Source organism: Roseateles chitinivorans (genome assembly GCF_050632235.1).
GTDB lineage: Bacteria > Pseudomonadota > Gammaproteobacteria > Burkholderiales > Burkholderiaceae_C > Roseateles > Roseateles chitinivorans_A.
In genome coordinates this window covers 3,389,948-3,847,254 of the sequence record NZ_CP192584.1, presented here as the reverse complement: position 1 = coordinate 3,847,254, position 457,307 = coordinate 3,389,948, and the positions used below count along the sequence as shown (strand labels likewise).

Genomic DNA, 457,307 nt, shown 5'->3' with positions numbered 1-457,307 from the left:
TTGGCCATCGCGAGGATGTCGCCGGTCCGGGCGTCGAGGACCACGACGCTGCCGGACTTCGCCGCATGGCCGTCCACGGCGTCCTTGATGCGGCGGAAGGCCAGCAGCTGGATGCGCGCGTCGAGGGTGAGCCGGACGTCGCGCCCATCCACCGCGCCGACCGTCTCCGGCGCGTCCGCGATCGCCCGACCCAGCCGGTCCTGGATCACCGCGCGCCTGCCGTCGGTGCCGGCCAGTTCGGGATCGAAGCGGCGTTCCGCCCCTTCCTGCCCGCGATGGTCGACGTCCGTGAAACCCACCACCGCCGCGACGATCTCACCGTCGGGATAGCGTCGCTGGAAACCCTGCCCGGAGGCGCGCGGCACGCTCGATGCGAGGACCGTTCCGTGACGGTCCTGGATCTGGCCGCGCCGCGCCGCCACCGGCGCTTCGGCATGCACGCGCCGGTCGCCCTGCGACGCGTAGAAGTCCTGGCCGAGCAGCTGGATCCATGCCGCGCGCGCGGCAAGACCCAGGAAGCCCGCAAGGAAGAGGAGCAGGACGAAGCGCGCCCGCCAGACCGGTAGCGCCGCGGCCAGGAGATCGCTCCTGTGGAAATGCAGGGGCTGCTTGTGCAGGTGCTTGTGCAGCTGCTGGTGAAGGTGCTTGTCGGCCATCGCGGCGCAGCCTGGCGGCGCGGCGCCGGGCCGCGGGCGGGAAGATCGGTTACGGCGGTTCCACCTGCGGCGATGGGTATAGTGAATTCCACCGCCACTCCGCCGCGAGCGCCTTTCGGCCATGAGCCCCGATTCCCCTGCCATCACGATCGCCGCCTTCCACGACGAGCGGACCGGCACGGTCAGCTACGTGCTGGCGGATCCGGCGACCCGCCAGGCCGCGATCGTCGACCCGGTCCTCGACTTCGACCTCAAGTCCGGCCGCACCGCAACGACCCAGGCGGACCGCCTGCTCGCGCACGTCGCCGAGGCGGGGCTCACCGTGCAGTGGATCCTCGAGACCCACGCCCACGCCGACCACCTGTCGGCGGCTCGCCATCTGCAGGCGCATGTCGGCGGGCGCATCGCCATCGGCGAGCACATCCGCGAGGTGCAGGCGGTCTTCCGCAAGCTCTACAACCTCGAGCGCGACTTCCTGCCCGACGGCCGCCAGTTCGATCACCTGTTCCGGGACGGCGAGATCTTCCACATCGGCGGCATCGCGGCGCAGGCGATGCTCGTGCCGGGCCACACGCCGGCCTGCATGGCCTACCGCATCGGCGATGCGGTCTTCGTCGGCGACACGATGTTCATGCCCGACGTCGGCACCGCCCGCGCGGACTTCCCCGGCGGCGACGCGGCAACGCTCTACCGCTCGATCCGCGGCCTGCTGGCGCTGCCTCCGGCCACGCGCCTCTTCGTCTGCCACGACTACCCGCCCGACGGCCGCGCGCCGGCCTGGGAGACCACCGTCGCCGATCAGCGCGCCCGCAACATCCACGTCCATGACGGCGTCAGCGAGGCGGAGTTCGTGGCGCTGCGCACCGCGCGCGACGCGCGGCTCGAGGTCCCGACGCTGATCCTGCCCTCGATCCAGATCAACATCCGCGCCGGGCAGCTGCCACCGGCGGAGGACAACGGCGTCAGCTACCTGAAGATTCCGTTGAACACGCTGAGCCGGCAGTGAGCACGAGGCCGATGCGCGTGACGCCGCCGGAGGACGTCGCGCAAGGCTCGCCGTCGTGCATGCGCGCGACCGCCGCGACGATGGCCAGTCCCAGTCCGTGGTGTCCCTGCGGCAGCGGGCCCGACGAGCGCGCCGGATCCGCTCGGTAGAAGCGGTCGAACAGCCGCGGCAGATGCGCCGCGGCGATCGCCACGCCTTCGTTCTGGACCTCGACCGCGATGCGTCCGTCATCGCGACGCTCGATGCGGACCAGCACCGTCGACCCGGACCGCGCATAACGCGTGGCGTTCCCCAGCAGGTTCGACACGGCCCGGCGCAGCAGCCCCGCATCGACCGCGGCCCGCGCGTCACCGCGCACGTCGGCGCTCAGGCCGGCCTCCTGGAGCGCCGCATCGTGGTAGTCCAGCACATCCCACGCGAGCGCCGCGAGCGACACCGGCGCGCCTCGCCGCGCCGCCTGCCCCCGTTCGGCCTGGGACAGGAACAGCATGTCGGCCACGATGCCCGCCATGCGCCGCAGGTCCTCGAGGTTGGAGGCGATCACCTCGCGCAGTTCCTCGACGGGACGCGGTCGACGCAGCGCGAGCTCGCAACTGCCGATCAAGGTCGACAGCGGCGTGTTGAGTTCGTGCGCCACGTCGGCATTGAAGGCCTCCATCTGTCCGTAGGCCACGGTCAGCCGGTCCAGCAGGGCATTGAACTGTCCGATCAGCGGCTGCAGCTCCTCCGCCTGAGCGGCGCCGTCCAGACGCCGGTCCAGCCGCTGCGCGCTGACCTGCGCCGTCTGTGCCACCAGGCCGCGCAGGGGCGTCAGTCCCAGCCGCACGAGCCAGGACGCCCCCGCCGAGACGACCGCCGCGCCGCCCAGCGCCGTCAGCGCCAGCGTCCACGCCAGCCGGCGCAGCAGGTCCTGGTCGCGCTGCTGGTCGAAGCGCATGACTGCGGTCCCGGTGCCGCCCAGTTCATCGGGCAGGCGCAAGGCGAAATCCACGCGGCGCGTGTGCGCCGGCGGCGGCAGGGCCCGCGCGGTCCGGTAGAGCGTCCGGCCGTCGCGCGCGGAGACGATCAGCGAGAGTTCGTCATGGCCAGCCAGGAAATCGTTGAGCAGGTGCTGCACGTCGGTCGCGTCGTGCGCGCCGCGCGCTTCGTTCAGCAGGCCTTGGACGGCGGCCTGCTTCTGAGTCAAGGTCTCGAGCTGCCGCTGCGACAAGGTCAGCGCGATCACCAGGTAGACGACGACGCCCACCACGCCGAGCCCCGCCATGGTCTGCAGCGCCAGCCAGCGTGACAGCCGGCCGCGCAGGCTCACGCTCATCGGAGCGGGGCGCCGTCGTCGTCCGGACGCGCCTCCAGGACGTAGCCCATCCCGCGCACCGTGTGCAGCAGCGGCCGGTCGAACGGCACGTCGAGCTTGCCGCGCAGGCGCCGCACGGCCACCTCGACGACGTTGGTCTCGCTGTCGAAGTTCATGTCCCAGACCTGCTCGGCGATCTCCGTGCGGGACAGCACTTCGCCCTGGCGGCGCACCAGCAGGCTGAGCAGGCTGAACTCCTTGGCGGTCAGGTCCAGGCGCTGTGCCGCACGGAACGCCTTGCGCCGTAGCAGGTCGACCTCCAGGTCGGCGACGGTGAAGCGGGTCGCCTCGACCGCGGTGCGCGCGCCGTGGCGGCGCAGCAGCACGTCGATCCGGGCGACCAGTTCCGAGAACGCGAAGGGTTTGACCAGGTAGTCGTCCGCCCCGCCCTGCAGGCCGCGGACGCGGTCGTCGACCTGGGCGCGAGCGGTGAGCATCAGCACCGGCACCGCGCTCGACTGCCGCAGCGCCGCCAGCAGCGCGAACCCGTCGATGCCCGGCAGCATCGCGTCGAGCACGACCAGGTCGTACCCGCCGGTCGACGCCAGGTGCAGGCCGTCGACGCCGTCATGCGCCAGGTCCACGACATGGCCCTCTTCGCCCAGGCCCTTGCGCAGGTAGGCCGCGAGCTTGGGTTCGTCCTCGACGACCAGCAGTCTCATCTCGTGTCCGCATCGCTTGCAAAGACAGGATCATGCCCGGCCGGACCTTCGACTTCCCGAAGGCCCGACGTCGGCGGCGCCGTCGACGCGCGCGCCGCCAGTTGCGCCCCCGGTCAGCTTCGCTCGCCGTCGTTGCGTTCGACGAAGACCCACAGCGGCCGGTCCGTGAAGCCCGCCGGCGCGAGCGAACGCAGGTCCACCGCGCGGTGGCCGACCGACTCGAAGGTCCAGGCGAAGGACTTGTCGCCGTTGCGGAACTGGATGGTCTCGCCGCAGACGATGTTCAGCTCGCCGGCGCCCGCCTGGGCCAGATCGACCACGCGGTCCGGCTTCGCCGCCGAGGGCATGCCGTGCACGGAACGGCCGTTGGCGAGCGTCGAGGGGGCGGTCCCGGAAGAGGCCGGGGCGGAAGCGGCGGAGGCCTGCGCGCCGGCGGCGATCAGCAGCGCGGTGGCGGCCAGGACGAAGGACGGGGCGGAGAAGGAACGGGACATGAGGCACTCCTGCAGTCATCTCGACGCGACCGGAGCCCCGGCGGGGCCTCGTCGGCACGCGTCTCGGGAATGGACTGTAGGAAGGGCCGCCCGTCCGTCCGCTGGCGGGAAGATGACATCCGCGTCATCTGGCGATGACGCCGGATCGGGCGCCTCAATGCGCCCCGGCCGCGCCGCCGCGGTCCTCCTGGGCACTGACCGCCACCGGGAACGGCGCCAGCCACGCCAGCACGATCGGCGGGATCGAGAACACCAGCACCCAGCCGAAGAAGCTCGCGTAGTGCTGCCCCACGCCCGCATACAGCCAGCCGCTGACGCTGCCCGTGGCCCACTTGGTCAGCGCCATCACGCCGGTGGCCATCGCGTAGTGGGTCATCTTGAAGGGCCCCGGCGCGATCTGCTGCATCATGTACAGCATGTGCCCGACGGAGCCCATGCCGAAGCCGAACTTCTCGATGGCGACCACGGCGCCGATCCACCACAGGTCCGTTGGCAGGGCGTGGCTGAGGTAGTAGTAGGTCAGGTGCGGCAGGTTGAGCGCGATCGCCAGCAGCAGGAACGAGCGCCGCAGCGTCATCTTCGCGGCGATGAAGCCGCCCAGGAACGCGCCCGCGATGAACGCGATCGTGCCGGCGCTGCCGTAGATGTGGCCCAGCGCCGCGTTGTCCAGCCCCAGCCCGCCTGCCGCGCGTGGATCCAGCAGGAACAGCGGTCCGAACTTCTCGATGAAGCCTTCGCCGAAACGGTAGAAGAACACCACCGCCAGCATCATCCAGATCGACGGCTTCTGGAACAGCGTGATCCAGGATTCCCGCAGCGACACCATCGCGCTGGACAAGTCCTGACCCTGCACCGCCGACGGCGCGCCCGGGGGCAGCACGCGCAGATGCCACAGCCCGAAGCCGCCCATCATCGCGGCCGCGCCCAGCATCACCGCCATCCAGCACTGCACCCAGGTCCAGCCCAGCGCGCCGTGCAGCCAGCCGGTCAGCGACACCAGCAGCCCCGAAGCGACCACCGCCCCCAGGTTCCAGCACATGCCTTGCAGGCCGGCGTAGCGCGCCTGCTCGCGCGGGCTCATCGTCGTCATGAACACGCCGTCGGCCACGATGTCCTGCGTCGCCGAGGCGAAACCGGTGATCCAGAAGAAGGCCAGCGATGCGCGGAAGAAGCCGTCCAGCGGCAGGCAGAACGCGACGGCGCCGATCGACGCCATCATCAGGAACTGCATCGTGATCACCCACCAGCGCTTGGTCCGGTAGGGTTCCAGCAGCGGCGACCACAGCGGCTTGAGCACCCACGGCAGGTACATCTGCGAGGTGTAGAGCGCGATGTCCTCGTTGGACACGCCCAGGTTCTTGTAGAGGATGGCGGCGACCAGCCCGACCAGCACGTTGGGCAGGCCCATCGCCAGGTACACGGACGGCACCCAGGTCAACGGATGCCGGGCGTGGACCGGCGTTGCCCCACCATCCGACGGTTCCGCCGACGTTCCCCCCGCCGGCACGCCCTCCGCGCGGGCAGGCGCGCCGGCACCGGCGACCCGGGATAGATCTGCACTCATCGATTTGTCTCCTCTTATGCCCGAAGCATAGAACACGTTGACAACGTTGTCATACCCGGGCAATTGCGGAGACGGCGACCGCGTCCTCACCGGGACCTTCGAAACGGCGTGCGGGTCGTGCGCCGTACGGTTCCCTTCTCTGGCGTGAACGACTGCGCGGCAGGTCGCCGGACGTGGGGACGAAGTCCTCACGCCCCGTTCAGGGGCCCCTCACGGACAGGTTTCTGAAGGCTGTCGGGCGCAACCTCGGTACACCTCTCGTAACACCCGGCCTCCCCCGGTCACGACCATGTCCATCCTCCGCAACTTCCGCATCGGCAAACGCCTGGCGCTGGCTTTCGCCGCCGTGCTGGTGCTGCTGTGTTTCATCGCTGCGTTCGGCATCCAGCAGATGCGCCGCATCAATGACAACGTGCAGGACCTGAACACCAACTGGCTGCCCAGCGTCGCCAAGCTGGCCGACATGCAGGCTGCGGCCAACGAGACGCGCCGCCTGTCGCTGCGCGGCGCGCTGGAGATCGACGAGGGCGCGCGCGCCGCGCTCGTGAAGCAGCACGACGCCTCGGTCCAAGCGTTCGACAAGGCCGCCGGCGCATACGAGCCGTCCATCAGCGGCGACAAGGAACGGCAGCTCTACGGCCAGATCCGCGACGCGTGGAAGGCCTACCTCGACGCCGACACCGAGATGCAACGCGCCATCGCCGGCGGCGAGGCGCAGCATGAGACAGCCCGCAAGCTGGCCGGCGGGCGCTCCTCCGCCCTGTTCACCGCACTCGCCAAGGCCGTCGACCTCGACGTGGCCTACAACCGCGACGGCGGTGACCAGGCCGCCAAGGATGCGGCCACCTCCTATGCCAACGGCCTGCGCGTGACGCTGGGCGTCGTGGCCGTCGCGCTGGCGATCGGCATCACCCTGGCACTGCAGGTCACGCGTTCCATCACCACCCCGATCGCCCAGGCCGTCCGCGCGACCGAGGACGTCGCCGCCGGCGACCTCACCGTGCAGATCCATGCCGAAGGCCGTGACGAGCCCGCGGACCTCCTGCGCGCCATGGGGCGCATGGTGGAACAGCTCGGTCGCCTGGTCGGCCAGGTGCGCGACAGCAGCGAGAGCATCGCCAACGGCTCCAAGGAGATCGCCCAGGGCAACGCCGATCTGAGTTCCCGCACCGAGACGCAAGCCAGCAGCCTGCAGCAGACGGCGGCCTCGATGGAGGAACTGACCAGTTCCGTGGCCCAGAACGCCCAGTCCGCGGGCCAGGCCAGCCGCATGGCCGCTGACGCCTCGGGGGCCGCCGGCGAAGGCGGTCATGCCGTCAGCGCCCTGGTCGAGACCATGCAGGGCATCAGCGACGCCTCGCGCCGCATCGGCGACATCATCGGCACGATCGACGGCATCGCCTTCCAGACCAATATCCTTGCCTTGAACGCCGCCGTCGAAGCGGCCCGGGCCGGCGAGCAGGGTCGCGGCTTCGCGGTCGTGGCGTCCGAGGTGCGCGCGCTGGCGCAGCGTTCGGCGGCTGCGGCCAAGGAGATCAAGGACCTGATCCAGGCCAGCACCCAGCGTGTGGACACCGGCGCGCGCCAGGCGCAGAGCGCCGGCGAGGTCATGCAACGGGTGGTGGCGCAGGTCGGCCAGGTCGACACCCTGATCCGCGAGATCTCCGCCGCCACGCAGGAGCAGAACGGCGGCATCCAGCAGGTCGGCGACGCCGTCACCCACCTGGACCAGGTCACTCAGCAGAACGCGGCCCTGGTGGAGGAAAGCGCCGCCGCCGCCGAAAGCCTCAACGGCCAGGCCCAGCAACTGGCGAAGCTGGTCAGCCAGTTCCGGGTCGGCGCCATGGCCTGACCAGCGAACCTCCCGTTCCCCTCTCCCACCGTCCTCGGTCGCAAAACCGTTGAAGTACGGTGGTGGTTGGGGACGGCTGGTCGCGGGGTTCTGGCGCTTGACGCCAGGGCCCTGCGACCTGGCGGCCAACGCCCCGACCTCCGGAGTAGCCTCCCCGGCCAACGCCCGTACCTCCAAAGGAGCGCTCTCGCCGAGGCCGCCCGATTACCTAAGTCACCACCCCGAGCGCCCCCCGCTGGCTATCCTTTCTTCAGGTCAAGAAGGACAACCAGATGCTCACGCCGCGTTCGGGACACCAAAACCCCCTCTCCCTCACTCGCAGGGCCGCCGTCGCGGCCCCGTTGGCCTTGGGGGCGTTGCTCGCCCTGGGCGCCTTGGGGGGCTGCTCGTCCCTCGACAAGATCAACCCGTTCTCCAGTTCGGACAAGCCGACGGAGGTGACCAAGGGCAGCATCCAGGCCTCGGCCCAGGTGAACCCGAGCGTCACCAAGCGCCCGTCCCCGCTGCTGGTGCGGGTGTATGAGCTGAAATCGGACGTCGGCTTCAATGCGGCCGACTTCGTCAGCCTGTACCAGAAGGACCAGACCGAACTGGGCACCGAGCTCGTTTCCCGCGAGGAGATGACGCTGCAGCCCGGCGAAGCGCGTCCGTGGACGAAGAAGACGCTGTCGCCCGAGACGCGCTTCGTCGCGGTCTTCGCCGCCTACCGCGACCTGGAGCGTGCGCGCTGGCGCGCGGTGGTGCCGGTCGTCGTCGGCAGGAAGCAGGAGATCCTGATCCAGGCCGACGAGCTGTCGGTGAGCGCGACGGTCAGGCTGCCGTGAGCTGGCACAGCAAGGTCATCTGGTCGCAGGGCATGTTCCTGCTGCCGCACCATTTCCAGCAGGAGACGCGCTACCTCGAGCACCTGGTGGACAGCCGCGCCCGCGCCCTGGCGCCGCACGGCTGGGGCTTCACCGAACTGGTCCTCGACGAGGCGCTGCTGAGCGTCGGCCGGCTGGGCATCGTGCGCGCGAGCGGCGTGCTGCCCGACGGCACCCCGTTCCAGATCCCGCAGGCGGACGCCGCGATGGCGCCCCTGGAAGTGCCGGCGGACCTGAAGGGCGACATGGTCGTCCTGGCCGCGCCGATCGCCCGCCCGGGCACCGACCAGGTCGCCTTCAACGGCCACGATGCCGGCGAGCTGCACCGCTATCACGTCGTCGACCAGGACCTGCGCGACCAGACCAGCGCCGGCGACGAACCCGAACCCGTCCAGACCGGCGCGCTGACCTTGCGCCTGCTGCCCGCCCGCGAGCTCAACGACGCCTATGCCGCGCTCGGCGTGGCCCGCATCGCGGAGCGCCGCGCCGACCAGCAGCTGGTGCTGGACCGCAGCTACATCCCGCCGCAGACCCGCATCGACGCCAGCGGCCACCTGTCCGCCATGGCCTCGCTGCTGCACGGGCTGGTGCGCCAGCGCGCGCAGCTGCTGTCGTCGCGCATGGGCCAGCTCGGCAACGGCGTGTCCGAACTCGCGGACTTCCTGATGCTGCAGGCGCTGAACCGCGCCGACCCGCTGTTCCGCCAGCACGCGGCCTCCCCGCACGTGCATCCGGAAACGCTGCACCGCGACTGCCTGCAACTGGCCGGCGACATGGCCACCTTCGTCAGCGACTCCCGGCTGGCGTCCGAATACCCGCTGTATCGCCACGACGACCTGCGCGGCAGCTTCGCCCCGCTGCTCGAGGACCTGCGCCGCATGCTCAGCGTCGTGCTGGAGCGCAACGCGCTGCAGATCGACCTGACCGAGCGCACCCACGGCGTGCGCACCGCCATCGTCCCCGACGCCGACCTGCTGCGCAGCGCGAGCTTCGTCATCGCGGTCAACGCGCAGGTGGCGGCGGAACAGCTGCGCCAGCGCTTCCCCGCGCAATCCAAGCTCGGCCCGGTGGACCGCATCCGCGACCTCGTCAACCTGCAGCTGCCCGGCATCAGCCTGCGCGCGCTGCCGGTGGCGCCGCGCCAGCTGCCGTTCCACGCGGGCTTCCACTATTTCGAGCTGGACCGCGGCGGCGACCTCTGGAAGCAGCTCGAGCGCAGCGGCAGCCTGGCGCTGCACGTGGCCGGCGATTTCCCCGGACTGGAACTGGAGCTCTGGGCCATCCGTCAGTGACCGCCGTCCGCGGCGACACCAGGCCCCGTCCCCCTCCTCCACCGATTCAAGACAAGTAACCTCCGGGAGCCGGCATGGACCCCTCCGCGCTCAACGATCCGTTCGCAGGCTTCGACGATCAGCGCACCTTCATCAAGCCCCGTCCGGGTGGCGCGCAGGCGCCGCGCGGTGCCTCGCCGTCACCCGACTCCGTGCAGCCCGACGCCGCTCCGCCGGCCGCCGGGCTGAACCCGTTGCTGACGCTGGCCAACCCGCTGCTGCTGCTGGTGCCGCAACTGCGGGCGACGCGCCGCGTGGACGACGTCGCGGTGCTGCGCAACAACCTCGCGCAGGGCATCCGCGACTTCGCGGCCCGCGCGGCCGCCGCCGGCATCCCGCCGGAGCGCGTCATGGCCACGCGCTACGTGCTCTGCACGATGATCGACGAGGCCTGCGCCGACACCCCGTGGGGCGGTTCCGGCGTCTGGGCGCGTCACAGCCTGCTGTCGATGTTCCACAACGAGACTTGGGGCGGCGAGAAGGTCTTCCAGCTGATGGCCCGTCTGGCCGAGAAGCCCGAGGCCAACCGCGACCTGCTCGAACTGATCTACGCCGCGTTGACGCTGGGTTTCGCCGGTCGCTACCGCGTGATCGACAACGGTCCGGCGCAGCTGGAGGCGGTGCGTGACCGCCTCGCGCAGATCCTCAAGCAGCAGCGCGGCGACTATCCCGCGGCGCTGGCGCAGCACTGGCAGGTCGAGGCCATCACGCAGCGCCGCCACATCGGCTGGCTGCCGCTGGCGGCGACCGCGGCGCTGACGGCGCTGCTGCTGGTCGGCGTCTACCTGTCGCTGACGCTGTCGCTGGCGGAGCGCTCCGACCCGGTGTTCGGTCAGATCCAGGGCCTGCGCCTGTCGCCGCCCGTGGTCGCGCCCCCGCCGCCGCCGGCCAAGCCGCGGCTGGCTCAGTTCCTGCAAGCCGACATCAAGGCCAACCTGGTCACGGTCCGCGACGAGGTCGACCGCAGCGTCGTGATCATCCGCGGCGACGGCCTGTTCGCCCCGGCCAGCGCGACGATCGTGCCGGAGCGCGAAGCGCTCATGGGACGCATCGCCGACGCGCTGACGCAGGTCCAGGGCACCGTGCTGGTGACCGGCCACAGCGACAACACGCCGATCCGCACGGCGCGTTTCCCGTCCAACTGGCACCTGTCCGAGGAGCGCGCGAACACCGTGCGCGAACTGCTGATCGCGCGCCGCGTCGCGCCCGAGCGCATCCGCGCCGAGGGCCGCGCCGAGGCCGAGCCGGTCGCGCCGAACGACACGCCCGCCAACCGCGCGCTGAACCGGCGCGTCGAAGTCAGTCTGATGGTCAATGGCCGGGCGCCTGAAGCGCCGGCGCGCGGAGCTTCCCGATGAAACGCGTCCTGGGATGGATTTTCAACCGCTGGGTGCTCCTGGCGGTGCTGGTGCTCGCCGTCGCGCTGCTGATCTGGATCGTCGGCCCGCTGGTGGCCGTCGGCGAGGCACGCCCGCTCGACACCGAACGCTCGCGCTGGATCACGATCGGCGTGCTCGTGCTGATCGTCGCGCTGTGCATCGCCTGGAGCCGCTGGCGCGCCAAGCAGGGCAACAGCGCCGTCGTGAACCAGCTGCTGCAGCAGCCCGCCGGGGACGCGCCCGAGCGCGAGACCGCCGACATGCTGGCCGTGCGCGAGCGTTTCCGCCAGGCGCTGCAGATGCTGCAGCGCTCGCGCTTCGGCGCGGAAGGCTCGGCAGGGTTCGGCGCCAAGCTGCGGTCTCGCTTCGGTGGCCGTTATCTCTATGAGCTGCCCTGGTACCTGATCATCGGCGCGCCCGGTTCGGGCAAGACCACGGCGCTGCGTCACAGCGGGCTGAACTTCCCGCTGGCCGACCAGATGGGCGACCACGCGATCCGCGGCGTCGGCGGCACGCGGCACTGCGACTGGTGGTTCACCGACCAGGCCGTGCTGATCGACACCGCCGGCCGCTTCACGACGCAGGACAGCGATCCCACCAACGACAAGGCGACCTGGAGCGGTTTCCTGCAGATGCTGCGCCGCTCGCGCCCGCGCCAGCCGATCAACGGCGCGCTGGTGACGGTGTCGGTCACCGACCTGCTGTCGCGCAGCCCGTCGGAGCGCGCCCAGCATGCCGCGACCGTGCGCGCCCGCGTGCAGGAACTGCAGAAGGACCTGGACATCCGCTTCCCGGTCTACCTGCTGGTCACCAAGGCCGACCTGCTGTCGGGCTTCATGGACTACTTCGCCACGGCCGACAAGGACCAGCGCGCGGCGCCGTGGGGCTTCACCTTCCCGCGCAGCAGCACCTCGCCGCTGGCCGGCTACGGCGCGGAGTTCGACGCCCTCGAGCAGCGTTTGCAGAACGGCCTGATCGACCGGCTCCAGGCCGAGCGCGATCCGCAGCGCCGCGCCCGCATCTACGGCTTCCCGGCGCAGTTCGCCAGCCTGCGCGGCCTGCTGGCCGAGTTCGCCGAGGGCGTCTTCGCGCCCTCCCCTACGAGGCGCAGCCGCTGCTGCGCGGCGTGTACTTCGTCAGCGGCACGCAGGAAGGCACGCCGATCGACCGCGTGCTCGGCTCGGTCGCGCGCAGCTACCAGATCGAGAACGCGGTGCTGGCGCCCAACCAGGCCAGCGGTCGCAGCTACTTCCTGAACCGCCTGCTGAGCGAAGTCGTCTTCGCCGAAGCCGGCCTCGGCGGCACGCATCGCGGCTGGGAACGCCGCCGCAACGCGCTGGCGCTGGGCGGGTACGCGGTGGTCGCGATCGCCGGCATCGGCCTGCTCACGGCCTGGACCGTCAGCTACTTCAACAACAAGAAGTACCTGGAGCAGACCTCGGCCCGCGCGGACCAGGTCCGCGAGCTGCTGCAGGCCACGCCCAACCGCGCGAGCGCCGACCTGCTGCCGATCCTGCCCGCGCTGCAGGCCACGCGCGCGCTGGCCGCGGTCGACGACCACGTGCCGTGGACGATGCGCCTGGGCCTGTTCCAGGGCAAGAAGCTCGACAGCGCCGCGCGGGCGTCCTACCAGCGGATGCTGGGCGACGCGGTGCTGCCGCGCCTGGTGCTGCGCATCGAGGAACAGCTGCGCCAGGGCGCGGCGACGCCCGTCACGCTGTACGAGGCGCTCAAGGCCTACGTGATGCTGCACGACCCGCAGCACTTCGATGCCCCGGCGTTGAAGCAGCACATCGAAAGCGACTGGGAGACCACGCGCCGCGAGCTCACGCCCGACCAGCGCGCAGCGCTCGGCGCCCACCTGGACGCGCTGCTGTCGCAGGGCGGCATCGCCTCGCCGCTGCCGGAGGACGCCTCGCTGCTGACCTCGGTGCGCACGCAGCTCGCGACGCAGCCGCTGCCGCAGCGGATCTACAACCGGCTGCGCGCGCAGGGCCTGGGCAGCGAGTACCCCGACTTCACCGTCGCGCGCGCCGGCGGCCACAACGCGCCGCTGCTGTTCACGCGGGCCAATGGCGCGCCGCTGACGCAGGGCGTGCCGGGCTTCTTCACCCGCGACGCCTACCTGCGCGGCTTCCAGCCCCGCGTCGGCCAGGTCGCGGACGAACTGGCGGCGGAAGAGCCCTGGGTGCTCGGCGTCGCCGCCGCGCCGAAGAATCCGCAGGACCTCGTACGCGCCAACGCGCCGCTGGTCGACGACGTCCGCCGGCTCTACCTGAACGACTACGCGGCCTCGTGGGAGTCCTTCCTCAACAGCGTGAAGCTGCTGCCGATGGCCACGGTGCCGCAGTCGGTGGAGCGCTCGCGCATGCTGTCCGCGCCGGACAGCCCGCTGGGGCCGTTCCTGCGGGCGGCCTCGCGGGAGACCACGCTGGCGCAACCCGGCAACGCGATCGAGAACGCCGAGCGCCGCGCCGCGGACCTGGTGCAGCAGACACGCGAAAAGGTGGCGGGCATCTTCTCCGGCAAGCCGGGTCAGCAGAACCCGGCGGACCCGAACGCGCCGCGCATCGAGAACATCGTCGACGACCGCTTCGTGGGCCTGCGCAGCATGGTCACGGCCCCGCCCGGCGGCGGCAAGGCGCCGCTGGACGAGACCGTCGGCCTGATCGCCGAGGCCAACATCATGCTGACGGCCGCCGATTCGGCGCTCAAGGGCGGCAGCGCCCCGCCGCCGTCGCCGGTGCCGACGCGCCTCAAGGCCGCCGCCGCGATGAGCCCCGAGCCGCTGCGCACGATGCTCGACGACCTCGGCAGCAGCAGCGCCCGCGTCTCGCAGGGCGCGATGCGCCAGAACCTCGGCATGGAGGTGCGCTCCCAGGTCGGCGAGTTCTGCAACCAGGCCGTGGCCGGACGTTACCCGCTGGACCGCAACTCGTCGCGCGACGCGACGCAGGCGGACTTCGCCATGCTGTTCGGCCCCGGCGGCAAGATCGACCAGCTGTTCCAGCAGAAGCTCGCGCCCTACGTCGACACGACGACGCGGCCGTGGAAGTTCCGCGCGGTCGAGGGCACGCCGCTGGGCGGCGACGTCGGCACGCTGCCGCAGTTCCAGCGCGCGCAGGCGATCAAGGAGACCTTCTTCCCCGGCAGCGCCACGCCGTCGCTGCGGCTGGACTTCAAGCCGATCGAGATGGACACCACGATCCAGCAGTTCATCCTGGACGTGGACGGCCAGATCGTGCGCTACAGCCACGGCCCGCAGATCCCGACCTCGGTGCAGTGGCCGGGACCGCGCGGCAGCTCGCAGGTGCGGGTGCAGCTGAGCCCGGTCAGCGCGAGCGGCTCCTCGGGCCTGGTCAACGACGGACCGTGGGCGCTGTTCCGGCTGTTCGACCGCGTCAAGATCGAGAAGACCAGCGCGCCCGAGCGCTTCAAGGCCACCTTCGAGATCGAGGGCCGCAAGGCGGTCTTCGAAGTCACCGCCAGCAGCGTCCGCAACCCGTTCCGGCTGCCGGAGCTCAACGAGTTCCGCTGCCCGGGCGGCCTGTGAACCGCATCAGGAGAACCCGACCATGAGCGCGCTGCCCGAAGCCCTGAATGCCGCCGGCGATGCCGTGCCCGGCTGGTACGGCAAGGTCGCCGCGCTGGGCGACTTCGCCCAGCGGCGGCTGCCGCAACATTGCGTGCAGCATTGCGACACCTGGCTGTCCGGGATGATGCAGGACCTGCCGAAGACGCTCGGCCCACGCTGGCTCGACACCTACCTGACCGCCCCGGTGCTGCGCTTCGCCTGGGCGCCGGGCGTCGTCGACATGAAGTGGTGGTTCGGCGTGCTGATGGCCAGCTGCGACAACGTCGGCCGCTACTTCCCGCTGGTGATCGCGCAGCCGCGCACGCAGCCGCCGGTGGACCGCGCCGGGCTGGATCACCTGGACCGCTGGTACACGGTGCTGGCCAACGCGGCCATGCGCACGCTGGACGACACGGCGACCGTGAACTCGCTGGAGGCCGCGCTGGCCGCGGCCCCGCCCTGGCCGGCCAGCCACGCCGCGACCCTGCCCGCGCCGGAGAACGCGGTGCAATGGGTCAGCTACACCGCGCCGGCGAGCCTGCTCACGGCGGCGGTGCCGATGCTGGCGGCGGGCGAGCTGCTGGAGCGCCTGGCCGGCTGCACGGTGTGGTCGCCCAACCCCGAGCCCGGCGAGCAGGTCCACATGCGCTGGGGGCCGGGGCTGCCTTATGTCGAGGCGTTTGCGGCGTTGCTGACGAAGAAGTCGAGCTGACGCTGTGAGCCGGGCGGCGAAATCGAATTTGAGGCGTTCGCTTTGCCAAGCATCGGGGAAACGCCCTAGATGTCAGCTACATCGCACTTCTTATAAGTGACGTTGCGTTGAACACGATCAATTCACCAGGTGCCAGTGCATTGGGGTGTTTGCCGACCGGTCCATCACATTGGGACGACACCAGTTCGATTGGAACGTCCTTAGGCAATCCCGCTCTTAGCATCGGATCACCCGGCGAGGCCAGAACGGCCATCTGCGGCACATAACCGACCTCCTGCCCCGCGATATACCATTTGTGGCTCGGAAATCTGGATGCCCGGCCAAAGAACTTGTAGTTGTATTTCCCCAACTCCACCAAGGCAAACTCATGCCAAACCCAGGGGACATGAAACTTCGAGCCTGCTTTCTCGATACCCACCTCGTCCGTATACCGCCCTGCCCTAAATTTCAACAGCGCGTTAACTATCACCCTAAAATCATTCCCACCATGTCTGTGAATGTCATCGGCCAAGACTGAATGGCGATGGAGCTTGCCTGAAACAATCGACGATTGCTGGTGCTTCTCCCCCTCGTGGAACTCCTTGTCTGTTGTGAGCCATGCCACCAGCGCCGTCATCTTTTCCACGGAATAGTTGACACCAAGAATCTGCGCATCAAAGGGCGGCGTGTACCCAGGATCGCTGAGATCGCCGCCGACCTCTCGAAAAACCGCGCCCTCCGCCGTTTTCACAAGCCGAGAAGCTGAGAGTCCGCGGTAATGTTTTTTCGCAATCGTGCTCGCCCTGACGAAAGGTCCTGTCGGACGAGGATTGGAAGTCGCGCGAAGCCCCAGGGCAACCGCGCTTTCCCAATCGAATATCGGTTTATAGAACGCGGGCTGAGGGATGTTTTCGATATCAATCCAACTGACGCAGGCGATTTCTATTGAAGCCATCGGACGCCCTCCACGCGCGCGCAAGATATAAGCACGACGATGGCATAGCGTTCCAACACCGGCAAGCAGACGAGCCCGTCTGCCCGCAGGTTCGTCATCAGTTCTGATGACGCGGGCCAGCCGGTGGCTCCGGCGGTGAGCGCCACATGACCAACCTTCTCACGTGTGCGACATTGCGTCCCAGGGAGAACAGGCACATGAAGACATTCGGACGCAGCCTCGCGCTGGGATTCCTGCTGGCCGCGCTCGTGCTGTGCGGCGTGGGCGCCGTCGCCATGCGGAGTGCCTACCTCATGGAGGCGGCGGCCGACGGCGTGACGCAGAGCCACCAGGGTCTGCGCATCCTGGCCGAGCTGCTGAACGACGTTGCCGAGGCGGAAGCCGCGCAACGCGGTTTCATGCTGACCAAGGACACGGCCTACCTGACGGCACTCGACAAGTCGACGGCCGAGATCAACGCCGAGATGGCGGAGATCCGCGTGACGCCCGCGTGGCGGTCGCGGACCGTGGACATGGACAACACGGAAAAGGACATCGCGGCGCTGCTCGCGCTGTTCCGCGAGCGCATCGCCGACCGCCAGACGATGACGCTGGAAGAGGTCACCCGCTCCCCCAAGGTCAACCAGGTCCGCCAGCGCATGGAGCGTCTGCGCGAGCGTTTCAACACCATGGAGAACGACGAGGTCGAGCACCTGGTGGCCCGTTCGGCGGAGATGGGCCAGACCACGCGGCTGGTCAAGGGCATCGGCCTCGGCGGCACGGCGCTCGGTCTGTTGATCGTCGCCGTCACCGGCCTGGTCCTCCAGCGGCTGCTGATGCAGATGGTGGGCGCCTCCGCCGTGGACGTGGCGGCCCGCGCCCGCGAACTGGAAGCCTCCTCGCTGAAGCAGGCCGGCGCGACGAAGCAGACCTCCTCCGCCGCCGTCGAGCTCACGGCCACGATGCACGAGGTCCAGGCGGCCGCCAACCAGATCGCGCAGCGCTCGACCGAAGTCGAGGAGATGGCCTCGGCCAGCACGCGCGCCGCCAGCGCCGGCAGCCTGGCGATGGCCCGCGCGCGCGAGGCCACGGTCGGGCTGAGCCAGCAGATCGACAGGGTCGTCACGCAGATGACGACGCTGGGCAAGGAGGTCCAGGGCGCCGCGACCGTGCTCGGCGCCATCGAGGAGCTGGCGGAGCGCACCAACATCCTGGCCATCAACGCCACGATCGAGGCCTACGGCGCGGGCGATGCCGGCGAACGCTTCCGCGTGGTCGCCGACGAGATCCGCCGCCTGGCCGAGAAGGTGCGCGCCGACGCGGTGGACATCCGGCGCCAGCTCGATTCCATCCGCAACGTCTCCAACGCCACCATCATGTCGACCGAAGCCGGCGTGAAGGCGGTGGCGGCGAACTCGTCGCTGTTCTCGGAAGCGGAGGCCATGTTCACGCTGATCTCCGAACGCGTGGCCGCGTCGGACATCGCGAGCAAGGAGATCAAGATGGCCACGCACCAGCAGTCCAGCGCGGGGCGCCAGCTGGAAGTCGCGCTGACCGATGTCGGCCGCGCGACCGCCGATGCGGAACAGGTCGCGCAGAGCAACCTGGAGACGGCCGCGGCGCTGTCGAAGACCGCGCAGCGGTTGAGCGCGTTCGTGGCGTCGCCGACGCGGTGGCCGGCCGCAAGACCTGGCCCCGCATCGTCCCCGGCCGCCGCGCCGCGGCGGTGACGCTCAGAGCGGCATGCGCCGCGTCGAGTCGTCCTCTTCTTCCTCTTCCAGAGGGATCGGACCGGAGTCCACAGCCGACTCCTGCACCGCGGTGCCGGCTTCGTCCGCCGGCGTCTGCGCCACTGCCGCCAGGACCGGCTCACCCACCCACAGCGCGATCGCGCTGAAGTTGTCCTGATCCGGCAGCCGCCGTTCCTCGATCACCGCGCGCATCGCCGCCAGCCAGTCGTCCGGCGACGCCGCCGCCCCCAGGGTGTCGTGGATCAGCGTGTCGCCCGCGCTGCCCCACCAGCCGTCGCTGCACAGCAGGAAGACGTCCCCGTCCTGCAGCGGCTGCGGCGAGGTCGTGTGCGGGTTCAGGTCGTCCTCGATGCCGAGCGCGGCCACGAGGTGGTTCTTGTGCGGATGGTCCTCCGCCTGCTCGGGCGTCAGCAGGCCGGCCTCGATCAGCATCTGCACGACGCTGTCGTCCTGCGTGATCGTGTCGATCTGGCCGCCGCGGATGCGGTACAGGCGCGAGTCGCCCACGTGCGTCCACAGCGCGAAGTTGCGCTGCGCGTCGACGCACAGCGCGACCAGCGTCGTGTGCATGCGGTCGCGGCCGGTGCCCTCGACGCCGCGACGGACGTCGTCGTGCGCGGCCAGCACCGCGCCGGTCAGCAGTTCGGGACGCCACGGCAGCGTCGCGTCGCCCAGGCTGGTCTGCATGCGGTGCACGGCCCGGCGCGCGGCCTCCGCCCCGTTGCGGTGGCCACCGGCGCCGTCGGCCAGCACGGCATACCAGCCGGGGCCGTTCTCGTGCGCCACGATGGCGTCTTCGTTGTTGTTGCGCGCGCCTTGTTCGCTGCAGGCGGCAACCCTGATCTTGAGCATGGTGTGAACGACGTGTAGGACAAAGGCGGGGCTCAGGCCCCGCTCTGCTGTGCTTGTTGTTGTGACGACGGCGCGGCGCCCTGCCCATGCTGGCTCAGGCGCTCGAGTTGATCTTCATAGGCCTCCAGGAAGGCCTTGCCGAACAGCGTGTGGAAGTCTTCCTGCGCCTCGTCCCGGATGGACTCGAAGTGTTGCAGGTAAAGCTCCCAGAGCTTGGCCTTGCGGTTCATCGCCAGGACGCTGTCCAGCACCGAGCGGCTCGTGAGCTTGGCCTCCAGCGCCTTGGGCTGGAAGCGCGTGAGCACGCCCTCCAGCGCGGCGCGCGTGCCGGCCATCGTGCCGATCGTGTGGCCGACCAGGTCCCGCATCGCATCCTGCATCGCCGCGGGTCCGGGCAGGAAACCGCGCACCGGCGGCTGCAGCAGCTGCTCGAGCGCCGATTGCGCGTCGGGCGAGAACTTCAGCGGATTGTTTTCACGCGAGCGGATCACCGTCACCTGCGCGCGTAGCTCGTGTTTCGTCGCGGCGCGCACGGCCATCATGCGCAGCGCGCCGTCCACCGAGGCGTTCAGCAGCGACCCGATGACCCGCATCAGGTCGGGGTTCAAGCCCTGCGGCGGCGCGGCCATGCGGATGCCGGCGCCCTCGCAGAAGGCCTGCCAGAGCGCGGCCGTGTCGGCGGCCTGACCCGGGGCGACGGGCGCCGCCGGCACGGCGGCCACGGTCGGCGCGGGTGGCGGCACGTAGGGGGCACCTGGGGCGGCGGCACGACTGCCAGTGGCGGAGCCGCCACCGCTGGCACGACAGGCGGCATCGCGGGCGGCAGGACCGGCGCGACAACGGCAGGCGCCGCCGTCGGCGGGACCGGCGGGACGGCGGCCGCGGGCGGTTGAACCGGCGGCAGTGGCGTCCGGACCTCCGGCGGCCGGAAGGCCGAATTCAATGCCGACGTGTGGTCGGGCAACGCGGGGGTCTGGGGCTCGGTGTGGGTCGCCGGCGCCGCGGCGCCGAACAGCGCCAGCGGGTCCGACGCCACCGAGTCGCGCAGCGCATCGCCCGGCTGGGACGCGCCGGCCATGAAACCGGCCAGCGGGTCGCTGCCGGCGGGCTGCAGACCGAAGAGGTCGTCCAGCGAACGGTTGTTGTCGCCCGGCACCAGGTCGGCGAAGGCGCCGCCGAAGCCGAGGTCGTCATTGCGTGCCGCCGGCGGCGGCGCTGCGGGTGGCGGGGCCAGGTCCAGCCCGCCGAACGGGTCGAAGGACGACGGGATGCCGCCGGCGCCCGACGTCGCCGGCGTGGCGGTGGCACGGGGCGGAGGCGGCGGCGCGAACGGATCGAAGTCGTCCGGCAGCATCATCGGACCGGCCGGCGCGGGCGGCGGGGCCTGGACCGGCGGCGCCGCGAAGGCCGAGACGTGTGGCGCGGGCGCTGGCGACGTGCTGAAGACGTCGGGCGATGGCGCCGCGCCGCCGAACAGGTCGGCGAACGGATTGGAACTCGACAAGGCGGCCGGCGCCGGTGCCGGCGAAGGTCCGAGCGTCGAGGGGCGGCTCAGGTCGGGCGCGCGGCGGATGACCGTCGCGCCGTTGTCGGCGCTGGCCTCGCTCTGCACTTCCAGCAGGTAGCCGCCGATGCGGACCTGGTCCAGATGGCGCAGCGGCACGGACTGGCCCTGGCCCACCGGCTGGCCCGCGACGGTGATCGGGTTGGCGCTGCCGACGTTGCGGATGATGTAACCACCGGCGTCCGCGCTGATCTCGGCCTGCTGGCGCGAGATGTGGCGCTCCGGGTCGGGCAGCGCCATGGTGTTGTTGTCGGCGCGACCGATGGTCCCCCCGGTGGCGTCGAATCGCGCGGTGATGGGCTGCGTCAAGGGCAGGTCGTTGAGCGACACCGCGCGCAGGGTGAGGGTCATGTGGCTTGCCTTTGGGACCTCGGGAGACTGGCATGGGATGTTTGCGTGACAATGGTCTCGCTTCAATGAACGAAAGTCACCTGAGAGGGGCTTGTCGCTGTTTCATACTGCACCCCGCTCGAATTCCGACGTGATGCCGATGTCGACCACTCTCCGTTCCGACGCTCCGATCTCCCTGACCCCGACCGCGCAAGCGGCGCGGGGCCGTGGTCATTCCACCCTGTCCGTTGGCACGGCCCTGCTGCTGAGCGTCGCGCTCGCGGCCTGCGTCACGCCGAAGCCGCCGCCGCCGCCGCCCGAACCGGTGGTGACGGCGCCGCCGCCGCCTCCGCCTCCCCCGCCCGAGCCCGTGCCGCCGACCGCGGCCGAGCAGGCGCTGTCGCAGAAGACCGCCATGCAGGCGATCGAGCTGCTGGAGGCGGGCCAGGAAGACCAGGCCCGCAACGAGCTGCAGCGCGCGCTGCAGCTGGATCCGGCCAACAAGCTGGCCAACAACCTGATGCGCCAGATCACGGTCGATCCGGTGCAGCAGCTGGGCCGCGAATCCTTCGCCTACACGGTGCAGTCCAGCGACACGCTGTCGCGGATCGCGGGCCGCTTCATGGGCGACATCTATTCGTTCTACATCCTGGCCCGCTACAACGACATCCGCGTGCCGCGCCAGGTGTCGGGCGGCCAGGTGCTGCGCATCCCCGGCAAGCCGCCGGCGGGTCCGCTGTACCCGCGCCCGTCGGCCAGGCCCGATCCGAAGGCGAACGCCGCGGCTGCGGCGGCCGCCGCCGCGCAGGCGCCGACGCCCCCGGCCACGACGACGGTGGCTGCCGCCCCGACACCGGCCGCGCCGCCCGCACCGCCGCCTCCGCCGGAACTCTCGCCCGGCGAGAAGGCCATGCGCGCCGGCGATGCCCACGACCGGGCGGGCCGTTTCGACAAGGCGCTGGAGGAGTACCGCCGCGCCGAGGCCGCCGATCAGCCGGGCGCCGGCGCCAAGATCGAGGCCGTCCGCAAGAAGCAGATCGCCAAGGCCACGCTGAACGCGCGCACCGCGTTCGCCAAGCAGGACCTGGCCGGCGCGATCAAGGGCTGGGACAACGTGCTGCAGCTCGATCCGGACAACGAACTCGCCAAGCTGGAACGCCAGAAGGCGGTCACGCTGAAGGCGAAGGCCGACCAGTTGAAGTGACCCGCGTGATCGGCCTGCCCGGTCCCTGCTGATCCCCTGCGAAAGAGGCGCCCCGGCGCCTCTTCGCTTTTGTGCACCGTCGCCCTGCGCCTGATCGTTGTTCCGGATCCCTGTTCCGGAGCTTCCGCCGGGTAACGCGCGTAACCCGACCGCAGCGCCGCCGGACGGCCCGCGCCCGCTACGATCGCCGCCCCTTCACGACGCTCACGCCCATGGACGCCCGCCCCCCGCGCAACTTCGCCATCGACTGCCTGCGCGGCGTGGCCATCCTGCTGGTGGTCGTGCACCACCTGGCGCTGCCGTTCCGGCTGCCGCTGGCGCCCAGCCTGCTCGGGGCCTGGGCGCCCCGGCGCCTGACCGACGCCGTCAGCTTCAACGGCTACGAGGCGGTGTTCATGTTCTTCGTGATCTCGGGTTTCCTGATCACGACGCGACTCCTCGAGCACCACGGCGATCTCCGGCGCGTCGATCTTCGCGGCTTCTACCTGGCCCGTGTGCGCCGCATCGCCCCCTTGCTGCTGGTCGTGCTGACCGTCCTGACGCTGCTGGCCGCGCTCGGCGTCCCGGATTTCGCACCGTCGTCGAGGCAGTCACTGGGCGGCCTGCTGGGCTCGGCGCTGACCTTCACCTTCAATTGGTACGAAGGCCGGACCGGCTGGGCGCCGGCCGCGTGGGACGTGCTGTGGTCGCTGTCCATCGAGGAGGTCTTCTACGTCGGTTTCCCGCTGCTGTGCCTGGCGCTGCCGCGCCCCTTGCTCATCGTGGCGCTCGCGGTCCTGGCGCTGAGCCTGATGCCGTTGCGGTCGCTGGTGCCCGTCAGCAACGAGGTCTGGTGGGAGAAGGCCTACCTGCCCGGCATGTCCGCCATCGCCTGGGGCGTGCTGGCCGCCCTCGCCGCCCGCCGCTGGAAGCCCGGCGCGCGCGACGCCCGGGCGCTCGCGCTCTTCGGCGGCTTCTGCGTGCTGCTGGTGATCGGCTGGGGAGACCTCGTCCATCGCCATCTCTTCAAGAGCGGCATGTACGGCCTGTGCCTGGGGACCTGCGCGATGCTGATCGCGTTCCGGGCGCAGCCCCCGGCGCCGCGCGCCGGATTGAACGGGCTCGCGCGCATGGGCCGACTCAGCTACGAGCTCTACCTGAGCCACATGTTCGTCGTGCTCGGCACGGTGGCGCTCTACCGCGCACTGCTGGGTCCGTCGCAGGCGTGGACCTTCGTCGTGTACGTCCCGGCGGTCATCGCCAGCATCGGCCTGGCCGTGGCCTTGGAACGCTTCATGGCGCGCCTGGGCGGATTCACGGCGTCGGCGACGTGGATGGGGTGGACGAGGCGCACCACGCGGCGCGCCCCGGCGGAATCCACGGACATCGCACAAGGCCACTGACCGTCCCCTGCTGCAGAAACTGTATATTCATACAGTATTCAATCTTTCCGGCAGTTCATGGACCTCTCCCGCAAGCTCGCCATCCTCGCGGATGCCGCCAAGTACGACGCGTCCTGCGCGTCCAGCGGCACGGACAAGCGCGACTCCCGCGGCGGCACCGGCATCGGCTCGACCGAGGGCATGGGCATCTGCCACAGCTACGCGCCCGACGGCCGCTGCATCTCGCTGCTGAAGATCCTGCTGACCAACCATTGCCAGTACGACTGCCTGTACTGCGTGAACCGCTCGTCGAGCAACGTGGCGCGCGCGAAGTTCAGCGTCGAGGAAGTCGTCGCGCTGACGCTCGACTTCTACCGGCGCAACACGATCGAGGGCCTCTTCCTCAGCAGCGGCATCATCAAGAGCCCGGACTTCACGATGGAGCAGGTCGTGCGCGTCGCGCAGGTGTTGCGCGAGGAACACGACTTCCGCGGCTACATCCACCTGAAGACGATCCCCGATGCCAGCGAGGAGCTGCTGCGGCGGGCCGGCCGGTATGCCGACCGGCTCAGCATCAACGTGGAGCTGCCGACCGACGAGGGACTGAAGGACCTGGCGCCGGAAAAGGACACCGCCGCGATCCATCGGTCGATGGGCCGGCTGAGGCTGCACATCGACGATGCGAAGGCGGCGCAGAAGGCCGTCGCCGAGGCGCCGATCCGCGTGCTGCCGGGCGCCGCCGCGCGCCCTGCCCGGCCGCCGCGCTTCGCGCCCGCCGGCCAGAGCACGCAGATGATCGTCGGCGCCGACGCCAGCGACGACCGCAGCATCCTGCGCAGCAGCGCCGCGCTGTACGGCCGCTTCCGGATGCGGCGCGTCTACTACTCGGCCTTCAGCCCGATCCCCGACGCGCCGCGAAGCTTGCCGTTGAAGGCGCCGCCGCTGGTGCGCGAACACCGCCTCTACCAGGCCGACTGGCTGATGCGCTTCTACGGCTTCGACCACGAGGAGATCGTCGACGACGGCACCGGCCTGCTGCGGCTCGACGTCGATCCGAAGCACGCCTGGGCGCTCGCGCATCCGGAGCGTTTCCCGGTCGACCTCAACCACGCGCCGCGCGAGATGCTGCTGCGGGTGCCGGGACTCGGCGTCGGCTCGGTGGACAAGCTGCTGGCGGCGCGCCGCGTCCGCCGCCTGCGCGCCGAGGATCTGCGGCAGCTGAAGCTGCCCACGCGCAAGGTGCTGCCGTTCGTGATCATCGACGGCCACCGGCCCGGTCCGACGAGCACGACGCAGGCCCTCGACGGGGCGATCGCGGCGATCGCGGCGAGGTCGCCCGCGGTCGCCGTGCCGGCTCAGATGGGGCTGTTCTGATGGTCCGCGTCCAGCTCGACGGCCCCATCGATCTCGACGGGTTCCGCCAGGCGGCGAAGCGGCTGATGGTCCTCGGCATCTCTCCGGACGACGTGGTCTGGTGCACGGGTGATGAAGACCGAGGACTATGGGCGGACGATCCGGTCGGGGACGACGAGAGCGGGGACGACACGAGCGAGGACGGGCCCGCCTGCGTCGGAAGACGGTCCGGCCAGGACACCCGGAGCATGCAGGGCCCGCAGGAGGAGCAAGGCGCGGCAGCCGCGTTCACCGTCCCGGCGTCCTTCCTGTCGCTGTGCCGCTCCGCCCTGCTCCACGCCGAACCTCAGCGGTTCACGCTGTTGTACCGGATGCTCTTCCGCCTGAAGACCGAGCCGGGCTACTGGCGCGATACGCTCGACGCGGACCGCCGCCGCGCCGAGCAACTCGAACGCGAGGTCCGGCACGAGATCCACAAGACCCATGCGTTCGTCCGTTTCGTGCCCGTCGAGGAGGACGACGGCCAGCGCCTCGTCGCGTGGTTCGAGCCGACGCACCACACGCTCGAGGCTGCGGCGCCGTTCTTCGCGCGGCGCTTCGCCAACCTGCGCTGGGCGATCCTGTCACCGCGCTGCTCGGTGTCCTGGGACGGCGTGTCGCTGGAGGTCGGTCCCGGCGGCCGTCGCGAGGACTCGCCGCCGCCGGACGCGGGGGCGGAACTCTGGCTGACCTACTACCGCAGCATCTTCAATCCCGCGCGTCTGAAGGTCGCGATGATGGCGCGCGAGATGCCGCGTCGCTACTGGGCCAACCTGCCGGAGGCGGCGTTGATCGAGCCGCTCGTCGCGCAGGCCGGCGGCCGCGTTCAGACCATGCTGGCGGCGGAGCCGACCTCGCCGCGACGCATCCGCGAGATGGCGCGTCCGCGCAGGCCCAGTGCCGCCACGCCGACGATCAGCAGCGCCCAGGTCGAGGGTTCCGGCGCCGGCGAGGCCAGCGCCGACAGCGTGTAGTTGAAGCCCGACGCCGAAGCCACCGAGTAGTCGATGACGTTGCCGTTCCAGTCGGTGACCTGGGAGATCCCGCCCCAGTAGATCGTCGGCGCGTTGGCGGCCATCGTGGCCGTCGCCGACGGGAGCGCCGCGTTCAGGCGGCTGTTCATCTCCAGGTACAGGTCCATGGTGGTCGCATGACCCGCGAAGATCGCCGCGGAGAAGCTGTAGACCGCGTAGACGTCGCCGATCGGGCTGCTGTTCCACTGGTTGTCGGTGACGACGCTGCCATCGTGGGCCAGCGTGGTGGTGCTCTGCCAGGCGGTCGTGTAGAAGCCGTCGAGCTGGTGGACGAAGGTCCAGTCCAGCGATCCCGCCTGCGTGCCGCCGCCGTTGCCGGTCGTGGCCGCCGACGTGCCGCCGGCGATCACGATGTTGTAGTGGACGATCAGCTCGTTGTCGAAGTTGCCGTCGTTGCGCGTGAAGGTCAGCGCATCGGTCTGATACGCCGTCAGCGAGGTCGTCGCGGTGCCGCTGCCCATGATGCTGGTGGCGAGGCTGCCCGACAGGCGGCCCGGTCCCATCCGGGTCGAGGCCGACGCGGAGGCACTGAAGGCATTGCCGGAGGCGTCGACCCCGTGCTCGCTCGCCGACGCGTTCAGCCATCCCGGCGTGCCGTGGTTGGAGCGGCTGTCGGTCGCGTTGCCGGCATGGATGTCGATGTTCTGTTCCGGCCCGGCGGGCGGATTGAATTGCGCCTGCGCCTGGGGCACGACGGCCCAGAAGAGTGCGGCAAGGAGGAGCGGTTTCATGAAATGGATGCCTTCGGAGACGTGCGAAGCACGAGAACGATGGCGCGAGCAAACGCGGGGCCCGTGACGCTTCTGCGCTGTCCCGGACTCCGGGGGCGAGGCCGAAGGACCGCGCAGGAAAAACGAACGGCAGGGGCGTCGCAGGCGGATAAGAACGCGGCTTGCCCCATCCCTTTCACGAGGGCGCGCGTCCGGACGATGCGCGCCCGACGTCTTCAAGGAGAGCCCCATGGAAACGCAGGAACTGCATCGCGGACGCCTCATCGACCACCTCCAGCTCGTCGTGCGGGATCTGCCCGCGAGCCGGAAGTTCTACGAGGCGATCCTGCCGCCGCTGGGCGTGCCGATCGGCGGCTCCGGCGACGACTACTTCTGGGCGGACGAGCTGTTCGTGTCGACTGCGGACAGCCAGGCCGCGCAGGGCCATCTGACCGGGCGGCACCACCTGGCCTTCCAGGCCAGCGACCGCGCGGCGGTGGACGCCTTTTACAAGACCGCGCTGGCCAACGGCGGCACCGACAACGGCGCCCCGGGCGAGCGGCCCTACCACCCCGGCTACTACGCGGCGTTCGTGCTGGACCCCGACGGCAACAACATCGAGGCCGTCTTCCACGGCGAGGCCAGGCGCAGCGCGGCGTCGGTGAAGGTCACGTTCTGAGCGGAGCGCCCGAGCGCCCGCCCGTACGCGGATGACGCCCATGAAAAACGGGGCCGAGGCCCCGTCGTTTTCCGTCGCCGTGGCGGCTCATGCCGTCACTTCTTGTCGACCTTGTTCTTCGCCGTCGCCGCGGCAGCGGGCGCCGGCGCGGACGACTTCGCCGCCGACTCGTCGATCAGCTGCCGCATCATGGCCGTCGCGCGTGCGTTCTTCGGGTCCACGCGCAGGCACTTCTGCAGCACCGTGATCGCGCCGGACCGGTCGATCGTCGCGAGCTTCTCGGCCTTGCGCACGTAGAGGTCGGCCAGCAGCCGCTTGGCCGACGGGTCGTTGCGGTCCTGCGGCGCACGCTTCTCCAGCAGCCGGATCGGCTCGTCGACCTCGCCCTGCGCGGACAGCATGGCGATGTGCTCCAGCTCGTTGCGGTCAGGGCCGGCCGCGACGGCCGGGGCCGGCTCCTTCGCCGGAGCGCCGGAGGTCGATGCCTGCGCCTTCGCGGGCGCCGCCGGCTTGGCCGCCACCGGTGCCGGCGCCGCCTTGCGCAGCGTCACGCGGGCCGGCTTGCCGAGGTAGCTCTTCTGGTTGCGCTCCTTCTCGAGCGCGCGCAGCGCATCGGCGGCCGCCTCGTTGTCCGGTTGCAGCGACAGGGCCGACAGGTACTGCGTGGTCGCGCCGTCCAGGTCGCCGCGCTTGTGCGCGGCCTTGGCCTTGTCCAGGCGCTCGGTGACGCCGGCATCGATCTGCTGCCGCGTCGCGGCCAGGCTGTCGCGGTAGCCGGCGTTGTCCGGGCGCAGGACCGTCAGCGCCTCCCAGGTCCAGGCGGCGTCGGCCAGCTGGCCGTCCTTCCCCTGCTCCTGGGCGCGCTGGACCTGCGCCAGCTCGAACGCCGACGGCGGCGCGCCCGCCGCCCCTTCCGGATTGCGCAGCGCGCCGGGGCCGCCGGTACAGGCCGACAGCGCGGCCGCCATCACGAGGGCCAGTGCAACGACGGCTCTCATGGGGTCGGTCCGATACGTCGGCTGGTCTGCAGCCGGGCCTTGAAGGCCTCGAGGTCGTGGTCGCCGAAGATCATCGTGCGGCGCAGCATCAGCGGCTGCGCGTAGAAGGCGTTGCCGCCCGGGTTGACGGTCACCGCCAGCGTGTACTTCTGGCGCGCGAGCGTGTCCAGCACCAGTTCGTTGGCGTCGCCGTAGGGATAGGCGTAATGGCGCACCTGGTGGCCGGCGGCGCCGAGCTTCTGCTCGATCAGGTCGCGCGGCCCCGCGGTCTCGGTGTCGAGGTTGCGCTTGTAGCGCTCCTCGTTCTCGCCGGTCGTGCGCTCGATCAGGTTGCGGTGCGACTTGGAGTGCGACTGGATGTCCATCAGCCCCGAGGACTGCATCTCCGCCAGCTGCGTCCAGCTCACCGCGTCGCCGCCCGCGCCGACGAAGTCGGTGTAGACGAACATCGTCGCCGGCAGGCCGAGCTTGCGCAGCACGGGATAGGCGAGCTTGTAGACCGATTCGTAGCCGTCGTCGAAGGTGATCACCACCGCCTTGGGCGGCAGCGGCTCCTTGCCGTCGAGGTAGCCCGCGAGCTGCGACAGCTTGACGACGCGGTAGTCGTTCTTCGCCAGCCATTCCATCTGGGCGGCGAAGTTGCCCTGCGAGACGGCCATCTTCCCGCCCACCGTGCCGAGCCGGTGGTAGCAGAGGATGGGCACCGTCTGGAGCTGGCCCGAGCGCACGCCCAGTGGGCTCATCGGCTTGAGCGGCACGATCAGCGGCTGGCCGGGCTCGGCCTTGGTGACGCCGCTGTTGGCCTCGCTGATCTGCCAGTCGCGGTCCTCGCTGCCCAGCAGCCGGCCGGCGATGCCGCGCAGCGATTCACCGGCCACGGGCACGTAGATCAGCAGGCGGTCGCTGCGCGCGACGATCTCGCCGTTGGCGGTCGCCGACGGCGCCTTGACCGGCGCGGGCTCGTTCAGCGGCGGCGTCGCGGTCGGCGTCGTGACGCAGCCGGTCAGCGCGAGCACCGCGGCGACGACAGCGCCCGCCATGACAACGTCGCCAAACCTCGGACGACGCGGCCGGACTCCCTCTCCCGCTTGCGGGAAGAGGGCGTCACCCCGAGGGGCACCGATGCCGTGGCGCATGAATCCATTCAACACGGACATCAGGCGGCTCCCGGCGTCGATGGCGGGACTGGCGGCGCGGGCTGCGTCTGCTCGTCCGAAGGCGCGGCGGCGACCGGCGCCTTGGCCTCGGGTTTCTGCTCAGGCTTCGGTTCAGCCTGAGCCGCCTGAGCGGCCTGCTGCCGGGCCGCGGCCAGCGCGCCCGAGCGGCGTCCGATCGTCGTCGGCGCCTCGGCCTTCGCGGCGGAGGCCGCCAGCGCCTGCTTGTCCTGCAGCGCCTGCGCCATGCGGTCGAAGGCGGCGTAGAGCAGGCCGAATTCGTCCTTGCGCTGCTCGCGGATGCGGAAGTCGACGCGGCCGCGGCCGATCTCGTCGAGCGCTTCCACCACCAGCTTGATGGGTCGCGAGAACCAGTTGGCGACGAAGAACATCGCGATCGCCACCGCCAGCACCGTCGTCACCGCCAGCACCGCCATCAGCGTGCGCGACAGCCGCGCGACGCTCTCCAGCGGGCGCTCCGGCAGGCCGAGCGCGACGCGCCCGACGGTCTTGTCCTGGAAGGTGATCGGCGAATCGAAGCCGAGGATCGCCGCGCCGCCGGCCGCGTGGTACCGCGTGCGCTTGACGGCGCCCTGCTCGCCCAGGACTTCGCCGGGCGGCGCCTGGTAGGGCTTGCCGACGGTCTCGGGCAGGCTGGACGCCGCGACCACGCCGGCCCGGTCGATCACGCTGACGCTCTCGAAGTCGCCCGTCTTCATGATCTCCTGCAGCGAGACGTCGACGGAGACCCAGTCCTCGCCGAGCGCCGCGGTGGCGTTCTGCGCGCCGATGAAGCGCGACAGCGCGGTGCCGTAGTCGGCCACCTGCTGCATCAGCGCGGCGTTCTGGCGCTGGCTGATGATGGAGCCGCTGACCGCCATCACGATGGCGACGATGCCGGCCATCATCGCGGCCCACTTCACGCGCAGCGGGATCAGCTTGGCGCGGCCCTTGTTGCGGGCCTCCTCGTCGATCTCGCCGAGCACCTTGACCAGCGAATCGGCGAGTTCGGCACCGGTCTGGAAGCGGTTGTCCGGCGCCTTGGCCAGGCAGCGGTCGACGACGCGGCGCAGCGACGCCGGGATCTCCGGACGCAGCTTGTTCAGCGGCGTCGGATCGTCCTTGGCGATCTTGAGCGCCAGGTTCACCACGCTGTCGCCGGTGAACGGGCGCACGCCGGTGAGCATCTGGTACAGCACGATGCCGACCGAGAACAGGTCCGAGCGGCCGTCGATCTTCTCCCCGTTCATCTGCTCGGGGGCCATGTATTGCGGCGTGCCGAGCACGTCGCCGACGCGGGTGCGCTGCTCCCCCTTGGTCGACTCCATGTGGGCGATGCCGAAGTCCATCACCTTGATGTCGAGCGTGCCGCGCACGCGGGCGATGTTGCCGGGCTTGATGTCGCGGTGGACGATGCCGCGCTTGTGCGCGTAGTCGAGCGCGCGCGCCAGCTGGATGGCCATCACGACGGTGTCGCGGATGGGCAGCGGCGCGCCGGGCTCGAGCAGGTCGGCCAGCGGCTCGCCGTCCAGCAGCTCCATGGCCATGTAGGGCCGGCCGTCGACCTCGCCCACGTCGTGCACGGTGACGATGTTGGGGTGCGACAGGCTGCCGGAGGCGCGGGCCTCGCGCAGGAAGCGGGCGTGGTATTCCTCGTCCTCGCACAGCGAGGCGTGCAGGAACTTGATGGCGACGTCACGGCCGATGCTGGGGTCGTGGGCCTTGAACACGCTGGCCATGCCGCCGCGGCCGATGCGGTCCAGCACCTGGAAGCGGCCGACCTGGCGCACGGGCGCCTCGTTGCTGGCGACCTTGGCGGCGAGCGAGCCGCCCGGCAGCGTGCCGGTGGACGGCTTGGGATCGGGCACCGGCGGCATCGCGCGCAGCGCCGCCACCGCGGCGACGGCGTCGGGATCGAGGATGGTCTCGGCGAATTCGGAGGCGCCGAATTCGGACTCCTCGGCCTCCGCCACGACGGGCGGCGGCGTGACGGGAGGCGCGACCGGCGGCGCCACGGGCGGTGCTGGCGGCGTCACCGCGGCGGCCACCGGCGGCTTCGCGGGCGTGGCGTCGACGGGGGCCGGCTTGGCCGCGGCCAGCTTCGAGGCGGGCACGATCACGGTTTCATTGCCGGTCGCGGCGGATTCGGGGATCGGCGTGGCGGGTGGCGCTCGGTGCCGCTGGCGGCGAAGTCTTGGTCACGGGATTCAGGGCAGCAGGGGCGATGACGGTCTCATTCCCGGTGGGAGAGAACGTGTCCAGGGGCGAAGCGGTGGCGGGCGCAGGCGAAGCGGCGACCGGGACGACCGGGACGACCGGGACGACCGGGACGACGGGGGCGGCAGGGGGAACCGGGGCGTCGGGAGTCGCCTCCGGCACGGCGGTGGCGTCCGCGACAGCGGCGGGCGCATCCGGCATGGCGGCGACCGGCGCGGGCGCGGGCTCGGCGGGAATGGGGGCGGGAACGGGCGCGCTCGCGGCCGGCGGCTCGCTCGCCGCCTGGGGCTTCAGCATCGCGGCGGGGGCGATGATGGTGTGGTCGGTGTCGACGGGGATGTCGGCCGGCTTGCGGCCGGCGCGCATCGAGAAGGTGTCGGGGAACGTGGGATCGATGAAGCTGATCTCGCGTTCATGCTGGACGGTCTCGGGGCCGTCGTCGTGGGGCGGCTCGTTCTCCTGACCGGCATCCGGGTCGGACGCGGGCACGGCGCGGTTGGCGGCGGTGTTGGGCGGCATGCGGTCCAGCGGGGCGCCGGCCGGCACGATGCGTGTCGCGTCCGGATCGAACGTGGAATCGTCGGCCGCCGCCGGCGCCTTGCCCGGCTTGGCCGAGCGGGGTTGTTCTCTTTTCGTGACATCGAACGCCTCGCCGCGGCGAGGATCGCCGCCCAATGCGCATCGTCCCTGTCACGGGGATCGGGGGCAATGAACGAAAGTCACCACGCCGGCGTCGGGCGCGCGGGTACGGCCAGGCGTCGAGGCGCATCGCGCCGCCAGGACTGCGCCATCAGGACGTATCGGAACGTATCAGGCGAGCAGGCGCGCATGCGCCGCCGGCGCGATCAGAGCCCCGGAAAACAGCAGCTGGAGCAGCATCGCGGACCACGGCGCCGCACTCGCGACGCCCGATGTCCAGAACTGCAGGCGCGACGGGCCGATCCAGAGGATCTGGCACTCCCCCATCGCCGAGAGGGCGTCGGGGTCGCCAGCGATGAACGGCGCCTCAGCCACGACGCGCTCGAAGTCCTCGAGCAACTGCTCCCAGTGCCGGCGGGCCTCGGGTGACAGTTCCGCAGGGAACTCGACTTCGAGCGTCCAGCCGGTCTCGGGCCAGAACGGCAGCGCCTCGACCCGGCCGAGCTGGCGCCACGCCTCGCTTCGGGCCGCCAGCGTCTCGGCACCCGGACTGTCCGGCGGCCCCTCCAGGGCCAGGAGCGCGAGCGGCACGGGCTCGTCCGGCTCGATCAGCTGGAACAGCTGTCGCAACGACTCCTGGGAGACCGCCGCGGCATGCGCGACCGGCAGTTCAAGCCGCAGGCCCCGTGCGGTCGCGGACAAGGTCGGGGCGCCCGCCAGCACCGGGCCGCCATCGCGCCGCGGATCGAAGGTCCCGGCGGCGACCAGGCGCCGCAGCGATTCCAGAAAGGCCTGCGTCCGCGCGACGCCGCCCGCCCCGAGGCCGACTTCGATCGCGAGGACGTCGCTCGACGCGGTCATCATCGATGCCCGAAGAACCTCAGGTACCACTCGAGCTTGACCTCGTCATCGTCGAAGCCCTCCATGTCCAGCATCTCGACGATGTCGTCAGGCATCCGCAATCCGGCCAAGCGCTGCCCGATCGCCCGATAGGGCGCCATCGCCCCGTCGTCCGCCGGATCGCGGGATCCCACGATCGGTTCGGGCCCGGCGACGAGCATCACGCCGCCGTCGGGCAGGGTCGACTGACCCACCCGCGAGTCCGCGCCGAACTGCAGCGGACCGGCTTCCTGCGCCTGGCCCGCCATCGCCGGCCCGAGCAGCGTCAACCAGCCGACCTGGATCAGGCCGTGCCCGACCGCCGCGTGCAGGGTCAGCGGGTCGTGGTAGCCCATGGCCGGACGCTTGATCAGCAGCGCCTTGTGCCGCCCCATGGCCTCGCCCAGGGTGGTGTCGCCCGAGTCCCAGATCCAGGAGTAACCGGCATGTCCGCAATAGACGGATTGCGCCGCCGCGCATGCCGCCGCCAGCTCGAACAGCTCGCGACCTTCCGGCTGCGTCGACGGCGGCAGGCACAGGCGGACGAAGGTCTGGCGGACAGGCCCTTCCTCCGCTTCGTCGTCCTCGTCCTCGTCCTCGTCCTCGTCCTCGTCGAACTCCAGCGACAGCAGTTCCAGCGAAGGGGCTTCCATCGCCGTCGCCTTCGGACCGGCATGCAGGTGCAACCCGACGATGCCGGGCTTGACGAAGGCCTTGCCCCCGAGGACGCCGTCGAACGTCGTCCGCGGATCGGACTTCAACGCCGCCGACTTGGACATCGTGTTGGTGCGATACCAGCCCAGCGGCGCGTCCGCATGCCGACGGGCGAGGAAGTCCAGGCACAGCGCAACGACCTGCTCCAGCCCGGCCTTGAGTTCCGCGCGCGGCGCGTCATAGAAGAGCACGATCTCGAAGCAGGCGCGCGCGGGCGCCGCTCCCTTGCCCGGATGGGCGATCACCAACGTGTCCTGTTCCTTGCTCGACAGCATCAAGCCTCCTTGCAGTCTTCTTCCTTGATCTCGACAAACTTCTGCTTCCCAGCCCGGCGTTTGGCCGTCAGCTGGTTCTTGGTCAGCGTGTCGCCCTTGAACTTGATCTCGACGAAGGACTTCACGTTGCCGAACTTCGCGCCGCCGTTGGCCTTGCTTAGGACCGTGAAGTCAGGACGGAAGGTGGTGCCGGGCGCTCCGCGCCCGGCCGACAACCCGCGCCAGAAATTGGCGGGGGACATGAGCTTGGTGACGCCGTCGGCCGCCAGGCCCATGAACCGTTCCTTCGAGAGGATGCATTTGAACGCACCGCCGATCTGTTTGGGAATTTTCCAGGTGGCTTCCACCAGCAGGTCGGCGCGCTTGGGTTCGAACAGGGGAAAGCCGGAGCTGTGCCGCTTGGCCATGTAGGACTGCAGCGTCGGGTACTTGTCGCTCGGGATCTTCCCCTCGTCCGCCTTCTTGCGGGTGGCCTTCACCGAGTCGCACAGCAGGTTGAACATGTCCTGGTCGATCCGGCCCTCGAGATGCTTGGGGATCTGGAACTCGCCGCCCAGGTTCGCCGCGTTCTCGTGGTTGTGGAACATCTTGTCCGACAGCCGCGCGCAGCCCTTCCCGTTCATCTTCACGTCGAACGAGTACAGGATCCAGGTCGCCTCCTTCATGAAGGTGCTGGACTTCACCCCGCCGAGCGTGCCCGGGTTGTCGCCGTTGGACATCGCGAACTTCGAGCCCTTGATGGCGGCCATGGCCCGGTCGCCCTTGACCGTCGTCGTGCCGTCGGACAGCGTCACCGATTGCGCGATGTTGGGATACGGGATGGGCACGGGGCCGCCGGGACTCGGCGTCTTGCAGACGTCGGGGATGGTCGCCATGCTGATGCCGTTGCTGAACTTGTGCACCAGCGAGTTGGCGGTCCCGTTGACCTTGATGCTGACCGGCATGCCTCAGTCCCCCCGCCCAGGCGCTGCAGCAGCCGCCGCTGGCGCCACGTCGGCGCGTCCACCGGGAACAGCGGCGTGCCCGGACGCAGCAGGCACAGGTGCAGCGCCGCGAGCGCCCTCGCCCGCTGCCGTCCGCCGTGCAGCACGCGCAGGCAGTGCACCTCGCTCAGCGGCTGGCCGAGGAAGAGCCGTCCGTCCGGCGCCAGCGCCGGCAGGCGCGACTGATGCGCCAGCCACCAGGCCCGCACCTGTTCGATGTCGGGCCACGGCAGCGCCACGTCCACCGGCACCGCGACATCGTCGTCCTCGGGATCGTCGTTGGGGCCTTCCTCGACATCGTCCGGCGGCGGCGCCTCCAGCCCGTCGGTGTTGACATCCGAGCCGGTGATCAGGCAGAAGGCCTCCAGCGCGATCCGCGCGACGTCGGGTCGGACCATCTGGTCGATCAGCCATGGCACGTAGCGCAGCTGGCCGGAGAGCCCCGCGCCGATGATGCGCAGGCGCGCCGCGCCGGCCATCGTCTCTGCCTCGACCAGCAGGCGATGACCTTCCTGCACCGGCAACGCCAGCACGGCCAGCCGGAACGCATCCATCTGCCGCGTGCCCGGCCGCAACGCGGCGCCGGTCAGCGCGGCCAGCGCCTTGCCGCGATCGCCCAGCAACACGCCGGACCACAGCGCCCAGTAGCGCGGTTCGCTCTTCTCGTCGGCGATCAGGCCGAGCACCGGTTCGAGACCGTCGACGCGCCCCAGCTCGCCCGCCAGTCGCAGCGCCCGCGCTCGCTCGCCCGCATTGGTGGAGCGCATCGACACCGACCAGCGCTCCCCCGCGTCGAGCCGGTGCGCGCCGTAGGCCTCCAGCGTCAGCCGCCGGCTCAGCGAATCGTCGGCCTGCATCAGCGCCTCGGCCTTCAGCGCCTCGTTGGCGCCGACCCAGCCCAGCGCCGCCGCCAGGCCGGGCGCCGTCTCCGGCGCCTCCCTGGCGCGCCGCACCAGCGGCAGCCAGTCATGCGGCCGACCGTTGAGCGCCAGCACCCCGGCGACGAAGAAGTCCTCCGCGCAGTCATTGACCAGCGCGGCCTGGCATGGCGGCCAGGCCTCGTCGCCGGCCTCGACCAACCCATCGATCTGTGCGGCCAACTGCTCGTCCAGATCGGCGAACTGCTGCGGCGAGTAGTGCGGCGCGTCCAGCGCGTCACGCCGCTGCGTCCACAGGAACGCGGCCTCGTCGCGGTAAGTCTCGATCTGGTCGGCGGTCACTGGTAAGGCGGAGCCGGCCTCGAATCGGGCGTTGTCCATCGTCATGCCCGCACCGCCACGTCGGCGCGGATCACCGCCGCGCCGCGCCCGCCGCCGTCGGAGCTGCCCCACAGCAGCGTCAGCGGCCCCTTCGCATGGCCCTTGCGGCAGGCCGAGGCCGCCAGCAGCAGATGCAGCGGCAGTCCCGCCGCGCCCACGTCGCCCCAGCAGTCCGCCGGCGCGAGGAAATCGGTCGGATCGCGCAGCCGGTCGCGCACGCGCAACCCGCTGAAGCCGTATTCGTCGGCGCGGTACGCCTCGCCATTCATGTCGCAGACCACGTTGTCGATCACCCCTCCTGCGGGCACTTCATCCAGCGCACGGCGCAAGGCCTGCGTCAGCCCTTCGCCGATGCAGACCTCGCCGCTCTTGTTCAACTTCGATTCGCGGCCGAGGCCGACCGCGAGCACCTCCGCCCAGCCGCCCGACGCCGCCGTCGATGCCGACGCGCCGGCGTTCGCCAGCAGCAGCGCGCCGGCCGCCTCGCCGGGGATGAAGCCCCAGGCGTTGTTCATCGGGCCTGCGCCGTGCAATTGCTCTTCGGACTCGAGCCACTCGAGCGTCTCCGGCGCGAGGTAGGAGTCCACGCCCGCGACGACGACCGCATCGACCAGACCGGCGCGCAGCCAGGCGCGCGCCTGGTCGAGCGCCTCAAAGCCGCCCGCGTGGCCGCTGGCAAAAAACTGGAACGGGCCGAGCCTGGCGCCGAGACGGTCGCGGCACAGCGCGCGCACCGCGTCGGTCGCATCGGCCATTTGCATTTGGCCGGCAGCTCCTGCGCCGGAAATGCCGTTGACGCCGCTGGCCCCGTTGATGGCGCCGGGACCGCCCGGACGGGCCGGCGGCCCCGCGACGGCGACGCCGATGCGTCCGTCCTGGACGCTGCCGACAGAGCGCGCGGGCGCGAGCACATCCGCCAGCGCCTCCGTCAGCGCCGGCGCGAGCAGCGCCACCAGGCGCTCCGCGCCGCGCAGGCTCGCATCGATGCCCGCGACCTGCGCCACGCGCATCGGCTCGCCGGCGGTGTCGATCATGTAGGCGTGCTCCCGGAAGCCGCACAACCCGGCGCGCACCGCGGCGGCAGTCGATCGCGCGTCGCCGCCCACCGGCGTGAACGCGCCGATCGCCAGCACGCGCAGTGCCGGAGGAGCCGGTGATGCCGGGGCCATCGATTCCTGTCGCATGTCAGGCCGCCTCCGCCCGGGGGCCGTCGGCCTCGACGCCGTCGGGCACCGGCGCGCCGAGCACGCCGTCGCGCAGGTCCTGCTTGAGCCAGATGCGCGTGTGCTGCAGCTTGAGCACGCGCGGGTGGCAGGGCAACGCACTGTGGAAGACCAGCGAGACCCGACGGTCGTCGGGCGCCAGGATCACGGTGTGCAACTTCGGCGGCGGGTGGACCTCGCGGTGACCATCGTTGAAGAAGGTCTTCAGGCCGAGGAACACGCGCGGCAGCGCGAAACGCGATTGGCCGCCGCCGGGCGTGAGGTTGAGCAGCGCGACCGGCTCCCCGCCGCGCAGGAAGCCCGCATGCTGCTGATCCGGCGGTGCGCACTGGTAGTGGCGGTCGTCGAAATCGTCGGGCAGCAGCGGCAGGCGCTCGCGCTGCCAGCGCTCGTCATAGGTGCCGGCGAAGCGGCGGCGCTCGGTCCAGTGGCTGCACAGCGCGCCGAAGCCGGCCGGCACGGGCCGGTCCTTCCAGCCGTGGATCAAGTGGTCGGGATCCTCGATGTTGGGCAGCGGCCGGCCGTCGACGTGGTCGCCGTCGATCGCATAGCCCTGCCCCAGCGGATTGCGCTCGTCCCAGACGGCGGGATCGACCTTGGGATCGACGCCGCCGAAGGCGCGCTCCCACACGACGGGCATCGCGGTGAACGGCGTCGGCCGGCCGATGCTCCGGCCCTGCCAGACGCGATCGCCGAAGACCTTGAGCACCTTCGCCCGCCCGCCCACGGCCACGCCGACGTCGAGCTCCGTGACCGGCGTGCCGCCGGGCGCATGCGCCTGGCCGTCCACGATCACGTCGGTCGCGACCTTGGTGCGGACCAGGTCCGCATCGGCCACCAGGCTGGTCGACGCCGCGTCACCGCGATGCGCCGGGCCGCGCAGCACCTCGGGCTGCTCGTCGGCCACGCGCGGCGTGCCATCCGGCTGCAGCGTGAAGCTCGCCTTCACCGCCACCAGCCAGATCTCCGTGCCGTCGCGGTCGCGCACCCAGCCGCGCTCGGCGGCGAACGGCGTGCGGTTCTGCAGTTGCCACATGGGGAAGCCTGGCGGTGTCCGGGACCGTCAGTTGATGTCGACGAACGCACCCTTGATGCGGTTCGCGCCGCTGGAGCGGCTCAGCACATAGGTGCCCTTGATCAGGATCTTGCCGGCGGCCGTCAGCACGATGCTGGCCTCGCCGCAGCGCAGCTCGACCTGCTTCGCGCCGTTGAGCACGACACGCTCGCCGTCCACCGTCACGCTCTGCCCGCGTCGCGTCAGTGCCGGTCCGGGCGCGGCCTCGACCGCCGGCGCGGGTTCGGCGACGTCGGACGGGTCGTGCGGCTCATCCGCGGGCGCGTACGCACGTCCGTCGATCGGCTCGTGCGCGGCCATATCCGGGCGGACGGCATGACGTGGCGCCTCGGGTTCCACGTGCCGCATCGCGCGGCCCAGGATGACCGGCCGCGACGGATCGCCCCGCTCGAGCGAGACGATGACCTCGTCGCCCTCGTCCTCGACCTTGAGGCCGACGACGGACATCGCGACCACGGGCGGCAGCCCCTTGGCCATGCGGACCAGGAAGCGGCCCTGCGCGTCGAAGCCGCAGAACATGCCGACCAGCACGCCGGCGTCGACGAGCCGCACGCGGTCCATCAGGTGCTCGGCGGCGGCGACGGCCGCGCGGGTCGGATCGCCGCGGCGGCGGTTGGGAGAAGGGGCGGCGCCCAGCGGGCCCGCGTTGTCTGCTTGCTCGGCCATCTCAGTTCTCTCCGATCTTGGCACCCTTGACGGTCACGCCGCCGCTGCCCTTGATGCCGACCGTGCCGCTGGCCTTGACCGTGATCTTGGCGGCGGAGATCGTGATCCCGCTCGAGTCCATCACGATCTTGCTGCCGCCGGCCTTGAGCGTGATCGTCGGCGCCTCGATCGTGGCGCTGGCGCCGGCCTTGGTCTTGTAGGTGCTCTTGGCGGTCTGCCCGATGGTCGCGGCGGACAGCTTGTGCGGTCCCCCCACGCCGATCGACTGCAGCGCGCCGACGTTGACGCTCTGCAAGCCCCCGATGGACACCACCTGAGCGCCGCCGACGGTGATCGCCTCCGCCGCGCCCACGGTGTGCGCGCGGCCCGCGCCGACGGTGTGGGCCTCGGCGATCGAGATCGTCGTCGTCTGCATGCCGTTGACGGTGTGGGCGCGCGTGCCGTTGACGGTGACCGTCTGGCCGGCGTTGATCGTCACCGTCTCGCCGGCGCCCACGGTCTCGGTCCGATGGGCGCCGATGGTGATGGTCTCGTTCGAGCCCACCGATTCGGTGCGGTTGGCGCCGACGGTGACCGTCTCGTTCGCGCCGATGGACTTGCTGCGGTCGGCGCCGACGCTGATCGTCTGGTTCACGCCGACGGTCTGCGTCTGGTTGTTGCCGACCGTCTCCGAGTCGTCCACGTCCACCGTGTCGGTGCGGTTGTTGTGGATGGTGGAGGTCTGGTCGTGCTCGATCGTCGTGGCCATGTCGAACTGGCCGTGGATGGTGATCATCTCCTTGCCGGCCGTGTCGTCCATGGACATCTCGTTGTAGCCGGCGCCCTTGTGGGTCTTGGACTTCATGCCGCTGATGACGGCGGCGGCCGGCAGGCCGTAGGGCGGCATCTGCTCGGCGTTGTAGACGCGGCCGGTGATGAGCGGCTGGTCGGGGTCGCCCTCGACGAAGTCGACCACGACCTCCTGCCCGATGCGCGGGATGGACACGCCGCCCCAGCCCTTGCCGGCCCAGGGTTGCGAGACGCGGATCCAGCAGGAGCTGGTCTCGTTGCGCTGGCCGCGGCGGTCCCAGTGGAACTGCACCTTGATGCGGCCGTACTTGTCGGTGAAGATCTCCTCGCCCGACGGCCCCGTCACGATCGCGGTCTGCGGCCCCGGCGCCATCGGCTTGGGCGTGCGGCGCTCGGGCCGGAACTGCTGGTCGGCGGGGATGGCGTTGAAGCGGCAGCGCAGCTCGGACTCGCCGGAAGCCGACTCCGTCGACGCCTGGCGCATCTGCGTGACCGTGCCGGTGACGAGGTACTTGGCGTTCTGGTCGTCGCGCGGGTGGCGGCTCAGCGACAGCAGGTGGCCGGTGCGCACGCCCTGGGCGTTGGTGTCGCCGTCGAAGCGGGCGAAGGCGGTCTGGATCTCGTCGAGGCGGTCCTCGACGTACTGCGCGCCGTCGCTGCCCTGCACGTAGCCGCCGGGGTAGTCGAAGACCTCGCCGTCGGACAGGTCGTAGTCGCGGGTGCGGTCCAGGGTCGTTTCCAGCGAGGTCGAGGGCCGCTCGAAGTCGTAGTCGGTGATGACGACCTTGCCGGGCTTGAGGCTCTCCTGCGTGACCCAGTTGTCGACGTACTCGAGCTCGGGGGGCGCGTTGTTCGTGCCGCCGTAGAACGGCAGGGTCTCGCAGTCCGGCGCGCAGTCGTGGGCCGAGGCGGCGTCGGTCAGCACCAGCGTGTGGCCGGACTCGTCATGGGTGAAGTACCAGTAGATGCCCTCGTTCTCGAGCAGCCGGGCGACGAAGTTGAAGTCGGTCTCGCGGTACTGGACGCAGTAGGTCCAGGGCCGGTAGGCGCGCATCAGCTTGAACTCGTGCCGGGCGACCGGATGGTCGTCGAAGACCGCCTTGACGATGTCGGGGACGGTCATCTCCTGGAAGATGCGGCAGTCCGCGGTGCGCGTGAGCAGCCACAGCCAGGGGCGCATCGTCATCTGGTAGACGGTGTGCTTGCCCTCGAAGCCGGTCTGCGCGAAGCGCGTGACGTAGCCGGCGAGGTGGCGCGGGGCGTCGTCGCGCAGCGCCATCGTCAGCGTCGCGGACTTGCCGAGCAGCTCCGAGGCGCGGATGTCCTTGCGCTCGCTGAGCAGGGTCAGCGTGGTCTCGCCGAGGTCGCTCAACGCCTCGCGCGACGCGCAGGCGTGGACGCGGAGGACATCGTCGTCGAGGGCGGTCTTGAGACGGAATGGAGCTGCCATGGGCGGACCGTGAAGGCGGACCTGAGCAATCGGTCCGTCACGGTAGGCCTGTGCGCTAAGCGCCGGAAGCGACCAAAGTCACCCGCCGTGGCGGAGAGGCGGGTGGTCCGCGTTGTTGCAAATCCTCACCATGGCGCTGCGATGGCTCCGGTTTGCGCCTGGCGGCCCCTCCCGCCTCTCCGCCACGGCCGTCGCACGTGGGACGAGACCCGGAAGGGGCGTGTTGGCCGGACTCGGCGTGTCACCCGAGTGGGTGACGCGGGCACGCGGGCGCATGCCCGCGACCGTCACATCGGCAAGGGCAGCGAGACGGTGATCGTCAGCACGGCGCCATCGTCGGCGTAGTCGGCGGTGACCTCGCGGCCTTCGACCTCCCACTGCTCCCATTCGAAGACGCCCTCGTCCTCCTCGCCGTCGACCGCTTCGCCGTAGGCGGCGGTGGCGGCCTCGCGGGTGGCGACCGGCGTGGTGGCGAGCGGGCCGTTCCCCTTGTAGGGATCGACTTCCTCGCTGCCTTCGGGGTAGTAGAAGATCGAGCTCAGCACGTGGGTGCCGGGGCCCAGCGGCTCACCGTAGTCGACCGCATGGGTCTCGCGCGGGGAGAAGGACAGCACGACGCCGGCCTCCTTCAGGTGCACGAAACCGGCGCGGATCTCCTTCTTGCGCTTCTGGGAGAGCTCGGTCGGCACGGGCGTGCCGGCGGGCGTGGTGTGCGCGAGCACGGCGGCGATGAGCGGAGCGTCGACTTCGGTCAGGCCGAGGAGGCTCGGGAGCTCGGGGAGCGTCGGGATGGAGGTGGTGGTCATGAGGCTGAACGATAACCCGTAATCGGGGCATCGGGCCGGTTCACCAGGCTGGACCGGCGATGAGGATGGAACTCAGGCAGTTCCAGTCCCGCTCGGCGAAGCCGAAGGCCAGCTTGCCCCACGGCTCCCGACGGGACCACGAGGTCTCCTCGTCGAGCGAACCGCCCCGCGGATGCCCGGTGATCTCCATGCCTTCATGACGGCGGAGCACGTCGGTCCGCTGCACGCAGGGTCCGGCGATCCGCAACACCAGTCCCCAATGCGCCTCGGGGTCCCGTTTGCGCAGGCGCAAGAAGGCCTCCTGGACAATCACGCCGTCGGCGAGCCGCACCGGGCCGCCGAAGAAGGCGTCCGTCCACTCGTTGGCGATGTCGCGCTGTGCCATCGGGGACTGCAACACAGTGGCCAGCCTGGGCGCATCGATCGGCGCCTGGGCGACCAGCAGCGGGAGCAAGGCCCAGAGGTCCAGGGGAAGGTCAGTCACGGTCGATCGGCCGGGCGGCGGCGAGGAAGTCGGTGAATGAATCGGCGACGAAACCGAGGTGGTCGTGGGACATCGGATGCGGGATGTGGAAGGTCGACAGGAAGTAGACCTTGCCGCGTCGCTCGCCTTCCAGGCCGAGCATGAACTGCGAGTTGCCCGGATCACCGCCGATCGGCAGCAGCCCGGGCGGATGGAGGTGCTCGTTCCAGAGCAGGTTGTCGTCGAGGTTGCAGCCGCTTCGGTAGGGCGAGTCGGTCCCCTTCTCTTCGAAAAGGCTGTAGGTGCTGTTGAGTTCGGCCTCGTCGCCGTAGGAACTCGCGGGCCGGCCGCCCCAGTCGACCGGCATGGCGATGGCGGCCCAGCCGCCGAACTGGTTCCGCATCATCGGCGGCGAGCCGCGGTGGTCGAGCAGGAAGGCGGCGTAGTCGGGCGGGAGCTCGAGCTGATTGCGCGCTTCGAAGGCGCGGATGTCCTCGAGGGTGATCTCGGGATACTGGTCCTTCCAGGGGAACTCTATCCGCCATTGGAAGGAGGCCCAGCGGGCGGCGTGGGCCTCCGCCCTCGCCCGCTCGGCGAGTTCGTCGGCCATCTGGCGGGCGAGCGCCTTGGCGTTCCAGGCGAGCTCGCGCGCGGGCGCCTCGGCCCGGCGGCGTTCCAGGGTGGCTTGGAGATCGGCCTTGGCCTGATCGAGTTCCTCGCGCGTGGCCGGCGGGTACGGGCCAGGGCCCTGGGACTGGCGCAGGGCGATGACGAATTCGGCCCAGTCGTCGTCGGTCAGCGGGGTGTCGTCGGGAACGTCGCTCATCATTTCCTGGCATTGCGAGCCAGCTCCGCAATGCTGAAAAGGCGGGTCCAGGATTGGCCGTCATGCAGCGCCGCGCCTGCATGGCCGGCCATCAGCATGACGCCATCGGCGACGGAAAGGTTGCCCGCGCAATTCGTGATCTCTATCGGCGCTTCGCTGCGACGCACGACGCCATCCTGGATCTCCCAGAGGCCGTAATCGCTGGTGGCATACACCCGATCCTGGAACCAGACCATGTCGCGGAAAGGCAGGCTCAGGTCGCCTCGATGGATCATCGTCCAGTCATCGCCACGGCCCCGATAGACCGTGCCGGACTGGGCGCCGATGTAGACGAGGCCGTCGCCGCCGCAGCACACCGATTCGATCCACATCGTTGACGGGAACGCCACCTGGTGCCAGGCCTTGCCGTCGTAACGCCAGACATCGCCCTGCCCGCCTGCTGCATAGATGTCGGCCTCGGAGAAGCCGTCGAAGTCCTGGAAGCCGGTTTCGCCGTCCCCTTCTGGAGGTAGGGGACCGATCTCTTCCCATTGACCCCGCCCCAGCCGTCGGAACAGGCTCCGTGCACCACCGCAGCCATAAAGCCAGCCATCCAGTTGTTTGAGGTTTCGGACTGCGCCTCGCTTAGGCCCCTGACCCATACCTCCGGGAATCTTTTCTTCCGTCCCGGAAAAGCCGCTGCCCTTTACATAGACCTGACCGGCCCGATCTACACAAACGTTCTGAAAGATCGGATTGAGGGTGGCGCCTGCCATCAGCCCGGCAAATCCTTCCAGATGGTCAGCGCCCCAGCGATCCTCGTCGCGGAAGTAGCAGATGTAGCGTGTCTTGAGCGCTTCCTCGAATGGGCGTGGCTTGGCGTCGTCCCAATCTTGGAGAACGATGAACACAAGGATGTTGCGGTCGCGCAGAACAGCATCGCGAATACCGAATCCTTCGAAGTAGGCCTTGTAGTCTTCAACTCGAAGCAACTGTCTCTCCCCGCAGTTGACGATGTTCCTCACTGCTCGCGGAAAATCGGCGCCGATGGGCGGAAATGTGAACATTGCGATCCACGCTCACAATATGTGGCTGATCGCTCATCACTTCCTGGCGTTGCGAGCCAGCTCCGCAATGCTGAAGAGGCGGGTCCAGGATTGGCCGTCATGCAGCGCCGCGCCTGAATGGCCAGCCATCAGCATGACGCCATCGGCGACGGAAAGGTTGCCCGCGCAGTTCGTGATCTCGATCGGCGCTTCGCTGCGGCGCACGACGCCATCCTGGATCTCCCAGAGGCCGTAATCGCTGGTGGCATACACGCGGTCCTGGAACCAGACCATGTCGCGGAAAGGCAGGCTCAGGTCGCCTCGATGGATCATCGTCCAGTCATCGCCACGGCCCCGATAGACCGTGCCGGACTGGGCACCGATGTAGACGAGGCCGTCGCCGCCACAGCACACCGACTCCAGCCACATCTTCGATGGGAACCTCACCCGGAGCCACGCACTGCCGTCGTAGCGCCAGACATCGCCCTGCCCACCAGCGGCGTAGAGGTCGGTTTCGGAGAAGCCGTCGAAGTCCTGGAAGCCCGTTTCACCGCGTCCTTCGGGTGGCAGCGGGCCGACCTCACGCCATTGCTCCGGGCCCACGCGGTGAAAGAGACTTCGTCCATCGCCACCACCGTAGAGCCGGCCAAACAACGGTTTGAGCCTGTTGACGCTCCCACGACAAGGTCCGACACCGCCGCCTCCAGGCACGTTCGACTCGTCCCTGGACCCCTCGAGCTTTTTCGCCAAGACCTGCCCCATGCCATCAACGGCGAAGCAGACAACATCGCCTTCCCTGGGGCCCGAGCATTTCAAGCGGGAGTAGCCGGTCATGGTGGTCGACAGCCACCGCTTCTCCGCGTTCAGTTGCAGCTTCGTGAGCCGGGTTTCCAACTCGTCGTGGAACGGCCGCGGTCGATCGTCGTCCCAGTCCTGGACGCTGACGAAATAGAACAACTCGCGGTCGATGACCGCGCAGTCCCGGATACCGAAGCCTCGGAAGCGCTTCGAGTAGTCCTCGACGGACAGGAGGTCCAGGCAAGTCACATCCACAGGTGCCCCCGGAGAAACGCAAGTTGATTCATGTTCATCATGCTCAATGAATGCGTCGACTCAGCGGAAATCGAATGCACTGAACAGTCGCGTCCACTTCTCGCCATCGTAGAGACAGGCTCCATAGGGGCCGGCGGTCAGCAGATGGTTGCCGTCGGGACTGATGTCGATACGCCCCGTCACCATCGAGCTGGGCACGCCCTCTTCGATCGCCCCCAACGGCACGAGTTCCTTGTCGCCGCCGATGACGTACAGACCTTCCTGAGCACCAAAGAGCATGCGGCCCTTGAACCAGAAGGCGTCGACGGGCTGAGAGCCCCAGCTGAGTTCGCTCGTCGCGATCTGCGTCCACGTCCCTTCGCGACCTGCCCACACGTTGCCGTGCAAATCTGTGACGTACACCTTGCCATCGCCAGCGCAGCACACGGTCTCCAGCTGCGCTTTGGTGGGTAGCGGACACTGATGCCAGGTCTTGCCATCAAAGCGCCACAGATCGCCTTCGCCACCGGCAGCGTAGAAGTCAGTGTCGCTGAAAGCGCTCAGGTCCCTGAAGCCGAGCATCCGACTCCACGATCCACTCAACTTTGGCTCCAAATAGTCCGCAGGCATCGGTACGCCGCGACCTTCGGTGTTCAGATCTACCCATCGGTCAATGCCTTCCCGACGGTAGAGGCGTCGGTCGCTGCCGACTGCATAGACCTTGCCCGCGGCTCGAACGACGCGCTTGATCACTACGCTGTCGCCGACATCCGTCTTGAGACTGATGAGGTCCTCGATGGGCGTTTCTTCGCCACGTCGCTTGGAGTCGGATGAGTAGACCTTGCTCACGGAGTCGACAGCAACATACTCCTCCGGGTCAAATCCCCGCGCGATGGTCGCGAAGGTGAGCTCTCCCGTGTCGTAGTAGCCGATCCGGGGCGCCTTGGGGCCATCCAGACCGAGCACAAGAAATCGCGTTCTTGGATAGACGTCTCTCGAATCCTTCTCCTCGACCAGGACAAAGCAGAATCTGTCGATCGTATTGAAGGCACAGTCGTGGATCGTGTAGCCCTCGACGTTGGCCTTGTACGTTGATTTGGAGAAGATCTGCATATGAGCGGCACTCCGAGCCGGTCTCAACGGAAATCGAACGCGCTGAACAGCCGAGTCCAGTGCTCGCCGTCGTAGAGGCAGGCACCGTACGGGCCAGCGGTCAAAAGATGGTTGCCATCGGGGCTGATGTCGATGCGCCCTGTGACCATCGAGTTGGGGACGCCGTCTTCGACCTCACCCAGTGGCACCAGCTCCTTGTCGCCGTTGATGACGTACAGCCCCTCCTGAGCGCCGAAGAGCATGCGACCCTTGAACCAGAAGGCGTCGACGGGCTGAGAGCCCCAGCTGAGTTCGCTCGTCGCGATCTGCGTCCACGTCTCTTCGCGCCCCGCCCACACGTTGCCGTGCAGGTCGGTCACATACACCTTGCCGTCACCGGCGCAGCACACGGTCTCCAGCTGTGCTTTGGTGGACAGCGGACATTGGTACCAGGTCTTGCCGTCGAAGCGCCACAGGTCGCCTTCACCGCCGGCAGCGTAGAAGTCGGTGTCGCTGAAGGCACTCAGGTCCTTGAACCCGAGCACCCTACCCCAGTCCGTAGGAGAGGTCGTGTAGTCCGCAGGCGTCGGGGCACCGCGCCCCTCGGTATGCAGATCTACCCAGTTGTCGATGCCCTCGCGGCGATACAAGCGCCGATCGCTGCCGATCGAGTAGACCTTTTCGGCCACTCGTGCAACGCGGTTGATCACGACACTGTCGCCTACGTCAGTCTTGAGACTGATGAGGTCTTCAATTGGAGTTTCGAATTGCCTGGACCTGCCACTGGTACTGAATACATTGCTCGCGGTATCGACAACGACGTACTCGGCAGGACCCACACCGCAGGCGATCGTGGCGAACTTGAATCGCTCGGTTTGCGCGAACGGCACGCCGCCTGATGCGGAGATCGACCGGTCCGCGATGATGGTCACAATCCGAGTAGCCGGCAGAGGATCTCGACCCCCTTTTCCTCGACGAGAAGGAAGCAATAACCCTTCTCTCTATAAATGGCGCAGTCGTGGATCGCGTAGCCCTTGAAATACCTATCCCAAACATCCCTGTCAATCATCACGTCTCCACTCAATCGAAGTGGCAACTCAGCGGAAATCGAATGCACTGAACAGCCGCGTCCACCGCTCGCCGTCGTAGAGGCAGGCGCCGTAAGGACCCGCAGTCAAAAGATGGTTGCCATCGGGACTGATATCGATGCGCCCCGTCACCATCGAGCCGGGAACGCCGTCTTCGATCTCACTCAGCGGCACGAGTTCCTTGTCGCCGTCGATGACGTACAGACCTTCCTGAGCGCCGAAAAGCATGCGGCCCTTGAACCAGAAGGCGTCGACGGGCTGCGATCCCCAACCGAGTTCGCTGCTCGCGACCTGCGTCCACCTCTCTTCGCGCCCCGCCCACACATTGCCGTGCAGGTCGGTCACATACACCTTGCCGTCGCCAGCGCAGCACACGGTCTCCAGCTGCGCTTTGGTGGGTATCGGGCACTGATGCCAGGTCTTGCCGTCGAAACGCCACAGGTCGCCTTCACCGCCAGCAGCGTAGAAGTCTGTGCCGCTGAAGGCGCTCAGATCCTTGAAGCCAAGCATCCGGCTCCAGGACCCGCTTAGTTTGGGGTCCAGATAGTCCTCCGGCATCGGCGCGCCCGAGCCCTCGGCGTGGAGATCCACCCATCCATCGATTCCCTGGCGACGGTACAGGCGGCGGTTGCTCCCGACTGCATAGACTTGGCCCGCCATCCGCACCACTCGCCGAATCGTGACCGTGGTTGCGACTGGGGTGTTCAGATCGAGGACGTTCTCGATCGGAGACTCGAACTGCTTTGACTTTCCGCTCGCGCTGTACACATTGCTTGAAGTGTCGACAGCCACGTACTCCGCCGGAGTTGTGCCGCAAGTAATCGTTGAGAAGTCGAATCGCTCCGTCTGAGCGAACGGCACACTTTCCGTTGTCATGGGCCGATCAGTGACGATCGTTACGAAGCGCGTTTTCGGAAGCGTAGCTCGATCGTCTTTCTCCTCCACGAGGAGAAAGCAATAGCCCTCGCGCCGGAAGATCGCGCAGTCGTGGACGGTGAAACCGTCGAAGTACTTCTTCCAGACGTCTTTATTGATCATCGGTTCGAAATTCGATGCGTCGGTCTCAGCGGAAGTCAAACGCGCTGAACAACCGCGTCCACTGCTCGCCGTTCTAGAAGCAAGCGCCTGATGGTTCGGCCAACAAGCGCTTTCCGGACCGTCACTGGCGGCTCCAAACGGGAGCGGCGATCACAGCAAACGGTGCCACCTGCTTCCATCGTGAATCGCTGCGCCGTTGAGACCCGCCACCATCAAGATGCCGTCGGCGGTCGACAGGTTGCCGGAACATGCCGTGGCAAGCGCCGGCGCGTCCGCGTCGACCAGCTTGCCGTCCTTGCCCACGGTCCACAGACCGTACTCCGAAGTGCACCACAGCTGATCCTGGTACCAGACGATGTCCTTGAAAGGCACGGTCATGCGATCTTCATGAATGACCTGCCATTCGTCCCCACGCCCGCGCATCAGGCCGCCGGACTGCAGTCCGACGTACACATTGCCATCGCCCGCGCAGCAGAGGCTCTCCATGGTCATGTTGGCCGGCACCTGGCACTGGCGCCAGGCCTTGCCGTCAAAATGCCAGAGATCACCTTCACCGCCTGCAGCATAGATATCGTCAGCGCCAAATCCGGCGATCGCCTCAAAGCCGAATCGGCTGGCCTTCTTGGGGTTTGGGGGATCCGGCAGGTTATGACGGATCGACACCCACTCCCGAGCGTCGCTCAGGTAGCAAACATGTCGCCAACCCGCGCAGACATAGAGCTTCCCGCCAATGGTCGCGACATTCGTCGGCCCGGTACTGATGGGACCTTGCGGAGATTTAGGAATATCGGGCCACATCTCGCCCCCGCCCTCGCCATGAACGGCCACACCATCGATGCTGCCAAGCATGACCGAGGTCTTTCCGAGATTCGGCGCCACGCCGAGCATCGGGAACACGAAGCCTGTGTACTTCCTGCCGTCGAGATTGGCATTGGCGCCAAAAGTGATGGTTCCAAACGCACGATTGCCATTGTCGTGCGGACCATCATCAAACAAGACAAAACTAACGCGGTTTCTATCGACGACTGCACAATCGTAAAACCATCGATTTTTGAAAATTCGCTGACGATATGAATCAGGAATTTCATAAAAATCACTCACCGCTCACCCCCTGCCCTTTCCACACATCCCCGAGTAGGGCTCCACGATGGTTCGCCAGTTCTCACCGTCAAAGACATTGAGCCGTTCGACGCCAGCAACGGCAAGCAGACCGTCGCGGGCATCCATATGGCCGTTGAGCCAAAGCTGCCTACCCTCATGCGTGACCGGCGCCAAGCTCCTTCCATCCCAGTGCCGGAACTGGAAGTCCGACGACAGCCAAAGCTTTCCCTCGAACCACAGCGCGTCGTTCCACAAAACGCTTGAGTTTCCCTCGTAGATGCGCTTCCAGCTGGACTTCTGCCCCACCCACAAGCTGCCACCTTCGCCACTGATGTAGACCTGCCCATCTCCCGCGCAGGTCACCGTACCCAGTTGCACACTGCTGGGGAATTGCATGTGGCTCCAGCGCTCACCGTCGAAATGCCAGACGTCGCCATGGCCGCCCACGGCATACATATCACCTTCACTGAAGGCATCCATATCCTCAAAGCCGTGACTGGTCACAGCTTCAATTGCCGGAAAACCTTCATTGAACGGCAACCAGCTTCCGATAGAAGCTCGCTTGTAGATGGAACGCCCCTGCCCCACCGAATACGCGCACCCGAACAAGGTCTTGATCCGGTGGGTCATCGGGTACTTTCCGGGAGCAATGAATTCGTCGGAGAAGTCGCGTCCTCCGCCAAGCAGGACCACCTGACCATCGGCGTTTCTCGCGACCATCATTGCCTGCGCGACTGGGACCGAGCAGACGCCGAGCTTTGGCAACTTGAGGCCAGCGTAGGTCCGGTCCCCAAAAACGTTCTCATCTCGATTGATGAACAGGTTCATCAACCTGGACGGAATGTCACTGTCGGCAGTCCAGCTCACGTCCTCCGGGTCGACCTTGCGGCGCAGACACAAACTGATCACATCCCGACTGCGCACGGCACAGTCTGTGATATTCCAGCCTTGTATTCGATCGAGCCAGATTTCCTGCGAGACGTGCGTCATTCACCACCCTTCATGATTTCGCACTGACAAGCGGCGGAACGCGGAGGCACGTCGGCGTGACTCCCGGATTCCCGGTCAGGAACTTTTTCATTTCGCCTCGGCAAGCAGCATCTTGTCCATGCACCCTTTGGTGAAGATGCTGTGCCACTCACCGTTCTCGCGGAAGCAGGCGCCGCCTAGACCGGCCATCAGCATCACGCCGTCGTTCACGTAGAGATTGCCGCTGCAAACCGCGATCTCGGGTTCAAGCAGGTGATTCTGAAACTCCACCTTCCCATCCTTGATCGCCCAGAGCCCGTTCTCGCTGACGGCCCAGGCCCGATCTTCGAACCACACCATGTCCCGCCATCCGAGGTAGATGCCCCCCTCCTGAATCTGGGTCCACGTGTCGTCTCGCCCCATGAAAGTGCGGCCTTCATAGCCGGAGATGTAGACCATGCCATCACCGCCGCAGCACACGGTGTTCAACCAGGCGTTCGTGGACAAGTGAATCTGGCGCCAGGTCTTGCCGTTGAAGTGCCAGACGTCGCCCTTGCCCCCGGCGGCGTAGACGTCATCCTCGGCAAACATGTCGAAGTCGGCGAAGCCGTCGCGCAGGTACAGCGGGTCGTCCTCCGGAACCTCGGGGATGGCATCGGTGTAGCTCTCATACCTGTCGACGCCCAGACGCTTCCCGAAGCTCCGGTAAGCCCCGCAGAGGTACGCGTGCCCCTCGAAGGTCTTGATCCTGTCGACCAGACCGAATGGCGGGAGGTTCGGGTTGTCACGATTCAGCGGCACTTCAAAGCCTGCCTCGCCGGATCCGACGACGTAGACCTGCTGCCCATGCTGCTCGAAGAGCAGCAGCTGACTCTTGGGCGCCGACATGGCACCGAGTCTCAACGGCCCCCACTCCTCGAATTCTCTCGCTCCATAGCGCGCGCCCTCGGGCTTGTCGCGAAAGAACGTGATGAGTCGTTTGGGTCTGAGCGATCGGTCCCAGCCATTTCGCTGCTCTTCATCGACCTCCTCGTCCGTGAAGATCGCATCGAGCGCGAATGCGAAGATGTTCCTGTCTCGCACGGCGCAGTCCACGATGCAAAAGCCGTCGAAACTCCCGCTGTATTCGTCGCCTGTGATCCATGTCATTGATCCACCATCTCGATCACAAGGGCCTTGATGCGCTGACGAAGGGCAGGAGCGCCCTCTTCAACAGCAAGAGTCAAGAACCGGTCGCCCAGGAAGTGGAGGAGAACTCCGTCCACAACGAAGGAAGATCGAGCAATTCGTCTTCATGCGGATCCCGAATCTGTGTCCCCTCGATCGCGACAGGTTGTAGTTGGACACGTTCAGCCGGCGGCGCATCGGGCGTAATGTCGATTACCACCGCAGCCTGTACGCAGACGCCTTGGCGCCACCGTAGAAGCAGCGGCAGGTCCGGCGGTACGAAGCCATTCAGGAACTCGGCGTGATCTTCCAGATCCAGCCACATGGGTAGCACGTGACGGGGCATGCCTACAGCCAACTCATCGAACGCGGGTCGCAAGCGTTGGCACTTGCCGCACCACGACTCCGCGCCGAGGACCACAAGCAACTCCGAGCCTGACTCACGGAGGCGATGGGCCAGTTGCTCGGCATCGAGCCACGGATCCAATCCTTGGTTCGCGCTCACTGCGAGATCCCCATGCGGGTCAACTGCGCCGCTTGCACGGCGGGACTGGCGCGCAGATTCAGCGCATAGGCCGGGAGTAGCTGTTCCAGTGCGTGCGCGGCCACGAAGCGAAGTGCCTGAGGTTGGTTGGATGCGGGATCCAGCAGTGCGCGCAGCGTCTGGGGCAGCACGGGCTGGCCCATCAACAAGCGCTGATCAGCAGAGAACGCGATGCGACTGGCCGGGTGCGCCGCCACGGCAGCGGCGTCGGGCAGCGGCAAGCCATGATCCGCGTCCTGTTGGGCGGCGCTGAGCGGTGCATCCAGGTCGAGCGGCGCATCGGGCAACGTGAGGCCGGCCGCCTCCGGCTCCACGCCGGAAAGGCAGCGCCAGACCCAGAGGGCCCATCGGGCGGAATCGGGCTGATGCAAGGCCCGGAGCACGAAGCCCAGATGCCGAGGATCTCCATGATGCAGGATGAAGCTCAGGGCCAGCCGCGGCGGCAGCTGCGTCAACAGTTGCTGCACGCCCGGATGCCCCAGCGGTGCGAGCCAGGCCAGATGTCGCAACCAGCGAGCAAGGCGTCGCTGCGCGTGCATGCGATTCCAGCCCGTGGCCGCACCCAGCAACTGCAGCTGTTCGGCGACGCTGCGCCAGAGCAGGCTGGCTGCCTGGGCGGAGTCCTCGGAGCTGCGCTCGTTCGAAGGCACCAGGCGCGCCCAGGCGAGCACGCTCTCGGCGCGCACGGCAAGGTCGGCGTCCGCTCGCAGCGTGAGCAGGACGCTCGACGCTTCGGCAGGTGCGGCGCGGCAGGCCGCCGCGCGTACGAAGGCGCTCTCATGCCGGACCTGCTGGGACCAGTCAGGAACCGGCAGCCCACGCAACGCATAAGTGCGCAAAGCGGCCACCCGGCTGACGGCTTCGGCCTGCAACGCCTGGGCCAGCCAGGGTGCTGCGTGTGCCGGCTCAGCCCAGGCCAGCGCGGAGATCGCGCCTCGAAGCAGCGAGTCCGGCGACGGCGTGACGACAGCAAAGACCGCCTGCACGGCCTGCGTTTGTTCAGGACCTGGCGGCAGGGTCAGCGCGGCATGCAACGCGGCGAAGACCTCGCCGGGCTTTCGCCACCGTTGCAGGGATTGCAGAGCGACGTCCCGACCATCGGCGTCAGCGAGCCCCAGCCCTTCCAAATGCAAGGCCAGCGTCTCGGCGAAATGCCGGGCGCGCCGTGCGGGCACCTCGGTGGCGCCGGCACTGCTGGAGAGCAGTTGCCAGTAGAACGCGGCGTCTTCCGCATGGCGGCGCACCAGCGGCAGCACGACGGGCCGCGCTCGGGCCAACTGGACATGAACTCCCGGGGGCGCTTGGACCGACATTCAACGGCTCCGGACGGCGACGGCGATCACAGCACGCGATGCCATTCGCTACCGTCGTGAATGGCTGCCCCGTTTAGGCCGGCCACCATCAGGATGCCATCGGCGGTGGACAGGTTGCCGGAGCAAGCAGAGGCCAATGCCGGCACGTCGGCATCGACCAGTTTGCCGTCCTTGCCCACGGTCCACAGTCCGTACTCCGACGTGCACCACAGCTGGTCCTGGTACCAGACGATGTCCTTGAAGGGCACGGTCATGTTGTCCTCATGGATGACTTCCCATTCGTCCTCGCGGCCGCGCAGGAGGCCGCCGGACTGCAGGCCCACGTAGACATGGCCGTCGCCCGCACAACACAGGCTTTCCATCGCCATGTTGGTGGGCACCTGACATTGGCGCCAAGTCTTGCCGTCAAAGCGCCAGAGATCGCCCTCGCCGCCGGCCGCATAGATGTCGTTGGCATTGAAGCCGGCGATCGCCGCAAAACCGTAGTCGGTCACCTTCTTGGCGGGAGGGTCCGTCAGGTTATGGCGAATCGACACCCATTCCTTGGCATCGTTCAAATAGCAGACGTGACGCCAACCTGCACAAACGTAAAGTTTCCCATCAATGGTCGCAACGTTACTGGGGCTCGTTCTAACGGGACCTACTGGAGACTTCGGAATGTTCGGCCACTTTTCATCGCCGGCATCACCGTTGACCGCAACCCCGCTGATTCGACCAAGCATCACCGAAGTCTTTCCCAGATTCGGCGCCACGCCGAGCATCGGGAACACGAAGCCCGTGTACTTCCTGCCGTCGAGATTGGCATTGGCGCCAAAAGTGATGGTTCCAAACGCGCGATTGCCATTGTCTTCCGCACCATTATCAAACAGGACAAAACTGACAGTATCCCGATCAACCACGGCGCAGTCATAGAACCATCGGTTCTTGAATATCCTCTGTAGATAGGATTCAGGAATCTCGTAGTGATTAATCAAAATTTATCTCCAGTGCTGTCATTGGTCGGATTCTTCGCAATACCAGATTCCTTCTTGGGCTTGCAGTTTATTTTCTTGTAATAGTTTTCAAGCTGCGCCCTGAGGCATTCTTCACTACATCTTGCTTCAGGGAAGGTCTTGCGCACCGACTCGACCCCTGCGCTGATGGCATCACTTTTCGACATCGTTCCCCCAAACGGGACTGAATCGTATTTTTCATTCAGAACGTTGAGCAGCGAGCGATGGGCCTTCCCATGCGATCCCAAGGAGTTGGTGGCGCCCTCGACACACATCGTCGGTGCCCTGGCGTGCTCCTTTGGGCCGTAGTTGGAGCAATGGTCGAACATCGCCTCCGGCAACAGGTGATGGCCGGTCTGCCCCGGACAGCACCCCTTGCCCGCCATCGCGGGCCCGCTACCGGTCTGGTTGTAGGGGACGAGCTGACAGCGCCGTGCGGTGATGCAGTCGTTGGTCCGGGCGACGGCTTCCATCATGTCAGAAGCGATCGCATCCTTCTTGAGCAGGCCGGTCTTCGGATCACGATAGTGATCAAGCGCCTTGTTCACGTCTCCGACTTGCTTCTTGGCCGATTCCAGCGCGCGCTGCGCGTTCTCGACCTCCTTCTTCATCTGCGGGAACTCCTCGACGGCCCGCCTCACGTCGTTGATCGCGTCGGCCGTCATGGCCACGTTGACGGCGACGCCGACCACGGGCCCGCCAAGGAACGAGAACACGCGGATGAAACCCTGTTTAAGCGCCAACTTGGCGAGCTTCTTCTTGACCGCGTCTTCCAGCGCTTGCACCACCTTCTGCTCGACAGCTTCCAGGGCTTTCATGCCGAGGCTCTCCGCCATCTGCTTGGGCAGATTCTCTAGGTCCTTGACCAACTCGTCCGCGCTGCCGGGCTTGGCCATCAGGAAGTCGCAATGACTGCCGATCCAACCTGCATTCGGCTTGCCGCTGCCGGCATTGGGCCTGCGCTGGAGTTTGCCGAGCAGCCCCTTGCGCTTGGTGTGCCGCTTGGTCTTCTCCTCCTCCGACTCCGGCTTGCACTTGTCCTCGATGTGCTCCCGCTCCCCCTTGTTCCCCTTGGTGCCCTCGCACTTCTTCTTCGACTTCGAGTCGAGATAGGGGAAGTTGGGCGTGTTGCCCACCGATGAGCTTCCGCCCGGCCTGCGTGCTGTTCCTCCCATGTCGCGCGCTCAGCGGTGGTTGTGGGTCATGGGATCGTCATGCCGGCAGACATTGAGCCCTTCGACCTTGACGTTGCCCGACCAGTCGGTGAAGAAGGCCTTGCCCTTGATTACCGTCGTCTTCTGTCCCTTCTGGAAGGCAGGCGTGGCCGGCTCGTTGCCGATGCTGTTGGCCAGATGGCTGACATTCTTCAACGCCAGCGGTTTGCCGCAGATGAACACAGTCGCACTGCCGTCCTGGAGCTGACTCGCGATCACCGTGTTGGGATACGGCAGCAGCACGGGGCCGGCCCCAGGTGGCGGCGGACTCCAGCAGGGATCGGGGAACGCGCACTTGGACGTGCCGTCGGCCGTCTTGGAGCAGATTTCGTTGCCGTTGGCAAAGACGTTGGTACTCATGGCTTGGCGAATCAGCGGAGCTCGACGACGGCCGCGGCGCGCACCCCGTCGTCGTCGGCCAGATGCAGGATCCCGCAAGCGCCTGGACCCAATGGGTGGCGCATGAGGCGTGAAAGATGGGCGAGCATCAGCGGGCCGAGCGCGGCGCCGACTTCGCCGACGCCGTCGGCGACCGTCAGAAGTTGCAGGGCATCGCCTCCGACGGGCGCGATGCGGCCGAACGCATGGCTGGCCTCCTTGGCGTAGAAGGCTTCACCGTTCTGGTCCGCGCAGCGGAACTCGAGGTCTTCGTAGCCCAGGCCCGCACTGCCCAGGGCGGCGCGGAGCGCCTGCGAAAGCCCTTGCGCACGACTCGGCACGCTGCCGTCCACGCGACCCGCCTCCACACCCCGGCCGTGACCGACGATGTGAACGGCGCGCCGTCCGTCGGACTCCGTTCGGGCGGTTTGAAGCAGGACGGCCGCCGCCGCCTCGCCCGGGATGAATCCGTCGGCATTCTTGGGCGTCAGCAGTCGTTCCTCGCTGAGGTACCGGCTAATCGTGGCCGCGTCCAGCAGGCTGTCCACGCCCACAAGCAGCACGCCGTCAATGTCATGGCGCTGCAGCAGCAACTGGGCGTGTTCCAGGGCCAGGGACAGCGCTGCACGCCCTCGCGCCAGCACACAGGACTCCGCATGGAAGCGAAGGTTCAGGGCCTCGCAAGCGCCGAGATAGACCTCGCTCCAGTCGACGGCAGCCTGCTGGATCTCCGGCCGCCTGGGCGCCATCCACAACACGGCAATGCGGCCCGGATCGCAATCTGGTGCGTGGTCCAGGCAGTCCTGAAGCGCCGCTTGCAGCCAGAGACCAAGGCGCTTCCCGCCCCAGCGTCGGGTTTCCGGGAGTTGCGCCACCAGCAGCGGTTCGCCCCTGGGCGTCTTGAAGTGACTGCTCTGGAAATGATCCATCCGCGCCTGCAGGGCCACGCTTGCCGTGTCCAGGGTGTACCCGAGCGAGCAGCAGAGTCCCGCCGACGCAATGCGCAACGGCGTGAAAGGCACCGGCTGCGTCCGCGCGCCCGTGCTTTGCGGACCGCTCATGCGAAAGCCTCCGGATCCAGCATCGGAGCGGGAAGACCGTCGCCGCAACCCTCGCAGCCGCCTTCCTGCTCCAGCCCCAGCCGTCTGGCACGCCACCAGGCACCATCGACCTGGCCCAGCGCCACGGTGTCGATTTCCTGCAGCCGCCGGCGCAGGGCCACGCTGGCTCGCCAGACCGCACTGAAGCGACCGGCTTCCGTCTCGAAGAAGATCGTGTCCACGGGTGCCTGAATTTCCTCCACGCTGTAGTCGGTGCGCAAGACCATGACCCTCAGCGCTCGAAGATTCGGCAGAGTGAAGCTGACTCGCGGTCGACCGGCGATCAGGTTCTCCAGCATCACGGGCATCGCCTCGGTCGGGTACGGCATCTGCTGGTCCGGCGGAGCGACCTGATGGAAGCGCTCATCGAAATCCTCCGGCAGGAAGGGCGCCACGTGCGCTTCCCACGTCGAGTCGTAGCTGCCGGCATACTGAATCCGTGGCGGGCAATTGGCGGGAATCGCCGAAAACGCCCAAGGCAGATGCGGACCTTCAGGGCTCGCCAAGGCATCGTGCGGCGCCTCGAGCTGGCTGGCCGGCAAGCCGGCAGCGAGGTTCCTCGTATGGGGTCCGACAAATCCCTTGCCGATCGGATTCGGCAGGAAGACATCCGCCAGGAGATCGTTGCCCGATCCGTGACTGTGCCGAACGCTTCCGCCGAAGGCATTGCCGTAATGCAGGGCAACAGACTTGAAGGGCGCAGGTGCGCCGATCTTGGCGGGTCCGGCCTTGGTCTCCCAGCTTCTGGGACCGAAAACGCGCACCTTTTTATGCAAGGCACCGACTTGCCAACCGGCGTTGAGCTGTTGGACCTCCGCAGCATCCGGGGCATGCGCGCAGGCATCGAAGATCACGTCGCACCTGGGCTTGAAGCGCGCGAAATCGCTGCCATAGCGCATCGCGCTCTCGCCGGCATCCCCGTAGTAATCGTCGACCATCGCCAAGGGCAGCGGCGGCAGCGGCCGCGGCCTTTGGCCCGGCTCCGGGATGCTCCAGGTCGCCTTCGCCACCACCACGAGATGCTCGCGCCCGGTCACGTCGAGCGCCACCGCAACTTCGGCGACGTAATGCTTGGAGCCGATGTGCAACTGCATCGTCGGCGTCAGTTCACATGCACCGAGCCACCCACGATGCGCTGCGTCGCGCTCGCATGGCTGGTGATGTAGGTCCCGCGCAGCTGGATGCGGCCGTCGGCCGTCAGCACGATGCACGCCTCGCCGCAGCGCAGCTCGAGTTCCTCGGCGGCCTCGATCACTTCGCGATGGCCGTCCACCGTGATGGCGAGTCCTTCCGGTTCCTCGTCGTGATCAGGCGGTGCCGGCCTCGGTTCTTGCGCGGCCTCGCCGTTCCACAGCAGCCCCAGCACGATCGCGGCGCCTTCGGCGAGCACGCTCAGCGCGACGCCCTGCCCCTCATGTTCCGCCGACAGCGGCACGAGGCTGTGCGCCACGCCCACGAGTCCGAGCCCGGGGACCATCGCCGAGCCCGCGATCCCCTGCGCGGGCACCGTCTGCAGCGTGCCAATGATCACCTGCCCCGGCGCCGGCAGGGCGGCCACCTGTGCGCCTTGGTTCAGCAGCACATCGAAAGGCGACGCATCTTGCGCCGCCGTGTCGACGCCGTGAGCCGGCATGTCGAGTCGCTCCACGTCAGTTCTCCAGGATCTGCTTGCCCTTGACCGTCACCTCGCCGTCGGCCTTGAAGGTCTGCTCGCCGGTGGTGCCGACGCTGAGCGTGTGGCCGTTGATGATGATCGTCCCGTCCGACTTCATCGTCAGGCTGGCCTTGCCCACCGTCAGATGGATTTCGTCCTTGGCATCGACGGAATACACGGCCCCGCTACTGATGCCATAGTCCTTCCCGACCATCGTCTTCTTGTACAGCCCGACCTGTTCGGTCTGGAACGCGCCAACCGTCGTGTTCATCATGGCGCCGACAGTCGTCTGGTAGCCAAGGCCGATCGTGAGCGCCTTCGCCAGACCGATCGTCTCCGCCTTCGCCAGCGCGATGGTTTCCGTTTTCGCGCCGCCGATCGTCACCGACCGGTTCGACCCGATGCTGATCGTCTCGTTGATGCCGACGTCTTCCGTCCGGTTCATCCCGATCGAGATCGTCTCATCGAGGTCCACGCGCTCCTTGCGGTTCTGATGGATCGTGATCGTCTCGTCCAGGTCGACCGTCTCCGTGCGGTTGCCCTTCACGAACACCGTCTCATGTCGGTCGATCGTCTTCGTCCGGTCCCGCCCGACCCAGTGCGTCTCGTCGTTCTCGACCTCGATGTCCTGGTTCTTCTCCGCGTGGATCCACAGCTGCTCGTCGCCGTGCTTGTCCTCGAACCGGATCGCGTTGGCGTTGCCGTAGCTGCCGCCCTTGGTCGAGCGCGTCAGGAAGCCGCTCTGCGTCGCGTTGGCCGGCAGGTCCCACGGCGGCAGGTTCTCGCCGTTGTAGGTCCGACCCATGATGATGGGCGCGTCCGGGTCTCCTTCGATGAACCCGATGATCACTTCCTGCCCGATGCGCGGGATGTGGATGCCGCCGAAGTTCGAGCCCGCCCACGGATGCGCCACGCTCACCCAGCACGAGCTGCGCTCGTCGCTCTTGCCGCGCCGGTCCCAGTGGAATTGCACCTTCACCCGGCCGTACTTGTCGGTGTGGATCTCCTCGCCCGCCGGACCGCTGACGATCGCCGTCTGCGGCCCCGCCACCAGCGGCTTCGGGGTACGGCGCGGCGGCCGGTACTGCTGCGCCGCTGGGATGCAGTTGAAGCTGCAGCGCAGCCCCGTCTCGCCCGAACCCGCCTCGTTGGCGGCCTGGCTCAGGCTCAGCTGCGTGCTCGTGACCAGGTACTGCGCGTTCTCGGTCTCGCGCGGATGGCGCGTCAGCGACAGCAGATGGCCCGTGCTCACGCCCTGCGCGTTGGTCGCGCCGTCGTAGGTCTGGAACTGCGTCTGCAGCTCGTCGAGCCGGTCCTCCACGTACTGCGAGCCGTCACCCGTCTGGATGTAGCCGCCCGGGTAGTCGAAGATCTCGCCGTCGGACAGGTCGTAGTTGCGCGCCACGCTCTGGTTGGTCTCCAGCGACGTCGACGGACGCTGGAAGTCGTAGTCGGTGATGACGACCTTGCCCGGCTTCACGCACTCGGCGCTGCCCCAGGCCTGGACGTACTCCAGCGCCGGCGTGGCCTGCGCGCCCGAGCCGTAGAACGGCAGCGACTCGCAGCCCGGCCTGGCGTCGTGCCCGCTGGCCGAGTCGCACAGCACCACCTTGTGGCCGCCCTCGTCGTGCTCGACGTACCAGTAGATGCCTTCGTGCTCCAGCAGCCGTGCGACGAAGTTGAAGTCGGTCTCGCGGTACTGGACGCAGTAGTTCCAGGTCCGGTACGGACGCAGCAGCTTGAACTCGTAGCGCGCGACCGGGTGGTCCTCGAAGACCTGCTTGACGATGTCGGGGACCGACAGCTCCTGGAAGATCCGGCAGTCCGACGTGCGCGTCAGCAGCCACAGCCACGGCTTGAGCTGCATCTCGTACACGCAGTGCTTGCCCTCGAAGCCGCGTTGCGCGAAGCGCGTCACGTAGCCACTGAGGTAACGCGGTGCGTCATCTCGCAGCGCGATCGTCAGCGTCGCGGGCTTGCCCAGCAGATCCGAGGCCTGGATGTCCTTGCGTTCGCTCAACAGCGTCAGCGTGGTGTCTCCGGCGTCGCTCAGACCCTCGCGCGATACACAGGTGTGCACGCGCAGGGTCTCGTCAGGCAGGGAGGTCTTGAGGCGGAAGGGTGAGGCCATGGCACCAAGGGTCAGGTCGACACCCCGGAGGCTAGGGATCACCCGCAATCACCACAACGGTCGAAAGTCACTCCCGCAGTTCGCACCGGTCCGTCGAATTTCGCAGAATTATCAGAACACCCCCTCAGGAGGTCAGGCCATCAGCAGGAATTCCTGTCCGTCCACACTTTCGGAGACGTCCTCCCGCCACTGCCGCGGGTCGTTCACCACGTGCCAGAAGACGCCCGCGGGCCAGGTCCTACCTTCACCGTGGAAGCGGTCGCGCATCATCGCAACGATGCATCGCGGGCTCGGCCAGGAGGATTCCCCGATCTCCACCATCAGGTTTCCCTGATCGAGCTCCTCGAGCAAGACCTGGCGCAGGCCGTCGGGCAGCCGGTAGACGAGCGAGATCCAGTCCACCGCGATGGCGGGGTCCTGATGACGCGCACGGATCTGCGCGGCATGCTCGCGAGCGGTCGCCGCCGCATCAGCGTCGGGGATCGCGTGCGGGCTCGCCGAGCATCGGAACTGGAGGCCATCGGGAGATGGGTAGCGGCGCCAGGCGGAGCGTTCAGGCGTGACGCCTCTGACTTTGGGCATGGGATCAGCGTTCGCGGACTTCGATCGACAGGTCACCCTGCTTCGGATCGACGTGGAACACGACCTCGCCCCAAGTGAATCGGGCCACCGCGCGTGACAAGGCGATCATCTCGGGCTCGACACCGGTCTTCCTGGCGAAGCGCTTGACCATCTGCGTGGTCAGGATCGACTCGGGAAAGTCCTCCTCGTCGAACAGCACGGCCGCCGCCGGCGCTCGACCATCGCGTGCGTCGATCACTAACTTCGCCGACAAGTCCAGACACCGGACGGGCCGTCCCTCAGCGGACTGCGCATCGGGTGCGCCTGCCCGCCAGACCGCCTTGCCGTCAACGGCGACCAGGCCGTCGATCACATTGACTTCCAGATTCATTCGAGTCCCAGAAAACCAGTCGCGCCAGCAGCGATGATCGACGGCGTTGTCCACACAAGACCTGACTCCCCGCCACGATGACCGTCGAGTCCCTTCTCATCCGCCGCATCCACACCAAGTCCTCCCGGTACGACAAGATCCGGGGGCTTTCGCATGGCCTACACGCTGGACGTGGGTGCCAAGCGTCCTGAGTTCGTCCTTCTGCCCGGGGACATCCAGCTCGTCGAGGGCCAGCAGATCCACATCGTGCGCTGGAAGCCGGGATCTTCTTCGGTCGTCGCCTTCCTCAACGGGGGCTACGGCACGCCGATCCACATGCAGCCGGGGAGCTGGTTCGGCCTGACGTCGATGGCGCTGCTCAACAACGGCATGGGGCTCTTCTATTGCCTGATTGTGGAAAAGCTCGCGCTCCTGTTGCTCCTCGGGCTGAGTTGCCTCGTCGCGAACGCATGGCTGATCCATGACGTCCGCGCACGCCTGAAGCTGAAGCAGGCGCTACAGGCCTTGCGAGCGTTCCAGCAGATGCGCGTCCGTCTCGGATTCCAGACGGAGCGAGGCTGAGCCTCAATCGAACGCGTAATCGAAGTCGCCGTCCTTCACCGCCAGCTCGACCTTCGTGATCGCCTGGCCGTTGGTGACGCGGGTGAGGTACTCGCGGCTGATGCGCGGCAGCACCGTGTTCGTGAGGATCGCATCGACCACGCGGCCGCCGCTCTCCACCTCGTTGCAGCGGCTGATGATCAGCTTCACCACGTCGTCGCCGAAGGTCAGCGGCACGCCCAGGTTCTCGCCCACGCGCTTCTGGATGCGGCCCAGCTGCAGACGCACGATCTGGCCCAGCATCTCCTCGCTCAGCGGGTAGTACGGGATCGTGACCAGGCGGCCCAGCAGCGCCGCCGGGAAGATCTTCAGCAGCGGCTCGCGCAGCGCCTTGGCGATGCCGTCCGGTTCCGGCATCAGCTCCGGATCCGCGCACAGCTTCATGATCAGGTCGCTGCCCGCGTTGCTGGTCAGCAGGATGATGGTGTTCTTGAAGTCGATGTGGCGGCCCTCGCCGTCCTCCATGCGCCCCTTGTCGAAGACCTGGAAGAACAGCTCGTGCACGTCCGGGTGGGCCTTCTCGACCTCGTCCAGCAGCACGATGCTGTAGGGGCGGCGGCGCACCGCCTCGGTCAGCACGCCGCCTTCGCCGTAACCGACGTAGCCCGGGGCGAGCCCTTGAGCGTCGAGACCGTGTGGGCCTCCTGGAACTCGCTCATGTTGATCGTGATGACGTTCTGCTCGCCGCCGTAGAGCGCCTCGGCCAGCGCGAGCGCGGTCTCGGTCTTGCCCACGCCGGACGTGCCCGCCAGCAGGAACACGCCGATCGGCTTGCTCGGGTTGTCCAGCCCGGCGCGCGAGACCTCGATGCGCTTGGCGATCATCTCCAGCGCGTGACGCTGGCCGACGACGCGCTGGTTCAGCGTGTCCGCCAGCTGCAGCACCGCCTGCACCTCGTTGCGCACCATGCGCCCCACCGGGATGCCGGTCCAGTCCTGCACCACCGCGGCCACCGCCTGTTCGTCGACCTGCGGCAGGATCAGCGGCGCATCGCCCTGCAGCGTCGTCAGCTCGGAACGCAGGCCGTGCAGCTCGGTCAGCAGAGTCTCGCGCTCGGCCTCTTCCGGCGCGCCCTCGCCGTCCTTGCGCAGCAGCGCGTGCAGTTCCAGCACGCGGTCGACCATGCCCTTTTCCTTCAGGTGGCGGGCTTCGAGCTCCGCCTTGCGCGTCTGCGCCTCGTCCAGCTGCGTCGCGACGCGCTGCTTGCGCTCCACGACGTCCATGCCGATCGCACCTTCGCGGCCGATGATCTCGCGCTCGATCTCCAGCGCCTGGATGCGGCGCAGGCAGTCCTCGAGTTCCGCGGGCGTCGCATGCTGGCTCACCGCCACGCGCGCGCAGGCCGTGTCGAGCAGGCTCACCGCCTTGTCCGGCAGCTGTCGCGCCGGGATGTAGCGGTGGCTCAGGCGCACCGCGGCCTCGATGCCCTCGTCGAGCAGCGCCACGCGGTGGTGCTTCTCCAGGATCGACGCCACGCCGCGCAGCATCAGCACGGCCTTGTGTTCATCGGGCTCGGGCACCTGCACGACCTGGAAGCGCCGCGTCAGCGCGGGATCCTTCTCGATGTGCTTCTTGTACTCGGCCCAGGTGGTCGCCGCGATCGTGCGCAGCTTGCCGCGCGCCAGCGCCGGCTTGAGCAGGTTGGCCGCGTCGCCGGTCCCGGCCGCGCCGCCCGCGCCGATCAGCGTGTGCGCCTCGTCGATGAACAGGATGATGGGCTTGGGCGAGGCCTGCACCTCGTCGATGACCTGGCGCAGGCGGTTCTCGAATTCGCCCTTCATGCTCGCGCCGGCCTGCAGCAGGCCGATGTCGAGCATGTACAGCGACACGTCCTTCAGTTGCGGCGGCACGTCGCCCTGCGCCAGGCGCAGCGCGAAGCCTTCCACCACCGCGGTCTTGCCCACGCCCGCCTCGCCCGTGAGGATGGGGTTGTTCTGGCGGCGGCGCATCAGGATGTCGACGATCTGGCGGATCTCCTCGTCGCGGCCGGCGATCGGGTCGATCTCGCCGTTGCGCGCGCGCTCGGTCAGGTCGACGGCGTAGCGCTTGAGCGCCTCCTGCTTGCCCATCGCCGCGGGCGCGATCGCGCCGCTCGCGTCACCCGGCGCGGCGCCCGGCTCGGCCGCGCGCATCGCGCGCTCCGGCGAGCCTTCGAGGATCTGGTTGAAATGCTCCCCCAGGTCGTCGACGTTGATCTTCTCGAACTGCTTGGACACCGACAGCAGCACGTTGCGCATCGACGCCGTCTTCAGCAGGCCCAGCACCAGGTGGCCGGTGCGCACCTGCTGGTCGCCGAACATCAGCGAGCCGTAGACCCAGCCGCGTTCGACGGCGTTCTCGACCCAGCTCGACAGGTCGGTGACCGAGGTCGCGCCGCGCGGCAGCCGGTCCAGCGAGGCCATCAGGTCCGTCGACAGCTGCGCGGCGTCCAGTCCGTAGTGCTTGACGATGCGATGCAGGTCGGAATCCGGCGTGTTGAGGATCTGGTAGAGCCAGTGCTGCAGCTCGACGTACGGATTGCCCCGCAGCTTGCAGAACACGGTGGCGCCTTCGATCGCCTTGTAGGCCAGCGGGTTGAGCTTGCCGAAGAGGCTGGTACGCGAGATTTCAGTCATGACGATGCTCCCTGTGATGCCGGCGGCGTGGCCCGCCCCTTCACCCGCTGTTGCGGATGCAGGTGCAGGTCGCCCCGGTCGTGACGATGCGGACGGCCGCCGGCGCGGCCCGTCCAGGAGGTGAAGCCCAGGCGCGCCTTGCCGCTGAGCGCCGCGGCGGGCACCTCGTCGCGGCGCAGCACGGGCTGCAGCTCCCATTGCAGGTTGTGGCCGACGTACTGCCGGATCCAGTCGTTCAGCGGCCGCCACGCGTCGCCGTCGGGCAGGAAGCCCTCGTACTGGCGCAGCGTGAGCGGACCCAGGACGACGCGGAAACGGTACTGCCGGTCCCAGGCCTTGTTGCCCGCGGACGTGTTGCGGCCCAGGCGCGGCAGGTCGCGGCCGATGCGCTCGGGCCGCTGGCGCGCGAAGCCCAGCCGCGTCCGCTCACCGTCCTCGACGGGCAGCCAGTGCGGCACGTGCTGCTCGATGCGCACCGGCACCTTGAAGTGGGACGACAGGATCTTGGCGAGGCCTTCCGGATGCTGCGCGCGACCGCCGTGCAGGCCGGCCTGGAACAGGCGCGCCGTCTGCGGCAGCGAGTCGCCGGGGCGTTGCGCGCCGTCGAGTCCGGTGGCGGCGCCCAGCCAGGCGGCGTAGCGGTCGGTGGCCGGCCGGTCGTGCTGCACCGTGGGCTGCGATTGCGCCCAGGCACGGTAGAAATGCAGCAGCAGCCGGTGATGGAAGACGTCGAGGAAGCGGCTCAGCGTCGGGTCGCCGCGCTGGTGCAGCCGCTCGCGGGTGTACTCGGTCAGGTGCAGCGGCATCGGCCCCTGCGGGCCGAGCAGGCCGAAGAAGCGCACGCCCAGCCGCGGCGCGGGCCCCTGGCCGCGCGTCAGGCTCTGCAACGCGGCCGGCGCGAAGTCGAGCTCGGGCTCCTGGCCCAGCCGGATCGCCTCCTGCGACGGACGCAGCCCCCGGCCCAGCCGCGGGACGTCCGGCGTCAGGCCCTCGATGCGCCGCAGCAGCGCGAAGAAATCATGGGCCCAGGGCGTCGCCTCGACGTCCTCGAACAGCGCGCGCAGCGCGGCGTCGCGCTCGTTGCGCTTCTCAGGCCGGCGCGCAAGCAGGGACTCCGGCGTCTGCACGGCGTCGTCACCGGACGCGAGGTCGGGCGCCTGGGCGGCGACACCGCCGCCGGATCCGCCCGCGGCCTCTGCGTCCTCGTCGTCCAGGGCCGGGCCGGGTCCGTGCGCGTTCATCCGCGGTCCTCGTCGAGGGCCCGATCGCCGCGTCCCTCGGCATCGCCGCCGATGCGCGGCGCCCAGCGCTTCACGAGGCCCCGCTGAGTCGTGCGCAGGTTCAACTGCGTGAAGCTGTTGATCGCCGCGTGGCGCGTGAAGTAGCGCTCCAGCACGCTCGCGAAGAGGAAGGTGCTGTGGCCCTGGAAGGCGTGTTCGTCGAGCTCCAGCGCGATCTCGGCGCCGGTGCCGTAGCTGAGCGGGCCCGAGAACGGCAGGCGGCGCACGACCTGGCGGGATTCGACGGCGCGCACGCCCTCGACCTGCCGCAGCCAGCCCGGATCGCCCGGCGGACCGTACAGGGCCAGCAGCCGTCGCATCGTCGCGGCGGCCTGCGCGGGCGGCTCGTCGGCCCACGGCAGTTGCTGCTGCGTCAGCAGGCCCACCAGGCTCCAGCCCGCCTCGCCCGCCGGCTGACGATTGACCGGTCGCGTCGGGCCATGCACCGCCTCGACCTTGAGCACCGGACCGGCCGCATCGAGCCGCCAGACGCCGGCGCCGTTGTGCGGCAGCAGCATCGGCAGGTCGCGGTTGGTCACCAGCGCGGAGACCGACAGCTGGCGGATGTCTTCGCGGTACGGCGCGTGCCGCGGGTCGACCAGCGAGAGGAAGACCTCCTCGCCGATGTAGCCGGTGCGCGGGCCCTGCTCCTTCTGGCGCGTGGACATCAGCCGCGGCTCGCGCCGCGCGGTGTAGAAGCCAGGCGCCTCGGACGGCGCCTCGTGATAGGTGGCGTAGAGCGGCTCGAAGCTCTGCTGGCCGAGCGCGCCGGCACCGTAGCCCGTGACCGACTGCAGGCTGTGGATCTCGTAGTCCATCGGCCGGGTGCGGTCCGGCACGACGTGGTATTCCCAGCTGCCGGTGCCGAGCTGGATCCGGTCCAGCCGTTTCGGGAACAGGTTGATCGCGGGCGTGCAGTGCAGCGAGACGCTGTCGACATCGACCATCGCCTCCAGCGCGCCGTCGCCGCGGGAGAAGAACAGCACGATCTCGAAGGCATTGCCGTCGATGCGCGCGAGGCGGTCGGCCAGTTGATCGACCTCGATGAACAGGAAGCGCCGCGGCATCGCCGCGAGTTCCTGCATCAGCCGGCTGCCGGAGAAGCTGCGATGGGTCTCGGGCAGCAGCGCCTCGTCGGGCGCGAAGCCCAGCGGACGGATGCTCGTCGCGGGACGCCATTGCACGGGCACGGCGGCCGCGTCGATGCCGTCGCCGGTGACGAAGGTGCCCAGCGGCGCGCCCAGCGCCAGTTCATGCAGCCGGTAGGCGACCTCGTCGGGCGCGCTCAGGTAGAGCGCGAGCCGGTCCAGGCCGAGCTGCCGCACGGGAATGCCGCCGCCGGTCTTCAGCCTGAGTCGCACGCCGCCACGGCTGCCTGCCGCATCCGGCAGGCGCGAGACCGGCAGGTCCGGCGCGTGGGTGAAGTACTGGACGTCGTCCAGCGTCAGCGGCCACAGCGTGACGTCGTGGGCGGTGCGGAACTCGCAGCGCGTGTCCTGTCCGCGGGGCACGGCGGACTGCAGCACGCTGCCGCGCGGCACCGGATGGCCCTTGGACAGGTTGGGGTCGGTCGGATCGACGGTCAGGCGCGCGATCATCATCGACGGGATCGGCGCCAGGAAGTTCGGGTAGATCGATTCCAGCAGGTGCGAGATCAGCCGCGGGTGTTCCGCGTCCAGCTTGAGCTGCACGCGCGCGGACAGGAAGGCGAAGCCCTCCAGCAGCCGCTCGACGTAGGGGTCGGCGACCTCGGCATCCTCCAGCCCGAGCCGGGCGGCGATCTTCGGGAAGTCGCGCGCGAACTCGGCGCCGACCTCGCGCAGATGGGCGAGCTCGTCGTTGTACAGGCGCAGCAGGCGCGGATCCATGTCCTCAGCCCTCGCGCACTTCGACCTGACCGGCCTCGAGGTCCATCTGCGTGCGCAGCAGGATCTCCAGCGGGATCGGCTGCGCCCACAGGTGGCCGCGGATGTCGAACTCGATCACGTTGTGCGTGTCCATGACGCTCTGCGTCTCGATCGCACGGACCTCCAGCGTGTCCGGCAGGATACGCGGCTCGAAGCGCAGGATGGCCTGGCGGATCTGCTTCTCCAGCAGGTGCACGTCGATGCGCGAGGCCAGTTGCCCCGACAGCGCCGGCAGCCCGAAGTTCAGCACGCTGTCGCCGACATGCCCGTAGGGATCGCACTCCTTGCCCATCGGCTGGATCGCGTTGAACAGCCATCCCAGATCGCGCAGCACCGCCTGGCGCAGCTGCGACTTGGTCATGACGCGACGCTCCTCCGCCTCGACGCGGTGGAAGGGGTCGTCGTCGGTCAGCCGGTCCAGCAGGGCCGGTTGCAGGCGGTCGCGGTGGATCTGGCTCATGGGCTGGTCGGGCGGTTCCGGAGCGCCGTCGCGACGCGGTCCGCCGCGCGCGACGTCGGGATCATGGCTGGCGCAGTTCGATCAGGCGCGCGTCGAGCAGCCCCGTCTCGCCCTGGTCGGTCATCAGCACGCGCTGGCCGACGCCGGCGTACTGGTCGTCCTGCGAGCCGGGCAGCGGCTGCCATTCGGTGCGGCGCGCCATCCAGACGCGCTCGTCGTCGAAGGCCACGCTGCGCGGGTAGCGCGTCGGGATCAGGGCGACGGAGCCGCCGCCGTTGGGGAATTCGAGGTGCGCCGCGGACCACACCAGGTCGCGCAGGTCCGTGGGCGGCTCGATGTGGATCTCCTTGATCGCGGAGAACGGCACCCAGCAGTAGCGGCCGTTGATCACCGCCTCCAGCACCGGACCGATGCGCGAGTCGCCGTCGCAGATCCAGTCGAAGGCCTGGCCGTCGATCGCGCCGGCCGTCGCGGGCGCGGCGTCCAGCGCCTGCACGCGCAGCTGCCGCGCGCCGGCGATGTCGCCGTCATGCTCGAGCTTCAGCGAATGGACGAGGTTGGCGACCCATTCGGCCGGCTCCCCCATCACCATCGGCGTGGTGCGGCCCTCGAAAACGGCCTCGCGCACCAGCTCGCACTTCAGCGCTTCGCGGTAGGTGTTGACCATCGCCAGCGTGCCCGCGTCGAGCTCGCCGCAGACTTCCAGTTGCGCGGCCGCGCGCGCCCATTGGCCCGTCACCGCCAGCAGCTGGAACAGCATCGTGCGCAGCTTCGCGTCCTGCGGACGCTGGCGCACTTCCGCCTGCGCCGCGGCCAAGGCCTCGGTCGGGCGGCCCGCCGCCAGCAGTTCCTGCACTGCGCTCATTCAAGACTCCCGTGGAATTCAATGCCCCGGCGGGCCCGTGAGCGCGCCGGGATGACCTCAGGTGAGGTCGTCGTCGAAGGTGTGCGTGCCGCCCATCGCGCCCTTGGCGTTCTGGGTGCGGTACTCGATGTTGACCTTCTGGAAGCTCATCGAGATGCGCTCCACCGGCGCGCCGGTCTCGTCGCAGTCGATGTCGTAGGACGCGATGCGCGCCTTCTCCAGCGTCAGGCAGAAGTAGTCCTCCTGCGAACCGCCGGCCTTGCGCAGGTAGAGCTTGGAGCTCTTGACCTCGTCGTTGGTCGCCACGGCGCTCATCAGCGCGGTGCTCGCGCTGTCGAGGCCCTTGGTGATCGTCAGCTGGCGGTAGCTGCGGCGGCCGGTCTGCTGACCGGCCACGGCATCGCCCGCGGCGCCCACGCCCCAGCTGAAGCCGCGCACGACGATGTCGTTGGCGTGGCCCTGCGAGGTGGACTCGCCCTTGACCTTGCCCGCGCGCTTGAGCGAGAGGTCGAGGTACATGTCGGCGCTGCTCGCGCCGCTGGTCAACGGATTCATCTTTCGCTCCGGCATGGACAACGGATGACGGCCTCGCGGACCGCTCCACCGTCATTCGTTGTCCGAGCGCGGCGCGCCAGGCCGAGACCTGCCGCGCCGCGGGATTCGTCGAAGGCGGAGTGCCGGCGCGAGCCGGCCCTCCTCCATTCAACACATCAACGCGTTTCGGTCGTGGCCACGTTCCAGCCGAACTTGACCGCGCCGCCCAGACCGCCCTTGGCGTCCTGAGCCTTGTACTCGAACTCGATGTCGGCGTAGGACACCGACACGCTTTCGCTGATCTCGCCGCCGGCCGAAGCGGACGGGGAGACGGCGGTCACGAGGACTTGCTTCAGGGTGACCTTCAGGAAGTCCTGCTGGCCTTCACCGGCCTTGCGGCAGGTCAGCACGGCCTGGTCGAAGTGCTTGCCCGAGGCGCAGGCCTTGGCCAGCACCGGGGAGGCCTTGTCGTAGTAGTGCGCGAACACGAAGTTGCCCGGAACGCCCTTGCCCTTGCCCGAACCGGTACCGGCGGCGGCGGTGCTTTCCTGACGCACGTCCCACGACCAGGCCAGCAGGTCGATCTCGCCCTTGTGGTCCTTGTGGGTGGATTCGCCTTCGACTCCGGCGAACTTCAGATTGGCGTCGATCGTCATGGTCGGTTTCTCCTAGATGAACTCTGTGAAAACAGTCTCCGCCTCGACGCTGACCGCGACGGAGACCAGGGATATCGGACCTGGAAAGGTCCGGATGGCGGGGTGCCTCGAAAGTCCAGAACGCGCCTTCGGAGGCGCTCCCTTCAACACGTCGCGCGTCATCGCGCGCGATTCTCAAATTCTTGTGATCTTTCTCGACGTGGCGGCCTGCCGGGATGAACGCGCCGCGTCCATCCCGACCGGACGCTCACTTGCCCTTCTGCGACGGCAGCGTCGAGACCAGACGCAGCGACACGGTCAGGCCTTCGAGCTGGTAATGCGGACGCAGGAAGAATTTCGACGAGTAGTAGCCGGGGTTGCCCGGGATCTCCTCGACGACCACTTCCGCGGACGCCAGCGGCTTCTGCGACTTCGTCGTCTCCGACGAGTTCGCCGGATCGCCGTCGACGTAGTTCATGATCCACTTGTTCAGCCACTTCTCCATGTCGCCGCGCTCCTTGAAGGAGCCGACCTTGTCGCGCACGATGCACTTCAGGTAATGGGCGAAACGGTTGCAGGCGAACAGGTAGGGCAGGCGCGCGGCCAGGTTGGCGTTGGCGGTGGCGTCCGGATCGTCGTACTCGGCCGGCTTCTGCAGCGACTGGGCGCCGATGAACGCGGCGAAGTCCGAGTTCTTGCGGTGCACCAGCGGCATGAAGCCGTTCTTGGCCAGCTCGGCCTCGCGGCGGTCGCTGATCGCGATCTCCGTCGGGCACTTCATCGCCACGCCGCCCTCGTCGGTCGGGAAGGTGTGGGCCGGCAGGCCTTCGACCGCGCCGCCCGCTTCCACGCCGCGGATGCGGGTGCACCAGCCGTAGGTCTTGAACGAGCGGTTGATGTTGGTCGCCATCGCGTAGGCCGAGTTGGCCCACGTGTACTTGGCATGTTCACCGCCGCCGGTCTCTTCCTCGAAGTTGAATTCCTCGACGGGATTCGTCTTCGAGCCGTAAGGCAGGCGTGCCAGGAAACGCGGCATGGCCAGGCCGATGTAGCGCGCGTCGTCGGACTCGCGCAGCGACTTCCAGGCGGCGTATTCCGGCGTGCTGAAGATCTTGGTCAGGTCGCGCGGGTTCGCGAGTTCCTGCCACGAGCCCATCTGCATCAGCGACGGGTTCACCGCGGCGATGAAGGGCGAGTGCGCGGCGGCCGCGACCTTGGCGATCTCGCCCAGCAGCTCGACGTCCGGCGGGCTGTGGTCGAAGTAGTAGTCGCCCACGATGGAGCCGAAGGGCTCGCCGCCGAACTGGCCGAATTCCTCTTCGTAGACACGCTTGAAGATCGGGCTCTGATCCCAGGCCGTGCCCTTGTAGCGCTTGAGCGTCTTGCCGAGGTCGTTCTTCGAGATGCTCATCACGCGGATCTTGAGCTGCTCGTCGGTCTCGGTGTTGTTGACCAGGTAGTGCAGGCCGCGCCAGGCCGATTCCAGCTGCTGGAAGTCGGCGTGGTGCAGGATCGCGTTGACCTGCTCCGACAGCTTCTTGTCGATCTCGGCGATCATGGCCTCGATCGAAACGATGACATCGCTGCCGATCAGCGTGGTCTGCGACAGCGCCTGCTGCGCCAGCGTCAGCACCGCCTGCTCGACGGCGGACTTGGCCTCGTCGGTCTTGGGCTTGAATTCCTTGTTCAGCAGCGAGGCGAACTCGCCGCCTTCGTACTCGATGCCCTGCAGTGAAGGCGCTGATTGCGCGAGGGTCTCATCGGCCATGGTGGGTGCTCCGTGGGGTCCGTCGGGTTCTGGAAAGCGTGTCTGACAACGTCGGTGCCGCGCTTACTGCGCGCCGCCGTCGGCCGGCTTCTGGGCCGTGGCCAGGGACTTCAGCAGCGCCTCGTCCTTGACGACCTTGGCGATCAGCTGCTCGGCGCCGGCCTTGCCGTCCATGTAGGTGATCAGGTTGGCGAGCTGCTGGCGCGCCTCGAGCAGCTGCTTGAGGCCGTCGACCTTGCGCGCGACCGCGGCCGGCGAGAAGTCGTCCATCGACTCGAAGGTCAGGTCCACCATCAGGTTGCCTTCGCCGGTCAGCGTGTTGGGCACGGCGAACGAGACGCGCGGCTTCATGGCCTTCATGCGGGCGTCGAAGTTGTCGACGTCGAAGTCCAGGAACTTGCGGTCCGACACCGGCGGCAGCGGCTCCGTGGGCTTGCCCGACAGGTCCGACAGCACGCCCATCACGAAGGGCAGCTGCACCTTCTTCTCGGCGCCGTAGAGCTCGACGTCGTACTCGATCTGCACGCGCGGGGCGCGATTCCTGGCGATGAACTTCTGGCTGCTGGTGGCCATGGGGTGCTCCTTGAAGCGGGGATCGGGTGAAAGGGGTGACGTTGAAGAACGGCGTCGATGTCGGTCGATGTCGGGGGGCCGGGCGCTACTCGCTGGTCGTGCCGGCAAGCTTCTCGATCTCGTGCACGCCCTCGGGGTTGAGGTCGCGCATGATCTCCAGGAAGCTCTTGCTCATCAGCCGCTGCGCGCGGCGGATCAGCAGAGGCGCGGGATTGCTGGGCTCGTGGCGCTCGATCCAATCGCAGACGCGTTGCAGCGCACGGACGGCATCGTCGCGGCTGGCGATCGTGCCGGGCGCGGCCACCGCGCCGACGGCCATGCCGCCGACACCCGCGGCCGGCACGCCGGTCGCGTCGTCCATCGCGGCCGCGGCATCGCCGCCGCCCTGCCCCTGCAGCTGTCCGGCAGCCGCGGCGAGCGGCTTGAACAGACGCAGCAGCGGCGAGAAATCAGGGCCTTGTCCGCTGCCGAGCGGCGACTCGATGGCCGCGACGATGCCTTGCACCGTCGGCAGTGCGTCGTGCAGCCGGGCGGCGAAGGCGGGATCGTTGGCGGCCTGCGCCGTCAGCCCGGCCATCAGGCCTTCAGGCGACGGCACCGACTCTTCGCCCATCGGATCGGCATTGCCCAGCGCGAGTTCCACGTCACGGACGCGGGGACCGCCGCGCTGCCCGGTCAGGCTGGCAGCGCGCAGGTCGGCGATGCCGGCCATCACGCTGGTCAGCGGCTGCAGCGCGTTCATGCGCATGGTCGGGTCGTCATGATCGGAGGCATCCAGCTGCGGATGCACATGCGCCCACTGCTGCTCCAGCAGGCCGCGGATCAGCGCCAGACCGTCGAGGGCGGCGCCGAGACCCTGCAGGCGCGCGCCGGCCCTAACCAGCCACACGGCGACGCGCAGGTCGCGCGTCCGGCGGGCCAGCGCCAGGGCCTGCTCCTGCACGGCGTGCCAGTCCGGTTCCTCGGCCGGGATGATGGTGTCGCCGAACTGCTGCTCGGGCTTGCCCGCGCCGGCAGCTTCCAGGGCGAGGAAGGCGGCGTCGTACTCCAGGTCGGCGCCGCACGGGGCGTCGTCCTGCAGGGGGCAAGTAGGGATTCGAGGTCGAGGTCAGCCATCGCGTCGGAGGCAGCAAAACGGTTGCATGCCATGGACTCTATTGACGCCTGTAACCGAGCGCAGTGGTCGAAAGTCACTTTGGCCCTTCTGGGGGGCGCCCAGGCTAGGGATTGCGAGCGTCGCCAAGTCAAGACGGCGCCGCTGCCGATCGCCGCGAGACACCTCTTCCGAGGTACAGGGATGAATGCCACCCGTCAGCAACATTAACAATGTGTTTCGGTGCGGGACAAGAACATCGCGGGCCACCCATACTCCGGCCCGCAAGACCTGTCCCCTCCGTGAGGGACAGGCTCATCACGAGCCTGACGCCATGCCCAAGAAGATCCCGACGGCCCCGTTGCCGATGTCCCCGCAGCAGACGCCGGCGCTGGTCGCGCCGCTGCCTCCAGACGCCGACCGTCGACGCCTGCTCGGCTACGCCGGGGCGGGCGCGCTCGCCGTCACGCTGTCGGCTTGCGGCGGCGGTGGTTCGGACGCGTCGGCCGCGCCGGCTGGCCCCGCCGCGGGACCGCCACCCTCGTCGTCGACCCCTCCGGCTTCGTCACCGCCAGCGGCCACCCCTCCGGCGTCGTCGCCTCCCGCATCCTCGCCGCCCGCCTCGTCGCCCCCGGCCTCTCCTCCCGCGTCGCCACCACCCGCGTCGCCACCACCCGCATCGCCGCCCCCCCAGCAGCGCCGCCGCCGGCCTCGTCGCCGCCGGCGTCACCTCCTCCTCCTCCTCCTCCTCCTCCCCCGCCGCCGCCGCCTCCAGCGCCGCCACCGCCAGCGCCGCCCATGGTCAAGCGCGGCATCGCCTACGACCTCGCGGACGCGGCCGACTTCAACGCACTGTCCGGCGGCAGTGTGGGCTGGTGGTACAACTGGGCGCTCCAGCCCGACGCGAACGTCCGCTCGAACCCCTCCATCGCCGGCACGATGGAACACGTGCCCATGGTCTGGACCACCCGGGGCCTGAAAGTCGCCGAGACAATCGCCGCCTTGAAGGCACGCCCCACGGTGACGAACCTGTTGGTGATCAACGAGCCCAACCTCACCGACCAGGCCAACCTCACGCCTGCGGAAGCCGCCGCGCAATGGCCCTTGCTCGAGAACATCGCGCGCCAGACCGGCGTGAAGCTCATCGGCCCGGCGCTCAACTGGGGCACGATGCCAGGGTACGAGGATCCCGTCATCTGGATGGACGCCTTCCTGGCTGCCTATCGCGGCGCCAACGGCGGTCGGGATCCACAGATCGACGCTCTCGCGTTCCACTGGTACGACTATGGCCTGGACTACCACCTGGACCGGCTCAAGAAGTACGGCAAGCCGTTCTGGGTGACCGAGATGGCCAACTGGCACAGCCAACCCGACGGCGCACAGGTCTACACCAGCGACAAGCAGAAGGTGGAGATGGCGAACATGGTCGCCATCTGCGAATCGCGCAGCGACGTGCTCCGCTACTCGTGGTTCATCGGCCGCATGTCGCCCGATCCGCACTTCACGAGCCTGTTCGGCGCGTCCGGCGTGCTGACCGACGTCGGCAAGCAGTACAAGAACCTGCCCAAGGCCTGACGGCCGGCCTGACTGCCGGCCGGCAGGCGGTTGCGATCAACGCAGCGCGGCGATGAGCGCCGCCTGCGCGGCGCGATGTCTTTCCAGGCCATCGGCGCCACGCCCGTCGGCGGCGGCGAGCACCGCCTGCACGTCCACCACGGGGGCCACGGCCACGGCGGTCAGTCGCCGCACCACCGCTGGCGACAGACCGTCGCAGGCGATCGCCCCGTACAGACGTCCGAGCAGACGCGCGACCTCTTCCAGCGCCGCCCCCTCCTCCAGCACCCGCGCCGGCTCGAGCACCGTCACCTCGGCGCCCAGTTCGAGCACCAGCTGCTGGAACAGCACCGCGCCCGGCGCGCGCTCATCCCCGCACAGCAACCCCATCCGGAGGCCCAGCAAGGGCTGGGACGTCGTACGCAAGGACGGGTCGGGCTGCGGCATGGTCGGACGCGTGGCGCGAGAGGAGGAGATCGGCGGCATGGTGACGGCGGTGGGCGCGCGAGGCCGCGCCGGGCGGTGAGCTGCGCAGCGTAGTCAGCTTCCGGCAATACGCGTTGATCGATGTCAACACGCAGGCCATCCCGCTTCCGGGATCGCCGCCGCGCCGACGGGGTTTGACGAGCCGTTACTGAACCGTCACCGAGGGTTCACCGACTGTTGCTGACCGATGTCAAGGATTGGTGCTGCCGTTGCGCGCCGTTTCTAGCATCCCCAGCAATCCCTCCAACCACGAGTTCATCATGCACAGCGCCATCGCCCTCGCCTCCCCTCCGAGCGACCTCTCCCGCGACCGCCTGCGCGATGCCCTGGCCGGCCGCCCGCGCATTGCGCCCTCCGCGAACCTGCCGCCTCGCGAAAGCCCGCTCTCCCTGTCGCCCACGATCGTCGCCGGCACCACGCCAGGCCTGATCGCGCCCGACCTCCGTCCGCAGGCGCGGCCGCCGCTGCACGTGACCGTCGCGGAGCCGCGCGTCGTCTCGCGCGATCCGCAACAGCGCATGCTCGAGGTGATGCGGACCATCCGCGACATCATCCAGCCGGCCGCCAAGGTCGTGCGCGCCGGCGACATGATCTTCCGCGCCGCGCAGTCGTTCAACACCGTCTACCTGATCAATGCCGGCGCCTTCAAGCTGGTGAGCCGCAGCCTGGACGGCCGCGAGCAGATCGTGAGCCTGAAGTTCCGCGGCGACTGGCTGGGCTTCAGCGGCATCGCGCACGGCCGCCATCCCTGCGACGCCGTGGCGATGGACACCGGCAACATCTCGATCATTCCTTACGACCAGCTGCTGCAGGCCTGTGCGCGGCATCCAGAGATGATGGCCGTGGTCCACGAAGGCATGAGCGCCGAGATCACCCATGAACGGCAGTCGCTGATGTCGGTCTGCACGCTGGCCTCGCTGGCACGCGTGGCGGAGTTCCTCTGCGCCTGGGCGCGCAGCATGCACCAGCGCGGCCTGCGCGCCGACGAACTCACCTTGCGGATGACGCGCGCCGACCTCGGCAACTACCTAGGCATGACCCTCGAGACGGTGAGCCGCTGCCTGTCCAAGCTCAACCGCGAGGGCCTGATCCTCTTCGGCGAACGCGGCCGCCGCCAGATCTCGATCCCCAGCCGCGAACGCCTCGAGCAGTTCGTGATCGGCGGCTCGATGGCGCGGGGGAAGCTGGCGACGGCGGCGTGAGCCGCCGACACAGACCGGCGCCGACAAACGCTCAGCGGTTCAGCGCCTTCCCGATCGCCCTCGCCAGGGCGGCGCGCTCATAGGGCTTGGGCAGCAACTCCCAGTCCAGCGCGTTGTCCGGTCCGGACGACAGCAGTTCCGCCGAGAACCCCGACATCAGCAGGACGGCGACGTCAGGCCAAGCCTGGTGGACGGTCGACGCCAGTTCGGTGCCGCGCATGCCGGCGCCCAGGGCGATGTCGCTCAGCAGCAGATGCGGCAGATGCGGCAGCGGGCCGCCGCCGGCGGGATCCTCCAGATCGCGCAGATGCCGCAGGGCCTCTTCCCCGCTGGCACAGGCCGTGACGCTGCAGCCGAGGTCGGTCAGATAGCGCCGCGCCACGGCGCGCACTTCCCCGTCATCCTCGACCAGCAGCACCCGCAGCCCCGGCGGCACTGCCGCCGCCGTCGCATCGTGCTCGGCGGCATCACGCGGCACGGCCGGCGGCTGGGGCAGGATCAAGGACAAGGTCGTCCCGTGACCGGGCGTGCTGTCGATGCCGACCGCGCCCTGCGACTGCCGGGCGAAACCGTAGACGGTGCTCAGCCCCAGGCCCGTGCCGCGGCCGGCCTGCTTGGTCGTGAAGAAGGGCTCGAAGGCGCGCTCCTTGACGTCCTCCGGCATCCCCGTGCCGCTGTCGGAGATGGCGATGCGGACATACCGTGTCGCGTCGCCCCCTGGACCCGCGGGCGCCGGGGGTCCTCGTCCAGCGCCAGCTCGCGACTCAGTGCCGGTGGGATGGCGCTCAGCGGTCCGGCCTCGAACACCAGTTCCCCGCCCTCGGGCATCGCGTCGCGCGCATTGATGGCGATGTTCAGCAGCGCGGATTCCAGCTGCGCCGGATCGGCCTGCACATCGGGGCAATCGGGCGCCACCTCGATGCGGATGCGGATGCGCTGGTCGAGCGTGCGGCGCAGCATGTCGGCCAGCGAGCGCATCATCGCACCCACGTCGACGCTCGCAGGCTGCAATCGCTGACGACGCGAGAACGCCAGCAGCTTGCCCGTCAGTTCCGCGCCGCGGCGCGACGCCCGCGTCGCCGCCGCGACCAGCTGCGGCGCGAAGCCGTCCTCGGTCACCGCCGGCAGCTCGGTCAGCACCTGCAGGTTGCCCTGGATGACGGTCAGCAGGTTGTTGAAATCGTGCGCGATGCCGCCGGTCAACTGTCCGACCGCCTCCAGCCGCTGGGAGTGATGCAGCGCCTCCTCGGTCTGCGCCCGCTGCAGGCAGGTGCCGAGCAGGTTCGCGACCGACTCCAGGAAGCGCACTTCCGCATCGCCGAAACGCTGCGGCTGCCGCGATCGCACAGCCAGCGTGCCCACGGGCCGTCCCCGATCGGACAACGGGACCGCCAGCGCGGAGACCAGGCCGGCCTGCCGGTAGGCCTCGGGCACGGCGAACCGCGACTCGCTGCCGTAGTCCTCGACCACGACCGGCGCGCCCTGCGCGAGCACGAAGCCCTGTGGCGTGCCGGGTCGGTTGGGCACGGTCGTGCCGAGGCGCTCGCCGTCCAGCAGGCCGACACCCCCGGCCAGACGCAGCTCGGTGCGGCCCGGCTCGAGCAGGTACACCACCGCCAGATCCGCCTCCAGCGCCTGGGCGGCGATCGACGGCACCTGGCGCAGCACCTCCTGGGGATCGAGCGAGTCGACGGCGATCTTGCCCAACTGGGCCAGATGCTCGCTGTAGCGCGCCCGCTGCAAGGCCTGGCGCACGCGCGGGTACTCGGCAACGCTGCGGATCGAGGCCATCGTGTACGGCAGCCCGAGCGGCTGAAGCGGACTCAGGGCGATCTCCACCAGCACTTCCGATCCGTCACGTCGACGCGCGACCAGCTCGGTGGCCGTGCCGCCCATGGGCCGCGATCTCGGCGCGCCCTCGTAGGCGTGCCGGTACGCGGCGTGGCGCGGGCGGATGCTGTCGGGCACCAGCATCTCCACGGAGGCACCGATCAACGCCTCGTTCGGATACCCCAGCAGCTGGCTGGCCGTCGGATTCGCGAGCCGGATCAGCCCCTGGTCGTCGACGAGCAGCAAACCGTCCGGCGAGGCGGCGAACAGCGCGCGGAAGATCGCGGATTCGTCGAGACCGGGCGCCCCGTCGCTCATGCCGGTGGTCAGGCGGAGAGCGTCGAGGTCACCCTCGGCGCAAACAGGTAGCCGGCGCCCCGCACCGACTTGATCCACTGGCCCTCGCCCGACTCGGCACCGAGCTTGCGACGCAGACGTCCGACCTGCACGTCGATCGTGCGATCGAACGGCCCCGACTCCCGGCCCCGGGTGTGTTCGAGCAGGAAATCCCGCGACAGCACACGCCCCGGATGCAGCAGGAAGATGTGGAGCAGGTCGAACTCGCCGGTCGTCAGCGCGACGTCCTCGCCGTCGGGCCCGGTCACGCGACGCGCGGGCACATCCACGGTCCAGCCCTCGAAATGGAGCCGCTCACGTCCGGCGGACAGGTCATGGACGATCTCGCCCGACGGTCCCCGCACGCCGAGCCCCGCCGCCGACGCGGCGCTGGCGGTCGTGTTCGCGCCCCCAGGGTGGGCTGGTGTGACGGCCGGCGCCGGTCCGGGCGCCAGCCGACGCAGCACGGCCTTCACCCGGGCGACGAGCTCGCGCAGGTCGAAGGGTTTGGTCACGTAATCGTCGGCACCGACCTCCAGCCCGACGACCTTGTCCACCGCGTCGCCGCGTCCGGTGACGATCACCAAGCCGCAGCGCCAGTGCTCGCGCAACTGGCGGGCGATGACGAAACCGTCCTCGCCCGGCAGGCCCAGGTCCAGCAGCACCAGCTCGGGTGGGTCGGCCGCCATCAGGTCCATCAGCGCGCGGCCCGTATGCAGCTGCGTCGTGCGGAAGCCGTGCGACGCCAGGTAGCCCGCCAGGAGCTGCGTGATGTCGGGCTCGTCGTCGAGGATCGCGACGTGGGCCGGCGCGGGCGCCTTGGCCGGCGCGTTCGTGGAAGGAAGGAGGTCGGGCGCGGTCATGAGTCCCGATTAGAGCGCGTCGGCGCGGATCAGCCGCTCCAGCGTGCGCGTCAGGCGATCCAGATCGATCGGCTTGACCATGTGCTCGTCGAAACCGCTGCTCAGCGCCTTGTCGCGATCCGAGGCCTGGCCGTAACCGGTCAGGGCGATCAGGCGCGGGGCGGCACTGCCGAGCTCGTGCTGGATCAGCGTGGCCAGCTGGTAGCCGTCGATGACCGGCATGCCGATGTCGAGCACCGCGGCGTCGAACCGGGACGCGCGCACCCGGTCCAGCGCTTCCTGCGGCAGCGTCGTCGTGACGACGTCGTAGCCGGCGTAACGCAGCGCCATGCCCAAGGTCTCGGCCGCGTCGCGGTTGTCGTCCACCACCAGCACCCGCCCCTGCACCGGCGGCAGCGTGTCCAAGGCCTCCGTGGCCGGTCCCGGCAATGGCGGCACGGCATGGATCTCCGCCGGCAGCGTCACGCGGAAGGTCGCCCCCTGCCCCGGTCCGGCGCTGAACACCGCCACCTGGCCATGATGCATCTCGACCAGCTGCTTCACGATCGCCAGGCCGATGCCCAGCCCGCCTTTGGAACGGTCCAGGGTCGTCGACCCCTGCTCGAACAGTTCGAAGACGCGGGGCAGCATGTCCGCATCGATGCCGGCGCCGTTGTCCTGCACCTCGATCACCAGCGCATCGCCGACGGCGCGCGCCGCGACACGGATCTCCCCGTTCGTCGGCGTGTACTTGGCGGCATTGCTCAGCAGGTTGACGACGACCTGCCGCAGCCGGGCCCGATCGCCCACCAGCCGCAGTTCCGGTCCGACGTCGCAGGCCACCCGCAGCAGGTGGTTGCGCTCCTCGAGCAGCGGGCTCACGCCTTCGATCGCGTCGGTCAGCAGGAACGGGACGTCCACCGGCTCGCGCGACAGCTCGATCTTCCCCCGCGTGATGCGGGTGATGTCCAGCAGGTCGTCGACCAGCTTGGAGAGGTGGCCGACCTGGCGTTCGATGATCTCGTGCTCGCGCGACAGCTGGCCCGTCTGCAGCCGGATCAGGTGCAGCGCGGTGGAGATCGGCGCCAGCGGGTTGCGCAGCTCGTGGCCGAGCATGGCGAGGAACTCGTCCTTCGCGCTCGCGGCGCGCTCGCGCTCATGGTCCAGCCGGGCCGCGTGCAGGCCGGTCGACGCCAGCGTCGCCGCGGCGCGCATGAAGGCGCTCTGGTGGGGCGACGGGAAGTCCGGCCGGGACGAGCCGAACCACAGGCTGCCCGCCCGCCCCGCCGGCCCCAGGTAGAGCCGCACCACGCGCAGGGTGCCCAGCGGCGACTCCAGGGCCGTCGCGCTGTCCGCGGTGTCCGGCATCTGGCGGCAGGCGATGATGAAGTCGGTCCAGGCCTCCTGCGACACGCGCACGCCGCCCAGTTGCAGGACCGTCGCCGGCGGCGCATCCGGTACCAGCGGCGCATGCAGCAGGCAGACCGCCGTGCCGACGATCCGGTTCACCGCCTCGGTCGTGAGCTGCAGGACAGTGGCGGCGTCGCGGCCGACCCAGAGGGCCGGCAGTGCGAGCAGGCCCATCAGGTCGCGCAGCGCCTGGTCGGCGGCGGACGGTTCTCGTTCTCGGGACATCGTGGTCATTCGGCCAGCCGGTGTCGTGCCGGCACTGGAAGCGCCACCGGGGCGGACCAGCCGCGACGTCGCCCGGTGGCTCGGCGCGCGGACAGTTCGCGCAGCATCTCGGCCGGCGGCGTGAAGAACGGATTCTCTCGCAGCACGCCACCGATCATCGTCAGCGGATGCGTGCGAAGCAGGTCCATCATGGTGGCGCCGTCGAGCGGCGCGAGGTCGTAGACGCAGATCGCCAGGCGGCGATTCACGTCGAGGACACCGTTCAGGCGCGCCTCGTACTCCAGCAGGTCGAGCCGGTCGAGTCCATGACGGACGGCCCATCCCATCTGCGTCATGACGCGCAGCCCCGTGAAGCCGTCCAGTTCGTTGCCTTGCGCCGCCGTGGCCTGCGCCATGGCGGCAAGCAAGCTTTCCACGTCGATCGCGCCGGGCGCCTGCGGCCAGGACCTCAGCGCCAATTGACCGCGGTGTTCGCACGCCGCCACATCGATCCCGGCGCCACCCAGCCGCGCCCGGTGCTCGTCCAGGCCACCGGGTTCGATCAGGTGCAGGCTGCGTTCGTTGTTCTGTTCCGCTTCCCGATAGAACGGCGCCAGCACCTGGCACGCCTCCTCACGGCTGTCGAAAAAGGCGCAAATATGGAAATGAGGGGTGATCACTGCTCTCTCGCACCGCCCGAGGCGTCTGGGGCCTTCGGACGTCCTCCGTCCCGAGTTGGATCGGCCAGTCAACTGGCTCTTGAGGGTCGATCGGTGGATGTTAGCTGTGAAGCGGGGGGCCGGAGGCATCCGCGAGGGGTTACACCCGGTTCCGGGCTGCCACCGCCACCGGTCGCCGTGCGATTCACCTGTCCGTGGCCGATTCGACATATCAGCCCCCAGGCGGTCGGCATGTCGCGAATCAATATTTCAGGGCCATTGACGAACTGATCCGCCAATCAAAAGAAAATCCGTGACATCCAAGATGACCTCGTCAACGAAACCCTCATGGCAAGTTGTGGACGATCTGACAAACGGCGGATGGATCGAACCCTCAAGGAGTAAGTCGATGGTCGCATATTGGGCGCTTTGCCATCGCGGCAACGGCGGCGCTCAAGCATGGGCACCCAGCGCGTGGCGTTCGCCCGCGTGTTGATCGCAAACCGCCGCGCAGGCGCGGCAAGCCAGCGCGCAACGCCGGCAATGCGCATGCTGATGCTTCTCGCACTCGTCGGCGCAGGCGCGGCACAGATGCGCACACAGCGCACAGAAGTCGCCATGGTGCTCGGATTCCCGGGAGAGCGCCCCGATCGTGGCCTCGCAGATGGCCGCGCAGTCCAGATCGAGCAGCGCGCAAGCCTCCAGCAGGCGATCCCCAGAGCGGATGCAGGCGTTGGCGCACTGGCGTGTTGCGAGCAAGGCTTCCGCGCAAGCCTTCATGCAGGGTTCCAGATCTTCAATGGGGTGGGTCATCGCGACTCCTTGGCAAGGTGGCAGGAGCGCATCTACTGGCAACCACCACTCCCGCGACTCTTCTCCGTGTCTGGCGCGCAGGGCCGAAGCCCGCCCCGATATTCTGGATGCGGACAAAACTAGCAAATGATTGCTAGTTTATTTGCACAAATAAACCATCATTAGCAGTCGGCGCCAAAATGCTAGCAAGGGCATGTCATTGCTAGACCCCGAGACAGGAAACGAAACTGGGCACCATAGAAAAACAGCCCGACGGGGTTTTCCTTGAACTTCCAAACCCATCCCCGACGATTCCAGTCAGCGAATATTGATAGTACCGGCGGCTGGAAACTCTCGTTCGCGGCACTTGCACTGATCTGCTTGCATGCCCAGGCGTGCGGCGGCCCTGCGGCGTCGGCCAGTGGGGAACGCCAAATCGCCGCGGCGACCTCCGCCAGCGGGCCCCCCGCCACGAACCTCGTCCGTTGGGGGTCTGCGATGGATGATTTCCTGGGCGGGGCCCTCTCCGCAGACCCGTCGATCGAACGTGCCCGCGCCTCGATCGCCGCCGCCGAGGAGGGCGTTACCGCCGCGAAGTGGCAGTTCGGCCCATCGCCGAGCCTGTCCCGGCAACTGGCCGCCGGCACGAGTCGGTATGTCAATGTCCTGAGCGTCCAGCAGCCTCTCTACACCGGCGGATTGCTCTCTGCCAACCTGAATGCCGCGCGGACCACCCTGCGCAGCAGCGAGCTCGAGTTGCGGGCCGCGCAACGTCAGTTGAAGCTCCGGATCGTCCAGACCTGGGCCGACTGGGCCAAGGCCCATGGCCGCATCGACCGTCTGGAGGCGCTACGCGCGGAGCATCAGCAATTGCTGGAGATGATCCGCCGGCGCACCCAGGCGGGTGCAGCCACCAATGCCGATGCCGCGCTGGCGGCGTCCCGCCTGAGCGCCGTGCAGGCCGAACTGGCCCAGGCACAGCTTGAGGAAGCCTTGCAACGCGACCGGCTGCAACGCCTGGCGCGCCGCCCCGTCGACACCTCGCTGCGCGCGATCCTGGACGGCGACCTCCCCCGCCGCCGACCTTGAACCAGGTGCTCGACCGCATCCAGCTGTCGCCGGAGATGGCCATCTCGCGCGCGAACGTCGAGTTGTCCCGCGATGAGCTGAGCAAGGCCAAGGCCGTGCTGCTGCCCACGGTCAGCCTGCGCCTGGACCGCCAGAGCGGCGCCTACAAGGACGATCGCATCGGCTTCGTGTTCCAGGCGGGGTTGCAAGGCGGACTGTCGGCCCTCTCAGGCGTGAACGCAGCCCGCTCCCGCATCGCGGCGGCGGAAGCCGCGGTCGCGGCCACGGAACAGGACCAGTGGAGCAACTACCAGCTGGAATACACCCGCTACGCCGCGGCGGTCGCCTCATTGCGCAACGCCGCGCTCACCGCCTCGACAGGCGACGAGGTGCTGGCGTCGTACCGGCGTCAGTTCTACGCCGGCAAGCGGGCGTGGCTGGACCTGCTGAACATGGTTCGCGAAGCCCACGCCACCCGGCAGGCGCAGGACGACGCCGCCATCGACGAACGCGCGGGCCTGTACCGCCTGACCCTGCTGCTCAACGACGGCCCGGCCCTCGACTGAGTACGCCGACGTCCGCCTCCTGCCGCGACTCCTCCTGCCCTTTGCCACACGCGAGCTCCCCATGATCTGGAATCCGTTCAAACGCGCGAAGGCGCCGACGTCGCCCCCTCGCTCGCCGTCGCCGCGTCGCTGGCCCATTGGATGCGGCTGAAGGGTCGCCCCGTTCCGGTCGATCTGGTGCGCCAGCGCCAGCTCGAGCTGGGGACGTCCGGCGAAGGTCTCCCTGCGGCAAGCCTCCTGGCGGCCTCGATCGACGAGCGGAGCCGGTTCGTCCTGCTCGACTCGCCGCAACTCGCGGCACTGCCGCTGCTGTGCCATCACGCCGAGCACGGCTGGCAGGTGATCACCGCCCGCACGCCCGAAGGACTCTGGACTTGCGCGGGACCAGATCAGGTTCGTCGCGACCTCGTGCTGGACAAACAGCCTTGCCTGCACGCGGTGATGGACACCGGGACCGATCCGGCGACGTCGCGCAGCGCGCGCGGCATGATGCTCGCGCAGATCCGCGGCCAGTGGCCGATCTTCGTGGAGGCGGCGGGTCTGTCGCTGGTGCTCTCGACGATCGGCATCGCCATCTCGTTTTTCTCGATGCAGGTCTACGACCGCGTCATCCCGAGCCAGGGCCATCAGACCCTGTGGGTCCTCACCCTGGGTGTCGGGTTGGCGGTGGTGATCGAGTTCCTGCTGAAGCTGGCGCGGGCGTCGCTCCTCGAGCCGAGGCTGAAGCAGCTGGATGTCGCCATCTCCAAGGCGCTGATGGCGCGACTGAACGCGGTCCGGATGGATCAGCGGCCCGGTTCCGTCGGTACGCTGGCTTCGCAGGTGCAGAGCTTCGAGTCGATCCGCGGCATCCTCTCGGCCAGCACGCTGTTCCTCCTGTTCGACATGCCGATGGCGTTGATCTTCGCCCTGGTGATCGCGGCGATCGGCGGATTCTGGATGGCGCTGCCCGCGGTGGTGCTCTTCGGCGTGACCGTGCTGACCGGCCTGCTGCGCGCCCGCCGCATCGCCCGCCTCACGGCGAGCAGCCAGTCCGGCGCAAATGCCAAGACCGGCCTGCTGGTCGAGACCATCGAAGGCACCGAGGCCATCAAGGGGCTCGGTGCCGGCTGGCGCTTCGAAGCCCGCTGGGCCGCGTTGTGCGAGGTGAGCGCCGCGCAGAGCCTGGACCTGAAGCATGAGAGCGACACGACCTCGTACCTGTCCGCCGCCCTGCAGCAGGCGAGCTATGTCGCCCTGATCTGTGTCGGCGCGGTGCTCGCCATCGACGGACACCTGACGCAGGGCGCCATCGTCGCCTGCTCGATCCTGTCCGGACGCGTGCTGTCACCGCTGGCCTCGATCCCGCCGCTGCTGGTGCAGCTGGGCAGCGCCCGGGCCTCCATGAAGGCACTCGATGCGATCTTCAGGCTGCAGGTGGACAACGAAGGCATCGCCCGCGCCATCGTCCCCCAGGTCCTGCACGGGGAACTGCGCTTCGAGGATGTCGAATTCGCCTATCCCGGCCAGAGGGAGTCGCTGCGCATCGGCAACCTGCGGTTCCGCCCCGGGGAAAAGGTCGCCATCCTGGGCGGCATCGGTGCCGGCAAGACCACGCTCCTGTCGCTCGCCTGCGGACTGACCCAACCGACCCGGGGCACGGTGTACCTGGACGGCGTCGACCAGCAGCAGATCCATGCCGGATGGCGCGCCACGCAGCTGGCCTACTGCCCGCAGCACGCCTGGCTGTTCTCCGGCACGCTGCGCGACAACCTCCTGTTCGGATTGCCCGACGTCGGCGACGACGCGCTGGTCGCGGCGTGTCAGAAGACCGGCCTCTGGCCGATGGTCGCCCAGCATCCGCTGGGCCTGGACCGCAGGCTCTCCGAAGGCGGTCGCGGCCTGTCGGGTGGGCAACGGCAACTCGTGGCACTGACGCGACTCGTCCTGGCCGATCGCGCGGTCTGGCTGCTCGACGAGCCGACCTCCGGCATGGACGACGGTCTGGAGCAGGCCACCGTCCGCTTGATGAAACAGATGCTCAAGCCAGAGGCGACGCTGCTGCTGGTGACTCATCGCCTGTCGATGCTGGCGCTGGTCGATCGCGTGATCGTTCTCGCGCCACAGGGTGTCCTGGTCCACGGTCCGCGGGACGAGGTACTGGCAAGACTGCAAGGCCGGCCGTCGCCGTCCGCGGGCGTCGCCTCGTGGTCTGCCTGAGCGGCCGCCTGCCTCACGATTTCAGATATTCAGGGATTCCCATGACAATGACCGAGAGTCTTCACAAGGGTCCGGCGCGGGTGCGCTGGACCGTCCTTGCCACGGTGGCGGCGTTGGGTGCCGGTGTGTGGTGGGCCTCGCAGGCGGAGATCGAGCAGGTCACTCGCGCCGGCGGCAAGGTCATGGCATCCTCCCGCACACAGGTGATCCAGGCGCCCGACGGAGGTGTGGTGGAAAAGCTCTTCGTGCACGAGGGAGACGCGGTCCGCAAGGGCGACCTGCTGGCCCAGCTCGACAACACCAAGGCCAGCGCCGCGCTGGCCGAGTCCAGCGAAAAGGCCGATGCGCTGAACGCGTCGCTGGCGCGTCTGCGGGCCGAAACGCTGGGGCGCCTTACCGCCCCGCCGGGACGGGCCCCTTCAACGAATTGCAGCGCAAGCTCTACGAGCGACGCCGGACGGCCCTGCAGGAAGAACTGGCGGTCCTGGAGAAGTCCGCCGATCTTGCGCGGCGAGAGGTGGAGCTCAACGCGCCGCTGCACCAGGCCGGCGACATCAGCGCGGCAGAGTTCCTGCGACTGCAGCGCACCGCCAACGAGGCGGCGGGACAGGTCACCTTGCGCCGCAACCGGTTCCTCCAGGACTCCCAGGCCGAGCTGGCCAAGACCGAAGAGGAACTCGCCAGCGTCCAGCAGATGTTGAACGACCGTCGCGGCAACCTGGAGCACACCCAACTGCGCGCGCCGGTCGACGGCGTCGTCAACCTGATCACGTTGACGACCGGCGGGGCAGTCCTGCGACCCGGCGACGAGATCATGCAGCTGCTGCCGACGGGCGACGACCTGATCATCGAAGCCCGGCTGCGGGCCGGGGACATCGGGTTCATCCGGTCCGGCATGCCGGCGGTGGTCAAGGTGGACGCCTTCGACTACAGCATCTACGGCGCCCTCGAAGGCCATGTGACCTACGTGAGTCCCGATGCCTTGACCGAGCGTACCCCGCAAGGTGAGCAGGCCTACTACCGCACCCACATCCGCATCAACGGCAAGCGTTTCAAGGGCGAGAAGGCGGATCGCATCGTGATCCAGCCCGGCATGACCGCAACGGCGGAAATCATCACCGGCCGCCACACAGTGTTGGACTACCTGCTCAAGCCCGTCAGGAAAACGGTCTCGGAATCGCTCGGCGAGCGCTGAACGCCCGGCGACCGCGTGACACCCGCACAAGTTCCATTCACGCCACCTCCTCGATCGCCATCGAACACCAGCAACAACAACTCCGAACTACAGGAGAACACCCATGATTACCGTCACCATCATCGAGGACGACGCCACCGTCCTGCAGCGCTTGATCGACGTCGTGTCGGCCAGCAGCGCCTGTCAGATCGTCGGCATCGGCCGCAATCGCGGGGAATCGGTCTCGGCGATCCTCGCCAATCGCGCCGACATCTACCTGGTCGACCTCGGCCTGCCGGATGTGGACGGCATCGATCTGATCAAGCTGATCAACGAGAAGTGCCCGGATGCGCACAGCATCGTGATCAGTACCTTCGGCGACGCCAAGCACGTGATGCGCAGCCTGCGATCGGGCGCCTCCGGCTACCTGCTGAAGGAGGAGATCCAGCCCAGCCTGATCGACAAGATCATTGCCACCCACAACGGCCATGCGCCCCTGAGTCCGGCCGTCTCCCGGCTGGTGCTCGACAAGCTGGAGAGCCTGGAGACCGGGGTGAAACCCAAGGTGGACAAAGCGCAGAAGTTGAAGGAGCTCGGTCTGGGACAACGCGAGTGGAGCGTGCTCAACCTGCTGATCGAAGGACTGCCGATCGTCGACATCGGCAGCCGTCTGTCGATCTCCCGTTTCACGGTGAATCAGCACCTGCGCTCGATCTATCGGAAGCTGAACGTCAACTCCCGGGCGATGGCGACCAGTGTTGCGCGGCTGCATGGACTGATCGACGACTGAACATGGCAACCGTCAACCAGGGAGACGGTCAGAACAAAGCCGCCCACCAGGGCGGCTTTTCCATTGAGGCCGGACATTCGAGTCTCAGGCAGCACTCCACGCGGTGCTGCCCCCCGATCCGGCATGGTGATGCGACGTGGCGTGGCCGCCTGGCGTCTGAAACACGGTGGCGGCGCTCGGCAATGGGAGCATGCGCAGCAACTGTTTGCAAAGCAGGAAGGAGACCTTCTCCATCGCCGCCGATGTACTGACAAGGCCTTCGCGGCGCACGCGCAATCGCTCATCGGCCAGTTCGCCGCGCAGCGCCTGCGCCAGTTCGCGTTCGCGGCCGTGGACGGCGGCAATGCTGAGTACCAGCAACCAGGCGACCAGGATCGCGCGCGGCAGCGACTCCAGCACATCGGCCAGCGACTCCGCGGTGGCGACACAATGGGGGACATGGATCGCCTGTACGCGCAGCAGCCGCGCGACCAATGCGGGATGGCGACCGGCCAGCAGCGCGAGCGATGCTGCGGAAGCACCCGAGCGGGCCATCAGCATCAGCCGTCCGACGACGCCGGCATCGCATCCAGGCAGCGCGGGCACCGCCAGCGTCGTGGGTCGGGCGATGCCATACCCCTGGAAATAGTCCGCGCCCGCACGAAGCGCCTGCTGGAAGGCATCGTCGTCTTCAATCTTCTCGGCGATGACCGACAGGCCGAGACAATGTGACTGGTCAACCAGCGCCTCCAGTTGCGCCGGATCAAGGCCGATGACATCGACCTTCGCGAACTGGACCCAGGGCGCGAGGGCCCATCGCGCATCGTCCACGCGGACGATGTCGTCCAGTGCAAACCGGTAGCCCCGGCCATGAAGCGCCCGGATCCGCTGCACGAGCGCGGCGTCCACGGCGATCGTTTCAAGCAGTTCGATCACGCCGACATCGGGGGTCAACGCCTCGGCGATCGGACTCATCAGCGTATCGCGGTCCATGTTGACCAGCAGATCGCCGATGGGACGCTCCGCGGCAGCCGGACCCGTCAGCAGTTCGCCATCGATCAGGGCGCTCGACAGGGCCGCGGCGGTCGCGTAGGCCCCCAGTTCCGGACGGACGCCACCGTCGGTGGCATTCCAGCGGAACAGCAGTTCCGTGGCCACGACCCGCCCGGTCCGATCGATGATCGGCTGCGTGGCATAGCGGACATGGCTGCCGAGGTGTTCGGCCTGCCAGTTCGATTGACGGGGGATTTCCGCACCATTGACGGCGGTGCGACCGGGTTCGGAGGAGCGGGACATGGGCACTTCGCGGCATGGGTGGCGAGGAGGTCTCCATGCTATGAATCCAGGGCGTTGGGCCGAATAGCACACGCGTGTCATCCGCGGACGGTGGATAGCAGTTATGAGAGGGGGCGACCGACTGCGATGGGGGAAAACGGCGGGTCCAACGCTTGCCCTCCCTCGTCGTCAGACGCGCGACCGCACCGGGAGTCCGGTGCGACGCGCGGGCCACTCATCCACCGGCCCCGGGCCGGGCCATCGCCGCGCAGGGATACTGTTCCCGAGGACGGTGGCATGCCGCCCGGGTCGTTGGGTTTTCTTACCCGGATCACAAGGAGAAGCAATATGCAGATGCGACACACCCGACTGGCTGCGGCCGCCCTGGCGATGGCCGTCCTGGCCGGCTGCGCGAACATGGACGACCGCCAGCGCGGCACCGCGGGCGGCGCCGCGATCGGCGCCGTGTCCGGCGCGGTCCTCAGTTCCGCGACCGGCGGGAAGGCGGGCACCGGCGCGTTGATCGGCGGCGCGCTCGGCGCGGTGGCCGGCAACGTCTGGTCGCGCCACATGGAGGACAAGCGCCGGGCGATGGAGCAGGCCACGCAGGGCACCGGTGTCGAGGTGACCCGCACCGCGGACAACCAGCTCAAGCTGGACGTGCCGAGCGACATCTCGTTCGCCACCAACAGCGCGGCGGTCGAGCCGCGCCTGCGCCCCGTGCTGGACGCGTTCGCGAACGGACTGAACAACAACCCGTCGCCGACCCTGGTCCGGGTCGTCGGCCACACCGACAACACCGGGTCCGATGCGATCAACGATCCGTTGTCGCTGCGCCGCGCGGAAAGCGTGCGGAGCTACCTGGCCGACCGGGGTGTCCGAAGCGACCGGATCGACGTCGCCGGCCGGGGCTCGCGTGAACCGCTGGTCTCCAACGACACGGCGGAGAGCCGTGCCAAGAACCGTCGCGTCGAGATCTTCCTGCGCGAACCGCAGCAAGGCTCGGGCGGTTGAGCGTTCCGACGCCCCAATGACAAAGGCGCCTGGCATCCAGGCGCCTTTTTCAATCACCCCGGATCAGGGTGCGGACTTGGCGGGTTCCGGTCCCATGTGCGGTCCCGTGCGGTGCAGCGCGCCGCCCTCGCCTTCCCAGGTCGTCATTTCCTCGGGTTTCGAGTGGCAGGTATTGTGCCGCTGCTCGAAGCGGCGGGCCTGCCATTGCCACAGTGCGTAGCCGGCCAGGCTCGACAGCGCGAGCGGGACGAGGCGTTTCATCAGCATGGTGTCGCTCCTCTTCGATCGGTCAGCGGGCCGGCGCGCTGGCCTTGGGTTGACGCGGCGGCGGCACATCGGGACCGGGGCGCATCGTCGCGCTGGGCGGCTCGGCCGGGGCCGACGGGATACCGGCAGCCGTCGGATTCTCCTGCACCATGCGGTCGATGCGGGTCAGGATGCCGCCGCTCTGCACGCTGCCATCGCGCGTGCCCTGCCCTCTGACCATCATGCGGCAGTCTTCCCGATCCTCCTCGGCGACGCGCTGACAGCGCAGCATCGCATTGTTGGCGAGGTCCTGCGCGCTCGCCGTTCTCAGCGTGCCCCGCTGCGCCTCCTGGCGAGCCGCACCCGCCTCCTTCAGGCAGGCAGCGCGGGCCTGGCCGGTCTTGCCGGCGATGCAGTTGGCACGTTCCTGCTCATAGGTTGCCTGGATGTCGGACTTGGTCGACGCGCCCGCCGCGAAGGCCGGCGTGGTCACCATCATGATGGCCGACAGCACGGCGCCAGCGGTGATCCACGTGGCGGCGGAGGGGGACGTGAAGGTCTTGTTGAGCTTGATCATCTGGATTCCTTTCCAGCGCCTGGCGCCGAGGTCGGAAGACGGGACGGGAGGATGAAGCAAGGCTAGGCCCGGGCGCGGCCGCCGTCTGTCGTACCGCGCCGGAGCCGGCTGTAGGACGAGTCCGGCATCGCCCTCGGCGGTGGCTCGACGGCGCCCGGGCGGCGGCGTCCTGTCCTACACCCGGACGTGGACCCTGCTGATCCTTCCGGCCCCCTCTCGCTTCTACAGTGAGCCCAAGCGCCGCGCCGCGGCCGACAGCACGAAAGGACATCGTCATGTTGAAGTGGGCCCTGATCTTTGCCGTGATCTCGCTGGTCGCGGGCGTCCTCGGCTTCACCGGTCTCGCCGCGGGCGCGGCCGGCATCGCCAAGATCCTCTTCGGGATCTTCCTGGTCATCTTCCTGGTGCTGCTGCTGCTCGGCATCACCGGCTTCAACGCGCTGCGAAAGTGACCGTCACCGTTTCCTGAACCCAGAGGAGCCAGCCCATGAACGCCCCCGAACACAAGCACCTGCAGCTTGACGAGACGGCATTGCAACGCGCTCGCCAGCACCTCGACGAAGGTCCCGTCACGCCCAGCTACGGCCCGTGGCGCGAGGATGTGATCCGTCTGCTCAACGACGCGCTCGCCACCGAGCTGGTCTGCGTGCTGCGCTACAAGCGCCACTACTTCACCGCGCACGGTCTGAACTCGCCGCGCATCGCCGAGGAGTTCCTCGAGCACGCCACGCAGGAGGCGGTCCACGCGGATCGCATCGCCGAACGCATCGTGCAGCTCGGCGGCGATCCGGACTTCAAGCCGGACTCGCTGACCCAGCGCAGCCACGCCGAGTACGACGAGTCCAAGGACCTGAAGGCGATGCTGCGGTCGAACCTGATCGCCGAGCGCATCGCCGTGGAGGCCTACCGCCAGATGATCCAGCTCATCGGCGACAAGGATCCGACCACGCGCCGCATCCTCGAGGAAGTCCTCGCGGAAGAGGAAGAGCATGCCGACGATCTCGCCGACCTGCTGAGGGACTGAGCCCATGCGCCGACGCGTCGCCGCCCTGCTCTTCGCGCTCGGCGCGAGCGTCGGTCTCGTGGCCTGCGGCACGCCGCGCGCGCCGGTCAACGGCCGCGTCCCGGATCCGCCGTCGGCCGCGCCGACCTTGACCCGCGTCGCGTCGCAGGTCGATGTCACCGGCCCTCGCGGCCCGATGAACCAGGCCAGCCGCGAACAGGCGCTGCAAGCCGCGGCCGCGCAGGGCAAATCCGACCTGCTCAAGCGCCAGATCGCCGCGATGTCGGCGTTCGGGGATGTCGACCTCTATGCGGGCAACGATGCGCAGCTGCTCGTGGACGGCCCGGCCACCTTCGCCGCGATGTTCGCGGCCATCGAGAAGGCACGCCGCCAGATCGTCCTGGAGAGCTACATCATCGAGGACGCCGACGTCTCGCGTCAGCTCGCCGACCTGCTGGTGAAGCGTCGCGCGGACGGCCTCGACGTGGCGGTCCTCTACGACGGTGTCGGATCGCTGGGCACCGAGGAGGCCTACTTCGACCGCCTGCGCCAGGGCGGCATCGCCGTCTGCGCCTTCAATCCGGTCAACCCGCTGAAGCAGCGGACGAGGTATCACAAGATCACGCAGCGCGACCATCGCAAGATGCTGGTCGTCGACGGAGAGACCGGCTTCACCGGGGGCATCAACATCAGCGCGGTGTACTCGTCGGGATCCGGCGGCTTCGGCAGTCGCGGGCCGTCGAAGGCGCCGAAGCCGAAGGCCGCTTCCAGCGAAGCCGGCGGCGGCAAGCCCGGCGACAAGGCCGACGACAAGGCCGACGAGAACGGCTGGCGCGACACGATGGTCCAGGTGCGCGGTCCGGCGACGCAGAAGCTGCACACGCTGTTCCGCGAGGTGTGGTCGCAACAGCACTGTGAAGGCACCGTCGCTGCGATCGCGCCTCCCCCGGTCCGCCCCCTGGCCAGCAGTTGATGCGGGTCGTCCCATCGACGCCGCAGGACACCGAGAACCGCATCTACACGTTGCTGCTGGGCAGCATCCGGGCCGCGCAGCGCAGCGTCTACCTGACGATGGCGTATTTCGCGCCGGGCCAGGACATGGTCGATGCCTTGTCCGAGGCCGCGCAGCGCGGTGTCGACGTCCAGCTGATCCTGCCCTCGCAAAGCGACTTCGGCCCGGTGATGCAGGCGGGCCGCAGCCATTACGAACGCATGCTGAAGGCCGGCGTGAAGATCCATGAACTCCAGGACGCCGTCCTGCATGCGAAGACCGCCGTCATCGACGGTGTCGTCTCGACGGTCGGCTCCAGCAACATGGACTGGCGCAGCTTCGTGCACAACAACGAGGTGAACGCGGTCGTGCTGGGCGAGGACTTCGGCGGCGCGATGACGCGGATGTTCGAACGCGACCGCGCCGCGTCCAAGACGATCGAGTTGCAGCGCTGGCAGGACCGCGGGCTGTGGCAGCGGAGCAAGGAATACTTTTCCAGGATGTTTGAACAATGGTGGTGAACAACGCGCCCTCTTCCGCCCCGGCCAGCGCGCCGGCCCCGCGACGACGTGGCCCGCACGGCTGGGTCATGGGCCTGCTCGTCCTGCTGGCGCTGCTGCTGATCACCGTCGGCATCTGCGAATGGCTGGGCTGGCCCTTCCTGCGCCGGCCGGCGGAGCAGTGGCTGAGCCAGAAGCTCGACCGGCAGGTGCGCTTCGACGGCGACGAGGACAATGCCGCCTGGCAGCTCCGCCTGATCGGCCACCTGCGGCTGCGCTCGCACAGTCTCACGATCGCCGGCCCCAGCTGGAGCACCCTGGGCGGCCCGATGGTGCAGGCGCAGGACGCCGCGCTGACGCTGCGCTATTCGGACCTGCTCGCCCTGCGCCACGAGGGTCAGGCCTTGCTGGTGAAGGCCTTGCGCGCGGGTGAACTGACCGTGCGGCTGGAGCGCGACGTCGAAGGCCGCGCGAGCTGGCAATTCGGAAAGCAGCCTTCCAGCGACACGCAGGTGCGCAAGCGCCCCAACATCGACGGTATCCGTTTCGACCTGCTGGAAGTGAGCCAGGGCACGGTGCTGGTGGACGACAAGATCCAGCAGCTCTCGCTGCTGGGCCGCTTCGCGCTGCGCGAGACCTGGGTCACGCCGGAGGAGGCCGCGTCGGCGGTCCGCTCCGGCCGTGCCGCGTCGAGCACGGTGACCGAGCAGCGCGCGCCCACGGCGGCGGCGCGGGTGGCCAGCGCGGCCGCATCGGGCACCCGCCTCGCCGTGGACTTCGGCGAGCGCGTGGCGGGCAAGCCCAAGGGCGCGTCGGCAGCCGCCGGCGAACCCGGCCCCGGCGAAGGCGGCCGCTACGGCATGACCGCCAGCGCGGAGGGCCACTACCGCGACCTGCCGATCAAGGCGACGCTGCAGACCGGCTCCGCCCTCCCCTGGCTGTCCTCGGACCCCAATGCGCCGGCCGTGCCGGTCACCCTGCGCGGCAACATCGGCAAGGCCAGGCTGAGTTTCGACGGCCAGGTCCGCGACCTGCTGGTGAGCCAGGGGCTGTCCGGCGAGTACACGCTGGCGGGCCCGTCGCTGGCCGCCGTCGGCGAGCCGCTCGGTGTCACGCTGCCGACCACGCCGGCCTTCGCGATGCAGGGCAAGCTGACGCGCGACGGCTCGCGCTGGACCACGGCGGTCAGCAAGGCCACGATCGGCAAGAGCCACCTGAGCGGGGAGTTCCAGTACGACAAGCCTGCGAACAGCGTGCCGACGCTGACCGGCGAGTTGCGGGGCCGTGAACTCTGGCTGGCGGACCTGGGTCCGGCGGTCGGTGTCCCGGCCGAACCGGGCGCGCCCAAGGCGAAGAAGGCGCCCTCGCGCGTGCTGCCGGACAAGCAGTTCGACCTGCCCTCGCTGCGGGCGATGAACGCCAACGTCAACGTGAAGCTGGCGCGCTTCGAATCGGGCACCGCGATCCTGCAGGCGGCCGAACCGCTGAACGCCCACATCGTGCTGCAGGACGGCGTGCTGGAGCTGCGCGACATCGACGCGCGGGTGGCGCGCGGTCAGGTGGCGGGCAACATGAAGCTGGACGGCCGCGAGCCGCTGGCCAAGTGGCAGGCGCGCCTCCGCGTCGGCGGCGTGCACCTGGAGCAATGGCTGAACCTGGAGCGCAAGAACGGCCAGCGCTGGGTCACCGGGCTGATGGGCGGACGCATCGCGCTGGATGGCGAGGGCAAGTCGACGGCCGACCTGCTGGCCAGCGCGGACGGCCGCATGGTCCTGTACTGGACCGACGGGACGATCTCCCACCTGATCGTGGAAGCCGCAGGCATCGACATCGCGCAGGGCCTGGGCATGCTGGTGCGGGGCGACGAGCCGCTGCAGGTGTACTGCGGCGTCGCCGATCTGCAGGTCAAGGACGGGGTCGTGACGCCCAAGCCCATGGTCATCGACACGAAGGACTCGGTGGTGCTGGTGGACGGCGGCATGTCGCTGGCGACCGAGCGGCTGGCATTGACGGCCAAGGTCGACCCCAAGGACAAGAGCCCGCTGACACTGCGCACGCCATTGAACATCCAGGGGACATTGGGCGACCCGCAACTCAGCCTGCAGAAGGCGCCGCTGCTGCGCAAGCTGGTCCCGGCGGCGGTGCTGGGCGTGGCGGTGGCGCCGCTGGCGGCGATCGTGCCGCTGATCGACCTGGGCGAGGACGCCGATCCGGAGAGCATGAAGGCGCTGTCTGAATGCAACGCGCGGCTGGCGCCGACATCGAAGCGGGGCTCGGGATCGTGATAATGGGCGCCTCGCTCACGCCCATACCCATGTCCACCGTTCCCGTCACCGCACCGACGCCCGGCACGCTGAACTGTTTCCTGGTCGAGGACAGCCCGCTGATCCGGGAGAACCTTGTCGCGACGCTGCAGGAGATGCTCGACCTCGACGTCGTCGGCATGGCCGAGGACGAGGCCGGCGCGCTGCGCTGGCTGCATGACGAGGCGGTCCCCTGCGATATCCTGATCATCGACCTGTTCCTGAAGCGCGGCTCGGGCATGTCGCTGCTGCCCAAGGCCCGGCTGCTGCAGCCCGAGGCCAAGCTCATCGTGCTGACCAACTACGCCACGGCCGACATGCGGCAACGCTGCGAGGGGCTGGGCGCCGACAAGGTCTTCGACAAGTCCAGCGAACTGGACGAGCTGATCGCGTACTGCCTGGAACTGGCGTCGTCGAAGGCTTGACGCCCGCCGGTCCGGGTCCACTGCGGCATCAGGTCCAGGATCAGGCAGGCACAACAAAGGGGTCCCGAGGGACCCCTTTCGTTGCCGGGCGATGCGCGTCGCCTCGATCCGCGATCGCCGTCAGTGCGCCCCGCCCGCATCCACCGGCGCGCCCATCTTCGGCGGCCGCTTGGTCAGCCAGACGAAGGCGATCAACACGACGAACAGCACGGCTGAGGCCAGGAAGATGTCGTCCGCCGCGCGCGTGAACGCCTGCTGGTCGACCAGCCGATTGATATACGCGAGCGCCTGGTCGTGGCTGAAGCCTTGTCGCTGCAGCGTGTCCAGGGCCGCCGTCTCCGCCGGGTCGCCCAGCGCGAGCCGCTCCGCCAGGTGATGGTGGTGCAGCGCCGCGCGGTTCTCCCACAGCGTCGTGGAGATCGACGTCCCCATCGCGCCCGCCGTGATCCGCACGAAGTTCGACAGGCCCGCCGCCGCGGCGATCCGGTCCGGCGTGATGCCCGACAGGGTCAGCGTCGTCAGCGGGATGAAGAAGAAGGCCAGCGCGCCGCCCTGCAGGATCGTCGGGATCATGATGGTGCCGAGGTCCGTGTCCGTCGTGAACAGCGAACGCATCCACAGCACGATCGCGAACATCACGAAGGCGAAGCTCGCCATCATCCGCGGATCCCAGACCGAGACCTTCTTCCCCACCACCGGTGAGAGCAGGATGGCCAGCACCCCCACCGGCGCCAGCGCGAAGCCCGCGGCCGTCGCGGTGTAGCCCATGTGCTGCTGCAGCCACAGCGGCAGCAGCACCACGTTGCCGAAGAACAGCCCGTAGGCGATCGACAGCACCGAGGCGCCGAACAGGAAGTTCCGCCGCCCGAAGAGGCGCAGGTCCACCACCGGATGGTCGTTGGTCAGCTCCCAGACGATGAACACCGCCAGGCCCACGACCGCGACCACGGCCAGCGCGATGATCTGGTTCGACTCGAACCAGTCCAGCTCCTTGCCCTTGTCGAGCATCACCTGCAGCGAGCCCACCCACAGCACCAGCAGCGACAGCCCGACGGTGTCGATCGGCAGCTTCTTGGTCGGCGTCTCGCGGGTGCGGTAGATGCTCCACGTCAGGCCGGCCGCGAACAGGCCCACCGGCACGTTGATGTAGAAGATCCACGGCCAGGTCACGTTGTCGGTGATCCAGCCGCCCAGCAGCGGCCCGACCACCGGCGCGACCAGCGTCGTCATGCCCCATAACGCGAGCGCCGTGCCCGCCTTGTGCTTGGGATAACTCGACAGCAGCAGCGTCTGCGACAGCGGGATCATCGGGCCCGCGACGAGGCCCTGGAACACGCGCGCGACGACCAGCATCTCCAGCGAGTGCGCGAAGCCGCACAGCCACGACGCCAGCACGAACAGCAGCACGCTGGTCGTGAACAGCCGCACCGCGCCGAAGCGCTGCGTCAGCCAGCCGGTCAGCGGGACCGAGATCGCGTTGGCGACGCCGAAGCTCGTGATGACCCAGGTGCCCTGGACCGGGCTGACGCCGAGGTCGCCGGCGATCGCGGGCAGCGACACGTTCGCGATGGACGAGTCCAGCACGTTCATGAAGGTCGCCAGCGACAGCGAGATGGTGCCCAGCACCAGCGCGGTGCCGGTCAGCGGCGCGGGGCCGCCGGGCGGCCCTGCGGGCGCCGGGGGCGCGGCGGGCCCGGGGGCCGCCGGCGCGCCGGGCGCGGTGGGAGTGGAATCGCTCATTGCACGCGGTTCGTGTTCGCCTTGACCGCGGCCTTGCCGAGGTTGGTCGCGATGATCTTGTTCACCTGCTCGTCGGCCGCCTTCTCCTGGACGTCGAAGATCGCCGTCTGCAGACGCGGCGCGCTGGCGCCGGTCGCGGCGGCCAGCATGGCGCCGCCCTGCTCACGGATGTCGACCTGCACGTCCATCGACAGGCCCACGCGCAGCGGGTGTTCCTGCACTTCCTTGGGGTCCAGCGCGATGCGCACCGGCACGCGCTGCACGACCTTGATCCAGTTGCCGGTGGCGTTCTGCGCCGGCAGCAGCGCGAAGGCCGCGCCCGTGCCCGCGCCCAGGCCCTGCACCGTGCCGTGGTACTCGGTCTTCTTGCCGTAGACGTCCGCTTCCAGCGTCGCCTTCTGGCCGATGCGCAGCTTGGCCAGCTGGCTTTCCTTGAAGTTGGCGTCGACCCAGACCTGCTGCAGCCCGACCACCGCCATCAGCGGCGCGCCGGCGGCGACGCGCTGGCCCAGCTGCACCGAGCGGCGCGCGACCCAGCCGTCCACCGGCGCGATCAGCTCGGCGCGCTGCAGCGCCAGGTAGCTCTCGCGCAGGCGCGCGGCCGCGCGCAGGACGTTCGGATGTTCCTCGACCTTGACGCCGTCGGTCAGCACCTGGTTGGAGGCCAGCTGATCCTTCGCGGCCTGCAGCGCCGATTGCGCGGCGGCGGCCTGGGCGCGGGCCGAGGTCAGTTGCGACTGCGCGTGTTCCAGCTCTTCCTTGCCGACGGCGCCGGTGGCGACCAGCGGCTGGCGGCGGGTGACGTCGGATTGCAGACGCTCCAGGTCGACGCTGACGCGCTTCAGGTCGGCCTCGCGGACCTTGACCTGGGCTTCGAAGCCGCTGTTGTTCGCATACAGCGTACGGACCTCGCGGACCGTCTGCGCCAGCTGCGCCTGGGCCTGTTCCAGCGCGACGCGGGCGTCGACCGGGTCCAGGCTCACCAGCTTCTGGCCGGCCTTCACGAAGTCGGTGTCGTCGGCGTAGACCGCGCGCACCGTGCCGCCGACCAGCGGCGTGATCTGCACGACGTTGGCCTGCACGTAGGCGTTGTCGGTGGACTCGTAGCGGCTGCCGACGATCCATTCGTAGGCGACGTAGCCCAGGCCGGCCACGATGACGACGGCGGCGATGGCCGTCAGGCCCTTCTTACGGGTGCCGTTCTTGGCGGGAGCTTGCGTGTTGTTCGGGGGCGTTGCGCTCATGGTGTGCTCTTCGGGATTCTTGTGATTCGGGAGCGCCTGCGGCGTGGCGGCCGGCGCGTCAATTCGGAGTCGATGCCTGTCGGAGGTCCGGCGATGTCAGCGGCGATCGGCGGAGGCCGTCGTCTGCGCGGCGTCGCGGGCCGGTTCGGCGTACCCGCCGCCCAGCGCGCGCATCAGGTTGATCTGCGCGTCGACCGTCAGCGCCTGCAGGTCGATCTGGCCGCGCTGCTGCAGCAGCTGGTTCTGTTGCGCGCTCAGCACCGCGATGCGGCCGGTGAGGCCGGCGCGGTGGCGCTGGTCGGCCAGCGTGGCCTGGCCCTCGGCGTTGGCCACCAGCGCGTCCTGCTGCGTGCGCTGCTGGCGCAGCGATTCGAGCGTCGTGAACTGGTCGCTGGCGTCACGCACCGCGTCCAGCACCGCGACGTTGTAGCTTGCGATCGCGGCGTCCTGCTCGGCGGCGCTGCCGCGCAGGTTGGCGCGCAGCCGGCCGCTGTCGAACAGCGGCAGGTGCAGCGCCGGGCCCGCGCCGTACTGGCGGCTGCCGCTCTTGAACAGCTCATCCAGGCCGATCGAGTTCAGGCCGATGAAGGCCGTCAGGCTCACGCTCGGATAGAACTGCGCGCGGGCGACGCGGATGTCCTGCGCGGTCGCCTCGACCCGGGCGCGCGCGGCGGCCAGGTCCGGGCGGCGGCCCAGCAGGTCCAGGTGGGGCGCCTGCTGCCAGTCGAGCGCGACCGGCAGCGCGGCGTCCAGCGACTCGGTCGCCTTCGGGCCCTGCCCGGTCAGCGCGGCGAGCTGGTGGCGCAGCAGCGCCTGCTGCTCGCGCAGCACGACCTGCTGGCGCTGGATGTCGGGCAGCGGCGCCTCGGCGACGCGCAGGTCCTGGCCGTTGTCCAGGCCGGCGGCGCTGCGCTGGCGCACCAGGTCGAAGGACTGGTCGCGCAGCGACTTCTGCTGCTCCAGCAGGCGAGCTTGCGCCTGGCTGCGGGCCAGCGCGACGTAGGCCTTGGCCACGGCGTTGGACACGCTCAGCCGCGCGGCGGCGGCATCGGCCTCGGCGGCGCGCCGCTGGCCGAGCGCCGCCTGCAGCGCCGCGTCATGCTTGCCGAAGAAGTCGAACTCGTAGCTCAGCCCGGCCTGGATGTTGGCCAGCGTCTGCACGCTGCCGGCCAGCGGCGGCGGGTAGATGCCGTGTTCGGTGATGCGTTGGCGGGTCGCGTCGGCCTCGAGCTCGGCGGCCGGGCGCTTCGCGGCCTCGGCGTTCTCGGTCATGGCCGCGGCACGCGCGATGCGGGCGCGGGCCAGCGCCAGGTTCGGCGAGTTCGCGATCGCCTGGTCGACCAGCGCATCCAGCTGCGGATCGCGGAAGGTCTTCCACCAGGCGGCATCGATCGCCGGGCTCTGGCTGTCGTCGAGGCCGAGGCGGGCCGCCTCGGCGCCGTCGATCGGTCGGTTGGACTCGTCCAGCTTGGGGATGGGCGCGCAGGCGGTCAGCACCATCAGCAGCGCCGCGCCCATGGCCAGGACCAGGGTGGTGCGGTGAAGGAATCGGGAAGTCATCGGGGGGTCCTCAATGTTGTTCTTTTGGAGGGAGCAGGCAATTGAAAAAGGGAGCATCGGTCGCACTTGTTCGTCGTGACTCGTCGATCAGTCGTCCGTCATTCGCATTTGTCGAGGGTCGACGACTCGGACGTCAGGCCCGCGTCGCGGATCGCCTGGCCGTTGACCACGATGCGTTGCAGCAGGCCGATCAGCGTGCGGAACTCCTGGTCGGTGAAGCCAGCCAGGTGGTCGTTGAAGACCTTGGACAGCACGCCGGGGGCGGCGGCCATCGCGTTCACGCCGACCTCGGTCAGCGAGACCATGACCACGCGCCGGTCCTCGACCGAGCGCTCGCGGCGCACCAGGTTCTTGGCTTCGAGCCGGTCCAGCAGCCGCGTCATCGCGCCGCCGTCCATCGCCAGCTCGCGGGCGAGCGCGGCGGAAGACATCGGGCCGTTGAAGCGCAGACGCAGCATCGGCGCCCACTGGGCATGGGTCAGGTCATGCTGACCGAGCATCTTGTCGGCCTGCAGCACCATGGACTGCTTGATCTGCCGCAGGAGCCAGCCCAGGCTCGGCTCCGACGTGAAGCTGTCGGCGCTGTAGAAATCGGCGGGCGGGGGCAACTTGGCACTCATGGCGTCGTCTTTCGTGACTTCGGATTTCCGGGACGGAGTTTCCGGAAATGCTTGATGACAATTATTGCTTAGGCAATGATTGCCGTGCCAATCACTGCCTGGGATGGGCTTTCCACGGGTAGGGACATTCCCGCAACACGTGGCCCCTAAACTGACCTCATGTCCGCCATGTCCCCTTCTTCGATGTCCTCGACCCCCACGAGTACCGCCCCGGCCCCTTCCGGGTCGCAGGCGTCTTCCTCCGCACCCGGCGGTCAGGCAAAAGCCGTGCGCACGTCGCCCCAGACGCCCCCGCCCCTGCGGGCGATGGCACCGGCGCTGTGGCCCTTCCTGCGGCCCTACCGGGGACGGATCGCCGCGGCCATCGTCTTCCTGATCCTGGCGGCGGCGGCGACGCTGGTCTTCCCGATCGCGCTGCGCCAGCTGATCGACCAGGGCCTGATCTCCGCCGATCCGGGCGACCGGCTGATGGCGCTGCGCGAGCACTTCGTCTGGCTGTTCGCGACCGGCGCGGCGCTGGGCATGTTCTCGGCGCTGCGCTTCTACGCGGTGACCTGGCTGGGCGAGCGGGTCAGCGCGGACCTGCGCACCGCGGTCTACAGCCATGTGCTGCGACAGAGCCCGGAATTCTTCGAGACCACGCAGACCGGCGAGGTCGTCAGCCGCATCACGACGGACACGACGGTGATCCAGAGCATCGTCGGCTCCAGCCTGTCGATGGGCTTGCGCAACGTGATCATGGGCCTGGGCGCGGTGGCGCTGCTGATCTACAGCAACCCGTGGGTGATGACGCAGGTCCTGGGCATCCTGGTGCTGGTCGTCGCGCCGGCGATGTTCTTCGGACGGCGCGTGCGGCGCCTGTCGCGCTCGAGCCAGGACCGCATCGCCGACACCAGCGCGATCGCGGCGGAGATGCTCAACGCGATCACCGTCGTGCAGTCGCATGCGCAGGAGGCGCGCGAGGCGGTGCGCTTCGACGTCGCGAGCGAAGCCGCGTTCGACACGGCGCGCAAGCGGACCAAGGTGCGCTCCTTCCTGGTGGCGTTCATCATCACGGCGACCTTCGGCGCGCTGCTGTGGGGCCTGTACCAGGGCACGCAGGCGGTGATGGCGGGGAAGATCACCGCCGGCCACCTGGGCCAGACGGTGGTCTACGTGATCCTGCTGGTGTCGTCGGTGGCGGTGCTGGCGGAGGTCTGGGGCGATCTGCTGCGCGCGGCGGGCGCGATGGAGCGGCTGATGGAGCTGCTCGCGGCGCAGTCGCCGGTGGCGGACCCGGCGGCGCCGGTCGCCCTGCCCGCTTCGAGCGGCCCGGCGCGCGTGGTCTTCGATCAGGTCCGCTTCCACTATCCCTCGCGCCCTGATCGCGCGGCGCTGGAGGACTTCACGCTGCGCATCGAGCCCGGCGAGACCGTGGCGCTGGTCGGCCCGAGCGGCGCCGGCAAGAGCACGGTGCTGCAGCTGCTGCAACGCTTCTTCGACGTCCAGTCCGGCAAGCTGCAGCTGGACGGCGTGGCGGTGGACCGCGTCAAGCTGGCGGAGCTGCGCGGCCGCATGGCGCTGGTGCCTCAGCAGAGCGTGATCTTCTCGGCCAGCGCGCTGGACAACATCCGCTACGGCCGCCCGGACGCGAGTCCTGAGGAGGTCATCGCCGCCGCCAAGGCCGCGCATGCGGACGAATTCATCCGCCAGCTGCCGCAGGGCTACGACAGCTTCCTGGGCGAGCGCGGCGTGCGCCTGTCCGGCGGGCAGCGCCAGCGCATCGCGATCGCACGGGCGATGTTGCAGGACGCGCCGCTGCTGCTGCTCGACGAAGCCACGAGCGCCCTCGACGCCGAGAGCGAACGCCTGGTCCAGCAGGCCTTGGACGAAGCGATGCGGGACCGCACGACGCTGGTCATCGCGCACCGGCTCTCGACGGTGCAGCGCGCCGATCGCATCGTCGTGATGGACCACGGCCGCATCGTCGAGCAAGGCACGCATGCCGAACTCGTGGCGCGCGGCGGCCTCTACGCGCGCCTGGCCGCCCTCCAGTTCAACGCCTGACCCTGACCCTCTCACGCCTCTCCCGCCGCGGAAGAGCGCCTGACTCTTGCTCCCTCTCCCGCTTGCAGGAGAGGGTCGGGGTGAGGGCCAGCGGCCTCGGCCGTCCGCCACTCTAAAATCTCCCTCATGACCGCCGACCTCACCTCCCCGCGCCCCGTGCGCAGCCAGTTCGAAGACTTCATGCGCCATGTGTACGAGCACGGCGTGGCCAAGGGCGACCGGACGGGGACGGGCACGCGCAGCGTCTTCGGCCACCAGATGCGTTTCGACCTGAACGAGGGGTTCCCGCTGGTGACGACGAAGAAGGTGCACCTGAAGTCGATCATCCTGGAGCTGCTGTGGTTCCTGCGCGGCGACTCGAACGTCAAGTGGCTGCAGGAGCGCGGCTGCACGATCTGGGACGAATGGGCGCGCGAAGACGGCGACCTGGGCCCGGTCTACGGCGTGCAGTGGCGCAGCTGGCCGAAGGCCGGCGGCGGGCACGTGGACCAGATCGCGGAGGTCGTGAAGCAGCTGAAGACCAATCCGGACTCGCGCCGGATCATCGTCTCGGCGTGGAACGTGGCGGAGCTGGACCAGATGGCGCTGATGCCCTGCCACGCGTTCTTCCAGTTCTACGTGGCGGACGGCAAGCTGTCGTGCCAGCTGTACCAGCGCAGCGCGGACATCTTCCTGGGCGTGCCGTTCAACATCGCGAGCTACGCGCTGCTGACGCAGATGCTGGCGCAGCAATGCGGACTGGGCCTGGGGGACTTCATCTGGACCGGCGGGGATTGCCACATCTACGCCAACCACTTCGAGCAGGTGGAGACGCAGCTGTCGCGCACGCCCTTCGCGTATCCGACGATGCACATCAAACGCAAGCCGGACTCGATCTTCGACTACGAATTCGAGGACTTCGAGCTGCAGGACTACCAGCACCACGCGGCGATCAAGGCGCCGGTGGCGGTGTGACGCTAGACTCCGACTCACGTTCCCCCGAAAGCACCGAGCCATGGCCCGCCGCCCCGAAGACCTGACCGAATCCGCGATGCGCGCCGCCGAGCGCCGCTTCCCGGAGCTCGCCGCCAAGGCGGGCCGGGCGGCCTACAAGCAGGCGCTGGCGGAGACCGGCGCCGTGGTGGTGGCGACGAGCAAGGGGCAGCTGGTGGAGCGCAAGGCGGACGGGTCCGTCACGGTCATCAAGGCCCTGCCGCCGGACAAGCGCGTCAAGGTCGGCGTCGTGCTCAAGCGTGTCAAGCAAGAAGCTGCCTGACCGCCCCCAGGCGTCCCAGCCCCGCCTTCGCGTGCTGGCCGGACCGAACGGCTCCGGCAAGAGCACGATCAAGCGCGAACTCAAACCGCAGTGGATCGGCGTCTTCATCAACGCCGACGAGATCGAGCGCACCTTGCGCGAGTCCGAAGGCCGGCTCGACCTCGCCTCGCTCGGGATCACGGCGACGCCCGGGCGCGTGCTGGAGAGCCTCGAGACCCACATCCGCGAGTCCGCGTTCGCCAGGAAGCTCGGACTGCATGCGGTGCTCGGGAAGATGTGCGTCGACGAGGCGCTGATGCTCGAGGTGCCCGGGCCGTTCAACTCCTACCTGGCGTCGGTGCTGGCCGATGCCATCCGGCGGGAGCTGCTCGACGAAGGCAAGACCTTCACCTTCGAGACGGTCATGTCGTCGGGCGACAAGGTCGATTTCATGCGGGAGGCCCGCGAGCGCGGCTACCGCGTCTACCTCTACTTCGTGGCGACGAAGGACCCGGCGATCAACGTGGATCGCGTGAAGATCCGCGTCAAGCAAGGCGGCCATCCGGTGCCGGAAGACAAGATCCGCGAGCGCTATGTCCGGTCGATCGACCTGCTGACCGAGGCGGCCACCGCGGCCAATCGGGCCTACGTCTTCGACAACTCGGCGGACAAGCACAAGCTGCTCGTCCAGGTCATCGACGGCGAGTCGATGGAGATCGAGGCGGGGGCGATGCCCAGGTGGTTCACGAAGACGGCGCTGTGGCAGTCGTTCAATCCGTGATCCCGGCTGCTTGACCCTCCCCATGACGGCGGGGCAAGTCCTGGCACTTCAACGGGAAGACTGAGGTTCCGCCGGAGCTCTAGAGCCGGTCGCCTTGCTGCGACGGAACTCCCACGGCGGGGTTGGCGCAGCCTCGCTCCACAGTCCGCGCCGCGCGCGTCTCGCATCGACCTCCTCGTCCGAATAGAGGGAGCGCTGTGCGGCCGGTTGCTCCCGTGCATAAGCCTTGTAGTGCCAGGCCAGGCCCGCTCTCAGCTGGGCTTGGCCGACGTCCACCGATCTCACGCGGACCACCCCGAGGATGCGGCCGTAGCGGTCTCTCTTCTTCCAGTCGACCACCACCTCCTGCCGGAACACCAGCGCCGAGAGGTGCTGCCGCGATCTCTCCCCGAAGGCCTGGCGCTTCTCCGGCGCATCGATGCCGACCAGCCGCACGCGATGCTGATGGTGCTCGTTGTCCAGCACGGTCAGCGTGTCGCCGTCAGCGAGGCCGACGACTTCGCCGCGGAGCGTCTCTGCGCTGGCGGCGCCGGCGAGGCTGCACAAGAGGACGGCGACGAGGAATGCGTGGAGCGAGGAGAACGCAGAGATCGGAAAGATCGGAGCGAGGCATCTACCGGAGGGCACGGACATGAACACTGCAGAGTGACGGAGGGACCCGGTTTGTAGGTCATTTCCCGATAGCCCGTTCAGCGATTTGCCGACATCCGCACAAATGATAAAAGTGCAAAATTCATTTCACGTTGTTACGCCGTGATGAGCGGTGTCTTCGTCCCCGTTTTCCTCCCTGAGCGGGGTCGACCCAGGTCGATTACGCCCGGCCGCGCAAGCGGTCCGGGCTACTTTTTGCTCGCGCAGCACGGAAGGGAACGCTGCTGCCCCTCAAGAAAATGCGAATTCTGCTAATCGACGCGTCTTCCTCATTCCGGCGGCGCCTTCACGAGCGCCTGACCAGCGTGCCTGGTGCCGCGGTCGTGGGAGAGACGGAGCATGAGGACCAAGCCGTCATGGCGGCAGGCCTCTGCAGGCCGGACGTCATCCTCACCGACCTGACCCTATCCACGGGCACCGGGTTCTCGGCGATCGAGCGCCTGCGGGCCAGCGGATTCCAAGGCACGGCGTATGCCGTCACCTGCGAGGACGAAAGCGTGTTCGGGCCGCTCTGCATCGCAGCGGGCATCGCCGGCTACTACGACAAGATCCATGACCTGGACCGTCTGGTGCAGGCGCTGGTCGTGATCGCGGATGCCCCGACCCCGCCGACGCGGTCGACGCTCAAGATCGCTGAACTCTGAAAGCCTGCGGGGCGGAATCGCCTCGCCCCCTTCTTCTCGGCAAACAAGCGAGACCGGAATGCTCCGCCGAATCCTGTACGTCTCCTCGATGGCTGAAGGCATGACCGACCAGGTGCTGAAGCACATCGTGGCGGTCGCGCAGATCAACAACCGGCGTCTCGACATCACCGGGGCCCTCGCGATCGCGCCAGGGGTGTTCGCGCAGATCCTGGAAGGGCCAGCGGAGGACGTGACGCGCACCCTCGCGCGCATCGAGCGGGACGAACGACACGTCGGCCTGCGGCTCCTTCTGGATGAGCCCATCGTGCTCCGGCTGTTTGACCGCTGGAGCATGCAACTCCTCGTCGACGACGGGTCGGCCCGATTGGCCATCGAGGCCACGCAAGGGGTCGCCGTTGCCCGCGAGCTGCTGGAGCAGATGCGGCGGCAGTACACGGAGGACCCGCACCTCTCCCCTGCCGCGATGCGAGGGATGGCGCTGGCGTCCTGACCCGATGGCGGCGGTCGCGCGCGAACCCGAGACGCGTGGCAGAGTCGGGGCTGTCAACAGCCCAAGATCAGCACTGGACATGAAGCTCCTCATCACCGGACTGAACGGCACCGTGGCGCCCTGGGTGAGCCGTGAAGCGGAGACGCGAGACTGGGACGTGGTGGGTTGGGACCGCGGCGCGGTGGCCCCTGCCAATGAGGCGGCGGCCCTCGCCTTCCTGCGCGCCGAGGCGCCGGATGCCATCGTCCACCTGGCGATGGGCGCCGAGTCCTGGGCAGGTCAACTGGCAGGCTTCGCGAGACTGCACGGGGTGCCCCTGGTCTTCGTGAGCACGGCGATGGTCTTCGACGCATCGTCAGGCGGACCTCATCGCCCTCACGACCCGCGGACCGCGAAGGACGACTACGGGCAATACAAGAGTCGATGCGAGGACGCGGTGCTGACGACCAATCCGTCTGCGACGGTGGCGCGCATCGGCTGGCAGATCGCGCCGGACGCGGTCGGCAACAACATGCTCCGCCACCTGGATGAACAGCACGCCCGGGATGGGCGCATCCGCGCGAGCTCAGCCTGGCGGCCGGCGTGCTCGTTCATGTCGGACACCGCGGCGGCGCTTTGCGATCTCGTTCAGGAAGGCACCGGCGGGCCGGTTCATCTGGACAGCAATGCGTTGGATGCGATGACGTTCGATCAGGTGGTTCAGCGGCTGGGGAAGAAGTTCGAGCGGGATTGGGTGGTCGAGGTGACGCAGGACTATGTGCATGACCAGCGGCTGGTAAATGAGAGCGGTGGGTCGATGCTGCCGGCGTTGAGCGTGCATCTGGGGTGAGGTGATGGCTGCAAGCTCTCCCTCGGATGAGGACATCATTGACGCTGCGCGTCATCAGATCGTTGAAGACCTCCAGCGCGCGGCACCGGGTATCTCGGAACGCACGGTTGCTCGATTGCCCCCAATTCCCCTCCGTCGCAGGGACTTGGTTGTGGCCATCCTGCTGACGGCACCCTTTATCGGGATCCACCTGCTCACGCCGGTGCAATTGCCGTGGGGCATGCTGGCGTTCCTGTGTAGCTTGCCCGGTTTGATCGGGGCACTCCTGGCGCTCAAGGCGTATCAGCGGCGCCGGCATGATGCCTTCGCGCCCTCATTGACGATGACCTCTCACGGGCTGGAACTGCGACGCAACTTCCGACGCAACGTCCGGATGGAGTTCGCTGACATCACGCGGGTGGTCGCGGTGTCAGGTCTTGACGGCGGCGGTGAGTCGACGATGACGCTGGTGCTTTATTCGTCTGGTCGTCGCATTGCCATCGGCGGTGAGTTGCTGTTCGGATCCAGCCTTCTCGCCCGTCTTGAAAAACTTCCAGGATTCGATTCGCAGGCGTATGCAGGCAGTTGGGTCGAGGAAAACGGCAGCAACCAAGCGTTCTTTTCGAAGAGAACCGTCATCTTCAGGCAGGCGATACCGCAGGTCACTGTGCGCAAGTGATTGCCGTGAGGCACGCATACGGATGTGAGGAGTCAAAACACCATGCCCTGACGCATAGCCTCTAGTTGACGGCGGGCACGCCAAGCGCATTCAACGTCGGGGTGGTCATCATTCCGCTGACTGGGAGACTCTTCACAGTCTGGAAGTGCGACAGAGCTTCGCGTGTCTCGGTATTGAATACACCATCGACCGTTCCTTCGTAGAGCCCCATGCGCTTCAAGGCAATCTGAACGCGCAAGACCTGAAGACGCAGTTTCTCTCCCTTGTTGAGCTGAGGCGTGTCAGCGTCATCCAGCCCATGTGCCGGACTCGACGCCGAGCCATGGGGTTGCGAGGCAGACGGCCTTGGCGCCTTCAACTTTGAACCTTTCGGGTCGGTCGAAGATTCGTCGAGCAGATGTGATGCAGCACTTCTCGGGCTTGGCGAGGGACTTGGTGCAGGCGGCGGCGGCGTCGGAGGAACGTATGCCGGCGGGGGTGGAGGAGAAGGCGCCGCGTAGCCCCCTCCACCACCGGAGTAGTGTGAGCTGTGGCTCGAGTGCGATCGATGACTGGAGTGCGATCTATGCCCCGCAAACAGATTGTCCATCTCAAGGTTCAGCGGCCGCAGCGAGACGGGCTTGGGCTCCGCAGGCGGCGCCACGGAGGGACCACCGGCCTCGGCCTTCGCCTTGGCACCCATGAGCGGGGCACTCGCCACGAACAGCGCCAAGGCACGAATGAATTTAGACATGGATCCTCCCCATCTCGCCTCGGACAACGGGCTTCAAGCCAGTCCGATAAATCGCGGTGTTGTCCCACACGAAGAAGCCCGAGCACCTGGGCTTGAGCTCGCAGTCTTCACATTCGGGCGCGAAGTCATTTTTCCAATCCGAAATGCTGACTGCCGCATGCGCTCTGAGCGGCGCTGGCACCTTGCAAAGCGGCATGTTCATCAACACGGGTGTGAGACCGAACAACTCGAGTTCGGCAACCGTGTTCGCCAGCTCCCGCCCATATTCCAAAACGTCGACGACACTCATATCCTTGGTCGCCAGTGCGAATCCAATGGGCTCGGTGGCCATCAGTGCCACCGCCTGCACGAACGGAAGATTGCGGCCGACGAAACGCCCCCATTCAACGAGTCCCTCGATAACCGGCCGAATCAGCACGGTACGAAGCTGAATCGCCTGCTCGAACTGCTGGAGGTTCATCAGACCTCCAATGGTTTCGTCGAAAGCGCCCGGTGACTGCACGACGAAGTCGTGAACCTCGTCGTTGCCGGCATAGAGCGGAACAAGCCAGTTGGTACGACCTGGCGGCAGCCCCTCCAGGAGCGCACGTGCGACCTGCTCGTCACCAAGCCTTCTTCCGTTGGTAAGGACCTCAACCTGCGTCTCGGGCCATCTCAGATGAAGCAAGTTCAACAGCGCGCGTAAACGGGTCGGGTGCAGAGTCGGTTCGCCCCCGGAGACTCCCACGACCGCCGGCGGGGCGGTGACCAACTTCACGATCTCCATCGCCTCACGAAAGAGCCAACCATCCTCTTGTGGCGTGGGAGGCTGAGAGCACATCAAACAGCGGCTGTTGCATTGGTTCGTGACGAACAAGGTGTGGTGCCGGTCGCTCGCTCGAAAACAGACAATCGCCCTCGCTTGCCCTTCATCCAGTTTCACCACGTCCCCGACTTCAAGTCCGCTTGAATGCAGCAAGCCAGGCAACGCAAGCGCCTTGACCACCTTCACCTCGAAGACGGCACATCTCCCGTCGGCAAGCGTGACGGTACCTTGGCTAACTCGCTCGACCCGGAAGACTCCGGAGACCAGGGCTGCCTCGCTCAGCCGCACCTGACGCATGCTCAGACTCCCGCGCCAGCCGGTGCAGACCAACGCTGCAGCAGCTTCTCTAGGTTTGGATCCCGCGCCCTCGCAGCGGCCAGACGTTTAAGCATCTCGTCGAAAAGTGCCGTGGTCCGCTTGCAGTGCTCGGTTTCAGAAGTTGGAATGGTGAAGGTCGCAACGCCAGACGCTGCGGCGTCAACGGGACTCGGGGCACAGTGACTCCTGAACGAGCAACTCGAGCAGTTGTCGTCGTTCTCCACCGCGCCTTCCAAATGGATGCGTCTCGCAGCCGGGCTTTCCAGCAGCGTTTCCATCGGTGTTCCGATCTTCCCCATCCGGAAGCTGATGTCTCCCGACTCAGCCAGCATACGGGCCTCATCGCTCGGATAAACATGGCCATCGTAGTTGTACACAAGGACTGCCCGGCCTGATGCGTTTGGACTCTGCAGGTCAACGTATCCCGCGTCAAAGCTTGAGATGAGCTTGTTCAAGATGAGGCTGGCGTAAACCTCGCGCATGGAAAAGCCCTGTTCGTTCCACCAGATGACACGGTTGAGCGCTCGGCGATAGAACGTCATGAACTGCTCGACGGTGTATCCGAGCATCTGTAGATTGCGCTTGGCAAAACCGTAATGACTCAGCGGCCGCAGGAATATTTCGTGGAGCCCCAGTGCAACATATTCGTCAACAATGACCTCGGGATGCTCAAGACTCAGTTTGGTCGTCGTCATGAGCGCCGAAACACTGTCGGCGCCAAGTACGGACCTGGCCAGCGCGATGCCGGTCACCGTTCTCTCGTACGAATCCCGGGTGGGCAAGGGCCGGTTCTTGTTGTGCAGCCAAGCCGGACCGTCCACGCTTGTCGACAGCTTCACGTCGTACTGCGCGAAGTACCTGCACATGTCTTCCGTGAGTTGGTGAAGCGTAGAGGCAACAACAAACCGTATGGGACGGTTGCGGCGTTCGGGGTGATGCGCAAGGGCCTCGATCGCGAGTTCCACCAAGTCGAATCGATTGAGGGGATCACCCCCTTGAAACTCCACTGTCAGAACCGGCGCCATGCTCTGCATGACCAGATCACACGCTGCCAGGACTTGCTCCGCCGACAAGGAAAAGCCTTGTGAGTCCAACGCTCGGCTGACTTGGCAGTACTGGCAGCTATGGGCGCACTGAAGCGTGGGAACAATGATATGAAGCTCGGGGCCTGACGACGCCGTGGCACGCTTCGATGCAATACGAGACGCGTACAGGCGGTCCTGGCCCGGCGTGGCGCTGCCGCTCTTGAGGATGAGGCGTGACTTGAGTTCGCGAATGGTCTCGGGAGAAAGCGCTGAAGGCTCTCGACGCAGTAGCGCCAGTTCCCGGATTTTGATGAAAGCCACCTCTCCTACCGGGGATAGACATGCGGACGTCGACTCATCAACGCGACGCACTTCAAACGGGCGAACTTCTGGCGAATAGCGCCCAGGCTGCACATGCCTCTCCCTGTAATTTCTTAATAGGGTGAAATGTACAGACGCTGGCGCTGCAATTCATTCTGATAAGTACTGACTGAGCCACGCCCACCAATCGACCGGCCACCCAACGGAATTTCGCACCGAAACCCGACATCGTCACTGTGCTCGCTTTCACCTAATCTTCAGCGGTAGAAAAAGCACGTGCACTCCAGCATGCTTGGTCGCAGCGCAACGCGATTACCGGCGAGGCAGCATGAAAGCTTGGAGTCGCAGCGGCAACAACCCAACGGATGCTGCTCGGGAGGACTCATGCGAAAAGTTGCAGGCTACGCCCTGTTCTCAAGCACCTTAGGCGACTCGCAGGTTGCCGCCCGCTACTTGGCGGTCCGCGAAGAAATATCCGTTTGGCTGACTGGGAAGGGCGACTGGATTGACGCTGGCGGAGATGTGCAGAGGCTGGCCCTGAAGGATGGTCGGGTCGCCGAGTACAGTTCCACGACGGCAGCAGCGAGCGATGTATCCATCGAAGAACACACCTTAACAGAACCGTCCAATCAGGCGATTGTTCGCACACACGTATTCGTGGCTGCAACTCCGAACCAGATCATCATCTACGTTGAGATGCAGGCGGCAGGTGGCGCCTATCAGCTTGGCCCCATGCGGGTGGACTTCTACTGCCCGCACATAGTCAAGCGCCTCGTGGCGAAATTTGACGACTGGTCTGTGGGCGAGGCTCCTGTGAGTCTTAGCCCGATTCGGTTCTCCGGCATCGAAGATGGCCGAAGTTTGGAATCTATTCTTTGGCATCCCCAGCGAAATCTACCGGCCTTAGTCCTTTCATCATATGAGGATGGATTTCTCACCGACAACTTCGCAAGGGACTTGGCTTCGGATTTAGTAGGAGTGGCACTTGTATGTACGATTGATTCAGAAGCCGCGTCAGAGCTTGTCATTCGTAGAGGGCGTGAGTGGTCGTGTTTCAACGGCGCCGTGCGGCTGTATTGGCCAAGACTTGGAGCGGAAAGCAAACCGTTTCAGCACCCACTCTGGACACGACAGGCCCTGCTTGCCCAAGCGACCACTACCGACGACGCGGCAACACGCTTCAAGCGTCATATGCGCAGACAGCTGTTAGGGCTGTCTGCATTCGCAATGCAAGAACCTCTGGTCTTTGCAGACACTAAACGACGTCACGCTGCGGCGATCGCAGAAAGTCAGCGAAGCGCGCTGCGTAGCCAGGATGACTGGGAGGGCCTAGCGAAAAGTTATGCTGAGGAAAATGAAACCCTCAAGCAAGAGCGCGACGCTGCGGTCATCGAGAACCTAGAATTATCCGAGCGCGTTGCTGACTTGCTTCTGGCACTTCAACAGGTCGCGCCCCCATTAATTGGAGTAGTTGCTGCCACGGAAACTCCGCCAGCGACGGTTCGCGACGCGGTCGACACGGCCAGACGGCGCTTCGCTGACCATCTAGTTTTTGGCGACGACGTAGATATCGGAATTGGCACTCTCGCGTCCGACGCGGGCCCGCCGGAGAAAATCCTCGGCTACCTAGAACAGCTCGCCTTGATGGCGGCGGAACGTGGAAAGGGGAGCCTTGGAATGAATACTCAGCAATGGCTACAAGGTCGAGGTGTTCACGTCACCGGTGAGAGCAGAACCGTCAGAAGTTCAACTGCCGAAACGGGCAAAAGGACTTGGCACGACGGCAATAGTCGTCGCTTCTTTGAGCAACACCTAAAACCCTCGGACGGGACCTCTCCGGATCGCTGCGCGCGAATCTACTTTGACTACGATGAGACGCAGAAGAAGTGCATCGTGGCTTGGGTCGGCCGACACCCTTAACGCGGGTCCTCCGCCCGCAAGTCGAACATCTAGACAATCGACTCCGTCAATACGAATAACTCACAAACACCGCCCCCACCGGCGACGTCGTGCGCCGCGTGAGCGGGCTCTTCTTCGCATCCCCGAGCAGCGTCTGCGCGCCGACCATCCCGGTGACGCTCCACTCCGTCGAGAGCTTGTACTGCCAGCTCACCCCGCCTCCGCGAGGTGCATCCCCGCCTTCGGCGCATAGACCGCATACCCGGACCTTGCCGACTGCGCCGCCGTCACCCCGTGGTACGTCTGCATGTACTTCTTGTCGGCCGCATTCGCCGACGCCGACAGCACCACCGTGTTCTTCCCATCCGCCAGCAGCGTCGCCGTGGCGCCGATGCTGTAGAGCGATCCGTTGTCCCGATTGGAGATCGCCTGCTCCGTCGCGACCTGGATCTCCAGCCGCTCCATCACGGCATAGCTCAGCGCTAGGTTCGCAGTCGCGCTCCCCTTCACATCGCCCATGCCGCGCAGGTACTTGCTGCCGCTGCTGAAGCTCAAGCCGCTGGTCTTCTTCTCCTTGCGCTCGCCGCGATAGCCCAGCGCCGCGCTGTAGCTCAATCCTCCGACCGCGCCGGCGTAGCCGAGGCCCCGTTGCGTGCTCGCGAAGAAGCCGCTGGCATGCGCGTATTCCAGGCCGATGAGCGGCACGACCATCCGCTCGTCGGAGCCGGAGTACCGCGTCGACACCGCCACGCCGGCCTGCACGACGACGGTGGACGTCGGTGCGGCCGCGGCGCGGGATTGCGCCTGCGCAGCCGCGCAGATCGGCAGCAGGACGGTGGCGAGGACAACTGGGGAAAGTTTCATGGTGGTGGTCATGGAAGTCATTGAAAGGTGGATCGCGCTCACTCGAAGCGCTTGAAAGGACGGCATTCGCCGGAGAGCCGCTTGCCATCAGCCTTGCGCTCGGTGACTCGGAAGTTGCCCTTGCACCACTCCGCCGCCGTCCGGTCGCACGCGGCCCATCCGTCCGGACCGGCGCAGGTGACGACGAAGTCCTTCCGCTCCTGCGCCGCGAAGAGCGGATCGAAGGCCGCCGCGCACGCGCCCAGCGCGCAGACGATCACGTAGAGCGACGGCGCTCGCAGAGCGCTCCGCGCCCTGGTGTCATGTCCGCGTCCGGGCGGACGGTGCTGAGTTGCTGCAGTCATGTCGTTACTCCCTGAACTGCGCCCGGCAACACGCCGGACCGCCTCGGCAGTGTCGAAACACCCCATGAACCCCACCTGAGCCGCACATGAAGAATCGATGAAGCGCCCTTCGCCACGGCCGTTTCCGGCCCGCCGGGCTGGTCCAATAAAGGCATGAAGATCCTGCTCATCGAAGACGACCTGGACCTGGGCAACGGCGTGCGCATCGCGCTGACCGACCACGGCATGGACATCGTCTGGGCGCGCAACATCGAGGGCGCGATCCGCCAGCTCCAGGACAACGCCTGCGACCTGGTCCTGCTGGACCTCGGTCTTCCGGACGGCGACGGGCTGCATCTGCTGACCCGCCTGCGGCGCGAGCAGGGCTCGCTGCCGGTGCTGATCCTGAGCGCGCGCGACGCGTTGAAGGACCGGCTGCAGGGCCTCGATTCCGGCGCCGACGACTACCTGGTGAAGCCCTTCGAGATCGCCGAGCTGGTGTCGCGCATCCGCGCCCTCGCCCGCCGCAGCTACGGCTTCGACGGCGACGTGCTCACCGTGCGCGACTTGCAGCTGCATATCCCCACGCGCCGCGTCACCGTCTCGGGACGCCCCGTCGAACTCACCGTCAGCGAGTACGACCTCCTGCGCCTGCTGATGATGCGCACCGACCGCATCGTCACGCGCCGCACGCTGGAGGAACAGGTGCTGCCCGGCGGCCAGAGCAACGCGAGCAACTCGCTCGACGTGCACATGGCCAACCTGCGCCGCAAGATCGGCGACGGGTATGTCCGCACCGTGCGCGGCGTCGGCTACGTCATCGATCTGCAGGAGGCGTCATGAGCGCATCGGTCCTCCAAGGCTTGAGGACGGTGATCGCCGCCGTCTTCCGGCCGAGCCTGGTCCGTCGCCTGCTGGTGGCGCAGATGCTGCTGCTGACGCTGCTCTGGTCGATCGGGTTCGGTTACCTGGTGATCCAGGGCGCCAAGCCCCTTCTCCAGAGCCACCGCATCTACGACACGCTCAACGCGATCGCCGACGAGCTCATCGACGATCCCGCCCGCCGCAACCGCGTCCTGACCCGCGCCCATGAGGCGATCGTCGATGAATTCGACGAACTCAACGATCCGAAGCCCAGCTTCATCATCGAGCAGCGCGGGCAGATCGCCTATCGCAGCCCGGAGGCCCCCGGGGTCGTGCCGTCCGGACCGTTGAACGAGGAGTACCCGCTGCGCGTCGACGGCGTGAGCTACCTGGCCAAGACGGTGATGGCGCCCACCGGCACGCGGACGACGATCTTCGCGCGGAACCACGAGATGAACGTGTTCATCACGATCTTCTCCAAGAGCTTCTACCTGCTGCCGCTCTTCATCAGCCTGCCCTTCCTGCTGCTGCCGGCCTGGTTGTCGATCCGCCTGGCGATGCGGCCCTGGACCGGCGTCGCCCGAGAAATGACCGCGCGTGGCCCGCAAGACCTGTCCCCGCTCGCCTATCGCGGCGGGCATCGCGAGCTCGCGGTCATGGTGGACGCGATCAACGGCTGGATGCGGCGCGTGCGGGACAGCAGCGAGCGTGAGCGCAGCTTCGTCGCCGACGCCGCGCATGAGCTGCGCACCCCGCTGGCGGCGATGCTCGTCAACGTGGAGGCGCTGAAGGCGGATGCGCGCGACGAGCGGGAACGGCAGCTGATGGCCGGCGTGATGAGCAGCGGCCATCGCGCGACGCGCATGGTCAACCAGCTGCTGCGCCTGATGCGCAGCGAGGCGCACGGCAGCGACCCGGTCGAGCGCGTCGAGCTGGACCGCCTGCTGCAGGACCGGCTGGCGGTGCTGTCGCCGCTGGCCTCGGCACGGTCGGTGGAACTGGAGCTCACCGCGGAACCGGGACTGTGCGTCGCGGCGCAGCTCACCTCGCTGGAATCGCTGGTCGACAACCTGGTCGAGAACGCCGTCAAGTACGGCCCGGTGGGCGGCACGGTGCGCGTGATGCTGAAGCGCGCCGGCGGCGAGGCCGTGCTCCTCGTGACGGATCAGGGCCCCGGCATCCCGCCGTCGCTGCGCGAGCGCGTGTTCGACCGCTTCTTCCGCGACCCCGCGCAGCGCGAGCCCGGCAGCGGACTGGGACTGTCGATCGTGAAGGCGGTGCTGGACCAGCTCGGCGGCCGGATCGAGATGCGGGACTGCCTCGGAGAAAACGAGGGTGGCGGACTCGAAGTCGCCGTGAGACTGCCGTTGGCAGAAGCACGTTCCAGGGCGCCGGACGCCTGTCCTTCCGACCGATCCTCCGCGATGCCCCCCGACACCAGCGCGCGATGAGCGCCCCACTGGCGCCGACGACCGGCGTCCGTTGCCGTTTGTCCTACAACCACTTCCACCCCTCTCCGGCAGAGGCAAGGCCCGACCCCCGGCACCATTCACGGCAATCCACCCGAGAACAGCCATGACGACCAACCCGCCGATCTCCGCCGCCGACATCCTCCTCCGCATCGCTTCTTCGCGCCCCGCCCTGCGCGTCGAGGACGTCGAGCTGCACAGCTCGGCGCGCGGCTTGAGCAACGCGGCGCTGGACGCGCTGGTGGAGCTCGCCGCACTGACCGAGACGACCGACGAAGCCGCCGCCGAGTCCGGCTACCGCCAGGCCATCGCCAACGACCCGTGCCACATCGAGGCCTTCTCGCAGCTGACCTCGCTGCTCAGCCGCCAGGGCCGTCACGACGACGCGCTGGAACTGATCGACCAGGCCGTCGGCTGGTGCAGCGACATCGCCTCGCTGTACTTCTTCGCCGGCAAGGTCCAGGAGAGCGCCGGTCGCGTCTCCCAGGCCATCGCGGCGTTCGAGCAGGCGCTCGACCTGAATCCTGCCCTGGCCGAAGCGCATTACCGCCTGGGCTCGCTGTGCGAGCAGCTCGGTGAGCCCCGCGCCTCCGCCGCCCACTTCCGCGTCTATCGCCGCCTCGTGGACGAGAACCGGTCCAACCTGCAGCTGAGCTGAGCGCCCCCGGACGCGACGCCGTTGTGAAACGTCGTCGCGTCGCTTGAAGCGCGACAGAGAGCCCGATCGGGCCTCCCTCTTTCGGCCATGCGGCACATCGCAGTCCGCACCGTCGCCGTGAGGCTCGCGTTATCCCTCCTCCCGCGCCATCACAGCGAGCGCGATCATCCGCCGGTCGACGAGGACTGCCGCGAGCCTGACGCCCGCCGCACCGCGTGCTGCTGCCCGGATCGAGACCCAGAGCCGTTAGACGCCCGACCGAGCCCCCACGTTCCTCGTGCCATCGCACCTGAGGAGGGGTTCCATGAATACCATCGCCATCCTGATGTCGGCGTTCGTGCTGTCCGTCGTCGCGCTGATGATCTTCATCTGGACGCAGCGCCGCGGCATCCTGGACGGCGATCCGAAAGCCGCCGAAGTCATCTTCGCCGCCGGTGAAGTCGGCACCGTCGAAGACCCCGCCGCCTCCGGCCGCCGCGCCCAGGCGCTCCAAGACACCAGCCCGCCGCAGGGCGTGCCCGACGCCCGCGAGCTCGCCGAGCGCGCCCGCGCCGACGCCTCGTCCGGCCCACTCGTGTTCTTCTTTCTCTGCTGCGCCTTCGTCTGGCTGCTGGTCGCGTCCGCCGCCGGACTCACCGCCTCGATCAAGCTCCACGAGCCCGACTGGCTCGTGCAGTACCCCTGGCTCACCTTCGGCCGCATCCGCACCATCCACCTCAACGCCGTCGCGTACGGCTGGGCCCCGATGGCCGGCCTGGGCATCGCGCTGTTCGTCATCCCGCGGCTGCTCAAGACCGAACTGGTCGGTGCGCGTTACGCCTTCCTCGGCGCGGCGCTCTGGAACGCCGCGCTGATCGCCGGCCTCGGCGCGATCGCCGCCGGCTTCAGCGACGGCCTCGAATGGCTGGAGATCCCCTGGCAGATCGACATCCTCTTCGTCCTCGGCGGCGCGCTGGTCGGCGTCCCGCTCGTGCTGACGCTGCTCAACCGTCAGGTCCACCACCTCTACGTCTCCGTCTGGTACATGGGCTGCGCGCTGTTCTGGTTCCCGGTGCTGTTCTTCGTCGCCAACGTGCCCGGCCTGCACAAGGGCGTGCAGCAGGCCGCGATGAACTGGTGGTTCGGCCACAACGTGCTGGGCCTGTTCTACACGCCGCTGGCGTTGGCCTCGATCTACTACTTCCTGCCCAAGATCGTGGGGCGGCCGGTGCAGAGCTACAACCTCTCGCTGCTGGGCTTCTGGGGCCTGGCCTTCTTCTACGGCCAGGTCGGTGGCCATCACCTGATCGGTGGCCCGGTACCCGGCTGGCTCATCACGCTGTCCATCGTCCAGTCCTTCATGATGGTGATCCCGGTGCTGGCCTTCAGCGTCAACATGCACGGGACCTTGAAGGGCCGGCTCGCCGCCATCAGGCATTCGCCGACGCTGCGCTTCATCGCCTTCGGCGGACTGATGTACTTCGCCAGCTCGGTGCAGGGGTCCTTCGAGGCGCTGCGCAGCGTCAACGCCGTCGCGCACTTCACGCACTACACCGTCGGCCATGCGCACCTCGGGCTCTACGGCTTCGTCACCATGGTGTTCTTCGGCGCCATCTACTTCGTCGTCCCGCGTGTGACGACGCGGGAGTGGCCCTCCCCTGGCTGATCGGCGCGCACTTCTGGCTCGCGGCTGTCGGCATCACGCTCTACTTCCTCAGCACCAGCATCGGCGGCTGGGAACAGGGCAAGGCGATGCTCGACGCCTCCCGGCCGTTCATGGAGTCGGTGTCGCTGACGATCCCGTATCTGAAGCTGCGCAGCATCGGCGGCGGACTGATGGCGCTGGGGCACGTGGTCTTCGCGCTGCACTTCGCGATGCTGCTCGCCGGCAAGTCGGCCGGGCAGGATCAACCGACGCTCCTGCGCGCCATCTGAGCGGAGCCGCCCATGTACAACGAAACCAAGTTGCTGGCCGGCGGGATGGTGATGCTCGGCGTGGCGACCAGCGCCCTCGTGGTCGTGCCCTACCTGACGGTGCGGGACCTGCCGCCGCCGGCGGCGCTCAAGCCCTACACGTCGGCGGAGCTGCGCGGCCGGCAGCAGTACATCGCCAACGGCTGCGTGTACTGCCATTCGCAGCAGCCGCGCGCGAAGGCCTTCGCGCCGGACACGGAACGCGGCTGGGGCCGGCCCAGCGTCGCGGCGGACTACGCCTACGACACGCCGCATCTGCTCGGCACGATGCGCACCGGGCCGGACCTCTTCAACATCGGCGCGCGCCAGCCCAGCGAGCAGTGGCATCTCGGCCATCTGTTCCAGCCGCGGGCCTACGTGCAGGGCAGCATCATGCCGTCCTACCCCTACCTGTTCGAGCTCAAGGCCAAGGCCGATCCCGGCGATGTCGAAGTGGTGATGCCGCCCGGCTACTCGCACGGCAAGACCGTCGTGGCGACGAAGGAGGCGCTGGATCTCGTCGCCTACCTGAAGAGCCTGAACCACACCTACGCCATCGTCGAGCTGCCGCCGGCGACGCCCGCGACGGCGGCCTCGGGCGCGGCGCGCTGAAACGGGAGGACTTATGGCCGACCTCGACGTCTCCGCGCAGCAGAAGCGCGAACTCCCCGATCCCACCGAGCAGGTCACGCCGGTGCCCTGGTTCGTCCTCGCGACCACGATCGCGCTGATGGCGCTGGGCGTCGTGTACATCGCGTTCGCGGACATCAACACCCCGGCGGCCTGGGGCGACGGCCGGCAGGAGTCGGAACTGGCCGGGCCGGCGAAGAGCGCGGCGGGCGCCGCCGGCGCGAAGGTCGACGGCGCGGCGCTGTTCGCCTCGCTGTGCGTGGCGTGCCACCAGGCGTCGGGGATGGGCCTGCCCGGGGTCTTCCCGCCGCTGGCGGGCTCGGAGTGGGTGGGCGGGAAGGACACGACCGCGGCAACCATCCTGCTGCACGGCGTGACCGGGCCGGTGAAGGTCAAGGGCACGACCTACAACGGCGCGATGCCGGCTTTCAAGGACCAGCTCAACGACGCGCAGATCGCGGCGGTGCTGTCGCACATCCGCTCGCAATGGGGGAACACCGGCGCAGCGGTGACCGCGGAAACTGTCGCCAAGGTCCGCGAGGAAACGAAAGACCGGACCGCGCCGTTCGCCGGCGACAAGGACCTGCCGTCGCACGAGTGAGGCGAGCATGAACGATTCCGCCTCACGGCCGACGACGAGCCTGGCGCCGACCCTCGCGGTCTGCGCGGTCGTCCTCGCGGTCGCAGCAGGGGCGATCGCCCATCTGACGCGGGGCTTCGAGCTCTGGACCTTCGAGGACCTGCGGCGCGATGAGGTGAGTCGCAGCGCGCTGCGCGCGGTGCCGACATCGTTGGTGACTGCAAACGGTGCGTCGCTGGAAGTCTTCGACGCGACTGCACCGGCCGGATCGACGTCGCGGCCCGCCGCCTATGTCGTCGACTTCATCTACACGAACTGCGCGTCGGTCTGCCAGACGCTGGGCGCCGAGTTCTACCGGATGCAGGACGCGCTCCGCCGCGAAGGACGCAGCGATGTCCGGCTGCTTTCCGTCAGCATCGATCCGAAGCGCGACACGGTGCCCGCGCTGCGGGCCTACGCGGCGCTGCATCGGGCCGATGGCGAGCGGTGGGCCATCGTCGCGCCGATCCGAATGGCGGCGCTGCAGGACCTGACCGGCGCCTTGGGCGTCATCGCGATTCCGGATGGACTCGGCGGCTTCGTCCACAACGGCGCCATCCATGTGATCGACAGCTCCGGCGTGGTGCTCGGCATCCATGACTACGACGATTGGGAAACCGCACTGCGGCAGGCGAGAGGCCACTGGCCCTCACCCCTCCCTCTCCCGCAAGCGGGAGAGGGCGAACGACCGAGCGGTGCATACGTCGCGCGCAACGGCGAAACGGCCAGCCATGTCGGCACCGCAGGCGATGTCGGCACGGCAGCCGATGTCGGAGGCTTGCGATGAGGTGGCCACCCAATGCAACGCAGACGATCCGCTGGCTCTTCATTGCGTCGCCGCTGATCTGGCCGATCGGTCCGCTCCGCCATGCGGTGGAGGCAAGCATGTTCACGCACATGATCGTCCAGCTGCCGCTGCTCGTCCTCGCCGGACTCTGCGCGGGCCGCCAGATCAGCGGCCCGATGCTCAGCCGCATCGCGGCGTTCGACGCCTTCGGCCTGACGTCGGTGCTGCTGGTGATCGCGACCTCGTTCGTGTGGATGATTCCAGCCGCGCTCGATCTCGCGCTGTTGTCGCCGGGCGTGGACCTGCTCAAGCACGTCTCGCTCTGGGCCGCGGGATTCCTGCTCGGAACGGCGAGGCGACGGCTCACGCTCGGCATCGAGACCTTCCTGCTCGGCAACGTCGGCTGGATGCTCGCCACCGCCGGGCTGCTCTACATGGACGCGACGACGCGGCTCTGCGTCAACTACCTGTTCGACGAGCAACAGGCCGCGGGCATCGGCCTGATGGCGATGGGCGTTCTCCTGGGCCTTCGGCTGATGGTGCGGTGGCATGGGGCGTCCGATGCGGCGCCAGCGGCGGTGCAGCGTCAATAAGGCCCGCTAACATCGGCTATGCCGTCTCCTTCGATCCATGCCTTGCCGCGCGGCGTGACGCTGCTCAGCCTTGCCCTCTACGTCGTCAGCCTCTTCAACGACGCCTTCTACATCGATGCTCCCAACCCCAGTGCATTAGCGCCCGGCTGGATCACGCTCGTGGCCGGTCCGTTCGCGCTTTTCGCCGGGTCGTGGAGCCAGCATGCCTTGGCGTGGCTGGCCAACCCGTTGATGCTGGGCGCGTGGACCACCACGGCGGGCGGTCACCGGATCCAGGCTAGGATCTTCGCTGTGCTCGCGCTCCTGTTCATGTCGAGCTTCCTGCTCCAGCAGTCCATCATCACGTCAACCAATGGGGACTTCTCGAAGATCACCGGCCGTGGGATCGGATTCTGGATCTGGATGTTGAGCGGCATCGTCCAGGTCGTCGCCAGCTTCCTCATCAATGTCGAGCGCAAGGCGCCTGACACTCAACCTTTGGCGTAGCGGCTCGGCGGCATGCCGACCTGCCGGCTGAACGCCGTGCTGAAGGTGCTCGTCGAGCCGTAGCCGACGCGCTCCGCCACCTCCGAGACGGCGAGCTTGCCCGCGCGCAGCAGTTCCTTGGCGATCTCCATCCGCCAGACCAGCAGGTACTCCATCGGCGCGACGCCGACCGTGCGGGTGAAACGCTCGTAGAACGCGGACCGTGACAGCGCCGCCAGCTTCGCGAGCTGCGCCACCGTCCACGACCGCTCGACCCGCGCGTGCATCAGCTGCAGCGCCTTCGCCAGCCGGTCGTCGGCCAGGCCACGCAGCATCCCCGGCGGCGCATCGGCGGTCGAACTCGCGCGCATCGCCTCGATCAGCATCGCCTCGACCAGGCGCGACAGCATGAACTCGCCGCCCGGTTTAGGCGCCATCGCCTCTTCGCTGACCAGTTGAACGAGCAAGGCCAGCCGCTCCGAGCCGCGCACATGCACCACGCGCGGTAGCAGCGCCACGAGCAGACCCGGATCGGCGCAGTCGAACTCGAAAGCGCCGCCGAGCGAGCGCATGTCCGCCGCGCCGCGGCGCTCGCCGTAGCGCAGCCCGCCGCGCGTCTTCGCGGCCTCGCGCGGATCCATCGGCATCGCGGGCACGGTCTCGACGCTGGATAACGTGAAGGCCGGCGTCGTCGGCAGCAGGACGAAGTCGCCCGCCTGGATCGTCACCGGTTCGTGGCCGTCCACGGCCAGCAGGCTGCGGCCCTCCAGCACGATGCAGAAGCTGGGCTGGCCGTACTCGGAGTAACGCACCGCCCAGCCGCCCTTGCCGCTGATCACATTCGCCATGACCGCACGCGGTCGCAGCAGCCGCACGACATCGGAAAGGGGATCACTCATGTTCGGACGATGGCCAAATAAATACAGACGATACGCCATCGACCGTCCGGCGCCGGATCACTATCGTTGCTCCCTGTGTCCACCCCCTCAGGAGATTTCCGATGAAGACCGCCCTGATCACCGGTTGCTCGTCCGGCTACGGCCTCGCTACCGCCCGCCGCTTCCACGCCCAGGGCTGGAAGGTCGTCGCCACGATGCGCACCCCGCGCGACATCGGCATCCCGCCATCGTCCCGCTTCCATGTCGTGACGCTGGACGTCACCCGGCCGGAGAGCATCGCCCGCGCACTCGAGGCGATCGACACCATCGACCTGCTCGTCAACAACGCCGGCATCGGCTTGTTCGGCGCCTTCGAGGCGACGCCGATGGCCACCGTGCGCGAGGTCTTCGAGACCAACACCTTCGGCACGATGGCGATGTGCCAGGCGGTGATCCCGCGCCTGCGCTCGCAGCGTTCGGGGACCATCGTCAACGTGACGTCCAGCGCAACGCTCGCGCCCTTCCCGCTCGTGGCCGCGTACACGGCCAGCAAGACGGCAGTCGAGGGCTTCAGCGCGTCGCTCGCCCTGGAGCTGCACGACTTCGACGTGCGCGTGCGCCTCGTCGAGCCCGGCTACGGGCCCGGCACGAACTTCTCCGCCAATTCCGGCGAGCGTATGCAGGGACTGATCACCGAGCCCTACGCGGGCTTCGCGCAGGGCGTCTTCGCGGAGTTCGTCGGCGCCTCGCTCACGACGACGCCGGAGGACGTCGCCGAGGCCGTCTGGCTGGCCGCCAACGACACGTCGGACCGCTTGCATCGGGCCGCCGGTCCGGACGCGGTGGCGCTCGTTGGGGCTCGCCATGCCCCCTCCTCGCTCACTCCGGGCTGAAGCACTTCCCGCGAGAAATCGACCTCAGGCGAGCTGTCGGCCGAACACGCGGTTCGGATAGTCCTGACCTTCGAAGTGATAGACCGTCTGGCCGATATCGGCGTAGCCCTGGCGGTCGTAGAACGCGCACGCGCGATGGTTGCCTGTCCAGGCGGTGAGCCACAGCGCCGCGCAGCCCGCCTCCGCCGCGACGGACTCCGCGGCCGACAGCAGGCGACGTCCCAGACCGATCGCCTGAAACGCCGGCTGCACATAAAGACGTATCAGTTCCGCCCCCTGCAGCTCGCCCGCCGGCGCTGCCTGATCGCTGACGACGACCTCGGCGAACCCCACCAATCCCGCGTCCCGGAACGCGAGCACGAATCGCCGCTCCGGCTCGCGCAACCTCGCGGCGAAAGCATCGATGGCGTATTCGCGGAAAGCCTCGCGGGCGAGGTCCGGCCGCACACCGTCGGTGGCGTAGGTATCGAGAAAGACCTGGATCGCCAGCGCTGCGATCACCGACGCATCGTCCGGCGCGCCGGAACGGAACGCGATTTCTGTGCTCATCGACGCATCATCCCAGATGGGTGATGCGGCACCGGTCCATAGCCTTCTCGAAAGCTTCTCAGAACCTTCTCAGTACTTCGCCGGCACGAACATCGACTCCGGCACCGGATGGCGCTGGTAGTCCTCGTGGCGCTCGCGGTCCGGCAGACGGATCTCCTGACGCTCGACCTCGTGGTACGGGAACTGGTCCAGCAGATGCTGGATGCAGTTCAGCCGCGCGCGCTTCTTGTCGTCCGCGGCCACGACCCACCACGGCGCTTCCGGGATGTGCGTGCGGTCCAGCATCACTTCCTTGGCGCGGGTGTAGTCCTCCCAGCGGCGGCGCGACTCGAGGTCCATCGGCGAGAGCTTCCACTGCTTGAGCGGATCGTGGATGCGGCCCAGGAAGCGCAGGTGCTGTTCCTCGTCGCTGATGGAGAACCAGTACTTGATCAGCGTGATGCCGGAGCGCACCAGCATGCGCTCGAACTCGGGCACCGAGCGGAAGAACTCCTCGACGTCGTCCTCGCCGCAGAAACCCATCACCCGCTCGACGCCGGCGCGGTTGTACCAGCTGCGGTCGAAGAGCACGATCTCGCCGGCCGCCGGCAGGTGCGGCACGTAGCGCTGGAAGTACCACTGCGTGCGCTCGCGGTCGTTGGGCGCGGGCAGCGCCACCACGCGGCACACGCGCGGGTTGAGCCGCTGCGTGATGCGCTTGATCGCCCCGCCCTTGCCCGCGGCGTCGCGGCCCTCGAAAAGGATCACGACCTTCTGCCGCGAGTGCTGCACCCAGTCCTGCAGCTTCACCAGCTCGCGCTGCAGGCGGAACAGGTGCTTGAAGTAGGCGATCCGCTCGCTGTGCGCCTCGGTCGAGTCGCTCTCGTCGAGCGCGCGCAGCGCCTCGTCGACGTGGCGGTCCTCGATCTCCAGTTCCAGTTCCTCGTCATAACCATCCTGCAGGTCGCGGCGGATGCGTTCGACGAGATCGTCGCGGTCGGAAGGAGAGCTCATGGCGGCGGAGGCGGAATTGCGGAAGTTCCGATCATCCGCCAGCGCGGTGACGACGGCGTGACGAGCAGCTCGCCGCCTCTCCCGCGCACGCCGGATCAGGGCTTCCTCGTGGACGGACCTGCCGAAGGTCGGTTCAAGATCGCATCGATGCAGGAGATGCCCATGAACCCGGAAGCCTCGCACCACTCGCTGGAGACCCGCCGCCATCAGATGTATCCGCGCCTGAGCGCCTGCGACATGGCTCGCATGCAGCGCTTCGGCACGCCGCAGACCTTCCTGCCCGGGCAGACGCTGCTCAGCGCGGGCAAGCCCGGGCCGGGGCTCTACCTGATCCTCGGCGGCACGGTGGACGTCTGCCACCGCGACGGCATGGGCAACACCACGCCGCTGATCCAGCACACGCGCGGCAACTTCTCGGGCGAGCTGGCGGCGATGTCGGGCAAGCCCTCGCTGGTGGACGCGGTCGCGGTCGACACGGTGGAGACGCTGCTGCTCCCGCCGAGCCAGCTGCGCGCGCTGATCATCGCGGAGGCCGACCTCGGCGAGCGCCTGGTGCGGGCGATGATCCTGCGCCGCGTGGGCCTGATCGAATCCGGCGCGAGCGGGCCGGTGCTGATCGGTCGTCCGAACTCGGCCGCGCTGCTGCGGCTGCAGAGCTTCCTGCACAGCAACGGCGAGCCGTACCGGGTCGTCGACGTGGCGCAGGACGCCGCCGCGGCCACGCTGATCGAAGAGTACGGCGCGGCACCCGGCGATGTGGTCGCGGTCTGTCCGGACGGCGCGGTGCTGGTGAATCCGCCCGAGGCGACGCTGGCGCGCTGCATCGGCATGGTGGACGCGACGCCGCGCGAGGAGCTCTTCGACGTCGCCATCGCCGGCGCGGGTCCCGCCGGCCTGGCGACGGCGGTGTACGCGGCCTCCGAGGGGCTGCGCGTGGTCGTGCTCGACCGCCGCGCCTACGGCGGCCAGGCGGGCAACAGCGCGCGGATCGAGAACTACCTCGGCTTCCCGACCGGCATCTCCGGCGGCGCCCTGACCGGCCGCGCCTGCGTGCAGGCCGAGAAGTTCGGCGCCGAACTCCTCATCCCCACCGAGGTGCAGTCGCTGGACTGCTCGCGCGAAGGACCGGAGGGCGAGCTCCTCATCGCCCTGACCGATGGACGCAAGCTCCGCGCCCGCACGGCCGTGATCGCCAGCGGCGCGCGCTACCGCCGGCTGGCCGTGCCACGCCTGAGCGATTTCGAAGGCCGCGGCATCTGGTACTGGGCCTCCGCGCTGGAGGCGCCGCTGTGCGTCGACACCGAGGTGGTGCTGGTCGGCGGCGGCAACTCGGCCGGACAGGCGGCGGTGTTCCTGTCCGAGCACGCCTCGCGCGTGCACGTGCTGGTGCGCGGGCCGGGTCTTGCCGACAGCATGTCGCGCTACCTGATCGACCGCATCGAGGCGACCTCCAACATCGAGCTGCGCCCGTACACGGAGATCACCGAGCTGCACGGCGATCCGCTGCGCGGCCTGGACGCGGTCACCTGGCGCTGCGGCCGCACCGGCACCGAGTCGCGCCAGGACACGCGCAACGTCTTCCTGTTCGTCGGCGCCGAGCCGGAGACGGACTGGCTCGCGGGCTGCCCGGTGCTGTCCGACGAGAAGGGCTTCGTGCTGACCGGCGCGGACGTGCGCCGCGCGCAGCGGCGGGCCGATCCGACGCTGGCCGCCGACCTGGAGTGGCAGATCGAGAGCGGTCCGGCCGCGCTGGAATCCAGCGTCCCCGGCGTGTTCGCAGTGGGCGACGTGCGCTCGGGGTCGGTGAAGCGTGTCGGCGGCGCGATCGGCGAAGGGGCGGCAGTCGTCGCACAGATTCATCAATGTCTGGCGAGAATGCGGCCCCGGAGGTCCCCATGATCCTTGAAGTCGCCCCGCTCCCCGTCCGCGCCGGCCATGAGGCCGCGTTCGAGGCCGCGTTCCTGCAGGCGCAGGCCATCATCGCCGCCATGCCGGGCTACCTCGGGCACGAGCTCCAGCGCTGCGTGGAGCGCCCGGGCGAGTACCTGCTGCTCGTGCGCTGGCGCAGCCTCGAGGACCACGAGGTCGGTTTCCGCCAGTCGCCGCAGTACCAGGACTGGCGCGCCCTGCTGCACCACTTCTACGACCCGTTCCCGGTGGTGTCGCATTACGAGGCAGTGGCGGGAGCCGCGGGTTGATCCGGCGGTTGCTACGGGCGCTGTGGCTGTGCTCTGTATGGCTGTTCGTCGGCGCGGCGGCGATGGCCCAGGAGAACCCTCTCGGCCGCTGGGACTTGCGAGTCGAGGACGACCGCCAACGGGTCATCGTCGAAAGCACCGTCCGGCTGACCGCCTACAAGGGCGACGGTTGCAGGAGCGGCGACTGGCGCAAGGTCGAGGTCGAGTGGTCGCGACGTCCGAACGCGGGCAGCTTCCCCATCGACGAGCCGCTCACCTGGATGCTGGATCAAGGGCAGTTGATCATCGGGCGCAACGGCGTCTGCGACGGCTACCTGCAACTGGTCGGCCCCTGGAAGAACGGTGAACCGATGGCTGGGGACTACATCAGCCTCGGCATGGGGGCGCGACGACGCTGGGCCGGTTCACACTGAAATATGCGGCGCCGGTCACCCGCAGCGAGCGCGGCACCGCGCGCAGCGCCGCTCCCCGGGATACGCTGGGATCGATGGTGGTCCCGGTGCTGTTCGGCGTGCTCAGCCTGGGTTTCGTCAGCCACGGCGTCGTCGCCATCCGGCGCAGGTCGGTCGACATCAGCCGGAACAGTCCCACACCCATTCTCCGCAGCGGCCGCGACGCCGTGCGCATCGGCATCCTGTTCATCCTCCTGGGCATCGTCTGCCTGCTGTTCCTTGGATACGTGCTGTGGACAATGCCGCCAAACTGAAACTGATGCGCATCCCGCAAGCTCCGTAAACTCCCGTCCCTGTCTCGCATCGACCTGCCTCCCGCCGACCTGCGTCCCTCCGGTTCCCTCTTCATCCCCATGCCTCATCTGACCCTCATCGCCGCCCTCGACCGCGCGCGCGGCATCGGCCGCGACAACGAACTGCTGGTCCGCCTGCCGGAAGACATGGCGCGCTTCAAGGCGCTCACGATCGGTCACACCGTCGTCATGGGACGCAAGACCTGGGACTCGATCCCGGCGAAATTCCGGCCGCTGGTGCAGCGCCGCAACCTCGTGCTGTCGCGCCAGCCGGGGCTCCGGCTCGACGGCGCTGAAGTCTTCGCGACGCTGGACGAGGCCCTCGCCGCCTGCGCGCCGGACGAGGCCGTGTTCGTCATGGGCGGCGCGCAGGTCTACGACCTCATCCTGCCCCGCGCCGACGCGCTCGAACTGACCGAGATCGACGCCGCCTTCGACGCCGATGCGTTCTTCCCCGCCGTCGATCCGACGGTCTTCGCCGAGGTGCGCAGAGAACGCCATCACAGCCCCGCCGAGCGCGGCCACGACTGGCACTACGACTTCGTCCGATACGAGCGCCGCGGCTGACGCCACCGTTCAGCACCCCGGCAGACGCCCCAGCCGAAGCGCGCGACCGAGCGCCGCGCGCATCGCCCCGGGGCGCCGACCTTCCCCTCCCTTCCTCGACACCACACTCCGACCCATGTCCGGCAATCATTTCCACGTCCACGGTCCGCACGACCACGAACTCGAACACGCCGCGCAGCACGAGCCCAAGGGGCTCGCCGGCCAACTGGCGGTGATCACCGCGATCCTGGCCACGCTGGGCGCCTTCTTCTCCTACATGGGCGGCGCCACGCAGGCCAACGCGGGGCTGTTCAAGAACAACGCCGCGATCACCAAGACCGAAGCCGCCAACCGCTGGAACTACTTCCAGGCCAAGAGCAGCAAGCAGAACCTGGCCGAGTTCGCGCTCGACCTGACCCCCAGCGAGGAACAGAAGACCCGGTACCGCGAGAAGATCGCCCGCTACGAGACCGAGAAGAACGAGATCAAGGTCCAGGCCGAGAAGCTCGAGGCCGAGTCCACCGAGTGGGACCACAAGAGCGACGAGCAGCTGCACCTCCATCACCGCTGGGCGCAGGCCACGACGGCGCTGCAGGTGGCCATCGCGCTCGCCGCGATCGCGCTGCTGACCAAGCGCCGCTGGATGGAGTACGCGACCCTGGGCGCCGGTGCGATCGGCGTCGGCCTGGGCATCGCGGCCTGGCTGCACGTCTGACCGCGGAGCGCGCCATCCCCCGAGCGCCCCTCCCTCCGTCGGGGGAGACTGCTCAAGTTCCGGGGAGACCGGTCGATAGCGAAGGGATCACCGCCACGCCATCAGAGCTCGGCGGGACTGCCGCCAGGGAGGCGCTTCGCAATGACCCTCATCACCTCGACCGGTGCGAGCGTGCTGGACCGCATCGCCGCCAGCCGCACGGCCTCGACCTACCGCCCCGCCGGCGTGTCCGCGCAGGCGGCCAACGCCGCCGCGAAGGCTGCGTCCACGACCTCCTCGTCCGGGCCCACGCGCGTGACGCTGGACGCGGCGGACGCCAGCGACCTCGTCTACGCGAAACCCAGGGCACCGGGATTCGGCCCGCAGCGCTTCTGGGCCAATGCGCGCGACGACGGCCTCAGCGAGCTCATGACCCGCAACAGCGGCAAGGACGCGGTGTCGCTGGCCGACCGCTGGCGCGGGCTCGGCAGCGGGCTACTCAAGCAACTCGCCGACACCGGTGCCGCCTACAAGCAGACGCTCGCCGACTACGTTCCGGGCGCCGATGCGGCCGGGGCAGTCGGCGCCAGTGACGGCACCAGCGGCACCGACGCCTCCGCGACCGCTGCGGCGGCCGCCGCCCTGCAGGAGCAGGCCCTCGGCGGCGTCAGCACGAACGCCGCCGAAGTGAACCTCACGATCCAGACGCGGTCCGGGCACACCGTCGAGCTCAAGATCGGCGTCAACAACGGCGACCAGGGCGGCACGCGCGGCCTGCAGGTCGAGGTCAAGAGTTCCGGCGCGCTCAGCAGCGCGGAACGCAAGGCGCTCGCCGACCTCGGCGACGGGCTCGACAGCGCGCTCGAAGGCCTCGGAGAAGGCGCGCCCACGCTCGACCTGTCCAAGCTGATGGCCTTCGACCGGGGCGGCGTGCTCAGCGGCCTCGACCTGAAGGTCGAGAACCCGAATGCGCCGGCCGACGTGCCCGGCGCGATGCGGGCGTTCTCGCTGCACCTGGGCACGGACACCAAGTCGGTCTCGATGCGCACGACCAGCGGCGAGATGAATCTGGAAGTCGACGCCACGCCGCCCAAGGGCGCCGCGACCAACGGCCAGCGCTGGACGGCGATCGATCAGCTGCTCAAGCAGATCGACGCCGCCGCGGATCGCGGCCATGCCGACGCCGCGATGACGAAATCCTTCAAGGACGCGTTCCAGCAACTGCAGGCGCCGCCGGTGGACGAGGATCCGTCGAGCGCCAGCAGCGTGGCGAAGGCCGTCGCGAAGAACGATGGCCAGCCGATCGCGATCAACGCCAGCGCCGGCGGTGCGGACGAGGTTGCGCCGGTCACGCCGCCGATGAGCGACGGCCTGCGTTCACAGGTGCAATCGCTGCAGAGCGGCCTGGCGGACTTCAAGGCGTCGTTCAGCGCCGACTCGCAGCGCACCAGCCGCATCGGCAGCATCCAGGAAGCGGGTCACGCCGACTACCGGATCAGCCAGACGACCACGGACCGTCCCAACACGGCGACCGGCGGCCGCTCGATCTCGCAGGCGCAGACCGAGGAGATGGACGCCCATTACGAGAAGTCGCGCACCTTCACGCTCGACCGCGCCAAGGGCAACTACGACGCCTACACGGTCAAGGACAGCAAGACCGTGACCACGCTGATCGACACGGTGAAGGACTCGGTGTCGCGCGCCCTGCGCAAGACCGACGAGCACCGGCAGAAGAGCTTCTCGCAGATCGAGAACTTCAAGGCCACCGAACACAACGAGTGGCCGTCGCAGCGCAGCGTCACCGAGCGGCTGCGCTGAGGCGCCGCCCCCGGAAACAGGAAAGCCCCGCGGCTCGCACCGCGGGGCTTTCTTTCAGGGGCAGTCGATCAGGCCGACTTGCGGCGGCGCGACACGGCGACACCGACCAGCGCCAGACCGGCCAGCGCCAGCGTGGCGGGTTCCGGCACTTCCGCGGCGGAGGCCTGGAAGAAGATCTTCTGGTAGGCGGTACTGCCGTTCAGACCCTGGATGTCGTTGATGCGATAGCCGCCGACGAAATCCATGGTGTGCAGGCACAGGCTCTGCGCACCGCTGCTGGTGTCGCACTCGTTGTTCGAAACGCCGTCGCCCAGCGCGGTGAAGCCCCACGACCAGTTCGGCGAGAAGTACCAGTTCGCGCCGTTGGCCACATGCGTGTTGCTCGTGTGGCCGGTGTCGATGATCGTGTCGGCGCGCAGGGCGGCGGCCAGCGACAGCAGCGTGTTCGAACCGGTCGCGCGGCCGGCCATCATCAGGTAGTCGCCGGAGCAGGCGCTCAGCACGTTCTGGGCGTTGCTGCCGATGGCCTGGCTCATCGTGCCGACGTAGCACTGGGTCCAGCCGCCGTTCAGGACGCTGTTGATGTCGACGTTGGTCTGCGCGCCCACCGGCAGGTAAGTCGGGGCCGCCTGGGCGGCGCCGGCGAAGGCCAGGGTGGCAAGCAGGGCGGCGATCTTGGTTTTCATGATGTCGGCGACGGGGAGGTCGGCTGATTGTTGATGCAATTGCAAAAGCAACCGTCGTGCCACATCTTTAACTCAATGATTCATATGGAAATTTTTCAAACACCCCTAATACTAGGGATGTAAATGTCAACAAATCCGACACATCGGGCACGTCGTTTGCTGTGACGTTTTTCACGAATCGCCAAGCACCTCCCACGCCTCTTGCTGAGCCGGCAAACTCGTCGTTTGTTCGCTGAGCGGTCCTTTAATACCAAAAATAATATTGATTGACCGCTGTGCCAGTCAAAGGGTATAACCGAGCTGGCTATCAAGCTCACCCAAGGCATGGCCGGAAACTTCCCGGCCCTCAGCCCTCCGCGTATCGACGATCTGCCACCTCAGACTCTGTCCACGCTTCGTGCGCCCCGTGCGCGCCATTTGCACCTCGGTTTTCCGACGTGCGCCACGACTCAGAAAGGCTCACTTGAGCACCAAAATCTATGTTGGGAATCTGCCCTACTCCGTGACCGACGCCAGCCTCCGAAGCAACTTCGGGGAACACGGCAGCGTCAAGTCCGCCAAGGTCATGATCGACCGTGACACCGGCAACTCCAAGGGCTTCGGCTTCGTGGAAATGGCCTCGGCGGAAGACGCCCAGGCGGCCATCACCGCGCTGAACGGCATGTCGGTGGACGGACGCTCCATCGTCGTCACGCTGGCCCGTCCCCGCGAAGGCGGCAACGAGGGCGGCGGTCGCAACAGCAACAGCGGCTCGGGCGAGTTCCGCTCGACCAAGCGATCGGACGTCGGCTACGGCAACGGCGGCTTCGGCGGCGGACGCTACTGATCCCGGCAGCGTCAGAAGAAGAACCGACTCGTCCGGGTCGGTTTTTTCGTCCGGACGCGCCTGCCCCTTCAATCGCAGGCCGCGCCGGCTTGCACGCGCCGCAGACACCCACGCTCCGACCGCGGGTCGGCGTCCGTTCCCCAGTAGCTGGGCGGGTAATTCCAGACCGGTCCACCCCACACCAGCGTGCGTGCCCCGTCCGTGACATAGACGTAGTGCGCGCGGGTCCGCTTCAGCGCCTCCTGCATTTGAGCGGGCGAGGCTGAATGGATGAGCGCCCAGGTGTTGACCCGGAGCGTGTCGGCGACTTCTCGCGCTTGCGCGTCAGGGGACCGCGAGCGCTCATCGTCGGCCGGGCCGTCGAAGCTCACGACATGCTCGCCCGCGCGGGCCGACCGCAGGAAGCAGTGGTTGGGCCCGGAGGCGCCCGCATTCCAGACCACGGTGCCCCCGACGTTGAGCGCGGACAGATGCGCACGCACCCCCTGCCAGCGGGCATTCGCGATCTCGCACGCGTCGGGCTTGCCGGCAATCATCGGATCGGGCCCCGCCTGATCGAAGAAGAAGCCGTCCACCCCGTCCAGGACATCCCGATACGCAGCGATCTCCAGCGGCACGGCGGCAAAGCTGGCCTGCTGGTCCTGTGTCACGCCGCCGTGTCCCATGGCGATGTAACCGAGCACCTTGCCCCCTTGCGACCGGATGGTCCGGATGACCGCTTTCCAGTTGGCCCGTTGCGTCGCATCGAGACGCTGCACGCCCTGCACCGGGCCGATGACGACCAGGCTGCCCGGGGGCACCCGTCCCTCGTAGCTGCGGGGCGACTGATCCCACAAGGCCAGCATGCCGAAGTTGGACGGCGCCGCCTCACAGGCCGGGCTGAGCGCGGTGAGTGAGACGAGTGCGGCACTCAGGACCATCCAGGCGGCCCGGGATCTGACCAGGCTCCGCACTGAGGAGCTCATCGGTTTCATCATGCGCGCGACCTTCGTGGCGATCGTGAACGACGTACCCATGTTCGCTCGTTGCGAACACCCTTGCGCTGCGGAGGGATCGTTGCGAAGGACGTCGCGGCCCGCCTTTCGTGTCTGACCGAGTCACATGCGCGTCAGTGCCGGTCGATGCGGCCATTCGACCAATCGGCCGGACGCCATCCGGTTAGATACGATGGCGCGTTGCGCAATCGCTTAGAGAAGTCATGAAATTCGCCACCTGCGAATTGAATTAGGGTTTCCACCAATCCCAAGACGTCTTTTTTGAAACGCCGGAGTTGTTTGAAATCAACAACTTAGCAATCACCCCATCCCACCCCCTCCCATACCACCTCGCGAGCAAATGGTAGCTAGCGGCGTAGTTTGGTAGCTAGAAATCATTAAACTCGTAGCGCGGAACATCAATCGTTTCTCGGGCTACAGGGGCACTGGATGGGCAAGCAGATTCACCGTCTGGATGACATCCAGATCAGACGCTGGATGGCCAAGGGCGAGGTGGTCGCGTTATCGGACGGCGGGGGTCTGACGTTCACGCTTTCGGCTGCCGGCGCCGCGAGCTGGGTACTGCGCTACAGCGTCGGCGGTCGCCGGCGCGAACTCACCATCGGCAACTACCCCGACGTGTCACTCGCCAACGCGCGGGTACGAGCACGCGCGGAGCGGGCCGCGGTCGACCGCGGTGAAGACCCGGCGATGCGCAAGAAGATCGACAAGATCGAGGCCAAGGGCGCCTGGACCGTCAATCAGCTGATAGCGGACTACAAGGACAAGCGCCTCACGCCAGACGCTCTGGCGCCCGGCACCCTGTACTACCGCGCCTGGGATCTCGACAACGTCTTCAAACCCAAGCTGGGATCATTTCGAGTCGATCAGGTCAGCGCGGCGCACATCGTCTTCGCGATCGAAGATGCAAAACGTAGCTGGACCGTCTCCAAGCGCATGCTGACGTCGGTCAAGCAGCTGTTTGCGCACGCCTGCGGGAAAAAGCTGATCCATTCCAACCCAGCGATCGGCATCGACTTGAAAGCGTTGATGGGGCCACGCCCGCCCATCAAAAAGCGGGTGATGCTGAGCCGACTCGAGTTGGAGACCCTGTTTCGCAATATTGAGGACATCGGCACCGAGAACGCCCTCGCCTTGCGGATCTTGCTGGCGACGTGTGTACGGTCGATCGAATTGGCCAAGGCTCGCTGGGAGCACGTAGACTTGGAAGGCGGCAGCTGGTGGGTGCCCGATGAGGTCGTGAAAACACGCAACGGGTTCCTGGTGCCGATGACTCCCACGGTGGTCGAATGGTTTAAGCGGCTCAAGGACTTGGCCGGTGACTCCGTCTGGGTATTGCCATCCCGGCACCCCCTTCGGCGTAGACGGCTCGGCGACATCCATGTGGGCAACACTACGCTCTGGGCCGCAATACAACGCGCGTTCAAGCGCGGAAATCTTGAGATTCGGCGCTTCACGCCGCACGACACTCGAAGCACTGCCAAGGGACACATGCGCAACCTCGGCGTGTCTCGTGAGATCTCGGAGATCGCACTGAACCATGTCCTCCGAGGCATGGAGGCGATCTACGACGTGCGCGACGAAATACCCGAGCGCCGCGAAGCACTGGAGCGTTGGGCCAACTTCATCGCTAGATGCGAGATGACCGCGCGCAGTGCCATGGTCCCAACTCCCGTAGCCGTGATGACTTAGAGGTTACCAACTCGAGAGCACTCATGGACTGCTTTGCAGCGGAAGCAGACATCGGGGCGACAGGTCGCGTTAGGCTTCTCGACCCCACGCACTGGAGTTTGAATGGCAAAGCTTGTGACTGGCGTCGTGTTCGCACGCATCGAGGACGAAGAGTACGAAGGCATGGCGCACATCTGGGTTCGAGATGCTGAGGACGCGTACTGGTTCTCGCTGTCGCGGGCAGTCGAGGCCGACAACATGCAGTTGATGGTGTCCGACCAACTTACGCACGAGTGTGAAGGCTACGCTGATTAAGTTCGATGGTTTCGGGTTGATCTGGTAGCGAGGCCGGGGCCGCATTGGGATGATGTTGGCATGAAGCAAACGACACTCGCAGTAGCAGCTGATCAGGGTGCGGAATTCGAGCGGTTCCGCAAGCCCACCCGGCGCGACGTGTTCCTGCAAGCGATGGACGCCATCGTCCCGTGGGCCGATCTGTGTGGGGTCATCGAGCCGCACTACCCGAAGGCCGGCAAGGGCCGCCCTCCCATTGGGTTGGAGCGCATGCTGCGCATGTACTTCGTGCAGCACTGGTTCAACCTGGCCGACGAGGCCTGCGAGGAAGCGTTGCTGGACAGCACGGCGCTGCGCCGCTTCGTAGGCATCGACCTCGGGCGCGAGCGCGTCCCTGATGGCACGACTTTGTTGAAGTTCCGCAGACTGCTTGAAGACGACAAGCACAAGCTGGGCGCGGCCCTGTTCGCCAAGGTCGGCGAAGTGCTTCAGAGCAAGGGCATGAAGGTCGGCACAGGCACCATCGTGGACGCGACCATCATCTCCGCGCCGAGTTCGACCAAGAACGACAAAGGCGAGCGTGACAGCGAGATGCATCAGACCCGCAAAGGCAAGCAGTGGTTCTTCGGCATGAAGATGCACATCGGCGTGGACAGCGAGACCGGGCTGGCGCACAGCGCGGTGGTAACGGCGGCCAACATGCACGACAAACACCCGCTGCCGCATTTGCTGCATGGCGCAGAGTTGGAAGTCTTCGGCGACTGCGCCTATGCCAGCCAGCCAGCTCTGATTGCCGCGAAAGCGCCGAAGGCAAAGGATCGAACGAACCAGCTCGTCAACGGCACCGGCGTGGTGGCCGAGATCGAGCGTATCGCTAACCGCATCAGATCCAAGACGCGTTCGCGGGTAGAGCATGTATTCGCGGTCGTCAAACGCCAGTTCGGCTTCAACAAGGTGCGCTACAAGGGCCTCGCCAAGAACGCCACGCGTGCATTCGTGGCACTGGGTTTGGCCAATATCTACTTGGCGCGAAAGCGTCTGATGGGATGAGTCCGCCCGCTTCGGGCGCACACGGCGCTCGGGCTTGAAGAAGCGGCGTTGAAGAGGCAATTCACGGCCGACTTGGCATCAACACCGGCGGCGAGACATGCCGCAGTTCGAGCGAGAAAATCGGGGGCTTGTTCAGCGTAGCCTGAAGTCCTGAGCGCCAGTCTCAAGCCCACCCGCCTTTGCGTGCGCGTGGATAGCTCGGCGGCTCGGTCGCTCGACGGGCACCTGGAGTACACGATTGCGTTCCATCCCGAATCGGACAGCTTCGACGCCATCGCGCGGACTCTGGGCGTTATTTTTCGAGGCAAGGAGGGGCTGGTGTTGGCCCCCACAAACGTAGGTTCCTAGCCAGTCGCAGAAATCGAAACCTTTCGGCCATACTGACCGGCAACCGGACCTTGGGGGACAACGGATGACAACATGGATGGACTGGCGCTCTTGGACCTACATCATCGCGGGTAGCGACATGGCCACCAGCGGGCGGATTGTCGACCTCGATTTTCAGGCCGGAAAGGTTACGTACCTACGCGAAACGGGGCGCCCTTTCGATGCCAATCCGCATCCGCTCGGCAGCCATGAATATGAAGCGTATCTCTATGACACCATTGAAGCTCGCTACGAGCACCTTTGGGTAAATCCGCAGAGGTCGGCCATCCTTAGCCGCGAAGACTACGACTGCTTGGTCGTCCAGCATAAGAAACCTTCATCATTCATCGAACTGGTCGACGTGGACCCTCGTGCCTATTTTGAGGGAGATGTGCTGATTACATCTGCCTCCGGGTGCCCATCGGATCTAGCGCCGTAGCGGATGCCAGAGGCGAGCGCTTAGCAGGCGGATAAGGCGACGCTGTCGAGCAAGCGTGGGCGGAATTGACGCTAGGAAAGTCCCTCGGAGGGGCGTAGTGTTCCGCCTACTCAATGGCCGTTTCCAGCCTCAACCCGGAGTCCGCAGCGCAGCGAAAGCGGACGCTATGCTGGATGTCCACAACTGATATCACTATGTCCGTCCAAGACACCACGAACTACAAGGTGTACGCACTACTGGCTTCGTTCGGCCTGTCCCGGCAGCAACTGCTGGCGGTTGCCAAGGAGGCCGAACTGCACGAGTTGCGGCAGCTTCGAATGCTGCGACTCACGTTCAATCTGTCGCTCCAAGAGGCACAAGCGGAGCTGGCAGCGTATGACGAATGCTCCTCACGCCAACAGCCTTGAATGTTGACGCTTGGCGTTCCAGCGCACTGTCAATGCCCGCTTCCAGCCTGAAGCCGTCCTCGGTCGATCGGCATCAAGCGAGGCGCCAATGCTCCTGCCAAGTCGCCTTAACTGCATCTGCGGCAACAGCGGCACGCGCTGCTCGTTCGTACGCCTCGATTCGATGAATCTCAACCAGCAGCTCGATACCGCGGTCTTCCAGGATCTCGCACGGCCAGCCGTCGCGCATTGCATCCTCAAGCACCAGATCGGGATGCACATCTTCATAGCCGGGCGGCCGGACCAGGAGGATCTGAACAGAGGTTGAACGAGATCGTTGCATGGTGTGTTTCAGGAACTGTCTGGGTACGCCGTAGGCGCGCTCCCATTGAAGACGCCTTGGTCCTATTCTGCCGGGATGCGGACCTCTCCTCACGCGAGACTTGGACCCGCGCCCGACCGGCCGCGGCAGTACCGAACCGCTGGCTCGCGCGGGTATGCATCGATTCGTGCCCCCACTCGCGCTGCCATACTCAACCGGTGCATGAGCTGGAGCAGATCCTCATCCTCTTCTTCGCGGCGGTCCTCCTGGCCGCCGCCGCGAGGAAGCTCGGCGCCCCGTCGCCGGTGTTCCTCGCGCTCGGCGGCGCGGCGCTGGCGCTGGTGCCGGGAGCGCCGGAACTCAGCTTGCCGCCGGACCTGGTGCTCGCCCTGTTCGTGGCGCCCATCCTGGTCGACGCGGGCTACGACGCCTCACTGCGTGATCTGAAGGACAACTGGCTGCCGTTGACGAGCCTGGTCGTCGTCACGGTGGGCCTTACCACCGCGGCGGTCGCCGTGGTCGCCCACACGCTCGTCCCGACGCTGCCCTGGGCGGCGGCCATCGCCCTGGGGGCCATCGTCGCGCCGCCGGATGCCGTGGCGGCCACGGCGGTCCTGCGCCCGCTGCATCCGCCTCAACGCATCCTGGGCGTGCTCGAGGGCGAGAGCCTCCTCAACGATGCCAGCGCGCTGCTGATCTACCGACTGGCGGTCGGCGCCGTCGCCTCGGGGGGCTTCGTCGTCCAGGCGGTGGCGCCCGCATTCATCCTCAGCGTCGTCGGGAGCCTCATCGCCGGGCCAGTGCTCGGCTTTCTGACGCAACGGCTGCTGGAGCGGGTCCAGCACATCCCGACGGCCATCCTCCTGCAGTTCGTTGGCACCGTCGCGGTGTGGCAGCTCTCCGAGCGCTTCGGGCTGTCGGGTGTGCTCACCACGGTGGGCTTCGCCATGACCCTGGCGCGCCTCGCGCCGGCCCGCATCGAGGCGCGCGTGCGCGTGCCCACCAATGCCGTCTGGGCGACGGTGGTGTTCGCGCTCAACCTGCTCGCCTTCATCTTCATCGGGCTGCAACTGCGACCGGTCCTCATCGAGCTTCCCCAGGCGACCCGGGACCAGTACCTGTCGGTGGCCGCGGCCGTGCTGGCGACCGTCATCGCCGTGCGCATCGCGTGGCACATGACCTTCAACCACCTGCTCCAGTTCTTCGGCGGCCGCCACAGCCTGCGCGCCGCGCGGCTGATGCTCAGGCCCACCGTGGGCAGCGGGCTCGTCATTTCCTGGGCCGGCATGAGAGGCGTCGTCACGCTGGCGGCGGCGCTGGCGCTGCCCGCGAAATTCCCCGGCCGTGACCTTATCCTGTTGACCGCCTTCCTCGTCGTCCTGGGGACGCTGCTGATCCAGGGGCTGACACTCAAGCCGCTGCTGCGCGCACTCAAGCTGCGCGACGACGACCCCGTCGGGGACGAGGAGGCCGCCGCGCGACAACGCATGCTGGAGGTCGCGCTGGCGCGCATCCCGGCGGAGACGTCTCCAGCGCTCGACCTCGCTCGCAAGAACCTGAAGATGCACCTGGGACGTCCGCTGCACGACCCGGGAAGCGCCGCCGCTTCGTTCGGTACCGATTACGACGCGGCCTACGAGGGCGCCCTCAGCGCGGCGCGCCAGACCTTGCTGGACATGCGGGACGCCGCGGAGATCGGCGACGACGCCTTCCACGCGCTCGAAAACGAACTGGATTGGCTCGAAGCCTCCGATCCCTTGCGTGCCGCGAATGCGGACGCCGTACCGTAATGACGCCGCCCCCGAGCGCGGGTCCAGGATCTTCCCTACCGGTTGGATTTCGCGACCCTTCCCTACCCGCGTTGCAAGGTCGGCGAGCACGCCTCTCATCCATCGTCTTGTACCGGGCATTCCTTCGCAACGGGCTACTCGCACGGTAATTGCCACAGAAGCGCATGTGCGTTGTGCACAGTCTCGCAAGCGGCGAGCCGCTAGCAGCGAGCAGCGAGCAGCGAGCAACAAGGAGTTTGCGGAGGGCGCATGAAAGTTGACCGAGACCATAGGGAGCAGCGCCGCGAGCAGCGGCGCCCGCTCAGTCAGCGCGCGACGGCGCATGACCGTCAGGACCATCGCGAGGCCGCGTTCACCGAGCGCGAGCGCGAAATGGCCGAGCGAACACGCCGAAGCGCGCGCATGTAGTCGTTGCCACTTCAGCCTTCGAGAAGGCCAAATGCTCCTTCACCGAACGCTTTGCCGGTGCGCCAGTTGCAGGGGCCGACGACCTCTGTAAACCGTTGAGGATCGTCTGGTTCACAGGCTCTCGCTCATCCGAGGGGCCCCACGCTCAGAGAAGCGGCAAGGTCGCAGGCGGCTCCGTCCGTTCGCCTAGCCCCGCATGACAGAGCAGCCATGTGTCATGGGTCGCCTCGCCCACCCGCCGCGCCATAGACCTGGCCAGTCGCATAGCTCGATTCGGAGGATGCCAGCAGCACGTAGACAGCGGCCAGCTCCGCCGGTTGGCCGGCACGTCCCATGGGCGTGTCGGTGCCGAACTTCTGCAGCTTCTCCTGCGTCTGCCCGCCGCAGACCTGCAGCGGTGTCCAGAACGGACCCGGTGCGACCGCGTTGACGCGGATGCCCTGCTTGGCCAGCTGCTTGGCGAGACCCTTGGTGAAGATCAGGATCGCCCCCTTGGTGGTCGCGTAATCGAGCAGGTTCTCGCCGGGATCGTAGGAGTTCACCGAGGCCGTGTTGATGATGGCGCTGCCTTCGCCCAGGTGCGGGATCGCCGCCTTGCACAGCCAGAACGGCGCGTAGATGTTGGTCTTGAAGGTCCAGTCGAACTGCTCGGTGCTGATGTCCAGGATCGATTCGTGGCTCTGCTGGCGGGCCGCGTTGTTCACCAGGATGTCCAGGCCACCGAGTTCGCGCACCGCGTCCGTTACGAGCTTCTGGCAGAACGCTTCGTCGCGCAGGTCGCCGGGCAGCGCGATGCCCTGCCGTCCGGTCTCCCGGATCAGCTCGATCACCTCTTTCGCATCGGGCTCCTCGTCGGGCAGATAGTTGATCGCGACGTCCGCGCCCTCGCGGGCATAGGCGATGGCGGCCGCCCGACCGATCCCGCTGTCGCCGCCGGTGATCAATGCACGACGGCCCGCGAGGCGGCCGTGCCCCACGTAGCTCTTCTCCCCGTGGTCGGGTCGCGGCGTCATGTCGCGCGCGAGGCCCGGCCAGGGCTGCGACTGCTTCGGAAAGGCGATCTTGTCGGAAGAGGACATGTCGGGCTCCTGATTCGAAGTCGGTGTGCGGCATCCGCGTCAGACAGCTGCGGCAACACGCATGCCCAGTCCGCCTTGCGCCTCACGCGGACCGCAGCCGGCCCAGGTGGGTCGAGAAGCCGTCGGGTGCCCGGCCCTCCTGTCTCGCGCTCGTCACCACGCGCACGGTGTTGGTCCAGGCGATGCGGACGCCGAGCGCGTGGAGACGCTCCACCAGCGCCACGTCCTCGCGCGTGCACAGCGTCGGAAATCCACCGGCCTGCTGATAGGCGCTCACGCTCACCCCGAGGTTGGCGCCATGGATGTGCCGGTGGTCCTCGGTGTCGAAGTAGCCGGCCTCGTAGGCGCGGCGCTCCTCGGACGTGAAGCCCGTCCAGTCGTCCACCTCGACCACGCCGCAGACGGCCTCGCTGCGCAGCGCCAGCTGGCGCGAGAACCAGCAGGGCGCCACGACGGAATCCGCGTCCGTGAACGCCAGCCACCGGGCGCCTTGCTCGATCAGGGCCTGCGCGCCCGCCGCGCGGGCGACGCCCACATTGCGGGCATCGACGGCCAGGCATTGCGCGCCGAAGGCGTGGGCGATGTCGCCGGTCCGGTCGCGGCACGCGTCCAGCACCACCAGGATGCGGACTTCCTCGCCTTGCAGGTCCGGATGCGCGGCGGCGACCCGCAAGGCCTGCAAGGCCCTGCCGATCAGGGCCTCTTCGTCATGGGCGGGAACCACCGCGCCGATCATGGCCGCAGGCCCTCGCGACGCGCCACCGAGCGATCGTCCGGACTCCAGACCTCGACGAGGAAGTCCTCCTCCTCGTGTCGCAACAACCGGGTCCAGCCGGGCCGCTGCCGGAACGCGGCGCCCATCAATCGATGCACCTCGTCACCGCTGCGGATATAGTCGCCCTCCGGATGCCGCCAATGGCTGGCGAGCAGCGTGCCGCCGGCGTCCAGGCTCGCTATCGCGCCATCGAGGGTCGGCCGGAGGGCCTCGTCGTCGAGGTAATAGCCGATCTCGCTTAGGACGATCAGGTCGAACCGTCCCTCGGGCCACTGCGAAGGTAGCCGGGCCTGCGACACCTCGACATGCGACAGCCCGGACAGTCGCTGACGCGCATGGGCCACGGCCGTGGCGCTGCCGTCGCTGCAGAGCAGCCGGTCGCAGCGCTGCGCCAATCCGGCGCTCAGTTCCCCATTGGCGCACGCGGGCTCGAAACCTCGCGCGTAGCGCTCCGACGGCAGGCTGGCGAGGATCTGCGCGCGCTTGCGCCGTTCGTACCACCGCGTGCGGTAGCCCCACGGGTCCGCGTCCTTGCTGAACAGATCCTCGAAGTGGTCGGCCAGCGCGTCCTGTCCCGAGGGGCCTCGGGCGTTCATGACGACCGCTCCAACACGAAGAAGAACTCCGCCGAGCGCAGCAGGCGATCCACGGCTTCAGGGAACAGCACGGGCGGACGGTCTCCATCGGGCGTCAGCTGGCTGCGGTGCTCGGACAAGGCAAGCCACTTGTCCTCGAGCGCGCGCCCGGTTAACGGCAACTGACGCAGGCGCTGCCACGGCACGGCAGGGTCTCCCGGTCGCGACCAATGCCAGGTCCACACCGGCATTTCCAGCAGCGTGGCCCCGCAGGCCGCGCTGGCTTCGGCGCAGGCCCGGCCGACGGCTTCATGGTCGGGATGGCCGTCGTGGCGCCAGGTGGAGATGACGACGTCGTGCGGCTGCAGCTGGCCGGCCAAGGCGTCGACGAGCCGCTCCTCATGGTGCCGCACCTGACCATCGGGAAGTCCGAGCCCGTGGATCGGGGCGCGCAACCCGAGATGCCGCAATCCTTGCGTGCGCTCCTGCCGGCGGCGCGCGGCGAGCCGCGCCGGCGTCCAGGTCGTCGACCCGGCGTGGCTGGCATCGCCATCCGTCACGCCGATCACGAGGACCGTCGTCATCGATGACATGGCTGACATCGACGGCCAGCGCTGCGTCGTCGCCCGCGAGCGGGCCGCCAGCAGCGACAGCAATCCGCCACAGCCCAGCACTTCATCGTCCGGGTGCGGCGCCACGACGACGACCCGCGAACCATCCGGAACCAGCTCGTCGATCGACGTGGGCGGCACCTGCCACAGCGGCATCCACTGCCGCCAGGCCCATTCAGGCGTCCCGGTGCCCTCGATGCGACGGTGCGACAAGGGCCCCGCCGTCGCCGTCAAATCGGGTTGATGCGTCTGCGGCATCGGCAGCAGATCCGGGAAGCTGAGATCGATGGTCAGAGCGTCCATGTCGTGTCCGCCTGTTGAGAGAGCGCTTTGCCGAGCGCGGCCAGATCCCGGTCGCCATGGCATTGGCGGATGAACACAGGCAAATCCGCTGCCAGCCGGGCAAAACCTTCTTCATGGCACAACGGGCCCGCGCCCATCGCGCGCGTGGCCGCGCGCAGCACCTGCTGGGCGCATTCATCGCTGGAGGCGCGCGTTCGCAGCGCCCAGACGCGCGCGTCGCGGTCGGGATGGCGATCGATCCAGGCGGCGGCCTCGCGCAGCAGCGCCGCATTGGCGCTGAGCAGTCGATCCACCTCGCCGAGTGCCAGCGCCCGATGCCAGCCGGGATCGCCGACGGCGTTCGCGCTGCTGCCGGTGCCCGTGCCGGTGCCGGTGCCGGTGCCGGAAGATGCGAGCGCCGCGGTGCGGGCGTGTGCCATGAGGACGTTCGCGATGGCACACGACGCGCCATGCCAGCAGGCGGCGATGCCGATGCCCCCTTGCCAGAACCCAGACCGGGACAGGTAGAACCCCGCCGGCCCGACCAGGCGAGCCGGGACCGCGTCGAATCGCACCGATGCACTTGCGGAGTCCGCCATGCCGACGGCTTTCCAGCGCGACGCATCGAGGGTCACGCCCGACTGCCGCAGATCGACATCCGCAAGCCAGGGCCCCTCCTCCTGGTCAGCGTGGGACCCGTCGTCCGGCCAGACCGTCAGCAGCGCCCGATCCAACGCGGCGGCACCAGAACACCACGCTTTGACGCCGTCCAGTACGACGGCGTTGCCATCCAATGCGCGAAAGACCACACGCGCCCCCGGAGGCTCCGCCGCCCACATGCCGTACGCAGGGGCCGCGGATGAGGGGCCTCGCGGTGCTGCAACGCCCACTTCGGCGAGGATGGCCATCGCGTCGGTGTGTCCCTCGAAGAGCTTGACGAGCGACAGATCCACAGCGGCCACGGTCGCCAGCGCAGACCAGCGCTCCAGGGTTCGCCCACGTCCTGGCAGCGGCAGCTCGGCCCGCCCCGCGTCGATGAGGGCACGCAGGCGTCGGCTTGGCTCGACATCGCTCATGGTCGTGCGCTCATGGTCGGGCGCTCGCGGAGGGGGTGACCCGCATAGTGGGCAAGATCGCAAGGGTCGCGGTGGAAAGCATGGACCGGTTCCTGAAAAGGGCGCCCCGCCTGGCAAGGCCGCGGCGGGAATCTGAACCGGTCGATAGCAAGCGCGGTGCCTGCGCCAGGTGGACAGATGTCCCCCTAGCGTCGAAGCGCGTTCCGGCGAGGGGGTGCTCGGTCAACGCCCGTTCGGGTCGTGGTCCTTCGCGCTCCGCTCGTTTTTGCGCACGCCACGCAGATTCATCGCGAACAGACCGACCTGCAGCACGATCAGGGCGTAGGAATGACTGAAGGCCCCCCAGACGCACCACAGCAGGTTGCTCAGGACAAAGGTCCAGAAGCCCCAGGTTCTTCGCCGCGCGCTCTGTCCGCCCACCAGCCAGGCGGCAATGAGGGTGACGGCCATGGCGGGCCATTGAAGCGCGTCGAGCATGCCGTTCATGTTGTTCATGTCCACGCACGGCAATCGGCCCGCCAACGGCCAAAAGCGACGCAACGGCCCGCACGGCTTGTCGCTTGCCGAGCTTCCGCAAGCAATCACACGGAGCCCACGGCATGTCCGTCACCCCTCGCATTGGCACGGCCGGCTGGAGTATCCCCAGGGACGCGGCCGGCAGCTTCCCCGGCCAGGGGAGCCAACTGAATCGATACGCGCGCGTCCTCGGGTGTACCGAGATCAACACCACCTTCAGCCGCACTCACCGCGAGTCCACTTTCGGCCGCTGGGCCGAAGAGACGCCGAGTGACTTTCGGTTTTCAGCAAAGCTGCCGAAGGCGATGACGCACGAAGCGCGCCTCAAGGTCTCCCGGGCAGATGTCAACGCATTCATCGAGTCGCTCGCGGGGCTGGGCGAGCGGCTCGCTGTGCTGCTCGTCCAATTGCCTCCGTCCCTGGACCTGGAAACGAGGACGGCGCGGACCTTCTTCCGTGCTCTTCGCGCCGCCTTCAACGGCGCGGTGATGTGCGAGCCCAGGCATCCGAGCTGGTTCACCGAGGCTGCGCAGCGGCTGTTGCGCGAGGAGCAAGTCGGACGCGTCGCGGCAGATCCCGCGCGTCCCGTCGGCGCTGACGTGCCGGGCGGGTGGCTTGGCGAGGCGGGAGACGGGCGTGGCGCCACGGTTTACTACCGCTGGCACGGATCACCGCGCATGTATTGGTCCGCTTACGACGACGAGTGGCTCCTCGCGCGAACCTCAGAGATGGCCCGATGGCCGGCTGGCACCGATGTCTGGTGCATCTTCGACAACACGGCGTCCGGAGCGGCTGCGGACGATGCCCTACGGTTGCAGGCCTTGCTGCGACGCACGTTTTAGCTGCTTGGTACCGGCCGCTCAGGCGGTCCGCACGCTGCACTGGCTGCACTGGCTGCACGGCTATTGCCGTTGCTGCCGCCACTGCACTTGGATCAGACCAGACCGAGCTTGGGGGTCGCGCGGAATGACGCGCAGGGCCTGCTCATCGCCTGCACATCGCCAGAGCGACGGCGCGCGCGCCTCACGGGCGAAAGGAGCCCGGGTCCAAGGCATAACGCCATGCGGCCGATCGCTGAAGCGACGTCCGGATATCGTTGGGTTCAGGATCGAGCGTGATGCCGAGCTCTTCGCAGACCAGCACGCACCCGGTGGCGGCAGCGCCGGCGCAGACCTTGCGAATGAACCCGTCAGTCTCATCGGCACGAGCGTCGAGGCGTGCCTGCACCTGCGACGACCCGTCGGGCTCCATGACGACATCCACCCGGTTGCCGTATCTGTCGCCGAAGTAGCGCCACTCCCGCATCATGGTCTGGCTCGGCCCGACGCTCTGCGACAGCCGCCCCATCAAGCGTTCAGTCGATGCCGCAGAGAGTGTTCGCCCGTCTTCAGCATGCTCAAAATCGAGATCGAACTGCCATACAGCCATGTGACTCTCCTACGCGGCACGCTTCGCCACCAGAGGATCAGACCTTGAACTCTTCGCGCTTGCGTCCGGCCGCCTCGTAGTCGCTGAGCCATCGGGCGGCGCGGCCGCGGCCGGACCAGGTGTTCCCTGGGTTGGACGGATCCCGGTAGAGCACGGGCGCGGTGGCCCCGGCCTGGGTGGTCTTTCGCTTCGCGCCCGACGCGTACGGTTGCAAGGCCACCAGAGCCTCGTCGACTGAGAACCCTGCCGCTTCCAGCTTCTTCGCGATGCCATCGACGAGCACCTTCAACTCCTCGTCGCGCTTTTCGGTGATCTTGTGCTCCAGCTCCCTGCTCAGCTCCAGCAGTTGAGCGTAGGACAGTTTGGACACATCAACGGTGGTCATCGAGTTCTCGGAAGGAGTGATTCATGCGCGCATGGTATCCGCCGGATCAGTCGTGCTCGCGACAACTGGAACCCTCGTCGCCTCGATGCCAGCCTGGTCGCGCTTGCCGGGCATAGAGTCGGTCCGCGCCTGCGGATGATCGCCGTTGTCGGGCGTCCCCCACGGGAGACGCGAAGGCCGATGAGGCATCTTTGTTAGCCACGCCGTCGTCGAGCCGCGCCGATGAGACGCCGCTGCGAGCGGCGCCAGCCACCGCCGATCTTCATCGAGCATCAAGAGGCGGAGCGCGGAGAGAACACCGCTGCGGTTAGACTTCGCCTTGGGTGCGACGCGATGAGGCGCTCGCAGGTTCATGCGAAGGTCGGGCCGCCTCGCGGCACTCCTTTGCGCCATCCACCATGCACCCTCAGGCGATCGACCTGATCGCGGCCGGCTTTTTCGCCGCCGCGCTACTCCACACCTTCGCCGCCAAGCAGTTCGAGCGATTGTCTCGACAGTTTCCCCGGCACGCGGGCCTCTTCCATCTCCTTGGCGAAGTGGAGGTGGTGTTCGGCTTCTGGGCACTCGCTCTCATCGCCACCCTGGCTGCTGTCTTCGGTGGCGCCGACGCGGTCGCCTACGCTGAGTCGCGCAATTTCGCCGAACCGCTCTTCGTGTTCGTCGTCATGGTCGTGGCAGGCTCTCGCCCGGTGCTCAGCGCCGTCCTGGGCGCAGTGGAGCATCTCACGCGCGTTCTGCCAGCGCCACGGGCGCTGGCCATGACCTGGCTCGGTCTTGCCGCCGTTCCGCTGATGGGCTCCCTGATCACGGAGCCCGCGGCCATGACCCTCGCCGCACTGTTGCTCGCCCCGCTCGCGTTCCGATCCGACATCCCGGAGCGGCCGAAGTACTTCGCGCTCGGCGTGCTGTTCGTCAATGTCTCCATCGGCGGCACCCTCACCTCCTTTGCCGCGCCGCCAGTCCTCATGGTGGCCAGTGAATGGGGCTGGAGCAGCGCGTTCATGGCCAGCGCATTCGGCTGGAAAGCGGCGTTGGCGGTGCTTGCAAATGCCACGGCAGCGTCGTTCGTGCTGCGAAAGCATCTGCGGGATCACGTACCGGCATCGGCGGATACTCCCGGTACCGCCGCCGTGCCCTGGCCCGTAATCGCGCTGCACCTGGCCTTGCTCGCCGGCATCGTGATGATGGCCCATCACCCCGTTGTCTTCCTTGGGCTCTTCTTGCTCTTCCTCGGGGTCGCCCAAGCCTACGATCGCTACCAGGAGCCGCTGTTGATTCGCGAGGCCTTGCTGGTGGCGTTCTTCCTTGCGGGACTCGTGGTCCTGGGGGATTGCAGCGCTGGTGGCTGCAGCCACTCGTGTCGGGCCTGCAGCCGCTGGCTTTGTTCTTCGGCGCGCTCGGCCTGACGGCCATCACCGACAACGCCGCACTCACCTACCTCGGCTCCCTGATCCCGAGCTTGAGCGACCAGGCCAAATACATGCTGGTGGCCGGCGCGGTAGCTGGCGGCGGCCTCACCGTTATCGCCAATGCGCCGAATCCGGCCGGCATGGCGCTGCTGAAGAACGGCTTTGCCGATGAAACGGTCGGCGCGGGCGGATTGCTCCTGGGTGCGCTGGCCCCTACCGCTGTCGCCGTGGCGGCCTTCCTGCTGCTCTAGGTGCGATCTGGACGACTACGCAGATCGGGCCGGCTCCTGCGCGGAGCCTCCCGGCAGCCGCGCCAGCCTGGCTAACTGCGCCTGGGCCAGCCGGTGGTAGATCGGCACGCTGATCCATCGGGACACCAGGCTCGCCAGTAGCGCGGCGGCCATGAGGCTCAAGACCATCGAGTGGCCGTCCACCATCTCCATGACGATGATGAAGGACGTCACAGGCGCCTGCGTCACCGCCGCGAGGAACGCGGTCATGCCGATGGCGATCATGACGGCCGCGCCCTCGGTGGTGTGGGTCAGTTGGGCGATGTCGCTGCCGATGCCCGCGCCGATGGCCAGCGAGGGCGCGAAGATGCCGCCCGGTGCGCCCGACCAGACGGCCAGCCACGTGGCGACGATGCGCAGCGTGACGTAGAGCACCGGCAGATCCAGATGCCCCTCGACCAGACTCTTGGTGTAGTCGTAGCCGCTGCCGTCCGTCGCGCCATGGCTGACCAGGCCCAGAACGGCGATGGCCAAGCCGCAGCCAAAGGCGAATCTCACCGGAAACCGCGCGCGCCACTGACTGAAGCGATCGTTGCCGCCGAGCAGGCTGCGCTGCAGGAGCCGGGAGAAAACGCCTCCGGCCAGGCCGCAGCCGAGAGCGGTGAGCAAGCCCGGCAGCAGGTGCGCCCAGGTGAGGTGCTCGACGCGCAAGCGGCCGAAGTAGCTGGCATTGCCGAAGACCGAGACGGCCATCAGACCCGCCAGGACGATGGCGGCGATGATGAGGCCACTGCTGCGCTGTTCGATCTTGCGAGTGAGTTCTTCGATGGCGAACATGACGCCCGCGAGCGGCGCGTTGAATGCAGCGGCGATGCCCGCGGCCCCGCCTGCCACCAGCAGCCCGTCGTGATTCATCGGTGAGCGCCGAGGGAGCCAGCGCTGGGCGTGCTGCATGACACCCGCCGCGATCTGCACCGACGGCCCCTCGCGGCCGATGGCCAGCCCCCCAGCAGTCCGCCCGACACCAGCAGCAGCTTTGCGAGACTGAGCTTGAGCGATACAAAAAGTCCCTGTTGCTCAGCGCCGACCTTGGGTGACAAGGCCGCCATGACCTGAGGAATGCCAGAGCCTGCCGCACCGGGTGCGAAGCGCCGTGTGAGCCACACCAGCCCAGCGGTGCAGACGGGCGTCCACACCAGCGGCGCCCACGGCGACCACGCGCGCAGCGTCGCGAAGCCTTCGATGGCCTGATCGCTGACCCACGTGAACAGCACGACAGCCAAGCCCGCGGCCACGGCAAACGCCAGAACAACGATGCGGGCCAGCCATTGACGCCAGTCGGTCAGGTCCTCCCGTACGGCGGATAGGAAGTCAGGCTCGGCATGCGAGCTGGCCTCGGGATCGTGATCCAGATGGGGATGGGGATGGGGATTGGGATGGGGTTCAGGACGGGGATCTCGATCCTGGACCTCGTCTTGCGGCGCTACGGGCAGTCCCCGAGCTTCGTTGTCACCTGCCATGCGCGGAGTATCTCGTCGTGTGATAAGTGCTCGAAGTGTGCGAAGTGCGCGGAGTGCGCGGAGTGCGCGGAGTGCGCAAACGCATGGCGTCCGCGCGAACCGTTGCGCTCGAATCCACGACTTCGCCGGCTGGGGCATGGCGGATACGACGGTCGTGATGCCAGGCCGTCACGCCAAGTCACCTCGCCCGGCGCAGCAATAGCCAACGCGCGAACCCCTTCGCAGAATCTCAACCTCAGGCAGCTGACTCAGTCTCCCCCGCAGCCGACAACAGCCGGCGATAGTGCGCTTGGAGCAGATGATCGGGTGCCAGTGAGGTCGCTTCGGCCATGAAGCCGATTTCGGGCAGATTGGGCTGGGATGTTTCGTGTTGGCGAAAGATCGCCACCGCGCGCTCTCGCAACGCCTTTTCACCAGCCGCAAACCGCCGGATGACGTCTCGCTCCGCGCCTGACATGCTTGGCATGGATCACCTCCTGGCAGCATTCTAGGGTGGCGCCCCGGCGGCCAATCAGCGCGTCACTCGCACTTTGAAGCCGGTCTGCGCGTGCAGCTCCGCCTCCGCAAGCCGTTCGGCCTCGCCTGTGGCGAAGTACGGTGCGCCGCCGTGCGGCCGAGCTCGTGGCGAATTCTCGCTATGGCGTTGTCAGAACAATCGCGAAGCGGGAACCGTCGGCGCGAGCTTCTGAATTGCCTTTGACTCACGCGGCGCATCGCACACACGCTTGCTCCGATCTCGCTGCTCGAAGGCTTCGCGACGCGCGTTATCCGTCCTGCGTTCCGTGGGCTTCGCTTGCCAGGGGTTCATCTCGCTCTCCTTGAAATGTAAGGAGGTGTTGGCAAACCGCCCTCCTAAGCGCAGCGGCGCACCCGTTCTTTTGGGCGGAAGGACGCCCATGACTAAGCAACCCGGAAGGAAGATCGCGATGGTTGGAGTCAGCCGCGGCACTCCATGGCCGAAGAGCCTGGATGTCACGCAGCGGGTGCACGAGGATCCCATGCGCGACCGTTCACTCGTTGGTTTGCTCGCTGGTTCGCTCGTTGGTTCGCTCGTTGGTTCACTTGTTGGTTTGCTCGCTGGTTTGTTCGCTGGCCTGAGGGTGTCCACGTAAGCCGGGCTTTCGTGAGAGCGCTTGGAAGACGCTCTGAAGTCACGTGCCATCGCCATGAGCAGGCGAAGCTTGGACTCAGACCTCTCGTGGTCCTTCGCTGGGGAGCGCCCTCGCGGCGCGACCGCCTGTGGACCACCTCTTACCGACACACGCCTCAGTCGGCAGAGATCCGCGAGTGGACGTCGACTCGCGGCAACGTCCTACAACGCCACCGCACCTTGGCTGCTCCTTCCCGCACGGCCTCGCAATTATTGTTGGGCGCATGCCAGGAGGCACCATGGTCACATCTGCCCGCTCCATCGCATCGCTCACGCTCAGCTTCGGTCTGGTCAACGTGCCGGTGAGGCTGTTCTCGGCGACCGAATCCGGATCTGAGATCCGTTTCAATCTGCTGGACAAGGACGGCTCGCGCCTGAAGCAGCAGTATGTCAACGAGCGGTCCAAGAAGGTGGTGGATCGCAAGGACATGGTCAAGGGGTACGAGGTCGAGAAGGACCACTTCGTCCTCTTCACGCAGGACGAACTCAAGAACCTCGAGGAAGGCAGCAGCCACGTCATCGACATCGTGTCCTTCGTCCCACAGGCCTCCATCGATCCCCTTTTTACGACAAGAGCTATCTGCTCGCGCCAGACAAGCGCGGCGCCAAGCCCTACGCGTTGCTCGCGGAAGCCATGCGTCGCTCCGACCGCTGCGCGCTGGCCAAGTGGGCCTTCAAGGCCAAGCGGTACATCGTGCAGGTGCGAGCCAATGCCGATGGGCTCATCCTCCAGCAGCTGCGCTACGCCGAGGAGGTGCGCTCGCTGGCGGACCTCAACATCGAGCATGCGCCCGTCTCCAGCAGCGAGCTGCAACTGGCCCTGAAGCTGGTGGAAACGATCGCGGAGGACGACTTCCGCCCCGAGGAGTTTCAGGACGAGGAAAAGGCGCGTGTGCTCGCAGCCATCGATGAGAAGGTCGCCGGCAAGCAGATCGTGGCGTCGTCACACACCGAAGACGAGGTCGTCGCGGGCGGTCAGGTCATCGACCTCATGGAGGCATTGCGCTCAAGCCTCGCCAAGAAGCCTGCCGCCAAGGCCGATAAGGCCGATAAAGGCGATAGGGCCGACAAGGCCGTCAAAACGCCCTCCAACGTCACCAGGCTCAAGGCCGAAGCGGCTCCTGCCGTGCGCAAGCCCGCCAAACGCGCAGCCCCCACGCCTGAGCCCGTTTCAGCGCCGGCGCCCAGAACGCGAGCGCGCAAGTGAACATGGCTTCGGGCGCCGACTATTCCGCGCGTCAGGTCGACAAGCTGGTGGGGCTGCCGCGCGCGTTCATCCGCTCACTGACGGACGCCGGAGTGGTCCACCCTGACTCGTCAGGAGGCTTCTCCCTGCAAGACCTCATCGTGCTGCGCACCGCCAAGGGGCTGCGCGATGCCCGCATCCCGCCGAGGAAAATCATCCAGTCGTTGAAGAACGTGCGCGCGACCCTGCCCGGGCCAAGGCACCTTGCCAGCGTGCGCGTGCGAGCCAGCGGTGGCACGGTGGAGGCGGCCGACGGCCACGGCACGCACGATGCGCTCTCGGGTCAGCGGCTGCTCGCGCTGGACGAGTCAGCGCCCGCCGAGCTGGCGCCGGACGGTCCGCGGGCTCCAGCCGCGGCGCGAGGCGCAGCATACTGGTGCAAGCAGGCGGTCCGACTCGAAGCCTCGGACGCGGCTGCGGCCGAAAGCGCCTATCGGCGGGCGATCGACCTCGATCCGTGTATGAGCGCGGCGTACGTCAATCTGGGCGCGATGCTGTGCGAGGCCAAACGCTGTCTGGAGGCGGTCGCGCTGTACGACCAGGCTCTTGAGCACTGCGGCCAGACACCGCTCGTTCACTTCAACCGCGGCGCTGCTCTAGAGGACTCCGGCCGTCCTGCGTTGGCGGTCGACGCCTATCGGCGTGCGCTTGAGCTGGACGACACCCTCGCCGACGCGCACTACAACCTGGGTGTGTTGATGGAGCGCCTGGGAGACACCCAGGCGTCCCTGCGCTACTTCAGCGCCTACCGGCGCCTTCACCGCGAATAGCGTCCTTAGGCCCTGGCCCTCCTCCTCGCTCCTACGCCAACCCTCCACTCCACCCTCACCCCTAGGGAGACCAGCATGGCTGACGACAAGACCAAGACCGGTGGACAGGACCGCGCCCGCATCAACGTCAATGAGGACTACGAGCTTCGGGACTGGAGCAAGAAGTTCGGCGTGACGCCCGAGCAGCTCAAGGCCGCCGTCAACGCGGTGGGCACCAGCGCGGAGGCGGTCGAGGCGCACCTGCGACACACCAGACGTTGATACCGTGCTGGTCGCAAGCTGGAGCGCCGTTGATCGCCCACGGTCTTCAATCCGTCAGGCAAGGTTCGCCTTCCCCGCGGCCGACAGCGATGGCTGGCATCCCGCCTGCCCATGAGAAATCACGACAGCCCACCACGCGATCCCTTTCACAGGAGCAGCCGATGTCCGAAGAAGCCAGCTTTGCCGCCCCCGCCGACGAACCGGCCGCCCCGACCATTGACGTCAACGATGACGCGCAGGTCCAGTCCTGGGCGAAGAAGCTCGATTCGTCCACGGCGCAGATCCGTGACGCCGTCAGGCTGGTCGGAGCCAACGCGGCCGACGTCGAGGAGCACCTCAAAGGTTCGCGCTCCACGACCAACGCAGAACAGACAAAGCGCAACGGCTGACCTGGCGCCAATCAAGAGATGACGCAGCATCCGACAACCCCGGACGGTCGCTACTTCGTCGTTCGTGGACGCCTCTGGCGCCGCACCAATCCGTCGCTCTCAACGGCGCGCGCTGCGGCGCTGGTGGCAGAGCTCATGGACGCTCGCCGACAGCTCGCCCGCAAGGACCTGAGCGCAGACGAACGGGCACAGGCCCGTGCCCGGGTCGACGAGGTCAAACGCGAACTCGGCGAACGGGGGGACGTCTGGTGGAGCGACGGCGCGCCGGACTTCAACCGCCACATGGCGGCCACGACGCCGTATGCGGACTGGTTCAGCACACTCGCAAAGAACCAGGTCTAGCGCGGCCTCAAAGCAAATGCACGGGCAGCCGGCAGACCGCCCGAAGCGGCCTGACACAGCAGTCGCCTCCCCAATGAAAACTGCGAACGCTTCTATCAGAGGCGTCGCGATGAATGTTGACTCCCACTGGGCCTCGCCCAGCCCTCGCGCAACGGTCTGTCGCCGAAATGCGCGGGCGCCACCGCGGCGACTCACAAGCTCCTACAAAAAAGTGCGGCGACGGCTGTCTCTCCTAATCCTGGGCAGGCGGTACCTTCCTCGGTCAGCACAGTCTTCCGCGAGCACCATGAGAACCGCACCTCCCCATGAAACGGCACATGCCGCGCGATTGAGCGTGGAGTCGACCTCGGAGGTCCTTGAGCGAATCCTGGCCGAGGACCTCGGGCAGGATGCCGTGCAAGCCATGGTCGATCAGGCGGCGCTCAGGGAAGTTGACGACGAGGCCCAGGCCGAGTCCAGCTATCGCGCCGCCATCTCGTCTGACGCCAATCTCGTCAGCGCGCACACGGCGCTCGCAGCGCTGCTTTGTCGTCAAGGGCGCCAGGAGGAGGCCCTCGACATCACGAACGCCGCGCTGGAGAGTTGCGACAACAACGCCAGGTTGCATCACGTGCGCGGCTGCATCCTTGAGTCTGCGGGGCGCCTGGCCGCCGCCATGGAAGCCTTCGGGCGCGCGCTCCGGCTCGACAGCAGTCTGGCGGAGCCTCACTACCGGCTCGGCGTGCTCTGCGAGCGCCTGGGCGCCCCGGTGACTTCGGCCAGGCATCTGGAGGCTTACGAGCGACGCGTCGCCGCACTCAGGTTCGACTCGCGTCTGAACTGACGGGCCAACGCCGCGACGTCGCATTCTCCGCGTACCAGCCCGCGCCTGTCGGGGCCGCGGCCGCGTTCGAGCGACGTTCTTGCGAGCACTGCCTTTGCGCAGTGCGCTGCGGGAATGCCACCTGCCTGCCACGGACACCTTTTCTCCTCGGGTGTCTCATGACCTCTCGCTCCTGCACATTGCTGCTCGTTTTGAGCGCCTGCCTGTCGCTGACGGTCCGCGCGCAGCAGGGGACGGCACCGATGTCCCCATCCGCACGCACGTGTTCAAGCCCGACAAGGTGCAACCCACCCAGGCGCGCCTGAACGGGCTCAAGGCACCGCCCGGCTTCAAGGTATCGATCTTTGCCGAGAACCTGAAGAATGCCCGGATCATCGCGGTGGCGCCTGATGGACGCATCTACGTCAGCCGCCGCGATACCGGCGATGTCCTGCTCCTGGAGGACCGTGACGGCGACGGCAGGGCAGACGGCCCTGGCGTGAAGGTGCTGGACCGGGCCGGCGCCCACGGGCTCGCCATCCACGACGGAAAGCTGTACGTGGCCACGGTCAAGGAGGTCTTCGTGGCGCCGCTGCAGGCCGATGGTCGTGTCGGGGAGCCAAAGCTCATCATCGGCGACCTGCCCGATGCGGGCCAACATCCCAATCGAACCCTGGCATTCGGGCCGGACGGCATGCTCTACATCAGCGCTGGATCGACCTGCAACGCGTGCAACGAGAGCAATCCCGAAAACGCCACGCTGCTGCGCGCGTCCGCGGACGGCCAGAGCCGCGTGATCGTGGCCAGCGGGCTTCGCAACACGATCGGCTTCGACTGGCATCCCGCCACCGGCGAGCTCTGGGGCATGGACCATGGCATCGACTTTCTGGGCGACGAGATCCAACCCGAGGAGCTCAATCGCATCGAGCAGGGCAAGCGCTACGGCTGGCCACATGTCTGGGGCGCCGGCGGCATCAACCCGCAGAGCACCCCGCCGGGGGAGATCACCAAGGAACAGTGGAAGGGCGACAGCGTGCCGATGACGCTGGGCTACAAGGCCCACGCCGCGCCGATGCAGATGGTGTTCTTCAAGGGGGAGGACGCTTCCCCGCTGAGTTTGCCGGCGACGCCTTCGTGACGATGCGCGGCTCGTGGAACCGCAAGGCGGCGTCGGGGTACGAGATCGTGCGCATCCGCTTCGCCGATGGCAAGCCGCAGCGCTTCGAACCCTTCGTCAGCGGATTTCTGACCGACGGCGGACGCACCCACATGGCGCGACCGGTCGGCCTCGCGTGGGCCAAGGACGGATCGCTGCTCATGGCAGACGATGCGAACGGGGTGATCTATCGCGTGGCGTATGAAGGCAGGGAAAAAACTGCCGCGGCGATGGAACCTCCTGCCGACGAGATGAAGCGTCAGGCGCAGCGCGGTATCGGTGTTCCCCTCGCGAAGGATCGATCGGAGACAGACGCGCGCGATGCGACTTCTGCGACTTCTGCGAAGTCCGCGGCGTCTGTGGCTTCCATCGCCCTCACCTCCACCGCTTTCGGACCAGATGCGGCGATTCCCAGGAAGCACAGCGAGTACGCCGATGGCGTGTCGCCCCCGCTGAGATGGAGTCCTGTGCCCGGGGCCAAGAGCTATGTACTCCTGGCCGAGGATCCCGATTCCAAGCCCATCACGCCCTTTGTTCACTGGGTCGCCTGGAACATTCCCCCCGAGGTGACATCGCTGCCCGAAGGTCTGCAGGAGCAGGAGCGACTGACCGAGCCCGCAGGGCTGATGCAAGGCGCCACGAGTCGGGGCTCGGTGGGGTACTACGGCCCGCGTCCCCCGGTGGGCGACCCGCCGCATCACTATCACTTCCAGATCTTCGCGCTGGATACCCTCCTGCAGCTGCCCCTTGGTGCGACCCGCGACGACGTGCTCAAGGCCGCCACCGGCCACGTGATCCGCAAGGGCGAGCTGGTCGGTACCTATCGCAAGGAGGTCAAACCGCCGAAGTGAGGCAACGCCGTCCCCATAAGCCTGCTGCAGGACGTCCTTGGGGACGGTCTCAATAGGCGTTGAGTGGGCGTGACAGTGGACGTGACAGTGGACGTTGCGTTCATCACTTCACACGATCAGCGAGTCAAAGAAAGGAGCCGGGGAACATGTTCGACATGCACGTGCCATGGTGGGAGCTGCTTGCGCGCGCGGCGCTGATCTATCTCGCGTTGTTTCTGATGGTGCGGTTATCGGGCAAACGCACCGTCGGACAGTTCACCCCGTTCGATCTGCTCGTCGTGATGCTGCTGAGCGAAGCGGTGAGCAACGGGCTGAGCGGCGGTGACGACTCCGTGGCGGGCGCCTGGATTCTGGCCGCCGCACTGATCGTCATGAATGGCGCCATCGGTTTTCTGGGATCGCGCAGCCCGCGCCTGGAAGCCTGGCTTGAGGGCTCGCCTGTCCTGATCGGGCGGGACGGGCAGTGGTTCGAGGCCGTGTTGCGCCGGCATCGCCTGGGCATCGCGGATGTCGAAAAGGCGCTGCGCGAGGCCGACTGCGAGCTGGCGGATCTTCACATGGGCGTGCTGGAAAGCGACGGGAGCATCAGCATCCTCAAGCGCAAGTAACGTCAGCGCGACGGCGCTATCCGCGCCTTCAGCACTTCTTTCATCCACATCAACGCCCCTTGCTTGCGCTGATCCGACTCCGCCGCGGTGCAGTCTGCGGGGACCGCGACCCGATAGCCCCTGACATAGGCGTCCATCGCCGTGCACTTCACGCAGTAGTCGGTCGCCAGTCCCGTGATCACAAGGTCCTTGGCCGCGAGTTGCTCCAGCAGCAGGTCCAGCGGCGTGGCGTAGAAGCCTGAATGACGAGGCTTGAGGATCATCAGGTCGGTCTTGGACGGCGCGAGCAGCCGCGCCAACTCCGCCGCGGCGCCGCCCGCTCGCTTGCATTCACGAAGCAGCGTGCGCACGTCCGAGCGCCACTGGCCGAAGTTGTCGTTGACGTAGATCACGCAGGCGCCGTCTTGATGGAATTGCTTCTTCAAGCGGGCGGCCGACCTGGCGGCCTCGACGGCCGCCTGCGCGATGAGCTCCGCCCCATCGAACGACAGCGGGTTGATGAAATCGACCAGCAGCAGGACCTTGCGGGAACGGGGCATCCCCGTTCCGCTGGCGACCTGATGATCGATCTCACGTGCCGGCTTGGTCATTGCGAAGTGAGGGGCGATTCATAGGCATGCATGAGCACGCATGGCCACGCATGAGCACGCATGAGCAAGCAGGAGCCACCCCGAGCCAGTACTTGGCGAGGGATGGCGCTGTCTCAATGCGCGGTCTGGTACTGAGCAAGCAATTCGTCCTTGCGGCTCTGAATACGCTGACCCAGGTCCACCAAGTCAAGCTTGGACTTCTTGGCCTTGGGGAACATCTCGTTTTGCTCTTCCTTCACGTGGTGCTTGACCCATTCGCTCATCACCTTGACCTTCGCGTCGTAGTCTTCGCCGTCAGGCTCCACGCCTTCCACGGCGGCGATCAGATCCTTGATGCTCTGGTGCTCAACCCGGGCCTCGGGCACGAGCTCCTTGTCACGCAACGCGGCCTGCACTTCGGGATAGAAGATCTCTTCCTCCACTTGCGCGTGAACGGTCAGTTCCTGGCAGATCTGGGCGACCAGTTCGCGCTTCTTGGCGGTGGAACGCGACTTCTCGAACTGCTCGAACAGGTCGGCGACCTTCTTGTGGTCAGCCCGAAGCAGCGTCACCGCGTCCGGGGTGCGTGGCGAAGCCTTCACGGTGGATTTTCGAACGGCAGTGGATCGGGTCGTGGCTGTCGATGGCATGTGGCCTCCTGGCGATTGCTGGAAAGTCGAGGTTTCAGCTGCGCGAGCGCGGTGCCGCTGGCGAGCCGTGAGGATGAATGGCAAACGACAGACCTACCGCCCTCGCCAAGGTGCGAGCGGCGCGAGTGAACAGGGCACGCATTCACCCCGCGCGACTGCGCAAGACACGGCGGCAACGCGCTCGCGTACCGGCCGCCCTTCCCTCCCGCAGATCGATGGGGGCGATTGCGCGGCCCGATTGCGCGGCTTGATTGAGCGGCCCGATTGAGCGGCCCGCTGAGCGATCCTGCGAAAGGCGCCCGAGCGTAACCCCAAGGCTCACGCTCGTGTCCTGTTCATGGCCACGTCCGCGCCGCTATCCTGGGGCAACAGGACTGCTCGCCCCAAGCCTCAAATGCGTCACTCTCCGCCCAGCACCTCCCCGGCGACCACCCTCGACTTCTCCGCACCGCCCGTGGAGCTCGCGCGCTCACTCCTAGGATGGACAGTGCTCGTCGACGGTGTCGGCGGACGCATCGTAGAAACTGAGGCCTACGACATGGACGATGAGGCGTCGCATAGCTTTCGCGGCATGACACGTCGCAACGCCGCGATGTTCGACGCGCCCGGCTCCACCTACGTTTACCGGTCCTATGGTCTGCACTGGTGCTTCAACATCGTCTGCCGCGAACGCGACCATGGCGCAGCGGTTCTCATACGGGCGCTGGAGCCCACGCATGGACTGGAGCGGATGCGCCAACGTCGCCAGCTCGAAGATCCGCGCCTGCTCTGCTCCGGGCCTGGCAAGCTGGCGCAGGCCCTGGGGATCACCGCGGCGCTCGACAGACGACGCATCGACGAGCCTCCGTTCGAACTTATCGCGCCGCCGGACATGGATCAGGCAGCAGACATCGCCAGCGGCACGCGCGTGGGCATCTCCAAGGCACAGCATCTCCCGTGGCGCTTCACCCTGGCAAAGTCAAGATTCCTCAGCAGGAAGGTTTGAGCGAGGGCCGGTTATCGGCGCTTCCGTCGGGGCGACACACAAGGATGAACGCTTCAACGCAGTGGTCGTGTTTTACGTGTCTTACCCATGAGATCGAGCAGGCCGCGCTCCAGCGCGCGGAAATCAAAAGGCTTGAGCCAGTACGCGCTGGCTCCCGCGCTCAGCGCGGCCTCGATGTCAATCACGTCGTTGCTTGCCGAGAGGATGACGAGCGGGACGCCGGCCAGCGTCGGCGCGGCCCGGCATTGGCGCAACACGTCGAGTCCGTCCATGTCCGGCAGACGCTTGTCCAGCAGCACCGCGTCCGGCACCTCGCGCAAACAGGCGGCGAACCCAGTTGCACCTGTCAGCGCGACCTCCAGCGTGAGTTTCGGATACTGCGCGGCCCAGTGCTGCATCAACAAGGCGTTGACGGGCTCGTCTTCCACATACACGAGCCTGCCTGAAAGGCTTTCGCCCGGCAAAGAAGCGGCATGCATCCGTTCCTCCACATCCATGTACTGACCCTCGCCTCGCCTGACCTCGTCACCAGGCGACTGCCTTGAGGTGGGCCAGTCGAGGTGGTGGCACTGCTGCAAGAAGTCAAGTAAGCCTGGGGTCGTCCGGCCTCGCTTGCTTCCTAGGTGGGTTGCTTGTTCTTCTACGAGGCGTTGTCCGTGGCGGATCACTCGCCGTTCGACAAGTTGGGTGAAGAACGTAACCCGAGGCACTCCGGTGACGTGACGGACTGGCGTCCGGCACCGTACTTGCTCAACAGTGCTATGGCGCCAAAGTTGTCAGAGGCTCTTCACACGTGGCAAGAGGCAGAGGCGCACGCTCGCCACCTCGATCAAGCGCTTGCCTCGGCGGTCTCGCGTCTGGACCTTGTCGAAGCCGAACGCGTCGCCTGGGAACTTCGGCATCAGCGCAGCTATGCAGGCGAGATGTTGACGACGACGCTGCGCCTCCTCGCGGATTGGAAGGAAGGCCCATAGTGCCGAATTTCCTCACGGCACCGAACCGCGCCGCACCGCGCCTCATCCAGCCCGCGGCACTACCATCGCCCCTCCCCACTATGGTCTGGCGCCGACGCGGTGGGGTGGGTGTCGAGGCATCCTTGCGCCGCTGGCTACGATTTGTTGGCGCTACCCGGCTCCGTGATCTTCCGGTGCTGCTCAGCCAGCATCTCGGCCGGCGTGACGTTCGCCAACACGGCCTGGATCTTGTTCTTCCAACCGGCGACCACCGAGCCTTCGCCATCTTCCATCGCCTCATAACCGGCCTTGGCAACCTCCACCGGCGGCTGCTTCTCGTCAGTGCCCACCTTTGTATCGGTCAAGTCCGCTCGGCGGAAGAACTCCGTGTCGGTCGGGCCCGGCATCAGCACGGTCACCGACACGTGGGTGTCCTTCAGCTCGTTGCGCAACGCATAGGCGAACGAGTCGATGAAGGCCTTCGTGCCGTTGTAGACGGCCTGGAAGGCGCCCGGCATCAGGCCGGCGATCGAACCGGTGATCAGGATCTTGCCGGCGTTGCGATCGCGCATCTCGCGTCCTACTCGCTGGATGAGGTCCAGCGTCCCGGTGATGTTCGTATCGATGACGTGACGCACGCCCTTGAAGTCCTGGTCCAGGAATGCGTGACCCAGTCCGTGACCCGCGTTGGCCAGCAGTGCGTCGACGCGCCGGCCCGCGAGGGCCTCATGGACCGCGTCCACACCGGCCATCGTGGCTAGGTCCGCGTTGACGAGCTGCACGCTCGCCCCTTCGGCGCCGCAGGCCGCCGCGGTGTCTTCCAGCGGCCGATCGGCGGCGAGCAGCAGATCGTAGCCATGACGCGCGCATTCCAGCGCCAGCTCGCGGCCGATGCCACTGGACGCGCCGGTGACCACTGCCAGCGGCCTTGTGACGATGTCATTCGAGTTCATGATGACTCCTGGTTCAATGCGTGGGGAATGGCGTCAGCACCACCTTGCGGCAGTCTTCTTCCTTCTTGTTGAACACCTCGTAGCCGTGCGCCGCATCGGCGAGCGGCATGCGATGGCTGACGATCACCTCGGGCTTGAGCGTGCCCTCCTCGATGTGTCGCAGCAGCTCGGGCATGTGGCGCTGGGCGTGCGTCTGACCGCTCGCAAAGCTCAGTCCCTTTTCGAACGCGTCACCGAACAGGAAGCCGTGGATGAACCCGGCGTACACGCCCGGCACGCTCACGACGCCGCCGCGGCGCGTCGCCGCAATGGCCCAGCGCAGGGACGTGCCGCTCGAGCCTTCCAGCTTGAGCGTGGACAGGACCGTCTCGACAGTGCTGCCCTTGGCCTCGAACCCGACCGCGTCGATCGAGGCGTCCACGCCGCGATGGTCGGTCTGTTCGATGATCAGTTGCGCCGGATCGTCGACCTGGTCGAAGTCGATGGGCAGCACACCGTACGTCTCCTTGGCGAACGCCAGCCGATACGGATGGTGGTCCACCATTAAGATGCGTTCCGCGCCAAGCAGCCGCGCGCTGGCAGCCGCCATCATGCCCACCGGGCCCGCGCCGAAGATCGCCACACTGGAGCCGGCGGTGATCTGTGCGTTCAACGCGGCCTGATAGCCGGTCGGCAGGATGTCGGACAGGAAGAGCACCTGTTCGTCAGCCAGACGCGTGTCGGGAATCACGAGGGGGCCGACGTTGGCCTTGGGCACACGCACGTACTGCGCCTGGCCACCGGCGTAGCCACCATACAGGTGGCTGTAGCCGAACAGTCCGGCCCCGGGACGAATGTCTTTCTTGTTGAGAATCGCGCCGCGTCCGGGGTTAGTCGTCTCGCAGGCGGCAAAGAGCTTGCGGCCGCAGAAGAAGCAGTCGCCGCATGAGATCGTGAACGGGACGACGACCCGGTCGCCGGGCTTCACATTGGTCACGCCGCGCCCTACCTCCTCGACCACGCCCATGAACTCATGGCCGAGGATGTCCCCCGACTTCATGTCGGGGATCTTGCCGCGATAGATGTGCAGGTCGGATCCGCAGATCGCGGTCGCGGTCACGCGCAGCAGCAGATCGTCATCGGCGGCGAGCACCGGATCAGGCACGGTTTCAACGCGCACATCTTTGGCGCCGTGATAAGTCAAAGCAAGCATGGAAGTACTCCTGACCGCCGCGGCGGCTGCAATGGGTGGAAGTCGCTTGGTCAGGCAACTTCAGTACCCACGGTACCCACGGTACCCACGGCACCGACTGGTCTCGCAGTTCGAAAGGCGACGGCAACGGCATCAACCTTGCCCATCGTCTGTGGGAACCGGTGACGGGCGTCATCGGTGCCATCACCCCGGTTTGAGGCTTACAAGGAGTCGCCATGAACCCGTATGGACAACGAGGCAGACAAGATCAGCGCCAAGACAATCAATGGGACGACGCTGACCGCGGACGTACGAACTACGGCAGCCGATCGGATCAATCCCGCGGCGAGCAGCGGTCCGAGTACCAAGGCAGCTACCAGGCAAACACCGACGACCAGCGCGGCAGCGGCTACCGGGGATACGCCGGCGGCAGCGACTATCGCGACGACCATCGGAATGACTATCGCGACGACTACCGTCAGGAATACCGCAGCCACGGCGACTTCCAAAGTCAGGGCGGCTACCGCGGCGGCCCCGACAGCGACGCCTGGGGCGGCGACCGCAGCCGTTCGATGGGCGGCAACAGTGGCAACTACGGCGGCGGCAACTACGGCAGGCAAGACAGCTATAGCGGTTCCGGCAACTACGGCAGCAGCAGCTACGGCACTTCAAGCGGCTATGGCCAGGGGACGTCGGATCGCTATCGCGACCAGGGCCCGCGTCACGAAGGCTGGGGCGAGGACAGCAGTCGCCGCGACTACGGCGGTATGGCTGGCTCCGGATCCGACAGCTATGCGGATTCGCTCAGTGAGCACTACGGCGGCTCCAGCGAAGGCCGAGGCTCGCAGGGAGGAGGCCAGCAACGGAACTGGCAGTCCCAAGGCGGGCAGTCCCAAGGCGGACAGTGGCAAGGCGGGCAATCCCAAGGTGGGCAGTGGCAAGGTGGGCAATCGCAGCCCCGACAGTCCCAGGGACGCCAGTCGCACTACGACCCGGATTACGAGCAGTGGCGCCACGAACAGATGCGCGCACTCGACAACGACTATCACGGCTGGCGTCAGGAGCGTTATCAGAGATTCTCGGACGACTTCAACAAGTGGCGTTCCGAACGCTCGACGCGTCAAGGGCAAGGCAGTAGTGGCGCCGGCTCCTCCGGGTCGTCCCAGTCGCTGGACCAAGAGACGTCCGATACCTCGCGGTATGGCCAAGGAAGCAGTGGCTCGGGCAGCGGTTACGGCGCCTCCGGTGATCGCAATGACAGCAGTGGTCGCAGCGATCGCAGCGACCGCAACCAAACGGCTTCGGCCGGATCGAGTCTGTCCAGCGGATCCACTGGAACGTCCACCCCCTCGTCTACCGCTTCGTCAGCCGGGTCCGGGACGTCGTTAACCTCGGGTGGGTCGGCTGGGTCGGGCGCGTCGGGCACATCTGGCACATCTGGCACGGCGACCGACAAGTCCAAGTGAGAGATCGCGTGAAGTAAGCCGAGATCCCAGCGTCACCGCTGGGATCTTTTTATGCACGGTTTTCTGGTCGCCCACTATCCCGCTTGGGTCACGGTCCCCTTCAGTCACGTAACGCGCTCTGCTCGAGCAAATATTGGGCGCATGCGTGGCGATATCCCTGCATCACCGGCCAGTCCATGACGGCTTAGTTGCCGACGGCCAGGACAGGGACACCGCCTGACAATCCACTCAACAGGCGTTCACCAAGGCCGCAACGGGCAGCTATCCAAGCGCTCGCAGCAGCGTCTGCATGTCGTAAGGCTTGGGAATCACGGCCACTCCTTCCCTGCGCGCGCCTTCGGCCACGTCGCTGTGACCGGTGACGAGCACCGACTTCACCTGGGGATGCCGCTGCCGGATCTGCCGCACGAGCTCCACCCCGTGCATGCCGCCCGGCATCACGATGTCGGAGATCACGACATGGGGCGTGAAGCCATCGTTTATGAATGCCAGCGCCTCCCTGGCGCTGCGGGCGGCCATCACAACGAATCCACCGGCCTCCAGCAGCTGCGCCGAGGCTTCCCTCACGTCGTCGTTGTCGTCCACCAGCAGCACCACGTCGCCCGCAGCGAGTGTTGCCGTGTGTACAACGCCTCCGGTCGACGAGGGGCCGGCCGTGGGCGACATCGCACCTGGGGCGAGCGAAAACGCGAGTGCGACGGTCGTTCCCTCGCCCATGACACTGCGCAACTCGACGCGCCCGTGGCTCTTGCCGGTGAAGGCGGCGACCTGCGCCAGCCCAAGGCCAGTGCCCTTGCCCGGCTCCTTGGTCGAGAAGAACGGCTCGAAAATATGCTCCCGGATCTCCGGACGGATCCCGACACCTGTGTCGCTCACTTCGACAACCAATGTCGGGCTCGCGGCGCGCGCGCCGAGGAACGCCCGGATCGTCACCATCCCGCCGTCGGGCATGGCGTCACGCGCGTTGGTCACCAGGTTCGTGACCGCGACTTCGAACTCCAAGGCGTCCAGCGTCAGCGGGGGCAGCTCGTCAGGCACCTCCAGCAGCAATTTGTGGTGCGCGTCGAGGAGGAGGCGGGCTGCTTCCGCTGTCCCTTGCAGCGCTGCGATCATGTCCACGGACTGGGCGAGGAAGTGGCGCCGCCCGGACAGCGACGTGAGTTGCCGCGTCAGCACCTCCGCCTTGCGGACATTGCGGCGGATCACTTCCACATCGGCGTCCGCCGCCGCGCCAACCCTGCGCTGCAAGATGGACAGCCGCCCGGTGATCACTTGCAGAATATTGTTCAAGTCGTGCGCCAGGCTCGCGCCGAGCTGCCCCACCGCTTTGAGCTTTTCCGCCTGCGCCAGCTGCGCCTCCAGCCGTTCCCTTCGCAGGATCTCCGCCTGCAGGCGCTCGGTGCGGTAACGAAGAGCGTCGACCGAATTGGCCAGACGATGCTGAAGGCGCCTGAAATGCTGCGCCAGGACCAGCAGCATGACCGCGCTCACCAGAACCCCTTCGATGCGGGCGCCATACCAAGCGATCGTGTAGCGACCGCCGCTGAAGGTGCTGAGCCAGACGCCCGCGGCCTCGGCAGTCATGACGAAGACCAGCCACACGAAGATCGAGCGCCTGTACAAGCCGCGCCGCCAGATCAGCGCCACGGCCAGCACCGCGATGGCCCCGGCCGCGTAGGACCCATAGATGCTGAAGGTACTGAACAGCTGCCGGCCACCGGCGAGCGTGATGGCCGCCGCGTCCGTGCATTGCGAGGCAACGGCCGCCAGCACGGTGGCGAGCACCGCCAGCACCACCGGCCAGGATCCGTCGACGGGACTGCGAGACGTGGCGACCTCCCCGCGCCAGGCGGCCCAGCCCACGAAGAGGGCAAATCCGGCGCGCCAGACGATGAACAGCCAACTGACCGCGTGGGGCGAGCCGAGTACCGGCTGACTTTGCAGGACGGCGCCGGGGAAAGTGAGGACATGCAAGACCGCCATCAGCCCGGCGAACAGATACGCCGCGGCGATGGCCGAATGCGCCCGAGTCTGCGCGGGGGCTGAGACAAGCAGCCAGAACGTGGCCAGATTGATCATCGCCACCGCTGCACCGTACATGCCGCTGATGTGGGAAAGTTCAGGCAGGGGCGTCGACGCATAGGGCGTGAGCGCCGCCGCAGCCGCCAGCAGCACAGCCGAGAGCCCGAAGGCCAGACGCTGCTGCGCGCGACTTGCGGATTCTTCGACAACCTCGCCCAGACTCATCCCCGCCCCCGTCCTGTGGACGCATTGTCACTCGAATGCAAAAGACCGATCGGCACGGTGAGCCGAGTCCAACGCGGGCCCCTGGCCCGAAAGGAAGTTGAACGTCGGGTGCGACGGAGAAGAGGCCCGAGCGGTCACGCGACATGGAACGCTCACCCCGGCGCCCGCGAGCGCACTTGCGCGCTTTTCGGGGCGCGCCCCGCGATCGGGCGGGGCGGGCCGGGCCGGGGCGGGCCGGGCCAGCTCAGGTGCCTGCGTTCGACTAGAGCGGCGTGAACGCCGACGTCGCCAGCACGAAGCTGATCGGCATGAACAACCCGCCGCCCACGTACTGAAGCTGAAGGGCGTCGGCTTGCCCTCCCGACAGCGTACCCGCCGCGCCGGGGGTGGTGGCCGTGCGGCGCGTTCCGCCATACAACGCCGCACCCGTCTTGGCTGCCAGCAGCGTCTGACCATTCGCACTGCTGGCGACGGCCGACCAGGCGCCGGCGTCGGCCGTGGCACGCCAGGACGTGCCGCCATCGGGCGATTCGAACAGCCTGCCGCCCGCCGTGGCGGCCACGACATAGCGGCCATCCGCAGACGTGGCGATCCCGCGCCAATCGCGGCTCGTCGACGCGGTGTCCCAACTGACGCCGAAATCTTCGGAACGCCAGATGACGCCGGTGTCGACCGTGGCAAACATGCGCTTGCCGTCAGCCGAGGTGCTCACGCTCCACCAGAACTGAGCGGATGCCCTGGGCGTCCAGCTTGCGCCGAAGTCGGTCGAGACATACAGCTGCGCGCCGTTGGTGGCGGCGACCAGCACGCGCCCGTCCGCAGAAGAGGCCACGGCGCGCCAGGCGCGATTGCTGTCGCGAGGCGTCCAGCTCAACCCCGCGTCGGAGGACGTCCAGATCTGCCCCAGGTAGGCCGTGGCGACCAGACGCTGGCCATCGGCAGACGTGGCCACGGCGCTCCATGCTCGCCCTGAGGCATCGTTGCTCCAACTGACGCCGCCGTCGGGGGACGTGAACAGCGCGCCGCCATTGGTCGCGGCCAGGATGTGTGACCCGTCCGACGACATGGCGACCCCAGACCAGACTTGGCCGGTCAGGCGGAGCGTCCAGTGGTCGCCACCGTCCGTCGAGGTGAACAGGTCGCCAGAGGATGTCGCCGCCACCTGGTTGACCCCATTGCTCGACATGCCGACGCTGGACCAGTTACCCGAGATCGGCTTGGCAGCCCAGTCCACCAGATTGCCGCCCGGCAGTCCGACGGTCGAAATACTTTGAGAGGCGTTTTGCGCGATGGTCCACCCTCCCGACCCCACCCCGGTCACCTTGATCCAGTCGCCGATGACTGGCGCGGTGGGCAGCGTGATGACTACAGCAGAGCTGGCATTGGCGAGGTATCCGGTATTCGCCTCCGCCTGAATGGATGATGCGGTGACGTTCACCCAACGGGTGTCGGCGGGCGCGGCGCTGCACAGGTAACTCGTGGACATGACCTCGCCGGCATCCAGGATGCCGTTGCGGTTGCCATCCTGGCCGGACTGCACACGCTGGCCGCCGTAGACACAGTTGGCGCCGGAAGGCTCTGCGCTGAGCGCCAGCAACGCATCCAATCCCGACGATCCGGTAGAACCGGTGGGACCGGTCGGTCCGGTCGGACCAGTGGGACCAGTGGGGCCAGCGGGGCCAGTGGGACCGGTGGGGCCTGTCGGACCAGTGGGCCCCGTAGAGCCGTTTGAGCCGTTTGAGCCGTTTGAGCCGTTAGCTCCGTTAGAACCGTTGGCGCCGCTGCACACGTATGCGACGCTGCTCACTTCCCCGTCCTCGAGCACGCCGCTGCCGTTTGCATCGAGCCCGGCAGCGATGACCGACCCGCCTTGCGCGCAGTTGACGCCTGCAGGCTCGGCGCGCACTCGCACCAGCGTGGATTGGCCGGTCGCCCCCGTGGGCCCCCCGCGCCGGTGAGCCCGTTACAGACATATTGCGTCGACGTGACCTCGCCGTCGACCAGCGCACCGTTGGCGTCAGCGTCGCGTCCGGAGTCGATACGCGAGCCACCGGCCGCACAGTGGCCGCCTGGCGCTTCAGCCGAAACACGAACCAACGTGACGGCGAACGTGCCCGCCGCTGTGTCGGGTGGCGAATCGGGATCAGAGGAGCCGCCGCACGCCGTCAGCAACGCCGCGGCGAGGGCAAGTCCAACGCCAAGCAGCCCGCGCGGCGGCACGTGAAGCAATAGAGGAAGGCAGCGTCGCAATTCAAGCCGTCGAGGGTAAGCGCAGGTGTGGTACATAGTTGATATCGAGGTGTACGCCGCCGGCTGCCGCACCTTGCGGCCTTCACAGCGCGATGCGTCGCAGTATCTTCAAACGCCGTATCCTGCGGGAAAGGCGGTTTCGGAAAGTGCCGAAAATATTCGAAGAGTGTCGCGAGTTCGCCTCGCTTTAACGCCCTCGGATGAAGACGTGGGAACATATCTACGGGCACCGCTCTGCGTAGCCGCCACAACGCTGGCATGCCACAGCGAATGGCGTGAAAGGCGTAGTCGGGTGCCGCGCCCCCACCGATGGCCTCTGCATGCCGAGCCTTCTAAAAGTTGGCGCTGGAAACCGCGGAACGCCGGAGCTTGCACGTGATTGCACCCGGCAGCGTTGTCGGCTACCCGGTGACGGCTTGGCCGCGCCCTTTGGCAAATTACAGGGCCGCACTATAAGAGGCGAGCTCTCGCTCCATCTGCGCCGCGCGTCACCCGGCGAACCGTGGTGGCGCCGACCAAATCCCCTCAGAAGTGGACGTCTGGTTCAGCTTCATGACGCAGGCCAAAGCCTATGCATGCGCCCTGGACGTTCGAAGTGGAACCCCGCCGCGCAGCGTAAGCTCTCAGGCGGTGGCCTGGCGAGCGTCAGGCGCCATCGCCATCGCCACTGTCCACTGACGTGCGCACCATGCGCTGCATGGTCGAGCGGCGCCATTGGCCCGTCTCTCTACACCTCGCACCGCCACTCGCGCGCATGCCGGGAGGCCAAGGGCTCCGCAATTACGCCTGACTGCGACTATCACCTGCGGGAGCCGAGTCGCCACTGTACTGCCGCCGAGCCGCAGAGGCAGCCTCGCTGGCGCTTGGGTACTCGCCAGCATAGGTCCAGCTCGCCTCACGACAGCCCTCCCCCCGCTCCTGAAAAGGAGTACGACCGGAGCGAAGTTGCCCGATGGAGTGAGCCTGGCAGAAAACTCGGGATACCAAGAAATGTCGGTCATGTTCAGCTCCGTCACCTCGTAGTTCGAATCCTAAGGCGCCTGAGGTCACCTTCGCAATACTCAGATGGGTCCGTCCAGCAGGCGGCGCGCGCGCCGTGCAGCGCCGGGCGCACGCCAGTGAGACCAACGCCATTCATTGCCCCTCTTGAAATCCTTCGAGGAACTCCTAAGTCGGCGTCGGTGCGCAGCAGGGGCTGCATGCGCCACTTTTCAGACCCTTGATGGAGGACTCATCATGTATCGATCTTTGTTCCCTCGCGACTTCTTCGCGGACATGGATCGCCTGCAGCGGGAGATGCAGCAGGCGTTCGACCTGTCCCCCACCATCCGCGGCTTTGGTCGCCACTCCTTCCCGGCGCTGAACGTCGGCACGACGCCGGAAGCGATCGAGGTGTACGCCTTTGCTCCGGGCGTGGACCCGCAATCGATCGAGGTGCATGTCGAGCAGGGGCTGCTCACCATTTCGGGCGAGCGCGGCTCCCCGCTCAGTCAGCTCGACGAGCGCGCGAGCGTGCATATCAACGAGCGCTTCGCCGGCAAATTCCGACGGGCGCTGTCCCTGCCTGAGGATGCCAACGGCGAGGCAGTGACGGCCCAGATGCGCGAAGGCTTGCTCCACGTGACCGTGCCTCGCAAACAAGCCACGCAGCCGCGGCGCGTGCAGATCCAACCGGCCGCTTGAGACAAGGGAGACGATCATGAGCCAATTGCAAACCACACAGCATTCCGCCCCGGTCAACCCCGGCACCGCGTCGAACGCCAATCGCTTCAGTGACGCCACGCTGACGCCCCCCGTGGACGTCGTGGAGGATGCGGTCGGCATCACGGTGTTCGCAGACCTGCCCGGCGTGAGCGCGGAAAAGCTCAACCTGCAAGTCGAGCGCGACGCGTTGACCATCGAAGCCGAGACAGACTTTTCGATCCCGGCGGGTTTGTCGAGCAGCCATGCAGAGGTTCGGCTGGCCAAGTTTCGCCGGGTTTTTACCCTCAGCCATGAACTCGACACGGAAAACGTACAAGCAGAGCTGTCGGCAGGCGTGCTAAAGCTGCGCATTCCCAAAGCAGCGCACGCCAAGCCTCGTCGTATTGAGGTGCGCGCCACCTGATACGCGATCCTCGCGCCGTCCCTCCCATGCGAGGGCCGGCGCGACGTCGTGCGATCCGCGCGGGACGAAAGCACGTGTTCGATCACCCAACATCGCTGCGCGCGGCCGTTCTAGTTGGCCGTCGGGATTGGCAATGCCGTGGCCGTCCGATCGTCATGGGGCGCCTGCGCGGTCCGCGCGTCGCTTCGCTCTTCGGCCATGCCTGCTCACGGACGTGCTTTCGCGCCGCAAGGGCCGTAGCGTACGCGGCCGCCACAGCCCAGCGATCACACGGACTTCAGTAAAGGAAAGGTGTGTCCGCCGTCCGCGACCAGAGGTCGAAACTTTCGAGGCCCACCGCATGTGCGGCGCCGCCGCAGGTTGCGCTCGGACAAGCGCCGCTCGCGGCGCCGGAGCGCGCCGCGGCAGCGCACCGATCAAGGTCGGCGAGGCTTGATTTTCACACCCGGCTTGCTAAAAATTCCGACTGTCCGACCGAGTCAGCGCCGTTGATCAGGATCCTCGACGCTCGAGGCGTTGAGCAGGCTTGGGACCACGTTTGCCACGCCTCGCCTTCGCCACGAGTTGATCACCCCTCGTCTTTTCCGGACCTTCAGCCGGCAAAAGGTAAGCGCGATGTTCATCTGGTCACGGGCGAGACTCGCTAATTCCTCGGCGTTAAACGCCTTCCATCATCGTTTCAACTTAAGGAGATGCAAGGAGTTCCAACATGACCGTCAAGGCAGTTCAATTCTGCGAAGCCGCTCACACCCGTCCCATGAATGGCGTGAGCCTGCAGAGTCATCGGGAAGCGCCCACCGCCAAGGCCGCGCGGCACGAGGCTGAGGCTGCCGCCCTGTCAGCCACCGAAAAGGGCGACGCCCGTGAACGCGCTGGCCTTGTCTTCCCCGACGTACCGATGCGCAACCCTAACGCGCCGGTCGATGCGCGCGCGCCTTGCGAAGCGTGGCAGCGTCGAGGCGACGCAAGAAGCATCCACCCGCCAGAACCTCTTCCGACGGCACAACTGCAGGCCCTGCGAAGGTGGTTGAGAGGCGAGATCGCGATGAGGCCGGAAGAAGCCCGCGAGCGACTGGCGCGTGCCATTGACGCGCGCCAGTTGGTGGACGAACCTGCGACGCACTGGCGCGCGGTGAAGGCCTGGATCGCAGGGGACGACAACTGGGCCCAAATGGGCTTCGGGCTCGTCCTCGACTGAAACGTGGTCGTGCTCGTGCTCGTGATGGTCGTGGTCGTGCTCGTGGTCGTCGTGGTCTTCACGACGACACGGGCACCTCGATGCAAAAGAAGCAACGATCTTTTCCAGCCACTCGGAACAAGCAAGGGTGGAACAACCAATCCGCTGCGTGATCAAAATGGCTCACACATCCCTCGAACCCAACGTTGAACAGAACACGTCACGGCGCGTCAGTTCTCAGCGGCGTTCTCAGGCGCAACTTCAGGCCTACCTGCTGGCCCGGGAAACGATTCGCCGTCACAAACCTTCCGCGACGCCGTGTTTCGCACGCGACTGGCAGCCTCGCAAGCCCACGAACCAGGAGGACGAGTGCATGGGCGCGGGCATCCCCGGGCCCGGGCACGACGAGGTAAGCCCTCCTCCGCCGTCGCGCAGCACGTCCACATAAGCGTCACTCAACCCGCCAAGCGGTTCCGACTGCCGCTTGATCGGCCACGCTGGTGGCATGTCGTCGCAACACGAGTACGACCCGCCCAGCGGGTACCGCGATTTGCCGCAGGCATGCACCACCCGGCTCGTTGCCGCCCACTCGCAAGGGGCGGCTGAGACGCAGGAGGATTAACGAGTCTGAGGCGCTGGACTGGCGGCTGGATCGGCAATGTGTGCGGGGGGCCCCGGGCAAGAGTGCGATGTGCTAGCCGTTTTAGAAACTGCAGCACTGCTCGCACGATTCGTCGGCAGACGCGGCGCGCTTGCCGCGACCTGAGCGCGCGCCGCGCACCTCTTCATCGCGAGGATGCATCGACCTCAGGTCGAAACGTGTTTCAGCTACCGTGTCCTGCTCAGCCTGTATCACGCCTCGACGCGCGTGTGGCCGGACCTTCGTCTACGACATGGTCCCCCTCCTCTCCAAAAGTTGGCGCAAGGCACCGCGAAGCTGTGTCGGAGAAGTCCTGCATGCGAACAGGATCGGGTCTGGCGGGTTGATGCGTGTTTCAACGGCAGGATGGCCGCAAGATTCACTGGCTGGTGTGACATGAGTTCCGATACCGATCCTCGCGACCAATTTCCGCATGCCCCGCGACACGACGCCCGCGTGCGCACCGAGGGGTTTGCGTCCGGTGGGCTTGGCCAGGACATCTTCCATGCCGCCGTGCACGCCACGCGCATGCCCATGGTGGTGGCCGATCCGCGCCAACCCGATACCCCGTTGGTGTTCGCCAATGAGGCTTTCCTGGAAATGACCGGCTACTCGATCGCGGAGATCCTCGGGAAGAACTGCCGCTTCTTGCAAGGGCCGGACACCGATCCCAGTACTGTGGCCCTGATTGGCGAGGCCATCCGCGCCGAGAAGGAATTGACGGTGGAGCTATTGAACTACCGCAAGGATGGCAGCACGTTCTGGAACGCGCTTTTTCTTACGCCTGTGCGGGGTGAGAGCGGAGAGCTGCTCTACTACTTTTCGTCGCAGCTGGATGTCAGCCGTCGACGCGATGCCGAGGCGGCGCTGCGCCAGGCTCAGAAGATGGAAGCGCTGGGCCAGCTCACGGGGGGCATCGCGCACGACTTCAACAATCTCTTGCAGGTCATCACCGGCAACGCCGAGGTAGCGACAGCGCGCGCCAGGAGCGCGGCGCCAGACGACGCGCTGCTCAGCCGAGCCCTTTCCAACGTGAAGGCCGCGGCGGCGCGCTCGGGCGCGCTCACTCAGCAGTTGCTCGCGTTCGCCCGCAAACAGCAGCTCCAAGGTCGCGTGGTCAGCGTCAACGACGCCATCGCCAGGACGGTCGACATGGCGGCCAGTTCCTTGCAAGGCGTGCGCGTGCAGTTGGAACTCGACCCGTCTGTCGCGAACGCGCGCCTCGACCCGTCTCAGTTCGAGACGGCGCTGCTGAATTTGCTGGTCAACGCGCGCGATGCGATGCCAGACGGCGGCCGGGTCTGGGTGCGGTCTGGCAATCTCGCGATCACCGCAGAGGACATGCGGCTGCACGGCCTTCCCGCCCCGGGCGACTATGTGACGGTGTCGGTCAGCGACGAGGGGCTGGGGATTCCCAGGCAGGCGTTGTCCCGCGTCATGGATCCCTTCTTCACCACGAAAGCCGAGCAAGGCGGCACGGGTCTGGGCCTGTCGATGGTCTACGGCTTCACCAAGCAAAGCGGCGGCATGGCAACGATCTACTCCGAGGAGCGCGCGGGCACCACGGTGCGTCTGTACTTCCCTGCGGTCGTCGATGTTCCCACCCCAACGACGTCCCAGAGTTCTTCGCGCGTGCGCGGCGGCCAGGGAGAGCTGGTCCTTGTGGTCGACGACCGTCCAGAGGTGGCCCAGACGGCCGCCGCGATGCTAGAAGCCGAAGGCTATAGCTGCCTGACCGCCTACAACTCCGACGACGCGCTGATGCTCCTCAAAGACCGCTCAGACATCCGGCTGCTTCTCACCGACGTCATCATGCCCGGCAGCAAGAACGGCGTGCTGCTGGCCCAGGAGGCCCAGCTCCTGCGTCCAGCTTTGCGTGCCCTGCTCATGACCGGATTTGCCGATGGCAGTCTGGATCGCTGGGGCGGCGAGAGCTATGACATCGTGTTTAAGCCCTTCACCTCAGAGGATCTGCGGGTGCGTGTCCGGAGAGCGTTGGATAAGCAGAGCTGAAATGCAGGCGCACGAAAGCCTGCCAATGCGTCCGGCCTCGCGACACTGAGATCGAGGAAAAACCGCGATGCCGCATGCGGCCTATGCGTCAGAACAAACGGCAGCGGCGTTCTGCAAGACGCTGACGGAGCGCGCGCGGTGTGAAACGTCCTCCCTGCCCTTCAAACTCGCCACTTCACCCATCTCGTCTACCCTAGCCTCCAGGGCCCTAGGGCCCAGGCTGATGGGCATAGCGTTTGCTGATCTGAACTGAGTCAATACGGGACCCTACCGAATCGTTGCGGGGACAAAGACATGGTCCACCCGAACAGACAGTTCATAGCGAAAGCCGATGTCCGAACGTCAGAAAAGACGTCCGATGCATGCCGAACAGGCGCCGTCGGCTACCGCGACCCGTGAACTCGTTCGCCACAACGCTCACCACGCCATCGTCGTTTCGGAGCATCGCGATGCAACGCAAAGCCACATCCGTCTATGTCCCGCTGCACCAGTTGGTACTGCTGTTCCCGCTGTTCCTGCTGTGCGGCTCCGTCTTCTTCGATTGGCTTGCCATCGCCATGGGCAGCGCCGCGTTCGCCGTCGTGGCCTTTTATCTGATCGCGGGCGGCTTGATTGGCGGCGTGATCGCCGTGCCATTCGGACTCATCGACTGGTTCTCCATGCCCACGGCACGACCAGCGCCGGGCGTCGCACGCTTTCTCGCGGGCGCCAACGTGATGGCGCTGATGCTGTTCGCCGGAAGTTGGGTGCTGCGCGAGCCCGCGCCACTCTCACCGCCTTGGCAGGCATACGCGCTCGCGTGGGCAGGCGCGCTGGCGTCGTTGCTGACCGCCTGGCTGGGGGAGACCTGCAGGGCCGTCGCAGTCCCTTCATCGGTTGCACCGACGGCTCTGCACCGGGTGATCACGCACGTAGCCTCGTGGCCAGGGAACCATCGCCGGTGGGGAGGTTCAAAGTGCCAGAGAACCAGTAATGACGGATGGTACGAAACGGTGATGCTGTGGATGCAGCAGAAACTTGGCGGCTTCATGCCGCGGTGCGGTGATGACGTGGCATGGTGAGCGATCCCGCTGGGGCCGCCGCCAGCCACCAAGGGCGAGACGACTTGGACAGCAGGACGTGGTCGCCGCGCTCGTCGGGCCCATGGCCGCTATCCCCGCTACCCCACCGCTACCCCACCGCGACCACCAACGCAACTCCACGCAAGGCACAGGATGCGACGCCAGTGGCCAAGCAACGGCTAGCATCACGACACGACATTTTTGACGACTCGACGGCACTATGGACTCGGCAACTACCGCCCTGGTGAGCAGCGAAGACGAACGGCTCGGGCGCTTCATCTCGTCAGTGACCGATTACGCGATCTACATGCTGACACCGGAAGGCACCGTGGCGAGCTGGAACGCAGGCGCCCAGCGTTTCAAGGGCTACCAGCCGGCGGAAATCATGGGTGAGCACTTCTCACGGTTCTACACCGATGAAGACCGGGCCAGCGGCCTTCCCCAGCGAGCTCTTGAGCAAGCAGTGCAAACGGGAAAGTTCGAGGCCGAAGGCTGGCGAGTGCGCAAGGACGGGAGCCGGTTCTGGGCCAGCGTGATCATCGACCCGGTGCGCTCGAGCAGCGGCGAGCTGCTCGGCTTTGCGAAGATCACGCGCGACATCACCGAGCGCCACATCGCGCAGCTTGAACTCGAGCGTGCCAAGGAAGCGCTTTTTCAGGCGCACAAGATGGAGGCGCTTGGTAAGGTGACCGGCGGCGTCGCGCACGACTTCAACAATCTGCTCAGCGTCGTGGTCAACGGTTTGGCGGTGCTGCGCAAGAGCGGCGCGCTGGCTGCAGAGGTCAAGCTGCTCGACTCGATGGAATTGGCCATCGACCGCGGGGTTCGCCTGGTGCAGCAGTTGCTGGCGTTTGCCAAACAGCAACCCGTGGAGAAATCCGCTCGACAACTGAGTCGGGTGATCTCCTCCTTCGAGGCGGTACTGCGCCGCGCCGGAACCCATCACGCCGTGCTGGCGCTGTCACTCCAGCCAGATCTCCCGCACGTGCTGGTGGACACGACGCAGTTCGAGACGGCGCTGCTCAATCTGGTGGTCAATGCCTTCGATGCGACGCCCCCGGGCGGTCGCATCGTCGTGAGCACCGGCACGGCTGACCTGGCGCGCGAACAGGTGGGGACGCTGCCAGCGGGCCGCTACGTCACGCTCGCAGTCACCGACAACGGACAGGGCATGAGCTGGGCCACCCGCCAGCGCGCCATCGAGCCCTTCTTCACGACGAAGGGCCCGGGCAGGGGCTCGGGCCTGGGCTTGAGCCAGGTGTTTGGCATGGTGCAGCAAAGCGGCGGGGACATGCAGATCGAGTCGGCCGAAGGCGCTGGCACCACGGTCACGCTTTACTTCCCCGCGTTGACATCCGGGTTCGAGGCCGAGGCGTCCAGTCAGTCCGAAACCGTGCTGGTGGTTGATGACCAGCCGGAAGTCCTGGACGTCACGTCCGAACTCTTCCGCACACTCGGGTTCGAGGTGCTCTCGGCCGACTCCGGTGAGCATGCCCTTGAGGTGCTTGAGCGCGCGCCAAGGGTGGACCTGCTCTTCAGCGATGTGCGGATGAGAGGCATGACCGGCATTGAGTTGGCACGTCGGGCGGTCGAGGCCGCGCCGCATCTCCGCGTGATCCTGGTCTCGGGTTTCGCGGGCCAGCAAGGCCCTCCCTCCTCGGACGGACGGCTGGAAGGTTTTCACTTCATGACCAAGCCCTACAAACTCAACGACGTCATCCGCAAACTGCGAGCCCTCGGCTGAGTCCGCGCTGCGCGCTTGGATGACTTTTTGTCGGAGAGCATGCCGCCCTTGGCAGCGCCAGGCTAATGCGTCAGTGGAAGATGATGGCCTTCGCGGCCTTCGCGGCCTTCGCGGGTGTCGCGGGTGTCGCGGTCGGTCGTGCCAGCGATCTAGGGCATGACTGGTGTTCCCGTATCGGGATTCCCAACGTCGCCTCACGCCGGCTCAACTGACGGCATTCGCACTGTTCGCTGTCACCGGGCAGTGGCGTGGCCCGCCCGCAGCAAGGATGGCGGGCCATCAGTCACAGCGACCAAGGTGCGCCACTGGTGCCCGTGCCGCGTTTGCGCTGCCGGTCGGCATGCCGAGTACAGAGGCGCAACACACCGATTTGCGCTGTGGAGGGGCATGTCGGTCTTCGAGCGCGCCAACAAGCTCCGGTTTGGGGGCGTCACGCCGTGCTGACGTTGGTCAAGACGCCGTCCAGGCGAAGCCGGGTCAGCTGATCGCCGTCCCCGAGTATCCAGGTACGGTGGCTGAGCTTAGTCTCCGACACCAACCCTGGCAGGCAACGCGTTGGTCGCTGATTGATCGTTCTTTCCACCTGGTTGCTGCTCATCGGCGCGTTGCCAGTCTGGGAACACCGCCTTGTGGACCGTGCGTGCGATGCACGTCTGCAGGCCTGGGCGCCGGCGTGTCGCGATGCTGGTGGCCGCGCTTTGATCGCCCGTAGGCGCTGGCGCGATCTTCCGGCTGGACCGATGACAACTGGCAAAGCACCCGCGAGAAGGGGTCACGCGATTCCGCTGCACGTGATAGCTGCCCGGGCGCCCACCGCGCCCCCTGGGCGCTCCAGGGGGCCGGCACAGATGGGGTAGCCGGGCTGGACGGGCGGACGCCTCCGCTTCGCGGCGCCTCAGCCCTGTTTCTTTCCCATTTACCCCACCGGGGTCGTAGGTCGGATCACACCTTGGGCGGATCTGTCTCGCGCTCGAAATGACGGTGTGTGCCCAGTTCGGCAATCAGCGCCCGCGCGCCGTCCACAGAGGACGTTTCGACGATGACGCCCGGCGCGTGGGCACTGGCGAGCGCGGCTGCTTTCTCATGGTCCGCTGCGATGTCTACCGCACGGCCTTCCGTACGGTTTTCCGCCCCATCCTCCGTGCCCGCGCCGGCGTCCAGTGCCGGCCCCAGGCCCGAGGCGCGCAGCAGCGTCACGCCTGCCCCCAGCGCCAGGATCGGCTTGCAGTGCCGGAACTGATCGCGGACGAACTCGAACACGTGCGCGTCCTGCAGCAGCGCGTGGATACCGGCCTCTCCGTCGGGAACCACCAGTGCGTCGAACAGGAATCCCGGCTCGTTCTCCAGCGACACGTCCGCCTGCAGCTCCACGCCGTCGGCCGTCTGCACCGGACCAATGCGCGGTGCGGCAAAGCGCGGCACGGCCCCCGCTTCGAACAGGGCGGCATGCACCTCGCTGGCGGACTGACCCAAGACGCCGTCGGCGACAAGGATCACAACCTTGCGGCCGGCCACGGAGCCGTCGCCCGGGCGCGCCATCAGCGACAACGTGGGCGAGTGCGTCACCTCAGGTTCGGGCGGCTGCTCGATGGCCAGCGGCGCGGGGTCGGGCAGCGGCATGTTGAGGCCCTGCGCGATCTTTGTCGCAAGTTCTTCCGACGCGTTACGCAGCGAAGCCAGCATCCGCGTGCGGATGGCCGGCACGGTGACCTTGCTCAGTTCAAAACGGAAGGCCGCGGCGATGTGCGCCTGCTCGGCAGGCGTCTGGCTCTCGTAGAAGAGCCGCGCCTGGTTGTAATGCTCGGCAAAGAGTTCGGGCTTGGCGCGCACCTTGGCCTGCTCGTCTCGGCCCTGCTGCCGCGCCGCCACCGAGGTGAAGCCCTGCGCAGCGCCTGCCTGGAACGGACAGCCGCCCGCCAGCGAGTTGGGCTCATAGGACACCCGTCCGCGCGGGATGGCCTGGCGATGCATGCCGTCACGCTGGTTGTTGTGAACCGCGGCGACCGGCGCGTTGATCGGGAGCTCGTGGAAGTTGGGTCCTCCAAGACGACTGATCTGCGTGTCCACGTAGGAGTGGATGCGCCCGGCCAGCAGCGGATCGTTGCTGAAATCAATGCCCGGGATCACATGGGCGGCACAGAACGCGACCTGCTCGGTTTCGGCAAAGAAGTTGTCCGGGTTGCGGTTGAGCACCATGCGCCCCACGGGACGCAACGGCACGAGCTCCTCCGGCACGATCTTGGTTGGGTCCAGGATGTCGAAGCTGAAGCCCTCGGCCTGTTCTTCGGTGAAGACCTGCACGGCCAACTCATACTCAGGATAGGCGCCTGCTTCGATGCGCTCCCAGAGGTCGCGTCGGTGGAAGTCCGGATCGGCGCCGGAGATCTTCACGGCCTCGTCCCACACCAGCGAATGCGTGCCGGCCTTGGGCGTCCAGTGGAACTTCACGAATACCGAGTCGCCCGCGTCGTTCACTAGCCGGAAGGTGTGCACGCCAAAACCCTGCATGGTCGCGTACGAGCGCGGGATCGCGCGGTCGCTCATCACCCACATCAGCATGTGCGTGGACTCTGGCATCAGCGAGACGAAGTCCCAGAAGGTGTCGTGCGCGCTGGCGGCCTGCGGCATCTGGTGATGTGGCTCGGGCTTGACCGCGTGGACCAAGTCAGGAAACTTCATCGCGTCCTGGATGAAGAAAACCGGCATGTTGTTGCCCACCAGGTCCCAGTTGCCCTCGTCGGTGTAGAACTTGACGGCGAATCCGCGCACGTCGCGCGCGGTGTCCTTGCTGCCGCGCTCGCCTTGCACGGTGGAAAAGCGCACGAAGACCGGCGTGCGCTTGCCCGCCTCCTTGAACGGCGCGGCCTTGGTGAGGTCCGTCAGCGCTTCGTAGGCCTCGAAGAAGCCGTGCGCGCCGGACCCTCGCGCATGCACGATGCGTTCGGGGATGCGCTCGTGGTCGAAGTGGGTGATCTTCTCTCGGAGGACGAAATCTTCCAGCAGCACCGGCCCGCGCGGGCCGGCCTTGAGCGAATTCTGGTTGTCGGCGATGCGCACGCCCTGGTTGGTCGTGAGCGCCTGGCCCGAGGAATCGACGCGCACGCGGTCCATCGAGGCGATGGTGGCGTTGCGCCCTTCCGGGGCCTGCGTGCCCACCTTCTCACTCGTCTGCGATTCGGACAAGGTGCTGCCCAGCGGCAGGCGCGACGCGGCAGAGGCAGTCCCCCGGCAGGTGGCCGTACACCGTTGTCGAAACCGTGTTCAGCGGCCTTGGTGGCATTGAATGGGAGCGAGGCGGCCAGTTCCTGCGTGTGCGCCACCTTCTGAACGGCGAGGTCGGCGCCATCCGGCGGCGCCGAGGTGGGCGACGACGGCCCGCTGTCGGTGTTCCTGGCCGCGGCCTTTGCGGACGAGTCCTTCGCTGGCTTGCTCAGGCTGTCATCCTTGCCAGGACGTCGCGTCGAGTCGGTGGGCTTGCTGGGCGGTTTCGGCATGTCGGTTCCCGATGTGGCGTTGAAGGTCCACTGCGTAGCACCCGGCGTTCCCGCCCCGAGAGGTCGTCATGCGGTCGAACCCGCAAGTCGGCAAGTCGGCATAGGCGCACTGCAACGCTCCGACGCGATGTCGGCCCGATGACGCGCGGCAATGCCTGAACGCAGTCTGCAAACGGTGCCGAACGCCCTCGCTGCATGACCGACCGCATGACCAATCAAATGACCAATCAAATGACCCGGCGAATTTCGAGCGCTGCCTCATTTCCAATATGGAATCGACGTCTGACGCCCCGATAAAGTTCGCAAGGCATCGCCACGTCACCAGCCGCCTGTCAGGGATCCGGAGGAAGGCATCCAACTCCACCGACGCGGCGGCCGACGCGCAGCCGCGAGGCTTCAAGCGCCCGGCAACGCCGGGAATGACACGGCGAAGATCGTTCCGTCTTCGACGGACGAGGTCACTTCCACCCGCCCCTCATGGGCCGCGGCGATCGCCTTGACGATGAAAAGTCCCAGGCCTACGTTGCGCTGTGCGCTGCCGGGCGTCTCGCCCCGCACCATGGGCTCGAACACCGCGGTGAGCATGTCGGCCGGAATGGCGTTACCGAAGTTGTGCACGGCCAGGCGTGCCGTGCCCTCCTTCACCAATGAGCTCACGGTGACATCGCGCGTTGGATCGCCGTAGGCCATCGCGTTGCTCACCAGGTTGCCCAGCAGCTGAGACAGCCGGTCGCCATCGGCGTACGCCTGACCCGGCCCCCCACCCCTGTGTAGCAGCCCCCTGCCGGGATAAGCCAGGGCGAGTTCCTCGACCGCCTTCTCAGTCACGAGATGGACGTCCATCAACTCGCGAGACACCGACAGCCCGTCCCCGAGCCGCGCGACCGTGAAGTCCAGCAAGTCATCCACCAGGCGGCGCGAGCGTTCCGCGGCGCGCGTGATGTTGGCCAGCATCCGCTGGGCTTGCTCCTCGCTGAGATCGACGCCCCGCGTGCTCAGCGCCTTGGCAGCCATCAGCACGACCGACAGAGGATTGCGCAGATCATGGCTGACGATGCCCACCATCTGCTCTGCGAACAGCGCACGATCCTTTTCGAACACCACGAGGCTGTCGGCGCGCTTGCGCGCGGCCAGCAACTCCTTCTCATAACGGTTGCGGTCCTCGGCGATGAACGCGCAGACCTCGTCGAAGGTGCCCGCGTCGGTCGTCCGGCGCATCACGTTCAAAATCATCGGGAGCCGTCGGCCGTCCTTGGCCTTCACGTCGAACTTGACCTCCGAGATCGACCCCTGCATCTGCAGCATGGGCAACCAATGGGTCTGGTGAAAGATGCGCGCGCCTACCGTCAGCAATTCCTGCAGCTTCTTCGCGCCCACGAGCTCCTCGGCGCTCATGCCGATCCAGCGACAGAAGGTCGCGTTGACGCGCACGATGGTGCCGTCCATACGCGTCACCAGCAGCCCGCAGGGCATCTCCTCGAGCAGTTGCTCGGCATCGCGAGGCGCAGCCTGTTCCCCGGACATGACGCTCAGTAATCGATGGAGGCGAGGAACTCGTCCATGGCCTGCGCGCTGGCGCCGGGGACGCTCAGGTGCGGACAGTGCCCGGTGTTGTCGACCACACGCAGCATCGCGTGGGGTAAGTGGGCCTTCAGATACTGACCCACCACCAACGGGGCCACGAAGTCGTCGGTCGACTGCACGATGAGCACGGGCGCGGTCAGCTTGTCCAGATCGGCACGGTTGTCCGCGGTGAAGGTCACTCTCGCGAACTGCTTGGCGATCTCCGGGTCGGTCCGGCAAAAGCTTGCGGTGAGTTCGTCGGCGAGCTGCGGCTGCTCGGGGGCGCCCATGATGGCTGGCGCCATACTGCCCGCCCACCCCAGGTAGTTGGCCTCCAGGGTCTCCAGCAGCGAATCGATGTCCGCCCTGTCGAAACCACCGACGTAGGTGTCGTCGTTGATGTAGCACGGGGACGGCCCAAGCATGATGTGTCCGGCGAACTTCTCGGGACTGCGGATCCCCGCGAGCAGCCCGATCATGGCGCTCACCGAGTGTCCGACGAGCACGACCGGCGAGTCCGCCACTGCGTCGATGACCTCCAGGAGGTCGCTCGCGTAACCGTCTAGCGAACCGTACTTTTTTCGATCGTAGGCCGACAGGTCTGACCGCCCGCTGCCCACGTGATCGAAAGTGACGGTCTTGTAGCGCGCGCTGTACTGCGGCGCGAGCAGGCGGAACATGTTCTGGTCGCAACCGAAGCCGTGCGCGAACACCAAAGTCCTGTCGCCTGCGCCATGGATGCTCACGCTGTTTCGCTTCAAGACCGACATGCTGCGCTCCAAAACGGTTGAGCGCTCGCAGTACCGGATCGAACGCAAAGAGACACTCAAAATTATGCCCGACGTCCATCGAGCGTCACCTTCGATCGTCGACGCGCCCTCTCTTTGGACCCACGGGTCCCGTCGACATCGCTCAGGGTCGCGGCATCAATCGATCCAACCGCTCGAGGCTTTGGGGCAACGCGCGCGCGATGATGTGACGCTTGCTGGCTCGCCAATTGCCGTTTGACGACGATGCAACCAAGAATTCTTGTCGTTGATCCCCTGGCGGACCTGGTGCACGCGCTGACGGCCCTGCTCAGCGCAAGGGGGTGGTCGGTCGAGGCGGCCGGCTCACTGGTCGAAGCGCTGGCAAAAGTCGATCGTTTTGAACCTCACGTGGTTCTGGTGGGCGTGGAGACCCCGTTGGAAGTCGGCATCGCATTCGCTACGCGGGTTCGGGCGCTTCACGACGGCAGCGTCCTCCTTGTGGGCATGTCCGCCTGGAGCCCGGGGGTGGTTCGGGACCGCGGACCCGACCTGTTCGATCGGATATGCCACAAGCCGCTCACTGACGAAGGAATCGAACAGATCGAGGAAGTCGTCCTTCGTAGGTTCGACGGCGTGCGCTTCAGTGCAGGCCGAAGCTGAGTCTTTGGTGTGCAACACGTTGGCAGATGGGATCCGCAATGCCTACGCGCGACTCCAATAGGTAGCTCAGTGACTGCGTTCGAAGCCCTTGCAGACCAGCCACTGCCAAAGACGCAGACCATCACGGTGATGCGAAGGGGCGGGTTGCTCCAGGCCCACCGCACCTCCGCAGCCTGGTGCGAATGTGATGCTGCAACGGAACCCGTTGTCGCGACCGGTGCCCCGCTGAAAGTCTTTCCATGACCACCCCTCCCTTGCCGCAGCAACCCGTGGCCCATGTATCGAACGAAGCGAAGGAGGCGAACGAAGCGCTGTTGAACCTGGCGGTCGAGGTGGCCGACATCGGGTTGTGGGACCTGGATCTCGTGACCGACCGGCTCGAGTTCTCGCCATGCATGCGACGTATGTTCGGGTTGACGCCACACGAGCCGATCACGCGCGAGCGATTCCGCGCCATGCTCCACCCCGACGACCGGGAGCGCGTGATGCAGGCCGTCGCGTCGGCGCAGGATTCGCATCGTCGGCCCGCTTACGAGGTCGAGTATCGGGTCGTCAGCGCCAGCGCCGGCGACGTGCGCTGGGTCGCCGCCAAAGGCCGGGGCGTCTTCGACGCTGCAGGCCGTTGCGTGCGCCTCTTGGGCGCCGCGCTGGACATCACGCAACGCAGGCACGCGCAGGAGCAGCAACACCAGACCTCCGAGCGGCTAGCGCTGCTGGATCTGATCGGCCTGGCGACCCGCACCGTCACAGACGCGGCGCAGGTGATGCAGCTGACCGCTCGCATCCTTGGCGAGCACCTCGGGGCGACACGGTGCGCCTACGCCGATGTGGAGCCCGACAACGACCGATTCACGATACGCGCCGACTGGTCAATCCCCGGCGTTGCATCCAGCGCTGGCACCTACTCGCTGGACCTGTTCGGTCCGCAAGCGACATTCAAACTGCGCCGTGGCCAGCACCTGATCGTCAACGACGTGGACCGCGAGCTCGGCGACGAGGGCGGCGGCCGGATGTTCAATGCGATCGGCATCAAGGCCATCATCTGCGCCGGGCTCGTGAAGGGCGGCAAGCTCGTGGCGATGATGGCCGTGCATCAGGCCACGCCGCGCGAGTGGAGCGAGCACGACGTCCGTGTGGTCGGTGAGGTCGTGGACCGCTGCTGGGCCCACATCGAGCGGGTGCGCACGTCGGCCATGCTGCTGGAACAGGACCGTCGCAAGGACGAATTCCTGGCCACCCTGGCGCATGAGTTGCGCAACCCGCTTGCCCCGCTGATGTACGCCACCACCATCTTGCAGAAAGTGGACGACGCAGTCCGGCGCGACCGCGCGCTGGCGGTGATCGAACGTCAGACCGGTCAGCTGGCGCGCCTGATCGACGACCTGCTCGACGTGTCGCGCATCAACCGAGGTCTGGTCGAGCTCAAACGTCAACCGAACCCTATCGCGCCTTTGCTGCATCAGGCGTTGGAGGCCTCCAAACCCGCGCTGGACGCGGCCGGCCACCGGGTGAGCGTAAGCGTCCCTGACGAGACGGCCGTGGCCGACGTCGATCCCGCGCGCATTGTCCAGGCCGTCACGAACCTCCTCAACAACGCCGCCAAGTACACCCCGGACGGCGGCCAGGTGCGGCTGAGCGCTTGGGTGGAGGGCGATCGGATCGTGGTGGAGGTGGCAGATAACGGCATCGGCATTCCGTTGCAGGATCAGAGCAAGGTATTCCAGCTCTTCACCCAGCTCGCCCATGCTGGCATGCGATCGCAGGGCGGTCTAGGCATCGGGCTTTCGCTGGTCAAGCGCTTGGTGGAGCTGCACGGTGGCCAGGTGAGCGTGCACAGCGACGGGTTGGACGACGGCAGCACTTTCCGGATCGAGCTTGCGCGAATGCCCGCCCCGACGCACGCCGAGAGTCCCAACGCCGTGCACGCCGTAGACATCGTTCACGCCGTTCACGCCGCCCAAGCTGCCCAGCCAGCCCATCATGGCAAAACGGCCCAAACCGCCCAGACCTCGCAGACCACCCAAATTGCCCACACCGCCCCAATCTCCCACAGCGCCCAAGCCCATGCGCCCGGCAGCCTCTCTACCGGTACCGCAAGCGCGGTGCGCATCCTTGTCGTCGAAGACAACAAGGACGGCTTGGCCACCTTGCTGGAATTGCTGACGGCGCACGGCCACGACGCGCGCGGCGCATCCACGGGTCCCCAGGCCCTTCGCCTCGTACGGTCCTGGCGCCCTGACATCGTATTGTTGGATCTGGGATTGCCACTGATGGACGGCTACGAGGTGGCGATGCGTCTGCGACAGGACACCGGCCTGATCGGCGTTCGACTCATCGCACTCACCGGCTGGGGCGCGCAACGCGATCGGGAGCGAACGGCGCAGGCAGGTTTCGATGCGCACCTGACCAAGCCCGTGGCGCCCGCCCGGCTGCTTGCCGCCATCGGCGAATGGATGTCTTCCGCTGCGGCGCCGCCGCAGTGAGCGCCATCGTGGGCAGGGCGTGGTCCGAGACACCGGCGCGGTCAACTTCAAGGCACCGAGAGTGCGCGAACGCCGGCCACGACCAAGCGGGCCAACCGCAGCGACCGGCCAGCCAACCTCTCCCCTGGCCAACAACGTCAGGCGAGCCCGTCCTTCACCTATGACTTTTGACCAGGGCTCTACACCTGAGTCTATATGAGCGACATTGCCAGCCCGCCAAGGCGGCTAACCCGCCCATCTGCCATCGGCCGTGTGGAAATGACCCACCTCGGTCCACGCCTGCACGGACGCCGGCACATCGAACGCGGCTGCCAGCGCGCTGACGGCGTCCTGGGCGCCGTCGAAGGACTCACCCCAAGGCATGTGATCGATGCGGACTCGCCATCTACCGCTGATGCGTTGCTTGACGGTGAACGTCCCGCTCGGGCACTGAAAGACGTATGAGACGGTGTCCAACTCCATGGCGAGCCTCCTCCCTGCCAGATCCGCGAGCTCGCTCGGCGGGCCCGCTGCCGCGCGTTGATGTTAGTACTCCGGATGCCACCCCGAATGCTCATCGCTACGGTCATTCTCGTAGACCCACACGGTGGCGCACACGGAGCAAGTGAACTCGGTCAGATAGACGCTTCCGCTGGACGTCGGCTCCCTGGTGGTCTTGCCTTCGACAAGGAATGCGTGACCCGGTTCGCCCCGCTTGTTTTTGAGGATTGCCGAGCAGTCACTGCACATGGCCATCGGAGCCTCCAGGGGTGCGGAGGGAGTATGCGCCTTTGAAAGGCGAGTGCTCAGGCGTTACAGCCGGCGTCATGAATTCAAAGCGCTGCGCCAGGGTTGACCCTCGCTTCGCCGCGCCGCGCCCTCCCGAAGTCGTCCCAGGCGCTCCGCCTGAAGGCACCACTCGCAGCGCGACCCCGAGTGGGCGGAACCGTGCTCAGCGCCGCGATGACCTCGCTACGGTGCGAGGGTGCAAGGGTGACGGGCGGCCCCTTCGATCGTCAGGCACACGGGTTGCTGTCCAATGCCAAAGCCAGCGGGATGCGTGCTCCCATCCCCGTTCGCACATCCGCTGCAGAATTTCCAAAGGAGATATCCATGTCTGACGACAAGAGTAAGACCGGTGGGCAAGACCGCAAGCGCATCAACGTCAGCGAGGACTATGAACTTCGCGACTGGGCTGCAAAGTTCGGCGTAACCACACAGCAACTCAGGGACGCGGTTGCCCAGGTGGGTGACCGCGCCGCCGAAGTTGAGCAGTACTTGAAGTCAGCCAAACGGTGATGTCGTGCGGGTCGCGACATGGAACGTCAACAACGTTGTTCGGCGTCTCGACCTTCTCCTCGACTGGCTCGACCGCACCCAGCCTGATGTCGTCGCACTTCAAGAGCTGAAAACCGTCACCGAGCGTTTCCCTGCCAATGCTTTGCGCGAGGCCGGGTACGAATCCCTGGTCGTCGGTCAGAAGACCTGGAACGGCGTCGCGCTACTGGCTCGCGGCCATGACATCGTGGAGGTGGCCCGCAAGCTGCCGGGGGACGCCAAGGACCTCGAGGCGCGATATGTAGAGGCCGCCATCAACGGCGTCCTCTTCGGATGCCTGTATCTGCCCAATGGCAACCCGCAGCCCGGCCCCAAGTTCTCCTACAAGTTGAAGTGGTTCGAGAGACTGCGCAAGCGCGCCGAAGCCCTCTGGGCCTCGGGCGAGCCCGTCGTGCTCCTTGGCGACTGGAACGTTGTGCCGACCGAGGCGGACATCTACCAGACCGAGTCCTATCGAGACAACGCGCTCGTCCAGCCCGAGTCGCGTGACGCGTTCGCAAGCATCCTCGCCCAAGGCTGGACCGACGCGCTCAAGCAGGTCTTCCCCACCAACACGCCGTACACATTCTGGGACTACATGCGCAAGCGCTGGGAACGAGACGCCGGCCTTCGCATCGACCACATCCTCGTCAGCGCCAGGCTCAAGGTTTTGGATGCCGGCGTCGACAAGGAGGAGCGCGGGAAGGAAGGTCCGAGCGACCACGCGCCAGTGTGGGCCGAGCTCAAGCTCGGGCGGGGGACGAAGGCGGCGAAGGTGGCGAAGGCGACGAAGGCGACGAAGGCGGCGAAGGTGGCGAAGGTGGCGAAGGTGGCGAAGGTGGCGAAGGAAAAGGCTACCGCGAAAGCAGCCACCCCCACCGCCAAATCCACCGCGAAGTCCACTGTCAAAGCCACTGCCGAGCCAAGTGGTAGCGCCACTGTCAGCCCCATGACCAAGGCAACTACCAGCGCCGCCAAGGCCGCCAAGGCCACCAAGGCGATCATCGACGAGCAGGTCGCTGGCGACGAGCCCGCGCCGCTTGAGCGCTACAACGCCAAGCGCAACTTCAGCATCACCGCCGAGCCGGCCGGCGTGGTGCCGCGCCATCGCGCGAAGGCCAAGGGCGCACTGCAGTTCGTCATCCAGAAGCACTGGGCCAGTCACCTCCACTACGACTTCCGCCTGGAGCTCGGCGGCGTGATGGTGAGCTGGGCTGTGCCCAAGGGGCCCTCCTACGACCCCGCCATCAAGCGCATGGCCATCCACGTCGAGGACCACCCCATCAGCTACAACACCTTCGAAGGAGAGATACCCAAGGGGCAGTACGGCGCAGGTACCGTCATCATCTGGGACCGCGGCACGTGGGAACCGGTGGGCGATCCCGGCGAAGGGCTGGCCAAAGGCAAGCTCATCTTCAAGATGCACGGCGAGAAGCTGGCCGGACGCTGGGAGCTCGTGAGAATCGGCAAGCCAGGCGACAAGAAGCCGCCGTGGCTGCTGTTGAAGAAGCGCGACGCCTGGGCCAGGCCGCTCGCCGACTACGACGTCATTACCGCGCTGCCCGACAGTGTCGTCGCGACGCCGCTCGGCCTGATCGAGGAGCGAGACCCCCGAGCAGCGCCGGTCACCACGGCGACCGCCAGCGACACGGCGCAACCTGACCTCGCGAACGCGAAGAGGGCGGCCCTCCCGCTCACGCTGGCGCCACAGCTGGCGACCCTGGCGAGCGCCCCCGCCGACGCAGGCTGGCTCGCCGAGAGCAAGTATGACGGCTACCGAATCCTTGCGCGCATCTCCAAGGGCAAAGCGCAGCTCTTTACGCGCAACGGCAACGATTGGACCGCCAAGCTGCGCAGCGTCGCCAGTGCCGTCGAGGCGCTGGGCATCGACACTGCGTGGCTGGACGGCGAGATCGTCGTCATGAATGACCGGGACGTCCCTGACTTCAACGCGCTTCAGAACGCCATCGACAACTCGGGCACCGAATCCATCGTGTACTACGTCTTCGACGTGCCCCACCTCGGAAGACAGGATCTGCGCGCCGTGCCCTTCGACAGCCGGCGCAAGGTCCTCCAAGCCCTCCTTGAGGACCGTGCCTCCGAGCGAGTACGTCTCAGCCGGACGTTCGATGCGCCCGCGTCGCGGCTGCTCGCCGCCGCCTGTCAGATCGGCCTTGAGGGCGTGATGCTCAAACGGGCCGACGCCCCCTACACGTCCGGCAGAACGCAGACCTGGCTCAAGCTCAAGTGCCAACACCGCCAGGAGTTCGTCGTCGTGGGATTCACCGATCGCACCAACGCCAGCGGCGAGGTCGGCAATCTGACCCTCGGGTACTACGAGGACGGTGTGCTGAAGCACGCCGGCGCGGTCGGTACCGGCTGGAGTTCCAGCGCCGGACGCGAGATGCACACGCAGCTCGAGCAGCTCGAGGTCAAGACGCCCACGGTCGACCCGGCCGCAGCCAAGCCGGGTCGATGGTCGAAGCGGTCTGCCGGCGCGCAGCGCTGGGTGAGGCCAGAGATGGTCGTGGAAGTGGCTTTCGCCGAATGGACGCCGGACGGCTCGGTACGACACGCCACCTTCCGCGGCGTTCGCACCGACAAACCAGCGTCCAGCATCGTGCGGGAGGACGCCACCGCGGTGAAGCCGACAACCGAGACGTCCAACACCGCTAGCACCACCAACGCCACCCACACCACCAAGAGCGCAACGAGCGCAAAGGGCGCAAAAACCGCAAATGGCGCCAAGGGTTCAGAAGCCTCCAAGGGCGGCGCGGCGGTCAGCGTCAAGGTGAGCCATCCCGAGCGCGTCATCGACAAGTCCACCGGCATCACCAAGGTCGAGCTGGTTCGTTACTACGAGTCCATCGCGCAGTGGATGCTGCCCCACCTGAAGGACCGTCCGGTCTCGCTGGTCAGGGCCCCTCAAGGCATCGAGGGACAGCTCTTCTTCCAGAAGCACTCGGAGGCCAAAATGCCCGGGATGACCGAGCTGGACGCGGCGCTGTGGCCCGGCCACGATGCACTGCTCGCGGTGAATTCCGCGCAGGCGCTGGTCAATGCCGCCCAGTTCAACACGATCGAGTTCCACACCTGGAACTCCAAGTCTGGCCGCATCAACCTTCCCGACCGGGTCATCTTCGACCTCGACCCCGGCGAAGGCGTCACCTGGGCGCACGTTCAGGAAGCCGCGGTGCTGACCAAGGACTTCCTTGAGCAGCTCGGGCTGCAGGCCTGGTTGAAGACCTCGGGCGGCAAGGGTTTGCACGTCGTGGTCCCCCTGGCTCCCAAGCTCGAGTACGACGCGGTGAAGGCGTTCTCCCAAGCCGTCGTGCAGCACATGGCCAGGGTGATCCCCAGCCGGTTCGTCGCCAAGTCAGGAGGCTCCAACCGCGTGGGCAAGATCTTCATCGACTACCTGCGCAACGGCCACGGCCAGACCACCGCCGCGGCGTTTTCCGCCCGCGCAAGACCCGGCCTGGGCGTATCGATGCCGGTGTCGTGGGAACAGCTCCCCGAACTGAAGGGTGGCGCCCAGTGGACCATCGCCACGGCGCGTGAGTACCTCACCTTCCAGAAATCCGACCCTTGGGCCGACTACTGGAAGAGCAGGCAGACCCTGACCAAGGCCATCCGGTTGCTCAACGCGACATAAGCCCCTCCCCCACCCTCAACTGGAGCCGCGATGGCGACCAAAAAGACAGCAGCCTCCGACCAGCGCAAGTCAAGTTCGCGTTCCATCTGGAAAGGCGCCATCTCCTTTGGCCTGGTCCATGTGCCGGTCTCGCTGCACACGGCCACCGAGGAACAGGAGGTCGACTTCGACTGGCTCGACAAACGAACCATGGACCCGGTCGGCTACAAGCGCATCAACAAGCGCACCGGCAAGGAAATCGACAAGGACAACATCGTCAAGGGGGTGAAGCTGGAGGACGACAAGTACGTCGTGCTCTCCGACGAGGAAATCAAGGCCGCGTATCCCAAGCGCACGCAAACCATCGCCATCGAGACCTTCGTCAAGGCAACGGACGTCTCCTTCGTCTACACCGAACGGCCCTACTACCTGGCGCCCGAGGGCAAGGCCGACCGCGTCTACGCGCTGCTTCGCGAGTCGTTGGCCAAGGCCGGGGTCATCGGCATCGCACGCTTCGTCTTGCACAACAAGGAGCATCTGGCCGCACTGATCCCGGCCGGCCCGGCGCTCATGCTGGGGACGCTGCGCTGGGCCAATGAAGTGCGCTCGCCCGAGGCCTTGGACCTGCCCAAGGTGGGAGCGAACGCGAACAGCCTGAAGCCGGCGGAACTGAAGATGGCGCAACAGCTCATCGAAGAGATGACCTCCGTGTGGAAGCCGGGGGACTTCAAGGACGACTTCACCGGCGCCATCCGCGCGTTGATCCAGAAGAAGGCCAAGGCGGGCAAGACAGCCACGGTGGAACCGTTCGAGAAGGCCCCCGACCTCGGCAGCTCCAACGTCGTCGACCTCAGCGAGTTGCTGCGACAGAGCCTGGGCGGCAAGTCCAAAGGCAAGACGGCGCCTGCCGCGGCGCCGGCGAAGAAGGCAGCCGCCAAGAAGGCCACGCCCGCAAGGAAGGCAGCCTCAGCGACGAACCGGACCAAGAAGGCGGCCTGAACAGCTCAACGGGGCGGCGAATTTCAACCCTGCGACCTTCAAGAGATCTCCGAGGGATCATTGAGGGCTGTTGTCGACCGTTTCTCGGAGCTGAGCCCCGTTGGAGCCGACAGCCTCCTGCTGGCGCTTGAACGTGCGCCATGCTGCCGCGCCGGACATCGGCTTCAGGCGGCGTCGTGGACCATCCAAGGAATCCCTCGCCTCCCGCGGCCTGCTCAAGCCGTCCCGCCACGCATAAACGAACGACAAACTTTATGCGTTGGCGTCCGCAGGCTCGCCGTTTGCTAGACGAGGCGCTCACCACTTCATGGAGTGCCACATGACCCTCGTCCGTTCCAGCTCGTCCCGCTTCCCCTTCCCGTCCGCCTTCGCTGCAGCCTCGATGGCCGTGGTCAGCGTGCTTGCAGCCGGCACGGCCGGCGCGCAGGGCACCACGACCGCACAGAGCACCGCGGCCTCCTCGCCGCGCGCCGCGCACGCTGACAGCAGCTTCTTGAAGGACGCCGCCGAGGCCGGCTATGCCGAGATCGACGCCGGTAAGCTGGCCTTGCAAAAAGGTGCCAGCGCCGAGGTGAAGGCCTTCGCGCAGAAGATGGTCGACGATCACAAGAAGGCCGATTCCGAGCTGCAGAGCCTGGCCGCCGCCAAGGGCGTCAAACTCCCCACCGATGCGACCATGGTCGCCAAGGGCAAAGCCAAGATCCTGGAGAAGCGCGATGGCACGGGCTTTGACCATGCCTACGCGGAAAACCAGGTGTCTGCTCACAAGGACGCCGTTGAGCTCTTCGACAAGGCCTCCAAGAATGCCAAGGACGCCGATGTGAAGGCGTGGGCGGCCAAGACGCTGCCCACACTGCAGCATCACCTCCAGGAGGCCCAGGCTCTGGAGGCCAGTACCAAGGCGGCCGACAAGAAAAAGTGATAACTCCTTGCCGCGCAGAGTGATTCGGCGTGCGCGACGCCTTTCGGCGCCTCCCGGCGAAGGATCTGCGCCTCAGGTCGACGTTAAACGGGACCTTGAGGCGGAGTGTCCGAATCTCGCCGAGTTGTCGTGGGCGATATTGTCGGACATCCACTCCGGATCCGTTAGCCGCACGCTCGCCATCGCGAGCCGCCAATAACTGCGCATTGGCCGACGGCGAGCGGCAAGCAAGACGTGGCCGTACATGTCCGCTCGCTGTCCCTTGTCACCGGGCGGCGGTCTCGTCCGGAAGTCGGCAGTTTCAGATGGACTGTCCACGCGAACTTTGCTGGTTCGAGATCTTCCCCCTCGGCGCTTTGACATCCCCGAGGAATTCCGGCAGCGTTTGCAGGTATCTCGCGACATCAAGAAGACGCGCGTTTTAGGTCCGGCTGATCGAGGCAGCGTCGGGCCGTTCAGCGCAACGGCTGCGGCATTCCGCCGCGAACCTCGGCCGGGAGGATCAATTGCCGGCTTCTGTCGAAGCGGCTGTTCAGATCCGCCATCCGGGGACGGCCATGGAATTTCAAGCGGATCCGATCGAGGGGAATCTTGTGTACATCGAGGACCACCCCTTGAACGCGCTTCTCATCCAGCATTGGGCGGCTTTGCATTCGAAACTCGATGTGACGATCGCCGTTTCCGGGGCGGCAGGCTTGACCTGCTTCGAAACCATGGCGCCCGACGTCGTGCTCCTGGACATGCAGCTCCCTGACCTTGACGGTCTGGAGGTGCTCAGACGACTGCGACAGTTGCCTTCGTATCGTGATCAGCCGATCGCCATCTTCACGGCGGCCGTAGCGCAAGAGGACAAGAAGCGCGCGTTCGCCGCCGGGGCGAGTGCGTATTGGGCCAAGCCGGTCGACTTCATGGCATTCACCAAGGATTTGGCCGCACTGATGCCTGCGTCGCGTAACCATCGCGTTCAGCGCTGATCGCGCGGTCCTGAGGGTTCCTCGGGCGCCGCTTGCCGGTCCGCCGTTGCGGGCCGGACCCCAAATGCCGGGCGGTCGAGCCGTTCAGCAACCGGGCATCAGGGCATCAGGGCATCAGGGCATCAGGGCATCAGGGCAAGCAGGCAGGCAGGCAGGCAAGCAGGCAGACAACAGAACAACGGGCGATCGGGGAGTCCATAGCCTCGGCCAGCCTGTGGGGAGCGCCATGCCTCCCTATACTCCGCCATCTTCCTGTGGCCTCCCGTGAAACTCAAATTCCATCTGGCGCTCTTGTCCATCGCGACCGTCGCCCCCCTGGTGACCTTCTCCTGGATGGCCCTCCACGACTTGCGCCAGAGCGAACAAGCCGCGCTGCACGCCCGCGTATTCACGGCGACCCGGTCGCTGGCCAACGCGGTCCAGAGCGACGTCGGGCGCGCAGAGGCGGCACTGCGTGTCCTTGCGGCGTCCTCCAGCCTCGCCACAGCCCGGTATGACGACTTCCGCATGCAGGCTCTCGCGGCGCGAGTGGCTCCGGAGAACTGGATCGTTCTCATGGACAGCGCGGGGCACCAACTCGTCAACACCCGCTTGTCCCCCGGCGAACCCTTTCCGGCGAGTGGGGCGCCACCCAACTTCGGCGAGTTGCTGTCGGCCACCGATGTGACGATTTCCGGTCTCGTGGTCGGACAGATCACGAAGCGGCCCCAGATCCGTCTGGATGTGCCGATCCGGCTGCCCGACGGCCAAACGCTGTTGCTGACTTCGGCGTTGAGCGCCGACTACTTCCAGCGATTGCTCACCGACGCGAAGCTGCCTTCCGAATGGCTGGTTGGCGTGTTCGATGACAAGGGCATCACCGTGGCGCGCAGCCACAGGGCGCAGGAGTACGTGGGCAAGCCGGGCGGGAAGGTATTGCTCGAAGCCGCGCGCCGGGCCAGCGAAGGCCGTTTGTCCACGGTTTCCCGCGAAGGCATCGCCCTGCACGACACGTTCGTGACGATCCCCAGGCTGAATTGGGTCATTGCCAACGGCGTGCGAGCCTCGGACCTGGAGTCCGCGTCCTTGAAGGCCTTGAGGACCGCCACGCTGGGCATGGTCATCGCCGTCTTTGGGAGCTTTTGCATCGCGCTATGGCTGGGTGCCCGGCTCAGCCGGGCGTTCGGTCAGACGGCGCGTGCGGCCGCGCTGATGGGCCGCGGCGAATTGCCACGGTTCGACAAGAGCCATGTGGAAGAGTTTGACCTCCTTCAGCAACAGCTGGAGCAAGTCCACGCGGACCTCCTGGATGAGCGGGTGGCACGGCAAGGCGTGGAGGAGCAGCGCCAGGCCCTGTTGCTGAGCGAGCAGGCGGCACGCCAGCTCGCGGAACAGCAGAACCAGTCAAAGGATGAGTTCCTGGCCATGCTCGGTCACGAACTGCGCAACCCGCTCGGCGCAATCAGGTCGGCGGCGACCATTGCCAACACCGATCGGGCCAAGCCCGAGGCCCGCAGCTTCGCCCTGGGCGTGATTGCGCGGCAGGCGGACCATCTGGCGCGAATCATCGAGGACCTCCTGGAGGTCAACCGCGTGTTGCGAGGCAAGATCACCCTGCGCCTGGAACACCTCGACCTGGCCGAGGTGGTGCAAGCGGTAGTGGCGTCGACTCGGACGGCTGGTCGCTTCGAGCGGCACGAGGTGCAGGTGTCGATCGCACCCGCCTTCGTGCTCGGCGACCGCACGCGGCTGGAGCAGGTGGTGTCGAACTTGCTGAGCAATGCGCTCAAGTTCACACCCGAGGGGGCGCAATCTCGGTGGCACTGAGCAGCGACGAACGCACCGCGCTGTTGCGTGTGTCGGACAGCGGCACGGGGATGACGCCTGAACTGCTGGCGACGGCCTTTGATCTCTTCGTGCAGGGCGAGCCGCCGCTGGATCGCTCTCAAGGGGGCTCGGCATCGGTCTGGCGCTGGTTCGGCGGCTTGTGCAAGACCATGGGGGTACCTGCACGGCAGCAAGCGAGGGCCTGGGGTTGGGTTCGGTCTTTGAAGTGCAGTTGCCGATCGCCACCGCGTCCAGTGCCGCAGCTCCTTCATCGGCGTCAACGGCCGACCCATCCGCAACGCCCGTCGGCCCCGCGTACCCTGCCGTGTCCCGGCAGGTCCTGCTGGTGGACGACAACGCCGATGGACGCGAAATGCTCGCCGAGGTGCTGCGCTTGAATGGCCACCACGTTGACGAAGCCGCGGACGGACTTCAGGCTGTCAGCATGGCGCTCGAGGGTCGCTACGACGTCGCGTTCATCGACATCGGCCTGCCCGGCATTGACGGGTTCGAGGTCGCTCGGCGTTTAAGGGCGTCGCCGGCAGCCTCAGGCCTCCTCCTCTTCGCGCTGACCGGCTATGGCGAGGCGCGTGATGCCGCGCTGGCAGCCGGCTTTGATCGACACATCGCGAAACCGGCCGATCCGGACTTGGCGCTGGAGCTGCTGGACACCCTGCTGCGCAACGCCGATGGCCCTTAGATCCCCAGTGGCACGCGCTCAGCTGGAGGCCGGGCCCGAAGCCAAAGTCCGAAGCCAAGGTCCGAAGCCAAGGTCCGAGGCAAGGTGGTCGGCGCGGGCCGGCGAGGCGACCACGCCCGAGCGGGCCCAGGAGCATCCCTAGCGACGACACTGTCGACGTGCCACGCGTCGCAGCACGTCAACGTTGCTCAGCCATGCTGCCGCGGTGACGCCCGACTCAGCGCCGTGCCCGTCCCGTCCGCCTTCCATCGTCCCAGGTCCCACTGCCCTTCTCGCGTGCCACCTCGACGAGCGGCGTCCGAGCCGGCAGCGGCCCAGGGCGATAGAGTGTCTCCAGTGAACAACCGGTGCTAGGGGTCCCCATGCCAGAGTCGATGTCTGAGCTCGCACGCGAGTCTGTCACCGAGCTTTGCCAGGTCGAGCTGGCCGACCTGAGCGTGGGCGCGCAGGTGTGCGGACCAGCCCACGGCCCGGTCGCCATCCTGTTGCATGGCTTCCCCTACGACATTCACGCCTACGCCAAGGTCAGCCGCCTGCTCGCGCACCAGGGCGTGCGCGTGATCGTTCCCTACTTGCGCGGCTTTGGCACCACGCGTTTCCTGCGAGCTGACACCCCACGCTCCGGAGAGCAAGCCGCACTCGGTGCGGATCTGTTGGCGTTGATGAACGCGCTCGGCGTCGAGCGGGCCGTGTTGGCCGGGTATGACTGGGGCGGCAGAGCCGCCTGCGTGGTCGCCGCGCTCTGGCCCGAGCGCTGTGCGGGTCTTGTCTCATGCAACGGCTACAACCTCCTGGACCCGAGGACATCCCTCGCGCCGGACGTTCCCGCCAACGAAGCGCGATATTGGTATCAGTTCTACTTCCACGGCGAGCGCGGGCGACACGGTCTGGATCTGCACCGCGCGGCGTTGGCGGACCTGCTGTGGCGGATGTGGTCGCCCAACTGGACGTTCAGCGACGAAGTCTTCCGCCAGACCGCGCCCGCATTCGATAACCCAGATTTCGTCGATGTGGTGGTGCACTCCTACCGCCACCGATACGGCCTGGTGGACGGAGATCCACGCTACCTTGCGATCGAGTCGCAGCTGCTGGTACGGCCGGCCATCCTGCCCCCAACCATCTTGCTTGACGGCTTGGCCGACGGTGTCGCGGTGGAGGCCGACTCCAGGGCGCACGCGAGGCACTTCGCGCAGCTGCTGCGGCACGAGCGGGTGCCGGGCATTGGCCACAACTTTCCTCAGGAGTGCCCGGAGGTTTTCGCGAAAGCCGTCCTGGAGCTCACCGCACGTTGGTCGGATACACCGCCGTAGCGACGGCCGGCGCGCCCCCGTCACGATGAAGGGCTAGCGTGGCTGCAGGCTGCCCGTGGTCGAAGGTTGAGCGTCCGGTCATTCCACCTCAACTCGCAACGGCCTGCGGCTAAGCGTTTGACCCGGGCCACCATTTGCTCGGCAACGGGAGACTTGCGCGTGCCGATGTGGCGTAGGCCCGCTAGTCTCGAGTTCAAGTGACATAGCTAGGATGCCGATGTATCAGCAATCAGTTCGGGCATCCGATGAGCCAAAGTCAAGCAGCAGGCAAGCAGGATGCAACCATGGCTGACGCCTCGCCAACGAGCGCGCGTGGGCCGCAGGGCTCGGCGACCGAGGTCTTCCTGGCTTTCTTGAAGCTCGGGTTGACTTCCTTCGGCGGGCCCGTCGCTCACCTTGGCTACTTCCGTACTGAGTTCGTCGAACGTCGGGCGTGGGTGGACGACAGGAATTACTCCGACCTGGTCGCGCTCTGTCAGTTTTTGCCAGGTCCCGCCAGTAGCCAGGTCGGCATCGCGTTAGGACTTGGGCGCGCGGGGTGGCGAGGGGCGATTTGCGCTTGGGTCGGTTTTGCTCTGCCGTCCGCCGTCGCCCTCATCCTGTTCGCGCTGGGTGTCAACCAGTGGGCAGTGTTGGCGCAATCCGGCGCGGTCCACGGTCTCAAGGTCGTGGCAGTGGCCATCGTCGCGCAAGCCGTATGGGGTATGGCCAAGACGCTTTGTCCGGACCGTCTGAGAGCGGGTGTCGCCGTCGTCGCCGCTCTACTCGTGCTGGCCGTTCCGTCGGCGATGGGCCAGGTTGGTGCCATCGTCGCAGGCGGCATTGCAGGACGATGGGCGGTACAACTCGGACACCTGCCGGTCGCCGAGCATCGCGACTACGGCGTCAGCAAGAGGACAGGCGCAGCGATGCTGTTGGTGTTCGGCCTCTTGCTCGTGCTGCTGCCGGTTCTGGCGGCCACAGTCCGGTCGCCAGCTCTGTCGGCCATCTCGTCGTTCTACCAATCGGGCGCCCTCGTGTTTGGCGGCGGGCATGTGGTGCTGCCGCTGCTGCAGGCGAGTGTCGTGCCCGCCGGCCTGGTCACCAACGATGCCTTCCTCGCTGGATACGGGGCGGCCCAAGCCGCGCCCGGTCCCTTGTTCACCTTCGCCGCGTACCTCGGGGCAGTGATGACCGGCACGCTGGGAGGATGGATCGGTGGCCTGACGCTCCTCGTCGCAATCTTTGCTCCCGCGTTCCTGATGGTGGCCGGCGCACTGCCGTTCTGGGAATTGCTGCGCCAGCGCGACGATGTGCAGCGTGCGATGGCTGGCGTCAATGCCGCAGTGGTCGGCATCTTGGCAGCCGCGCTGTACGACTCCGTATGGACGAGCGCCATCCATTCGCGCGCCGATTTCGGGCTGGCCCTGGCCGCCTTCGGCTTGCTGGTGTATGGGCGGCAGTCGCCTGTGCGGGTCGTGGCGCTTGCGGCGGCTGCGGGCTGGATGCTTGCGCCATGAACCTGGCGTCCCATTGCTGGCAGCCAACGGTAGGACTGCAGGTGGGCCTGGTCGTCACCTGACGAGCATGCACCAAACTAGGGGCCACCTGCGGGAGATGCCAACGATGCGGTAGCGGTTCCCCGATCCGGCTGTCCGCTCCCGCCCGGAATCCGGCAAGCATGAGTAAACGCCGCCAACGACCCGTCTTCCATTTCCTGCCCATACACGCCGCCGCTAGCCAAGGTCGCCATGACTCCCGAGCACCCGACCCCACACCTCCAGCAGGTTCGAGAGCCACCACCTCCCGTGCAACGCGAGCGGCGATCACCGCAGGTGCAGTGCAACGCATAGGCTGCACTCCAACATTGCGCCGAATGAAGGCATCAAAGATTGCGTCGGCCGCTGTGGCGCGCAAGGATGTCGCTGAGCTGCGCCATTACGATCGGCTTGACGAGGTTGAAGTCGAAAAGCGTGGGCTCGTAGGCGACGAGATCGCCCGACCTCACAGCGGCGGACATCGACACGATCAGCGGGCAAGCGGTGCCAAGGCTTCGGGCAACTCGGGCGACTTCCATGGCGTTCCCCGAGCGCAGGTAAGGCTCCATGACCAAAGCGGCTGGGCGATCGCGCTCGAGGCACAGAAGCGCTTGTGCGATGGTGAAAACGCAAGTCGGTTGCCATCCGTCGAGTTCCAACCAACCGGCGACGGCTTCAGCCGCATCGGGGAAGTCATCCAGGAGCAAAACGGTACGGTTCTGAGCTAGCACCGGCACATCGTAGCGTGGCACAACGACACCCTGCCAGCTGCACGACTCCCTCGTCGCCGGCGAAATCCCATGACCAAGGTTTCACATCGCGACGGCGCCCCGAGATCGCCGCGCGCCCATGCTGCACCTCTATTCGACTGCCGGGGGTTAATCCCCCACCCGAATCGACCACGTCCAGACCGTGCTTCCTGCCCACGGCCCGAGCGGATGCGGCATTGCCTCCAGTCGACGCGGCGCTCGTCGCTGGGACGCCTCCCGCCACGGAAGTCGACTCGCCTTCGAGCGCTCTCCAGATGTCTGGCAGAAGGTGGATGGCTCCACTCTCCGGCTATGCAACCGCGATGGCGCCGCGCTTACTCGCCACGGCGGGTCCGGCGGTGATGCGAGCGCCGCTGGGCGGCGGCGGCGTTGGTCGTCGATCTCGCGCATCGGCTAGTCGAGGCCCGAGAGAGTCGAATACCTCCGAGGCCGCCGCGCGGACGATGCGTCATCGGCCCCCGCCAGTCACCCACTTGAATGAGGTGAAGCCGCTCCCCCGGCGACATCGATATGGGAACGGACAAGGCACCATCCGAGACGCCAGAGCACTGGTCGCAGAGCGACGTCCGCAGGCGGCGGCAAGTGTATTAGGCACGTATGGCCACATATGGCCACGAATATGCACGTATAGGTCTCGCATTGGCACGTATAGGCCGCGTACATCTCGCGGATAGGCGATGATTGACCATTGATCCACTCCTTCAATTCGACAGGAAGACCAATGGCGAAATCATTGAAGCAAGTCCTCGACCAGATCACCAAGCTTCAGCAGCAAGCCGACGAGATCCGCAGCAAAGAAGTGTCGGAGGTCGTTCAACGCATCCGCGTGGCCATCGACCACTACGGGCTGTCGGCCCGGGATCTTTTTGGGCCCGAGGGTCGCCGCACGCGCAAGGTGGCAGCTGCACCCAAAGGCCGCGCAGCAGCCAAGCATTCGGGTGTTGCCAAATACGCCAGCGGGGACGGTCGTACCTGGACCGGCGTTGGCAAGCGACCGACTTGGCTTGTCGAGGCCCTGGCGGCCGGCAAGACGACGCAGGACCTCCTCATCGACCCGTCCGCGACTTCGACGTCCGACACCGCGACTGCACAGCGCGCCAAGAAGTCGACCGCCTCCACCGCTGCCGGCGCTGGTGGGAAAAGGCGCAACGCCGCCAGAGGCGCGGAGGAAGGCGGCCTTCCCAAAGCCCTCGACGTCAGCCCTTCCGGCAGGTCGACCAAGTCAAGTAAGTTGAGTAAATCGAGAAAGGCGAGCAAGGCGCCCGGAGCCCCGAAGTACCACGACGGGGCAGGGAAAACCTGGACGGGCGTGGGAAAACGTCCGAACTGGTTTGTCGAGGCGTTGGCCGCCGGACGGCGGGCGGAAGATCTTTTGATCCCTGCCGCCGCCGCATAAAGCGGCCTCAATAAGACATTCGAGCCGGTCTTCGAGCCGGCCTTCGCGCCGGCCCATGGCGGGCGCTCGGTCATGGCACAGCCGGCCTGTCGTCGACACGTGACGAGCACCTGACGAGCACACCCGACCGTCGGATCTCCAACGCATCCCCTGCGCATCCCCAGTGCATCTCCAGTGCATCAACGGCGCATCACTGGATTTGACGTCACCGGCGGATCAGTCGGTAGGTCGCGAAGTGACGCCACTCGCCCCCTGGTTTCTCCGCCTCAATGGTCAAGGTCCATTCCTGGCTGGCAGGGAGATGAGTGAAGACATCTCGAAACGTTCCGCCGGAGTAAGGGATCCGGATCTCTATCAGGACGTCCGTGGCGTCGCCTTCGCCGTGAGGCAAGGAGTAAGCCGCTCCAAACGAGTCGAGCCAGTGCGCGAAGACGCGCCCGCTATCGTCGCTACCCAGTAAGACGCGGGCTTCGTAGCGAGGTGGCACCTGAACGTCCACCATATGCAACTCCAGAAACTTGCCGCCAAAGACACGGGTGGCGTCCAGTTGATATTGCACCGGCTTGCCACGCACATCACCGACCATCCGCCACGGGCCTTCCAGCCGGGCGGGCAGTTGTTCCGCCAACGCAGTCGCCTTTACACCCGGGATGGCTGTGGCGGTTGGGACTGCTGAGCCGCCGTAGGCGATGGCACGGACTGATCCGGATGAATTGAGCGAGTTGGCTGCATCGAGGCGCCGGCCGCCTGCGAGGGATGACCGTCCCGCCTCGCGCTGACAACATCGGTGGCGTTGTCGCCTTCGGCTGCTGCAGCCGCAGCGGTTGCTCCGGGCAAATTCTCAAGCTTGCAGCAAAGCACGAGACACAGGGCTGTAGCTCGAACGGAGAAATGAGGTCGGCGCATGTCGAAAAAACGTAACGGCTTGCGTGCAAGCACGCGAAGGCCAGGCCACGCCCTCGACCATCGCCGGCATCTCAGCTCCGTATCGGTGCGAGACGTCCCGCGCCAGCCACGCCACCCGGTCGATGACGACCGGGCAGCCAGTGGAAACATCCGCCAGCATGGAGCACGGCAGAACGACTACCGGCGCCAGTCGCTGCCCTGCCCCGCCCTCCCCGTCTCGCGCAGTTCTTGCCCTCCCACCGTCCCGGCCAACGGGCGCCAGCCTGCGCGGAAGCTGCCTTGCCGCGAGCAGGCTCACAGCGCGTGCCTCGGCCGTCATGTATCAGCTCGCCGGCTTGACCGCTGACGAGCGGGACATACGACCGCAAGGGAGCCATCGGAACCCGGCGCGTCTAGAAATCAATCACGACGTAGGTCTGACCGCCAAGCCGAGACACGGACTCTGCAGCACCGAGTGCGGCGCTCATGGAAGCGCCGGCGTACACCTCGGCGCCATTGGCAGACAGCACGCGGACCGACGCGCCCGACCCTGCTCCGCACGCCAACCCTGCGCGGCCGGCCGTCGTTCGAACGGAACAACTGGGAGAGATTCGCACGAACACGCCAAGCCCGGCGCCGTAGGCCGCCGACATGGTCATCGCGATCACCACGGCGGCGACCGGCCGGGGAATGCGACGAAGCACTGGTCTCATGGAGCCCGCCAATCGAACGATGGTCCCTGCAAATTGACGCGTCATGTCGCCCCGTTTCTCATCTCCCCGCGAGCCCCAAGGGGCTGGAAAAATTGGCCCCGCACCAGGTGCGGGGCCGCAAGACTGCTTGACAGTCGCCCGACCGAGGGGGGCGGTGGGCACGACACCCACCGGATGGCGAGTTCGATGGATGAGATTCTGATGAACGACCGCCCCGGCGCCCAGTCGATTTATCCGGACTTCCATGTAGTGCGTTTGCGGACGTTCGCGGCGCAATCGCCTCATAGGACGACGCCATACAGTGGCGTCGGACTGCGGTCACAAAGAACCTTTCTTTCTGCGCGTGCAGATAGCGACCAGTCTCCGGACCGACGGCGGCGCCTGCTAAAAGGGTCGCAATGCCGGGATTCCTCAGCTTCGGCCAAACTTCTCACGCGACACCGCGGTGTCCGCGACGTCGAATAGTGCTTCTCGAACTTTCGGCCACGGCGACGGTGCCGCCAGCCTGGGCCGCGCAAGCGGCCACCCGGAGCGGGTAGCGCGCCGCTCATTGCACGGTGGGCCGTCCGGGACCCAAGAAGAAACGCTTGCCGTCGGTGTCATGACGCGGTGGCGCCTTGGCGGCGTGGCGGCGTGGCGGCGTGGCGGCGTGGCAATTCGCGCCGCGGAGGTTGCCATGAAAAGCTGGGGGCGGAGGGGAATCGCACACGACACGCGACGAACGACGACGTTTCCAGCATGGGTTCGCGGTGGACGTCGACTCCCCCACCCGCGCAGATCACGATGCCTTCACATCCAGGAGTCACGAGCAGCGCGCTGAGGCTGGACGAAGTCGCTGGCGCGCCGCTCCTCAAGTCGCCAGGCTCATCCACAGACTGCCGTCGCGCGAGCCCAGATCCCGGATCAGACGGTCCATGTCATGCGCCTTGTCGTAGAAACGGTCGGCCCCTCGTGAGAGCACCAGCGGTTCATAGGTGCTCCGGTCATTGGCGCTGAGCACGATCAGCTTGCCCCGAAACCGATTGGCCCGGAGCCGCGACACCAGGCTGAGCCCGCTGCCACTGGCAATGTTCAGGTCGATCAGGACGGCGTCCGGTGCAGTGAGCTGCACGGTGGTAAGCGCGGCGGACTCGCCATCGCTTTGACCGACAACCGTGGCGCCTGCCTCATCCTCCAAACGTTGCACCACCATGCGGCGCAACAAGGCCGAGTCTTCCACAACAACCAACTTCATCGTCACTCCTGTAGTGGCTGCATGATGCCGACCGCGGGGCCATCCCGTCCAGGCGCTAGCCTCCGCTCTCGCGAAGGCTTTTGCGCTGAACATGTGTAGGCAAATCGAGCACGACTTCCGACGCGACTCCGCTTAGGGAACGTCATCGCGTGAGTTCGTGCCGGAGTCGCCTTGGCCGACGGCAAACATCGGCGGGGCGCGCGGCTGTCGTGCCGGCCCGTCACGCTTGGCGCCTCACTTGGCGCCTTACTCGCGTCTCACTCGCGTCTCACTTGGCGTCGACGCTGCCGAACGGCCTGGGCGCTTCGCGCAGCGAGGCGCACGCAGACAGCCCCCGCGATTTCCGCTATTGGTCGGCTCGGACCACTCGTTCGGACCGCTCTTTCGGACCATGTGTTCGGTGCGATCGCTGGATGCGATCGAACGCACGGCAAAACGAATGCGGCCGCTTCACCTCGCACGAGACGGCGCTGGGAAGGGTGGGAGTTCGAACCTGGGGACGGTCAACGAAACCTCGGTTGGCAACGCGCCCGTCTGGCCGGTGCGCAGGAACTCAAAGATCGCATCTTTGGCAGCCACGCTCTGGCGCAGTTGATAGAAGGCGCCATCATGCCCCGCGCGATGCACCAGGATTGCGCGTCCGTTGGGGAAGTAGGGCAGCAGCCCGAGCGTATTCTCGATCGGGGTGGACGTGTCCCAGTCGCCGTGGACGAACACGACAGGAATTGGCGAAACGCGCGGCAATCGGACGCTGTCGCCCATATCCGGAGTGGGCCAGTCGGACGCTGAGGAAATATTGCTCTCGAAGTTCCAGGTTCCAAGCAGGTCGGTGGCGGGATCCGTCCGCATTTGGTGTTCGCGCTCTGCGGTGACGCCCAGACTGCTGTCGACAAGTGGTCCGATCAAAGTCACGGGCGCGGCGCGGCGGTCCTGAAGGGTCTCCCGCGCCCAATCCTCGTACCGGCCGTGGTACAGCGACAGGATGAACGCCGGCCATCGCGCCGCGTCGCTGGTCCGCGACAGCAGGGCAAGCTGCAGATCCTCCTTGCCCAGCGCGACAACCTGGCGCTTGCCGACCTCGTCAACCACGACCACACGCACGACCTTCGGCGTGGACTGCGACGCGAATCGCCGATGAAGGGCGCGAACGGCCTCCATCACGCCACCTTGCGGAAGGTAAGGCGCCAGGCCCGCATCACGATCGGCGTCGTAGGCGATGCGCTGCAGAGCGGCGAAAACATGCGACGGCATGTCGTAGCCGTTGTTCAGCGGCTCGACGGACGAGAGCACCGCGCGGGCGACGATCTCGGGGTGGAACCGCATCACCGCGAGCGACCACTGCGAACCGAAGCTGCCCCCGAAAAGACTGATCTTGTCGTAGCGCAGCTCTCTTCGCAACGAGTCGATGTCCGCTGCGAACGCGTCGATCGTGTAGCCCGAGAGGTCCTTGTCCGAATGATGTGCCATCGCCCGGATCGCCAACGCACGCATGGCTTGCGCCTCGGCCTGCACCGACGCAGGCCGGTCCAGGGGCGATGCGTCGGACATCTCGACCAGTTTCTCTCCCCGGAACGTGTAGCCACGCTGCCCCACGATGACCAGATCGCCCACCGGACGAAAGCTCAGCCAGGAGCGCAAGCGCGCCTGGGCCGCCTCGCCGCTCTCGGTGAAGGCGCCCAACACGTCGAGGCCGGGGCCGCCGGGCAACCAGAACACGGGCGGCGCGCCGGTTGGATGGAGCGCCTTGATGCGGGCAAAACCGATCGCTATCGTTCGGCTGTTGGGCTTGCCTCGGTTCTCGGGCACAAAGAGCGTGCCCACCTCATAGTCGATCGTTTCTCCGCTCGCCAAGGTGACAGCGCGCTGCTCGATGCTGATGCGATCGGCAGTGGACTGTGCGCACACCCGCTCACTATGGAGGGCAAGCACCATCAGTGCGGTGAACAGAACTTGAATCGAGCGCACACAATGCTCCTTGAACCTGATCATCCGCTGCAAAACGGCAACGGGGCCTTGCGGAGCCACATGAGCACCGCATCGCATCAGGCATTGACGAACCGATCGTATCCGTGTGCCTCGGTTGGCGCGCACCCAGCAGCGCCGTCGATGTCCCGCGAGCTGCCGCGAGATGCCGCGAGATGCCGCGAGCGGGCCACCGGCAAGTCGTTGCGCCCACGTTGGCGGCCACGATCAGGATCTTGCTTGTTGGCGCCAAGCGTTCGCCTTCCTTGCACCTTCGCCATGAGCCGCCAGAGTCGGAGAAACATCCGGGTCCTGTGGGTCCTGTGTCTCTTGCGGTCCGGTGATCCGATGGGGCCAGCGGATCCCTTCCCGCCGTCCCCACCGCGACTGGCATGGGAGCAGACGCCCGGGCAATCACTCGTTCAGCGGTGCGTCGAAGACGCCTGCCGTCAGGGCCGCATCGGGCCATGCCAATGTGTCGCGTTCCTTAGTGAAGTCCGCGGCAGCAGGTGCATCGTCCGCCGCATGGGCGGGGGCAGCGGCTTGGACAGTGTCCGAGGTGCCCGCGTCGCGTGAAACACCTGCGGCGCCACTCAAGCGCTTCCGCACGAGACCGGCGGAACGAGCGGCGGGATCAGTGGCGGGACCAGTGGCGGGACCAGTGGCGAGCAGACCATCGTGTGCCAGCGTGCGCAACCGCGCCACGCGCCGACGTCCTTTGGGCAATCCGGCGAGCGCGTCGAACAACAGCGGATCGTCGCTGCGGCTCAACTCAAGCGTGACCCGAACACGACCTGGACCCGGGGCGATGCCGGTCTCGTCGGGTAGCCCGATGTGTGATCCGCTGGAGGGCGCGCCGGGTTGGCCGGTGCTCTGCCCCCTGCTCCGCCCGTTGCTTTGCTCGCTGCCTGCCATGCCGCCGCGCACGCAGTCGGGCATGTTGTCCGGCTCAGGTCGGCGGGACATCAGCGGCTTCCAGCGCCTCGCCGGCCTGCGTCAAGAGGTTCTCGCCAGCAATCTGAAACCCTTTGACGTTGGCGTACATGGGATCCCGCAGCGACTGGACCACGTGGTTGGGAAAAGCGGCCCGCACCGCATCCTTGAACATGAACGCGCCGCCGCCGACCAGGATGATGTTCTGGATGCTGTAGTCCTCGGTGATCCACTCCATCATCGACGACACGGCTGCGCGCGCGACAGTGCGGACGGTGGGCAGGATCGGCGTGAGGTCATAGGGCCGTTGGTAGATCAGCAAGGGCTTGCCGGTGCGCAGCGCCGCATCGATGGCGGGCAGGTCGTGATACGGTCGCCCGATGTCGCTGCCGATTTCCTGCGCCACCGTCTTGAGAATGTCGGACATGCCGCGGTTCACCGAATTGCTCACCTTGAGCACGAGCCGCATCCCGCGTGAGAAGAGCCAATCGAACGTGCGGGACCCAGGATCGATGACCAGGCTTTGCTCCTGGCCGATAGTTTTGCCCTTGTGGCACGCCGCCGTGTAGAAGACGAGCGCTCCTTGCGGCTGCGCGAGCGCAACCGCTCGCCGCACCGTGACACTTCGCCCGCGCCCGAGATCGTGGGTCCCCGTCATCAGGCGCTCGAGCTGCGCGCGGCGCGCCTGGAACATCGACACGGGCAGCCCCACCACCAGCAAATCGATTTCGTCGAGCTTCATGAAACTCATCGCTCCGCGCGCGAGCGCCAGGTACTCGGGCGTGCCCAGGTACTGATCATGAAGCTGCGTCGCGCGATAGTTGTCCGCGGCGAGCTGTACCTCCGGTCCCACCTCGTAGTAGGTGCCCCCGATCGGCAAGGCCACCGTCTTTCGGCGATCACCCGCGGACCCCGCGGACTCCGCGCCGGGATCCTTCATGCTCGTGTAGGCCAACGAGGGAAATGACGCGCACCTGGGTTCCGCCGCGGAACCTTCCCCGCGCCCCAGGGTGAACTTCGTCTGTCCGAATCCGACATCAATCGCCCGCACCACCTTGCTCATGGCTTCACCCCTCACCACGTGTCGACGCAGCGGAGCTTGTCGGTCGCACCACGCCGGCGAAAGGTCGCAATGGGGCCGTCGACACGCACAATTCGCCCGCACTCTCTCACGCTACACGTCCCCCGCCACACGTCCCAGGCGACAGGTCCGACGCGACACGCCCCAAGCCCCACGCTCCGCAGACCAACAGGCTCGACCTCACGACTTCGACAACCGTTCAATTCCGGGCGGCGAAAGTGCCGACTCGCCAGAAGCAATTGAAGCGTCTTTCAATCGACCCGCAGGCTCGCCACGCCCCATGCGAACTCACTCCCCTCGATCCATTCCCCTTGTTCACAACCAGAGGCCATTGCGCCCCTCGTCAACCCCCTCGCGCTCCGGTGGTGGGCAAGACAGTTCGCAACATGGACGGCGCTGTTTCGCGTGCTGGCCCGCCACCCCGAATCGCCGTCGGCAAGCTTGACCACCCGCGCGCCGGCGTTGCCTACTGAGGGCGTTCTAAAGCTCCAAGAGCATCAACAGGCTCTAAAAACTCCAACGGTTCCGAGGGCTCCAAAGGCTCCTTGTCCTCGCTTTCCTCACGGAAGCCAAAAAGGCGTCGCGCCCGACACGCGCCCTTCCCGCCCCCACCCCGAGTGAGGACGATGCGCTGCCCAGATGCAGCGCTTCGGAGGACCCTTCCGTAGCGCAGCGCCGCGATCCACCAGCCCGGCTGGGCGTTCTCCAAGGACGCATCGCGGCAACGCAGAACATGGCCAGGTACACCAGAGGTACCCGCGCAGTTCCCGCCACCATCGAGCACGCGCAGCGCGCGGCACACGGACGTGCTTGCCCCACTGGGGCTCCACGTGTGCACTCGCTCGAACGTCTGACGCTCCCTGGCTGCGGTCAGGGGAGCTACCCAGCAGACGGGTGGCGCTACGACACCAGCACTGATCCCGCAGAGGCGTCCCTGCCAGACAGGAACGTCGCGCCCCAGTCCTCCAAGGACATGGACGTACACCCCTGTGTTGACGTGGAAACACGCGCACAGACCGGATCAAACCCGTGTTCATTTTTAAGAACGGCCGCGTCGCCGGCGCCTATGAAGGCCGGCGACAAAACCTGGGTCAGCGCCTCGCGCTTGGGCTGCACGCGACGGCCAATCACGCGCTTCAAACAGCTCACCGTCGGAGCGATTGCGAGCGCCCCGGACAGACACGCCGCAACGTCACATCGGAAAAACGCTGCCCGCCCACCAAGCCGGGTCAACCTTGTATTGGAGATCGACATGTCCCGCGCCCATGAGCCCGCAACGCGCAAGACGACGATGACGACGATGACGACGATGACGACGATGACGACGATGACGATGACGACGACGACGACGAAGACGAAGACGAAGACGAAAACGACCAAGGCACGAAGCACGGCCAGCGTCACCGCGCGTGGGCGCCCCGCAGCCCGCCGGCGCCAAGACTGGGCAGGACTAAACGCCGCCGACGTGCTAGCGCGGCATCCCCCGGGCCAAACGCCGCCGACTCGGGTGCTGGGGATCTTGCTCGACCTGTTCAATGAGCAGCACACCGCGCGCCACAAGAGCGTGTCCCACAAGACCCGCCACGACCGCGCCGTGTTCCTGCGCCGCTTCTTCCGGGATCTGAGGGACAAGGCGGGTTTCGCGACCGTCCCCGATCCGCGCAATCTGGGCGGTCGCCACATCCAGGCGATGCTCGATCTGTGGCAGGCGCAGCGCATGGCGGCGGCGACGATCCAGACCTACCTGAGCTTCCTTCGCGGTCTCGCGATCTGGATCGGAAAACCCGGACTCGTACGAACGGCGGCGAGCTACGGCCTGCCAGCGTCGAGCTACCAGCGCCACGAGGTCGCCCACCGCGACAGGACCTGGAGCGGTGCCGAGGTGCCCATCGAGCCACTGATCGCCGAGGTGTGTGCTTATGACGCCCATGTGGGCGCGGCGCTGCGACTGATACAGGCGTTCGGGCTGCGTCGCAAGGAGGCGGTGATGATGCGGCCCCACGCCTGCGAGGTGGCGTTCGAGGCCACGGGACTGCCGCAGGACCGGCGCAGGGCCGACAGCTACTTGTGGATTCGCCAGGGCAGCAAGGGCGGGCGACCTCGCCATATTCCCATCGCGACCACGCAGCAGGAACAGGCGCTGGCCTACGCGCGGGAGGTGGCCGTGGGCCGCGACGCGCATGTGAGCCGACCGGGGCGCGACCTGCGCCAGAACCTGAACCGGTTCAGCTACGTGATGCGCCGCTTCGGGATCACGCTCAAGGAGCGCGGCGTCACGGGCCACGGTCTGCGCCACGAGGCGCTGGTGGCCGTGTGGGTGCAAGCCACCGGGGAGGCGCCACCGGTGCGCGGCGGCGCGCGCGTGGCGCGCGACGTGGAAGTCGCGGCCCGGCAGGAGATCGCCGAGCTGGCCGGGCATTCGCGCGCTCGGGCGGCGGCGGCCTACATCGGATCGCGACGCGCAGGGGCGACCAGCGGCGGGCCGCCAGATCCGTCCACGCCGCGAGCCAACTCGCTATCCACCCCGCTATCCACCCCGCTAGCCACCCCACCCTAGCGACCGACCGGTAGGGCTTGAATCGTGCCCCTGACGCGAGTGATCAGGCGGCACCGCCCATGGCGCCGCCTGCCGGGCTCATCATCGGTGTCACCCGCAGCACCTGCGGCAGCCATCCCGTCGATGCCAGCACCTGCTGCGCGCCGGCAGCCGCAGCCTCCTTCTTGAGCTGTTGCAAAGGAGCGGCTGCTTGCGCGCCGAGGACTTCATGCACCACCTGCGCGATGCGCGCCTTGGAGACGTGGCTGAAGTAGCTCGCCGCACTGGCCTGCCACCACTTGCGCATGTCCAACTCCAGCGCCTGCGCGAGACCCTCGGTGCGCTGGCACCGGGGCGATTCAGGCTCGGCGGCGTAAACCCCCGACACGCTGCTCGCCACGAGGAAGGTCAGCAGCTTCGTGACCATCGCCGCGTCCTGGGCAAGCATCCACGGCAGCAGCGCCTGCGCCTCGGCGGGAAGTTGGTCGCGCCAGAACTGGCGTTGCGCCTCCACCGCCAGCCATGCCGGGCTGCTGACGATGTCGGGCGCGTCGCTGCTCAGTGGGCCGTGCGTGTCGGTGGCGCTGAAGGTGAGCGGATCGCCGCTCGTGTGCACATGTTGATAGCCGTCCAGCAGCAGCTTGCCAGCCAGTTGCGCCGTGAGTGTCGCCAGCGCGACCTCGGGCCTGTCCAGCAGCTCTGCCTGGATGGCCGCCACGCGGTGTGCCGTCAGGTTGCGCGTGAGGCGCTCGGAGTGGACCGGTCGGACCTTGGGGACACTGTCCGACGACGTGCCGAAGGCATCTGCATCGTCGAAATCCAGCCCGTCGTCGTGACCGCCATGAGGGTCATGGGAATCATGGGAGTCATGAGCGCCGTCGGAGCCGCAGCCTTGATCACCAGCAGCGAGTCGACTGGCCCGGACGGCCTGGGCTGCCCGCGCCAGTTCGTTGCGGTCCTCCGGACGGATCAGGCCGTACCGGACCGCCGGGCTCGCGTCGGCGTCGACGTAGACCACGCATCCTGCAAACGCCATCAGCTCGGTCTGCCACACGCTGAGCGACTCGTGCAACGCGGCAATGGCCGCGCTGGCTGCGTCGCATTCGGATTCAAGGGCGGATTCAAGGTCGGCTTCCATATCGCCTTGCAGATCGCCCTGCAGATCGACTTCCAGCTGCTCATCGTCGCCCTCGCCGGGCAGCGCATCGTCGTTCCTGCCGTCCTGGTCAGCCTGCTCGGCTTGCTCGCCATCGCCTTCCCCCAGCTCGTTCCCCTCGACGCCGTCCAGCGCTTGCAACTTCCGGGTCAGCGCCGCAAGCCGCCCCTCCAGCACAGCCAGTTCGGCAGCCTCCGTGTCGTTTGCCGGGCGGCGTGACTTCCTGAGTTCGCCGTGGCGCGCATATTCGTCGTGCACGAAACGCGCACGCACCTCCACCCACTTCCAGCCTTCGGCCAGGATCTGCCTGGCCTTGCGCTGCAACTTCGCCACCGCCAACTGGTCGAGCAGCACCGCGTCCAGCAGGTAGACCTTCTTGTCGTTGTCGCTGAAGAGGTCGCGCCTTGAAGGGCCGCCGGCCTTCTCGTACGCCTTGACGCCGACGTACTTCGCCACCGGGCTGCGATCGGACTCGACCTCGCCCTGGCTCAGCACGCGGCGAAGGTGGTCGGGTTGGCGGCTCCAGGCGTCCAGCCCCTCCCATGCCTGCTCCTGTCGGGTGTGGTCGTCCACCGACGCCAGCGCCATGAGGCAGTCCATGCTGATCCGGCCTTGCCGGAACTCCGCGATCAGCTTGGGGGACACGGCGGCCAGTCTCATGCGTCGCTTCACGACGAGCGGCGTCACGCCGAAGGCGGCGGCGACGTCCTCCAGGGAGCGGCCCTGCGCCAACAGCTTGGCGAAGGCCTCGAACTCGTCGGCGGGGTGCATGGGCACATGGAACGCATTTTCGGAGAGGCTCGCGATGAGGCCGTGCTCGGCGGCGACCACGAGCACCGGCACCGGAACGTTCTCGGGCAGCGTCCCGGCGCTCGCCAGCAAGCCCAGCGCCTGCAGCCGCCGTCCTCCGGCGCAGACCTCGTAGAGGTTGCGCGCGCCTTTTATGACGATCAGATTTTGGAGGACGCCGCATGCCTGAATGGACGCGGCCAGCTCCTCGATGCTCAGGCGCGACGTGCTGCCCGCCGGGCGCGCCTGATAGTCCTTCGACAGGACGAGTTGATGAAGGGGGATGAAGGTCCGGCACGACGCGTCGATGATCGCCGCGATCTCAGCCTTGGAGATTTTCATGAGGGCTCCTGGTGTGGGTTGAACGACGGGTGGAGAACCCAACCCGTACATTCAGGATCACATCGGAGCCTCGCGGGTCAAGGGCATGCGCGGGCCTGCCATACGCGGCAGACGCTGCGATCTCGTTGAGAGATCGGCACCGACACAGTCAGCGACACAGACAGCGGCGCAGACAGCGACACCAACACCGCATCCAAGTTCGAGATCGAGTGCGAGTCAGAGTCAGAGTCCGAGTTCGAGTTCGAGTTCGACTCAGTCGATGCTTGGCAGTCCCACCGCCTCATCCGAACCGTTCAAGCCATCGCCTGCGGCAATGCGCCATCAACGCATCGGAACCGCGATGGGGTCGATGGGTTGGTCGCAAGCCCACCTGCCCTCTGCCGTATGGAAGTGGCCGATGGCCGTCCACTCGGTCACCAACGCCGGAACGTCGAAGTGCCGGGACAGCGCGGTCACGGCCTCCTGGGCGTTCGCGAACGATTCATCCCAGGGCATGTGATCGATGCGGACGCGCCAGCGCCCGCTGATGCGCTGCTTGACGGTGAACGTCCCGCTGGGCGACTGAAACACATACGACACGGTATCCAACTCCATATGGCCTCCCGACCCGTTCTACTTTCTATTCCTGATCCCGCCGCCCAGAACGCCAAGCCTGCTGCCCGAAAGTTCGGCGCCGATCATAGGTCCATCACTCATCCACGACTCATCCACGACTCGTCCACCACTCGTCTATCACTTGTCTCTCAGCCGTCGCTCGCCCGCCGCTTGCCCGCCGTTTGCCCGCCGTTTGCCCGCCGTTTGCCCGCCATTTGCCCGTCGAGCGCACGCCGATCTCCAACCGGTCTCCAGACAATCTCCAGCCGATCATCCTGGCCATTGGAGCCGATCCGCCCATGCGACACGACTAGGCGACGTGGCGCGCCGTATCCACGCGCATCGCGGCGCGAGGCAGCAGCGCTGCGGCGGCCTCGCCCGACACGGTCGGTCCGAAATGGATCCGTGCCTTGCCCGCGCGCTTGGCCGCGTACATCGCCGCGTCCGCGCCGCGCATGACAGCGCCGATGTCGCACGTTCCTTGGGCCAGCACGACGCCGATGCTCGCGCTCACCCGGACCGCCTGAGGCTCAGTGGGATGCTCAGTGTGATGCTCATTCACGCGGATAGGACGCTCGATCTCCGCCAGGCAACGCTGGAGCACCGTGCGGGTGCTCCCCGCGTCGTCGCTGGCCGACAGCAGGATCGCGAACTCGTCGCCGCCCAGGCGCGCCACCACATCGTTGCCACGCAGGCTTTGCTGCAAGCGCAGCGCGACCTCCTTGAGGACCACATCGCCCGCGTCATGTCCGTGGGTGTCGTTGACGGGTTTGAACCCATCCAGATCGAGATAACAGACCGCCACGCCGCGCTGCGACCTCAGCGCCTGCTGCTGCGCATCCGCGAGCTTTTCCTCGAACAGCCGACGATTGGGCAGACCCGTCAACGCGTCGCGCAGGGCCAGACTCTGGGCCGTTTCCTCGCTACGCTTGAGGGCGTCGACGTCGACAAGCATCCACAGGCTCTCGTCCTCGGACACCAGCATCCCACTCAGGTCGACCCACAGCGGCGAGCCGTCCTTGCGACGCATCTGCACTTGGGTTCGGAATCGCTCGCCCGCGCGCAGGGCGCCATACCCGGCGCGACCGATGTGGTCGAAGGTCGCCTCGTCCAGATACAGCTCGCGCATGGACATGCCGCGCAGCTCGGCGCTGGCGTAACCCAGCAGATTCGCCATCGCCCGGTTGTCCCACTGGATCACGCGCTCGCGCAGGCGCACCATGCCCACGAGATCGTTCTCCAGCATCAGTTCTTGTTCGCGCGTCAACCGGTCGGCGGCCATCCGGCCGAGGTACTCGCGCTGCTGCCCGCGGTACAGGAGTGCCGAGATGGCGCCAACGAGCGCGATCATTACGGCCACGAGCAGCCACAGCTCGAGGGCCTGGCGGTACCAGGCCGCGAGGTACTCGCTGGTGCTCAAGCCCGCATACACCGTGAACGGGTAGCCGGGGACCCGGCGGTAGGCGGTGACGCGCTCGACCTGGTCCAGCGCCGTCGGCGTCACGTACCAGCCGCGCGCCGGGTCACGGGCGATGCTGTCGCGCAGCGCCTGGGACACGATCGCCAGACCCACCCCCTTGGCCGACTGCGGCTCGGACGCCGAATGGCGCGAGACCAGCACGAAGCTGTCGCTCGTGCGCATGGAGATGGCGCCCGAGCGCCCCAGCTCCATGCCGGCGAAGAGCTGAGAGAAGTGCTCCGAGGTGAGCTCGGTCAGCACGATGCCGTCGAACCCGCCGTCGGCGTTGATCAGGCGGCGCGCCACCACGATGATCCACGCGCCGGTCACCCGGCTGCGCAAAGGCTCGGACACCACGGTGGCGTCGCGCGAGCGCGCCCGCTCGAAATAGGAGCGGTCACCGAAGTGAAACACCCGGCCGGCGAGCGCCTTCGGGATGAGCACGTCGCCCGAGGCGTCGGTGACGCGCACCGCGCTCACGTGCTTGAGCAGCGTCTGCTGCTCGTCGACCATCTCCGCCAGCACGGTCGCGCGATCCGCCGACTGGCGCGTCTTGCCGTAACGCTCGGCCACCGTCGCCAACGCGTTGTCGATGACGCTCAGCTCGGCGGCCACCTCGCCGCTCATGCTCGTGGCCAGATTCTCGGCCGTCAGGCGCGCGGTGTCTTCGTCGCCTTCGCGGGCGTTGTGAAGGCTCATCCAGGCGGCGATGCACAGGATGGCCGCAAGCATCAGATTGCCCACCACCAGCCAGCGGCGAACGCGACCCAGCGACGCAGCGCCGAAGGCTTGTTGATGGATCATGGCGTGGCCTCCCTGGCCCGCGGCGGGACAACCCCTGCCGAAGATCTCAGTTGTACGGCACGCGTTGAAGCGGCGGTATCCGGCGACGGAGGAAGCGCGCGTAGGGAATCGCCCGACCGCGCTCTAACGGGCCGGGCGAGCACTCCTTGTCGGTCGGCAGCTGGGAAGCCTGGAAGTCAGGAGTGCGGGAATGCGGGAAAGCGGGAAGGCAGGAAGCCGAGAAGCCTGGGACCCGGCCCCCAGAATCCCAGACCGCCGGCGCGACGGGGCTCAGACCCCGGGGGCGTGGCCCTGGGCCGCTGGACGGGTGCGTGCAGTGTCGTCAGCGGTACTGCCCGTCGAAGCCGAGCCGTCACGCTCGCGTGAAGCGGACATCTGGCCAGACTGGTTGCCTGCAGACGGGGCAGCCGATGCTGCACGAACCGTTGATGGCACCGTCGATGGGACCGTCGATGGGGCATCGGACGATGAAATGGAACCAGCGGTCGGGGCGCTCTGAGACTGGGCGGCAGTGGTAGCGGAAGGTGTAGCGGCAGGTGTAGCGGCCGCTGTACCGGCGGTGGCGACGGTGTTCGGTGCGGTGGCGGGGGCGGCGCTCGGCGCAGCAGTCGGGGCGGCGGACCGGGAGGACGTTGTAGAAGACGGCGTGGACAACGGTCTGGCCGAGGGCGAAGCCGGCGCCGATCCCGTCGCGGTCGGCGTGTTCGTCGTCTCGCCCGCGCGTGACGACCGCGGGAAGGCGGCGACCGGATCGGACGACGCGAGGCCCTCGTGCTTGGCACGCATGGACTTGATCAGATGTGCAGAAAGGAAAGCGACGCCACCGGCGACCGCGAGGAAACGAAGGGACATGAGGAACTCCAGGTTGGGGCTCGATGACCGAGCCATGGATCCCATGAGGCAACCAGCGTTCCATCAGAGGGGGCAGCGCTTGCCGTGGGACGCCCGAACGTCACCCCAGAAAGACTGACATACGACGCGACGCTTTGGCGCCGGCGCGTGGCGGGCGAGGTGAGGTTCGACGGGCCTCGTATACAATCGCAGCGTGCTCCTCCCTGAGCATCGGTCCGAGTGACTCCCTCCTCGGACCCTCAAGCCTCGACGATGTCGGGGCTTTTTTGCCCTGAAGCGCCCAGCCGTATCCTCTCTGCCACCCGACCCTGGATTCTTGACATGTCCCAGATGGTTTCTTTCACCACCCGGATCGCGCGACCGTTCGGCGATGTGCCGATTGCCGCGACCGTGCGGGTCTGGGCCGATGACAGTGCGAGCCTGCGATGGGAAGCCGATCTGTTGGGCGTGGCCGCTTCGCGCGCCGCAGGAACCGGAACCCGCTCGGAAGGCGAGTCCCTGCATGCTGCCGGAGTGCGCCTACTTCAAGAGTGGGTGGAGTCTCTGGCTTGATCGCTTGACATCCTTCCGAGCCCAAGCTCGTCCACGCGTAGTGTACGGTGAAGCCGTCAGCCGTCAGCCGTAAGCCCGAACGCCTGGAATACGGATCGAGTCCCGGAACCGTCAACGTCGTCGGTGCCGTCAAGTCCCGGCGTCAACAGAGGACCTATCTCGCAGACACGGGCCCCGCGCGCGCATGCTCCGCCGCGAAGGCGCAGCGTCCCGCGCACGGAGCGGGGTTCAGCAAAAATCGCAGCCACGTCCCAGGCCCAGCCGTGCCAGAAGCCGATCGCGTGGACCCGCGCACCATCCGGCGCGATGAAATCCGGGCATGCTCTTGGACAGTCAGCCACGAGGCCCCACTCCTGGTCGCTGAATTCGCGAAACGTCAGACGCAAACGGTCGTAGCGCACGCCATACATGGGGCAGCTGCACTCGGCGGCGATCCGCAGCCCGACTTCCAATGCGAACACCGGAATGCGCCTATCCTCGGGGTCAATCCAGCACGAATAGCCCAGGCCCTCCATGCCTTCCAAACTGGCAATGCCGCGCAATCGTGGTCTGAAACGCGCGACTCGATTCATTGCACTGATGTAGCTCACGGGCCACCTCCGAGCGGTACGCTGAGAGGTACAGCGTGAGTGGGAATGAGTGCAGCGCAAGTCAGTCAGCAGCGCAGTTTCCGCGCCATGCTCGACTCCGCGCATCTGATGGCACAGCGGTTTCCAGCCGCGCTGAGCGTCAAGCGATTCCCGCTGCGCGACAAATGGCACGGAGGAACTCCTCGGCAATCGCCGCAAGTGATTCCTCGGAGCGCCACGCCTTGCGAAAGCAGCAGTCAACCCAAAGACCGTCCTGCGACTCTCTCACTTCGGTCAACATCGAAAACCGCGTGTGACTCGCGGCCTTCGAAGGTGGTGAGTGGCTGCGGGCATCCAGCGAGCAGCACAGGATGTAGCGAAGTGCGGTGTTCTGCAAAATCCGTCCGCTTTCGTCGAGCGCGACGCCAGCCGCGCTCCGCGCCAGCTCATCGCAGGCCGAGTCGCGTGACCCGGCGATGGCGATTTGCATGGAATGCGGCAGCTCTGCGGCATGCGGTGCGCCGCCCGCCCGGCGTGTCTTTGCGCGATGGGCAGCGGAGCCGACGGCCCGTCGGGAGCGTCCGTCGGATTTGCCACCGTCACCGCAGGCACCGCCGGCACCGACGTCACCGATGTCACGGCCTTCGTTAGCCTCATCGCATCCGGCAAAGTCGTCCGACGGCAGCAGGACGAGTTCGCCGTTCCCGCAGGGAAGGCTGCGATCCAGCGCCGCGACGTACAGCGTGACAACCAGGTTGAACAGCGAGTTGCCCGCGTCATCCGCGGCACGGCGAAGTAGACCAAGGCGTGATCCGTCGATGAATAGACCGAGAAGTCCTTCGCCTTGGTGGAGTACCGATTTCTGCGTCTTCTCACTTTTCAACAGATCGGCTGCGTCTCTGCCGACGCCCCGGCCAGCCGACGCCCCGGGCGCTGCTCGTCGGGAGTCGTCGTTCGAACCACGGCTCGCACAGGCCGTTTCCCCGCGCAATGATGACGCGTCCAGATCTTTATCTGTGTCTGCACCACGTGGACCACGCGTGTCGGCCAATGTTGTGGCCAAGGCGTGGAAGTGCGTGGGTGCGCAAACCGCCAGCCCGCCGTCTTTGGCATCCTCGCCTATTGGAGGCATCCGACACCTGAGTTCCTGAGCCGGACGTTCCATTTCATGCTCCTGTCGATGGAGGCCTGACACCTACCCGTGTCACTCGAGGTCGGCGAGTCACTGGGCCTCACCGCCATTTGCGCCACTGCCGCCACTGCCGCCACTGCCGCCACTTCTGCCAGTCCGCAAGATCCGCCACCGCGGTGCGAAGGCTCAGCGACTCAGCGGCCTGCCGCTGCGCGTGCTGCCCGTACTCCCTACCTGGGCGGCCACACCTAGCTCGCCGACGTTGTGATGCCAACGCGGGACTTCAAAGGTCGCGAGGCCGGCGAGAGCGCGCAGCCGCCGCAGTCCTCCGAGAGGCAACGCCGGTTGACAGCAACACGCATTCATCAAGAATTCGGCGAAGGGGTGTTGCCACGAGCGTCCGGTCCGCAGGACGTGAGCGACACGCCGCCATCTGCTCGCTGAGCGTCGCCTTGGAACGCCCAAAGTGCCGTGCAACGGTCGAGGCCGGGCACAGGCGGTGTGCCACCGCGAGGCAGGCGACCACGCCGCGCACGCGTGGCTGCATCGATGAAGGACGGATCTTGGCCCCGCGCATGGCCGGCGCTTGCATGCGCACGGTGACCCACGCGTGCAGCAGATCCAGCGCGCCCTCGACACCCTGCCCTCCTGCCAGGGCGATGAGCATCGCCGCGTCGCGGCTGGCCGTCTTGGCCGCGCGGACCTGCTCCCCGCCGTTGCTGGTCGCGAGTTCCAGACCCCGCGTCAGTTCCCAGGTCCGCCAATCGCGCTCGGAGGGACGGCGAGAGATCCACTGTCGCAGCGCCGATCGCGCCTCGGGCACCGGACCGCCGAAATGCCGCAGCAGAGGTCGAGCGTCGAATCCGTTGGAAGTCGTCAGGCCGAGGGCGACGCGAAGTCCACCGTGCGGATGGTAGGTAGGCGTCACGCTGGCCCTGCGGACGACGGGACGCCACGCGAGCATGCGCACCTCGGCGCGCAGCGCCTCCTCCGATTCCAGCGGCTGCGCCCAGAATCTGCCAGCCAGTACGGGGCCGCGAATCGGCTGGACCAGGCGCACCCACCGGGACACGACATTCCCGAAGCCTCTGGCAACGAGCCCGACCGAATCGCCCGGGGTGAGCTGGGTGATCGCGTGGATCTCCCTTTGCAGCATCACGAAGTCGATCAGCTCCCTGCTGTGCTTCTGGTGCGCGCCGATCAACCGCTCGCGGATCTTGGCCGCCAGCGCCGGAGTCGCGAGAAAGTCGCGGCCCACTGCGGCCTGCCAGCACAACGCCCATGTCGTACGCGCATCTCCCACATCCCACGCATCGGTGGTCGCCATCTTTGTTCTCCCATGAATCGATGACGAGTCGATTGCGCGACCGCCCTACCGCGCATCCCCGAATAACGCATCGACCGTTCGGTCGCTTGTCGTCTCGGAAGTGCGACTCGGTCGTTGGAAGGACGAAAACGTATGCCGCACGCTTTCACTCGTCACTGTGCCAAGCGCCGAACAACTGAGACCTCGCTCAGGAACGAGCGCCGATCGCGGCGCCGTGCGAATAGCAACTCCCTCGCTCCTTGCGCAGCGTCGCCAGGGTACGTGGCCAGGCCCGACAGCGACCGAACATGCAAAGGTCGCCTGCTCGGCGCCATGGACCACCGACGCGGCGTCGGACTACCTTGGCGTCGCCCCACGCAGATGCGCTGCAGGGCAAAACCGTTTCAACCTCAACTGAAGGAGTTCGACATGAGCAAGACCTCGCAAGTCGATCCGGGTCAAGACCTGGACCTGGATCTTCAACTGGTCGACCTGGGCGACGCCAAGGAGCTGACCATGGGCACGCCGAGCACGGAATACGCGGAAGACAACCCGCAGTTCCCGCGCAAGATCACCACCTGAGCGTGGCAGGCGCGCGTCGCTGGCGACGGCGCGCGCCTGGTGCTCAAGCACAGCCATCACACATCCTCGAAGTCGCCGACCGCCCGGTCCCAGAGTCGCTCGCCGACCAACGCGCCGAGCACGGCTAGCGCGGCTAGCGCAGCGCACACCGCGCCACAAGTCATCAGACCAATGCCATGACCGACTGCCAGCGCGTTTCGCCCCTCCAGCTCGCCCAGCACGTACGGTGCTGCGAGTGCGAAGGCTCCGTCGTCCTGCTCGATCTGCAGCGTGGCCGTTACTGGAATTTGGGCCAGGCCGGCGCTCGCGCGCTGGCCGGCCTCGTTGCGGGATGGCCAGTACCCGAATGGGCGTGCAGTCGGGGCGAATACCCTCTCCACGGCCTCGCAATGGGACCAGATAGCGGCGACGCCGCGCGACTCCCCGTCGCATCCCGTGCGGTGAGTCCGGGCACGGCACTCGCGGATCGCCTCCTGTCGTTGGGCCTGCTCGCCCGCTCGTCGAGCCAGGTGCCTCCCACGCACGTGCGCCTTGAAGAGCCGTGCGAATCACTGGATCCGGATTGCGTGGGCAGACCTTTGCCTCTCACCGCGCGGCGGATCGGCAACTTCCTGCAAAGCAGTGCGTTAGCAGCATGGCGGCTGCGAAGGTCGTCCTTGCAGACGATCGCCGCGCACGTCGCCGCCAAGCACGACGAGTTGTCGCACGGCCCTGTGGAAATTGCAGCGCGTGCTGAACGTTCGGAACGTGCGGCACGTGTGGCGCCGGTGGAGCGGCTGGCGCGCCTGAATGCGGGTTGCGCGATTGACGGCATCGCGTCTGACGCAGACGACGTCTGCCGACTGACTGCCCCCGCCGTGCACGAGTCAGTCCGGCTGGCCGCCCTCGCCTTCGAACGCCTTCGTCCCTTGGCATTCAGTGCAAGAGATCGATGCCTGCACGACTCGCTGTCGCTCGTCTTCTTCCTCTTTGCCGAGGGCTTGAGCGCACGCTGGGTCATCGGCGTCAAGACGAATCCGTTCGGCGCGCATTCATGGGTCCAGTCGGGACGTACCGTGCTCAACGACCAGCACGAATTCGTCCGCGCGTTTCGTCCCATTCTTGTGGTGTGAACCGGACCGCCGCCCCATGTTCAGGTACATCGCCATTGCCTGGGATCCCGCACGGCGGGAAAGCGCGGGCCTTGCCGCACAACTCGACGCGCAATGGGAAAGGCGTCCGCAATGGATGCTGGCACTGCGGCTTCCCGGCCTGAGCGTGTATGCGACCGGGACCTTGCCCGGTGTCAACGAGGCACAGGAGTTCCACGATGGTCTTGGGGGGCTGCTGGGCAAGGCGTTCCGCCGCGCGAATCTTTCCTCCTCCTCTTCCTCCTCTTCCTCCTCTTTCTCCTCTTCCTCCCCGGCCCGCGATGCCCGCCTGACGATCCTGGACGAGGCGCGACTGGTGGACAGTCAGGGCACGTCGCTCGTGCGCGATTTCTGGGGACGCTACGTGGCCTTCTTTCCCACGGCGCGAGGATCGGTTTGCGTGCTGCGGGATCCCACCGGCACGCTCCCCTGTTTTCGCATGTCTCACCAAGGGCTCACCCTCGTCTTCTCCTGGCTGGAAGACGCGCTGACGATGCTGGGTGAGCGCGCCGCTCCGGTCGTGGACTGGGACGCGGTGGTCGCCCAGCTCCAGCTCGGCGCGCTCACCGGGCGGGAGACCATGCTCAACGGCGTGTGCGAAGTCCTTCCCGGCGAACGCTTCGATCTGCGGACTGGCGGATCCGAACTGCTCTGGAATGCGACGCGGTTCGCGCAAGCGCCGCTGGAGATGGCGCCAGGGGACGCCGCCGCACAGTTGCGCGAAACCGTTCAGGCCTGCGCCAGGGCATGGGCCAGCTGCTACGACACGGTGTTGCTGCGCCTGTCGGGCGGACTGGACTCCTCCATTCTGCTGAGTTGCCTGCGCGAAGAAGACACCCACGCACACGTGCTGGCCGTCAACTACCACTCCCCGGGCTCAGACAGCGACGAGCGGGACTACGCCAGGCTCATGGCGCGACGTGCGGAACGCGAGCTGGTGGAGCGCGAACGCGATCCGAAATTTCGGATCGAGCGCGTGCTGCGCGCGGCCCGCATGCCCGCGCCCGTGCCCTACATCGGGTGGATGAACGGCGCATCGGACGCCGCGCTGACTCGCGCACATGGCCTTGCTCACAAGCAATCACGCGCCGGCACCCGCGCCAGCTCAGGAACCAGCACCAGCCCCAGCCCCAGCACCACCCTCACCACCAGCGCGTATGCCAGCAACCACCCCACGCCAGCCATGTTCTCAGGCACAGGTGGCGATCTGGTGTTCTGCGAGTTCCCGCGCTGGTGGCCCGCCGCCGACTACCTGGACGACAACGGCCTCAGGCCTGGATTTGCGGCCGCTGTCATGGACGCCGCACGCCTGGGGCGGGTCTCGATCTGGACCGCCTTGGGTCACGCCATGAAGGAGTGGATCCGCCCGGACGCCGCGCTGCGCGAGACCGGTGGGTTTGCCAACCTGCTGTCCAGTGAAACCCGCTCGCGCGCAGCATGCCTAGACCGATTCGCGCATCCTTTGCACCGGGAGCTCTCGGCGCTGCCGATCGGCAAGTACATGCAGACCTTCGGACTGATGTATCCCATCGGCTACTACGACCCGTTGGAGCAGGATCTGGCACCCGAGCTGGTCAACCCGCTGCTCGCGCAGCCCCTGGTCGAGCTGTGTCTGCGTCTTCCGACCTATGCGCTCACCGTCGGCGGGCGGGGGCGTTCGCTCGCGCGCCAGGCCTTCGCCGGCGAGCTGCCCGTGCAGATCACCAATCGCCGCTCCAAAGGCGGCATGGAAGAGCATCTCAAGGCCGTGCTCGCGGGCAACATCGACCTCGTGCGAGGCCTGCTGCTGGAAGGAGCACTGAGCCGGCGCGGGCTGCTGGATCGCCGCACGGTCGAGATCCTGCTCTCCGGCCGGCCGACGACCTTGGCCGGCGCACCTGCCCAGTTGCACGGATTGGTGGCGGTTGAGGCATGGCTCGGACGCTGGGTCGCCTGAGGCTGAGCCGTCGCAAGTGCATCCGAGAAAACGCCATGCCGCCGCTTCAATACGCCCTCGCCGCCATGCGACTGCTCGCCACGGGCGTGACCCGCGCGGTCGCCTGGCGGCTCTGTCTTGCCGCGGCCTTGTCGGTCGCGGGCGGCGCGCTCGCCGCGCTCGCCCCTCTGGCGCTCAAGGGACTGTTCGATGCGCTGGGAAAGCTGAACACGTTGGGTCAGCTCGGTGGCATCAACGGCGTGGACGGCGTGAGTGGTGTGAGCGGCGCGAGTGGTGGGAATGGCGGGAATGGACTCACCGGCGCCAACGCCGCCACAGCGGCCACAGCGGCCACCAGCTGGCTGCTGACCATCGGCGCACCGGTGGCGGCGTACGTTGCAGCTCACTGCCTCGCGCGACTGGTCTCCGAGATACGCCCCGTGGTGACGAGCGCGGCCGAACAACGTCTTCAAACCCACCTGCGGCAGCGCTTTTTCGATCGCGTGCTGTCCCTGCCGACGCAGTTCCATCTCACGCGTCGGACCGGAGCGCTCATGCAGGAGCTGCAGCAGGCGGCGGCCGGATACCAGATCATCCTCTTTCACCTCGTCAACAGTGTGCTGCCGGTGCTCGTGGAGACCGGCGCGATCATGGCGATCCTGACCACGTTCGATCAGCCCGCGCTGACCGCGATCATTGCGTCGACCGCGCTCGCTTACCTTGGCGTCATGACGCGTCGCACCTCGCCGCTTCGGGCCGCGGCGACGGCGGTCAACGAGGCCAGCGTGGACGTGCACGCACGTTTGGCGGAAGGTCTCGGCAACGTCGAACCGATCAGGATGTTCGGCGCCGAGCGCGCCAGCATGGCGCGCCTGGGCGCAGCCAGCCTCTCGCTGGAGCGCGCCTGGCGCGTGTTGCAACGCCTGCGCTTGCTGCAGGGCGCGGCGACCGTCCTCGTTTTCGCCGCGTCGATGGGCGCGTTCCTGCTGCTTGCCGCGAACGCCGTGCTCGAGGGCTCGCTGACGCTGGGCGGCTTCGTGCTCGCCAATGTCTACATGTTGCAGGTGATCCGTCCCCTCGAAGCACTGAGCGGCGCGGTCCGCGACATCAGCCAGGGATTGGCGTTCGTCCAACCGCTCGTGGGGATCCTCTCCCCGCCGGTCGATGTCGCGCGTGCAAGCCAGCCGCTCGATCGCGCTGCGGCTGGTCCGGCGCATGACGCGACTGCGCGTACCTCACCATCCTTGCCGCCCTTGCCGCCGGCGCCGTCCACGCCGTCCCCACCGTCCGCACCGCTCCCGTCCTTCACGCGGCAAGCGTCGCCACACATCGCTTTTCGCGGCGTCGGACTGACCTACGAGGATCGGCCGCCCGTCTTGCAGGGCGTGGATCTCGACATCGCCGCCGGACGCTCCCTGGCCATCGTGGGTCCCACCGGCAGCGGCAAGTCATCCCTCGTTCGACTGTTGCTCCGGCTGCAGGAGCCGCAGGAGGGCAAGATCCTCATGGACGGTCTGGCAATCGCTGAGATGCCGATCGATCACTTGCGCGGCCTGGTGGCGGTGGTGCCCCAGGACGTGATGCTGTTTCACGCGACGATCGCCGCCAACATCGCCTTGGGCAGGGATCACGCGACTCGACGCGAGATCGACCGTGCCTCGCGACTGGCCGGGCTGGGCGAACTGCTCGACGCGCTGCCAGACGGCCTTCAGACGGTGATCGGCGAGCGGGGACTCAAGCTCTCGGGCGGTGAGCGTCAACGCGTCGCGATCGCGCGCGCGATCCTGCGCGACCCGCTCGTCTATGTCTTCGACGAGGCGACCTCGATGCTGGACACGGCCACCGAAGCGAAGATCCTTCGAGATCTGCGCAACGTGGCGGCGGGACGCACGACCATCACCGTCGCCCACCGGCTTTCCACCATCCAGCACGCCGATCACATCGCCGTGCTGGCACAGGGCCGAGTCGGCGAACAAGGCACCCACGCGGCGCTGCTGCAACGTGGCGGCGCGTATGCCGCGCTCTGGCGGTCGCAGGCATCGGAATGAACCCGCGGTGTTCGGTCGTTGCTTGCCCTCGAGACCTTGCTTCCCTGGTCCCTCGACCCTTTAACCTCTGACGCCCTGAATCCCTGAGTGCCTTATTCCCGCCGTCCCTCGGCCCGTTGGCCTCTCCCTCAAGCCTCTATGTCTCGGGCCCTCCACCGCCATTGATCACGGCCGGCGCGTCATCGCGGCGAACACGTCGAGCGCGGCCATCTCGGCCAGCTCCGGGGCGTCGTACTCGCCATCGATGGGCATTCGGAGGGGCGGGCCAAGCTGCGGGGGCGGCGACAAGACGAGCACTGCGACGAACCGGCCGGAGTCCACTCGCACGACGTCGATGTCCGCCTCCCAGGCGTCCCACGCCTCTCCCGCATCCAACGCCCCTGGGTCGCCGGTCATTGCGCGACGGTCCGGGCCGGATGTCTCATGTGATCTTTCACGTCATCTGTCACGTCGCCCCCCGTCCGTCTGCCGCGCTGAGCTGCACGAGACGTGTGCCGGCTGCCGCGCAGCCGCTGCGCGGCGAAATCCATCGCGCGAGCAGGCGCAGCCGACGCTGAGGCAGGCAAAGGCTGGAGGTCATCAGCAACAAACTCTACATGTGGAGCGATTCAGGCGAGGGGCGTCGGCGATGGACGTCGGCGACGGTCGGCTTCCGAGCGCTGGCCGTGAGTTCACAGGTTGACCGCGACGGCAGCGGCCGCTGCAAAGCGGACATGGAGGTGCAGCAGCGGCCGGATGGCGGGACACACGCGCTCGACCCGATGTTTATCCTTGCAGGGTGATGCTTGTGCAATACACAAGCGTGTACGGCGAGAGTGGGCAGGGAAAAAAGTGGCCCCGGCGTCGCCGAGGCCCCAACAGCTCATCGCGTTTTGACTTGCTGCATGCTCAGGGAGGGCAGAGCATGGAGCGCAAAGGCTCGGGTCGGATTCTAGACTCGCGCGGGCGAGCAGCGATCAGGGCGGAGTTGACTGTTGATGAGCTGTTGTTGCTGAGGCTCCGGCGCAAAGCCGACCATCTGCAAGCTTCGTTCGGATATGAGGACTCAACGCTCTACCGGCGCACCCCAGCCGTCATAAACCGCCCCGTGCGTCGCCGCCAGCGCCTCGAACTTCGCGGACAACTCGATCACCGCATCGAGGTCCAGCACCATGCGTCGCGATGCGACAACCTGCCAAGTAGGCTCGCTATCCTCCGGCGCGAAGACCTGCACATCGAAGTCCAAACCTGCGAGCTCGTTTGCTAATGCCATCGCTACCGGTTGAGTCGATGCATCGAAGGTGAACTCTGGCCGGTGCGGGACGGAAAGGTCAGCGCCGAGCTCGGCCATCCGGAAGAGGACCAGGGCGTCGGGGTCGTCATTGTTTTTCAGGCGCGATAGCAAGGCAGGAGCGGTCGGCATGTGAGGTGTGACGCCGCTCAACCGCGGACAGGGTGGGCAGCTCGTTGCAGTGAACTCGTCGGCGACTCTAGCGGAAGCCTGCCGTGTCCGATCATGTGAAAACGTGAAGGTTTCCTTGAAATATCCAGTGGTGGTGGTAGGACCATCGCCGCGTACAAATCTTCTGCTGTGAACCCCAATTTCCCCGCAGTACGACCGAACTGCTCTTTCGCGGATCGTGGATGTATCTGCCGTCCGTGAACACTTCGTGGTCCTTGAACCCACCATCGATCTTCCCTTACTCCGTCAAGCGCAGATCGCCCCCGCCTTGACCGGTCAAGTTCAACGAGTTTCCGTGGGATCAGCCGAGCCGCATGATGGGAACGAGCGGTCACTGCAACCAGAATACGCAGCGATGAACGTCGATGATTTCCGTCGGGCCCGTGCCGCGCTGCCATGGCTGATGTCTGTCGCCTTCCAGCCTGCTGGCAGTCCGCTGGCGCCGCAGCAGCAGCAGCAGCAGCAGCAGCAGCAGCAGCATCCCCAGTCGAAGGACGATCAGCGCTTGGCAGCTTCATCCAGCGGACGGTGTTTTGCCACGCTGGAGCGCGGTTTCCGGACCACCCGCCCTATCCGCGGGCCACAGCGGCTGGACAGCGCGATGGCTTGCATATACTGTATGTCCATACAGTCTTTTCGTCAGAGCGTCATGCTGCCCTCCTCGCCCGGAGGGGCTGGAGCACCACCTCCGGTCCCCCCTTCATCCCCTTCATCCCCTTCATCCTCTTCATCCCCTTCATCCCCGTCATCCCTGTCCTCGCTGTCTTCCCTGTCACTCCTGCCCTCCCCCTGCCAGAACGCGCTTCCCGGGGCTCATGAGCCCTTGCCGCCCGCGGTGGAGGCGGCATTGTGGCGAGGCGACCAGTTGGGCAGTCCAGTCTCGGACGTTGAGTCGACAGGCTTCCCGGCGCTGGACGCCGTGCTGCCAGGCGGCGGGTGGCCCAGCGCCGCGCTCACCGAGGTGCTGGTCAGCCAGTTCTCCATCGTCGAATTCCGCCTCCTCGCCCCGACGATCGGCGCCCTCACCGCGCGCGGGAGAACGGTGGCGCTGGTCGGCCCTGCCCTGCGGCCGCACATGCCGGGGCTGCGCCACCACGGGGTGGACGATCGTTACGTCGTCTGGGTGGACGTCGACGCCCCGAGGGATCGCCTCTGGTCCACCGAGCAGCTGATCAAGGCCGGCAGCTGCGGCGCCGTGATCGCGTGGCTGCCGCTGGTGCGTGCCGAACAGGTGCGCCGGCTGCAGGTGCTGGCGTCGCACTGCCGCGGCCCGGTGTTCCTGTGCCGCCCGGAATCGGCGGGCCGGGATTCGTCCGCGGCACCGCTGCGCGTCGCGGTGCGTGTGCAGACCGACTGGCAGATCGAGGTCCAGGTGCTCAAGCGCAAGGGCTCGCCGCTGGAGGAATCGCTACCCCTGCTGTCCATGCCCGGAGGCCTGGACACCATCATGACCCCGAGGCTGCGACACCCCAGCCGCCTCGTCACCGTCGAGCCCAGCCATGCTGTGGACAGCCCTGTTGCTGCCGCCGAGCGCAAGCCAGACCCCGTCCTCGAACCTTCCCGGTCCTGACGCGCTCGCCGCCGTGGCGGTCTGGGCGTTGCAGTTCACGCCTCGCGTCGCCGTGTCCGAGGATGCCGTCTTGATGGAGGTCGAGGCCAGCACGCGCCTGTTCGGTGGCAAGCGGGCGCTGCGCGACCGCGTGGTCGCGCAGGCCAAGGAGCTCGGGGTTGCACAGGTGGCCTGGGCCACCACCGGCCTGGGCGCGCACGCCCTGGCGCGCTGCGGCATCGAGAACGGCTTCAAGAAGCCGCTCGAGCTCATGCTCGACGCGTTGCCCATGGCGTGCCTCTCCGCAGTCCGCCCGCACGCGACCACGCTCGCCCAGGCGGGCTGCCGCACGCTGGGCGACGTGCGGGCGCTGCCGCGGGGCGGCTTGAGCCGGCGCTTCGACAAGCAGCTCCTGCAGGCGCTGGACCGCGCCTACGGCCATGCGCCCGAGGTGCATGCCTGGGAAACGCTGCCCGATACCTTCCACGCCAGGCTGGAACTGCCTTTCCGGGTGGAGCACGCGCCCGCGCTGCTGCAGGGGGCCCGGCGGCTCCTGGTGCAGATGTGCGGCTGGCTGGCCGCGCGCCACGCCGGCGTCACGGTGTTCACGCTGCGCTGGTGGCACGACGCCATGCGTTCCAAGGACGCGGGCGAAGGCGGCTCCTTGAGCGTGGGGACCGCCGACCCCAGCCGCGATGTCGAGCACCTGTGCCGGCTGCTGGCCGAGCACTTGGCCAAGGTGGCGCTGCTGGCGCCCGCGGGGGACCTGGCGCTCACCGCCGACCAGGTCCACGACCAGGCCGGCAGCACCGCGGCGCTCCTTCCGGGTCTGCCAGGCCTGCAGGATGCGGCGCAGGACGTCGAGTCGCTGCACCTCGTGCTGGAGCGCATGGCCGCACGGCTGGGGCCCGAGGCGGTGCGGCGCTGCGTCACGCGCGAGGATCACCGCCAGGAGTGGATGGGGCACTGGCAGCCCGCGGCCGTGCCGCCCCCGCGCAAGCTCCCGGCCAGCACCTCGCTGCCCCAGCCCACCTGGGTGCTGCCCGAGCCGCTCAAGCTGGCCGTACGCAAGCACCGCCCGGTGTACCAGGGAGAGCTGCAGCTGCTGGCCGGCCCCCAGTGCGTGGAGGCCGGCTGGTGGGACCGAGACGACGCGACCGACGAAGGACGGCTGGTCGTGCGCGACTACTGGCTGGCGGAGTCCCGACACGCCGGGCTGCTCTGGATCTTCCAGGCCAGGCTGGACGACGGCACCGCGTGGTTCCTCCACGGCGTGTTCGGGTGACGAGTGACGGATGACAGGGCACCGATGATTCCGGACTACGCGGAGCTGCGCTGCGCCTCCAACTTCACCTTCCTCAAAGGCGCGAGCAAGCCCGAGGAGCTGGTGGAGCGCGCCAAGGCGCTGGGCTACCGGGCCCTGGCCCTCACCGACGAGTGCAGCATGGCCGGCATCGTGCGGGCGCATGTCGCGGCCAAGGAAGCGGGCCTGCAACTGCTGGTGGGCAGCCAGTTCAAGGTCGCGGGCGATGCCCCGTTCACGCTGGTGGTGCTGGCCACGAACCGCAACGGCTACGGCAACCTGTGCGAGTTCATCACGCGCCTGCGCCGCCGCTCGCCCAAAGGCAGCTACACGCTGGACCTGGGCGAGATCGACAGCAAGACCTTGTCGGACTGCGTGGTGGTGGCGATCCCCGACCGCCAGTGCACCCAGGCGCAGATGGCGGGCATCGCGCGCTGGCTGCTGAGCCACTGGGTCGGATGCTGCTGGCTGGGCTGGGAGCAGCTGCGCCGCATCGACGACGAGGTGCAGCTGTTCAAGCTGCGCGCGTGCAGCGAGCTCACCGCCGTGCCGGTGGTGGCCGTGGGCGATGTGCACATGCATGTGCGATCGCGCAAGGCCTTGCAGGACGTCCTGACTGCCACGCGGCTCGGGCTGCCGCTCACCGAGTGCGGCCTGCGGCTCAAGCAGAACGCCGAGCAGCACCTGCGCACGCGCCGGCGCATCGCCGAGCGCTGTCCGCCCGAGCTCATGCAAGAGACACTGCGCGTGGCCGCGCGCTGCGAGTTCTCGCTGGACGAGTTGAAGTACCAGTACCCCGAGGAGGTCGTGCCCGCGGGCGAGACGCCCCAGAGCTACCTGCGCCGCATCGTCTACACGGGCGCGGGACGCCGCTGGCCGCGCGGCGTGCCCGCCAAGGCCCAGGAGCAGATCGAGCACGAACTCGCGCTCATCCAGGAGATGCGGTACGAGCACTACTTCCTCACCGTCTACGACATCGTCGCCTTCGCGCGCTCGCAGGGCATCCTGTGCCAGGGACGGGGTTCGGCCGCCAACTCGGTCGTGTGCTACTGCACCTTCATCACCGAGATCGACCCGCTGCGCAGCAGCATGCTGTTCGAGCGCTTCATCAGCAAGGAGCGCGGCGAGCCGCCCGACATCGACGTGGACTTCGAGCATGAGCGCCGCGAGGAGGTGATCCAGTACCTGTACCGCAAGTACGGGCGCGACCGCGCGGCGCTCACCGCCATCGCGAGCAGCTACCGCCCGCGCAGCGCGCTGCGCGACGTGGGCAAGGCGCTCGGGTTCGAGGACGCCACGCTGGACCAGCTCAGCAAGGGCATGAGCCACTGGGACCTGGACATCGGCGACGAGCTGCTGGCCGAGGTCGGCCTGGACAAGACCCGGCTGGCGGTGCGCCAGCTGCTGCTGCTGACCGGGCAGCTCCTGGGTTTTCCGCGCCACCTGAGCCAGCACCCGGGCGGCTTCGTGCTGACCAGCGGGCCGCTGTCGCGCATCGTGCCCATCGAGAACGCGGCGATGGCCGAGCGCACGGTGATCCAGTGGGACAAGGACGACCTGGACCTGATGGGGCTGCTCAAGGTGGACGTGCTGGCCCTGGGCATGCTCACCGCGCTGCACAAGGCGCTGGACTTCATCGGCGCGCGCAAGGGCCACGTCTTCGAGATGCAGGACATCCCGGCCGAGGACCCCGCCACCTACGACATGATCTGCAAGGCCGACACGGTGGGCGTGTTCCAGGTGGAGAGCCGCGCGCAGATGAGCATGCTCCCGCGCCACCTGCCCCGCTGCTTCTACGACCTCGTCGTGCAGGTGGCCATCGTGCGGCCCGGCCCCATCCAGGGCGGCTCGGTGCACCCCTACCTGGACCGGCGCAGCGGCAAGGTGCCCGTGGTCTACCCCAGCCCCGAGATCGAGCAGGCGCTCGGGCGCACGCTGGGCATCCCGCTCTTCCAGGAGCAGTGCATGCAGCTGGCCATCCTGTGCGCGGGCTTCACCGCGGGCGAGGCCGACGGCCTGCGCCGCGCGATGGCGGCCTGGCGACGCCGGGGAGCCTGGACAAGTACGAGCCTCGCATCATCGGCGGCATGCTCGAGCGCGGGTACACGGACGCGTTCGCGAGGAACGTGTTCGAGCAGATGAAGGGCTTCAGCAGCTACGGCTTCCCGGAGAGCCACGCCGCGAGTTTCGCGCTGCTGGTCTACGCCTCGTGCTGGGTGAAAAGGCACCACCCCGCCGAGTTCCTCGCCGCCATGCTCAACAGCCAGCCGCTGGGTTTTTACACCCCCAGCCAGCTGGTGCAGGACGCGCGCCGCGCGGGCGTGGAGGTGCGCCCGGCGGACGTGCTGCACAGCGACTGGGACTGCACCCTGGAAGGCATGGAGCACATGAACGACATGAACCACATGAAAGACATGCCGCACGCCGAACACCGTCCCGCCGTGCGCCTAGGCCTGCGGCTGGTCGACGGCTTCAAGGAAGAGTCGGCCAAGCGTCTGTGCAAGGCGAGACAGACCGTCTATTTCGAGAGCGCCCAGGAGCTCGCCCGGGAGGCCGAACTGGAGCAGCACGAGATGCGCCAGCTCGCCGCCGCCGACGCGCTGAGGTCGCTGAGCGGCCATCGCCGCCAGCAGGTCTGGGACGCCGCGGCGCTCAAGCGCGCGCCCGCGCTGCTGCGCCAGGCGCCCGTCGACGAGCCGGTGCTGGATCTGGTCCCCGCGGCCGAAGGCGAGGAGGTCCTCTGGGACTACCGCGCGCTGGGGTTGACGCTGCGCAGTCATCCGCTGAAGCTGCTGCGCCCCGTGCTCGCCACGAGAAAGCTGTGCACGGCCCAGGACCTGGCGGCGATGCCCAACGGCCGGGCCGCGCACTACTGCGGCATCGTCACGCTGCGCCAGCAACCCGGCACCGCCAAGGGCGTCGTGTTCCTGAGCCTGGAGGACGAGACGGGCAACGTGCAGGTGATCGTGTGGCCGAGTGTTCAGGAGAAGCAGCGCAAGGTGCTGCTGCGCGCGCGGCTGATGGCCGTGCACGGCACCTGGCAGCGGCAGGGCGACGCCTGCAGCCTGATCGCCGGCCGGCTCGAGGACCTCACCGAGCTGCTGGGCGAGCTGGACACCAGCAGCCGGGACTTCCGATGACTTGCCCCGCCCTGCAGCACGGCGAGGACGAGCGGGCGCAATGAACAGCACGGAGCGAATCGAGCGAATCGAGCGCACCGCAGGTACCACGCACACCGCAGGCACCAACCGGCGTGGACCACCCGCTCTGCTCACGATGAGAACAACCGCCCCCTTCGTCGCAGCCTGCGTCGCAGCCTGCGAGAATGCCGGTCAACCAAGGAGATCCGTGAACGAAGCCGATGGACTGCGCGTGCTGCTGGTGGACGATGTCGTGGACGCGCTCGAACCCCTGCAGATGCTGCTGGCGCTGCGGGGGTGTGAAGTGCGCTCCGCGAGTTGCGCAGACGCGGCGCTGGCCATCGAGAAAGTGTGGCGGCCCGACGTGGTGATCACGGACATCGGCCTGCCGGGCATGGACGGCCGCCAGCTCGCCTCGCAACTGCGCGCGCTCGACCCCCATGTGGTGATCATCGCGCTCAGTGGCACGCCCCCACCATCGGACTGGAATTCCGAGCAGACGGCGATGTTCGATCACTACCTGGTCAAGCCGCTGAATTTCACGCAGCTGGAAGCGATGCTCGGTTTGTCGTGAACGGTTCGGTGAGCGTTTGCCGCAACCGGTCCCCGATGGCCAGTGTCGGGTGTCCGGCCTGCGAATCCCGCCTCCCCCTTCGCCCGCAACGTCACCCTCGGCTCGGAAAGAAAAAGCCCGGCGACGTGGCCGGGCTCAAAGGGAGGGTTCCGCCCGTAAACACGGCGAAACGAAACTATTTTATGCCGGGGTGAAGCCGCACCGGCGACGACCCGACTCCCAAAAATTCGACTGCAAAAAACGATGACGATGAACACACTGGACATTACCGAGGACGAACGCGCCGCGCTCTACTTCATCCCTCAATCCGAGGGCGGAAAGATCATTCCCGAAGAGCTGCAGCAGCGCCTGCAAGACAAGGGCTACGCAACCGCCCCGCGCGAGGACGGCCGCCGCTGGCTGACCGAGCTGGGCGACAAGGTGCGACGCGGCAGGCTGTAGACAGCACCGACTCCGCGCCGACGGAACCTCACGCCGCTCAGCCAACCTCCCGCGCGCGCCAGATGTGATGCCCGACGTGACGCCCGAACTGGACAGCGCACGCCGGGAGCGGCGGCGGCTCGCTCATCCCGTTCATCCCGCTCATCCCGGTCATCGCGCTGCGCCCGAAGCGCCGCACCCCGGCTTCGCATCGACCGCGCGTTTGAGCGTGAGCATCTGGTCCCAGCGCTCGTACTGTTGACGCAGGCTGTCGACGGTCTCCGTCGGCACGACGACCGCGCTGCGTTTCTCTCCCTTGAGCCAGAACCGGAACCAGTCGACGTTCCCCTGCAGCGAGATCATGCGTTGGCTGGGCCGCGCCAGCGCATGCGCGCCGTCGGGGAACACGATCATCTCCGCGGGCTTGTACTGGCGCCGCAGCAACGCGTAGACATCCCAGTTGTTGTGTACTTCCTGGCCATAGGTCTCCATGCGCAGCGCCGCGCGCACGCACTCGGTGTGCAGCGACGGATCGTTGGCGAGCCAGCGCTCGCGCGTGGCCCCGAACGGCCCGCCCTGGTTGGCCTGCTCCTTCTTCATCTGGATCGCGTCGGTGGCGGCGTAGGTGATCGTCAACGAGAAGAGCGTGTTGGCGTCCCCGTCCAGCAGCGACGCCGCGCGGATCGGCGTGTCGGTGAAGGTCACGAGGTTGAGCACCGACTCGCCGGTCGCGCTCCACCCCATGATGCCCACGCGGTCCCGGTCCACCAGCCCTTCCGCCACCAGCGCGTCCACCGCGCCGCGCACGCCCTGCGCAAAGGCGATGCGCTGCGCCCGTTCATCCCGCGAGCCGCCGCTGGCGGGCCCCAGCGGCAGCGCGAGCACGAGGATGTTCTCGGCCAGGAACGCGCGGCCGGGGAAGCCGCTGGTGAACCCGTCGTACAGGTTGGACCCGTCCCGGTAGAAGCGCGTGGGCGAAAACCCATAGGCCTGGATCACGAGCGCGTACCTGCCCTTCGGATCGAACCCGGAAGGCACCATCAGGCCGCCCTTCCAGGGCCGCCCTTGATCGTCCGACCAGGCGTACTCGCGCATGGTGCCCCAACGCGCCGCCGAGTACTGCGGATTCAACGCGGTGAGTCGCACGATGGCGCGGTCGCCGATCGCCTTCGCCATCGCCTTCCCCTCCACCCTCTCCGCCCCCTCCGCCCTCTCCGCCCTCCCCGCCACCTTCGCCCCCGCCCGCGCGTCGCGCTGCCCGGGCTGTTCCCCATCGCCGGAACCTCCAAGAGCGCGAGCAGCGTCAGTGCCCTCAGCGTCACCGTCACCGTCACCGTCACCGTCACCGACTGCCTCGCCGCGTTCCCCCGGCCCCGTCCGTACCGCGACGATGTCGGGGGGCTCGTTCAAGGCCTGCTGCACGCGGAGCTCCCAGGATGCGCCTGATGAGGCGCCTGACGAGGCACCCGATGAGGCGCCTTGCGCCGAGCGCCCATGCTCGCGCCCACCGTAAATAGCGCCTCCGGCTTTCCCCGCCGCGTCAGCTGTCCGGACGGCCCTGCCCGTCCCGCTGCTTCGAGCCATCGGCGTCGCCGTGGCCTGCCCCGCCTCGATCTCGCGCCAGCCCTGCCTCGCCACCCGCATGAAGCGCCGCGGGCGATCGCCGTCGACCACGACAAACCCCCCGGTTCGCCCACCGCCGGCGTGACCGCATACGCGGCCTTCGCCCGGGTCTGGAGCGTCGCCACGTCGCGCCACATGCCCGTGTCCGGCCAGAACTCGATCACGTGCGAGGCGGCGTCCTGCACCACCACGGCGGGCCGCCGCGCGAGGAAAGTGCCCGCGATCACCACCGAGCGCCCGCCGTCCTGCCACAGGCCAGGCGCGCGCGCCTGGGTGTCCTGCTTGGCGTCGTCGGGCGCATCCAGCACCATGAATTCCTGGCGGTCGGAGAGGCGATAGGCCACCACGCGCCGCGTCACATAGCTCGAGGGGCGCGAGAAATAACTCAGCGGATCCATCGTGAGCGACGCGCCATAGGTCGCCATCACATCGGCCACATACGGGTAGTGCCGCGACCACAGCAGCTGGCGATGCGCCTCGAAGCGCGGCACGAGCGCCCAGCGGCCGTCCGGCGAAATGCTGGCCGCCGGCACGCCCAGGTTGGCCTCCGCGAAAGGCTCGCCCAGCGGCATCGCACCCCGGCGCGCGCCCGCCGCGGTCACGAAGAACTGATAGCGCCGCTGCTGGTTGCCGAACCGGTGCTGGCCGAAGTGCACGGTCCAGAACGAGTTGGTGCCGACCACGATGCTCTGCCCGCCCGGGGGCATCGGCGGGTTGGGCACCGGCGAGAGGTACACCAGGCGCCGCCGGTCGCTGGCGGCGTCGAACGCCAGCACCCCGTGCGGGGCAAAGGTGAGCTGGGTCAGCCGGTGCGTCGCCACATCGAGCTGATAGGCCTGGTACGGCTGATCGTGGATACGCGCGCGCAGCAGCAGCGTGCCGTTGCCCGACCAGCGCACGTCCATCACGGCCGGTGTGGCGTCGTTCTCGTCGCGCTGCGCCAGCACGGACAGCAGCGGCATCGGCGCGGGCGGCGCGCGGCTGGCCAGCCGCTGATCGCTCACGTCCAGCAGCAGCACCTCGAAGCGGTTGGTGTCGGTCGCCACGTCCGCCCGCCGCGTGACGATGAACGCGCGCTGACCGTCGGGGGAGCGCTGGGTGCGCAAGGTCTGGTCGTCGAGCAAGACCGGCTGGATGATGCGGGTGAACTCGATGACCTCGCGCACGCTGGGCCCGGTGCCTGCGACGGCGACAGCGGGCGCGCAAAAGCCGACGACCGCTGCGGCAACGACGAGTCCAACCGCCGCGACGAGTCGCCCGCCCGTTCGCAGCATCGCGGACCGCGACGCCAACGAAACATTGGGGCCAAGCGACCCTGACGACGCGGGCGACGCGGACGACGCGGACGCCGCGGTAGATGCGGTGGACCCGGTTGATGCGGTCGATGCTGTTGGCGTGGAGGCGTCCGCCGGGGCATTCACTGCAGTCGCAGCGTTGGGTGCAACGATGGCGCGCCATCGACGCGGCGTGGTGAAGGGAAAAGATTGAGACAGCATGGTCCATGCCAAGGCGAAACCCTGGCAACAAATGTTGAGGTTGAAAGGCAGGCCCTTGGGCCTGATGTCACTGAGCGTGGCTGAGTGCCGCTGTCTACCGCTGCCTACCGCTGCCTACCGCTGGATGGCGCTGGATGGCGCCGGGTGCAGTTGCTTACCGCGGCGCCATCAGCGCGCAACCGATGCGGTGCTGCGAGATCGAATCGCTTTATCCGAACCGCTGTATCCGCGCGGCCTGACGCGAAGACGAGACCGCGAGCCAAGCTACTGCGCAAGACGCCAATGCTGGCGGCAGAGGCCCGGGAACAAGCGATCAGCGCGAGGCGATCACCGAGCGCCGGTGACGAGCGCCGAACGCCCGTCAGCGCGCTCGCGCTACCAGTTCACGGACACGTGCAGGTTGGCGTAGCGGCCGCGCCAGTCCGCCTGCGTGAGGTCGTAGTACGGGGACGCCGCGACGAACTCGGGCAGCTGGTTGCCCAGGTTCACGACGGACACCCCCACCTGCGCCGACTTCACGCCCGGCAGCCGCAACCCGGCGCGTCGCAGGTCCAGCGTCGCGGCCAGGTCATACACCCAGCGGTTGCCCAGGCTTCGCTCGCTGGGCGCCATGTCGCGATAGGCTCCCAGGTAACGCGCCGTGAGGCCCAGGCTCCAGCTGCCCTTGTCCACCCCCGCGAAGACACGCCCCTTCCACTTCGGCGACCAGAAGTCGGTGGCTCGCCGCGCCAGGCGATCCTCGACTGGCGCGTTGGGGGCGACGACGACCTCGTAGCGGGTCGTGCGCGTGGCGCTGGCCGACATCGTCCATTTGGCCCCGGCCGCCCGCCACGCGTGCGTGAGCTCCATGTCCGCGCCCGCAGTGTCCACGCCGCCGAAGTTGACCTCGGTGGCCAGCACCCGCGTGACTTCACCCGGCAGCCCGCCCACGCTCGCTCCGCGGACGACGAGCCCGGGGAACAGCGCCTCGTTGTCCAGGAACACCTGCGGCCACGGCAGCGAGATCAGCCCGTTGATCTTCACCCGCCACGCCGTCAGCGCCATCCGCGTGCCGCCGGCCCACTCCGGCTCCCACACCGCGCCCAGCGAATACGCCCGGCCCTTCTCTGGCCCCAGCGCGGCATTGGCCGTGCGCAGCACCTCCCCGCCGACGATGGGCGCGTTGCCGCGCGCGGGATCGACCAAGCCGAAGTCGTCGGTGGTGAAGGTCTCGTCGTTGATGTGCGTCTGCAGCAGCGTGGGCGGCTTGAACGAGGTCGCCGTGGAAGCGCGCAAGAGCGTCGTGCGAGTGGGACGCACTTCCAGCCCCGCCTGATACGTGCCCGCGCTGCCGAAGTCGCTGTAGTGGTCGCGACGCGCGGCCAGCGTGAGGACCGCGGCGTCGCGGCTGGGGCCGCTGCCCATGCCACCGCCCATGCCGCTGTCCACGCCGCTGTCCACGCTGCTGTCCGCGCCGCTGCGACGCTCCGCCCCCGTACGCCACAACGGCACCCGCGCCTCGCCATAGACAGCGCTGTTGGTCCGGCTGCCGCCGATGTTGTAGGTGCCCGGCGTGATGCTCAGATACCGATCCCGCGCGCCTTCGGCGCCCGCGATGAGATCCACCGGGCCGGTGGGCAGCGTCAGCACGGGGCCGCGCACGAAAGCGCTGAACTGGTCCTTGCGTCCATGGTTGTCGCGCAGGGAGTCCGTCCAAATCGCGCGCAATACCTCGTCACTGGCCGCGCGGCCGTTGGTGAAGGGATTGAGCGCAGCTCCAGGTGATGCAGCCGCCAGCGCCGCCGTGCGGGCGGCGCTGTTCACGAGGGTGTTCGCGAACACACGGTCGCCGTCGTCGCGCGTGGTCGACACCGAGGCTTCCGCGTCCCACCCCGCGCCCAGCTCCGCACGAGCCCCGACCAGTAGCCGCTTGAAGTCGGTGTCGCGCGAGAAGGTCTCCGCGCCGTTGACCGCGCCCAACCGGGTGGTGACGCGCACCGCTTCGCCAAAGGGGTTGTAGGGGTTGCTGGCCGGTACTAGCACGTTGCTGAGCAACAGCCCGCTCTGCTCGGCCCGCAACCGGTCCCGGGCCAGCGTCACCTCGCCGAAGAGGGACCAGTTTGCGCCGAACTGGCGCTCGCCCGCCGCGTGCAACGCGAAGTTCTCGCTGCCGTGCACGAGCGCCGTGCCGTGCCCGTTGGCCGCGCTGTTGCACAGGTTCGCCTGACCCGCGGTCGCCGCGAAGCTGCCGACCGTGGGCACCACGCCCTCCCCCAGCACCGGCAAGCCGGCGAACGAGGAGTTCAGGCCGGGCAAGTTCGCGCCCGTCGCACTGCTCACCGTGCCCGGCGAGCAGGAGCGCGAGCGCGTGTCGGCGCCACCGAAACGCCGGTAGTCCGCGTCCCGAAAAAACCGCGTTCGGACATGCTGAGCGGCTCGGTCTTGCTGTAGGCCCCGAGCACGAGGTAGGAGCCCGCCTGATCTCGCCCTCCCGTGGCCAGCGACACGGCGCGGTCGCCGGTCCCGGCGCCAGTGGTCGCATGCGCGTCCAGCACGACGCCCTCCACCGACTTCTTCAGGATGATGTTGACCACGCCCGCCAGCGCATCCCCGCCGTACACGGCCGACGAGCCCACCGGCACGATCTCCACGCGCTCCACCGCCGCCATGGGGATGAGGTTCAGGTTGAAGAAGTTGCCCGAGGAGGAACCCACCGCCTGGACGCGACGCCCGTTGATCAACACCAGCGTGGAGCCCAGCGGCAGCCCGCGCAGCTGAACCGAACCCTGCCCCGTGGTGGAGCCCAGCCCCCCTCCCCCGGACTCACCGAGGCCTCGTTGAGGCTGCTGATGAAACGCTCCAGCGAGGGCTGCCCGCTCCGGTCGATGTCGGCCTTGGTGTAGACGTTCACCGGCGTTGGCCCGTCGGCGTCGATGCGCTTGAGCCGCGAACCGGTCACCTCCACGCGCGAGAGCGACGTGACGGCTTCGGCCCCGCCAGGGGTCCCGTCATCGGATGCACTGTCACCCGCGCCTTTGCTCCCTCCATTCGCCGGATCGGCCGCAATCTGTGCGCCGCGCGAGGCTCCGGCGGACGCGCCCTCTCCTCCCGCCGCCGCCGAAGCCGAAACCGTCCCACCGGACGCTCCCGCCTCTCCCGCCGAGTCGGCCGCGCTGAGGGGACGGGAGGCTGACCCGTCAGAGGGCGACGCGCCGCGCACGACGATGGACCCGTCGGGCATCACGATGGCCTGCAGGCCCGAACCCTGCACCGCCTGGGCGATCGCCTCCGCGGCCGAGAGCTGACCGCTGACCGGGCGGGACCGGCGATCACCCACGGCCACCGGATCGAAGAGCACGGACACGCCGGTCTTCGCGGCGATCGCGCGCAGGGAGTCCCCGAGCGGCTGGGCCGGTTGATCGATGCGGTACCGCGCCGGCGGTGTCGGCTCCGCCGCCCACGCGGTCTCGCAGGTCATGCCGAACATCAGGACAAGCGCCGTCACGGCGGCGCTGGCGGGCAGGTGTGGGCGCCTGCGTGACGCCTGAATCATGTGTTTTGTCATCGTCGTCTCTCTCCATTGCCGAGGTGGCAGACCAGATGACGACGTCGTTCGGCGCAATTACGCTGGGGGTTCTCCTACTGCGGGCGCAGCAGTTCGAAACGTCCGTCCACCCTTCGCATGAGCAGTCCGTGGAGCGCGGCGGCCGCATGTGCGAAGCCGTCGCTGTCCCCCGCGCGGTAGGAGCCGCTCACCCGCAGACGCGACAAGGCCGCGTCGCCGACCAGCACGATCGGCTCACGGTTGTAGCGGTTCATCTCGGTCACGGCCTCCGGCAGCGAGACGTCGTCGAACACCACTTCGCTGCGCTTCCAGGCGGTCACCTGGTCGATGCGCGGACGATCCAGCGTCACCGCGGCGGGCGCGCCCACGGACGAAAAACCGGCGGGCGAACGCTCAGCCCCCTTCCCCTTCCCCTTCCCCTTCGCCGCCTCCGCGTCCCCCTTCACCAGCCTGACGCGCTCGCCCGGCACCAGCGTCAATTCCTTGGGCGGTGCCACCGCCGCTTCCTCGGAGGAGGCTTTCCCCGCCCGCACGTTGACGCGACCCTCGATCAGCGTCACGGCGAGGCCCCGCGCCGACGCGCCCGGCTCGGACAGCCGCACCGCGAAAGCGGTGCCGAGCGCGACCACTTCGCTGCCCAGCGCCTGCACGACAAACGGGCGGCTCGCGTCCTTGGCGACCTCGAAGAATGCCTCGCCACTGACGATGCGCACGGTCCGACGCTCGGGCGTCAAGGACACGTCCACCTGCGTGCTGGTGTTGAGGCTCAGGCGCGAGCCGTCCGCGAGCACAACACTGCGCTGCTCGCCGACCCCGGTGGCGTAGTGCGGCGTGTCGCTGCCCGCGTTCATCACCGCAAACACGCTCAGCGCCCCGAGGGCAAACAAACCCAGCGCCATCCCGCCCCAGACCCACCGGCCCGGATCACCCACCCTACCCCGCGTGCCGTCCCGATCCAGATACTGATCGTCCGCCAGACCATGCAACTCCACTTCCGACTGAACGCGCGATGCGGCTGAATAGGCATCCGCCAAGCTCAAGCCGGGCACGGCTTCCCACACCTCGGTGCATCGCTCAAACGCGAGGCGGTGCATGTCCGAGCGCGCCTGCCAGGCCAGACATTCGCGCTCCATCTGCACCGAGCGATCCGGACCGTGCAGCCGCGCGATCCAGACGGCCGCTTCCGCCGCGACCTCGGGCGTCGGTGCGGCAGAACCCGATGACGGCCACCCCGAGTCGCTACCGGTCCGAAGATCCGCGCCAGCGCGGCCAGCACGCTCGCCTCGCGGGGGAACGGAGCCGTTCATGATCACCATCCCTCCATGTCGCGCGTGAGGTGCAGCGTCGCCTTGGCGATGTGCTTCTCGATGGCTCCCACGCTCAGCTTCTGCGCCCGCGCGATCTCGTTGTAGGTCAGGCCGTCAATGCGGTTGGCCAAAAAGATGCGCTGTGTCTTTTCTCCCAGCCCCGCCAGGCTTTGAATGAGGTGAGCCACGCGCTCGCGGGCCAGCAAGGTCGTCTCAACTGTCGGCGTCGTGTCCACAAGATCCTTCTCCTCCACGTCATCCAGCATGACCTGCTCACAGCGACTGCGCCCGCTGCGGTAATCATCGATCGAGAGATTGAGCGCGGCGCGCATCAGAAACGCTTCAGGCTCCAGCACCGTCTGGCGCTGCGCATAACTCGCCAGACGGATCCACGCCTCCTGGACCAGATCGTCCGCATCGTGGCTCGAGCGCCCTCGCCGCATCAGCGCGGCCCTGACGCGAGAGAAAACCGGTAGCCAGTTCCTGTTCATGGCGCAGCACCTCCAACGAAAGTGCGGCCGGGCATCTTCGCTGAACCAGCGAAAAACACACTCAAGGTCGATGAGAGGCCAGCGCTTCGCGCTGAGGATCATCGCAGCGAACGACCGAACGTTGGCGACGTTATTCCTTTGACGAAGGCTTTTACGATTGAGGCGAGTAAACGCACGCCTGAGTTATCAAGGCGGCTGCTCCGAAGGCTGGTAGCGGCGCCCCGCGCTGCAGTCGGCGCGTGGCGCAGCGTAAATATCTTCTGAAGGCGGGACGAGTTGCCAACTACACCAAGATTCTCGGCTTGGTTCTGCTGGCTGAAGTCCACCGTCCGCAGTCGAAGAAGCACCAGTAGCCCGCAGGCCTGACGCGAGCAACTGAGGCTCACTTGCGAGCGGGGACCCGTTAAGACAAGCATCGAAGTGTGTGAGGGGTTTGGGGAGATTGAACCCGCGTCCAGCCCCGATCCTGCAAGTGCGGGGGACGAACGGTGCGAAATCGGTGCGACGATGACGCGGAGAAGTCTGCAAGAACTTATAAGCAGCCACCGGGAGGATAGCGATGAGGATTTTCGTCAGTTGGAGCGGCGCACGGAGCCAACAGCTCGCCCAAGCACTGCATCATTGGCTACCGCTCGTGCTGCCGAACGTCCAGCCGTGGCTCTCGCAGGCGGACATTTCCGCAGGCGATCGATGGGCCCTGGAGGTGTCAAAGGAACTGGAGTCCTCGAACTTTGGGATCATCTGCGTCACACCTGAAAACGTGGCGGCACCCTGGATCCTTTTCGAGGCCGGAGCTCTTGCCAAGTCGCTACAGGGCGGCAAGGTCATCCCCCTGCTGCTGGGCTTGGAATTCAGTTCGATAAGTGGACCTCTAGCGCAATTTCAAGCGAAGAAGCTCGGCAAACCTGGCCTGTCGGAGATCGTCCAGTCGATCAATCAATCCTCGCCTGCGCCCGAGCCGGAAGATCGGGTCAGAGATCGATTCGCGGGCCTATGGTCCGACATCGAGCAACGGATCGCAGTCATCCCGGAGCAAGCACCAGGCGAGAAGCACTCGAGACCTCAGACTGAGATCCTTGAGGAAATGGTCACGACCGTTCGAGGCCTAGAAGGTCGGTTTTCAAAGCTGGATGAAAGCTTGACCGACACAGACTTCCGCCCCAAACGTCGCCGTCGCCCTATGCATCCAATGATGCTGGAAGACCTGCTTCACATGAGTTCAGAAGACGGTGACGATCCAGTGGCGTTACTGCTTTTCGGAAGTATGGTGCGCGACGATCTGCCATGGGTCTATGAACTTCTTCTTGAGGCATATCGCGACCTTCGATCTGGGGACACAAAGGCAGCTCAGAGAGCCATCGAACGTCTGCGTCGCACCGTAAAAATGACTCGCCGTGGCCCGTTCGTGGAAGAGTTGTTGGGTAACAAGGAAGCGTACATGCTGGCCATGGACCTACCGCCAATGCTTGAGCATCTATTGCTTCGCATGGAAGCTCGACGAGGCAGAAGCGGCGCGGGCGCAGATGGCGACGAAGCAGAGCGCGACGAAAAACCTTAAGCCCGAATCGGGACGGGTACCTCGGAGGTCGATGAACTCTCACGCCAGCGATCGCATGCGACAGCAGTATCTTCAGGCAGTCGCCAAGTTCGAACCTTTCACCGCGCTCTACGGCCTTGGAGCCGACCCGGCCGCGGTGAAAGACACAATCATCTTGCTTCTTGGACCCTACGTCCGAGACCAAGACGTACTGGTCAAGCATGCAGTGTCGGTTTTGGCCGGAGAGGCGATATCGGTCGCAAGGCTCTTGTCCTCGCCTGAGCGACTGAGCCTCTTCAAGAAGTGCCTCGCCATACGTGAGGCCGCCATCGCTGCGGACGAAACGAGGGCCTTTGAAGCAGCCGGCTACTTTGAAGCCGCAATCCTGGAGGCGCAGCAGAGCTTCGGTCTCCTTGTATCCTTTGAGGTGTCGAAAGACGATCTATCGCTTGAAGAGGCGGCCTTCGAACTGTTTAGAACGCTGGGCACGCTGATCGAGTCGAACTTGCAGCTATATCTGAAGGAGTTGCATTGCCTTTTGGCGATTGGCTCCGGAGTTCCCGTCGACCTCGACTCAGTATCGCGAGCTGACTTCGGTCACGTATGCGAGTTGATTGACAAGAGCTTGGCCAACACGAGCTTGCTCACGCCACCGCCCTGGGGCATCCGCATCAATCAATGGCGGAACATCGCGCAGCATCATTCCTTCTCATGCGCCAACAACACGGTTGTTGTTCGGTACGGGAAGGGCTCCCCTCAAAAGCAGGCGAGCCTTGCACGGCCTGAGCTCTTGGATCTGGCTCGCAGCGTCGTCTGGCGCCTGGGAGCGCTGAAGACATCCCGGGCACTCACGCATTTCAACCACCTCGATCGGCTTAAAAGTCACTTGCCGCCTGCGAAGCCACATCCATACAACGACACCGCGTCACTGGCCGCTTCATTCGCCTCGCAGGGATTCCGCCTTAGCAAGCTGGATCTGACCGAGACGGAAGTGGACGCGATCATCGAGGACACCGCGCCAGGCGAAGATCTCGTGCGCCCTATTCACTGCTCGCAGTTCGTCGCGAGCATCGCGCAGCTCTTTCCTGATCGATCCGTACGGATTCGCTACGTCGTCAACGATGCCCATTTGTGGACATTCAGCGCAGGTGTCGACGCGCTGGCGAAGGTAATGGCGCTGGACGAGCCACTGAAGGAGCTGGCGCACGTAGTCCAGTTCAAGCGCGAGCCCAACTAATGGATCGTTGGAATTCGAGCTGCCCACCCATCCCTGAGGCATCGTAAGCGTCCACCACCAACCCTCACGGTACACCCTTCATGTTGGCGATAGGCCAGACGCATTCATTGCGTCTCGACCGGATCCAGAAGCTCCGCCCCCAGTCTGACGACGGTGGCCTGGGCGAGGCCCTTGAACTGCTCGAGCCAAGTAATCTCCAGCACGAGCCCCTCCTTCAGCACGAAGCTCTGCCGGTAATCCCCGACGCGCAGCGCCCCCTCGCCGAGCCCCAAGCTGTTGGCATCGAGGCGCTCCTGCGCAGACGCAGGCGTTTCAAGTCGCGCATCCAACCCGAAAGGCAAGTCCTGGCGCCACGGCGCGCCATGGGCACCCGCGACATCGAACAGCACGTCGGTGATCAGCCAGCGGTCAGGATCGCCGTGCTCGACATCGCCGGCATGCGGATGGCGCAGTACCAGGTAGAGCCCATGCTCAGGCAGCGACATCAGGTGCCTGCCTACCGGGGGCACCGGCAGGACCTGCCGCGGCTCCCTGCCCGTCCGACGACCCAACTCCTCCAACCAGCGACCGACGCCCCGTCGATTCACACGCCGACAGAGTTCGTCCGCGAAGCTCAAGGGTGGAGAGAGTACTGCCATGGTCTACGCCTTGTTCGCTGTCAGATGGGGTCGTTGTCCGGGTGCTGGATGCGCGTCCACACCTTGCCATCGAACTTCGCGATGTCCTTCCCGCCGACGGACCACAACACACCGCTCGCCCGATCGATGATGCGCGCGTCCTGGAGTTCAGGCGTCAGGCCGGTCACCACTTCCTGGATGCCAGCCTGCGGATTGTCGACGTCGTACACGAACAGTCCGAGATTGGAAGGCAGGTAGACCTTGCCGAAGTACTCGCACACGCCGAGGAAGAGCTGGTTGTCATCCACCGAGCTCAAACTGACGAAGCCGTCCTCCGCGTTGCCTAGGAGCAGCGTGCCGTTCGCGCCGGCCAGCCAGATCCGGGTTTCTGTTTCGACATAGATGCAGGTCAGGCGCTCTGCGACTTCCGGCAGTTCCAGCTGCCGCCAGGTCTTGCCGTTCCAGAAGTGAACCCGCGGCGGATAACCGGATTCGGCCAGGGCCCCCACCAGATAGATCGCCTCCTCGTGTGGCCCATCGATGGCGCTGGGCAAGAGCCGGTCATCGACGTCCGGCGCCTGAAGCACCCCTTCGTCCATGTGCACCCAGTGGTCCTTGCCCAGCCGCTTGTACACCTGCCCCGCGCCCCCACAGGCATAGAGATGGTCGCCGATCTGCTTCAGATTGCTCATGTAGCCCCAACGCACGGCGCCCGACCTGTGGACGCCCGCACCCGGGATCGACTCAACGATCGGGTCTCCGCTGGACCTGATGTACTCCACCTGCCCTTCGTTGGAAAGGCAACTGAGCGCCCACGGCGCTTCGTCCGACTCGACGAAAACGGCCGTGGCGATCGACCACCAGTCGACGTCGTGGTGTCGCCAGACGGGATCGACCAGCTCGTCGTAAAGGAACAGCCGCACATGGGCCGAATAGGCGGGCAGTGCATCGAGGGAGCCACTGATGTAGATGCTTTCTCCATCCAATGCGACGGCATTGATGAATTCGACTGGGGCTGATTTCGTCACTTTTTCGTCTTCCCGAAATGATCGCGTTGCATGTTCTTGTCCTTCGCAGTTTGACTGCTCAGCGTCGAATGTGCCTCCGAGTCTTTCGGCGGCGGATTCTGCGTGGTGCGACCGTAGGCCTTGCGATCGACACCCGAGAATGCGTCATCGACCTTCTTCTTGATCTCCGCCTGGCAGTGCGGTTTGACCTTCCCCACCTCATCGATGGAGATCTCGATGATGTCGCCGATAGGGGCCACACCGAGCGGCCCCTTGTCCTTCCGATCCCCCAGTGCTGCGATCTGGGGATCCGTCCCCTCATGGGCCTTGTTGTGCTCGGAGCTTTTGACCTTGCTTCCGCCGGTGAGGCAGATGCTGGGCCCATCGTCCAAAGAGGGCATCCCAGGGATCCGGTTGATCCCCTTGGCCCCGTCGGCGCGGTTCCCATAACGAAGCGCGTAGTCGGGAACAATGTGGTGCGCCTGCTGGCCTTTCGGGCAGGTCTGATCCTTGAAGGCCTTGACGCCGCATCCGCCCTCGCCTTCTCCTTCGACCTTGAATCCGTTGCTGCCGTTGCCCGATTTCGGGGGCTCCTTCTTGTCGTCACGCTTGCGCTTCCGGTTCGGAGCGAAGCTGGTCAGTTGCTCCAGCCTGTTCGTCACCATCCGTTGAAGGAATGCGGTGCCGGCGGCGGACAGATTGGGCAGAGCCCCCGTGGTAGCGAACTCTGCAGCGACATCGACACCGGTGGCCACGGACTCGGCAATACCGCCGACGCCCGCCACGCCGCCGCCGATCGCCGAGGCCACGCCCCCGCCCGCTGCAACGACCGCACCTGGCCCCGCGCCGATGCCGGTCAGCATCATGCCGCCCCCGACCGCCGACGCCGCGCCGCCCGCGGCAGCGATCTTTCCCCCGACGTCATCGCCCCATCGGCGAAGCTGTGTACCGACTCGGACACGTTGTCCTTGTAGTACTGCCCGGCCTCCTTGAGCCTCTTCGCAGCGCGATCAAAGAAGCTCGACTCCTCGTCGGTCTCTGGCTTGGCCGAAGGGGTCGAGCGCCCGGCCGATGCGGGCGCCGTGGCCGAGACGGCCGGCACGGTGACGTAGAGCCCGGGGTTGTTCCCGCCGTTCATCGTGCAGGGGTCGCCGTCGCGGATGACCGCGTGCCCACCGACGCGAGCCGTCGTGGACCCCTGCGTCGGCTTGACCTCGCCGTTCAGGGTGCCGCTCTTCACGCCCTTGGCCACCCCGGCGTTGTCTCCCTTGCAGCTCGGCTGCGTCGTCTGGTCCAGCACATAGGTCGGCCGACCGTTGAGTCGCACCGACGCCACCGGCCCCAAGGCGTTCGCCAGGTCCTGGACGGTGGGATAAGGCAGAGGCGGCGTGCTGGCCCCGACCGGAGTCTTGTTGAACGAAGGGGCGGTGGACACCGCCTTGAAGCTGTCGTCCTTGCGTGCGCCAAGCCTGTCAGCCATCGCTGCCCACCTCAGTCGGCTGTGCCTGCGTCGCGGCATGAATGTCCAGCAGCGTCAGGTAGGCATCGCGCTCGCGGTTGAAGCGGGCGTTGCGTTGCGCGTCCATGGTTCCCACTTCGGCGACGCGAATCTGGATGTCGTCTCGCTTGTCGAGCACGGCTCTCCAGACGCAGATCACGCTGCGCTGGTCGGTGTCGATGGCGACGGTATCCAGCCTCATCGGATGCACGAACACCTCGCCCGAGCGCAGCCTCAGCGTCACATGGGCGGTGTGCCCCGGCAGCTTCAAGTGAAGGACCCGGTTGCCTTGGCCGTCCATGCGCTCCCACGGCTCGCCCGGTGGCTGCAGATTCACGAGCGCGATCTCCTCGTTGCCCGCCAGCGCGTCGACCTGCTGATCCGGCCAGGCGGCCTGCCAGACGGCGAAATCATGGTCGGGGGGCAGCGGCGCCTCACCCTTGATGAACGCCTCGTCGATGGTTCCCGCTAGCGCCACCCGCTCCGGAGAGCATTTGGGGCGGACTCCGAATGTCGCGATACCGACCGCGGCGGCATCGGCGCGACCCGCCAGCAGATCGTCAAACAGCTGCGCCGTCAGGGGTCGATCCCGGAACTCAAGTCGGGGAGCCGGAACCCGCGTCGCGTCCGTCGCTCGAAGGAACCAGGGCGTGACAAACCCTGCTCCCCACGTGTTCGCGGACAGGGCCTCATGGGCCAGCGGTGCCCCCGGGCCACTCGGGACACCCGGGCCGCGCAGGCTAGCCGGGTCGGCCTGACCGTCCGGGTGCTCGCGGCGCTGCACTTCCGTCAGTCGATGGCGCGGCGCCACGTGGGCCGCCGCAGCGTCGGACGCATCGATCCGGCACTCGCCGCCAAAGGCCGCTTCGAGCCGCACGGATGTGGCCTCCGACGCCGACGCGCGCACCAGCTGCCAGGACCGGCCGTTCCCCGCGTCGCCCTGGAACCGTTGGAAATGCCCACGTGCGCGCACCATCAGGCGCTTGTCGATGAGTCGTTCCCCGGCGATGGGATGCGCGCGCGCATGACGCACGTCCGCCTCCCAACGCGCCAGAGCCTCGCGAGAGGCGGGCATGGTGGGGTTGAGCCCGGTGGGACGCTCAGGCAAAGGCGCAGGTCGATCGGGGCGACGGACGGCCAGCATCGCCTCGAACCCGTGAAGCGGACCGCTTGTGCTCGCCGGCGGGTAGGCGGTGCCGTTCAACAGCACATCGCACTTCGGCTTGTAGGGACAGAAGTCGGACTCGTAGCGCGGACTGCCGCCCTGCGGCGCATCGAAGAATTCGTCCACCTCGCAAAGGGGCGTCTGGACGTCGGCGATGCGAAGGACGCCGTCGTCCGCCCAGGTCAGCGTCTGTCGCAGCACGATAACGTGGAAATCCTGTCCGAGCGTGTCCACGCCCCCGAATGCCACCGCGGGGAACGGGCTGTGGTTTCTGAACTCCATGTGTCGCGGCGTTCAGTTGATATCCACATCCTTGCCTTTGATGACCACGGGGCCACTGGCAGAGAAGTTGAATTTGGTCCCGTTGATCAGCACCGTGCCGTCCGATTTCATGACCAGGCTGGACTTGCCGACGGTGATCTTGAATTCGTCCCCGGCGTCAATCGAGTAGTCCTTCGCGACCGTCGTGCTCTTGCTCATGCCGACCTGCTCGCTCTGTTGCAGGCCCACGCTCGTGTTCATCAGCCCGGCGACCGTGGTCTGGTAGGCCGCGCCGATGGTCAGCGCCTTGCCCAGCCCGATCGTCTCGGCCTTGGCCAAGGCGATGGTCTCGGTTTTCATGCCGCCAACCGTCACCGAGCGGTTCGATCCGATCGAAATCGTCTCGTTCACGCCCACGTCCTCGCTGCGGTTCATCCCGATCGAGATCTTCTCGTCGAGGTCCACACGCTCGGTACGGTTCTTGTGGATGGTGATGGTCTCGTCCAGATCCACCGTCTCGGTGCGGTTCTTGTGCACCGTTATCGTCTCGTCCAGGTTCACCGTCTCGGTACGGTTGCCCTTGACCAGCGTCGTCTCATGCCGGTCGATCGTCTTGGTCCGATCCCGCCCGACCCAGTGCGTCTCGTCGTTCTCGACCTCGATGTCCTGGTTCTTCTCCGCGTGGATCCACAGCTGCTCGTCGCCGTGCTTGTCCTCGAACCGGATCGCGTTGGCGTTGCCGTAGCTGCCGCCCTTGGTCGAGCGCGTCAGGAAGCCGCTCTGCGTCGCGTTGGCCGGCAAGTCCCACGGCGGCAGGTTCTCGCCGTTGTACGTCCGCCCCATGATGATGGGCGCGTCCGGGTCCCCTTCGATGAACCCGATGATCACTTCCTGCCCGATGCGCGGGATGTGAATGCCGCCGAAGTTCGAGCCCGCCCACGGATGCGCGACGCTGACCCAGCACGAGCTGCGCTCGTCGCTCTTGCCGCGCCGGTCCCAGTGGAACTGCACCTTCACCCGCCCGAACTTGTCGGTGTGGATCTCCTCGCCCGCCGGACCGCTCACGATGGCCGTCTGCGGACCCGCCACCAACGGCTTCGGGGTGCGACGCGCCGGCCGGTACTGCTGCGCCGCCGGGATGCAGCTGAAGCTGCAGCGCAGCCCCGTCTCGCCCGACCCCGCTTCGCTGGCCGCCTGGCTCAGGCTGATCTGCGTGCCCGTGACCAGGTACTGCGCGTTCTCGCTCTCGCGCGGATGGCGCGACAGCGACAGCAGGTGCCCCGTGCTCACGCCCTGCGCGTTCGTCGTGCCGTCATACGTCTGGAACTGCGTCTGCAGCTCGTCCAGCCGGTCCTCGACGTACTGCGAGCCGTCGCCCGTCTGGATGTAGCCGCCCGGGTAGTCAAAGATCTCGCCGTCCGACAGGTCGTAGTTGCGCGCCACGCTCTGGTTCGTTTCCAGCGACGTCGACGGCCGCTGGAAGTCGTAGTCCGTGATCACGACCTTGCCCGGCTTCACGCACTCGGCGCTGCCCCAGGCCTGCACATATTCGAGCGCCGGCGTGGCCTGCGCGCCCGACCCGTAGAACGGCAGCGACTCACAGCCCGGGCGTGCATCGTGCCCGCTGGCCGAGTCGCACAGCACCACCTTGTGGCCGGCCTCGTCGTGCTCGACGTACCAGTAGATGCCTTCGTGCTCCAGCAGTCGCGCCACGAAGTTGAAGTCGGTCTCGCGGTACTGGACGCAGTAGTTCCAGGTCCGGTACGGACGCAGCAGCTTGAACTCGTAGCGCGCGACCGGGTGGTCCTCGAAGACCTGCTTGACGATGTCGGGGACCGACAGCTCCTGGAAGATCCGGCAGTCCGAGGTGCGCGACAGCAGCCACAGCCAGGGCTTGAGCTGCATCTCGTACACGCAGTGCTTGCCCTCGAAGCCGCGCTGCGCAAAGCGCGTCACGTAACCGCTGAGGTAACGCGGTGCGTCGTCTCGCAACGCGATCGTCAGCGTCGCGGGCTTGCCCAGCAGATCCGACGCCAGGATGTCCTTGCGCTCGCTCAACAGCGTCAGCGTGGTGTCTCCGGCGTCGCTCAGACCCTCCCGCGATACACAGGTGTGCACGCGCAGGGTCTCGTCAGGCAAGGCGGTCTTGAGGCGGAAAGGTGAGGCCATGGCACCAGGGGTCAGGTCGACACCCCGCAGGCTAGGGTTCACCCGTAGTCACCACAACGGTCCAAAGTCACTCCCGACGTCTGGGAGCGACGCCCTCAAGGAAGCACCGTAACAGAGAGTGATCCACCGACCCCGGAGGCTGCGCGTCGGCCGGCATGCGCGCGACGCCCTGAAACCGTGGGCCACAGGCACGCAAAAATCCGGACAGGTCCCGCGCCGCCCGTTGGCGACTGCAGGAAAAGTTACCTACCCTCCACTTCTGGCCAAGTCAGAAAATCAACGATCCAATGGCGGTCGCGTCACGTTCGTGCCACCAAGGATCTCGATTCGATCCACGTGCTCGACAATGCGAAGACCGTTGAGCTCGGCTACAGCCCTCGCGAAACTCGCGTTGTCGCCCGTGCGGTACACACCGCTGATCCTCAGCTGCGCCAGACCCCCTCCTCCGCCAGCGCAAGACGCATCGGGCTGTATCGATTCATCTCAGCCACGGCCTCCTTGAGCGTCGCGCGGTCGAAGACCGCCTCCCCCGCTGCCACGCCGTCACCTGATCCATCCGCGGTCGGTCCTTGGCCACTGCGGCCGATTTCAGGCGAGGGGCCAACGCGATGCGCAGACGTTCACCCGGCAACATCTCGACCGCCATCACCGACGACATCGGCGACATCGGCGACACCGGCGACACACGCTCGTTCTTTCCGCTGACCTTGGTCACAACGACCTTGCCCTCGATCAGCGTCACCGAGGTATCTCCCGATGCTTCATCACGCCCGGCTGCACCGGCATCTGATCGAACGACGAAGCTGGTCCCGATCGCACGCACTTCAACGCCATCGGCCACGGCCACAAAAGGACGACGTGGATCCTTCGCTACCTCAAACAAGGCTTCCCCGGTCTCCAGCTCGACGATCCGGCGACTCGGTGTCCAGCGGACATGAATGCGACTGGCCGTGTTGAGCGATATGCGCGACCCGTCCTTCAGCACGACGGTGCGTCGCTCCCCGACTCCGGTTTCATAACGCTCGGGATCCGTGAGGAGAAATCCGCCGCACAGCAGGGCAACACCGCCGGCTGCCGCCACAGCCCACATGCGTCGGTTCATGCGCCGCTTCATACCCCGTGCGGCTTCCCGCGCCGAAAGGTCTGTGCCATCCGGAAAAGCACCCGCAAACGCAGCCAGCGTGAGCCCTCCGACCTCCTGCCAGGTCTCCGTGCAGCGTTCAAAGGCCCACCGGTGCTCCGCGGAACGTGCCTGCCACTGCAGACACTCCTGCTCCATCCGCGCCGTTCGTGAGGGGCCATGGAGACGCGCCACCCAGACGGCGGCCTCGGCGGCGATCTCCGGCCGCACTTTTCCTGCAGAAGTTGCGTCCGACTTCAGAACCACGCGACAAACACCTGCACCACGCTAGACATCACCACCCCTCCATCCAGGTCGTGAGCTGCAGCGTCGCCTTGGCCACATGTTTTTCCACGGTGCTGATGCTCAAGCCATGATCGAGCGCGATGTCCTGGTAGGTCCGCCCGTCCACCCGATACGCAAGAAAGATCACCCGAGTCTTCGGAGTTAAGCGACTCACGCATTCGCTCAACCGCGCCAGTCGCTCCCGCGCCAGCACGATGGCCTCCGTCCCCGGGGTGGTATCGATCAGCACCACATCCTCCAGGACCACCTCATCCCCGTGGTTCACCCTCGCACGATGGGCGTCGATCGACAGGTTCAACGCCGCCCGCATAAGGAACGCCTCGGGCTGCTCTACCGCCTGCGTGCTTTGGTAGCAAGCCAGCCGCACCCACGCCTCCTGCACGAAATCGTCGGCATCTTGTTCCGAGCGCCCGCGGCGCATCAGAGCGGACCGGACACGGGCGAAGACTTGAGTCCAGTCGCTGATCATGAACGCACCGCCCCTTCGCCCCTGAACGGCCGCTCACGCCGATCGAACTGCTCCGACCATCCCGACGACGAAATGTCCGTTTCACGAGTGCTATATCCCGCAGCCTCTCGATTTGCCATCTCACAACTCATGATAGTTATGAGGATGATCGTCCGTGGTGTTATGAGCGTCAAGAGGAAACGATGGCTTCGTGCCAAAGCCCTCCCCACGCCATTCGAAAGCACCCCAGCTGGTGGCCTTTGGAGTGGCCGTTCGAAATTCGCGGGTGGCGGCCGGCGCAACTCAAGAGGATTTGGCGCATGACGCAGGAATCGACCGTTCCTACCTGAGTAGCGTCGAGCGCGGTGAGCAGAACATCGGGCTAGTCCATTCGTCTCAAATCGCCTCTGCACTGGGGATGAGGCTCTCCGAGCTCTTGAGCGAAGCGGGACTGTGAATCTCAAGGGATCGGCGGCGACCTGACCACAGGCCAATCGCCCGCCCGATTGATGGCCACGGCCCGCCGCGACAAGGTGCGAAGGCAACGTGGGACATACGACTGCCTCATCGGCAAATGAGGATGATCGTCCGTGGTTCTATCAAAGTCAAGATAGAACCATTGCGGGGTGCCTCGCCCATCTCCTCGCTACTCCAAATCACCGCAGCTTGTTGCCTTCGGCGCAGCAGTGCGGGAGCAGCGGCTTGCGCAGGGACTTTCGCAGGAAACGCTGGCCCACGAAGCAGGCATTGACCGCTCGTACATGAGCAGCGTGGAGCGCGGAGGACAGAATATCGGTCTGGTTCTCGCTGCTCAGATCGCGGAAGCCCTTGGTGTCAGTCTCAGCGCATTGATCGCACAAGCTGAGCTTTGATCGCGCTTGCCGCAGCGCGCAATCTGTTTTGCGACCCGAGGGATCACAGCACTGCCTTTTCTATCTTGCGAGTGGCGCGGCGAACCGAGTTCCTTGCCCTTGTTCGACCGTAGCTGGCAACGGCGGCATCGCGTCCTCATAAGTGCAACGCCAGACCCCCGGATCATCGCGGAACACCCGCATCTTGCACTCTCGCTCTTTCCCCGCCAAGAACGGACTCAAGACATGAAGCGGCACCGGCCGCGGCCCGGCGTCAAGGAGTAGCACGTTCGGGAAAGCAGCCGCCGTGCGCGCGTCATAGCGCAGCGGCTTGACGAAACGCCGGCGCTGCTGGACAAGCGCATTGACCAGCGCCAGCTCATGAACGCCCTCCAGCGGGATCCAATGTTCACTCGCGAGCATCAGACTGGCGGTGTCCACCTCGTAGGTGTGCTCCCGCCGCGCCCGGATGAGTGCCGCCATGACCACTCGCACGCGCTGGCCGGTGTCCGCGTGACGCGCCTCCAGCAGCGCCCCGAAGCTCCGTTCGATGCGCTCCCACGTGCGCGAGGCCACCAGCAGCGGCGCGTCCGGCGCGTGCTTGATCCAGATCCGCCGCCCAAGCGCTGAGGCCTCGCACCCCTTGAACTCACCGATCACGAGCGCCAGCGGGCTCTGGCCGTCGCGAGGATGCAGCACGGCCAGCTTCGCACGCCTCCGCCTTGCCGCCTCTTCCCGTCCCGCCTCCGAGAACGCCTCGGGCACATACAGCCGCTCGGCGAGGCCTATGCCACGCACGGTCATGCCCTCGGCGGCCTCCATCAGGTATTTGTGCAGCACCGCCTGGTTGCGCTTGCCCTCCATCGCGGGCGACCACCGATCAAATCCCGCCGTATGGAAGAGAAAGTGCATGAGCGCCCGCAGACTCATGCGGCGCCTCGCGACCATCACCTCCGCGGTCTCCTCGGCCTCGCCCCGCGGGACCCCCTTCCCCGCCACGCGCGTCCACGGAAAATTGACCCGGAGCTCGAAGCAGCCGGGATTGGGCTCGAGCACTGCGTCGCCCACCAGTTCGCCCAGCCCGGAGAGCCGCTCATCGGGCTCGTAGGACGGGCACTCGGGATGATGCCGCGCACCTGATCCGGGCATGCGCTTGAGGACGAACTGGCGATGCCGCGCGACGTACATTTCCACGCCGCCCTCGCAGCACAGACACCGCGGACGATCAGGCGACTCATACACACCCGCGAGCACATGCTGCAAGGCCGCGTCGTCAGCGAACACGATCCTTGCCCCCACCTCGAATCGCTGAATGCTCATGGCGCGCCTCCTGGCACCAGGGTCGCCCCACCGGGCCGCCGCGACCAGCCTGAATCCGCGCGATCGACCACCCATCTCGCGCCCACTGCCCTCACCCTCCGCGCAGCCCTCGCGGCGTGGACGCGGCACTCCCGACGCACCACCCCGAATCCGATGGGTGTCCCACGGCTTCGGCTGCCATCAGTGTCGGACGCGCACCGGCACGGAACGCCTCGACACGACAGGCGCATAGTGACGGCGCTCCCCGTGGGCATCGCGTCCACACAGCCTTCTCGTGGCCTGTCACCGGGCCGCTGAAGTCCAGCCTGGCTGGCGCCGCGACCGTCACTCGCCCTGGATCTCTGGAGCGGCCGTATCTCCGCCCACGACAATAGTCAGGCCCACCTGGTTGGCAGACGTTCCTTCCGCCGCCGACGCGGCAATAGAACGCCCGGTATCGCTCGCTCGGGCGACGCCACAGGCAGCACGGAGCCTCGCGTCTCGCGTTCCACGGCCCCGTCCTCTTCTCGAATCACAGACACGGTCCAACGGATCGAAGCCACGGCGCACGTTCACAACGTGCCAGTTCGCACTGGACCTCACAGGTCCAGCCACCCAACGGGGAACCAGTTCCCCGCCGGGGAAGCGGTGTCTCCACTTTTCATCGGGAGACACCATGTCGAAGTTGGAGACAACGCACGCGCTCTGCGTGCTGCTCGGCGGCTCCGGCCACCGGAAGACCTTGAACAAGGTGGGACGAAACGCTCACGCGCCTTGCCGCCTGATGACAAGCACCAGGACCACCGAGCCTGGTACGCCCGGCGCGCCACGCCAGCGCGGCACCGACAACCCGGGTTCAGCGCTCGTCATGGTCTCAGCCCACTGATGCGGCATGCAACCCGCAAGAAGGTCGACGTTGCCGCCTCCCCTGGCGGCATCCGCTGAACTATGAAGCTCTTGCCCCGGCCAACAGGCTTGCCGGCCGACAGGCTCGCCATGGGCGACTTGGAGTTCCACCGCGCGAAGCGCGGAACGCGTGGCGACGGGATCTTCCCCGCCGCCGTCAATCAGCGCGCAACGCTCAACCACGATCACGCAGTGACGCGGCGGGCCTGCGCCCCCCCGGAGTTTCACCATGGAGGTGAGTCATGAGCATGGAAAGAGAAGTGCTGGCCGCGCCGCGCCGCCGCAACAAGAGCGTGGAGCGGCAGGAGGAGCTGACCTGGGACCGCTTCTACCCGCAGGCGCGACGCGACGCAACGTTGGCGCTGGAGATCCTCAACGAGCTTGACCGAGACGAGTCGCTGCGGCGACGGCACCTGGGCCTGTGCCTGTCGTGCCAGCGCTGCATCCGACTTCACAAGAACCGCGAGGCCCGCAACCGGCGGGTCGGACGGTTGGTACGCGCGTCGTTCGCGGCCGTGTTCGTCGCTGCACCGCAGGCCTTGTGGCGCAGCGCGCGCCACGGCGGGCAACTGCTGCTCGCCTGCCTGCCCGGCGGCGACATGGAGCCAGACGATGGTCTCTTCCGGCGCGAACTGGATGAGGACACGGTGGAAGAAGGCGACCCGTCTCTGCGCATTCGGGCCCGCAAAGCTGCAGACCGGCAAGAAGCCAGTTCACGTGAGGTGCCCCCTCGGGGGCGTCCCACCGACTGGCCATCTCCCGCCTGTCGACGGTTCCAGCCGGTGAGCGTGTCGAACGCCCAGCCCGTCGCCTTGCCGGCGGGCTCGGGCGATTCGACCCGTCGCTCCGCACAGCCCAACTTCCGTGCGATTTAAAGACCGAGGACCCGGTCGAAGGGCGGCTGATGGCAGGCCGTGTGCGGCGAACAAACCGAGTCCGGCCGATCGGCCGCGAGCGAGGAAGTATCAGCCGGCGGTCGGCGCTGTCGAATCACTCCCCTACACCAGCTCGTTCACCAGCTCGTCCAGGCGCACCAGTGGACGCTTGAGGGTCCGCAGTTCGCGCAGGCCCAGCAGTTCACCGATCTGCCCCGCGTTGGCACCGCGCCGGCTCAACCGGTCCATGAACGTGCTCCGCACGCTCAAGGCGGACAGGCCCGGGCATCCGATACGCTTGAATATTTTTCGATAGGCGTAGTGAATCTCCTGGCACAGGTACCGCGTGCCGGTGGGCGTGGCCACCGCCAAAACCTGAAAACGCCGCTGCTCCTCGTTCAGGAACAGCGCGTCGGCGCCGTCCAGCCCGCGGTAGGACGCTGCCAGATCGCCCGCCAGCGCATCCGCTCGCTTCGCCAGATACGCATCGATCGCGTCGCGGACCGCGGAACTGGTGAAGAACAGGGGTCGCAGTCGTCGATTGGTCGCGACTGCCTCACGCAGCTGAGAGCTGGTCTTCACCGCTCCGTCGGCACGGAGATAGTCGCGGATCTCGAGCCGCGCGACCTCGAGCGGACGCAGTCCCGTAGCCAAAAGGATCAGAAACATCGCCGTGTCCCGCTCAGGTGTGCGGGTGCGATGGCGCACCCGGCGCAGCGCCGACTGGACATCGACATCCGACAGCACCGGAGAGGACACTGGCTCATCGCAGCTTACGGGAACATACGCTTCCAACGCCTCCTCGATCCGGCCCCTGTGCCTTCTCAAAGTGCGCACGAAAAGCGCTTGGCTTTCGGTGACGCCAGCGAGCGCGCCGTCGCGAATCAGCGCAAGAACCAGGGACTTCGCCCGACGCTCCACGGCTGTCCGTGTGAGCTCGTGCGCCCGCGCCGCCGATTCGTAGGTGTCGCCGGCGAGCACTCGGCGCAGCAATTCAGCGGACAAAGTATGGCTGCCACGATCCATCGCATCCTCCTGGCGTTCGCAGCATCATCTGAACAGCGCGCGGCGGCGACCCGTCGAAATTCCAGCCCCGCACTGAGGATTTCGGTGTCAGGCCACTGCGCCGCAGGCTCGACAGAGGATGAAAAGGAGAACCTCTTCCATTCCACAAACAGATACGGCCTCAGGCCGAGCCCTGCGCATCTTGGCTATTCTGGACCTCCAGCTCGAACCAGGCCTGAGTTCCGCGAGCGATAGCTCTGCAGGGATTGCCGCCGGTCGTGACAGGCGAAGTGAACTGATGATGATGGCCAAAAACCGTCGTCGACAAACGGCCGAAACAGGCGCAAATCATTGCTGAGTTCAAGGTGCAACGCGCCAGATCGGAGCGGCACGGTGAGAACGCAATTCCGGTACCAACGGCCGAACCCATCCATTGAGCGGAGGTGCCACGGCGGGCTCCTTGCCATTGCGTGTGTTCTTGACCGGCCTTCGTCTCGATCTCAGATGATCGCACGGCAGCCTGTTCGACCTTGTTGATCAGGTCCAAGTACAAATCGTGGTTCGCCTTGAGGTACGACATCCAGAGCTTCTTGTTGAAGGCAGCCGGGTCGGCGAGCTCTGGCAGCAACTCTTCATGCCCTTGCAGGTAGCTCCTGATCGAGGTGACGGCTCTCACCCCCAAGAGAACTTGCGGCGGTCAAAGATGACAGCGCATGGTGGTCGAGTGTCGTGCGCGACAGCCGGGTTCTAAAAGGCATTGGTCCGGAGGCTGCGAAGGGCCAAGTCATGAAGACCATCGGAGCCTGTTATGTCTCGGAAAGCCTTGTCGCCGAGCGCCCGGGCAAGTAGCGGCACGGGGCTATCCTGCGCGCTGTAAATACGCTGCCATCATCCAGTTATCGTACTTCGTACCATAAAGCTTATGTTGCGTCCGTGACTGAATCATCTTAGTCTGGCGGATCGTCGAAGTCGTAGATGGCGCCGAGCCTTGCCCGTTAAGCGCTCTCGCTCGTCGGGAATCCTGAAGATCGCATACATGAGATCCCGAGGGATCGACTTCCATTCGACGTTCAGCTCAAGCGGCGCAAATTCTGGACGCTGGGCCGTAGGTGCATGGCAGTCGTTGTCGCCGGCGGGTGGCCCCATCTCCGTCCCGTCGTCCCACGATGCCGTTAGGCAGCCAAGCGCGAATTTCTCCAGGTGTGAGACAGTAACGATAGCCAGATATCCGGCATCGCGCTTCCTACGAAAGCCGCTGGTGATGGCCTCTTTGATGGCAACAAATGAGTTGCCAAGCAACTTTGCGTTAAGCGTGATGCGCTGCAACCCTCGCCTGGAGATCTCGAAAGGGCCGAGTACTCCCCGATGGGAAGCTTACTTCGTTGGCGGTAGCCTTCGTAAGACTGCGGGTCGTCGACTAGGCCAATTCTAGAGAATAGTAGCGCACAGGGAGAACTCGATGCAGATCGATTTTGGGAAGCATCCCGGCAAGAGCAGCCAGTACGTCACGTTGAAGGATCCTTCCTACGTACGCTGGATGTTTTCAAAGGAGAATCCGAACGGGCAGCTCTTGAGTCTCATTCGAGAGGCGAAGCGGCATATCCAAGATCTGGACGGGAAGCCGTTTTCGGGCTCTTGCTCGGCTTGCAAGTCACCAGCTACGCGAGCCTCGGTCTACTCCAATAGCATCTCCCTCGTTTGCTGGTGCGAGTCCTGCAGCCCGTATTCTTTGGGTGCTCCCGACGGCAAGCTGACGATCATTCGCACTTATTTGCAAGCGCTTAGACACGTCGAGTTCACCGGAGGGAGCAACAAGGCCTTCCAAGCGGCCATCATCAAGGAACTGGTTCGCGTGAAGGGCGGACCGAAGACTTTGACTCAGGCTGCCATGCTGAAATTCCTCCCCTGATCGGAGGACCACAAGTCTCCAGGCTGCGCACGGTGATTCGGCGTATGCAAGGGCCGCCGGGCGCCCTACCCTCGCTTACCGACTTTGGCAACGAAGCCCGCCCAGCCAAAAGAGAGTCGGTCGACTGCCGCCTCAGAGCACGCCTGTTCGGAGTTGGAGACGAAGCTTCGACAGCCAGGCCTCTTGGAAGTGCTCCTGGAGTCCTTTGACTTGTCTGCCACCGACGCCGGCTTGACCGCACAGCTCTTCCAGAGACGCGAGGATGTCGAGCAAGCCGAGCACGTGGGTGCCACGGGCCGCTGCACGGTCTGCCGTCGACAAAGCGGTCAACACGTTCTCTTGAGGATGTGCGTTCAGCCACGCGAGTAGATGCAATTCGCCGGGATCTAGCGCGGGCAGCTCGGGTCGCTCGATGGCAAGCATGGCAAGCATCTCGTCATTCACGTCATGGACAGCTGCCAAGCCTCCAATCAGTTCCTCCCGGTCCACAGGAATCCACCCGGGGCGCAACGGATCGCCAGACAAGCACTCCTCAACGCAGCACGCCACAGTCTCCAGACTGAAATGGTTAGCCAAGGCTTTCCACACTTTGCTGCGGAAGGCCTCGATGATCACGCACGAATCCAAAACCACCCTTGGCTTGGCCATTTACGCAACCTACGCGGCGAAGGGCACCGGCTTCCCGTGTTCCCGTAAGAGGTCGGCGAGTTCTTCCAGGTTCAAAGACAGAGCCAGAGCTGCCTTTCTGGAGGACACGTGACCACGGGCAATACCGTCGTGGAGCAACGATACAAAAGAAGCGGAAAAGCGTTGGGGGCGCTGAATTTCATCCTTTGGGGATGGGAATTTCCTCAACGCATCGCGCGTGGTGGTGTTCACCATGCGCGCATTAAAAAGCCTGTAGGCCAACGCCCCGTTAGAAACCTGGAGTTCGCGTGCGATGGTGGCAAGGTACTGCACATCGTCAAACTTATCTTTGGGAATCAGCTTTTCCAAGCTATCTCGGGGCATGAGCAGGCCTGCTGCAAAATTATCAGCCAGCTGCTCAATACGCTTAATGCGCTTTCCCGTAGGTTTTTCCTCTGGATCTTCGCGATGAAGTGGCTTCAGCGCATCCCAGGTGAGCGCGTGGAAAAGCTCATGGGCCAAGTCAAAGTTTCTGCGCCCAAGCGGCTCCTGCCTATTAATGACAATCACCTCAAGATCAAGCAGTCGGCACATTGCGCCAGAAACTGCCTGAGGCGAGTCGTCCCTGTGGGTGTCAATATATAGAACAGGAATATCGAGTTTATTCTCGATTGCCTCGAAAAGAGTCGCCGATGGGATGAGACCGAGCTCTAGTTGCTTGGCAATACCCTCCCCCAGAGCCAGGCTTCTTCAAAGGATGATTCTTCAGATGCCCGCAGGGTGGGTATTAAGAGCGGCGACTTCCCCTTTAAGGCAACCTTGAGATGTCGCAGCAGTCCGACCATCCGTCCGACCTTTGCCTCGAACGCATACAAGGCGTTGTCGGTCACCGCCCGAGAAACTCGCCAAGAGAAATGTGCTTCGCCCTCGACCACAAATGGATCGATAAACCATTCCAATGGGCGCTCCAGCACCTTGCTGATTTTGATCAACTCGCTGGGTTGGAGCCGTCGTTCGCCATTCTCAATGGCGGACAGCGTCTGGCGGTCTCCGAAACCTACCCGATCAGAGAGCTGCGCCTGTGTAAGCTTCGCTAGCTCCCGGGCAGCACGCACGCGCCCCCCAGTAGGTCCATGGGGGCGAGCGACTTCAGGACCAGCAGCCTCTGCTGATCGGGCGAACATGTTCATCCCCACATTCTATGCTTGCAAACGCCTCGGTGCAAGATTCCTAGCGCTCCATGGCCGAGGACATTCAGCATCAAATGCGCCCAACACTAGGCTAAGCGGCCTGTCCACCGGGCTGCGCACCTGGTGTCGCCTCGTCCGATCATGCGTCGCAACCATGCCAACCGCGGCCCTGCGGCCTGTCACTGCGCCCCACCCCTCTCAGTATGAAAGTTCCACATGCGAGCACAAGCATTCCAGGTCAACGAAGAGCTCATCCGGCACATCTTCAGCGGCTCCGCATGCCAGGCCACTTTGAGCGTTCGGCTCACCGACGATCTCAACGAAGCGACGGCGGCCGGCATGAGGCCGGCGAGGGCAGCGATCATTAACGGGGACCCGGATCTGCTCCGCTTCCTCTTAGTGAATGGCGCAAAGGCTGACCAGGCGCTTCTTGAGTTCGCTGATCTGCGGTACCCCCACAAGCCGTTGATACATGCGGAGATCGTCGCCGCGATGATTGCGACAACCCTCGATGAGTCCGCGACGGACGCCGCCGGTTCTAAGCCCCGACGCCGTCGTCACTCGCTGTGAGGCGTTGGGGGGGGCGACAAATTCGCGCACGGGCAACGAATGGCCGGCGACTGACCTGGCGTTGAGGGCCTCAGCCTTAAGGTAGCTCGACCAGACAGGGCTCTTTCCTTCGGTCTGGCTGACTCCAGGGCGAGCCAACAGCACGATTGCGGTTCATCGCGAAGCGTCTTTAGGGAAACCGACAAAACAGAGACAAATTGTTTCGAGTACATTGCTCTCCAAGCGGGCCGGCCGAAGGCCAAGAGTCCGCATTAAACGATTCAGGGAAATGCAAGCAATCAACTCCTTGGCGCCTTACCGGCTGCGGCGCGCGGTCATGCGCCCTCAACTTTATCAATCGCCCCAGCCACTTTTTGGCTTCGGCGCCGTGCCCCTCCTCCCGCCCCATTCCTGAGGAGGCCACATGGTCAACTTCCCCGTGCTTCAGCGCGTGCGCGTCTCTGACTATGCGCTGTATGTCGGAACGCCGGAGCAACCCGGCCTGGATCACTCCTTCGTTGATGGCGTCAACGTCATTGTCGGCATCAACGGCCTGGGCAAGACGACCTTGCTCAACATGCTGCTGCGCTCCCTCACGGGTCCTACGGATGTGCCTGCGGACGAGTCGCTTGGGGATACGCGTCGACGGTTGATTCCTTCGGATCGCGCCTGGTTCCGCAAGCGCGTTCCAGACGATGCAGTCGATGCAAAAGTGACTGTCTGGTTCACTCTGGGCGTGCACTTCTTCGAAGTCACCCGGTCGCTGGCCAACCTCGACATCTTGGAGATGCACGTCGATCAGCAGGCGATCCCGGTCACCCGCAGCGCCCAGATGGAGGGCACCTACAAGGAGATGGTTCGATCGGCCTCGGGCTTGGCATCGTTCGATGACTTTGTCTTCCTCCTTCGATACATCGTCTTCTACCTTGAGGATCGCAGAAGCCTCGTGTGGGATCAGGCGGCGCAGGGAGAAATTCTGAGCATCCTCTTTGGCGACACTGGAGAGCGACGAACGCAGTACGTCAAGCTCTTCAATGCCCTGCTCAGCAAGGACAGTGAGTACCGCAACATGCATGCGGTTGTCTTCAGGCAGCGCCGCAAGGTCGAACAGCAGACGACCACGATTGAGGGTGGTCAGATCGAGATGGCCATCCAGACCTTGGAGGCCCGTCGCGACGATCTGAAGGCCCTTACACAGCGGAAGAACGAGCTTGCGAGTACCCGCGACGGGTTGCGGGGGCAGATGGAGAACCGGCGCCAAGAGATCTATGACAAGCGTACCGACCTAGCCTCCCAGCTCAACGCCTTCTATGGGAGTTTCTTCCCCAATCTCTCCCAGCAGGCTCGGTATCTGCTGGCGAAGTTTGAAGCGGGAGGTGGTTGCTTGGTGTGTGGCAGCAAGAGCCCTTCGGTCAAGGAGAAGATCGAGGGCAAGTTGTACATGAATACATGTCCGGTCTGCGATAGCCCGCTGGAGCAGAACGCGCACGAGGGCACCGCCCCCCATGCCGGCGAGGCGATTGAGCAAAAACGGGCGGAGATCGTCGAAGCGGAGGCCGATTTGCTGCGAATGGAGCAACCCCTGCGCGACGCTGAAGCTGAGTACTCGCAGGTGTCCGCTGCTCTGGTCGCCGCGACGGCGCGTGTCGTTGAATTAGAGCAGCAGGTCAAGGCGCTTGGGGAGAACCTGCCGGAAGTGATGCAGCGGCGCGAGGCGCTGAAAGATGGCCTGCTGGCATTTGAGGCGGCGTTGAACAATCTGGAGGTCGAGAGGCAGGAGCTTTCCGGCCAGTTCAAAGAAATCGCCGAGGCGATCGATCAGGAGGTGCGAGCGGTCTCCGCACAGGTCGAAGCGGCATTCTCCGGGTACATCAGTGGCTTCTTGGCCGAGGAATGCGCCATCAAGTACGCGCCTCGCGTGCGGCCGCTGGGCCAGCGCACCGGCACCGACGAGTTTCCTTTTCCGCACTTCATTCCGGCGCTCACGTCGGGCGCTCATCGAGATGGCGCCACCGTACGTGAAGCCGGTCAATCAGTCTCGGAGTCTCAGAAGGAGTTCATCGATCTGGCGTTCCGAATGGCGCTGCTCGCGCTGGCATCACCTGGAGCGCCAACGATGCTGATTCTGGAAACTCCCGAAGCCAGCCTTGATTCCGTGTTCGTGCCGCGGGCTGCGGATCTCCTGCGACGCTTTGCCACAAAGAGTGACGCAGCCCAGGCAACGCGCCTGATCGCCTCGTCCAACGTTAATCGGGAGGAGATGATCCCAGCGCTCTTTGGCGTGCATCCCGACCCGCGCTTTTACGAGCAGGTGGTCGATGACGCCGCTACGCAGAGACCGCGAGCCATCCCGGCAGAAGATCGCCACGAGCACGTCCTGGACCTTTTGAAGATTGCTGCACCTACTCGTGCGCTGGAGCGCTTCCGCGCCGCGTACGAACAGGAGCGAGATCATGCGATCTATCCGGAGCGTCGAGCTTTGGAGCCGGCGGCATGAGTACTCATGGCGCCTCCTCTCCCTCTCTTGAGAGCGCGGGCATGTGGAAGGCCTGGGTCGTGCTGTGCGTTGCCGAAGCTGACCTCATGGGCATCACGCCCATCACAACCCCACAGCTGCACGTGGTGCTCTACCTGGCCAACACCTTGGCCGATCTGTTTGAGGTCACCCGCGTGCGAGGACGAGTGCTTAAGCGTGGGTCGCACCCATTCTTCCCCGACGTGCAGCAAGAGATCGATCAGCTGGCCTTCTGCGGCGTCCTGCAGATCGACGAAGTTGACTTCGGTGCCAAGGGGCGGATGTCGGCCCACTATGGGCTGGGCCCAAGGGGCCAACAAATCAGCAAGGCGCTGGTCGCGCACTCCAACGAGGCGGCGCGAACGGCCAAGCTCATGCGGGAACTGGTCTGCGCCTGCTTCGGGCGATTCCTTGACGCAAGCTCTGGGATCGGACCGATTGATGCCAACTATGGCGATATGAAGATCATGGATGGTGAGGTGGTCGACTTTTCGGAATGGAAGAGAGAGAACCGCAACTTGGAGCTCGCACGCCTCCTGATTGATCGTCTGCGTGCGCTGAGGCCAGACGCTCAGCGGGACGGCGTTCGGCTGTATTGCGACTATCTGGATAAGGCCCTGGCTACCGAATGAGCACCATCCCCTCTCAAGCCGTCGGCATGGGTGGCGCTGTGCCTGCCGCCGTTGAAGCCGTGGTCACCGCCGGAACGGCTGTTGCTGTTGCGGATGCCGGCAGCAAAGAAGCATTTCTGGATAGCTGGACGCGCATCCTGGTCGAGCATGCGCGTCACCTACGAGCGAAAGGCGAGGAACTGCCCTCGCCCTTCGTGATCTGCTACGCGTCCGACTGGAGTGATCGAGGCAGCGCCATGGGCTGGACCCGCCGCCGCATGCTCGGCTCTCGTGTGGCAGACCCGCTGGCCGGCCAATTTGCTATCGGCCGGCTTGAGGCGGGAGCGTTCGTTTGCCCAGAGCCAATCGCAAGCTCCAACGATGCCGAGGCGGCAATCGATAAGGCCGGCCTCAACAACCAGCTCACCCTGGCCCTCATGAGCGCGACCGAACTCTGGATTTGGCCTCACGGTCTCGACGCGGAGACCAACCCAAGCCGTCGCACGCTCGACGACGCGAAGGTTGTGATGGATCTGAGTCGCATCGATCAGAGCCTGAACATCTTCTACGAGGAAGTTGCCAGGCAGACCCGGAAATGGTGGGTTGACAGTACCCAACGAATTGTCGTGCCGAGCCCTGAATCCGTTGTCCAGGAAGCGTTGTGGCACTTCTTGCTCGGGTGTTTCGCGGACCGCGCGAACATCCGCCAAGAAGATGTCAGCGGAAATGGTCGAATGGACATCGTCGTGCGCCCACGCAACTCAGTCGACGCAAGCGCTGTCATGGAGTTGAAGACCACCCGCGATTTTGCGACGCCTAAGGCGGGAACGACCAAACCTACGCCCCGCAAGCTGAAGGAGAACCTCGACTGGGCGGTCTCAGGTGTTGCACAGGCCGCCGGCTATCGCGACAAGGAGCAGCTCACAGCCGCCTTCCTCTGCGTTTACGACTTCTGCGCGGGAGAGTTGAAGGAGCTTGAGGATGAGATCACAAAAGCTGCGGCGCCATATGAGGTGATCGCGCGACGATACTGGATCACGAACTCCAACGAGGAGCATCGGAAGAATCGCTATCCCCATGGCGGAGCTCCGCCGCCCTCATCAGGCGCTCCGCCCCCGGCGGCGGCGCCGCCGTAGCTTTCAGTGCCCCAGCTCCACGATGCTCTCTGAGAGCTGATACTCGCCACCCTGCTGGGCACTTGAGCGCATCTGACGAACTTCCTTGGTGGTCACGCGGCCAAAGCCCATGCTGCGAGCAAGCTCGGCGAGGATGGTTGCGACCTCGATTCGCACGTTGGCATAGCGCGAGTCTCCTACGACCATCATGATGCGCCCGTTGGGCACCAAAAGCCGTCGACTTTGCTCCAGGATCCGCTCAAGGTCACGGAAGTAGGCTCCAACCATCTCCGGAATATCCGTTGCCCAAAGTGCTTGGCGTTTCTCACCCAGCGCGGTCAACGTGCGCTTAAGCGTCGCAGACTCGCCCACCGGCCCGTCGTATCCGCGCCGGATCTGTACGTGTGAGCGAAGCGTTTGATTGCGCAGTGCATGGTTGTCGGCGGACGAGCCGATGTAGCCGAGTACCCAGAGTTCAACGTTGTAGATGTCGGTGTAGTCGAACGAGTTCGGATACGGCGGTGAGAAGACGATCAGATCGGCCTCCTCCTGCAGTTGTTCGAGAGCAGAGCGTGAGTCCCCGTTGATCACTGTTACTCGCGACCGAGGGCGGTCCTCAAACCGCAGTACGTCTTCAAAGGATGTGTTGAACTGGCGACCGAAGAACTCATCCAGCCGCTCAGGCGACGGCTGATTCTGCTTCCATGCACCGCGGTAGCGCCGACCCTTGCCATTGACGTAAACGTTGCTGCAGTCCACCAGCACGGCGCCAAGCACAACTCGGAAGAATCTCAGCACATCGGTGTCTTCAATCGACTCGATGCAGGTGAGGTACTGCGCCAGGCGCTCCGCCACATCGCGGGGGAATATCCATCGATCCTTCTCCGGCGCCTCCACAAAAGTCGCTGGAAGATGATCCAGCCGCGCGAGATCAGGCCTCATGCCGGCCAGTTGGGCCTGAAAGTCTGCGGCTGCGGAGCGTAGCTTGTCGGCGGTCAGTGGGCTGACCTTGGCTTTGATGACGTCAGCCAGGAACGGGTTCACTTCCACCGTCGTCGCATCCACCGACAGCAACTGCGACGTGATCGCACTGGTCCCGGACCCTCCGAACGGATCAATCACATGCCTGGGGCGATAGCCGAGGGAGCCTGCAGCTGCGGTGACGAACTCTGGTGAGAACGCTTCCTTGAAGTGGAACCAGCGCTGAAAGGCAGTTTCTTTGCCGTCCTGGTAAGTCGTCAACGCGGCGCCGGTGGCCGTGCCGCGAGCGCTTGGCTGCCCCGCCGACTGTGGGCCAAACCACTGCGGCGCCTGCGCGAAGTGCTCGCGTAGGGTCTGGAGATAGCGCTCGGGTGGATTTCGCATGGCAGGCCTGGATTGTGCGTTCGTACGGACTCTATCCTTAATTCGAAATTATGTACATAATTTGGATATGAATCTGGACGTGATCTCGTTGGAAGGCGCCGCTATGCGCTGGAGAGAGGCCTGCGCGCATCTGTCGCCCGCGACGCAAGCGGCCTACTCTGGCGAGATCAAGCGACTGCTGGAGTACTGCGCAAAGGCCGGTGCAACGGAGCTTGGCGAAGTGACGCGGCAAGATTGGGACAGCTATCTAGCTGCCAGCGTCGGCAACCGCGGCGGGGTGGATTCGCGACGCAGGCCAGCGCTGAAGACCTCCAGCGCACTGCAGGCGGCGCGCATCACGCGAGCCTTCTTTCGATATTGCGCCGGCAGGCGCTGGCTAGCTTGGCAGCCGGAGCCGGGCAGCTATCGAGGCGCACCTCAGTCGCATGAGTCACCCACGATCGCCGCCCCCGACCTTGGGCCGATCTTGACCGGGAGCGGGCAAGACGACGACGAGCACAGAATCCGCATTCGATGCGCGATCGGTCTGGCTTTCTGGGGTGGCCTGCGCCCCAAAGAGATTGCACGGCTGCGGCGAAGTGATCTGTTGATCAATCAGGACGGCTCTGGCGCTCTGCAAGTTGCTTGGCGTGAGCAAGAGGTGTTGCTGCCGCCGTGCCTGGTAGAGCATCTTGAGTGCTACTTCCGGCGCAGACTTCAGCGCGGCAGCGAGGTGTCGGCTGAAGCTGCGCTGATCTGCAGTCTGCGATCGGAAATCGCCATCTCTGCGTCGGCAGCTTGGCGCCTGCTCAAGGCTTGGCCAACACAGAATGCGTCGAGCGACTCACGTCAACTCGGAGGACGCTCCATCCGAGCGGGATTCATTGCCCTGGCGACGCCCGGTGTGAGCGAATCGGTAGGCGCCATCGAGCATCAGCTCGGTCGTCCCCAGAAAACTCGCGGCACCCCGCCTAGCCCCTCACAGAGGGAGCGAATGATCCGGGACTTGCACGCGCAGCTTAGGCTGCAAGGCCAATAGGGGCTCGACACCTCCTTGGCGACGCGTGGCCGTTCTCTGTCATCTAACCAGGCTTGTGCTTGCGTCTATGTCGGAGCGCGTACCCCGCCATCGGCCCAGCAGTTGCCCTAGGCTCCAAATCAGCGAGTGCGTCGGCCTCAACTTTCGTGAGCATGCGTAGCCGCGTCGCCTTCTCAGTCAAGGCCTGGCTGATCATTACGAACTTTCCGGCGGCGACTCTCACTCGTTTCATGAACAACTCCAACCGGGCCGACAAAGCGGCGCGCACGTAACGACATCGGTCATGGAGCGAAAAGTCCAGCCTCTGTGGACGAAGCGGATCGCCAGCGGACTGTCCCACTTCCGTGTGGATTGGAAGCGGGTTGCCTGGGTCTTTCTACTGGCGTGGAGCCTCGCGTCGGCGCGCTGTGTACCGCCCAGGATGGCGGCGATCGCGCGACATCCAGTCCTTGCGGGAGCGCACAATATGGTTTATGCGACCAATCGCAACAGCACCGGAGCATTCTCCTCGTCGGGGATGTCTTCACGGCCGCCGTCGGGCGGCTCTGGCTCCTCATATCGACGCCAGTTGAGGATGACAACAACCGCCTTGGGGCCGGGGTCGTGCGCGAATCGGCGAGCCACGGCTTCGGCGATCGCCTGGGTGTCCTTGCTGGATCGGATGGGGTGGTTTAACGAGACCTCGCACGATCCGAAACCCGTGCCGCGGCTCGCGGAGAACGAGTACGCCACGAAGTACTTAAGATGGCCGATGGGCGCCTCGGGATTGCTCACCCCTTCGGCGGTCGCTCCGGATTCATCCTGGATGGGCGCACTGGGATCGCTTGCTGGCGGCTGAGCAGCTCGCAGGGCGCGAACCTCAGCTTGTCGCAGTTCTTCTGAGGTGTGGTAGCCGAGCGCTCGGGCGAGGCGATCAAGCAGGTGACTCATAGGACGAAGCTCACGAGGGGTTGAGCGATCACGATCGATCGCCGGCATGGCTGCGCGAAGGCGCGGCAGGCGCGCCGATGCGTGCGAGCACGCCCTTCATCAACTGATCTTGAGCCAGTGCCGATGCTTTCGTCGCCGCAACTTCGCGCTCTAGCTCCAGGTTGCGCTGGGACAGCTCTGCGGTTCGCGCAAGAAGACTCTCGTGAGTGCTGGTTGCCAGCGCCGCCTGCGCACGAAGGTCCTCAACGACCTGGGTCTGGGCGCCTACCTGCGCCGCCTGGGCTTTGCAACGACCAGGCTTTCCTGTTTCATCAACCGCTGCACCACCTTCTCGGAGATCGCGACGTCCTGCCGGGTCAGAGAGGCTTGCAGCCTGCGATAGCCGTAGCAGCGATGGTTCGACTCGAAGATGTCGGTAATGGCTTGCCGCACCGAGAGATATTTGTCGCCCACCGCTGTACGGGCCCGATGGTAGAAATAGGAGCTACGCGCAAGATCCAACTGTGCGAGCAGCTCTGGCAACGCATATTGCTCCCTGAGGGCGTCAATCAGCAGTGTCTTCTCCCGGTTGGACAGGAGTTGCAGATCGACGCCCAGGCCTTTTTTAACAGTTCATTGGCCTTGTTCAAGAGGTCCTGCTCAAGCCGCAGTTGCCTGACCTCGAGCCGAAGCAACGCAAGCTGGCGCACGAGTTCCTCCCGCTCTCGCGCCGGCGGAGATTGGTTAGTGTGTTTCATGGATGCGGGTGCTTCACGTCCCAGAAGTTGGTTCTTCCAGTTGTACAACGTTGGCCGGCACACACCGAATTTCTCAGCCACGGCCTGCGCACTTTCCTGCCGAGTGCAAAGCTCCATGACTCCCGCTTGCTTCAAGGTCTCGGAGTAGCTTCGTCGGCCCGCAGTGCCAACGACGGCTCTTCTGATCTCAGGAAGGGCCTCACGAACCCATGTGGTCAGCGTCCCACGACCGGGGTAGCCCAATGCTCTCATGGTGGCAGCAATGCATCGATCGTGAGTGAGGTAGTGCTCGACAGCTGCCGCTTTCTGCGCCTGCGAGAACTTCGGTTCCCGGCCTGCGTAGCACGCTGGCAAATCGAGACGTTGCTCGTACTCTCGGTACCAGCCCTTCAGGGAATTCTTCGTGGGGTAACCCAGCTGTCTGATGGTGGGCCTGACTCGCTTGCCCAGCTTGATGTAGAGCTCGACGGCTCGGATTCTGTCTTCGTAGGAATACATGAACTACCTCCTGGTAGTCCAAGTTTTCGTCCGCATCCCCGGTGGGTCACACGTACGCGGAACTGAACAGCTTGTCGTCCACGACGAGTTGGTCGTCCTCGGTCACGGCAAACTCACTCTCCAGCTCCGATTGGTGACGCTTCAGCGCTTCCCACAACAGACGGTACTCACCGATCACGAATTTGACGGACATATAGATCCCCACGATTACCAGGTCGACGCGGCTGCGGTCCGTCCCCAACTCCTCACGGCGCCAAGATACTTCCTCAGCGGCATTGTCTGCTTGGAAACAAAGAAAATTGATGGCCACCATCCTTGCGCGGTCGACGATCCTGCGTTTGCTCGAACGACTTGGTACGGCGACGATCTCACTCGGTGTCGTGAGCATGCAAACATGCGCGGCGATGACCCGCTATGGCAGGCCAGCGCCCCAAGAATGCGGAGTTGGCTCCATGGACGACACGGGGTGGCGCTCGGGCACCGTCGCGCGAGCTCAAGGCCTAGCGTGCAGCACGCCCACGTCCACGGCGCTGATCAGCACGGCCAATGGCAGACCCGCCGGACCCGCCAGCTGACTCCGTTTTATCCGATCGACTTGCGCGACTAGGTCGAACCGCCTGCGCACGGGCCGCGGCCGTCGGCCGCACCGGGACGGAAACCGGCACCCGCGCCGGCCTCCATGGTTCCACCGCCTCTGTCTGCGCCGCGATCCACAGCCGCAGGTCTTCCGCCCGCCAAGCGGTCACCTTCGACGACAGCTTGACAGGCGCGGGAAAGGAACCCGCCTCGACGCGTCGCCAAAGCGTGGATTTGGAGAAGGGGATGAAAAGAAGCACCTGCGGTTGACGCAGGAAACCCGTGTCCGGGAGGACAGACATCCGTTGAACGTAGGAGGACATGGTGCGACCTTTGCACGGCAAGCGCCGGCGCTGTGGCGACCACTTGTTCGCGTGCGGCGCGGTCTGAAGCACGACACGTTAGGGACGACAAGCTGCACTGCACACCGCCGACGTCCCCTGGGCGGCATGGCATGTAGGAATGGGCCGGTCGGCCGCAGTACGTGACGCGCGACCAGCGTCGCCAGACTTACGTACCTCGCGTACCTCGCGAAGCTCAGGCAGCGGGCGCCTTCCTGAGTCACCGCGCCTCGCAAAAATGCTTTGGGGCTGGAATGCCTGTGAGAGGACCAGCTACCTCTGCCCTTTCGCCGAGGGAAGACCTCGGCGGTGGCCGTTGCCATCCAGGATAGAACGTGAGGAGGAGATGGCAAACGTCCATCCCATCGCGCCACTCCGATTTATCAAAACGTGCGTTCACCTACATTCGTTTGGCGAGGTGACATGGGATGCTCCCTTGAACATTCGACGCCGCGTCGGGATGAGCGATGCTTGTCCGAACCAAGCCTCCCGACGTCGTCCAGCGCTAACAGGCCTCCTCGTCAACTTGCCTCACTCATCGTCTTCAGCGGGGACATCATCGGCGGACACCCGCTCCGCTGCAGCCTTCTCCACCTGCAGTTCGAGCGTTAAGGGGGAGCGGAATCAATGGAGCTCGTGGGGAGGGCCGGACTCAACGGCGCAGAGGGCATATCCGAAGTCGGCGCCCTCGCCAGGCTGCGCCGCACGCGATGCGCACCCGGAGTCGCCACGGCGGTGTTGCGGTGCCAGAAACCCGTGTCTGGACGATCGTCAGGTTCATCGCGAGGTTCACCGCCAGACCCACCGTTAGCGTTCTGATCACCACCGTCGACCTTGTCAACTTCAGCACGATCGCCAAGATCGTCGTGATCGCTAAGTCCGCCGGCCAACTTTTCGCCGCGGTTCTGGGTGGAGGTCCGCGCACTGTCCCCGGCGACAGATTCCGTCCCTGTCGAGCTCTCCCCGGGTACCTCGCCCGCGCCTACCCCATCCAACCCGTCCAGTTCCCCGACCGTGGTCCCCTCCCGCGCCTCGCGAGCGGCCTCGCCTTCGCCCGAGCCGGCGACGCGCGCGCTGCTCGCGCCACGCACCTTGCCGGCCCCGCCCGGGCCATCGATCCCACCCGAGAGCGCGTTCATCCGCCGGCGAAGCGCCGTGGCCAAGCGACGCGCGGTCGTCGCGATATTGCGGATCTGGCGCTTCAACGTAGCTCGTTGGATGTCCAGGGTCTTCGTGGTGATCACCTCGTGGATCTCCAGCGTCTGCAGCAGGGGCATCAACTGGTCGAACTGGTCGAGCACTTCCAGGTAGCGGCGTCCGGCGGACGACAGGATCCCGACTTCGATCTCCAGGGGCTGCGTGTCGTAGCTGGCGAAACTGCTGATGCCGTTCACCTGGAACAGCGCCTCCGCCCCATCGATGGCTTGCCCCAGGGTCTCCTTGGCCGCGTCGATCTCCTTGCGGAGCGTCTCCTCCACGGCCTCGATCTCGCGGTGCTCCAGCCGCGTGCGCGCGATCACCGAGATGAAGTGCGCGTTGAGCTGCAAGGTATTGAACATCCGCACGAACAGCCGCTTGGCCTCCGCGCTCGTGAGGTGGGTGCGCATCTTGAGGCTCGCGGCTTCCACGCGGCGGAAGTCCGCCTTGGCCTCCCGGGCCAGGATGCGTTCGTTCACGCCGCCCTGGTCGGTCTTCACGATCGTGCTGTCGGCCATCGGTGCCTCCATGTGTCGGATCTGGCGGTGATCTTGTGCACCGCCCCACCCCGCCACCACCCGAAATCGCCGAGCTCTCGCGTTGAATTCACCGGCAGCCCGCGCCGTCACCGGCCCCGCAATTGACGTCCCGGCCCGGAGTGTCTAACTTGAATTCAACGGCTGGCCCGCGCCGCTGATAAGCGTCACAAGACGCTCGTCTCCCGGCGCGGACTTTGAGCATGGGGCGGCCCTCCCCGTTCGCTTCCAAGCGATGACCCGGCACACAGGGCCCAGATCGGCGGCTGATGAGACGCACGCATCGACTTTGAGCGCAGCGCAGCGGCTCCGCTTCGGCCATGTTTTCCCGTCGGTAGTTGGCACACCGAAGACAGCGACACCTCGCCGTCCAAAGCCAGCCCGGGTCTCGCGACCCCCTCCTCGCTCGGCGATCGCCGAGACATTCAACCCCGTGGGGCCTGCGCCCCTGAGGGTCGGAGCGCCTCCGTTTTTTCATGGAGGCCGCCATGCGGCAACGCATCTCAACCAACCATCAGCCGTCCCCGACGACCCCACCGTCCCCACCGTCCCTACAGGGCGGCACGGCATATCGTCTGCGCATACACGCCATCCGCCGCGGGCGTTCGATACCTGCCAGGTACCTGGAAGGTGACGATCCAGACGAGCTCGAAGAGCCCAACGAGTTTGCGGGCGATCACCGCCATGGCGGCGCTCAAGGGGGCACCGAGTGGACCGAAGAGGAGATCGTCCTCCTCCACTGGCGCTTGCTGCAGGACGTGCGGCACCTGGCCGACCCGGCTGCGCCACTCGAAGAAAAGCTGTCCACCCTACGGTGGATCTTCACGGAGCCGGACAAGGACACACAGCCTTTCTCCTTCGTGAGCTGCCTGCGCGTGGTCGGGTGCAGCCCGCTGTCACCGATCGCGTTTTGCGGGCGGGTCGACAGCGAGTCCATCCGTGAGCACATCGCCAGCAACGCCCGCCGTTGGCTGACGGAGTCGTTGACGAGGTACCCGGATTGGGTCGCCCACGCGCTGGCCGACAACCCCGCGTGGGTCGAAGCCCAGCTCTCCCGAAACCCGCAATGCATCAATGAACAGGTCAGGGTGATCGCTGCCCAGGGCGACCTGTTCGCCTGAGCAGGCGTGAATACAGACCACGCCCATCGACGCCGAGTTGCTGCCGGTGTGCAGGCGATGGGGCGCAGTTCGATGAGTCCATCGCTGCCCCTCCCAGCCATTTCCGCCCCTCGCGGTCGCACCCTGGCCGACCGCTCTGAGATGCACCTGCGGATCCCGGCAGCGCCCACCCGCTGCCACTAGATCCGCTTTCAACCACCCACACCGTCCCTTCCGAGCGACGGTGCACAGGAGATCCACATGAAGACCTATGTTGCCGTCCTCTCCCTCGTGCTCGGCCTGCTGCTTTCCTACGGCATTGCCTGGCACCTGGACAGCGAAGAACCGGCGGAGCGTCCCTCGCGCCGCCTGCTCAGCCACAAGGGCGACGTGGCCGGCGCTTCGACAGACGCTTCGACAGACGCTTCGACAGACGCGCCGCCACCGGACCGTGAGACCGCGCTAGAAACAACGTTCGAAACCGCGCCGTCGAGCGCACGTGACACCGGCCCCGATCGCGCGCCCGGCCCAGCGTCATCCTCCAGCCCCACGTCGCCCCCCGATTGCAGCGGCTTGAGCTCCCAGCCAACGTGGATCGGTCTGAGCCGCGACCCGAACCAGGGAGATTGCGACGAGTGGCCATCCACCACGGCGTCGCCATCGCGAAACGACCCGACGAGCGAGAGGAAGCACGCCCCGAGGAACGCCCTGAAGGACAACAGGAAGAACGGGCCGCACCACGCGCCGCAGGAGTGAGTCATGACCGATGAGCACTACGCCCTGAGCGTGGATGACGTCAAGACTCGCGCGCACGGCCGCTGGGACGAGATCCTGCGATGCCTCGGCGTGGACGAGCGCATCCTCAGTCGCAAGAACATGCCCTGCCCCTTGTGCGGCGGCACGGACCGGTTCCAGTACACCGATCGCTTCCAGGAAGGCAACTACCACTGCCGCAACCCGGACTGCGGCCCTGGCGGCGGCTTCAAGCTGCTGCAGGCGGCGCTGGGCTGGGACTTCGCCACTACCCTGCGCAAGGTCCATGACTGCGTCGGCGGCGCTCCCAAGCGCTCCGAAGAGCAGCCGGCCGCTGCGCGCATGACGAAGCTGGCGCGACGCATCTGGGACGAGTGCGCCCCCGTGCGTGCCGGAGACGCCGTCGATCGCTACCTGAGCAGCCGCGGTCTGGGGTTGGATGAGTACCCGGGCGTGCTGCGATGCCATCCACGGCTCGGCTATTACGGCCGCGCCGACAGCGGCAGGACGCAGCGGCTCGGCGAGTACGCCGCCATGGTGGCGCGCATCGACGGGCCCGACGGCGAGCTGGTCGCGCTGCACCGCACCTACCTCGACGCCGGGCGGCGCTCAGCGCTGCCCGACGCGAAGAAGGTGTTGTCCACGGGCATCAACGGCGCTGCCATCCGGCTCTTCGCCGGCGGGGAGGTGCTCGCCGTGGCCGAGGGCATCGAGACCGCGCTTGCCGTGCACCTGCTGAAGGACCTGCCCGTCTGGGCGGGCCTCAGCGCGGGCAACCTGGAGCGGCTCTGGCTGCCGACACACGTCCGCCGGGTGCTGATCTTCGGGGACAACGACGCGGATGCCGGGTTTGACGGCGAAGCCAGCGCCTATGCGCTGGCACGCCGGCTGCGCAAGGAGGCGCGCCACGGCCCCACGCGAGACGTTCAGGTCGTGCTCCCGCGCAAGCGCGGTGCGGACTGGGCCGATGTGTGGTGGAGCGTGGTCCGGCAGATGAAGAGTGGCAGATGAAGAGTGGCAGATGAAGAGCGGCAGATAAAAAGCGGCAGATAAAAAGCGGCGGATGAAGAACGAACGTTGAGGAGCGGCGCACGAACCGCCGCATCCGCCAACCGCCGCGGAGGGGCACGCGAGACGCATGCCCCGTGAGCGACGCCGTCAACGCCCCCGCGCTGGCGATGCCGCGAAGGATGAGTCCGGTCACAAGCCGCGACTCGCCTTGTCGATGAGCGCCCTGAGACCGGCCCGCCGCGCCGGCGGGCACCGCGCTCAACGCGTTCAACGCGCTCATCGACAAGGCGAGCCCCAGATGTTTTCAGGCATTCCTGCCTTCCCCTGGTCGCTGTCACACCAGGCCGGCCACGTCGTGCGCCGGCGAAGACAGCATCGAAAGGAGGCGCGACTCGTTCGCGCCATATACGCCAGCGGCCAAGGCCGCGGATTTTCACCACCCCTGGGGCGCTGTCCCCACGGGGGATGTCGCGTCCCGCACCACTGTCGATTGGAGACTCTCATGCGTAACGGACGAAGCCTGGTCGCCTTGGCCAGCGAACTGGAGCGGCAGCTTTCGAGCAAGCGCGACCTGGTGCTGCATCCCTCCCTGATGCGCCACGAGACCCGGGAAGCCGGGGACACCCATCTGATCATCGATCACCCGGGAGGCGGCGATTTCGCCGTGACCGAGCTCGCGCGCCGGCAACTCGCGGCCAAGCTCAACATCCCTTTCGCCTACTTCGAGCGCATGCGTTCGGAGCAGCCGCAACTGCTGGACCGCAACGTCAACACCTGGCTGCAGTGCGACGAGGGACACAAGATGGTGCGAACGCTCGACGGCCAAGCGCGTGCCGTGCTGTCCGACCGCTACCGGCGCCTGGACAACCACGACCTGGCCAACGCGGTGATCCCCATCCTGATGACGCTGCCCGACGTGCGGTTCGAGTCCATGGAGCTCACGGACACCAAGATGTACCTCAAGGTGGTGGTGCCGCCGCTGGCCTACACGATGACCGCCGGCGACATCGTCCAGGCAGGCCTCGTGATTTCGAACTCCGAGGTCGGCCAGGGCACCTTGTCGGTCCAGCCGCTGATGTACCGTGTGCTGTGCAGCAACGGACTCATCGTGCCCGAGCGCGCGCTGCGCAAGGCGCACGTGGGCCGCGCATTGGGCGGCGCACTGGGCAGCGACGACGACGCCCTGCGGATCTTCCAGGAGGAGACGCTGCGCGCTGACGACCGCGCGTTCTTCCTGAAGGTCCGGGATGTCGTGCAGGCCACCGTGTCGGAGAAGACCTTCCTCGAAGGCGCGCACAAGCTGCAGCGCACGATGGGCGTGCGCCTCACGGGCGACCCGGTCAAGACCGTGGAGGTGCTCGCCGACCGGTTCGATCTGAGCGACGGCGAACGCTCGGGCGTGCTGCGCCACCTGATCAGCGGGGGCGACCTGAGCGGCTACGGCCTGGTCAACGCCGTCACGCACTTCAGCCAGGAGGTCGACGACTACGACCGCGCCACCGAGTTCGAAGCGCTTGGCGGCAAGCTGGTCGAGCTAAACCACCGCGACTGGACCACCCTCGCCACGGCCGCCTGAGGGCCGTCCTTCGCTCCCCACCCCAGGCCACATCGGCCCGGGGTGCGGGGCCCCTTCCCGCACGAATCTGTCCAACGAAATGCGCCGACGCACGCCAGCCGATACCTCATGGAACGGCGGGTGGGTCCGCACAAGTGACGCTCGCAACATAGTCGCGATGTTGCGCGCGGGCCGCTCGAGACAGCTCGGCAAGGTCTGCCAGCTCCTCGGCGTCGACGTAGGCGCCCCGCCGCAACTTCGCGTAGATCGTTCGGTATGCCGCAAAGAACTTCTCCTCCGCGCGCTGCCACTCCTGGATGAGGTCGACTGCCGGCATGGCACTCCCCCGATGCGTGGACATGCTGATCACGATGCTCGCGGGCCGGTACACAAACGCGCACCCGCTCAGGATCAACGATGCTGCGCGCTCTAAGCGCCCCTTGCAAGCGTCCCTGTCGCTGCAATCACAGATGCACTGAGCTACGAAGGCACGGAGACTTCCGTGGCAGACACTCGGGCGCGACGTGCCGCGGCGAATCAGCGCCCATGTCAGCGGCGGCCAATATCCGATATCCGATTTCCGATTTCCAATTTCGGATTTCCGATTTCCGATTTCGGATTTCCGATTGCCAACTGCCCATTGCCTATTGCCAATTGCCAATTGCCCGCGCGCTCCTGGTGCGGACCTCGCCTGCTGAGGTGTGCCGCAGTCAGTCGCCCGAAGCACGCCCGGGGAGCAGTCGCCAGAACCTGCGGATCTGCACGACCCCCTCGATGCGCCCCATGATGCGTAGGCCGTGCGCGAGGATCTCCTCGGCGTCGCGGAAGACCGCGGGCTCGTAACGCGGGTTGGCGCAACTCACGACCAGCCCCTTACCCACCGTGTACTCGAGGCGCCGTACCAGTTCCTGCGCGTCGCAGGTGACCAGGTAGGTGCCATGCCCATCGAAGTTGCGGACGGTGGCATTGATGAAGATGGTGTCGCCGTCGGCGATCTCCGGCTCCATCTCGTCCCCACGCATGCGCCGCGCGCGGCAACCGTACATCTCCCGCCCGACGTTGCTGAACACCGCCTCCAGCCACGCGTCGTTTTCCGATAGCAGCGTGCCAGGCGTACGGGAAGCCTCATCCGCAGCGACTGCCCCGTCGGTACCGCTCGCGCCTGTAGTGGCCAAAGCGGGCGAAACGGCCGAAGCGCCAGTCGTGGAGCCACCGTCCTGAGCAGCGAGGGCGACGGCGTCGCGGGGAACAGTGGGCGCCCCGGCCGCTCGTGCGACGCCGGACGTCCTCGCAGCGCCCACGGCCTCCCGCAGCGAGCGCTTGTCATCCGTCAAGCCCAGCAGCCATTGGGCGTCCGCGTCGACGCCCTCGCACAGCATGCGAAACGACGTCAGGTCGGGAAGCCCTGGCGACGCGTCATCGATCCAGCGGCGAGTCGTCTGATACGCCCGCCCAGTGATCCCGGCGAGGTGCAAGGCCTGCGCATGCCCGGCCGGTACCCTCGCATCGCTCAACCGCTCCAACAGGCGCGCTCGCAACACCATCGCCAGCGCGTCTGAGGAGGAGGAAGAGGAGGAGGAGGAGGTCGATGTCGACGCCTCGGCGACAGACGCGCGGAGAGCGGCCATTGCGTCTGGCGCGGCCGGGGCCGGCGTCACAACCGACGCGGCCTCCGACGCACGCGTCCTTTTTGACACCGGACTGCGCTGCCGAGCGGTCTTCGTCATGTCCGACTTCACCCTTCGTGTGGACCTCACGCCCATGAGAGGCGCTTGGCAGTGACCGTGGGCGACTCGCGCCACCCTAGGCTCGTGACGCCACCCCGAAACACCCGGCGACCCGTTGCCTTCGGGCCGCATACCGGGCGCACTGGAGCAACTTCTCTTGGATTTCTCGATTTCGAGAGCATAGACTACTCCGGCAACTTGAGCTCCGTCACGCGCCGTTCGCCGCCGAGAACCACGTGGACACCAAGGGCTTCAACGGGCTGATGGTCGATCTCCGGCGGTTCACTGTGCCTCAAGAGGCCACACCGAGGAAGCGTCCCATGGCTGCCATCCAGTTCTCCGATCTCGAACTGTTCAACCTCACGCTGCTGCTGGCGATGCGCGACAGCGTGGCGCGCGACGTGATGACAGCGTGCGCGCAGTTCGGACTGCGCGAGGAGGACGCACGGTACCTGGCCGCCCTGACCACCACGCAGATCCTCGCGGTCGTGGCCAACGTGGGACCGCAAGCGCTTTTCACCCCGCGCGCCGATCTCTTTTCGGTGATGCGGTGTCCACTGCCGTTGGCCGCACCCCTTGTCGCGGTGCATCCGCCGATGCCCGTTCACCCGCGGATCGGCGCGGGAGCGTTCACGGATGCCCGGGGGGCCCGGGCGGGCCAGGCGATCGCACCGCTCGGACAACGTTAGCCCCTACGCCCGTGAGGAACCGCCATGTCGGACTACCCGTTTGAGCGACACCTCGATCATTTGGCACTGGCCCGCGACTGCGCGGCACTGGGCGCGCGGCTGCGCACGATCGAGATCCTCACGGGACTGAGCCCCAGAACCATCGTCTGCCTGCTGCGCGCCGATCGCCGCATTCCCATCCGTGGCCGGCCGCCCAATACGCCGGAGTGGTACCACAGCGGCACCCTGCTGGACCGCAGCGAGGCATCGATCTTCGTGAGCGGCTATCGCCGACTACGGGACCTGGGCTTCCAAGCTGCGCCCGCCCTGCCCGGCGCTTTCCGGCATTACCTGGCGGTGTGCCGGAGTCATCCGCGGATCAGCTTCGACCGGGCATTCGACCTGGCCCGGCAGCTCGACGGCATCTGGGAGGTGGCCGAACCCGGTTTGGCCCTGCACACCTGCGGCTCGTGCAGCAGTCGCTACCTGACCGTCGTCGGCGCGGCCTCGCGCAGCGGCAGCGACTGCCCCTTTTGCAAACTCAAGGCGCGCTACTTCCACGATCCGCGGGTGCAGGTCCATTTTCCCAGCGCGCCCCTGCCCGATCTGTCGTGTCTGGAGTGGAGCCTGATCCTGCGGACCCGATTGGACGAGCAGGCCGCGTGAACCACAACCATGGCGAGCGCAGCGCACCCGTCGCCGCTGATTCAACCCTAGGTCAGCGACGGCACAACGGTCTAGCCCCCTTTCTCCGCTCGATGCGATGTCCTACTCAACGTCTGGTTCCGCGTCTAACGCAGGGTCTAACGCAGGGTCCAACGCCGTGTCCACCTCCATGTCTGACTCCACGTCCGACTCGATGTTCGACTCGATACCCGCTTCGATGTCCAGCGCGGCATCCGTCGTCTATCCGCGACCGATTCCGAGCTTCTCCGCGGTGAGCCTCGAAGCGCTCCTGGACCCGCATGTCGATCTGATCCGGCGCATCAAGATGTGCTTTGGCGCCGATCGAGCGACCTTCGAGCGGGACGTCCTGACGCTCGTGCGGCGCTACGCGGCATTCGTGCATCTGCTGCCCGCCACCGCCAACAACTATTTCGACATGCCGGGCGGATTGCTGCAGCTGGGCTTGGAGACCGCGTTCTTCGCGTTGCAGGGAACGGACGCCCACATCTTCTCCGGTCGGTCCACGATCACGACAAGGCGGCACCTGGAACCCCGGTGGCGGCTCGCGACCTTCATCGGCGGACTGTGCGGCGAGATCCACCGCACCGTCGGCCGCGTGACCGCGACGGATGAGCGGGGCTGCGAGTGGCCGGCCTACATGGTGGGCCTGCTGCCGTGGATGCAACACGGCGAGATAGCCCGCTACCTGTTGAAGTGGCGCCCGGACGCGCCGGCGAATCCCGTGTTGTCGCTGTTCGTCCTGCCCCACATCGTGCCCGCGGCGACGCTGCAGCATCTGGACGAGGGCAACTCGGTCATCGTGCCGCATCTGATGGCGAGCCTGTCGTCGACGCTCCCTCACGACAACAACATCCTGGATCAGCTGGTGCGCCGGTCGGCCGCGCTCGTGATCGACCGCTTTTTGCGGACCAGCGCAGAGCGCGACGGACAACCGCGCCTCGGCGACCATCTCGAGCGCTACCTGATCGCCGCGCTGCGACGCCTGATCGCCACGGACCCGGCCTGGCAGCCCAATGCGGAGCGTTCCCGGGTCTGGTTCGGCGCCGACGGGCTCTTCATCGTCTGGCCCCAGGCCGCCGCGGACGTGCGCAAACTGCTTGAGGCGGACCAGTTGGTCGGCATGCCTCGATCAGCCGAGACGATGCAGGAGATCCTGATGCGCGCCGGAGTGCTGCAAGCGCGCAGCGACGGCGGGGGCCTGTGGACGATCAATCCGCCGACATCGAGGGCCGCCGTGGAGGCAGTGAAGTTCAGCGCGGCGGAGCTGCTGCTTGACGGGCTCGCTCCCAGGCCGAGCAGATTGCCGACAGCCCTCTGCGTTCAAACGGTCGTCACCGCTCGCGTCGCGCGACCCGACGCCGCTGCGGCACGCCCTGGCTCTCCGCTCCAGCCCGGCGCACCCCTCGACTCGCCGCTGCACTCGCCGCTGGACTCGCCATCGACCGCATCATCAAATTCCCCGCTCCAAACGTCGTTCCCTCCCCCGTCCCTTCCCCCGTCCTATCCGCCGTCCTATCCCCCATCGCAACTGGAACTCCCGCTCACGCTGGGCCGGGAATCTCAGAGCGTCGGCGCGGCCCCAAGCCACCCGCGGTCTCCTCCTGTTGCGGTGCCTCCTTCGCCGCCGACTCCGGCCCCGGCCCGGTCACCGTTGCAAGCGCCATCTCCGCGGCCCATCGCGAAGGAACTTGTGCTGAAAGCGCCGATGCGCCTGGCCCCGGCCGTCCGCGAGGTCGTTGACTCCCTGCTCGCCGCGCTGAGCTCACGGCTCGCGCACGGAACGGATGAAACGGACCGAACGGACGGAACGGACCGAACGGACCGAATGGACGGGACAGTCCAAGTCGTCGACACGGGTCTGTTCATCGCGTTGGACGCGCTGGCTGCGCGCGGTGTCCCGGCCCCCGTCGCCCTGCGCGCCCTGGGCGATGCGGGCATGCTCCATGCGGGCCAGACGTCCACTGGCCCCACGGTGCTCCTGCGCGTTGGCGATCAAGAGATCCGCGGGCTCGTGATCGCCCGGTCATTCCTCGACGGCCTGCCGCACGCTCGGGGCGGCGAGGAGTCGACCAATCGGACCGGCCATACAGTGGATGCCGGCTTGGACGACAGGAACGACGAGGTGACCCAGAGTGTCCAGGTCACCCATGTCGCCCAGGTCGCCCAGGTCGCCCATGTCGCCCAGGACGTTCGAACCGGACATATCGGCCAAACCGCCCCAAACACCCAGAGCAACCAGATCGACGGCGTCAATGCGATGGAGGAGGCCGAGCGTTCGGACGCCGTGGACGTGACAGCGGTGTCGGACATGTCAAACGCCTCGTACGGCCGGCTCTGGAACGCCAACCCCAACGAGGCGGACTGAGATGTTGGCGCGTCGCTACGAGATGCCCTGGCGGCGCGCCTATGAAGGCTATGCCGCGCTGGTGTGGACGCTTGCGTTCGTGCTCATCCTCATCCAGACCGCCTCCGGGCGGCTCCCCGGCCTCCTGGCCGCCCCGATGGGTCTGGGCTGCCTGTGCGCCGCGTGGCTCAGGGGCACGCAGGCACTGCGCATGCTGGTCGTGCGCGCGTGCCTGACCGGGCGCGCCATGCAGGTCATCGGCCCTCGCGAGGTGGAGCGGGTCACCGGTGACCTCAAGAGCGTCTATCTGGGCCAGGGGTTTGAGTGGCAGCCCGTCCATTCCCAGCGCCTGTACGAGCTCGCCAAGATCGACTACCGGGACCATCTGGTGTCGCCGGTGCTGCTCACCCTCCTCGGATACCGCGCCGACCCGCAACCCGACGCGGAGATCGGCCTGCCCTACATCCACGGCGTCGAACCGCAGGAAGCGGCCGTGTCCCGCCCCTTGCAGAACTTCGAAGGCGGCACGCTGCTCGTCGGCACGACCCAGTCCGGCAAGGGTGTCGCGCTCGCCACGCTCATCACCCAGGCGGTTCGCCGAGGCGACGTCGTCATCGTGATCGACCCCAAGAACAGCCACCGGCTGCGTCGTGTCGTCCAGTGGGCATGCGAGCGTTACCGCGACCCCGACACCTTCCTGGAGTTCCATCCCGCCTTTCCGGAAAAAGGCGTGCGGCTGGACTTCACCTTCAATTGGCAAAAACCCACCGAAGTGTCCTCACGGATCCAGGCCATCATGCCGCCCGACACGGCTGGCGCGTTCAGCGCCTTCGGCTGGGACGCCGTCAACGTCGTCGTGCAAGGCCTCGTGGAACTGGAGGAGCGGCCCAACCTGCTGCGGCTCACCCGCTACATCGAAGGAGGCATCGAACCCATCTTGCTGGCCACCCTGCGCCGGCACTACGCCACGCTGCTGGGCGCAGGCTGGCGTGAGACGCCCGACATGCGTCGACTGCTGCAGGAACCTCAGCGCACCGGCCAGCGCCGGCCGTCCGAGGCCACGACCGCGGAGCTGATGGCACTCGTGTCCTTCTATGAACTGCACGTGCCCGAGGCCCAGCGCACCAAGACCATCGACGCGCAGGTGCGCACCTTTCGCCACGACCGCGAGCACTACCAGAAGATCACCGCGAACCTGCTGCCGGTGCTGTCCATGCTCACCTCGGGCGACCTCGGGCGCACGCTCTCGCCCGACCCGTTCGACGCCGCGGACACGCGCCCCATCATGAACCTGGAGAAGATCGAGCAGGCCGGGCACGTGCTTTACCTGTGCGTGGACGCCCTGCCCGACCCGTCGGTCGCCTCCGCCATCGGCGCCCTGGCGCTGGCGGACCTGGCGGCGCGCGCGGGCATGCGCTACAACCTCGGCGCCCACCGGCGCATCGCGCTGTTCGTCGACGAAGTCTCCAACGTCATCAACCTGCCCCTCATCGAGATCCTCAACAAGGGGGCCGAGGGCGGCATCCACACGACCTGCGCGATGCAGACGCTGGCCGATCTCGCGCGCCGCCTGGGCAGCCAGGACGCCGCGCGCATGGTGCTGGGCAACCTGAACAACCTCATCGCGCTGCGAACCAAGGATGGCCCGACGCAGGAGTTCGTCGTCGAGACCTTCGGCCGCACGGCCATCCATTCAGTGCGCGTGGGCATGAGTCATGGCGCCGACGTGCACCTGGGCGACTTCTCGTCGACGTACTCCACGCAACTCGCCGAGAGCTTCGAAGAAGCGGTGCCCGCCGACATCCTGGGCAAGCTGCCCAACCTGCACTACTTCGCCTCCATCTCGGGAGGCCGCAGGATCAAGGGCAGATTCCAGATCATCGACCCGGACCTCGAGGGGAGCCATGCGCCCAAGCCGTGATATCGCTCGCGGCGCGGCACACACAGAGCAGCGCCCGACCAACGCCCGACCAGCGCCCGAGTAGCGCCTGAGTAGTACCGAAGTAGCGCCCATGTAGCGCCCGTGTACGTGCCCGTGTACGTGCCCATGTACGCGCCCGTGTACGCGCCCGTGTACGCGCCCGACCACCGCCCCCGTCGAAAGACTTCCGACGATCACCCACGCCCGCCCCATGATCCGCGCTGTCACCGTCACCTGCCTCGTCACCGTACTGCTTCTGGTGCTGTACCTGCCCTCGTCCCGCCCACCGCAGCACTTCCTTGAGCGGTTGCGCCTGGAGCATGATGGCAACGCGGCGTTGTGGGGTATCGCGATCGCTGACCGCATCCTGGACAGGGCGTTGACTCTGCAGGGCCATGCCCGCGTCCACTCCCCCGTGCCCTCCATCGCCGACGCACCGGCGCCGGCCGCCGCGTCCGCCGTGGCTCCCGCCGTGGCTCCCGCCGTGGCGCGGGAGATGGCGCGCGTCAACGCGCGCCTCTTCGACAACCCCTACTTCCGCTCGATCGACGCCTTGCTCGTGTTGGCGCAGTACAGGTTCGCGGCCCTGCTGGAATGGTGGCCGCGGACGTGGGTGGTGGCGCTCGCCCTGGTTCTGGACGCATTGCTGGAGCGTTCCCGCAAGGCCAAGGAGTTCCGACATCACGACCCGGAGCGCTTCGCTCTGTTCGCCAGCTTGGCCATCCTCGTGCTGTGCGCCAGCGTCGTGGCGATGGTCTGGCCCGGCAACCTTCCGCCGTTCATGTGGGCGGTCGTGCCTATCGCAATCGCGGCGCTCGTTGCGCGAGCGGTTTCGCACTTCCACCGTCGCCCGTTCTGAGGCGGCACCGGGGGTCACGTCGGCCGCCAACACGTCGGGCGCGCACGCAAGTCGCGGGCGCGGCGGTGATGTTGGCTGGCCTGCTGCTGGCCATCCCTCGAGTGCGCCGCCGCTGGCATCTGCTGCTCGGGTTGCCGATGGCGATCGGGCTCCTGCGCACCCCTGCTGTGTGGCTGGTCTTCGCCTCAACGCTGACAGTGGCGGAGCGTGTCGGGTTCGGCGCCTTCACGGCGATCGGTCTGGTGTCAATGGGGGTGGACTTTCACCAGACATTTTTCCGTCGCTCAAGCGGCGTTTTCCCGATCGAGCTCCACCGTCTCGACCCCGTGCAGGCCGCCCGGGTGCTCCGCCAGCACGGACGTCCGGAGCAAGCTGAAGCGGTGCTGAGGCGTGCGATGCGCGAGGAGCCTCAACGGCGCGACGAACTGCAGCGCGCCCTCGACGCAATGACGCGGCGAGCCTTGAAAAGCGCCTGACCAAGCAGCGCCCCCTGCGCCGGACAAAGGGCGTCGTGGGCGTTGGCTTAATGCCGGTAACTCAAGGACCTTGGGCATCCCTTGTCGCGTCAAAAGCGAGTGAACGGCTCGGCCGAGTGATCGTGCGGTGTAGCGGTTGAGCGGTGGAGCGGTCGAGCAAATTGCCAATCTCCATGTCTCCATGAACGCCGTCGTCGCGGATTGTTCGAAACGGTGAAGGGCGAACGCCCACGTGTCGGTGGTGGATCCCTGTCACTCTGACGGTCTCTTCACCGCTACCGCCACGCCGGCTGCGTGGGCACACTCCGTCTTGAGTTCTGTTGCGTCTACGTGACTCTCCCTGCTTTCCCCTGGGCAGGAGGCCGCCCAGGTGGGTGATGCCTTTCCAACCCCTGGCCCTTCATCGGACCAGGGGTTTTCTTTGCTGCTCGACGCATCTCCGGGAGAGTCGCCGCAGGGGGCATCGGCGACACCCGACCGGGACCACCCTCTCCCCGTCCCCGCTTTCCCCTCGCTCACCGCGCTCACCGCGCTCGCCGCGCTCCCCGCGCTTCCCGCGATCGCTCCGCCTCACCATTCCCAGCGACCCGGGTCGCTCAAGGTCGTCTGCTGAGCGCGCTGGGCTTACCGCGCGCAACTGCCGCGGGCGTCTGTTCGTCATGCCTCGGACGCATCCCACGGATCGCGTGCGGCGTGGGCACGCTCATCATGCGGAATCGGGCCTTGGATGCCGACCTTGGGCGCCGACCTTGGGCGCCGACCTCTGACGCCGCGCGGGGCCCCCGCGCAAGGACAAGGTGATCTTCAAGCCGCGCGATATCGCCCATGGTCCGCGCAACCTAGCCAGCTTCCGGCGGCGAGCGCAGCACTACCGGGCCAACAGCGCCCTCGGCGCTGGTGTTGATGCGCGGCCAAACTTACTCGCCGGTGACGAACGCGACCCGGCGGCCAGATGCCAAGCGCGCCCTCCGCAGTTCATGGGACGCCGCGTAGAACTCGTCCGTTACGCGATGAAGCAATTTCTACCTTGAAAGCAAGCCGTGCAGCAGTTGCCGGCACCCTTCTCACATTGAGTTCGATAGTGCGCCATCGATGTTCTGCTGGCGTTCCTCTACGCCCCGCCATGCCCGTTCGTACGGCGGGTTTGCTTCCCACGCGCGCGAGCGTCGCAGGGCACGGTGATTGCAATGACGCAGGGGTGGGCACGTGCCACTGCAGTCCGTTCAGGAGACAACACCATGACGCAGCAAGCCAATCAAAGTCGGAACCAGCAAGGTCAAGAGGGCCGGCAGTTCCAGGAACAGCAGCGTACACAGCATCAACAGCATCCACAGCGTCCACAGGCGCAGCAGGCGCAGCAGGGTCAACAGAATTGGCCAAGCCAACAGCTGCGCCATCAAGGTCAGCAAGACCAGCAGCGTCAGCCGGGACAGGGTCGGCAGGGCCCGGAACTGCAACGTCACCAGGACCAGCAACGCCAAGGCGGCCATTAACAAGCGCCAAGCGCGTCGAATGCCACTGACTCACCGAAGGGCCGGCTGGAAGGGCCGCCCTGTTCAATTGGAGCCCCTCCATGCCCGGCGCCGCCTTCACTCCCGAGGATCTCTTCAAGGAACAGCGGGTGGAACACCTGGACTTGCGCCCCGGCGGGGACATCGCCGTTTGTGAGTTGAAGACCGTTGAGCGTGACGACGACGCCTACCAGTCCCACCTGTGGCTCCTGCCCATGGACGGACGCCCGCTCAGCCGGCTGACGTTCGCGCCGGGCCGCAATATCCGGCCGCGATGGTCGCCCCAGGGCGAGCGGATCGCCTTCTTGAGCAACAGGCATGGCGGCGCGGCGCAGATCTATCTGATTGACCACCAGGGCGGTGAAGCCCGTCAGCTCACGCGCTTCGCGTCCACCGTCGTGGACATGGCATGGCATCCGGGCGGCCGACATCTGGCAGTGCTGTGCGCCGTCAATGTCGATCCGGATGAACGTGCGAGCGGGGCGCAAAAGATCGATCTGGCGCGTCCCCTCGCCCCGCCCACGTCCCCGGAGGTGGTCTGGCGGTTGCCGTACAAGATGGATGGCGCGGGGTACACCCTGGGCGCCCGTTTGCAGCTAGTGCTGTACGACATCGACAGCGGTACGACCACGCCGCTCACGCGGGGCGATTTCGACGTCGGACAGTGTTGCTGGTCGCCAGACGGCTCACGTCTGGCAATCATCCGCAACCGGGAAGACGAACGCGATTCGCATTGCAAGGACTTGTGGATCCTCGACCTGGGCGACAAGCCGCGTGCGTTTCCCTCCGCTCGCCGGCTGACCAACACCATTGCCACCGCCTGCTGCCCGGCCTGGTCGCCCGACGGCGAGGTCATCGCGCTCATGGGCGCCAGGGACGGCGGCGACCCCATCATGAGACTGTGGCAGGTGGAAGTATCCAGTGGGGTCCTGCGGCAGGTGGGGGACGACGATCTGGAACTGGTCGGGAACGACCTGTTCTGGGACGCGCGGGGACCTCTGCTTCGCGCGGTCCAGGCCTGGCGCGGCGTCCAGCGGATCGTGGCCATCGACATGAAGCACGGGACTGTCACGCCGTTGGTGGAGCCCGCAGCCGGGCACGTATCCGCCATGGTGGCCCGTGAAGCCATGGTTTTCGCCGAAGAGGGGATCGACCATCCCATCGAGGTCCACCGCTGCGATCTCGACGGAAGCGCGAAGCGGCGCCTGACCGATTTCAACGCCTGGTGGCGCGAACGGCTGGCGCTGGTGACCGAGCGACGCCGCTTCACCGTGCCAGATGGCGATGGAGGCGAGGAAGAGATCGAGGGGTGGCTGCTCCGACGCGCGCAGCCCCGCACGTCCGACTCGTCCGCAGTGTCAGTCGCGCGCTCCGAGCCGTCCGCGCCGTTACAGCCCTCAGAGCCCTTAGAACCCTTAGAGCCCGCTCCCCTTCTGATGGACGTGCATGGCGGTCCGGCTAGCTACGTGATGCTCAAGTACGCGAGCAACCCGTACTGGCAGGTGCTCGCCAGTCAGGGATGGACGGTACTGGCGTTGAACGCCGTGGGCTCAGCCAGCTATGGGCGGCCTTTCAGCCAACGGTTGCGGCGCAACTGGGGCAGGCTTGATCTCCCGCAATATCGCTCGGCCCTCGCCGCGCTCCGACGCGAGGGGCTCGCGGACGGGCGTGTCGCCATCGCGGGGTCGTCCTATGGGGGCTATTTCAGCGCCTACGCCACCGGCAATTGCAGCGACTTCCGCGCAGCCCTGGTCAACGCCCCCGTCGGCAATCTCGAGACCCATTACGGCACCTCCGACAGCGGCTACTACGCCGATCCCTATTCGATGGAGGGCAAGCCTGAGACGGACCGCGAGCTGATGATCGAGCTGTCGCCCATGGCACATATCAGCCGCAGCCGCACGCCCACGCTGTTTTTGCAGGGCAAGGACGACGAGCGGTGCCCCAAGTGCCAGTCCGAGGAGATGTTCGTGAAGCTGCGGCGTTCGGGCACCGTGAGTGAACTGGTGCTGTACCCGCAGGGAGATCACCACCTGCTGGGACAAGGGAGACCGTCGCACCGCATTGACGCGCATGGGCGCATCGTCGCCTGGCTCACGCGCTGGGTCGAGGAGCCGCTGCCGGTGCCGCCTGCTGGATCCGATCCGGCAGACGCGCCGCTTGCGAGCCTGCATCGCTCCTGAGGAGTGAGCCCGACGGTGCAGCGACGAGTGCCTCGATCCCTGCGGGGGTGACATGGTCTGCGCATCTGCAGGAGTCGGCAGGTCGGTGTCGCACGACGGCACGACGCGTCCAGAGGTGCAGCGACCCGGCACGGGCGATGACGCTGACGTACTGCCACAGGTATCGCACTTGCCAATCAAGACATGGCCGTACGCTCTGCACGCGGCCGTTCAGCGCCTGGCACGCCGAGGCGATGCTGGCTGGTGGCTGGTCGTCTTAGACCCATGACTGCGAAGCTTCACGCGCGAAGCTTCAAGTTGCGAAGCCGCCACGGGCTTGCCGGTCCGGACCCGTTCCACGAGCGCGCAGCGTTCCATCGTCTCCACCAGGAGTTTCCATGACCGCCACCGCCACCGCCACCGTCCCGACATCGACATCGACATCGACATCGGCAGCGACATCGGCAGCTGCCGACGCCGTTGTTGCCGTTCGCGACCACGACACCGCATCCACCGCGGCGCCCAACGACGGCGCGCAACGCGGTCCCTGTCCTGGCGCATTCGACCCGATCCGTGGCGAGCATCCCGAGCAGGCACCCTGCAGCGGCTCAAGCCCCCAGCAATGGTGGTCGTGAAGCGGCGCGTCCTCCATCCAACCTGACGCGCCTCGAAACGGTCCCCAGCAGCGGTTCGGCGGCACGTGCTGCCCGGGCGGACTCACTGGCAGCACGTGCCGCCAGAGGGACTCACTGGCTGACCATCTCGCTCACGCGCGCCGCAAGCACGGCCATGTCAAAGGGCTTGCTAATGAGCGACATGCCTGCGCCGAGCACGGGGGCTGTTCCAGCGCCCTCCCGGTTGTATCCCGTCATGAACAGCACGGGCATCTGCGGATGATTGCGTCTCGCCGACTCGGCCACCTCCACCCCGCTCGCTCCCGGCAGGCCGATGTCGGTCACCAGCAAATCCAACGGCCCGTCGAGCATGCGCATGGCCACCGCGCCGTCCGCCGCCTGATGCACCTCGAAGCCCAGGTCCTGCAGCGCCTCGACGACCAGACCGCGGACGACGTCGTCATCCTCCACCACGAGAAGCCTGCCGCGCCGCGGCGATGGGCGCGATGCGGCAGCAGGGACCACCTCGCGTTCGCCGTCGCTGCTTGGCGCCGCGGGCAGGATCAGACGCACGCGGGTGCCCCGCCCCGGCTCGGACTGGATGTCGCAGGCGCCGCCCGACTGCTTGGCGAACCCGTAGATCATGGACAAGCCCAGGCCCGTCCCTTTTCCCATTGGCTTGGTGGTGAAGAAGGGGTCGAACGCCCGCATGCGGACCTCCGCGGGCATCCCCGTGCCGGTGTCCTCCACCTCCACGATTGAATACCCGCCGTCGCGCGACCGTGCCGCCGACGCTTCCCCCATGTCCAGGGGTGCGCCGGAGGTGGTGTCCACCAGCGCATCGACGGTGGAGGTCCGCACGGTCACCGTGCCGCCCTGGGGCATCGCGTCACGCGCATTGATCACCAGGTTGAGGATCGCGTTCTCCAGTTGATTGGGATCGCAACTGGCCCGCGGCGTGGTCGGGTCGAGATCCAGCGCCAGCACGATCGTGTCTCCCAGGGACTGCCGCAGGAGGTCCCGCATCGACGTCACCAACTGGTTCAACGGCACCGCCGAAGTTTTCAATGGCTGGCGCCGAGCGAAAGCCAAGAGCCGCTGCACCAGCGCCGCAGCCCGATCCGCGGATCGTCGGCCGCTGTCGATGGCGCGCTGCATGCCTTCGGTGCTGCCGGTCGCAACGCGTTTGTTCAGCACGTCCAACGAGCCGCTGATCCCCTGCAGCATGTTGTTGAAGTCGTGCGCGATCCCCCCGACCAGTTGCCCCAGTGCCTCCATCTTCTGACTCTGGCGCAGCCGGTCCTGGATCTCGTCGCGCTCCGCGGTGCGCAGATGGACAAGCGTCTCCAGCGAGTTCGCAGCCTGCGCGATGGTTTCGCGCGCCGTCGCCAGCTCGTCCATGCGGTCGCGCAACTGGAACTGACGCTCGCGCGCCCGTAGAGCCGAATGCACCGCGCTGACGAGCGACGCACGGCTCAGTGGACGCTCCAGCACGAGGGTATTGCCGCCCAGCTCCGCCACGAGTTCGGGCAGCACGCTCTGGCGCAGCGCAGCCGAGCGCTGCGGCATCAGCAACACCAGGGGAAGATCGGACCAGATGGGCTGAGCCGCCAGTGCCGCGCGCAGCGCAGCGAGCGCCGGGTGCGCCAGGGCCTCGGTCGTGATGAGCACAGCGCCCAGGGGGCCCTGATCGGCGTGGCGCGCCTGCTCACGCGCCGGCGCCTCCGACAGCCCGCCCGCCACCCGCTCAGCCACCCGCTCAGCCACCCGCTCCGCCAACTCACCAACCGAGCCCATCACCACCATCTGCAAGCCAGCCTCCGCCAGCAGCATCACGGCGTTGCGCGTGTCCGCTCCAGTTGGCGCCAGTATCGCCACGCGCATTGGCCGGGCGGGGAAGCCGCGTTGAGGGTGCTCGCGGTGTGGGGCGACTCCGACGGCGTCTTCGGCGTCGTCGGCGTGGTCGTCTTCGGCTTGGTCGGCTTGGTCGGCGTGATCGGCTTGGTCGGCTTGGTCGGCGACCCGAGCGTCTCTTGCATCAAGGCGCCCGGCGTCATCGACTGCCTGCCCGGCCGAGGCGCCACGGGCGCCGCTGACAAGGGGCAAACCGTCAGGGGGCGAAGTCACCACGATCCTCCATCAGCTGCTCGGCCTGCCCTTCGAAGGTGGGCACGCCTGTGAGCACGCCATGGAACGCGTCGAGGACCTCGCCAATTCGTATCCCCTGCTTGTCGATGCGCAGCTCGCGGATCGATTCCTCATGCGCGCCACCGCGGTTCTTGATGATGGAGAGCGCTTTGCGGATCCGACCGCGATGCTCGAAGAATCGCAGCAGCAACACGGCATCGGCCACGTAGCTCACGTTGAGGTTGGAGGTGGACATGGTGCCGACCAGGCTTTGTTGCGCGTTGAGCAGCAACGTGGTCACCCCTTGCTGGTTCAGGTACGCGAGCAGTTCATGCAGCTGAAGAATGAGCTGCTGCTCCTGGGGCATCGCCGCCATGTACCCGGTGAGGCTGTCGACGACGATCATGCGGGCGCGGCGCCGTTCCACCTGCGCCACCACCATGGCGTCGAACTGTCCGGGTGAGATCTGCGCGGGGTCGACCTGATGAAGCTCCAGCAGACCCGCATCGATGTGGCGGCGAAGCGGCAGTCCGAGCAGTTCGGCCCGTCGCAGCAGGGTGCCGATGCGTTCGTCGAATTCGTACATCGCCACGGGCTCGCCGCGTTCGCACGCGGCGTGGACGAACTGCAGCGCGAGGTTGGTCTTGCCACTGCCGGCAGGCCCCATGAAGAGCGTGGAGGTCCCGCGCAGCGGTCCGCCGTCCATCATCGCGTCCAGCTCTTGGAGGCCGCTGCTCACCGCCTCACCCGTGAAGAGCTGGGCGTGGTCCGACGCGATCAGCCTGGGAAACACTTGAGCGCCGCCCGTGAGCACCACGAAATCGTGGAACCCGGCCACGTAGTCCACCCCGCGAAGCTTGCGCACCTGCAGGCGGCGCCGCGCGCCACCGAAATCCAGCGTCAGCCGCTCCAGCGAGATCACCCCGTGGCACAGGCTATGCAAATGGGCGTCGCTTTGACCCTCGTTGCCGGTCAGGTCGTCAGTGAGCAGCACGGTGACCTGCCGCGTGGCGAAGTACTGCTTGAGCGCCAGCACTTGGCGCCGATAGCGAAGGGAGTCCTGCGCCAGCAGCCGCAGCTCCGACAGGCTGTCGAACACCACGCGGGTCGGCTGCAAGTCATCGATGCGGTCCGTGATGCGCTTGATGGTCTCGCCGAGCTCGAGTTCCCAGGGATGCAGCAGCGTTTGCTGGTGGTCGGGCGAAAAAACGGTGTCGACCTCGGAGAACTCGAAAAGGCTGATGCCGTCCAGATCCCAGCCGTGCGACGCCGCCACATCGGACAGCTCCTCCGCGGTCTCGGACAGCGTGACGTACAGCACCTTCTCGCCGAGCGTCGCGGCGTGTCGCAGGAACTGCAGGGAGACGGTCGTCTTGCCCGTACCCGGCGGCCCTTCGAGCAGATAAAAGCGCGAGGCCGGCAAGCCCCCTCGCAGGACCGCGTCCAGTCCTGGAATTCCGCTCTCGACCCGTTTCGAAGTCACGACTTCTGTGCTCATGCGCGTGCCTGTAGGTGTGCCACTCCAGCGCAGGATAACCCGCCCTCTCGGCCGAGAACGGTGGAAGCTCGACTGGAAAAGCACACGGGTCACTGACCGCCCCACGCCGAGCGCTCCCAGCTCGGCGACTAAGCCGTCTTCGAGAGGCCCACGCGGCCCGCGCATCTCGGGCAGACCGGCGACGCTTCGCGGCAGCCGCTAGGCGTTCCAGCCACCATGCTGCGGACGTTGTGCGGCATCGAGCCGCTCTGGAAACTCCCCACGAACGGGCCGGAAGCCCTCAGCAGGATCATTGTCGGCCGGTTGGAGGCCCTGAGGCGCCTGCTCGGCGAGCTGCAGAGCGGCACCGGCGGGTTTTCCGCTGACGGGGCCGTCGCACCACGCCAACCCATTAGCATCAGTGGTCCCCACCGATCGCTGCGTCGCTGCCCCCACCGACACCGGCCTCGATCGCGGCATCGATCGCGGCATCGATCGCGGCATCGATCGCGGCATCAATAGCGTGCGCGAGCTCGCCCTCGTGAAACGGCTTGGCCACGCGTCGGAACCAAGGCAGCGGCGGTTGGTCGACAAGGCCAGTGTCGCCTCCCGCGCTGATGGCGATCACCGGGATGGCGGCAGTCCGCGGTGCCTGTGCGAGCAGTTCGAACGCCTGCCGTCCCGTCAGCTCCGGCATGTGGTTGTCCATGAGAATGACCGAGGGTTGATGCGCAATGGCCAGGGCCACCCCTTCGCGGCCGTTGGTGGCCGTGATCAGGTGCAGGTCACGACGATGGGACAGCTGAGCCCGCACGAGTTCCTGGCTCCGGAGATCGTCCTCGACAAGGAGCACCGTGTGACGGGGCCGATCGGTCGACGGTGATTGGTGCCTCGTCGCCCGTTCCACCTCCACCTCCACCTCCACCTCCACCTCCGCCCCCACCTCCGCCTCCGCCTCCACGTCCACGCCGACTTCCCGCGCCCACGCTTGGCCTGGACCGGCGGCCACCAGTTCAACCCAGAAGCAGCTGCCCACGTCAGGAGTGCTCGACACACCCATGCGCCCGCCCATGAGTTCCACCAGATGTTTGGTCACGACAAGCCCCAGACCGGTGCCCTCCGTACCGCCTTCACCATGCTGGGAGCGACCCAGCCGGTTGAAGGCCTCGAACAGGTGTTCGAGTTGCTCCGCGGACAGCCCCGCGCCGCCGTCGACCACCTCGATCCGCACGTGGCCACTGTTCGTCTGCCTCACGGTGAGCGTCAGCTCGCCCTGCGCCCGGTTGTACTTGACCGCGTTGGACAGCAGATTGAGCAGGACCTGCTTGAGCCGCGTGCGGTCCGCGACGACGGTCACGTCGGGCGCTGAGGAGAAGCGGCTCTTCAGCGAACGGGCGCTGGCCGAGGGCTCGATGATCGCGGCGCACTCTGCAAGCAACCGGTCCAGCGCCAGCGGTTCCAGGTGCAGTTCAATCTTCCCGGCCTCTATCCGAGCCAGGTTCATCAACTCGCCCACCAGCGTCAGCAAGTGTTGGCCGGCTTGCAGGATGTGCCCGTTGAACGCGGCCTGGCGCTCCGCTGGGAACTGGTGACCTGGCTGAGCGAGCAGCTGGGCGAAGCCGATGACCGCATTCAGTGGCGTTCGCAGCTCGTGACTCATGCGAGTCAGAAATTCACTCTTGGCCTCATTGGCCCGCTGCGCCGCCTTCACCGCAGCCGCGAGCTCCAGGTTGCTCATCTCCAGCTGCCGCGTGCGCAGGGCCACGCGCTGCTCCAAGGCTTCATTGACACTGCGCACCGAGGCCTCCGCGGTCTTGTGCACCGTCACGTCCTTCAACGTGCTGAACCACAAAGAGCCGCCCACCGCAGCGTCTTGGGCGATCGGCTCCAGCACGTGGGCCACGTACACCACCGCACCGGCCGGTTGGACCAGGCGATATTCGATCTCTGTCTTTGTCCCGCTGCTCAGCGCCTGTGTGATGGCTCGGCGCACCTCGCCTTGGTCCTTCTCGTGCACCAGGCGGGCGATCCACGCGTCATGGCTGAGCGGCAAGCTGTCTGTGGAACAGCCGGCCAACACCGGGAGGGTGTCGGACCAACTTTGGAAGGTGCCGTCAGGGAGTGCCACGACGTGGGCTAGCCGGGCCAGTTTCTGGGCGTGCGCCAGCGCAGCTTCGCGCTCACGCAACGCGGCCTCGGCCTGAACGCGCGATGTCACATCCAGCGGAGCAACGAAGCGAGCCGCCCGTCCGCGGTACATCAGCTCATGCGACGTGATCTCGACGAAGATCAACCGCCCATCGCGTAGCCGATGACGCCACACACCGCTGCTGAAGACCTGGGCCGGCGTCAGCCGAACGGACTGCTCCACGGCGCCGATGTCTTCCGGCGGACGGATGTCGCGGATGGTCATCGCCAGAAATTCATCCCGCGAGTAACCGTATTTCTTGCAAGCGACCTCGTTGACGTCCAGAAACGCGAGGGTTTGCAGATCGTAGATCCACATCGGCACCGGGTTGGCCTCGAAGAGCTGCTGGTACCACTGGGGATCGGCTGCGTCCATTGCGGGCGATTGTTCCATCGAACCCCTCTGCTGTCGTGCGGGGCTGATCCGCCCCGGATCGGTAGGCGGCGGGACGGCGGCCGTGCGCCCGCCCCGCCCCTGACGCATCCTTTATCGCCGAGATAGCATAGCCTCAACGCACTGCTCTACTACCGAGGGTGCGCCGTGAGATGAATGACGGCGATCGCCGTCGCAGCCTGTCGCGCCCGCCCGTCGCGCTGTTGCCCTGTTGCCCAGCTGCCTTTTTGCCTTGTTGCCTCGTCTCCAACGGGCAGACAAGCCATCGTCGGCTCGATGTGCCCTGACGATCCGGGATGCTGCCCCAAACCGAACAACAGCGCCGCACGCGATATGAACGCGCGACGGTCGCCATGCGGCTCTCATTCCGCCCTGACGGCGCGATCGTCGTGCGCTCACCCCCTATGGTGGCGCCGTACCTATCCGGGAGACGCCCAGACCTTGTACGCATCGTCAGCGCCACCGGCCTGTGAAAAGTGCAAGACGGATGAGATCCGTCTGCGATCCACGGGCGCGCCCGCTCCTAGCGCTGCCGGTCGAACTTCGTTGCATAGACACCGTTGTGTCTTTGCGCGGGTAGCGCGAACCGCCCGTCCGAGTCGAGATGCGCGCGACCGCCAGGCGTCGCGCCATCCGCTGCGCCCTCTACTTGCGCATTGCGTTCATCACGAACGTCACCACGGCCACCGCAAGGAAGATGAAGAAAAGAATCTTCGCAATCCCTGCCGCCCCTGCGGCAATTCCGCCGAAGCCGAACACTGCGGCGACAAGCGCGATGACAAGAAACACGACGGCGTAATGAAGCATGAGATCTCCTTGAATGTATCCGCGACAACTTCGCAGGATATGGAAGACTTTCACTCGGCAAGACGTGCGCCCGGCAGCTTCGCTGGAGTAAGCCAGAGCGCGATCCGACAGGTCTCTACAAACGGTCAGGACCGACGCCCGGCACCCCCGGCGCAGAGCCCATCTAGCGATCGCCCCAGAACGTGCTGGAAGCCTGCAGCACGATCATCGCGATCGTGGCCGCGGCCATCGCCGCGGTGGCCAGCCAGCCCATCACGCGCCACAGCGGCGGCAGGCGCAGCTCGCCGACGATCTTGCGGTGCGACGCCGCCACCATCACCGCGATCATGATGGGCACGGAGATCACGGCGTTCACGACCGCCGACCACACCAGGGCCTTGATCGGATTGAATCCCGACAGGCTGATCGCCAGGCCGATCAGCATCGCCCCGCTGAGGATCGCGTAGAAGACCTTCGCGGAATGCGCGGGGCGGTCGAGCCCGCGCCGCACGCCGGCGAGCGTGGCGACGGCATAGGCCGCCGATCCCGCGAGCACCGGTAGCGCGAGGAAGCCCGTGCCCACGATGCCGGCGGCGAAGAGCACGAACGCGAAGTTCCCCGCGACCGGCTTGAGCGCCTGCGCGGCCTGCGCGGTGGTCTCAATGTCGCGCACGCCGTGGGCATGCAGCGCCGCGGCGGTCGCGACGATCATGAAGAACGCGATCGTGTTGGAGAAGCCCATGCCGACCAGCGTGTCCGTGCGCAGGCGGCGGAACTGTGCCGTCGCCTGCTCGGGCGCGACGGCGAGCGGACGGTCCGCATCGATGCGGCGGATCTCCTCGGCCTCCTGGCTGGCCTGCCAGAAGAAGAGGTAGGGACTGATCGTCGTGCCGAGGATGGCGACGACGGTGGTCGTGTAGTCGCGGTCCCAGTGCATGGTGGGCATCACCAGCGACTTCAGCGCGAGCACCCAGTCCGCCTGCGCCGCGAAACCGACGCCGACGTAGGCCAGCAGCGTGAGCGTGAGCCACTTCAGCAGCATCACGTAACGGGCGTAGGGCAGCCAGATCTGCAGCAGCAGCGAGAGCAGCGCCATGACCACCACGAACGCGCCCGGTGACCCGCCCACGGCGAGGTGCATCGCGTCGCCCATTGCGCTGAGATCGGCACCCAGGTTGATGACGTTGGCGACGACCAGCAGCGAGACGAGTGCGACCACCAGCCAGCGCGGGCAGAGCTTGGAGAAGTTCTCGGTCAGGCCCTTGCCGGTGATGCGACCGATGCGCGCGCTGGCGAGCTGGATGCCGACCATCAGCGGGAAAGTCACGAGGATGGTCCAGCCGACCGCATAGCCGTACTGCGCGCCGGCCTGCGAGTAGGTCGCAATGCCGCTCGGATCGTCGTCCGCGGCACCGGTGATCAGGCCAGGGCCGAGCTTGCTCCACCATGGCGCGCGGCCGGAGGCCGAGGCCGTCGGTTCCGACGGCGTCGTATCGGAAGTCGCCTCGTGGGTAGGCGGCTCGTGGGTAGGCGGCTCGTGGGTAGACGGCTCGTCGGCCGGCGGGACCGCGTCGGGCACGGCCACCATCACATTTTCGGCTGACCGTTGGAGGCCATCACGCCGCCGTCGACCGGCAGGTTCACGCCGTTGACGAAGCGCGCATCGTCGCTGGCCAGGAAGGCCACGACCGCAGCGATGTCGGCAGGTTCCGCCGGCCGGCCCAGCGGCATCCGTTCCATGAAGCGTGCGACGAGGTCCTGGTCCTCCAGCATCTCCTCGGTCATGCCGGTGCGTGTGAGCGACGGTGCGACCGCATTCACCCGCACGCCCTTGCCGCCGAAGTCCAGCGCGAGCGAGCGCGTGAGGTTCACGACGCCGCCCTTGGCCGCGTTGTAGGCGCACATGCCCCAGTCTCCGGAAAGGCCCGAGACCGACGCGGTGTTGACGATGCAGCCCTTGCGCTTGAGCAGCTCGGGCATCGCCGCGCGGCAGCCGTGGAATACGCCGCTGAGATTGATCGCGAGGGTTTCGTTCCAGTCGTCCAGCGAGACCGTCAGCGCGTCGCCTTCCGTTCCGATCCCCGCGTTGTTGACGATCACGTCCAGCCCACCGAAGCGCTTCACCGCCGCGGCGACCAGCGACGCGACGTCCGCGTACTTCGAGACGTCGGCCGCCAGCGCCAGAGTACGGTTCTGCGGCAGCTGCCGGGCGAATTGCTGGAGCTTGTCCTCACGCCGCGCGCAGATCACGACGTTGGCGCCTTCATGCGAGAAGCGCTCGGCAATGCCGCGCCCGATGCCGGACGAGGCGCCCGTGACGATGACGGTTTTTCCCCTGAATCGTTCCATGCGGGTCTCCTGTGCGATGAGTGGACGACGGCAAGACGAATGCCTGCCATCGGCGGCAGAGCAAAACCGGCGGTGAGGGCCCGACCGTCGACCACCACTCCCTTTCACCAGCGGCCACCTCTCACCCGGCAACGCCGACTTTTCTCACCTGCCAGTCAGCGTCGAAAAATTCGACGGCCGTTCGAGCCACTGCTCGTGCTGTTTGCGTCAGTTCAGAAACTGTGGCCGCAGCGAACGCCATCGGGTGCAAGTTGCTGGCAAGCGCTTCCCTTAACGGCGACGCCCCGAGCTGTCTGACACTTCGTTTCTGCGCGAGCAGCGCTGCAGCATCTTGTTCATGCCCGATGAGATCGATCGCGCGCCACCGTTGAAGGTTCGTTTCCGAAACGCAGCGTCACTTCAGACGCCTGAAGCGCACCGCGTCCACGTAGCGCTCGCCGGACTCTTCGTCCGAATGTTGAGCGGTGACTTCCACCATCCCTTGCTCGGCGAGTTCGTCCAGGCGCTCGAGTTCGCGGGAGAAGCGCTCCAGCGTTTCCACCACGTCTTGATGGTCTCGAAATGCAAAGCGCTGTTCGGAGCCGATCTCCGTCAGCTTGTAGATGTGATCGATGAGCATGACGGTACACCTCAGTGGGAGAGATCCTGCTACGGCCAAGGTTGGATGCGCGCAAGGCATGTTGGCAAGGGACCTCCAAACCTGTGAGCGCCAGAATCAGTGAGGCAACCTCCGCGCCCGCCAAGGCGGCCAAGGCGGCCAAGGCGACCAAGGCGGCCATGTGTCGCCGCTGGCGAGACGATTCTGAACACCTCACAGGCCAAACGACATCGAGCATGAATAGGGCCGCCTGGAGCGGGTGGGATGCACGGCGGGAAACTCAACCCGGCGCCCCTGAGCGTCCATCATGTCGGTTCATGCGCCGATCCGCTCTATGCGGACGTCGCCTTCGGTGATCGACTCCAGCGCAGTCGCATCGCCGACGAGTCGACCCAACCGGATGAGTCCGCTGGCATGCTGCGCCCCTCGATAGAACAACGCAATGTTGCCCCAGGGAGCGTAGTAGGCAACATCTCCCGGTACCGGCGTCATGCCAGGCAGTCCCGAGGCAGCCAACAACCGTCGCGGAAGGTACGCAATTTTTTCGGTGGCCTGATAGTCCTCCAGGCGGACCGTCATCGGCAGTTGAGGCCAGAGCTCCAGCGTGGCGCGGTTCGCGTCCAGGATCACCTCGATACGGATACCACGTCGTTGTAGTTGTATTTTCATGCGCGACTCTTGGCCCATGCCGCCTATGGCGCGGATTCGATGATCCCCACCGCGGTGGCCGGGACGCCATCATGCGCGTCAGCGCCCCTCCGGGTGGAGGTACCGCGTGGCTGTCCCCCGTTCCGGTCGACGCAACCCGTCTCTCGATTCTTCCTGGCAGCCGCAGCCGCAGCCGCAGCCGCAGCCGCAGCCGCAGTTGCAGTTGCAGTTGCAGTCGCGAGGCGCCGGCAGACTCTCGGCGGGCATTCCGCCTTGGGGCTCGGCTGCATACGATGAGCGACGTGGCTCACCTGCCTCCTGGATCCGCCCGCTGCCCCTCATTAGCGCTCTCGGGATCCAGTCAGCTCGTCCCGGTTCGGCATGCCGGCCTCGATGCTAACGTCGACGCTAACGTCGACGCGGCGCCGGCTGGCCGACGCCGCCCATCGACTGTTCACGGCGCGCGCTGCTGTCGCCGCGGTTGGCATCTGCCTTGCTGGGATTCACCCGTTGGCAGTTGCCAATGCGTTTTCAAGGAGTACGCCATGATGGATAAACCCAGCGCGAGTCAGAGGTCGCAAGGCCGCGACAGCTTGAAACAGCAAAGTGATTCACAGCCGAGCCGACAGTCGGGAAGCCCGCGTACGGCCGATCAGCATGACCTTCGCGGGCTCGTGGACCAGAAAGACCTCGAAGACGGGCGCGTGCGGCCAATCCAGCCTGGTTCAGAGGATCTGCGGAATCAGGCCGGCCACGAGGCACCGAAGCCACCGAACGACCCTGACCGACAACTGGTGAAGGATCTGCAGAAGGAGGAAGGGGAACGCCCGAACGGCGAACAACGCAAGAACGGCGCCCCTTTGGGCTCGGCTGAACAGTAGGGCGTGGCGAAGGCTGCGGCGACCGCCCACCGACCGCTGAAGTGGCCGCACCACAGTGCGGCGCCGCCGGATGTCTGGGCCACGTCGCAGCAGCCGCCGTCCGAGCCTGCTCAACACGAAACCCACGTTGGAGATGTCCTCGAGGTACAAGGCACTGAAGCAACCGGGAACCATCGCCGCGATCGCGACCCTGCACAGGTCTTCAACCGGCAGCCTCCTGCCGCCCCTTGTTCAAGCGAATCTGCGCTTCAACGGCCAAGGAGGGGCGCGGTGGCGGCGCCTCTCATTCACTGCGCGGCACTTCGATGCCTTTGAGAAGGTGCCGCATGGATTCGTCAACGTCGCGGCTGCGCACCCGTTGCTTACGCCCCCCGCGGCGAGATCGGCCACCATCGCGAGCATCACATCGATGTCGAAAGGCTTGGACAGGAAGCCATCGTAGTCGCCGAAAGACTTCTGAACGACTTCCTCGTTCGTGCCACTGATGAACATGAAGGGGATGTCCGCCCAATGCGGCGTCTGACGGATCAACGTGCCGAACTCGCCCCCCGTCATGTGAGGCATCATGAAGTCGCTCACGATCACCGCCGGGCGCTCGCCTCCCAGCATCTCCATCGCCGCCCGACCGTTGGAGACCGAGGTGACGCGGTAGCCATGCGCTTCAAGGATCAGCTGCAGGATCTCTGCGGCGCCGTACTCGTCTTCCACAATCAGAATGAGCTTCATTCGAGGTGGTCCTCTGCCGTTATACCCAGCCGTCGAGGCGATCAATCTCGCAGCGAGATGACGGTCGCTCCGACACGATGCCCCCTCATCTTGCGAACGGCCAGCTGGCGCGACGCCCCGGGTTGCCGGGGCGCCTCCAGGGCGAGCACGTTATCGAACAAGGCCGCCAACCCTGGGGCAATTGGTGTGCCGCTTGCCACGCTGATTTCGGCCGGGTCCAAGGTGAACAACGCCGTGACGGCACGCTGACGAAGTTCGATCAAGAGCCGGCCAAGGAATCGATAGCCCCGGTCCTGAAACGCGCGGGTGTCGGCCAGGGCAGCGACCCCATCCAGCACCAGTCGTCGGACTTTGCCCTCGTCGAGCAGTCGCAAGATCTTGTGGCCCATCTCGTCGAGCGACTCGTCCACCTGGCCAAGCGTTTCGATACGAAGGGCGCCGCTGTCCACAGCGGTTTCCAGCCCGATGTCGAACCGCGCCGCGAGGCGACAGGCGCCGGGCTTGGTCTCGGGCGCGCCGATCAGCAGCAGTCCCGGCTGGTCCGGCGTGGACCCTGCCGCGAAGCGGTATCCCATGAGCGTCTTGCCCGCGCCGCTGTCGCCGACCACCAGCGACATGCTTCCAGCCCAGACACCGGATTCCCCCAGGACCGCGTCGACCTCCGGGATGCCCAGCACCACCGCTTGCGGCACCGCGCGTTCGCCCTTCGGGAGGGGCAGGTTCTCCAAACGGGGGAAGAACCGCAGTCCTTCGTCGGTGATGCAAAACGAGTGCTGACCCCGCACCACCTCGCTCCCACGGAATTTGCGGACCTGCACGAGGCGCTCCGCCCTGCCCTTGAAGAGTTGGTCCTCGAACGAGAAGATGCCGTCCACCATCGTCTGTTCCGCACTGAGCGCGTTGCCCCGGCCCGTGGTCAGCACCAGGCACGTGCAGTTCATGGCGGTGACCAGGCTCTGGAGTTCGTGCACGAACTGGCGCACGCCTTCGTCGATGCCCGGCGCGCTCACCACCAGACCGTCGACGACAAGCAGGGTTGCCGCGCTTCGCACCAGCTCGCTGCGCAGCAGACTGACCACCCCCTTGAGTCCTTCGTTCTCCAGTTCGCGGTAGCCACTCATGTAGAACACGAAGGCGTTGACCGCTGTCTTGCGGAAGAACGTCTGGTTGCTCATGTGCTGCACCATGCGCGCGTGCGACTCCGAGAGCATCGTGACGTACAGGGTCTTGTTGCCGGCGCTGGCGTGGTTGTACGCCATCTGGTTGGCCAGCGTGGTCTTGCCGACCCCGGGCGGGCCTTCGAGGATGTATACCCCACCTTCGAACAAGCCGCCGTGCAGGATGTCGTCCAACCCGGCAACGGTCGATGGAAACCTTTTCATGTGATGCGCCTGATGTCTGAGGAAATGAATGCTCGGCCTGAACCTGAGGCGTCATCACCGCGATCAAAGTTCAACTCCCCTGCATAACCGTCAAAATTCTAAGCAGATTCGAGCCACGAACTCCCCTGGCGTCGCTCGTTTGCGTAGCCAAGCGTTCCATGGCGCGGCGCGTGAGGTCGATCCGGCTCGGCGTTGAATGCGCTTGGGCAGGCTGCCCCTGCGTGAAGATCCCCCTTGCAGGGTACAGCGCTGGCCGTGTGACCGGCTTCGGGCGCCGCCCGGACGGCAAGGAGTGCGCGGACAAGTCAGGCCCGACCCGCCGCCAATCGCGCGGGCACGGCGTGACCTCGCCGTTGCTTCACTGGTGCGCCTGACGGATCGTCCGCTTTGAGCCGCGACCATCGCCGGCGTGGGCGACTGGTTTTACAGCGTGCCCGATCTTCCCCTGGTACGTGTGCGCTGTGATTGGGCAGCTCCAAATATCGACGCGTCTCCTGTCCGCGAAGGGCGCCTTCAGGGCGTCAACGGATCTCCCGATTTCCCCATTTCCCAATTTCCCCATTTCCCAATTTCCCCATTTCCCGCTTGCCCGATGGCCTGATGGCCTGATGGCCCGATGGCCCGATGGCCCGATTTCCCGAGGGCCCGCTGATCCGAAGGTCAAGGGCCAAAGTCCCGCAAATTGTGTGCAGCGCCGCCAGCGCCGGCCTGGTATCGAAAAGCGTGGGCTGATCTCGCGATTCCGGGGCGACCCGTGAGAGCTCCCGTCCTACTCTGACCGCATTCGAGGAATTCGCTGCGCGCCACGTCAACGTGCAGTGTTTCCTCAAGGAGGTTCAGATGTACGCATCCTCGGCGGCACGCCGCTCCAGACCAACGCCTTCCCAGACGGAACGCACGTCCGGTGGGGATACGACCAACGCGAATCCTCTGCACTCCGTGGCCTGTTCACAAGCCGATGCGAAGGAGACGCCCCAGCACGGGCCTGCTCGCTCGTCAGGAACGCGAGCGTCGCCTCGTGTCAGCAACCTGACCGCGCACGCACTCACCACCGCCTCGGCCCTGCTGTTCATGCTCTCGCCAGCGATGGGTGCGGCATGTTGGCGCGATGCCGCGCAACGCCATGGTGTGCCCGTCGCACTGCTTCACGCAGTCGCGCGCGTCGAATCGAACCTTGATGCGCAGGCGATCAACCGTTCCCATTTCGTGAGGACCGGAACGTATGACATTGGCCTGATGCAGATCAACAGCTCGCACCTCAAGACGCTTCGCCGCTACGGAGTGGATGAGGCAGCTCTGCTGAACCCCTGCATCAATCTGCACATCGGCGCATGGCTTCTGGCGGATGCCATATCCCGCCACGGGATGAGCTGGAACGCCGTGGGCGCCTACAACGCGGCCTGCACGCGGCTGCATCCCGATGCCTGCTCGCGAGCGAGAGCACGGTATGCCTGGAAGGTCTACCGGCACCTGCGTGAAACGCCGATGTCCGCCCAAGCATCGACCGGCCAGCCTTCGGCCGGTGACGGGTGTCCACGGCCTTGCCGAGTTGGCGCGTCTGCGATCCGCCCGGCCTCACCTCGCCCTGCCGGGAGTTGAACTGTCATTGCCTTGCGCCATTGCCTTGCGCCATTGCCTTGCGCCATTGCCTTGCGCCATTGCCTTGCGCAATTGCCTTGCGCCATTGCCTTGTGTCCGCCGAGGTCGCGTGGCGCCCCGAGTCGCGCCGTTGTTCAGTATCACTGGAGCTCACATGACCCCCAACATCTCCACCACCGTTTCGCCTGTAGCACCTACTGCCGCTGCGGCGTCATCGGCATCCGCTGAGCCGACGTCCAGCACCTCGACTGCACTTCACGAACCGTCCACGGCAGAGTCAGCTGAAGCAGCAGCGGCAGCGATCGCGGCCCCTGCCCCGCTCAGCCGCAGGCTCGTCGCCTTCCATGCGCTGCTCATCATCGCGGTCGTTGGCCTCGCCAGCACCTTCCCCAGTCATGCCCTGGATCTTGTCGCTTTCAGCGGCATCACCGGCCCGTTGACCTCGGCGCTCACGCAGATCTCCGCGCTCGGACCGGGCATCAAGGCGCTGGTGGGGTTCGTGGGCTTCGTCGTCGCGCTGATCTCGTTGTCGGCGATGCGCAACTTCTCCTCAGTGCTGTTCTACGTGGGTCTTGCCATCTTCGCCGCGGTGGGGCTCGTCATCGCGGGCGCCATCATGGGCGCCGTGGTCTGAGCCGTCGCGGGCGTTGCCAATCATCCCCTGCAATCAGCAGCCACTGCCGGGAGGCCCTATGCAAACGGACACCTACATCCCGCGGCGTCTTGACGACCAGTGGAAGATCGGTTTTTGGGATGTCGACGTGGCTGCGCCCGTCGTTTTCATGTTCTTCGCCGGATACCTGGCAGGCAACAAGCTGGCGTTTGCCCTCTGCGTGGGCGTCGGCCTAGGCGTTGCTCGCTGGATGTCGCGCATCAAGGCTGACAAGCATCCCGCCTTCGCCATCCACTGGCTGTACTGGCATCTGCCAACCAACCCCATCACTGCGCTGCGCGCGACGCCGCCATCACACCTGCGTCGGATGGTCGGTTAGGTCCGTCACGTAGGGTTGGATTGGTCAGGTCGTCCAGCCGCGGTCAAGTCGGTCAAGTCGCTCAAGTCGGCAAGGTCGGCTAGGTGGGCCCAGTCGATCCTCTCAGCCCCAATCGGAGGCACACATGGACTTCGAACGCTTCAAAAGCGACATCGGTGAACTGCAACGGCGCAACCGGGGGTTGGGTTTCACGGTCGGTGCGCTGGCGGCGAGCCTGTTGCTCTCGTTGATCGTCGTCTTCAATCTCCTGGGCACAGTACGAACCGTCGTCGTGCCGCCGTCGATCAACAAGTCCTTCTGGGTGACGCGCGACAGGGCGTCTGTCGAGCTGCTCGAGCAAATGGGCAGCTTCATTGCCTGGCTGGTGCTGGACGTCAGCCCAAGCTCGATCGACTGGAAGAAGGACCTGCTGCTGGGCTACGTGGATCCGCTCCAGCACGGCGCGCTCAAGACGCGCCAGGAGGTGGAGTCCGAGCGCCTCAAGCGCATCAATGCGGCGACCTCGTTCGCGCCGCAGCAACTGGTGGCCAGCGAGGCCGGCCAGTCTCTGGTGGTACGTGGGCGGCTGCGCACTCTCGTCAACGGGTTTGAGACCGCCAACGAGCTCAAGGCCTACCGGATCGATTTCGGCTACGCCGGCGCGCGCATGCACGTGGCCGCTTTCAAGGAGGTGCCGTATGCCGTCAAGTGACGTGAGCATCGCAGGCCGCGTCTCGCCAGCGGCCGGCTGCGACGCGCATCGGCTGTCGCGGGACAAGCTTGGATCCCGCATGCATGCAATGCGCTCGCCGCCCCGCAGCGGGTCGCGGCGTCGGCCGATCGCCCCACAGGCGCTCGGCGCGATGGCACTGTCGCTCGCACTGCACGCGCACGCGCTCCAGGTGTTGGAAGCCATCGACGGCGTCGCCGTGCAAGGCGTCATCTCGATCAAGGAGCCCACGCGCATCCGCATCGAGGGTGGCGCCATCACGGACGTGGTGGGCAACATCTTCTCCACCCGCTGCGCGCCACCGCCGGCGGGACCGATGGCGTCAGGCCGTTCGTTGGCCGGCTTTGGCAACGACGGCGCCGCCCTTCCAGGCAGCCCGACCGTCCCTTCCGACCCCAACGGAACCGCTGGCCCTGTCGGTGTCGGCCCGGGCAATTCCATCGGTCCTATTTCCCCCTTCAGCTCCGGCAGCCCGATCAGCCCGATCAGCCCGGTCAGCTCCGTCACCCCAATCAACCCGGGCGGCGACGTGGTGCTGGAGTGCGACCCCGACAAGGGCGAGGTGTATGTGCGCCCTGTAGGCGTCAGCGACAAGCCGATCAACCTGTTCGTGTCCTCGGCGACTGCCACCTACACCTTGATCCTGACACGCGCGGATACGCCCGCCGACACGGTCCTGATCAGGGACAAGACGCCGCTGGCCCTGCGTCGCTTCACGAGAAGCACCCCCACCACCTCAGGCATGCCTCAAGCGGCAAGCCCTTCCCCCAGCCATGTTCGTGCGATGAAAGCGTTGTTGGTGGCGATGGCCTCCGACCGGATCCCGACCGACATGCGTGTGGACGAGACGCCGCGTCTCGTGCCACTCTGGACGGGGGTCAAGTTCTCGCTGCTTCGCGTGTACGAGGGCCGTGGCCTGACCGGCGAGCAGTACTCGCTGCAGAACGTCAACGATCTGCCGATCGTGCTGGCCGAGCAGGAGTTCGACCGTCCCGCAGCCTCCGCCGGCGGCGAGGTCACAGGCGTGGCCATCGAGCGACACGCGTTGCAGCCCGGTGAGTCGACGCTCGTGTATGTGATCCGCCGTGGAGGCGCCCGATGACGCGCCCGACGTTGTCCCCTCGGTCACTGGCCGCGTTGCGCGAGGGGTTCGCGCACGCCTGGATCAGATGTCCCCACGCCAGCGACAGTACGCCCTGCTGACCGCACTGCTCGCAAGCGGCATCGGCGTGCTCTGGCTCGTTTTGAGCCTGAGCACCCCCGCCCCCGTGTCCACGACCCGGGACCTGCCTGCGGACCAGAGGGCGAGCGTTACCAACATCGGCGTGCTGCCGCCAGGCGCTCAGATCAACCCGGTCGATCAATGGGTCGGGACAGCAGGGCGAAAGCTCGCCCAATATGAGAGCGAACGGGAGGAACAGGGTCGCCTCAACAAGGACCGCCAGTCCTTCGAGACGCGCACGATGCAGCGCTTCGCGGAGCTCGAGCAACGACTGACGTCCGCGCAACAAGGCGCGGCCTCGCGGGGCGTGTCACCGGACGTGCCACAGCAGTCAGCGGGACCGGGCGCGCCGCCCTTCCCGTCGGATCTCTCTTTGGACTCGCCCATGGTGATGCCGCCAGCGGGAGCGTTGCCGCGATCGACATTGGGCGCGACATCGCCCGCGACATCGATCTCGGAATCGAACTCGGAATCGCCAGCAAATTCGGCCTCAACTACGGCCGCAACTACGGCCGCAACTACGGCCGCAACATCAGCCGCGACCTTGCCCGCGATGGCGACGAGGACGCCGCCGGGCGCGCATGCCGGTTCGCGGCCACCTCCGCTGCCCTTTGCTCCTGCGCTCGTTGCCGCGCCCCTGATCGTGCGCGTCAGCCTCGCCGCGGCGCCCCCGATCCCGGGAAACGCCCTGGACGCGGCTCATCCGGTTGGATCGCCAGCGGGCAACTTCGTGCCGGCGCCGGCCGCAGCGGATGCGACTGTGGCTGCGACTGTGGCTGCGGCTGCGGCTGCGGCTACGACCGCGGCTGAAACCGTGGCCACCTTCCTGCCCGTGAGTTTCACGCGCGGTACCTTGCTCGGTGGCCTGGACGCACCGACCGGGGGCAGTCCCAATCCAATCCTCACCCGGTCTTGATCCGGCTGTCCGACAACACCGTGCTACCCAACCGTTTCCGCGGCGAGTATCGCGACTGCTTCGTCATTGCCGCCGGTTACGGTGACATCAGCGCCGAGCGTGCCTATCTGCGCACGGAGAGCCTGTCGTGCGTACGGGACGACGGCGCCACGCTGGAAGTGCGCATCCAGGGCAGCGTCTACGGCGAGGACGGCAAGGTGGGCATGCGGGGCCGCCTGGTCACGAAGCAAGGCCAGATGCTGGCCAACGCCTTGCTGGCCGGCGTGGTCAGTGGCATCGGCCAGGGTCTTTCCACGGCCAACACGAGCTACAGCTCATCTCCGCTCGGTACAACGGCCAGCACCGACAGCAGCGCTGACGCCTACCGTGCCGGGCTGGGCGGCGGCGTGGGCAAGGCGCTAGACCGTCTGGCGCAGTACTACATCAAGCTCGCCGAGAACACCTTCCCCGTCATCGAAGTCGACGCGGGCAGGGAGATCGATGTCGTGATCACAAAGGGCGTGCGGATCGACGTGCCGATGTCGAGCGCCGCTAGCGCGCACGCGAGCTTTGTTGGCGACGGCGATGGCGACCGCAGTCGCGATCGCAGTGAACGCAGTGGCGAACGCAGTAGCGAACGCAATGCCGGCCGCAATGCCAATTGGGACGCGGGACGCGCCACGGGAGCACGCGGCCGGTCTCCCCGTTTCTCCTCTCCTGAGACCCGCTACCTGGAGGCGTTCAACGATGACCTGTACTGAACCGCTGCGGCCGGGAAGCCGTATTCGGGACGGCCGCATTCGGGACGACCGAATTCGGGCACGCCGCCTTGCTGCCCTTGCAATTGCACGCGCTGTTGTCACATGCGCGGCGCTGGTCCCGCTCAGTGCTCCAACCTGGGCGCAACGCAGCGATGCACGGCTTGAGCGCACCTCGGAGGCCAAACCGTGGACGGCCGCTGCAGACGCATCCAACGCATCGAACGCAACGAACGAATCCGGCGCATCCCAAGCGGCCCATGCGGGAAATGCAGCCCATGCGGCCCATGCGGCCCATGCGGCCGATGTAGCAGACCCATCATCCTCGGCGCGGCCGTCAGCGCGGGAAATCCGGTCGGCGGAGTGGGCGGCGATGGCGAGCTCGCCGACCAGATCGACTGCGATCGTCCAGCGCAGATCGAGGCGTGGTGACGCGCACACCACGCTGCAGGCGAACTTGCGCGCAGCGCATCCCGGCACGCGTTTCAGCGACATCGTGCGCACGGAGGTGCCGGACCTGTTCGAGGTCTGGATGAACGGGACCGTGGCGTATGTCTCCGCGCGAAACCCGCGCTTCTTCATCTTCGGGCGGCTCTACGACACGCAGACCATGCGCGACCTGACCGGATCTCGCGTGCCCGAGTCCGGACCAGCTCGAAACGCCTCCGGTTCCGGCGGCACTGAAGCGGGTGCGGACGCTGGCGTTACAGCAGCTGCACGGCCCAGTGCTGACGCTGCGGAGTCGGACAGCAACGGCGCGAGCGACATGGCTGGCGCGGATGCTGGAGGAGCAGCTGCGTCAGATTGGGCCGACAGCCCGCCTATCGATGTGAAGCGGCTTCCGCTGCACGATGCGATCCGAACGGTGCGCGGCGCAGGCCGGCGCACCCTGGCGATCTTCAGCGATCCGGGCTGTGGCTACTGCAGACAACTCGAGTCCGAACTCGCAGGGCTCGACGACGTCACGATCTACACGTTCCTCGTGCCATTTCAGGGCCACGACATCCCTGTATCGATCTGGTGCGCTGCGGACCGCGGGCGCGCGTGGCAGCAGTGGATGTCGAGCGGTCGCGCCGCGCCGCAGTCGCGGGCCGCCGCCTGTGATCATCCCCTTGACCGAAATCTGGCACTGGCTCGCCGCTTGCGCGTGAACGCGACCCCGACGCTCATCTGGGCCGATGGGACCAGGTCGACCGGATCGCTCGCCCGCGAAGCGATCGAGGCCCGGCTCATCGCAACCGCGTTCACTCCGTCTCGTCCGGGTACCGCTGGCGACCGAAGGATGTCCCCCCGCTCGACCAGTGCTGCCAGGCCGACCGGTCCTGCTAGCTTGGCCGTTCCTGCCAGTCAGACCATCGCGACCGTCCCGACCGTTCCCGCCGTCCCCGCCGTTCCCGCAATCCCGGGCGTCCCGACCGATCCGCTCCGAAAAGACTCACCGCTGGAGCGCAAGCCATGATGACGCAACAAATCCTCAGCGCCGCTCCGCGGCTGCGACCTTGGCACGATCGGTCCGCGCGTGCGGCGCGTGCGGCGCGTGCGGCGCGTGCCTCGATCACAGGCCCGTGCGCGTCAACCGCTGTCGCCTGCCTGCTGAGTGGCTGCCTGAACCTGTCGGGGCTGGGGGGCGAGTCCAAGTACGCCTGCGCCGCGCCCGAAGGCGTGACCTGTCAGTCGGTTGCCGGCACCTATGCCAACGCCGTGCGTAACGGCGCGGCGACGCCATCGTTCAGCCAAGGGTCGGTAGGCGCCGCCACTGCGACCGCAGCGCGCCCGCGCCAGCCTGCAACGGACTTGCTCCAACAGCGCGCCCCGATCGACGGACCCAACGCCGATGCCGCACTCTTCAATGGCCTGCCGGCCGACGCGCTTCGCACCCAGGCCCGCGTGCTGAGGTTGTGGACGAAGGCCTGGGAGGATGCGGATGGCGACCTCTGGGATCAGGGTTACGTCTACGTGCAGATCACCAACGGTGGCTGGCGCATCGATCACATACATCAGCAGATCCGTGCGCGCAATGCGCCGATCCGTCCGCTCTCGGCAGCCTCGTCCAGCGCGAATGCCGCCGCGGCACGACCTTCGATGGCTATGCCCGAAGACGGGCGCCAGGGCGCGTTGACCGCTACGCCGACTGTTGTTCTTCCTCCCGCGCCAACCTCGCGCGACTCGCCGCGGCTCCCATGAGATCCGTTATGGACCTCGACTCCAGCAACGTCTCAAGTTCTGGCAGCTCGTTTGGCGCAAAGCCTTCACCCCATCCACGACGCAGCCAGGAACGCAGCCACGAACGCAGCCTCGAACACGACCTCGACCTTCTCCCCGAACGCCGACACGACCACCGCCACGATCGCCGCCATGAAATCCGCCACGCCTCCCCTTGATCGACCTCAGGGCGACCCAGCCGTCGAATCATCCGCCGTGCCGTCGTTGGCACCGGTTCTCGCCCCTCCCATGGCGCCACACGGTCCAGCCTGCGCACCGCACGGGCCGACAGTCGAAGTCGAAGTCGGAGCCCGAGCCGGAGTCGGAGTGGGAGTCGGAGCCGGACTCGGCGTTGGGATCAAAGTCGAGTCCGTTGCTGCTGCCCATACAGGCTCCGCTCAGGGGTCCGACGCCCCTCCCGCTGAGCCGCTGACCCGGGCGTCACACGAGTCCTCGTGCACGTCGCCCGAGCCGTCGCCCGAGCCGTCGTATGAGCCGTCGACCGAGCCGTCGTATGAGCCGTCGTATGAGCCGTCGTATGAGCCGTCGTATGAGCGATCGTCCGATCAGTCGCCTCAGGGCTCGCCCCGTCGCACGTTCAAGCGATCGCTCAGCCGATCGCTCAGTCGATCGCTCAAGCGGCCGGTCGGGCGGCCGTTCGAGCGGTCGCCAAATTGGTCGCCGCCGGGGTCGACCGATCCAACGCTCCGGTCCCCTTCGTCGCCGCTGTCATCGCTCCTGGGTCTTCGCGGCGTGTCGCAGTCACCCGCCGAGCAGTTCGCCAGTTGGCTGCCCTACGCCGCCTTTCTGAGAGAGGAACGGATCTTCGTCAACCGGGACGGCATGGGCTTCCTGCTGGAGGTGACCCCCCAGTCTGGCGCCGACGAGCGCATGACTGAAGTGCTGGTCTCTCTGTATGCGAGCTGCCCGCCCGAGACGGGACTCCAGTTCCACCTCTTCGCGTCTCCGCACGTGCGACACCGGCTGCGGGCGTACACCAATCTCCGGATTGAGGACGACGACCAGGCGGAACGCGCGCGCACCGAAGGCGCTCCGGTGCCCAACTTGAACCTGTTCAGGCGTCTGGCAAGGCAGCGGGTGACTCATCTGTTGCACGGCACACAGCACTCGATGACGACGGGCTTTCACTACACCCTGCGGGACTTCCGGCTGATGTTGAGCGTGGCGTTACCCGGCGAAGCCGAAGACATGAGTCGGCGCGAAACGCTCCTGTCACTGCGCGACTCCATGCGGGCAACACTGCGCTCCGCACTCCTTCCCAGCAAGGTCTGCGACGCGGCCGATCTCATCAACTGGTGTGCCCTCTTCACCAATCCGGACCGCATCGCCCATTCCGACGAGCCGGACCTGAACTACGACGACGACCGCTGGCTGCATTACGACGACGGCCGGGAGATCCGCGACCAGATCGTGGACTTCGACACCGTCCAGGACGCCACCGCCAACGGCCTGAGCTTGTGGAAGGAAACCATCCCGCAGGTTCTGGAGGCCAGGTTCTACTCCGTCAAGAGTTTCCCCGAACGTTTCGCGCTGTGGCAGATGGGCTCGCTCATCGGCGACCTGATGCAGCCGTCGCTCCAGTACACGGCGCCGTTCCTGATCACGCTGGGCGTGCACGTGCTGGATCCGAGCACCATCAAATCCACCGTCACCGCCAACCACCTGCGCGCGACGCAGAACGCGAAGTCCAAGATGGCCGACGTGATGCCGGACGTGCGCAAGAAGCTGGACGACTGGGCGGCCGCAGCCGAGGCGATCGACACGGGCGGCAGCCTCGTGAGCCTGTACATGCAGCTGGCGACCTTCACCACGCCGCAGCGCGCCGGCGCCGCGCACGAGGCGGCCAACGCCATCTGGCGCGCACGCGGCTTCCAGCTCAACGCCGACGCCTACCTGCATCGGCAGGCCTTGCTCGCCAGCTTGCCGATGACACTGACGCCGCGCTTCCATCGGGACCTCACCAAGATGCGCCGCGTGACCCGCAAGACCATGGCCAACGCGATCCACATGGCGCCCCTGATCGCCGAGTGGCGGGGCACGCCCACGCCAGCGCTTGTCTTCGGCGGGCGCCGCGGCCAGCTGATGACGCTGGACCTCTACGACAACGACCTGGGCAACTACAACTTCGCCATCATCGGCGCACCGGGCTCGGGAAAGTCCGTCCTGATGAACGAGCTGGCTTGGTCCTACCGCGCGGTCGGCGCCAAAGTGTGGATGCTCGACCTGGGGCGCAGCTTCGAGAAACTCTGTCGCAAGGCAGGCGGCACCTACATCGAGTTCCGCCCCGACGTGGCGCTGTGCCTGAACCCGTTCTCCGTCGTGCGCGACATCCACGAGGACCTCGACATGCTGGTGCCGGGCATCTCCAAGATGGCCTCCATGCAGCACCCGTTGGAGGAAGTTCAGTACGAGGCCATCTCCGCCATGGTGCTCAAGCTCTGGCGCGCGTACGGATGCGATCTGACGATCACCGGGCTGCGCGATGCGTTTCGCTCCGGAACGCTGGAAGAGCTCGGCATGGTGGGCGACCAGCGCATCAAGGACCTGGCCATCATGCTCAACCCCTACGCCAAGGGCGGGCAATACGAGCGCTTTTTCGAAGGCCGGGCCAACGTCGACTTCTCCAACGACTTCATCGTCATCGAGAACGAAGAGCTCAAGCGACGCCCGGACCTCCACGCCGTCGTCAACATCTTGCTGCTGCACCAGATCACCGGCGAGATGTACCTCACGCGCAATCGGCGCAAGGTGCTGTTCATCGACGAGCTCAAGCAGCAACTCGGCGACGTCGGCGCGGACGACCCCGTCAAGGCGGCGGTCGTGGAGGAAGCCGCCCGTCGCGCGCGCAAGTACGGCGGCGCGCTCGGCACTGCCACGCAAAGTGCCGACGACTACTACGGCTCGGCGCAGATGGAGGCCGCTTTCAACTGCTCGGACTGGGTGTTCCTCCTGCGCCAGAAGCCCGAATCCATCGAGATGCTCGATCGCAAGGGACGCCTGGCGTTGGACGATCCCAAGAAGCGGTTGCTGCACTCGTTGCGCACCGAGGCAGGTGCGTTTTCCGAGCTCTACATCTCCTCGCCCGTGGGCGAAGGCGTGGCGCGCACGATCCTCGATCCGGCCACCCACCTGCTGTTTTCCAACAAGCTCGAGGACAACGCTCCACTGGACGCATTGCGTGCCCAGGGCTTGTCGATCGACGAGGCGATCACAACGCTGCTGCGTCAGCGGGGGCATGCGCTATGAGCCGGCCAGCCGTTGCGCTCCTGGTCAGCGCCCTGCGTCAAATGGGTGCCGCCACCGTTGCCGCGGGCCTGGTCACCGCCCTCGCGCTGCAGGCCTATGACCGCTTCGTGCTGCGGCCGGCACTGACGGTGGGCGTGGTCGATCTCGCCGAGGTCTACCGCGCCAAAGAGGCCGAGTTCACGCGCTTGCTGACCCAAGCCAGCACCGAGGAAGACCGTGAGCGGGCGTTGGCCCTGGCGCGGGCATTCGCGAGGCGTCTGCCAGCGGCGCTGGACGAGCTGCCCAGGGAGTGCGCCTGCGTGGTGTTGGCCAAGTCAGCAGTCGCAGGCGCGCCGCACGCCCGCGACCTCACTCCGCTGTTGCGGCAGAAGGTGCATCTGCCATGACCAACGAATCCAGGGGGCGCGAGGCCGCTTCCGTCCCTCCCGTCCCCTTCGCCGTGTTGGCGCATTCCGCGCCATGCGCTCATTCGGTCCCTTCAGTCTCGTCGGCGGGGTTGATCCGACATCGCCGCAGGTCACGCGAGTGGCAGCGCTGCTGCCAGCACTTCTGGCAGCACTCCTGGCAGCACTTCTGGCAGCGCCAGAAACATTCACACCGAGAGCTCATGGGGATGATGCGCCGGCGTTGGTATCTCGTGGCTCCCGTCGTGGCGATCTGGGTCTTGGCTTACATCCGCCTCTTCATCGACCCCACGCCGCGCATGCCGCTGGTTTTCAACTGGACGCCCAGCCTGCCTTATCACGTGGCGTGGATGCACGTCGGCCCGCGCACGCCCGGTCGCGGCGACCTCATCGTGTTCGCGTTCTCCGGCGGGACGCCGAAGCCGTTTCCCGGCCTGCAGGGACAGCCTTTCTTCAAACGCGTCCGGGGACTACCCGGTGACGTGATCACGGTCCAGGGTCGCACGGTCCTGGTCAATGGCGAGCCGATGGGGCTGGCGAAGCCGTTCACGCATGACCGCCGGCCCCTGACGCCCATCGCACCCCTCGTCATCCCACCGGGTCAGTTCTACGTGCAGGGCGCCAGCGCGGACAGCTTCGATTCCCGTTACCAAGAGAGCGGCCTCGTAGCGCAGGGGCAGATTGTTGCCCGTGTCCACCCGTTGTTCTGAGGAGCAGCCGAATGCATCGCTATCGTTCGCTCATCAGCAGGTATGTCGATCACTGCAAGCGTTGCCTGCACTGCACGAGCCAGATACGACAGCGCGGCTTGTGGCATCGCGACTGTCGCCCCGGTCGCCCTGGTCGCCCTGGCGATCCTTGTCCCCAGAGGCACCGCCAACACTGGTCAAATTTCTCGCGAGGCCGCAAGGGCGAGCGCCGCAGCTGGGCGCGTTTTTGGAGGCACCACGAGACGTATCGCAGCGGGATGGTCCGCGTGCTCGTCGGGGCCGCTGCCGTCGCCTTCATCGTCGTCATCACAGCAGTGACCACATGCGCAGCCGTGGCGCTCATCGCCCTATGCGCTTCGGCCAACGCCGCCTTTGCTCAGAGCAGCCCTGCATTCGGCGCGCTCACTCGGGAGGACCCTCCTGCGCCGTCGATGTCGACCAACGCGTTTGCAGGGGATGTCGATGCGATGTCGCTGGCCGACTATCTGGGGCTGCTGCGACAGATCTCGCCGGCTGCGGAACAGGGTGCTCGAGATTTTCTCGCGGCTTTCCTGCTGCGTTGCGGGCGGGAGATGACGACCCCGGAACTCCATCGATCGTTTGCCGGAACGGCCGGCGACCCGGTGCTGATGGGTTTCATCCGCGCAGCGCAGCGCCAGGATCCAAGCGATCGCCGTGACCTGACGCGGTATCTGCGGTGTTCCGCTGGAGCGGCTCGATGAAAAGCGATCCGCTTACTCAGATCCCAGCTCCGGGCACGGCCCGAGATGCCGCATGTGCCTCGCTCCCGTCGCGAGCCACACACGCCTTGAAACGCACAAGCCGTTCACACCACCAGCCGACTGTCCCGAGCGAGGGGGCGCCGAGAGCGGCCGCCCACACAGTCGCCCGCACCGCCGTCCCCGCGGCCGTCCTCGCCGCCACCTTTGCCGCCATCCGCTTTGGCATCTCGCCGGCCATCCCCGCGACCTTGGCAACGTGCGCCATCGCAGCCATCACCGCCATCACTGCCCTCCCGGTCGCCCCGGCCATGGCCGCCGAGGCGGCGGCACCCGACGCCGGCACCTTGGGTCCCACGTATCCGATCACCGAAGCTCACCTGCTGCAGATGATCGAGCAGCGTTTGAGAGAGGCCGCGCGCACCGGCGAGCTCTCGCGCATCGAGGACGAGGCTCGCAATCGCGGTGCGCACGCGGTCCGTCATCCCATGCCGGTTGTCGAGATCGTCACTACCCGCGTTGCGCGCAGCTTCCTCTTCGATCCAACGTTCGTGCTGGGCCGCAACGTGCTCGGACCTCGAGGAGAACTGCTCTTCGCAGCGGGCACGAAGACGAATCCGCTCGACGTGACATCGCTGAGCCGGCCGCTGCTGTTCTTCGACGCACGCGACAGTCGCCAGGTCCGACAAGCCCACGCAGTCATCACTCAGCACCAAGGGCGCGTGAAACCGATCCTGACGGCGGGCTCATATCTGGAATTGATGCACGTCTGGCGTACCCCCGTCTACTACGACCAGGGCGGCATGCTGACGCGTCGGATCGGGATTCGGCAGGTGCCGGCGATGGTGACGCAACAAGGTCAGCGACTGCGTGTGGACGAGTTGGAGGTCGCCCCATGAGATGGCTTTCACACGCCGCGGCGCGTCTCATGCGCCTCGTCGGACACGCGAGCCGGAGCCTGCACCCGCGCGCCTCAGTGCACATCCGACGGGATATCCCGCGGGGCATCCCACGGGTCATCGGACGCGACTCATCACGAGTCGCCACAGAGCTCAACGGCGCGGTGACGACACTCTCCGCAATCCGCGCCGCCGCCCCGGCCGGCATGCTGATCGCGATGATCATCGCTTTCGCTCCCGTGGATGCGGCGCGCGCCGCCGGCGCCGGGACCTGCACCGGCCAGTTCCCCAACCCGATCACCGACATCTGCTGGAGCTGCATCCTGCCCATCAGCATCGGCAGCGTGCGGCTCGGGAATCTGGGTGAACAGGAAGACATCGACAACCCATCGAGCCCGCTGTGCAGCTGCGGCACAAACCCGACCGTCGGCCTCACCGTGGGGTTCTGGGAACCCGCGCGCCATGTCGAAGCCGTGCGCAAGCCGTTCTGCCTCGTGTCCCTGGGCGGCCTCGACCTGAACCCGGGACTGCCCTCGCCCGAAGGCGCGCGCGTCACGCATGCGGAAGGCGACGGAGACGGCGGGTCGTTCTACCAGGCCCATTTCTATGTGAACCCGGTCCTGTTCTATCTCGAGGCCGTGGCCGACTTTCCCTGCCTTGAGCGCGGCTCGTTCGATCTGGCCTACCTCACCGAAGTCGATCCTTTGTGGGGCGATGACGAGCTCACGCTGATCCTCAATCCGGACGCCGTGCTGTTCGCCAATCCGGCAAGCGTCGCGGCGTGTGCAGCGGACTGCGTCGCCGCGTCGGCCGGGTTCGGTATTCCCGAGCTCTTCTGGTGCGCGGGCTGCCAGGGTGGGCTGTACCCGATGAATGGGCACGTGCCCTACCACCTCGGCGGCGTGCGCACCGCCGTGCTGATGGCGCAGCGGCTCACCGCCAAGATGCATCGTGAACTCGTGGCCTGGGGCTGGCATGGCCAGCGCGGACTGTGCGGTCCGTACTTCGAGCCCGTCATGGACAAGCGGGCCTACAAGACCCAGCTCACCTATCCCATTCCCAACACGACCAAGGAAGCGGGCAGGTGTTGTCAGCCGTTCGGGGGCACGACGGTCCTGTGGGGTGCCGGCAAGGAGTACCCCGTTCGCGGCGAGGACTTCGCGTTCATGTTGTTCCGAAAGAGGAACTGCTGTGTCGGCTACTGATCTCATCATGGCGCCCGGCTGGATCGTCGCCCGGGCGGTCGCACGCACCATCGCCGGTGTCATCGGCGGTGTTATCGGCGGTGTCATCGCCCGTGTCATCGCAATCGCCATCACAGTGGCGATGTCCTCGCCATGCTGGCTGGGCTCGGCGGATGCGCAGGTACGGTCGATCCCGGCGACAGCCTCCGCATCCGCCTCTGCCGCAGCCGTCGCGGCCTCCGCCGCCTCATTCCCCCGCCGTGGTTCAGGGACCGGCAATCAGACGGAGACGAGGACCGCGACCGGTACTGCGACCGGTAGTGCGAACGGCACTGCGACCACCCCCGTCATGCCGCGCATCACCGACGAGGACATTCGACGGGTGCAGCGGGAGGCGCGTACGCCCACACCCGCGGACATCGAGGCCGTGCGCCGTCAGCACGGGACGCCGGGAGTGTCACGGGACCTGCAACGTCATCCAGGGCTTGCGACCGCTCAGGGACAGCCATCACCGTCTTCGCAGGCACCGCGCATCGACGCCCTGCCGTTGCCGCTGTCCAATACCCCGATCGATATCGAGGCCATCGCGCGCGGCTACGCGGCGCAGGCGGAAGGGCCCCCAGCAAACGGCGCCACCACGGCCCCCGGGCTGCTGGTATTCGTGAGCCTGTCGATGCCCCGACCCACCTTGCAAAGGCTGCTCGCGCAGGCGGCGCGCGCACGCGCTGCCGTGGTGCTGCGGGGATTCGTCAACGGCTCGTTGCGCGAGACGGTCCAACTCGTGCAGCCGCTCCTCGGCGCCACGCAGGTGGCGCTCCAGATCGACCCACCGGCCTTCGATCGGTTCGATGTGCAGCGCGTGCCGACCTTCGTGCTGGTGCGAGACGGCGCGCGACCCCAGTCCTGCGCGAGTGGCACGTGTGCGCCGGCCGCGGATTTCGTGCGCGTTGCCGGCGACGTCAGTCTCGACTACGCGCTGGCGCACATGCGCCTGACGCGGCCCGACTTCCGGCACGCCGCGCAGCTCTTCCTTGCCCGACTCGCCGCACACGGTGTGGACCGCGACGGAACCGGAACCGGAATCAGAACCGGGATGCAGAGCGAAGCCGGCCCGGGCGCCGGCAATGTCCCGCGTGCTGCGGGTGATGGCGTCGGCGTCGGCGTCGGCATTCGCGAGACCGGCGCGGGTCCCGGCCCGCACAAGCACTGAGGTGTTGACATGCCCCTCCCTCATCAAATCGTGGTGTGGCTGACGGCGCTGGCCATGTCGCTCTCGCCACCCGCACGGATCGCGCATGCCGCGAGCCCCCATGACGAGGGATTGGCGGCGGGCCAGGCGGCCAACCCGCTCATACGCGGCAAGGTCACTGCACCGAGTGCGTCCGGGCTGGTGCCTGGCTACACGACAACACCGCCGGAGCGTCGGTATTACGGCCAGCCCAGCCTTTCCGGCGCCGCCGATGCGCAGTTCGCGGCCTGCCGTTCGCTGCCAGGCGACCCGGTCTGCCAGGCGCTGCTCGGCGCCCTGGCCTCGGCCAGCACGCCGCGCGAACCGCTCTCGGCGAACGATCCCGCAATACTCGACGCCCGACGCGTCATCGGAGATCCCTCCGGGCAACTCGGGGACATTGGCGCTTACTACCGCGGCTGCGAGGCCGGCAACTGTCCGGCCAACGTGTTCTGTCTTGGCGGCAACTGTTTCGAGACCCGTCACGCGAACGACCCCGACTTCGCCCGCGCCATGTCTTTCCTGGAAGCCGCGCGTGAGGCCGGGGTCTATCTCGATCCGACCGCTCTGAAGGTGTTCCAAGGAGAGTCTGCCCGGTGCCGCGACCGGCTGCTCAAGAACTGCTGCCATGCCGACTCTGCCGGGGCGGGCATGAGCAACCAGAGCATGTTCGGCGTGGGATCGCGCCTCGTCTACGACGTGCTGATGAACGCTAACAACCGCCAGTTCCTGTACCAGGGCATGCAGGCGCTGCTGATGGGCGGCGGCTTCGCCGGCACGTTCACGACCTACGGTGTGACCGTTGCCGTGAATGGCGCCGCCCTGCCCGCCGGCTCGGCGGTGCTGTATTCGGGCCAAAGCGTCGTGGTCGCCTTCGATCCGTGGAGCCTGGCCATCGCCGTCGTGATCTACATCGTCATGTCCATGATGTCGTGCGACGAAGAAGAGGGGAAGCTCGCGATGAAGGAAGGCGCCCGGCTGTGCCACGCCGTGGGCACCTACTGTTCGTCGTGCATCCGGGTGCTGGGGCACTGCGTCTCATGCACCACGCACACGACCAAGAAGTGCTGCTTCAACTCGTCGCTGGCGCGCCTCATCAACGAGCAAGGACGCGCCCAGCTGCGCAAAGGCTGGGGTTCCGCGCAGAACCCTGACTGCTCGGGTTTTACCGTCGCGCAACTCCAGCGGCTGGATCTCTCGCGGCTGGACCTGAGCGAGTTCTATGCGTCCATCGTGCCCCGTCTCCCTGATGCGAGCGCAATCCGGAACCGCAACGCCACGCAGGCCACGCGTTGCTACCTGGGACAAGGCCAATGCCAATGACCTCGCCTGCATCGGAGCTCGGCTCGCATTCCAGGCGCCGCCGTGCCCTGGCCTCCCGGGCCGCGCATGCCTTTTGGAGGCCATTCGACACGATGGTCTCGTGCACGCTCAGCAGCACGCAGGTGTTTGGCTGCGGTCCTATGGGCACCGCGTTGCTCGTGCTGGCCGCCCTGTGCGGGGGACCGTTCGTTCACAGGGCCTCGCGCAAGGCTTCGCGCGAGTCCCCGTACCGGACGCCCGACCGTTGCTGCTGGCAGCGCTCGCCGCGGCCGATGGCACCGCGCGCGGCGTCCTGACCGGCGAGCTAGCCGATGCCATCACGCGCCGCTTCGACGCCACGAGCCCCCTGTACATCGATGTCACGACCCTGCGGCGGTATCAACAGACGGGGTGTGCGCGGCTCAACGTGCTCTTCTGGCAGGAGGGCGTCAAGCTGCCGGGTGTGGCCGCGCCGCGCCGCCAGACGATCGAATTCGGCTTGAACTACTGCGCCGACGGCTTGCCGCCGCGTTCGCTGCGTTAGGAACGCCATGCGTCGCCTCGCCTTCGCCTGCCTTCGCAGTCTCACCCGGCTCAGCTCGCTCACCCGGCTTACCCGGCTCACCCGGCTCAGCTGGCTCAGTTGGTTAGGGTGCCTGGGGTGCGTGTCGCTCCTGGCCGGGCCCTTTTGCATGCGGGCGGCACTGGCGCAAGCGCCTGTGCTGCGCGACCCGGTTCGCGTCGAGACCCCAGCCCCACGCAAGGCGGCCTCAGCCCCAAGTGCGGAACGCCCGCGCGACGCGCGTGTCGCGTACTGGGCAGATGGCTGGCGCGGCTGGCACTTCTATGAGGATCCAGACCTCGAAGCCAGTCCGGATCGCCAGGCGCCGCTGCGCTCCAAACATGACGATGGCACTCCTCCAAGGCGCGCTACCTCGCCCGCACAAGCCCCTGCTGCTGCTGAGCGCGCACCAGAACTGGTGGAGTTCGAGCAATTGCAAAGGACCCTGCAGGACCTTCGCCACATCGCGATCATGCGGCCCACCGAAGTCAACGTACGCCGCTACATGGCACTCGAGGCCAGCGTCGTCGCGCGCGCATCCCACTTCGCCGACGTGGCGCAACGCGTGGCGTGGGCCACGCCAGAACTCGATCCGACCGTCCAAGGCAGACCCGTGAACGCCAAGGCGTTGGAGGTGTTCGAGCAGCGCCAGCGCGACGATCGGTCGAGCACCGTTGACGCGCTGGGACGGGACCATGTGCTGCTCTTCTTCTTCCGCTCGGACTGCCCGTACTGCCACGCCTTCGCGCCGACGCTGCGCGGCTTCGAGGAACGCCATGACCTGCAGGTCGTGCCGGTCAGCCTGGACGGCGGGCCTCTCCCGAACTATCCGAGTCCCCGACGGGATAACGGCATCGCCAGCGCCCTGAAGGTCACCCAGGTGCCTGCGGTCTTCCTCGCCCAACCCTTCAACGCCACGATCACACCGATCGGGTTCGGCGTGCTCTCCGAATCCCAACTGCTCGAACGCATCGCCACCGTGTCGACGCCCGAGTCGCAGGCGATGCTGCCGGGCGCCATGCGGCGCCTGGCGCTGCCTTAGGAGAACCTGATGCAAATGCCCAAGATCCCAGGCCCCGATCGCGACCGTGCCGCACGGGTGAGCCGCCAGCGCCCGGTCCCGTCGCTGCGCCGCAGGCCTCGACTTCGCGCTTCGTTCCCTGGCCTCTCGCTCCTTAGCCGGCCATTCCTCCGCCGGTCATTCCTTCGCCGGTCGTTCCTGCACCGGTCGTTCCTGCACCGGTCGTTCCTTCGCCCGTCGTTCCTGCACCGGTCCATCCTACCCCGCTCGATCCTGCCCCGCTCGATCCTGCCCCGATCCATGGTCTGCGTCTCGATGGTTCTGATGGGCCTGCCCGGCCACGCCGGCGACCTCAACGCGGAAGTGAACACCATGTTCAATCAGCTCGGCGCCATCGGGAACTACACCGCCCCCGGCGCGTTTCGCGGTCAGGCGTACAACACCTACACCGGGGGCAGCCTCATGATGCGTTCCCCCAACAAGGTCTATCAACTCGCCGCCATCCAGTTCCCCAACGCGAAGGCCGGCTGCGGCGGGATCGACATCTTCGGCGGCTCCTTCTCCCACATCTCCGCCGAAGAGTTCAAGAACATGCTGCGCAACATCACGGCCGCGCTGCCGGGCATCGCGTTCCAGCTCGCGCTCGAGTCCGTCTCACCGATGCTGGGCGGGCTGACGAAATGGGCCAAGGGCCTGGAGACCTGGATCAACAACGCGCGCATCAACTCCTGCGAGACTGCCAAGGCCATCGTGAGCACGGCCGCGGAGGCGGCGGGCTACAGCTCGCAGGAGAGCTGCGCCGACCTCGCCATCGAACTGGGCATGGAAAGCGACCGCGACGCCGCCCGCCGCCGGTGCAAATCCGACCGACCGGGCATCCTGGGCGCGGCCCGCGCCTCCGGCGATCCCGGGCTGAGAAACCGCGCCCCCTTCGTCGGCAACCTGACGTGGAAGGCCCTGCAGCACGCCGGCGCCTACCTCGACGATCAGGAACGCGAGCTCATCATGAGCATCGTCGGTACCGTCCTGTACTACCCGGAGGAATCGGGGCGGGATCCCGACCCCGTCGCCCCGACGCTGACCTCGATCGGCCAATTGCTCTACGGGCAGGCCGCGGGCGCCGACGCCGAGGTGGTCCAGCACCTGCTGCGATGCAACGACTACGTCAACTGCGACGTGGTCAGCGTCAATACGGCCTACCGGCACGTGCCGTTCACGGCGCGCGTGGAGACGCTGATGCGCTCGATCGCCGCCAAGATCGCGACCCGCGCGCCCATCCCGAACAATTCCCCCGAGGTGGGCTTCGTGAACCAGACCACCGAGCCCGTCTACCGGATGCTGTCGATCGGGGCCAGCATCCCCGGCTCCGGCCTGGCCGACAGCCTCATCGCGCAGTACCGCGACGTCATCGCCGCGGACTATGCCTACGTGTTCCTCGAGCGCAGCCTGCGCCTGGGCATGGCGGCGCTGGACAAGGATTACACGCTGCAGCAGCCCCAGCGCGAACAGGCCAACCGCGTGCGCCAGCGCGCGCAGGCGATGCTGCAGCAGCTGTCCCAGGAGAAGGGGCTGCTCTACCAAAAGGTCGGATCATTTCGCGCGGTGGCCGGCCACCTGGAACAGCTCGAGCGTCAGCTGCGATCGAGCATGCCCCAAAGCGTGGCGGACATGCTGGGGCAGCAGTCCGCATCGATGTCGCGCTGACCAGGCGCCGCGGCCAGGCCGACCTGGCCAGGGTGCCAGGGTACCGACCATCTCGGCCTGCCTTCGATCCCTGCGCTTGCATCGTCGGAGATCCGCATGTGGGAAATCTACGCCTACCAGAACGCCGACAGCCTGTTCGGCGTGTTCAACGCGTGCGCGGCCATCCACGCCTCGGGCTACTACGCCAGCGCCGTGGCGGCCGTCGCCTTCTGCGGCTTCGTCGCCGCCCTGCTCGCCTACGCGTTCGCGCCGGAAAAGCTCCAGGGCTGGAAATGGCTGGCGTCCGTCACCTTGGTCGTCGCGCTGCTGATCGTTCCCAAGGTGAGTGTGGGCATCATCGACAAGACGGGCGGCGCGCCCGTGAAGGTGGTCGATAACGTGCCTCTGGGCGTGGCGCTCCTGGGCAGCGTCACTAGCACCATCGGTCACACGCTGACAGGCCTGTTCGAGACCGCGTTCCAGCAACTGCCCGGCAACGCCGCGCAGCCGCAGGAGCTGCGCTACGAGCAGCACGGCCTCATGTTTGGCAACCGCCTGGTGCGCGAGACCGCCGCCGTCGTCTTCCAGGATCCGGGCTTTCGCACCGACCTGATCAATTTCATCCACAACTGCACGACCTACGACCTCCTCGACGGCACGCTGGACGCCACGACCTTCTCGGCGTCCAGCGACGTCTGGCCGCTGATGGGCACGCCCAATCCGGCGCGCTTCACCACCGTGTCGTCTCTTGCATCTTCGGGTGGCGGGGGCAGCGGCATGGGCATCGGCATCGACACCTGCCCCAACGTCTATCAGGTCCTCCAAGCACGACTGCCCGCCCAGCTCACGCGCGTGCAGGGGCGGCTTGCCTTCCAGCTCAATCCCACGCTCCCCGCCGCGGCCGCCGCCAGCGTCATCGCCGCCCAGATCCAGCAGGCCTACCTCAGGAACAGCATCGCCGACGCCGCGGCCAGCGCGGCGGACATCGTGCGCCAGAACGCCATGCTCAACGTGATCCAGGACAGCGCAACGCTGGTGGGGCAGAAGGTCAACGATCCCGCCGCGATGGTGCTGGCCGTGGGGCGGGCCCAGGCCGTGGCCCAGAAAAACGCGTCGTGGCTCAACTACGGCAAGGTGGCCGAGCAGGCCCTGCCCGTGTTGCGCAACGTGATCGAGGCGGTGGCTTACGCGATGTTCCCACTTTTCGTCTTGCTGCTGCTCATGACCAGCGGGCGCGAGACCATGCTCGCGTTCAAGGGCTATGCGGGGCTGCTCATCTGGATTCAGCTGTGGCCGCCCCTGTACGCGATCCTGAACTACATGGCCTCGGTCTACGCCGCCTACGATCTCGCCGCGGCGGCGGACCTGGGCACCGGCGCCAAGGCCCTGTCGCTGCAGACCGCCTCCAGCATCTATTCACGCGCCATCTCCGGCGAGGCCGTGGTGGGCTACCTCTCGATCAGCATCCCGTTCATCGCCTGGGCCGCGCTCAAGCGCATGGAGACCGTCGGGACGGCCCTGGTCGGCGGGCTGTCCGGCCTGCAAGCGGCGCTCTCGGGCGCCACCTCGTCCGCGGCGGTGGGCAACACGTCGATGGGCAACGTGGCCATGGACCAGCTCCAGCTTTCGCCCAACCGGTCCTCGGCGTTCATGAACCGCTGGCAGGACGACCTGAGCGGCGACACCTTCACCGCCGGCGTGCTGGGCGGCCGCACGGCGGTGAGCTTGCTGCGCAACCAGGGCTACGCGTCGCGCGTGGTCTCCAGCCGCGTGTCCGAGCAGGACGTCCAGGACGCCAGCCGGCAGGTGGCGGCGGCGCGCAGCGAATCGGTGTCTGCCCTCCAGGAGCGCTCGGCGGTGCTGGCCGAGTCCTTCACCAAGGGCCTGGCCAAGCTGCATGCCAGCCGCAGCGCCACCGGCACCACCACCAGCGGGTTCGAGCAGTATGGCGAGAACCTCAACCGCCTGGACCAGATCAGCAAGAGCGTGGCCGACACGACGGGATTCACCCAGAGCCAGAGTGCGCGCATTGCGCTTGGCGCGGCGGCGCGGCTGGGCGTCAGCACCCCGCTGGCCGGTCTGCAGGGCAACGTGGCGGCGGACAAGAGCTATCTCTCGTCCTTGTCCAAGGCCGAACAGCGGGTGGTGTCGGCCATGACCAATGAGCAGCTGTCGGAGTTCAAGCAATTTGGCGATCGCGTCTCGCGGGACCGCTCCTTCGCGACGCTCGTGTCCTCGGATGCGCGAGAGGCGCGAGAGCTCGCGGCTCGTCTGAGTGCTTCCGCGTCGCGATCGGAGCGTGCGGACGCGACCCTGGTGCACAGCACGGCGGTGTCCGAGCGCATGGCGCGCGCCTACGAGCGCGGTGAAACCATCGCCATCGACATCGCGCAGGATCCGCACAACGTGGCGATGTTCACGCGCTTTGCGCAGCGCTACGGGGGCACCAGTGCGTCGGCGATGGTGCTGATGGACGCCGAACTGGCCAGGCAGTCGCCGCGCCCCCACCGCGTCTTCTCCAACGGCGCCAGCGTTCCGGGCGGGGCTGCCGACGTCCGGCGGGCCCATGAGCAAGATCGCGAGTCAACGTCGCTGCGTGTCGATCCACGTGCGATGAACGACTCCCACAGGCAAGCCGTCGAGCGGGCGTCCTGGACCGAGCAGTCGCCGAAGGCGCCACCTCAGACGCGCTCTCGGCGCACCGAGTTCCAGCAGGCGGGAACAAGCGTTCGCGATCGCGTCGACGACGCGGCGGGATCGCCGGGCAGCCAGCCTCGCGCCGGGGCCACCGCGGACGGGACGCTGCGGTCGTCGGAGTCGCTCCTGTCCCGATCGGCCAAGCAGGTTGCGGCCGATGCGGGGTCCGTGATCGACGACGCCACCAAAGCGGTGAAGCGCGCGCTCGATGACTGAGCACCTTCACCACCGCAGACCGGGGCCGCATTTATCCCTGGGACCTGTGGACAAAGCTGTTGGCTCTGCCTGCAGGTGCATCGCAAGCCGTTGTTCTATATCGCAAAAGCTTGTTCTGCCCGCAAATGAGGCAAGCGGGCGCCTGACAACCGAATTTGAGACTGAATTTGAGACTGAGTCTGCGGTGCGAGACAGCGACGTAGCCACGCGGCACCCCAGCGATGTCGCAAGACGTTCACCCCAGGACCGCCTCACACGTGCGCAGCAAAGCGCCCGCCACCGAGCCGGTGCTGCCGGTGCCGCCGGCACCGCCGGCGCCGGTCCGCTCAGTCCCCGAACTCCACCACCAGCTTGCGATCGAGTGTCGTGCCGTTCTGTTCGAGCAGCCACTTGCTGGCGAACTCCCGGACCGTCGCTTCGGCCGATGCCGACACCAGCCGCAGGTACGCGGGCGCCGCGCCTCGCTGGGCCAGCGTCGGGCTGAGGTGCTTCACCGCAAGCTCCCGGTTCGGAGCGGCGTCCGGCGAAAACAAGCCTCGCTCCTTCGTCTCGATTCGCATCGTCGACGTCTCGAACGCCACGGGGATCTGCAGCCGCGGCAGCGGCACCTTGAGCAGATAGGCGCCGTCGCGTGGCTCGAGCTTCCAGTCCTTCGCGAGCGCGATGGTGTAGGTGTAGCGCGCCGTCACCTCCACCCTTGACACCGTCTGGGGCAGCCTGCTGCAGTCGATCAGAGGACAGGTCCAGGAGGTCTTCCATTCGATGGCTTCCGACCTCTCCAGCTGGGCCACCTGCAACACGCCGCCCGGCGTGCGCAGGACCACGACCCTCGCCGGGTCGATCAGCTCGACGGACTCGTCCGTCGTGCCCAAGCCCGTCGTTCGGAGTTGAAATCCAACCACCGTCGCGGCGAGGATGATGGCCAGCCCGCCAATGATGAGCCACTTGTTGCGCGTCATGTCGTGAAAGTCCGTTCTTCCGTGCGTCCGTGCTTCCTAGCCTCCAAGCGTCGTTCGTCCGTGCGTCGTTCGGCGATGTTAGTCCCCGCCCGTGAGCAGTCCGCGCGACGCGGGCGGCCCGCGAGGCGCTCGCCCGCGGCGTCGGCGTCGGCGTCGGCGTGCCGGTGCTCCCATGCATACTGCAACGATGCACAGGCCCACCAGCGAAGAGATCGCGGCGCTGCCGCTGTACCGCGCCCTCCCCCTTGACCGGATTCACGTGCTTCGTAATCAGGAGCAGTGCGAGGCCGCCGAAGTTGAGCTGCGGCTAGCCGGCCACGTGGGTTTCGACACGGAAAGCAAACCGCAGTTCGTGGCCGGTGGTGAAAACACCGGCCCGCACATCGTGCAGTTCGCGACCGCAGACCGCGCTTTCATCATCCACACCGAGGCGCCCGGCACCGCCGCCTTTCTCAGGACCATGCTCGAAACCGAGGCGGTGGTGAAGGTCGGGTTCGGCCTGGCGTCGGATCGCACGCCGTTGTTCAGGAAACTGGGCGTCGCGCTTGCGGCAACAGTGGACGTCTCACGGATGGTGCGTCGCCTTGGGTTCAAGGACGACGTCGGGCTCAAGACCGCGGTGGCCGTGGTGCTGGCTCAGCGCTTCCCGAAATCCAAGAAGGTCACCACTTCCAACTGGGCGCTCCCCCAGCTCAGCACCCAGCAACTGCAGTACGCTGCCAACGACGCTCATGCATCGTTGCTCGTCTTTCTGGCGCTCAGGGACATGGGCGTGCCAGCTCCAGTCGCGCCGAAATCAAGACAGCCACGCAGACGATTTGCTTCAGTCCCCGAGTTTTAAGTCAAGGCACTAGCCTGGGATTCGAAAGTGTTCCGACGGTTGCACTAGATGAACGTTGACGTTTCGACGCACCTCCACAGTTCGGCCCTTTCGATCCGCAAATTTTCGAACTAGTAAGTCCTCGACACCCACGTACACCACTACAGGCGTCCGACCCTGCAGCCCTGTGATTCGGTGGCAAGCACGCCGTCAATAACGCGCGGAGCGCGACGCCGTGGCCGCTTCAAGTCTGCGAACGTCCAACCTCCCACGTCTGGATATAGCAGTCCCGCAATCGTGTGGGCGGCTCCCCCTGATATGCCAGTCGCGGCGGCCACGCTCCTACAAAGCTCGGGCTCGTAATTCAGAAGAGCTCGGCCGCTTGACGTGAGGCTATAGAGATAGGGGCGTCCATTTGCTCTTCCAACAATATGGGTTGTCACCTTGTGTCGAAGAGGCCAGTACGGATGTGGCGACCGAAAAACAAAACGAAAGTTGCCGCCGTCGCCCGCGGCCGTCTCAAAGGTGCGCACGTGCTGGCCTGGACGCAAACGAGTTGAAACATGCCCAACGTCTGAGTACGTTTTTAGAGCACGGTATCGCTCTTTCACTGCGGCCATGAGGGCTCTCGCACTATCGGAGGTCGGCATAAAACATCCTGGTTTCATTCGTCTGCGTCAGCCATCGCGGCGGCGAGCCGGCTATACACATCCTGCTGTGATGGAAGCGCTTCAGCACATCGCGTAGGTACTTCTCCGCAAGCCCGGTCAAGAACTCTTCGGCCGCAAGGCCTCCCGCACGAGAGGCTTGAATCAACGCAAGGAGTTCGTCGCGCATGAGTAGATTTGATTCGCCTAACCCATTGAAATATATAGCATTTCAAGAATCGTCTCAAAAACTTGAAACTCGATGGAAATCGACTCAGCGCCGTCTCAGCGTCACCTCAGCGGCACGGCGCCAAGCACAAATCGGCGAGCCCCCCATTCACGGGCGGGATGCGCACAGGGAACCGATCTTGCCCGTTCCTGATCGGGCGCAACGACGCGTCCATCCTCGTCACGCGCCGTGAGCGGACCTCGACCCATCCAGGCGGCGAAATAATGGCTCCACGGTTGAGCCGTGCCACGGCTCGCTCGCCCCCGCGTCAGGCGTGACATTTCACTCCACACCAACGCTGCGACCGCAGGCGGGCCGAGAACGTCCGTCGACGGCGCGCCAGGGACGCAGACATGACGCTCAAGGCGAAACTCAACTTTTCGTTCATCGCATTGGTGAGCCTGGTCCTGCTCATGGGGGTGTTCGGCCTCGTGCAGTTGGCGCGCGTCAATGCGGTGGCGCACGATCTCGCGACGGAACAGCTTCCGAGCGTCACGTCGCTGGCCAATATGCGCGCCACCGCCAATCAGATCCGGCGCGCCGAGGCCGAGCATGTGCTCAGCAAGAATGAGCCGGAGATCGCGGCCGCGGATCGCCAGATCGCCAATCTGCGCTCCGTGCTCGCCAAGCAGGAGGAGGCTTACCGGCCGCTTGTTGCGCCTGGCGACGAGGCACAAGGCTTCGCGGACTACCAGAGATTGCGGGACGCATTCCTCACGTCGATGGACACGGTGCTCACGCTGTCACGCGCCGGCGAGGACTCCTTTGCGCAGGCGCGCGAGGCCCATCTCACGACCTCTAAGACGACCTTCGACGCCTGGGTCGCTGCGATCAGCCGTCTCGTGGAGATCAACAACGCGACGGCCAGCGAGTCGGCTCGTCAAGCCTCCTCCACCTACGGTTTCGCCAAGGGCGCATCGTGGAGCCTGATGGTGGCCGCCGTGGTGGTGGGCACCCTCCTCGCCTCGGTGATCGTGCGCAACGTGCTGGGTCAGATCGGCGGCGACCCGGCGGTCGCGGTGTCCCTGGCGACAAGGGTGGCTCAGGGAGACCTCACGACCGAGATCCAGCTCAACAAGAACGACGACCGAAGCGTCCTTGCCGCACTCAAGCAGATGCAGACAAAGCTCAACGGTGTTGTCTCTTCGGTGTTGGAGAACGCTCATGGCGTGGCGACGGCATCCGCGCAGATTGCGCAAGGCAACTCCGACCTGAGCAGCCGCACCGAGCAGCAGGCCTCCGCGCTGCAAGAAACTGCCTCGTCAATGGAACAGCTTGGCGCCACCGTTCGTCAGAACTCGGACAACGCCATGCAGGCCAATCAGCTCGCCAGCAGCGCGTCCCAGGTTGCCAAGCTCGGCGGACAGTCCGTGTCCGAGGTGGTGTCCACCATGCGCGACATCAACGAGTCGTCGCAGAAGATCGGCGATATCGTCGGCGTCATCGACGGCATCGCTTTCCAGACAAACATCCTCGCGCTCAACGCGGCCGTGGAGGCCGCTCGGGCGGGGAACACGGAAAAGGCTTCGCGGTGGTCGCCCAGGAAGTGCGCACCCTTGCCCAGCGCAGCGCCACCGCGGCCCGGGAAATCAAGACCCTCATCGCAACAAGCTCCGAACGCGTCGAGCGCGGCACGTCACAAGTGGACGCCGCCGGACAGCGGATGCAGGAGATCGTCACGTCCATCCAGCGCGTGACCGACATCATGGCCGAGATCAGCGCGGCGTCGCTTGAGCAGAGCCAGGGCGTGGCCCAAGTCGGCGAGGCGATCGGACAGATGGACAGGACCACGCAGCAGAACGCCGCGCTTGTCGAAGAGAGTGCCGCCGCAGCAGAGAGCTTGAGATCACAGTCCGAGCGACTCGTCGGACTGGTGGCAGCTTTCAAGGTCGCATAGGAAGGCAACAAGGTTCGCGTCCAATGAAGGCTCGCCTTGCGTGCGACCAGACCAGTACACGTCATGCCCGAGACGCCCAGCGCCAATCCCGCCCAACCAGATGCAAGACAGTGGCCTGTTCTGGCGCTACGACGGCAACAGCCGCGCTTGCGGGCCGTCCGCGACGCTGGCGCACCATCGCGGGTAGCTGGCGAGCACGGCTATCGGCACGACAAATGCCCGAGTGGATTGAAGCGGAACTCTCCGCACATCCAAGGAAACGCCATGAGCACGCAACCCAACCCCGCCATCAACACCGACCCTGAGGCGCACTCCGCGGCGGGTGCGGCCCCACAAGACGGCCGAGCGCCCGCGGAGCGGCAGGAGCCGGCGGGCGGGATTGCGCCCAGCCCCAGCCAGCAAGGTCGCCAGACGCCGAGCCCCGAGGACGATCTGCGTGACGCACCCGCTGGCGCGGATCGAGGCAATGTGCAAGGCGGACGCGATGAGGACGACGGCATCCCCCAATCATGAGCGTCTCGCCACAGGGCGCCATGTGAGTACCTCGGTCCGCAGGACGACCCGAACGTTGAACGGCGGTCTCGTTGATTGATCGGGGTGAGAGCGCCCTACGCTGCGCCAAAGGCCCCCTGCAAGCGCGTCATCAGATCCTCCAGCGCCAACGGCTTGTGCACGACATCGAGCTTGGCGTCCAACGCGCTCTGCACATTCTCGGCGTACCCGGTGATGACCGTGACCGGCAGCCTCGGTCGCTCACCCCGTACCGTCATTGCCAGCTCAACGCCTCCCATCGCGCCGGGCATGACCGCGTCCGTCAGCAAGAAGCCAATGTCATCACCCAGCTGCGGTGTTCGCAGCACGCGCAGCGCATCGTCGGCATTGACTGCCCGGGTGACCTTGAGCCCCAAGCTCGCGATGAGCGCGATCGTCGCGGCGGCGACGTCGTCGTTGTCTTCCGCCACCAGGACGTGGCCGTGGAACTTGCGCCCGACGGCCGTTGAGGAAACAAGTTTCGGCTCGACAGCTCCGGTGACTGCGTCAGATTCGCCAGATCGGTCAGATCCGCCAGATCCTCCAGCTCGGTCAGCTCCTTGCGTTTCGTCGGAACCAGCCGCCCCGTCAGGTCCGACGTCGGCTGCAGGCAAGATCAGCCTGACCGTCGTGCCCTGCCCCACTGCGCTCTCGATACGCAACTCTCCCCCGGCCGCCTCCGCGACGCCCCGCACCTGATTCAAGCCCAGGCCGGATCCAGAACCCCGCTCCTTGGTCGTGAAGAACGGCTCGCTCACGCGGCCCAGGATGTCCGACGGGATGCCATGGCCCTCATCGCGGGCACTGAGGGTCACGAGCTTCTTTCCGCCCTCGACCATCCCGTCCGCGTTGACGACAAAAACGCCTCCGTGCGGTTGCGCGTGTTTGGCGTTCACTGCGAGGTTGACCAGCGCCAACTCGAGCTCGGCCGCATCCACGAGAACCGGCGGAAGATTGGAGGCGACGTCCACGCTCAGCGCAATGCTGCGACCCAAGGTCGTGCGCAACAGCTCTTCGATCTCCGGTAGCCACGTGCGCAGGTCGATGACCTCGGGCCGCAACGTTTGCCGCCGCGTGAGCGACAGCAACTGGCGCGTCAGACGCGTGCCGCTCTGGACAGCTCGGCGCATCGCGGCGTTCTGCGGCTCCGAGGCGTGCTCCGGGTGCCTGACGTTCTGGATGTGGAGGCTGTTGGTGAGGATGGCCAGCAGGTTGTTGAAGTCGTGCGCGACGCCCGCCGTCAGTGTCGACAGCGTCTCGCGCCGGTGAGCTTCGAGCACGCTTTTCTCGCTGGCGGCGCGCAGCCGGGTCTGTTCGTGGAGATCGAGCTGGGCCTGCTGCTCCAGTTGTACGCGCCGACGTGCAATCGCGGTGACGGCGATCAGCAACAGCGTGATGGGCAGCGCCATCGCACCAACGATCCCCATGGTCCGCACCCAGCCCGACATCAGCGCGGCCTGGCTGAAACTCACCACCACATACACGGGCAGTTCCTCGACACGGCGAAATGCCGCCACGCGTGGCTCGCCGGATCCGCCCACCCGACCGTAGACCACGCCTGACGATTCTCCGGATCGGATGGCCTCCAGTGACGGAGAGTCCGCCGCCACGTGCGTGGTTCCCGTCGCAGGAACGGGCCATCGTGCCAGCAAGTCGCCGTCCGTTCGAACGAGGCTGATGGATTCCACGTCCGTGTTCTGCGCCAGGATGGCACGGTAGTAATCGCGGAAATACTCGGGGTTCAAGGAGACCGCAACGATGCCGTTGAAGCGCCCATCCGCGGCCGGGCGCCGGTGGGTGAGGTTGAACAGTTCCCTCCCCGTCTGACGCCCTTTGAGCACCTCACTGAGGTCGAACCCGCGGTCCTCGGCGGCCTGCCGGGTGAAGTAGCTGCGATCGATGACCGTGACGGTCGGATCGATGGCGCGGTCGCTGCGCACCACGGGAACCGCCATGGCATCCCACACATTGAGGTTCACCACGGAGGGCACCCCCAAAAGCATGTCACTCAGCCGCTGTCGAACGTCGCTCTCGTGCCGACGAATGACGTCGTCGTTGCCCGTGGTCAGCAATGCGGCTTCCAGCGTCAGCTTTTCCGCGACGTCGAAGGTACGCCGCGCATGTTGGTACACCAAGTCTGCACGTCGCACGACGGTGTCATGAGACGCCTGCAGCGCTTGGTCATAGGTCCACCAGCCGACCAGCACGAACGCGGTCGCGGGGAGCAGCACCGCACCGAACAGCGCCGCATTGAGCCATCGGACCAGCGGCATATCGGCGGCTGTGCCCAGCCTGACATGGCGACGCCGCAGGGCATTGACCCGCGCCACGAGCACACAGGCACTCCCGAGCACCAGAGCGAATCCGACAACCCTGACGCCGCCTTCGCGGTTCAGCACATCCGGCGGCATGCTCGGCAGCAAGGTACCCACAAGACAGATCAGCGTCGCCAGGGCTCCCGGGCCTGCTCCCCACATGAGGGCGCAGAACAGTGCGACCGGCGCGGCAATGATGAAGGGGAGCTCGTCGCCCAACGCGGGCTGCAGGAACGCGCGCAAGGCGATGGCAAGGACCGCCGCGAGCGCGGCCGCCAGCCATCTGGCTTTAGCCGCGATGCTCGGGTGGCGAAAGCGAAAAGAGGGCATGGAGTCCGGCATTGGGGCGACCCGCAACTATGCCTCGATTTGTCTGTGAGGCTTGGTGCGCTCGCTGCCGTCCTTCCGTCCTCCCGTCCCCGCTCTAGTCCAACTGGAACACCCCGTCTCCAAAACATCATGCAGCGAGCAGTTGCGTGATGGCCCCTCCTAATGAATCTCAAGCCCTTGCTTCGGCCAGGCGACCTAGCAATTGTCCGCATGAAAAGATCGGTCAAATGCCCTTCATACGGTCATTTCACCAATATTTCAATTCCACAAACGGCCCGCCCGAACCTCGTGATTGGGTGTTCCACCGCCTTTCGTCAGGCGCCGGCGCATCAAATGCCCGGGCGAGATCTAGCTGCGGCTGGATGCGCGGCCCGTATTCTGGGCATACAGCCTCCCCGCCGCTTTCAGCCCGCCCATCGCGAACGCATGCAGATGCAGGGCCAGGTCCTCGCGTGGCGAGGCGACGAAGTCGCGCAGCGGCGCGATATAGCCGTTCGCGCCAACCAGCATCATCAAGCCCGGCGCGCCTGTGCTCACCAAGCATCGCAAAAGCGCCGGCTCGCCGACGGGGATGCGCGTGACCCCGCTCAAGATCCCCAGAACGATCTGCAGCTTTGGCGCGATCTCCTGGTTCAGCAGCACATGCGCGTTGGCCGTGGGCGCCAACAACTCCCGGGCCAGCACCCGGGTCGGCCAGCCGGGCACACCGCTCGTCGCCTGCAGGAACTGGTCGATCAGCAGCCTGACCTTCTCCGATCCTGGCCGCTTGCCGCTGGCGATCTGTTGAAGGACCTCCAACCGGATGACCCGCCGATGCGCCTCCGCCAACACCGCCTGGTAGAGCCCGTTGCGACTGCCGAAGTGGTAATTGATCGACGCGACGTCCGCGCCCGCATGTTTGGCGATCGACGTGCTGGTCGTCTCGGCGAAGCCGGCCGCGGCAAAAAGCAATCCGGCCGATTCCAGCAACCGCGCGTAGGTCTGATCCCCGTCGGCGCGGGTGGCGCGGGGGCGCGCGCGTGGCTGGTGGCGCGCACCGGATTCACGCTCGCCGAGGGCGCGCCGGGCTGCTTGCTCTTTAGTTGAGTCATCCGTTTAGTTTAAAAGCGATTGAGATTAGAGTCGATTCCCAGCTCAAGTCCCAACGCTACTCACATGAAGAAACCTTTGATTCTTGGCCTCGTTGCCTTGATCCTGATCCTCGGATCGGGTGGCTGGTGGTGGCATCGGCAGGCCGCGAACAAGGACGATGGGACGCTGACGCTGCATGGCAACGTCGACATCCGTCAGGTCTCGTTGGCCTTCGACGGCAGCGGTCGCGTCGCCGAGGTATTGGCGCAGGAAGGCGACCGCGTGCACGCCGGCGCCGTGGTCGCGCGACTGGACGTCAGCACGATGAAGCTGGAGGCGGAGCAGGCCCGCGCGCAGAGCGAGGCGCAGCAGCAGGCGCTGTTGAAGCTGCGCAACGGCTCGCGATCCGAGGAGCTGGCTCAGTTGCGCAGCCGTGTGGTCGCCGCGAAGGCGGACGCCGAGCGCGCGCAGGACGAGGTGGCACGACTGCAGGAGGTCTCGGCCAGCACGCGGGGTCGTGGGGTGAGCGCCCAGGATCTGCAGCGCGCGAGCACCGCGGCCCAGGTCGCACGCGCCAAGCTCGACGAGCAGATCGAAGCGCTCAGGCTTGCCGAGCGCGGCGCGCGCAAGGAGGACCTGGCGGCGTCCGAGGCGCAGGCGAAAGCCGCCCTCGCCCGCGTCGCTCTGCTTGACCATCAGATCGCCCAGGGCGAACTGAAGGCGCCTTCGGACGCTACCGTGCGCTCCCGCCTGGTGGAGCCGGGCGACATGGTCTCGCCGCAACGTCCCGTTTTCGCACTCGCGTTGGCCGGGCCCAAGTGGGTGCGGGTGTACGCCAACGAACCCGACCTGGGCCGAGTCAGGCCGGGCACGCAGGTCAGCGTGACAACGGACAGCGCGCCGACGAAGCCATTGCAAGGCGTGGTCGGTTTCGTCTCGCCGGTGGCCGAGTTCACGCCGAAGGCCGTGCAGACCGACGAGCTGCGCACCAGCTTGGTCTACGAGGTGCGCGTGCGGGTGGACGACCCGCAGGACCAGCTGCGCATGGGTCAGCCGGCGACCGCCCGATTTCCTGTCGCCACCGGCAACTGAGCGATGAGCGTCGGTGAGCCGACCGTCGTCGCGCAGGGCCTGCGCAAGACGTTCAAGGGGAGCGGGGGCGGCGAGGTCACGGCCGTCGACGCGGTCACGATGCGCGTGCGCGCTGGCGAACTCACTGCGTTGGTGGGCCCCGACGGGGCCGGCAAGACCACGCTGCTGCGGATGATCGCGGGATTGATGACGCCGGTCGCGGGCTCGCTGACCGTGCTGGGCACCGACGTGGTCCGGCAGCCTCAGGCGGTGCAGAACCGGATCAGCTACATGCCGCAGCGCTTTGGCCTGTACGACGATCTCAGCGTGCAGGAGAACCTCGATCTCTATGCCGACCTGCACGGCGTGCCACGGGACAAGCGCATCGACCGCTTCCAGCGCCTGCTGGCCATGACCGACCTCGCCCGCTTCACCGACCGCCCCGCGGGCAAGCTGTCCGGCGGCATGAAGCAAAAGCTCGGCCTCGCCTGCACGCTGGTGCGCTCGCCCGAGCTGCTGCTCCTCGACGAACCCAGCGTCGGCGTCGACCCGCTCTCCCGCCGCGACCTGTGGACGATCCTCGAGCAGCTGATCTCGGACGAGCAATTGACCGTGATCGTCAGCACCGCCTACATGGACGAAGCCGAGCGCTGCGCCCAGGTCTTCGTCATCAACCAAGGCCGGGTGCTGGCGCAAGGCGCGCCCGACGTGCTGAAGGAGCGGGCCAAAGGCCTGAGCTATCAGGCCACGCCGCCGCGGGGGATGGCCGCGCGGGACCTCCAGGCCAGCCTCATTGATGCGAAGGACCGCATCGTCGACGCCGTCCCCAAGGGCGGTGGCGTGCGCTTCATCCGCCAAGCACACGTGCCCCAGGACGCGTTGACGGACTTGCTCGGCGAGGCAGAGGTCAAGCTCCGACCCCATGAACTCGAGGACGCGTTCATGATGCTGCTGCGCGAGCAGACGCCGCCAGGCGAGCACGCCGCGAGCGCGGCGGCGGACGCGCCGGTCGGCGCCGTCCGGCCGCGCGACGGCAAGCCGGTCATCATCGTGCGGGACCTGGTGCGCAAGTTCGGCGACTTCACCGCCGTGGCGAGCACCTCCTTCGACGTCAAGCGCGGCGAGATCTTCGGACTGCTTGGCCCCAACGGCGCCGGCAAGACGACCACCTTCCGCATGCTCTGCGGCCTGCTGCCCCCCACCAGCGGCCATCTCGAGGTCGCGGGCGTCGACCTGCGCACCGCGCGGGCCAAGGCCCGGCGAAATATCGGCTACGTGTCGCAGAAGTTCGCGCTCTACGGCAACCTGAGCGTGCGCGAGAACCTCGAGTTCTTCGCCGGCGCCTACGGCCTGCGCGGTCGGGCGCTCGCGGACCGCGTGAAGACCGTGATCGAGCAGTTCGATCTGGATCCCGACGCGACCAGCGGCCAGCTGCCCGGCGGCTACAAGCAGCGCCTGGCGATGGGGGCAAGCCTGCTGCACGAGCCGGAGATCCTGTTCCTGGACGAACCGACCAGCGGCATCGACCCGTTGGCGCGCCGCGCCTTCTGGCGCACCATCACCGGCCTGGCCCAACGCGGCGTGACCATCATCGTCACCACCCATTTCATGGAGGAGGCCGAGTACTGCGATCGCATCGCGATCCAGGATGCCGGCCAGGTGCTGGCGCTGGGCACGCCGCGCGAGGTGCGCGCGCAGGCCGGCGCCGAACATGGCAGCGACATGAACGACGCGTTCATCGTCATCGTCGAGCAGGGTCGCCAGTCGGCCGGGAAGCCAGGGACATGAGCGATCGAACGCACGGCGGGTTTCTCCGGCGCTTCACCGCGCTGCTGCGCAAGGAGTTGCGCCAGATGCTGCGCGACCGCAGCAACCTGGCGGTCGGGCTGCTGCTGCCGGTGATGCTCATCCTGCTCTTCGGCTACGGCTTGTCCTTCGACGTCAGGGACGTGCGACTCGCCGTCGTGATGGAGGACAACTCGCCCACCGCGCGCGACGTGATGGCCGGTCTGAGCGGATCCGAGTTTCTGTCGCCAGTGTGGATGGCCAGCCAGACCGAGGCGGTCCAGGCCATGCGCGAGGGCCAGGCGGTCGCGATCCTGCGCGTGCCGTCCAACTTCTCAAGCGAGCTGGCCGCCGGTCATGCGCGGGTGCAGCTGTTGATGAACGGCGTCGATTCGAGCAGCGCCGCGGCCGTCGAGGGCTACGTCTCAGGCGCCATCGGCCAGTGGGCGCAGATCCAGAACGCGCGCCGCGGCACGAGGGTCGAGACGCCCGGCATCGAACTGGTGCAGCGCATGTGGTTCAACGAGGCCAACACGAGCACCTGGTATCTGGTGCCGGGGCTGATCGTGCTGGTGATGACGCTGATCGGCGCCTTCCTGACCTCGCTGCTGATCGCGCGCGAATGGGAGCGCGGCACGCTGGAGTCGCTCTTCGTCACGCCCGTGCATTCGCTGGAGATCGTGCTGGCGAAGATCGTTCCCTACTTTGTCGTCGGCGCGATTGACCTCGTGATGTGCTTGCTGGCCGCGCGCTTCCTCTTCGAGGTACCCATGCGGGGCTCGCTCGTCGCGATCGTCCTGGCTTCGCTGCTGTACCTGATGGTGGCGTTGCTGCTGGGGTTGTTCATCTCGGGCAGGACGCGCAACCAGTTCGAGGCCAGCCAGCTCGCGATGCTGGCCAGCTTCATGCCGGCCATGATGCTGTCGGGCTTCGTCTTCGATCTGCGCAACGTGCCGCTGGTGGTGCAGCTCGTCAGCCAGTTGCTGCCGGCCACCCACTTCATGAGCCTGATCAAGACGCTGTTCCTGGCTGGGGACAACTGGCCCATGATCCTGCGCGACTGCGCGATCCTGCTGCTCTACATGCTGGTGCTGCTGTGGGCCACCCGCGCCACGCTGCGCAAGACTCTGGACTGATGCCCATGATCGAAGGATTCATCACCGGTCTGGGGGCCATCGGCTTCCTGATCCGCAAGGAGCTGCTGGCGCTGTTCAAGGAGCCCAGCAGCCGCGTCATCTTGCTGGTGCCCGCGCTGCTGCAGTCCTTGCTGTTCGGCTACGGGGCCACCTACGACCTGACCAACGCGCCCTATGCGGTGCTGGACCTGAGCCACGGCGCCGCCGCGGCCAGCGTCCTGCAAAAGCTCGACGGCACGGGCGTGTTCCGACGCCAGGCGATGCTCGTCAGCACCACGCAGATCGCGTCCGCCATCGAGAACGACGACATGCTGATGGTGCTGGTGTTCCCGGCCGACTTCGAGAACCGGCTCGGCGCCGGGCAGAGCGCGCCGCTGCTGATGGTGCTGGACGGCCGCAACTCGTCCACCGCCGGCGCGGCCGCGGCGCAGGTAGGCGCCATCGTGGCCTCGATCAATGCCGGGCGCGCCGGAGCGCCGGCCATCAGCATCGAGCGGCGCGCCTGGTACAACCCCAACCTCGAATCGCGCTGGAACATGATGCCCGGCCTGATCGCGGCGCTGAGCTTGATCCAGACCTTGATGATCGCGGCGCTCTCGGTGGCCCGCGAGCGCGAGCAAGGCACCTTCGACCAGTTGCTGGTGACGCCTTTCACCCCGATGCAGCTGCTGATCGGCAAGGCCATCCCGTCCATCCTGGTCGGACTGGCGCAGTCCACGATCATCTTCCTGATCATCGTGTTCTGGTTCCGGATCCCGTTCGCCGGCTCGGTGGCGCTGCTCTACCTGGGCCTGGTCACCTTCACCATCGCCGCCGTCGGCATCGGGCTGTCCATCTCGGCGCTGTCGGTCAGCATGCAGCAGGCCATGCTCTACACCTTTTTGCTGATCATGCCGTTGATGCTGCTGTCGGGGATGCTCACGCCGGTCAGCAACATGCCCGAGTTCCTGCAGATCGCCACGCTGGTCAATCCCTTGCGATTCGGCATGGACTTGACGCGCCGTGTCTACCTGGAAGGGGCAGGCCTGCATGAGGTCGCGCACGACTTCGTGCCCATGCTGGCTGTCGCCGCCGTCACGCTGCCGCTGGCGGCCTGGCTGTTCCGCAACCGCTTGGCGTGAATCCCATGAAGCACTCCTCCCTCCTCCTGGCCGCCGCGACGCTGCCCCTTGCCGCCGCTCTGACACTCTGCGGTTGCGCGAGCCCCTCGACCTTTCCCAGGCCCGAGACCGCGACCCCGAGCGACTGGTCGCAGTGGCGCACCGGCGACGCGGCGCTGCCGCGTCCGGTGACCACAACTGCCGCCACCGCCACCGCCACCGCCGCCCCCGCCGCGGCGCATGGCGCCGGCTGGTGGACGACGTTGAACGATCCGGTGCTCGACGAGCTCGAAGGTCGCGCCGCCCGTGCCAGCCCCGACCTGAGGACGGCGGCCCTGCACTTCGCCCAGGCGCGCACGCAGCTGCAGGTGGTCGTCAGTCAGCGCGGGCCGCAGGCCAAGGCCAGCGCGGGCGCGCTCCGCCAGCGACAGAGCGAATACGGCGCCAGCACGCGGCTGCTCGACGTGATCGGCGGCAGCAGCGGCGCCAACCGCGATCAGCTGGTGTCGGCGCTCAGCAGCCCGTTCAACGACTATCAGGCGGGCCTCGATGTCTCCTGGGAGCTGGATCTGTGGGGCCGCGTGTCCCAAAGCATCGAGGCGGCCGACGCGGACGTGGCGACGCAAGTCGCGCTGCTGGCGCTGGCCCGTCAGAGTCTGGCAGGACAGGTGGCGCAGCACTATCTGACGCTGCGCAGCGCACAGGATCAGCGGCAGGTGGTCGAGGAGGATGTCGCCGGACAGCAGGACCGGCTGGACTTGTTGAAGGCGCGCGTCGACGCAGGCCTCATCGATCATTTCGACCTGGAGCGCCAGCGCGCCGACCTCGCGACCACCCGGGCGCAGTTGCCCGCCTTGCTGGATCAACTGGCGCAGGCGCAGGGACAGCTCGAACTGCTGCTGGGCGAGCAACCGGGCGCGCTCAGTGCCGTGCTGGCGCCACGTCGATCGACCGCGGGGGCCGCATCCCTGCCTGATCTGTCGCTGGGCCTGCCCTCTGAGGTTGCGCGACGCCGGCCGGACATCCGCGCCGCCGAAGCGAAGCTGCGCAAAGCGGTCGCCAACGTGGGCGTCGCCCAGGCGGAGCTGTATCCCAGTATTCGCATTGGCGCGCATGCGGGGCTGGAGTCCTACCAAGCTGGCAAATTCACCGATTGGGCCAGCCGCACCTGGTCGATCGGCCCAAGCTTGGACTTGCCGATCTTCGACCGCGGTCGGCGCCAACGCGTGGTACAGCTGCGCGAACTCCAACAGCAGGAGGCCGCGATCGACTACCAGCAGACGGTTGTCAAATCCTGGCACGAGATCGACGATGCGTTGAACACCTACGTCTCGGAGCGCGAGCAGCTCACCGAAGCGCGTCAGCGGGAGGCGCACCTGCAGGACGCCCATGATTTGGTATCCGCGCGCTACGGCGCCGGGACCGTGGACGTTGGCTCAGTGTTGGACGTTCGTCGAGGCCTGCTCCAGGCAAGGCGGGAGCGCGTTCTTAGCGAAGGACGGCTGAGGCAGAAGTATGTCCAGCTCCACCGCGCGACCGCCGCAGAAGTTGCTGTTGGGGACGCGAGCGACGAGTTGCCAGATTGATCGACGCAGGTCGAGTCGCGGATCACGTTCTTCGTCGCGCGACTGCGTACCTCCGGTTGCCGCCTCGCTGCTACACAGGGAGACTCCCGCCATTCTGAGAGGGTGGGCCCTGTACTGACCCGGCAGCGCCCTGCCGATGCGGCCACCGCTGGGCGCGGAGGCGCCCGGATCGAGGCGCGTTCCTAGTACCGCCGCGGTCCCGGCCGCACGACCTAAGCCGGGATTGCGGTCGGGACGCGGCTAGCACCATGCACAAATTCGGTGTAGAAAAGATGCATCGATTTTCTGCAAACGAGGTATCTAGATGGGCGCACGCTACAACATGGAAGTGCCCGACGTTCTCAACAACAAAATCACAGCTGCGGCCGCGGAGGACGAGGTCAGCAAGGCCGAGATCATCCCCCGCTCATCTGGAAACGCCCGCGTCAGTCCGATGATCGGGAGATCGGTGTAACGCCTCCGACTGGGTCCCGAATTCATCTCCAACATCAGCCACGAGTTGCGCACACCGCTGCAGACGATCATCGGCTACTCGGAACTGGGCAAGACGCGGGGAGCCGAGGCCTCACCGCGGCTCGCCGCGATGTTCTGCGACATCCACGCATCTGGCGAGCGCATGCTCGCCATGGTCAACGATCTGCTGGACGTATCCAAACTGGAGAACGCGATCGGCACCTTCGATCTTGAGCGCTGTGACCTGCGCCCGCTGGTCGTCGGCGTCGTGCGCGAGCTCGAGCCCTTGTCTGCCGCCCGCAGGCTGAAGGTCGAGCTCGACCAGGCCGGCTCTGCCTTGGTGGCTCGGGTGGACCCGCTGCGCTTCCAGCAGGTCATCCGCAACGTACTGGCCAATGCCATCCGGTTCTCCCCCGAGGGCGCCAGCATCGGCGTTCGCACGGGTGCAGCGGGCGGCGAGGCGTGCGTGACGGTGCTCGACCGCGGCCCCGGTGTTCCTGAAGCGGAGCTTGAACGCATCTTCGACGCGTCCGTGCAGTCAAGCGCGACCAAGGACGATCCGGGGGCACCGGTCTGGGGCTGGCAATCTGCCGCAAGATCATGACGGTGCTGCAGGGCAGCGTGCATGCGGAGAACCGGCCGGACGGCGGTGCCGCCTTTCACGTGCGGCTGCCGCTGCGCCAGGGTGCGGACCTCACATAGGCGCCCCATCGACGTGGATGCATCGGTGTGAGCAGGTCGGCGTCGACACATCGGCACTGACCAATCGGCGTTGACACCTCGGCGTTGGCACCTCGGCGTTGACAACTCGACATGTTGACGTGGACGTTGAGTCATCGCCGTCTACACGTGGATTTCGCGAATGGGCTGCGGAACTGGGCGCCGCCACATCGAACCTGATGGCGCCCGCCTGCACAAGATCCTCGGCCACCACCTGGGTGCGCGTCATGGTGCACGCTCCGGTCATGGGCCATCCCCCGGGTACGCGCGTGCCGGCCGATCGCTTTGCCACGCCACGCCACACCGCGCCAAGCCACGGCTCGTCTCACATCACCTCACGCCGCCTCACATCGTGTGCTGCCCGCTATTGCACGTGGCGTCCCATCACCGGGAACAGCTCGTTGAGCAGTTCGTCAATGTTCGCGCGGCCCTTTAGCAGCACCCGGGCCGCCGATCGGCGCAGGCCTTCTTGCTGTTCGGCGCTCAGCGTCAACGCGGTCCAGATGCAGACGGGAAGATGCGCCATATCGGCACGGGCCCGAATCGACGTCAATACCTCGAAGCCGTTCATCCCCTCCATCAGGAGATCCAGAACGATCAGGTCAGGCTGCGCCTCGTCCAGCATGGCCAGCGCCTGCGCGCCACTGCAGGCCAGCCGGACATCGACCCCGAGGCTCTGCAGCTGTTCGGCCATCAGCGCGCGCGCAATCCCGTCGTCGTCGACCACGAGCACCGCGGGGCGCCGAGGGCCCTGGGCACAAAGCGCCAGTGCGCGCTCGACGTCCATGGCGCTCGACGGCTTGACCAGTACGTCCGCGATAGGAAAGATCGCCCCGAGATCGCGTTCGACCCGCACGTTTAACCCGTTGACCGCGGCAAGCACGTGGTCCGAACGCCGGGCCAGCAGTTCCAGGCCACTGCGCCCGCCTACTTCCAAGCCGAGCACGATCGCGTCCACACGTTCGGCCTCAACTACCTTGCTTGCCTCGTCCACATCGCTCATGCGCCGGACCTCATAACCTGCCTGCTCGATGCGCCCCATGAGATCGCGCGTGAACACGCCGTCGTCGTCCACCACCATCACGCGGCCACTGGCGTCACCGGGCGGGCGATGCTCACGCGGCAGGACCACGAAGAAGCGGCTGCCCTGTCCCACCTCGCTGCACACGCCCGCGCTGCCACCCTGCGCGATGGCCAGGCGCCGGGTGAGCGCCAGTCCCAGGCCGCTGCCCGCGCCGTCCTGCCCCGGCTTGCGACCCAGTTGCCGAAACTCCTCGAACAACTCGGCCTGTTCGTCGGCCGACAGGCCGATGCCGTTGTCCTGCACCTCCAGCATGAAGGCGTGACGCCCGCGCGCCCGGGTGCGGGCGACGATGGTGCCAAAACTCGGCGTGAACTTGATGGCGTTGGACAGGTAGTTGTAGAGCACCTGACGCAGCCGAGCGACGTCCAGCCGGACCGCCGTGACGTCCGGGTCGAGGTCGAAGACGAGCTGATGTCCTTTGCGCTCAGCCAGGGGGCGCATGGTCTCGACCAACTCGCGCACGATGTCGCCCACATCAAAGTCGGTCGGAGAAAACTCGACCTTGCCGGCTTCCGCCTTCGACAACTCCAGCACATCGTTGATCACATCCAGCAGATGCCTGCCCGCTCGAAGGATGTGTCCGACAAAGGCCTGACGCTTGTCCTCATTGAGCGTCGCGTGCGAATCCTGCAGGAGCTGGGCAAACCCGATGACCGCGTTCAGCGGGGTGCGCAACTCATGAGAGGCATTGGCAAAGAAAAGCGACTTGGCCCGCATGGCTTCACGCACCTCGCGGTTCTGACGCTCCAGCGCTTCGACACGCTCCCTGGCGCGCGCGGACTCGAGTGCGACGCTGATGTCGCGCACGATCTTGGCAGCACCGACGATGCGACCGTCCCCGTCGCGCACCGGTGAGATCGTCAGTGCCACGTCGATGCGCCGCCCCCTTGCTCAGTCGCTCGGTCTGCAGGCCAGGGATCCGCTCTCCGCGACCGATACGCTCGAGAATCATGGCCTCCTCCTGCCGGCGCTCCAGCGGGATCAGCCGGGTCACGGGCATGCCGAGCGCTTCGGCGGCGCTATAACCGAATAGGGTCTCGGCGGCGGTATTCCAGCTCGTGATCCGTCCGTCGAGCGACTTGCCCACGATCGCGTCATGGGAGGATTCAACGATGGCAGCGTATCGCGAAGCGGTGGTCTGAGATTCAAAGAATTGGCTCTGGTCACGAAACACGACGACCATGCCATCGACGGCGCCGTGTTCATCACGCGTCACGGCGGCATGCACATCCGTCCTCAAACGCTTACCTGCGCGCGAGACGAGGACCATGGTCCTGCCCTCCTCCAACTGCCAGCTCTCCTCAAGGACCAGGTCCAGGGGATTGCGGACGAGGAACTCATCGGGTCGATCCTCGCGCTGGAAGACCTCCCAAATGGAGACGCCGTTGGCCTCAGCCAACGTCCAGCCCGTGGCCGTCTGCGCCATCTCGTTCATATCAGTGACGCGGCCCTCGCGATCCAGGTAGATGTAGCCCGCGCGCATGATCGCCAGCGTCGTCGACAGCACGCTTTGCAACTCGTGTATCCGCCGTGAAAGCTCTCCATCTGAGTCGTGTGGGTCGGTGTGTTGTGCGACCGTCGATCGCTGTTCTTCCTTCTCCCTGACCATGCCCTGCTCCTTCTTTGTTGATGTGATTCGAGCTAGCCACGCAAGGCTGATGGTGTCACAGCGGCAGCAATGTGCACACAGGATCGATCGACGGACAGATTCCGGTGCGGGTCTCGCCTCATCAAGATTGATGAGTCCCAAGCAAGCCTTTGGCAGTCAGGATGGTGGGACGTGGACGTGGAAGTTGGACGTGGGACGTTGTTGGGCAAAGGTGGTCATCAACCGGGAGAGATCGTAGGGTTTTCGGATCACTGCATAGCCCTCCTGTGCGGCTTGCTGCGCCACGTCGCTATACCCCGTGATCCGGAAGACGCGCACGCCAGTCACCTCGGCGCGGATGCGCCGGACAGTTCCACGCCGTGGATAGGGCCCGGCATGACGATGTCGGACAGCAAGATGTCGGGATTGAGGCCCCCGTGCATCAGCGCCAAAGCAGCTGACCGCTTCGCTGGCCGCTCTCGCCACGAAGCTACGCGACTCAATTTACTGCTGTGACGTACGCTGGATATCGTCGCTTTCGTCCACCAGCAGGATCATCTGACCGTGAACATCTATCGCCACCGATCGAGCGCACGATGCCTTGTTGGGCGAGGGCGATGAGGTTCGGAAAAGAACATGGTCGGCACGGTGCCGGCGCCCGTCTCGCTCTTGACCTTCAGCGTGCCTTCGATGGCCGCGACGAATCCATACACCTGAGCCAAGCCCAGGCTAGTACCGTTACCTGGATCCTTGGTCGTGAAGAACAGCTCGAAGATGATCGCTGACGCTACGCAGAAGACATCAGCAGCCAAAAGTGGCCGGATCGATCATCGCCGTAACCGAGCCGTACTTGCACGAGACGTGCGGCAACGCGCTCAGCAGTCTCGCTCGCCCTCCGACACTCAGCGACCGGGCGCATGCGCTCCTGAGAGGTCAGCCGGCGCGATGACGGCTCCCTCCTTGACTCCGGGCGCGATATCGAAGGGGCAACGTCAGGAGTTGTGTTTTCGGGTGGCCGAGCAGTGTCGTTGGCAAGAGTGCCACCGAGAACGCGCTACGGGGCAACGTCGTCAAGAGCGACGACGGGGGCGCCGCCGCAGCACACGGTCAAAACATTCCCCGGCGACTCGGGATGAGCATAGCGGGCGCGATCTGAGCACGTCAGTCTTCCGCGACGTCAGTCGAACTACTTGCGTTCACAGCTTTTAGTGCGTATTCTCAAACTACGCATCAAACGCTGTAAATCAACAATACAGCCTATAAACTGTATGTCTCGATTCACCGTACGAACGGCCGATCAACTGCCCACACTCTTGCAGGCCTACCGCAAGGAAGCAGGTTTGACGCAAAGGGAGGTGGCGCTGAGATTGGGCGTCACCCAGCAGTCCTATTCCGCGCTGGAACGCAACGCCGACACAGTCGGTGCCGCACGCTTGCTGAAGCTGCTGCACATCCTGGGTGTAGAACTCGCGCTGAATAAACCATCGTCGCCCCACCATCCGAGCAAGGATGTCTCAGACGCGGGCTCAGGCGCCGACAAACCGGTCTGGTGACCAATGGGACGCCGCTCTCACACCCGCACGCTCGGGCTCTGGATGAACGGGGCGCGGGTGGGCCAATGGAGCCTCGCTCCGAATGCGCCCGACACGCTCCAGTATGACGAGGCCTGGGTTTCGTCAGAACACGGGCGTCCCTTGTCGTTGTCGCTGCCTTTCACACCGGGCAACAGTGCGCATCGCGGCGACAAGGTCCGCGCCTATTTCGAGAACCTGTTGCCCGATAGCAAGGAGATCCGTGAGCGACTAGCGCGTCGTTTCAGCACCGGCTCCACCGATGCCTTTGAACTCCTTGCCGAGATCGGAAGGGATTGCGTCGGTGCGTTGGAGATCCTGCCTGAAGACCAGGCGTCATCGGGCCTTGGCAGCGTACACGCCGAGGTGCTGAATCACGCCCAGATTGCGCAGGTCCTGAGGAGCGCGACGACGCCACAAGGTCTGGGCTGGGGGGCGAGGACAACGAGTTCCGGATCTCCATCGCCGGCGCGCAGGAAAAGACCGCCCTCCTCCTGCGCGATGGGCACTGGTGTCTGCCGCGTGGCAGCACACCCACCACGCACATCTTCAAGCTGCCTCTGGGACTGATCGGCGGCATGAAGCTCGACATGCGCCACTCCGTGGAGAACGAGTGGCTGTGCGCGCTGATACTGAAGGCGTTCGGTCTGCCCGTCGCCCCTTGCCAGCCCATGCAGTTCGAGGACATCACGGCGCTCGTCGTCGAGCGCTTCGATCGCTCGTGGTGGACAGCTTCCGACGGCGATCAGCGCCTTGTCCGGCTGCCGCAGGAAGACATGTGCCAGGCCGTCGGCGTCTCGCCGGAGGCGAAATACGAGGCCGAAGGCGGCCCGGGTATGGACCGCATCCTGGAGCTGCTCGACGGCTCGATCACCCGGGAGCAAGACCAGCGCAACTTTTTCAAGGCTCAGTTGATCTTTTGGATGCTTTGCGCCACGGACGGGCACGCCAAGAACTTCAGCCTGTTCCTGCGCCCAGGCGGCAGCTACCAGTTGACCCCGCTGTACGACGTTCTATCCGCCTATCCGGTGCTCGGCGAGGGGCCGGCGAAGATCTCCGCGCACAAGGTCAAGATGGCCATGGCCGTGCGTTCGAAGAATGCGCATTGGAGGATGCGCGACATTCTCCGCCGTCACTGGGTGGCGCTTGGCGCCAGGCATGGCGTGATCACCGAAGGCGGTCGCGCCGTCGATGCGCTCATCGATGAAGTCGTGGACCACACACCAGCCGTCGTACAAGCAGTCCACGCCGTGCTGCCGGACGATTTTCCACAGGCGGTGACCAACAGCATCCTTAGCGGGTTTCAGGCCGCCGCTGCGCGGATCGCAAAGTCTTGATCCGCAGGGCGCCTGCGCACCCCGACGAAGGCACAAGCAGCACGCAATGGCGGCTTCAGATCAGGCGCGAGTTCGGCGTGTCCAGCGCTGCAAGTTTCGAAACAGACTTGGGCTGCGACGCGATGACGTCGGGACGCTTGCTGCGATCACGTTGAGAAAAGGCGTCCCTGCGTGCCGGATCGCTTCTGCGATCGATGGGGGACTTGGTGGGGAGAGTGCTCACGGCGGCTCCTTGAATCGTAAGAAGCGGTTGGCAAACGTCTCTCCCGTTCAGCGTCCGCGCACCCTCTTCCAAACGCCGCAAAAATGGATTTCATCAGCCAACTCGTGGCCCGCACGCTAGCGGAGGGAGGCGGCAGGCTCCTTGCCCGGATGCAGGAGCGCTCGACTTCGCTCGCGGTCGCGCGGGCTCATCGCACTCACCAGAACCAATCCTCGGGCGATGCGGTACGCGCAGCGCGAGCGCGAATCAGCGCGCAGTGCCCAAGTCCGAGTCGCCGAATGCAGTGTGTGCGCTGGCGCCTGGTGGCGCCATCTGGCGCCGGTACTGCGCTTGCAGCAAGTGATCCGGCACAAGCGATGTCGCTTCAGCCATGAGACGAATTTCCGGAGTGCCCGCGTGCGAAGCCTGGTGCTCGCAAAACGCCTCGATGGCCTGAATTCGAAGCGCTCTATCGCCGGCCGCGTAGCGGCGAATCACGTTGCGATCGCTGTCGGTCATGGTGCTCATCTGTCTCCTCATCGTCATCTTATCGACCGTCTGATCCCGCCATGCCCTTTAGCAAAGGGGCGCGGCACTGCCGAACCGGCGGCTCGCTGCAGGACCAGGAACAAGCGTCCATCCGTCGGATTCGCTCTTCCGCGTCGCCAACGATGCGCAGGCGCCCGCCTGAATCCGGCGACATCGGCCGCCACCCGCTCCGCGGCGGCGAGCAACTGAACCGCTCGGGCCGGTGCACTTCCCGGTGAAGCCCGTTCGCTCCTCACATGCGTCGCGCCTGGCCCGGCTCATTCGCCAACGACCGATCCCAGCCTCCCCACATCCCACGATGACGCCGGCCCAATTCCATGTCGGGACCGCTTTCAGCAGCGCCTCTGGCGCCAGCTGTGCCATGAATCGATAGGATGCGTCGTAGGACGCTAGCTACCACCCAAGCTACCATTTTGGCGCCCGAAATTTTGGTAGCTGGACAGGTAGCTAGCAAGAAAATAGAAAAAACCAACATCAAAAACTTCAATAAAATCAATAGGTTAAAGGAATCATGAAATTCGCCACCTGGAACGTCAACTCCCTGGCCGTGCGCCTGCCTCAGCTGCTCGAGTGGCTGGCCGCCAACCCGGTCGACGCGCTCGTGCTGCAGGAGACCAAGCTCACCGACGACAAGTTCCCGACGCTGGAGATCGGCGAGGCCGGTTATCAGGTGCAGTGGTTCGGCCAGAAGACCTACAACGGCGTGGCTTTGCTGAGCAAGACGCCGGCCAAGGACGTGGTCAAGAACATCACCGGTTATGCCGACGAGCAGGCGCGACTGATCGCCGGAACAGTGGGCGACGTGCGCGTGATCGGGGGCTACTTCCCGAACGGCCAGGCGCTGGACAGCGACAAGTTCGTCTACAAGATGGCCTGGCTGGACGGCCTGCGCGCCTGGCTCGCCACCGAGATGCAGCAGCACGAGAACCTGGTGCTGATGGGCGACTTCAACATCGCCCCCGAGGACCGCGACTGCTACGACCCCGCCGCCTTCGTCGGCCAGACGCACACGTCGCCGCAGGAGCGCGCGCACTTCCAGGCGCTGCTCGACCTCGGGCTGACCGACGCCTACCGGATGTTCGAGCAGCCGCCCAAGAGCTACAGCTGGTGGGACTACCGGATGCTGGGCTTCCAGAAGAACAAGGGCCTGCGCATCGATCACATCCTCGTGAGCGCGGCGCTGAAGGCGCGCGTCACCGCCTGCACGATCGACCGGGCCATGCGCAAGCTGCCCAAGCCCAGCGACCACGCGCCGGTGATCGTCACGATCGACTGATTCCGCCGTCGGAACCTTCCACGACGGTCCGCGCCGGTCAGTCCGGCGCGACCTCGCCCCGCATCAACGCGGCGCATTCGTCCAGCAGCGCATGCAGGCGCTGCACACGCTCGTCGCCCAGGCGCTCGTTGAGCGAGAGCTGCGCGCGCTTCCAGGTCGCCTTCATCTGTTTGCGCCGCGCGTGGCCCTCTTCCGTCGCCTGCAGCTGGCGGCTGCGCGCGTCGGCGCCGGGCAGCGTCTCCACCAGACCCAGCGCCTGCAGCGGCTGCACGTTGCGCGACAGCGTCGAGAGATCGATGTCCATGCGCCGCGCGAGCTCGCTCGGCTGGATCGGCCCCAGCACCACGATGTGCGACAGCAGCGCGTACTGCGTCGTGGTCAGGCCGGACTCGGCGAACTGCGCCTCGCAGTGGTTGGACACCAGCCGCGTCACCTGACGCAGCTTGAAATTCGTGCAGCCCTTGGGCGAGATCGGCTCCGCCTGCGTCAGGGTCTGCCCCTGCGCGGGCGTGGTCTTCGAGGCAGAGACGGATGCGCTCATTGGAGTGATCTCTCAGGGTGTCGCCGGGAGGCTTGACAGCGGATTATTGTAGCTGCAACCATTGCAGCCACAAGCTTTCACTCCGACCCACCGCGACAGGATCTCCTCATGAGCGCAGCATTGACTCCTCCGCCCACCGCCTCGCACGACGACGCGCTAGCCCAATGGCTGGCGGAAGAGAAGGACGTCCGCGCCCGGATCCGCCCGGAACACGGCGTGGCCACGATGGCGGAAATCGCCGGCCTGAACGGCCTCGAACAGATGCTGGCGATGCTCGACGGCAAGCTCCCGCCGCCGCCGATCGCGCAGACGCTGGACTTCACGCTGCTGCGCGCGGCCAAGGGCGAGGTGATCTTCCAGGGCACGCCCAGGTTCCGGCATTACAACCCGATGGGCACGGTGCACGGCGGCTGGTATGCGACGCTGCTGGATTCCGCGCTGGGCTGCGCGGTGCACACGACGATGGACGTGGGCCGTGCCTACACGACGCTCGAGCTGAAGATCAACCTCGTGCGCGCGCTCAACGACAAGGTGCCGGTCGTGCGCGCCATCGGCCGCGTGCGGCACGTCGGCCGCCAGATGGCGACGGCCGAGGCCGACCTCGTCGGCCATGACGGCAAGCTCTACGCCCACGCCAGCACCACGTGCCTGGTGTTTGATCCACCGAAGCGCTAAGAAGTGCCAAGCCCGCCGCCGCTCACCCGCCCCGTGGGGGCGGGCCGGGGTGGGGTGACCTCTGCCCCGCCCGCTTGGAGGGCGGGGATGGGGTGGGAGCGAAACGATAAAACGCGGCTGCCAGAGCCTCGTTCACCGGGTGAATTCAAGCGCGCAGCGCGCTCGCTTCCTTCGCCAGCTGCGTGATGCGAGCCCAGTCGCCCGCCTTCACCGCATCCGCCGGCGTCAGCCACGAGCCGCCGCAGACCTTCACGTTCGGCAGCGCCAGGAAGTCCGGCGCCGTCTGCACCGTGATGCCGCCCGTGGGGCAGAACACGACGTCGGTGAACGGGCCGGCCAGCGCCTTCAGCAGGTTCACGCCGCCGACCGCCGTGGCGGGGAACAGCTTCAGGAACTTGTAGCCCGCGTCGCTGGCCATCATCACTTCGCTGGCCGTCGACACGCCCGGCAGCAGCGGCAGGAAGTTGGCCTCGCAGGAGCTCGCCACGTCGTGCGTGAAGCCGGGGCTGACGGCGAAGCACGCGCCGGCCTTCTTGGCCGCCACGGCGTCGGCCGAGGTGCGCAGCGTACCCGCGCCGAGGATGGCCTCCGGCACCTCGCGCGAGATCGCGGCGATCGCCTCCAGCGCCACCGGCGTGCGCAGCGTCACCTCCAGCACCCGCACGCCGCCCGCGACCAGCGCGCGGGCCAGCGGCACCGCGTCCTCGACGCGGTCGATGACGATGACCGGAATCACCGGACCGTGTTCGGCCAGGCTCAGGGTGTCCTTGATGGAAGTCATGCGATGTCCTCGTAGTCGGATTCGAAATCGGCAGACGACACGGTCGGCAGGCGTTCAGCGCGGCCTCACAGCCAGCTGATCGCGCCCTCCTCCGCCGTCGTCACGTTGCGCCGCATGCCGGCGAAGAGCTCACGGCCCATGCCGGCGCCGTTCTCGATCACCGCGTCGGCGGTGATCTGCGCCAGCTCGCGGCGATCCCAGTCGGCGGCCGGCACCAGCGCGCTCAGCTCGCCGGTGTTGGCGCACACGCGCACCAGGTCGCCATCGCGCAGCTTGGCCAGCGGGCCGCCGGACAGCGCCTCGGGGCTCACGTGGATGGCGGCCGGCACCTTGCCCGACGCACCGCTCATGCGGCCGTCCGTCACCAGCGCCACCTTGAAGCCCTTGTTCTGCAGCACCGCCAACGGCGGCGTCAGCTTGTGCAGCTCCGGCATGCCGTTGGCCTGCGGGCCCTGGAAGCGGACCACGACGACCACGTCGCGCTCCAGCTCGCCGGCCTTGAACGCGGACTGCATCGCCTCCTGGCTGTCGAAGATGCGCGCCGGCGCCTCCACCGTGTGGCGATCCTCCGGCACCGCGGAGACCTTGATCACCGCGCGGCCCAGGTTGCCCGCCAGCAGCTTCAGCCCGCCGGTCGGCGAGAACGGCGCGGCGACGGTACGGACCACGCTGTCGTCATTGCTCTTGGCCGGCAGGTCGGTCCAGCTGACGCTGCCGTCGTCCGCGCGATGCGGCAGGCGGCCAAAGGCGCTCAGGTTCTGGCCCGACACCGAGGTCAGCACGTCGCCGTGCATGAGCCCGGCGCCGATCAGTTCCTTGATCACGAAGCCCGGGCCGCCCGCGGCCTGGAACTGGTTCACGTCGGCGCTGCCGTTCGGGTACACGCGCGACAGCAGCGGCACCACGCCCGACAGCTCCGAGAAGTCGCTCCAGTCGATCAGGATGCCCGCCGAACGCGCCACCGCGATCCAGTGGATCAGGTGGTTGGTCGAGCCGCCGGTGGCCAGCAGCGCGGCCATCGCGTTGACGATGCTGCGCTCGTCGACCATGCGGCCGATCGGCGTGTAGTCGCGCTGCGGAATGATCTTCAGCGCCTGGCGGACCGCTTCACGGGTCAGCGCCTCGCGCAGGCCGTCGTGCGGATGCACGAAGGCCGCGCCCGGCACATGCAGGCCCATCGCCTCCAGCAGCATCTGGTTGCTGTTGGCCGTGCCGTAGAAGGTACAGGTGCCCGCGCCGTGATACGCCTGGGACTCGGCCTGCAGCAACTCGTCGCGGCCGACCTTGCCCTGCGCATAGAGCTCGCGGACCTTGGCCTTGTCGTTGTTGGACAGGCCCGAGCTCATCGGCCCCGCCGGCACGAACACGCAAGGCAGATGTCCGAAGTGCAGCGCGCCGATCAGCAGGCCCGGCACGATCTTGTCGCAGATGCCCAGCAGCAGCGCCGCGTCGAACACGTCGTGCGACAGCGCCACCGCCGTGCCCATCGCGATCGTGTCGCGCGAGAACAGGCTGAGCTCCATGCCCGGCGTGCCCTGCGTGACGCCGTCGCACATCGCCGGCACGCCGCCGGCGACCTGCGCGGTCGCGCCCAGGCGGTGGACCTCGTCGCGGATGAGCGCGGGATAGGTCTCGTACGGCTGGTGCGCCGACAGCATGTCGTTGTAGGCCGTGACGATGCCCAGGTGCGGGGCCTTCTCGGCCACGATGCGCAGCTTGTCGTTGGCCGGCATCGCGGCCACCGCATGCGCCACGTTCGCGCAGCCCAGGCGTTGCACGCCGCGTTGCCGACCCGCCATGCGTTCGATCAGGTCCAGATAACGCTCGCGCGACGCGGCGCTGCGCGCCTTGATCCGCGCGGTGACATCCAGAATGGTCTTGTTCATGCCGACTGCCGATGTAACTCGGCCAGGGTTAGATTGGTAACCATATTACACGCCCGGGAGGTCCAACGGCTCTCCAACAGGCCTTTCCCGGGTACAAGCTGGTTACAGAAACGTTCCGGGAACAACGAGCTGGCGGCACGCCACGTTCCCACACTGAAGTCCTCGGTAGCAGAACCGTTGCAGGAGGACAGTGGTCGGGGGCGGGAGGGCGTGGGGTTTCCGCGCTTGCCGCGGGGGCCCCATGTCCTCGCGACCAGCGCACCGATCGTTGCAGGGAGATATCCACCCTATGGCAGCATCTCTCCCATGATCGCCGACCCTCTCGCCGAAGCCAGACTGGAAGACCTGCCCGCCCACAGCCAGCAGCTGTTGAAAGTGGCGGAACGCACCTGGGACCGTGAGCACGGCCTGATGATGTTCGCTTATGGCTCGCTGATGTGGAACCCTGGTTTTGACCCTGCGCAGACCTTGGTGGCGAGGGTCCAGGGCTACCACCGCGCGTTGCGGCTGCGCTCGCTGGTGAACCGGGGCAGCAGCGAGCAGCCCGGCCTCGTGATGACGCTGTTGTCGGGCGGGAGTTGCCGGGGGTTGATCTACCGCGTCGAACCCAAGGACAGCGAGGCCACGCTGCACCGCCTGTGGCTGCGGGAGATGGTGGTCGGCACCTACGTGCCGCGGTGGCTGGACTGCCATTGCGCCGACGGCCTGGGCACGCGCAAGGCGCTGGCCTTCACGCTGTCGCGACGCAGCCCGGGCTGGGTCGGCGACATCGCCGACGACCGGCTGCTGCACATCCTGCGGCACGCACGCGGCCGCTACGGGACGACACTCGATTACCTGCAGCGTGCCGTGACCTGCCTGCGGGAGCACGGCATCCACGACCGGGCGCTGGAGCGTCAGCTGGCGCTGGCCCGGTCTAACGGACTTTGAACGGACTCTGAACGGACCGGGCGCTAGCCCAAGGTCCGCAGTCCTTCGCCACTCGGACGCGGCTTCAGCGGATCCAGGGCGAGCCGCTCCAGGTCCTCGACGGTGTCGACGTCGATGAGCACGCCCGGATCGTCGACCTCCACGGCCTGCGCCGGATAACGCGCCAGCAGCCGGCGCGCGCCCTCGTCGCCCTGCAGGCTGGCGAGCTCGGAGAAGAGTTCCGCGTTGAACCCCACGGGATGCCCGCGACGCCCGCGGTGCTGTGCGTAGGCAATGGGATCGTGCTCGATGGCCTGCGCGACGGCGGCCAATGTGGTGGACCGCACCATCGGCATGTCGGCCGGCAGGATCAGCCAGCCGGGCGCATCCCCGGTCGCGGCGACACCGGCCGCGATCGAATGCCCCATGCCCAGCGGCGCGGGGCGCCCGAGGCGGTCCTGGTCGGGCAGCACCAGCATGTCGCGCGAGGCCACATGGCGTCGGACCAGAGGCGCCAACGCGGTCGAGGTCACCACCAGCATCGGCAGGCCGGAGGCCATCGTCTGGCGCAAGGTCAGCGCCAGCACGGTGTCTCCATTCACGACCTGTTCCAGCTTGTGGCCCTCGCCGCGAAAGCGCTGGCCGCGCCCTGCCGCGAGCACGACGACGGCGGGTCGTCGCTGATTCATGCGAACTTCCTTCTGGTTTGGTCCCGATCCCCCTGGGCCAGGCTCTGCGGCGCGGCTCGACGGGACCAAGCATGCCTGCGGCGGGAAAGCGCTCCCACCCGGAGTTTCACGAGTGGGAGCTTTACTTAAGGATTCGCCCGATACTCCAGAGGATGGACAAACTCTCCGACCTTCGAAAGAGCTACGAGCGCGCCGAGCTCGATGAACAGCAATCCGCGGGCGAGCCGCTGCGCCAGTTCCGCGAATGGTTCCAGCAGGCGCTGGACGCGCAGGTGCCCGAACCCAATGCGATGACCCTGGCGACAGTCGGCGCGGATGGGCGTCCGTCCACCCGCATCGTGCTGATCAAGGACATCGAGGAGCGCGGCCTCGTCTGGTACACCAACTATGACAGCCGCAAGGGCCGCGAACTGGCGGTGCATCCGTTCGCCGCCCTGCAGTTCCACTGGGTGGAGCTGGAACGCGTGGTCCGCATCGAAGGCCGCGTCGAGCAGGTCGATGGCGCGCAGTCCGATGCGTACTTCGCGTCGCGGCCGCTGGACTCTCGCCTGGGCGCGTGGGCCTCGCCGCAGAGCCAGGTGATCTCGTCGCGCGCGGTGCTGGTGGCCAACGCCGCCAAGGCCGCGGCCCAGCATGGGTTGAGCCCGAGCCGGCCGCCGCATTGGGGCGGCTACCGGCTCGTGCCCGAGCGCTGGGAGTTCTGGCAGGGGCGCAAGTCGCGGCTGCATGATCGGCTCGTGTATCGGCGTGAAGGCGACGGGTGGATCCGCGAACGGCTCGCGCCCTGAGGTCAGTACTGCCACGGCCGCTGGCCCTCACCCCCGCCCTCTCCCGCAAGCGGGAGAGGGAGAACGACCGGCTCGACTCGCGGCGCCGAATCCTCTTGCCCCCTCTCCCGCTTGCGGGAGAGGGTTGGGTGAGGGGTTCTCTCCCGCGCGCGGGAGAGAACCGGGGTCGATGCAGTCCTCAGAACTTGACCTGCAGCCCCGCAAAGAGGCTGCGGCCCGGCAGCGGGGTCAGGTCGCGGATGGTCTGCACGCTGCTGGCGTTGTAGGCCAGCTTGTTGGCCAGGTTGTCCAGCTTGACGTACCACATCGCGTCCAGGTTGCCGATGTCGAAGTGGCGCGCGATGTTCAGACGCAGGATGCCGTAACCGGCCGTCGGCGTGTCCAGTGCCGGCACGCGATCCTGACGCAGCGCGCCGCGCAGTTCGGCCTGGACCAGCCATGGGCCGCGCTCGGCCTGGATGGATACGCTGCCCCGCACCGGCGCCAGCCGTGGCAGCGGCTCGTTGGTGTCGCGGTTGGTGCCGCGCACCAGGTCGATCGTCGTGCCCAGCGTCAGGTCCCAACCCGCGAGTTTAGACAATGGCTGCTTGCCTTCCAGCTCCACGCCGTGCATCCGCGCACGCACGCCGCGGTACAGGTACTCGGGCACCGAGGCGATCTCGCCGCCTTCGCCGACCTCGTCGATGCTGCGGCCGCTCGCGTCCAGCGCGATGTAGTTGGAGAAGCGCGTCTGGTAGACCTGCACGCTCCACTTCGCATCGCCCTGCTTCCAGTGCAGGCCCAGGTCGACCGCCTTCGCGCGCTCTACGCCCAGGTTGATGTCGCCGACCTCGTAGGCGCCGGACGCCACGTGCACGCCGTTGGCGAAGAGCTCGTAGAACGTCGGTGCACGCTGGCTGCTGCTCAGGTTGCTCGACAGGCTGAAGCCGTTGCCCAGCTCATACGCACCGCTCAGCGAGAAGCTCTTCGGGCTGAAGCGCCGCGTCACCGGATCACCGAAGCGTTCCTCGTCGCCGCCGGTCGAGCCGATGTTGACCCGCTCCGCGCGCGCGCCGGCTTGCAGGCTCCACGGGCCCGAGCGGAACTGCTCGATCAGGAACAGCGCGTTGTTGCGGGTCTTGGTGCCGGGCACGAGCGCTTCTTCGCCGAGGGCGGAGAAATCGCTCAGTTCCCATTGCCAGCCGAGCACGCCCTGCATCGTGCCCCAGTCGCCCTGCAGCGCCGAATGCGTCGCCTCGATGCGGCCGTCCTTGCCGTCGGACGAGAACACGGTACCGACCTCGCCGCTGCCCTCCACTTCCTGATGCTTGTAGCGGCTGCTCGCGAACTGCCAGGTCAGGCGCGCCAGGCCCGGCAGCGGATCACGCCATTCGCCGGCGGTCGCCAGGCGTTGACGCTGCATCTGGATGCGGACGTCGGGCTCGACGGTGACGCCGTACTCGTTGTGATAGTCCTCGACCGACACGCCGGCGTAGCCTTGCGAGAACAGCAGTGAACCGCCCACGGCGCCGCTGCGGCCATGGCTGTCGGAATTGCGGACGTGGGACGAGATGCCGTCCTCGCTGTCGAAGCGCGGCACGCGCTGGTCGTCGGCGCGGCGGTCGGCCGCGTCCACGTGCCAGGCGAAGCCGGTGGTGCCGCCGTCGAGCACGACGGCGCCGCCACGCTCCTTCGAGGCGCCGCCCAGACGCAGTTCCGCCGCGCCGTTCAGGCCGGGCTGGGCCAGGCGCGGGATGCGGTTGTCGATCGCGTTGACGACGCCGCCGATCGCGTTGCCGCCGTACTGCAGCGCCGCCGCGCCGCGCAGCACCTCGACCCGCGTCAGCACCAGCGGATCGACCGGCAGCGCATGGTCGAAGCTCAGGCTGGACGCATCGACCGAGGCGCCGGAGTTGCTGAGCATCCGCACGCGGTCGCCGTCGAGGCCGCGCATCGTCGGGCGGTTGCTGTTCGGGCCGAAGTAGGTCGAGCCCACGCCGGCCATGCCGTCGAGCGTCTCGCCGAGGCTGGCACCGCGCTTGAGCGTCAGCGCATCGCCGCTCAGCACCTGCACCGGCGCGGCGAGTTCCTTCTGGCTCAGCGGATTGCCGGTCACGACGACCACGTCGAGCTTGTGCTTGTGGGGACGGTCGGCGCCGCCGGACGTGGTGCCGCCGTCGGCCGCTGCCGATGCGGCAGAGTCAGCCGCAGCGGAGGCTGGAGCCGGCGCGGCCGGCGCCTGTTGCGCCCAGGCGCCGCCGGCGGCGACGCTCAGCGCGATGGCCAGCAGCGTGGGTTGGAAAGGGGCGTGCGAAGACGCCGACGAACGGATCGAAGGGGACGGGAAGGCCATGGCAACACTCTCGAGCACCGGCGGCGGTACGCCGCGGCGCCATCAAATTCTTGGAGGGCCCGTGCCAGCGCGCCGCGCATGCCGACGGCATGCGCGAACGGCCCGGTCGCGTGAACGGACACGTCCGGAACGGACGCGCCTGAGCAAGGGCGGAATCGATGGAGGTGTCAGGCTCTGGGCGGCCCGCGAGCGCCTTTTCGCCACTGCTGCGCGAGCATGGCGTCATGCGGCTGATCGATGCCGACGGGGATGTCCGGCGGCAGCGCGGTCCAGGCGGACGCCTGGACGATGGGGCCCAGCACATGGCTGAGCTGGTCGAGGAGCTGGCAATCGCCGGAGCCGGCGACGTGCCCGAATGTCAGAAAGCTGCCGTCCTCGGCATCGCCGGACCCGGCCCGTGCGGCCAGTTCCGCGCGCTCGACGGCGGCGGCCTGCTGCGCGGCGGCGACCGCGAGCCGGACAGGCTCCGGCATCGGCCCGCCGTGCAGCGCGCGGTGCACCAGGCCCAGCGCCTGGAAGCCCAACACGGTGACCACGCACAGCCAGATCCACCAGCGCTGCTGGCGGGTCATGGCGGTGGAGGATGAGCGCGACATCGGGATCCGTCGTTGTCAGCGCAGTCAGCGCGTCGCGCGGACAGCGTCCGTCACGCGATAGAACATGCCATAGGGATCGTCGTTGAGGACGGCCATCTGGCCTTCCACCGTCACGACATCCAGCGTGTAGCGCACCGGCGTCTTGCTGCGGACCTCGACCAGACCTTCCGGACCGGCCGGCACGCAGAACGAGCAGCTCGTCGGCACTGACGACAGCAGGAAGTGGCTCTGCTTGTCGCCCGGCTCCAGCGGCATCATGAAACCCTGGACCTTCACCGTGCGCTGGTTCAGCGCCAGCACGCCGGACGGAAAGCTCGGGATGACCTTGCTCTTGTCCGCCTTCACGGTGACCGAGGACAGCAGCTTCCAACTGACGACGCCCTCGACCTCCTGCAGCGGCTTGAAAGGGCTGCGCGGGTCGTGATAACCGGGGCCGGAGCCCATCGGCATCGCGGCGCCCGTCGCGGCGGACGGCGCCGCCGACGTCGTGGCCTGCGCGAACGACATCCCCGCAGCGCCTGCCATGACGATCGTCACGAGCGCGAGCGCGACCCGGCGGGCGGGCGTTGCAGCGGTGGTGGCGCGAGTGGTCATCGGAGCGGCGGCGTGAATGCGGTCTGAGGACCGCGTGAAGCTCGCCATTGTGCACCGGCTCGACGACCGTCCGGAGCAAGGTCCGGGCGCGCCGCGTTCAGCGCGGCGTCTGCAGCAGCTCGGTGACGTCGAGCCGGTAGCCGCGCCAAGCCGGCCAGGCCGCGGCGATCAGGGCCAGCCCGAGCGCCAGCGCCGGCACCAGCGCTTCCCACCCGGAGACCCAGGCGCCGGAGATCCGCACCGACTGCTGCTGCGCCAAAACCGCGCCGAGCCCCACCGCCAGCGCATGGGCCAGGCCCAGCGCGAGCAGCGTGGCGAGTCCCGCCAGCATCAGTGCTTCCATCGCGATCAGCGCGGCGACGCGCCTCGGCGTGGCACCGAGCATCCGCAGCATCGCGAGATCGCCCTGGCGCTCGCGCACCGCGTGCAGCAGCGCCACCAGCACCGACAAGGCCGCCGCCAGCAACAGCACGCCGCCGAAGCCGCGCAACACGTCGACGCCCACGCCGACCATGCTCAGCAGCCGCGCCGTCTCCAACGCAGGCACCGAGGCCTGCAGCCCCGGCTGCGCATTCACCCAGCGCGGCAGCATCACGGCGGCCAGCGGACTGCGGTAGCGGACCAGCACCATGCTGACCTCGAGCGAAGCCTCGTCGTCATGCGCGGCCTCGCCGTGTCCGTGTGCCGCATGCGCGTCCCAGACGGAAGCGAGATCCGTCAGCACGAGCCGATCGACAACGCCCCCGTCGGCGCCAGCACGCCAGTGACCTCGTAGGCCTGCTCGTGCTCGTCGCCGCCGGACGCGAGGCCGTGCGTGCCGTGGAACCGGTCGCCGGGCTTCAGGCCGGAGCGGCCCGCCACCTCCGCGCCGAGCACGGCCTGCATCGGCGCCTTCCACGCCTGCCCTTGAGCCAGCGTGAGTTGGTAGAGCGCCAGATAGTCGGCCGTCGTCCCGACGATGCGGAACCCCTGGAAGCTGTCGCCGAGCGAGATCGGCACCGCCTGCGCCACCAGCGGCTGCGCGCGTAGCTGCGACACCGTGGCCAGCGGGATGTTGCCGGTCGACTGGTCGAGGTGGAACACCCCTGCCAGCAGGATCTGCATCGGGCTGCCCTTCGCGCCGACGACCAGGTCGATGCCGCCGAGATCGCGCTTCAGGCCCTGCTCCATCTGCTCGCTGACCAGGACGACGAATCCGATCGCCGCCAGGCCGAGGCTCAGCAGCATCAGGTTGAGCGCCGTCAGCATCGGACGCGCCCAGAGGTAGCGCCACGCCAGGCGCGGCAGGTTCAGCGGCGCGCGGCTCATGCGGATACGGCGCTCCGGGTCTGGAGCCGCAGCCGATGCAGCGACGGCCATCCGGTCCACGCGGCCTCGATCCGGGCGTCATGCGAAGCGATGACCAGACACACGCCGTGATCGGCGGCCGCGCGGCGAAGCAGCGCCAGCGTCGTGTCGCAGGCCTCGTCGTCGAGGTTGGCGGTCGGTTCGTCGGCGAGCACGAAGCGCGGCGCGCGCAGCAGCGCCCGCGCGAGCGCCACCCGCTGCGCCTGCCCCTGGCTGAGCGCGTGCGGACGGCGCTCCTGGAGCGCGCCGATGCCCAGTTCATCAAGCAAGGCCCGGATGCGCGCGAGATCGGGCGCCAGTCCGGCCGCCACGTAGGGCAACGACAGGTTGTCGCGCACGCTGAGCGAGGGGCTGAGGTGCAGCCGCTGCGGCACGAAGCCGAGGTGCTCGCCGCGCCATGCATCGCGCGCGGCCGGCGCGAGCGCGCCGACGTCGACTTCCCCCATCGCCAGCCGCCCGCCCGACGGCGTCAGCAGGCCCGCCATCAGCGCGAGCAGCGTGCTCTTGCCGCTGCCGGACGCACCGCGCAGCAGCAGATGCCCGTCGGCGGGCAACGCGAAGTCCGGAAACCGCAGGTCGGCGCCTCCCGCGGGTCCAGCCCCGGACGCACCGTCGCCATCGACGCCGCGCGCCCGGTCCCGCCCGCCGTAGCGGTAGCGCAGCCCGTCGATAACGAGGCTCAATCCGCCGCCTCGTCCTTCAGCAGTGCCTTGAACTTCTTGGCGAACTTGTCGACCTTGGGCGCGACGACGAAGGCGCAGTAGCCCTGCTCCGGATGGTTGGCGAAGTAGTCCTGGTGATACGCCTCGGCGGGCCAGTAGTTGTCTTCGGGCTGGATCTCGGTGACGACCTTGCCGCCGTGCGCGCGTTGGGCCTCGTCGACGACCTGGCGGATCACGGCGAGCTGGTCGGGCCGCGTGTAGTAGATGCCCGAACGGTATTGGGTGCCGACGTCGGCCCCCTGCCGGTTCAGCGTGGTCGGGTCGTGGATGGTGAAGAAGACCTGCAGCAGGTCTTCCAGGCTCACGAGCTTCGTATCGAAGCGCACCCGCACGACCTCGGCGTGACCGGTGCTGCCGGAGCAGACCTGCTCGTAGTTCGGGCGGGCGAGCGGTCCGTTGGTATAGCCGGACTCCACGCCGAGGACGCCCTTGACGCGCAGGAACACCGCCTCGGTGCACCAGAAGCAGCCGCCACCGAGGGTGATGAGGTCCTCGCCGGGCGGGAGTTGGACGGGGTTCGGGGTGGTGGTCATGGCGGGTTCCTCAAGAATCGGTCGGCCGGTTCACTTGTGGGCGGATCATCGGCGATCAAGGCCGGGACGGCGCGCGTCCCGGGAGACTCACTGTGCGCTCAGCGCCAGATCGACGCGCGGCGACCAGGCCTTGTCCTTGTCGCCGCCGCGCTCGTCGTCCTTCGCGTGCAGCTTCGGCGAGGCCAGGAACATGCGCGCATTCGGCACGCCGCGCTCGAGCAGCGCATCGCGGACGGCCACCGCGCGCTGCAGGGCCAGTTCGCGCAACTGCTCGTCGGTGACGGTGTAGCTGTCCATCAGCAACTCACGCATCTGGGCCGCCGGGATGTCCTTGGACAGGCCGATGAAATTGCGCGGTTTGTTGGGCAGCTTGGCGGCGTCGTAGACGACCTTGAGCAGCCGCGCGCGCTGCGCCTCGTCGAGCACGATCGTCGCGGGCGCCGCGTCGGCGGCGGAGGCCGCCACGGCCGGTGCGCCCACCGCCTGGGTGACCGACGCGCGCCGCAATTCGCGGCGGCGTTCGGCGATCAGCGCGTCCTCCAGCTTGGCCCCCTGCGCCGCGCGGCGCTCAGCGTCAGGATCGACCCAGCCCGTGATGCTCAACTGCAGCGCCGGCTTGTCGGCCAGCACCTTCGTCAGCGGCTCGAGCTTCTTCGCCGCCTCCGGCTGCAGCGCCGCCGTGCCCGGCCGGAATTCGAGCTGGCTCATCTCGGCGCCCCCGCCGCCGCCGGACAGCAGAGAGAACGGCGCCGTCAACGCCTTCGTCAGCAGGTTGACGATCAGCTTCACCACCAGGCTGCCGACGCTGAACTCCGGATCGTTGAGCGAGCCGCTGACCGGCAGGTTGACGTCGATGACGCCGTCGCTGTCCTTGAGCAGCGCCACCGCCAGCTTGACCGGCAGCCGCGTCGCCGTCGGGCTGTCGATGCGGTCGCCGAAGGTCAGCTGGTTGAGCACGATCTTGTTGTCGGCCTCCAGCCGGCCGCCGGGCTCGATCTGGTAATGGACCCGCGTGGACAGCTTGCCGCGTTCGATCGCGTAGCCCGCGTACTTGCCGGCGTAGGGCGACAGCGGCGCCAGCTCGATGTCGGTCGCGCTGGCGGTGATGTCCAGCGCGAGCGGCGCGCCGCTCGGGTTCAACTGGCCGCTGATGTCGAGCAGCCCGGTGCCCTCGACCTTGCCCTTGAGCTGCAGCGGCGCCATCGCCGCCGAGCCCGCCGAGAACGCGCCCAGCGTGCCGGTCAGCTCGCTGAGGTTGGCGCTGTAGTTGGGCTTGATGAAACGGTCGTTGAAGTCGACCTTGCCGCCGTTGAGGCGGGTTTCGCCGATGCTGATCCGCAGCGGCGGCTGGCCGGCCGCGGAGGCCGCTGTACCCGCCGTACCCGCCGTTGCCGCGGCAGCCGGATCCGGCGCCGAGGTCGCGCGAGCCACCGTGGCCGCCACCGGCGCGGACGCCGCCGGCGTGCCCGCGACGGCAGCCACGGCCTGGCCCTGCTCGGTCTGGTTCAGGTCGCGCAGGTTCAGGCGTCCCTGCTCGTTGATGATCAGGCGCGCGTAGAACTCGTCCAGCACCGCCTGCTGGATCTTCACGTCCGGCGCGCCGCCGGGCGTCAGCGCCAGCCGCAAGCCGCCGAGCTTCAGGCCCTGCCAGCTCAGCAGGTCCTCGGCCGAACGGCGTCTGCCGTCCTGCAGCCGCGCCTGGCGCAACCGGAGATCGGCGATCACCAGCTCGCCGCCCGCCCGCACCGACGGCCCCTTGGGCGTTTCGGTGAACTCGAAGCCGCCGCGCATCGAACCCTCGGCGCGCTGCAAATGGATGCCGATGGACGGATCGAGGTAGGGATCGGCCCAGTGCAGCGGCAGATGCTCGGCACTCAGCCGTCCCGAGGCCTTCAGCGGCGCCAGCGCCAGTTGCCCGTCCCAGCGGAACTTCGGCACCTCGCGCAGGGGGCGGCGCGTGGCGTCGGGCCGGCGCAGCGTCGCGCCCAGTTGCACCGGCAGCGGCTTGCGCAACTGGCGGCCATCCCAGTCGATGCCGGAGACCTTCAGCACCAGGTCCTGCACGCCGATCGGGCGCGCCGGCTCGTCGTCCAGCACGTGCGTGGCCAGGTCGAGCAAGGTCGCCTCGCCGCCTTCGACAGCGATCTCGGCGACCTGCGCGGTCCAGGGCGCGTTGTCGGCCGGCACCGTCGCCACCGCCGTCGCCACCGCCGAATCGGGGCGCTCGAGCACCTCGGGCACGTCCAGCGTCAAGCGGTCGCCGCGCCCGTCGGAAGCGCCTCGCTTCGACGAGGTCGCCACGGTCGCAGCCCTCTGCCCGCTCGCGGCCCGCGACGACGTCGACGCGCCCATCCAGGCGTCCCAGCTCCACTTGCCCGCCTTGTCACGACCCAGTTGCGCCTTCGGTGCCACCAGCGCCAGTCGTCCGGCGGTGAGCCTGCGGCTGCCCAGCGCGAGTTCCGCCTGATCGAGGCTCAGCTGCTTCAGCGCCAGCACCGGCGTCTTGCCGTCGGCCAGTTGCACATCATCCAGGCTGAGCGCCTTCAGCGACAGCTTGAGGTCCTCGCCTGCCGGTCCGGCACGCACGGCGCCCTGCGTCGCGAAACGCCCTTGGACCGACAGCGGCGTCGCGCCCTTCAGATACGGCGCGAGCCCGTCCAGCGCCAGATCCTTCAGCGCCCACTCCAGCGCGATGCCGGTCGCGCCGACGTCGCCCTTGCCGCTGAACGCCGCCGGGTGCTTCGCGCCTTCAGGCGACAGCGTCGCGGCGATCTGCACGGGCGCCGCCTTCGCGGCCAGCGGCCAGTTCAGCCCGCTGCCCTTGATCGTCAGGCCGTCGATGTTCCACCGGGCCGCTGGACGGAGCGTCTCGTCGGTCCAGCCGACACGACCGCCCTCCAGCGCCAGTTGCTGCACGCCGACACGCCACGGCGCCGCACCCTTGGGCGGCGTCTTCACAGCGTCCGACGACGCGGGCGTCGGCACCGCGGCGTCGGCCTTGGGCGTCGGCATCTCCGGCAGCCAGAGGCGGCCCTGCGCATCACGCCCCATCAGCAGCTCAGGCTGCTTCAAGCTGACCGCCCCCAGCAGCACCTGCCGCTTCAGCGGTTGCACGTCCGCCAGGTCGACGGTCAACGCCTGCCAGCGCAGCCAGTCCGCCCAGCCGCCCTCGGTGTCGCCTCTCGCGTCGGCGCTCGCGCGTCGCTGCAGCGACAGCTCGCGCACCGAGGTCCTGCCGCTGACCTTGACCTCGGGCGGCTGCTTCGGCGGCTGCTTGAAATCCAGCGTCAGCTGCGAATCGACCAGACCCTTGGCCAGCCGCATCGGCAGTTCCTTGGGCCAATAGGCACGGTAGGCCGACAGGTCCAGCGCCTCGAGCTTGACCGTCATGCTCGCGCTGCGCGTGTCGGCGAAGGGCTGCACCTGGCCCTCGCTCTGGAAACCGACCCCGTTCAGGCGCCCCGACAGCCGCGGCTGCACATGGACCTCGACGTCCGCATCCAGCGTCGACAGGAAGGGGATGCCCAGGTGGAGCGCCTTCAGTTCGTGGACCATCCCCGCGCCGCGGTCGTCCAGTCGGAGCTCCCCGTCGGTCAGTTCGATGTTGTAGAGCGCCGCCTCGGCGGGGCCGTCGTCGGGCGTCGCCGCTGCCTTGGGCGCCGCGGCCAGCCGGGCGACGATGTCGTCCAGGTCGGTCTTGCCGTCGGGCAGCAGCGCGACGCGCAGGCGCGGCGAGGTCACCGTCAGCGACGACAACACCGGCGCCAGGTGCCACAGCGAGCGCGGCGACAGCACCGTGCGCACCCGCTGGACCTCGAACAGCGGCGGCGCGGCGGCCGTCGGGCCGGCGATCTTCAGGTCGTCCAGCGTGAGCGCCAGCCGCCACGGCGTGAAGCTCGCGCCCCCCAGCGTCACCGGCCGGCCCAGTTGCTCCGACGCGATCCGGATCCCCGCCCGCTCGATCCACATCGGCAGCGCGATCCACGCGACCAGCAGCAGCGCGATGACGGACAGCACCAGACCCACGAACACGCGCAGCGCGCCGCGGCCAGACCGGAAGAGCGGAGAAGAACACGGGGGCAGCCGGAGAAACCCGGACGAGTCGTGAAGGAAGCTGATTATGCTGGCGGGCCTCAACACCTGACACCGATCCCCGGCTCTCGATGAACGACCTGATACACGCGGTCGCAGCGTTCCTGCTGCCGCCCACCGGCGCCTTTCCGCTGCTGCTGCTCGCCTGGTGGCTGCGGCATCGCCGCCGCTGGCTCTCCGGCGCGCTGTTCGCGTCCGGCCTGATCGCCGTCTGGATCGGCAGCACCGAGCTCGGCGCGCTGTGGTTGCAGGACCGGTTGCTCGGGCCGCAACAGGCGGTCCGGATCGAAGGTCTGAAGGATGTGCCGCCGAAGGAGACGATGATCGTCGTGCTCGGCGGTGGCGCACGCAAGCTGATGCCGGAATACGGCAGCGCCCAGCTCAAGACGCTCTCGATCGAGCGCCTGCGCTACGGCATCTGGCTGTCGCGGCAGACCGGCATTCCGTTGATGTTCACCGGCGGCACGCCCCGGGACGCCTCCGACGAACGCCTGACCGAAGCCGCGCTGGCCGAACGGACCGCGGCCGAGGAATTCGGCTTCAAGCTCGCCGCCAAGGAAGACCGCGCCACCGACACGCGCGAGAACGCCCGGTTCACCGCCGAGCTGCTGCGCGGCCAGCCGGTCCGGCGCGTCGTGCTGGTCACGCACGACATGCACATGCGCCGCTCGCTGCGCGCGTTCCGCGACGCGCTGCCGCCGGAGGTGGAGGTGGTTCCCGCACCGCTCGGCCTGGCACTGCCGGGGTTCGAGTGGCGCGATCTGCTGCCGTCACAGGAAGGCATCTCGCGGGCACGCTATCTCGGCTACGAATGGCTGGGTTACGTCGGCGGCCATTGAAGGCCCCCAAAATAGAAACCCCCTCCGCGCCGGGCGTGCCGGACGAGGAAGGGGTGGGCGGACCAGCCGCCTTTGGGGCTCCGCGGCGAATTGCCGCAGGGCTCCTGGCGCGCAGAGACTGCGCCAGTTGAAGTGCCGGAAAGGCCCGACAACATTAGCTCCGCGCGACCGCCCTTTCAAGCGGCCAGCCTCCCGAACCCGTAGTTTCCTAGCCCCCGAACAAACGCTGATAGAGATCCGCCGCACGCGCTTTCTGCTCGGCCGGCATCTCGATCACGCGACCCCATTCGCGCGGCGTCTCGCCCGGCCACTTGTTGGTCGCGTCCAGGCCCATCTTCCCGCCCAACCCGCTGACCGGCGACGCGAAGTCCAGGTAGTCGATCGGCGTGCCCTCGACCAGCGTCGTGTCCCGCACCGGGTCCATGCGCGTGGTGATCGCCCAGATCACGTCCTGCCAGCTGCGGATGTCGACGTCCTCGTCCACGATCACGATGAACTTCGTGTACATGAACTGGCGCAGGTAGCTCCACAGGCCGAACATCAGCCGCTTGGCGTGTCCGGGATAGGCCTTCTTGATCGAGATCACCGCCATCCGGTAGCTGCAGCCCTCCGGCGGCAGATAGAAGTCGACGATCTCCGGGAACTGCTTCTGCAGGATGGGGACGAACACCTCGTTCAGCGCCACGCCCAGGACCGCCGGCTCGTCGGGCGGCTTGCCGGTGTAGGTCGAGTGGTAGATCGCGCCGTCGCGCTGGGTGATCCGGTTGACCTCGAAGACGGGGAACCAGTCCTGTTCGTTGTAATAGCCGGTGTGGTCGCCGTACGGGCCTTCCAGCGCGTGCAGGTAGCCGCCCTTCTCCTTCAGCGGGATGCCGTCCTCGCTGTGGCCAGTGAAGCCGGGCGCGGCCGGCGGGATGTGGCCCTCGAGCACGATCTCCGCCGTCGCCGGCACCTGCAGCATGCGGCCGGCCTCGCCGACGTTGGTGTCGGCGACTTCGGTCCGTGAACCGCGCAGCAGGCCGGCGAACTGGTATTCGGAGAGCGTGTCCGGCACCGGCGTCACCGCGCCCAGCGTGGTGGCCGGGTCCGCGCCCAGCGCCACGGCGATGGGGAACGGCTGTCCCGGGTTCGCGATCCCGAAGTCGCGGAAATCCAGGGCACCGCCGCGATGCGCCAGCCAGCGCATGATCAGCTGCCGCTTGCCGATCAGCTGCTGTCTATAGATACCGAGGTTCTGGCGGAGGCGCGGGTTCGCGATCCTCTGCGGCCCCCGCGTCACCACCAGCCCCCAGGTCAGCAGCGGGCCGACGTCGCCGGGCCAGCAGGTCTGGATCGGCAGGCGCTTCAGATCGACGTCGTCACCCTCGAACACCTGTTCCTGGCAGGCCGGCCTCTTCACCAGCGACGGCTTCATGTCCCACAGCGCCTTGCCCATCTGCGCCAGCTTGCCCACGTCGCGCAGGCCGCGCGGCGGCTCCGGCTCCTTCAGCGTCGCCAGCAGCTGGCCGACCTCCCTCAACTGGGTGGTCGACTCGGCGCCCATGCCCAGCGCCACCCGTCTCGGGGTGCCGAACAGGTTGGCCAGCACCGGCATGCGGTAGCCGGTGGGCTGCTCGAACAGCAGCGCGGGACCTTCCGCCTTGAGGACCAGGTCGCTCACGGCCGTCATCTCGAGCACCGGCGACACCGGCTCGGCCACGCGGCGCAGCTCGCCCATGGCCTCCAAAGCGCCCATAAAGTCACGCAGATCTCGGTACTTCATAACTCAAAGTAGTTAAGAACAAGGCCCATACGGTTGACGGGTTATTTTTGATCCATAGAATCGCGCCCTGCCCTGGCCCCCAGGGTTATCCCGGTCTTCGCTGTGGGACGCGAAACCGGTGTGCTGCCAATGGACGCTGGATCGCCCGTCTGTCGCATCAAGAGCCTGGAGCCCTCTGAGAGCCCTCCAGGCCGTCGACGACGCCCGAGCCGGCCCATTATCACCACCCCCAGGTGGGTGTCCGGCGAGTGAACGCTTCGAGCGGCTCGCCAGACACACACCGGGTGTGGTCGGAGAAAGGAGTCGCATGACAGCGCGTTCAGACCTGCTATCCCTGCCCCGCCAGGCGCAAGCCGCCCTGGTGCTTTTCGTCAAGGACATCGGCCAGGGCCTCCTGGTCGTCAGCCACAACACGCTCGCCCTGGTGGGCTTCGCCGTCGTCGCCGTCGGGCTGGTCTTCGCCAGCCAGGCCGACCTGCGCCAGCAGCTGGAAGGCCAGGTGCTGGGCTGGCTCAACGCCCGCCACGAGGCGCGCGTCGAGGCCTCCGGCGACGTGCTCGCCCTGATGGCCGAGCCCGACGCGATCAGCCGCGCCACCGCGGTCGATCCGAAGGAGCTCACCCGTCAGCAGGCGCTGGTGGCCAACTACCTGGCCCGCCGCTACCGCGTCGCGCCGGAACCGGTCAGCCGCCTGGTGAAGGAAGCCTGGGACGTCGGCCAGCGCGCCCGCGTCGAGCCGACGCTGATCCTGTCCATCATGGCGATCGAGTCCGGATTCAACCCCTTCGCCCAGAGCGCCGTCGGCGCCCAGGGCCTGATGCAGGTGATGACGCGCGTCCATGACGACAAGTACGAGGCCTTCGGCGGCAACTTCGCCGCCTTCGACCCGGTCACCAACCTGCGCGTCGGCGTCCAGGTGCTGAAGGAGTGCATCCAGCGCGCCGGCAGCCTCGAGGAAGGCCTGCGCCGCTACGTCGGCGCTGCCAACCTGCCCGACGACACCGGCTACGCCTCGCGCGTGCTGGCCGAGCAGGACCTGCTGAAGGCCGTCGCCCAGGGCCGCAATGTCAGCCCGTCGGCACCGCGCCCGGTCCGTGAGCCGGCGTCCGCGCCGGCCCCGACCGGCGAGCAGGTCGCGATGACCGCCGTGATGCGCTGATCGTTCCATTCGCACCGATCACGCGCCTTTCATGCGCCTTCGACACGGGTTCCGATCGGAACCCGTTTTTCATTGTGCGAAGCCTTCGCCCCACCGCCGTGGGAACAATGTCACGGGATGGCCGGCGCCCCGAGCCGGTGCGGCTACACTGCGGACTTCGCGCAACTGGCGATCAGGGCGCCCTGCCCGGAGACGATCCTGTCTCCGCACAGGCGTCGCCCGAGGTGGGCCACCACCGGGAAGCGCGAACGGCCGGGGACGTCCCCGGCTGTCCGTGCCGTTCGCCTGGGCCGCCGTCGTTCCGACAGCCGTCGCCGCCTCGCCGTCATCCCTGACCCGCGACCGCGACCATGCGCTGCCGGGCGGGCGGCGCCAACCCTTGAGCCGACATCATCATGTTTGACCGCACCCAACAGACCCTCGCCACCGTCGATGCCGAAGTCTTCGCCGCCATCCAGCAGGAGACCCGACGCCAGGAAGACCACATCGAGCTGATCGCCTCGGAGAACTACACCTCTCCGGCGGTGATGGAAGCCCAGGGCAGCCAGCTGACCAACAAGTACGCCGAGGGCTATCCCGGCAAGCGCTACTACGGCGGCTGCGAGTACGTGGACATCGTCGAGCAGCTGGCGATCGACCGCCTGAAGCAGCTCTACGGCGCCGAGTTCGCCAACGTGCAGCCCAACAGCGGCTCGCAGGCCAACCAGGGCGTGTTCTTCGCGCTGCTGCAGCCCGGCGACACCATCATGGGCATGAGCCTGGCCGAAGGCGGCCACCTGACCCACGGCATGGCGCTGAACATGAGCGGCAAGTGGTTCAACGTCATCTCCTACGGCCTGGACGCCAAGGAAGAGATCGACTACGACGCGATGGAAGCGCTGGCGCGCGAGAAGAAGCCCAAGCTGATCATCGCGGGCGCCTCGGCGTACTCGCTGCGCATCGACTTCGAGCGCTTCGGCAAGATCGCCAAGGAGATCGGCGCCTACTTCATGGTCGACATGGCGCACTACGCCGGCCTGATCGCCGCGGGCGTCTATCCGAACCCGCTGCCGCATGCCGACGTCGTGACGTCCACGACGCACAAGAGCCTGCGCGGCCCGCGCGGCGGCATCATCCTGACCAACGACGAAGCGATCGCCAAGAAGATCAACTCGGCGATCTTCCCCGGCATCCAGGGCGGCCCGCTGATGCATGTGATCGCCGGCAAGGCGGTGGCCTTCAAGGAAGCGCTGACGCCCGAGTTCAAGGCCTACCAGCAGCAGGTCGTCGCCAACGCCAAGGTGCTGGCCGACACGCTGATCGAGCGCGGCCTGCGCATCGTCTCCGGCGGCACGCAGAGCCACGTGATGCTGGTGGACCTGCGCCCGAAGAACCTGACCGGCAAGGAAGCCGAGGCCATCCTGGGCGCGGCCCACATGACCTGCAACAAGAACGGCATCCCGAACGACCCGCAGAAGCCGATGGTGACCAGCGGCGTCCGCCTGGGCACGCCGGCGATGACCACGCGCGGCTTCAAGGAGGAGCAGGTCCGCAAGACCGCCCACCTGATCGCCGACGTGCTGGACAACCCGCACGACGAGGCCAACCTGGCCCGCGTGCGCGAGCAGGTGGCCGAACTGACGCGTCAGTTCCCGGTCTACCGCTGAGCGGAGTCCTCGGCACATGCGCTGCCCGTTCTGCGGTCACGGCGACACGCAAGTGTCGGAGACCCGGGAGTCCGACGAAGGCGACGTGGTCCGTCGCCGCCGTCGCTGCCAGTCCTGTGACAAGCGCTTCACGACCTACGAGCGCGCGGACATCGCGCTGCCCATGGTCGTGAAGAAGGACGGCACGCGCGCCGAGTTCGACATGGGCAAGCTGCGCGCGTCGATGACGCTGGCACTGCGCAAGCGGCCGGTGAGCATCGAGCAGATCGACGCCGCGCTGGAGCGCATCCAGGAGAAGCTGCTGAGCACGGGCGTGCGCGAGATCCCGTCGACCAAGCTGGGCGAGCACGTGATGCGCGAGCTCAAGCGGATCGACAAGGTCGCCTACGTGCGCTTCGCGTCGGTGTACCGCTCGTTCGAGGACGTCGACGAGTTCCGTCAGCTGATCCGCGACATCTGAGACTGCGCGTTTTCACGCGTCTCCCCCAAAGGCCGGCCCCCTTCAGCGGGTCGGCTTTCCCCTCCTGAAGGCGAAGCGCATCGCGGGCCATCTCCCTAGAGTTCCTGGCAACTCTTCGGGAGATCTTCCTTGCAGCCTGCCACGCCCCCCGTCCGCTCTCACTTCCACTGCCCGGCGCCCTGCCCGGCCCTGACCGCCGTCCGCGGTGTCAGCCTCATCGAGCTGCTGGTCAGCATCGCCCTCGTTGCGCTGGCCGCCGTGCTCGCGGGGCCCGACCTGCGCGACTGGCTGTGGCGCCAGCGGCTCGCCAACGCCGCCCAGGCCGTCCTCGGCGACCTGCAACTCGCCCGCAGCGAGGCGATCCAGGGCGCGCGCAACGTGATCCTGCGCTTCGGCGGCGATGTGTCGGCCGTCAGCGGCAGCGGGCGCTGCTACGTGCTGCACACGGGCGCGCCGTCCGCCACCACGGCCACCGCATCCGCGACCTGCGACTGCCGCCTCGAGGCGCCGCCCCTGTGCGACGGCGGCGCGCAGGCGATCAAGCAGGCCCGCTGGTCCGGCGGCCGGGGACAGGCGGAGGTCGTGTCCAACGTGCCGTCGATGCTGTTCAGCGGACGCCAGGGGACCGTGTCGGTGAGCGGCACGATCGAGGTCCGCATGGCCGGCATCGGCGCCGTGCGTCACATCGTCAGCATCACCGGCCGCGTGCGCAGCTGCACGCCCGACGGTGCGCTGGGCCGCCTGCCGAGGTGCGCATGAACCGCCGCGGCTTCCCGCTGTTCGGTCTCCCGCTGATCGGCTTCTCGCTGATCGAGCTGCTGACCGTGCTGGCCATCGTGTCCGTGTTGGCCGCGCTGACCTTGCCCGGCTTCCGCGACCAGGTCCTCAAGGGCCGCCGCGCCGAGGCGCGCGAGGCGTTGCAGTCGATCCAGATCGCGCAGGAACGTTTCCGCGCTCGAAGTCCCCGGTATGCCGACCGGCTCGAGGACCTGGCGCAACCCGCGACGACGAAGGGCGGGCTCTATCGCCTGCGCATCGTGCGGGCCGACGCGACGCGGTATCAGGTGGAGGCCGTCGCGCAGGGCAACCAGTCCGCGGACCGCCGGTGCCAGGTGCTGACGCTCCGGCTCGATCTGGGGTCGACCACCACGACCGGGTTCGACGATCGCGGCGCGGAGCAGGCCGACGCCTGCTGGCCGCAATGAAGGAGGCCACACGATGAACCGACAACGCCTCGCAGTTCCGACGCGCCACCTCGCACGGAGCCTCACCCGGGTGACCCCACGACGCTCCTCGCCGCACTCCTTGCCGAGCGTCCCACGGCGCTCCTCACGGGTCGTCACGCGCAACGCCACCCGGGGATTCACGCTGGTGGAGTTCATGATCGGCCTGACGATCGGGCTCCTGTTGCTGGCGGGCGCCTTCTCGATGGCCGGCGTTCAGCTCGGCGAGCACCACCGGCTGATGCTGGAACTCCAGGTGCAGCAGGAACTGCGCGCCACGGCGGAACTCATCCTGCGCGACCTCCGGCGCGCGGCGTTCTGGGACAAGGCACAGGACGGGGTGTGGCAGGACGACGCGACTGCCCCCATCCTCAACCCCTATACCGATCTGACGGTGGAAGACTCCGGGCGCCGGGTCAGCTACAGCTTCGCTCGCGACGGCAGCACACCGAGCGCCGGTAGCCTCCGGGAGACCTCCGGATTCCGGCTCAGCGAGGGACGGATCGACCAGTTGATCGCCGGTCGCTACCAGCCGCTGACGGATCCGGACCTCTTGCGGGTGAGCGGGTTCGAGGTGCGCCTCACCGCCCAGGCCCATCCCTTGGGCGAGACCTGCGTCACCGGTTGCGCGCCCGGCGCGGCGGGTTGCACCCTCGCCCTGTCCACACGCCTGGTGACTGTGACCATCGATGCCGAGGCCACACACGACCCGCGCGCGCGACACCACCTCGAGATGCTGAGCCAGTTGCACAACCACGCCCTGTCGGGAGACTGCGCATGATCCGGGCACAGGAGCGGGGGTTGGCCACGCTGACCATGTGCGTGGTGCTGCTGGGCGTGCTGGCGCTCGGGGCCGCCTGGGCGGCGCGGCAGCTGGTGACGGCGCAGCGTGTGGCCGCCAACGATCTGCGGGCCGCCACGGCGTCCGAGGCCGCCGACTCCGGCACGGCCTGGGCCGTGGCCCTGCTCAACAGCGGCGCCATCGATGACACCTGCCGATCCGCGACGACGTCACCGGTCGCCGGCGGCACGGCACCCTCGGACTTCCGAAGCCGGTTCCTGCTGATCGGACCGGACGGCCACTATCACGCGCCCTCCTCGCTCCCGACCTCACCCCCCACCTCGTCAACGCCGTCGGCAGCCGGCGCCGGGCCGGCGATGCCGGCCTGCGTGAACTCAGGTCCGCTGCGATGGTCCTGTCGCTGCGCGGCCACCGCAGGAGCGCCTGCAGACGCCGAGCCCCGCGCCGACGGCGAGGCGCAGCCGCAGTTCAGCGTCCGCTTCGCCGACGCCGGGGCCGCGGGACAGCTGAAGCTCATCGTGCGCGGCTGCAGCGACCGCCGGGCGGACTGCGACGACGTGTCCGGCGGGCCGGTCGGGGTGGCGGAGACCTCGCAGCAACTGGCGCTGCTCAGCGCACTGCGCGTGCCGCCGGCGTCCGCCCTCGTCAACACCCCGGGCAGCTTTCTCCAGGTCTTCGGTTATCCGCCAGGGCGGTACCGCGACCAACCCGCCATCACGCGGCTGCGTTGCCTCGACGACTGCGGCGCCTCGCTGGCACAGGCACTGGCGCGCGGCCGGCGCCTGATCTGGATCGACGGCGACGCCCGCCTGTCCGAATGGCCGGCGTCGGCGCTGGACGGCTCGCCGCTGGTGCTGATCGTCGACGGGCGGCTGGACCTCCTCGCGGGCGGCCATCCGCAAGGCGTGATCTACGCGCGGGACGGCCTCGCCTGGCATCCGCCCGCGGGCCAGCCGGCCTCGCTGCGCGGCGCGGTGATCAGCGAGGGACCGGTGGACAAGCCCGCCTCGGTCCAGTTGATCCACGACGCCGCCGTGCTCTACCGCATCCATCGGCAGATGGGCAGCTTCCTTCCCGTGCCCGGCGGCTGGACACCGACACGATGACGACGATGACGCGCCTCACTCCCCACAGCCCTCCCCGCAGCCCTCCTCACGGCCCTCCTCACCGCTCTCGTCATCCGATCGATCACCCCGGCGGCGCCGGGCGTCGCCTTCGCAGCGGATTCGCGCTCATCGAAGCGCTGATCGCGCTGGTGCTGCTGTCGATCGCCGCGGCCAGTCTCATGACGCTCCAGGCCCGCCTGCGCATCGCCGCCGACGAGGCCCGCCACCACGACCAGGCCTTGCATCTCGCCCGCAATGAACTCGAGCGCTGGCGCGGACAGCCGGACGCGCCGGCCCCGGCACTGAGCTGGGAAGGCCCGGACCTCGTGTTCTCCATCGCCGGCGGCGCTGCACTCGCCGCGGACGCGCCTGTCCCGCCGGACGCCAGCGCCTCGGATGCTGTCTCCACGTCACTGCCCTTGCGCCCCGTGCAGTTGCGGGTGCAGTGGACCGACCGTGCGGGTCACGCCCGGACCGTCACCCTCGAGAGCCTGCTCCCCCTCACCGATCCAGCCCTCTCCGGATGGCTGCTCCGCCCGCCCGGGCCGCGCCGCTAGACTCCGCGCCATGCAAGAAGTCCCTTCGCCCGACCTGCCGCCCGATCGGCCAATCGATCAACCATCTGGGCCCTCTGAGCCATCTGGCCCGCCGCCGATCAACGGTGCCCGCGCGTCGACATCGCGCGACGACTGGTGGATGGCCGAGGCCGTTCGGCTCGCCCAGGCGGCGGTCGGACTCACCGACCCGAACCCGCGCGTCGGCTGCGTCATCGTCGACGGCGAGGACCGCGTGCTCGGTCAGGGTCACACGCAAGCCGCCGGGCAGGCGCACGCCGAGATCATGGCCCTGCGCGATGCCCAGGCCCGGGGTCAGGACGTGCGCGGCGCCACCGCCTATGTGACCCTGGAGCCCTGCGCCCACCACGGCCGCACCCCGCCCTGCTGCGATGCCCTGATCGCAGCCGGCCTCGGCCGGGTCGTGGTCGCGCTCGGCGACCCCAACCCGCAGGTCGCCGGCGAGGGACTCGCACGGATGCGCGCCGCCGGCATCGCGACCGAGGTCCTGCCGATCGGGCATCCCAGCGCCATCGAGGCGCACGAGCTCAACATCGGCTTCCTGACCCGGATGCGGCACGGACGCCCCTTCGTGCGGATGAAGGTCGCCGCGTCCCTGGACGGACGGACCGCACTGTCGAACGGCGTCAGCCAGTGGATCACCGGCCCCGAGGCCAGGCGCGACGGTCATGCCTGGCGCCGCCGTGCCGGCGCGGTGCTGACCGGCATCGGCACCGCGCGCGAGGACGATCCTCGCCTGGATGTCCGGGACGTGGACACCGTGCTGCAGCCGCAGCGCGTGCTGATCGATTCCCGGCTGGAACTGTCGCCGGACGCTCGCCTGCTGGCGCCGCCCGGGCAACTGCTGATCTATCACGCGCTGTCCGAGCCGGGCGAGCGCGGCGCCGCGCTGGCCGCCCGCGGGGCGGAACTGGTGTCCGTCGCCGATCCGGTCAGAGGCAAGGTCGACCTGGGCGCGGCGATCCGCGACCTGGGCCGGCGCCAGGTCAATGAGTTGCACATCGAGGCCGGGTACAAGCTCAACGGTTCGCTGCTGCGCGCCGGGCTGATCGATGAACTGCTGATCTACATCGCGCCGATGCTGCTGGGCGAAGGCCGCGGCATGGTCGACCTGGGCGGACTGACGGCGCTCGACGGCGCGCCACGCTTCCGGATGGTCGACTGCCAGTCCGTCGGGGGCGATCTGCGCCTGCGCTTGCGTCCGGTGGCCGCGTAATCGCCGCCTGATCGCCGCTTCAGCCCGGTCTCCCCCGTCGTCGAGCAACCCCGCGCCCCGGAGAACCGGGCCGCCCCCGCCTACAATCGCGCCCATGCCTATTTCACCGATTCCCGAGCTGGTCGCCGAGCTGGCGGCCGGCCGCATGGTCATCCTCGTCGACGAAGAGGACCGCGAGAACGAGGGGGACCTCGTCCTGGCCGCCGACCACGTCACGCCGGAAGCGATCAACTTCATGGCCAAGCATGGCCGCGGCCTGATCTGCCTGACCTTGACCCGCGAGCGCTGCGAACTGCTGCAGCTGCCGCCGATGGCCACGCGCAACGGCACCAAGCATGGCACCGCCTTCACCGTCTCGATCGAGGCGACCACCGGCGTCACGACCGGCATCTCGGCGGCGGACCGTGCGCGCACCGTGCAGGCGGCGGTCGCCAAGGGCGCCGTCGCGGCGGACCTGGTGCAACCGGGCCACATCTTCCCGCTGCAGGCGCAGGACGGCGGCGTGCTCATGCGCGCCGGCCACACCGAAGCCGGCTGCGACCTGTCGCGCATGGCCGGCCTGACGCCCGCCGGCGTGATCTGCGAGATCATGAACGACGACGGCACCATGGCCCGTCTGCCGGACCTGGAGATCTTCGCCAAGGAACACGGCCTGAAGATCGGCACCATCGCCGACCTGATCGAGTACCGCAGCCGCAACGAATCGATCGTGCAGCGCATCGCGCAGCGTCCGCTGGACACGCGCGAAGGCCGTTTCGAGTGCCACGTCTTCCGTGACCGCTCGAACAACGTCCACATGGCGCTGGTGCTCGGTGAATGGCAGCCCGACCAGGAAGTGCTGGTGCGGGTGCACGAGCCCTTCTCCGCGATGGACCTGCTGGACGCCGGCCGATGCGGCCACAGCTGGCCGCTGCCGCAGGCGCTGGCGGCGATCCAGCGCGAAGGCGCCGGCGTCGCGGTGCTGCTGAACTGCGGCGAGGATGCCGACGCGCTGCTGGCCCGCCTGCAGCCGAGCACATCGGAAGACACCCGCCAGACCATGGACCTGCGCACCTACGGCGTCGGCGCGCAGATCCTGCGCGAACTCGGCGTCCAGCGCATGAAGCTGCTGGGCAGCCCGCGCCGCATGCCGAGCATGACCGGCTACGGGCTGGAAGTGACCGGCTTCCAGGCCGCCCAGCCCGGCCACGACAAGAACTGCTGAGCCGAGGACCGCATGCAAGGATCTGACAAGGGTCAATCGACCCGTCTGGACGGACAGGGGCTGCGTGTCGGCATCGTCCAGGCGCGCTTCAACGATGAACTGACGACCGCGCTGGCCAAGGCCTGCCTGGCCGAACTCGTCCGCCTGGGCGTCCAGGACGCCGACATCCGTCACGTGACCGTGCCCGGTGCGCTGGAAGTGCCGGTGGCGCTGCAGGCGATGGCCGTGAGCGGCAAGTTCGATGCGCTGGTCGCGCTGGGCTGCATCATCCGCGGCGAGACCTACCACTTCGAACTGGTCGCCAACGAGAGCGGCGCTGGCGTGACGCGCCTGACGCTCGACCACCGCCTGCCGATCGCCAACGCGATCCTGACGGTCGAGAACGAGGAACAGGCCTGGGCCCGGGCCGAAGACAAGGGCCGCGATGCCGGAACCGTTGCCGTCGAGATGGCACAGCTGCTGAAAGAACTCAAGTGAACACGAACGACAACAATCCCGCCGGCAAGCCCGCTCCCAAGATGGGCGGCAACACGGGCGGCAAGCCGGCCGCCAAGAAGGCACCGGCCAAGTCGGCCCGCCGCCGCTCGCGCGAGCATGCGCTGCAAGGCATCTACCAGTGGCTGGTGACCGGCGACGACCTCGGCGTGATCGACGCGCACACGCGTGAGCAGGACGGCTTCGAGAAGGCCGACCGCGGCCACTACGACAAGCTGTTCAATGGCGCGATCGAGGAAGCGGCCGATCTGGACACGGTGCTGGCCCGTCACGCGGACCGCAAGACGACCGAGCTGTCCCCGATCGAACACGCGATCCTGATGATCGGCGCGTACGAGCTGAAGAACTGCATCGACATCCCGTACAAGGTCGCGATCAACGAGGCCGTCGAACTGGCCAAGTCCTTCGGCGGCACCGATGGCCACAAGTACGTCAACGGCGTGCTGGACCGCGCCGCGATCGACCTGCGCCCGGTCGAGGTGAAGGCCGTCCGCGGCAACTGATCGCCGCACGGACCGAGGCCGACGCTGCGCCCGCAAGGGCGCCGTCGGCCTTTTTCATTGGCGCGGGATCCACCCGGACCGCAATGCCCGTCGGCCGGGCATCGCCGGGATCGGTGCCGCCCTTCAGGTGGCGCGACCTCGCCACACGCTCACGAGGCCCGCGACCAGCGCGAATCCCGCGGCCATGCCGAGCCCCGCATGCGACGCCCGTGACGCCGGCAGCCACGTGAACAGCAAGCCCATCAGCAGGCTCCCGAAGGTCTGACCGGTGAGACGTGCCACGCCTTGCGCGCCGCCGGCGGCGCCACTGCGCTCCTTCGGCGCGGACAGCAGCATGTTGCGGTTGTTGGGCGTCTGGAAGAAGCCGAATCCCAACCCCGCCAACGCGGTGAAGGCGACCAGCGCCGGCCGAGGGTCCGCCTGCACCGGCCAGGCCGCGCAGAGCGCCAGCCCCGCTGCCAGACAACTCGCACCCGCCGCGCAGAGCCAGGCCGTCGGCAGGCGATCGGCCATGCGGCCGGACAGGGGCGCGGCCAGCATCACCGCCAGCGGCCATGGCGTCATCAGCAGGCCGGTCTCGAGCACGCCCAGTCCCAGCACGTGATGCATGTAGAACGGCAGCGCCACGTAGCTCGCCATCTGTCCCGTGAAGCAGCACACCGACGCGATGATCGACATCCGGAACGACGGCGAACGCAGCAGGTCGATCGGGATCAGCGGTGCCGCGCGCGGCAGCTCGCGGCGGACCAGCAGGGCGCCGCAGACGATGGCCGCAATCAGCAGCGCGCCGCCCTCCAGCGGACTCGTCAGCACCTGATCGCCGCCGAGCACGAAGGCTGCGAACATCCCCGCGTTGAGGACGACGCTGACCCCGTCCAGCGGCCGCCGCGTGCCGGGCGTGGCCGGCAGTCCGCGGGCGGCGATCAGCACCAGCACGCCGACCGGCAGGTTCACCGCGAACAGCCACGGCCAGCCGGCCACCGACAGGATCGCGGCGCCGATGGTGGGGCCGGCCGCCGACGCGCCCGCGACCGCCAGCGCGTTGTAGGCGATGGCCTGCCCGAGCAGCCGCTTCGGATAGGTGAAGCGCAACAGCGCCAGGCCGAGCGGCATCACCGCCGCGCTGCCCAGTCCCTGCAGGCAGCGCCCCGCCACCAGCCATCCCAGCGAGGGCGCCAGCGCGCACAGCGCCGAGGCCACGGTGAACAGGGACACGCCGGCGACGAAGACGCGCCGGTAGCCGAGGCGTTCGCCCAGGGCCGACGCGGGCAGCAGGAACATGACCACGGCCAGTTGATAGGCCGTCGCGACCCAGATGGCATCGGCGGGCGAGGTGTGCAGGGTCTGCGCGATGTTGGACAGCGCCACGTTGGCGATCGCGCCATCCAGCACGACCAGCGCGATCGCGCCGAGAAGTGCCGCGACCGCGGCATGACGGCGCGGCAGCGGCACGCCGTCGGTGTCGCCATCGGGCAGGCCGGACGCCGCTCCGGCGGTGGCGGAGGAAGCGGAGGCCGCTGAGGACACAGGCGCAGCGGACGGTGCGACGGAGGGCGTGACGGACATCGGGATGGCGCCTCGGGAGGCGGCTCGAAAGGCAGTGCGTCCAGCATAGGAGTGGGCCGGGCATGCGACCAGCGCGCCGGGCGCAGGGAGTCCCTGCGCGCGACGCCATCCGCACCGCTCGCGCGCGTGCTAGCGTGCCCGCATGGCCGACGACATCGATCTGAACCTGCTCACCGCGCTGGATGCGCTGCTCGCCGAAGGCAGCGTGGCGAAGGCCGCCGAGCGGCTGCGGCTCAGCGAATCCGCGATGAGCCGCACGCTGGCGCGGCTGCGCGAGGCCACCGGCGATCCGCTGCTCGTGCGCGCGGGCCGCACGATGGTGCCGACACCGCACGCGCTCGCCCTGCGGGACCAGGTCCGCGAGCTCGCGCAGGGCGCGCGCGCCGTGCTGCAGCCGGCCGGCGCGGGCTGGGACCTGCGGGCGCTCCGGCGGACCTTCACGCTGCGCGCGAACGACGGCTTCATCGAAGCCTTCGCGCCGGCGCTGGTCGCCCGCGCAGCGGAGGAGGCGCCGGGCGTGTGCCTGCGCTTCGCGCCCAAGCCCGACAAGGACGTCCGTCCGCTGCGGGAGGGCCTGATCGATCTCGACATCGGCGTGCTCGGCGAGTCCGGCCCCGAGGTGCGGATCCAGGCGCTCTACCGCGACCATTTCGTCGCGGCGGTGCGCGAGGGCCACGCGCTGCTGGACGCGCGTGAACCCGATGCGGCGGCGTACGCGGCGTGCGCCCATGTCGTCACCTCGCGACGCGGCCGTCGCGCGGGTCCGGTCGACGAGGCGCTGGCCGCGCGCGGCTTGAAGCGCCGTGTCGCCGTGGTGGTGCCGAGCTTCCGCGCGGCGCTGTCGATCGCGGCCGCGACGGACCTGGTGGCGCTGGTGCCCTCCTCGTTCTTCCGGCCGGATCTGGCCCAGGGCGCGCTGCGTCCCTTGCCGCTGCCCGTGCCGACGGAGCCGATCACCGTCTCCCAGATGTGGCACCCCCGCCTGGACAAGGATCCGGCGCACCAGTGGCTGCGTGGGATGGTCTTCGAGCTGTGCAGGTCGATGGCCTCGCCGTCGTCACCGCCACCGCACTGATCGAAGCCAGTATGACGCCGGTCACTCCGGCAGCGGCACGCGCCGGATCACGTCCTCGTACGGCGCGAGGTCGAGAAAGGCCGTGGCCTCCGTGACGCGTCCGTCCTTCATGCGGAAGATCCAGACATAGCTGTTGCGATACGGCCGCCCGTCGCGCGCCTGCGCCTCCCCGTCCCAATGCACGGCGACGTCGTCGCCCTGCGCGAAGACGTGGTGCACGGCGACCGGCCGCACCGGTGTCGACAGCCTCGACGCGAAGGGACGCACCGCGCGTGTGACGAAGTCCTCCAGGCCGACGTAGGTGCCCGCCGTCGGCCCGCTGCCGCGGATGGTCCAGCGCACCGACGGCGACAGCAGGTCGTCGAAGAAGCGGTTGCCGCCCTGGGCCCAGGCATCGAAGGCGTCGACGACTCGGGCACGGTTGCGTTCCGCGGTCTTGATGTCCGCGCGGACGGAAGGCGCCGGTGGCGTCTCCGCAAGGAGTGCTGGTGGCGACAGCAGTGGGACGATGGCGACGACGAGCGGCACGATCGCGCGTGTCCAACGACGGGGGCGGGGGCACTCTGCATGGCGGTCACTCCAGGTCCTGACGATCCGACCACTGTGGCTGCGGTCGGTGGGAACGGCTGGCACGATCCTCCAGACCGCTTGCACGATACGGTCACCACCGACCCATCGCCCGCATCACGCAGAATCCACGCTCAGCTCACTGGCGCGCAACGCATTCCCCATGTCCCGACTCAACATCGCCATCACCGGTTTCGGCGGCATCGGCCGCAAGGTGGCGGAACTGCTCGCAGCCCGGGCGGACCGCTATCGGCAACAGTTCGATCAGGACGTCCGCGTCGTCGGTGTCTGCGGATCCTCCGCCGGTCTCATCGACGACGCCGGATTGAGCCTGGCGGCGCTGGCGGACCGGTCCGGCTACACCCCCGGCCTGACCGGCGAGGCCTTCATCGACCAGGTCCCCGCCGACGTCCTGATCGAAGCGAGCCCGACGGACTTCCGCACCGGCGGCGCCGCGCTGGGCTACATCCGGACGGCGTTCCGCCGGCAGATGCACGTGATCGCGATCTCCAAAGGCGCGCTCGTCCACGACTTCCCCGGGCTGCATGCGGAGGCGACCCGCCGCGGTCTGGCGCTCAAGGTGAGCGGCGCCGCGGGATCGGCGATGCCGACGGTCGACCTCGTCCAGTACAACCTGGCGGGCTGCGAGGTGAAGTCCCTCGCCGCCATCGTGACCGGGACGACCAACATCATCCTGTCGGAGATGATGGACAGGGAATGCGACTTCGCCGACGCGCTCGCCGAGGCGCAGCGCCTGGGCATCGCGGAGTCCGACCCGACCCTCGACACGCACGGCTGGGACACCGCCTGCAAGATCGCCATCCTGTGCAGCGCCGCGTTCGGGGAGGTCGTCGATGTGCGGACGATGAAGCGCCAGGGCATCGACCACGTGACGCTGGCCGATGTCCGCCGATGGAAGGCGCAGGGACTGGTGCCGCGGCTGGTGGGCCGGGTCGACCGTCCGGACGGGACCTGCGACGCCTCGGTCGGCATCGAGCTGTGCGGCCCCGATCATCCGTTCGCGCGGGCTCACGGCCGGACCAAGGCGGTGCATGTCGTCACCGACCTGATGGGAGACCTGACCCTCGTCGGCGGCGGCTCGAGTCCTTACGGCACGGCGGCGGCCGCGCTGAAGGACCTGGAACACCTCCTCCGGGACCTGCGGCTGCCGCTCAGCCCCGTGCCGGAACTCCGGATACAGGCTCATCCCCCGTCGATGAACAGGGTCGTGCCGACCACGTAGTCCGACGCATCGCTCGCCAGCCACAGCGCCGCGGCGGCCACGTCCTCCGGCGCGCCGATGCGGCCGTACGGGATGAGCGACAGCATCTTCTCCCTCGCCGCCTCGTCCTCCACCGATGCGCGGTTGATCGCGGTGGCGATGGCACCCGGCGCGATCGCGTTGACGCGGATGCCCTCCTCCGCCACCTCCTGCGCCAGGCTGCGCATGAACAGGTCGATGCCGCCCTTGGACGCCGCATAGTTCGCATGCCCCGCCCAGGGGATGAGCTGATGGACGGAGCTGATGTGGATGATCTTGCCCAGGGCGCGCGAGCGCCGTTCGTCCCGTCCCTGCCGCCGGAACAGGCGCACCGCCGCGCGGGCGCAGAGGAACTGCCCGGTCAGGTTGGTCCCGATCACCTGGTTCCACTGGTCGAGCGTCATCTCGCCGATCGGCGCATCCCTTTGGATGCCGGAGTTGGCCACGAGGATGTCGACCCGGCCGAACGCCTCGACCGCCTTGTCGAACAGTTGGTCGACCTCGGGCTCCGAGCCGACGTCCGCCTTCACCGCGATCGCGCGCCCGCCGGAGCGCGCGATGTGCTCGACGACCTCCGTCGCCGCCTCTTCCTGCGAGTGGTAGTTGATCACCACGGCCGCGCCGGCGTCCGCCATCGCCAGGGCGATGCCCTGGCCGATGCCGGAGCTGGCGCCGGTCACGACGGCGACTTGTTGATCCAGGGGATGCACGAGCGGCATGCGAGGTCTCCAGTGGCTGGATGCAAAGGGTGTTCGCCAGGGCTCAGGCCTGCGGACGGCGTCCTTCGATGGCGCGGTCCAGCGCGAGGGCGGCGCTGATCAGCGCCAGATGCGTGAGCGCCTGCGGGAAGTTGCCGAGGTGCTCGCCGCCGCGTCCGATCTCCTCGGCGTACAGCCCGAGGTGGTTGGCATAGGTGAGCATCTTGTCGAAGTGCAGCCGCGCCTCGTCGACGCGCCCGGCACGGGCCAGGCATTCGACGTACCAGAACGAGCACGCCATGAACGCGCCCTCCTGACCGTGCAGCCCATCCAGGTTGGCGGCGTCGGGGCCGTCGCCGGTCGTGTATCGCGCGACCAGGCCGTCCACGCTCAGCTCCCGTCCCACGGCGTCCAGCGTGGACAGCCACCGCGGATCGCTGGACCCGATGAACTTGACCATCGGCATGAGCAGCACCACCGCATCCAGCGTGTCGCCGCCGCGGTACTGCACGAAGGCCTGTTTTCCGGGATGCCAGAACTCGTCGATGATCTGCGACGCGATCGCGTCGCGCGTCTCCACCCACCGCAGCACCGGCGCCGGACGCGCAAAGCGTTTGGACATGCGCAGCGCGCGGTCCAGCGCCACCCAGCTCATCAATCGTCCGGACAGGAAATCGCGCCGCTCGCCGCGCATCTCCCAGATGCCGTCGTCCGGCTGGTCCCAGTGCTCGCACAGCCAGTCGATGCGGGCCGTCAACCGGCGCCAGACGTCGATGGAGGGCGCGGGGCCATGCTTGTCGGCCAGGTACATGGCGTCGACGAGTTCCCCCACCACGTCCAGCTGCAGCTGGGCCGCCGCGGCATTCCCCACCCGCACGGGACGGGAGTCGCGGTAGCCGGACAGGTGATCGAGCTCGACCTCGCCTTCGACGCGGCGGCCGTCGACGGCATACAGCACCTGCGGCACGGCCCCCTCTTCGTCATCGTCCGCGCGGTCCTTGGCCCAGGCGATGAAGCGGTCCGCCTCCTCGGTGTAGCCCAGCCGCAGCAGCGCATGGACGGTGAACGCGGCGTCGCGGATCCAGCAGAAGCGGTAGTCCCAGTTCCGCACGCCGCCGACGTGCTCGGGCAGGCCGAAGGTCGCGGCGCCGATGATCGCGCCGTGCTCCGCCGAACTCAGCAGCTTCAGGATCAGCGCGGAGCGTTGCACGATCTCGCGCCACCGCCCGCGATAGGCCGACCGCTCGCTCCAGCCCTGCCAGTACGCCACCGTGTCGGTGAACGACGCGTCCAGGAAGGCGTGGAGGTCTTCGCCGTCGGTCGGCCGTTCGATCACGCATTCGAAGACGAAGCCGACTTCGTCGCCCGCCTTCAAGCTCATCACGGCCCCGACGGCACCCACGGCGCCGACGCCCTCGGGATCGACCTGCAACGGGACCGTGCTGCGCAATTGCATCGGCGCCGGCGATGCGCCCATCGTGAACGTCGCCAGCAAGCCGTCGCCCCCGTCGCTGTTCACCCTGGCCTCGCCCGCCGCGCGCCCGTAGTCGAACCGCGGCTCGCAGAACATCTCGAAACACTGTGTGCCGCGGATACATCGGACCCGACGCACAAGGGCGCTCTGCGGACCATTTTTTCGAACCGGCATGTAATCGATGACCTCGACCAGGCCCTCGGCCGACATGTGGCGGGTCAGCAGCACGTTGGTGTCGGGCAGGTACATCTGCCGCGTGTGCATCCCGGCGCCGTCGACCGGCCGGAGGCTGAAGCGCCCGCCCTGCCGGTCGTCCAGCAGGGACAGGAACACGCTGGGCGAGTCGAAGCGCGGGAAGCAGAAGAAGTCGATCGTGCCGTCGGTGCACACCAGGGCGGTCGTGCGCAGGTTGCCGATCACGCCGTGCGATCCGATGTCCGGGTAACTCAAGGAAACTCCTGGCGCCAAATGCGGGAAGCCCCTGCAATCGGTGTTCCCACATCTGCGTACATTCGGCTGCCCGAGGCACCGTGATGCGGCGCTTCGCACCTTGAGACAACGCTTCGTACCGGTGTTCGCCCCCGTGCACCGACGTGGCGCGATGACCACGATCACGGTCGCCATTCGCCCGATCATGGCGGCCCACAACCATCTGCCAGGAACGCACGTGAGAACTCTCTGTGGGCTGATTCGCCCCCTCCTCTTCGCGACCATGTCCGCGACGATCTTCGCGACGACCGCCCACGCCGAGGTGCTCATCGGCCAGACCTCCGGTTTCACCGGCTCGGTCGCGGCCAGCGTCAAGGAAACGACCGAGGGCGCCAAGCTCTACCTGGACTCGGTCAACAAGGCCGGCGGCGTGCACGGTGAAAAGATCAAGCTGATCTCGCTGGACGACAAGTTCGATCCGAAGCTCGCGGCGGAGAACGCCAAGACCCTGATCGTCGACAACAACGTGCTGGCGCTGTTCCTGACGCGCGGCACGCCGCACAACCAGGCCATCATGCCGCTGCTCACCGAGTACCGCGTGCCCCTGGTCGCCCCGTCGACCGGCGCGATGGTGCTGCACAAGCCGGTGCATCCGTGGCTCTTCAACGTCCGCGCGACCTACCAGCGCGAAGCCGAACGCGCGGTGCAGCATCTGAGCCTCATCGGCATCGAGAAGATCGGCGTGGCCCAGGTCGACGACTCGTTCGGCGCGGACGCGGTGGTCGGCGTGATGGCGGGCTTCGCCGCGGTCGGCAAGACGGCGGCCTTCGTCGAGAAATTCGATCGCGCCCATCCCGACTTCAAGGCGACCGTCGCCAAGACGCATTCGACCTCGGCGCAGGCCGTCATCATTTTGGGATCGGGCCAGGCGGTGGTGGACGGCGTGACCGCGCTGCGCGACAGCGGCTCACGCGTGCAGATCGTGACCCTGTCCAACAACGCGTCGTCGGGCTTCGTCGCCTCGCTGGGCAAGAACGCGCGCGGCATCATCGTCGGGCAGGTGTTCCCCTACGAGCGCTCACGCAACGCCGCCATCGTGACCGAGGCGCAGGCGCTCTCGACCGCCCAGGGCCATGGTGACATCACGCCGGCGATGGTCGAGGGCTTCGCCGGCGCCAAGGTGCTGGTGGAGGCGCTGCGCCGCGCCGGTCCGCACCCGACGCGCCAGAAGCTGCGCGACACGCTGGAGAACATGCAGAAGGTCAACATCGGCGGGCTGGAGATCAGCTACGGCCCGAACGACCATTCGGGCCTGGACTTCGCGGACCTGTCCATCGTGGGCGAAGGCAACCGCTTCGTGCGCTGACACGCCCCGGCAGACGGGGACGGCGACCGCGCTCCGGCGGCCGTCCCCGGGTGCCGCGCGCCTATGATGACCGGCTGAGCCATCATCGAGCGCCGCAGGAATGAGACTTTCGAATCGCGTCGGGAACATCGACCCGTTCTATGTCATGGAGTGCGCGAAGCGGGCCGACGAGATCGCCCGTTCCGCGATCTGCGATCCGGCCCAGGGCGGCCGGCGCATGATCTACCTCAACATCGGCGAGCCCGACTTCGGCGCCAGCCCCGCCGTCCGCGAGACCGCCGCGCGCTTCACCGCCGAAGGCCGCATCCCCTACACGCAGGCCAACGGCCTGCGCGCGCTGCGCCAGCGCGTCGCCGACTGGTACGGCCAGACGCAGCAGCTGGACATCGATCCCGATCGCATCGTCATCACCGCCGGCGCCTCGGCCGCGCTGCAGCTGGCCTGCCTCGCGCTGTTCCAGGCCGGCGACGAGGTGCTGATGCCGGACCCCAGCTACCCCTGCAACCGGCACTTCGTCGCCGCCGTGGACGCGACGCCGGTGCTGATCCCGTCGACCGCCGCGGAGCGTTTCCAGCTCAGCCTCGGGCGGCTGCGCGAGCACTGGAACGAACGCAGCCGCGGCGTGCTGCTCGCCTCGCCGAGCAACCCGACCGGCACCTCGATCCCGCCCGAGGAACTCGCCGCCATCCACGCCTTCGTGCGCGAACGCGGCGGCATCACCATCGTCGACGAGATCTACCAGCCGCTCGGCTACGACGACCGCTATGCACGCAGCGCGCTGACGCTCGGCGACGACGTCGTCTCGATCAACAGCTTCTCGAAGTACTTCGGCATGACCGGCTGGCGGCTCGGCTGGCTGGTGCTGCCGCCGGCGATGGTGGGCGCCGTCGAGAAGCTCGCGCAGAACCTCTACATCTGCCCGTCGACGATCGCCCAACACGCCGCGCTGGCCTGCTTCGAGCCGGCGTCGATCACCGAATACGAACGCCGTCGCGAAGAGTTGCGCCGGCGCCGCGACCGGGTCGTGCCCGCCCTCCAGGCGATGGGGCTGCCCGTCCCCGTCGTGCCCGACGGGGCGTTCTACGCCTGGGCCGACGCGTCCGGCACGGGCCTGTCCAGCTGGGACCTGTGCATGGACCTGATGGCACACGCCCAGGTCGCGCTGACGCCGGGCCGCGACTTCGGCCCCGCCTTCGGCGAACGCTTCCTGCGCCTGTCCTTCGCCAGCAGCATGGACGACCTCGACGAGGCGCTCGCGCGTGTCCGCGTCCGCCTCGAGCAGTTGAAGGCCCGCGCCGCATGACCGGGCCGGAATTCGAGCTCGAGTTCAAGGTCCGCGACTACGAGTGCGACATGGACCACGTCGTCAACAACGCGGTCTATCTCAACTACCTCGAACACGCCCGCCACGAGCTGCTGCAGGCCCGCGGGCTCAAGTTCGGCGAGCTGTCCAAGCGCGGCATCAGCCTGGTCGTGACCCGCGTCGAGATCGACTACAAGGGCTCGCTCGTCAGCGGCGACAGCTTCGTCGTCCGGACCCGCCTGCAACGCAGCGGTCGGATCCGCTTCCTCTTCCATCAGCGCATCCACCGGCAGTCCGACGACCGGCTCATGCTGGACGCGGTGGTGACCGGCACGGCGCTGAACGCACGCGGCCGGCCGGAGTTCCCGCCGGAACTGGACAAGGCCTTCGACTGAAGACCCTGGGCAGGGGACGGCGCGGTTCTGGGTGAAGGCCCGGGGCTGACCACCATCGGTGGATCGACACCGATCGATCGCGGTTCCTTCCGGCTTTGAAAGCGTTGTCAAAGCGCATCAGACCGGGGGTCGAGGGGGTGGGTCACCTACCTCTGAAGGGTGGGTTGGTCCTATGATCTGGATGCGAATCATTGTTATTCGCACAGATTCCTCCCACCTCCGCCTCCCAGATGACTCATCCACCGCGTCCCCTCGTCCTCGTGCACGCCCTGGCCCTGGCCGGCCTGTCGCTGTCCTCGGTCGCCCTGGCCCAATCGGCGCCCGCGCCCGCACCGGCGGCTTCCGCCGCCCGGTCCGCCGCGGCCGACGCCACCCTGCCCGAAGTGAACGTGCGCGGCACCGGCCCCCGTGAGACCGCCACCAGCGCCGTCTACGGCATGGTCGCGCGCCGCAGCGCCACCGGCATGAAGACGGACACCTCGATCCTGGAAGCGCCGCAGTCGGTCTCCGTCGTCACCCGTGAACAGATCGAGCTGCAGGGCGCCACCGGCGTCGACGAGGCGGTGCGCTACACCTCCGGCACCGTGGGCGGCGCCTTCGGCTCCGACTCGCGCAGCGACTGGATCCTCGTGCGCGGCTTCCGCCCGGCGCTGTTCCTCGACGGCCTCGGCCTGCCCGACGGCACCTGGGCCGGCCAGACCCGCCTGGAGCCCTATCTGCTCGAGCGCATCGAGATCCTGAAGGGGCCCGCCTCGGTCATGTACGGCGCGCTGCCGCCCAGCGGCTTCATCAACGGCGTGAGCAAGCGTCCGTCCGCCGTGCCGGTCAACGAGATCGGCCTGGAGTTCGGCAGCTTCAACAAGAAGCAGCTCACCGTCGACGTCGGCGGCAAGCTGGCCGCGGACGGCTCGGTGCTGTTCCGCGTCGCGGGCCTGGCGCGCAAGAGCGACACCTACGTCGACTTCGCCAAGGACGACCGCTACGCCATCGCCCCGTCGCTGCTGGTGAACTTCAGCCCGGCGACCTCGCTGCTGGTGATGGGCCAGTTCCAGAAGGCCGACACGGCCGCTGCGGGCGGCTTCCTGCCGGCCGACGGCACGCTCTTCACCAATCCCAACGGCAAGATCCCCGCGACCCGCTTCACCGGCGAGCCCGACTACGACTGGTACAAGAAGGAAAGCGCCTCGGTCGGCTACGAGCTGTCGCACAAGCTGAACGACAGCGTCACGCTGCGCCAGAACCTGCGCTACATGGACTTCGACATCGACCACCGCACGGTGGGCGCGTTCGGACTCGCGGCGGACCGGCGCACGCTGTCGCGCTACGTGTGGACGCCGCGCGAGGACTCGACGTCGGTCGCCATCGACAACCAGGCCGAGTTCGCCTTCGCCACCGGCGCCGCGCGCCACACGCTGCTGACCGGCCTGGACTACCGCCGCGTCAAGACCGATTCGCGCTCGGCCTTCGACTTCACCGGCGCGCCACCCCTGGACATCTTCAATCCGGTCTACGGCGCACCGATCACCTCGCCCGCCGACACCACGCACACGGAGCAGACGCAGAAGCAGCTGGGCCTGTACCTGCAGGACCAGATCCGCCTGGACCGCTGGATCGCGACGCTGTCCGCGCGCCATGACCGCGTGACCACGGACACCGACGACAAGCTCGGCGGCACCACCGCGTCGCAGAAGGACAGCAAGACCTCGGCGCGCGTCGGCCTGAACTACGTCTTCGACAGCGGCCTGGCGCCGTACGTGTCGTATTCGACCTCGTTCCAGCCGACCATCGGCACCGACTTCTTCAAGCGCGCCTTCGTCCCGACGACCGGCCGCCAGGTCGAGGCCGGCGTGAAGTACCGCCCGGCCAACAACCGCGCGCTGTTCACGGCCGCCCTCTTCGACCTGCGCCAGAAGAACGTGCTGACGCCGGACCCGGATCCGACGCACGGCTTCGCGTCGGTGCAGCAGGGCGAGGTGCGCTCGCGCGGTCTGGAGCTGGAAGCCCGCTTCCGCGCGGTCAGCACGCTGGACGTGATCACCTCCTACACCTACACCGACTCGAAGGTCGTCGAGACCGACCGCCCGGTGTTCCGCCAGCCGAAGAACCAGGCGCAGGTGTGGGTCGACTACCGCGTCCCCGAGGACATCATGGCCGGCCTGGGTGTCGGCGGTGGCGTGCGCTACGTCGGCGGTTCCTACGCCTACGCCGCGGCGGACAACAGCCGCGTGAACACGAAGGGCTACACCGTGCTGGACCTCCAGGCCCACTACGACCTGGAGAACTGGCGCTTCCTGGCCACGGTGAGCAACGTCACCGGCAAGGAATACATCGCCACCTGCCAGTCGGCCGCCTGGTGCTTCTACGGCTATCCGCGGACCTTCAGCGTCTCGGCCCGCTACAGCTGGTAAGACGGGCACGCCGGATCAGACAGGCCAGAGCGACGGCATCGTGAGCGCCACCGCCCCCTCCGCCGCCGCCTCGGTCGTCAATCCGGACGACGTCGTTCTTCCGGGCGGTGCCTCGGCGCTCGAGGCCCTGCCCTGGCGCGGCCTCTTCACGGTGCTCTTCCTGGGCGTGACGGCCGGCATCCAGATGAGCGACCGCGGCCTGCAGGCCGTGCTGTCGCCGGCGATCCAGCAGGCCTTCGCCGTCAGCGACGCGGCCATCGGCGCGATGCACGGCGTGGCCGGCATCCTGATCGCCAGCGCGCTGGCGGTGCCGCTGGCGCGGCTGGCCGACCGGCACTCGCGCAAGGGGATGCTGCTGACGCTGATCGCGGTATGGACCGCGCTGACGGGCGTCAGCGCGATGGCCTCGAGCTTCCCGCTGTACTTCGCCGCCCGGGCCGCGCTCGGCGTGAGCGAGTTCGCCATGATCCCCGTCGTGTACTCGCTCATCCCCGATCTGGTGGGCGAGCGTTTCCGCGTCGGCGCCAACCTGAGCTTCGCCGCACTGATGGCGACCGGCGCCAGCGCCGGCTTCTACGGCGGCGGCGCGCTGCTGGGGTTCGCGCAGGAACTGGGTGGCGCGGTCGGCGGCGAAGCCGGCAGCGGCGCCCTCGCCTCCTGGCGGCTGGCCATCGTGGTGTTGGGCGCGGCGGGGATTCCGCTCTTCCTGGCCGGCCTGCTGACCTGGGATCCGCCGCGCGGCATTGCCCGCGCGGAAGCGGCGGAGGAACGGGGCGCGTTGTCGGCCTTCGTGCGGACGCACGGCCGCGACCTGCTGCTCTTCGTCGGCGCCGCGGGCGGACTCGCGATCGCCGTGCAAGCCCTGACCCCGATGATCGCGCTGGCGCTGGGACGCCGCTATGGCGCGGACCTCACGGCCATCGGCCATGCGCTCGGCGTCATCCTGCTGGTGACCAACCTGTCCAGCCTGCCGCTGGCCGGCACCCTGGATCGCGTGCTGCGGCGCCATCTCGGCGCCCGCGCGCGGCCCGCGGTCATGGCGGCCGGCGCGGCGCTCAGCATGCCCTGCGCGCTCGCGCTCTCGATTGCGGGCAACGCACGGCCGGCCCTCGCCCTGGTCGCAGGCTTCCTGCTGCTGACCTGCATCGCCAACGCGCTGATCCCCACGCTGCTGCAGGATCTGCTGCCGCCGACGATCCGCGCGCGCTGCTTCGCCATCTACAGCTTCGTCATCGCGGCGTTCTGCTCGCTGGGACCGGTGCTGTCGGGGGCGGTCTCCGACCGGTGGATGGGCGGCGATCTCCTCGGCGCGATCGCGGCGGTGAGCGTCCCCGCGCTGATGCTGACCGTGCTGTGTGCCGGTCTGCAGGTCGCACGGCGCGCGGACCGCCCGGTCTGACCGGGCCACGGCGGGCCGCCCGCCCCCTGCGGCAATAATCGGCCACGACACCGCCGGCACCCCGCCGCCGACACGCTTCTTTGCATGTGGCTGGTCCGTCGTTTGCCGGGGACCCCGCCAGACTTGTCACAATCCCGCTCTTGATCCGCGACCACCGCCCGCCGACCTCATGAACCAAGACCTCTCCATCGTTTCCCTGATCGCCCACGCCAGCCTCACGGTGCAGCTGGTGATCGCCGCGCTGCTGCTGGTGTCGCTGGCCAGCTGGAGCGTGATCTTCAGCAAGCTCATCTCGCTGGGCCGCATCCGCACGCGCAACGAGGGCTTCGAGCAGGAGTTCTGGTCGGGCAAGAACCTCAACGACCTCTACAACAGCGTCTCCAACCGCCAGGACGGCGCGCCGCTGGAGCGCATCTTCGCTTCCGGCATGCGCGAATTCCTGAAGCTGCGCGAGAAGCGCGTCGTCGACTCCGGCCAGCTGCTGGACGGCGCCCGCCGCGCGATGCGCGCCAGCTTCCAGCGCGAGCTCGACGCGATGGAATCGCACCTGTCCTTCCTGGCGTCGGTCGGCTCGGTGTCGCCGTACGTGGGCCTGTTCGGCACCATCTGGGGGATCATGCACGCCTTCGTGGGCCTGTCCAACCTGACCCAGGTGACGCTGGCCACCGTCGCGCCCGGCATCGCCGAGGCGCTGGTGGCGACCGCGATCGGCCTGTTCGCCGCGATCCCCGCCGTGCTGGCCTTCAACCGCTTCGCGCGCCAGATCGACCGCAACGCGATCACGCTGGAGACCTTCATCGAGGAGTTCTCCAACATCCTGCAGCGCAACGCCGGCCAGCCCGCGCCGGCCGCGCAGCGCTGATCCGGAAGGCACGGCCATGGCTGGAATGTCCTCCCGCAGCGGCTCGCGCCGCCGCACGATGAACGAGATCAACATGGTCCCGTTCATCGACGTCATGCTGGTGCTGCTGATCATCTTCATGGTCAGCGCGCCCTCATCACCACCGGCGTCGTCGACCTGCCCAGCGTCGGCTCCAGCCGCACGCAGCCGCAGCACGTGATCCAGGTGATCGTCGGCACCGACGAGCAGCTCAAGATCAAGCTCGACGGCGACCAGGACCCGTCGCCGGTGCCGCTCAAGGCGCTGGCCGCGCGGGTCAAGGACGCGCAGAAGGGCGACGCGGCCACGCCGGTCGTCATCTCCGCCGACCGCAACGTGAAGTACGAGGCCGTCGTCAAGACGATGGACGTGCTGCAGCGCGCGGGCATCCAGCGCGTCGGGCTGTCCGTGAAGAACGGCGCCCCGGCCGACCGTTGAGACCGGGAAGCGATCCGCAGCGATGAGCACCCTGGTCTCCCGATTCCACCCGGACCGCGATCCCTTGCGGCCGCCGCCCGCGCCCGGACTGGGCCGCGGCTTCAGTTTCGCGATCGTCGCGCACGTCCTGCTCGTGGCGGCCCTGAGCTTCGGCGTGAACTGGCGCTCGGCGCCGGTGCCGGCGATGGACGCGGAGCTGTGGTCCGCCATCCCGCAGGCCGCCGCGCCCAAGGAGCAGCTGCCGACCGAGCCGCAGCCCGAACCGCCCAAGCCGCAGCCCGAGCCCCCGAAGCCGCAACAACCGACCCCGCAGGAAGTCCAGGCCCAGCGCGACGCCGACATCGCGATCGCCAAGGCCAAGGAGCGCAAGCTCAAGGACGAGCAGGAGCAGCGCGAGGCCGAGGACAAGCGCAAGCAGGAACAGCGCAAGAAGGACGAGGCGGACCAGAAGGAACGCGACCGCAAGGCCAAGGAAGAGCAGGCCAAGAAGGACGAGGCCAAGGACAAGGCCGCCGACAAGGCGAAGGCCGAGAAGGCCCGCAAGGAGTCCGAGGCCAAGGCCGAGGCGCAGCGCCAGGAGAACCTGCGCCGCATCCAGGGCATGGCCGGCGGCACGGGCGCGCCGGGCGCGACCGGCACGGCCGCGAGGAGCTCGGGACCGTCGGCGAACTACGCCGGCCGCATCAAGGCCCGCGTGCGTCCGAACATCATCTACAACGACCCGGGCGGCGCCGCCAATCCGGAGGCCGAGGTCGAAGTGCGCGCCGGTCCGGACGGCACCATCGTCGCGCGCAAGATCGTCCAGTCCAGCGGTCTGCCGGACTTCGACGCCGCCGTGCTGCGCGCGCTCGACAAGACGGAGAAGCTGCCCACCGACACCGACGGCACGGTGCCGCGGGTGATGATCATCACCTTCCGTCCCAGGGAGTGATGCGCCCGCCGTCCAGGCGTCCTTCCCGAGGTCGCCGTGGCGGTGCTAGACGGTCTCGACGCGGGCCAGCCACCCGCGCGTGACCGCCATCGAGAGCCAGGCGCTGAAGTCGAAGGCCGCGCCGACGTTCAGCAGCGCGCGTTCCAGGTCGAGCCCCGCGCGCAGCGACTCGAACCAGCGCGTGGTCACGCCGTCCAGCGCCATCGATCGGCCCCCCAGCCCTCCCGCCACACCATCAGCGCGGTGGGCGGTCCATGACCGAAGGATTCGCCCGCGAAGTCGAGCAAGGCCTTCGGGACGGGCACGTCGCTGCCATGCCAGGCCACATGGTCCGCGAGCACGAGCCGCACCGCGCGCGCGGGCAGACGTCCGAGCAGCACGAGTGAATCCAGGTCGGGCTGCGGATCGGCGACACGCTCGACGCGGTGGAACTGCCATTCGATCCGGGCCAGCGCCGTCCACAGGGGCGGCAGTCCTTCGGCTTCGGCACCGGCGAGCAGCGCGATCAGCGCTTCCCCCACTCGCCGAGATCGCCCTCGGCGGGCGGATGGCGACGCCAGCAGGCCCAGGCCAGCGACGCGAAGCTGCCGGGTTCGTCGGCCTCCACGCGATCACGCAGGCGGGGATACACCGCCGAGAGCGCGCGCTCCGCCCGGCCGCTGGCATGCGCCTGGTACAGGCGCAGCGCCCGGGGCAGCCCGCCGCCGATGCCGGACAGGGCTCGCAGCCCGACGGGCGCCAACGGGGTGGGACCGATACCCGGCGCGGCCAGCAACGCCGCCACGAGGCCGGACTGCTGATCCGGCAGGTCCCGTCCGTCGCGACGGGCAGGCCGGAGCGAATCGCCGGGGACCACCGCCGTCGACGCCGTCGTCACCGCCGCGCGAGCGGTCCGGCGAGGCATCGGCCGCGAAGGCGCCAGACGTGACGAGGGGCGCGGCGGCGGCGGCGCGATGAGCTGCCTGTCGAGCAGCCGCTGCTCCCGACGGGCGCGTGCGACCTCCTGGCACAGGACCGGGAGCGAGGGCAGCGCGTGGTCCCACTCGACCAGGGTCGGCCGGGCCCCGATGCGCGTCAACGCATGGCGGTAAAGCGACCACACCGGCTCGGCCACCGCGCCGCCGTGGTCATCGAGGGCCAGCCCCTCGACCCGGGAGTGGCCCGACACGTGGTACTGGCCGACGGCGGCCGGTGCCATGCCGTCGATCCAGGCCATGCCGGTCCGCAGCGCAGCCTCGTCATCCAGTCCGCGATTGAGGGCCCGGACGAACACGCTGTTCAGGTCGAGCAGCAGCCCGCACCCGGTGCGGGCGGCCAGCGCATTGAAGAAATCGGGTTCGCCGATCGCATCCTCATCCCACGCCAGACAGACGCCGAGGTTCTCGATCAGGATCCGGCGACCCAGGCTCTGCTGCACCGTGTCGACCTGCGACGCCAGCAGCGACAGACCGCGCGCGCTGAACGGGATCGGCAGCGGCTCATGCAGATGCACGATCCCGTGGCGGTGCCGCGCGCGGGTGAACCCGGCGTGTTCCGACACCAGCGCGGGTTGCACCGCATCCACCAGCGCACGCACACGCTGGAGGTGTCGCGGGTCCACCCCGATCGCCGAGCCCAGGCCCAGTCCGACCCCATGCAGGCTGACCGGGAACCGTCGCGTGGCCTCCATCAGGAGCTGCCGACTGGCACCGCCGGGCGACAGGAAGTCTTCGGTGTGGACCTCCAGGAAATCGAGGTTGAGCATCCCGCCCGCCATCACGTCCCGGTAGTGGGGCTGGCGCCAGCCGATGCCGACCGCGACAGGCCACAGGGTGGCTCCGCGCTTCAACGCGCGCCCTCGGCACCGCATGCCCCGTACGCCCCGTACACCCATTCGCCCGGCGTGCGATCGACGCACGACAAACCGGCACAGGCGTGCTGGCCCGCCTTGGCCACGTCTTGGCACTGGCCCCTGAACGGGCGGTGGGCGCTTCGGGCGTCCCCCGAGGTGTCGGCGGACAGGGCGGCCGTCAACGCCGCGAGGACGATCTGGCGAGTGGTCATGGAGGACTCCGATGAGCGGGGCGATGCCCGCGAAGGGGTAGGCGAAGAGGTCGGCAATGGACGCGGCAACCGGTCCGATCGACCACGCCACCGCGCCTGCGCCCTCAGTCGGCCTGCCTTGTCCTTCGCGCCACGCCGAAGTCCTGTTCATTGACATCGGTCAAGCCAGGATCCGCGTCGCCGTCCCATCCACCCCGCGCCGCAGTCGCGCGTCCTCTCACCGTCGTCTCACCGTCGTCTCATCCTCACCTCAGTCGAGCTGCCCGCCTCCGGCACGGATCTCCTGGGCGGTGACGGCCAGTTCCATCGCGAGCCGCGTCGCCGCGACCAGCGTCGGCAACGGCAGGCTGGGCGCGCCGGGATGTCGCGCGGCCTGTTCCGGCAGGTAGGGGATGTGCATGAACCCGCTGCGCACGCCGAGGCCGTCCAGCCGATGCTGCAGCCCGTAGAACAGGTGATTGCAGACGAAGGTGCCGGCCGTCTGCGACACGGACGCCGGATATCCCGCCGCCCGGAGCCCGGCGACGATCGCCTTGATCGGCAGCGTCGAAAAGTACGCCGCCGGGCCGTCCGCCACGATGGGTTCGTCGACGGGCTGCGCGCCGGCGTTGTCGGGGATGCGCGCGTCGTCCACGTTGATCGCGACCCGTTCCAGCGACAGGTCGCACCGCCCGCCCGCCTGGCCGATCGCCAGCACCATCGCGGGCCGCACACGCTGCAGGGCCTCGTCCAACCGTTGCAGCGCCTCGCCGAACACGCAGGGCAGTTGCACGGCCACGACACGGGCGCCGGCGATCACCTCGCCGTTGAGCGACCGCGCCAGTTCCCAGGACGGATTGACGACCTCGCCGCCGAACGGGTCGAAGCCGGTGACCAGAAGGTTCTTCATGGGGACCAGTCTAGACGCGAGGCCTGACCCCGTCGCCGTCCCGGCCGGGCGACTGCTGCGACAGCCGGGCATGCCACCTGCTTATCTCGATAGTGGCCACTCCTCAAAAGGGTTAATCTCCCGCCTCAAGCATGTACAGATACACATTCCCCGCGGAGACCGCCAGATGACCGACCCGTCCGTGCCGCTTCAATGGCCCACCGCCCCGTCAGGCAGCGCGCCAGCCGAAGCGTCACCGCAGTTCGAGTGGCCCACCCCGCCCTTCGCCGCCTACCCGCGGCCCTGCCCGCAGCGCGAACCCCAGGCCTGCGAGATCATGGGCCTGAACGGCAGTCGCACCGTCGGCAAGGTGATCCTGATGGTCCCGGCGGAGCGTCTGGCGCAGGTGGTCGTCCCGCCGGCGCGCAATGCGATGCCGCTGAAGTTCTCGCAGTTCAAGGCGCTGAAGCTGCTGCACGCGATCGAGGTGCCGCCGCGCGACCCGTCCACCGCGAACGACGCGATGTCGCTGGACCAGCGTCCGCGCAGCGACTTCAAGCTGGTCTACCAGGGCGGCGAGGAACAGAAGGGCTCGACCATCGGCCACCATGAGACCGACCTGGGCCTGTTCCTGTTCCCGCCGGTGAGCGAGACCAGCGACTGGGTGCGCTGCATGTTCGTGCCGCGCGAGGTGCTGGTCAGCTTCGAGGTCGGCGAGCGCATCGGCGACCTGCTGGTGCGTCAGGAAGTGGCGACGCAGGCGCAGGTCGACGCCGCCGCCGATGAGCAGCGCGAACTCCGCGACCGCCGCGTCGGCGACATCCTGGTGGCGACGCACATCGTCAGCGCCGACCAGCTGATGCAGGCGATCGAGCAGCAGGCCAAGATGCCGATGGTGCGCATCGGCGAGGCGCTGCTGGCGCTGGAGCTGATCACGCAGGCGCAGCTGGACGAGGCGCTGGCCCAGCAGAAGCAGGACCGCTCGGTCCCGCTGGGCGAGCTGCTGGTGCGCAAGGGCATCGTGACGCGCGCGCAGCTGCAGTCCGCGCTGGCCCGCAAGATGGGCTATCCGCTGGTCGACGCGGACAACTTCGCGATCGAGCCGGACTCCGTGCGCAAGCTCCCCTTCTCGGTGGCCAAGCGGCTGGAGGTGCTGCCGCTGGTGCTGCGCGACGGCCGGCTGATCGTGGCGATGGAGGATCCCACGCGGCGCGACTGCATCGACGAGGTCGAGTTCATCACCCAGCTCAAGGTCGTGCCGGCGCTGGCGCGGCTGGGCTCGCTGACCTTCGCGATCCCTGGCGCCTACGAACGTTTCGGCTCGATGCCGGCCTCGTCCCTCGGCAGTGCGCTGCCGGCGCTGACGATGGACTTCGAGCTCGACAGCTCCGACAAGCTGATCGAGACGCTCGAGCGCGAGGGCCAGGAGCAGTCCGCCCGCGAAACCGCGCGCGAGGAGGAGAAGGACCGGCAGATCGAGCAGAGCGACAACTCGCTGGTGCGGCTGATCAACACGATGATCATCGACGCGCACAACCAGAACGTGTCGGACATCCACATCGAGACCTACCCCGGCAAGGAGAAGGTCAAGATCCGCTTCCGCAAGGACGGCGTGCTGCAGCCTCACCTGGAGCTGCCGCACACCTATCGCAGCGCGATGATCGCGCGCATCAAGATCATGTGCGACCTCGACATCTCCGAGCGCCGCAAGCCGCAGGACGGCAAGATCAACTTCGCCAAGTTCTCCGAACGCCACAAGATCGAGCTGCGGGTCGCGACCATCCCGACCAACAACGGCCTCGAGGACGTGGTGATGCGGATCCTGGCATCGGCCAAGCCGATCCCGATGGAGAAGCTGGGCTTCTCGGAGCGCAACCTGCGCGAGCTGAAGGCGGCCTCGGAGCGGCCGTACGGCATGGTGCTGTGCGTGGGCCCGACGGGCTCGGGCAAGACGACGACGCTGCACTCGGTGCTGGCCAACATCAACAAGCCGGAGCGCAAGATCTGGACGGCCGAGGATCCGGTCGAAATCACGCAGACCGGGCTGCGGCAGGTGCAGGTCAATCCGAAGATCGACTGGACCTTCGCCAAGGCGCTGCGCGCCTTCCTGCGCGCGGACCCGGACGTGATCATGGTCGGCGAGATCCGCGACGAGGAGACCGCCGAGATCGCCGTCGAAGCCTCGCTGACGGGCCACCTGGTGCTCTCCACGCTGCACACCAACAGCGCGCCGGAGACGGTCACGCGGCTGCTGGACATGGGCATGGACCCGTTCAATTTCGCCGACTCGCTGCTGGCGGTGCTGGCGCAGCGGCTGGTGCGCCGCCTCTGTTCGTCGTGCCGCCAGTCGGAGCCGATGTCGGACGCGACGCTCAACGAGCTGCTCGACGACTACCTGCACGTGTTCTCGGCCGAGAACCGGCCGGAGCGTGAGAAGGTCCTCGCCGAGTGGAAGGGCCTGTACGGTCAGCCCAACCTGCTGCAGTACCACTCGCCCGGCTGCGAGAAGTGCGACCACACCGGCTTCAAGGGCCGCGCGGGGCTGCATGAACTGCTGATCGTCGGCCGGCCCATCCGCCGGCTCATCCAGACCGGCGGGCGGGCGGAGGAGCTGATGCACCTGGCCATGTCTGAAGGCATGACCACGCTGCGGCAGGACGGCATCGCGAAGGTGCTGCAGGGGGTCACCGCCCTGGGCGAGGTCAGGTCGACCAGCAACCAGTAGCGGGAGCGCTGAACGGGAGCGGGAGTGGCCGGCGCAGCGGCGACCTACCCGGCCATCAGGTCGTGGTCGCGCAGCATCACCGGCTCGCGCGAACCGCTGGCGACGCGGCGTCGGACGATCCCCTCGAGTTCATCCGTGTGGGCCTGGAAGGTCAGCAGCGGATCGTCGTCCGTGTTGTGGGCACTGTAGCGATAGTGCAGCGTCTCGCGCCGGACGGTCGCGCCGACGAAGTGCTCATCCACCAGCACCCAGAAGCGCACGGCTCCCGAGCTCAGGTCGTAGAAGGCGGCGGGTTTCACAAGATCTCCTGGCGCCAATGTGGCGCCGTGGAAGTTCAGGTTGAGCGGGCTCACCGGCGCCGTCTGTGCACTGGCCCACACAGGCCCTCGCCGGCCCGCGTCGGCCCGCGTCGGCCCATTCGATTCGCGATCGCGATCACGACAGGGAGGAAAGGTATGGCCAGTCTGGACTTCGAAGGTGAGAAGGTACGGTTTCGGGTTTTCTACGAATCCAATTCATCGAGGCTGCTCAATGCCGGCAGGTCGCTGGTCAGCCTCCTCACGGACCTCCTCCCACAACTCGGCTCGGTGCCTTTCTCCAAGATCGAATCGCGGCTGAAGGACCGTGAGGAGTGCATCAAGAAGTTCAATCTCAAGTACCGTCAAGCCCTGGAGGCCGAATCGACGGACTACGAGATCAGGCATCACGTCAGTGATCTGGTCGGACTCCGTATCGTCTGCCTCTATGAGGACGACATCGAGAAGATCGGGGCGATTCTCCAGAGCGAATTCGAGGTGGTCGAAGTCACCGACAAGATTTCGACCATCGAGAACACGGAGGCCTCGTTCGGCTACAAGGGTCTGCATTTCGATCTCAAGCTCAAGAACCCGCGGCTCGAGTTGCCCGAGTACCGGGCTTATGCAGACCTTCAGTTCGAAGTGCAGGTCCGGACGATCGTGCAGGACTCATGGAGCGTGCTGGATCACAAGATCAAGTACAAGAAGTCCATTCCCAACCATCTGAAGCGGCGGATCAACACCCTGGCGGCACTCTTCGAACTGGCTGACCGAGAGTTCCGGCAGATTCGAGACTCCACCGAAGAGGAGATTCAGAAGGAGGAGGATGAGCCGGCCGAGCCTGCCGACGCCGCTGTTCTGGAGGGAGCCAACGGTACGGAGCCCGTTGAGATGCCGCGCACCGAGCCTCCCGCATCCCCGGCCATCGAACGTCGCAGCGCGAAGCTCAACGCCTTCAATTTCTTGAAGATCGCCAGCCATTTCTTCCCCGCCTTCGACTTTGAACCGCAGAAGGTGGACGGCTTCGTTCAGGAGATCGTGACGGCGCAGCCGTCCATTTCACGTTCGGAGTTCAACCAATACCTGCGCGAGAACATCGGCATCGTCAAACGATACCAAGTGCACTTTGAAGAGGGTTCGGAGAACCGGATGAATCCTTTTACCGTGATCCGTCACAGCCTCTATCTCGGAGACAAGACGCTGTTCCAAGGCATCCTGACGACGCTTGCCAAGAAAAACTTCGAAAAGTGGCTCTCAGTCGCGGCCGTCGAGGAGCCCTGATGCCATCGCTTCAGGTCGACAGCATGACCTGACCTTCTCCCTTCAATACGTATGAGGCGAGGACCGCCTGCACCTCGCAGAGGTTCAACTGCTGCCAGACGAACGCCAACAGCGGCTCGCGCGCACGCTGACGAGCGTTGGGGGTTGCAAGCCCTTAGCGATCCAGAAGCGCCAGGATCGGCGCCGCCATCCGCGCCGCCGCGCCGCGATGCGCCGCAGCGAAGGCCGTGGCCGCCGCAGCCATCGCGTCGCGTTCGGCTGCCTGGGTGAGCAGGGTCAAGGCTTGCGCCAAGCCTTGCGGCAGCGTCCCGACGCGGCGCGCAGCGCCGGCCTGCAATGACAGCTCCGCCGCCTCGGCGAAGTTGAAGGTGTGCGGCCCCATGAAGAGCGGCACGCCGCAGGCGGCCGTCTCGATGAGATTCTGGCCGCCCAGCTTCTCGAAGCTGCCGCCGAGCAGCGCAACGTCGGCCAGGCCGTAATACAGCGCCATCTCGCGCATCGAGTCGCCCAGCCACACGTCCGCCACGCCCGCGCTCAAGGGCGGGGTCGCGATGTCGCTGGTGCCGAAGGCGCTGCGCCGCGCGAGCGTGAGGCCCGCGTCGGTCACCATCGCGGCGATCTCGTCGAAGCGCTGCGGGTGCCGCGGCACGATCAACAGCAGCGGCGAACCCGCGGCCGCCCTTGCCTGCGCCGCCGCCTTCCAGGTGGCCAGCATCGCGGCCTCCTCGCCTTCGCGGGAGACGGCCAACATCACCACGGGTCGGTTCAGCCCGGCGCGCCACGCGCGGCCTCGCGCGAGCAGTGCTTCATCGGGCTGCAAATCGAACTTCAGGTTGCCGCAGACGCGCACGTCCTCGACTCCGGCCTGCCGAAGCCGATCAGCATCCGCGGCCGTCTGCGCGAGCGCGAGCTTCAAGCTGCGCGCCGCCGGCGCGAGCAGCGCCTTGAACTTCTCACCGCGACGCAGGCTTCGTGCCGACAGCCGCGCGTTGGCGAGGACCATCGGCACGCCGGCCTTCCGCGACTCGTGTTGGACGTTGGGCCAGATCTCGGTTTCCATCAGCACGCCGACCGCCGGCCGCGTGCGCTTCAGGAATCGGCGCACCGCGCCCGGCGTGTCGAAGGGCAGCCAGCGCTGCGTGTCGCCGTCGCGCAGCAGCGCGCGGCCGGCCTCACGGCCGGTCGCCGTCGTGTGCGTGAGCAGCAGCCGCATGCCGGGCCGTTCCTGGCGCAGGCGCTCGATCAGCGCCGCGGCCGCCCGCGTCTCGCCGAGCGAGACCGCGTGTACCCAGATCGCACCCGGGGCGATCGCCTCGCCGAAGCCGAAGCGCTCGCCCGGATGCACCGCGTAGAGCGGCTCCTGGCGTCCGCGCAGGAACAGGCGCAGGACGTACGCCGGCGAGGCGAGCCTCAGCACGGTGCTGAAGACGCCGCGCGCCAGGCGCTCCTTGAACGAATCGGAACTCAAGGCGGAAGGCCCGGGGAAAGGCCCGGGGCCGCGATCAAGGAGACACCCGTCGACACATCGATCAACGCGGCGATCAGTGGCCGGACGTGAAGGTGATGTCCGGCTTCACGCGCTTGAGCTGGGCCAGCACTTCCTTCTGGATGCGCTCCAGCGCTTCCTGGGTGTGGCCCTCGAAGCGCAGCACCAGCACCGGCGTCGTGTTGGACGCGCGCACCAGGCCGAAGCCGTCGTCGTATTCCACGCGGATGCCGTCGATCGTGATGATGTCCTTGGCGTTCGGGAACTCGGCGATCTCCTTGAGCTTGGCGACGACCTCGTGGTGCTCGCCTTCCTTGCAGGGGACGTTCAGTTCCGGCGTGTTGACGCTGTTGGGCAGGTCGTTCAGGACCTTGCTCGGGTCGTCGCTGCGCGACAGGATCTCCAGCATGCGCGCGGCGGTGTACATCGCGTCGTCGAAGCCGTACCAGCGCTCGGCGAAGAAGATGTGGCCCGACAGCTCGCCGGCCAGCGGCGCGCCGGTCTCCTTCAGCTTGGCCTTGGCCAGCGAGTGGCCCGTCATCCACATCAGCGGCTTGCCGCCGTGCTCTTCGATCCACGGGGCCAGGCGTTGCGTGCACTTGACGTCGAAGATGATCTCCGAGCCCGGCAGGCGCGTCAGGATGTCCGCGGCGATCAGCATGATCTGGCGGTCCGGCATGATCATCGTGCCATCCTTGGTCACGATGCCCAGGCGGTCGCCGTCGCCGTCGAAGGCCAGGCCCAGCTCGGCATCGGTCGCGTGGACGATGCGCTTGAGGTCCTCGAGGTTCTCGGGACGCGACGGATCCGGATGGTGGTTGGGGAAGTCGCCGTCCACCTTCGAGAAGATGTCGATCACCTCGCAGCCCAGCGCACGCAGGATCGCCGGGGCGGTCGCGCCCGGGATGCCGTTGCCGCTGTCGACCACGACCTTCATCGGACGGGCCAGCTTGGCGTCCTTGACGATGCGCTGGGTGTATTCGGCGATGACGTCCATCTGGCCGACGCGGCCGTTGCCGGTGGCGTAGTCCTCGGCCTCGATGCGGCGCTTCAGGCCCTGGATCTGCTCGCCGTAGACGGCGGCGCCCTTCAGGACCATCTTGAAGCCGTTGTAGTCCTTCGGGTTGTGGCTGCCCGTGACCATGATGCCGGAGTTGCAGCCGTGCTTGCCGCGCGTCGCGGCGACGTAATACAGCATCGGCGTCGTGACGGCGCCGATGTCGACGACATCCAGGCCGGTCGACTTCAGTCCGCGGATCAGCGCGTCCACCAGCGACGGGCCCGAGAGGCGGCCGTCACGGCCGACGGCGACGGCCTTCTCACCGGCGTTGACCGCCTCGGTGCCGAAGGACTTGCCGAGATGCTCGGCGAGCGTCTCGTCCAGCGTCGTGCCCACGACCCCGCGGATGTCATAGGCCTTGAAGATGGATGCGTGAACTTGCATGTGCTTCCTTGCAGGAATGGTGGAGATTCGAACTGGGGCGCATTGTAGGCAGCGCCTATGAGGCCTCCGTGTAACCCGGTGCACGGAGGCCCGAAGAGGGCAATTCCCGGGCCAGGGCCGGCCACGGGGCGCCGGAGGGAGATGTCCGAAAACGGCGAGAACCGCCGGACCCCGGCTCCTATCATCCTTGCCATGGACTTCCTCCTCGACCCCGACCACTGCTACCCGGCGCTGCTGGCCCGGGACGCCCGCTTCGACGGCCAATGGTTCGTCGGCGTGACCTCGACCGGCGTCTATTGCCGACCGATCTGCCGGGTACGCGCGCCGCGCCGCGAGAACTGCCGCTTCTTCCCCAGCGCATCGCTGGCGGAGGCCGCGCGCTTCCGCCCGTGCCTGAAATGCCGCCCCGAACTGGCGCCCGCCGCACGCCCGTGGAGCACGATGGACGCCGCAGAGGTGCTCGCCCGCGAAGCGGCGCGCTGGCTGGACGAATGCGCGCCCGAGGAGGCGTCGCTGCCGGCGCTGGCCGCGCACCTGGGTGTCAGCGAGCGCCATGTGCGTCGCGTCTTCACCGCCGTGCACGGCGTGGCGCCGCTGCAGTACCTGCAGACCCGCCGGCTGCTGCTGGCCAAGCAGTTGCTGACCGACACCCGCCTGCCGATCGGCGAGGTCGCGCTGGCGGCGGGCTTCTCAAGCCTGCGCCGCTTCAACGCTGCCTTCCAGGAGCAGTACCGGTTGAGCCCGTCCGCCCTGCGCAAGGGCGGTGCCGACGCGGAAACCGGCGCGTCCGGCACCGGCACTGCGTTCGAGACCGCCGAGCTGCGCCTGGACCTGCGCCCGCCGCTGCTGAGTTCGGCGCTGCTGAACTTCCTCGCCGCCCGTGCGGTGCCCGGTGTGGAGCAGGTCGACGTCGAGCGCCTCTCGCTGTCGCGCAGCGTGCGCTTCTCGCGACCGGGTCAGCCCGATGTGCTCGGCTGGCTGTCGGTGCGGCTGCCCGCCGACGGCGACGAGCGGCCGCGCGTGCGCCTGTCGCTGAGTCCGTCGCTGTGGCCCGTGATCGCGCCGCTGATGCCGCGCCTGCGTCGCTGGCTCGACCTCGACGCGGACCCGCAGGCCATCGCCGCCGCGCTCGGCGAGACGCTCGGCCCGGCCGCCGCCGGCCTGCGCCTGCCGGGATCGCTCGACCGGTTCGAGCTCGCGATCCGCGCGGTGCTTGGCCAGCAGGTGACGGTCGCCGCGGCCCGCACCCTCGCCACACGCCTGATCGCCAAGTACGGCGAACCGCTGCCCGATGCCGCTGGCGCGCCGCCCGGCGTCACGCATGTGTTCCCGACACCGGCCACGCTGGCGGCCGCGACCGTCGACGACATCGCTCCCCTGGGCATGCCGGGCCGCCGCGCCGAAGCGCTGATCCACCTGGCCCGCCAGTGGCCGACGCTGGCTTTTGCCCACGGCCGCGGCACGGTGGAGGACGCGATCGCGGAACTGGCCGCCCTGCCCGGCCTCGGCCCCTGGACCGCGCACTACATGCTGATGCGCGGCTGGAGCTGGCCCGACGCGTACCTGCCGGGCGACGTGGTCCTCAAGCAATGCCTCGAGGAACGCGCGGGAATGCCGTTGCGACCAAGGGAGCTGATCGCTGCCGCCGAGCATTTCGCTCCTTACCGCAGCTACGCCGTGTTGCAACTGTGGCGGGACGCCGCGACCAAGTCCGCCGCTGCAAGGACGCTCTCGAAGTCCGCCGCTACCAGAACCATCCGAAGTCAACCGAAGACAGTGGGGCCGGAATGAGGCTGGGGGTTCCCGGACGGGACGCCCCCTGCCTCGTGGAGAGCCCGCGCCTGGCCCACCGGAGTTGGTGGGCCTCCCACCAACCAGGAGAGACACGATGAAGCACGACCACCACACCGCCTGGACCGAGACCGACACTCCGCTCGGCCGCCTGCTGATCGCCCGCAATGCCGAGGGCTTGTCAGGCCTGTGGTTCGAGGGCCAGAAGTACCACCCGGGCGGCCTCACCGCGGCTCGCGACGATGAGGATCCGTTGTTGCGCGACACCGTCGCGGCGATGAAGGACTACTTCGCCGGCCGCGCCGCGAGCCTCCCGCCGATGTCCCCGTCGGGCACCGCGTTCCAGCAGGCCGTGTGGCAGGCGCTGCTCGGCATCCCGGCCGGCGAGACCGTCACCTACGGCCAGCTCGCCGCGCGCCTGGGCCGTCCCGAGGCCGTGCGCGCCGTCGCCGCGGCGGTGGGCCGCAACCCGGTCTCGGTGCTGATCCCGTGCCACCGTGTCCTGGGTGCCGACGGCAGCCTGACCGGCTACGCCGGCGGCCTGCATCGCAAGGAAGCCCTACTGACAATCGAGGGCGGTCTTCCGACTACGCTTCGCCCCTCGCCTTCCCACAAGCCGGCCCTGCGCCGGGACAACAAATCAAGGGTGACCGCGTGAAGCGAAGCGATCTGATCGAACTGCTGGTCCTGGCCGCCATCTGGGGCGCCTCGTTCCTGTTCATGCGGGTGGCCGCGCCGGAGTTCGGCGCGGTGGCGACGGCGGCCGTGCGCGTCGCTGTTCCTGATCCCGCTGCTAGGCTTTCGCGAAGGCCTCGGCGACCTCCGGACCCACTGGAAGGGCCTGCTGCTGGTGGGCCTGCTGAACAGCGCCTTCCCGTTCGCGCTGTTCAGCTTCGCCGCGCTGTCGATCAACGCCGGCCTGTCGAGCATCCTCAACGCGACCACGCCGATGTGGGGCGCGCTGGTGGCCTGGGCCTGGTTCGGTCAGCGCCTGGACGGATCGCGCCTGCTGGGCCTGGCGCTGGGCTTCGCCGGCGTGGTCCTGCTGGCCTGGGACAAGGCCTCGTTCAAGCCCGGCGGCAGCGGTTTCGCGATCGTCGCCTGCCTGATCGCCGCGCTGAGCTACGGCATCGCCGCCAGCGCCACCAAGCGTTACCTCACGGGTGCCAGTCCGCTGGCCGTGGCCACCGGCAGCCAGTTCGCCGCCGCGCTGCTGCTGGCCGCGCCGGCCTGGTCGCTGCGCCCGGCCGAACTCCCCAGCGGTCATGCGTGGGGCGCGGTCGCCCTGCTCGCGCTGCTGTGCACCGGCATCGCCTACATCCTGTTCTTCCGGCTGATGAAGCGCGTCGGCCCGACCAACACGATCTCGGTGACCTTCCTGATCCCGGTCTTCGGACTGCTCTGGGGATGGATCTTCCTCGGCGAGACGCTGAGCGCCGGCATGGCCGCGGGCTGCCTCGTGGTACTGCTGGGCACCGCGCTGGCAGTGGGCGTGCTCAAGCTGCCTTCGACGACGCCTCCAGCGACGTCTTGAGGATCCGGTCCGACAGGCCCGGCGCGGCGCCCGCGCAGGCCCGGGCCAGGATCATCCCGCCGACCATCGTCGACAGCACGCCGATCGCGCGGGCCTCGTCCTCGGCGGTCGGCTCGTCGACGACAGTGCCGTCGGGCCGGTGCACGGCCAGTTCGCGCAGGTAGGCGGCGATGCCGGTGCTCATCGACTCGCGCAGCAGACCGCCCTCGCGCGCCGCGTCCACGCCCAGCGCGGCCATCGGGCATCCCGCGCCCGGCGTGTCGCGATGCGCGGCGCCGAAGTAGCGCTTGAGGAAGGGCTGGTAGTCGCCGTCGTGCTTCTCGAGCTGCGCACCCAGGCGCGCCAGCGAGACCTCGAAGGCCACGTCGCAGGCCTCGGCCGCGAGTTCCTCCTTCGACGCGAAGCGTCCGTAGAACCCGCCGTGCGTGAAGCCGGCTTCGCGGGAGATTTCCGCCAGCCCGACGCCGGCCACGCCACGCTCGCGATACAGCTTGGACGCCGCGTCCACCAGCGCCTTGCGGTTGGCGGCGGATTGCTCTTTGGTGACTTTCATGATGGTCACCATTGTAGGAACGCTGCCCGCCACGTCCGACGGCGGCGTGATGCCACGATTTTGAATAGGGTCATCATCAAATCTGCGGCGGGTGTCGGAAATCTCGATACGATGGCGGCCATCATTAAAACAAGCACCCCTGGAAGGATCCGCCCGCATGCTTGCCGCCGCCCTGTCCCGACGCCTGACCCACCGGGGTCTCCACTACAGCTGGGTGATCGCCGGGCTGACCTTCCTGACGATGCTCTTCATGTCGGCGGCGCTGGGCCTGCCCGGCGCGATGCTGCAGCCGCTGGCAAAGGAATTCGGCTGGTCCACCAGCCAGATCTCGTCGGCGCTGGCGCTGCGCTTCGCGCTGTTCGGGCTGATGGGGCCGTTCGCGGCGGTGCTGATGGAGCGCTTCGGCGTGCGGGCCGTGGTCAGCGTGGCGCTGGGGCTGGTCGGCGGCGGCATGCTGTTGGCCGGGCTGGTCACGCAGCTGTGGCACCTGGTCGTGCTGTGGGGCGTGGTGCTGGGACTGGGCAGCGGCATGACGGCGCTGGTGCTCGGCGCGATCGTGTCCAACCGCTGGTTCGCGACGCGCAAGGGCCTGATCATGGGCATCCTGACGGCAAGTGCCGCAACCGGCCAGCTGATCTGCCTGCCCATCGCCGCCTGGATGATCGAGCGCTGGGGCTGGCGCGCGCCGCTGCTGCCGCTGGCCGTGCTCTGCCTGGCGGTGATGAGCCTGGTGCTGCTGTTCATGCGCGACCGGCCGTCCGATGTGGGTCTCGCGCCCTATGGGGCCGATCCGGAGACGGCGGCGGCGCCGGCTGCGCCTGCGGCGAAGGTCACCTGGCTCACCCCGTTCACCGCGCTGCGTGAGGCGTCGACCCAGCCGACCTTCTGGCTGCTGTTCGGCACCTTCTTCATCTGCGGGCTGTCGACCAACGGGCTGGTGCAGACCCACTTCATCTCGCTGTGCGGCGACTACGGCCTGGCGGCGGTGCCCGCGGCCTCGGTGCTGGCGATGATGGGGATCTTCGACTTCATCGGCACGATCCTTTCGGGATGGCTGAGCGACCGCTACGACACCCGCAAGCTGCTGTGCTGGTACTACGCGCTGCGCGGGCTGTCGCTGCTGTGGCTGCCGAATGCAGAGTTCACGCTCTACGGGTTGTCGCTGTTCGCGGTGTTCTACGGATTGGACTGGATCGCGACGGTACCGCCGACGGTGCGGTTGACGGCGGAGCGATTCGGCGCGGCGAAGGTGGGGATGGTGTTCGGGTGGATCTTCGCCGGCCACCAGATCGGCGCGGCGGTGGCCGCCTACGGCGCGGGGCTGAGCCGAAGCCTGCTGCTGAGCTATGCGCCGGCGCTGTACGTCGCCGGCGCGGCCTGCCTGCTGGCCGCAGTCATGGCGATGGTGATCCGCCGGAAGACCGCCACCACTGCTTAGGGATTGAGCAGACGAGCGTCTTCGATCGCGTCCGGCGGCGCTGCCAGCAATGCCTGGAGTCCTTCCTCGTCGAGGACTGTCAGGCCCAGCTCGCGCGCCTTGTCGAGCTTGGAGCCCGCCTCCTCGCCCGCGATCACGTAGCTGGTCTTCTTCGACACCGAGCCGCTGACCTTGCCGCCGGCGGCCTCGATCAGTTCCTTGGCCTCGTCGCGCGACAGCGTCGGCAGCGTGCCGGTCAGCACCAGCGTCTTGCCGGCCAGCGGCTGCGGTCCGGCCGGCGCCGCGGCGGCGCCTTCCGATTGCGGGAAGGTGACGCCCGCGGCCATCAGCTGCTCGACGACCTCGCGGTTGTGCGCCTCGGCGAAGAACGCCGCGATGCTCTTCGCGACGATCGGTCCGACGTCCTTGACCGCGAGCAGCTGTTCCTCCGTCGCGCCCATCAGCGCGTCCAGGTTGCCGAAGTGCTTTGCCAGGTCCTTGGCCGTCGTCTCGCCCACCTGCCGGATCCCGAGCGCGAACAGGAAGCGCGCCATCGTCGTGTGCTTGCTCTTCTCGAGCGCGTCGATCAGGTTCAACGCGCTCCGGTCGCCCATGCGCTCCAGCGCGGTGAGCTTGGCCACGCCGAGCTTGTAGAGCCCCGGCAGGCTGGTGACGATGCCGCCGTCGACGAGCTGGTCGACGAGCTTGTCCCCCAACCCCTCGATGTCCATCGCGCGTCGGCCGGCGAAGTGCAGCATCGCCTGCTTGCGCTGCGCAGGGCAGAAGATGCCGCCGCTGCAGCGGTGGTCGATGCCGCCCCGCTCGCGCACGACGTCGCTGCCGCAGATCGGGCAGTGCGCGGGCATGCGGAAGTTGGGCACGTAGCTCGCGCGTGTCGTGTCGACCTTGCCGACGACCTCCGGGATCACGTCGCCAGCGCGCCGGATGATGACCTGGTCGCCGACGCGGATCCCCTTGCGACGCATCTCGAAGAGGTTGTGCAGCGTCGCGTTGCTGACCGTCGTGCCGCCGACGAAGACCGGCTCCAGCTTGGCCACCGGCGTCAGCTTGCCGGTGCGGCCGACCTGGATGTCGATGCGGTCGAGCTTGGTGACCTGCTCCTGCGCCGGGTACTTGTGCGCCACGGCCCAGCGCGGCTCGCGCGAGACGAAGCCCAGCCGCCGCTGCAGCTCGCGGCTGTTGACCTTGTAGACGACGCCGTCGATGTCGAAGGGCAACTCGTCGCGCTTCTCGCCGATCGAGCGATGGAAGGCCACCAGGCCCTCGGCACCGCGCACCACCGCGCGGTCCGCGTTGACCGGCAGGCCGTAGCTCTGCAGCGCGTCCAGCATCGCGCCGTGCGTGGCCGGGATCTCCCAGCCCTGCGTCTCGCCGATGCCGTAGGCGAAGAAGCTCAGCGGCCGCTGCCGCACCAGCGCCGGGTCCAGCTGCCGGATCGCGCCGGCCGCCGTGTTGCGCGGATTGACGAAGGTCTTCTCGTTCGCGGCGCGCTGGCGCTCGTTGAGCGCCTCGAAGTCGTCGCGGCGCATGTAGGCCTCGCCGCGAACTTCCAGCACCGCGGCCTTCGCCCCTTCGCCGGAGAGCTTCAGCGGGATCTGCTTGATCGTGCGCACGTTCTGCGTCACGTCCTCGCCGGTCTCGCCGTTGCCGCGGGTGGCGGCCTGCACCAGCACGCCGTGCTCGTAGCGCAGGCTGATCGCCAGGCCGTCGAACTTCAGCTCGGCCGCGTACTCGATCGGGGCGGCGTTCTCGCCCAGGTCCAGCTCGCGGCGCACGCGTGCGTCGAAGTTCTCGGCGCCGCTGGCCTCGGTGTCGGTCTCGGTGCGGATCGACAGCATCGGCACCACGTGCCTCACCGGATCGAAGCCCTCCAGCACCTGCCCGCCCACGCGCTGCGTCGGCGAGTCCGGCGTCAGCAGCTTCGGGAACGCGGCCTCGATCGCCTGCAGTTCCTGGAACAGCTTGTCGTACTCGGCGTCGGGCAGCGACGGCGCGTCGAGCACGTAGTACAGGTGGGCATGGTGATGCAGCACATCACGGAGTTCGGCGGCGCGCGCGGCGGCCTGTTCGGCGGAGAGGGAGGACACGGAAGAAGGCACAGTGGAAGGCACGAGAACGGACCTCGAGGGAGTCATGCGCGCATTGTGGCGCAGCCCCACAGGACCGCGCCCTGCGCCGGACTCAGTCTCCCAGGCCCAAGGCCCCGGATGCCCCTGATTCCCCGGACGGCGGGCCGCCCACCCGCGCGATCATGACCTGGTCGACGCGGTGGCTGTCGACGTCGACGACCTCGAAGCGCCAGCCGTGCCATTCGACGACGTCGGTGCGCTTGGGGATGCGGCGCAGCATCACCATCAGGAAGCCGGCCAGCGTGTCGTACTGGCCATGGTGCGGGAAGTCGTCCACACCCAGTGCGCGCTGCACGTCGGGGATGGGCGTGATGCCGTCGGCCAGGAAGCTGCCGTCGTCGCGGCGGATGATCTGCTGCTCCTCCTCGGCGGTGGACACCAGCGAGCCCATCACCGTGCTCATCACGTCGTTCAGCGTGATGACACCGACGACCAGCGAGTACTCGTTGACGATGACCGCGAAGTCCTCGTGCGCGTGCCGGAACTGCGTCAGCACCTCGGCCAGCGTGAGCCGGTCGGGCACGATGAGCACCTTCTTGACCAGCGCCGGCTCGGAGCGCAGCGAGATGACCTCGCCGCGCAGCACGCGCTGGAACAGGTCGGTCGCGTCGACGTAGCCGACCACCTGGTCGATCTCGCCCGCGCACACGAGGTAGGTCGAATGCGGCGAGTCCGCGATCCGCGTGCGGATCAGCGCCTCGTCGTCGTCGAGCGAGAAGTAGACGACGCGTTCTCGCGAGGTCATCGACGACTCGACGGTCCGGGTCTCGAGCTCGAAGACGTTCTCGATCACCTGCTGGTCGGCCGCCGAGACGACGCCCGCGCGCTGGCCCGCCGCGGCCAGGGCGAGGATGTCGTCGTGGGTGATCGTGTTGTCCGGGCTCATCGGCCGGCCGAGCAGCCGCAGCAGGCCGTCGGCGACGTGGTTCAGCGCCCAGGCGATCGGCCGCAGCACGATCGTGAGGAACAGCATCGGCCGGATCAGCGCCATCGCGACGCGCTCGGGCTCGTTCATCGACAGCCGCTTGGGCAGCAGGTCCGCCAGCACGACGAAGAGGATGGTGACGCTGGTGAACGACAGCGCGAAGGCGGCGCGCTGCGCGCTGTCGATGTCGATCAGCGGGCGCAGCAGCGACTCGAAGTGCGGCGTCAGCGCGCCCTCCCCGACCACGCCCGCCAGGATGGCCAGCGTGTTGACGCCGATCTGCACGACGGTGAAGTAGTAGCCGGGCTGTTCCTGGACCTTGAGCACCTGCGCGGCGCGGGGGTCGCCTTCATCGGCCAGCTGTCGCAGCTTCAGCCGCCGGGAGGCGGCCAGCGAGAGTTCCGCCATCGAGAAGAACGCGCTGGCGGAGATCAGCAGGATGATGAGCAGCAGGCTGGAACTCAAGGCGGCTTTCAGGAGGAAGAAGCCGCCCAGTGTACCGGGCGCCCCCGCGGCGCGGCCCGCACGCCGGGGCCGGCGTGACGCCCGCTGCCGCCCTCCGGCGGCCGGTGGACGGCGGGATGGCGGCGGGATGGCGGCGGTCCGGTGGCAGGAACGGAGCAGGCAGGGCCGATGCGGGTGCGCGGCTTGCTTGCCCCTCATAGACTTGCCCGAACCGGCCTCGACAAGGGAAATTCTGCCGATGCATGCCTTGCCCGCCGGCCCTGCCGGCCCGCCCAGCGACCCGCGCGACGACGCGCCCGGTCACGGAGCGCCGCTGCCGCGATCCGCCGCGCCGCGCCGCCGCCATTTCCTGGACGGCGGCGGCGAGATGGGCGAGCGCATGCGCGCGCTGGACTGGGCCGCCACGCCGCTCGGCCCGCCCGACGGCTGGCCGGCCGCGCTGAAGACGGTCGTGCGGATGATGCTGGACTCGCGCTACGCGATGTGGATGGCCTGGGGGTCCGAGATGACCTTCTTCTGCAATGACGCCTACCTGCCGACGCTGGGCCTGAAACGCGAATGGGCGCTCGGGGCGCCGTCCCAGCGCGTCTGGGCCGAGGTCTGGGACGCCGCCTACAGCCGCATCCGCCACGTGCAGACGACCGGCGAGGCCACCTGGGACGAGGCCCTGCTGCTGTTCCTGGAGCGCAGCGGCTTCGCCGAGGAGACCTATCACACCTTCTCCTACAGCCCGATCTACGACGACGAACTGCGCGTGGACGGCATGCTGTGCGTCGTCACCGAGGTGACGGACCGCGTGATCGGCGAGCGCCGCCTGCGCGTGCTGCGCGACCTCGCGGCGCGCACCGTGGGCGCGGACGAGACCGACGAATGCGCCCGGCGCGTGTGCGGCGTGGTGTCCGACTGGCCGCTGGACCTGCCGTTCGCGGCGCTGTACCTGAACGACCCCGGCGGCCAGGCCGCGCGGCGGATCTGCTTCAGCCTCCCCGAGGAGGCTGGCGCGGACGGCATGGCCGCGCCGTTCCCGGAGGCGCTCAGCCTGGTCGACCCCCGGACGGCTGGCCGCTGCAGGACCTGGCCGCCGGCGGCGCGGCCCGCGACCTGCCGGACCTGCAGGCGCTGGGCTTCACACGGATCTCGGGCCCCACGGCGGACACCAAGGCCGGGCAGTCGGCCGCATCGACCGTCGGACCGGTCGACGAGTCGCCGCCGCCGCCCTGGCCGGACGCGCTCAAGCGCGCGGTGCTGCTGCCGCTGCGCAGCGCGGGCAAGGACCTCGCCGGATTCCTCGTGCTGGGCGTCAGCCCCCGCCGGCCGCTGGACGAGGACTACCGCGCCTTCCTCAACCTGGTGGCGGGCCAGGTGTCGGCGGCGCTGGCCGACGCGTCCGCCTATGAGGCGGAGCGCCGCCGCGCGGAAGCGCTCACGACGCTCGACCGAGCGAAGACGGCCTTCTTCTCCAACATCAGCCACGAGTTCCGCACGCCGCTGACGCTGATGCTGGGCCCGCTCGAGGAACTGGTGACCGCGCCCCACCTGGACGGCGCGGCGCGGGACCGGCTGGCGTTGGTGCTGCGCAATGCCACGCGGCTGCAGCGGCTGGTGAACACGCTGCTGGACTTCTCGCGCATCGAGGCCGGCCGCGCGCAGGCGCGCTACGAGGCCTCCGACCTGGCGGCGCTGACGCGCGACCTCGCGAGCACCTTCCGGTCCGCGATGGAACGTGCCGGCCTGGGCTTCGAGGTCGACTGCGCACCGCTGGGCATGCACGCCTATGTCGACCGGGAGATGTGGGAAAAGATCGTCCTGAACCTGCTGTCCAACGCCTTCAAGTTCACGATGCGCGGCCAGATCACGGTGCGGCTGCGCGAGGCTGGACATGATCCGGCGCAGGCGGTGCTGGAGGTGGCCGACACCGGCACCGGGATCCCCGCGGACGAGTTGCCGAAGGTCTTCGAGCGCTTCCACCGCGTGGCCGGTGCCGAGGGCCGCACGCACGAAGGCTCGGGCATCGGCCTGGCGCTGGTGCAGGAGCTCGTGCGCCTGCACGGCGGACGGATCGAGGCGTCGAGCGTGCATGGCGCCGGATCGATCTTCCGCGTCCTGCTGCCGCTGGGGCACGAGCATCTGCCGCAGGAGCGGGTCGAGCGCCCGGCGCACGACCATCGACTGGACAGACCTCGCGGGCGCGGCGACACGTCGTCCGCGGCCCTCGCCCCGTCGCCGGCCGACACGACCGCCGCCCGCGCCTACGTCGAGGAGGCGCTGCGCTGGCTGCCCGCGCCGGAGCCGCTGCGCGATGGCTCGCCAGGCCGGACCGGCAACGGCGGTGTCCCTGCGGACGGCGTTCAGGGCACGGCCTGGCCGGCGGCCGACCAGCGCTTTGCCGCGACCTTCGGCGCGCGGGTCATCGTCGCCGACGACAACGCCGACATGCGCGCCTACCTGCGCGACCTGCTGTCGCCGTACTACGCGGTCGAACTCGCCGCGGACGGGCTGCAGGCGCTGGAGGCGGCGCGGCGCGACCCGCCGGACCTGCTGCTGAGCGACGTCATGATGCCCCGGCTGGACGGCCTGGCGCTGCTGGCGGCGATCCGCGTGGACCCGCGGCTCGGCGGCGTGCCGGTGGTGCTGCTGTCGGCGCGCGCCGGCGAGGAGGCCCGCATCGAGGGCCTGGACGCGGGCGCCGACGACTACATGATCAAGCCGTTCTCGTCGCGCGAACTGCTCGCGCGGCTGGGCGCGCTGCTGGAGCTGCGCCGGCTGCGGCAGTCGGTGGAAGCCGCCTTCCGGCTCCGGACCGAGCAGTTCGAGACCCTGCTCAACGAGGCGCCGATGGGCGTGTTCCTCGTCGGGCACGACGGCGAAGGGCTGCGGATGCGCGAGGCCAATCCGACGGCCCGCGCGACCTTCGGCAATCCCCCGGACCTGATCGGCGCGCGCTTCGACGCACTGCTGGAGCGGCAGTGGGGCCATCCGCTGTCCGACCAGATCGGGTCGCTGTTCCAGCGCACGCTGGAGACCGGCGACCCGTATCACACGCCCGAGTTCATCCAGGAACGCAGCGACCTCGGCATCACCGAGGCCTACGAGTGGCAGATCAGCCGCATCCCGCTGCCGGACGGCTCGCTGGGCGTCGTCTGCTATTACCGGGAGATTTCCGCGCCGGTGAAGGCGCGACGCCAGCTGGAGGCGGCGGACCGGCAGAAGGACCAGTTCCTGGCGATGCTCGCGCACGAGTTGCGCAATCCCATCGCGCCGATCCGCAGCGCCGGCGACGTGCTGTCGCGACTGGGTCTGCCCGACGAGCGCGCGACCAAGATGGTCGACATCATCCGCCGCCAGGCGACGACGCTGACCCGGCTGGTGGACGACCTGCTGGACGTCTCGCGGATCACGCAGGGCCGGGTGGAGCTGCAGCTCGGCCCGGTGCCGCTGACGGAGGTCCTGGCCCAGGCGGTGGAGACGGCCGAACCCTTGATGCGTGAGCGCCGTCATCACTTCACGGTGACGACGGGCGGGCAGCCGCTGCGCGTGCAGGGCGACCTGGCCCGGTTGGTGCAGTGCGTGGCCAACCTGCTCATGAACGCGGCGAAGTACACCGACCCGGAGGGGTGCATCGCGCTGGTCCTGTCCGCGGAGCCGTCCCCGTCCGGCGGCCCCGGCAGCGCGGTGATCCGGGTCAGCGACGACGGCATCGGCGTCCCGCACGCCCTGCAGGCGACGATGTTCGACCTCTTCGTCCAGGGCGATCGCGCGCTGGACCGCTCGCAGGGCGGCCTCGGCATCGGCCTGTCGCTGGTCAGGCAGCTGATCGGCATGCACGGCGGCAGCGTCTCCGTGCACAGCGAGGGCACCGGCTGCGGCGCGCGTTTCGAGCTCAGGCTCCCGCTGCTCGCGACCGAGCCGTCGCTCAGCGCAAGCCCAGCCGCTTGAGCCCCGCGGTCAAGGTCTGCCTCGACGTCCAGTAGTCCGCCCACGGGTCGACCTTCTGGAAACTCAGCCGGTCGCGCGCGTTGGCGAGCGTCCACTGGTCGCCGCGCTTCACGTCGCCGAGCTCGTCCCAGTCGATGGGCATCGAGACGCCGAGCCCGGGCCGCGCGCGGACCGAGAAGGCGCAGGCGGTGGTCTGCCCTTCCCCGTTTCGGAGGTAGTCCGGGAAGATCTTCCCGACGCGGTTCTTGGGCCCGCTCCTGGCGGAGAACTTCCTCGGGAAGGTCTCGGCCAGATGCTGCACGACGGCCTGGCTGAAGGCCTTCGCCGTCGCATGGTCGTGGCGCCGCGCCAGCGGGACCACCACATGCAGCCCCTTGCCGCCGCTGGTCTTGAGCCAGGACTGCAGGCCGAGTTCCTGGAGCAGCGCGCGCGTGATGCGCGCCGCGTCCACGACCGCCGCGAACCTGACGCCGTCGCCCGGATCCAGGTCGATGATGAAGCGGTCGGCGCGGTCGAGCTTGTCGTCCTGCGCGTTCCAGGTGTGGAACTCGATCGCGTTCATCTGCGTCATCTGCATCAGCGCGGCGGGATCGCGAAGGACGATGAGGTCGTCGCCCTCGACATGCTTCTGGAAGAACAGCGGCCCCTCGATGCCGTCCGGCGCGCGCACGATGGCCACGGGCCGCCGGCCCAGATGGGGCTGCATCCAGTCGATCACGCTCTCGTAGTAGCGGATCAGCTCGATCTTCGTGTGGCCCGTGGACGGGTCGATCACGCGTTCCGGATGAGTGATGCGCAGCTGCCCCGCGGCGGTCGGCGTCGATCCGTCCGCCGACCTGCCCGCGCGCTTGGCCGATGCCGTCGCGGGTTTCGAGAGTTTCGAGGGTTTCGAGGGTTTCGAGGGTTTCGAGGGTTTCGACATGTTGACCGACGAGGCCGCCTTCGGTGCCTTGACCTCATCGGCGGTCTTGGCCGACTCCCGTCCGACGTCCTTCGGCGCCTTGTCCTCGCGTTCGCCCTGGAACGACGCGTGACGCACGTGACCGTCCGGCGTCCATTCCGCGAAGGCGACCTCGACGATGAGCTTCGGCTTCACCCAGCGCGCGTCACCGCCCGAACGGCCGCTGAGGCGGGCCCAGTGGCTGCGGGCGATGGTGGCCTCGTCGAAGTGCGGGGTCTTGACCTCGAGCGCGGTCAGCCGCTTGTGCATCTCGCCGGCCAGCTTCATCGACCAGCCGGTGCCGACGCGCCCGGCATAACGCCATGCGCCGTCCTCGTAATAGCCGAGCAGCAGGCTGCCCAGCGCCTTCGCACCGTCCGACCGGTCCGTGAAGCCGACGACGACGAACTCCTGCCGCAGCTGGCATTTCAGCTTCACCCACGCATCGCTGCGGGCGGACACGTAGCCGCTGTCGGGCCGCTTCAGGATCAGTCCTTCGAGCCGCATCTGGCACGCGGCGGCGAGCATCTCCTCGGGCGGCACCGCGAAGTCCTCGCTGAAGCGCAGGCGTTCGCCTTCAGCGCCGTCCTCGTGACCCTCCACCAGGGCCCGCAGCACCGCGCGGCGGTGGATCAGCGGCACGTCGCGCAGGTCGTGGCCGTTCAGGAACGGCAGGTCGAAGAGGAAGTAGACGATGTCCTCGTGCCGCGTGCGCTTCGGGTGACCGATCGCGTGCTGCAGCAGGCTGAAGTCGGGCGCGCCATCGTCACGCAGCACGACGATCTCGCCGTCCAGCCAGCCGTTGTCGATGTCCAGGCCACCGATCGCCTCGGCGAGCGACGGCAGACGCGAGGTCCAGTCGTTGCCACCGCGCGTGATCAGTCGGACCTTGCCCTTGTCGACGCGGGCCATCAGCCGGTAGCCGTCGAACTTGGCTTCCGCGATCCAATCGCCGGGCGGCGTCGCGCTGACCAGCGTCGCGAGCTGAGGCGTGAGCTCGGCGGGCAGGCGCGCCTTCTTCGCACGGCTCAGGTCGGGCTCGGTTCCGGCATCGCCACCGGCGCGGCGACCGCGGCCTTTCTTGTCCGGGTGACCCGTTGACGCGGCGCCGGTCCCCGCTGCCGTCGCGGACGTCGGAGACTTGGCGGTCTTCGCGGGTTTGGCCTGCCGCCCCTCCGCCCACCCCAAGGGCTGCCGGATCACGCTGTCGGGCAGCTCGACGGTGACGTCGTAGTCCGCGTGCGGCCGCTCCAGCCCATCGTGCTTCTTGATCAGCAGCCACTGCTCGCGCTTCGACGCATCGCGCGAGGTGCGGATCAACTGCCACAACCCGGCGAGCTTCTGGCCGTTCAACCGGAACACGAGCTTGCCGCCGCGCAGCCCCTCGTGCGGATCGCCTTCAGGCGTCCAGGTGCCGTTGTCCCAGACGATCACCTCGCCGGCGCCGTACTGCTTCGGCGGGATCGTGCCCTCGAAGCCGCCGTAGGACAGCGGGTGGTCCTCGACATGGATCGCCATGCGGCGTTCCTTGGTGTCGTAGGATGGTCCCTTGGGAACGGCCCAGCTCAGCAGCACGCCGTCGAGCTCCAGCCGGAAGTCGTAGTGCAGGTGGCTGGCCCAGTGCTTCTGGATGACGAAGGACAGTGACTGCGTCGCCGCCTTGGCGGCGCGGCGCGGACGCTTCGTGCCGGTGGGGGACCGCGCGGCCGCGCGCGCCGGAGCGCCCGCGTCACCCGGCTCGTCCGGTTCGTCCGGCTCCGGCGTGATGCGGAAATCCCGCTTCTGCCGGTAGCGGGACAACGGGTCCTGGCGCGGGGCGGTCGGCATCGATGAACTCCGGAAGTCGGACAGCGGCGCCCGGGAGCGCTCAGGCCGCCTTCTTCTTCGACTTGCCGCCGAGACTGCGGCGCAGCAGTTCGGTCAGGTCCACGACGTTGCCGCCCTCGCCGGCGTCCTCGGGCGCAGCCTCGAGCGGAGTCACGGTCTGGGTCTCGCCCTCCTCGACCTTGCGCGCGATCAGGCCGCGGATCGCGGCGGTGAACTCGTCGTGGTAGTCCTCGGGATGCCAGTCGTTGCTCATCTCGTCGATCAGCTGGCGGGCCATCTGCAGCTCGGCCGCCTTGAAGCCGTGCGCGGACTTGCCCTCGGCGGGCAGGTTGAGGTCGTCGCAGGGCCTGATCTCGTTGGCCCAGCGCAGCATGCCGATCATCAGCGCCGGTCCCGCCGGCAGCAGCGCGGCGAGATGCTCCTTGCTGTGGATCACCAGCCGCGCGATCGCGATCAGCCCGGCATCGGCCATCGCCTCCCTCAGCAACGCGTAGACCTTGCCGGACTTGCCGACCGGCTCCAGGTAGTACGGCTTCTCCAGGTAGACGAAGGACACCTGGGTGGCGGGGACGAAGGTCTCGATCTCGATCGTCTGCGTCGTGGTCGGATAGGCCTTGCGGATCTCGTCGTCGGAGACCAGCACGTAGTCGCCGTTCTCCTGTTTCACGCCCTTGACGACGTGCGTCTTGTCGATGTCCTTGCCGGTGCGCTTGTTGATGCGCTTGTAGCCGACCGGGTCCATGGTGCGCTTGTCGAGCCAGTCGAAGTCGACGCGCTGGTCGCGCGAGGCGGGGTACAGCGCGACCGGCACGTGCAGCAGGCCGAAGCTGATCGCGCCCTTCCAGATCGCGCGCCGCGCGGCGGGCGCGTCGTCGCTGTCGCCGCGGGCCGAGGCGGGATGGGTCGCCTTGCTCCGGGACTTGTCCCGGGACTTGCCGTGCGAGACGCGATCGGCATTGGACGCGCGCTTGCGGCTCGCGCCGGGCGCGCTGCGGCTGGCGGTGCGCGGCGGCGCCTTGCGGACGCCGCGGGAGGACGTGGAGGCGGTTCTGCTCGGCATGGAAACCTCGACGGCGGATGCGATGGAAGCCTGCCATCGGCAAATCGCGCGCCTGTGGCTGCCGCCGGCAGCGGGCATCCGGCTTGCTCCGTCCTGGGGATGGAAACACCGCCGTTGCGAGGCCACCATGTCGCCGGAAGCCCCTGCCATGCTGCTTGTCCGCCCAGCGCCCGCCCTCCCCGATCCGGACTCGAGTTCGAGACCGCGGATGGTGGCTGAGCGGCGATTCGCGGATCGACGCGATGCGGGCCGGCAACTGGTGGCCCGACTGGCGCCCTATGCGCACCGTGACGATGTGACCGTGCTCGCCCTGCCGCGGGGCGGCGTCCCGGTGGGTGCTGAAATCGCGCGAGCGTTGGAGGCTCCGCTGGACGTCCTGGTCGTTCGCAAGCTGGGCCTGCCCGGACAACCCGAATACGCGATGGGCGCTATCGCCTCGGGTGACGTGCGCGTGCTCAACACGCAGGTCCTGCAGCAACTGGCGATCAGCTATTCGGCGATCGAGATCGTGACCCGCGCGGAGGTTCGCGAGCTGCATCGGCGCGAGAAGCTCTACCGCGGCAACCGGCCGGCACCGGCGGTCGAGGGCCGGCAGGTCATCCTCGTGGACGATGGCATGGCGACGGGCGCGTCGATGCGCGCGGGCGTCCAGGCACTGCGGGAGATGCGACCGGCGAAGATCGTCGTGGCGGTGCCGGTGTCTTCCCCGGAGACCTGCCACCTGATCACGCAGGATGCCGACGAGGTCCTCTGCGCCCACACGCCGGAGCGCTTCCGCTCGGTCGGGCAGTGGTATGAGCGCTTCGAGCAGACGACGGATGAGGAGGTGCGGCGCCTGTTGGCGGCTGCATCGGAACGCGTCGCGACGGCGAAGGTCTGAGCGTCCGTCGATCCCGCCGGCCGGAACGGACAACGGGCACCTCGCGGTGCCCGTTGCTCGTTGTGCCCGTCGCTCGTTCGACAGCGTGCCTGCCAATCAGCTGAACAAGCGTCTCGCCACCGGGCTGCCCGCGGCGAGATCGCGCGCGGCCAGGGACTTGTAGAGCTCCGACAGTTCCTGCCCGATCGACTGGAACGCATGCAGGTTCAGGATCTGGTTGCGGTCGTCGCAGACGTCGGCCTCGAAGTCCCGCGCCAGGTTGCGTGCCGACTCCTGCCAGGTCGCGAACGGCTCCAGCGCCTCCGGCGTCTGCAGCACGTCCAGCGACAGCGTCAGTTCCCGCAGCGACGAGGCCTGCGGATCTTCCGCCAGCGCCGCCTGCGCATCGAAGACCAGCGTCAGCAGCGGCGGCGAGCCGTCCTCGGCCGCCGGCATCACGAGCCGGCCGGGAATCGATCCCGGCACGAAGCCGTGCCGCAACGCGCCTTGCTGCACGAAGCCGAGCGTCCACGCCGCACCGCGCGCCTTCAGCACGATGGCCAGTTGCGCGTCGTGACTGGCCGCGAACTGGTCGAGCTCGCGCGCCCGGCCCACGACGTCCAGCATGTCCGGGAACTCCGGCATCGCGCCGATGCCGTCCGCGAAGCCCTGGATCTTCTGCACGAACTCCGAGTACTCGATCTCGTTGAGCGCCCCGCTCCGGTTGGCCATCTGCAGGCCGGCCTGGAACTCGCCGTAGCGCTGGCCCGGATGCGGCAGTTCCCACTCGCCGCTGTCCGTGTTGAGGCCTTCGATATGGAAGGGCTTGGTGCCGGCGCGCCGGCTGCCCGGCAGGTGCGACAGCGCCATCTCACCGCTCACCGGCGACTCCGGCGTCATCGTCGCGATGGCATCGATCAGCGCGTCGATCCGCGTCGACGCCTTGCGCACCCGCGCCATCGCCGGCACACGCTCGTCCAGCGTGCGCAGGTCCATCGTGCGGGAGTCCACCGCCTCTCCCTCGGCCGAGCCGTCCAGCGTGACCGGCGACTGGCCCGCCGCAGCGGCGCCGGCCCCCAGGCTCGGCTCCTGGCGGTCGCCCGCCGGCACGATCGGCTCGGCGCGCCGCGGGCCCGCCTTGCGCGCGCTCCACCAGCCCTGCGCCAGCAGCCCCACCAGCACCACGCCGCCCAGCGCGGCCAACAGCGTCGTCAGGTTCCAGTCCGTCGTCATCGCGTCTTTGCTCCTGCGGTCCCGCGCAGATCACGCGTCGCGGGCACCGTCGTCATTCTCATTGCTCGGCCATCGCCAGCGCGGATTCCATGTCCACCGCCACGATGCGGGACACGCCCTGCTCCTGCATCGTCACGCCGATCAGCTGCTTGGCCATCTCCATCGCGATCTTGTTGTGCGAGATGAACAGGAACTGCGTGATCTTGCTCATCTCCGACACCAGCCGCGCATAGCGCTCGGTGTTGGCGTCGTCCAGCGGCGCGTCCACCTCGTCCAGCAGGCAGAACGGCGCCGGGTTCAGCTGGAAGATCGCGAACACCAGCGCGATCGCCGTCAGCGCCTTCTCGCCGCCCGACAACAGGTGGATGGTCGAGTTCTTCTTGCCCGGCGGCTGCGCCATCACCTGCACGCCGGCGTCCAGGATCTCGTCGCCGGTCATGACCAGCTTGGCCTGGCCGCCGCCGAACAGGCTGGGGAACATGCGCCCGAAGTGTTCGTTGACCTGGGTGAAGGTCGAGCCCAGCAGGTCGCGCGTCTCCAGGTCGATCTTGTGGATCGCGTCCTCCAGCGTTGTGATCGCGCTGGTGAGGTCGGCCATCTGCGAGTCGAGGAAGGTCTTGCGCTCGCGCGCCGCGCCCAGTTCGTCCAGCGCCGCGAGGTTGACCGCGCCCAGCGCCGCGATGTCGCGGGTGATGCGGTCGATCTCGCCCTGCAGGCCGTAGAGCTTGACGCCGCCCTCCTCGACGCTCTTGGCGAGCGCCTCCAGGTCGACGTTCTGCGCCACCAGCTGTTCCATGAACTGCTGGCCGCCCAGCGCCGCCGCCTGCTCGTCGAGCTGCAGCTTGGTGATGCGCTCGCGCAGCGGTTCAAGCGCGCGCTCGATCGTCATGCGCTGTTCCTCGCTGCGCTTGAGGCGCAGGCTGAGGTCGTCGTAGTTGGCGCGGACGACGGCCAGCGCCTGCTCACGCTCCATCCTCAGCGCCAGCGCGTCCTCCAGGCCGGCCTGCGCGGCGGCATCGTCGAGCTCGGCGCGCTCCTGCGCCATGCTCTGCACCGTCTGCTCGTTGACCTGCACCTGCTGGCGCGAGGTCTCGATGGCGCGCTGCAGCTCGCCGCGCTTGGCCGCCAGCGCCCGGGCGCTGAAGACGGCTTCCTGCGCGCGTCGCTCCAGCACGCGCTGGTGCTCGCGGGCCTCGGTCAGCTTGCGTTCCGCGGTGATCACCGACTCGTCGAGTTCGGCGTGTTTCTCCTGCGTCGTCGCGAGCTGCTGGTCCAGCTCCTCGAAGCGGGCCTCGCCCTCCATGCGGCGTTCCATCAGCGCTTCGTTCTGCGCATCGATCTCGCCGAGTTCGTCGTCCAGCTGCGTGCGGCGCGCGACGGCGGCCTCGGTCTGCTGCGCCAGGCGCAGCAGCTCGACCTGCAGCTGATGCGCGCGGCCCTGGGTCTCCGACGCCTCGCGGCGCACCACCGCCAGCCGCTGCGACACGTCCGTGTAGACGGCCTCGGCCCGGACGGCCTGGGTGCGCGACTCGTCGGCGATCAGGGTCTGCGCGCGCTGTTCGCGCTCGAGGTTCTCGATTTCCTGCGCGCGCGCCAGCAGGCCGGCGGTCTCACTGTCCGGCGCGTAGAAGCTCACCGCGAACTGGCTCACCGCATGGCCGTCGCGGGTCATGATGAGTTCGCCGTGGCTCAGCTTCGGCCGCTGCGCCAGCGCATCGCCGATGGACTCCGCCGTGTAGATGCCCTCCAGCCAGTCGTTCAACAGCGCCTTCAGGCCGTTGGAGTCGAGCTTGAGCAGATCGCTCAGCGGCGAGAGGACTCGGTGGGTGTTGACGATCTCGCCGCTGGGCAGCGAATAGAACGCCAGCCGCGCCGGCGGCGGGTCGGAGGCGAAGGCCTGCACCGTCTCCAGCCGGCCCACCGACAGCGCGCCCATGCGCTCGCGCATCGCGGCCTCGAGGGCGTTCTCCCAGCCCGGCGTGATGTGCAGCTGCGTCCACAGGCCCTTGATGTCCTGCAGGCCGTGCTTGGCCAGCCAGGGCTTGAGCTTGCCCTCGGTCTGCACCTTCTCCTGCAGCGCGCGCAGCGCGGTCAGCCGGGCGACGATGTCGGTCAGCTTCGCGGCCTGCTGCTGCGATTCGCGCTGCGCGTGCTGACGCGCCTCGTCTGCGGCGGGCGCAGCTTCGGCGAGTTCCGCCAGACGCGCATCGGCCACGGCCTGCTGCTCGTCGGCGGCGACCGACAGGCGCTTCACCTCGTCGAGCTTGTCGTGCTGCGGCGCGGCCAAGCCCTGGCGCTCCTGTCCGAGGCGCTCGCGTCGGCCTCGCAGGCCCTTGAGCTGTTCGTCGACGCTGCGGCTCTCCGCGGCCAGCACCTGGATCTGCTGCTGGACCTGTGTGACCTGCGTGCGCTGCTCGTTGGCACGCGCCTGCGCGGCGCGCACCTGGTCCTCGACCTCGGGCAGCTTCATCGCCTGTTCTTCGGCCTGGGCGGCGAGGATCTCGCTCTGCTCCTCGGCCTGGGCGATCTGGGTGGCGACGTCCTCGAGTTCCGCCTGCGCCTGCTCGGCGCGGTCCTGCCACTGCTGGTTCTGCGCCTGCAGCTCGATCAGGCGCTGCTCCAGCCGCTGGCGGCCTTCGACGACGTAGCGGATGCGCTCCTCGAGGCGGCTGACCTCCATCTGCGCCTCGGCCATGCGGCCCTGCGCGGCATGCAGCTCGTCGCCGGCGCCATAGTGGGCCTGGCGGATGGTCTCCAGCTCGGCTTCGAGGTGGCGCAGCTCGGCCATCTTGGCCTCGAGCGCGTTGACCGCTTCGGCGTGCTCGGTCTTCACCCGCGTGGCCTCGCCGGCCGCGTCGCGGTGCTTCAGGAACCACAGCTGGTGCAGCTTCAGCGTGCCCTGCTCCTGCAGGTTGCGGTAGTTCGCGGCGACCTCGGCCTGGCGCTCCAGCTTCTCGAGGTTGTTGTTGAGCTCGCGGAGGATGTCCTCGACGCGGGTCAGGTTCTCGCGCGTGTCGCGCAGCCGGAGTTCCGTCTCGCGTCTGCGCTCCTTGTACTTGGAGACGCCGGCGGCCTCCTCGAGGAACATGCGCAGTTCCTCGGGCTTGGATTCGATGATCCGGCTGATCGTGCCCTGGCCGATGATGGCGTAGGCGCGCGGGCCCAGGCCGGTGCCCAGGAACACGTCCTGCACGTCGCGCCGGCGCACCGGCTGGTTGTTGATGAAGTAGCTGCTGGTGCCGTCGCGGGTCAGCACGCGCTTGACGGCGATCTCGGTGAACTGGTTCCACTGGCCGCCGGCGCGGGCGCTGGCGTTGTCGAACACCAGTTCCACGCTGGAGCGGCTGGCCGGCTTGCGGTTGCCCGAGCCGTTGAAGATCACGTCCTGCATGGATTCGCCGCGCAGTTCGCTGGCCTTGCTTTCGCCCAGCACCCAGCGCACCGCGTCCATGATGTTGGACTTGCCGCAGCCGTTGGGGCCGACCACGCCGACCAGCTGCCCGGGCAGCTGGAAGGTCGTCGGATCGGCAAAGGACTTGAAGCCCGAGAGCTTGATCGAGTTCAGTCGCATCGGGTGGGATCACCGGCCAACAGCGGCCCTCACGTGATCTAAGCCTTTGATTTGATTGTGGAAACGCCCCTTCACGGGGCGCTCGATTCGCGGCGGATGATACCATCGCGCCCTTCGCATTCCGGCCGCCGCCGCCCTCTGAAGCAGCGACCCGGCCGCCACCCGCATTCATCTCCCGCCCATGGCCAAGACCACCTCCGCCAAGCCGGCCGCGCCGGCTGCCGTTTCCTCCTCCACCGCCAAGACGGCCAAGGCCCCGAAGGCGTCCAAGGCGCTGAAGTTCGTCGAGCCGATCAAGGCCGGCAAGTCGACGAAGGCGGCCAAGGCCGACACGGCCGTGCCGCCCAAGATGCGCGACATGCCGCCCAATCCGCCGAGCCGCCCGAGCAAGGAGATCCACGTCTTCCCCAACCCGGCGCCGGAACGCGACTACGTCATCCAGTTCCAGATCCCCGAGTTCACCTGCCACTGCCCGCTGACCGGCCAGCCGGACTTCGCGCACTTCACGATCGACATGATCGCGGACCAGTACTGCGTCGAGCTCAAGAGCCTGAAGATGTACTTCTGGAGCTACCGCGACGAAGGCGCATTCCACGAGAAGGTGACCAACACCATCCTCGAGGACATCGTGAAGGTCACCAACCCGCGCTTCATCCGCATCACCGCCAAGTGGTACGTGCGCGGCGGCATCTACACGAACGTCGTGACCGAGCACCGCAAGAAGGGCTGGAAGCCGCTGCCCGCGGTGGACCTGCCCGCGCACGGCTTCGAGACCGGCCTGCTGCGCTGAGCGGCACGCACACCGGATGGCCCTGGCCTACGACACGGACACGCAGTTCGTCGCGGTCGCGCTCAAGCGCAGCCGCATCGACGGCTACGGCGTGTTCGCTGCCGAGGCCATCTCCGCCGGCACGCGGCTCGGGCTGCTGACCGGCGAATCGATCACCGTCGCCGAGGCCCGGCGCCGCGCGCAGGAGAGCCAGCGGCTGATGCTGGTGGAGCTGTCGCCGGCGCGGGCGATCGACGCGAGCCGCTCGCAGGATGCGATGCGGTTCACCAACCACAGCTGCTTGCCGAACGCCCGCATCCAGGTCGAGGACGGCGAGATCAGCTTCTTCGCGCTGCGCGACCTGACTCCCGGCGACGAGATCACCGTCGACTACGGCCTCACGCACCACGAGGGACGCCTGGCCTGCCGCTGCGGCGCGCCGGGCTGCCGAGGCTCGCTTTGAAAGCTCGCCGCAGTCCTCGGCCGCCAAACCGTTGAAGTACGGCACTGGTCGGGGACGGTGAGGCATGGGGTTTCGGACCTTGCGTCCGGGGCCCCATGCCTCGGCGGCCGACGCCGCAGCCTGCGCAGGCCCCAACGACCGTACGCCTGAACCACAACCCTCCGTTGTCGAGTGAAGACGGCCTGCTGGATGCTCGCCGCCTATGATTCCGCCCATGAGCCTCGTCCCTGCCACGCCACCGGTCAACCCACGACTGGCGCTGCTGAACCCCTACCCGTTCGAGCGGCTGAGCGCCCTGACCCAGGGCATCGTTCCCAACCCCGAATTCCGGCCGATCTCGCTGGGCATCGGCGAGCCGAAGCACCCGGCGCCGAAGCTGGTCGAGGATGCGCTGATGGCCAACCTCAAGGGGCTGTCGGGCTATCCGGCCACCGCGGGTCAACTGCCGCTGCGCGAGTCCATCGCCGGCTGGCTGCAGCGGCGTTATGCGCTGGCCCTCGATCCCGCCACGCAGATCCTACCGGTCAACGGCTCGCGGGAGGCGCTGTTCGCCCTCGCGCAGGTGGTGATCGATCCGTCCCGCCCCGGCGCGACCGTCGTCTGCCCCAATCCGTTCTATCAGATCTATGAAGGCGCCGCGCTGCTCGCTGGCGCGACGCCCGCCTTCGCCAACTCCGACCCGGCGCGCAACTTCGCCCCCGACTGGTCACAGATCGACGAGGCGACCTGGTCGCGCACGCAGCTGCTGTACGTCTGCTCGCCGGGCAACCCGACCGGCGCGGTCATGCCGCTGTCCGAGTGGCAGACGCTGTTCGAGCTCAGCGACCGCCACGGCTTCGTGATCGCCTCGGACGAGTGCTACTCCGAGATCTACTTCCGCGACGGCCCCGATGCCGCGCCGCTGTCGGGCCTGCAGGCCGCCGTGCAGCTCGGCCGTCCGGACTTCCGCAACCTGATCGCATTCACCAGCCTGTCCAAGCGCTCCAACGTGCCGGGCATGCGCTCGGGCTTCGTCGCCGGCGACGCGGCGTGGATCAAGCGCTTCCTGCTGTACCGGACCTACCACGGCTCGGCCATGAACCCGATGATCCAGGCCGCCAGCATCGCCGCCTGGAACGACGAGGACCATGTGATCGCCAACCGCGCGCAGTACCGCGCCAAGTTTGCCGCCGTCACGCCGCTGCTGGCCGAGGTCCTGGACGTCGCCCTGCCCGACGCGGGTTTCTACCTGTGGGCGGCCGTGCCAGACGGTAACGATATTGGCTTCGCCCAGGGGCTGCTCGCTCAATACAATGTCGGCGTTCTGCCCGGCAGCCTGCTGGCCCGCGACGCCCATGGGATCAACCCCGGCGCCGGCCGCATCCGCCTGGCACTGGTGGCCGAACAGGCCGAATGCCTGGAAGCCGCCCATCGCATCGTCTCCTTCGTGAAGCAACTCAAGACGTCCGCCTGATCCGGCCCCGCCGGTCGGCCCCCACGATCCGCTTCGCGAATCTGCTTCAAGCATCCGCCTCGAATCCACCCTCTTTCTCCGAACCCCTCCGCACCATGACGCAAGACCTGCAATCCATCATCGACCTCGCCTGGGAAGGCCGCGCCAACCTGACCTCCGCCAACAGCCCCGAAGTGCGCGCGGCGGTGGACGAAGTCATCGCCGGCCTGGACGCCGGCACGCTGCGCGTGGCCGAGCGCAAGGCCGTCGGTGAATGGACCGTGCACCAGTGGGTCAAGAAGGCCGTGCTGCTGTCGTTCCGACTGAACGACAACCGCCAGATGGGCGCCGGCGACATGACCTTCTTCGACAAGGTCCCGACCAAGTTCGGCGGCCAGTCGGACGAGCAGCTGCGCGCCGCCGGCGTGCGCGTCGTGCCCCCGGCCGTCGCCCGTCGCGGCAGCTTCATGGCCAAGAATGTCGTGCTGATGCCGTCGTACGTGAACATCGGCGCCTACGTCGACGAAGGCACCATGGTCGACACCTGGGCCACGGTCGGCTCCTGCGCGCAGATCGGCAAGCACGTCCACCTGTCCGGCGGCGTCGGCATCGGCGGCGTGCTGGAACCGCTGCAGGCCAACCCGACCATCATCGAGGACAACTGCTTCATCGGCGCCCGCTCGGAGATCGTCGAGGGCGTGATCGTCGAGGAGAACTCGGTCATCTCGATGGGCGTCTACATCGGCCAGAGCACCCCGATCTACGACCGCGAGACGGACACCGTCACGTACGGCCGCGTCCCGGCGGGTTCGGTCGTCATCAGCGGCAGCCTGCCGAAGAACGACAAGTACAGCCTGTACGCCGCGATCATCGTCAAGAAGGTCGACGCCGGCACCCGCGCGAAGACGTCCATCAACGAACTGCTGCGCGCCTGAAGCCACGAGCTTCACGACGCCACGACGACGACAAGCATCCGTCCGGAGGAGACTGCATGAGCACGGGAAACATGGAGCGCATCCTGCGCCTGATGGCCGAGAAGGGCGCATCCGACACCTACCTGTCGGCCAACATGCCGGTGCTGATCCGGATCAACGGACAGATGCTGCAGCTGTCGGACCAGTTGCTGACGCCCGCGCAGCCGCGCGCGCTGATCTCCGAGGTCGTCGACGCGCAGCACATGTCCGAGCTCGACACCAACGGCGAGCTGAACCTGGCGGTCTCCATCCCCAAGGTCGGCAGCTTCCGGCTGTCGGGCTTCCGCCAGCGCGGCTCGATCGCGGCGGTGTTCCGCCACATCCCTCACGTCATCCCGACGCTGGACAGCCTGGGCCTGCCGCCCATCCTGGCCAAGCTGATCACCGAGAAGCGCGGCCTGATCCTGATGGTTGGCGCGACCGGCACCGGCAAGAGCACGACGCTCGCGTCGATGCTGGAGCACCGCAACCAGACGATGACCGGCCACATCCTCACGATCGAGGATCCGCTGGAATACCTGTTCACCAACAAGCGCTCGCTGGTCAACCAGCGCGAGGTCGGCCGCGACACCGCCTCGCTGGGCATCGCGCTGAAGAACGCGCTGCGCCAGGCGCCGGACTGCATCCTGATCGGCGAGATCCGCGACCGCGAGACGATGACGGCCGCGATCTCGTACGCGCTGTCGGGCCACCTGGTCGTCGCGACGCTGCACGGCAACAACAGCTACCACGCGCTGAACCGGATCATGTCGTTCTACACGCCGGAATCGCGTCCGGCGATGCTGAACGACCTGGGCGCCGGCCTGAAGGCGGTGGTCTCGCAGCGCCTGGTGCGCGCCGCCGCGGGCGGCCGCGTGCCGGTCACGGAAATCCTGCTGAACACCAAGCTGGTCGCCGAGCTGATCGAGCAGGGCGACTTCGCCGGTGTCAAGGAGGCGATGGAGAAGTCGATGGCCGAGGGCTCGCAGAGCTTCGAGGAACACTTCGCCCGACTCATCACCGAAGGCACGATCACGCGCGAGGAAGGCCTGGCCTTCGCCGACTCGCCGACCAACCTGCTCTGGCGCCTGCAGAACGACGGCCCGGGCGTGAAGCCCGGCGGCCCGGGCGCACCGAAGAAGGAAGAGCCGGCCGAGGACACCGCCAACTTCACGTCCATCACGCTGGACGTGCAGCCGGGTTGACACCCCGGCGAGCCGACGACCTCTCCCACCGATGGACGACCTGACCCTCGCGCTGCTGGAGCAGCTGATCGCCCGCCCATCGGTGACACCGGCCGACGCCGGCTGCCTCGACCTGATCGGCGCGCGGCTGTCCGCCGCCGGCTTCACGCTCGAGCGCATGGACAGCGGGCCGGACGACTGCCACGTCAGCAACCTGTGGGCCGTGCGTCGCGGACAGTCGTCGGACGGCCCCCTGCTGGTCTTCGCCGGCCATACCGACGTCGTGCCCACCGGCGATCTCGCGAAGTGGACCAGCGATCCCTTCGTCCCCACCGTGCGCGGCGACCGCCTGTACGGGCGCGGCGCGGCGGACATGAAGACCTCGCTGGCGGCCATGGTGGTCGCCGCGGAGGACTTCGCCGCGATGCACCCGGACCACCGCGGCAGCGTCGCCTTCCTGCTGACCAGCGACGAGGAAGGCCCGGCGCGTGACGGCACCGTCGTCTGCGTCGAGCGTCTGCGCGCTCGCGGCGAGCGGCTCGACTACTGCATCGTCGGCGAGCCGACCTCGGTCGAGCGCCTCGGCGACACCGTCAAGAACGGCCGCCGCGGCTCACTGTCCGGCAAGCTGCGCGTGATCGGCGTGCAGGGCCACGTCGCCTATCCGCACCTCGCGCGCAACCCGGTCCATCAGGCCGCGCCGGCGCTGGCCGAGCTGGCCGTGAGCGAATGGGATAATGGCAACGCGTACTTCCCGCCGACGACCTTCCAGATCTCCAACATCGCCGCCGGTACCGGCGCCGGCAACGTGATCCCCGGCGAGATGGTGGTGGACTTCAACTTCCGTTTCTCGACCGAGTCGACGCCGGAGGGGCTGCGTCAACGGGTGCACGCGCTGCTGGACCGTCATGGCCTGGAATACACGCTGGACTGGTCGCTGTCCGGCGAGCCGTTCCTGACGCCGGTGGGCGAGCTGTCGGCCGCGATCAGCGCCGCCATCGAGGCCGAGACCGGCGTGAGCGCCGAGTTGTCCACGACCGGCGGCACCTCGGACGGCCGCTTCATCGCCAAGCTCTGCCCGCAGGTGGTGGAATTCGGACCGCTCAATGCGAGCATCCACAAGATCGACGAATACGTGCCGCTGGACCAGATCGCGCCCCTGACGCGCATCTACCGGCGCACCCTGGAGAACCTGCTGCTGTGACGCTGTTGGAATTGATCGAGGCCCAGGCCGCCCGCCTCCTTGAGGCGGGCGTTTCGTTTGGGCACGGCACGACGAACGCCTTCGACGAGGCCGCCTGGCTGAGCCTGTGGGCGCTGGACCTGCCGCTGGACGCGCTGGACGGCCACGAGGCCGATGCCGTCGACGAGGCGGGCCGGGCAAAGGTCGAGGCGCTGGTCGCCGAGCGCATCGCGACGCGCAAGCCCGCCGCCTACCTGACGCGCGAAGCGTGGCTGCAGGGCGTGCCCTTCTACGTCGACGAGCGCGCCATCGTGCCGCGCAGCTTCATCGCGGAGCTGCTGGCCGACGCGACCATCGACGCCTGGCTGTCGGACCAGACCACCCGCGTGCTCGACCTGTGCACCGGCAACGGCAGCCTCGCCGTGCTCGCCGCGATGGCCTGGCCCGATGTCGCGGTCGACGCGATCGACCTGAGCGCCGACGCGCTCGCGGTCGCGGCGATCAACGTCGAGCGCCATCAGCTCGGCGACCGCATCCGCCTGCTGCAGGGAGACGGCCTCGCGCCGGCGCAAGGGCCGTACGACCTGATCCTGTGCAACCCGCCGTACGTGAACAGCACGTCGATGGCGGCGCTGCCGCACGAGTACCGCGCCGAGCCCGAACTGGCCCTGGCGGGTGGCGCCGACGGCATGGACTTCATCCGCAAGCTGTTGTCCGACGCACCCGCGCAGATGATGCCGCACGCGGTGCTGGTCCTGGAGATCGGCAATGAGCGAGAATTTTTCGAAGCCGCCTTCCCGCACCTCGAAGCCGCCTGGCTCGAGACCTCCGCGGGCGAGGACCAGGTCCTGCTGCTGACCCGCGAGGCGCTGGCCGCCGCGGGCTTCGGCCATGAAGACGAACAAGGAGTTTCCCCATGATCACGCTGCGCAACATCGTGCTGCGCCGCGGCACCAAGGTCGTTCTCGATGACGCGAACGTCGTGCTGCAACCCGGCGAGAAGGTCGGCCTGGTGGGCCGCAACGGCGCGGGCAAGTCCAGCCTGTTCTCGCTGCTGACCGACCGCCTGCACAGCGACAAGGGCGACGTGGAGATCCCCCGTCACTGGGCGCTCGCCGAAGTGGCGCAGCACATGCCCGAGACCGACATGCCGGCCACCGAGTTCGTGCTGGAGGGCGACGTCCGCCTGATGGCCGCGCGCAAGGCGCTGGCCGAGGCCGAGGCGGCCGACGACGGCCATGCCATCGCCGATGCCTACGCGCAGCTGATGGATGCCGGCAGCCTCGACGCCCCCGCCCGCGCGCAGGCGCTGATGATGGGCCTGGGCTTCAAGGGCGCACAGGTCGACGCGCCGGTCAACAGCTTCTCCGGCGGCTGGCGCATGCGGCTGCAGCTGGCGCGCGCGCTGATGTGCCCGTCCGACCTGATGCTGCTGGACGAACCCACCAACCACTTGGACCTGGACGCCCTGGTCTGGCTGGAAGCGTGGCTGCAGCGCTATGAAGGCACGATGATCATCATCAGCCATGACCGCGAGTTCCTGGACGCGATCACCAAGGTCACGCTGCATCTGGACGAGGCCAAGCTGCACCGCTACGGCGGCAACTACACGGCGTTCGAATCGATGCGCGCCGAGCGCATGCTCCAGCAGCAGCAGGCCTTCAGCAAGCAGCAGGAGCGCATGGCGCATCTGCAGAAGTTCATCGACCGCTTCAAGGCCAAGGCCAGCAAGGCCAAGCAGGCGCAGAGCCGGGTGAAGGCGCTGGAACGCATGGAGCGCCTTGCGCCGGTACTGACGGCGTCGGACTTCAGCTTCGAGTTCCGCGAGCCGCAGAACCTGCCCAATCCGATGCTGATGTTCGACACGGTCTCGGTCGGCTACGACACCGACGAGGGCGAGAAGGTCATCGTGCGCGGCATCGACCGCTCGGTGCTGGCCGGCCAGCGCTTCGGCATCCTGGGCGCGAACGGCCAGGGCAAGTCGACCTTCGTGAAGACGGTGGCGCGCATGCAGCGCGCGATGGGCGGCACGATCACCGAAGGCAAGGGCCTGTCGATCGGCTACTTCGCGCAGCAGGAGATGGACGTGCTGCGGCCCGACGAGGGCCCGCTGATGCACATGATCCGCCTGGCCAAGGAGGTCAGCCCGAACGCCCGCGAGCAGGAACTGCGCGACTTCCTCGGCCAGTTCCGCTTCGTCGGCGACATGGTCAACCAGGAGGTGGGCAGCCTGTCGGGCGGTGAGAAGGCGCGACTGGTGCTGGCGATGCTGGTCTGGCAGCGCCCCAACCTGCTGCTGCTGGACGAACCGACCAACCATCTGGACCTGCAGACGCGCGAGGCGCTGTCGATGGCGCTCAACGAGTTCGAAGGCACCGTCATGCTGGTCAGCCACGACCGTGCGCTGCTGCGCGAGGTCTGCGACGAGTTCTGGCTGGTGGCGGACGGCAAGCTCGCGCCCTTCGACGGCGACCTGGACGACTACCAGCGCTGGTTGCTGGATCGCTCCAAGGAAGCCGCGAAGCTCGCGAAGGAGGAAGCCAAGCAGGCGCTGCGCAGCGCGCGCGCCAGCAGCGCGGCCTCCGCCCCCGCACCGGCCCCTGTCGCCGTGGCGGCGGCGCCCGTGGTCGCCGCGCCGGCGGTGCCGGCCGCCCCGGTCAAGCGCGAGGACCGCAAGCTCAGCGGCCAGGCCCGCCAGAAGCTGTCCGAGCAGACACGCCCGCTGCGCAAGGAGATGGAGCAGATCGACGCCCGCATGAAGGCGTGGACCGTCGAGCGCGCCGCGCTCGAGGCGCAGTTGTCAGCCGCCGGCCAGACGCCCGCTCAGATCGCGGATGCCGGCAAGCGCCTGAAGGCCATCGGCGACGAGGTCGAAGCCGCGGAATTGCGCTGGCTGGAACTCAGCGAGCAGGTGGACGCGATCCAGGCGGCGGGCTGAGCCCGCCGCCCGCTGCGCACCGTCAGAAGCTCACGAAACGGATCGCGTCCGCCGACAGCGTGCCGACGCCGCTGCCGGGCATCAGCTGCACCCGGATGCTGCGCCCCAGCGAGCACGCGCCCGTCGTGATGCGGCCCAGGTAGGCGCCGGTCGCAGCGCCGGCGTCGCGTTGATCCACGGTCACCGCCAAGGTCTGCCGTGTGCAGCTCGCATCCCAGTACGCGATCGCATATTGCGCATCCGCCGCGCGTGTCGAGTCGGCCGACCATTGCGCGTAGACGTCCGTCGTCTGCCCTTCGACGGCGACGTTCCACGTCACGATCGGGAAGTAGCCGTACTGCGTGACCACCACCGCGTCCGCGGCGATCACGCCGGAGGACGTCGACCCCGAGTCCTCGAGCAGCACGTAGTTCGGCTGCGAGCCGCGCAGGTTGACGCGGCCGATGGCGGTCCACAGGCCCGGCACGCGTGCCTGCGACAGGTCATTCGTGCCGACGCCCGGCGTGGTGGTGCCCTGTCCGCCGACCAGCGTCCAGACCGGCGTACCCGACCCCGCGCCGGCGAAGGCCGGCCAGCGGGCGTAGACCATGAAATCGCCAGGCCCGTTGGTCGGCAGGTTCCAGCGCGCGGCGGCCACCGGACTGCTCTCGACCTGTTCCAGCTTGATCGCATCCGCGATCACGCGGCCGTCGGCGTTGGTGGCGTCGAACTCGATGCGCAGTTTGTCCTCACCCGCCACCGAGAATGTGCCCAGCGCCTGCCATTCCCCGGAGAGGGTGCGCTGGTTCACCGTGTATTGCGCGATCTGCGGCGAGTTCGGCATCGAGTCCAGGCGCACGCGCACGACGGCGTTGCTGGCGTTCGTCGAGGACACCGGCCAACGCGCCGACAGTCTCACATCCCGTATCCCCGTCCCGCCGTACAGGGTCCGCGACTGGTACGTCATGGCGGTCACCTTCGACACGTTCTGGTAGGTCACCTCGTAGGCCGCGTAATCCTCCCCGTGATAACCGGACAGCGATTGCGAGGTCGGCCAATCCACTTGCCCCCGGGTGAAGGTGTCGTTGGTCTTGTTGTCGACGATCACCACGGGATAGTGGTGGGGGAACCGGGGCGTCACCGGCGCGGTGAGGAAGTTGGCGCCGTAGATCCGCGTGCCGTCGGTCCGCACGGTCCAGTTGCCGACCTTGGAGAACTGCGGCGACGCGTTGTCGACGATGCTGTTCAGCCCGGGGGCGACGAGGTGATCGGTACCGGCAAAGGTGGGCGATCCGGCGGTCGACGACGACCAGATCCCACTACTGGAGAAGCCGGGCGAGCTGTTGTCGACGATGACGGTGGTCTGGGCCGATGCGGCCGAGGCAACGATCAGCCACGGCAGAGCCTGCGGCAGGTGCCGCTTGAAAATCTTGTTCATGGAAATTCCCTGTGAGTGGGCCTGGTCCCGGACGATGCCGCCATGCCGCGTTCTTGATCCACCGGCACCGGGGATCTCTTTCGGATCCCTGCCTGGCGTCGCTGGCGCCTCTCGGAGGCGAGCGCAGTGTCTCGGGTTTCCCCCACGCCCCGGAATACGGGTAATCCCGCAAGCTACGAACCCGACGTGAGGTGGCCGTCGAAGGGTCGGTGACCAGCCGATAGCCACGCTCAACGAAGGTTAAAGACCATTTCAATTGCGAGCAATTAAATTGCTCGCTATAGTTCACTTCATGCCGAACACGACACCCTTCAACCCGCAGGACACCGCCGACCTGGCCGACGTCCGCGACCAGCCGATGCCCGCGGGCACGGACTGGCTGAAGCTCGACGTCCAGCTGTGCTTCGCGCTCTATTCGACCTCGCTGGCGATGACGAAGCTCTACAAGCCGTTGCTGGCTCCGCTGGGCCTGACCTATCCGCAGTACTTGGCGATGCTGGTGCTGTGGGAGACGGACGGCCCGAGCGTGTCCGAACTGGGGCAACGTCTGAACCTGGACTCCGGCACGCTGACGCCGCTGCTGAAGCGCCTGGAGGCGAACGGCCTCATCGAGCGGCGCCGCGCGCTGGCCGACGAGCGCCGCGTCGAGATCCATCTGACGGCCGCCGGCCGCGCGCTGCGCGCCCAGGCCGTCGTCATCCCCGAGCAACTGGCCTGCGCCAGCGCCTGCGGCCCTGCCGAACTGGAATCGCTGACAAAACGCCTGCATGAATTGCGAGCCAACGTCCTGACCCACCTGGCACGCGATCCCGCCCTTCCCGTCCCCGCCGACGAGGATGGCGAGACCTGACCCCGAGTTGTCCGTTCACCCCCACCCACCTTCACCCATCACCACCAAGGAGCCTCACATGGCCATCGAAAAAGCCCTCTACACCGCCACCGCCACCGCCACCGGCGGCCGTCAAGGCACCGCGCAATCGTCCGACGACCGCCTGAAGGTCCAGCTGTCCACGCCCAAGGCGCTGGGCGGCGACGATGGCGCCGGCACCAACCCGGAACAGCTGTTCGCCGCCGGCTACTCGGCCTGCTTCATCGGCGCGATGAAGGCCGTCTCCGGCCGCAACAAGGTCGCCCTGCCGGCCGAAGTCTCGATCACCAGCGAAGTCGGCATCGGCCCCCACGCCAACAAGCCGGGCGCCTTCGGCATCGCCGTGTCGATGAAGATCTCGGTGCCGGGCATGGACCGCGCCGCGCTGGAGAAGCTGGTCGCCGAGGCGCACGAGGTCTGCCCGTACTCGAACGCCACCCGCGGCAACATCGACGTCACGCTGACGATCGTCTGATCGTCCGGATCCGGCTCGTTCCGGATTCGCGATGAAAAAAGCGCCGGCAATGCCGGCGCTTTGTCGTTGGCCCGATCGGCCATGCGCGATGCGCGAGCGCATCAGCGCGACTGCAGCAGCGTGAGCATCAATTCGATGCGCGCGGCCCAGGGCGACAACGCCGCGGCAGGCTCGTCGTTCGCGCCGACGATGCGCCCCTGCGCGCAACGTGTCGTGCGCCAGACCGGAACGCCCGCGTCCTTCAGCGCCTGCACCGGCGCTTCCAGCGCCTGGTTCAGCGTGCCGTTCCCCGTGCAGGCCAGCACCAGGCCCTGCAGTCCGGCCGCGCGCCATGCTTCGAGCGAACGCGCATCGGCGCCCGCATGGCTGGCAAGGACCTCGACCCACGGCCACCGCGACGCGTCTTCAGGCAGCACGCCAGCGCCCAACGCCTCGCCCTGCGGCCAGTCGCGCAAGCGGCGCACGACGCCCTCCTCCACCACACCCAGCGGACCGGCATCGGCACCGGCCTCGAAGGCATCGAGCCGATACGTGTGCGTCTTGCGCAGCTCCAGCCCTGACAAGACCTGGCCCGCGACCACGGCGACCACGCCACGTACGCCTTCGGTCTCGGCCACGGCCACCGCGTCGAGAAGGTTCTGCGGACCATCCGCCTGGATGGCCGTCGCCGGGCGCATCGCCGCCGTCAGCACCACCGGCTTCTCGGGCGCGAGCACGCGCTGCAACAGGTAGGCGGTTTCCTCGAGCGTATCGGTGCCGTGCGTGATCACGATGCCGCGCACCTCGGGACGATCCAGGTGCTCCCGCACCCGACGCGCGAGGCGCGCCCAGGTCGCGTGATCCATGTCCTTGCTGTCGAGCTGCGCCAGTTGCTCAGCCTCGAGCTGCTTGGCCGCCAACGCCGGTACCGCGCCCACCAGCGACTCGACCGACAGCGAGCCGGCCTTGTAGCCGACGTTGTCCGTCGCCCTGCCGGAGGCGCCGGCGATGGTCCCGCCGGTGCCGATGATCACGAGGGTCTGGGCCGCACTTTGCAATTTCTCGTCTCCTGTATAAAAATCCAGATGCTGGATGAATTCTCAGGCGGCTTTTGAACCACTTCAAGGTCGCCGCGTCTTCGACATCCGCCCCTCAATCGAACAAAGGCTTGCTCGTGGACACTCCGCCCAAACTCACTGCCCGGCAACAGCAGATCTTCGATCTGGTCCGCGACAGCATCGAGAGCACCGGATCGCCGCCCACCCGCGCGGAGATCGCGCAGCAGCTCGGCTTCAAGTCCGCCAACGCGGCCGAGGAACACCTGCAGGCCTTGGCGCGCAAGGGCGTCATCGAACTGGTGGGTGGCACCGCCCGCGGGATCCGGCTGCCGTCGACGGCGCTGCGGCAGGTCAACCGCGCCCGGGAACACAGCCAGTTCGCGCTGCCGTTGGCGAGCCTCGCGCAGCTGACGCTGCCGCTCGTGGGCCGCGTTGCCGCCGGCGCGCCCATCCTGGCCGAGGAACATGTCGAGCAGCACTATAGCGTCGACCCCTCGATGTTCTCGAAGGCGCCCGACTTCCTCCTGCGCGTGAAAGGCATGAGCATGAAGGACATCGGCATCATGGATGGTGACCTGCTCGCGGTTCAGAAGATCAGCGAGGCCCGCAACGGTCAGGTCGTCGTGGCACGGATCGGGGAAGAGGTCACCGTGAAGCGCTTCCAGCGCCATGCCGACGGCATCCGCCTGCTGCCCGAAAATCCGGACTTCGAGCCGATCGAGGTCACGCCCGACGAGCAGTTCGCCATCGAAGGCCTGGCGGTGGGCCTGATCCGCTCCGGCGGCTTCCACTGAGCAACGCGCCATCATGAACGCGCGAAAGACGCACACCAAAGCGGCTTCGGCCGCCGACTGTGCGTCGCTTCGGCAGATTCCCAACATTGGCCCGGCGATGGTGCGGGATTTCGAGCTGATGGGAATTCATCAGCCGGCGGATCTCGTGGGTGCCGATGCGTTCGCGCTGTATCAGCGGATTTGCAAACTCACCGGTCGGCGGCACGATCCGTGCGTGCTGGATACCTATATGGCGGCCGTCGATTTCATGAACGGCGGTCCGTCGCGGGATTGGTGGAGTTATACGGCGCAGCGCAAGCGCGAGTATCCGGACCTCTGATCGCAGACCCATCAAACGCAATCGATGCAATCGAATGCACAAAGAAAAAACCCTGTCGACTTTCATCGACAGGGTTTGAATGTTGGCGGAGTGGACGGGGCTCGAACCCGCGACCCCCGGCGTGACAGGCCGGTATTCTAACCAACTGAACTACCACTCCAGATACGACGCTATTGAGTGCATCGATATCATTTGCGAACAAGTTTCGCTGCAAGCAAGCGGTTCCAAACAGAACCGTGATGCAGCCAAGCCTTGTCAAACTTGGCGTCCCCTAGGGGATTCGAACCCCTGTAGCCACCGTGAAAGGGTGGTGTCCTAGGCCTCTAGACGAAGGGGACTGGACTTGCTGTCTTGACTCGAACTGCGCGTACCTTGCAACCATCCCACCCGAAGATGTTGTGGTGGAGGTAAGCGGGATCGAACCGCTGACCTCTTGCATGCCATGCAAGCGCTCTCCCAGCTGAGCTATACCCCCGAATGCTTTCGCATCGAATCGGTACGCTGCCCGAGTCTCAACTGTGTTGGCGGAGTGGACGGGGCTCGAACCCGCGACCCCCGGCGTGACAGGCCGGTATTCTAACCAACTGAACTACCACTCCAGATACTCAAGATCTTTCGATCCGTCGCATCAAACTCTTCCTGCGTCGACTTCATCAATTGCTTGATGTCATCTCTGCGTCGATTTCGTTACTGTACCTGATTTTGACAACGATCAAATCGATTTCCGAAGAATTTTTCGATTTTCTCGTTCAATCTCTGGTCAATAACCAAGTTCGAAACTTGGCGTCCCCTAGGGGATTCGAACCCCTGTAGCCACCGTGAAAGGGTGGTGTCCTAGGCCTCTAGACGAAGGGGACTGAACCTTCTTCCTTGAACCGCGCGCCACGCAAACCGAGGTTTGGTGGAGGTAAGCGGGATCGAACCGCTGACCTCTTGCATGCCATGCAAGCGCTCTCCCAGCTGAGCTATACCCCCTTCGGGGAATTCGATCCGGCTTCTTTTCGGCTTCTGAATTTCATCGGGGAGCTCGCGCTCCCCGTTTAGATTCATCGTCTGCCGCTTCGAAGTTCGTTTCGAACAACGCGCTGTTCAAGCGAGAACGAGAGTATAGATCGAGTTTTAAACAGAGCGCAAGCGGTTCAACAAAATTTCTTTGTCGAAAAGTTCCAGCACCGCATCCACCGACGGTGTCTGCGAACGGCCGCAGGCCAGCACCCGCACGGGAATCGCCAGTTGCGGCATCTTCATGCTGTGGGCAGTGATCGTTTCCTTGATCGCGGCGCTGATCGAGGGCTTGTCCCAGACCGCCAGCGCCTCGAGTTTCTCCGCCAGTGCCAGCACGGCCGGCTTCACCGCGTCGGTCAGGTGCTGCGCGCGGTCCGCGTCGCTGATCGTCACCGGCGACACATACATCGCCAGCCAGTCCGTCAATGCCACGGTCGTGCTGCAGCGGTCCTTGAACAGGCCGCACATCGCCTCGAGGCGCTCCGGCGCGGACAGGCCGCGCTTGACCAGTTGCGCCGCGACCAGCGCCGCCAGGCGCGCGTCGTCCGCCTGCTTGATGTAGTGCGAGTTGACCCACTCCAGCTTGGCCGGATCCCACTGCGCGGGGCTCTTGGAGATGTGGCTGCCGTCGAACCACGACACCAGTTGCTCCACGCTGTAGAGCTCGTCGTCGCCGTGGCTCCAGCCCAGGCGCGACAGGTAGTTCAGCATCGCCTCGGGCAGATAGCCGTTCTCCTCGTACGCGGTGACGCTGACCGCGCCGCGGCGCTTGGACAGCTTCAGGCCGTCGTCGCCCAGGATCACCGGGATATGTCCGAACGCAGGCAGCGCCGCGCCCAGCGCGTTGAAGAGGTTGATCTGCCAGGGCGTGTTGTTGATGTGCTCGTCGCCGCGGAAGACGTGGGTGATCTTCATGTCCCAGTCGTCGATCACGACCGCGAAGTTGTAGGTCGGCACGCCGTCCGGACGCAGCAGGATCAGGTCGTCGATCTCCCGGTTGTTGATCGTGATCGGCCCCTTGACGAGGTCGTCCCAGGTCACATCCCCGTCGATCGGATTCTTGAAGCGCACCACCGGCTCGATGCCCGCGGGAATCGTCGGCAAGGTCTTGCCCGCTTCCGGACGCCAGGTGCCGTCATAGCGGCGCTTCTCTCCCCGGGCGTGCTGGGCATCCTTCATCGCGGTGAGCTCTTCGGGCGAGCAGTAGCAGCGGTAGGCGGTGCCGGCCGCGATCATCTGCTCGATGACCGCGTGATAGCGCTCCAGGCGCTGCATCTGGTAGATCGGGCCCTCGTCGTACTCGAGACCCAGCCACGTCATCGAGGCGAGGATCTGCTCGACCGAATCCTGCGTCGAGCGCGCGACGTCGGTGTCCTCGATGCGCAGCACGAATTCGCCGCCGTGATGGCGCGCGTAGGCCCACGAGAACAGCGCCGTGCGCGCCGTGCCGAGGTGCAGGAAGCCCGTCGGCGACGGGGCGATGCGGGTGCGGACCGGGGGAGGGAGTCGTCATAGGGAATTCAAACCGCGGGCCAGGTCGGCCTTGATGTCTTCGATGTCTTCCAGGCCGACCGCGACGCGGATCAGGCCCTGCGTGATGCCGGCCGCCTGGCGCTGCGGCTCGGTGAGCCGGCCGTGCGAGGTGCTGGCCGGATGCGTGATGGTGGTCTTGGTGTCGCCGAGGTTGGCGGTGATCGAGCAGATCTTCGTGTGGTCGATGACGTGGAAGGCGGCGGCGCGGCCCTTGTCGTCCGCGTGGCTCTTCACGATGAAGGACACCACCGCCCCGCCCTGCCCGCCTTGCTGGCGCATCGCGAGCTCATGCTGCGGATGCGACTTCAGGCCCGGGTAGTAGACGCGCTCGATGCCGGGATGCGCTTCCAGCCATTCGGCCAGCACGGCGGCGCTGGCGGTCTGCGCCTTCATGCGCACCGACAGCGTCTCCATGCCCTTGAGCACGACCCAGGCGTTGAACGGCGACAGCGACATGCCGACCGAGCGCATCACCGGCGTGAACACCTCGTCGACGTGTTTCGCGGAGGCGCAGATCGCGCCCGCGATCACGCGGCCCTGACCGTCGAGGTACTTGGTGCCGGAATGGATGATGAAGTCCGCGCCCATCTTCGTCGGCTGCTGCAGCGCGGGCGAGGCGAAGCAGTTGTCGACCGCCAGCAGCGCGCCGTGCGCGTGCGCGATCTCCGCCAGCGCGGCGACGTCGCAGACCTCGGTCAGCGGATTGGTCGGTGTCTCGGCGAACAACAGCTTGGTGTTGGGCTGCAGCGCGTTCTTCCACTCGGCCAGATCGGTCTGCGACACGAAGGTCGTCTGGACACCGAACTTGCCGAACTCGCCCTGCAGCAGCTTGATGGTCGAGCCGAACACCGAGCGCGAGCACACCACATGGTCGCCGGACTTCAGCAGGCCCATCACCAGCAGCATGATCGCTGACATACCGGACGAGGTCGCGATGCAGGCCTCGGTGCCTTCGAGCGCGGCGAGCCGGCGCTCCATCATCATGACCGTCGGATTCGAGAAGCGGCTGTAGACGAAGGCCTCCTCCTCGTTGGCGAAGCGGCGCGCGGCGGTGGCCGCGTCCGGATGCACGAAGGAGCTGGTCAGGTACAGCGCTTCCGAGTTCTCGCCCCAGGGCGACGGCGGCAGGCCCTCGCGGACGGCGAGCGTGTCCAGACGGACGTCGGCCGGCAGGTCCACGCGCGGGATGCCGCCCTTCTTCTCGTTGCTCATCACTGGTCCCCACCGCTCTGCAGCGCCAGGCGGCTGCGCGCCGGCAGGTCTTCTTCCTCGGGCTGCGACTTGCGTTGCGCCTGCATGGTCGCGAAGTCCTCGACCGAGACGTCGCCGGTGATGTAGGTGCCGTCGAAGCACGAGGCCTCGAAGCCGTTGAGACCCGGGCGCAGTTGGCCGACCACGCGCTTCATCGCGTCGACGTCCTGGTAGATCAGCGCGTCGGCGCCGATGAACTGGCGGATCTCCTCGATCGAGCGGCCGTGGGCGATCAACTCTTCCTTGGTCGGCATGTCGATGCCGTACACGTTGGGGAAGCGCACCGGCGGCGCGGCCGAGGCCAGGTAGACCTTGTTCGCGCCGGCCTCGCGGGCCATCTGGACGATCTCCTTGGAGGTCGTGCCGCGCACGATGGAGTCGTCGACCAGCAGCACGTTGCGCCCCTTGAACTCGAGGCCGATTGCGTTGAGCTTCTGGCGCACCGACTTCTTGCGCGTGGACTGGCCCGGCATGATGAAGGTCCGGCCGACGTAGCGGTTCTTGACGAAGCCCTCGCGGTACGGCTTGCCGATGCGGTGCGCGAGTTGCATCGCCGATGGCCGGCTCGATTCGGGGATGGGGATCACCACGTCGATCTCGCTCGGCGGGATCGTCGAGATCAGGCGCTGGGCCAGCGTCTCGCCCATGTTCAGGCGGGCCTGGTAGACCGAGATGCCATCCATCACCGAGTCCGGGCGCGCCAGGTAGACGAACTCGAACATGCAGGGATTCAGCGTCGGGTTCTCGGCGCACTGCTGCGTATGGACCGTGCCGGCGGTGTCGATGAACAGGGCCTCGCCGGGCGCGAGGTCGCGCGTCAGCACATGGCCGGTGCCTTCGAGCGCCACGCTTTCGCTGGCGACCATCACCTCGCCGTCGGCCGCCTGGCCGAAGCACAGCGGACGGATGCCGTAGGGGTCGCGGAAGGCGAGCAGCCCATGCCCGGCGATCAACGCGATCACGGCGTACGAGCCCTTGATGCGCTTGTGCACGGTGCCCACGGCCTTGAAGATCTGCGCCGGCGTCAACGGCAGGTCGCGGCCGGCCATCTCCAGCTCGTGCGCGAGCACGTTGATCAGGACTTCGGTGTCGCTCTCGGTGTTGATGTGGCGGCGGTCGACGTCGAACAGCTCGGCCTTCAACGCATGCGCGTTGGTCAGGTTGCCGTTGTGGACCAGCACGATGCCGTAGGGCGCGTTGACGTAGAACGGCTGCGCCTCTTCCTCGGAATAGGCATTGCCCGCCGTCGGATAACGGACCTGGCCCAGGCCGACGGTGCCCGGCAGTCCGCGCATGTTGCGGGTGCGGAAGACGTCGCGCACCATGCCGCGCGCCTTGTGCATGAAGCACTTGTTGCCTTGCATCGTGACGATGCCGGCCGCGTCCTGGCCGCGATGCTGCAGCAGCAGCAGCGCGTCATAGATCAGCTGGTTGACCGGCGCCTTGGAAATCACACCGACGATGCCGCACATGGGAGGTCCTTAATGCTTCTGGAACAGGAGGAAAACGACGAGAAAAGCGACGGCCGGGGCGCTCGTGACGCTCAGGCCGGAATGTAGTCCTGCAGGGCCGCCGGCAACAGCGGCTTCACCTGCGTGAGCGTGGCCTGCAGCCAGGGCGCGATCTGTGATTCGGTCCATGGCCGCGAGCGCACGGCCGGCGTCATGTCGACGATCACGGTCGCCAGCAGCGCCAGCAGCGCCGCGCGCAGCACGCCGAAGGCCGCGCCGCCGAGCCGGTCCAGCACGCCCAGCGGCGTCGCGTGGATCAGTGCCCGGATCAGCTTGGCGCCCAGGCCCCAGATCAACAGCACCAGAATGAAGGCCAGCACCAGACCGACGGCATGGATCAGCGACGGGCCGATCTTCTCCGCGGGCAGGAAGCGCTCGATGAACGGCGCCACGAAGGGCGACGCGGCATACGCGACCAGCCAGCCGGCGATCGTCATGAGCTCGAACACCAGGCCGCGCCAGGCGCCCAGCAACACCGACACCACCAGCAGGCTCAACAGCGCAAGGTCGACCCAGTTCATCGTGTCGATCGGGCGTGGGCGACGGGTTCATGGTCGTGCATCGTGGGGTGCTCCGTGCCGGCCCGTCAGAGCGTCAGCACGGCCGACGACAGGCCGCCGCCGCGGACCTTCGCCGCGACCTTGTCCGCCTCCTCGCGCGAGTTGAACGGCCCGACCCGCACGCGGATGCGCTTGCCGTCCGCCGTGTCGACCGATTGGGTGTAGGTCTTCAGGCCCATGCGTTCCACCTTCGCCCGCACGTCCTGCGCGGCCTTGCCGTCGGCGTAGGCGCCGACCTGCACGATGAACCGCGCCCCGGCGGCAGCGGCGTCGGGCTTCTTCTCGGAGGAGGATCGCCCCTCCAGCAGCGCCTGCGCACGGGCGGCGTCCGCCGCGCGGGTATCGGGCTTCGGATCAGGCTTGCGTTCCGGCCTGGTTTCGACCTTGGGCTCGGGCCTGCGCTCCGGTCTGGCCTCCGGCTTGACCTCGGGCTTGTGTTCAGGCTTGGGCTCCAGACGCGCCGGGCGGGCCGGCTCGGCGATCGTGGCGCGTTCGTCCGGCTTGGTGTCCATGCGCGTCGGGGGCATGGCCTGGGCCACCTGGTCGGCCACCGGGTCGCGTGGCGCTTCCGGCGGCACATTCGGCAGCGGGACCGAGCGGTCGGCCGCGGCCTGCTCGGCGGACTCGGTGATGATGCCGCGGCCCGCATCGCCCCCGGCGGTCTGGCCACGCGAGGTCTGCGCGGCCGGCGCGGGAATGGTCAACGGCGTGGCGCCATCCTTGCGCGGAATGTCGATCGGCAGGTCCACGGGGATCGGCCGCGGCTGGGTCTCGAACAGCAGCGGGAACACGATCACCGCCACGCCCACCAGCACTGCGGCGCCGATCAGGCGCCGGCGCGCCCGCAGGCGCAGTTGCTGGACATCGTCGACCGCCTCCGCACCGCCGCGGGAACGCCCTCGCCCGCCGTCGCCGCCGGAACGGCTTCGCTCGCTGCGATCACCGCTCCGCTCGCCGGAGTCTTTCGCTTCGCCGCGCTTCAGGAAGGACAGAAAACCCATGTACTCGGAGAACCTGGTTGATGCCGCGCCGTCGCCGCGGGAGTGCCCTCGGGGCCGGGGCCCCGGAGCGGAAAGCGGCCCCTCCGTAGATACGGACAGAGGCCGCCGACTTCAACTGCGAGAGATTCGAATGCAGCGTTGCGAAGCGCTCAATGCCGCCCGATTCAAGACTCGGCTTCCGGCTGGACGCCGCCGCCCAGTCTCGGGATGCCGTTCTTGAGCACGCCGCCCACGGTGAAGAACGAACCGAAGACCAAAATTCTATCAGCGGGGTCCGCCTCGGCCGCCGCCGCCGCCAGGGCCGATGCGGGGTCCGCATGCAGCGAGACGCC

General features: G+C 67.3%; 403 protein-coding genes, 6 tRNA genes and 20 pseudogenes (2 of these 429 running past the window's edge). 216 read left to right on the top strand and 213 right to left on the bottom strand.

The genetic code is table 11. The features are described 5' to 3' along the window. Window positions 1-656: the 5' portion of a peptidoglycan D,D-transpeptidase FtsI family protein gene (locus ACQ859_RS17650; RefSeq protein ID WP_431262013.1), read on the bottom strand. The gene continues 877 nt to the left of window position 1, outside the view; 656 of the gene's 1,533 nt are visible here — the first part of the coding sequence; the start codon lies at window positions 654-656; the stop codon falls past the left edge of the window. Between the two features lie 121 nt (window positions 657-777). On the opposite strand from ACQ859_RS17650, the gene ACQ859_RS17645 reads away from it, so the two are divergent. After that, the gene (locus ACQ859_RS17645) at window positions 778-1,662 is read left to right on the top strand and encodes an MBL fold metallo-hydrolase (protein ID WP_431262012.1); all 885 of its coding nucleotides are present in this window, start codon (window positions 778-780) and stop codon (window positions 1,660-1,662) included. Here the strand turns inward: ACQ859_RS17645 and ACQ859_RS17640 are convergent. The 4 genes from ACQ859_RS17640 to ACQ859_RS17625 all read right to left on the bottom strand — a co-directional run bounded on the left by ACQ859_RS17640 (window position 1,619) and on the right by ACQ859_RS17625 (window position 5,736). Continuing rightward, window positions 1,619-2,977, bottom strand: a complete 1,359-nt coding sequence (locus ACQ859_RS17640) for a heavy metal sensor histidine kinase (RefSeq protein ID WP_431262011.1) — start codon at window positions 2,975-2,977, stop codon at window positions 1,619-1,621. The genes ACQ859_RS17645 and ACQ859_RS17640 overlap by 44 nt on opposite strands. Then, on the bottom strand, window positions 2,974-3,678 hold the full coding sequence (locus tag ACQ859_RS17635; RefSeq protein WP_431262010.1) for a heavy metal response regulator transcription factor: 705 nt from the start codon (window positions 3,676-3,678) through the stop codon (window positions 2,974-2,976). The genes ACQ859_RS17640 and ACQ859_RS17635 overlap by 4 nt, the downstream gene beginning before the upstream one ends. Window positions 3,679-3,791: 113 nt before the next feature. Continuing rightward, entirely contained in the window at window positions 3,792-4,172 is a 381-nt protein-coding gene (locus ACQ859_RS17630) for a CzcE family metal-binding protein (RefSeq protein ID WP_431262009.1), read from the bottom strand. Window positions 4,173-4,326: 154 nt separating this feature from the next. Continuing rightward, on the bottom strand, window positions 4,327-5,736 hold the full coding sequence (locus tag ACQ859_RS17625) for an MFS transporter (protein WP_431262008.1): 1,410 nt from the start codon (window positions 5,734-5,736) through the stop codon (window positions 4,327-4,329). A 289-nt stretch (window positions 5,737-6,025) separates the two neighbouring features. Between ACQ859_RS17625 and ACQ859_RS17620 the strand changes: the two genes are divergently transcribed. The 6 genes and pseudogenes from ACQ859_RS17620 to tagF all read left to right on the top strand — a co-directional run bounded on the left by ACQ859_RS17620 (window position 6,026) and on the right by tagF (window position 15,447). Beyond that, window positions 6,026-7,588: a methyl-accepting chemotaxis protein gene (locus tag ACQ859_RS17620; RefSeq protein ID WP_431262007.1), complete on the top strand. Its 1,563-nt coding sequence runs from the start codon at window positions 6,026-6,028 to the stop codon at window positions 7,586-7,588. A gap of 347 nt (window positions 7,589-7,935) precedes the next feature. Further along, window positions 7,936-8,412: a type VI secretion system lipoprotein TssJ gene (gene tssJ, locus ACQ859_RS17615; RefSeq protein WP_431262006.1), complete on the top strand. Its 477-nt coding sequence runs from the start codon at window positions 7,936-7,938 to the stop codon at window positions 8,410-8,412. After that, window positions 8,409-9,743 carry a type VI secretion system baseplate subunit TssK gene (tssK, locus tag ACQ859_RS17610; protein ID WP_431262005.1) on the top strand — a complete coding sequence of 445 codons (1,335 nt, stop codon included), beginning with the start codon at window positions 8,409-8,411 and terminating at the stop codon, window positions 9,741-9,743. Before tssJ ends, tssK begins: the two co-directional genes overlap by 4 nt. Before the next feature lie 74 nt (window positions 9,744-9,817). Continuing rightward, complete coding sequence (locus ACQ859_RS17605; RefSeq protein WP_431262004.1) at window positions 9,818-11,140, top strand: DotU family type VI secretion system protein; 1,323 nt, start codon at window positions 9,818-9,820, stop codon at window positions 11,138-11,140. Continuing rightward, window positions 11,137-14,714: pseudogene (gene tssM, locus ACQ859_RS17600) on the top strand (type VI secretion system membrane subunit TssM). The gene ACQ859_RS17605 and the pseudogene tssM overlap by 4 nt, the downstream one beginning before the upstream one ends. 22 nt (window positions 14,715-14,736) lie before the next feature. Continuing rightward, a complete protein-coding gene (tagF, locus tag ACQ859_RS17595) occupies window positions 14,737-15,447 on the top strand; it encodes a type VI secretion system-associated protein TagF (RefSeq protein WP_431262003.1) in 711 nt (236 codons plus the stop codon). Window positions 15,448-15,523: 76 nt separating this feature from the next. On the opposite strand, the gene ACQ859_RS17590 is transcribed toward tagF, so the two are convergent. Further along, window positions 15,524-16,381, bottom strand: coding sequence for a hypothetical protein (locus ACQ859_RS17590; protein WP_431262002.1), 858 nt, complete (start codon window positions 16,379-16,381; stop codon window positions 15,524-15,526). A gap of 197 nt (window positions 16,382-16,578) precedes the next feature. Here ACQ859_RS17590 and ACQ859_RS17585 point away from each other — a divergent pair, with 197 nt between their 5' ends. Beyond that, complete coding sequence (locus ACQ859_RS17585; protein WP_431262001.1) at window positions 16,579-18,090, top strand: HAMP domain-containing methyl-accepting chemotaxis protein; 1,512 nt, start codon at window positions 16,579-16,581, stop codon at window positions 18,088-18,090. A gap of 3 nt (window positions 18,091-18,093) precedes the next feature. Here the strand turns inward: ACQ859_RS17585 and ACQ859_RS17580 are convergent, their stop codons facing one another. From ACQ859_RS17580 to ACQ859_RS17570, 3 genes are read right to left on the bottom strand one after another with little or no spacing between them, the layout of a single operon-like run. Next, entirely contained in the window at window positions 18,094-18,963 is an 870-nt protein-coding gene (locus tag ACQ859_RS17580; RefSeq protein WP_431262000.1) for a PP2C family protein-serine/threonine phosphatase, read from the bottom strand. A gap of 32 nt (window positions 18,964-18,995) precedes the next feature. Beyond that, window positions 18,996-19,676: a type VI secretion system-associated FHA domain protein TagH gene (gene tagH / locus ACQ859_RS17575; protein WP_431266582.1), complete on the bottom strand. Its 681-nt coding sequence runs from the start codon at window positions 19,674-19,676 to the stop codon at window positions 18,996-18,998. Beyond that, on the bottom strand, window positions 19,568-20,878 hold the full coding sequence (locus tag ACQ859_RS17570) for an FHA domain-containing protein (RefSeq protein WP_431261999.1): 1,311 nt from the start codon (window positions 20,876-20,878) through the stop codon (window positions 19,568-19,570). Before ACQ859_RS17570 ends, tagH begins: the two co-directional genes overlap by 109 nt. Before the next feature lie 139 nt (window positions 20,879-21,017). On the opposite strand from ACQ859_RS17570, the gene ACQ859_RS17565 reads away from it, so the two are divergent. The 4 genes from ACQ859_RS17565 (at window position 21,018) to ACQ859_RS17550 (ending at window position 25,788) form a co-directional block, all read left to right on the top strand. After that, complete coding sequence (locus ACQ859_RS17565; RefSeq protein ID WP_431261998.1) at window positions 21,018-22,061, top strand: LysM peptidoglycan-binding domain-containing protein; 1,044 nt, start codon at window positions 21,018-21,020, stop codon at window positions 22,059-22,061. 212 nt (window positions 22,062-22,273) lie between these two features. After that, on the top strand, window positions 22,274-23,443 hold the full coding sequence (locus ACQ859_RS17560; RefSeq protein WP_431261997.1) for an acyltransferase family protein: 1,170 nt from the start codon (window positions 22,274-22,276) through the stop codon (window positions 23,441-23,443). A gap of 57 nt (window positions 23,444-23,500) precedes the next feature. After that, on the top strand, window positions 23,501-24,796 hold the full coding sequence (locus ACQ859_RS17555) for a putative DNA modification/repair radical SAM protein (protein ID WP_431261996.1): 1,296 nt from the start codon (window positions 23,501-23,503) through the stop codon (window positions 24,794-24,796). After that, window positions 24,796-25,788 carry a TIGR03915 family putative DNA repair protein gene (locus tag ACQ859_RS17550; protein WP_431261995.1) on the top strand — a complete coding sequence of 331 codons (993 nt, stop codon included), beginning with the start codon at window positions 24,796-24,798 and terminating at the stop codon, window positions 25,786-25,788. Before ACQ859_RS17555 ends, ACQ859_RS17550 begins: the two co-directional genes overlap by 1 nt. Here the strand turns inward: ACQ859_RS17550 and ACQ859_RS17545 are convergent. Beyond that, a pseudogene (locus ACQ859_RS17545) lies at window positions 25,725-25,892 on the bottom strand (hypothetical protein); the annotation flags it as partial. The gene ACQ859_RS17550 and the pseudogene ACQ859_RS17545 sit on opposite strands and share 64 nt — an antisense overlap. A gap of 916 nt (window positions 25,893-26,808) precedes the next feature. On the opposite strand from ACQ859_RS17545, the gene ACQ859_RS17540 reads away from it, so the two are divergent. Then, complete coding sequence (locus ACQ859_RS17540) at window positions 26,809-27,237, top strand: VOC family protein (protein ID WP_431261994.1); 429 nt, start codon at window positions 26,809-26,811, stop codon at window positions 27,235-27,237. Between the two features lie 95 nt (window positions 27,238-27,332). On the opposite strand, the gene ACQ859_RS17535 is transcribed toward ACQ859_RS17540, so the two are convergent. The 34 genes from ACQ859_RS17535 to ACQ859_RS17370 form a co-directional block, all read right to left on the bottom strand. Next, entirely contained in the window at window positions 27,333-28,235 is a 903-nt protein-coding gene (locus ACQ859_RS17535; RefSeq protein ID WP_431261993.1) for a hypothetical protein, read from the bottom strand. Continuing rightward, window positions 28,232-29,275: a polysaccharide deacetylase family protein gene (locus tag ACQ859_RS17530; RefSeq protein ID WP_431261992.1), complete on the bottom strand. Its 1,044-nt coding sequence runs from the start codon at window positions 29,273-29,275 to the stop codon at window positions 28,232-28,234. Before ACQ859_RS17530 ends, ACQ859_RS17535 begins: the two co-directional genes overlap by 4 nt. A gap of 116 nt (window positions 29,276-29,391) precedes the next feature. After that, window positions 29,392-31,509, bottom strand: coding sequence for a protein kinase domain-containing protein (locus ACQ859_RS17525; protein ID WP_431261991.1), 2,118 nt, complete (start codon window positions 31,507-31,509; stop codon window positions 29,392-29,394). A gap of 4 nt (window positions 31,510-31,513) precedes the next feature. Next, entirely contained in the window at window positions 31,514-32,281 is a 768-nt protein-coding gene (locus tag ACQ859_RS17520) for a hypothetical protein (RefSeq protein ID WP_431261990.1), read from the bottom strand. Window positions 32,282-32,416: 135 nt separating this feature from the next. After that, window positions 32,417-33,109, bottom strand: a complete 693-nt coding sequence (locus ACQ859_RS17515) for a hypothetical protein (protein ID WP_431261989.1) — start codon at window positions 33,107-33,109, stop codon at window positions 32,417-32,419. Continuing rightward, on the bottom strand, window positions 33,106-34,113 hold the full coding sequence (locus ACQ859_RS17510) for a type VI immunity family protein (protein ID WP_431261988.1): 1,008 nt from the start codon (window positions 34,111-34,113) through the stop codon (window positions 33,106-33,108). The genes ACQ859_RS17515 and ACQ859_RS17510 overlap by 4 nt, the downstream gene beginning before the upstream one ends. Beyond that, window positions 34,113-34,988, bottom strand: a complete 876-nt coding sequence (locus tag ACQ859_RS17505) for a DUF4150 domain-containing protein (RefSeq protein ID WP_431261987.1) — start codon at window positions 34,986-34,988, stop codon at window positions 34,113-34,115. Before ACQ859_RS17505 ends, ACQ859_RS17510 begins: the two co-directional genes overlap by 1 nt. Further along, on the bottom strand, window positions 34,904-36,361 hold the full coding sequence (locus ACQ859_RS17500) for a TIGR02270 family protein (RefSeq protein ID WP_431261986.1): 1,458 nt from the start codon (window positions 36,359-36,361) through the stop codon (window positions 34,904-34,906). Before ACQ859_RS17500 ends, ACQ859_RS17505 begins: the two co-directional genes overlap by 85 nt. Then, window positions 36,358-37,539 (bottom strand): beta-ketoacyl synthase N-terminal-like domain-containing protein, encoded by a 1,182-nt coding sequence (locus ACQ859_RS17495; protein ID WP_431261985.1) that lies wholly within the window; start codon window positions 37,537-37,539, stop codon window positions 36,358-36,360. The genes ACQ859_RS17500 and ACQ859_RS17495 overlap by 4 nt, the downstream gene beginning before the upstream one ends. A gap of 1 nt (window position 37,540) precedes the next feature. Then, complete coding sequence (locus tag ACQ859_RS17490; RefSeq protein WP_431261984.1) at window positions 37,541-38,614, bottom strand: DUF2169 family type VI secretion system accessory protein; 1,074 nt, start codon at window positions 38,612-38,614, stop codon at window positions 37,541-37,543. 27 nt (window positions 38,615-38,641) lie between these two features. Beyond that, on the bottom strand, window positions 38,642-39,319 hold the full coding sequence (locus ACQ859_RS17485; protein ID WP_431261983.1) for a DUF6484 domain-containing protein: 678 nt from the start codon (window positions 39,317-39,319) through the stop codon (window positions 38,642-38,644). 1 nt (window position 39,320) lies between these two features. After that, window positions 39,321-41,558, bottom strand: a complete 2,238-nt coding sequence (locus tag ACQ859_RS17480) for a type VI secretion system Vgr family protein (protein ID WP_431261982.1) — start codon at window positions 41,556-41,558, stop codon at window positions 39,321-39,323. Between the two features lie 287 nt (window positions 41,559-41,845). Beyond that, window positions 41,846-42,364, bottom strand: a complete 519-nt coding sequence (locus ACQ859_RS17475; RefSeq protein WP_431261981.1) for a hypothetical protein — start codon at window positions 42,362-42,364, stop codon at window positions 41,846-41,848. Window positions 42,365-42,404: 40 nt separating this feature from the next. After that, window positions 42,405-42,818: a hypothetical protein gene (locus ACQ859_RS17470; RefSeq protein WP_431261980.1), complete on the bottom strand. Its 414-nt coding sequence runs from the start codon at window positions 42,816-42,818 to the stop codon at window positions 42,405-42,407. 22 nt (window positions 42,819-42,840) lie between these two features. Further along, the gene (locus ACQ859_RS17465) at window positions 42,841-43,653 is read right to left on the bottom strand and encodes an SMI1/KNR4 family protein (RefSeq protein ID WP_431261979.1); all 813 of its coding nucleotides are present in this window, start codon (window positions 43,651-43,653) and stop codon (window positions 42,841-42,843) included. Then, complete coding sequence (locus ACQ859_RS17460) at window positions 43,653-44,699, bottom strand: WD40/YVTN/BNR-like repeat-containing protein (protein WP_431261978.1); 1,047 nt, start codon at window positions 44,697-44,699, stop codon at window positions 43,653-43,655. Before ACQ859_RS17460 ends, ACQ859_RS17465 begins: the two co-directional genes overlap by 1 nt. Before the next feature lie 36 nt (window positions 44,700-44,735). Next, on the bottom strand, window positions 44,736-45,731 hold the full coding sequence (locus tag ACQ859_RS17455; protein ID WP_431261977.1) for a WD40/YVTN/BNR-like repeat-containing protein: 996 nt from the start codon (window positions 45,729-45,731) through the stop codon (window positions 44,736-44,738). 60 nt (window positions 45,732-45,791) lie between these two features. Beyond that, window positions 45,792-46,823, bottom strand: a complete 1,032-nt coding sequence (locus ACQ859_RS17450; protein ID WP_431261976.1) for a hypothetical protein — start codon at window positions 46,821-46,823, stop codon at window positions 45,792-45,794. A gap of 23 nt (window positions 46,824-46,846) precedes the next feature. Then, complete coding sequence (locus ACQ859_RS17445; RefSeq protein WP_431261975.1) at window positions 46,847-47,734, bottom strand: hypothetical protein; 888 nt, start codon at window positions 47,732-47,734, stop codon at window positions 46,847-46,849. Between the two features lie 165 nt (window positions 47,735-47,899). Further along, a complete protein-coding gene (locus tag ACQ859_RS17440) occupies window positions 47,900-48,928 on the bottom strand; it encodes a hypothetical protein (RefSeq protein WP_431261974.1) in 1,029 nt (342 codons plus the stop codon). A gap of 150 nt (window positions 48,929-49,078) precedes the next feature. Next, entirely contained in the window at window positions 49,079-50,029 is a 951-nt protein-coding gene (locus ACQ859_RS17435) for a hypothetical protein (RefSeq protein ID WP_431261973.1), read from the bottom strand. Between the two features lie 3 nt (window positions 50,030-50,032). After that, window positions 50,033-51,019: a hypothetical protein gene (locus ACQ859_RS17430; RefSeq protein WP_431261972.1), complete on the bottom strand. Its 987-nt coding sequence runs from the start codon at window positions 51,017-51,019 to the stop codon at window positions 50,033-50,035. A gap of 87 nt (window positions 51,020-51,106) precedes the next feature. Further along, window positions 51,107-52,147, bottom strand: coding sequence for a WD40/YVTN/BNR-like repeat-containing protein (locus tag ACQ859_RS17425; RefSeq protein WP_431261971.1), 1,041 nt, complete (start codon window positions 52,145-52,147; stop codon window positions 51,107-51,109). A gap of 73 nt (window positions 52,148-52,220) precedes the next feature. Further along, window positions 52,221-52,670 carry a thioredoxin gene (locus tag ACQ859_RS17420; protein ID WP_431261970.1) on the bottom strand — a complete coding sequence of 150 codons (450 nt, stop codon included), beginning with the start codon at window positions 52,668-52,670 and terminating at the stop codon, window positions 52,221-52,223. Next, window positions 52,667-53,965, bottom strand: a complete 1,299-nt coding sequence (locus ACQ859_RS17415) for a HEAT repeat domain-containing protein (RefSeq protein ID WP_431261969.1) — start codon at window positions 53,963-53,965, stop codon at window positions 52,667-52,669. The genes ACQ859_RS17420 and ACQ859_RS17415 overlap by 4 nt, the downstream gene beginning before the upstream one ends. A gap of 83 nt (window positions 53,966-54,048) precedes the next feature. Then, window positions 54,049-54,996 (bottom strand): hypothetical protein, encoded by a 948-nt coding sequence (locus tag ACQ859_RS17410; protein ID WP_431261968.1) that lies wholly within the window; start codon window positions 54,994-54,996, stop codon window positions 54,049-54,051. Beyond that, window positions 54,993-56,150: an HNH/endonuclease VII fold toxin-2 domain-containing protein gene (locus tag ACQ859_RS17405; RefSeq protein WP_431261967.1), complete on the bottom strand. Its 1,158-nt coding sequence runs from the start codon at window positions 56,148-56,150 to the stop codon at window positions 54,993-54,995. Before ACQ859_RS17405 ends, ACQ859_RS17410 begins: the two co-directional genes overlap by 4 nt. A 48-nt stretch (window positions 56,151-56,198) precedes the next feature. Further along, a complete protein-coding gene (locus ACQ859_RS17400) occupies window positions 56,199-56,588 on the bottom strand; it encodes a PAAR-like domain-containing protein (RefSeq protein ID WP_431261966.1) in 390 nt (129 codons plus the stop codon). Window positions 56,589-56,599: 11 nt separating this feature from the next. Continuing rightward, window positions 56,600-57,667, bottom strand: a complete 1,068-nt coding sequence (locus ACQ859_RS17395) for a hypothetical protein (protein ID WP_431261965.1) — start codon at window positions 57,665-57,667, stop codon at window positions 56,600-56,602. Next, the gene (locus ACQ859_RS17390; protein ID WP_431261964.1) at window positions 57,664-58,800 is read right to left on the bottom strand and encodes a DUF2169 family type VI secretion system accessory protein; all 1,137 of its coding nucleotides are present in this window, start codon (window positions 58,798-58,800) and stop codon (window positions 57,664-57,666) included. The genes ACQ859_RS17395 and ACQ859_RS17390 overlap by 4 nt, the downstream gene beginning before the upstream one ends. A gap of 8 nt (window positions 58,801-58,808) precedes the next feature. Further along, window positions 58,809-59,354 (bottom strand): DUF6484 domain-containing protein, encoded by a 546-nt coding sequence (locus ACQ859_RS17385; RefSeq protein WP_431261963.1) that lies wholly within the window; start codon window positions 59,352-59,354, stop codon window positions 58,809-58,811. 1 nt (window position 59,355) lies between these two features. Beyond that, on the bottom strand, window positions 59,356-61,491 hold the full coding sequence (locus ACQ859_RS17380) for a type VI secretion system Vgr family protein (protein ID WP_431261962.1): 2,136 nt from the start codon (window positions 61,489-61,491) through the stop codon (window positions 59,356-59,358). Between the two features lie 132 nt (window positions 61,492-61,623). Then, window positions 61,624-62,073, bottom strand: a complete 450-nt coding sequence (locus tag ACQ859_RS17375) for a hypothetical protein (protein WP_431261961.1) — start codon at window positions 62,071-62,073, stop codon at window positions 61,624-61,626. 4 nt (window positions 62,074-62,077) lie between these two features. Further along, on the bottom strand, window positions 62,078-62,497 hold the full coding sequence (locus ACQ859_RS17370) for a hypothetical protein (RefSeq protein ID WP_431261960.1): 420 nt from the start codon (window positions 62,495-62,497) through the stop codon (window positions 62,078-62,080). Window positions 62,498-62,596: 99 nt separating this feature from the next. On the opposite strand from ACQ859_RS17370, the gene ACQ859_RS17365 reads away from it, so the two are divergent. Further along, window positions 62,597-63,004: a hypothetical protein gene (locus tag ACQ859_RS17365; protein WP_431261959.1), complete on the top strand. Its 408-nt coding sequence runs from the start codon at window positions 62,597-62,599 to the stop codon at window positions 63,002-63,004. A gap of 3 nt (window positions 63,005-63,007) precedes the next feature. Here ACQ859_RS17365 and tssH read toward each other — a convergent pair. From tssH to tssA, 10 genes and pseudogenes are all read right to left on the bottom strand, one after another. Then, window positions 63,008-65,658 (bottom strand): annotated as a pseudogene (tssH, locus tag ACQ859_RS17360) (type VI secretion system ATPase TssH). Beyond that, the gene (tssG, locus tag ACQ859_RS17355; protein WP_431261958.1) at window positions 65,655-66,899 is read right to left on the bottom strand and encodes a type VI secretion system baseplate subunit TssG; all 1,245 of its coding nucleotides are present in this window, start codon (window positions 66,897-66,899) and stop codon (window positions 65,655-65,657) included. Before tssG ends, tssH begins: the two are co-directional and overlap by 4 nt. After that, window positions 66,896-68,806: a type VI secretion system baseplate subunit TssF gene (gene tssF, locus ACQ859_RS17350; RefSeq protein ID WP_431261957.1), complete on the bottom strand. Its 1,911-nt coding sequence runs from the start codon at window positions 68,804-68,806 to the stop codon at window positions 66,896-66,898. The genes tssG and tssF overlap by 4 nt, the downstream gene beginning before the upstream one ends. A gap of 4 nt (window positions 68,807-68,810) precedes the next feature. Beyond that, window positions 68,811-69,305: a type VI secretion system baseplate subunit TssE gene (tssE, locus tag ACQ859_RS17345; RefSeq protein ID WP_088404496.1), complete on the bottom strand. Its 495-nt coding sequence runs from the start codon at window positions 69,303-69,305 to the stop codon at window positions 68,811-68,813. 61 nt (window positions 69,306-69,366) lie between these two features. Next, on the bottom strand, window positions 69,367-70,170 hold the full coding sequence (locus ACQ859_RS17340; RefSeq protein ID WP_431261956.1) for a type VI secretion system accessory protein TagJ: 804 nt from the start codon (window positions 70,168-70,170) through the stop codon (window positions 69,367-69,369). Between the two features lie 57 nt (window positions 70,171-70,227). After that, on the bottom strand, window positions 70,228-70,725 hold the full coding sequence (locus tag ACQ859_RS17335; RefSeq protein ID WP_431257469.1) for an Hcp family type VI secretion system effector: 498 nt from the start codon (window positions 70,723-70,725) through the stop codon (window positions 70,228-70,230). A 155-nt stretch (window positions 70,726-70,880) separates the two neighbouring features. Then, window positions 70,881-71,360 (bottom strand): Hcp family type VI secretion system effector, encoded by a 480-nt coding sequence (locus ACQ859_RS17330; RefSeq protein ID WP_431261955.1) that lies wholly within the window; start codon window positions 71,358-71,360, stop codon window positions 70,881-70,883. 247 nt (window positions 71,361-71,607) lie between these two features. Then, on the bottom strand, window positions 71,608-73,107 hold the full coding sequence (gene tssC / locus ACQ859_RS17325) for a type VI secretion system contractile sheath large subunit (RefSeq protein ID WP_431261954.1): 1,500 nt from the start codon (window positions 73,105-73,107) through the stop codon (window positions 71,608-71,610). A gap of 63 nt (window positions 73,108-73,170) precedes the next feature. After that, complete coding sequence (gene tssB, locus ACQ859_RS17320) at window positions 73,171-73,680, bottom strand: type VI secretion system contractile sheath small subunit (protein ID WP_067271509.1); 510 nt, start codon at window positions 73,678-73,680, stop codon at window positions 73,171-73,173. Between the two features lie 85 nt (window positions 73,681-73,765). Next, the gene (gene tssA, locus ACQ859_RS17315) at window positions 73,766-74,761 is read right to left on the bottom strand and encodes a type VI secretion system protein TssA (protein ID WP_431266581.1); all 996 of its coding nucleotides are present in this window, start codon (window positions 74,759-74,761) and stop codon (window positions 73,766-73,768) included. 810 nt (window positions 74,762-75,571) lie between these two features. Here tssA and ACQ859_RS17310 point away from each other — a divergent pair. Then, the gene (locus ACQ859_RS17310) at window positions 75,572-76,348 is read left to right on the top strand and encodes a glycosyl hydrolase (protein WP_431261953.1); all 777 of its coding nucleotides are present in this window, start codon (window positions 75,572-75,574) and stop codon (window positions 76,346-76,348) included. A 36-nt stretch (window positions 76,349-76,384) separates the two neighbouring features. On the opposite strand, the gene ACQ859_RS17305 is transcribed toward ACQ859_RS17310, so the two are convergent. Continuing rightward, the gene (locus tag ACQ859_RS17305; protein WP_431261952.1) at window positions 76,385-76,774 is read right to left on the bottom strand and encodes a hypothetical protein; all 390 of its coding nucleotides are present in this window, start codon (window positions 76,772-76,774) and stop codon (window positions 76,385-76,387) included. A gap of 248 nt (window positions 76,775-77,022) precedes the next feature. Between ACQ859_RS17305 and ACQ859_RS17300 the strand changes: the two genes are divergently transcribed. Continuing rightward, window positions 77,023-78,015 (top strand): Crp/Fnr family transcriptional regulator, encoded by a 993-nt coding sequence (locus ACQ859_RS17300; protein WP_431261951.1) that lies wholly within the window; start codon window positions 77,023-77,025, stop codon window positions 78,013-78,015. A gap of 31 nt (window positions 78,016-78,046) precedes the next feature. Here ACQ859_RS17300 and ACQ859_RS17295 read toward each other — a convergent pair whose 3' ends face one another. The 6 genes from ACQ859_RS17295 to ACQ859_RS17270 form a co-directional block, all read right to left on the bottom strand. Then, a complete protein-coding gene (locus ACQ859_RS17295; RefSeq protein WP_431261950.1) occupies window positions 78,047-78,679 on the bottom strand; it encodes a response regulator in 633 nt (210 codons plus the stop codon). Then, complete coding sequence (locus ACQ859_RS17290; protein ID WP_431261949.1) at window positions 78,598-80,163, bottom strand: PAS domain-containing sensor histidine kinase; 1,566 nt, start codon at window positions 80,161-80,163, stop codon at window positions 78,598-78,600. The genes ACQ859_RS17295 and ACQ859_RS17290 overlap by 82 nt, the downstream gene beginning before the upstream one ends. Before the next feature lie 8 nt (window positions 80,164-80,171). Beyond that, complete coding sequence (locus ACQ859_RS17285) at window positions 80,172-81,044, bottom strand: response regulator transcription factor (RefSeq protein ID WP_431261948.1); 873 nt, start codon at window positions 81,042-81,044, stop codon at window positions 80,172-80,174. 9 nt (window positions 81,045-81,053) lie between these two features. Further along, window positions 81,054-82,658, bottom strand: coding sequence for a hybrid sensor histidine kinase/response regulator (locus ACQ859_RS17280; RefSeq protein ID WP_431261947.1), 1,605 nt, complete (start codon window positions 82,656-82,658; stop codon window positions 81,054-81,056). 5 nt (window positions 82,659-82,663) lie between these two features. Next, window positions 82,664-83,446 carry an MEDS domain-containing protein gene (locus ACQ859_RS17275; protein ID WP_431261946.1) on the bottom strand — a complete coding sequence of 261 codons (783 nt, stop codon included), beginning with the start codon at window positions 83,444-83,446 and terminating at the stop codon, window positions 82,664-82,666. Between the two features lie 303 nt (window positions 83,447-83,749). Then, window positions 83,750-84,109, bottom strand: coding sequence for a four-helix bundle copper-binding protein (locus ACQ859_RS17270; RefSeq protein ID WP_431261945.1), 360 nt, complete (start codon window positions 84,107-84,109; stop codon window positions 83,750-83,752). 477 nt (window positions 84,110-84,586) lie between these two features. Between ACQ859_RS17270 and ACQ859_RS17265 the strand changes: the two genes are divergently transcribed. From ACQ859_RS17265 to ACQ859_RS17240, 6 genes and pseudogenes are all read left to right on the top strand, one after another. Next, complete coding sequence (locus tag ACQ859_RS17265; protein ID WP_431261944.1) at window positions 84,587-85,177, top strand: TolC family protein; 591 nt, start codon at window positions 84,587-84,589, stop codon at window positions 85,175-85,177. Between the two features lie 5 nt (window positions 85,178-85,182). Further along, complete coding sequence (locus ACQ859_RS17260; RefSeq protein ID WP_431266580.1) at window positions 85,183-85,722, top strand: TolC family protein; 540 nt, start codon at window positions 85,183-85,185, stop codon at window positions 85,720-85,722. 141 nt (window positions 85,723-85,863) lie between these two features. Beyond that, a complete protein-coding gene (locus tag ACQ859_RS17255) occupies window positions 85,864-87,921 on the top strand; it encodes an ATP-binding cassette domain-containing protein (RefSeq protein WP_431261943.1) in 2,058 nt (685 codons plus the stop codon). A gap of 41 nt (window positions 87,922-87,962) precedes the next feature. Beyond that, window positions 87,963-88,232: pseudogene (locus ACQ859_RS17250) on the top strand (biotin/lipoyl-binding protein); the annotation flags it as partial. 116 nt (window positions 88,233-88,348) lie between these two features. Further along, on the top strand, window positions 88,349-89,116 hold the full coding sequence (locus ACQ859_RS17245) for an HlyD family type I secretion periplasmic adaptor subunit (RefSeq protein WP_431261942.1): 768 nt from the start codon (window positions 88,349-88,351) through the stop codon (window positions 89,114-89,116). 103 nt (window positions 89,117-89,219) lie between these two features. Further along, complete coding sequence (locus tag ACQ859_RS17240; protein ID WP_431257481.1) at window positions 89,220-89,885, top strand: response regulator; 666 nt, start codon at window positions 89,220-89,222, stop codon at window positions 89,883-89,885. A gap of 84 nt (window positions 89,886-89,969) precedes the next feature. Here the strand turns inward: ACQ859_RS17240 and ACQ859_RS17235 are convergent, their stop codons facing one another. Beyond that, entirely contained in the window at window positions 89,970-91,160 is a 1,191-nt protein-coding gene (locus ACQ859_RS17235; RefSeq protein WP_431261941.1) for a hypothetical protein, read from the bottom strand. A gap of 333 nt (window positions 91,161-91,493) precedes the next feature. Here ACQ859_RS17235 and ACQ859_RS17230 point away from each other — a divergent pair, with 333 nt between their 5' ends. After that, window positions 91,494-92,153, top strand: coding sequence for an OmpA family protein (locus ACQ859_RS17230; RefSeq protein ID WP_431261940.1), 660 nt, complete (start codon window positions 91,494-91,496; stop codon window positions 92,151-92,153). 63 nt (window positions 92,154-92,216) lie between these two features. Here ACQ859_RS17230 and ACQ859_RS17225 read toward each other — a convergent pair whose 3' ends face one another. Beyond that, window positions 92,217-92,420: a hypothetical protein gene (locus tag ACQ859_RS17225; protein WP_431261939.1), complete on the bottom strand. Its 204-nt coding sequence runs from the start codon at window positions 92,418-92,420 to the stop codon at window positions 92,217-92,219. Between the two features lie 22 nt (window positions 92,421-92,442). Further along, window positions 92,443-92,976 (bottom strand): hypothetical protein, encoded by a 534-nt coding sequence (locus ACQ859_RS17220; protein WP_431261938.1) that lies wholly within the window; start codon window positions 92,974-92,976, stop codon window positions 92,443-92,445. Window positions 92,977-93,251: 275 nt separating this feature from the next. On the opposite strand from ACQ859_RS17220, the gene ACQ859_RS17215 reads away from it, so the two are divergent. The 6 genes from ACQ859_RS17215 to ACQ859_RS17190 are packed head-to-tail and all read left to right on the top strand — an operon-like array spanning window position 93,252 to window position 98,198. Continuing rightward, window positions 93,252-93,428, top strand: coding sequence for a DUF1328 family protein (locus ACQ859_RS17215; RefSeq protein ID WP_431261937.1), 177 nt, complete (start codon window positions 93,252-93,254; stop codon window positions 93,426-93,428). 35 nt (window positions 93,429-93,463) lie between these two features. Further along, complete coding sequence (locus ACQ859_RS17210; protein ID WP_431257485.1) at window positions 93,464-94,000, top strand: ferritin-like domain-containing protein; 537 nt, start codon at window positions 93,464-93,466, stop codon at window positions 93,998-94,000. Window positions 94,001-94,004: 4 nt separating this feature from the next. Continuing rightward, the gene (locus tag ACQ859_RS17205) at window positions 94,005-94,952 is read left to right on the top strand and encodes a phospholipase D-like domain-containing protein (RefSeq protein WP_431261936.1); all 948 of its coding nucleotides are present in this window, start codon (window positions 94,005-94,007) and stop codon (window positions 94,950-94,952) included. After that, on the top strand, window positions 94,952-95,491 hold the full coding sequence (locus ACQ859_RS17200; protein ID WP_431261935.1) for a phospholipase D-like domain-containing protein: 540 nt from the start codon (window positions 94,952-94,954) through the stop codon (window positions 95,489-95,491). The genes ACQ859_RS17205 and ACQ859_RS17200 overlap by 1 nt, the downstream gene beginning before the upstream one ends. Beyond that, window positions 95,482-97,755 carry an AsmA family protein gene (locus ACQ859_RS17195; RefSeq protein ID WP_431261934.1) on the top strand — a complete coding sequence of 758 codons (2,274 nt, stop codon included), beginning with the start codon at window positions 95,482-95,484 and terminating at the stop codon, window positions 97,753-97,755. The genes ACQ859_RS17200 and ACQ859_RS17195 overlap by 10 nt, the downstream gene beginning before the upstream one ends. Before the next feature lie 29 nt (window positions 97,756-97,784). Continuing rightward, on the top strand, window positions 97,785-98,198 hold the full coding sequence (locus tag ACQ859_RS17190; protein ID WP_431261933.1) for a response regulator: 414 nt from the start codon (window positions 97,785-97,787) through the stop codon (window positions 98,196-98,198). A gap of 120 nt (window positions 98,199-98,318) precedes the next feature. Here the strand turns inward: ACQ859_RS17190 and ACQ859_RS17185 are convergent, their stop codons facing one another. The 4 genes from ACQ859_RS17185 to ACQ859_RS17170 all read right to left on the bottom strand — a co-directional run bounded on the left by ACQ859_RS17185 (window position 98,319) and on the right by ACQ859_RS17170 (window position 103,362). Then, window positions 98,319-99,938, bottom strand: a complete 1,620-nt coding sequence (locus ACQ859_RS17185; protein ID WP_431261932.1) for a DHA2 family efflux MFS transporter permease subunit — start codon at window positions 99,936-99,938, stop codon at window positions 98,319-98,321. Then, the gene (locus tag ACQ859_RS17180) at window positions 99,935-101,182 is read right to left on the bottom strand and encodes an efflux RND transporter periplasmic adaptor subunit (RefSeq protein ID WP_431261931.1); all 1,248 of its coding nucleotides are present in this window, start codon (window positions 101,180-101,182) and stop codon (window positions 99,935-99,937) included. The genes ACQ859_RS17185 and ACQ859_RS17180 overlap by 4 nt, the downstream gene beginning before the upstream one ends. Window positions 101,183-101,278: 96 nt before the next feature. Beyond that, window positions 101,279-102,742, bottom strand: a complete 1,464-nt coding sequence (locus ACQ859_RS17175) for an efflux transporter outer membrane subunit (RefSeq protein ID WP_431261930.1) — start codon at window positions 102,740-102,742, stop codon at window positions 101,279-101,281. A 98-nt stretch (window positions 102,743-102,840) separates the two neighbouring features. Further along, window positions 102,841-103,362, bottom strand: a complete 522-nt coding sequence (locus ACQ859_RS17170) for a MarR family winged helix-turn-helix transcriptional regulator (protein ID WP_431257493.1) — start codon at window positions 103,360-103,362, stop codon at window positions 102,841-102,843. A gap of 183 nt (window positions 103,363-103,545) precedes the next feature. On the opposite strand from ACQ859_RS17170, the gene ACQ859_RS17165 reads away from it, so the two are divergent. From ACQ859_RS17165 to ACQ859_RS17150, 4 genes are all read left to right on the top strand, one after another. Further along, window positions 103,546-105,408 (top strand): ABC transporter transmembrane domain-containing protein, encoded by a 1,863-nt coding sequence (locus ACQ859_RS17165; RefSeq protein WP_431266579.1) that lies wholly within the window; start codon window positions 103,546-103,548, stop codon window positions 105,406-105,408. 126 nt (window positions 105,409-105,534) lie between these two features. Then, the gene (locus ACQ859_RS17160; protein ID WP_431257494.1) at window positions 105,535-106,362 is read left to right on the top strand and encodes a thymidylate synthase; all 828 of its coding nucleotides are present in this window, start codon (window positions 105,535-105,537) and stop codon (window positions 106,360-106,362) included. Between the two features lie 40 nt (window positions 106,363-106,402). Continuing rightward, window positions 106,403-106,663 carry a hypothetical protein gene (locus tag ACQ859_RS17155; RefSeq protein WP_431257495.1) on the top strand — a complete coding sequence of 87 codons (261 nt, stop codon included), beginning with the start codon at window positions 106,403-106,405 and terminating at the stop codon, window positions 106,661-106,663. A 31-nt stretch (window positions 106,664-106,694) separates the two neighbouring features. Beyond that, complete coding sequence (locus ACQ859_RS17150; protein WP_431261929.1) at window positions 106,695-107,423, top strand: zeta toxin family protein; 729 nt, start codon at window positions 106,695-106,697, stop codon at window positions 107,421-107,423. Between the two features lie 48 nt (window positions 107,424-107,471). Here ACQ859_RS17150 and ACQ859_RS17145 read toward each other — a convergent pair whose 3' ends face one another. Continuing rightward, window positions 107,472-108,056: a thermonuclease family protein gene (locus ACQ859_RS17145; RefSeq protein WP_431261928.1), complete on the bottom strand. Its 585-nt coding sequence runs from the start codon at window positions 108,054-108,056 to the stop codon at window positions 107,472-107,474. A 257-nt stretch (window positions 108,057-108,313) separates the two neighbouring features. Here ACQ859_RS17145 and ACQ859_RS17140 point away from each other — a divergent pair, with 257 nt between their 5' ends. From ACQ859_RS17140 to ACQ859_RS17125, 4 genes are all read left to right on the top strand, one after another. Further along, complete coding sequence (locus tag ACQ859_RS17140; RefSeq protein ID WP_431261927.1) at window positions 108,314-108,718, top strand: response regulator; 405 nt, start codon at window positions 108,314-108,316, stop codon at window positions 108,716-108,718. Next, window positions 108,669-109,208 (top strand): BLUF domain-containing protein, encoded by a 540-nt coding sequence (locus tag ACQ859_RS17135; RefSeq protein WP_431261926.1) that lies wholly within the window; start codon window positions 108,669-108,671, stop codon window positions 109,206-109,208. The genes ACQ859_RS17140 and ACQ859_RS17135 overlap by 50 nt, the downstream gene beginning before the upstream one ends. A gap of 79 nt (window positions 109,209-109,287) precedes the next feature. After that, window positions 109,288-110,037: a sugar nucleotide-binding protein gene (locus tag ACQ859_RS17130; RefSeq protein WP_431261925.1), complete on the top strand. Its 750-nt coding sequence runs from the start codon at window positions 109,288-109,290 to the stop codon at window positions 110,035-110,037. Between the two features lie 151 nt (window positions 110,038-110,188). Further along, entirely contained in the window at window positions 110,189-110,695 is a 507-nt protein-coding gene (locus tag ACQ859_RS17125; protein WP_431261924.1) for a hypothetical protein, read from the top strand. 61 nt (window positions 110,696-110,756) lie between these two features. Here ACQ859_RS17125 and hxsA read toward each other — a convergent pair whose 3' ends face one another. The 3 genes from hxsA to hxsB are packed head-to-tail and all read right to left on the bottom strand — an operon-like array spanning window position 110,757 to window position 113,948. Beyond that, window positions 110,757-111,428: a His-Xaa-Ser repeat protein HxsA gene (hxsA, locus tag ACQ859_RS17120; protein WP_431261923.1), complete on the bottom strand. Its 672-nt coding sequence runs from the start codon at window positions 111,426-111,428 to the stop codon at window positions 110,757-110,759. Beyond that, window positions 111,421-112,530: a His-Xaa-Ser system radical SAM maturase HxsC gene (gene hxsC, locus ACQ859_RS17115; RefSeq protein WP_431261922.1), complete on the bottom strand. Its 1,110-nt coding sequence runs from the start codon at window positions 112,528-112,530 to the stop codon at window positions 111,421-111,423. The genes hxsA and hxsC overlap by 8 nt, the downstream gene beginning before the upstream one ends. A 2-nt stretch (window positions 112,531-112,532) precedes the next feature. Further along, window positions 112,533-113,948, bottom strand: a complete 1,416-nt coding sequence (gene hxsB, locus ACQ859_RS17110; protein WP_431266578.1) for a His-Xaa-Ser system radical SAM maturase HxsB — start codon at window positions 113,946-113,948, stop codon at window positions 112,533-112,535. Window positions 113,949-114,281: 333 nt separating this feature from the next. Here hxsB and ACQ859_RS17105 point away from each other — a divergent pair, with 333 nt between their 5' ends. After that, window positions 114,282-115,817, top strand: coding sequence for a hypothetical protein (locus ACQ859_RS17105; protein WP_431261921.1), 1,536 nt, complete (start codon window positions 114,282-114,284; stop codon window positions 115,815-115,817). A gap of 46 nt (window positions 115,818-115,863) precedes the next feature. Here ACQ859_RS17105 and ACQ859_RS17100 read toward each other — a convergent pair. Beyond that, window positions 115,864-116,507: pseudogene (locus ACQ859_RS17100) on the bottom strand (MipA/OmpV family protein). Window positions 116,508-116,698: 191 nt separating this feature from the next. Further along, entirely contained in the window at window positions 116,699-117,004 is a 306-nt protein-coding gene (locus tag ACQ859_RS17095; RefSeq protein ID WP_431261920.1) for a hypothetical protein, read from the bottom strand. Window positions 117,005-117,157: 153 nt separating this feature from the next. On the opposite strand from ACQ859_RS17095, the gene ACQ859_RS17090 reads away from it, so the two are divergent. The 9 genes and pseudogenes from ACQ859_RS17090 (at window position 117,158) to ACQ859_RS17050 (ending at window position 125,021) form a co-directional block, all read left to right on the top strand. Continuing rightward, complete coding sequence (locus tag ACQ859_RS17090) at window positions 117,158-117,826, top strand: response regulator (protein ID WP_431261919.1); 669 nt, start codon at window positions 117,158-117,160, stop codon at window positions 117,824-117,826. Continuing rightward, on the top strand, window positions 117,823-119,298 hold the full coding sequence (locus ACQ859_RS17085; RefSeq protein WP_431261918.1) for a sensor histidine kinase: 1,476 nt from the start codon (window positions 117,823-117,825) through the stop codon (window positions 119,296-119,298). The genes ACQ859_RS17090 and ACQ859_RS17085 overlap by 4 nt, the downstream gene beginning before the upstream one ends. Window positions 119,299-119,422: 124 nt before the next feature. Then, on the top strand, window positions 119,423-119,974 hold the full coding sequence (locus ACQ859_RS17080) for a tetratricopeptide repeat protein (RefSeq protein ID WP_431261917.1): 552 nt from the start codon (window positions 119,423-119,425) through the stop codon (window positions 119,972-119,974). Between the two features lie 304 nt (window positions 119,975-120,278). Further along, window positions 120,279-121,888, top strand: a pseudogene (locus tag ACQ859_RS17075) (cbb3-type cytochrome c oxidase subunit I). Window positions 121,889-121,900: 12 nt separating this feature from the next. After that, window positions 121,901-122,518 (top strand): cbb3-type cytochrome c oxidase subunit II, encoded by a 618-nt coding sequence (locus tag ACQ859_RS17070; protein ID WP_431261916.1) that lies wholly within the window; start codon window positions 121,901-121,903, stop codon window positions 122,516-122,518. 13 nt (window positions 122,519-122,531) lie between these two features. Then, window positions 122,532-123,137: a c-type cytochrome gene (locus ACQ859_RS17065; RefSeq protein WP_431261915.1), complete on the top strand. Its 606-nt coding sequence runs from the start codon at window positions 122,532-122,534 to the stop codon at window positions 123,135-123,137. 7 nt (window positions 123,138-123,144) lie between these two features. Further along, window positions 123,145-123,942, top strand: coding sequence for an SCO family protein (locus ACQ859_RS17060; protein WP_431261914.1), 798 nt, complete (start codon window positions 123,145-123,147; stop codon window positions 123,940-123,942). A gap of 98 nt (window positions 123,943-124,040) precedes the next feature. Beyond that, window positions 124,041-124,535: a hypothetical protein gene (locus ACQ859_RS17055; RefSeq protein WP_431261913.1), complete on the top strand. Its 495-nt coding sequence runs from the start codon at window positions 124,041-124,043 to the stop codon at window positions 124,533-124,535. Between the two features lie 54 nt (window positions 124,536-124,589). Continuing rightward, on the top strand, window positions 124,590-125,021 hold the full coding sequence (locus tag ACQ859_RS17050) for a hypothetical protein (protein ID WP_431261912.1): 432 nt from the start codon (window positions 124,590-124,592) through the stop codon (window positions 125,019-125,021). Here the strand turns inward: ACQ859_RS17050 and ACQ859_RS17045 are convergent. After that, window positions 125,006-125,899 carry a cupin domain-containing protein gene (locus tag ACQ859_RS17045; protein ID WP_431261911.1) on the bottom strand — a complete coding sequence of 298 codons (894 nt, stop codon included), beginning with the start codon at window positions 125,897-125,899 and terminating at the stop codon, window positions 125,006-125,008. The two genes, ACQ859_RS17050 and ACQ859_RS17045, sit on opposite strands and share 16 nt — an antisense overlap. A 101-nt stretch (window positions 125,900-126,000) precedes the next feature. Between ACQ859_RS17045 and ACQ859_RS17040 the strand changes: the two genes are divergently transcribed. After that, the gene (locus ACQ859_RS17040) at window positions 126,001-126,771 is read left to right on the top strand and encodes an SDR family oxidoreductase (RefSeq protein ID WP_431261910.1); all 771 of its coding nucleotides are present in this window, start codon (window positions 126,001-126,003) and stop codon (window positions 126,769-126,771) included. 24 nt (window positions 126,772-126,795) lie between these two features. On the opposite strand, the gene ACQ859_RS17035 is transcribed toward ACQ859_RS17040, so the two are convergent. Together ACQ859_RS17035 and ppk2 are read right to left on the bottom strand one after the other, a co-directional pair. Further along, complete coding sequence (locus ACQ859_RS17035) at window positions 126,796-127,320, bottom strand: GNAT family N-acetyltransferase (RefSeq protein WP_431261909.1); 525 nt, start codon at window positions 127,318-127,320, stop codon at window positions 126,796-126,798. 69 nt (window positions 127,321-127,389) lie between these two features. Continuing rightward, the gene (gene ppk2, locus ACQ859_RS17030) at window positions 127,390-128,313 is read right to left on the bottom strand and encodes a polyphosphate kinase 2 (protein WP_431261908.1); all 924 of its coding nucleotides are present in this window, start codon (window positions 128,311-128,313) and stop codon (window positions 127,390-127,392) included. Window positions 128,314-128,475: 162 nt separating this feature from the next. Between ppk2 and ACQ859_RS17025 the strand changes: the two genes are divergently transcribed. The 7 genes from ACQ859_RS17025 to ACQ859_RS16995 all read left to right on the top strand — a co-directional run bounded on the left by ACQ859_RS17025 (window position 128,476) and on the right by ACQ859_RS16995 (window position 134,314). Then, the gene (locus ACQ859_RS17025) at window positions 128,476-130,212 is read left to right on the top strand and encodes an FAD-dependent oxidoreductase (protein WP_431261907.1); all 1,737 of its coding nucleotides are present in this window, start codon (window positions 128,476-128,478) and stop codon (window positions 130,210-130,212) included. Then, on the top strand, window positions 130,209-130,511 hold the full coding sequence (locus ACQ859_RS17020) for an antibiotic biosynthesis monooxygenase family protein (RefSeq protein WP_431261906.1): 303 nt from the start codon (window positions 130,209-130,211) through the stop codon (window positions 130,509-130,511). Before ACQ859_RS17025 ends, ACQ859_RS17020 begins: the two co-directional genes overlap by 4 nt. Beyond that, entirely contained in the window at window positions 130,508-130,924 is a 417-nt protein-coding gene (locus ACQ859_RS17015; RefSeq protein ID WP_431261905.1) for a hypothetical protein, read from the top strand. Before ACQ859_RS17020 ends, ACQ859_RS17015 begins: the two co-directional genes overlap by 4 nt. A 74-nt stretch (window positions 130,925-130,998) precedes the next feature. Next, the gene (locus ACQ859_RS17010) at window positions 130,999-131,217 is read left to right on the top strand and encodes a hypothetical protein (RefSeq protein WP_431261904.1); all 219 of its coding nucleotides are present in this window, start codon (window positions 130,999-131,001) and stop codon (window positions 131,215-131,217) included. Between the two features lie 99 nt (window positions 131,218-131,316). Then, window positions 131,317-131,823: a dihydrofolate reductase gene (locus ACQ859_RS17005; RefSeq protein WP_431261903.1), complete on the top strand. Its 507-nt coding sequence runs from the start codon at window positions 131,317-131,319 to the stop codon at window positions 131,821-131,823. Window positions 131,824-131,938: 115 nt separating this feature from the next. Then, window positions 131,939-132,517, top strand: coding sequence for a DUF4337 domain-containing protein (locus tag ACQ859_RS17000; RefSeq protein WP_431261902.1), 579 nt, complete (start codon window positions 131,939-131,941; stop codon window positions 132,515-132,517). 141 nt (window positions 132,518-132,658) lie between these two features. After that, on the top strand, window positions 132,659-134,314 hold the full coding sequence (locus ACQ859_RS16995) for a hypothetical protein (RefSeq protein ID WP_431261901.1): 1,656 nt from the start codon (window positions 132,659-132,661) through the stop codon (window positions 134,312-134,314). Window positions 134,315-134,382: 68 nt separating this feature from the next. Here ACQ859_RS16995 and ACQ859_RS16990 read toward each other — a convergent pair whose 3' ends face one another. Further along, complete coding sequence (locus tag ACQ859_RS16990) at window positions 134,383-135,000, bottom strand: PEP-CTERM sorting domain-containing protein (protein ID WP_431261900.1); 618 nt, start codon at window positions 134,998-135,000, stop codon at window positions 134,383-134,385. A 463-nt stretch (window positions 135,001-135,463) separates the two neighbouring features. Between ACQ859_RS16990 and ACQ859_RS16985 the strand changes: the two genes are divergently transcribed. Further along, a complete protein-coding gene (locus ACQ859_RS16985) occupies window positions 135,464-135,826 on the top strand; it encodes an RNA recognition motif domain-containing protein (RefSeq protein ID WP_431261899.1) in 363 nt (120 codons plus the stop codon). A 68-nt stretch (window positions 135,827-135,894) separates the two neighbouring features. Here ACQ859_RS16985 and ACQ859_RS16980 read toward each other — a convergent pair whose 3' ends face one another. Continuing rightward, window positions 135,895-136,842: a spherulation-specific family 4 protein gene (locus tag ACQ859_RS16980; RefSeq protein WP_431261898.1), complete on the bottom strand. Its 948-nt coding sequence runs from the start codon at window positions 136,840-136,842 to the stop codon at window positions 135,895-135,897. Window positions 136,843-137,250: 408 nt separating this feature from the next. On the opposite strand from ACQ859_RS16980, the gene ACQ859_RS16975 reads away from it, so the two are divergent. The 5 genes from ACQ859_RS16975 to ACQ859_RS16955 all read left to right on the top strand — a co-directional run bounded on the left by ACQ859_RS16975 (window position 137,251) and on the right by ACQ859_RS16955 (window position 141,048). Beyond that, a complete protein-coding gene (locus tag ACQ859_RS16975) occupies window positions 137,251-138,513 on the top strand; it encodes a tyrosine-type recombinase/integrase (RefSeq protein ID WP_431257520.1) in 1,263 nt (420 codons plus the stop codon). 102 nt (window positions 138,514-138,615) lie between these two features. Further along, window positions 138,616-138,807 carry a hypothetical protein gene (locus ACQ859_RS16970; RefSeq protein WP_431257521.1) on the top strand — a complete coding sequence of 64 codons (192 nt, stop codon included), beginning with the start codon at window positions 138,616-138,618 and terminating at the stop codon, window positions 138,805-138,807. A gap of 60 nt (window positions 138,808-138,867) precedes the next feature. After that, window positions 138,868-139,836 carry an IS5 family transposase gene (locus tag ACQ859_RS16965; RefSeq protein ID WP_431257522.1) on the top strand — a complete coding sequence of 323 codons (969 nt, stop codon included), beginning with the start codon at window positions 138,868-138,870 and terminating at the stop codon, window positions 139,834-139,836. A gap of 424 nt (window positions 139,837-140,260) precedes the next feature. Further along, entirely contained in the window at window positions 140,261-140,641 is a 381-nt protein-coding gene (locus ACQ859_RS16960; protein ID WP_377154561.1) for a hypothetical protein, read from the top strand. A 194-nt stretch (window positions 140,642-140,835) separates the two neighbouring features. Continuing rightward, window positions 140,836-141,048, top strand: a complete 213-nt coding sequence (locus ACQ859_RS16955) for a hypothetical protein (protein ID WP_431257523.1) — start codon at window positions 140,836-140,838, stop codon at window positions 141,046-141,048. A 73-nt stretch (window positions 141,049-141,121) separates the two neighbouring features. Here the strand turns inward: ACQ859_RS16955 and ACQ859_RS16950 are convergent, their stop codons facing one another. Continuing rightward, window positions 141,122-141,370 (bottom strand): hypothetical protein, encoded by a 249-nt coding sequence (locus ACQ859_RS16950; protein WP_431257524.1) that lies wholly within the window; start codon window positions 141,368-141,370, stop codon window positions 141,122-141,124. A 56-nt stretch (window positions 141,371-141,426) separates the two neighbouring features. Between ACQ859_RS16950 and ACQ859_RS16945 the strand changes: the two genes are divergently transcribed. Next, entirely contained in the window at window positions 141,427-143,139 is a 1,713-nt protein-coding gene (locus ACQ859_RS16945) for a cation:proton antiporter (protein WP_431261897.1), read from the top strand. A gap of 623 nt (window positions 143,140-143,762) precedes the next feature. On the opposite strand, the gene ACQ859_RS16940 is transcribed toward ACQ859_RS16945, so the two are convergent. The 6 genes from ACQ859_RS16940 to ACQ859_RS16915 form a co-directional block, all read right to left on the bottom strand. Further along, the gene (locus ACQ859_RS16940) at window positions 143,763-144,626 is read right to left on the bottom strand and encodes an SDR family oxidoreductase (protein WP_431257526.1); all 864 of its coding nucleotides are present in this window, start codon (window positions 144,624-144,626) and stop codon (window positions 143,763-143,765) included. Window positions 144,627-144,708: 82 nt separating this feature from the next. Beyond that, window positions 144,709-145,362, bottom strand: coding sequence for a glycosyltransferase (locus ACQ859_RS16935; protein WP_431261896.1), 654 nt, complete (start codon window positions 145,360-145,362; stop codon window positions 144,709-144,711). After that, entirely contained in the window at window positions 145,359-145,997 is a 639-nt protein-coding gene (locus ACQ859_RS16930; RefSeq protein WP_431257528.1) for a class I SAM-dependent DNA methyltransferase, read from the bottom strand. The genes ACQ859_RS16935 and ACQ859_RS16930 overlap by 4 nt, the downstream gene beginning before the upstream one ends. After that, window positions 145,994-146,890: a PIG-L deacetylase family protein gene (locus tag ACQ859_RS16925; RefSeq protein WP_431257529.1), complete on the bottom strand. Its 897-nt coding sequence runs from the start codon at window positions 146,888-146,890 to the stop codon at window positions 145,994-145,996. Before ACQ859_RS16925 ends, ACQ859_RS16930 begins: the two co-directional genes overlap by 4 nt. Beyond that, window positions 146,878-147,945 carry an acyl-CoA dehydrogenase gene (locus tag ACQ859_RS16920; protein ID WP_431257530.1) on the bottom strand — a complete coding sequence of 356 codons (1,068 nt, stop codon included), beginning with the start codon at window positions 147,943-147,945 and terminating at the stop codon, window positions 146,878-146,880. The genes ACQ859_RS16925 and ACQ859_RS16920 overlap by 13 nt, the downstream gene beginning before the upstream one ends. A gap of 222 nt (window positions 147,946-148,167) precedes the next feature. After that, on the bottom strand, window positions 148,168-148,440 hold the full coding sequence (locus ACQ859_RS16915; RefSeq protein ID WP_431257531.1) for a hypothetical protein: 273 nt from the start codon (window positions 148,438-148,440) through the stop codon (window positions 148,168-148,170). 104 nt (window positions 148,441-148,544) lie between these two features. Here ACQ859_RS16915 and ACQ859_RS16910 point away from each other — a divergent pair, with 104 nt between their 5' ends. Beyond that, window positions 148,545-149,303 (top strand): DUF72 domain-containing protein, encoded by a 759-nt coding sequence (locus ACQ859_RS16910; RefSeq protein WP_431257532.1) that lies wholly within the window; start codon window positions 148,545-148,547, stop codon window positions 149,301-149,303. Window positions 149,304-149,484: 181 nt separating this feature from the next. Here ACQ859_RS16910 and ACQ859_RS16905 read toward each other — a convergent pair whose 3' ends face one another. Together ACQ859_RS16905 and ACQ859_RS16900 are read right to left on the bottom strand one after the other, a co-directional pair. Beyond that, window positions 149,485-149,889, bottom strand: a complete 405-nt coding sequence (locus ACQ859_RS16905; RefSeq protein ID WP_431261895.1) for a hypothetical protein — start codon at window positions 149,887-149,889, stop codon at window positions 149,485-149,487. Window positions 149,890-149,926: 37 nt separating this feature from the next. Then, entirely contained in the window at window positions 149,927-150,274 is a 348-nt protein-coding gene (locus ACQ859_RS16900) for an H-NS family nucleoid-associated regulatory protein (protein ID WP_431257533.1), read from the bottom strand. Between the two features lie 398 nt (window positions 150,275-150,672). Here ACQ859_RS16900 and ACQ859_RS16895 point away from each other — a divergent pair. Further along, window positions 150,673-151,934, top strand: a pseudogene (locus ACQ859_RS16895) (putative Na+/H+ antiporter). A 15-nt stretch (window positions 151,935-151,949) separates the two neighbouring features. Here ACQ859_RS16895 and ACQ859_RS16890 read toward each other — a convergent pair. Together ACQ859_RS16890 and ACQ859_RS16885 are read right to left on the bottom strand one after the other, a co-directional pair. Further along, window positions 151,950-153,022, bottom strand: a pseudogene (locus ACQ859_RS16890) (chloride channel protein). A gap of 646 nt (window positions 153,023-153,668) precedes the next feature. Next, on the bottom strand, window positions 153,669-153,899 hold the full coding sequence (locus ACQ859_RS16885; RefSeq protein WP_297532549.1) for a hypothetical protein: 231 nt from the start codon (window positions 153,897-153,899) through the stop codon (window positions 153,669-153,671). A 923-nt stretch (window positions 153,900-154,822) separates the two neighbouring features. Here ACQ859_RS16885 and ACQ859_RS16880 point away from each other — a divergent pair. The 9 genes and pseudogenes from ACQ859_RS16880 to ACQ859_RS16840 all read left to right on the top strand — a co-directional run bounded on the left by ACQ859_RS16880 (window position 154,823) and on the right by ACQ859_RS16840 (window position 161,008). Next, a pseudogene (locus ACQ859_RS16880) lies at window positions 154,823-155,790 on the top strand (Ku protein). Window positions 155,791-155,792: 2 nt separating this feature from the next. Next, on the top strand, window positions 155,793-156,599 hold the full coding sequence (locus ACQ859_RS16875; protein ID WP_431261475.1) for a tetratricopeptide repeat protein: 807 nt from the start codon (window positions 155,793-155,795) through the stop codon (window positions 156,597-156,599). 75 nt (window positions 156,600-156,674) lie between these two features. Beyond that, on the top strand, window positions 156,675-156,860 hold the full coding sequence (locus ACQ859_RS16870; RefSeq protein WP_431257536.1) for a DUF3606 domain-containing protein: 186 nt from the start codon (window positions 156,675-156,677) through the stop codon (window positions 156,858-156,860). 161 nt (window positions 156,861-157,021) lie between these two features. Further along, complete coding sequence (locus ACQ859_RS16865; RefSeq protein ID WP_431257537.1) at window positions 157,022-157,249, top strand: DUF3606 domain-containing protein; 228 nt, start codon at window positions 157,022-157,024, stop codon at window positions 157,247-157,249. Window positions 157,250-157,267: 18 nt separating this feature from the next. Continuing rightward, window positions 157,268-157,591, top strand: a complete 324-nt coding sequence (locus ACQ859_RS16860; protein WP_431257538.1) for a hypothetical protein — start codon at window positions 157,268-157,270, stop codon at window positions 157,589-157,591. 334 nt (window positions 157,592-157,925) lie between these two features. Continuing rightward, complete coding sequence (locus ACQ859_RS16855; protein WP_431261894.1) at window positions 157,926-158,414, top strand: tetratricopeptide repeat protein; 489 nt, start codon at window positions 157,926-157,928, stop codon at window positions 158,412-158,414. A 79-nt stretch (window positions 158,415-158,493) separates the two neighbouring features. Then, window positions 158,494-159,531: a PQQ-dependent sugar dehydrogenase gene (locus ACQ859_RS16850; protein WP_431261893.1), complete on the top strand. Its 1,038-nt coding sequence runs from the start codon at window positions 158,494-158,496 to the stop codon at window positions 159,529-159,531. A gap of 2 nt (window positions 159,532-159,533) precedes the next feature. Further along, complete coding sequence (locus ACQ859_RS16845; protein ID WP_431266577.1) at window positions 159,534-160,400, top strand: YbhB/YbcL family Raf kinase inhibitor-like protein; 867 nt, start codon at window positions 159,534-159,536, stop codon at window positions 160,398-160,400. A 146-nt stretch (window positions 160,401-160,546) separates the two neighbouring features. Next, on the top strand, window positions 160,547-161,008 hold the full coding sequence (locus ACQ859_RS16840) for a DUF421 domain-containing protein (protein WP_431257543.1): 462 nt from the start codon (window positions 160,547-160,549) through the stop codon (window positions 161,006-161,008). Window positions 161,009-161,010: 2 nt separating this feature from the next. Here ACQ859_RS16840 and ACQ859_RS16835 read toward each other — a convergent pair whose 3' ends face one another. Continuing rightward, window positions 161,011-161,547 (bottom strand): cysteine hydrolase family protein, encoded by a 537-nt coding sequence (locus ACQ859_RS16835; protein ID WP_431257544.1) that lies wholly within the window; start codon window positions 161,545-161,547, stop codon window positions 161,011-161,013. Window positions 161,548-161,711: 164 nt separating this feature from the next. Next, on the bottom strand, window positions 161,712-162,227 hold the full coding sequence (locus ACQ859_RS16830) for a hemerythrin domain-containing protein (RefSeq protein WP_431257545.1): 516 nt from the start codon (window positions 162,225-162,227) through the stop codon (window positions 161,712-161,714). 394 nt (window positions 162,228-162,621) lie between these two features. Between ACQ859_RS16830 and ACQ859_RS16825 the strand changes: the two genes are divergently transcribed. Next, window positions 162,622-163,212, top strand: coding sequence for a DNA-3-methyladenine glycosylase (locus ACQ859_RS16825; RefSeq protein ID WP_431257546.1), 591 nt, complete (start codon window positions 162,622-162,624; stop codon window positions 163,210-163,212). A gap of 53 nt (window positions 163,213-163,265) precedes the next feature. On the opposite strand, the gene ACQ859_RS16820 is transcribed toward ACQ859_RS16825, so the two are convergent. After that, window positions 163,266-163,709: a response regulator gene (locus ACQ859_RS16820; protein ID WP_431257547.1), complete on the bottom strand. Its 444-nt coding sequence runs from the start codon at window positions 163,707-163,709 to the stop codon at window positions 163,266-163,268. A 135-nt stretch (window positions 163,710-163,844) separates the two neighbouring features. On the opposite strand from ACQ859_RS16820, the gene ACQ859_RS16815 reads away from it, so the two are divergent. Then, entirely contained in the window at window positions 163,845-164,186 is a 342-nt protein-coding gene (locus ACQ859_RS16815; RefSeq protein ID WP_431257548.1) for a hypothetical protein, read from the top strand. Between the two features lie 134 nt (window positions 164,187-164,320). Here ACQ859_RS16815 and ACQ859_RS16810 read toward each other — a convergent pair whose 3' ends face one another. After that, window positions 164,321-165,118, bottom strand: coding sequence for an SDR family NAD(P)-dependent oxidoreductase (locus tag ACQ859_RS16810; protein WP_431257549.1), 798 nt, complete (start codon window positions 165,116-165,118; stop codon window positions 164,321-164,323). 13 nt (window positions 165,119-165,131) lie between these two features. Continuing rightward, window positions 165,132-166,310, bottom strand: coding sequence for a zinc-dependent alcohol dehydrogenase (locus ACQ859_RS16805; protein WP_431257550.1), 1,179 nt, complete (start codon window positions 166,308-166,310; stop codon window positions 165,132-165,134). Window positions 166,311-166,525: 215 nt separating this feature from the next. Between ACQ859_RS16805 and ACQ859_RS16800 the strand changes: the two genes are divergently transcribed. Then, on the top strand, window positions 166,526-167,755 hold the full coding sequence (locus tag ACQ859_RS16800; RefSeq protein WP_431257551.1) for a hypothetical protein: 1,230 nt from the start codon (window positions 166,526-166,528) through the stop codon (window positions 167,753-167,755). 261 nt (window positions 167,756-168,016) lie between these two features. Here the strand turns inward: ACQ859_RS16800 and ACQ859_RS16795 are convergent, their stop codons facing one another. The 4 genes and pseudogenes from ACQ859_RS16795 to ACQ859_RS16780 all read right to left on the bottom strand — a co-directional run. Then, window positions 168,017-170,002 carry a response regulator gene (locus ACQ859_RS16795; protein WP_431257552.1) on the bottom strand — a complete coding sequence of 662 codons (1,986 nt, stop codon included), beginning with the start codon at window positions 170,000-170,002 and terminating at the stop codon, window positions 168,017-168,019. A 262-nt stretch (window positions 170,003-170,264) separates the two neighbouring features. Then, on the bottom strand, window positions 170,265-171,608 hold the full coding sequence (locus tag ACQ859_RS16790) for a WD40/YVTN/BNR-like repeat-containing protein (protein WP_431261476.1): 1,344 nt from the start codon (window positions 171,606-171,608) through the stop codon (window positions 170,265-170,267). 189 nt (window positions 171,609-171,797) lie between these two features. After that, a pseudogene (locus ACQ859_RS16785) lies at window positions 171,798-171,908 on the bottom strand (DUF7151 family protein); the annotation flags it as partial. Between the two features lie 71 nt (window positions 171,909-171,979). Then, a pseudogene (locus tag ACQ859_RS16780) lies at window positions 171,980-172,288 on the bottom strand (DUF7151 family protein); the annotation flags it as partial. Between the two features lie 1,200 nt (window positions 172,289-173,488). Here ACQ859_RS16780 and ACQ859_RS16775 point away from each other — a divergent pair. The 6 genes from ACQ859_RS16775 (at window position 173,489) to ACQ859_RS16750 (ending at window position 180,994) form a co-directional block, all read left to right on the top strand. Next, window positions 173,489-173,935, top strand: coding sequence for an Hsp20/alpha crystallin family protein (locus ACQ859_RS16775; RefSeq protein WP_431257553.1), 447 nt, complete (start codon window positions 173,489-173,491; stop codon window positions 173,933-173,935). 16 nt (window positions 173,936-173,951) lie between these two features. Further along, window positions 173,952-174,359: an Hsp20/alpha crystallin family protein gene (locus tag ACQ859_RS16770; protein ID WP_431261892.1), complete on the top strand. Its 408-nt coding sequence runs from the start codon at window positions 173,952-173,954 to the stop codon at window positions 174,357-174,359. Window positions 174,360-175,068: 709 nt separating this feature from the next. After that, window positions 175,069-175,557 (top strand): hypothetical protein, encoded by a 489-nt coding sequence (locus tag ACQ859_RS16765; RefSeq protein WP_431257555.1) that lies wholly within the window; start codon window positions 175,069-175,071, stop codon window positions 175,555-175,557. Window positions 175,558-176,572: 1,015 nt separating this feature from the next. After that, on the top strand, window positions 176,573-178,189 hold the full coding sequence (locus ACQ859_RS16760; RefSeq protein ID WP_431257556.1) for a histidine kinase famiy protein: 1,617 nt from the start codon (window positions 176,573-176,575) through the stop codon (window positions 178,187-178,189). 449 nt (window positions 178,190-178,638) lie between these two features. Further along, window positions 178,639-179,250 carry a DUF2231 domain-containing protein gene (locus ACQ859_RS16755; protein ID WP_431257557.1) on the top strand — a complete coding sequence of 204 codons (612 nt, stop codon included), beginning with the start codon at window positions 178,639-178,641 and terminating at the stop codon, window positions 179,248-179,250. A 244-nt stretch (window positions 179,251-179,494) separates the two neighbouring features. Further along, a complete protein-coding gene (locus tag ACQ859_RS16750; protein WP_431257558.1) occupies window positions 179,495-180,994 on the top strand; it encodes an ATP-binding protein in 1,500 nt (499 codons plus the stop codon). 942 nt (window positions 180,995-181,936) lie between these two features. Here the strand turns inward: ACQ859_RS16750 and ACQ859_RS16745 are convergent. The 3 genes and pseudogenes from ACQ859_RS16745 to ACQ859_RS16735 form a co-directional block, all read right to left on the bottom strand. Continuing rightward, window positions 181,937-184,488: pseudogene (locus tag ACQ859_RS16745) on the bottom strand (catalase). A gap of 396 nt (window positions 184,489-184,884) precedes the next feature. After that, window positions 184,885-186,012, bottom strand: a complete 1,128-nt coding sequence (locus ACQ859_RS16740; RefSeq protein ID WP_431261891.1) for an ATP-binding protein — start codon at window positions 186,010-186,012, stop codon at window positions 184,885-184,887. 5 nt (window positions 186,013-186,017) lie between these two features. Next, entirely contained in the window at window positions 186,018-186,821 is an 804-nt protein-coding gene (locus ACQ859_RS16735; RefSeq protein WP_431257561.1) for an alpha/beta fold hydrolase, read from the bottom strand. Between ACQ859_RS16735 and ACQ859_RS16730 the strand changes: the two genes are divergently transcribed. The 3 genes from ACQ859_RS16730 (at window position 186,820) to ACQ859_RS16720 (ending at window position 189,943) form a co-directional block, all read left to right on the top strand. Then, window positions 186,820-187,059: a hypothetical protein gene (locus ACQ859_RS16730; protein ID WP_431257562.1), complete on the top strand. Its 240-nt coding sequence runs from the start codon at window positions 186,820-186,822 to the stop codon at window positions 187,057-187,059. The two genes, ACQ859_RS16735 and ACQ859_RS16730, sit on opposite strands and share 2 nt — an antisense overlap. Beyond that, a complete protein-coding gene (locus ACQ859_RS16725; protein WP_431261890.1) occupies window positions 187,056-187,460 on the top strand; it encodes a hypothetical protein in 405 nt (134 codons plus the stop codon). Before ACQ859_RS16730 ends, ACQ859_RS16725 begins: the two co-directional genes overlap by 4 nt. Before the next feature lie 239 nt (window positions 187,461-187,699). Then, window positions 187,700-189,943 carry an ATP-binding protein gene (locus ACQ859_RS16720; RefSeq protein ID WP_431261889.1) on the top strand — a complete coding sequence of 748 codons (2,244 nt, stop codon included), beginning with the start codon at window positions 187,700-187,702 and terminating at the stop codon, window positions 189,941-189,943. A gap of 225 nt (window positions 189,944-190,168) precedes the next feature. On the opposite strand, the gene ACQ859_RS16715 is transcribed toward ACQ859_RS16720, so the two are convergent. Continuing rightward, on the bottom strand, window positions 190,169-190,405 hold the full coding sequence (locus ACQ859_RS16715) for a hypothetical protein (protein WP_431257565.1): 237 nt from the start codon (window positions 190,403-190,405) through the stop codon (window positions 190,169-190,171). 630 nt (window positions 190,406-191,035) lie between these two features. Here ACQ859_RS16715 and ACQ859_RS16710 point away from each other — a divergent pair. The 10 genes and pseudogenes from ACQ859_RS16710 to chrA all read left to right on the top strand — a co-directional run bounded on the left by ACQ859_RS16710 (window position 191,036) and on the right by chrA (window position 203,083). After that, a complete protein-coding gene (locus ACQ859_RS16710) occupies window positions 191,036-191,221 on the top strand; it encodes a DUF3606 domain-containing protein (protein WP_431257566.1) in 186 nt (61 codons plus the stop codon). A gap of 4 nt (window positions 191,222-191,225) precedes the next feature. Continuing rightward, window positions 191,226-191,975, top strand: a pseudogene (locus tag ACQ859_RS16705) (exodeoxyribonuclease III); the annotation flags it as partial. A 213-nt stretch (window positions 191,976-192,188) separates the two neighbouring features. Beyond that, on the top strand, window positions 192,189-194,894 hold the full coding sequence (gene ligD, locus ACQ859_RS16700) for a DNA ligase D (protein WP_431266576.1): 2,706 nt from the start codon (window positions 192,189-192,191) through the stop codon (window positions 194,892-194,894). Between the two features lie 30 nt (window positions 194,895-194,924). Then, window positions 194,925-195,872: a Ku protein gene (locus ACQ859_RS16695; RefSeq protein WP_431257568.1), complete on the top strand. Its 948-nt coding sequence runs from the start codon at window positions 194,925-194,927 to the stop codon at window positions 195,870-195,872. Between the two features lie 319 nt (window positions 195,873-196,191). After that, window positions 196,192-196,794 carry a DUF4142 domain-containing protein gene (locus tag ACQ859_RS16690; RefSeq protein ID WP_431261888.1) on the top strand — a complete coding sequence of 201 codons (603 nt, stop codon included), beginning with the start codon at window positions 196,192-196,194 and terminating at the stop codon, window positions 196,792-196,794. Between the two features lie 506 nt (window positions 196,795-197,300). Continuing rightward, the gene (locus ACQ859_RS16685) at window positions 197,301-197,768 is read left to right on the top strand and encodes a response regulator (protein WP_431261887.1); all 468 of its coding nucleotides are present in this window, start codon (window positions 197,301-197,303) and stop codon (window positions 197,766-197,768) included. A 264-nt stretch (window positions 197,769-198,032) separates the two neighbouring features. Continuing rightward, a complete protein-coding gene (locus tag ACQ859_RS16680) occupies window positions 198,033-199,574 on the top strand; it encodes a sensor histidine kinase (protein ID WP_431257572.1) in 1,542 nt (513 codons plus the stop codon). A 346-nt stretch (window positions 199,575-199,920) separates the two neighbouring features. After that, window positions 199,921-200,274: a response regulator gene (locus tag ACQ859_RS16675; RefSeq protein ID WP_431261886.1), complete on the top strand. Its 354-nt coding sequence runs from the start codon at window positions 199,921-199,923 to the stop codon at window positions 200,272-200,274. 374 nt (window positions 200,275-200,648) lie between these two features. Further along, entirely contained in the window at window positions 200,649-201,584 is a 936-nt protein-coding gene (locus ACQ859_RS16670) for an alpha/beta fold hydrolase (RefSeq protein WP_431257574.1), read from the top strand. A 284-nt stretch (window positions 201,585-201,868) separates the two neighbouring features. Next, window positions 201,869-203,083: a chromate efflux transporter gene (gene chrA, locus ACQ859_RS16665; RefSeq protein ID WP_431261885.1), complete on the top strand. Its 1,215-nt coding sequence runs from the start codon at window positions 201,869-201,871 to the stop codon at window positions 203,081-203,083. Between the two features lie 365 nt (window positions 203,084-203,448). On the opposite strand, the gene ACQ859_RS16660 is transcribed toward chrA, so the two are convergent. Beyond that, a complete protein-coding gene (locus ACQ859_RS16660; protein ID WP_431257576.1) occupies window positions 203,449-203,853 on the bottom strand; it encodes a hypothetical protein in 405 nt (134 codons plus the stop codon). Window positions 203,854-204,592: 739 nt separating this feature from the next. Between ACQ859_RS16660 and ACQ859_RS16655 the strand changes: the two genes are divergently transcribed. Continuing rightward, window positions 204,593-205,267 (top strand): H-NS family nucleoid-associated regulatory protein, encoded by a 675-nt coding sequence (locus ACQ859_RS16655; protein WP_431257577.1) that lies wholly within the window; start codon window positions 204,593-204,595, stop codon window positions 205,265-205,267. Window positions 205,268-205,472: 205 nt separating this feature from the next. On the opposite strand, the gene ACQ859_RS16650 is transcribed toward ACQ859_RS16655, so the two are convergent. The 6 genes from ACQ859_RS16650 to ACQ859_RS16625 all read right to left on the bottom strand — a co-directional run bounded on the left by ACQ859_RS16650 (window position 205,473) and on the right by ACQ859_RS16625 (window position 213,479). Then, complete coding sequence (locus tag ACQ859_RS16650; RefSeq protein ID WP_431257578.1) at window positions 205,473-205,895, bottom strand: hypothetical protein; 423 nt, start codon at window positions 205,893-205,895, stop codon at window positions 205,473-205,475. A 1,820-nt stretch (window positions 205,896-207,715) separates the two neighbouring features. After that, window positions 207,716-208,099, bottom strand: coding sequence for a response regulator transcription factor (locus ACQ859_RS16645; protein ID WP_431257579.1), 384 nt, complete (start codon window positions 208,097-208,099; stop codon window positions 207,716-207,718). Between the two features lie 450 nt (window positions 208,100-208,549). Beyond that, window positions 208,550-210,064, bottom strand: coding sequence for an alpha/beta hydrolase (locus ACQ859_RS16640; RefSeq protein ID WP_431261884.1), 1,515 nt, complete (start codon window positions 210,062-210,064; stop codon window positions 208,550-208,552). Between the two features lie 411 nt (window positions 210,065-210,475). After that, window positions 210,476-211,027, bottom strand: coding sequence for a hypothetical protein (locus ACQ859_RS16635; RefSeq protein WP_431261883.1), 552 nt, complete (start codon window positions 211,025-211,027; stop codon window positions 210,476-210,478). Next, on the bottom strand, window positions 211,011-212,057 hold the full coding sequence (locus ACQ859_RS16630) for a PRTRC system protein D (protein WP_431261882.1): 1,047 nt from the start codon (window positions 212,055-212,057) through the stop codon (window positions 211,011-211,013). The genes ACQ859_RS16635 and ACQ859_RS16630 overlap by 17 nt, the downstream gene beginning before the upstream one ends. 918 nt (window positions 212,058-212,975) lie before the next feature. Continuing rightward, entirely contained in the window at window positions 212,976-213,479 is a 504-nt protein-coding gene (locus tag ACQ859_RS16625; RefSeq protein WP_431261881.1) for a hypothetical protein, read from the bottom strand. Window positions 213,480-213,594: 115 nt separating this feature from the next. Here ACQ859_RS16625 and ACQ859_RS16620 point away from each other — a divergent pair, with 115 nt between their 5' ends. Next, window positions 213,595-214,632, top strand: a complete 1,038-nt coding sequence (locus tag ACQ859_RS16620; RefSeq protein WP_431261880.1) for an integrase domain-containing protein — start codon at window positions 213,595-213,597, stop codon at window positions 214,630-214,632. A 43-nt stretch (window positions 214,633-214,675) separates the two neighbouring features. On the opposite strand, the gene ACQ859_RS16615 is transcribed toward ACQ859_RS16620, so the two are convergent. The 3 genes from ACQ859_RS16615 to ACQ859_RS16605 all read right to left on the bottom strand — a co-directional run bounded on the left by ACQ859_RS16615 (window position 214,676) and on the right by ACQ859_RS16605 (window position 219,755). Next, window positions 214,676-216,898 (bottom strand): ParB/RepB/Spo0J family partition protein, encoded by a 2,223-nt coding sequence (locus ACQ859_RS16615; RefSeq protein WP_431261879.1) that lies wholly within the window; start codon window positions 216,896-216,898, stop codon window positions 214,676-214,678. 321 nt (window positions 216,899-217,219) lie between these two features. Continuing rightward, entirely contained in the window at window positions 217,220-217,492 is a 273-nt protein-coding gene (locus tag ACQ859_RS16610; protein WP_431257586.1) for a hypothetical protein, read from the bottom strand. A 310-nt stretch (window positions 217,493-217,802) separates the two neighbouring features. Next, a complete protein-coding gene (locus ACQ859_RS16605) occupies window positions 217,803-219,755 on the bottom strand; it encodes a diguanylate cyclase domain-containing protein (RefSeq protein ID WP_431261878.1) in 1,953 nt (650 codons plus the stop codon). Between the two features lie 1,173 nt (window positions 219,756-220,928). On the opposite strand from ACQ859_RS16605, the gene ACQ859_RS16600 reads away from it, so the two are divergent. Beyond that, the gene (locus ACQ859_RS16600; protein ID WP_431261877.1) at window positions 220,929-221,159 is read left to right on the top strand and encodes a hypothetical protein; all 231 of its coding nucleotides are present in this window, start codon (window positions 220,929-220,931) and stop codon (window positions 221,157-221,159) included. A 56-nt stretch (window positions 221,160-221,215) separates the two neighbouring features. Here the strand turns inward: ACQ859_RS16600 and ACQ859_RS16595 are convergent, their stop codons facing one another. The 3 genes from ACQ859_RS16595 to ACQ859_RS16585 form a co-directional block, all read right to left on the bottom strand. Beyond that, window positions 221,216-221,749, bottom strand: coding sequence for a hypothetical protein (locus ACQ859_RS16595; RefSeq protein WP_431261876.1), 534 nt, complete (start codon window positions 221,747-221,749; stop codon window positions 221,216-221,218). Between the two features lie 139 nt (window positions 221,750-221,888). Next, window positions 221,889-222,611: a hypothetical protein gene (locus ACQ859_RS16590; RefSeq protein WP_431261875.1), complete on the bottom strand. Its 723-nt coding sequence runs from the start codon at window positions 222,609-222,611 to the stop codon at window positions 221,889-221,891. A 532-nt stretch (window positions 222,612-223,143) separates the two neighbouring features. Continuing rightward, window positions 223,144-224,187 (bottom strand): hypothetical protein, encoded by a 1,044-nt coding sequence (locus tag ACQ859_RS16585; RefSeq protein WP_431261874.1) that lies wholly within the window; start codon window positions 224,185-224,187, stop codon window positions 223,144-223,146. Between the two features lie 408 nt (window positions 224,188-224,595). Here ACQ859_RS16585 and ACQ859_RS16580 point away from each other — a divergent pair, with 408 nt between their 5' ends. The 4 genes from ACQ859_RS16580 (at window position 224,596) to ACQ859_RS16565 (ending at window position 229,841) form a co-directional block, all read left to right on the top strand. Continuing rightward, the gene (locus ACQ859_RS16580) at window positions 224,596-224,748 is read left to right on the top strand and encodes a rubrivinodin family lasso peptide (protein ID WP_431261873.1); all 153 of its coding nucleotides are present in this window, start codon (window positions 224,596-224,598) and stop codon (window positions 224,746-224,748) included. A 176-nt stretch (window positions 224,749-224,924) separates the two neighbouring features. Further along, window positions 224,925-225,860, top strand: a complete 936-nt coding sequence (locus ACQ859_RS16575) for a lasso peptide biosynthesis B2 protein (protein WP_431261872.1) — start codon at window positions 224,925-224,927, stop codon at window positions 225,858-225,860. A 16-nt stretch (window positions 225,861-225,876) separates the two neighbouring features. Next, the gene (locus ACQ859_RS16570; protein ID WP_431261871.1) at window positions 225,877-227,814 is read left to right on the top strand and encodes an asparagine synthase-related protein; all 1,938 of its coding nucleotides are present in this window, start codon (window positions 225,877-225,879) and stop codon (window positions 227,812-227,814) included. A gap of 65 nt (window positions 227,815-227,879) precedes the next feature. Beyond that, window positions 227,880-229,841, top strand: a complete 1,962-nt coding sequence (locus tag ACQ859_RS16565) for an ATP-binding cassette domain-containing protein (protein WP_431261870.1) — start codon at window positions 227,880-227,882, stop codon at window positions 229,839-229,841. A gap of 165 nt (window positions 229,842-230,006) precedes the next feature. On the opposite strand, the gene ACQ859_RS16560 is transcribed toward ACQ859_RS16565, so the two are convergent. The 3 genes from ACQ859_RS16560 to ACQ859_RS16550 all read right to left on the bottom strand — a co-directional run bounded on the left by ACQ859_RS16560 (window position 230,007) and on the right by ACQ859_RS16550 (window position 231,763). Continuing rightward, window positions 230,007-230,237: a hypothetical protein gene (locus ACQ859_RS16560; protein WP_431261869.1), complete on the bottom strand. Its 231-nt coding sequence runs from the start codon at window positions 230,235-230,237 to the stop codon at window positions 230,007-230,009. Window positions 230,238-230,886: 649 nt separating this feature from the next. Beyond that, on the bottom strand, window positions 230,887-231,243 hold the full coding sequence (locus ACQ859_RS16555) for a ribonuclease E inhibitor RraB (protein ID WP_431261868.1): 357 nt from the start codon (window positions 231,241-231,243) through the stop codon (window positions 230,887-230,889). A gap of 370 nt (window positions 231,244-231,613) precedes the next feature. Further along, entirely contained in the window at window positions 231,614-231,763 is a 150-nt protein-coding gene (locus tag ACQ859_RS16550; protein WP_431261867.1) for a hypothetical protein, read from the bottom strand. Window positions 231,764-232,117: 354 nt separating this feature from the next. Here ACQ859_RS16550 and imuA point away from each other — a divergent pair, with 354 nt between their 5' ends. The 5 genes and pseudogenes from imuA (at window position 232,118) to ACQ859_RS16525 (ending at window position 238,289) form a co-directional block, all read left to right on the top strand. Beyond that, window positions 232,118-232,852 carry a translesion DNA synthesis-associated protein ImuA gene (imuA, locus tag ACQ859_RS16545; protein ID WP_431261866.1) on the top strand — a complete coding sequence of 245 codons (735 nt, stop codon included), beginning with the start codon at window positions 232,118-232,120 and terminating at the stop codon, window positions 232,850-232,852. Then, window positions 232,782-234,116 (top strand): Y-family DNA polymerase, encoded by a 1,335-nt coding sequence (locus ACQ859_RS16540; RefSeq protein WP_431261865.1) that lies wholly within the window; start codon window positions 232,782-232,784, stop codon window positions 234,114-234,116. Before imuA ends, ACQ859_RS16540 begins: the two co-directional genes overlap by 71 nt. 24 nt (window positions 234,117-234,140) lie before the next feature. Further along, window positions 234,141-237,274: pseudogene (locus tag ACQ859_RS16535) on the top strand (error-prone DNA polymerase). A gap of 208 nt (window positions 237,275-237,482) precedes the next feature. Next, window positions 237,483-237,848 carry a response regulator gene (locus ACQ859_RS16530; protein ID WP_431261864.1) on the top strand — a complete coding sequence of 122 codons (366 nt, stop codon included), beginning with the start codon at window positions 237,483-237,485 and terminating at the stop codon, window positions 237,846-237,848. Between the two features lie 249 nt (window positions 237,849-238,097). Continuing rightward, window positions 238,098-238,289, top strand: a complete 192-nt coding sequence (locus ACQ859_RS16525; RefSeq protein ID WP_431261863.1) for a hypothetical protein — start codon at window positions 238,098-238,100, stop codon at window positions 238,287-238,289. Window positions 238,290-238,439: 150 nt separating this feature from the next. Here the strand turns inward: ACQ859_RS16525 and ACQ859_RS16520 are convergent, their stop codons facing one another. Then, complete coding sequence (locus ACQ859_RS16520; protein WP_431261862.1) at window positions 238,440-239,444, bottom strand: hypothetical protein; 1,005 nt, start codon at window positions 239,442-239,444, stop codon at window positions 238,440-238,442. 230 nt (window positions 239,445-239,674) lie between these two features. Further along, window positions 239,675-241,057 carry a hypothetical protein gene (locus ACQ859_RS16515; protein WP_431261861.1) on the bottom strand — a complete coding sequence of 461 codons (1,383 nt, stop codon included), beginning with the start codon at window positions 241,055-241,057 and terminating at the stop codon, window positions 239,675-239,677. On the opposite strand from ACQ859_RS16515, the gene ACQ859_RS16510 reads away from it, so the two are divergent. Further along, complete coding sequence (locus ACQ859_RS16510; RefSeq protein WP_431261860.1) at window positions 241,035-241,379, top strand: hypothetical protein; 345 nt, start codon at window positions 241,035-241,037, stop codon at window positions 241,377-241,379. The two genes, ACQ859_RS16515 and ACQ859_RS16510, sit on opposite strands and share 23 nt — an antisense overlap. A gap of 383 nt (window positions 241,380-241,762) precedes the next feature. On the opposite strand, the gene ACQ859_RS16505 is transcribed toward ACQ859_RS16510, so the two are convergent. From ACQ859_RS16505 to ACQ859_RS16485, 5 genes are all read right to left on the bottom strand, one after another. Then, window positions 241,763-243,706, bottom strand: a complete 1,944-nt coding sequence (locus tag ACQ859_RS16505) for a TonB-dependent receptor domain-containing protein (RefSeq protein WP_431261859.1) — start codon at window positions 243,704-243,706, stop codon at window positions 241,763-241,765. Then, complete coding sequence (locus tag ACQ859_RS16500) at window positions 243,703-244,110, bottom strand: TonB-dependent receptor plug domain-containing protein (RefSeq protein WP_431261858.1); 408 nt, start codon at window positions 244,108-244,110, stop codon at window positions 243,703-243,705. The genes ACQ859_RS16505 and ACQ859_RS16500 overlap by 4 nt, the downstream gene beginning before the upstream one ends. After that, complete coding sequence (locus ACQ859_RS16495; protein WP_431261857.1) at window positions 244,104-244,931, bottom strand: hypothetical protein; 828 nt, start codon at window positions 244,929-244,931, stop codon at window positions 244,104-244,106. The genes ACQ859_RS16500 and ACQ859_RS16495 overlap by 7 nt, the downstream gene beginning before the upstream one ends. 74 nt (window positions 244,932-245,005) lie before the next feature. Further along, window positions 245,006-246,238: a FecR family protein gene (locus tag ACQ859_RS16490; protein ID WP_431261856.1), complete on the bottom strand. Its 1,233-nt coding sequence runs from the start codon at window positions 246,236-246,238 to the stop codon at window positions 245,006-245,008. Between the two features lie 2 nt (window positions 246,239-246,240). After that, a complete protein-coding gene (locus tag ACQ859_RS16485; RefSeq protein WP_431261855.1) occupies window positions 246,241-246,729 on the bottom strand; it encodes an RNA polymerase sigma factor in 489 nt (162 codons plus the stop codon). Between the two features lie 559 nt (window positions 246,730-247,288). Here ACQ859_RS16485 and ACQ859_RS16480 point away from each other — a divergent pair. Together ACQ859_RS16480 and ACQ859_RS16475 are read left to right on the top strand one after the other, a co-directional pair. Next, complete coding sequence (locus ACQ859_RS16480) at window positions 247,289-248,287, top strand: toll/interleukin-1 receptor domain-containing protein (protein ID WP_431261854.1); 999 nt, start codon at window positions 247,289-247,291, stop codon at window positions 248,285-248,287. A gap of 31 nt (window positions 248,288-248,318) precedes the next feature. After that, window positions 248,319-249,503, top strand: a complete 1,185-nt coding sequence (locus ACQ859_RS16475; protein ID WP_431261853.1) for a hypothetical protein — start codon at window positions 248,319-248,321, stop codon at window positions 249,501-249,503. A 104-nt stretch (window positions 249,504-249,607) separates the two neighbouring features. Here ACQ859_RS16475 and ACQ859_RS16470 read toward each other — a convergent pair whose 3' ends face one another. The 8 genes from ACQ859_RS16470 to ACQ859_RS16435 all read right to left on the bottom strand — a co-directional run bounded on the left by ACQ859_RS16470 (window position 249,608) and on the right by ACQ859_RS16435 (window position 258,115). Then, window positions 249,608-249,988 (bottom strand): hypothetical protein, encoded by a 381-nt coding sequence (locus tag ACQ859_RS16470; RefSeq protein WP_431261852.1) that lies wholly within the window; start codon window positions 249,986-249,988, stop codon window positions 249,608-249,610. 173 nt (window positions 249,989-250,161) lie between these two features. Beyond that, entirely contained in the window at window positions 250,162-251,148 is a 987-nt protein-coding gene (locus ACQ859_RS16465; RefSeq protein WP_431261851.1) for a hypothetical protein, read from the bottom strand. After that, entirely contained in the window at window positions 251,145-251,993 is an 849-nt protein-coding gene (locus tag ACQ859_RS16460) for a hypothetical protein (protein WP_431261850.1), read from the bottom strand. The genes ACQ859_RS16465 and ACQ859_RS16460 overlap by 4 nt, the downstream gene beginning before the upstream one ends. Next, complete coding sequence (locus ACQ859_RS16455) at window positions 251,990-252,607, bottom strand: DUF4150 domain-containing protein (protein WP_431261849.1); 618 nt, start codon at window positions 252,605-252,607, stop codon at window positions 251,990-251,992. The genes ACQ859_RS16460 and ACQ859_RS16455 overlap by 4 nt, the downstream gene beginning before the upstream one ends. Continuing rightward, entirely contained in the window at window positions 252,600-254,072 is a 1,473-nt protein-coding gene (locus ACQ859_RS16450; protein ID WP_431261848.1) for a DUF2169 domain-containing protein, read from the bottom strand. Before ACQ859_RS16450 ends, ACQ859_RS16455 begins: the two co-directional genes overlap by 8 nt. A 12-nt stretch (window positions 254,073-254,084) precedes the next feature. Then, window positions 254,085-256,220: a type VI secretion system Vgr family protein gene (locus ACQ859_RS16445; RefSeq protein ID WP_431261847.1), complete on the bottom strand. Its 2,136-nt coding sequence runs from the start codon at window positions 256,218-256,220 to the stop codon at window positions 254,085-254,087. A 478-nt stretch (window positions 256,221-256,698) separates the two neighbouring features. Next, the gene (locus tag ACQ859_RS16440; protein ID WP_431266575.1) at window positions 256,699-257,322 is read right to left on the bottom strand and encodes a FecR family protein; all 624 of its coding nucleotides are present in this window, start codon (window positions 257,320-257,322) and stop codon (window positions 256,699-256,701) included. Between the two features lie 313 nt (window positions 257,323-257,635). Next, window positions 257,636-258,115, bottom strand: a complete 480-nt coding sequence (locus tag ACQ859_RS16435; protein ID WP_431261846.1) for an RNA polymerase sigma factor — start codon at window positions 258,113-258,115, stop codon at window positions 257,636-257,638. Between the two features lie 190 nt (window positions 258,116-258,305). Here ACQ859_RS16435 and ACQ859_RS16430 point away from each other — a divergent pair, with 190 nt between their 5' ends. Beyond that, complete coding sequence (locus tag ACQ859_RS16430) at window positions 258,306-258,551, top strand: helix-turn-helix domain-containing protein (RefSeq protein WP_431261845.1); 246 nt, start codon at window positions 258,306-258,308, stop codon at window positions 258,549-258,551. 169 nt (window positions 258,552-258,720) lie between these two features. Further along, complete coding sequence (locus ACQ859_RS16425; RefSeq protein ID WP_431261844.1) at window positions 258,721-258,966, top strand: helix-turn-helix domain-containing protein; 246 nt, start codon at window positions 258,721-258,723, stop codon at window positions 258,964-258,966. A 60-nt stretch (window positions 258,967-259,026) separates the two neighbouring features. Here ACQ859_RS16425 and ACQ859_RS16420 read toward each other — a convergent pair whose 3' ends face one another. Then, window positions 259,027-260,265 carry a DUF1173 family protein gene (locus ACQ859_RS16420; protein ID WP_431261843.1) on the bottom strand — a complete coding sequence of 413 codons (1,239 nt, stop codon included), beginning with the start codon at window positions 260,263-260,265 and terminating at the stop codon, window positions 259,027-259,029. 1,127 nt (window positions 260,266-261,392) lie between these two features. Between ACQ859_RS16420 and ACQ859_RS16415 the strand changes: the two genes are divergently transcribed. Then, entirely contained in the window at window positions 261,393-262,025 is a 633-nt protein-coding gene (locus ACQ859_RS16415; protein WP_431261842.1) for a hypothetical protein, read from the top strand. Between the two features lie 123 nt (window positions 262,026-262,148). Here the strand turns inward: ACQ859_RS16415 and ACQ859_RS16410 are convergent, their stop codons facing one another. Both ACQ859_RS16410 and ACQ859_RS16405 read right to left on the bottom strand, forming a co-directional pair. Next, the gene (locus ACQ859_RS16410) at window positions 262,149-263,051 is read right to left on the bottom strand and encodes a site-specific integrase (protein WP_431261841.1); all 903 of its coding nucleotides are present in this window, start codon (window positions 263,049-263,051) and stop codon (window positions 262,149-262,151) included. Window positions 263,052-263,211: 160 nt separating this feature from the next. Beyond that, complete coding sequence (locus tag ACQ859_RS16405; RefSeq protein WP_431261840.1) at window positions 263,212-263,706, bottom strand: hypothetical protein; 495 nt, start codon at window positions 263,704-263,706, stop codon at window positions 263,212-263,214. Between the two features lie 783 nt (window positions 263,707-264,489). On the opposite strand from ACQ859_RS16405, the gene ACQ859_RS16400 reads away from it, so the two are divergent. Then, window positions 264,490-264,939 carry a hypothetical protein gene (locus tag ACQ859_RS16400; RefSeq protein ID WP_431261839.1) on the top strand — a complete coding sequence of 150 codons (450 nt, stop codon included), beginning with the start codon at window positions 264,490-264,492 and terminating at the stop codon, window positions 264,937-264,939. A gap of 132 nt (window positions 264,940-265,071) precedes the next feature. Here the strand turns inward: ACQ859_RS16400 and ACQ859_RS16395 are convergent, their stop codons facing one another. The 3 genes from ACQ859_RS16395 to ACQ859_RS16385 form a co-directional block, all read right to left on the bottom strand. Then, window positions 265,072-265,554 carry a hypothetical protein gene (locus ACQ859_RS16395; RefSeq protein ID WP_431261838.1) on the bottom strand — a complete coding sequence of 161 codons (483 nt, stop codon included), beginning with the start codon at window positions 265,552-265,554 and terminating at the stop codon, window positions 265,072-265,074. Window positions 265,555-265,596: 42 nt separating this feature from the next. Next, window positions 265,597-266,160 (bottom strand): ImmA/IrrE family metallo-endopeptidase, encoded by a 564-nt coding sequence (locus tag ACQ859_RS16390; RefSeq protein WP_431261837.1) that lies wholly within the window; start codon window positions 266,158-266,160, stop codon window positions 265,597-265,599. A 116-nt stretch (window positions 266,161-266,276) separates the two neighbouring features. Beyond that, window positions 266,277-266,756 (bottom strand): helix-turn-helix transcriptional regulator, encoded by a 480-nt coding sequence (locus ACQ859_RS16385; protein WP_431261836.1) that lies wholly within the window; start codon window positions 266,754-266,756, stop codon window positions 266,277-266,279. 216 nt (window positions 266,757-266,972) lie between these two features. Here ACQ859_RS16385 and ACQ859_RS16380 point away from each other — a divergent pair, with 216 nt between their 5' ends. The 4 genes from ACQ859_RS16380 to ACQ859_RS16365 all read left to right on the top strand — a co-directional run bounded on the left by ACQ859_RS16380 (window position 266,973) and on the right by ACQ859_RS16365 (window position 271,567). Beyond that, entirely contained in the window at window positions 266,973-267,326 is a 354-nt protein-coding gene (locus ACQ859_RS16380) for a hypothetical protein (protein ID WP_431261835.1), read from the top strand. Between the two features lie 403 nt (window positions 267,327-267,729). After that, window positions 267,730-269,802 carry a hypothetical protein gene (locus tag ACQ859_RS16375; RefSeq protein WP_431261834.1) on the top strand — a complete coding sequence of 691 codons (2,073 nt, stop codon included), beginning with the start codon at window positions 267,730-267,732 and terminating at the stop codon, window positions 269,800-269,802. Window positions 269,803-269,843: 41 nt separating this feature from the next. Next, a complete protein-coding gene (locus ACQ859_RS16370; protein ID WP_431261833.1) occupies window positions 269,844-270,452 on the top strand; it encodes a hypothetical protein in 609 nt (202 codons plus the stop codon). Further along, on the top strand, window positions 270,449-271,567 hold the full coding sequence (locus ACQ859_RS16365) for a hypothetical protein (protein WP_431261832.1): 1,119 nt from the start codon (window positions 270,449-270,451) through the stop codon (window positions 271,565-271,567). The genes ACQ859_RS16370 and ACQ859_RS16365 overlap by 4 nt, the downstream gene beginning before the upstream one ends. Before the next feature lie 3 nt (window positions 271,568-271,570). On the opposite strand, the gene ACQ859_RS16360 is transcribed toward ACQ859_RS16365, so the two are convergent. Beyond that, window positions 271,571-272,911, bottom strand: a complete 1,341-nt coding sequence (locus ACQ859_RS16360; protein WP_431261831.1) for an SAM-dependent methyltransferase — start codon at window positions 272,909-272,911, stop codon at window positions 271,571-271,573. A gap of 67 nt (window positions 272,912-272,978) precedes the next feature. Between ACQ859_RS16360 and ACQ859_RS16355 the strand changes: the two genes are divergently transcribed. Beyond that, window positions 272,979-273,929, top strand: a complete 951-nt coding sequence (locus ACQ859_RS16355; RefSeq protein ID WP_431261830.1) for a tyrosine-type recombinase/integrase — start codon at window positions 272,979-272,981, stop codon at window positions 273,927-273,929. 471 nt (window positions 273,930-274,400) lie between these two features. Here ACQ859_RS16355 and ACQ859_RS16350 read toward each other — a convergent pair whose 3' ends face one another. The 5 genes and pseudogenes from ACQ859_RS16350 to ACQ859_RS16330 all read right to left on the bottom strand — a co-directional run bounded on the left by ACQ859_RS16350 (window position 274,401) and on the right by ACQ859_RS16330 (window position 278,726). Beyond that, entirely contained in the window at window positions 274,401-274,859 is a 459-nt protein-coding gene (locus ACQ859_RS16350) for a hypothetical protein (RefSeq protein WP_431261829.1), read from the bottom strand. A 267-nt stretch (window positions 274,860-275,126) separates the two neighbouring features. After that, a pseudogene (locus ACQ859_RS16345) lies at window positions 275,127-276,094 on the bottom strand (IS3 family transposase); the annotation flags it as partial. Between the two features lie 46 nt (window positions 276,095-276,140). After that, window positions 276,141-276,482 (bottom strand): hypothetical protein, encoded by a 342-nt coding sequence (locus ACQ859_RS16340; protein ID WP_431261828.1) that lies wholly within the window; start codon window positions 276,480-276,482, stop codon window positions 276,141-276,143. A 112-nt stretch (window positions 276,483-276,594) separates the two neighbouring features. Further along, on the bottom strand, window positions 276,595-276,972 hold the full coding sequence (locus ACQ859_RS16335) for a helix-turn-helix transcriptional regulator (RefSeq protein WP_431266574.1): 378 nt from the start codon (window positions 276,970-276,972) through the stop codon (window positions 276,595-276,597). A gap of 647 nt (window positions 276,973-277,619) precedes the next feature. Further along, window positions 277,620-278,726: a DUF1845 domain-containing protein gene (locus ACQ859_RS16330; RefSeq protein ID WP_431261827.1), complete on the bottom strand. Its 1,107-nt coding sequence runs from the start codon at window positions 278,724-278,726 to the stop codon at window positions 277,620-277,622. A 506-nt stretch (window positions 278,727-279,232) separates the two neighbouring features. Here ACQ859_RS16330 and ACQ859_RS16325 point away from each other — a divergent pair. The 4 genes from ACQ859_RS16325 (at window position 279,233) to ACQ859_RS16310 (ending at window position 283,184) form a co-directional block, all read left to right on the top strand. Further along, complete coding sequence (locus tag ACQ859_RS16325) at window positions 279,233-279,865, top strand: hypothetical protein (protein WP_431261826.1); 633 nt, start codon at window positions 279,233-279,235, stop codon at window positions 279,863-279,865. A gap of 240 nt (window positions 279,866-280,105) precedes the next feature. Continuing rightward, entirely contained in the window at window positions 280,106-280,600 is a 495-nt protein-coding gene (locus ACQ859_RS16320) for a hypothetical protein (protein ID WP_431261825.1), read from the top strand. A gap of 3 nt (window positions 280,601-280,603) precedes the next feature. Continuing rightward, window positions 280,604-281,608, top strand: a complete 1,005-nt coding sequence (locus ACQ859_RS16315; protein WP_431261824.1) for a DUF7146 domain-containing protein — start codon at window positions 280,604-280,606, stop codon at window positions 281,606-281,608. Between the two features lie 502 nt (window positions 281,609-282,110). Then, the gene (locus ACQ859_RS16310; protein WP_431261823.1) at window positions 282,111-283,184 is read left to right on the top strand and encodes a DUF932 domain-containing protein; all 1,074 of its coding nucleotides are present in this window, start codon (window positions 282,111-282,113) and stop codon (window positions 283,182-283,184) included. A 106-nt stretch (window positions 283,185-283,290) separates the two neighbouring features. On the opposite strand, the gene ACQ859_RS16305 is transcribed toward ACQ859_RS16310, so the two are convergent. Beyond that, entirely contained in the window at window positions 283,291-283,500 is a 210-nt protein-coding gene (locus tag ACQ859_RS16305; protein ID WP_431261822.1) for a hypothetical protein, read from the bottom strand. Between the two features lie 373 nt (window positions 283,501-283,873). Further along, a complete protein-coding gene (locus ACQ859_RS16300) occupies window positions 283,874-284,791 on the bottom strand; it encodes a S24 family peptidase (RefSeq protein WP_431261821.1) in 918 nt (305 codons plus the stop codon). Window positions 284,792-285,210: 419 nt separating this feature from the next. Here ACQ859_RS16300 and ACQ859_RS16295 point away from each other — a divergent pair, with 419 nt between their 5' ends. The 6 genes from ACQ859_RS16295 to ACQ859_RS16270 all read left to right on the top strand — a co-directional run bounded on the left by ACQ859_RS16295 (window position 285,211) and on the right by ACQ859_RS16270 (window position 291,845). Continuing rightward, complete coding sequence (locus ACQ859_RS16295) at window positions 285,211-285,579, top strand: hypothetical protein (protein ID WP_431261820.1); 369 nt, start codon at window positions 285,211-285,213, stop codon at window positions 285,577-285,579. Window positions 285,580-285,603: 24 nt separating this feature from the next. After that, a complete protein-coding gene (locus tag ACQ859_RS16290) occupies window positions 285,604-286,224 on the top strand; it encodes a FlhC family transcriptional regulator (RefSeq protein WP_431261819.1) in 621 nt (206 codons plus the stop codon). A 157-nt stretch (window positions 286,225-286,381) separates the two neighbouring features. Further along, on the top strand, window positions 286,382-288,610 hold the full coding sequence (gene mobH / locus ACQ859_RS16285; RefSeq protein ID WP_431261818.1) for a MobH family relaxase: 2,229 nt from the start codon (window positions 286,382-286,384) through the stop codon (window positions 288,608-288,610). 1 nt (window position 288,611) lies between these two features. After that, entirely contained in the window at window positions 288,612-290,510 is a 1,899-nt protein-coding gene (traD, locus tag ACQ859_RS16280; protein ID WP_431261817.1) for a conjugative transfer system coupling protein TraD, read from the top strand. A gap of 211 nt (window positions 290,511-290,721) precedes the next feature. After that, window positions 290,722-291,369, top strand: a complete 648-nt coding sequence (locus ACQ859_RS16275; RefSeq protein ID WP_431261816.1) for a DUF4400 domain-containing protein — start codon at window positions 290,722-290,724, stop codon at window positions 291,367-291,369. 68 nt (window positions 291,370-291,437) lie between these two features. Next, complete coding sequence (locus ACQ859_RS16270; protein ID WP_431261815.1) at window positions 291,438-291,845, top strand: hypothetical protein; 408 nt, start codon at window positions 291,438-291,440, stop codon at window positions 291,843-291,845. A gap of 1,223 nt (window positions 291,846-293,068) precedes the next feature. Here ACQ859_RS16270 and ACQ859_RS16265 read toward each other — a convergent pair. Beyond that, window positions 293,069-293,335: a hypothetical protein gene (locus ACQ859_RS16265; protein WP_431261814.1), complete on the bottom strand. Its 267-nt coding sequence runs from the start codon at window positions 293,333-293,335 to the stop codon at window positions 293,069-293,071. Between the two features lie 83 nt (window positions 293,336-293,418). Here ACQ859_RS16265 and ACQ859_RS16260 point away from each other — a divergent pair, with 83 nt between their 5' ends. Then, window positions 293,419-295,539 (top strand): prolyl oligopeptidase family serine peptidase, encoded by a 2,121-nt coding sequence (locus ACQ859_RS16260; RefSeq protein ID WP_431261813.1) that lies wholly within the window; start codon window positions 293,419-293,421, stop codon window positions 295,537-295,539. A gap of 377 nt (window positions 295,540-295,916) precedes the next feature. After that, a complete protein-coding gene (locus tag ACQ859_RS16255) occupies window positions 295,917-296,153 on the top strand; it encodes a hypothetical protein (RefSeq protein WP_431261812.1) in 237 nt (78 codons plus the stop codon). 111 nt (window positions 296,154-296,264) lie between these two features. Here the strand turns inward: ACQ859_RS16255 and ACQ859_RS16250 are convergent, their stop codons facing one another. The 9 genes from ACQ859_RS16250 to ACQ859_RS16210 form a co-directional block, all read right to left on the bottom strand. Then, on the bottom strand, window positions 296,265-297,965 hold the full coding sequence (locus ACQ859_RS16250; RefSeq protein ID WP_431266573.1) for an ATP-binding protein: 1,701 nt from the start codon (window positions 297,963-297,965) through the stop codon (window positions 296,265-296,267). Further along, on the bottom strand, window positions 297,965-298,171 hold the full coding sequence (locus ACQ859_RS16245) for a hypothetical protein (RefSeq protein WP_431261811.1): 207 nt from the start codon (window positions 298,169-298,171) through the stop codon (window positions 297,965-297,967). Before ACQ859_RS16245 ends, ACQ859_RS16250 begins: the two co-directional genes overlap by 1 nt. A 71-nt stretch (window positions 298,172-298,242) precedes the next feature. Further along, window positions 298,243-299,757 carry an ATPase domain-containing protein gene (locus ACQ859_RS16240; protein ID WP_431266572.1) on the bottom strand — a complete coding sequence of 505 codons (1,515 nt, stop codon included), beginning with the start codon at window positions 299,755-299,757 and terminating at the stop codon, window positions 298,243-298,245. A 397-nt stretch (window positions 299,758-300,154) separates the two neighbouring features. Continuing rightward, complete coding sequence (locus tag ACQ859_RS16235) at window positions 300,155-302,299, bottom strand: PAS domain-containing hybrid sensor histidine kinase/response regulator (RefSeq protein ID WP_431261810.1); 2,145 nt, start codon at window positions 302,297-302,299, stop codon at window positions 300,155-300,157. A gap of 663 nt (window positions 302,300-302,962) precedes the next feature. Beyond that, window positions 302,963-303,124: a DUF1328 domain-containing protein gene (locus ACQ859_RS16230; RefSeq protein WP_431257659.1), complete on the bottom strand. Its 162-nt coding sequence runs from the start codon at window positions 303,122-303,124 to the stop codon at window positions 302,963-302,965. Window positions 303,125-303,287: 163 nt separating this feature from the next. Beyond that, window positions 303,288-304,691 carry an NRAMP family divalent metal transporter gene (locus ACQ859_RS16225; protein ID WP_431261809.1) on the bottom strand — a complete coding sequence of 468 codons (1,404 nt, stop codon included), beginning with the start codon at window positions 304,689-304,691 and terminating at the stop codon, window positions 303,288-303,290. Beyond that, a complete protein-coding gene (locus ACQ859_RS16220; protein ID WP_431261808.1) occupies window positions 304,691-305,452 on the bottom strand; it encodes an SDR family NAD(P)-dependent oxidoreductase in 762 nt (253 codons plus the stop codon). The genes ACQ859_RS16225 and ACQ859_RS16220 overlap by 1 nt, the downstream gene beginning before the upstream one ends. 394 nt (window positions 305,453-305,846) lie before the next feature. Next, a complete protein-coding gene (locus tag ACQ859_RS16215) occupies window positions 305,847-306,071 on the bottom strand; it encodes a hypothetical protein (protein ID WP_431257662.1) in 225 nt (74 codons plus the stop codon). 294 nt (window positions 306,072-306,365) lie between these two features. After that, entirely contained in the window at window positions 306,366-306,719 is a 354-nt protein-coding gene (locus tag ACQ859_RS16210; protein ID WP_431257663.1) for a cyclophilin-like fold protein, read from the bottom strand. 524 nt (window positions 306,720-307,243) lie between these two features. On the opposite strand from ACQ859_RS16210, the gene ACQ859_RS16205 reads away from it, so the two are divergent. Then, window positions 307,244-307,579 (top strand): hypothetical protein, encoded by a 336-nt coding sequence (locus ACQ859_RS16205; RefSeq protein WP_431261807.1) that lies wholly within the window; start codon window positions 307,244-307,246, stop codon window positions 307,577-307,579. Between the two features lie 231 nt (window positions 307,580-307,810). On the opposite strand, the gene ACQ859_RS16200 is transcribed toward ACQ859_RS16205, so the two are convergent. Beyond that, entirely contained in the window at window positions 307,811-308,305 is a 495-nt protein-coding gene (locus ACQ859_RS16200; protein ID WP_431261806.1) for a response regulator, read from the bottom strand. A gap of 41 nt (window positions 308,306-308,346) precedes the next feature. Then, the gene (locus tag ACQ859_RS16195; RefSeq protein WP_431261805.1) at window positions 308,347-309,687 is read right to left on the bottom strand and encodes an RAD55 family ATPase; all 1,341 of its coding nucleotides are present in this window, start codon (window positions 309,685-309,687) and stop codon (window positions 308,347-308,349) included. 840 nt (window positions 309,688-310,527) lie between these two features. Here ACQ859_RS16195 and ACQ859_RS16190 point away from each other — a divergent pair. From ACQ859_RS16190 to ACQ859_RS16090, 21 genes are all read left to right on the top strand, one after another. Further along, window positions 310,528-311,286, top strand: a complete 759-nt coding sequence (locus ACQ859_RS16190; protein ID WP_431261804.1) for a lytic transglycosylase domain-containing protein — start codon at window positions 310,528-310,530, stop codon at window positions 311,284-311,286. Window positions 311,287-311,440: 154 nt separating this feature from the next. Continuing rightward, window positions 311,441-311,920, top strand: a complete 480-nt coding sequence (locus tag ACQ859_RS16185) for a hypothetical protein (RefSeq protein WP_431261803.1) — start codon at window positions 311,441-311,443, stop codon at window positions 311,918-311,920. Window positions 311,921-311,978: 58 nt separating this feature from the next. Then, window positions 311,979-312,278: a type IV conjugative transfer system protein TraL gene (gene traL, locus ACQ859_RS16180; RefSeq protein ID WP_431257669.1), complete on the top strand. Its 300-nt coding sequence runs from the start codon at window positions 311,979-311,981 to the stop codon at window positions 312,276-312,278. 124 nt (window positions 312,279-312,402) lie between these two features. Further along, window positions 312,403-312,969: a type IV conjugative transfer system protein TraE gene (gene traE, locus ACQ859_RS16175; RefSeq protein ID WP_431261802.1), complete on the top strand. Its 567-nt coding sequence runs from the start codon at window positions 312,403-312,405 to the stop codon at window positions 312,967-312,969. Window positions 312,970-313,120: 151 nt separating this feature from the next. Further along, complete coding sequence (locus ACQ859_RS16170) at window positions 313,121-314,089, top strand: type-F conjugative transfer system secretin TraK (RefSeq protein WP_431261801.1); 969 nt, start codon at window positions 313,121-313,123, stop codon at window positions 314,087-314,089. Window positions 314,090-314,156: 67 nt separating this feature from the next. Beyond that, window positions 314,157-315,125 carry a hypothetical protein gene (locus ACQ859_RS16165; RefSeq protein WP_431261800.1) on the top strand — a complete coding sequence of 323 codons (969 nt, stop codon included), beginning with the start codon at window positions 314,157-314,159 and terminating at the stop codon, window positions 315,123-315,125. Further along, window positions 315,122-315,865, top strand: coding sequence for a TraB/VirB10 family protein (locus ACQ859_RS16160; RefSeq protein WP_431261799.1), 744 nt, complete (start codon window positions 315,122-315,124; stop codon window positions 315,863-315,865). Before ACQ859_RS16165 ends, ACQ859_RS16160 begins: the two co-directional genes overlap by 4 nt. Window positions 315,866-316,235: 370 nt before the next feature. Then, window positions 316,236-317,321 carry a thioredoxin fold domain-containing protein gene (locus ACQ859_RS16155; protein ID WP_431261798.1) on the top strand — a complete coding sequence of 362 codons (1,086 nt, stop codon included), beginning with the start codon at window positions 316,236-316,238 and terminating at the stop codon, window positions 317,319-317,321. Further along, window positions 317,318-318,046, top strand: a complete 729-nt coding sequence (locus tag ACQ859_RS16150) for a TraV family lipoprotein (RefSeq protein ID WP_431261797.1) — start codon at window positions 317,318-317,320, stop codon at window positions 318,044-318,046. The genes ACQ859_RS16155 and ACQ859_RS16150 overlap by 4 nt, the downstream gene beginning before the upstream one ends. Window positions 318,047-318,217: 171 nt before the next feature. Then, a complete protein-coding gene (gene traC / locus ACQ859_RS16145) occupies window positions 318,218-321,331 on the top strand; it encodes a type IV secretion system protein TraC (RefSeq protein ID WP_431261796.1) in 3,114 nt (1,037 codons plus the stop codon). 41 nt (window positions 321,332-321,372) lie between these two features. Next, window positions 321,373-321,717, top strand: coding sequence for a hypothetical protein (locus ACQ859_RS16140; protein WP_431261795.1), 345 nt, complete (start codon window positions 321,373-321,375; stop codon window positions 321,715-321,717). Between the two features lie 221 nt (window positions 321,718-321,938). Next, complete coding sequence (traF, locus tag ACQ859_RS16135; RefSeq protein WP_431261794.1) at window positions 321,939-322,445, top strand: conjugative transfer signal peptidase TraF; 507 nt, start codon at window positions 321,939-321,941, stop codon at window positions 322,443-322,445. Between the two features lie 257 nt (window positions 322,446-322,702). After that, the gene (locus tag ACQ859_RS16130; RefSeq protein WP_431257679.1) at window positions 322,703-323,167 is read left to right on the top strand and encodes a hypothetical protein; all 465 of its coding nucleotides are present in this window, start codon (window positions 322,703-322,705) and stop codon (window positions 323,165-323,167) included. Window positions 323,168-323,253: 86 nt separating this feature from the next. After that, a complete protein-coding gene (gene traW / locus ACQ859_RS16125) occupies window positions 323,254-324,063 on the top strand; it encodes a type-F conjugative transfer system protein TraW (RefSeq protein WP_431261793.1) in 810 nt (269 codons plus the stop codon). 206 nt (window positions 324,064-324,269) lie between these two features. Continuing rightward, window positions 324,270-325,268 (top strand): TraU family protein, encoded by a 999-nt coding sequence (locus ACQ859_RS16120; protein WP_431266571.1) that lies wholly within the window; start codon window positions 324,270-324,272, stop codon window positions 325,266-325,268. Window positions 325,269-325,275: 7 nt separating this feature from the next. Next, window positions 325,276-326,457 carry a type-F conjugative transfer system pilin assembly protein TrbC gene (trbC, locus tag ACQ859_RS16115; RefSeq protein WP_431261792.1) on the top strand — a complete coding sequence of 394 codons (1,182 nt, stop codon included), beginning with the start codon at window positions 325,276-325,278 and terminating at the stop codon, window positions 326,455-326,457. A gap of 9 nt (window positions 326,458-326,466) precedes the next feature. After that, on the top strand, window positions 326,467-327,798 hold the full coding sequence (gene traN, locus ACQ859_RS16110; protein WP_431261791.1) for a conjugal transfer protein TraN: 1,332 nt from the start codon (window positions 326,467-326,469) through the stop codon (window positions 327,796-327,798). Between the two features lie 244 nt (window positions 327,799-328,042). Beyond that, window positions 328,043-328,321 (top strand): hypothetical protein, encoded by a 279-nt coding sequence (locus ACQ859_RS16105; protein ID WP_431261790.1) that lies wholly within the window; start codon window positions 328,043-328,045, stop codon window positions 328,319-328,321. Window positions 328,322-328,328: 7 nt separating this feature from the next. Beyond that, window positions 328,329-329,381, top strand: a complete 1,053-nt coding sequence (traF, locus tag ACQ859_RS16100) for a conjugal transfer protein TraF (protein ID WP_431261789.1) — start codon at window positions 328,329-328,331, stop codon at window positions 329,379-329,381. Window positions 329,382-329,660: 279 nt separating this feature from the next. Continuing rightward, a complete protein-coding gene (locus ACQ859_RS16095; protein WP_431261788.1) occupies window positions 329,661-331,064 on the top strand; it encodes a conjugal transfer protein TraH in 1,404 nt (467 codons plus the stop codon). Between the two features lie 96 nt (window positions 331,065-331,160). Then, window positions 331,161-333,956 (top strand): conjugal transfer protein TraG N-terminal domain-containing protein, encoded by a 2,796-nt coding sequence (locus ACQ859_RS16090; RefSeq protein ID WP_431261787.1) that lies wholly within the window; start codon window positions 331,161-331,163, stop codon window positions 333,954-333,956. A 326-nt stretch (window positions 333,957-334,282) separates the two neighbouring features. On the opposite strand, the gene ACQ859_RS16085 is transcribed toward ACQ859_RS16090, so the two are convergent. Continuing rightward, window positions 334,283-334,915, bottom strand: coding sequence for a hypothetical protein (locus tag ACQ859_RS16085; protein WP_431261786.1), 633 nt, complete (start codon window positions 334,913-334,915; stop codon window positions 334,283-334,285). Between the two features lie 187 nt (window positions 334,916-335,102). On the opposite strand from ACQ859_RS16085, the gene ACQ859_RS16080 reads away from it, so the two are divergent. The 3 genes and pseudogenes from ACQ859_RS16080 (at window position 335,103) to ACQ859_RS16070 (ending at window position 339,021) form a co-directional block, all read left to right on the top strand. Next, window positions 335,103-335,756: a 3'-5' exonuclease gene (locus ACQ859_RS16080; protein WP_431261785.1), complete on the top strand. Its 654-nt coding sequence runs from the start codon at window positions 335,103-335,105 to the stop codon at window positions 335,754-335,756. Between the two features lie 1,208 nt (window positions 335,757-336,964). After that, window positions 336,965-338,502 (top strand): annotated as a pseudogene (locus ACQ859_RS16075) (methyl-accepting chemotaxis protein); the annotation flags it as partial. Between the two features lie 270 nt (window positions 338,503-338,772). Beyond that, window positions 338,773-339,021 carry a hypothetical protein gene (locus ACQ859_RS16070; RefSeq protein WP_431257688.1) on the top strand — a complete coding sequence of 83 codons (249 nt, stop codon included), beginning with the start codon at window positions 338,773-338,775 and terminating at the stop codon, window positions 339,019-339,021. A gap of 95 nt (window positions 339,022-339,116) precedes the next feature. On the opposite strand, the gene ACQ859_RS16065 is transcribed toward ACQ859_RS16070, so the two are convergent. Together ACQ859_RS16065 and ACQ859_RS16060 are read right to left on the bottom strand one after the other, a co-directional pair. Beyond that, the gene (locus ACQ859_RS16065; protein WP_431261784.1) at window positions 339,117-341,696 is read right to left on the bottom strand and encodes an ATP-binding protein; all 2,580 of its coding nucleotides are present in this window, start codon (window positions 341,694-341,696) and stop codon (window positions 339,117-339,119) included. Between the two features lie 336 nt (window positions 341,697-342,032). Further along, entirely contained in the window at window positions 342,033-342,653 is a 621-nt protein-coding gene (locus tag ACQ859_RS16060) for a TetR/AcrR family transcriptional regulator (RefSeq protein ID WP_431261783.1), read from the bottom strand. 186 nt (window positions 342,654-342,839) lie between these two features. On the opposite strand from ACQ859_RS16060, the gene ACQ859_RS16055 reads away from it, so the two are divergent. The 9 genes and pseudogenes from ACQ859_RS16055 (at window position 342,840) to ACQ859_RS16015 (ending at window position 350,588) form a co-directional block, all read left to right on the top strand. Further along, window positions 342,840-343,847: an HlyD family efflux transporter periplasmic adaptor subunit gene (locus ACQ859_RS16055; RefSeq protein ID WP_431261782.1), complete on the top strand. Its 1,008-nt coding sequence runs from the start codon at window positions 342,840-342,842 to the stop codon at window positions 343,845-343,847. 108 nt (window positions 343,848-343,955) lie between these two features. Then, window positions 343,956-344,303, top strand: a pseudogene (locus ACQ859_RS16050) (ATP-binding cassette domain-containing protein); the annotation flags it as partial. Further along, on the top strand, window positions 344,292-345,614 hold the full coding sequence (locus tag ACQ859_RS16045; RefSeq protein ID WP_431266570.1) for an ATP-binding cassette domain-containing protein: 1,323 nt from the start codon (window positions 344,292-344,294) through the stop codon (window positions 345,612-345,614). The pseudogene ACQ859_RS16050 and the gene ACQ859_RS16045, both read left to right, overlap by 12 nt. Beyond that, complete coding sequence (locus ACQ859_RS16040) at window positions 345,611-346,747, top strand: ABC transporter permease (protein WP_431261781.1); 1,137 nt, start codon at window positions 345,611-345,613, stop codon at window positions 346,745-346,747. Before ACQ859_RS16045 ends, ACQ859_RS16040 begins: the two co-directional genes overlap by 4 nt. A gap of 5 nt (window positions 346,748-346,752) precedes the next feature. Next, window positions 346,753-347,868 (top strand): ABC transporter permease, encoded by a 1,116-nt coding sequence (locus ACQ859_RS16035; protein ID WP_431261780.1) that lies wholly within the window; start codon window positions 346,753-346,755, stop codon window positions 347,866-347,868. A 5-nt stretch (window positions 347,869-347,873) separates the two neighbouring features. Next, complete coding sequence (locus ACQ859_RS16030) at window positions 347,874-349,433, top strand: efflux transporter outer membrane subunit (protein ID WP_431261779.1); 1,560 nt, start codon at window positions 347,874-347,876, stop codon at window positions 349,431-349,433. Between the two features lie 304 nt (window positions 349,434-349,737). Then, a complete protein-coding gene (locus ACQ859_RS16025) occupies window positions 349,738-349,887 on the top strand; it encodes a hypothetical protein (protein WP_431261778.1) in 150 nt (49 codons plus the stop codon). 45 nt (window positions 349,888-349,932) lie between these two features. Continuing rightward, window positions 349,933-350,490 carry a sensor histidine kinase gene (locus ACQ859_RS16020; RefSeq protein ID WP_431261777.1) on the top strand — a complete coding sequence of 186 codons (558 nt, stop codon included), beginning with the start codon at window positions 349,933-349,935 and terminating at the stop codon, window positions 350,488-350,490. Continuing rightward, window positions 350,487-350,588 (top strand): hypothetical protein, encoded by a 102-nt coding sequence (locus ACQ859_RS16015; protein ID WP_431261776.1) that lies wholly within the window; start codon window positions 350,487-350,489, stop codon window positions 350,586-350,588. The genes ACQ859_RS16020 and ACQ859_RS16015 overlap by 4 nt, the downstream gene beginning before the upstream one ends. A 382-nt stretch (window positions 350,589-350,970) precedes the next feature. On the opposite strand, the gene ACQ859_RS16010 is transcribed toward ACQ859_RS16015, so the two are convergent. Both ACQ859_RS16010 and ACQ859_RS16005 read right to left on the bottom strand, forming a co-directional pair. After that, window positions 350,971-352,407: a response regulator gene (locus ACQ859_RS16010; RefSeq protein WP_431266569.1), complete on the bottom strand. Its 1,437-nt coding sequence runs from the start codon at window positions 352,405-352,407 to the stop codon at window positions 350,971-350,973. Window positions 352,408-352,411: 4 nt separating this feature from the next. Then, window positions 352,412-353,299, bottom strand: a complete 888-nt coding sequence (locus ACQ859_RS16005) for a PAS domain-containing protein (RefSeq protein ID WP_431261775.1) — start codon at window positions 353,297-353,299, stop codon at window positions 352,412-352,414. Window positions 353,300-354,546: 1,247 nt separating this feature from the next. Here ACQ859_RS16005 and ACQ859_RS16000 point away from each other — a divergent pair. The 3 genes from ACQ859_RS16000 to ACQ859_RS15990 are packed head-to-tail and all read left to right on the top strand — an operon-like array spanning window position 354,547 to window position 356,186. Beyond that, the gene (locus ACQ859_RS16000; RefSeq protein WP_431261774.1) at window positions 354,547-354,831 is read left to right on the top strand and encodes a helix-turn-helix domain-containing protein; all 285 of its coding nucleotides are present in this window, start codon (window positions 354,547-354,549) and stop codon (window positions 354,829-354,831) included. A 3-nt stretch (window positions 354,832-354,834) separates the two neighbouring features. Beyond that, window positions 354,835-355,419, top strand: coding sequence for a HipA N-terminal domain-containing protein (locus ACQ859_RS15995; protein ID WP_431261773.1), 585 nt, complete (start codon window positions 354,835-354,837; stop codon window positions 355,417-355,419). Continuing rightward, window positions 355,305-356,186 carry a HipA domain-containing protein gene (locus ACQ859_RS15990; RefSeq protein ID WP_431266568.1) on the top strand — a complete coding sequence of 294 codons (882 nt, stop codon included), beginning with the start codon at window positions 355,305-355,307 and terminating at the stop codon, window positions 356,184-356,186. Before ACQ859_RS15995 ends, ACQ859_RS15990 begins: the two co-directional genes overlap by 115 nt. A 55-nt stretch (window positions 356,187-356,241) precedes the next feature. On the opposite strand, the gene ACQ859_RS15985 is transcribed toward ACQ859_RS15990, so the two are convergent. Next, window positions 356,242-356,409, bottom strand: a complete 168-nt coding sequence (locus ACQ859_RS15985; protein ID WP_297532306.1) for a hypothetical protein — start codon at window positions 356,407-356,409, stop codon at window positions 356,242-356,244. A gap of 246 nt (window positions 356,410-356,655) precedes the next feature. Continuing rightward, the gene (locus ACQ859_RS15980) at window positions 356,656-356,916 is read right to left on the bottom strand and encodes a hypothetical protein (RefSeq protein WP_431257696.1); all 261 of its coding nucleotides are present in this window, start codon (window positions 356,914-356,916) and stop codon (window positions 356,656-356,658) included. 532 nt (window positions 356,917-357,448) lie between these two features. Here ACQ859_RS15980 and xth point away from each other — a divergent pair. After that, entirely contained in the window at window positions 357,449-358,213 is a 765-nt protein-coding gene (gene xth, locus ACQ859_RS15975; protein ID WP_431261772.1) for an exodeoxyribonuclease III, read from the top strand. A gap of 37 nt (window positions 358,214-358,250) precedes the next feature. Here xth and ACQ859_RS15970 read toward each other — a convergent pair whose 3' ends face one another. Further along, complete coding sequence (locus ACQ859_RS15970) at window positions 358,251-358,754, bottom strand: MarR family winged helix-turn-helix transcriptional regulator (protein ID WP_431261771.1); 504 nt, start codon at window positions 358,752-358,754, stop codon at window positions 358,251-358,253. Between the two features lie 108 nt (window positions 358,755-358,862). Between ACQ859_RS15970 and ACQ859_RS15965 the strand changes: the two genes are divergently transcribed. Next, window positions 358,863-359,429, top strand: a complete 567-nt coding sequence (locus tag ACQ859_RS15965) for a PaaI family thioesterase (protein ID WP_431261770.1) — start codon at window positions 358,863-358,865, stop codon at window positions 359,427-359,429. Between the two features lie 145 nt (window positions 359,430-359,574). Here the strand turns inward: ACQ859_RS15965 and ACQ859_RS15960 are convergent, their stop codons facing one another. After that, window positions 359,575-360,210 carry a bifunctional 4-hydroxy-2-oxoglutarate aldolase/2-dehydro-3-deoxy-phosphogluconate aldolase gene (locus ACQ859_RS15960; RefSeq protein ID WP_431261769.1) on the bottom strand — a complete coding sequence of 212 codons (636 nt, stop codon included), beginning with the start codon at window positions 360,208-360,210 and terminating at the stop codon, window positions 359,575-359,577. A 65-nt stretch (window positions 360,211-360,275) separates the two neighbouring features. After that, window positions 360,276-362,096, bottom strand: a complete 1,821-nt coding sequence (gene edd / locus ACQ859_RS15955; protein ID WP_431261768.1) for a phosphogluconate dehydratase — start codon at window positions 362,094-362,096, stop codon at window positions 360,276-360,278. Window positions 362,097-362,402: 306 nt separating this feature from the next. Here edd and ACQ859_RS15950 point away from each other — a divergent pair, with 306 nt between their 5' ends. Then, on the top strand, window positions 362,403-363,026 hold the full coding sequence (locus ACQ859_RS15950) for a gamma-glutamylcyclotransferase (RefSeq protein WP_431257702.1): 624 nt from the start codon (window positions 362,403-362,405) through the stop codon (window positions 363,024-363,026). Between the two features lie 23 nt (window positions 363,027-363,049). Here ACQ859_RS15950 and ACQ859_RS15945 read toward each other — a convergent pair whose 3' ends face one another. Beyond that, window positions 363,050-363,694 (bottom strand): nucleotidyltransferase family protein, encoded by a 645-nt coding sequence (locus ACQ859_RS15945; protein WP_431261767.1) that lies wholly within the window; start codon window positions 363,692-363,694, stop codon window positions 363,050-363,052. 152 nt (window positions 363,695-363,846) lie between these two features. Here ACQ859_RS15945 and pdxH point away from each other — a divergent pair, with 152 nt between their 5' ends. Continuing rightward, complete coding sequence (pdxH, locus tag ACQ859_RS15940; RefSeq protein ID WP_431261766.1) at window positions 363,847-364,482, top strand: pyridoxamine 5'-phosphate oxidase; 636 nt, start codon at window positions 363,847-363,849, stop codon at window positions 364,480-364,482. A 178-nt stretch (window positions 364,483-364,660) separates the two neighbouring features. Here the strand turns inward: pdxH and ACQ859_RS15935 are convergent, their stop codons facing one another. The 8 genes from ACQ859_RS15935 to ACQ859_RS15900 form a co-directional block, all read right to left on the bottom strand. After that, window positions 364,661-366,814 (bottom strand): TonB-dependent receptor, encoded by a 2,154-nt coding sequence (locus ACQ859_RS15935; RefSeq protein ID WP_431261765.1) that lies wholly within the window; start codon window positions 366,812-366,814, stop codon window positions 364,661-364,663. Between the two features lie 167 nt (window positions 366,815-366,981). Further along, entirely contained in the window at window positions 366,982-367,386 is a 405-nt protein-coding gene (locus ACQ859_RS15930; protein ID WP_431261764.1) for a hypothetical protein, read from the bottom strand. Window positions 367,387-367,434: 48 nt separating this feature from the next. Beyond that, window positions 367,435-368,004, bottom strand: a complete 570-nt coding sequence (locus ACQ859_RS15925) for a DUF3299 domain-containing protein (protein ID WP_431261763.1) — start codon at window positions 368,002-368,004, stop codon at window positions 367,435-367,437. A 97-nt stretch (window positions 368,005-368,101) separates the two neighbouring features. Next, window positions 368,102-368,728 carry an FtsX-like permease family protein gene (locus ACQ859_RS15920; protein WP_431261762.1) on the bottom strand — a complete coding sequence of 209 codons (627 nt, stop codon included), beginning with the start codon at window positions 368,726-368,728 and terminating at the stop codon, window positions 368,102-368,104. Then, window positions 368,722-369,312 carry an ABC transporter permease gene (locus ACQ859_RS15915; protein WP_431261761.1) on the bottom strand — a complete coding sequence of 197 codons (591 nt, stop codon included), beginning with the start codon at window positions 369,310-369,312 and terminating at the stop codon, window positions 368,722-368,724. The genes ACQ859_RS15920 and ACQ859_RS15915 overlap by 7 nt, the downstream gene beginning before the upstream one ends. Beyond that, window positions 369,309-370,034 (bottom strand): ABC transporter ATP-binding protein, encoded by a 726-nt coding sequence (locus tag ACQ859_RS15910; protein ID WP_431261760.1) that lies wholly within the window; start codon window positions 370,032-370,034, stop codon window positions 369,309-369,311. Before ACQ859_RS15910 ends, ACQ859_RS15915 begins: the two co-directional genes overlap by 4 nt. Beyond that, complete coding sequence (gene msrA, locus ACQ859_RS15905; RefSeq protein WP_431261759.1) at window positions 370,031-370,606, bottom strand: peptide-methionine (S)-S-oxide reductase MsrA; 576 nt, start codon at window positions 370,604-370,606, stop codon at window positions 370,031-370,033. Before msrA ends, ACQ859_RS15910 begins: the two co-directional genes overlap by 4 nt. An 87-nt stretch (window positions 370,607-370,693) precedes the next feature. After that, window positions 370,694-374,638 carry a DUF748 domain-containing protein gene (locus ACQ859_RS15900; RefSeq protein WP_431261758.1) on the bottom strand — a complete coding sequence of 1,315 codons (3,945 nt, stop codon included), beginning with the start codon at window positions 374,636-374,638 and terminating at the stop codon, window positions 370,694-370,696. Between the two features lie 131 nt (window positions 374,639-374,769). Between ACQ859_RS15900 and ACQ859_RS15895 the strand changes: the two genes are divergently transcribed. Next, complete coding sequence (locus ACQ859_RS15895) at window positions 374,770-375,537, top strand: YdcF family protein (RefSeq protein WP_431261757.1); 768 nt, start codon at window positions 374,770-374,772, stop codon at window positions 375,535-375,537. Between the two features lie 208 nt (window positions 375,538-375,745). On the opposite strand, the gene ACQ859_RS15890 is transcribed toward ACQ859_RS15895, so the two are convergent. Then, window positions 375,746-377,299 (bottom strand): UbiD family decarboxylase domain-containing protein, encoded by a 1,554-nt coding sequence (locus ACQ859_RS15890; protein WP_431261756.1) that lies wholly within the window; start codon window positions 377,297-377,299, stop codon window positions 375,746-375,748. Between the two features lie 307 nt (window positions 377,300-377,606). On the opposite strand from ACQ859_RS15890, the gene ACQ859_RS15885 reads away from it, so the two are divergent. From ACQ859_RS15885 to nusB, 12 genes are all read left to right on the top strand, one after another. Further along, window positions 377,607-378,458 (top strand): transglycosylase SLT domain-containing protein, encoded by an 852-nt coding sequence (locus tag ACQ859_RS15885; RefSeq protein ID WP_431261755.1) that lies wholly within the window; start codon window positions 377,607-377,609, stop codon window positions 378,456-378,458. Window positions 378,459-378,853: 395 nt separating this feature from the next. Next, a complete protein-coding gene (gene glyA, locus ACQ859_RS15880; RefSeq protein ID WP_431261754.1) occupies window positions 378,854-380,104 on the top strand; it encodes a serine hydroxymethyltransferase in 1,251 nt (416 codons plus the stop codon). Window positions 380,105-380,120: 16 nt separating this feature from the next. Then, window positions 380,121-380,564 (top strand): transcriptional regulator NrdR, encoded by a 444-nt coding sequence (gene nrdR / locus ACQ859_RS15875; protein WP_067271194.1) that lies wholly within the window; start codon window positions 380,121-380,123, stop codon window positions 380,562-380,564. Between the two features lie 129 nt (window positions 380,565-380,693). Further along, the gene (locus tag ACQ859_RS15870; RefSeq protein WP_431261753.1) at window positions 380,694-381,323 is read left to right on the top strand and encodes a GspH/FimT family pseudopilin; all 630 of its coding nucleotides are present in this window, start codon (window positions 380,694-380,696) and stop codon (window positions 381,321-381,323) included. Beyond that, window positions 381,320-381,769 carry a type IV pilin protein gene (locus tag ACQ859_RS15865; protein WP_431261752.1) on the top strand — a complete coding sequence of 150 codons (450 nt, stop codon included), beginning with the start codon at window positions 381,320-381,322 and terminating at the stop codon, window positions 381,767-381,769. The genes ACQ859_RS15870 and ACQ859_RS15865 overlap by 4 nt, the downstream gene beginning before the upstream one ends. A 13-nt stretch (window positions 381,770-381,782) precedes the next feature. After that, entirely contained in the window at window positions 381,783-382,568 is a 786-nt protein-coding gene (locus tag ACQ859_RS15860) for a PilW family protein (RefSeq protein WP_431261751.1), read from the top strand. Window positions 382,569-382,588: 20 nt separating this feature from the next. Further along, window positions 382,589-383,695, top strand: coding sequence for a hypothetical protein (locus tag ACQ859_RS15855; RefSeq protein WP_431261750.1), 1,107 nt, complete (start codon window positions 382,589-382,591; stop codon window positions 383,693-383,695). After that, entirely contained in the window at window positions 383,692-384,252 is a 561-nt protein-coding gene (locus ACQ859_RS15850; protein WP_431261749.1) for a type IV pilus modification PilV family protein, read from the top strand. Before ACQ859_RS15855 ends, ACQ859_RS15850 begins: the two co-directional genes overlap by 4 nt. A 10-nt stretch (window positions 384,253-384,262) precedes the next feature. Beyond that, complete coding sequence (gene ribD / locus ACQ859_RS15845; RefSeq protein WP_431261748.1) at window positions 384,263-385,486, top strand: bifunctional diaminohydroxyphosphoribosylaminopyrimidine deaminase/5-amino-6-(5-phosphoribosylamino)uracil reductase RibD; 1,224 nt, start codon at window positions 384,263-384,265, stop codon at window positions 385,484-385,486. A gap of 94 nt (window positions 385,487-385,580) precedes the next feature. Continuing rightward, window positions 385,581-386,690 (top strand): bifunctional 3,4-dihydroxy-2-butanone-4-phosphate synthase/GTP cyclohydrolase II, encoded by a 1,110-nt coding sequence (ribBA, locus tag ACQ859_RS15840; protein WP_431261747.1) that lies wholly within the window; start codon window positions 385,581-385,583, stop codon window positions 386,688-386,690. 12 nt (window positions 386,691-386,702) lie between these two features. Continuing rightward, complete coding sequence (ribH, locus tag ACQ859_RS15835) at window positions 386,703-387,167, top strand: 6,7-dimethyl-8-ribityllumazine synthase (RefSeq protein WP_431261746.1); 465 nt, start codon at window positions 386,703-386,705, stop codon at window positions 387,165-387,167. A 41-nt stretch (window positions 387,168-387,208) separates the two neighbouring features. Continuing rightward, entirely contained in the window at window positions 387,209-387,688 is a 480-nt protein-coding gene (gene nusB / locus ACQ859_RS15830) for a transcription antitermination factor NusB (protein WP_431266567.1), read from the top strand. Between the two features lie 123 nt (window positions 387,689-387,811). Here nusB and ACQ859_RS15825 read toward each other — a convergent pair whose 3' ends face one another. Next, the gene (locus ACQ859_RS15825) at window positions 387,812-389,254 is read right to left on the bottom strand and encodes an MFS transporter (protein WP_431261745.1); all 1,443 of its coding nucleotides are present in this window, start codon (window positions 389,252-389,254) and stop codon (window positions 387,812-387,814) included. Window positions 389,255-389,396: 142 nt separating this feature from the next. Between ACQ859_RS15825 and ACQ859_RS15820 the strand changes: the two genes are divergently transcribed. After that, complete coding sequence (locus ACQ859_RS15820) at window positions 389,397-390,329, top strand: LysR family transcriptional regulator (protein ID WP_431261744.1); 933 nt, start codon at window positions 389,397-389,399, stop codon at window positions 390,327-390,329. A 21-nt stretch (window positions 390,330-390,350) separates the two neighbouring features. Here the strand turns inward: ACQ859_RS15820 and ACQ859_RS15815 are convergent, their stop codons facing one another. Next, a complete protein-coding gene (locus ACQ859_RS15815; RefSeq protein ID WP_431261743.1) occupies window positions 390,351-390,857 on the bottom strand; it encodes a nuclear transport factor 2 family protein in 507 nt (168 codons plus the stop codon). Here ACQ859_RS15815 and ACQ859_RS15810 point away from each other — a divergent pair. Further along, window positions 390,769-392,025 (top strand): annotated as a pseudogene (locus ACQ859_RS15810) (hypothetical protein); the annotation flags it as partial. The gene ACQ859_RS15815 and the pseudogene ACQ859_RS15810 sit on opposite strands and share 89 nt — an antisense overlap. 45 nt (window positions 392,026-392,070) lie before the next feature. Here the strand turns inward: ACQ859_RS15810 and ACQ859_RS15805 are convergent. Then, a pseudogene (locus tag ACQ859_RS15805) lies at window positions 392,071-392,876 on the bottom strand (glucose 1-dehydrogenase); the annotation flags it as partial. A 43-nt stretch (window positions 392,877-392,919) separates the two neighbouring features. Next, complete coding sequence (locus ACQ859_RS15800; RefSeq protein WP_431261742.1) at window positions 392,920-394,779, bottom strand: glycoside hydrolase family 15 protein; 1,860 nt, start codon at window positions 394,777-394,779, stop codon at window positions 392,920-392,922. Window positions 394,780-395,041: 262 nt separating this feature from the next. Between ACQ859_RS15800 and ACQ859_RS15795 the strand changes: the two genes are divergently transcribed. From ACQ859_RS15795 to tolA, 8 genes and pseudogenes are all read left to right on the top strand, one after another. Continuing rightward, complete coding sequence (locus tag ACQ859_RS15795) at window positions 395,042-396,124, top strand: ABC transporter substrate-binding protein (protein ID WP_431261741.1); 1,083 nt, start codon at window positions 395,042-395,044, stop codon at window positions 396,122-396,124. Window positions 396,125-396,224: 100 nt separating this feature from the next. Next, the gene (locus tag ACQ859_RS15790; protein WP_431261740.1) at window positions 396,225-397,427 is read left to right on the top strand and encodes a pyridoxal phosphate-dependent aminotransferase; all 1,203 of its coding nucleotides are present in this window, start codon (window positions 396,225-396,227) and stop codon (window positions 397,425-397,427) included. Beyond that, window positions 397,424-397,822, top strand: a complete 399-nt coding sequence (locus ACQ859_RS15785) for an acyl-CoA thioesterase (RefSeq protein ID WP_431261739.1) — start codon at window positions 397,424-397,426, stop codon at window positions 397,820-397,822. Before ACQ859_RS15790 ends, ACQ859_RS15785 begins: the two co-directional genes overlap by 4 nt. 260 nt (window positions 397,823-398,082) lie before the next feature. Further along, window positions 398,083-400,230: a TonB-dependent siderophore receptor gene (locus tag ACQ859_RS15780; RefSeq protein WP_431261738.1), complete on the top strand. Its 2,148-nt coding sequence runs from the start codon at window positions 398,083-398,085 to the stop codon at window positions 400,228-400,230. Between the two features lie 40 nt (window positions 400,231-400,270). After that, the gene (locus ACQ859_RS15775) at window positions 400,271-401,629 is read left to right on the top strand and encodes an MFS transporter (protein WP_431261737.1); all 1,359 of its coding nucleotides are present in this window, start codon (window positions 400,271-400,273) and stop codon (window positions 401,627-401,629) included. A 169-nt stretch (window positions 401,630-401,798) separates the two neighbouring features. After that, window positions 401,799-402,491 carry a protein TolQ gene (tolQ, locus tag ACQ859_RS15770; RefSeq protein WP_431257737.1) on the top strand — a complete coding sequence of 231 codons (693 nt, stop codon included), beginning with the start codon at window positions 401,799-401,801 and terminating at the stop codon, window positions 402,489-402,491. A 16-nt stretch (window positions 402,492-402,507) separates the two neighbouring features. After that, window positions 402,508-402,947: pseudogene (locus ACQ859_RS15765) on the top strand (biopolymer transporter ExbD). Between the two features lie 22 nt (window positions 402,948-402,969). Continuing rightward, window positions 402,970-403,878, top strand: coding sequence for a cell envelope integrity protein TolA (gene tolA / locus ACQ859_RS15760; RefSeq protein ID WP_431261736.1), 909 nt, complete (start codon window positions 402,970-402,972; stop codon window positions 403,876-403,878). A 45-nt stretch (window positions 403,879-403,923) separates the two neighbouring features. On the opposite strand, the gene ACQ859_RS15755 is transcribed toward tolA, so the two are convergent. The 5 genes from ACQ859_RS15755 to pcp all read right to left on the bottom strand — a co-directional run bounded on the left by ACQ859_RS15755 (window position 403,924) and on the right by pcp (window position 406,810). Next, window positions 403,924-404,067 carry a hypothetical protein gene (locus tag ACQ859_RS15755; RefSeq protein ID WP_431261735.1) on the bottom strand — a complete coding sequence of 48 codons (144 nt, stop codon included), beginning with the start codon at window positions 404,065-404,067 and terminating at the stop codon, window positions 403,924-403,926. After that, window positions 404,064-404,399, bottom strand: coding sequence for a hypothetical protein (locus ACQ859_RS15750; protein WP_431261734.1), 336 nt, complete (start codon window positions 404,397-404,399; stop codon window positions 404,064-404,066). Before ACQ859_RS15750 ends, ACQ859_RS15755 begins: the two co-directional genes overlap by 4 nt. After that, window positions 404,384-405,706 carry a multinuclear nonheme iron-dependent oxidase gene (locus ACQ859_RS15745; protein ID WP_431261733.1) on the bottom strand — a complete coding sequence of 441 codons (1,323 nt, stop codon included), beginning with the start codon at window positions 405,704-405,706 and terminating at the stop codon, window positions 404,384-404,386. The genes ACQ859_RS15750 and ACQ859_RS15745 overlap by 16 nt, the downstream gene beginning before the upstream one ends. Further along, window positions 405,703-405,921 carry a hypothetical protein gene (locus ACQ859_RS15740; RefSeq protein WP_431261732.1) on the bottom strand — a complete coding sequence of 73 codons (219 nt, stop codon included), beginning with the start codon at window positions 405,919-405,921 and terminating at the stop codon, window positions 405,703-405,705. Before ACQ859_RS15740 ends, ACQ859_RS15745 begins: the two co-directional genes overlap by 4 nt. Window positions 405,922-406,171: 250 nt before the next feature. Further along, a complete protein-coding gene (gene pcp, locus ACQ859_RS15735; protein WP_431261731.1) occupies window positions 406,172-406,810 on the bottom strand; it encodes a pyroglutamyl-peptidase I in 639 nt (212 codons plus the stop codon). Between the two features lie 166 nt (window positions 406,811-406,976). Here pcp and ACQ859_RS15730 point away from each other — a divergent pair, with 166 nt between their 5' ends. Beyond that, on the top strand, window positions 406,977-409,514 hold the full coding sequence (locus ACQ859_RS15730; RefSeq protein WP_431261730.1) for an ATPase, T2SS/T4P/T4SS family: 2,538 nt from the start codon (window positions 406,977-406,979) through the stop codon (window positions 409,512-409,514). 44 nt (window positions 409,515-409,558) lie between these two features. Here the strand turns inward: ACQ859_RS15730 and ACQ859_RS15725 are convergent, their stop codons facing one another. Then, the gene (locus ACQ859_RS15725) at window positions 409,559-409,867 is read right to left on the bottom strand and encodes a DUF1488 family protein (RefSeq protein ID WP_431261729.1); all 309 of its coding nucleotides are present in this window, start codon (window positions 409,865-409,867) and stop codon (window positions 409,559-409,561) included. Between the two features lie 102 nt (window positions 409,868-409,969). Here ACQ859_RS15725 and ACQ859_RS15720 point away from each other — a divergent pair, with 102 nt between their 5' ends. Then, the gene (locus ACQ859_RS15720; protein WP_431261728.1) at window positions 409,970-411,091 is read left to right on the top strand and encodes a GTP pyrophosphokinase; all 1,122 of its coding nucleotides are present in this window, start codon (window positions 409,970-409,972) and stop codon (window positions 411,089-411,091) included. A 154-nt stretch (window positions 411,092-411,245) separates the two neighbouring features. Here ACQ859_RS15720 and ACQ859_RS15715 read toward each other — a convergent pair whose 3' ends face one another. After that, window positions 411,246-412,559, bottom strand: coding sequence for a 3-deoxy-D-manno-octulosonic acid transferase (locus tag ACQ859_RS15715; RefSeq protein ID WP_431261727.1), 1,314 nt, complete (start codon window positions 412,557-412,559; stop codon window positions 411,246-411,248). A gap of 73 nt (window positions 412,560-412,632) precedes the next feature. After that, a complete protein-coding gene (locus ACQ859_RS15710; protein ID WP_431261726.1) occupies window positions 412,633-414,021 on the bottom strand; it encodes a phosphomannomutase/phosphoglucomutase in 1,389 nt (462 codons plus the stop codon). 192 nt (window positions 414,022-414,213) lie between these two features. On the opposite strand from ACQ859_RS15710, the gene ACQ859_RS15705 reads away from it, so the two are divergent. The 3 genes from ACQ859_RS15705 (at window position 414,214) to ACQ859_RS15695 (ending at window position 417,346) form a co-directional block, all read left to right on the top strand. After that, a complete protein-coding gene (locus ACQ859_RS15705; protein ID WP_431261725.1) occupies window positions 414,214-415,812 on the top strand; it encodes a DNA-3-methyladenine glycosylase 2 family protein in 1,599 nt (532 codons plus the stop codon). A 97-nt stretch (window positions 415,813-415,909) separates the two neighbouring features. Then, complete coding sequence (locus tag ACQ859_RS15700) at window positions 415,910-416,470, top strand: methylated-DNA--[protein]-cysteine S-methyltransferase (RefSeq protein WP_431261724.1); 561 nt, start codon at window positions 415,910-415,912, stop codon at window positions 416,468-416,470. Window positions 416,471-416,587: 117 nt separating this feature from the next. Further along, on the top strand, window positions 416,588-417,346 hold the full coding sequence (locus ACQ859_RS15695; protein ID WP_431266566.1) for a DMT family transporter: 759 nt from the start codon (window positions 416,588-416,590) through the stop codon (window positions 417,344-417,346). On the opposite strand, the gene ACQ859_RS15690 is transcribed toward ACQ859_RS15695, so the two are convergent. Then, the gene (locus ACQ859_RS15690) at window positions 417,309-417,899 is read right to left on the bottom strand and encodes a TetR/AcrR family transcriptional regulator (protein ID WP_431261723.1); all 591 of its coding nucleotides are present in this window, start codon (window positions 417,897-417,899) and stop codon (window positions 417,309-417,311) included. The two genes, ACQ859_RS15695 and ACQ859_RS15690, sit on opposite strands and share 38 nt — an antisense overlap. A 157-nt stretch (window positions 417,900-418,056) precedes the next feature. Between ACQ859_RS15690 and ACQ859_RS15685 the strand changes: the two genes are divergently transcribed. Next, window positions 418,057-419,337, top strand: coding sequence for an MFS transporter (locus ACQ859_RS15685; protein WP_431261722.1), 1,281 nt, complete (start codon window positions 418,057-418,059; stop codon window positions 419,335-419,337). Here ACQ859_RS15685 and ligA read toward each other — a convergent pair. After that, a complete protein-coding gene (gene ligA / locus ACQ859_RS15680) occupies window positions 419,334-421,472 on the bottom strand; it encodes an NAD-dependent DNA ligase LigA (protein WP_431261721.1) in 2,139 nt (712 codons plus the stop codon). The two genes, ACQ859_RS15685 and ligA, sit on opposite strands and share 4 nt — an antisense overlap. 46 nt (window positions 421,473-421,518) lie before the next feature. Further along, window positions 421,519-422,856 (bottom strand): hemolysin family protein, encoded by a 1,338-nt coding sequence (locus ACQ859_RS15675; RefSeq protein WP_431261720.1) that lies wholly within the window; start codon window positions 422,854-422,856, stop codon window positions 421,519-421,521. Window positions 422,857-423,094: 238 nt separating this feature from the next. Between ACQ859_RS15675 and ACQ859_RS15670 the strand changes: the two genes are divergently transcribed. Further along, window positions 423,095-424,348, top strand: coding sequence for a hypothetical protein (locus ACQ859_RS15670; RefSeq protein WP_431261719.1), 1,254 nt, complete (start codon window positions 423,095-423,097; stop codon window positions 424,346-424,348). A gap of 5 nt (window positions 424,349-424,353) precedes the next feature. After that, a complete protein-coding gene (locus ACQ859_RS15665) occupies window positions 424,354-426,792 on the top strand; it encodes an ATP-binding protein (RefSeq protein ID WP_431266565.1) in 2,439 nt (812 codons plus the stop codon). Here the strand turns inward: ACQ859_RS15665 and ligD (ACQ859_RS15660) are convergent. Then, window positions 426,770-429,559, bottom strand: coding sequence for a DNA ligase D (gene ligD / locus ACQ859_RS15660; RefSeq protein WP_431261718.1), 2,790 nt, complete (start codon window positions 429,557-429,559; stop codon window positions 426,770-426,772). The genes ACQ859_RS15665 and ligD (ACQ859_RS15660) overlap by 23 nt on opposite strands. A 40-nt stretch (window positions 429,560-429,599) precedes the next feature. After that, entirely contained in the window at window positions 429,600-430,619 is a 1,020-nt protein-coding gene (locus ACQ859_RS15655) for a Ku protein (RefSeq protein ID WP_431261717.1), read from the bottom strand. Between the two features lie 208 nt (window positions 430,620-430,827). Here ACQ859_RS15655 and ACQ859_RS15650 point away from each other — a divergent pair, with 208 nt between their 5' ends. Beyond that, window positions 430,828-431,499, top strand: a complete 672-nt coding sequence (locus ACQ859_RS15650; RefSeq protein ID WP_431266564.1) for a phosphoribosyltransferase — start codon at window positions 430,828-430,830, stop codon at window positions 431,497-431,499. A 96-nt stretch (window positions 431,500-431,595) separates the two neighbouring features. On the opposite strand, the gene ACQ859_RS15645 is transcribed toward ACQ859_RS15650, so the two are convergent. Beyond that, window positions 431,596-432,711 (bottom strand): cell division protein FtsZ, encoded by a 1,116-nt coding sequence (locus ACQ859_RS15645; protein WP_431261716.1) that lies wholly within the window; start codon window positions 432,709-432,711, stop codon window positions 431,596-431,598. A 58-nt stretch (window positions 432,712-432,769) separates the two neighbouring features. Continuing rightward, the gene (smc, locus tag ACQ859_RS15640; protein ID WP_431261715.1) at window positions 432,770-436,282 is read right to left on the bottom strand and encodes a chromosome segregation protein SMC; all 3,513 of its coding nucleotides are present in this window, start codon (window positions 436,280-436,282) and stop codon (window positions 432,770-432,772) included. 358 nt (window positions 436,283-436,640) lie between these two features. Here smc and queF point away from each other — a divergent pair, with 358 nt between their 5' ends. The 8 genes from queF (at window position 436,641) to ACQ859_RS15600 (ending at window position 445,204) form a co-directional block, all read left to right on the top strand. Beyond that, window positions 436,641-437,072, top strand: a complete 432-nt coding sequence (gene queF, locus ACQ859_RS15635) for a preQ(1) synthase (RefSeq protein WP_067281975.1) — start codon at window positions 436,641-436,643, stop codon at window positions 437,070-437,072. A 16-nt stretch (window positions 437,073-437,088) separates the two neighbouring features. Next, a complete protein-coding gene (locus tag ACQ859_RS15630; protein WP_431261714.1) occupies window positions 437,089-437,514 on the top strand; it encodes an SET domain-containing protein in 426 nt (141 codons plus the stop codon). Window positions 437,515-437,728: 214 nt separating this feature from the next. Further along, complete coding sequence (gene dapC / locus ACQ859_RS15625) at window positions 437,729-438,967, top strand: succinyldiaminopimelate transaminase (protein WP_431261713.1); 1,239 nt, start codon at window positions 437,729-437,731, stop codon at window positions 438,965-438,967. A 95-nt stretch (window positions 438,968-439,062) separates the two neighbouring features. Further along, entirely contained in the window at window positions 439,063-439,881 is an 819-nt protein-coding gene (gene dapD / locus ACQ859_RS15620; RefSeq protein WP_431257766.1) for a 2,3,4,5-tetrahydropyridine-2,6-dicarboxylate N-succinyltransferase, read from the top strand. Then, window positions 439,878-441,104, top strand: a complete 1,227-nt coding sequence (locus ACQ859_RS15615; RefSeq protein WP_431266563.1) for a PilT/PilU family type 4a pilus ATPase — start codon at window positions 439,878-439,880, stop codon at window positions 441,102-441,104. Before dapD ends, ACQ859_RS15615 begins: the two co-directional genes overlap by 4 nt. A 31-nt stretch (window positions 441,105-441,135) precedes the next feature. Next, window positions 441,136-442,287: a succinyl-diaminopimelate desuccinylase gene (dapE, locus tag ACQ859_RS15610; RefSeq protein WP_431261712.1), complete on the top strand. Its 1,152-nt coding sequence runs from the start codon at window positions 441,136-441,138 to the stop codon at window positions 442,285-442,287. Further along, the gene (prmB, locus tag ACQ859_RS15605; RefSeq protein WP_431261711.1) at window positions 442,284-443,186 is read left to right on the top strand and encodes a 50S ribosomal protein L3 N(5)-glutamine methyltransferase; all 903 of its coding nucleotides are present in this window, start codon (window positions 442,284-442,286) and stop codon (window positions 443,184-443,186) included. Before dapE ends, prmB begins: the two co-directional genes overlap by 4 nt. After that, window positions 443,183-445,204: an ATP-binding cassette domain-containing protein gene (locus tag ACQ859_RS15600; RefSeq protein WP_431261710.1), complete on the top strand. Its 2,022-nt coding sequence runs from the start codon at window positions 443,183-443,185 to the stop codon at window positions 445,202-445,204. The genes prmB and ACQ859_RS15600 overlap by 4 nt, the downstream gene beginning before the upstream one ends. A gap of 22 nt (window positions 445,205-445,226) precedes the next feature. Here the strand turns inward: ACQ859_RS15600 and ACQ859_RS15595 are convergent, their stop codons facing one another. Further along, entirely contained in the window at window positions 445,227-446,621 is a 1,395-nt protein-coding gene (locus ACQ859_RS15595; protein ID WP_431261709.1) for a hypothetical protein, read from the bottom strand. 358 nt (window positions 446,622-446,979) lie between these two features. Between ACQ859_RS15595 and ACQ859_RS15590 the strand changes: the two genes are divergently transcribed. Beyond that, window positions 446,980-447,471, top strand: a complete 492-nt coding sequence (locus ACQ859_RS15590) for a MarR family winged helix-turn-helix transcriptional regulator (protein WP_431266562.1) — start codon at window positions 446,980-446,982, stop codon at window positions 447,469-447,471. Between the two features lie 58 nt (window positions 447,472-447,529). After that, window positions 447,530-447,964 carry an organic hydroperoxide resistance protein gene (locus ACQ859_RS15585; RefSeq protein ID WP_431046559.1) on the top strand — a complete coding sequence of 145 codons (435 nt, stop codon included), beginning with the start codon at window positions 447,530-447,532 and terminating at the stop codon, window positions 447,962-447,964. 101 nt (window positions 447,965-448,065) lie between these two features. On the opposite strand, the gene ACQ859_RS15580 is transcribed toward ACQ859_RS15585, so the two are convergent. Beyond that, the gene (locus ACQ859_RS15580) at window positions 448,066-449,001 is read right to left on the bottom strand and encodes an asparaginase (protein ID WP_431261708.1); all 936 of its coding nucleotides are present in this window, start codon (window positions 448,999-449,001) and stop codon (window positions 448,066-448,068) included. Between the two features lie 116 nt (window positions 449,002-449,117). Between ACQ859_RS15580 and lexA the strand changes: the two genes are divergently transcribed. Together lexA and ACQ859_RS15570 are read left to right on the top strand one after the other, a co-directional pair. Continuing rightward, window positions 449,118-449,795 (top strand): transcriptional repressor LexA, encoded by a 678-nt coding sequence (gene lexA, locus ACQ859_RS15575; RefSeq protein WP_431046562.1) that lies wholly within the window; start codon window positions 449,118-449,120, stop codon window positions 449,793-449,795. Window positions 449,796-449,808: 13 nt separating this feature from the next. After that, window positions 449,809-450,114 (top strand): helix-hairpin-helix domain-containing protein, encoded by a 306-nt coding sequence (locus ACQ859_RS15570; protein ID WP_431261707.1) that lies wholly within the window; start codon window positions 449,809-449,811, stop codon window positions 450,112-450,114. Between the two features lie 83 nt (window positions 450,115-450,197). Here the strand turns inward: ACQ859_RS15570 and ACQ859_RS15565 are convergent. The 12 genes from ACQ859_RS15565 to folC all read right to left on the bottom strand — a co-directional run. Next, a tRNA-Asp gene (locus tag ACQ859_RS15565) sits at window positions 450,198-450,274 on the bottom strand. A 102-nt stretch (window positions 450,275-450,376) separates the two neighbouring features. Further along, window positions 450,377-450,452 (bottom strand) — tRNA-Glu (locus ACQ859_RS15560). 61 nt (window positions 450,453-450,513) lie between these two features. Then, window positions 450,514-450,589 (bottom strand) — tRNA-Ala (locus tag ACQ859_RS15555). 47 nt (window positions 450,590-450,636) lie between these two features. After that, window positions 450,637-450,713 (bottom strand) — tRNA-Asp (locus ACQ859_RS15550). Between the two features lie 182 nt (window positions 450,714-450,895). Further along, window positions 450,896-450,971: transfer RNA gene (locus ACQ859_RS15545), tRNA-Glu, on the bottom strand. 42 nt (window positions 450,972-451,013) lie between these two features. Next, window positions 451,014-451,089 (bottom strand) — tRNA-Ala (locus ACQ859_RS15540). Between the two features lie 144 nt (window positions 451,090-451,233). After that, a complete protein-coding gene (gene gltX / locus ACQ859_RS15535; protein ID WP_431266561.1) occupies window positions 451,234-452,601 on the bottom strand; it encodes a glutamate--tRNA ligase in 1,368 nt (455 codons plus the stop codon). 27 nt (window positions 452,602-452,628) lie between these two features. Beyond that, the gene (locus tag ACQ859_RS15530; RefSeq protein WP_431261706.1) at window positions 452,629-453,864 is read right to left on the bottom strand and encodes an O-succinylhomoserine sulfhydrylase; all 1,236 of its coding nucleotides are present in this window, start codon (window positions 453,862-453,864) and stop codon (window positions 452,629-452,631) included. Then, window positions 453,864-455,375: an amidophosphoribosyltransferase gene (purF, locus tag ACQ859_RS15525; RefSeq protein WP_431261705.1), complete on the bottom strand. Its 1,512-nt coding sequence runs from the start codon at window positions 455,373-455,375 to the stop codon at window positions 453,864-453,866. The genes ACQ859_RS15530 and purF overlap by 1 nt, the downstream gene beginning before the upstream one ends. Window positions 455,376-455,446: 71 nt before the next feature. Next, window positions 455,447-455,935, bottom strand: a complete 489-nt coding sequence (locus tag ACQ859_RS15520; RefSeq protein WP_431261704.1) for a CvpA family protein — start codon at window positions 455,933-455,935, stop codon at window positions 455,447-455,449. A 65-nt stretch (window positions 455,936-456,000) separates the two neighbouring features. Beyond that, on the bottom strand, window positions 456,001-456,975 hold the full coding sequence (locus ACQ859_RS15515; RefSeq protein ID WP_431261703.1) for an SPOR domain-containing protein: 975 nt from the start codon (window positions 456,973-456,975) through the stop codon (window positions 456,001-456,003). Window positions 456,976-457,139: 164 nt separating this feature from the next. Beyond that, on the bottom strand, window positions 457,140-457,307 hold the final stretch of the coding sequence (folC, locus tag ACQ859_RS15510) for a bifunctional tetrahydrofolate synthase/dihydrofolate synthase (RefSeq protein ID WP_431261702.1). It continues 1,230 nt past the right edge of the window; only the last 168 of its 1,398 coding nucleotides appear in the window; the start codon falls outside the window, past its right edge — the gene reads right to left on this strand; it ends in the stop codon at window positions 457,140-457,142.

Excerpts from the sequence above, each read along its gene's own strand:
- ACQ859_RS16140 (WP_431261795.1), top strand. The coding sequence starts at position 321,373 with ATGGGTGCCGCCACCGTTGCCGCGGGCCTGGTCACCGCCCTCGCGCTG.
- ACQ859_RS16990 (WP_431261900.1), bottom strand. The coding sequence starts at position 135,000 with ATGAAAACCAAGATCGCCGCCCTGCTTGCCACCCTGGCCTTCGCCGGC.
- ACQ859_RS16920 (WP_431257530.1), bottom strand. The coding sequence starts at position 147,945 with ATGAGCGATGTCGAGCCAAGCCGACGCCTGCGTGCCCTCATCGACGCG.
- ACQ859_RS17085 (WP_431261918.1), top strand. The coding sequence starts at position 117,823 with ATGAGCGCATCGGTCCTCCAAGGCTTGAGGACGGTGATCGCCGCCGTC.
- ACQ859_RS15895 (WP_431261757.1), top strand. The coding sequence starts at position 374,770 with ATGAACGACCTGATACACGCGGTCGCAGCGTTCCTGCTGCCGCCCACC.
- ACQ859_RS16605 (WP_431261878.1), bottom strand. The coding sequence starts at position 219,755 with ATGATCCATCAACAAGCCTTCGGCGCTGCGTCGCTGGGTCGCGTTCGC.
- ACQ859_RS16555 (WP_431261868.1), bottom strand. The coding sequence starts at position 231,243 with ATGCCGACCGCTCCTGCCTTGCTATCGCGCCTGAAAAACAATGACGAC.
- ACQ859_RS16225 (WP_431261809.1), bottom strand. The coding sequence starts at position 304,691 with ATGGTGGCCGTGCCCGACGCGGTCCCGCCGGCCGACGAGCCGTCTACC.
- ACQ859_RS17340 (WP_431261956.1), bottom strand. The coding sequence starts at position 70,170 with ATGAGCGCAGTGCAGGAACTGCTGGCGGCGGGCCGCCCGACCGAGGCC.
- ACQ859_RS15965 (WP_431261770.1), top strand. The coding sequence starts at position 358,863 with ATGAGCGCAGCATTGACTCCTCCGCCCACCGCCTCGCACGACGACGCG.
- ACQ859_RS17020 (WP_431261906.1), top strand. The coding sequence starts at position 130,209 with ATGATCCTTGAAGTCGCCCCGCTCCCCGTCCGCGCCGGCCATGAGGCC.
- ACQ859_RS17195 (WP_431261934.1), top strand. The coding sequence starts at position 95,482 with ATGGTGGTGAACAACGCGCCCTCTTCCGCCCCGGCCAGCGCGCCGGCC.
- ACQ859_RS16295 (WP_431261820.1), top strand. The coding sequence starts at position 285,211 with ATGGCTGCCATCCAGTTCTCCGATCTCGAACTGTTCAACCTCACGCTG.
- ribBA (WP_431261747.1), top strand. The coding sequence starts at position 385,581 with ATGCCTATTTCACCGATTCCCGAGCTGGTCGCCGAGCTGGCGGCCGGC.
- ACQ859_RS16350 (WP_431261829.1), bottom strand. The coding sequence starts at position 274,859 with ATGAGTCACCTGCTTGATCGCCTCGCCCGAGCGCTCGGCTACCACACC.
- ACQ859_RS17580 (WP_431262000.1), bottom strand. The coding sequence starts at position 18,963 with ATGCTCAAGATCAGGGTTGCCGCCTGCAGCGAACAAGGCGCGCGCAAC.
- traE (WP_431261802.1), top strand. The coding sequence starts at position 312,403 with ATGGACTTCGAACGCTTCAAAAGCGACATCGGTGAACTGCAACGGCGC.
- ACQ859_RS17205 (WP_431261936.1), top strand. The coding sequence starts at position 94,005 with ATGCGCCGACGCGTCGCCGCCCTGCTCTTCGCGCTCGGCGCGAGCGTC.
- ACQ859_RS16800 (WP_431257551.1), top strand. The coding sequence starts at position 166,526 with ATGAACCCGTATGGACAACGAGGCAGACAAGATCAGCGCCAAGACAAT.
- ACQ859_RS17550 (WP_431261995.1), top strand. The coding sequence starts at position 24,796 with ATGGTCCGCGTCCAGCTCGACGGCCCCATCGATCTCGACGGGTTCCGC.
- ACQ859_RS17625 (WP_431262008.1), bottom strand. The coding sequence starts at position 5,736 with ATGAGTGCAGATCTATCCCGGGTCGCCGGTGCCGGCGCGCCTGCCCGC.
- ACQ859_RS16900 (WP_431257533.1), bottom strand. The coding sequence starts at position 150,274 with ATGACCACCGTTGATGTGTCCAAACTGTCCTACGCTCAACTGCTGGAG.
- ACQ859_RS15850 (WP_431261749.1), top strand. The coding sequence starts at position 383,692 with ATGACGACGATGACGCGCCTCACTCCCCACAGCCCTCCCCGCAGCCCT.
- ACQ859_RS17560 (WP_431261997.1), top strand. The coding sequence starts at position 22,274 with ATGGACGCCCGCCCCCCGCGCAACTTCGCCATCGACTGCCTGCGCGGC.
- ACQ859_RS17365 (WP_431261959.1), top strand. The coding sequence starts at position 62,597 with ATGGCCTACACGCTGGACGTGGGTGCCAAGCGTCCTGAGTTCGTCCTT.
- ACQ859_RS17440 (WP_431261974.1), bottom strand. The coding sequence starts at position 48,928 with ATGATCAATAAAGACGTCTGGAAGAAGTACTTCGACGGTTTCACCGTC.
- ACQ859_RS16575 (WP_431261872.1), top strand. The coding sequence starts at position 224,925 with ATGACCGACTGCCAGCGCGTTTCGCCCCTCCAGCTCGCCCAGCACGTA.
- nusB (WP_431266567.1), top strand. The coding sequence starts at position 387,209 with ATGGGCGGCAACACGGGCGGCAAGCCGGCCGCCAAGAAGGCACCGGCC.
- tssF (WP_431261957.1), bottom strand. The coding sequence starts at position 68,806 with ATGGATCCGCGCCTGCTGCGCCTGTACAACGACGAGCTCGCCCATCTG.
- ACQ859_RS16495 (WP_431261857.1), bottom strand. The coding sequence starts at position 244,931 with ATGACAAAACACATGATTCAGGCGTCACGCAGGCGCCCACACCTGCCC.
- ACQ859_RS16930 (WP_431257528.1), bottom strand. The coding sequence starts at position 145,997 with ATGAACGCCCGAGGCCCCTCGGGACAGGACGCGCTGGCCGACCACTTC.
- ACQ859_RS17395 (WP_431261965.1), bottom strand. The coding sequence starts at position 57,667 with ATGAGCGGTCCGCAAAGCACGGGCGCGCGGACGCAGCCGGTGCCTTTC.
- ACQ859_RS16450 (WP_431261848.1), bottom strand. The coding sequence starts at position 254,072 with ATGGAGTTCAGAAACCACAGCCCGTTCCCCGCGGTGGCATTCGGGGGC.
- ACQ859_RS15945 (WP_431261767.1), bottom strand. The coding sequence starts at position 363,694 with ATGAATCAGCGACGACCCGCCGTCGTCGTGCTCGCGGCAGGGCGCGGC.
- ACQ859_RS16185 (WP_431261803.1), top strand. The coding sequence starts at position 311,441 with ATGACCCCCAACATCTCCACCACCGTTTCGCCTGTAGCACCTACTGCC.
- ACQ859_RS16390 (WP_431261837.1), bottom strand. The coding sequence starts at position 266,160 with ATGTGCCGACTGCTTGATCTTGAGGTGATTGTCATTAATAGGCAGGAG.
- ACQ859_RS17375 (WP_431261961.1), bottom strand. The coding sequence starts at position 62,073 with ATGCCCAAAGTCAGAGGCGTCACGCCTGAACGCTCCGCCTGGCGCCGC.
- ACQ859_RS17220 (WP_431261938.1), bottom strand. The coding sequence starts at position 92,976 with ATGATCAAGCTCAACAAGACCTTCACGTCCCCCTCCGCCGCCACGTGG.
- ACQ859_RS17310 (WP_431261953.1), top strand. The coding sequence starts at position 75,572 with ATGGTCAAGCGCGGCATCGCCTACGACCTCGCGGACGCGGCCGACTTC.
- ACQ859_RS16950 (WP_431257524.1), bottom strand. The coding sequence starts at position 141,370 with ATGCAACGATCTCGTTCAACCTCTGTTCAGATCCTCCTGGTCCGGCCG.
- ACQ859_RS16965 (WP_431257522.1), top strand. The coding sequence starts at position 138,868 with ATGAAGCAAACGACACTCGCAGTAGCAGCTGATCAGGGTGCGGAATTC.
- ACQ859_RS16760 (WP_431257556.1), top strand. The coding sequence starts at position 176,573 with ATGAGTTCCGATACCGATCCTCGCGACCAATTTCCGCATGCCCCGCGA.
- ACQ859_RS16715 (WP_431257565.1), bottom strand. The coding sequence starts at position 190,405 with ATGGAGTTGGACACCGTCTCATACGTCTTTCAGTGCCCGAGCGGGACG.
- ACQ859_RS17090 (WP_431261919.1), top strand. The coding sequence starts at position 117,158 with ATGAAGATCCTGCTCATCGAAGACGACCTGGACCTGGGCAACGGCGTG.
- ACQ859_RS17555 (WP_431261996.1), top strand. The coding sequence starts at position 23,501 with ATGGACCTCTCCCGCAAGCTCGCCATCCTCGCGGATGCCGCCAAGTAC.
- ACQ859_RS16120 (WP_431266571.1), top strand. The coding sequence starts at position 324,270 with ATGCTGATCGCGATGATCATCGCTTTCGCTCCCGTGGATGCGGCGCGC.
- ACQ859_RS16340 (WP_431261828.1), bottom strand. The coding sequence starts at position 276,482 with ATGCTCACGACACCGAGTGAGATCGTCGCCGTACCAAGTCGTTCGAGC.
- ACQ859_RS16130 (WP_431257679.1), top strand. The coding sequence starts at position 322,703 with ATGGTCCGCGTGCTCGTCGGGGCCGCTGCCGTCGCCTTCATCGTCGTC.
- ACQ859_RS17225 (WP_431261939.1), bottom strand. The coding sequence starts at position 92,420 with ATGCTGATGAAACGCCTCGTCCCGCTCGCGCTGTCGAGCCTGGCCGGC.
- ACQ859_RS17270 (WP_431261945.1), bottom strand. The coding sequence starts at position 84,109 with ATGACCCACCCCATTGAAGATCTGGAACCCTGCATGAAGGCTTGCGCG.
- ACQ859_RS17010 (WP_431261904.1), top strand. The coding sequence starts at position 130,999 with ATGGTGGTCCCGGTGCTGTTCGGCGTGCTCAGCCTGGGTTTCGTCAGC.
- ACQ859_RS15645 (WP_431261716.1), bottom strand. The coding sequence starts at position 432,711 with ATGACGACGGACTGGAACCTGACGACGCTGTTGGCCGCGCTGGGCGGC.
- ACQ859_RS15980 (WP_431257696.1), bottom strand. The coding sequence starts at position 356,916 with ATGAGCACCATGACCGACAGCGATCGCAACGTGATTCGCCGCTACGCG.
- trbC (WP_431261792.1), top strand. The coding sequence starts at position 325,276 with ATGGCGCCCGGCTGGATCGTCGCCCGGGCGGTCGCACGCACCATCGCC.
- ACQ859_RS16095 (WP_431261788.1), top strand. The coding sequence starts at position 329,661 with ATGGTCTGCGTCTCGATGGTTCTGATGGGCCTGCCCGGCCACGCCGGC.
- ACQ859_RS16655 (WP_431257577.1), top strand. The coding sequence starts at position 204,593 with ATGGCGAAATCATTGAAGCAAGTCCTCGACCAGATCACCAAGCTTCAG.
- ACQ859_RS17465 (WP_431261979.1), bottom strand. The coding sequence starts at position 43,653 with ATGAGCGACGTTCCCGACGACACCCCGCTGACCGACGACGACTGGGCC.
- ACQ859_RS15650 (WP_431266564.1), top strand. The coding sequence starts at position 430,828 with ATGGTGGCTGAGCGGCGATTCGCGGATCGACGCGATGCGGGCCGGCAA.
- ACQ859_RS17460 (WP_431261978.1), bottom strand. The coding sequence starts at position 44,699 with ATGTTCACATTTCCGCCCATCGGCGCCGATTTTCCGCGAGCAGTGAGG.
- ACQ859_RS17070 (WP_431261916.1), top strand. The coding sequence starts at position 121,901 with ATGTACAACGAAACCAAGTTGCTGGCCGGCGGGATGGTGATGCTCGGC.
- smc (WP_431261715.1), bottom strand. The coding sequence starts at position 436,282 with ATGCGACTGAACTCGATCAAGCTCTCGGGCTTCAAGTCCTTTGCCGAT.
- ACQ859_RS15865 (WP_431261752.1), top strand. The coding sequence starts at position 381,320 with ATGAACCGCCGCGGCTTCCCGCTGTTCGGTCTCCCGCTGATCGGCTTC.
- ACQ859_RS16635 (WP_431261883.1), bottom strand. The coding sequence starts at position 211,027 with ATGTCCCGCCGACCTGAGCCGGACAACATGCCCGACTGCGTGCGCGGC.
- ACQ859_RS16910 (WP_431257532.1), top strand. The coding sequence starts at position 148,545 with ATGTCCGTCACCCCTCGCATTGGCACGGCCGGCTGGAGTATCCCCAGG.
- ligD (WP_431266576.1), top strand. The coding sequence starts at position 192,189 with ATGACCAAGGCAACTACCAGCGCCGCCAAGGCCGCCAAGGCCACCAAG.
- ACQ859_RS16805 (WP_431257550.1), bottom strand. The coding sequence starts at position 166,310 with ATGCTTGCTTTGACTTATCACGGCGCCAAAGATGTGCGCGTTGAAACC.
- ACQ859_RS17335 (WP_431257469.1), bottom strand. The coding sequence starts at position 70,725 with ATGAATCCGTTGACCAGCGGCGCGAGCAGCGCCGACATGTACCTCGAC.
- ACQ859_RS16435 (WP_431261846.1), bottom strand. The coding sequence starts at position 258,115 with ATGATCAGCGACTGGACTCAAGTCTTCGCCCGTGTCCGGTCCGCTCTG.
- ACQ859_RS16710 (WP_431257566.1), top strand. The coding sequence starts at position 191,036 with ATGTCTGACGACAAGAGTAAGACCGGTGGGCAAGACCGCAAGCGCATC.
- ACQ859_RS17105 (WP_431261921.1), top strand. The coding sequence starts at position 114,282 with ATGCGAAAAGTTGCAGGCTACGCCCTGTTCTCAAGCACCTTAGGCGAC.
- ACQ859_RS17095 (WP_431261920.1), bottom strand. The coding sequence starts at position 117,004 with ATGACTGCAGCAACTCAGCACCGTCCGCCCGGACGCGGACATGACACC.
- ACQ859_RS17180 (WP_431261931.1), bottom strand. The coding sequence starts at position 101,182 with ATGAGCGCAACGCCCCCGAACAACACGCAAGCTCCCGCCAAGAACGGC.
- ACQ859_RS16000 (WP_431261774.1), top strand. The coding sequence starts at position 354,547 with ATGTCTCGATTCACCGTACGAACGGCCGATCAACTGCCCACACTCTTG.
- ACQ859_RS17635 (WP_431262010.1), bottom strand. The coding sequence starts at position 3,678 with ATGAGACTGCTGGTCGTCGAGGACGAACCCAAGCTCGCGGCCTACCTG.
- ACQ859_RS16840 (WP_431257543.1), top strand. The coding sequence starts at position 160,547 with ATGTTCGACATGCACGTGCCATGGTGGGAGCTGCTTGCGCGCGCGGCG.
- ACQ859_RS16585 (WP_431261874.1), bottom strand. The coding sequence starts at position 224,187 with ATGGCGACCACCGATGCGTGGGATGTGGGAGATGCGCGTACGACATGG.
- ACQ859_RS16810 (WP_431257549.1), bottom strand. The coding sequence starts at position 165,118 with ATGAACTCGAATGACATCGTCACAAGGCCGCTGGCAGTGGTCACCGGC.
- ACQ859_RS15570 (WP_431261707.1), top strand. The coding sequence starts at position 449,809 with ATGAACGCGCGAAAGACGCACACCAAAGCGGCTTCGGCCGCCGACTGT.
- ACQ859_RS16520 (WP_431261862.1), bottom strand. The coding sequence starts at position 239,444 with ATGGCGAAGGCGATCGGCGACCGCGCCATCGTGCGACTCACCGCGTTG.
- ACQ859_RS16975 (WP_431257520.1), top strand. The coding sequence starts at position 137,251 with ATGGGCAAGCAGATTCACCGTCTGGATGACATCCAGATCAGACGCTGG.
- ACQ859_RS17390 (WP_431261964.1), bottom strand. The coding sequence starts at position 58,800 with ATGCAGTTGCACATCGGCTCCAAGCATTACGTCGCCGAAGTTGCGGTG.
- ACQ859_RS15890 (WP_431261756.1), bottom strand. The coding sequence starts at position 377,299 with ATGAAGTACCGAGATCTGCGTGACTTTATGGGCGCTTTGGAGGCCATG.
- ACQ859_RS17065 (WP_431261915.1), top strand. The coding sequence starts at position 122,532 with ATGGCCGACCTCGACGTCTCCGCGCAGCAGAAGCGCGAACTCCCCGAT.
- ACQ859_RS16155 (WP_431261798.1), top strand. The coding sequence starts at position 316,236 with ATGGCGAGCTCGCCGACCAGATCGACTGCGATCGTCCAGCGCAGATCG.
- ACQ859_RS16870 (WP_431257536.1), top strand. The coding sequence starts at position 156,675 with ATGGCTGACGACAAGACCAAGACCGGTGGACAGGACCGCGCCCGCATC.
- ACQ859_RS15690 (WP_431261723.1), bottom strand. The coding sequence starts at position 417,899 with ATGAAAGTCACCAAAGAGCAATCCGCCGCCAACCGCAAGGCGCTGGTG.
- ACQ859_RS16645 (WP_431257579.1), bottom strand. The coding sequence starts at position 208,099 with ATGAAGTTGGTTGTTGTGGAAGACTCGGCCTTGTTGCGCCGCATGGTG.
- glyA (WP_431261754.1), top strand. The coding sequence starts at position 378,854 with ATGTTTGACCGCACCCAACAGACCCTCGCCACCGTCGATGCCGAAGTC.
- ACQ859_RS17480 (WP_431261982.1), bottom strand. The coding sequence starts at position 41,558 with ATGGCAGCTCCATTCCGTCTCAAGACCGCCCTCGACGACGATGTCCTC.
- ACQ859_RS17475 (WP_431261981.1), bottom strand. The coding sequence starts at position 42,364 with ATGACCACCACCTCCATCCCGACGCTCCCCGAGCTCCCGAGCCTCCTC.
- ACQ859_RS16720 (WP_431261889.1), top strand. The coding sequence starts at position 187,700 with ATGACCACCCCTCCCTTGCCGCAGCAACCCGTGGCCCATGTATCGAAC.
- ACQ859_RS17200 (WP_431261935.1), top strand. The coding sequence starts at position 94,952 with ATGCGGGTCGTCCCATCGACGCCGCAGGACACCGAGAACCGCATCTAC.
- ACQ859_RS16410 (WP_431261841.1), bottom strand. The coding sequence starts at position 263,051 with ATGGATCGTGGCAGCCATACTTTGTCCGCTGAATTGCTGCGCCGAGTG.
- ACQ859_RS17135 (WP_431261926.1), top strand. The coding sequence starts at position 108,669 with ATGCCCCGACCCCGCCGACGCGGTCGACGCTCAAGATCGCTGAACTCT.
- ACQ859_RS15595 (WP_431261709.1), bottom strand. The coding sequence starts at position 446,621 with ATGAACAAGATTTTCAAGCGGCACCTGCCGCAGGCTCTGCCGTGGCTG.
- hxsA (WP_431261923.1), bottom strand. The coding sequence starts at position 111,428 with ATGTCTAAATTCATTCGTGCCTTGGCGCTGTTCGTGGCGAGTGCCCCG.
- ACQ859_RS16860 (WP_431257538.1), top strand. The coding sequence starts at position 157,268 with ATGACGCAGCATCCGACAACCCCGGACGGTCGCTACTTCGTCGTTCGT.
- ACQ859_RS16260 (WP_431261813.1), top strand. The coding sequence starts at position 293,419 with ATGCCCGGCGCCGCCTTCACTCCCGAGGATCTCTTCAAGGAACAGCGG.
- ACQ859_RS16070 (WP_431257688.1), top strand. The coding sequence starts at position 338,773 with ATGAGCACGCAACCCAACCCCGCCATCAACACCGACCCTGAGGCGCAC.
- ACQ859_RS17290 (WP_431261949.1), bottom strand. The coding sequence starts at position 80,163 with ATGAGCGACGGGGCGCCCGGTCTCGACGAATCCGCGATCTTCCGCGCG.
- ACQ859_RS16765 (WP_431257555.1), top strand. The coding sequence starts at position 175,069 with ATGACCGTCAAGGCAGTTCAATTCTGCGAAGCCGCTCACACCCGTCCC.
- ACQ859_RS17185 (WP_431261932.1), bottom strand. The coding sequence starts at position 99,938 with ATGAGCGATTCCACTCCCACCGCGCCCGGCGCGCCGGCGGCCCCCGGG.
- tssC (WP_431261954.1), bottom strand. The coding sequence starts at position 73,107 with ATGGCCGATGAGACCCTCGCGCAATCAGCGCCTTCACTGCAGGGCATC.
- ACQ859_RS16795 (WP_431257552.1), bottom strand. The coding sequence starts at position 170,002 with ATGAGTCTGGGCGAGGTTGTCGAAGAATCCGCAAGTCGCGCGCAGCAG.
- ACQ859_RS16445 (WP_431261847.1), bottom strand. The coding sequence starts at position 256,220 with ATGGCCTCACCTTTCCGCCTCAAGACCGCCTTGCCTGACGAGACCCTG.
- hxsC (WP_431261922.1), bottom strand. The coding sequence starts at position 112,530 with ATGCGTCAGGTGCGGCTGAGCGAGGCAGCCCTGGTCTCCGGAGTCTTC.
- ACQ859_RS17510 (WP_431261988.1), bottom strand. The coding sequence starts at position 34,113 with ATGCTGTCGAGCAAGGAACAGGACACGTTGGTGATCGCCCATCCGGGC.
- ACQ859_RS17160 (WP_431257494.1), top strand. The coding sequence starts at position 105,535 with ATGACCGCCGACCTCACCTCCCCGCGCCCCGTGCGCAGCCAGTTCGAA.
- ACQ859_RS16440 (WP_431266575.1), bottom strand. The coding sequence starts at position 257,322 with ATGAACCGACGCATGTGGGCTGTGGCGGCAGCCGGCGGTGTTGCCCTG.
- ACQ859_RS17430 (WP_431261972.1), bottom strand. The coding sequence starts at position 51,019 with ATGACGCACGTCTCGCAGGAAATCTGGCTCGATCGAATACAAGGCTGG.
- ACQ859_RS17495 (WP_431261985.1), bottom strand. The coding sequence starts at position 37,539 with ATGCGACAGGAATCGATGGCCCCGGCATCACCGGCTCCTCCGGCACTG.
- ACQ859_RS16015 (WP_431261776.1), top strand. The coding sequence starts at position 350,487 with ATGACGGTGCTGCAGGGCAGCGTGCATGCGGAGAACCGGCCGGACGGC.
- ACQ859_RS17275 (WP_431261946.1), bottom strand. The coding sequence starts at position 83,446 with ATGCCTCCGGCCCCCCGCTTCACAGCTAACATCCACCGATCGACCCTC.
- ACQ859_RS16275 (WP_431261816.1), top strand. The coding sequence starts at position 290,722 with ATGATCCGCGCTGTCACCGTCACCTGCCTCGTCACCGTACTGCTTCTG.
- ACQ859_RS16065 (WP_431261784.1), bottom strand. The coding sequence starts at position 341,696 with ATGCCGGACTCCATGCCCTCTTTTCGCTTTCGCCACCCGAGCATCGCG.
- ACQ859_RS16420 (WP_431261843.1), bottom strand. The coding sequence starts at position 260,265 with ATGAGCATTCAGCGATTCGAGGTGGGGGCAAGGATCGTGTTCGCTGAC.
- ACQ859_RS16690 (WP_431261888.1), top strand. The coding sequence starts at position 196,192 with ATGACCCTCGTCCGTTCCAGCTCGTCCCGCTTCCCCTTCCCGTCCGCC.
- ACQ859_RS15655 (WP_431261717.1), bottom strand. The coding sequence starts at position 430,619 with ATGCCGAGCAGAACCGCCTCCACGTCCTCCCGCGGCGTCCGCAAGGCG.
- ACQ859_RS16005 (WP_431261775.1), bottom strand. The coding sequence starts at position 353,299 with ATGGTCAGGGAGAAGGAAGAACAGCGATCGACGGTCGCACAACACACC.
- ACQ859_RS16935 (WP_431261896.1), bottom strand. The coding sequence starts at position 145,362 with ATGATCGGCGCGGTGGTTCCCGCCCATGACGAAGAGGCCCTGATCGGC.
- dapD (WP_431257766.1), top strand. The coding sequence starts at position 439,063 with ATGACGCAAGACCTGCAATCCATCATCGACCTCGCCTGGGAAGGCCGC.
- traN (WP_431261791.1), top strand. The coding sequence starts at position 326,467 with ATGCCCCTCCCTCATCAAATCGTGGTGTGGCTGACGGCGCTGGCCATG.
- ACQ859_RS17530 (WP_431261992.1), bottom strand. The coding sequence starts at position 29,275 with ATGGCGGGCGCTGTCGTCGCCGCGGTGCTCGCGCTGACCGGCTGCGTC.
- ACQ859_RS16845 (WP_431266577.1), top strand. The coding sequence starts at position 159,534 with ATGCGCGGCTCGTGGAACCGCAAGGCGGCGTCGGGGTACGAGATCGTG.
- traL (WP_431257669.1), top strand. The coding sequence starts at position 311,979 with ATGCAAACGGACACCTACATCCCGCGGCGTCTTGACGACCAGTGGAAG.
- ACQ859_RS17025 (WP_431261907.1), top strand. The coding sequence starts at position 128,476 with ATGAACCCGGAAGCCTCGCACCACTCGCTGGAGACCCGCCGCCATCAG.
- ACQ859_RS17640 (WP_431262011.1), bottom strand. The coding sequence starts at position 2,977 with ATGAGCGTGAGCCTGCGCGGCCGGCTGTCACGCTGGCTGGCGCTGCAG.
- ACQ859_RS17155 (WP_431257495.1), top strand. The coding sequence starts at position 106,403 with ATGGCCCGCCGCCCCGAAGACCTGACCGAATCCGCGATGCGCGCCGCC.
- ACQ859_RS15790 (WP_431261740.1), top strand. The coding sequence starts at position 396,225 with ATGAGACTTTCGAATCGCGTCGGGAACATCGACCCGTTCTATGTCATG.
- ACQ859_RS16325 (WP_431261826.1), top strand. The coding sequence starts at position 279,233 with ATGCGGCAACGCATCTCAACCAACCATCAGCCGTCCCCGACGACCCCA.
- ACQ859_RS17540 (WP_431261994.1), top strand. The coding sequence starts at position 26,809 with ATGGAAACGCAGGAACTGCATCGCGGACGCCTCATCGACCACCTCCAG.
- tolQ (WP_431257737.1), top strand. The coding sequence starts at position 401,799 with ATGAACCAAGACCTCTCCATCGTTTCCCTGATCGCCCACGCCAGCCTC.
- ppk2 (WP_431261908.1), bottom strand. The coding sequence starts at position 128,313 with ATGAGCTCTCCTTCCGACCGCGACGATCTCGTCGAACGCATCCGCCGC.
- ACQ859_RS15795 (WP_431261741.1), top strand. The coding sequence starts at position 395,042 with ATGTCCGCGACGATCTTCGCGACGACCGCCCACGCCGAGGTGCTCATC.
- ACQ859_RS15995 (WP_431261773.1), top strand. The coding sequence starts at position 354,835 with ATGGGACGCCGCTCTCACACCCGCACGCTCGGGCTCTGGATGAACGGG.
- ACQ859_RS17590 (WP_431262002.1), bottom strand. The coding sequence starts at position 16,381 with ATGGCTTCAATAGAAATCGCCTGCGTCAGTTGGATTGATATCGAAAAC.
- ACQ859_RS17570 (WP_431261999.1), bottom strand. The coding sequence starts at position 20,878 with ATGACCCTCACCCTGCGCGCGGTGTCGCTCAACGACCTGCCCTTGACG.
- ACQ859_RS15915 (WP_431261761.1), bottom strand. The coding sequence starts at position 369,312 with ATGAGCCGCGCGCCGCTGAACCTGCCGCGCCTGGCGTGGCGCTACCTC.
- ACQ859_RS16630 (WP_431261882.1), bottom strand. The coding sequence starts at position 212,057 with ATGAGCAAGGTGGTGCGGGCGATTGATGTCGGATTCGGACAGACGAAG.
- ACQ859_RS16940 (WP_431257526.1), bottom strand. The coding sequence starts at position 144,626 with ATGTCCTCTTCCGACAAGATCGCCTTTCCGAAGCAGTCGCAGCCCTGG.
- ACQ859_RS17515 (WP_431261989.1), bottom strand. The coding sequence starts at position 33,109 with ATGATGACCGCGTCGAGCGACGTCCTCGCGATCGAAGTCGGCCTCGGG.
- ACQ859_RS17235 (WP_431261941.1), bottom strand. The coding sequence starts at position 91,160 with ATGTCCCGCTCCTCCGAACCCGGTCGCACCGCCGTCAATGGTGCGGAA.
- ACQ859_RS16085 (WP_431261786.1), bottom strand. The coding sequence starts at position 334,915 with ATGACGCGCAACAAGTGGCTCATCATTGGCGGGCTGGCCATCATCCTC.
- ACQ859_RS17425 (WP_431261971.1), bottom strand. The coding sequence starts at position 52,147 with ATGACATGGATCACAGGCGACGAATACAGCGGGAGTTTCGACGGCTTT.
- ribD (WP_431261748.1), top strand. The coding sequence starts at position 384,263 with ATGCAAGAAGTCCCTTCGCCCGACCTGCCGCCCGATCGGCCAATCGAT.
- ACQ859_RS16610 (WP_431257586.1), bottom strand. The coding sequence starts at position 217,492 with ATGGAGTTGGATACCGTGTCGTATGTGTTTCAGTCGCCCAGCGGGACG.
- ACQ859_RS16470 (WP_431261852.1), bottom strand. The coding sequence starts at position 249,988 with ATGTCGCTGCCTGAGCATGGGCTCTACCTGGTACTGCGCCATCCGCAT.
- ACQ859_RS16905 (WP_431261895.1), bottom strand. The coding sequence starts at position 149,889 with ATGGCTGTATGGCAGTTCGATCTCGATTTTGAGCATGCTGAAGACGGG.
- ACQ859_RS15925 (WP_431261763.1), bottom strand. The coding sequence starts at position 368,004 with ATGACCACTCGCGCCACCACCGCTGCAACGCCCGCCCGCCGGGTCGCG.
- ACQ859_RS15885 (WP_431261755.1), top strand. The coding sequence starts at position 377,607 with ATGACAGCGCGTTCAGACCTGCTATCCCTGCCCCGCCAGGCGCAAGCC.
- ACQ859_RS16540 (WP_431261865.1), top strand. The coding sequence starts at position 232,782 with ATGCTGTGGACAGCCCTGTTGCTGCCGCCGAGCGCAAGCCAGACCCCG.
- ACQ859_RS16615 (WP_431261879.1), bottom strand. The coding sequence starts at position 216,898 with ATGAAAATCTCCAAGGCTGAGATCGCGGCGATCATCGACGCGTCGTGC.
- ACQ859_RS16385 (WP_431261836.1), bottom strand. The coding sequence starts at position 266,756 with ATGAACATGTTCGCCCGATCAGCAGAGGCTGCTGGTCCTGAAGTCGCT.
- ACQ859_RS15585 (WP_431046559.1), top strand. The coding sequence starts at position 447,530 with ATGGCCATCGAAAAAGCCCTCTACACCGCCACCGCCACCGCCACCGGC.
- ACQ859_RS17295 (WP_431261950.1), bottom strand. The coding sequence starts at position 78,679 with ATGCCGGAGGACGTCAAGGAGCGCGCCTTCGAGCCCTTCTTCACGACC.
- ACQ859_RS16195 (WP_431261805.1), bottom strand. The coding sequence starts at position 309,687 with ATGAAAAGGTTTCCATCGACCGTTGCCGGGTTGGACGACATCCTGCAC.
- ACQ859_RS15820 (WP_431261744.1), top strand. The coding sequence starts at position 389,397 with ATGGCCGACGACATCGATCTGAACCTGCTCACCGCGCTGGATGCGCTG.
- ACQ859_RS15785 (WP_431261739.1), top strand. The coding sequence starts at position 397,424 with ATGACCGGGCCGGAATTCGAGCTCGAGTTCAAGGTCCGCGACTACGAG.
- dapC (WP_431261713.1), top strand. The coding sequence starts at position 437,729 with ATGAGCCTCGTCCCTGCCACGCCACCGGTCAACCCACGACTGGCGCTG.
- ACQ859_RS17215 (WP_431261937.1), top strand. The coding sequence starts at position 93,252 with ATGTTGAAGTGGGCCCTGATCTTTGCCGTGATCTCGCTGGTCGCGGGC.
- ACQ859_RS16270 (WP_431261815.1), top strand. The coding sequence starts at position 291,438 with ATGTTGGCTGGCCTGCTGCTGGCCATCCCTCGAGTGCGCCGCCGCTGG.
- tssB (WP_067271509.1), bottom strand. The coding sequence starts at position 73,680 with ATGGCCACCAGCAGCCAGAAGTTCATCGCCAGGAATCGCGCCCCGCGC.
- ACQ859_RS17490 (WP_431261984.1), bottom strand. The coding sequence starts at position 38,614 with ATGTGGCAACTGCAGAACCGCACGCCGTTCGCCGCCGAGCGCGGCTGG.
- ACQ859_RS15685 (WP_431261722.1), top strand. The coding sequence starts at position 418,057 with ATGCTTGCCGCCGCCCTGTCCCGACGCCTGACCCACCGGGGTCTCCAC.
- ACQ859_RS16885 (WP_297532549.1), bottom strand. The coding sequence starts at position 153,899 with ATGCCAAGCATGTCAGGCGCGGAGCGAGACGTCATCCGGCGGTTTGCG.
- ACQ859_RS16215 (WP_431257662.1), bottom strand. The coding sequence starts at position 306,071 with ATGCTCATCGATCACATCTACAAGCTGACGGAGATCGGCTCCGAACAG.
- ACQ859_RS15590 (WP_431266562.1), top strand. The coding sequence starts at position 446,980 with ATGCCCGCGGGCACGGACTGGCTGAAGCTCGACGTCCAGCTGTGCTTC.
- ACQ859_RS16190 (WP_431261804.1), top strand. The coding sequence starts at position 310,528 with ATGTACGCATCCTCGGCGGCACGCCGCTCCAGACCAACGCCTTCCCAG.
- ACQ859_RS16305 (WP_431261822.1), bottom strand. The coding sequence starts at position 283,500 with ATGCCGGCAGTCGACCTCATCCAGGAGTGGCAGCGCGCGGAGGAGAAG.
- ACQ859_RS16755 (WP_431257557.1), top strand. The coding sequence starts at position 178,639 with ATGCAACGCAAAGCCACATCCGTCTATGTCCCGCTGCACCAGTTGGTA.
- ACQ859_RS17265 (WP_431261944.1), top strand. The coding sequence starts at position 84,587 with ATGGATGATTTCCTGGGCGGGGCCCTCTCCGCAGACCCGTCGATCGAA.
- ACQ859_RS16245 (WP_431261811.1), bottom strand. The coding sequence starts at position 298,171 with ATGCAAGAGACGCTCGGGTCGCCGACCAAGCCGACCAAGCCGATCACG.
- ACQ859_RS17505 (WP_431261987.1), bottom strand. The coding sequence starts at position 34,988 with ATGGCGACCATCCCCGACGTCTGCAAGACGCCGAGTCCCGGCGGCCCC.
- ACQ859_RS16915 (WP_431257531.1), bottom strand. The coding sequence starts at position 148,440 with ATGAACAACATGAACGGCATGCTCGACGCGCTTCAATGGCCCGCCATG.
- ACQ859_RS16315 (WP_431261824.1), top strand. The coding sequence starts at position 280,604 with ATGACCGATGAGCACTACGCCCTGAGCGTGGATGACGTCAAGACTCGC.
- ribH (WP_431261746.1), top strand. The coding sequence starts at position 386,703 with ATGCAAGGATCTGACAAGGGTCAATCGACCCGTCTGGACGGACAGGGG.
- traF (WP_431261789.1), top strand. The coding sequence starts at position 328,329 with ATGCGTCGCCTCGCCTTCGCCTGCCTTCGCAGTCTCACCCGGCTCAGC.
- ACQ859_RS16235 (WP_431261810.1), bottom strand. The coding sequence starts at position 302,299 with ATGGACGCAGCCGATCCCCAGTGGTACCAGCAGCTCTTCGAGGCCAAC.
- ACQ859_RS16080 (WP_431261785.1), top strand. The coding sequence starts at position 335,103 with ATGCACAGGCCCACCAGCGAAGAGATCGCGGCGCTGCCGCTGTACCGC.
- ACQ859_RS15520 (WP_431261704.1), bottom strand. The coding sequence starts at position 455,935 with ATGAACTGGGTCGACCTTGCGCTGTTGAGCCTGCTGGTGGTGTCGGTG.
- ACQ859_RS16775 (WP_431257553.1), top strand. The coding sequence starts at position 173,489 with ATGTATCGATCTTTGTTCCCTCGCGACTTCTTCGCGGACATGGATCGC.
- ACQ859_RS15705 (WP_431261725.1), top strand. The coding sequence starts at position 414,214 with ATGGACTTCCTCCTCGACCCCGACCACTGCTACCCGGCGCTGCTGGCC.
- ACQ859_RS15825 (WP_431261745.1), bottom strand. The coding sequence starts at position 389,254 with ATGTCCGTCACGCCCTCCGTCGCACCGTCCGCTGCGCCTGTGTCCTCA.
- ACQ859_RS17285 (WP_431261948.1), bottom strand. The coding sequence starts at position 81,044 with ATGACCGCGCCCGACCTCCTTCCTTCCACGAACGCGCCGGCCAAGGCG.
- ACQ859_RS16370 (WP_431261833.1), top strand. The coding sequence starts at position 269,844 with ATGTGGAAGGCCTGGGTCGTGCTGTGCGTTGCCGAAGCTGACCTCATG.
- ACQ859_RS17255 (WP_431261943.1), top strand. The coding sequence starts at position 85,864 with ATGCGGCTGAAGGGTCGCCCCGTTCCGGTCGATCTGGTGCGCCAGCGC.
- ACQ859_RS16230 (WP_431257659.1), bottom strand. The coding sequence starts at position 303,124 with ATGCTTCATTACGCCGTCGTGTTTCTTGTCATCGCGCTTGTCGCCGCA.
- ACQ859_RS17175 (WP_431261930.1), bottom strand. The coding sequence starts at position 102,742 with ATGACTTCCCGATTCCTTCACCGCACCACCCTGGTCCTGGCCATGGGC.
- ACQ859_RS17330 (WP_431261955.1), bottom strand. The coding sequence starts at position 71,360 with ATGACGATCGACGCCAATCTGAAGTTCGCCGGAGTCGAAGGCGAATCC.
- ACQ859_RS16320 (WP_431261825.1), top strand. The coding sequence starts at position 280,106 with ATGAAGACCTATGTTGCCGTCCTCTCCCTCGTGCTCGGCCTGCTGCTT.
- ACQ859_RS17605 (WP_431262004.1), top strand. The coding sequence starts at position 9,818 with ATGGACCCCTCCGCGCTCAACGATCCGTTCGCAGGCTTCGACGATCAG.
- ACQ859_RS17645 (WP_431262012.1), top strand. The coding sequence starts at position 778 with ATGAGCCCCGATTCCCCTGCCATCACGATCGCCGCCTTCCACGACGAG.
- ACQ859_RS16090 (WP_431261787.1), top strand. The coding sequence starts at position 331,161 with ATGTGGGAAATCTACGCCTACCAGAACGCCGACAGCCTGTTCGGCGTG.
- ACQ859_RS16525 (WP_431261863.1), top strand. The coding sequence starts at position 238,098 with ATGAACACACTGGACATTACCGAGGACGAACGCGCCGCGCTCTACTTC.
- ACQ859_RS17380 (WP_431261962.1), bottom strand. The coding sequence starts at position 61,491 with ATGGCCTCACCCTTCCGCCTCAAGACCTCCCTGCCTGACGAGACCCTG.
- ACQ859_RS16490 (WP_431261856.1), bottom strand. The coding sequence starts at position 246,238 with ATGAACGGCTCCGTTCCCCCGCGAGGCGAGCGTGCTGGCCGCGCTGGC.
- ACQ859_RS17450 (WP_431261976.1), bottom strand. The coding sequence starts at position 46,823 with ATGCAGATCTTCTCCAAATCAACGTACAAGGCCAACGTCGAGGGCTAC.
- ACQ859_RS16240 (WP_431266572.1), bottom strand. The coding sequence starts at position 299,757 with ATGAGCACAGAAGTCGTGACTTCGAAACGGGTCGAGAGCGGAATTCCA.
- ACQ859_RS17485 (WP_431261983.1), bottom strand. The coding sequence starts at position 39,319 with ATGGCCGAGCAAGCAGACAACGCGGGCCCGCTGGGCGCCGCCCCTTCT.
- ACQ859_RS17210 (WP_431257485.1), top strand. The coding sequence starts at position 93,464 with ATGAACGCCCCCGAACACAAGCACCTGCAGCTTGACGAGACGGCATTG.
- ACQ859_RS16335 (WP_431266574.1), bottom strand. The coding sequence starts at position 276,972 with ATGTCTGTCCTCCCGGACACGGGTTTCCTGCGTCAACCGCAGGTGCTT.
- ACQ859_RS16055 (WP_431261782.1), top strand. The coding sequence starts at position 342,840 with ATGAAGAAACCTTTGATTCTTGGCCTCGTTGCCTTGATCCTGATCCTC.
- purF (WP_431261705.1), bottom strand. The coding sequence starts at position 455,375 with ATGTGCGGCATCGTCGGTGTGATTTCCAAGGCGCCGGTCAACCAGCTG.
- ACQ859_RS16030 (WP_431261779.1), top strand. The coding sequence starts at position 347,874 with ATGAAGCACTCCTCCCTCCTCCTGGCCGCCGCGACGCTGCCCCTTGCC.
- ACQ859_RS17040 (WP_431261910.1), top strand. The coding sequence starts at position 126,001 with ATGAAGACCGCCCTGATCACCGGTTGCTCGTCCGGCTACGGCCTCGCT.
- ACQ859_RS17005 (WP_431261903.1), top strand. The coding sequence starts at position 131,317 with ATGCCTCATCTGACCCTCATCGCCGCCCTCGACCGCGCGCGCGGCATC.
- ACQ859_RS17230 (WP_431261940.1), top strand. The coding sequence starts at position 91,494 with ATGCGACACACCCGACTGGCTGCGGCCGCCCTGGCGATGGCCGTCCTG.
- dapE (WP_431261712.1), top strand. The coding sequence starts at position 441,136 with ATGGACGACCTGACCCTCGCGCTGCTGGAGCAGCTGATCGCCCGCCCA.
- ACQ859_RS16170 (WP_431261801.1), top strand. The coding sequence starts at position 313,121 with ATGGCACTGTCGCTCGCACTGCACGCGCACGCGCTCCAGGTGTTGGAA.
- ACQ859_RS17620 (WP_431262007.1), top strand. The coding sequence starts at position 6,026 with ATGTCCATCCTCCGCAACTTCCGCATCGGCAAACGCCTGGCGCTGGCT.
- ACQ859_RS16550 (WP_431261867.1), bottom strand. The coding sequence starts at position 231,763 with ATGCTGCTGCTGCTGCTGCTGCTGCTGCTGCTGCTGCGGCGCCAGCGG.
- ACQ859_RS16400 (WP_431261839.1), top strand. The coding sequence starts at position 264,490 with ATGCAGATCGATTTTGGGAAGCATCCCGGCAAGAGCAGCCAGTACGTC.
- ACQ859_RS15515 (WP_431261703.1), bottom strand. The coding sequence starts at position 456,975 with ATGGGTTTTCTGTCCTTCCTGAAGCGCGGCGAAGCGAAAGACTCCGGC.
- ACQ859_RS16220 (WP_431261808.1), bottom strand. The coding sequence starts at position 305,452 with ATGGAACGATTCAGGGGAAAAACCGTCATCGTCACGGGCGCCTCGTCC.
- ACQ859_RS15930 (WP_431261764.1), bottom strand. The coding sequence starts at position 367,386 with ATGACCCGCCAGCAGCGCTGGTGGATCTGGCTGTGCGTGGTCACCGTG.
- nrdR (WP_067271194.1), top strand. The coding sequence starts at position 380,121 with ATGCGCTGCCCGTTCTGCGGTCACGGCGACACGCAAGTGTCGGAGACC.
- ACQ859_RS15665 (WP_431266565.1), top strand. The coding sequence starts at position 424,354 with ATGCTGGGCCCGCTCGAGGAACTGGTGACCGCGCCCCACCTGGACGGC.
- ACQ859_RS17565 (WP_431261998.1), top strand. The coding sequence starts at position 21,018 with ATGTCGACCACTCTCCGTTCCGACGCTCCGATCTCCCTGACCCCGACC.
- ACQ859_RS15710 (WP_431261726.1), bottom strand. The coding sequence starts at position 414,021 with ATGCAAGTTCACGCATCCATCTTCAAGGCCTATGACATCCGCGGGGTC.
- ACQ859_RS16565 (WP_431261870.1), top strand. The coding sequence starts at position 227,880 with ATGCGACTGCTCGCCACGGGCGTGACCCGCGCGGTCGCCTGGCGGCTC.
- ACQ859_RS16970 (WP_431257521.1), top strand. The coding sequence starts at position 138,616 with ATGGCAAAGCTTGTGACTGGCGTCGTGTTCGCACGCATCGAGGACGAA.
- ACQ859_RS15670 (WP_431261719.1), top strand. The coding sequence starts at position 423,095 with ATGCATGCCTTGCCCGCCGGCCCTGCCGGCCCGCCCAGCGACCCGCGC.
- ACQ859_RS16955 (WP_431257523.1), top strand. The coding sequence starts at position 140,836 with ATGTCCGTCCAAGACACCACGAACTACAAGGTGTACGCACTACTGGCT.
- ACQ859_RS16865 (WP_431257537.1), top strand. The coding sequence starts at position 157,022 with ATGTCCGAAGAAGCCAGCTTTGCCGCCCCCGCCGACGAACCGGCCGCC.
- traD (WP_431261817.1), top strand. The coding sequence starts at position 288,612 with ATGTTGGCGCGTCGCTACGAGATGCCCTGGCGGCGCGCCTATGAAGGC.
- ACQ859_RS16730 (WP_431257562.1), top strand. The coding sequence starts at position 186,820 with ATGCTGCGCTCCAAAACGGTTGAGCGCTCGCAGTACCGGATCGAACGC.
- ACQ859_RS16875 (WP_431261475.1), top strand. The coding sequence starts at position 155,793 with ATGGCTTCGGGCGCCGACTATTCCGCGCGTCAGGTCGACAAGCTGGTG.
- ACQ859_RS17240 (WP_431257481.1), top strand. The coding sequence starts at position 89,220 with ATGATTACCGTCACCATCATCGAGGACGACGCCACCGTCCTGCAGCGC.
- ACQ859_RS16040 (WP_431261781.1), top strand. The coding sequence starts at position 345,611 with ATGAGCGATCGAACGCACGGCGGGTTTCTCCGGCGCTTCACCGCGCTG.
- xth (WP_431261772.1), top strand. The coding sequence starts at position 357,449 with ATGAAATTCGCCACCTGGAACGTCAACTCCCTGGCCGTGCGCCTGCCT.
- ACQ859_RS17280 (WP_431261947.1), bottom strand. The coding sequence starts at position 82,658 with ATGTCCCGAGAACGAGAACCGTCCGCCGCCGACCAGGCGCTGCGCGAC.
- ACQ859_RS17190 (WP_431261933.1), top strand. The coding sequence starts at position 97,785 with ATGTCCACCGTTCCCGTCACCGCACCGACGCCCGGCACGCTGAACTGT.
- ACQ859_RS15935 (WP_431261765.1), bottom strand. The coding sequence starts at position 366,814 with ATGGCCTTCCCGTCCCCTTCGATCCGTTCGTCGGCGTCTTCGCACGCC.
- ACQ859_RS16830 (WP_431257545.1), bottom strand. The coding sequence starts at position 162,227 with ATGCCATCGACAGCCACGACCCGATCCACTGCCGTTCGAAAATCCACC.
- pdxH (WP_431261766.1), top strand. The coding sequence starts at position 363,847 with ATGGACAAACTCTCCGACCTTCGAAAGAGCTACGAGCGCGCCGAGCTC.
- ACQ859_RS16035 (WP_431261780.1), top strand. The coding sequence starts at position 346,753 with ATGATCGAAGGATTCATCACCGGTCTGGGGGCCATCGGCTTCCTGATC.
- traF (WP_431261794.1), top strand. The coding sequence starts at position 321,939 with ATGGGGATGATGCGCCGGCGTTGGTATCTCGTGGCTCCCGTCGTGGCG.
- ACQ859_RS16825 (WP_431257546.1), top strand. The coding sequence starts at position 162,622 with ATGCGTCACTCTCCGCCCAGCACCTCCCCGGCGACCACCCTCGACTTC.
- ACQ859_RS16980 (WP_431261898.1), bottom strand. The coding sequence starts at position 136,842 with ATGGGTACGTCGTTCACGATCGCCACGAAGGTCGCGCGCATGATGAAA.
- ACQ859_RS16360 (WP_431261831.1), bottom strand. The coding sequence starts at position 272,911 with ATGCGAAATCCACCCGAGCGCTATCTCCAGACCCTACGCGAGCACTTC.
- ACQ859_RS16960 (WP_377154561.1), top strand. The coding sequence starts at position 140,261 with ATGGACTGGCGCTCTTGGACCTACATCATCGCGGGTAGCGACATGGCC.
- ACQ859_RS16560 (WP_431261869.1), bottom strand. The coding sequence starts at position 230,237 with ATGACCGGCGACCCAGGGGCGTTGGATGCGGGAGAGGCGTGGGACGCC.
- ACQ859_RS16735 (WP_431257561.1), bottom strand. The coding sequence starts at position 186,821 with ATGTCGGTCTTGAAGCGAAACAGCGTGAGCATCCATGGCGCAGGCGAC.
- ACQ859_RS16330 (WP_431261827.1), bottom strand. The coding sequence starts at position 278,726 with ATGGCCGACAGCACGATCGTGAAGACCGACCAGGGCGGCGTGAACGAA.
- ACQ859_RS16200 (WP_431261806.1), bottom strand. The coding sequence starts at position 308,305 with ATGAAGCTCATTCTGATTGTGGAAGACGAGTACGGCGCCGCAGAGATC.
- ACQ859_RS16205 (WP_431261807.1), top strand. The coding sequence starts at position 307,244 with ATGATGGATAAACCCAGCGCGAGTCAGAGGTCGCAAGGCCGCGACAGC.
- ACQ859_RS16165 (WP_431261800.1), top strand. The coding sequence starts at position 314,157 with ATGTCCCCACGCCAGCGACAGTACGCCCTGCTGACCGCACTGCTCGCA.
- ACQ859_RS16380 (WP_431261835.1), top strand. The coding sequence starts at position 266,973 with ATGCGAGCACAAGCATTCCAGGTCAACGAAGAGCTCATCCGGCACATC.
- ACQ859_RS15970 (WP_431261771.1), bottom strand. The coding sequence starts at position 358,754 with ATGAGCGCATCCGTCTCTGCCTCGAAGACCACGCCCGCGCAGGGGCAG.
- ACQ859_RS16310 (WP_431261823.1), top strand. The coding sequence starts at position 282,111 with ATGCGTAACGGACGAAGCCTGGTCGCCTTGGCCAGCGAACTGGAGCGG.
- ACQ859_RS16770 (WP_431261892.1), top strand. The coding sequence starts at position 173,952 with ATGAGCCAATTGCAAACCACACAGCATTCCGCCCCGGTCAACCCCGGC.
- ACQ859_RS16460 (WP_431261850.1), bottom strand. The coding sequence starts at position 251,993 with ATGATGCTGACCGGCATCGGCGCGGGGCCAGGTGCGGTCGTTGCAGCG.
- ACQ859_RS17305 (WP_431261952.1), bottom strand. The coding sequence starts at position 76,774 with ATGCCGCAGCCCGACCCGTCCTTGCGTACGACGTCCCAGCCCTTGCTG.
- ACQ859_RS16580 (WP_431261873.1), top strand. The coding sequence starts at position 224,596 with ATGAGCAAGACCTCGCAAGTCGATCCGGGTCAAGACCTGGACCTGGAT.
- ACQ859_RS15960 (WP_431261769.1), bottom strand. The coding sequence starts at position 360,210 with ATGACTTCCATCAAGGACACCCTGAGCCTGGCCGAACACGGTCCGGTG.
- ACQ859_RS17000 (WP_431261902.1), top strand. The coding sequence starts at position 131,939 with ATGTCCGGCAATCATTTCCACGTCCACGGTCCGCACGACCACGAACTC.
- edd (WP_431261768.1), bottom strand. The coding sequence starts at position 362,096 with ATGAACAAGACCATTCTGGATGTCACCGCGCGGATCAAGGCGCGCAGC.
- ACQ859_RS16670 (WP_431257574.1), top strand. The coding sequence starts at position 200,649 with ATGTCTGAGCTCGCACGCGAGTCTGTCACCGAGCTTTGCCAGGTCGAG.
- ACQ859_RS17130 (WP_431261925.1), top strand. The coding sequence starts at position 109,288 with ATGAAGCTCCTCATCACCGGACTGAACGGCACCGTGGCGCCCTGGGTG.
- ACQ859_RS17630 (WP_431262009.1), bottom strand. The coding sequence starts at position 4,172 with ATGTCCCGTTCCTTCTCCGCCCCGTCCTTCGTCCTGGCCGCCACCGCG.
- ACQ859_RS16250 (WP_431266573.1), bottom strand. The coding sequence starts at position 297,965 with ATGCTGCTGGCGGAGGCTGGCTTGCAGATGGTGGTGATGGGCTCGGTT.
- pcp (WP_431261731.1), bottom strand. The coding sequence starts at position 406,810 with ATGAAGAACCTTCTGGTCACCGGCTTCGACCCGTTCGGCGGCGAGGTC.
- chrA (WP_431261885.1), top strand. The coding sequence starts at position 201,869 with ATGGCTGACGCCTCGCCAACGAGCGCGCGTGGGCCGCAGGGCTCGGCG.
- traC (WP_431261796.1), top strand. The coding sequence starts at position 318,218 with ATGAAATCCGCCACGCCTCCCCTTGATCGACCTCAGGGCGACCCAGCC.
- ACQ859_RS16455 (WP_431261849.1), bottom strand. The coding sequence starts at position 252,607 with ATGGCTGACAGGCTTGGCGCACGCAAGGACGACAGCTTCAAGGCGGTG.
- ACQ859_RS16375 (WP_431261834.1), top strand. The coding sequence starts at position 267,730 with ATGGTCAACTTCCCCGTGCTTCAGCGCGTGCGCGTCTCTGACTATGCG.
- ACQ859_RS15740 (WP_431261732.1), bottom strand. The coding sequence starts at position 405,921 with ATGACCACTCGCCAGATCGTCCTCGCGGCGTTGACGGCCGCCCTGTCC.
- ACQ859_RS17035 (WP_431261909.1), bottom strand. The coding sequence starts at position 127,320 with ATGAGCACAGAAATCGCGTTCCGTTCCGGCGCGCCGGACGATGCGTCG.
- ACQ859_RS17535 (WP_431261993.1), bottom strand. The coding sequence starts at position 28,235 with ATGAGAGCCGTCGTTGCACTGGCCCTCGTGATGGCGGCCGCGCTGTCG.
- ACQ859_RS15630 (WP_431261714.1), top strand. The coding sequence starts at position 437,089 with ATGGCCCTGGCCTACGACACGGACACGCAGTTCGTCGCGGTCGCGCTC.
- ACQ859_RS16265 (WP_431261814.1), bottom strand. The coding sequence starts at position 293,335 with ATGGCCGCCTTGGCGTTGCTGGTCCTGGTGACGTTGCAGTTCCGGGCC.
- ACQ859_RS15530 (WP_431261706.1), bottom strand. The coding sequence starts at position 453,864 with ATGAGCAACGAGAAGAAGGGCGGCATCCCGCGCGTGGACCTGCCGGCC.
- queF (WP_067281975.1), top strand. The coding sequence starts at position 436,641 with ATGCCGCCCAATCCGCCGAGCCGCCCGAGCAAGGAGATCCACGTCTTC.
- ACQ859_RS16365 (WP_431261832.1), top strand. The coding sequence starts at position 270,449 with ATGAGCACCATCCCCTCTCAAGCCGTCGGCATGGGTGGCGCTGTGCCT.
- ACQ859_RS15700 (WP_431261724.1), top strand. The coding sequence starts at position 415,910 with ATGAAGCACGACCACCACACCGCCTGGACCGAGACCGACACTCCGCTC.
- ACQ859_RS16740 (WP_431261891.1), bottom strand. The coding sequence starts at position 186,012 with ATGTCCGGGGAACAGGCTGCGCCTCGCGATGCCGAGCAACTGCTCGAG.
- ACQ859_RS15860 (WP_431261751.1), top strand. The coding sequence starts at position 381,783 with ATGAACCGACAACGCCTCGCAGTTCCGACGCGCCACCTCGCACGGAGC.
- tolA (WP_431261736.1), top strand. The coding sequence starts at position 402,970 with ATGAGCACCCTGGTCTCCCGATTCCACCCGGACCGCGATCCCTTGCGG.
- tssE (WP_088404496.1), bottom strand. The coding sequence starts at position 69,305 with ATGAGCCAGATCCACCGCGACCGCCTGCAACCGGCCCTGCTGGACCGG.
- ACQ859_RS17080 (WP_431261917.1), top strand. The coding sequence starts at position 119,423 with ATGACGACCAACCCGCCGATCTCCGCCGCCGACATCCTCCTCCGCATC.
- ACQ859_RS15950 (WP_431257702.1), top strand. The coding sequence starts at position 362,403 with ATGATCGCCGACCCTCTCGCCGAAGCCAGACTGGAAGACCTGCCCGCC.
- ACQ859_RS17145 (WP_431261928.1), bottom strand. The coding sequence starts at position 108,056 with ATGTCCGTGCCCTCCGGTAGATGCCTCGCTCCGATCTTTCCGATCTCT.
- ACQ859_RS16300 (WP_431261821.1), bottom strand. The coding sequence starts at position 284,791 with ATGGCCGCTCTCCGCGCGTCTGTCGCCGAGGCGTCGACATCGACCTCC.
- ACQ859_RS16475 (WP_431261853.1), top strand. The coding sequence starts at position 248,319 with ATGAACTCTCACGCCAGCGATCGCATGCGACAGCAGTATCTTCAGGCA.
- ACQ859_RS16415 (WP_431261842.1), top strand. The coding sequence starts at position 261,393 with ATGAGCATGGAAAGAGAAGTGCTGGCCGCGCCGCGCCGCCGCAACAAG.
- ACQ859_RS16600 (WP_431261877.1), top strand. The coding sequence starts at position 220,929 with ATGTCCCAGATGGTTTCTTTCACCACCCGGATCGCGCGACCGTTCGGC.
- ACQ859_RS15730 (WP_431261730.1), top strand. The coding sequence starts at position 406,977 with ATGACCGACCCGTCCGTGCCGCTTCAATGGCCCACCGCCCCGTCAGGC.
- tssG (WP_431261958.1), bottom strand. The coding sequence starts at position 66,899 with ATGAACGCGCACGGACCCGGCCCGGCCCTGGACGACGAGGACGCAGAG.
- msrA (WP_431261759.1), bottom strand. The coding sequence starts at position 370,606 with ATGACCACCACCCCGAACCCCGTCCAACTCCCGCCCGGCGAGGACCTC.
- ACQ859_RS16995 (WP_431261901.1), top strand. The coding sequence starts at position 132,659 with ATGACCCTCATCACCTCGACCGGTGCGAGCGTGCTGGACCGCATCGCC.
- ACQ859_RS16010 (WP_431266569.1), bottom strand. The coding sequence starts at position 352,407 with ATGCGGGCCAAGTCGCTTTTCTTTGCCAATGCCTCTCATGAGTTGCGC.
- ACQ859_RS17585 (WP_431262001.1), top strand. The coding sequence starts at position 16,579 with ATGAAGACATTCGGACGCAGCCTCGCGCTGGGATTCCTGCTGGCCGCG.
- ACQ859_RS16210 (WP_431257663.1), bottom strand. The coding sequence starts at position 306,719 with ATGAAAATACAACTACAACGACGTGGTATCCGTATCGAGGTGATCCTG.
- ACQ859_RS16150 (WP_431261797.1), top strand. The coding sequence starts at position 317,318 with ATGATGACGCAACAAATCCTCAGCGCCGCTCCGCGGCTGCGACCTTGG.
- ACQ859_RS17400 (WP_431261966.1), bottom strand. The coding sequence starts at position 56,588 with ATGAGTACCAACGTCTTTGCCAACGGCAACGAAATCTGCTCCAAGACG.
- ACQ859_RS17170 (WP_431257493.1), bottom strand. The coding sequence starts at position 103,362 with ATGAGTGCCAAGTTGCCCCCGCCCGCCGATTTCTACAGCGCCGACAGC.
- ACQ859_RS17500 (WP_431261986.1), bottom strand. The coding sequence starts at position 36,361 with ATGACGATGGACAACGCCCGATTCGAGGCCGGCTCCGCCTTACCAGTG.
- ACQ859_RS15720 (WP_431261728.1), top strand. The coding sequence starts at position 409,970 with ATGGCCAGTCTGGACTTCGAAGGTGAGAAGGTACGGTTTCGGGTTTTC.
- ACQ859_RS16925 (WP_431257529.1), bottom strand. The coding sequence starts at position 146,890 with ATGGACGCTCTGACCATCGATCTCAGCTTCCCGGATCTGCTGCCGATG.
- ACQ859_RS16820 (WP_431257547.1), bottom strand. The coding sequence starts at position 163,709 with ATGGATGTGGAGGAACGGATGCATGCCGCTTCTTTGCCGGGCGAAAGC.
- ACQ859_RS17165 (WP_431266579.1), top strand. The coding sequence starts at position 103,546 with ATGTCCTCGACCCCCACGAGTACCGCCCCGGCCCCTTCCGGGTCGCAG.
- ACQ859_RS16570 (WP_431261871.1), top strand. The coding sequence starts at position 225,877 with ATGTTCAGGTACATCGCCATTGCCTGGGATCCCGCACGGCGGGAAAGC.
- ACQ859_RS16025 (WP_431261778.1), top strand. The coding sequence starts at position 349,738 with ATGGGCGCACGCTACAACATGGAAGTGCCCGACGTTCTCAACAACAAA.
- ACQ859_RS17045 (WP_431261911.1), bottom strand. The coding sequence starts at position 125,899 with ATGAGTGATCCCCTTTCCGATGTCGTGCGGCTGCTGCGACCGCGTGCG.
- ligD (WP_431261718.1), bottom strand. The coding sequence starts at position 429,559 with ATGCCGACCGCCCCGCGCCAGGACCCGTTGTCCCGCTACCGGCAGAAG.
- ACQ859_RS16485 (WP_431261855.1), bottom strand. The coding sequence starts at position 246,729 with ATGAACAGGAACTGGCTACCGGTTTTCTCTCGCGTCAGGGCCGCGCTG.
- ACQ859_RS15600 (WP_431261710.1), top strand. The coding sequence starts at position 443,183 with ATGATCACGCTGCGCAACATCGTGCTGCGCCGCGGCACCAAGGTCGTT.
- ligA (WP_431261721.1), bottom strand. The coding sequence starts at position 421,472 with ATGACTCCCTCGAGGTCCGTTCTCGTGCCTTCCACTGTGCCTTCTTCC.
- tagF (WP_431262003.1), top strand. The coding sequence starts at position 14,737 with ATGAGCGCGCTGCCCGAAGCCCTGAATGCCGCCGGCGATGCCGTGCCC.
- ACQ859_RS16355 (WP_431261830.1), top strand. The coding sequence starts at position 272,979 with ATGAATCTGGACGTGATCTCGTTGGAAGGCGCCGCTATGCGCTGGAGA.
- ACQ859_RS16480 (WP_431261854.1), top strand. The coding sequence starts at position 247,289 with ATGAGGATTTTCGTCAGTTGGAGCGGCGCACGGAGCCAACAGCTCGCC.
- ACQ859_RS16695 (WP_431257568.1), top strand. The coding sequence starts at position 194,925 with ATGGCGACCAAAAAGACAGCAGCCTCCGACCAGCGCAAGTCAAGTTCG.
- ACQ859_RS17060 (WP_431261914.1), top strand. The coding sequence starts at position 123,145 with ATGAACGATTCCGCCTCACGGCCGACGACGAGCCTGGCGCCGACCCTC.
- ACQ859_RS17140 (WP_431261927.1), top strand. The coding sequence starts at position 108,314 with ATGCGAATTCTGCTAATCGACGCGTCTTCCTCATTCCGGCGGCGCCTT.
- ACQ859_RS16835 (WP_431257544.1), bottom strand. The coding sequence starts at position 161,547 with ATGCCCCGTTCCCGCAAGGTCCTGCTGCTGGTCGATTTCATCAACCCG.
- ACQ859_RS16045 (WP_431266570.1), top strand. The coding sequence starts at position 344,292 with ATGAAGCAAAAGCTCGGCCTCGCCTGCACGCTGGTGCGCTCGCCCGAG.
- ACQ859_RS16255 (WP_431261812.1), top strand. The coding sequence starts at position 295,917 with ATGACCGCCACCGCCACCGCCACCGTCCCGACATCGACATCGACATCG.
- ACQ859_RS17055 (WP_431261913.1), top strand. The coding sequence starts at position 124,041 with ATGTTCACGCACATGATCGTCCAGCTGCCGCTGCTCGTCCTCGCCGGA.
- ACQ859_RS16290 (WP_431261819.1), top strand. The coding sequence starts at position 285,604 with ATGTCGGACTACCCGTTTGAGCGACACCTCGATCATTTGGCACTGGCC.